This window comes from Nocardioides marinquilinus (assembly GCF_039543705.1).
GTDB classification, from domain to species: domain Bacteria; phylum Actinomycetota; class Actinomycetes; order Propionibacteriales; family Nocardioidaceae; genus Nocardioides; species Nocardioides marinquilinus.
Genome location: NZ_BAABKG010000002.1, coordinates 224,527 through 675,677, shown reverse-complemented (window position 1 = coordinate 675,677; position 451,151 = coordinate 224,527). Strand labels below are relative to the sequence as shown.

Below are 451,151 nucleotides of genomic sequence, written 5' to 3'. Positions count from 1 at the left end.
GCGACCCTCGAACGTCACGGTCCGTCCCCCGCCGAGGCCGAGGGTGTCGAAGGTGATGACCAGCTTGCCCAGGAACGAGTCGGGGCTCGTGTCGGGGTCGCCCACCTCGGCGATCGTCACGCCGAACTGGGTGCCGCCCTGCACCTCCCAGCCGCGCGGGGTCTCGGCGTAGGAGTACGGCCCGACCACGACGCGGCCGTCGACCGTGCGTGCCTCGTAGCGCCGCGGCCCGGACGGCTCCGGGTCCGCCGGGTCGCCGTTGAGGTCGACGGTCGGCGCGTCGGTCGGCACCACGGTGGGCGGCACGGACGGCGCCCTGGTGGGCGCCGGCGTCTCGGACGCCGCCACCCCGGGTGCGGCCGGGCCCGGGTCGGTGCCGGTGCCCTCGCCGTCCCCGCCGAGGTCGACGGTCTGGCCGACCGTCACCCCGAGGACGGCCACGGCGGCCACGCCGGCGATGCCGGCAGCAGCCCGCAGGCGCCGCTGGCGGCGCAGCGCGACGCGCCCCCGCCGGACGTCGTCGGCGGGCGTCGTGGCCCCGGGGTCGGACGGCGGGGTGGCGCCGCGTTCGAGCATCTCGGGCAGGTCGGTCATCGGGTCTCCTCGTGGGCGGTCGCGGCCTGGGCCGGGACGACGTGGTCGCCGAGGGCGTCGCGCAGGTGCGCGAGCGCCTTGGCGTTCTGGGACTTGACGGTGCCCTCGCTGCAGTCGAGCTGGCGGGCGGTCTCGGCGACGTCGAGGTCGAGCCAGTGCCGCAGCACGACCACCGCCCGCTGCCGGGGCGCGAGCCCCGCCAGCGCGGCGAGGACGTCGTGCCGCAGGTCGGCCGTCTCGGCCCCGTCGGGCGCCCCGGCGCGCCGGGGTCCGTCGGGCGGGCAGTCGGGGCCGGCGGTCACCTCCCGGCGCCGGTGGGCGCGCCGGGTCTCGTCGACGAAGACCCGCGTGACCGCCGTCCGGGCGTAGGCCACCCGGTTCTCGGCCACCCGCGCCTTGGGCCAGGCCAGGTAGAGCCGGGTCAACGCCGTCTGCACGCAGTCCTCGGCCCAGGCCTCGTCGCCGGCGGTCAGCAGCCGGGCCATCGCCACGAGCCGTGCGCGGTGCGCGCTCACGAACTCGCTGAACTCCTGGTCGCGCTGGGACGTCCTCATCGGATGGGGCTCTCCTCGTTGCCGTGGCGACCCTGCGGCCACCGTCACCCCTCTGACCGGTGCGACGCCGTCCGGGGTTGCCCCGGTCGGCCGACCGATCTCGTCCGACCCGGACCCGCCTCAGACCCGCCCGGCGCGCAGGCTGACCGCCAGCAGGGTGGTGTCGTCGTCGTCGGACTCGAAAGCGCCGATCAGCCGGTCGGCCCAGGCCTCGGCGTCGACGTCCTCGGGACGGCGGGCGGCCACCTCGTGCAGCCGGGCGGTGCGCAGCTCGAGGTCGGCGCCGCGGCGCTCGACGAGGCCGTCGGTGTAGAGCACCAGCATCGCTCCCGGCGGCAGCTCGACGCGGGTGAGGGGCGCTCCGCCGACGCCGACGCCGAGCAGCGGACGGCGGGCGACCTCGACCCCCGAGGCGTGGCCGTCGGTGTCGACCATCATCGGCGCCGGGTGGCCGGCACTGGCGATCTCGGCGGCGCCGGCCGCGATGTCGATGACGGCGACCGCGGCGGTGGCCACGCCGACCTCGAGCAGCCCGTCCATGAGGCGGTCGAGGAGGTCGAGCGCCTCGGCGGGCGTGTGCCCCTCGTGGAGGTAGGCGCGCAGGGCGGTGCGCAGCTGGGTCATGGCCGAGGCCGCGGTGACGCCGTGGCCCGCGACGTCGCCGACGACGACGGCCATGCGGCGTCCGGGCAGCTCGAAGGCGTCCCACCAGTCGCCGCCGAGCTGGTAGGTCGACGCCGGCCGGTAGCGCGCGACCACCTCGACGTCGGCGTAGACCGGGGCGCGGTCGAGCACGACCTGCCGCTGCATCGACTCCGCCATCGCGATCTGCTCGCGTGAGCGCAGCAGCAGCAGCGCGTTCATCTGCCGGCCGAGCTCGTCGGCGGCGTCGAGCTCCCAGGGCCGCCACGGCTGGCTCTGGCCCTCGGTGATCTCCTGCCACTTCTCGAAGGAGCGCCGCGGGCTCAGCCGCACGGCGGCTCCCTCGGTGGCGGCGAGCAGCTTGTTGCGGGGGTCGCCGCCCCAGTTGACGACCCGCCGCTGCTCGGGGCGGAACCACATCAGCCACCGGTCGGGCTGCGAGCCGATGCGCAGGACGCCGGACGCGACGTCGGCGACCTCGCTGAAGCGGGCGTCGTCGCGGGAGAGGTAGGCGGTGCTGGTGGCGTACATCTCGGGGTCGTCGGTGGCGGCGGCGATCGCGGGCAGCAGGCGCTCGTCGGGCACCTCGCCGAGGGTGCGCACGCTGCCGTCGAAGTTGAGCGCCAGCCCGGAGGCGCCGACGACGGCGAGGATCGCGGGATCGGCCACCAGCGCGTCGAGCGGGTCGCCGGGCGCTGCGGCGATGCGCCCGCACATCGCGGCCACCGCGGCCTGGGTGATGACGGCGGCGTCGCGGGCGTCGGCCCGGGCGCGCGAGGCGATGAGGTGCGAGGCGACCTGCGTGACGAACTCCGACGCCGCGCGGGCCTCGTGGCTCGGCCGGTGGGGCCCGGAGTAGTGGTGGCAGGCGATGAGCCCCCACAGCACGTCGTCGATGACGATCGAGATCGACATCGAGGCGTTGACGCCCATGTTGGTGAGGTACTCGAGGTGGATGGGCGAGACGCTGCGCAGCCCGGCGTGCGACATGTCGAGCGGCCGCTCGGTGCCGGGGTCGAACAGCGGGTGCAGCGGCACCGGCTCGTAGGCGACGTCGACGATGAGCCGGATCGGGTTGAGCGCGTAGAGCCGCCGCGCCTGGGCGGGGATGTCGCTGGCGGGGTAGTGCAGCCCGAGCCAGGAGTTGAGGTCGTCGCGCATCGCCTCGCCGACGACGACGCCGTTCCACTGCTCGTCGAAGCGGTAGACCATCACCCGGTCGAAGGCGGTCAGCTCGCGCACCTCGCGGGCGAGCAGGTAGGTGAGGTCCTCCAGCGTGGCCGACCGGGCCAGGCGCGACATGGCGGTGCGCGCCGAGGCGTAGCCGACCTCGGTGCCCTCGCTGCGCACCTGCTCCTCGAGCTCGACGACGATGCGCGCGTCCGAGCGGTGCACCCGGACGTCGACCTCGCGGCCGTCGAGCGCGGCGCCGGTGAGCCCGCGCGGCGTCAGCGTGAGCGGGTCGCCCGGGTAGCCGTCCTCGACCCGTCGTCCGACCGCGGTCGCGACGTCGTCGCCGGCCACCTCGGCGAGGGTGCGGCCGAGGGCCTCGTCGGCCGCCGTCCCGAGCATCGGCCCGCAGTTCGCCGAGCAGGTGACGAGCCGCAGGTCGTCGTCGAGGGCGAGCAGGACGCCGTGCGGCTGGATCGCGCCGGGCACGTGGATCGGCTCGGTGTCGCAGGTCGTCAGCGTGGCGACGTCGTAGGCCGGGGTGTGCTCGGCGGCCGGCGGCCTGGTCACGGGGTCGTCCTCACTTCACTTCGGGAGGCGATCACGGTATCCCGGTCCAGACCATCGGCGTGGGCGAACCGCGCGGACTCACCCCTGGGGGTCGGCGGCGTCCAGCAGCTGGGCGAGGTGGCGGCTCGGCCGGCCACGCAGGTCGGCGAGCTGGGTGCGGCACGAGAACCCGTCGGCGAGGACGACGGCCTCGGGCGCGGCGTCGACCGCCGGCAGCAGCTGCTGCTCGGCGACGGCGACGGAGACCTCGTGGTGGCCGACCTCGACGCCGAAGTTGCCGGCCAGCCCGCAGCATCCCGACAGCCGGGTGACCGTGGCGCCGGCGGTGGCCAGCAGGTCGGCGTCGGCCTGCCAGCCGAGGACGGCGTGGTGGTGGCAGTGCGGCTGCGCCACCAGCTCGACGCCGCTCAGGTCGGGCGGCCGCCAGCCCGGCGTCTGCGCGAGCAGCTCGGCCAGGGTGCGCACCGAGCGGGACACGAGGTCGGCGTCCGGGCCGGGCACCAGCTCGTGCACGTCGGAGCGCAGCACGGCGGTGCACGACGGCTCGATGCCGACGATCGGGACGCCGTCGCGCGCGGCCGGGGCCAGCGTGCGCACTGTGCGGCGCAGGATCCGCTTCGCGGCGTCGAGCTGACCGGTGGTGATCCAGGTGAGGCCGCAGCACACGGCGCCGTCGCCGTCCCGCTCGGGCAGGAAGGGCTCCCAGCCGGCCGCGCGCAGCACCCGCACCGTGGCGGCGGCGACCTCGGGGTCGAAGGCGTCGCTGAAGGAGTCGACGAACAGCACGACGGGCCGTCGCCCTTCGACAGGCTCAGGGCCCGGGCCCGAAGGGTCGAACGTCGCGCGGAACGGTCGCCGGGCGAAGCGCGGCACGCTCCGCCGCCGGTCGACGCCGGCCGCGGCGAGCATCAGCCGCCCGACCAATGGCAGGCCCATGAGCAGGTTGACCAGCCCGGCGAGCCGCAGCCGGCCGACCAGCCGGGCCCACAGCGGCAGCCGGCCGAGCGCGTAGTGCGAGCGCGGCCGCAGCCGACGGCGGTAGGTCTGGTGCAGTGCCTCGGACTTGTAGGTGGCGAGGTCGATGCCGGTGGGGCAGTCCGACGCGCAGCCCTTGCACGACAGGCAGAGGTCGAGGGCGTCGTGGACGGCGGGGTCGCTCCACGCCAGCTCGCCGCGCACGACCTCCTGCAGCACGCGGGCGCGGCCGCGGGTGGAGTCCTTCTCCTCGCGGGTGGCGAGGTAGGAGGGGCACATGACACCGCCCGCCGCAGCCCCCGTCGGCCTAGGGTCGGCGCGGCACTTGCCGACGCCGGTGCAGCGGTGCACGGCCTGCGCGAGGTCGCCGTCGTCGTGCGGGTAGGCCATCGCGAGCTGCCGGCGGAACGGCGGGACGCCGACCACGCGCACGTCGGCGTCGACCGGGTCGGGGTCGACCAGCACGCCGGGGTTGAGCAGGCCGTCGGGGTCGAAGGCGTGCTTGATGCCGGCGAACATCGCGAGCGCGTCGGCGGAGTACAGGTGCGGCAGCAGCTCGCTGCGGGCGCGGCCGTCGCCGTGCTCCCCCGAGAGCGACCCGCCGAAGTCGGCGACCAGGCGCGCGGCGTCCACGAGGAAGGCGCGCAGCCGGGCGGCGCCGTCGCGGTGCTGCAGCGGCAGGTCGAGCCGCACGTGCAGGCAGCCCTCCCCGAAGTGGCCGTAGGGCGCCGAGCTGAGCCCGTGGGACGCCGTCAGCTCGTCGAAGCGGGCGAGGTAGTCGCCGAGCCGGTCGGGCGGGACGGCGGCGTCCTCCCAGCCGGGCCAGGCGGGCAGGTCGGCGGGCGAGCGCCCGGCCAGCCCGGCGCCGTCCTCGCGGATGCGCCACAGGCGGGCGGCGGTGGCGGGGTCGTCGACCACCCGCGCGTCGACCCCGAGCCCGGCGCCGGCGAGGGCGTGCGCACGGTCGAGCACCTCGACGGCGTCGTCGCCGGCGATCTCGACGAACAGCCAGGCGCCGCCGTCGGGCAGCGGCGGGACGGCGGCCGGTCCGCGCCGCTCGCGCAGCACGTCGACCAGCCGCGAGTCGAGGCCCTCGCACGAGGTGGGGCCGTGGGCGACGACGGCCGGGGCGGCGTGGCCGGCGGCGACGATGTCGGCGAAGCCGAGCACGACGACGACGCGGCAGGCGGGGTCGGTGACCAGCCGCACGGTGGCCTCGGTGACGACGGCGAGCGTGCCCTCGGAGCCGACCAGGGCGCGGGTGAGGTCGAAGCGCTCGGGCAGCAGGTGCTGTGCGGCGTAGCCGCTGACCTGCCGGCCGAAGCGGTCGAGCTCGGTGCGGGCGGTGCCGAGGTGGTGGCCCATGACGGCGCGCACGCCGTGCGGGCCGTCGAGGACGGCGTCGGCGCCCGACTGCGTGGGCCGGCCTTCGGCGTCGCGCCCGGTGACGACCTCGGTGCCGTCGGCGAGCAGCAGCCGCAGCCCGGTGACGTTGTCGTCGGTGCGGCCGTAGGCCAGCGACCGCGCGCCGCAGGCGTTGTTGCCGATCATCCCGCCGATGGTGCAGCGCGGGTGGGTCGACGGGTCGGGCCCGAAGCGGACGCCGTGCGGCGCGGCCGCCCTCTGCAGGACGGCGTGCACCGTGCCCGGCTCGACGCGGGCCGTGCGGGCCTCGGGGTCGACGTCCAGCACGCGGCCGAGGTGGCGGGAGAAGTCGACGACGATGCCGCGGCCGACGGCGTTGCCCGCGACCGACGTCCCGGCGCCGCGCGAGGTGAGCGGCGTCCCGGTCTCGCGCGCGACCCGCAGCGTGGCCGCGACCTCCTCGACGCTGCGCGGCCGGACGACGGCCAGCGGCGGCACCCGGTAGAGCGAGGCGTCGGAGGAGTACATGGCGCGGCTGAGCGCGTCGTCGTGCACCTCGAGCCCCGCCGCGCGCAGGGCCCGCGCCGCGTCCGTCGTCTCCGCCACCACGCTCACCGGTAACATGTTACTCGTGCAGTCCAGCCGCATGCGCGCCGACCTCGCCCCGACGCTGCGCCTCCCGGACGACGCGGGGTCGCTGGCGGACGGCGTCGCGCGGGCGGTGCGCGACGGCATCGCGTCGGGCGCGCTCGACCCGGCGCACACCTACTCGGTCTACCGCCTCGCCGACGACCTCGACGTCTCGCGGAGTCCGGTGCGCGAGGCGATGCTGCGCCTGGCCGAGGCGGGGCTGGTCGAGATCGAGCGCAACCGCGGCTTCCGCGTCGTGCTCCCCCGCGCCCGCGACGTCGAGGAGATCTTCGAGGTGCGGCTCGCGCTCGAGCCACCGGCGGCGGGGCGGGCGGCCCGCGCCGGCTGCCCCGACGCCGTGACCTGCCTGCGCACGATGGACGACGCCGCCCGCGCCGGCGACGAGCCCGCCTTCTGGGACGCCGACCGCGCGCTGCACCGGGCCCTGCTGCTGGCCGCGGGCAACGGCCGGGCGGCCGCCATCGTCGAGCAGCTGCGCTCGACCACGGCGCTGCTCGGCCCGCCGACGACCGCGACCGGCCGCTCGCTGCGCGAGATCCACGCCGAGCACGCGCCCATCGTCACCGCCGTCGGCGACGCCGACCCGGTCGCCGCCGAGGCCGCGATGCGCGCCCACCTCGAGCACACGGGCGCGTTGCTCGTGCGTCGCCTGCGCCCGGCCGAGGACTGACGCCGTCGTCGAATTGCACTCCACCCGGATGGAGTGCACTATGCACTACGTGAGTCAGAGTGCAACGAAGAGTCGCGGCGACACCTCGCGCCGCATCAGCTCGTGCGCCCAGGCCCTCGCCGACGACCGCGGGCTCGACGGCTTCACGATGGACGACCTCGCCGAGGCCGCCGGCGTCTCGCGGCGCACCCTGTTCAACTACTTCTCCGGCAAGGTCGACGCCGTCCTCGGCGAGTGGCGTCCCCTCGACGAGGCCGACGTCGCCCGCTTCCGCGACGGCGGCCCGCACGGCGACCTCGTCGCCGACCTCCGCGCCCTGCTCGCGCCCTTCATCGAGGCCAAGTTCGCCGACCGCGACGAGCTCGCCCGCAGCCGGCGCATCCTGCTGGCCAACCCCCGGCTGATCAGCACCGTGCACCAGCGGTACGAAGAGCTCTGCGCCGTCGTGGTCGAGCAGATCGTGGCCCGCGAGGGCGTCGCCTTCGGCGCGGGCCGCGCCAAGGTCGCCATCTCGCTGCTCGCGGCGCTCTTCGACGCCTCCCTCGACGGCTACCTCGCCGACCCGCGCGAGCGCGAGTTCAGCCACCACTTCGACGAGACCCTGCTCATCGCCCGCTCCCTCCTCGGCGCCTGAGCCCGCACCGCCCGCACCGCCCGCACCGCCCGATCGCTCCCGCCGACCTGCCGCTCGACCCCCACTCGACCCCGCTCGCCTCCACACGACGCTCGACAGGAGACCTCCCCATGGCCACCTACCTCTACCGCCTCGGCAAGACGGCCTTCCGCCGCTGGCCGCTGTTCATCGCCGGCTGGGTGGTGCTGATGGTCGCCGTGGCGGCCTTCGCCGCCGCGTTCTCGAAGCCCACGACCGATGCCTTCACCATCCCCGGCATCCCGTCGGAGGAGGCGGCCGACCTGCAGGCCGAGCTGTTCCCCGGCAGCACCGACGCCTTCGACCAGGCCACCGTCAACGTGGTCGTGGCCGCCCCCGAGGGCGAGCAGCTGAGCGACTACGCCGACGAGGTCGCCGCGCTCACCGACGAGCTGCGCGCCGTCCCGCAGATGCCCGCGCCCGAGACCGTCGCCGACCCCGTCGCCGCGGCCGAGCAGGCCCAGCAGGGCGGCCAGGGCGGCCAGGGCGAGCAGGGCGGCCAGCAGGGCCAGCAGGGGCAGGACGACGCCTCGGCCGGCGCGGCCGCGGCGCTCGCGCCGATCTCGGCCGACGGCCGCATCGGCGTCATCAGCTTCGCCTTCGACGTCGACACCGTCACCGACGTGAAGCCCGAGACCCAGGAGGCCGTGCTCGACGCGCTGGACGACGCCCGCGCCGGCGGCCTGGTCGCCGAGGCCAACGGCCAGGGCATGAGCGAGTTCGCGCCGCCCGGCGGCACCTCCGAGCTGATCGGCATCGGCATCGCGCTGCTCGTCCTGATCCTCACCTTCGGCTCGCTCGTCGCGGCCGGCCTGCCCATCGTCAGCGCGATCTGGGGCGTGGCGCTCGGCCTGACCGGCGTCACCGCGATGTCGGCGTTCCTCGACGTCGGCTCCAGCGCGCCGATCCTCGCGACGATGATCGGCCTGGCGGTCGGCATCGACTACTCGCTGTTCATCCTCGCCCGCTACCGCAACGAGCTCGAGCACACCGACGACCGCGAGGAGGCGGTCGGTGTCGCCGTCGGCACGTCGGGCTCGGCGGTGGTCTTCGCCGGCCTGACGGTGCTGATCGCGCTGGCCGCGCTGGCCGTCGTCCGCATCCCGTTCCTGACCGTCATGGGCCTCGCCGCCGCGGCGACCGTCTTCCTGGCGGTGCTGGTGGCGCTGACGCTGCTGCCCGCCGTCCTCGGCATGCTGAAGTCGAAGGCGTTCGGCGGCCGGGTGCGCAAGTACCGCCCGACCCGCGACGAGCAGGGCCGCGTGCTCAACAACGGCGTCCGCTGGGCGCGCCTGGTCGGCAAGCAGCCGGTGGCGGCCGTCCTGCTGGTCGTGGTCGCCCTCGGCGCCCTCGCCATCCCGCTGAAGGACCTGTTCCTCGCCTTCCCCACCGACAGCACCGCCTCGCCCGACACCACCCAGCGCAAGGCCAGCGACCTGCTCACCGAGGGCTTCGGCCCCGGCCGTGAGGCGCCGTTCCAGCTGGTCGTCGACGCGCGTGAGGTGCCCGAGGGCGAGCGCGCCCAGGCGTTCAGCGCGGTCACGGAGTGGGCCGCCGAGCAGGACGGCGTCGTCGGCGCCCTCGACACCTCGGCCGCCGACCCGGCCGCGGCCGAGCAGTCGGCGCAGGCCGGCGGCACGACGCTGCTGCTCATCCCGCAGTACGGCCCCGACGACCAGCAGACGCAGAGCCTGCTCGACGCGCTGCGCGGCGGTGAGTCCGACATCGAGGAGGCCACCGGCACCGACATCGGGATCACCGGCCTGACCGCCATCACCACCGACGTCTCCGACCGCCTCAACGGGGCGCTGCCGGTCTACCTCGCCGTGGTCGTCGGCCTGGCGTTCATCCTGCTGATGATCGTCTTCCGCTCGGTGCTGGTGCCGCTGACCGCCACCCTCGGCTTCCTGCTGTCGGTGCTGGCCACCCTCGGCACGACCGTCGCGATCTTCCAGGAGGGCGCGTTCGGGATCATGGAGGGCCAGCCGATCGTCAGCTTCATGCCGATCTTCCTCATCGGCGTGGTCTTCGGCCTGGCGATGGACTACCAGGTGTTCCTGGTGACCCGCATGCGCGAGGCGCACGTGCACGGCGCGTCGACCCGCGAGGCCGTCGTCGACGGCTTCCGCAGCTCGGCCCGCGTCGTGGCGGCGGCCGCGGTGATCATGACCGCCGTCTTCTCCGGGTTCATCCTCGAGGACGACGCCATCATCAAGTCGATGGGCTTCGCGCTCGCCGTCGCGGTGATCTTCGACGCCTTCGTGGTGCGCATGGTGCTCATCCCGGCGCTGATGTACCTGCTGGGCGAGAAGGCCTGGTGGCTGCCGGGCTGGCTCGACCGGATCCTGCCCGACGTCGACGTGGAGGGCGAGAAGCTCGACCGCAAGGGTGTGGGCCAGCACCGCACCGACGACGCGGACGCCGAGCTCGTCGGGCGCTGAGCCGGGGCTCTCGACAGCGCTCGACAGCGCTCGACAGCGCTCGACAGCGCTCGACAGCGCTCGACAGCGCTCGACAGCGCTCGACAGCGCTCGACAGCGCTCGACAGCGCTCGACAGGCGGGCGGCCACGGTGGTCGGATGACCGGGTGCGAACCCGACCTCTCCTCACCGTCGTGGCCGCCGCTCTCGGGACCCTGATCGTCAGCGGCCTCCCGGGCGCCTCCGCCACCCCCTCGAGCCCCGCCCCTGCCCCCGACCCGCGTCCCGACCGCTCCTGGCAGCAGGTCGAGCCCTTCACCGACCAGGGCCTGCGCGGCCTCGCCGTCGCCGGCCCTAACCGGGTGTGGGTGGCCGGCGACGACGGCGGCGTCTTCCGCACCGGCGACGGCGGACGCCGCTGGGTCGACGTCTCGCCCGAGACCGACACGCCGCTCGCCTTCCGCGACGTCGAGGTGGTGGCCCCCGGCGTCGCGGTCGTGATGTCGATCGGCACCGGCACCGACAGCCGCATCTACCGCACCACCGACGCCGGCCGGTCGTGGCGCGAGGTCTTCCGCAACCGCGACCCGCAGGCGTTCTACGACTGCGTCTCGATGTGGCCCGACGGGCGCCACGGCATCGCCTTCTCCGACCCCGTCGACGGTCGGTTCCGCATCATCCGCACCGCGGACGCCGGTCGCACCTGGCGGGTCGTGAAGCCCCGGCGCATGCCGCGCGCGCTCGAGGGCGAGTTCGCCTTCGCCGCCAGCGGCACCTGCATCGAGACCGCCGGCCGCACCCGCGCCTGGTTCGGCACCGGCGGCGCCGACGCCCGCGTCTTCCGCACCACCGACCGCGGCCGCACCTGGCGCGTGTCGCGGGTGCCGATCCGCGCCGGCGAGAGCTCGGGCGTCAACTCCATCGAGTTCCGCGGCCCGCGGGTCGGCGTCGCCGTCGGCGGCGACTTCGCCGCACCGGGCCGCGGCCGCCGCACCGTCGCCGTCACCACCGACGGCGGCCTCACCTGGCAGCGCGGCGCCGACGCCCGCGGCTACCGCTCGGCGGTGGCGTTCCGGCGTCCGTCGTCCACCTCGGTCGTCGTTGCCGTCGGCTCCGGAGGCAGCGACCTCTCCCCCGACGCCGGCCGCCACTGGCGCCCCGTCGGCGACCTCTCCCTCGACGCCGTCCGCTGCGTCAGCGGCACCTGCTGGGGCAGCGGCCAGGACGGCGTCGTCGCGCGGCTGCGGTTGGGCGGCAGCCGGTAGGGCGCGCCCGGGGTCCCTTCGACAGGCTCAGGGTCCGTGGGAGGGCCGGTGGTCTCGAGGCTCGTCGCCAGGGCTCCTCACACCTCGACCATCGTCGCCACGTCGACGGGCCACCACGGTGGTCGAGGTGCGAGGCCGGCCACGGCCGAGCCTCGAGACCAGGCAGCGATCACGCCGACCCAGCCCCACGGACCCTGAGCCTGTCGAAGGGCCTCAGGCCGGGGGCACCGGGCCGAGGCGGCGCAGGGCGGTGACGTGGCCGGGCTCGAGCTCGTCGAGGGTGGTCACGCCGAGCAGGCGCATGGTGCGCTCGACCTGGCCGCGCAGGATCTCGATGGTGCGGTCGACGCCCTCGCGGCCGCCGGCCATCAGCCCGTAGAGGTAGGCCCGGCCGATGTAGGTGAAGTGGGCGCCGTGCGCGACGGCGGCGACGACGTCCTGTCCCGACATGATGCCCGTGTCGAGGTGCACCTCGACCTGGCTGCCGACCTCCTTCACCACGCTGGGCAGCAGGTGGAACGGCACCGGCGCGCGGTCGAGCTGGCGGCCGCCGTGGTTCGACAGCAGCACCGCGTCGACGCCGGCGTCGGCCACGCGGACGGCGTCCGCCACCGTCTGCACGCCCTTGACGACGACCTTGCCGGGCCACTGCTCGCGGATCCAGGCGAGGTCGTCGTAGGTGACGGTCGGGTCGAACATCGTGTCGAGCAGCTCGGCCACCGTGCCCGACCACGAGTCGAGCGAGGCGAAGGCCAGCGGCTCGGTGGTGAGGAAGTTGATCCACCACGCCGGCCGCGGGATGGCGTTGACCACCGTGCGCGGGGTCAGGGTCGGCGGGATCGTCATGCCGTTGCGGACGTCGCGCAGCCGCGCCCCCGCCACGGGCACGTCGACGGTGACCAGGAGTGTGTCGAACCCGGCCTTCGCGGCGCGGTCGACCAGCGCCATCGACCGGTCGCGGTCCTTCCACATGTACAGCTGGAACCAGTGCCGCCCGTCGGGGTCGGCGGCGGCGACGTCCTCGATGCTGGTCGTGCCCATCGTCGAGAGCGCGAAGGGGATGCCGGCCGCGGTGGCCGCGGTGGCGCCGGCGACCTCGCCCTCGGCCTGCATCATCCGCGTGAACCCGGTGGGCGCGATGCCGAACGGCAGCGCCACCCGCTGGCCCAGCACCTCGCGTGAGGTGTCGACGTGCGAGACGTCGCGCAGGATCGCGGGGTGCCACTCGACGTCGGCGAAGGCCTGGCGGGCCCGGGCCAGCGACACCTCGCCGTCGGCGGCACCGTCGGTGTAGTCGAAGGCCGCGCGCGGGGTGCGACGCTCGGCGACCCTCCGCAGGTCGTCGATGGTCAGCGCCCGCTCGAGCCGGCGCCGCTTCGGCGAGGTCTCGGGACGCTTGAACCGCAGCAGGGGGGCGAGGTCGCGCCGCGTGGGCAGCTGTCGCTTCATCGTGGGCTCCGGCTCGGCTGGTTCGGGGACGGCGCACGACCCGGTCGCGCGAGGGTTCAAGACTGCCCGACGCCGTCGCGACGACCTAGACTCCCGGGCCAGGACCGAGTCCGCGGGGCGGAGGTGAGTGGCCATGACGGGCCGCCCCGCACGCCCCGCGTCGGTCAAGGACGTCGCCGCCGCGGCCGGCGTCTCGCTCGGCACCGTCTCGAACGTGCTCAACCGGCCCGACCGGGTCACCGCCGCCACCCGCGAGCGGGTCGAGCAGGCGATGGCGCGGCTCGGCTTCGTGCGCAACGAGTCGGCGCGCCAGCTGCGGGTCGGTCGCAGCGAGACGCTCGGCTACGTGCTGCTCGACGCCCGCAACCCCTTCTTCATCGACGTCGCCACCGGCATCGAGGAGGCCGCCGGCGAGGCGGGCCTCTCGCTCGTGCTCACCAACTCGGGCCAGCGCGCCGAGCGCGAGGCCGCCCACCTCGACCTGTTCGAGAAGCAGCGCGTGCAGGGCCTGTTGGTCACCCCGGTCGACCCCGACGCCCCGGTGCTCGACCGGGTGCGCGACCGCGGCACGCCGGTCGTGCTGGTCGACCGCACCCGCGCCAGCCGCGACTTCTGCTCGGTCGCGGTCGACGACGTCCTCGGCGGCCGACTGGCCGTGCAGCACCTGGTCGACCGCGGCCACCGCCGCGTCGCCTTCGTCGGCGGCCCGCTCACCATCGGTCGGGTGCGCGACCGGCTGCGGGGCGCCCGGGCCGTGTGGGCCGACGCGGGCCTGCCGGACGACGACCTGCTGGTGCTGCCGACGTCCTCGCTCGACGTCGACGCCGGACGCGACGCCGGCGAACGGCTGGCGGCGGTGCCGGCGGCCCGGCGTCCGACCGCCGCGTTCTGCGCCAACGACCTGATCGGGCTCGGGCTGCTGCAGCAGGCCGTCGGCAGCGGGGTGCGGGTGCCGGCGCAGCTGGCCATCGTCGGCTACGACGACATCGAGTTCGCCTCGGCCGCCGCGGTGCCGCTGAGCTCGGTGCGTCAGCCGCGCGCCGAGCTGGGCCGCGCCGCCGCCCGCCTCGTGCTCGCCGAGGCCGCCGACCCCGACCACGCCCACGAGCAGGTGCTGTTCACCCCCGAGCTGGCGGCCCGGGCCTCGACGGGAACCTGACGCCCGTCGTCGCGTGGCCATTTGGTAGGACGTCCAAGTAATCTGGCGGGGCACCAGCCCGACGTCCCCCGGAGCGCCCCCATGCCCGACCTCCACGTGCCCAGCCACCCCGTGCGGCTGGTGACGGCCTCGAGCCTGTTCGACGGCCACGACGCCTCGATCAACATCATGCGGCGGATCTTCCAGAGCCAGGGCTGCGAGGTCGTGCACCTCGGTCACAACCGCTCGGTCGCCGAGGTCGTCGAGGCGGCCGTCGAGGAGGACGCGCAGGGCGTGGCGGTCTCGTCCTACCAGGGCGGGCACCTGGAGTACTTCGAGTACCTCGTCACCTCGCTCCGCGAGCGCGGCGCCGGCCACGTCAAGGTCGTGGGCGGGGGCGGCGGGGTCATCGTGCGCGACGAGATCGCGCGGCTGCGCGAGAGCGGCGTCACGATCTTCTCCCCCGAGGACGGCCAGCGCCTCGGCCTGGCCGGCATGGTCAACACCGTCGTCGCCGACTGCGACGTCGACCTGTGGGCGCAGCGCGCCGTCACCGCCGAGCAGGTGCTGGCCGGCGACGCCGCCGACGTCGCGCGCGCCATCACCGGCGCCGAGCAGGGCCGGCTCGACGACGACGTCCTGGCCGCCGTCCGCGACGCCGCCGCCCGCCACCGCACCCCGGTGCTCGGCATCACCGGCACGGGCGGCTCGGGAAAGTCCTCCCTCACCGACGAGCTGGTGCGCCGGCTGCGCGTCGACCAGCAGGACAAGCTGCGCGTCGCCGTCCTGGCCGTCGATCCCACGCGCCGCAAGGGCGGCGGGGCGCTGCTGGGCGACCGCATCCGCATGAACTCCCTCGACCTGCCCGCCGGCGCCGGCATGGACCGCAGCCGGGTCTACTTCCGCTCCCTGGCCACCCGCGGCGCCCACGAGCTGCCCGAGACGCTGCCCGACGTCATCGCCGTCCTGAAGGCGGCCGGCTTCGACCTCGTGGTCGTCGAGACGCCCGGCATCGGCCAGGGCGACGCAGCGATCGTGCCGTTCGTCGACGCCTCGCTCTACGTGATGACGCCCGAGTTCGGCGCCGCCTCGCAGCTGGAGAAGATCGACATGCTCGACTTCGCCGACGCGGTCGCGATCAACAAGTTCGAGCGTCGCGGCGCTGCCGACGCCCTCCGCGACGTCGGCCGCCAGCTGGTGCGCAACCGCGAGGCGTTCGGCCAGCAGCCCTCCGACATGCCCGTCTTCGGGACGTCGGCCGCCCGGTTCGACGACGACGGCGTCACCGCGCTCTACCAGCACCTGCGCGGCCTGCTGGCCGAGCGAGGCCTGCCCGTCGGCGAGGGCACGCTCGCCCCGGTGCAGGGGCGCACGTCGTCCGAGATCCACCCGATCATCCCGGGCGACCGCGTGCGCTACCTCTCCGAGATCGCGCAGACGGTGCGCGACTACCACGCCGAGACCGAGGTGCTCGTCGAGCGGGCGCGGCGGCTGCAGCGTCTCGAGGCGGTGGCCGGCGAGCTGAGCGGGACCGACGAGATCGACGGCCTGGTCGAGCGGGCGCGCGACGACCTGCCGCGCGAGGTGCGCGAGCAGATCGACGGGTGGCCCGCGGTGGTCGAGGCCTACTCCGGCGAGGAGCAGGTGGTCGTCGTCCGCGACAAGCAGCTGCGCACGGCGCTGACCCGCGAGTCGCTGAGCGGCACCAAGGTGCGCCGGGTCGCGCTCCCCCGCTACGCCGACCACGGCGAGCTGGTGCGGTTCTGGCGCGCCGAGAACCTGCCCGGCGTCTTCCCGTTCACCGCGGGCGTCTTCCGGTTCAAGCGCGACGGCGAGGACCCCGCCCGCATGTTCGCCGGCGAGGGCGACCCGGCCCGCACCAACCGTCGGTTCAAGGTGCTCTCGCAGGGCAGCGAGGCCACCCGCCTGTCGACCGCGTTCGACTCGGTGACGCTCTACGGCCGTGACCCCGACGAGCGTCCCGACGTCTACGGCAAGGTCGGCACGTCGGGGGTGAGCGTGGCGACGCTCGACGACATGCGCGAGCTCTACGACGGCTTCGACCTGCTCTCGCCGACGACGTCGGTCTCGATGACCATCAACGGCCCGGCGCCCACGGTGCTGGCGTTCTTCCTCAACACCGTGCTCGACCAGGCGCGCGCGAACGGCGTCGACGAGGCGACGGCGCTGCAGACCGTGCGCGGCACGGTGCAGGCCGACATCCTCAAGGAGGACCAGGGCCAGAACACCTGCCTGTTCTCCACCGAGTTCTCGCTGCGGATGATGGCCGACATCCAGGAGTGGTTCATCGAGCAGGGGGTGCGCAACTTCTACTCGGTCTCGATCTCCGGCTACCACATCGCCGAGGCCGGGGCGAACCCCCTCAGCCAGCTCGCCTTCACCCTCGCCAACGGCTTCACCTACGTCGAGTCCTACCTGGCCCGCGGCCTCGACATCGACGACTTCGCGCCCAACCTGTCGTTCTTCTTCTCCAACGGCATGGACCCCGAGTACTCGGTCATCGGCCGGGTCGCCCGGCGCATCTGGGCGGTCGCGATGCGCGAGCGCTACGGCGCCTCCGAGCGCTCGCAGAAGCTGAAGTACCACGTGCAGACGAGCGGGCGGTCGCTGCACGCGCAGGAGATGGACTTCAACGACATCCGCACCACGCTGCAGGCGCTCATCGCGATCTACGACAACGCCAACAGCCTGCACACCAACGCCTTCGACGAGGCGGTGACGACGCCGTCGGAGGCCTCGGTGCGCCGGGCGCTCGCCATCCAGCTCATCATCAACCGCGAGTGGGGCCTGGCGATGAACGAGAACCCGCTGCAGGGCTCGTTCATCGTCGACGAGCTGACCGACCTCGTCGAGGAGGCCGTGCTGCGCGAGTTCGACGCCATCAGCGAGCGTGGCGGCGTCCTCGGTGCCATGGAGACCGGCTACCAGCGCGGCCGCATCCAGGACGAGTCGATGCTCTACGAGCACCGCAAGCACGACGGCTCGCTGCCGATCGTCGGCGTCAACACCTTCCTCAAGGACGTCGGCGACGGTGCTGACGGGGCCACGCCCCAGCACGTCGAGCTGGCCCGCGCCACCGATGCCGAGAAGCGCTCGCAGCTCGACCGGGTGCACGCCTTCCAGGCCGAGCACGCCGAGGACGCCGCCCACGCCCTCGCCCGCCTCAAGGAGGCCGCCACCACCGGCGAGAACGTCTTCGCCGTCCTCATGGACGCCGCCCGCGTCTGCTCCCTCGGCCAGGTCACCGACGCCTTCTTCGAGGTCGGTGGCCAGTACCGCCGCAACGTCTGAGCGCTGACCCGTCGGACATGTCTGACGGGTCGACGTCGGAATCGCGCTGACCCGTCGGACATGTCTGACGGGTCGATCTGAGTACTGCGGCGGATCCGCCGGACGCCGCGGTTTCCTAGCGTCGGAGGTCCAGTCTCGGACCACGAGAGGAACGCCCGTGTCAGACCAGCGAACCGCCGTCCGGAGCACCACCCGCCGCAGCCACGACCTCCCGGTCGCCGCCGCCCTCGCCGTGCTGGCGGTGGGCCTCGCCTGGGGCGCCGTCGCCTGGGCGCTCGACGCCGCCGACGGGGCGGTGCGGGTCTCGCCGGGCAGCACCAGCTACCGCACCGAGTTCATCGACACCGGCATCCAGCTGCCGGCGTCGGTCGTCGCCGTCGTGCTGGTCGTCGTCGCGGGCTGGTTCTCGTGGCGGGTGGCGGGCCTCGGCCTGGCCGGCGTGGTCGCCGCGCTGTGGTGGGGCGCCTCGGTCACCGTCCGGCGCTACGAGGACTCCGGCTGGAGCGACGGGCTCGAGGTCTTCGCGTTCGTCGTCCCGATCCTCGCCGCGGTGTTCGGCGCCCTCGGCCTGGCCGTTCTCGTCGCGGCCCGCGGCCGGCGCTAGTCACCTGGGGCCCGGTTCGCCGCCCGACCCCGGCCTCGACGCGAACCGAGCGATCGCTCGGTTCAGGACGCCCACCCCGCCCGAACCGGGCACGAACCGAGCGATCGCTCGGGTCAGGACGCGGGGCCGACCTCGGCGTCGGCGGTGAGGTCCTGACGCACGCGGCGGAACGGGGAGGCCGCGAGGGCGAGGACCGCGACCGCGAAGATCCCGGCGGCGACGGCGAGCGCCGTCCGCTCCCCCGCCTGCACGGCGAGCAGCCCGCCCAGGGGCGCGACGACGACGATGACCGCGCGGTTGAACGAGCGCATGGTCGTGACGGTGCGGCCGAGCAGGGCGTCGGGGGTCAGGGCCTGGCGGTAGCTCTCCTCGTGGGAGTTGCTGAACCCGATCCCGAAGCCGTAACAGGCCTGCCCCGCACCGAGCACGAGCGTCGCGACCCAGCCACTGGTGCCGAGCCCGGCCACCAGCGTCACGACCACGCCGACGGTGGTGACCACGTGCGCGAGGATCACCGCACCGCCGGTGCCGAGGCGTCGTCCGCCCGCACTCGTGGTGGCGGTGCCGACGACCGCCCCCACCCCGGCCAGCGCGGTCGCGACGCCGAACTGCAGCGGGCTCAGCCCGAGCGTGACGAGCGCGAACGGCGCCAGCACCGCGCCGACCACGGCGTTGGCGGCGAACCAGACGTGCGTCGTCGCGGCCAGCACAGCCAGGCCGGAGCCGCGGTAGACCCAGCGGACGCCGTCCCGGATCTCGCGCACGATGCTCGGCCGGGCCGTCGGCGCCGGGGCGGGCTCGTCGACCCGCAGCGTCAGGGTCGCGACGGCCGCGAAGAGGTAGGTGGCGGCGTCGACCAGCACCGCCAGTGGCGCCCCGACCAGCTTGACGAGCAGGCCGGCGAGGGCCGGCCCGCTGGTCTGGGCGACGGCGTCGGCGCCGTCGATGCGGGCATGGGCGCGCTGCAGGTCGCGCCGCTCGACCAGGCGCGGCACGAACGCCGTGGACGCCGCCCCGTTGACCAGCGACGCCGCTCCGTAGCAGGCCGCCACTACGAGCAGCAGCGGCAGCGTGAGGACGTCGAGCGCCCACGCCAGCGGGATCGCCGCGAGCAGCACCGCCTGGGCGAGGTCGGTGACGACCAGCACCGGCTTGCGCCGGTAGCGGTCGACCAGCGCGCCGACGACGAGGCCGAGCACGAGGTAGGGCAGCCAGCGCGCCGAGTTGACCCAGCCGACGTCCTGCGCCGTGCCGTCGAGGGTCAGCACCACGATCGTCTGCAGGGCGAGCAGGGTGATGTAGGTGCCGAACGACGAGACCGTCTCGGCCCACCAGAACCGCGTGAAGTCGCGCGAGGGGAACCGCGTCGCGACGTCGCTCACGCCGCCATCCTCGCCGGTCGAGCGGTCGGGGCGGGGGTCGAGCCGCCACCTTCTCGGGCACTGCCTCCGCTTCTCGGGCGTTGCAACGGCCGAGGACGTCAGGGATACCCGGTGAACCGGGTATCCCTGACGACCCGTGGGACAGGTGGGACGACGACCTCAGAACGCGTCGCGACGGCGCAGGGAGCGGGGGCGGCCGTCGGGGTCGTGGGCGGCGAGGTAGAGCGGGAGGGCGCCGAGGCGGGCGAACCAGCCGACCTCGGGCACCGGGAGACGGCGCAGGCGGCCGGGCGGGCGGGGGCCGCGTCGTCCGCCCTCGTGCCAGGCGTCGAGCGCGTCGGCGCAGGCCGCGTAGGCGGCGAGCATGCCGGCGGGGTCGACGCAGTCGCTCATGTCGCCGGGAGCACCGGGGGCGGCCGGCGCTTCGGGGTCGTGGGGCTCGCGGTCGAGGTGCTCGGCGGCGAGGGTGAGCCGCAGGTCGCGGGCGTAGGCGCCGGCCCGGTCGACCACCACGCACGACAGCTCGGAGTCGTGGGTCCACGAGCGGCGGTTGAAGTTGTCGGAGCCGATCGAGGCCCACGTGTCGTCGACCATGCAGGTCTTGGCGTGCACGTAGACCGGCGTTCCGGCGTGGTTCTCGATGCCGAAGATGCCGACGCGGTCGGGCGCGGCCGCCGTCATCTCGGCCATGGCGCGGCGGCGTCCCTCGCGCTGCGCGACCCGGTTGAGCCCCTCGACGTCGGGGTGCAGTGGCACCACGACGATCACGTGCAGGTCGTCGTGCGCGCGCAGGGCGTCGGTGAACACGTTGCCGACGTGGCGGCCCCACAGGTACTGGTCCTCGACGTAGACCAGCCGCCGGGCCTGCTCGACGGCCTTGCTGTAGCCGCGGGCCACGCTGCGCTCGCCGCCGTCGGCGAAGGCGTAGTCGCGCCCGCCGCGCAGGTCGGGGTAGGTGCGCAGCAGCTGGACGACGTGGGTCGCCCCCGGCACCGGCGGCGGCGGCGGCGCCTGCGGGGGCAGCGGGTCGGGGCTGGTGTCGAGGCCGCGCAGCTTGTCGCGGGTGAGGATGATCGGGCTGCGCAGCAGCGTGGTGGGGTCCTCCCACCGCTCGCGGAACGTGGTCTCGACGTCGTGCACCGCCGGCCCGGTGATGGCGGCCTGGATGTCGTGCCACGGCGGCGTCGGGCCGTACTCGTCGGGCATGTTGTCGAGCGCCTGCGGGTCGCCCCCGTGGTCGCGGTCGTCGCGGCGCGAGTGGGCGAGGTCGATGCCGCCGACGTAGGCGATGTCGCGCGTCGGGTCGTCGCGGTGCCGGATCACCACCAGCTTCTGGTGGTGCGAGCCGCGCTGGCGCACCCGCATGTCGAGGATCGCCTCGACGCCGCGCTCCTGCAGCCGTCGTCCGAGGTCGTGGTTCTGCTCGGCGGTGAAGCCGATGCGGTTGCTGTGCGAGCGCCACACCAGCCCGCGCACGTCGACGCCGCGCTCGTCGGCGCTGCCGAGCACCTCGACGACGTGGCTGTCCTCGGCCTCGGTGAGGCGCTGGTCGGCGTCGCCCTGCCAGTCGGTGAACAGCACCAGGTCACCGGGCCGGGTCGCCGCGATGCGCTCGCACAGCTCGGCGAAGTAGGTGGCGCCGTGCACCAGCGGCCGCACCAGGTTGCCCTCCGACCACGCCCGCGGGCCGGGGTGGACGTCGTCCACGCGGGTCCAGGGGTTGCCGCGCTCGGGCTGGGTGAGCAGCCAGCCGGTGAGGTCGTCGCCGGCCGGGCCCGCCCCGACGTGACGCAGGATGTCGTCGACCACCTCGACGACCGGGCGCGTGGCGTCGACGCGCACCCCGTCGGGCACGTCCTGCTCGGTGGCGTGCAGCCGCAGCACGAGGTCGCGCTCGGCGGGTGCGGCACCGAACTCGTCGGCGGGACGCCGGTCGAGCCGCTGCTCGAGCGTCGTCCGGTCGACGTCGAGCACGAACACGCCGTCGAGGTCCTCGACGAACCGGTGCCAGTTGCGCGAGCCGCCGCACAGGAAGGTGAGCGGGCGGCTGCGGTCGGCCAGCAGCGCGCGCACCCGCTCGAGGTCCCAGACGTGGTGCTCGTGCGAGGCGCCCTCGAGCGGCTCGCCCGTCTCGGGATCACCCTGGTAGGCCAGCTCGCGATCGCCGTGGACGGCTTGGTGGCCGCGGCGGGCCAGCTCGTCGCAGACGGTGGTCTTGCCGGTGCCGGAGACGCCTTCGACGAGGTAGTTGCGCTGACCCACGTCGGTCAGTATCGACCCGGGCCGTCGGGCGCCGCGCTCGCGGCGTGCGTCGGGGTGCTGTCCGGGGCTGCCGTCGGGCTCAGTGGGGCCCAGTTGCGTTCAATCGAACGGTCTGGAGCGGAGGAGAACCCGAGAAGCCCGTCGGATCGTTCGATCGAACGGATCGGCCGTTCGCACCGAGGGCCGGCCACCAGCTCAGGTCGTGAGGAAGGCGCGCAGCGCGGCGAGCGTGGCCTCCGGGGCCTCCTCGGGCAGGAAGTGGCCGCCCTCGACCGCCTCGCCGGTGACCAGCTCGGGGTCGGCGGCGTAGCCGCGCCAGACCTCGAGCGGGTCGTAGGCGCGGCCGACGAGCCCCGCCGCGCCCCACAGCACCAGCAACGGGCAGGCCACCCGGCGTCCGGCGGCGAAGTCGGCGTCGTCGTCGGCGAGGTCGACGGTCAGCCCGGCGCGGTAGTCGTCGGTGGTGCCGCGGACCGACTCGGGGTCGAAGCAGCGCACGTACTCGGCGACGGCGTCGGCGTCGAAGACCGCGCCGGGGCCCGACCACTGGTCGAGCTTGGTGCGCAGCCAGTGCTCGGGCGCGCCGCCGATCAGCACCTCGGGCAGGTCGTTGTGCTGCGCGAGGAAGAACCAGTGGTCGTAGGTGCGGGCGAGCTCGAGGTCGACGTGGGTGAGCACGTGGCGGGTCGGCACGATGTCGAGGACGGCGGCACGGCTGACGGCGTCCGGGTGGTCGAGGCAGAGCCGGTGCGCCACCCGCGCGCCCCGGTCGTGACCGACCACGGCGTAGCGCTCGTGGCCGAGCGCGCGCATCAGGCCGGCCTGGTCGGCGGCCATCGCGCGCTTGCCGTAGGCCGCGTGATCGGGGGTGGACGCCGGCCGGTCGGAGCCGCCGTAGCCGCGCAGGTCGGCGGCGACCACCGTGTGGGTGGCGGCGAGCCCGGGCGCGACGAGGTGCCACATCGCCGAGGTCTGCGGGTAGCCGTGCAGGAGCAGCACGGGCGGCCCGTCGCCGGCCACGCGGGCACGGACGCGCACCCCGGCGACGTCGACGTCGTGGGTCTCGAAGTCCTCCAGCACCGGCATGCCCCCATCCTGACCCCCAAGCCCTGACCCGCAGCCCTGACCCACCGCGCTGACGACCGTGTTCCGTCCGCGATCGGCCCTACGGTCGGGCCATGGCCCTCACCTTCGCCGGCGCGCTCGACCGCGACGCCCTCGCCCGCGCGTGCCGCGCGCTCGTCCCGCTCGTCAGCGACGCCCGCGTGGCCGAGCGCTGGGACGACGGCTCGGCGCTGCCCGGCCTGACCGTCGGCGGCCTGACTCGCCACCTCGTGAGCCAGCCCGAGTGCGCCGTGGAGTTCCTGCGCGCGCCGCTGCCGCCCGACGTCCCGCTGCTGTCGCTGCGGGCGCACTACGACCGCGCCGACTGGCTCGACGCCCCGGTCGAGCACCCGGCCAACACCTCGATCTGCGCCGACTTCGACGCGATGGCGGCCGGCGGCCAGCCCCACTCGGTCGGCATCCTCGAGCAGTCGCTCGCCGACCTGCCCGGGGCGATCGCCGCGGCCGGCCCCGTCGTCCACGTGCCGTGGCAGGACTGCGCGCTCGCGCTCGACGACCTGCTGGCGGTGCGGCTGGTGGAGGTCGTCGTCCACGCCGACGACCTCGCCACGAGCGTCGGCGCCGAGCCGCCCGCCTTCGACGACGACGTGCTGCACCCGGCGCTCGCGGTGCTGGCGATGCTGGCGGCGCGGCGGCACGGCCAGGCCCCGCTGGTGCGGGCGCTGGCACGCGCTGAGCGCTCGTCGGGCGCGGTGTCGGCGTTCGGCGGGTGAGGACGACGCTCTAGCGTCGGGGCGGTGAGCGCCCCGACGAGCCCGCCGAGCCCCGACCTCGTCCGCACGCTGCCGGCGTCCTACGAGATGACGGTGCCCGAGGGCTACATCGACGAGAACGGCCACATGAACATCGGCCGCTACTTCGAGCTCGGCGCGTGGGCGCCGTGGAAGCGGCTGGCCGAGCTCGGCGTCGACGCCTCGTACCTGACCGAGCGGCTGCTGTCGTTCTTCACCGTCGAGCACCACATCCGCTACCTCGGCGAGCTGCGTCTCGGCGAGCCGTTCTCGGTGCGGCCGGCGCTGGTGGGACGCACCGCCAAGGCGGTGCACGCCGTCGCGTTCGTGCTCGACGAGGGGCGCGACGCGGTCGCCTGCACGATGGAGGTCATGTACGTGCACGTATCGATGCAGTCGCGGCGCTCGGTGCCGATCCCCGACGACCTCGCCGCCACCCTGGACGCCGAGATCGCGGCGTCCGGCTGGGCCGCCGAGCACGCCGACCGGCTCAGCCTGCGGCGGTGAGTACCGGGCACCCCGGGCACCCCGGGCACCCCGGGCGCGACGACCTCGGCGCGGAGGTCGCCCTCGACGGGCCGGCCGCCCGCGTCGTCTCGCTCGTGCCGTCGCTGACCGAGGCGCTGGTCTCGGCGCGGCGCGAGGCCGTCGTCGGCGCCACCGACTGGTGCACCCACCCCGCCGACCTCGACGCGCACGGCGTGACACGCGTGCGGGGCACCAAGAACCCCGACCTGGCCGCGATCCGTGCCCTGTCCCCCGACGTCGTCGTGGCCAACAAGGAGGAGAACCGCGAGCTCGACGTGCGCCGGCTGCGCGAGTCGGGCGTGGCGGTGTGGGTCACCGACATCTCCACGGTGCCCGAGGCGGTGGGGTCGATGCAGCGGCTGCTCGCCGCCCTGGGCTGGACGCCGCCCGCCTGGCTCGCCGAGGCCGACCGGCTGTGGTGCGGGCCGCTGCCGCCGGTGACGCGGCGGGTCGTCGTCCCCATCTGGCGCGACCCGTGGCTGGTGGTCGGCTCCGACACCTTCACCTCCGACCTGCTGCGACGGCTCGGGTGGCAGAACGTCGTGCGCGAGGAGCGCTACCCGACCCTCGACCTCGCCGACGTCGACGGCGCCGGGGCCGACGTCGTCCTGCTGCCCGACGAGCCCTACGTCTTCACCGCCGACGACGGCCCCGAGGCCTTCGAGCGGACGCCGACCGAGCTGGTCAGCGGCCGGCTCATCACCTGGTACGGGCCGTCGCTGGTCGAGGCGGCCAGCCTGCGGGGGTGAACCCGACCGGCGTCGCGTCGCGTTGGATGCGGGCCATGACGACCACCACGCTGCTCCCCGTCCGTCGCCGCCGCCCCACGCACCGCCTCGCCGCCACGTGCGCCGCCGCCGTCCTCGGGCTCGGCGCCCTCGCGGGCTGCTCCGACGACGGCGACGGCAACGACGACGGCGGGGACGGTGAGAGCGCCGACCCGGTGCTGGTGATCGAGGACCTCGAGGAGCGGGTCAGCACCGGCCTCACCGAGACGGTCGGGCAGGCGCCCGAGGACGTCGACTGTCCCGACGACCTCGCCGCCGAGGCCGACGCCGAGACCCGCTGCACGGTGACCGCGGACGGCCAGACCTACGGCGCCACGGTGACCGTCACCTCCGTCGACGGCGCCGACGCGCAGCTCGACATCCAGGTCGACGAGCAGCCCACCGAGCCCGCCGAGTAGCCGCTCCCGGCCGAGACCGGGCCGCGGTCAGCCGCGGCGGACGCGCACGGTCGGGTAGTCGAACGACTCCGACCGGACGATCGAGCGCAGCTGCGGGTAGGTGGCCGGCACCAGGTCGGCGTACAAGGCCTGCCCGGAGGCCGGCACGAGCTTGGTGATGATCAGGGCCTCGAACGCCCGCGGGCTGCCGATGCAACGGGCGGCGAACGAGACGCGCACGAGGTCGCGTCGGTAGTCGATGCGGTGTCGGGGGTGGCAGTCTTTCCCACCCAGCACGCGCGCCGTGCCGGCACGGTCGCCGCGACGGGCCAGCACGCTCACCTCGGTCGACCGTCCTCGGTCCGCACCGTGCAGGAGGACCAGGCTGGTCTCGAGGCGCCGGCCGCGCGGCTGCAGGTCGCGGAACCCCACGACCGCCGAGATGCGGTGGTCGCCGTAGCGCACCGCCCAGGTCTCGACGTCGACGGCGGGCCGCGGCGTCCGGTCGATCCGGTCCTCGACCAGGCGGCCGACGTCCCCGGACCCGTCGGTGCCGGTGACCCGTTGGGCCGAGGCGGGGGCAGCCGCGAGGCCGACGCACACGGCGACGGCGGCGACGAGGGCGAGGAGTCGTCTCATGCCGCGAACCGTAGGTGGGCCGGCCGGCGGCGTCGGGCAGCCCGGGCCGGTAGTCCCTGACGAAAATCAAGGATCCCCACGTCGGAACCCTGATCTTCGTCAGGGACTACCGGGCGGGGCTGGGGATCAGCCGCGACGCACGCGGACGGTCGGGTAGTCGTCGTCGTCCGCGCGCACGAAGTCGCGGTAGGTGCCGGGCGCGATGTCGATGAACAGGGCGTTGCCGCGGCGCGCGAAGACGTAGGTGCCGGCGAAGGCGTCGATGTAGCGCGGGGCTCCGATGCACCGCGCCGGCATGCTGACGCGGACGACGTCGCGGCGGTAGTCGATGCGGTGGGTGGTCGGGCACCGCTCGCGGCCGTCGAGCATCGACTCCCCCGCGCGGTTGCCGCGGCCGGCGATGACCTGCAGCGAGTCGCTGCTGTCGCGGCCAGCGGCGGTGAACAACAGGCCGGCGAAGAAGGTGCGGCCGCGGGGCTGCAGGTCGCGGTAGCGCAGCGTGGCGGTGATCCGGCGCTCGCTGTAGCGGATCGAGTAGCCGACGAGGTCGACCGTCGGGCGGGCGACACCGCCGTCGGCCGGCCGCCCCTCGCGGGCGACGTCGCCGACGCCGTCGCGGCCCGAGACACGGACGGCGGAGGCGGGGGCGGCCGTGAGCCCCACGGCCAGGGCGACGGTGGCGAGCAGGGCGAGGAGTCGTCTCATCCCGGCACCGTAGTGATGCCGGCGCCCGCCGTCGACGCCCCGCGCGGGTCGGGTTCAGCCGCGACGCACGCGGACGAACGGGCTGCGGCCGTGGGACGGGGCGTCGCCCGAGATCTCGCGGTAGGTGGCAGGGGCGACGTCGGCCCAGTAGGTCTCGGTGTCGCGGCGCACGACGTGCGTGCGCACGAACGCGTCGACGTAGCGCGGCCGCCCGAAGCAGTGGGCGGGAGCGCTGATCCGGACGACGTCGCGGCGGTAGTCGATGCGGTGGCGCACGCGGCAGTCGGGACCCGGCTCGAGACCGTCGCTGCCGTCGGCCCACGCCTCCGCCGTCCCTCTGCGGTCGCCGGGGCCGGCCGTGACGTCGAGACCGCCCTCCCACATCTCGTGCCCGGCCGGGAAGTCCATGGCCAGGCCGGCGGAGAACGCGTCGCCGCGTGGGCGCAGGTCGCGGTAGCGGAGGACCGCCGAGATGCGGTGCCTGCCGTAGCGGACGGCGAACCGCACGAGGTCGACCTCGGGCCGGGCCGACCGAGCGAGGTCGCTGCCGCTGATCCGGACGACGTCTGCCCGGCCGTCGCGGCCGACGACCCGCTCGGCCGAGGCGGGTGCGGCGAGCAGCCCGAGGCACGCCGCGACGACGGCGAGAAAGGCCAGCGCCCGTCTCATCGCGACACCTCACCCCGGCGCACCCGGATGTAGCGGCCCTCGTCGTCGTCCTCGTCGGCCAGGCGCCGGTACCCACCCGGCGCGACGTCGTAGAACCACGCCCGTTCACCGACGGCGACGTGGGTCAGCAGGGACACGTCGAGCACACGGGGCGTCGCCAGGCACCGTGCCGGCATGCTCACCCGCACCAGGTCGCGGCGGTAGTCGATGCGGTGCGTCGTGCGGCAGCTCGGCGCGCCGAGCAATCGCGAGCTGCCCGCCCGGTTGGCGCGGTTGGCGGTGACGACGAGCGGGACGGAACCCGACTCGCGCCAGCTGGGCGACGTCAGGAACGCCGCGACCGTGAACCGGCGGCCGACCGGACGCAGATCGGCGAGGTGCAACTCGGCGGTGAAGCGCCGTTCGTCGTACCGCAGCACGTAGCGGACCACGTCGACCGAGGGCCGACGCACCCGCGTCATGGCGAGGTCGTCGGCATCCTCGCGGGCGACGTCGGCGCGGGCGTCGCGACCGGTGACGCGCTCGGCGGACGCCGGCGCGGCAAGGAGGCCGACGCACGCGGCAGCGACGGCGAGGAGGGCGAGGAGTCGCTTCACGGAGGCCTCAGCCCCGCCGCACGCGGACGGTCGGGAAGTCGACGCCCGACCCGGAGCGCTGGTAGTCCCGCGCGGTGCCGGGTGCGATATCGACGTAGGTCGGTCTGCTGAGGCTGCGGAAGCCGATCGACAGCACCGAGGCGTCGACGTATCGGGGCCGGCCGAGGCAGCGGGCCGGAAAGCTCATCCGGACCAGGTCGCGGCGGTAGTCGACGCGATGCCGCGGCCGACAGCGCCGCTCGACGCCGATGAGCACCGAGGTCCCGGCGCGGTGCCCACGCCCCGCTGTCACGGCGACCGTGGGCGGGAGGTCGTCGCGACGGCCAGGAGGCCGCAGGTAGACCATCGCGAACACGTCGCGGCCGGGCACGAGGGAGCGGAACCGGACGACGGCCGAGATGCGGTGCTCGCCGTAGCGGACGGCGTAGCGCACGACGTCGAAATTGGCCCAGGCGACCGTCGACGTGCCGTCGTCGTCCGTGCGGGTGACGTCGGCCCGGCCGTCGCGACCGGTGACCCGCTCGGCCGAGGCGGGCGCGACGGTGAGCCCGACGCACACGGCGACGGCGGCGAGCAGGGCGAGGAGTCGCTTCACGGCCTCAGCCCCGCCGCACGCGGACGGTCGGGTAGTTCTCGTCCGTGTCGGCGTTGCGCGCGAACTCGCGGTAGTTCCCGGGGGCGATGTCGACCCACACGCTCCGGTAGCTGCGGTCGTAGGTCACCGAGGCGACGAAGGCGTCGATGAACCGCGGTCGGCCCAGGCATCGAGCCGACGTGCTCAGGCGGACGACGTCACGGCGGTAGTCGATGCGGTGCCTCGTGTTGCAGCGCTCGTCGTCGTCCACGTCGAGCATCGACTGACCCGCTCGGTCGCCGCGACCGGCAAACACCTGTAGGCCCACGTCCTGCCCAGCGGCGCCGGGGAGGGTCATGATGAGGCCGGCGAAGAACCGGCGTCCCTGCGGCTTGAGGTCGCGGTAGCGGAGCACGGCCGAGATGCGGTGCTGGCCGTATCGGACGGCATAACCGACCAGGTCACCGCTGGGACGGGCAACCTTCGTCGGCCGGTCGCTCTCCTCGTCGAGCTGGGCGACGTCGGCGCGGCCGTCGCGGCCGCTGACGCGTTCGGCGGAGGCGGGAGCGGCCGTGAGGCCGACGCACGCGGCGACGACCGCGAGCAGGGCGAGGAGGGGCTTCATCCGCGAACCGTAGGTGGCAACCGGCCCGCCGTCCGGCGAACGGCGGAACTTCAGCCGGGCACGGTCACGTCGGCGACGCGGGCCAGCCGGGGCCGGTCGTGGGCGTCGCCGTCGACGCAGCCGGTGGCCCACCACAGCCGCAGGTCGCGGCCGTGCACCTCGAGCACCGCGAGGTTGTTGTCGAACCACGGGCCCTCGACCAGCCGCCACTCGAACGGCGCGTCGGGCACCTTGGCCGAGCGGGCGACCACGTGGCCGATCGGGCCGGCGACGCCGTACGACAGCGCCGCCGTCGCGAACCGCATCACCCGCGGCAGCGGGTTGCGGATCGGCGAGCACACCGCCTGCAGGATCCGGCTGTGCGTCCCCTCGGGCGGCTTCACCGTCGAGAGGTAGCTGTGGTGCACGTCGCCGGAGAGGAACGTGATGGTGGACGGCGGCCGCCCCCGCTCACCGCGCGCCACCTCCAGCACCATCTCGGCCACGTCGGTGAAGGTGCGCTGGAAGGCCGCCCAGTGCTCGAGGTCGACGACCTGCCGCAGGCTCTCGCCCGGGCCGGCCAGCCGTCGTCCCCACGCGCCACCGGCCAGTGCCTCGCCGAACGCCTCCACGTAGTGCAGGCCGGGGGCGAGCAGGAACGGCAGCGAGGTGCCGATCAGCAGGTGGTCGACGTCGCCGCGCAGCTGGTCGTCGAGCCAGGCGAGCTCCTCGTCGTCGAGCAGGCCGCGGCGCTCGGGCTCGAGCACCCGGGCCGCGCGCGAGTCGACCACGACCAGCCGCGCCTGCTCGCCGAGGTCGCGCACGTAGCTCCACCGGTAGGCGGTCGGCTCCTGGTCGGTGCGCTCGGCGAACGCGTCGAGCATCGGCCCGGCGTCCCAGCCCGGCTCGTCACCGTGGGCGAGGACCTCCTGCCAGCACCGGTCGTCGGCCAGCTCGCTCGGCGTCATGTTGCCGAGGTGCTGGTAGACCCAGTACGACGACAGCCCGCCGACGATGCGGTCGTGCCACCAGTCGGTGGCCTCCATGTCGTCCTTCCACGACTGCGAGGTGTTCCAGTCGTCGCGGACGTCGTGGTCGTCGAAGATCATCTGGCTCGGCAGCGTCGAGAGCAGCCACCGGTTCACGGGGTCCGACCAGGCGAGCCGGTAGAGGTGGGCGTACTCCTCGTAGTCCTTGAGCTCCTTGCCGGGCGGGGTGTCGAGGCCGCGCCGCTGCTCGATGAAGTCCTGCATCTCCTCGGTGGTCTCGTCGGCGTAGACCTGGTCGCCGAGGAAGACGACGAGGTCGGGCCAGCGGGGCTCGTCGGGGTCGGGGTCGTCGGCGTGGGTGCTGTCGGTCAGGCCGGCCATGCGCAGCCCGAAGGCGCGCAACGCGTCGACGCCGTGGGTGCGGTTGCCCTTCTCGTCGTGGGAGACCGAGGTGCGGCACGAGCCGTAGGCCAGCCGCAGCGGCTTGGCGTGGTCGAGCGTCGGCACGACGGACGGCGGCAGCCCCGACCCCTCGTCGGGCCAGACCTGCACGCCGTCCAGCTCGACGGCGTAGGGGTAGCGGCGCCCGGGCTCGAGGCCCTCGAGCCGCACCAGCGCGTAGTGGTGCCCGTGGACGGCGAAGGTGACCGCCTCGGCGGGGTCGACACCGGGGGTGCTCACCCGCACCCGGCAGGGCCCGTCGGTCTCGACCCACAGCGACGCGCCGTGCTCGTCGACGTGCCGCAGCAGCGGACCGAGCACCAGCCCGGTCACGCGCGTCGTCCTGCCCGTCGACGCGGCGTCAGTCGCCCGGCCACTCGCCGGTCCAGCGCTGGAAGGCGCGCGCCGACCCGCGCTGGAACAGCGCCTTCACGACGGCGAAGATCGCGCCCTGGATGAGGGCGGTGACAAGGATCTCCTTGAGCCGGTACTCCGACTCCAGCGGCTTGGGCGGGTCGTCGGAGTCGACCGGCACGACCTTGGTCGCCACCCGCTGGAAGATCTGCCGGGCGATGAGGCCGGCCAGGATGCTGCCGACGACCCCCCACGGCTTGTAGAGGATGCGGGCGGCCTTGGAGCCGGAGTCTTCGACCTTGGCGCGCTGGGCGCTCACGACCGGACCCGCTTGACGATCTTGACGACCACGAGGACGGCGAGCGCCGCGCCGACCGCGGCACCGGCGTAGGTCAGCCCGGTCTTGGCCTGCTGCTTGCGAGTGTCGAGCCGCGAGGTCAGCTGGTCGACGGTGCTCGCGAGGTCCTCACGCGTCTTCTCGATCTCGGCCTTGAGGCGCTCGGCCTCCGGGTCACTCATGGCTTGGTCCCCTCACTGCCGCCCCGCAGGGTCTCGACGTCGGCCTTCAGTCCCTCGACGGCCCGCTCGGGCACGACCGGGGCGACCTCCCCCATCTGCTTCTTGCCCAACAGGGCCGCGACGCCGGCGACCGCGAAGATCAGCACGGTCACGATCAGCGACGCGAGCCAGCCCGGCACCGCCTCGGCGAGGGCCAGGGCGATGGTGACGAAGACGAACAGGAGTCCGTAGAGCGCCAGGACGCCGGCGACGCCGAACTCGGCCGCACCCATGACGCCGTGCTTGACCTTCGCGGCGGTCTCGACCTGGGCCAGCCGGATCTCGTCACGGACCAGCTGGCTCGACTGCTGCGACACCCGAGAGATCAGCTCGCCCGTGCTGACGTCGCGGCCGGGATCGGCGGACGTGGATGACGGGTCGCTCATGTCGATCGACGCTAGTGATGCGTGGGGCCGAGCGGATCCACCCCTTCCGGTGGGCAGGCTGCCCCGAGGGCGTGGCTACGTTCGAGTCATGGCCAACACCGTCAAGCTGAAGTACACGACCCCCGGCATGAGCGAGTCCGACGCCACGCGGGTCGTCGAGCTGCTGCAGGACCGTCTCAACGCGGCCACCGACCTGCACCTGACCCTCAAGCACGTGCACTGGAACGTCGTCGGCCCCCACTTCATCTCCGTGCACGAGATGATCGACCCCCAGGTCGACGAGGTGCGCGAGTTCGCCGACGACCTCGCCGAGCGCATCGCGACCCTGGGCGGCTCGCCGATCGGCACGCCGGGCGCGCTGGTCGCGGCCCGCACCTGGGACGAGTACTCCATCGGCCGCGACACCACGCAGGCCCACCTCGGCGCGCTCGACCTCGTCTACCAGGGCGTCATCACGAGCTACCGCGACGCGATCAAGGAGCTCGACGACCTCGACCTCGTCACCCAGGACATGCTGATCGGCCAGACCGACAAGCTCGAGCTGTTCCACTGGTTCGTCCGTGCCCACCTCGAGGACAAGTCCGGCGCCCTGAGCACCGCCGACGCCCACAGCGAACAGGAGGCGGCGCGCGCCGCCGGCTGACCTCCCGGTCGGCTCTCCCCGAGTCCTCTTCCCCGACCGCCCCCGCGCTCTGCGTGTGGGGCGGTCGGTGCATTTCGGACGTCGTGCGCCTGCGTGGGCCTCGACGGGCCGGCGGTCTCGAGGCTCGTCGCCAGGGCTCCTCGCACCTCGACCATCGTCGGGGCCGCGCCTGCACGGTGGTCGAGGTGCGAGGCCGGCCACGGCCGAGCCTCGAGACCCCTCGCCGTCCACACGAACGTTCCCGCGCGGGGCCCTTCGACAAGCTCAGGGTCCGTGGAGGCGGCCTGGCCTCAGCGGGCCCACGGTGGTCGAGGTGCGAGGCCGGCCACGGCCGAGCCTCGAGACCCCTCGCCGTCCACGCGAACGTTCCCGCTGACGGCCAGCGGTCTCGAGGCTCGTCGCCAGGGCTCCTCGCACCTCGACCATCGTCGGGGGCCCCCACCTTCGGGTCGGGTTCGAGGACGGCGGGCGGGGTAGGGAGGGGCCGTGGCCGACAACGTCCCCCGCTCGATGAGCCTCGTGCTCGTCGTCGTCCCCGCCCTGCTCGGGCTCGTGCTGCTCGGGTGGGGGGTGACGGGGCTCTACACCTCGCCGGCCGTCGACCTCGGCGAGTCGCGCGTCGAGTGCCGCTCGGTGACGGCCTCGCCCGACGCCACCGGAGTCGCGGAGGTGCGCGTCGACGGGGAGACCGTGACCGACGACCCCGAGCCGGAGGAGGTCCACGCGTGCGACCAGGCGCGCGGCGGTCGGCTGGCGCGGGCCGTGCAGACCGGGCTGGGCGGCGTCCTCGCCCTGGGCGTCGCGGTGGGGCTGGCGCGACGGCGTCGCGAGTTCCTCTCCTGAGCCTCAGGTGAAGCGGCGCAGGGTCAGCGAGTTCAGCACCACGAACACCGACGAGAACGCCATGGCCGCACCGGCGATCATCGGGCTGAGCAGGCCGGCGGCGGCGAGCGGGATCGCCGCCACGTTGTAGCCGAACGCCCACACCAGGTTGCCCTTGATGGTGGTCAGCGTCCGGCGGGCGAGGCGGACGGCGTCCGCGGCGAGCCGCAGGTCGCCGCGCACGATCGTGAGGTCGGCGGCCTCCATGGCGACGTCGGTGCCGGTGCCGAGCGCGATGCCGAGGTCGGCGGCGGCCAGGGCGGCGGCGTCGTTGACGCCGTCCCCCACCATCGCGACGGCGCGGCCCTCGGCCTGGTAGCGCCGCACCACCGCGGCCTTGTCGGCCGGCAGCACGCCCGCGACCACCTCGGCGATGCCGACCTGGTCGGCCACGGTGCGGGCGACCCGCTCGTGGTCGCCGGTCAGCAGCACCGGCGTCAGGCCGAGCGAGCGCAGCCGCGCCACGGCCTCGGCCGAGGTGGGCTTGACCGTGTCGGCCACGACGAGGACGCCGCGGGCGGCGCCGTCCCAGCCGACCAGCACCGCCGTGGCGCCGCTCGCCCGCGCCCCGTCGAGCGCCGCGTCGACGTCGGGGCCGGTGGTCAGCCCCCGGGCGGCCAGCAGCTCGGGGCGGCCGACGACCACGTCGACGCCGTCGACGCCGTCGACGCGGCCGGTGACGCCGAGACCCTCGACGTTGGCGAAGTCCGCCACCGGCAGCGGCGCCTCGACGCCGGCCGCGACGGCCCGCGCCACCGGGTGCTCGGAGGCGTGCTCGAGGGCGGCGGCCAGCGCGAGCACCCGGTCGGCGTCCTCGCCGGGGGCGGCGACGACGTCGCGCAGGCTCATCTCGCCGGTGGTGACGGTGCCGGTCTTGTCGAGCAGGACGACGTCGACGGCCCGTGCCCGCTCGAGCGCCTCGGGGCCGCGCAGCAGGATGCCGAGCTGGGCACCGCGCCCGGTGCCCACCATCAGCGCCGTCGGGGTCGCGAGCCCCAGCGCGCACGGGCAGGCGATGACCAGCACCGCGACGGCGGCGGTGAACGCCGAGACGGCTCCCCCGCCGGTGCCGAGCCAGAAGCCGAGCGTCGCCACGGCGAGCACGAGCACGCCGGGCACGAAGACGCCCGAGATGCGGTCGGCCAGCCGCTGCGCGGCGGCCTTGCCGTTCTGCGCGTCCTCGACCAGTCGCGCCATCTGCGCGAGCTGGGTGTCGGCGCCGACCCGGGTGGCCCGTACGACGAGCCGCCCGCCGGCGTTGACCGTGGCGCCGGCGACGTCGTCCCCGGCGCGCACCTCGACCGGCACCGACTCGCCGGTGAGCATCGAGGCGTCGACGGCCGAGACGCCGTCCTCGACGACGCCGTCGGTGGCGACCTTCTCGCCGGGGCGCACCACGAAGAGGTCGCCGACGGCCAGCTCGGACGCCGGCACCCGCACCTCGCGCCCGCCGGGCCCGTCGGGCAGCACGGCGGCGTCACGGGCGCCGAGGTCGAGCAGCGCCCGCAGCGCGGCGCCCGCCCGGCGCTTGGAGCGGGCCTCGACGAAGCGGCCGAGCAGCACCAGCGTGGTGACGCCGGCGGCGGCCTCGAGGTAGATCGTGCCCGCCCCGTCGGTGCGCTCGATGGCCAGGCTGAACGGGTGGGTCATGCCGATCACGCCGGCCGTGCCCCACAGCAGCGCGTAGAGCGACCAGCCGAACGCGGCGAGCACGCCCATCGAGACCAGGGTGTCCATCGTCGCGGCGCCGTGCCGCAGGTTCGTCCACGCCGCCCGGTGGAACGGCCACGCGCCCCACGCCACCACGGGCGCGGCCAGCGTCAGCGAGATCCACTGCCACCCGTCGAACTGCAGCGGCGGCACCATCGCCAGGACGACGACCGGCACCGTCAGCAGCGCCGAGACCAGCACGCGGTGGCGCAGCGCGCGGGTGGGGTCGACCTCGACGGCCGTGGGGCCGTCGTCGTCGGTCTCGACGACGGGCAGGCTCGCGCCGTAGCCCGCCGCCTCGACGGTGCGGACGAGCTCGTCGGCGCTGACGTGCGCGGCGTGGCGCACGCGCGCCTTCTCGGTGGCGTAGTTGACGCTCGCCTCGACGCCGTCCAGCTTGTTGAGCTTGCGCTCGATGCGGTTCGCGCACGAGGCACAGGTCATGCCGGTGAGCGTCAGCTCGACCTGCTGGTCGAGCGAGGTCTCCCGCGTCTCAGTGGCCGTGGTCGTCGGCGTCGTGCTCGTCATCGCTCCCCTCCTGCTGGTCGGCCGTCGCGGCGGGGGCGGCGGGGGCGGCGGGGGCGGCGGGGGCGGCGGCGTCGACCACGAACGAGGCGGTGCGCACGAGGCCGTCGTGCTTGAAGTCGAGGAACAGGTGGTAGCGGCCGGCACTGGGCGCCTCGGTGCCGAAGGCGATGGTGGGCCCGGCCGGGCCGTCCTCGGGGTGCACGTGCACGTAGGCGAGGTCGCCCGCGCGCAACGCGACCAGGTGTCCGTAGGCGCCGAGGTAGGGCTGCAGGTCGGTCACCGGCTCGCCGTCGCGGGTCACGCGCAGGGTGAGGGTGGTGGGCTCGCCGGGTGCGAGGACGCCGTCGAGGCCGACCTCGTAGTCGCCCACCTGGGCGGACGTCGTCGGTCGCGCCACGGCGGGCGCCGCGACCCGCCCCGGGACGGCGAGGTCGGCGCCGAGGGTGAGCCCCTCGCCGCCGGCGGGGGTGAAGTCGGCGAGCACCCGCCACGCCCCCGCCGTCAGGTCGAGCGGCACCTGCCAGTGGCCGGTGGCGTCGAGCCGCGGGTGCACGTGCTGGAAGCCGGTGAGGTCGCGGCGCACGGCGATCAGGTGCAGCCGCCGCTCGTGCTCGACGTCGTAGTCGACGACGCTGCGTCCGGCGGCGTCGAGCACGCGGAACCCGAGCTGCTGCCGGCCGGCGTCGAGGCTCGGCCGGTCGAGGGCCAGCGTGTAGCCGTCGGCGCTGACGGCGAGCCCGCCGGGCAGCGCGGACGACGGGGCAGCCGCGGGGTCGGCCCCGTGACCGGCGTGACCGGCGTCGGCAGCGTCGGCGGCGTCAGCGGCGTGGGCAGCGTCGGCGGCGTCCGCGTGGTCACCGCCCTCGTCGTGGGCGGGCGGCTCGGCGCCGACCGGGCCGACCGGCCCGGTGGCGTTGCCGAGACCCAGCGCGCCGACGAAGACGAGCGCCAGCGCGGCGACGAAGACCGCCAGCCGCACGGGCGTGCTCACGGCGTCGCGCCGCCCTCCACCAGCTCGTAGCCGGCCTCGTCGACCGCGGCGCGGACGGCGTCGTCCGAGACGGGCGCGTCGCTGGTCACGCGGACGGCGCCGCTGGCCAGGTCGACGTCGACCGCGGTGACGCCGGGGATCTCGGAGACCTCCTCGGTCACCGAGGCCACGCAGTGCTCGCAGGTCATGCCCGTCACGGTGTAGCTGCGGGTCTGCTCGCTCATGACTTCACCAGTCTCCTGATCGCGTCGGACGCCTCGCGCAGCTTTGCCTCGGCCTCGGGGCCGCCGGCGCGCGCCGCGTCGAGGACGCAGTGGCTCATGTGCTCGTCGACCAGGCCCAGCGCGACCGCCTGCAGCGCCTTGGTGACGGCGCTGACCTGCGTGAGCACGTCGATGCAGTAGGTGTCGTTCTCGATCATGCGCTCGATGCCGCGCACCTGACCCTCGATGCGCTTCATGCGCTTGAGGTAGTCGTCCTTGCGGCTGAGGTAGCCGGGGCCGTGGTCCATGCCGCCTACCATACCCCCCTAGGGTACCCGAGCCAAGCGACCGTCAGCCGCGGTGGCCCTCCGGCGGCCAGCAGTACCGCAGCGGCGGCAGCCGCTCGAAGGCGTCGGCCGACTCGCCCGAGACGAGCGCCTCCGCGCCGATCACCGCCTTGGCGAGGTGCCGCAGGCCGCCCGGCAGGCGCGCGACGACGTCGGGCCGCTCGACCGGACGACGTTCGGCCCCGCGCGCCAGCTGCGACCGCAGCACCTCGTGCTCGTAGGCCGCGAACCGCTCGCGACCCTCGGCGTAGGCCGCCGCGTCGCGGTAGGCCACGACGACGCGCGCGCCCCCGGCGAGGCGCCGGTGCCGTCGTCCGTCGACGGCCGGCCGCTGCTCGCCGACGTTCGTGCCGACGTCCAGGCCGAGCACCCGCGCGTGGTGGTCCAGGCTGCGGGGCACGTCCTCGGTCACCGCCGCCGCGTAGCAGTCGTGCGGCTGCACCCCCACCACGTCGAGGTAGGAGACGAGCAGCTCCTGCGGGGTGCTCGGCAGGTAGGGGAACGGCGACGGAGAGAGGTACGGCGCTCCGCTCGCCGGCGCGACGGCCGCGCGCACGCCGGCCCATTTGAGCACCTCGACGCGCACGCCGGCCGGCTCGAGCGCGAGCGCGACCGGACGGGCGCCGCGCAGCCGCTCGAGGGCCGCCGCGGCGGCGGCACCCCGCTCGGCGGCGCACCACGCGTGGACGCCGGTCACGTGGCTGCCGGTGTAGCCGCCCTGGTCGTCGCTGCTCGCCACGTGCCGCACCTCCAGGAACCGGGCGAGGCCGAACGTCGCCTCGGGGCCGATGCCGGCGTCGGCGAGCAGGGCGAGCGCGAGGTCCTCGTCGTGCACCATCGGCTGGCCCGGCCGGCGCGCGACCCAGCGCTCCCCCGCCTCGAGCCAGGTCACCGACGGGGGCCCGGCAGTCCCGTCCGGGCCGTCCGCGCCCGCCGGCAGGTCGGTGTGGACGACGTCCCACTCGACGAGGCGGTCACGCTCGGCGAGGCCGCCGTCGAGGTGGTCGGGCACCCGGTACAGCCCGAAGACGAGGTCGGGCCGACCGGCCAGGCCACGCTCGACCAGGGCGGCGGCGACGTCCTCGACCTGCGACCGCTCGCGGGTGCCGAGCCGCGTGACGACGACGGTCGCGCGGTCCGCGGCGAGGAAGGGCGTGCGCGCCTCGTCGCGCGCGGCCCGCTCGGCGGCGGACTGCGCGTCGCGGTCGGGCGCGTGCACGACCGGGCAGGGCAGCGCCGCGCGGGTCTCCTTCGACAGGTGCTGGCCGTAGACCCACTGGCCCGCGGGGCCGCGCAGCGACTTCTCGGCGAGCCAGAGCGGCTCGCCATCGGGCTCCCCCGCCGCCGCCGCATTGGCGTTCTCGACGCCCTGCTCGAAGGCCTGCCACACCTTCTTGATCCGACCGATCACGGTCGCCCAGCCTCCCAGCCGGACGGGTGCCGCCGCCAGGGCCGAGCGGAGCGCCGGGGCCGGGTCACCCGGCGTCTCGCGGGTTGGGATGTGGGGTCGACGGGCGGGCGTGCCTAGGGTCGGGGCATGCCCGCCCGACGTCTCGTGGACCACGACGAACACGCCGACCTGCTGCGGCTGGTGCGGCAGATCGCCACCGAGGAGCTGCTGCCCGAGGCCGCCTCCGCCGAGGCCGAGGAGCGGTTCCCGCGCGAGGCGTTCCGCATGCTCGGCAAGGCCGGGCTGCTGGGCCTGCCCTACCCCGAGGACGTCGGGGGCGGCGGCGTCCCCTACGAGGTCTACCTGCAGGTGCTCGAGGAGCTCTCGGCCGTGTGGGCCTCGGTCGGCGTCGGGGTCAGCGTGCACGCGCTGGCCTGCTTCGGCCTCTACACCGCCGGCACCGACGAGCAGCGCGAGCGGTGGCTGCCCGACATGCTCGGTGGCGAGCTGCTCGGCGCCTACTGCCTCTCCGAGGCGCACGCCGGCTCCGACCCCGCCGCGATGCGCACGACCGCCCGCCGCGACGGCGACGACTACGTCATCGACGGCGCCAAGGCGTGGACGACGCACGGCGGCCAGGCCGACTTCTACAAGGTCATGGCGCGCACCGGCGACGGCCGGGGCGACATCTCGTGCTTCCTGGTGCCGGCCGACGCCGCCGGCCTCACCGCCGACCCGCCCGAGCGCAAGATGGGGCTGACGGCGTCCCACACCGCCACGATGCGGTTCGACTGCGTCCGCGTCGGCGCCGACCGACGCCTCGGCGAGGAGGGGCAGGGCCTGCGCATCGCGCTGGAGGGCCTCGACTCCGGCCGCCTCGGCATCGCCGCGGTCGCCACCGGGCTCGCCCAGGGCGCGCTCGACCACGCCCTCGCCTACGCGCGCGAGCGCGAGACGTTCGGCCGCCCGATCATCGACCACCAGGGCCTGGCGTTCCTGCTGGCCGACATGGAGGCGGGCGTGCAGAGCGCCCGCGCCGTCACGCTGCACGCCGCCCGGCTGCGCGACGCCGGCCAGCCGTTCTCGCGCGAGGCCTCCGTGGCCAAGCTGGTCGCCACCGACCTCGCGATGAGGGTCACCACCGACGCCGTCCAGGTGCTCGGCGGCTACGGCTACACCCGCGACTTCCCGCTCGAGCGGTTCATGCGCGAGGCCAAGGTCATGCAGATCTTCGAGGGCACCAACCAGATCCAGCGCATGGTCATCGGCCGCTCGCTCGCCACGGGCGGGGCCGGCGAGATCGGGCTGCGGTGAAGGTCGTCCTGCCCGGTGGCACCGGGCCCGTCGGCGCGGTGCTGCAGCGGGCGCTCGTGCCGGCGGGGCACGAGGTCGTCGTCCTCAGTCGCAGCGCGCGCGAGCCCGGGCCGGACGGCGTGCGGCACGTGCAGTGGGACGGCCGCACGGTCGGCGCGTGGGCGGCCGAGCTCGACGGTGCCGACGCGGTGGTCAACCTCGCCGGCCGCTCGGTCAGCTGCCGCTACACCGACGCCAACTTGCGCGAGATGATGAGCTCCCGGGTCGACTCGGCCCGCGCCGTCGGTGCCGCGATCGAGCGGGCCGCGCGTCCGCCGCGGGTCTGGCTGCAGATGAGCACCGCCACGATCTACGCCCACACCTTCGGTCCGGCGCACGACGAGGCCACCGGCGTCCTCGGCGGCGAGGAGCCCGACGTCCCGCTCTACTGGGAGTACAGCGTGCGCATCGCCCGCCGCTGGGAGGAGGCGCAGGCCGAGGCCGACACGCCCCGCACCCGCCGCGCCGCGCTGCGCACCGCGATGGTGATGAGCCCCGACCGCGGCAGCGTCTTCGACTACCTCTGCTGGCTGGCCCGGGTCGGCCTCGGCGGGCCGGTGGCCGGCGGACGGCAGTACGTGTCGTGGATCCACGCCGACGACTTCGCGCGCGCCGTCGTCCACCTGCTCGACGACGACTGCGCAATCGAGGGTCCGGTGAACCTCGCGGCGCCCGGGCCGGTGCCGCAGCGCGAGCTGATGCGCTCGCTGCGGCGGGCGTGGGGCGGGCGGCCGGGGCTGCCGGCGACCCGGTGGATGGCCGGCCTGGGGGCCTTCGTGCTGCGCTCCGACCCCGAGCTGCTGCTGAAGAGCCGCCGGGTCGTGCCGGGCCGGCTGCTCGACGACGGGTTCCGCTTCGAGCACCCCGCGTGGGACGACGCCGCCCGCGACCTCGTGCGGGGCGTGCGCGAGCGCGACTGAGCCCCGCCGGGGTCAGGGCTGACTAGTCCGTCGGTGTCATGCGGCGGCCCGTGCCCGCGCGGACGATGCCGCCATGACCGTCACCCACCTGCGGCGCCTCGCCGCCGTCGTCGCGCTCGCCCTCGCCGCCACCGCCCTCCTGCTGCTGCGCCCGGGAGGCGGCGCCCAGGCGCTGACCTCCGTGCCCGCCGCGGCGTCCGCCGCCGGTAGCGGGGCCCTCTCGGGCCAGTGCACGGGCGAGCAGCAGGGCGTCATCAAGGGCGGTTCGAACCGCAAGGGCCGGGTCGGCACCTACGAGATCTCGAAGGTGACGCACGGGCTCACCGTGCCGACCGACCCGTCGTCGGGCCAACCGACCGGGCGCCGCCAGCACGAGCCGCTCGCCTTCACCATGAACGTCGACAGCTCGACCACGCAGCTGATCGCGGCCGAGATCACCAACGAGAACCTGAAGACCTGCGCGTTCAGCTTCTGGCGGCGCAGCTCCGACGGGGCCAAGGAGATCAGGTACCTGCGCATCGACCTGCGTGACGCGCACGTCGTCGACTACCGGTTCACCGGGCAGCCCGGCGGTCCCGACGTCGTGACCTTCCGGCTCGCCTACCGCACCATCGAGTGGACCTATCCCCTCGGCAACCTGAGCACGACCGACGACTGGTACTACACCGACTGAGCCGCACACCGAGCCGTCCGGGCCCGGTCAGCGGCCCTTCCACACCGGCGGGCGCTTCTCGGCGAAGGCCGCGGCCCCCTCGGCGGCGTCCTCGGAGACGAAGACCGGCTGCATCAGGCGGTCCTGCTCCTGCCAGCCCTGCTCGGTGGTCCAGTCGCGCGCCGAGCGGGCGATCTGCTTGGTGACGGCGACCGCGAGCGGGCCGTTGGCGGCGATGGTGGCGGCCAGCTCGAGGGCGCCGTCGAGGGCCAGGCCGGGCGTGGTGACGCGGTTGACCAGGCCGAGCTCGGCGGCGCGCGAGGCGGTGATCGGCTCGCCGGTGAGCAGCAGCTCGAGGGCGATCGCCTGCGGCACGCGTTGCGGCAGCAGCATCGCCGCCCCGGCCCCGGCGACCAGGCCACGTCTGACCTCGGGGACGCCGAGGCGGGCGTCGTCCGCGGCGACGACGAGGTCGCAGGCGAGCGTGAGCTCGAAGCCGCCGGCCAGCGCCCAGCCCTCGACGGCGGCGAGGAGCGGCTTGCGGGGCGGGCGCTGGGTGAGCCCGCCCAGGCCGCGCCCCTCGACCACCGGCACCTCACCGGACAGGAACGCCTTGAGGTCCATGCCGCTGCAGAACGTGCCGCCGGCGCCGGTGAGCACGCCGACGCGCAGGTCGTCGTCCGCGTCGAGCCGGTCGAGCGCGCCGGCCAGGCCCTGCGCGACGGCGGCGTCGATCGCGTTGCGCGCCTGCGGCCGGTTGAGGGTGATGACCAGGACGCCGTCGCGGGTCTCGGTGAGCACGGGGTCGGGGGCCACCGACGTAGCCTGGCAGAGATGACCACGACCCCGGCCCCGCCGCTCGCGCTCGGTCACCGCTTCGCCGACGAGCTGCCCGAGCTGGCGCTGGCCTGGCAGGCCGAGGAGGCGCCCGACCCGCGGCTGCTGCTGCTCAACGAGCCGCTGGCGCGCGAGCTCGGCCTCGACCTCGACCGGCTGCACTCCCCCGACGGCGTCCGGTTCCTGCTCGGGCTCTCGCTGCCGGACGGCGCGCGCCCGGTGGCGCAGGGCTACGCCGGCCACCAGTTCGGCGGGTACTCACCGCGCCTCGGCGACGGCCGCGCGCTGCTGCTCGGCGAGCTGCCCGGCCCCGGCGGCGGCGTCCGCGACCTGCACCTGAAGGGCTCCGGGCGCACGCCGTTCGCCCGCGGCGGCGACGGGCTGGCCGCGATCGGCCCGATGGTGCGTGAGTACGTCGTCAGCGAGGCGATGCACGCGCTCGGCGTCCCGACCACGCGCGCGCTCGCCGTGGTGGCGACGGGCCGCACCGTGCAGCGCGACTGGCCGCTGCCCGGCGCCGTGCTGGCCCGGGTGGCCTCGAGCCACCTGCGGGTCGGCAGCTTCCAGTACGCCCGCGCGCTCGACGGCGAGGGCGAGCCCGACGTGCTGCGGCGGCTCGCCGACCACGCGATCGCCCGCCACCACCCGGCGGCGGCCGACGCCGGGGCGCCCTACCTCGCGCTGTTCGAGGCGGTGGCCGAGGTGCAGGCGCGGCTGGTGGCGCAGTGGATGAACCTCGGGTTCGTGCACGGCGTCATGAACACCGACAACGTGACGATCTCGGGCGAGACCATCGACTACGGCCCCTGCGCGTTCCTCGACGCCTTCGACCCCGGCACCGTCTTCAGCTCGATCGACCACCAGGGCCGCTACGCCTACGGCAACCAGCCGCCGATCACCGAGTGGAACCTCGCCCGGCTCGCCGAGGCGCTGCTGCCGCTGCTCGACCCCGACGAGGCCCGGGCGATCGAGGTCGCCACCGACGCGCTCGGCGGGTTCCGCGACCGCTACGCCGCGCACTGGACCGCGGGGCTGCGCCGCAAGCTGGCCCTGCCCGACGGCCTCGACGACGCCGTCGCCACCCCGCTGACCGACGACGCGCTGGCGCTGCTGCAGGCCGGGCGCGTCGACTTCACCTCGTTCTGGCGCGGGCTCGGCGCCGCCGCGCGGGGCGACACCGAGCCGGTGCGCGGGCTGTTCCTCGACCTGCCCGGCATCGACGCCTGGCTCGAGCGGTGGCGCGCCGTCGGCCCCGACGCCGCCGCGCTCGACCGGGTCAACCCGGCCTACGTGCCCCGCAACCACCTCGTCGAGGAGGCCCTCGACGCCGCCGGCGGCGGCGACCTCGCCCCCGTCGGCCGGCTGCTCGACGCCGTCACCCGGCCCTACGACGTCCGGCCCGGGCTGGAGCGGTACGCCGAGCCCGGCCCCGAGGACCCCGCGTACCGCACGTTCTGCGGGACGTAGGCGGGGGCGGCGGCAGGAGTCACCGGTGATCCGGTGACTCCTGACGTTCTCGGCCGTTGCACCGGCCGAGAACGTCAGGAACCGGCCGAGAACGCCCCGGCGGTCGGGCGCCGCAGCAGCACGGCGGTCTCGTAGTGCGTGGTGTGCGGGAACATGTCGAGCAGCCGGGCGCGGGACGGCGTCCAGCCGGGCAGGCGGGCGAGGTCGCGCGCGAGCGAGCCGGCGTGGCAGCTGCTGTAGACGAGCGTCGTGGCCGGTGAGGCGTCGAGCGCTGCGCACAGCTCGGCACCGAGCCCGCGCCGGGGCGGGTTGACCACGACGAGGTCGGCGGCCAGGTCGTCGCCGAGGTCGGGGACGGCGGTGGCGTCACCGGCGGCGAAGGTGACGTCGGTGAGGCCGAGCTCGGCGGCCGACGTGCGGGCGGCGGCCACGGCCTGCTCGCTGACCTCGACGCCGTGCACGCGGCGTCCGGGGGCGGCCAGGTGCAGCGCGAACCCGCCGACGCCGCAGTAGAGGTCGAGCACCGAGCTGGGTGCCACCTCGTCGGCCCACGCGGCGGCCTGCGCGTAGAGCGCGGCCGCGACGTCGGTGTTGGTCTGCAGGAAGGCGCGCGGCCCGACGTGCAGGACGACGCCCCCAGGCCCGCCGATCGCGACCGGCAGCGTGGCGCGCTCGGTGAGCACGACCTCCTGCTCGCCCTCGAGCACGGCCTTGTGCTCGGGCTGCAGGTTGGCGGTGACGACGGCGATCTCGGGGTGCGCGGCGAGCAGTCCGGGCAGCGCGCGCTCGAGGCGGGGCAGCGCCTCGGTCGAGCGCAGCACGAACCGCACCAGGAACTCACCGTCCGGCGACTCGGTGACCAGCAGGTGCTTGAGCTCGCCGCGCCGGGCCGGCACGTCGTACGGCGTCAGCCGCGCCCGGGTGACCAGGTCGGCCAGCGCGGGCAGCAGGGTGTGGGCGCGCGGGGAGTAGAGGCCGCACCGGCGCAGGTCGGTGCCACGGCCCTCGGCGTCCAGGATGCCGAGCGTCGGCGCCTCGACGGTGCCGGCGACCACCAGCTTCGCCTTGTTGCGGAACCCGCTCTCCCGGCTCGCGACGGGCTCGAGCCAGGCGAGGTCCGGCCACGCCGCCAGCGCCTCGCGCGCGTGCCGCTGCTTGGTGGCCAGCTGCGCGGCGTACGGCGTCTCGATCTCGGTGCACGAGCGGCACACCCCCGCCTCGAAGTACCCGCACCGCACCGGTCGAGCCTACGGAGGTCGCGGGGGGCTTGGCGGGGGCGGCGGTCGGGGTCGTGGTCGGCGGTCGGGGTCGTGTGCCTGTCACCGGTCCATGCACCAGCGAGGGACACACGACCGGTGCGCCGACCGACGAGACCCGCCCGGCGCGGCGCCGGCGTCGGCACCAGCGCCCACTCATCCTTTCGGGCGGCGGCGCGCGACCTACCGTGGAACGCATGACCACGACCGCGCCCGCACCGACCTCCGCACCGACGGGCGGGCGGCAGTGGCCCGCGCTGCTGGTGTTCGCGGCGGCGGTGGTCGTGGTGGCGGTGGTCGGGGGGCTCGCCGCGGGGTCGTCGGGCGAGACCTACGACGCGCTCGACCTGCCGCCCTACGCGCCGCCGTCGTGGCTGTTCGGGCCGGTGTGGACGGTGCTCTACGTGATGATCGCCGTGGCGGGGTGGCTGGCGTGGCGCCGCACGGGCACCGACCGCGCGACCGTCGTCTACGGCGTCCAGCTGGTGCTCAACATGGCGTGGACGCCGCTGTTCTTCGCGGCCGGCTGGTACACCGTCGCGCTGGTCGAGATCGTGGCGCTGCTGGCCGCGGTGCTGCTGACGATCGCGATGTTCGCCCGCCGCTCGCGCGCCGCCGCGTGGCTGCTGGCGCCCTACGCCGCGTGGGTCGCGTTCGCCACCGCGCTCAACGCGGGCATCGTCGTCCTGAACTGAGGCGGACTAGCTCGCGACGGCGTCGGGCTCGGCCGCGAAGCCGTGCTGCAGGCACCACACGACGGCCTGGCTGCGGGTGGTGACGCCGATGCGCCGGTAGGCGCTGCGGATGTAGGTCTTGACCGAGTTGATGCTCAGGTAGCTCATCTCGGCGATCTCCTGGTTGCTGTGGCCCTGCGTGATCAGCGTCAGGACGTCGATCTCGCGCGGCGTCAGGCCGACGTCGTGCCCCAGCCGCGTCCCGACCGCCTCGACCGGGCTCGACCCGACCACCGGGCCACCGTCGTCGCGCCCCGACAGCACCGCCGCCAGCAGCTCGTCGTCGTGGACGCCGAGCGAGAAGAAGCCGTCGGCACCGCGCGCCAGGGCCCGCGACGCGAGGTCGGGGCGCAGGTCGTGCGAGACCACGATGACCACCACGCCGTGGCCGACCAGCCGGTCGAGGTCGGCTCCGTCGCCCTCGTGCAGCCCGGCGGCGTCGTAGAGGACGACGTCAGGCTCGCGGCCCCACGCCTGCCAGTCCTGGCCGAGCACCTCGACGTCCTGGGGGTGGCGCAGCAGCAGCGCCGAGAGCCCGGCGGCCACGACGTCCCACGGACTCACCACGGCAACGGCCACGCGGGCGGCGCTGGCCGAGCGGGCGGTGCGGGCGGTGCGGACCGTGCCGGCCGAGGCGTCGTCGTCGGGGGTCTCGGTCACGACCCACGTGTCTATCGGCTCGGACGGCACTGGTCCAAGCCAGAGGCCTCGCCCGTAGGGGTGACAGCGAGCGGCAGTGCTCGGCAGTCCTCGGCAGTGGTCAGCGCACGGTGCCGACCAGCTCGCTCGCGTCGTCGGGGCGGGTGCCGCGCGCGAGCAGCTCGCGGGCGGCGTCCACGCCGGTCTCGGAGAAGACGTCCCACATCAGGACGCCGCGCACGGCGTCGTCGTCGAGGTAGTAGACGACATAGCCGTCCCCGGCGGCGTCGAGCACCGTCTCGAGGTCGGTGCTGGCGGTGCCGACGGCCTCGTAGCCGTGGTCGAAGACGTCGGAGTAGTACATCGGCGTGTGGTCGTAGGTCTCGTCGGAACCGGCCATGATGCGCCCGACCGTGGCGCCCATCGTCTCGGCGTTGTCGACGTGCTCGACGCGGCGGCGGCCGAGGATGCGGTCGGGGTACTCCGCGACGTCGCCCGCGGCCCACACGTCGGGGGCCGAGGTGGCCAGGTGCTCGTCGACGACGATGCCGCCGTCGTCGGAGCGCTGCACGGCGGCGCCGGCCACGTCGCCGGCGGGCGTGATGCCCAGCCCGAGGACGACGGCGTCCGCGTCGAGCGCCGAGCCGTCGGAGAGGCGCAGCGTGACGCCGTCGCCGGTCTGCTCGCCGCCCTCGACCCGCAGGCCGGGCCGCAGCCGCACCCCGGCCTGGGTGAACAGCCCCTCGTAGCTGCGGGCGAGGGAGGCCGGGAAGACGTGGTCGCCGAGCACCTCGCCGGGGTGCACCAGGGTCACGGTGCAGCCGTGCTGCACGAGCGCGGAGGCGATCTCGCTGCCGATGTAACCGCCGCCCACGACGACCACGTGCGGGTCGTCGGCGGCCAGCTCGCGCAGCCGCCGGTAGTCGCTGAGCGTGCGGAAGTAGAGCACGCGGTCGCCGGGCTCGAGCCCGTCGACGCGGGTCGGGTGGCCGCCGGTGGCGAGCAGCAGCCGGCCGTAGCCGAAGGTCTCGCCGTCGGCGGTGGTGACCTCGTGCCGCTCGGGGTCGACCGAGGCGACCCGCACGCCGAGGTGCAGCTCGGCGCCGGTCTCGTCGTCGGTGTGCAGGGCGGCGTCGTCCTGGGTGAAGTCGGGGTCGGTCCAGAGCTTCTTCGACAGCGCGGGCCGCGGGAACGGAGGCGTCGGCTCCTCGCCGAGGATGCCGATAGTGCCGTCGGCCCCCTGCTCGCGGATGCCCTTGGCCGCGGCGTCGGCCACCATGCCGCCGCCGACGATGAGGAAGTCGTAGTGCTGAGCCATGCTGCGAACCTAGGCAGCCGCGGGGGTGACGCGATCACCTGTGCGGGTGGCGGCCCGCCCGCCGCGTCTCGCCAGGCTGGACTGCATGGATCTGGGTATCGCAGGCAGGACGGCGGTCGTCACCGGCGCCGCGGGTGGCATCGGGCGGCACACGACGGCGCTGCTGCTCGCCGAGGGCGCGCAGGTGGTGATGGTCGACCAGGAGCGCAGCGACCTCGACGACGCGCAGGCGTGGCTGCGCGGCGAGGCCGGCGTCGGCGCCTCGGCCGTCTCCGTGCCGTGCGACCTCGACTCCGACGACGCCGCGCGCGGCCTGGCCGAGACCGTCGCCGACCTGGCCGGCGAGGTCGACATCCTCGTCAACGGCGCCGGGATCACCGGCGCCACCGGCCCCTTCCACGAGATCGACGACGACGCCTGGGTCGAGGCCATCACGGTGAACCTGCTCTCCGCCGTCCGCGTCACCCGCGCGTTCCTGCCCACGCTGCGCGCGCGGGGCTGGGGCCGGGTCGTCTTCGTCAACTCCGAGGACGCCGTCCAGCCCTACGACGACGAGCTGCCCTACTGCGCCGCCAAGGCCGGGCTGCTGTCGTTCGCCAAGGGCCTCTCGCGCAGCTATGCGGGCGAGGGGCTGCTGGTGAACTCGGTCTCCCCCGCCTTCATCCACACCCCGATGACCGACGCGATGATGGAGGAGCGGGCCGAGGAGGAGGGCACCGACGTGGACGGCGCCATCGCCTCGTTCCTCGAGGAGGAGCGCCCCTACATGGAGCTCGGACGCCGGGGCCGGCCAGAGGAGGTCGCCGCCGTCATCGCGTTCCTCTGCAGCGAGCGGGCCAGCTTCGTCAACGGCGCGAACTACCGCGTCGACTCCGGGTCGGTCGCGACGATCTGACCCCGTCGTGCGGCCCGCTCAGCCCCAGGGGTGACTGTCGGGCACGGTCCACTTCGGGGTGAGGGTGGGCTCGACCACGGCGGGAAACGTGGGGTCCGTGACCTCGATGACCCCCACCAGCCGGTCCTTCGCCGAGCGGGAGCGCAGCGAGACCGCGGAGGCGGGCCTCGGCCTGCTCATGCTGTGGCTGGGACCGGTGGCGGCCTTCGTCATCGCCCTGCTCTGGGGCTGGTAGCCCGCACCTAAACCGGCCGGGTACCTTCGGGGAGGCCCGGAGGAGGCGCCATGAGCTCCAGGCCCGACGACGGCGATGCCGTGCGCTCGCCCCGCGGTGCACCCCGGTGGGTCGAGCTGCCGGACGAGCGGCGCACCGGCTTCGCCGACCACGTCGAGCGGGCGCTCACCCCCGAGCTGCTCGTGTGCGCGGCCGCCGTCCGCGCCGGCCTGGCCGCCGGGTGCTTGGCCTCGCTCGTCATCGACCCCGAGCAGCGGTTCGTGCTCGCGGCGACCGACGCGGCCGTCGCGGCGGTGGCCGAGGCCCAGTTCGGCGTGTGGCAGGGGCCGTGCCCGGAGGCCGTGCTCACCGGTGAGACGGTCATGGCGCCCGACCTCGCCAGCACGGCCGCGCGCTGGCCGCGGCTCGCGCCACGGCTGGCCGGTCTGCCGTCGATCGCCCTCGCCTCGGTGCCGCTGCCGGGGGCGCGGGGCCCGATCGGCGTCCTGACCGCCTACCGGCACACGACGCGACCCTTCACCGAGGCCGACCTGGCCGACCTCGCCGCCGTGGCGCAGACCGTCGCGGTGCTGGCCGGCACCCGCTTCACGGTCGCCGACGCCACGGTGCGGCTGCCGCCGTCGGTGCCGGCCGCCGGGGGCGACGGGTCACCCGGCTGACCGACGAGGGCGGCGACCCGGCCGGGTACCGGACGCCATGAGCAACGAGCACCGGCACGACAGCGAGTCGACCGATCCGGGCGGAAGACGAGGCGAGTTCCTCTCGGCCCGGATCATGGTGACGGCAGTGCTGGTGCTGCTGGTGGTCGTCGGTGGCACCTTCGTGGTCATCGGCCTGCTGGTCTAGGGGCGGCCGCATGACGCCGCCGGAGGAGCCCGAGCCGCACGACCGCGGGGCCGGATCGGCGGTCGAGGCGCGGGTGCAAGCCTCCCAGGCGGAGCGTCGGCGTGCCGTCGAGCAGCCGTGGACGGCGCCCAGCCCGGTGCGCCTCGCCGCGATCGTGCTGCTGCTCGCGGGCGCCTACCTCGTCGTCTCGCAGGGCGCCGCCTACACCGACGGCGCCGAGGGCGACGTCGGCGGTCAGCGGGCGGCGGGGGCCGGCATCCTCGTGCTGCTCGGCGCGATCCGGGTGCTGGTCGCCGGGCACTCGCGGCTCGGCTCGGGGCTCGCCTGGCTCGGCGGCGCCGCGATGCTCCTCGCCGGGATCGCCGCCCCGCACGACACGTCGCTGTCGCAGTGGTCTGAGCTGGGGGCCGGCGCGCTCGTGGTGCTGGCCGCCTCGGTCACGCTCGCGCCGGCGCGGCGTCCGGACGAGTGACGTCGCGGCCGTGGCCGCTGGCGAGCTGGTCGACGACCAGCCCGAAGACCGGACGTGCGGCCCGCGCCACCGGCACGATCGCCCGCCGCGCAGGCGCCGGCCGGGTGGCGGCGACCAGCCCCGCGGTGAGCCACCGGTAGCGCCGCGTGAGCCGCGGCCACTCCCGCTCGTAGCGCGCGACGTCGCCGGCCGCGACCGCGTCGACGGCCGCGCGCGCCTGCGCCAGGCCGAGCGCGACGCCCTCGCCGGTGAGCGCGTCGACGTACCCCGCGGCGTCGCCGACCAGCAGCACGCGGCCGGCGGTGCGGGCACGCGTGCGCTGCCGCAGCGGCCCCGCCCCGCGCACGTCGCCGTCCGGCTCGGCCCCGGCGAGCCGCTCGCGCAGGGCCGGGAAGGCGGCGAGGTGCTCGTCGTAGCCGGCCCGCTGCGAGGTGAGGACGGCGACGCCGACGAGGTCGTCGGCTACCGGCGTCACGTAAGCCTCGGCCGCCGCGCCCCAGTGCACCTCGACGTACGACGTCCAGGGCGCGAGCCGGTAGTGGCGGCGCAGGCCGTGGCGGCGTCGTGCGCGCGGTGCGCGCTCGAGGCCGAGGGCGCGGCGCAGCGGCGAGTGCAGGCCGTCGGCGGCCACGAGGTGGCCGGCGCGCTCGCCGTCGACGGTGACGCCGGCGTCGTCCTGGCGCACCTCGCGGGCGGTGCGGTGCTCGACCGTCACCCCGGCCTCGCGCACCGCGTGGGCCAGGGCGTCGTGCAGCGCGGTGCGCCGGACGCCGCGGCCCGGCCCGGCGCCGAAGTCGGCGGTGGCGGCGCGCCCACCGCCCACGTAGCGGATGCCGCGCAGCGCGTGACCGGGCGGGTCGACGTCCAGCTCGGCCAGCAGCGCCAGCGCGCCGGGCATCAGTCCCTCGCCGCACGCCTTGTCGACCGGATCGCTGCGCGGCTCCCACACCCGCACGCTCAGCCCGGCGCGGACGGCGTGCAGCGCGGTGGCGAGCCCGGCGGGCCCGCCGCCGGCGACGAGCAGGTCGACGCTCACGCCGGCACCCCGCCGGCGACCGCGACGTCGAGCGAGCGCTGCTCGGTGCGGATGCGTACGGTGAGCAGCGCGGCGTTGAGCACGGTGAAGACGACCGCGGTGATCCACGCGCCGCCGACCAGCGGCAGCGCGACGCCCTCGACGACCACGGCGACGTAGTTCGGGTGGCGCAGGAACCGGTAGGGACCACCGTCGACCAGCGGCAGGCCCGGCACCACGATCACGCGGGTGTTCCAACGGCGTCCGAGCGTGGTGATGCACCACCAGCGCAGGGCCTGGCTGCCCACGGCCAGCACGAGCATCGCGACGGCGAGCGCGAGCGGCACGTCGGGACGCCGCACCCACACCTCCACGAGCGCGCCGGCCAGGAAGCCGGTGTGCAGCACGACCATGACCGGGTAGTGACCGCGACCGGTCTCGACGCCGCCACGCTCGAAGGCCCAGGCGGCGTTGCGCTTGCTGACCACCAGCTCGGCCAGCCGCTCGAGGCCGACGGCCAGCACCAGCACCGTGAACAGCACCTCACCGCTCACGCGGCCGCCTCCACCTCTCCCGCGGCCGGCGCGCGCAGCAGCACCAGCTCGGAGCAGAACCCCGGACCCATCGCGAGCATCAGCCCGTAGGTGCCCGGCGGCGGACCGGCGGCGAGCGTGTCGGCCATGACGTGCAGCACCGAGGCCGACGACAGGTTGCCCACCGCGCTCAGGGAGTCCCACGTGACCTGCAGCGCCGCGCGCTCGACGCCGAGCGCGTCCTGCAGCGCCTCGAGCACCTTCGGGCCGCCGGGGTGGGCGACGAACCAGGCGAGGTCGGCGCGGGTGAGGTCGTGCCGGGCCAGGAACCGGTCGACGTCGTCGCCGACGTAGTGGCGCACCAGGTCGGGCACGTTGGCGTCGAGCACGATCTTGAGGCCGCCGGCGCCGACGTCCCAGCCCATCGTGCGCTCGGAGTCGGGGTAGAGGTGGCTGACGGCGGCCAGCACCTCCGGCTGCGCGACACCGGGCTGCAGCAGGGCGGGCGCGCGCGCCGAGCCCGCCGCCACGACGGCGGCGGCGCCGTCGCCGAACAGCCCGCTGGCCACCAGGTTGGGCACCGAGGCGTCGTCGCGCTGCAGCGTGAGCGAGCACAGCTCGACCGAGAGCAGCACCGCCACGGCGTCGGGGTGGCCCACCAGGTAGTCGTGCAGGCGGGCGACGCCGGCCGCGCCGGCCACGCAGCCGAGCCCTACGATCGGCACGCGGACGACGTCCGGGCGCAGGCCGATCATCGCGGCCACGCGGGCGTCGATCGAGGGCACCGCGAGGCCGGTGACGGTGGCGCTGACGATCAGGTCGACGTCGGACGGCGTCAGCCCGGCCGCGTCGAGCGCGTCGAGCACCGCCTGCGCGCCCAGCTGCACCCCGGCGGCGATGAAGGCGTCGTTGGACTTGCCGAAGTCGCTGAGGTCGGCGTAGTCGGGCAGGGGCAGTGCGGTGTGGCGGGTGGCCACGCCGGCGTTGCGGTGGAAGCGCTCGACCACGCGGCGGTCGACGCTGCCGCGCAGCATCGAGGAGGCGAAGGCCTCGGTGATCTCGGACTGGGGGTAGCGGTGCTCGGGCAGCGTGCCCCGCACGCTCAGGATGCGCATGTCGTCGGGCTCCGTCGTCTCGGGGTTGCGTGCGTTCGGGGTGCACCGCGCAGGTCGGCCACCAGGCCGCCGGCCAGCTGGGTGGCCAGTCCGCCGGCCACGCGGGCGGTGATCCGGCCGTGGGCCAGGCCGAGCTCGACGAGGTCGTCGAAGAGCCGCTGGTCGCGGACGGCGGCGCGCAGCCCGGCGTCGAGCACGCGGCCCGAGCGCGAGAGCGCCGCAGCCGCGGCGATGTGGCGCAGGTGGCGCGGCAGGGCGGGTCCGGGGGTGCGGGCGTAGCGGCGTCCGGCGCTGGCGGGCTCTCCGGCGCGGACGGCGTGCGCGGCGGCCCGGCCGGCGGCGATGCCGGTGGCGACGGCGTCGTAGATGCCCTCGCCGGTCATCGGGTTCACCAGCCCGGCCGCGTCGCCGGCCAGCAGCACCCGGCCCGGCGTCGGCCGCCACCGCGGACGCGAGAGCGGCAGGTGGTGGCCGAGCCAGTCGGTGCCGCCCTCGGCGCTGCCGGGCAGCAGCTCGTCGAGCCGCTCGCGCAGGCGCTGCTTGCTGGTGGGGGGCCGGTCGCCGCCGGGCAGCAGCTCGCCGTAGCCCACGTTGGCGAGGCCGTCGCCGCGGTCGAACGACCAGGCGTAGGCGGGCTGGGCGTGGCCGCCGAAGACGATCACCTGCGCGCCCTCGGTGCCGGGGACGACGGGCGCGTAGCCGCGCAGGGCGAGCGCCATCGGCCCGGGTGCCAGCCCGAGCGCGCGCCGCACCACCGAGTGCGCGCCGTCGGCGCCGACGGCGACCGCGGCGGTGAGCTCGTCACCGTCGGCGGTGGTGACGACGGCGCGGGTGGCCCCGGCGCTCACGCCCTTGACGCGGGCCCGCTGCAGCCGGGCGCCGGCGGCCTGTGCGGCCTCCACCAGCCGGGCGTCGAGCACGCGGCGCGGCACCACCCAGGTCGGGCGCACCATGGCCCGGTCGACGGCGAGGCCGTCACGGCTCAGGCGCAGCCGCGCGACCGGCGTCCAGTCGTCGAGCAGGCCGGTGACGCCCACCTCGCCGAGCGCGTCGAGCACGTGGGGCGCGACGCCGTCGCCGCAGGACTTGTCGCGCGGGAAGTCGGCGCGGTCGAGCAGCAGCACCCGCAGCGTCGGGTCGACGGCGAGGGCGCCGAGGGCGGTGGCGCTGCCCGCCGGGCCGGCGCCGACGACGACCAGGTCGTGGTGCGTCTCGCCGCTCACGAGCCCGCCACCAGCAGCACGACGTCGAGGACGGCGAGGCCCACCGCCGCCCGGAACGGCACCCGGCCGCGGCCGACCGCGGCCACCACGAGCAGCGCCGCGGCCACGACGAGCACGCCGACCACCCACGCCGGCGGCGCACCGGCCGGACCCAGCGCGGCGGCGGCCGAGCCGGCGGCCAACAGCGCGACGGCGAGCAACCGCGAGCCCCGCTCCCCCAGCCGGTGCGGCAGGCCGCGGACGCCGGAGCGCAGGTCGTCGTCGAGGTCGGGCAGCGCGTTGACGAGGTGGGCGCCGACGCCGAGCGCGGCGCCGGCGGCGAGCAGCCACCACGCCGGCCAGCGCGCCGGGTCGGCGGCCAGGCTCGCGACCGCCGGCAGCGACCCGAACGCGACCGCGTAGGGCGCCCACGACCAGGCGGTCGCCTTGAGCCCGAGGTTGTAGAGGTGGCCCATCGCCACCACGAGCAGCAGGTGCACGGCGGCGCTGCGCCAGCCGCAGGCCAGCGAGAGCGCCACGCAGGCCAGCCCGGCCACGGCCAGGCAGCGGACGACGAACCGCGGGTCGAGCCCGCCGGCGGCCAGTGGCTTGTCGCGGCGTCCGGTGGCGCGGTCGCGCTCGACGTCGAGCAGGTCGTTGCCCCAGCCGATGGTCAGCTGGCCGCAGCCGACGGCCGCGACGACCAGCGCCACGCGCACCGCGCCGGCGTCGGCCGCGACGGCGAGCAGCCCGGCCACCAGGGTGACCGCGACGGCAGGGCCGGGGTGGCAGGCCGCGGCGAGCGCGCCGAGCCGACCGCCCGCCCGCGCGGGCCCGCGCACCACCGACGTCGTCATCGCCGTCACCACCTCCCCGGCCCCATCGTCCGGCCCGACGCAACCCGTGCCATCACCCGCACGAGAACCCGGCCCGATCGTCGCCGTGGTGCCGACGAGCCGGGCGCCGACGCCTCAGGGCCGTTCCCGCCGCGTGATCGGGCCCCGGCGCAGCCGCTCGGAGAGCTGCCGGGCCACCGAGCGGGGACGCAGCACCGGCGACGGACCCGACGCGGAGTCGCGCAGGCCGGCGACCAGCTCGGCCAGCGTCGCCTCCGCGGTGTGCACCGGCGTCCAGCCCAGCTCGACGCGTGCCCGCGTGGTGTCGAGCAGCGGCACCTGCATCGCCAGGTCGACCCAGCCGGGGTCGAGCGGCTGCAGCCGGGCGTGCCAGGTCGCCCACGCCGCGGCGCGCAGGGCCCGGCCCGGCACGTGGACGGCGCGGGCGCCGAGGGCCGCGGCGAGGTCGTGGGAGCCGAGCGGCGGCTCGGCCATCAGGTTGAACGCGCCGCCCGGCGTCCGGTCGAGCGCGAGGGCCACCGCGGCGGCGACGTCGTCGGCGTGCACCGCGGGGATCGCCAGCCGCCGGTCGAGCGGCACGAACGGCAGCCTGGTCAGCGCCGCGCCGGGCACCAGCGCGGGGACGCCGTAGCGCAGCAGGGCGCTGGCCGCGGCGCGGTGGCCGAGGATGCCGGGCCGCAGCCGCGTCACCCGGGGCGCCCCGGCGCCGTCCGCCTCGTGCCGATCGAGCAGCCGCTCGGCCGCCGACTTGTGCCGGCTGTAGGGCGACCCGGGGATGCCCGTGGTCGGGTAGGACTCCTCGACCGGGACGTCGTCGCGCTTGGGCGCGTAGGCGCCCACCGACGACAGGTGCACCAGGTGCGGCACGCCCGCGGCCGACGCCGCCGCGAGCACCCGGCGGGTGCCGCCGACCCCGAGCTCCTCGAGGTAGTCGGGGCGGCGGGAGGGCTGGAACCCCCACGCGAGGTGGACGACGGCGTCCGCGCCGCGCATCGCCCCGCGCAGCGCCGGGGCGCACGCGTCGCGGCTGAGGTCGGCCGGCACCCACGTGACGAGCTCGGCGAGGTCACCCGCGGACGGCGTCCGGCGGGCGATGCCGACGACCTCGTGGTCGGCGTCCAGCAGGCGCGTGACCAGCGCCGTGCCGAGGTTGCCGGTCGCGCCGGTGACGACGACCCGCATCAGGCGGCGTCCACCCGGGGCGGGGGCCCTGCGCCGGGCTCGGGGTCCGTGGGGCGGGTCATGGGCCCCGGTACCCGTCGAGGGGGCTCACGACCCCCGGCGGCGCGAGACGGCCTGGAAGGCGGGACCGACGGCGCGGTCCCACACGACGGGGGCGAGGCGGAACGCGGCGACGAGGCCGTGGTTGGTCCACGACGTCTGCACCGAGGCCTGCAGGCGGCCGCGCAGCGAGCCGATCTGGTCGTAGATGACCCGGGCGGCCCGCTCGGGGCTGATGCTCGGCGGGGGCGGGCTGTTGACCCCGCCCGCGGCGTCGAGCGCGTTGTCGTAGATCGGGGTGTCGACGCTGCCGGGGGCCACGTGCACGATGCGGACGCCGGGCAGGTCGACGTTCTCGATGCGCAGCTGCCGCGCCAGGGCCAGCACGCCCCACTTGCTCACGACGTACGGCGTCATCTCGGGCACCGCGATGTGGCCGAGCAGCGAGCCCACCAGCACCAGGGCGCCCCGGCGCTGCCGGCGCAGCACCGGCACCACGTGTCGGGCGACCGACGCGGCACCGAGCAGGTTGGTCGAGACCACCTGGGCGAAGTCCTCCGCCGTCGTGTCCTCGGTGCGGCCGTAGCTGACCACGCCGGCGCAGTGCAGCACGGCGTCGATGACGCCGTACTCGTCGCACGCCTGGCCGATCGCCTTCTCGACCGCGACGTCGTCGGCGACGTCGCACGGCAGCACCAGCGTGGACGGCGCACCGCGCTCCTCGCACTCGGCCGCGACCTCCTGCAGCTTCTCCTCGCGCCGCGCGAGCAGCGCGACGTCGTGACCCTCCTCGGCGGCCAGCAGCGCGGTCGCGCGGCCGATCCCCGAGGACGCCCCGGTGACGACGATGATCACCCGGCGTTCCTCCCTTCGGTGGGAGTCCGCCCGGGGGCGGCCTCCGTAGGTTGACGGACATGAGCATCAGCAAGGGCGACACGGTCACCTGGAACACGCCGCAGGGGACGACCACCGGCACCGCGAAGGAGAAGAAGACCAAGCCGTTCCAGCACGACAAGCAGAAGTTCGACGCGAGCAGCGACGAGCCCTACTGGATCGTGGAGTCGGAGAAGTCGGGGTCGACGGCGGCCCACAAGGAGTCCTCGCTGACGAAGAAGGGCTGAGGCGTGCGCGTCGTCGCGGTCGTCGGCGGGACGTCGGGCATCGGGCTCGCCGTGGCCCGCATGCTCAGCGAGGACGGCGTCGCGCTCGGCCTGGTCGCGCGTGACGCCGGCCGCCTGGCCGACGTCGCGGCCCGGCTGCCCGGACCCGTCACCACCGCGGTCGCGGACGTCGTCGACGGCCCGGCCGTGCAGGCCGCGCTCGACCACGTCGTGGCCACCCACGGCCGGCTGGACGCCGTCGTCACCACCGCGCAGGCGATGGCCTACGGCCGCGTCGAGGACGTGCCGCCGGAGGTGCTCGGCCACGCGGCCGACGTCGCCATCGACGGCACCGCCAACCTGGCTCGCTCGGCGCTGCCCCACCTGCGGGCGTCCGGCGGCGGGTCGCTGGTGGTGGTCAGCTCGCTGCTGGCCGAGATCTCGGTGCCCGCGATGGGCTCCTACTGCGCCTCCAAGTGGGGCCAGCTGGGCCTGGTGCGCGCGCTGCAGGTCGAGACGCAGCGCGAGCGCGGCATCCACGTCAGCCTCGTGCTGCCCGGCGCCATCGACACCCCGATCTACCACCTGGCGGGCTCCTACGCGGGCTCCGCCGGCTCGGCTCCGCCCCCGGTCGTCTCGCCGGACGCCGTCGCGCGGGCCTGCGTGCGCTGCCTCGACCGGCCGCGACGCATGGTGCACGTGGGACCGGTCAACCGGCTCGCGGTCACCGGCTTCCGGTTCCTGCCGGCGGTCTACGACCGGGTGGCCGGGCCGATGGTCGACCGCATCGTGCTGCGCGGGCCCGCGATGGCCGACGGCCCCGGCAACGTGCTCGAGCCCGACCCGGCGGGCGAGGGGCTGCGCGGCGGCTGGACGCTGACCGGTCGGCTCCGTCGTCCGGGTGACCGCCGGGCGCGCTGGCGTCGGCGCTGAGGGCGCGGACGGCGCAGCGAGGAGCATGACTCGACGCTAGGCAGGCCGACGGCGCGAGCCGACCACCCCTGCGCGTTACCGCAGCGGGTGAGCGGCCGGCGCCGCCGGGCCGGTCAGGCGGGGGCGGCGGCGCGCAGCTTCTCGAGCAGCGGGCCGGCGGCCTCGTCGAGGAAGCGCTGCTGGCCCTCGTCGCCGACCTGCACCAGGGCGAGGTCGGTGAAGCCGGCCTCCCAGAACTCCGAGCAGGCCTCGACGACGGCGTCCAGGTCGGGGCCGCACGGGATGTTCTCCGCGACGTCGTCCTCGGTGACGAACTGGGTGGCGCCGGCGAACCCGGCGGGCGTGGGCAGGTCGGCATTGACGGCCCAGCCGCCGGCGAACCAGCGGAACTGCTCGTGCGCGGTGCGCCGGGCCTCGGCGGCGTCGGGTCCCCAGCAGATCGGGATCTGGCCGATGGCGCGCGCGCCGCCCTCACCGATGCGCGGGGCGCCGTCGGTGCCGTTCCAGGTCTCGATGGCCGAGCCGTCGGGCTCGACGGCGACGAGGTGGTCCGACAGCGGCGCGAACCGGCCGATGGAGCGCTCGCCCGAGACCGCGAGGGCGAGGTCGACGCCCTGGTCGGGGACGTCCCAGATGCGGGCGGAGTCGACCTGGAAGTGCTCGCCCCGGTGGTCGACGAGGTCACCGGTGTGCAGCCTGCGGATCACCTCGATGGCCTCCTCCAGCATCGACTGCCGCTCGGCCAGGCTCGGCCAGCGCTGGCCGACGACGTGCTCGTTGAGGCTCTCGCCCGAACCAAGGCCCAGGGTGAAGCGGCCCTCGGCGAGGATCTGCAGCGTCGCGGACTGCTGCGCCACGACGGCCGGGTGGTAGCGGATCGTCGGGCAGGTCACGTAGGTCATCAGGTCGACCCGGCTGGTGGCGTGCGCGACGGCACCGAGCGTCGTCCAGGCGTTCGGGGCGTGGCCCTGCTCGGTCAGCCAGGGCGAGAAGTGGTCGCTGGAGACCTCGAAGTCGAAGCCGGCGTCCTCGGCCTGCTGGGCGTAGCGCACCAGCTCGCGCGGGCCGGACTGCTCGGTCATGAGGGTGTAGCCGAAGCGCATGGGGGCTCCTTGGTCGAGGGCGCGGGAGATGGTCTGAGGCTCCACCGCCCGGGGGGCCGGGCGGAGGAGCCTCAGGCTGGGGACGGTGACCGAGAACGCACGCGCCAGTGCCACCGATGCGACGAACGTAGCCACGGGCTCGGAGCGACTCGTTCACCCTCAGGGTTGATTGGGACCACCTCGACGGACGGAACCTGGTTGGATCGCGCCATGCAGGAGCGTGCACCGGTGCGCATCGCCGTTCTCAACGACTATGACATCGTCGTGGCCGGGGTCGCGGCCGTGCTGCGCCCGTTCTCCGACCGCGTCGAGGTCGTCGACCTCGCCGCCGGCGGGGCCGAGCGCATCCGCCTCGACGAGGCCGAGCTCGACCTGGTGCTCTACGACACGTTCGGCAAGAGCCAGGGCGGCGCGCTGAACATCGCCGGGATGACGAGCAAGCGCATCCGCGTCGTCGTCTTCAGCTGGAACACCGACCCGGCCCTCGTCGCCGCCAGCCTCGAGGCCGGCGCCGCGGGCTACGTCTCCAAGAGCGCCACCGCAGACGAGCTGGTCTCGGCCATCGAGCGCATCGCGACCGGCCAGCGCGTCGTCCCCGACGGCACCGACGGCCGCGACGGCTTCGACGGCTTCAACGCCTTCGGCCGCTGGCCCGGCGACGAGCACGGCCTCAGCCCCCGCGAGGCCGAGGTGCTCGCCCTGATCTGCCAGGGCCTCAGCAACGAGGAGATCGGCCAGCGCGCCTTCATCGGCGTCAACACCGTCAAGACCCACATCCGCACGCTCTACCGCAAGATCAACGTCTCCAGCCGCACCCAGGCCGTCGTCTGGGGCCACGCCCACGGCTTCCAGCCCGAGAAGGACTGAGCCTAACGAAGGGCTCGCACGCCGACGCCGGTGGTTGAGCAGCGAGCAGCCCAACCCGACCTCACGTGCCCTGAGCTTGTCGAGGGCCCCCCGCCGGTGGTTGAGCAGCGAGCCCCAGCGAGCGTCGTCGAAACCACCGGCCGTCACGCAGACGTTCGCGCACGACGTCCCTTCGACGAGCTCAGGGTCCGTCGGGGTGCGTTCGCACGAGCACTGCGCAGGCCTTCACGATGGTCGAGGTGCGAGGAGCCCCGGCGACGAGCCTCGAGACCACCGGCCCGTCGAGGCCAACCTGCCTACACGGACCCTGAGCTCGTCGAAGGGCTCGGACGCCGCAACCGGTGGTTGAGCAGCGAGCCCCAGCGAGCGTCGTCGAAACCACCGGCCCCCCACGCAGACGTCCGCGCGCGACGTCCCTTCGACGAGCTCAGGATCCGTCGGGGTGCGTACGGGCGAGCATCGCGCAGGCCTTCACGATGGTCGAGGTGCGAGGAGCCCTGGCGACGAGCCTCGAGACCACCGGCCCGCCAAGGCCAGCCCGACCCCACGGACCCTGAGCCTGTCGAAGGGCACCCCAGCGATCTCCACAGGCCATCGAACACCTCAGCGGTTGTCAGTGGTCAGCGATAGAATCGGCCTATGCCGACCACCACCCAGACCCCCCGCCTCAGCAGCGACCCGCTGTTCGACGCGGTCGAGTCCGTGGTGGCCGAGCAGGGCCGGGTGGACGTCGCCAAGCTCCGCGCCGTGCTCGCGTGGGCGGCCGGTCACGTGGTGGACGACCCGGACTACGTCGCCGACGCCCTCGCCGATCCGGGCCTCGAGGTCGCCGGCCCCGGCGCACCGGTCGTCCACGAATGGGCCGCGCTCGACCTCGCTGCCGTCATGGGCGTCTCCACCGACTCCGGGCTGCGCTACCTCGGTCACGCCCTCGAGCTGCGGCACCGACTCCCGCGCTTGTTCGCTCGGGTCATTGGTGGCGAGGTTCCGGTCTGGCGGGCGTTCCGGGTCGCCGAGCACACCGTGATCCTCAGCAAAGTCGGCGCCGCGTTCGTCGACCAGGCGTTGGCGCCGTTCGCCCATGACCTGTCGCTGGCCCAGATCGAACGGACGACGGCCGCCGCGATCGCCCGGTTCGACCCCGCCGAAGCCGAACGTCGCCGGGTCGAAGCAGCCGAACGCCGGGGTGTCGACATCCGGTTGAACGGGCTCGACGTCCCGATCAACGGCACCGTCGAGATCGCCGCCACGGTGGACGTCGCCGACGCGGTCGACCTCGAAGCCGCCGTCCGGGCCGGCGCCCAGAAGCTCGCCGACCTCGGCTCGACCGAGACCCTCGACGTCCGCCGCTCGCAAGCGCTCGGCGAGATGGCCCGCGCCCAGCTCGCCCTCGACCTCGACCTCGAGCCCGGCGCCGGTCGTGGGGTCACGCTCTACGCACACCTCGACGGCAGCGACGTCGCAACCCTCGACAACACCCAGACACCCGTGCTCATCGAGCAGATCCGCGAGTGGTGTGCGGCAGCCGGCACCAAGGTCACTATGCGACCGGTCGTCGACCTGAACGTCGAGAAGTCCAGCGACGCCTACCGCCCCAGCCCGACCGTCGCCGAGCACGTGCTGCTCCGCGACCGCCACTGCGTCTTCCCACGCTGCACCCGACGACGCGTCGACCTCGACCACATCCACCCGTACGAGTCCGGGGGCCCGACCTCGACGTCCAACCTCGCGCCGTTGTGCCGACGGCACCACCGCGCCAAGACGTTCAGCCGCTGGCGCTACGAGCCCATCGAGCCCGGTCTCTACGAGTGGACCAGCCCCACCGGTCGCGTCTTCACCGTCGACCGACGCCGACGACCCTGACCGCCCCACACCCCGCCCCGGCGGGGCTATCGGCATGCGTTAGGGCCCTTCGACAAGCTCAGGGTCCGTGTGGGCGCGTTCACGTTGACCGTTGCGCGGTCTCGACGACGGCCTCGCGCAGACGCTCGGCTGCCGGTGGTTGAGCAGCGAGGCCCAGCGAGCGTCGTCGAAACCACCGGCCCTCCACGCGGAGGTTCGCTCGGGGCGCCCTTCGACGAGCTCAGGGTCCGTACGGGCGCGTTCGCGTTGACCTTCCGGGGTCTCAACGACGGCCTCGCGCAGACGCTCGGCCTGCTCGACCACCGGTGTCCTTCACCAGGGCGGGGTCTCGAGGCTCGGCCGTGGCCGGCCTCGCACCTCGACCACCGCCAGGCCGACTCCGGTGGTCGAGCAGCGAGCCCTTGGCGAGCGTCGTCGAAACCACCGGCCCACCACGCAGACGTTCGCCCACGACGTCCCTTCGACAAGCTCAGGGTCCGTACGGGCGCGTTCGCGTGAACCGTGCGAGGTCTCGAGGCTCGGCCGTGGCCGGCCTCGCAACTCGACCACCGTCAGGCCGACTCCGGTGGTTGAGCAGCGAGCCCTCGGCGAGCGTCGTCGAAACCACCGGCCTGCCTGCCACGCAGACGTTCATGGGGTCGAGGCGGGGGCCGAGCGCCGGGCACGTGAGGACGGCCACCCCGTGACGGGGTGCGCGGAATCGGCGTCCGGCGTCCGCCCCCATACGCTGGATCATCGTGCCCACCGCCACCCGCTCCGACGTGCGCAACGTCGCGATCGTCGCCCACGTCGACCACGGCAAGACCACGCTGGTCGACGCGATGCTCCGCCAGGCCGGCGCCTTCACCGCCCACCAGGCCGAGAGCGTCGCCGAGCGGGTCATGGACTCCGGCGACCTCGAGCGGGAGAAGGGCATCACGATCCTGGCCAAGAACACCGCGGTGCACTACGAGCGCGGTGACGAGCCGATCACCATCAACATCATCGACACCCCCGGCCACGCCGACTTCGGCGGCGAGGTCGAGCGCGGCCTGTCGATGGTCGACGGCATCGTGCTGCTCGTCGACGCCAGCGAGGGCCCGCTCCCCCAGACCCGGTTCGTGCTGCGCAAGGCGCTGAACGCCGACATGCCCGTCGTCCTCGTGGTCAACAAGACCGACCGCTCCGACGCGCGCATCGGCGAGGTCGTCGATGAGACCTACGAGCTGTTCCTCGACCTGCTCGACGAGTCCCACAGCCAGGACGCCCTCGACTTCCCGGTCGTCTACGCCTCGGCGAAGGCCGGACGCGCGTCGACCGAGCAGCCCGGCGACGGCGACGTCCCCGAGTCGCCCGACCTCGAGCCGCTGTTCAAGACCATCCTCGAGACCATCCCGGCGCCGACCTACGACGACGACGCGCCGCTGCAGGCGCACGTCACCAACCTCGACGCCTCCCCGTTCCTCGGCCGCCTCGCGCTGCTGCGGGTCCGCCAGGGCGAGCTGCGCAAGGGCCAGACCGTGGCCTGGATGCGGCGCGACGGCGAGGTCAAGAACGTCCGCGTCACCGAGCTGCTCGTCACCGAGGGCCTCGAGCGCAAGCCCGGCACCCTCGCCCGACCCGGCGACATCGTCGCGGTCGCCGGCATCCCCGAGATCACCATCGGCGAGACCCTCGCCGACCCCGAGAACCCGGTGGCGCTGCCGCTCATCCACGTCGACGAGCCGGCCATCTCGATGACGATCGGCACCAACACCTCGCCGCTCGCCGGCCGGGTCAAGGGCTCGAAGGTCACCGCCCGTCTGGTCAAGGACCGCCTCGACTCCGAGCTCGTCGGCAACGTCTCGCTGCGCGTGCTGACCACCGAGCGCCCCGACGCCTGGGAGGTGCAGGGCCGCGGCGAGCTGGCCCTCGCCATCCTCGTCGAGCAGATGCGCCGCGAGGGCTACGAGCTCACCGTCGGCAAGCCGCAGGTCGTCACCCGCGAGATCGACGGCAAGGTGCACGAGCCCGTCGAGCGCCTCACCATCGACGCGCCCGAGGAGTTCCTGGGCACCGTCACCGAGCTGCTGGCCGCGCGCAAGGGCCGCATGGAGCAGCTGGTCAACCACGGCACCGGCTGGGTGCGCATGGAGTTCCTCGTGCCCGCCCGCGGCCTGATCGGGTTCCGCACGCAGTTCCTCACCGAGACCCGCGGCACCGGCATCGCCCACCACGTCTTCGAGCGCTACGAGCCGTGGGCCGGCGAGATCCGCTCGCGCGCCTCGGGCTCGCTCGTCGCCGACCGCGCGGGTGCCGCGACGGCGTACGCGATGACCTCGCTGCAGGAGCGCGGCGTGATGTTCGTCGAGCCCACCACCGAGGTCTACGAGGGCATGATCGTCGGCGAGAACTCCCGCGCCGACGACATGGACGTCAACATCACCAAGGAGAAGCAGCAGACCAACATCCGGTCCGCCACCTCCGACAACTTCGAGAAGCTCATCCCGCCGCGCCGGCTCTCCCTCGAGCAGTGCCTGGAGTTCTGCCGCGAGGACGAGTGCGTCGAGGTGACGCCCGAGACGGTGCGCATCCGCAAGGTCTCGCTCGACGCCCACGACCGCGCCAAGGCCGCCGCCCGCGCCCGTCGCGGCAGCTAGGACGTCGTCCGCACGGGCTAGGTTCGCGGCATGGCCGCACCCGTCGCCGACCTCGTCGCCCACGCCCGGCAGCACGCGCTGGGCGACCTGCCCCGCCGCAGCGCCCGCCGCTTCCCCGACAAGCCGGCGATCGTCGACGGCCCGACCAGCCTGACGTTCGCCGAGCTGGACGCCGCCGTCGACCGCGCCGCGGCGGCGCTCGCCGCCGCGGGCCTGGCCAAGGGCGACCGGCTCGCGCTGCTCAGCCACAACTGCTGGCAGTTCGCGGTGCTCGACTTCGCCACCGCCCGCGTCGGCGTGGTGCTGGTGCCGGTCAACTTCATGCTCGGCGCCGGCGAGATCGGCTACATCCTCGAGCACAGCGGGGCGGCCGCGTTCGTCGTCGAGGACGCCCTCGTCGGCACCGCGCAGGCCGCGCTCGACGGGCTCGCCGCCCCGCCGGCGGTGCGCGCCGTCGTCCGGCTGGCGGGCCGCGAGGTGCCCGACGGGTGGGTCGACGCGCAGACCTGGTTCGACGACGACGGGACGCCGCCCGACGTCCCGCAGGTGCACGTGGCGGACGACGACCCCGTGCGGCTGATGTACACCTCCGGCACCGAGTCGCGACCGAAGGGCGCCGTGCTCACCAGCCGGGCCCTGATGTGGCAGTACGTCTCGTGCGCGCTCGACGGCGACTACCGCGCCGACGACGTCGACCTGCACACGCTGCCGCTCTACCACTGCGCGCAGCTCGACGTCTTCCTCGGCCCCGACGTGTGGATCGGCGCGACGAGCGTCATCCTGCCGGGGCCCGACCCGGCCGCCGTCCTCGCCGCGATCGAGGAGCACCGGGTCAACCGGTTCTTCGCGCCGCCCACGGTGTGGATCGGGCTGCTGCGCTCGGAGGCGTTCGACGGTGCCGACCTGTCGTCGCTCGAGAAGGGCTACTACGGCGCGTCGCCGATGCCGGTCGAGGTGCTCAAGGAGATGCGCGAGCGGCTGCCCGACGTGAGGCTCTGGAACTTCTACGGCCAGACCGAGATGGCACCCCTCGCCACCTGCCTGCCGCCCGAGGAGCAGCTCTCCCACGCCGGGTCGGCCGGGGTGGCGGCGCTGAACGTCGAGACCCGCATCGTCGACGACGACGACCGCGACGTCCCGGCGGGCACGGTCGGCGAGATCGTGCACCGCTCGCCACACGCCACCCTCGGGTACTGGAACGACGAGGAGAAGACCGCCGAGGCGTTCCGCGGCGGCTGGTTCCACTCCGGCGACCTCGGCTACGTCGACGACGAGGGCAGGCTCTACGTCGTCGACCGCAAGAAGGACATGATCAAGACCGGCGGCGAGAACGTCGCCAGCCGTGAGGTCGAGGAGGCCATCTACGCGATGCCCGGCGTCGCCGAGGTCGCGGTCTTCGGCGTCAGCCACCCGCGGTGGGTCGAGGCGGTCGTGGCGGTCGTCGTCCCCAAGCCCGGCCACACGCTCGAGCCGGACGACGTCGTCGCGCACGCCCGCGGGGTGCTCGCCGGCTACAAGACGCCGAAGCGGGTCGTGATGGTCGAGAGCCTGCCGAAGAACCCCAGCGGCAAGATCCTCAAGCGCCAGCTGCGCGACGAGCACGCCGACCTCGCCGCCGGCGACTGACCTGCCACCGGTGGTCGAGCAGGCCGAGCGTCAGCGCGAGGCCGTCCTCGAGGGCCCGGAAGGTCAACGTCGACGTCCCCGCAGGGACCCTGAGCTTGTCGAAGGGACACAGGCGAACGTCCGCGTCGAGGGGCCCAGGGGCCGTCAGGAGAGCAGGTGGTCGCGGCGGGTGGTGAGCGAGCGCAGCTCGGCGTCGAGGGTGGCGCGGTCGTGCTCGAGGTCGGCGGCGAGCTGCGCGACCGGGCCGACGGCCTCGGCGACGCGGTCGGTCGACTCGGCGATGTGACCCATGGCCTCCCAGCGGCGCAGGCGGGAGTCCTGCGACAGGCGTAGCAGGGGCTCCCGGCCGGTGCGGAGCGGGACGTCGACCGGTGTCAGGTCGTGCCGCTCGAGCCGCTCGCGCAGGCCGGCCAGCAGCTCGTTGGCCGAGGCGACCTGCGCCGCCGCGGCCCGCATGTGCTCGAGCTTCGGCTGGGTGTGGCGCGACCACCGGGGGTCGGAGGAGCCACTCTGCAGCTGCATCGAGGTGCGCTCGCGCCAGGCGCGGTCGGCGGCGTCCCGCAGCTCGGAGTGCGCCGTCTGCAGCCGCGAGAGCACCCGCTGCGTCTCGTGGAGCAGCTCGACGAGCTGCTGCCGCGCCCGCCGGGTCGCGGCGATCCGGCCGACCACCATCCGCAGCTCGGGCGCCACCTCGGCGTCCGAGTCGAGCAGCAGCGCCTCACGCGCCCGCGTCGCCTCCTCCAGCCGCGGCTGGGCGTCGTCGAACTCCTCCACCGCCCGCTGCCGCCGTGCCACCTCGGCCCGCGTCTCGTCGACCCGGCGCCGCGCCTCGGCGATCGCCCCCTCGACGGCGGCCCGGCGCTGCTCCAGGACGGCGAGCCGCTTGCCCCGCCCACCCAGCACGGCGGTGAGCAGGCCGCCCACGCCCCGCAGCCGGTCGACCTCCTCGGTCAGCGAGGCCAGCTCGTCGCGGGCCGCGCGCAACCGCGCACGGGCGGCGTCCCGCTCGACGCCGGCCTCCTCGACCAGCGCCACCCGGCGCGCCCGCTCGCGCGCGAGGTCGCGGGCCGCGGCCAGAACGTCGCGGGTGTGCGCGTCGTCGGTCGTCATGCCGGGAGGTTGCCCATGTGTGGCCCGGTCGAGTCCCTTCGACGAGCTCAGGGTCCGTAGAGGTCAGACGTACGGGCTGCTGCGGACGACGGCGAGCGCGCGCTTCATCTGGAACGGCTCGTTCTGGCGGTACAGCCACGGCCGGCCGAACCACAGGTAGGCGTCGGCGTGCGCGCGGGCGAGCCGGCGGACGTCGTCGGGCAGGCCCCAGCGGGCGGCGGAGACGTCCGCGGTGGGCGGGATGCCGAGCGCGACGCAGGTGCGCGGGTCGCTCTTCGAGCGGCACGTCCAGGCGTTGAGCGGGTCGGGACCCTGGTAGGTGCCGAACTCGAAGCCCTGCCCGTTGCCGCTGGTGTTGACCACGAAGTGCTTGCCCGGCACGCCGCGCGAGGCGAGCTCCTTCACGAGCGCCGCCCCGCGCCGCACCTCGTCGGAGGTGCTCGAGTAGTGCGTGCCGTTGAGCGCGAACCCCCGGGCGTACTCGATGCCGGCCGGCACGAGCACGTCGGCGGCCCGGTCGACGCCGCCCTGCCCCGCGGCCGGCCAGTCGGCGGCGCCGGCCTCGATGTAGACGCTGGTGCGCGGCAGCGCCGAGAGCACGCGGGCCGAGTAGGCGATCAGCGACGACGGCAGCGTCGAGCCGCCCGGCGCGCACAGCGCGAACGGCCCGTCGGGCTGCAGCACGATCGCGGTCGGCGTGCGTCCGATGGCGCGGGCGAAGCTGTCGGTCCACCGCTTGTACGACGCCTGCTCGGCCTTGGTCGGCAGCCGGCGGCAGGTCTCCTGCTCCCAGGGCACCATGCGGAACATCGTCATCTGCACGAGCGTCTCGGGGTCGCCGGCCTGCGCGTTGGCGATGTAGTCGCGGGTGCGGCTGTAGATCTCGCCGTCGGGGATCCAGTGCCCCATCCACTTCGCCTTCGGCGCCAGTGCGATGACGGCGAGCGTGCGCTTCGTGGCGCCGCTGGCGCGCACGTAGGGGTCCCACGCCATCTCCTGCGGCCCCTGGTAGACGCCCCAGCGCCGTCCGGCCAGCGGGTTGCGGGACACCGCCCGCTGCCGCCGCTCGCGCGCGGCGTCCCGCTCGGCCTGCTGGTCGACGCGGGTCTGCTCGGCGAGCTCGGCCAGCGCGCGCGCCTCACGCTCCTCACGACGCTCACGGCGCTCCTCGCGCTCCCGGCGCGCCTCGCGGGCCCGGTCGCCCCGGGCGTCCTTCACCGTCGGCGACGGCGTCGCGACGGCCGACGAGGACGGCGGTGCCGCGGCGTCATCGGGCGCCGGGGCGGGGTCGCCGCCGCACCCGGCTGCGGTCACCGCGAGCGCGAGCAGCGCGGCCAGGACGGACGCGGGACGACGCAGGCGCATGGGCACCTGTTCTACTACACGACCGGCCGCTCGTCAGGCCGCCGGCTGCGCTCCCCCAGCAGGAACGCCGCCAGCGCCCCGCCCACCGCACCGAACAGGTGGCCCTGCCACGAGATGCCCTGCTCACCCGGCAGGACGCCGAGCAGCAGGCCGCCGTAGACCAGGAACAGCACCACGCCCAGCACGATCTCGCGGCCCGAGCCGTTCCAGAACCCGCGCAGCATCAGGTAGACCAGCCAGCCGAAGATCAGCACCGAGGCGCCGAGGTGCACCTCGTTGCCGGGCGCGACCAGCCACACGCCGAGGCCGCCCACCAGCCAGATGATCGCGGTGGCCTGCACGCCGCGGGCGACCCCCGAGAGCAGCACGAGGAACAGCAGCACCAGTGCCGGCACCGTGTTGGCCTCGAGGTGCAGCCAGCCGCTGTGCAGCAGCGGCGCGAGGAGGATGCCGAGCAGCCCCTCGTCGGAGCGCGGGCGGACGCCGTACTGGTCGAGACGGTGGTCGGCGAGCGCGTCGATCACCTCGAGCGCCCACAGCAGGACGACGAACCCCACCGCGCCCGTCGCGGCGACCTGCCACGTGGGCCGGCGCTCCTCGGTGCGCGTCGGCAGGTGCTGGCTCATGCCGACCACTCTGCCAAACCGGCGGGAGCCGGTGCGGGGTTCAGCGGGTGGCCCGCACCTCGGCGCGGATGACGGCCAGCCCGGCCAGCGGGAGGACGGCGAGCACGGTGAGCGCCCAGCCGACGCCCACGACGTCGCCGAGACCGCCCACGACGGCCGACCCGACGCTGCCGCCGACGAGGAAGACGAGCGTGGCCACGCCGAGCGCGACGCCGCGCACGTCGGGCGCGACGGCGTCGGCGACCGAGGCGGTCATGGCCGGCTGCCCGACGCCGAAGGCGATGGTGACCAGCAGGACGCCCGCACCGAGCAGCGGCGCCGAGACCAGGGCCGCACCGAGACCGGTGACCGGCAGCGCGACGGCGGAGACGGCGGCCGCGGCGGCGATCGAGCGGGCGGGGCCGTAGCGGGCGAGCGCGCGCCCGGCCAGGCGGGGCACGAACAGGGCGATGGCGGCGCTCGGCAGCAGCAGCAGGCCGACCTGCCACGGCTCCCAGCCGTGGCCGACCAGCACGGCGGGCACGCCGACCAGCAGCGCGAACCAGGCCGCGGGCACGGCGGCGGCCGCGATGCCGCTGCGCACGACGGTGCCGTTGCGCACCACCTCGGCCGGCAGGAACCCGTGCGGACGACGCTTCACCCGCGCCGCGACGGCCGGCGTGCCGAGCAGCAGCAGGGCCGAGCCCGCCGCGGTGACGACCAGCCCGGTCGACGGCGACTGCACGATCAGCACCACGCCGGCGGCGGTGAGGGCGACGAGCACGGCGCCGAGCAGGTCGAGCCGGGCGCCGGTGCCCTCGCGGGTCAGGGCGTACCAGACGATCGGCACGACGGCGACGGCCAGCACGGGCAGGCCCATGACGGCGCGCCAGCCGAAGGCGTGCTCGACCAGCCCGCCGGTGAGCGGGCCGAGGCAGCTGACGGCGGCGGCGATGCCGGCGAGCCGCCCGAGCGCGAGGCCGCGCACCGACCCGTCGTAGCGGGCGTTGAGGACGGCGACGCCGAGCGTCGGCACCGCGGCCGCGCCGGCGCCCTGGACGACGCGGGCCACCAGCAGCACCCAGAACTCCGGCGCCAGGGCGGCGAGCACGGCGCCGGCCGTCATCAGCGTGATGCCGACCAGCAGCGGCAGCCGGATGCCGACCAGGTCGGAGACCCGGCCGTAGACGGCGGTCGCCACCGCGAGCATCAGCGCGTAGAGGCTGATGGTCCAGGTGGCGTTGCCGGCGCTGACGCCGAAGTCCTCGCTGATCAGCGGGATGGCGACGGCGGCGGACGACGAGCCCATGCCCACCAGGCCGAACAGCAGGCCGAGCAGCACCGAGACCCGGCGCGAGTCGTCAGCGCCGGCGTCGGGGGCCGGGCGTGCGGCAGCGTCGAGACGGTCGAGGGTCACGACACGTCACAACCACGAGGGGACGCCGCGCATTCCGCGCGACGCCCCCTCGGGTCGATCAGGTGCTACCGGCTACCGGCGGGCGGCCGGCGCGGTGACGACCGCGAGGCCGTCGATCTTCACCGGGCGACCGTCCAGCTTCTCGATGCGCACCAGGCCCGAGCGCGCCGCGCCCGGCCCGGTGATGCGGAACAGCTGCTTGCCCGGCGTCGAGCCGGTGCCGCGCAGGTCGATCGTGCGCACCGCGGTGCCGTCGATCAGCACGCGCACCGACCCGGAGGCCGGCCCGGTGCCCGCGACCAGCCACATCTCGGTCGCCCCGGTCACCGGGCGCTGCAGCGCGGCGCCCTTGGTGCGGGTGGTCGAGATGGTGCCGAGGAACGCCCCGGACGCCGAGGTGGCCTGCCAGCCGCCGCCCGCGCGCCGCAGCACGCGGTCGTCGACCGGCACCGTGAACACCCGGGTGGCCGGGCTGGCGTCGGTGTTGCCCGCCGCGTCGGTGGCCGTCGCGGTGAAGCGGTGGGTGCCGGCGCCGAGCCCGGTCAGCTCGGCGGTGCCGCCGTCGCACGCCACGGGGGCGCCGTCGAGCGTGCACGCGTAGCCCGCGGCGTCGTCGTCCGCGGTGCCGACATCGACCGTGGTGGCCGTGTCGAGCAGGACGGCGTCCGGCCCGCTGACGATGGTCGTCTCGGGCGCGGTGGTGTCGCCCGGCGTGGGCGGCGTGGGCACCGTGATCTGGAAGTCGGCGTTGTTGACGTCGAAGAACACGTTGCCGACCGCCTCGACCTTGATGCGGGCCGTGGTGGTCTCGACCGCCGGCCAGGTGACCGGCTCGGAGCCGTCGTTGGGCGTCGACTCGGCCAGCACGATCGGGAACGTGCGCCCGCCGTCGGTCGAGAGCGAGATCTTCACGTTCTCGGCCAGGGTCGGCTTGTTGGTGCCGGCGACGGCCCAGGCCACGACCTCGGTGCGCCCGGCCACCGCGGCGGCCGGGTTGTTCTTCGACGAGACCAGGAACGGGCCGGCGGTCTTGTCGATGGTCACCTTGGTGTTGGCGAAGGAGTAGCCACCGGCGGTCGGGTCGAGGTCGCGCGCGGTGAACCGGAAGTTCAGCGACGGCTCCTCGTTGCCGGCCTGCGGGCTGCCCACGTAGTCGGCGGTCGGCAGCCACTCCGAGAAGCAGTCACGCGTCGGCACCGGCACGTTGCTCGGGCCGGACGCCGGCGGGGCCGGCGGCTCGGGGCACAGGCCCGTGGCCGCGTTGGTGTTGTTGACGAGGATCTGCTCCATGTCGGGGAAGGTGCGGCTCGGGCTCGCCGTCGCCTCGTTCTCCCCCGGCGAGTTGTACTGCAGCGTCGCGGCCGGGGTGACGTTCGCGTAGGTGCCGAAGACGCGGAACAGCGGACCGTTGGTCTTGGTCTGGCTCACCAGCGAGGTGCCGGTGCCGGCCCCGCGGTCGGTCTGCTCCCACAGGTAGACCATCGCGTCGCCGTCGGCGTCGCTGGCCTCGCCGGTGAGCGTGAACGGCGTGCGCAGCGGGATGGACGCCGTCGCCGGCGCGGTGGCGACCGGCGTCCGGTTGGTGGTCTCGGTGGCGGTGAAGCCGCCGTTCTCGGCCGGGCCGCCCTGGGCGGTCTCGCCGACGAAGCCGGTGAAGCCCTCGACCGGGTTGATCGAGACCGACGGCAGGTCCTGGCCCGCGAGCGGGTTCGGGGTGGTCGCCCCGGTCGGGGTGTTGAAGACCAGCTGGAAGCCGGTGTCGTCGAGGGTGGCGCTGTTGCCGAAGCCGGCGACGCTCACCTGGCCGCCGACGAGGATGGCCTCGAGCGCGGCGTCGATGCCCTCGAGCGTGTAGTTGGTGCCCCGCACGATCGGCGCGCTGGTGCGGCCGCGGAACGACAGGGTGAACGACTCGCCGTCGGTGTCGAAGCCGTTGAGCGCGACGGTCTGCACCTCGTTGACCAGCGGGCGGATGGCGGTGATGTAGGCCGTCATCTCCTGCTGGCTCCACTGCGAGAAGTACGGGTCGGTGTGCGGCTGCAGGTCGTCCTGGCCGCAGATGCCCGCGTAGGCCATGACCGAGGAGCCCGAGCCGGGCTCGACCGACGGGGCGGCCTTGTTGCCGCCGCAGCTGACCTGGGTGCCGTTGAAGGTGTGGTTGCCGCCGAACTGGTGGCCCATCTCGTGGGCGACGTAGTCGATGGCCATGAAGTCGCCCTCGGGCTGCGGCAGGCCGGTGCAGCCGCGGGCCTTGCCGTCGGCGCCGACGACGCCGAGGCCGGCGACGCCGCCGCCGTTGATGCCGAGCGCGATGTGCCCGATGTCGTAGTTCGACGCGCCGATCAGCTGGCCGATCGCGATCCGGTTGCGGTTCAGCAGGCCACCGGTGCACCCGTTGGCGAACTGGTTGGGCAGGTAGCAGCCGGCCGAGCCGCAGCCGCCGTCCGGTCCGAACGCCTTGGCGTCGGTGTCGATGTTGAGCTTGTCGGTGCCGTCGACGAGGTCGAGCCGCACCGCGAAGTCGTCGTTGTAGATCTGGTTCACGCGGTTCATCAGCGTGACCTTCTCGGCCAGCACGTTCTGCGTGCCGAAGTAGCGCGCGTACGACGGGTCGGTCACCAGCGCGAGCCGGTAGGTGCGGAAGGTGACCGGGCTGTCCTGCGGCTCGCCGGTGCGCGGCGCGACGTCGCGCGCGGCCTCGGCCAGCTGGTCGGTCATCGACTCGGGCTCGACCAGCTTCTTCTGGGCGGCCGGCAGGTCGGTGCCGACGTAGGAGAGGTAGACGCCGTCGGCGTCGCCGTTGTAGGCCGGGTCGACGAACCAGGAGGCGCCGTCGCCGCGCACCGAGGCGTGGAAGCCCATCGGCGTGACGTCGAGGCGGATCGTGGCCGCGCCGTCGACCGAGCGGCCGGCGTAGGTGGCGATCTCGGGGTGGTCGGCGGCCAGGCCGGGCTCCATGATCGGCGACTCGGCGATGGTGAAGTCGACGAGGTCGCCGGTGGGGGCCGGCACGGTCAGCACGGTGCCGGCGGCGCGGGCGCCCTCCGCGGGCGCGCGGTCGAGCCGGGTCTCGAGAGCCGACTGGTCGAGGGTGAAGGCCGCGTAGCGACGGGGCTCGACCCGACGACGGTCGCCGTCGGCCGAGCGTTCGGCACCGAGCCGGGCCGAGACCGGCGTCCAGACGGCGTCGGCGGCCGACGCGGCCGGGGCGAGCCCGGTCGTGCCGCCCACCGCGGGGACGGCGAACGTGGCGCCGACGAGGGCGGCGCAGAGCAGGGGGATGCGTCTCAAGGGTTTCCTCGCAGGGAGAGAGGGGGCGGGGAGCGCGGGGGGAGAGGGTCACCCCATCACAGATCTGTGTCCGTTGTGTGTCCGTGGGTAGCGTCGGCGGACGTGCGCATGATCCACGGCCCCGAGGGGTACCCGACCGGTTCGCTCGACGACGACGCGGTGCTCGGGGCCTACCCGTGGCCGGTCGACGACGGCGAGCGGCGCTGGGTGCGGGCCATGATGGTGACCACCCTCGACGGCGCCAGCGCGGGCCCCGACGGGCTGAGCGGGTCGATCTCCTCCAGCGTCGACAAGCAGGTCTTCGACGCCGTGCGGCGGCGCGCGGACGCCGTCCTGGTCGGGGCCTCGACGATCCGCGAGGAGGGCTACGGCGCGATGCGGGCCAAGCCCGAGGACGCCGACCAGCGCGCCGCCCACGACCAGCGGCCGGCGCCGGTGCTGGCCATCGTCAGCGGCTCCCTCGACCTGCCGTGGGACTCCGAGCTGTTCGCGGAGTCGAGCGAGCGGCCCGTCGTCCTCACCGGGGCCGACCCGGACGCCGACGCGCTCGCCCGGGCCCGCGAGCACGCCCACGTGGTCACCGCGCCCGACGACGTCACCCCGCAGTTCCTGGTCGACGCGCTCACCGGCCGCGGGCTGCCGCGCATCGTGTGCGAGGGCGGGCCGGGCCTGCTCGAGAGCCTGGTGCGGGCCGACGTCGTCGACGAGGCCGACATCACCCTCTCCCCCACCTTCGCCGGTCTCGGCGAGCGGAAGCAGACCGACGGCCTGCCGGCGGTCGTCGGCTTCGACCTGGTGCACGTGCTCGAGGCCGAGGGGTTCCTGATGAACCGCTACGTGCGCGGGTCGGGTCGGTGATCGACCTCGCCGGGCTCGCGCGGCTGGCCGCCGAGCACCCCGACGACCTCGCCACGCTCGAGCGGCCCCTCGCGCCGCTGTGCCTGGGCGGTCGCGACATCGACACCGACGCCGAGCCCGTCGTCATGGGCGTGGTCAACCTCAGCCGCGACAGCAGCTACCGCGAGAGCGTCTGCGTCTCGGTCGACTCCGCCGTGCGCCGCGGCCGGGTGCTGGCCGCCCAGGGTGCGCACGTCGTCGACGTCGGCGCCGAGTCGAGCAACGCGACGTCCGCCCGGGTGGCTGCGCAGGAGCAGGCCCGCAGCCTCGAGCCCGTCGTCCGCGAGCTGGCGGCCACCGGCGTGGTGTGCTCGGTCGAGGGCTACGACGTCGAGGTGGTGCGCGCCGGCCTCGACGCCGGCGCGTCGGTGGTGAACCTGACCGGCGCGGGCGACGACGCCGCGATCTTCGACCTCGCCGCCGAGCGCGGGGCCACCGTCGTGCTGTGCCACGTGCACGGCCGCCATGCACGCGACCTCGACGGCGACGGCCGCCGCTCCCCCGACGCCGACCCGGTGCCGGCGATGGTCGAGGCCTTCGCCCGTCGCCTGGACGACGCCCGCTCCCGCGGCGTCTCGAGCCTGGCGATCGACCCCGGGCTGGGTCTCGGGTTCGCCCTCGACGATCAGCTCGCCCGCGCGCGGCACCAGACCGCCGTCCTGCTGCAGACCTTCCGGCTGCGCACGCTCGGCGTCCCGGTCTGCCACTCGCTGCCGCACTCCTTCGAGCTGTTCGAGGACCAGTTCCGCGGCGCCGAGGCGTTCTTCACCGTGCTCGCCCGCCTCGGCGGCACCGGCGTCTACCGCACCCACGAGGTGCCGCAGATCGTCGCGGTGCTCGGGGCGCTGGCGGCGCTGGACTGAGCCCTCGGGGGGTGCCCCTTCGACAGGCTCAGGGTCCGTGGTGGTCGGGTCGGTCTCGGTGGGCCAGCGGTCTCGAGGCTCGTCGCCGGGGCTCCTCGCACCTCGACCATCGTGAACGAGACCCCACGATGGTCGAGGTGCGAGGCCGGCCACGGCCGAGCCTCGAGACCCCCGGAGCGGACGGCTACTTCACCTCGGCGCGCAGGATGCGCATGAGGCCGAAGAACAGCGGCAGCCCGAGCCAGAGGGCGCCGCTGACCAGCAGCTGGAGCCACTCGGAGGCGCCGGAGATGGACCAGTCGTAGAGCGGGCCCTGCGAGAACTCGAAGTCGACCCAGGGACGCACGTCCTCGAAGCCGGGGAAGAAGCCCTGCACGATGCCGAACGCCGAGACCGGGATCACCCGGTAGAGCACGAAGACCACGATCGCGGCCGGGGTGTTGAGCAGCAGGCAGGCGAAGGCGAAGCCGAGCGTGGTGGCGATGAGCTGGGTGACCACGAACCCGCCGAGGAACTCGCCGCCGAGGTCCCAGGTCGTCACGTCGGGCTGCGCCACCTGGCACACCAGGGCGCAGGCGAACCCGACGACGACGCCGAGCACGACCGCGGCCAGCGTGAGCAGCAGGCACACGAGGTACTTGGCCAGCAGCACCCGCCCGCGGCGCGGCTCGAGCGAGAACGTGACCATCGCCGTCCGCTGGCTCCACTCGGTGGTGACCAGCATGATCGCCAGCACCGGCAGGGCGACCGCGCTCAGGTACGACGCGATCAGCGCGAAGTCGCCCGGCGAGCTGCGCGAGCCCTCGACCAGCACGGCGACGAGGATGAAGGCCTCGACGAGGAAGATCAGGATCGCGATGCCGACGACCAGCCAGAAGCTGGCGAGGGTGTCGACGGCCTTGCGCAGCTCGACGCGCACCAGGCGCGAGAGCGGCACCCTCGTCGTGCCCTGCACCTGCATCGGCTGGGGCGGTGGGGCGTAGGAGGTCATCGCGGGGCTCCCGTCGGAGGGGCGGGCGGGGGCGGCATCCCGCCGGGTGGCGGTCCGTAGCCGTAGCCGGGCGGCGGGCCGTGGGGCGGGGGCGGAGCGGCGTACCCGCCGGGCGGGAAGCCGGCGCCCTCGCGCTGGGTGTCGGAGGTGAGCTCGAGGAAGAGGTCCTCCAGGCCGCCCTGCTGCGAGCCCAGCTCGGTGAGCACGACCTGGTGCTCGGCGGCGACCCGGCCGACGTCGACCGACGCGGCGGCCACCGTGAGACCGGCGGGTCCGGCGGTGACCTCGAGACCGCGCTCGCGCAGCAGGCCGGCCAGGCGCGCGTCGTCGAGCGAGGTGACCTGGGTGATCGCCTTGCGGGTGCCCCGGTTGGCCTCGAGCAGGGTCTTCTTGTCGCCCTGGGCGACGATGCGGCCGCGGCCGATGAGGATCATCTCGTCGGCGATCTGCTCCACCTCGTGCAGCAGGTGGCTCGAGAGCAGCACGGTGCCGCCGCGGTCGGCGTAGCCCTTGAGCAGCCCGCGCATCCAGCGGATGCCGGCGGGGTCGAGGCCGTTGGCCGGCTCGTCGAGGATCAGCACCTGCGGGTCGCCGAGCAGCGCGTGGGCGATGCCGAGGCGCTGCTTCATGCCGAGGCTGTAGTGCCGCAGCCGGCGCTTGGCCTCACCGGGGGTCAGCGAGACCAGGTCGAGCATCTCCTCGACCCGCGACGACGGCAGGCCCATGGTGGTGGCGCCGAGCCGCAGGATCTCGCGGCCGGTGCGGCCGCCGTGCTGCGCGCCGGCGTCGAGCAGGACGCCGACGTGGCGGCCCGGGTTCGGGATGTCCTGGTAGCGTCGGCCGCCGACGAGCGCCTGGCCCTGGCTGGCGGAGGTGAGGCCGACCAGGATGCGCATCGTCGTGGTCTTGCCGGCCCCGTTCGGACCCAGGAACCCGGTGACCCGCCCCGGTTGGCAGACGAAGCTGACGTCGTCCACCGCGGTGAAGGCGCCGTAGCGGCGGGTGAGTCGCTCGACGGTGATCATGGGCGTCACCCTGCCCGATCGGCGGCGCCCTACAACTCGTAGACCGCCCCGGGCGTGGCGAGCTCGATCGGGCCCTCGAAGGTGGTGCGGGCCTCGCCGAGCATCGCGTCGGGGTCGAACCACGGCGGCACGTGGGTGAGCACCAGCCGGCCCGACCCGCCGTCGGCGGCCACCCGGCCAGCCTCGACGCCGGTGAGGTGGATGCCGGGCGGGTTGTCGTCGCCGTCGCGGAACGAGGCCTCGCACAGCAGCAGGTCGGCGCCCGCCGCGACCCGGTCGACGCCCTCGCAGGCGGCGGTGTCGCCGCTGTAGGCCAGGACGGCGCCGCCGGCCGCGATGCGCAGCGCGTAGGCCTCGACGGGGTGCTCGACGCGCACCGGCTGCACCTCGAACGGCCCCACGGTGAAGGCGCCGTCGTACTCGCGGAAGTCGAACTCCTCGCCCATGCCCGGGTCGGGGTCGAGGTCGTAGGCACGCGCCATGCGCTCGGCCACGCCCGAGGGGCCGTGCACGGGGATCTGCGGCGGCGGGCCCTGCGGGTGGTACTTGCGCATCACGTAGTAGCCGCACAGGTCGAGGCAGTGGTCGGCGTGCAGGTGGCTGAGCAGGACGGCGTCGACGGTGAGCGGGTCGACGTGGCGGTGCAGCGCGCCGAGCGCGCCGTTGCCGAGGTCGAGCAGCACGCGCCAGGTGCGGCCGTCGGCGTCGTCGGTCTCGAGCAGGTAGCAGCTGGCGGGGCTGTCGGGTCCGGGGTAGGAGCCGGAGCAGCCGACGACGGTGAGCATCACGAGCGGTCCCCCGGCCTCAGACGCTGCCGGCCAGACCGCCGGCGAACTGACCGGCGGCGACCATCTCGGGGCCGAGGAAGCGGCGTCCGATGGTCTCGAACTCGGCGGGCGAGCCGGTGGTGACGAAGGTGTAGCCGGGCTCGCCGCTCTCACGCATCAGGCCGGTGTCGGCGAGCATCCGGTAGACGTCCTTCGCGCACTCCTCGGCACTGCTGACGAGCGTGACGTCGGGACCCATCACGTAGGCGATGACGCCGGTGAGCAGCGGGTAGTGCGTGCAGCCCAGGATGAGCGTGTCGACGCCGGCCGCGACGAGCGGGTCGAGGTAGTCGTGGGCCGCGGCGAGCAGCTCATCGCCGCCGGTGACGCCCGACTCGACGAAGTCGACGAACCGCGGGCACGCGCGGGTGGTGAGCGTGACGTGCGGGGCGGCGGCGAACGCGTCGTCGTAGGCCATCGACTCGGCGGTGGCGCTCGTGCAGATGACGCCGATGCGCCCGGTGTGGCTGGCCGAGACCGCGCGCCGGGTGGCGGGGTAGATCACCTCGACCACGGGGACGTCGTAGCGCTCGCGCGCGTCGCGCAGCATCGCGGCGCTGGCGGAGTTGCACGCGATCACGAGTGCCTTGACACCCTGGTGCACGAGGTGGTCGAGGCACTCCAGCGCGTACTCGCGCACCTCACCGATCGGCTTGGGCCCGTAGGGCTGGCGCGCGGTGTCGCCGACGTAGAGCAGCGACTCGTGCGGCAGCTGGTCGATCACCGACCGCGCCACCGTGAGCCCCCCGAACCCGGAGTCGAAGATGCCGATGGGCGCATCAGGGGACTGACTGGGCACGGGACCCAACGGTACGGCGTCCGGGTGGGTGCACGGCGAACCCAGGGACGTAGGTCACACGTCACACGGGCACCGGCGGCCTCGACGGCACGGGCGGGTCGACGCCTCGGTGGAAGGTGAACGGGGGCGGGCCGTCGGGCCGTGGTGGTGGGGTCCACGCCGGACGACGGGTGGTCGGGTCGAGGTGGACCCGCCACGGGGTCTGGTGGGTCGTGGTGTGGTGGCGGCGGCACAGCAGCGCGAGGTTGTCGAGGCTGGTGACGCCGCCGTCGGCCCAGTGGCGCAGGTGGTGCGCCTCGCAGGCCACGGGCGGCCGGGTGCAGCCCGGGAAGGTGCAGTGCCGGTCGCGCAGCACGAGCGCGCTCCACAGCGGGGTGGTCACCAGCCGGCGGGTGCGCCCGAGGTCGAGCACCTGGCCGTCGGTTCCGAGCACGGCCGGCAGGACCTCGGCGTCGCAGGCCAGCCGCCTCACCGCCGTTGCCGAGATCGACTGGCCGGAGCCGAGCAGGCCGTCGCCGCCGAGCGTTCCCTCGAGTGCGCGGTGGTCGATGGTGACGGTGAGCCGGGCGCTGACACCGTGCGCGGTGGGCAGGGCGTCGGGGCCGGTGAGGTGCTGGACCCGGCGGCAGGTCTCGACGAGCGCGTCGAGCAGCCGGGCGCCGTGGTCGCGAGGGTCGGCGCCGTCGTGGTTGCACGCGGGGGTCGGGCAGCCGGGGTCGAGGCGTCGTCCGTCGGCGTCGCGGGCGTGCTCGCGCAGCAGCACGGGGTCGCCACCGCACGCGCCGGGCTGGCTGACGACCGGCGCGGTGAGCGGCACCAGTGCCGTGCGCACCAGCTCGGCGTCCTCGACGGTGGCGTATCCGCGGATCACCACGCCGCCGACCTCGTCGGGTGTGAGGGCGAGGTAGCGGGCGTGGTGGGCGCCGCGCTCGCGCACGTCGCGGCGCTGGTCGTCACCGAGCAGGCTGCCGTCGGGGTCGATCGCCGCGAGCACGTCGCCGAAGGCGCGGTCGAGGTCGGTCGCGTCGAGCCGGCGGTCGGCGACCTGGGCGAGCATGACGTCGGCCGCGCGGGACCGCAGCTCGGGCACGTGCGGCAGCGTGGCCACCCGCCGTCCGATCACGCCGGCCTGGGCCGAGGTGACGTCGCCGGCCAGCATCGCGGCGCGCACGGCGGGGAGGTCTCGGGTGTGCTCGGCGAGGCGGAGGACGGCGCCGCCGGCGCCCTTGCGCCCGCCGGCGACGTGGGTGAGGAAGTCCTTGGTGGAGGCCCAGCCGAGCGCCTCGGCCGCGCCCGTCGCATCGAGCCGTTCGGCCACGACCGCCTGCGCCGCCTGGAGGCGCGAGACCGCATGTGCGAGCCGCCCCGCCAGGGCGGGGAGGTGGCTCGCGGACGACGCCTCGTCGGCGAGCCCGGCCACGAGCTCGTCGACGGCACGACCGAGCGCGGCGGCTGCCGCGTCGGTGACGTCGGTGCTCGGGTCCATGCCGAGATTATATCGAACACATGTTTGATTCGCTACCGTCGCGATCGTCCTGTGCACTGTCGGCGGATGACACTACGGTCGCACCATGACCAGGTTCACCGGCGCCGACGACCTGCGCGGCGCGACCTTCACCGGCGTCTCGTTGCGGGGCGCGCGGATCGCCGAGTCCGACCTCGGCGAGGTCAAGATCCGCGGCAGCGAGGTCGGCGGCATGGACGTCGACGCGCCCTGGCTCGGCGAGGGCACGTTCGTGGTCAACGGGGTCGACGTCGTCGCCTTCGTCGAGGCCGAGCTCGACCGCCGCTTCCCCGGCCGGAGCGAGCGGCAGGCCACCTCGCCCGAGGCGCTGCGGGCGGCCTGGGCGAAGGTCGAGGCCGCGTGGGAGGCCGCGATCGCGCGGGCCGAGGCGATGCCGGCCGGCACGGTCGACGTGTCGATCGACGGCGAGTGGTCGTTCGCGCAGACGCTGCGCCACCTCGTCATGGCCACCGACATGTGGCTCGGCGGGCCGGTGCTGGGTCGTGAGGAGCCGTTCCACCCGGTGGGGCTGCCGTACGTCGAGCCGGGCGGGCAGATCGACCTGACCGTCTTCAGCAACACCGACCCGACCTGGGCCGAGGTGCTCGAGGCACGGGCCGACCGGGTCGCGCTGGTGCGCGACCTGCTGGCCGACGCCACCGAGGCCGACCTCGACGTCGAGACCCGCAACCCCCACAACCCCGACCACCCCGAGACCACCCGCTCGTGCGTGCACACCGTGCTCGAGGAGTCGTGGGAGCACCTGCGGTTCGCGCTGCGCGACCTCGACGCGATCGAGGCACGCGACGACGCCGGCTGAGGTGCCCTTGCGGGGTCTCGAGGCTCGGCCGTGGCCGGCCTCGCACCTCGACCATCGTTCACGGCCCGACCCGGTGGCTGAGCAGCGAGGAACGAGCGTCACCGAAACCACCGGCCCACCACGGAAACGTCAGCGCGGGGTTGCCCTTCGACAAGCTCAGGGTCCGTGTGGCCGGGTCGGCGTCGACCTCCTGAGGTCTCGAGGCTCGGCCGTGGCCGGCCTCGCACCTCGACCATCGTTCACGGCCCGACCCGGTGGCTGAGCAGCGAGGAACGAGCGTCGTCGAAACCACCGGCCCACCACGGAAACGTCAGCGCGGGGTTGCCCTTCGACAAGCTCAGGGTCCGTGTGGCCGGGTCGGCGTCGACCTCCTGAGGTCTCGAGGCTCGGCCGTGGCCGGCCTCGCACCTCGACCATCGTTCACGGCCCGACCCCGGTGGTTGAGCAGCGAGGAACGAGCGTCGTCGAAACCACCGGCCCTCCGAGACCGACGTCCGCGGACGGCGTCCCGTGCAGCTCTCAGTCGAACAGGCGGGGCTGGGGTGGGCCGAGGGTGGGGTCGACGCCGTCGAACAGGCTGCTGACCGACTCGCCGGCGTGGATGCGGGCGACCGCCTCGGCCAGCAGGCCGCCGACCGAGCGCACGGTCAGCTGCGGCCAGTCGTCGGGACGGTTCACCGGCGGCGGCACGGTGTCGGTCATGACCACCTCGGTGATCATCGGGTGGTCGCGCAGCCGCTCGATCGCCTTGCCGACGAACAGGCCGTGCGTGCAGGCGACGGCCGCCTGCTCGCAGCCCTGCTCGCGCAGCCGGTCGAGCAGCTCGACGATCGAGCCGCCGGTGGCGATCTCGTCGTCCAGCACGATCGCCCGGCGGCCGTGCACGTCGCCGACGATCGCGTCGATGACGACGCGGTCGTCGGCCAGCCGCTTCTTGCTGCCCGCCGCCACGGGCAGCCCCAGCAGCCGGGCGAACTGGGTGGCGGTCTTGGCGTTGCCGAAGTCGGGCGAGACCACGACGGCGTCGGTGAGGTCCTGGCCGCGGAAGTGGTCGGCCAGCACCCCCAGCGCGGTCAGGTGGTCGACCGGCACCGAGAAGAAGGCGTGCACCTGCGGGGCGTGCAGCGTCATCGTGATCACCCGGTCGACGCCGGCGGTGACGAGCAGGTCGGCCACCAGCCGGCCGCCGATCGACAGGCGCGAGGCGTCCTTCTTGTCCGAGCGCGCGTAGGCGTAGTACGGGATGACGGCGGTGATCGACTCGGCCGAGGCGCCGCGCGCGGCGTCGACCATCAGCAGCAGCTCCATCAGGTGCTCCTGCGTCGGCGGCACCAGCGGCTGCACGAGGTAGACGGCGCGGCCGCGGCAGTTGGCCTGCAGCTGGGCCTGCAGGCAGTCGTTGCTGAACCGCGTCATCTCCACCGTCGACAGCGGGACGCCGAGGTGCTGGCAGATGTCGGCGGCCAGCGCCCGGTGCGCGCTGCCGCTGAAGACGACGATCTCGCGCACGCTCATCGGCGCAGCTCCCTCGTGGTCGGCCAGGGGTTGAGGCGGCAGCCCTGGGTGCCCTTCGACTGCTGCATCATCACCGGCGCCAGGTCGCCGCGGCCCGGGCACGACGCGTGGCCGTAGCCGAGCCAGTGCCCGGTCTCGTGGTTGACGACCATGTGCCGGTAGTCGCGCCGCGACTCCCTCGCCCGGTTCCAGGCCGGCGACGCGCTGCGCCACCGGGTCTGGTTGATGACCACGAACCGGCCGACCCGGCAGCTCCACATCACGCTGCACTGGCTAGAGAAGCTGGTCATGGTGCGGGCCTCGGCGAGCACGAGCGTGAAGTCGCCGCCGCGGCGCACCGGCCGGAACCGCACGCCCTTGCCGCGCCAGCCGCGCGCGTCGTCGTAGGTGGCCTGCGCCTGGGCGCGGAAGGCCCGCAGGTTCGCGGTGACCTTGCCCCGCGTGGTCACCGAGTAGGTGACGGTGCGGCGGACGTCGACGCGGTGCTTGGCCGTGACCGGGGCCGACCGTGCCGTGGCGGGCTCGTGGCCGGGCGAGTAGGCGGTGACGACGACGGCGACGCGGCTGCCGACGTCGCGCGGCAGCACCTCGTGGTAGCGCAGCGTCGCGCCCGGCACCGGCCTGCCGTCGCGCAGCCACTGGTAGGTGAACCGCGCCGGGCGGGTCGACCAGCGGCCGGTCTGCGCGGTCAGGACCCGCGGGTAGCGGGCCACGCCGCTGACGGTCGGGGCGGCGAGGTTGCGCAGCTGCGCCTTCGCCACCGGCGCCGTCGGCGCCGAGGTGGCCCAGCCGTGGTGGCCGTCGGCGTCGGTGGCGCGCACGCGCACCGTCATCCGGCGGCCGACGTCGCCCGGCTGCAGCAGGTAGCCGCGGTCGCGGGCGCCGCGCACGGGCTCGCCGTCGCGCAGCCAGGCGTAGGTGACGGTGACGTCGGACGGCGTCCACCGGCCGCGCCCGGCGCGCAGCACCTCGCCGACGACCGCCGCGCCGCTCACCACCGGCGCCGACGTGCTGGTCACCGCGCCTCGCGCCGGGGCGGCGCCGGCAGCGCCGGCAGCGCGGGCGGAGGGCGGCGGCAGCGCCAGCGCCACGAGGGTCACCACGGCAGCCGCCCACACCCGCATGCCCGCAGCGTAGGCGCTGCCCTCGACGGGCTCAGGGGCCGTGGCCGACGTCCGGGCACGGGCCGGCGCCCCTTAGGCCCAGAGCTGACCCTCGAGGCGGTCCTCGGCCTCGTCGATCGTGCCCTCATAAGCGCCGGTCGAGAGGTACTTCCAGCCGCCGTCGCACACGATGAACGCGATGTCGGCGCGCTCACCGGCCTTGACCGCCTTGGCGGCCTGGCCGAGCGCGGCGTGCAGGATCGCGCCGGTGGAGATGCCGGCGAAGATGCCCTCGGCCTCCTGCAGCTCGCGCACCCGGCGGACGGCGTCGCGCGGACCCACCGAGAACCGGGCGTCGATGAGGTCGGCGTCGTACAGCTCGGGCACGAAGCCCTCGTCGAGGTTGCGCAGCCCGTAGACCAGCTCGCCGTAGCGCGGCTCGGCCGCGACGACCTTCACCTCGGGCCGCTCGCGGCGGAAGAACCGCGACATGCCCATGAGCGTGCCGGTGGTGCCGAGCCCGGCGACCACGTGGGTCACCGACGGCAGGTCGGCCAGGATCTCCGGGGCGGTGCCGCGCTCGTGCGCGAGCGCGTTGGCCGGGTTGCCGTACTGGTAGAGCATCACCCAGTCGGGGTGCTCCTCGGCGACCTCCTTGGCCACCCGCACCGCCTCGTTCGACCCGCCGGCCGCCGGGGAGGTGATGATCTCGGCGCCCCACATGTGCAGCAGCTGCCGCCGCTCGGACGAGGTGTTCTCGGGCATCACGCAGACCATCCGGTAGCCCTTGAGCTTGGCCGCCATCGCCAGCGAGATGCCGGTGTTGCCCGACGTCGGCTCGAGGATCGTGCAGCCCGGCCGCAGCCGGCCCTCCTTCTCGGCCTCCTCGACCATCATCAGCGCGGGTCGGTCCTTGATCGACCCGGTGGGGTTGCGGTCCTCGAGCTTGGCCCACAGCCGAACGTCGGGGCTCGGCGAGAGCCGGGGCAGCCCGACGAGCGGGGTGTTGCCGACCGAGGACAGCAGGTTGTCGTAGCGCACCCCACGAGCATGACATCCACCGATCGGTGGACCCGCGATCCCGCCGGCTGCCCGATGGCCGAGACGCCGCGCGCGACCGCATCGGCGGCGAACGGCGGGCGAGCCGCGGTCGCCGACGAGCGCGGCATCCTCGGCCGACCCTCCGGCGAACGAGGTCTCGAGGCTCGTCGCCAGAGCTCCTCGCACCTCGACCATCGTCGGGGGCCGGATGACGATGGTCGAGGTGCGAGGCCGGCCACGGCCGGGCCTGGAGACCTCCTGCCGTACACGCTGACCTGAGTCCCTTCGACGAGCTCAGGGTCCGTCCGCGGACCTCGGAAACGGAGGGCCGGCGGTCTCGAGGCTCGTCGCCAGGGCTCCTCGCACCTCGACCAGCGTCGGGGCCGGATGACGATGGTCGAGGTGCGCGGCCGGCCACGGCCGGGCCTCGAGACCTCCGGACCGGCGTCGGACGCGACTCAGACGTGGCCGGAGAGCTGGCCCATGCGGGCCTCGAGGGCGGCGAGGTAGGCGTCGCGGGTCTCGGGCGAGACGGCGTCCCCGTCGAGGTGGCTGCACGCCGGCAGGACGTCGATCGACAGCTTGGCCGCGCCGGCCAGCGCCCGCAGCTCGTCGAGGCGGTCGCCGAACGGCGTCCCGCTGCCCGGCGAGTAGGAGCGGACGACGGCGTCGACGCCGCCCGGCTCGTCGGTGTAGAGGTCGGCCTTGGTGACCACGACGATCAGCCAGGTCGGGTGCGGGCGGCGCACGGCCATGGCGGCGATGCGGTGGGCGGTGACGGTCCAGTCCTCGAGCTCGCGGGCCAGCTGCTCGGTGCGGTCGACCACGGCGGGTCCGGTGGTGCCGGCGAGGCGTCGTCCGGTGGCGTAGCCGTTGGCCACCACGTGCAGGACGCCGTCGACCGGGTCGTCGTGAAAGACCTCGTCGAGCGCACCGAGCCGGGTGGCGGCGTTCTCGCCCGGCACCACGCGGAACCGGAAGCCGCGCAGCCGCCGGTCGCGGCGCACCCGGCGCTCCATGACCGCCGAGCCCGCCTCGGGCGTGCCCTCGGGGTCGGCGCGTCCGCAGAGGTGGTCGACCAGCTCGGTCTTGCCGACGCCGGTCATGCCGGTGACGGCGACGGTCGGGAAGCGGTGCTGGAAGACGCCGGTGACGCGGTCGCGGCCGCGCACCAGGGCGTCGGGGACGGCGCGCAGCGCGCCGCGCCGGCTGAGGCGGTCGGTGGGACGCGGGGTCATCGCAGGAAGAACTCCGGGTCGAACTCGGCGAGCGGGATGATCCGCACGCGGGGCAGCTCGGCGTTGAAGGCGCGCACGTCGTACTCGAGGTCGAAGTGCTCGACCCCCTCGATCGCCAGCGTGGTGCTGGTGAACTCGCGGAAGCCGAGGACGCCGATGCGGCGCCGCTGGCCGACGGGGTCGGAGCCACCGAGGCCTTCGAGGCCCTCGACGTCCTCGTGCTCGCGCGCCTCGGTCTCGAGCAGCGCGGCGAGGTGCTCGGCGAAGTCGGCGTCGTGGCTGCCGAGGACGACGTCGGCGTCCGGCCGGGCGCGCAGCGCCTCGAGCGTGCGCAGGATGCCGAGGTCGACGACCTTCTCGTCGGGGCGGCCCGACAGCGGGATCGGCCGGTAGTCCATGGCCAGCAGGGCCTGCACGAACCCGATCGGCAGGTTGCCGTTGCTGGCGTTGAGGAAGAACAGGCCGGTGACCGGCTGACCCCAGCGCTCCTCGACGAACGAGGTGACCCGCTCCCAGCGGGGCCGCTCCTCCGGCTGCGGACGGCGGCCGAGCACCGAGCCCCCGAGGGTGGCGTCGATGTTCTCGCCGTCGACGATGACGTAGGTGCGGCGGGTCACGCCGCCGAGTCTGTCAGGCCGGGCGGTGCGAGGGGGCGCCGCCCGCGACGGCGGGCAGCACGACGACCTGGTCGCCGTCGGAGAGCTCGGCGTCGAGACCGCCGATGAAGCGGACGTCCTCGTCGTTGACGTAGACGTTGACGAACCGGCGCAGCGCGAGGCCGCCGTCCTTGTCCTCGACCAGGCGGTCCTTGATGCCGGGGTGGTTGCCCTCGAGGTCGTCGATGAGCGCGCGCAGCGTGCCGCCGTCGCCGTCGACCGCCTTCTCGCCGTCGGTGTAGGTGCGCAGGATGGTCGGGATGCGGACCTCGATGGCCATGCTGGGTGACTCCTCTGGTGGGTTCTACTCGGTGGTGCGCGGGGGCAGGGCCGGGACGACGGTGACCTCTTCCTCGGTCACCTCGCCGTCGACGATGCGATACGACCTGAACTCCACCGGACCCTCGTTATTCCCGTGCTCGCGGGTGCTGACCAGCACGTAGTGGGCGCCCGGCTCGCTCGCCAGGCCGACGTCGGTGACGCTCGGGTAGGCCTCGGTGGCGGTGTGGGAGTGGTAGACGACCACCGGCTCCTCGTCGTTCGCCCACAGCTGCTTGTAGAGCGCGAGCAGCTCGGTGGAGTCGAACTCGTAGAACGTGGGGCTGCCGGCGGCGTTGACCATCTCGACGACGCGCTCGGGCCGGTCGCTGCCCTCGGGGCCGGCGACGATGCCACACGCCTCGTCGGGGTGGTCGCGCCTGGCGTGCGCCACGATCGCGTCGTAGGCGTCCTGCGCGATGGTGAGCACGGCTCCAGCCTAGGCAACGGCCGTCGCCGGGACGGCGCCGAGGTCAGCAGGTGAACGTGGCCTCGACCTGCACCGTGTCGCCGCCGGCGACGTCCGTGGCGGTGGCCGAGACCGTGGCGCCGCTGCCGTCGTCGGCGGCCTCGATGCCGGGGTCGTCGGTGGGGACGCCGAAGCTGCGGTCGCCGGAGGTGATGAGCGTGATCGCCTCGAAGCCGTGGCCGGGCGCGCTCGTGGTGAGCACCGTGTCGCCGTCGGCGGCCTGGTAGGTCGCGGGCGGCGCGACGTCCGACTCCGACGTGCTGACGCTCGCCTCGCCGCTCCACTCCTGCTCGACCGCACCGGTCAGGCTGACCTCCGCCTCGCAGGACTCGCCCTGCTGCAGCTGGACGCCCGACACCTCCTCGCCACCGTCGCCACCGTCGCCCCCGCCGTTGCCGCCGCTCCCGCCGTCGTCCGACCCGCACGCCGTCAGGGCCAGGCAGGTGGCGAGGGTGGCGAGGACAGCGGCGGGGCGCGTGAGGGTCATGGCCGCACCCTCCCGGCCCACCGTTCGGGAACGGTGTCGGAATCCTGTGCGTGGTCGACCGCCTCGCCCGGTTGGGGTCCGCCCCGACGACGGTCGAGGTGCGAGGAGCCCTGGCGACGAGCCTCGAGACCACCGGCGCTGCGCGGCCGGGCCGGGTCAGGGCAGGTAGTACATCGGGTTCGGCACCTTGAACGCGCGGCCGACGGTGCCGCCCTCGAGGTCGCTGTACTGGTCGCCGACGGTGGCGACGACGCGGTAGCCGAGCCTCTCGATGTGGCGGCGGGTGCGCGACTTGTACTGCACGGTCTCGCACTCGGGCGCGCAGCCCTTCAGCCACGGGCTGCGCCGGTAGTCCTCGGTGAAGACCGAGGAGCGCCACACGCCGGTGAAGCCCTGCTCTCGCAGGTTGTCGATGGTGGCGCGCTCCTGGCTGCCGGGGCGGCCGGTCAGCCAGAACACCTTCACGCCACGCTCGCGGGCGGCGTCCACGAGGGCGGTCATGCCGGGCACGGCGGGGAAGACGCCGGCCTCGACGAAGGCGCCGTTGGTCTCGGGGTCGTAGACGTAGTCGGCCCAGATCTCGTAGTTGTAGGTGACCAGCGAGGTGTCGTCGACGTCGAGCACGATGGCCGGACGCCGCTCGCCCGCGCCGGGCCGGGCCTTGCGGCGCACGACGTCGTCGATGCGGCCGGCCAGCCGCCGGGTCTGGCGCGCGTAGGCGCCGCGCGGGTCGAAGGTGTGCAGCCGCTCGGTGCCGTCGACGGGGTCGCGGCGCTTGGTCTCGCGGTCGCCGTAGTAGGCCTCGATGGCGGTCTTGACCCGGTCGACGTTCTGGATCTGGTTCGCCCGCGTCGGCTGCGCGGGCGGGGGCGGCACGCGGTCGCCGCCCGCGGCCGGGGCGACGCGGTCGGCGCCCGACAGCGCGATCGAGGTGCCGCCGGCCCCGGCGGCGAGGCCGAGGACGAGGGCCGCGACGGCGAGCGTCGTCCGGCGGGGGCGGGTGGGGGCTGAGGTGGTCACGAGGAGACCTCCGGGACGGGGACGGCAGGACGCCTCACGCTCGCACGGGCCCCGGGGGGTCACAAGGAGGGAGATCCCTCGGGCCGCCCGCTCAGCGGCTCAGCGCGCGGACCAGCGTCTCCTGCAGGTAGCCGACCCACTCGTAGATGTGGTGGGCCTGGCCGCGGGGGTCGTCGTCGGGCAGGGCGTACCACTTCTCCTCGTCGCCGTCCTCGACGCCGAGCCGGGTGGCCAGGGCGAGGCGGACGTCGGTGAAGCTGCGCAGCCAGGTCTCGGCGGCGTCCTGGTCGAGCTCGACGTCGATGACCAGGCCCTCCTCCTCCAGGATCGGGGGCAGGCCGGCGTCCTCGAGGGTGTCGATGACCGTCGCGGCGGCGCGGGCCTTGCCGTCGCGCAGCGTGCCCTCGGTGAAGCGGCGGAACTCGCCCGACGCCTCGTCGTCGTCGCGGTAGGCGCTGGGGAACAGCCGCGCCAGCACCGGGTCGTCGGGCGCGGCGGTGGGGCCCGAGAAGTCCATGAGCGCCTCGAACGGGTCGCGGCCGTCGTCGGGCTGGGCCGACTCGTTGCGCAGCAGCTCGACGAGCTGGCCGGCCAGCGAGCGCAGCAGGTCGGCCTCGAAGCCGCTGAACGTGGCGATCACGCGGCGGCTGCGGCGGTGTCGGGTGAAACCGCTCATCTGCCTACTCCGCCTTCGACAGGGTGGCCCACAGGCCGTACTCGTGCATCGCCTGGACGTCGCGCTCCATCTCCTCGCGCGAGCCGGTGGAGACCACCGACCGGCCGTCCTCGTGCACCTCCATCATCAGCTTCTCGGCCTTCTTCTTGCCGTAGCCGAAGTACTTCTGGAAGACGTAGGTGACGTAGGACATCAGGTTGACGGGGTCGTTCCACACGATGGTGACCCACGGGGTCGCGAGCACCGTGATGTCGTCCTCGACAGGCAGCTGCTCGACCCCCGGGTCGACCTCGACCGGGCTCGCTGTCGGCACGGCGCCATGGTGGCACACTCCCCGGCGTGGCCGACCTCGACTTGCACCTGGCCGACGGCGTCCTGCGCCTGACCCTCGACCGTCCCGACGTGCTCAACGCGATGAGCGCCGAGATGGCGCTGGCCCTGGCCGAGGAGGTCGAGCGGGCGCCGTCGCGCGACGACGTGCGGGTCGTCGTCCTCACGGGTGCGGGCGGGTCGTTCTCGACCGGCGCCGACATCGGCGGGGACGAGGCGCACGAGCGGTTCGACGTGCGCTCGATGGACGTCGCCAACCGCATCGTGCGCGCCATCGTCGGCTGCGACCGCCCGGTGGTGGCCGCCGTCGAGGGCATCGCGGCGGGGGTGGCGTGCTCGGCGGCGCTGGCCTGTGACCTGGTGGTCGCGCACGAGTCCGCCGCCTTCCTGCTGCCGTTCGCGCGCATCGGGTTCATGCCGGACGGCGGCGCGACGGCCACCGTCGCGGCCGCCGTCGGCCGGGCGCGGGCGATGCGGATGGCGCTGCTGGCCGAGCCGCTGCCCGCCCCCGAGGCGCACGCGGCCGGGCTGGTGAGCCACCTCGCCGGCGCCGCGGAGTACGACGACGTCGTCGCCACGGTCGTCCGCCGCCTCGCGGCCGGGCCGCCGCTCGCCCAGGCCGCCACCAAGCGCGCGGTCAACGCCGCCACCCTCCCCCACCTGGACGCCGCCCTCGAGCGCGAGCGCACCGGCCAGACCATCCTCATGCGCACCGCCGACGTCGCCGAGGGCATGCGCGCGTTCTCCGAGAAGCGCCGCCCGGTCTTCCGCGGGGAGTGAGCCGCGGCGGTGGTCGAGGCGCCCGACGCCGGCATCGTGACCGGACGCTCGCACATACGGACCCTGAGCTTGTCGAAGGGCCCGCCACGGGACCGTTCGTGTGGTCCTCGCGAGGTCTCGACGACGGCCTCGCCCAGACGCTCGGCCTGCTCGACCACCGGTGGTCCGATGACAGCGCTCGCACACGGACCCTGAGCTTGTCGAAGGGCCCCGCCACGGCAACGTTCGTGTGGTCCTCGCGGGGTCTCGACGACGGCCTTGCGCGGACGCTCGGCCTGCTCGACCACCGGTGGTCCGATGACAGCGCTCGCACACGGACCCTGAGCTTGTCGAAGGGCCCGCCACGGGACCGTTTGTGTGGTCCTCGCGGGGTCTCGACGACGGCCTCGCGCAGACGCTCGGCCTGCTCGACCACCGGAGACTCCGGTGGTTGAGCAGCGAGGAACGAGGGTCGTCGAAACCACCGGCCCTCCACGCGAAGGTTTGCGTCGGCCTCGCGCAGACGCTCGGCCTGCTCGACCACCGGAGGGCGACGGCGGGCGCCGACCCTCCAAGAACTCTTTGACAGTCGCAGCGTCGTCGGGCGATACTCCCCAAGACTTCTTGGAGGGTGGACGCCGATGGGCACGGACGACGAGCGGGTGAGCGCGCTGCGGGCGGTGGCGCACCCGGTGCGGCTGCGGATCCTCTCGCTGCTGACCGGGACGGCGATGAGCGCGGCCGAGGTGGCGCGCGAGCTCGACCTGACCCACGCCAACGCCTCCTACCACCTGCGGGTGCTGCTGGACGCCGACGAGCTCGTGCTCGACGGCGAGGAGACGATCCGCGGCGGGGTGGCCAAGCGCTACCGCTACCCGCACGAGCGGCGCGGTCGCCACCCCCGGCCCGGGCGGACCGGTCACGGCGACCGGGTCGCCTGGGCCCGTGCCGTCGGGGTCGAGCTCGAGCGTCGCATCGGCTCGCGTCGGCCGCGCCGTCCCCAGCAGTCCAGCGACCTGGAGGGCTGGGTCGACCCCGAGACCTGGAGCCGCGCCCTCGCCCTGCTCGAGGAGGCCTCGATGCTGCTCCACGACGCCAACCGGCCGCCCCGCACCGAGGGCACGGTGCACGTCAGCCTGACCGCCGCCGCGTTCGAGATGGAGGACGCATGACCTGGCGCGAGTCGCTCGCCCCGCTGCGCGAGCGCAACTTCCGCTACTACTTCGCCTCGCGCACGGTGAACGTGGCGGGCAACTCGATGGCCTCGGTGGCGCTGGCGTTCGCCGTCCTCGAGGTCACCGACGACGACCCGGCCGCGCTCGGCTTCGTGCTCGCCGCGCACACGATCCCGATGGTCGTGCTGCTGCTGTGGGGCGGCGTCATCGCCGACCGGCTGCCGCGCACGCTCGTGCTGCAGGTCTCGAACGTGACCTCGGCGGCCAGCCAGGGCGCGATCGCGTTCCTCGTGCTCACCGGCGCCGCCGAGCTGTGGATGCTGATCGCGCTCAGCGCCGCGCACGGCGTCGTCTCGGCGGCGGGCATGCCGGCGATGGCCGGCATCATGCCGTCGCTCGTGCCGCGCGAGGAGCTGCAGCGCGCCAACGCGCTCATGTCGCTGGTGAAGTCGAGCCTGGTCATCGTCGGCCCCACCATCAGCGCCCTGCTGGTGGTCGGCGTCGGCGCCGGCTGGGCGCTCGCGGTCGACGCGTGCACGTGGCTGGTGAGCGCCGTCCTGCTCGGCTTCGTCGAGCTGCCGGCCCGCACCCGGGACGCCGGCGCGGCCAGCACGTGGGTCGAGCTGAAGGAGGGCTGGCAGTTCGTCCGGTCGACGCAGTGGCTGTGGGTCGTCGTCCTCGGCTTCGGCGTGCTGAACGCCATCCACGCCGGGCCGTGGTTCACCCTCGGCCCGCTGCACGCCAAGGACACGATCGGCGAGGAGGGCTGGGGGCTGGTGCTCTCGGCCGAGGCGGTCGGTCTGCTGGCGATGACGCTGGTGATGCTGCGCATCCCGCTGCAGCGGCCGCTGCTGTGGGGGATGCTCGGCATCTCGCTGCTCGGCGTCCCGATCCTGGTGCTGGGCGCCCACCCGACCCTGCTGCTGCTCGTGGTCGTCGCGTTCGTGGCGGGCGCGGGCACCGAGGTCTTCGGCATGGGCTGGAACCTCGCCATGCAGGAGAACGTGCCCGACGAGATGCTCTCGCGGGTCTACTCCTACGACATGCTCGGCTCGTTCGTGGCGATGCCGATCGGCCAGCTGCTCGTCGGGCCGCTCGCCCTGGCCTTCGGCTCTGGCGAGGTGCTGGTGGTCAGCGGCGTCGTCTACGTGGTGACGTGCTTCCTGGTGCTGCTCTCCCCCGCGGTGCGCCGGCTGCCGCGGGTCACGAGCACCACTTCGACACCAGCGCCCGCAGCACCGTGACGTTGCGGTTCGTCGAGACGCCGAGCACCTTCTCGACGACCGTGTTGTCGACGGCCGCCCCGCGGTAGTCGGTGTCGACGACCAGGTGGACGGCGCGTCCGCGCACCACGACGAGCACGCCCGGCTCGCTGCGGGCCTCGATCGCCGTCGCCGCGGCCGCCGTCGGCTCGTCCTTGAGCAGCGAGACGTAGTGGCGGCCGGTGTGGTCGGGGGCGAGCCCGGCGGCGTCGTCCACGACCGCGCGCAGCTCGGCCGGCGTGAGGACGATGGTCGGCACCGCGAAGCCGCGGTCGGCGAGGTAGGCCTCCTCCAGCGCCGCCTCGATGCGGGCGCGCGAGCGCATCCGGGTCTCGAGGCGCACGTTGCCGGTGTTGATGTGGGTGGCCACGCCGTCGAAGCCGGCGGCACGGGTGGCCTCCGCGATCGCGTCCTTCGGGAACTTGCGATGAGGGCCGAGGTTGATCGCGCGCAGGAAGGCCACATAGGTCGCCACGGCGGCATCCTGGCCGATCGCGACTGTGAGGTCGAGCACCCTCCCCGGCGAGATGCATAGGTTTCCTATACAGTTGGGGCGTGGACGACGAGACGCGGCTCGGCAGCGAGCTGGTCATGTACGCCTCGCGCCTGGTGCGCGCCGTGCGCCGCGAGCTCGACCTGCCGGCGGGGGTGCGCATCGTCTCGATCCTCGACGAGCACGGCCCGATGGGCATCAGCGCGCTGGCGGACGCCGACCGCAGCTCGCAGCCGACCATGTCGGCGGCGATCGGCGGCCTGGTCGCCAGCGGCTGGGTCGAGAAGCGGCGCCACCCCACCGACGCCCGCAGCAGCGTCGTCGTCCTCACCGACGCCGGTCGCGCCGAGCTGACCCGGGTGCGACGGGCCTACGGCGAGTCGGTCGCCGCCCGCGCGTCCGGTCGCCACACCCCGGCCGAGCTGGCCACCGCCGTCGCCGTGCTGCGCGACGTCCTCGAGCACCCCGAGCACCCCGAGAACCCCGACACCCAGGAAGGACCCCGCCCGTGAGCACCCGCTCCTCGTTCCTCTCCCAACCCCGTGCCGTGTGGGCCGTGGCCTTCGCGTGCGTCATCGCCTTCATGGGCATCGGGCTGGTCGACCCGATCCTGAAGGACATCGCCGCCCAGCTCGACGCCACGCCGAGCCAGGTCTCGCTGATGTTTACCAGCTACATGGCTGTCATGGGCGTGGCGATGCTGGTCACCGGCGTCGTCTCGAGCCGCATCGGGCCCAAGCGCACGCTGCTGGCCGGGCTCTCGCTCATCATCGTCTTCGCCGGCCTGGCCGGCGCCTCCGACACCGTCGGCCAGATCGTCGGGTTCCGCGCCGGCTGGGGCCTGGGCAACGCGCTGTTCATCGCCACCGCGCTCGCCACCATCGTCTCGGCGTCGGTCGGCACCACCGCGCAGGCGATCATCCTGTTCGAGGCCGCGCTCGGTCTCGGCATCGCCTCCGGACCGCTGCTCGGCGGCCTGCTGGGCGAGCAGTCGTGGCGGCTGCCGTTCTTCGGGGTCTCGGCGCTGATGGTCGTGGCCCTGGTCGCCACCACGTTCCTGCTGCCCGCCACCCCGCCGACCGGACGCCGCACCTCGCTCGCCGACCCGTTCCGCGCGCTGAAGCACCGCGCGCTGCTGGTGATCGCGGTGACCGCGGTCTTCTACAACATCGGCTTCTTCACCGTGCTCGCCGCCGGACCGTTCGCACTGCCGGACGCCGGCATCCTCGAGATCGGCTGGATCTTCTTCGGTTGGGGCCTGCTGCTGGCCTTCACCTCGGTCGTCGTCGCGCCGCTGGTGCAGCGGTGGCTGGGCACCGTGCCCGCCGTCATCGCGATGCTCGCGCTGTTCGCCGCCGACCTCGCCGTCATGGCGGTCTTCACCGACCACGCGTGGGTCGTCACCGCCGGCATCGTCGCCTCGGGCGCGTTCATCGGCGTCAACAACACGCTGATCACCGAGGCCGTGATGGGCGCGGCACCGGTGGAGCGTCCGGTGGCCTCGGCCGCCTACTCCTTCGTGCGGTTCTGCGGCGGCGCGGTCGGCCCGTTCGTGGCCCTCAAGCTGGCCGAGAACGTCGACTTCCACGCCCCGTTCGTCTTCGGCGCGGTCGCGGTGGCCGTCGGCGTCGTCGTCCTGACCGCCGGCCGCCGCGCCGTCACCGGCCACACCCCCCACTCCCCCGCCGGCACCGAGCCCGAGGCCGCCGCCGTCCTCGTCGGCGACCAGGCCTGACGCTGACCCGTCAGACATGTCTGACGGGTCAGCGTGGGATCCGGGGTGACCCGTCAGACATGTCTGACGGGTCGACCTCAGCGGACCCGGCCGGCGCTGCGGGACGTCGTCCGCGGGGCGTAGCCGGGGCGGGTGCCGGTGACGCGGACGGTCAGCCTGCCGCCGCGGTGCACCGGACGCAGCCGCAGCGTGTCGCCGTCGGCGAGCCGCACCCGGCGGCCGTCGAGGAACCAGCGCACCGTCAGGCGCACCGGGGCCGGGCCCCAGCGTCCGGTGACGACCCGCACCGTCGCGCCGACCCGCGCCTGCCCCGTGATCGTCGGACGGCGGACCACGAGCCGGCCGGGCTGCACGGTGCGCGGCGCGGACGCCGCGGTGCTGGCGGCCGAGCCCGACGTGCGGCCCGTGACCCACACCCGCAGCCGCTTGCCGGCCAGCGCCGGGGTCAGCCGCAGCCGACGTCCCTCAGCGCCCGCGACCGGCGTCCCGTTCGCCCGCCACTGGTAGGTCAGCGTCGTGCCGGCCGGCCAGCGGCCCGGCTGCGCGACGGCGGTCGAGCCGACCCGCAGCGCGCCCGTGACGCGCGGCGAGCCCGGCGTCGGGGCGGGCGCGCCCGCGACCTGCACCGTGCGCACCGGCGAGACGTCGACGCCGCCGAAGGGCCCGGTGGTCTCGACGTACCAGCCGTGCTCGCCGGCACCGACGTCCCAGGTGACGGTGCGGCTCTCGCCCGACGGCACGTCGCGCTCGACCGCGATCTCCTCCGAGGTGAGCACGTCGGCGCGGAACGAGTCGGTCGCCAGCGTCTTGGCGGCCGAGGTGAGGCCGGCGGCGGCGTAGGGGATCTCGAGCTCCTGGTGCTCCGGCGCCAGCGACGGGTCGTCGGAGTCGAAGTCGTCGAGCGAGGGCGAGTAGGTGCGCACCACGATGCGCCCGCCCTCGTTGTCGAAGTGCAGCAGCCGCAGGTAGCCCAGGCCGCCCTCGGGCAGGCCCTGGTAGTCGAACAGCATCGAGTAGACGGTGCGGTCGGCCACCCCGTCGCCGTCGTCGTCGAACTCGTCGGTGCGCGTGAACGCGTCGTGGTAGTGCCCCGACGAGACCGCGAACACGTTCGGGTTCGGGGCCACGACCTCGTCCATGATCCGCTGCGGGATCGGGCCGAGACCGCCCGTGGTGAGCATGAACTCGTGCAGGTTCACCCACACCTTGCGCTCCGGGTACTGCGCGATGACCTCGTTCATCCAGTCGATCTGCTCGTCGTCCGGACCCCAGCCCATGTAGAGCATCAGGAGGTCGACGCCGTTGGCGCTGACGAGGTCGTAGTGGCCGCGGTTGTCGAGGTGCGAGCCGCCGTACCAGGGGTTGCCGGCGAACCGCTCCTCGCCGAACCACTCGCCGTACTCGGTGTAGTCCTCCTCGGCGCCGCTCACGTCGTGATTGCCCGCCAGGACGCCGTAGGGCAGCCCGGCCTCGTCGAGCGGGCGGTAGGCCGCGTCGGCGTTCTCCCACTGGTAGCGCTCGCGGGCCACGTTGACGATGTCGCCGGTGTGGACGACGTACTGCAGGTTCAGCTCGTCGCGCTGGTCGAGCAGGAACTCGTTGATGGCGACCTGGTGCTTGTAGTAGTCCTGCGTCTCGTTGTAGTACTGCGTGTCCGACTGCCAGCCGATGGTGAAGTCGTAGTCACCGCGCGGCGTCGCGTCGGGGTGGTAGGGCGCGGGGTCGTCGTCCCGGGTTGAGCGCACCTCGCCCGCGAAGCCCTCCGAGTGCTGCACCAGCACCGTCAGCTCGCCGTCGGCGACGTGGCCGGCGGTCGGCACCGTCGCCTCGAGGGTGAAGGCGCCGTCGTCGGTGGTCACGCGGCGCGCGACCTCCTCCCACTCGCCCGAGGCGGCGTCCTGCACGTGCAGCAGCACCTTCGCGCCGGCGTTGGCCGAGCCGCTCCAGCGCACCCGCGCGGTGGCGCCGGCGCCCGTGGCCGAGTCGGGCACCGCGACCGTGAACAGCTGGTAGGGCAGCGCGGTGTCGGACGACACCTCGTGGACGACGCCGTCGGCGTCGGCGACCGCGGCGAGGTCGTCGCCGGCGAGCGCCGTCCGCCCCTCGCGGGCGGTGTCGGCTGCGTCGCCGGTGGTGCCCTCGTAGGTCGTGACCTCGGCGTCGGCCGGGTCGAAGGTGTGGCCGCGGCGAAACGCCATCGTGACCGCGTCGCCCTCGGGCGTCTCGGCGGTGGCGGTGAGCCGGACGGCGCCGGTGGTGGCGGTGCCGCCGTCGGCCGGTGAGTCGAGGGTGGTGGTGGGCTGCTCGTCGGCCGTGGTGAAGACGACGGTGCGCGAGGTCGCGTTGCCCACCCGGTCGCGCGCGGTGACGACCAGCGTGTGCTCGCCCGGCGCCAGCTCGACCGAGCGGACGACGTGCGGCAGCTCGACCGACTCGCCGTCGAGGGTGGCGGCGACGGCGTCCGCGGCGACCCCGGAGCCCGCGTCGGTGACGGCGGCGTCGAGGGTCACCTCGCCGCGGTAGCGACGTCCGTCCTCGACGGTCGGCGCGACCTCGGGCGCGGTGTTGTCGACCACCACCGTGCGGGTCGCCGACAGGTCGCCTGCGGTGGCGGTGACGACGTGCTCGCCGTCGGCGACCGCGGTGGTGTCCCAGGCGTGGGCGAGGGAGTCGAAGGCGTCGTCGGGCACGTCGAAGGTGGCGGTGAAGTAGACCTGCGTGGCGTCGGTGAGGCCGATGCGCACGCTCGGGTCGGCCGGGCACGGGCGCACCGTCTCGGCCTGGCCCTCACCGGCGCCGGCGCAGCTCGTCGGACGCAGCACGCGGCCGTCGGGCAGCGCGAGCCGCAGGTTCATGGCCGAGAAGTCGTCGTTGTTCTCGTTCGGGTCGGGCTGCGGCCACGCCTTCGTGCCGGCGTAGATGCCGACCGTCACCGGCTCGCCGCGCACGACCCGCTCGACCGGCACGGTGGCGGTCACGGTCTCGATGCGCTCGTAGAAGCCCTCGTCGAAGACGGTGAGGACGTCGTCGCCCATGCGGACGCCGTTGCGGAAGAAGGCGTCGGTGTTGGTGGCCTCGAAGGCGAAGACCGGGCCGGCCTCCAGCGCGGGGACGACGGGCTCGACCGGCTCGCCGTCGACGGCCAGCTCGAGCGCCGCGGGGTCGCCGTCCGTGGTGGCGGCCAGCCGGGTCTCACCGCCGACGAACGCGCCCTCCTCGAGGTTGAGACGCACCGGTGACGGCTCGCCGTCGACCAGGTCGACGCGCACCGGGCCGAGCGTCGTCTCGTTGCGGCCGTCGGAGGCGCGCACCGTGTACTCGACCCAGCGCTTGCCGTAGAGGTCGACCTCGGGGACGGCGTAGGTGTAGCGGTCGGGGGCGTCGAAGCGCAGGTAGCGGCCGGCCGGCGCGTCGACGTCGGTCTCGATCGTCAGCTCGACGGTGCGCACGAGGTGGTCGTCGGTGACCTCGAGGTCGACGGCGAGGCCGTCGGTGTCGGGCGCGTCGGTCGAGCCGGTGAGGTCGGTGACCTGCGGGCCGGTCGTGTCGTCGGGGGTGGCGACGAGACCGGCCGGTACCTGCGCGGGGTCGGCGTAGCCCGGCGTGGCGACGTCCGGGCCGAGCTTGGTCTGCTTGGTGCCCGACTCCCAGCGGTACTGCAGCGGCTGGTCGGCGACGGTGTCGGCGTCGTCGAGGTAGTAGGCGCGGCTGACGTCGTGGCCGGTGTTGGTGGCGACCTGGATGCCGCGCAGGCCGCCGTTCGACATGCCACCGGAGGCGATCTCGACCAGGTCGACGCCGGCGGTCAGCCGGGCGCCGAAGTGGGCGTTGAAGTCGGCCGCGCTGAGGGCGCCGTTCTGGCCGTTCTTGATCCAGAGCACGAGGGTGCGGCCCGGCTCGATCACCGGGTCGGCCGGCACGGCCGGCCACAGCGTGCTGCTCAGGGTCGTCTCGTTCGCGTCGGTGTAGAGGTAGCTGACGGCGAAGTCGTCGAAGTCCACCGGCTCGTCGGAGGCGTTGTAGACCTCGATGAACTCGTAGGCGTCGGCGCCGCCGACGTTGGCGGTGTCGGGCGCGACCTCGGTGACCTGCAGCACGGGGGCGTCGAGGTCGGGGTCGTTCGCGGGGGCCGGGCCCTGCTCGGGGACGCTCGGGCCCTCCGGCTCCTCCGGCTCCTCGGTGGTCGGCGGCACGGACTGCTCGGGCGTCACCGCGCCGGGCGTCGGCGCCTGCGCGCGGCCGAGGACGGCGAGCTCGGTGCTGCCCGCGACCCCGGCCGGCCGGTAGGTGACGGTCTGGTCGGTGGCGACGTCGTCGGCGACCCACGTGGCGCGCGACAGCTCGACGCCGGCGCGGGTCAGCCACATCGACGTCCCGCCGTTGGCGAGGCCGTCCTGACCGGTGAGGGTGACCAGCGTGTAGTCGCCGGTGACGCCGAGCGCCTCGTAGTGCGCGCGGAACTGCGCCTCGGTCAGGGCGGCGGCGGTGCCGTCGCGGTAGCGGCTGTTCTTGGCCCAGAGCACGACGGTGCCGCCGGCGGGGACGACCGTGCCGTCGGGGTAGGTCAGCGTCTTCGGCGTGGTGCCGCTGAGGTAGACGACGTCGACGTCCGCGGCGGCGAGGTCGATCGCGGCGCCGGTGGTGTTGTGCACCTCGACGAACTCCCACGCGTCGAGCGAGGCGCCGTCGGAGGCGGGGGCGTTGGCGGAGTTGACGTTGATCTCGGTGATGAGCAGGTCGGGCGCCGGTGCGGCGGCCGCGGCGGGCGGACCGGTGACGACGGCGAGGCCGCCGACGGCCAGGGCCGCCCCGGCGACGAGGCCGAGCTGCCGGCGGAGCGCGCGACGCAGGGCGCGGCGCGGGCGGGAGGGGGAGGGAGCGAGGGGACGGGAGGGATCGGAGCGGGGAGCGCTCGAGCGCATGGAGATGGCCACCTTCTGGCTTCTGGTCGGGTCGAGCCGGACCCTCGCAACCCCTCGGTGGCCTTCGGTTGCCGTCACGTGGACGGTGGGTGTCGGGCACGCGTCCATCCCGCTGACCCGTCGCTTATAAGCGACGGGTCGACGTCCGGGCGGCTGACCCGTCGCTCATGCGCGACGGGTCAGCGGACGTGGCGGTCGAACCAGGTGAGGACGCGGCGCTGGAGGTCGACCTGGTGGGCGCGCTCGCGGACGCCGTGGGGCTCGCGCGGGTAGGTGACCAGCTCGAGGGGGGCGTCCTGACCGGCGAGGGCGCGGCGGAACGCCTCGGCCTGGCTGTGGGGCACGCGGGCGTCGTCCGCGCCGTGCAGCACGAGCAGCGGCGTCCTGCGCTTCGCGGCGTAGGAGATCGGCGAGCCGAGGGCGGCGTGGTGCGGGCCGGGGCCGTCCCACGGGCGGCTGCCGCCGAGGGCCGACTCGAAGACCTCGAGGTCGCTGGTGGCCGACATCATCGACCAGTCGCTGACGCCCGCGCCCATGACGCCGACCTTGAACCGGTCGGTCGCGGTGACGGCCCACGCGGTGAGGAAGCCGCCCTGGCTCCAGCCGCCGATGCCGAGCCGGTCGGGGTCGGCGACGCCCGCGGCGACGGCGGCGTCGACGGTGGCCATCACGTCGTCCCACTCGACGGTGCCCATGGTGCCGCGGGCGGCGGTGGCGAAGTCGTGTCCGCGGCCGAGCCCGCCGCGGTAGTTGGGCATCACGACGGCGTAGCCGTGCTGGGCCAGCAGCTGCGCCCAGCGCAGCGGGTGGGTGTTCGAGGTGAGCCCGGTGCGGCCGTAGGGGCCCCCGTGCACGATGACGGCCGTCGGCCACGGCCCCGGGCCCGTCGCGCCGGCTGGACGCAGGACGACGCCGTCGAGCCGGGTGCCGTCGGGCGCCTCGCAGACCAGCGGCTCCGGGTCGGCCACCCGGACGTCGTCCACCCGGTGGTGCGCGGAGACGCAGCGCAGGCCGTCGAGCGGTCCGGGACGGCCGACGAGCACCCGGGCGGTGAGGTGGTTGTCCTCGACGACGACCGCGAGCAGCGGCCCGTCGGGGGTGTCGACGACCGTGGCGGCGTCGAGGTCGCCGGCGACGTCGAGCACGGTCGTGCGGTCGAGGGTCTCGAGGCGGGTGTCGAGGCCGTCGGCGACGACCAGCAGCGGGTCGACGCCGGGGGTGGCGTCGACGAGGCCGACGGTGCAGCGCGACTCGTCGCGACCGGTACCGACCACGTGCGGCTCACCGCCGTCGGGCGAGACCGCCCACACGGTGGCACCGGCCTGGGGCAGCGGGTCGTGGTGGCCGTTGAACGCGACCTCGCCGGACGACGTCCACGCCGGCGAGCCGGCGGCCGGGGCGTCGCACAGCCGGACGCCGTCGCCCGCGCCGAGGGTGAACAGCCACAGCTGCCGCCGCCACCAGTGCTCGGCCAGCGGACCGGGCGCCCCGACGAGGGCGAGGCGGGTGCCGTCGGGCGAGAAGGCCAGCGCGCTGAGGTGGACGTCGGGCGCCCACAGCCGCCGCGGCTCGCCCGGCTCGCCGTCGGGGGCGACGTTCACGGTCCAGAGCCGGGCCAGGCGCCAGCGCTCGCCCCACACGTCGGCGTCGTCGCGGTCCTTCTCGCGCCGCTCGTCGTCGGCGGTGGGCTCGTCGGCGGCCAGGAAGGCGATCGAGCGGCCGTCGGGCGCCCAGGCGAAGGCGTCGACCGAGGCCCTCCGCTCGACCAGCGGCCACGACTCGCCGCCGGCGACGTCGATCAGCCGCAGCCCGGCGGTGCCGAGCTCGGCGCGGTCGGAGAGGAACGCCAGGTGCCGGCCGTCGGGTGACCAGCGGGGCGAGGAGTCGTCGGAGCCGCGGGTCCAGCGGCGTCCGGGCGCCTCACCGTCGACGTCGGCGACCCACAGGCTCGACTCGCGGTGCTCGCCGGCCTGCCCGAACGGCGCCGCCGTCCACACCACCCGCCGCCCGTCGGGCGAGAGGCGGGGGTCGGCGGGCGACCACAGCGAGCTGATGGCCTCGGGCGACAGCGGCGTCGACATCCCCCGACCCTGCCACGGACGACGGCCCGGGCGGGCCGGTCGGCCTCGGCGGGCCGGTGGTCTCGAGGCTCGTCGCCAGGGCTCCTCGCACCTCGACCATCGTCAGGCCGGGCCCCGACGATGGTCGAGGTGCGAGGCCGGCCACGGCCGAGCCTCTAGACCTCCGGGCGGACCACGCCGACTCGACCGGACGGACCCTGAGCCTGTCGAAGGCCCCCACCGGTGGTCGAGCAGGCCGAGCGCCTGCGCGAGGCCGTCGTCGAGACCACGCACCGTCAACGCGAACGTTCGCGTGGACGGCCGGTGGTTTCGACGACGATCGTTCCTCGCTGCTCAACCACCGGTGAGCGTCAGAGGTTGCCGCGCAGCTCCTGCTCGCGCTCGATGGCCTCGAAGAGCGCCTTGAAGTTGCCCTTGCCGAACCCGAGCGAGCCGTGGCGCTCGATGAACTCGTAGAAGACCGTGGGGCGGTCGCCCATGGGCTTGGTGAAGATCTGCAGCAGGTAGCCGTCCTCGTCGCGGTCGACGAGGATCTTGCGCTTCTTCAGCTCCTCGATCGGCACCCGCACCTCGCCGATGCGCGAGCGCAGCTCGGGGTCGTCGTAGTAGCTGTCGGGGGTGTCGAGGAACTCGATGCCGTTGGCGCGCAGGAGGTCGACGCTACGCAGGATGTCGTTGGTGGCCAGCGCGATGTGCTGGCAGCCGGCGCCGTCGTAGAACTCGAGGTACTCGTCGATCTGCGACTTCTTCTTCGCGATCGCCGGCTCGTTGAGCGGGAACTTCACGCGGTGGTTGCCGCTCGCGACGACCTTGCTCATCAGCGCGGAGTAGTCGGTGGCGATGTCGTCGCCGATGAACTCGGCCATGTTCGTGAAGCCCATGACCTTGTTGTAGAACTCGACCCACTCGTCCATGCGGCCGAGCTCGACGTTGCCGACGCAGTGGTCGACGGCCTGGAACAACCGCTTGGGGTGGCCCTCGGGGCGGACGACGGTCGTGCGCCGCTCGACGTAGCCCGGCAGGTAGGGGCCGGAGTAGCGGCTGCGGTCGATCAGCGTGTGGCGGGTCTCGCCGTAGGTCGCGATGGCGGCGATGCGCACGGTGCCGTGCTCGTCGGACTCGTCGTGCGGCTCGACCAGCACGGTGGCGCCGACGGAGCGGGCGTGCTCGATGCACTTGTCGACGTCGGGCACCTCGAGGGCGAGGTCGACGACGCCGTCGCCGTGCTTGCGGTGGTGCTCGTGCAGCGGGCTGTCGGGGCTGACGCCGCCGGTGAAGACGAAGCGGGCGCTGCCGCTGCGCAGCACGTAGGACTTGCTGTCGCGGACGCCGTTCTCGGGGCCCCGGTAGGCCTCGAGCTCCATGCCGAGCGCCAGCTGGTAGAACACCGCGGTCTGGGTGGCGTTACCGACCACGAAGCAGACGGCGTCCATGGCGGTGACCGGGAACGGGTCGCGGCTGGCGTCGTACTCGACGAGGCCGACGAGCTCCTTGAGCTGGTCGAGGGTGAGGTCTGCCTTGAGCTCGTCCGGGGTCAGCGTCATGGCGAGATGCTCGTCGGTGCGGGCAATGTGTGCAACAGTGCGCCGACAGACTGTGCAACCTGCTCACTTCGGAGCCGCCTCGTGGACGACCTGGACCGCACCCTGATCAGCCTGTTCGCCGCCGAGCCGCGGGTCGGCGTCCTGGAGGCCTCGCGCCGTCTCGGCGTCGCCCGCGGCACCGTGCAGGCCCGGCTCGACCGGCTCGTCGCCCGCGGCGTGGTCACCGGCTGGGGTCCCGAGCTCTCGCCCGAGGCGCTCGGCTACCCGGTGACGGCGTTCCTGACCCTCGAGATCCGCCAGCTCTCGGGCCACCTCGCGGTCGCCGAGCACCTCGCCACCATCCCGGAGGTGCTCGAGGCGCACACCATCACCGGCGCCGGCGACCTGTGGTGCCGCGTGGTCTCGCGCTCGAACGCCGACCTGCAGCGCGTCATCGACCTCGTCGTCAGCGTGGACGGCGTGCAGCGGGCCTCCACGGTGATGGCGCTCGCCGTGCAGGTGCCCTACCGGGTGCTGCCGCTGGTCGACGCCACCGCCGACGAGCGGGACGGCGCCTGAGCCGTCGCCCGGACGGGCCCTGTGCCTGTCGACGGGCGCCGCAGCCCGACCACGAGCAGCAGGCCCCACGCCGCGAACATTGGGTCCCACAGCGCGGCGTGGCCCCACAGCGCGGCTCGGTCGGCCGTGCCGTCGCCCGCCACGCCGGCCAGCACCAGCCAGGCGCTGGCGGCGTTCACGAGGCCGTAGACGGTCAGCCCGAGCGCGCCCGCCCAGCACGCGGACGTCGTCCACCGCGGCGCCGGCAGGCGGTCGCGCACCAGGGGCAGCACCGCGGCGGCGGCCTTGACCGCCGCGACCGCGAGCAGCACGGCCCCGACCAGCAGGGGCTCCTCGGCCCGCCACGAGACCGCCCACTCCCCCACCGTCGAGGCCAGCCACGGGCTGCCGAGCCCCCACGAGGCGCTCGCCGCGGCGTGCACCAGCCCGAGCGCGGCCGCGGCCAGCAGGAACGGGTCGTGACGGGTCGACGGGAGCACGGCTCGACGGTAGGCGGCGGCACCGTCGGCGGCATCGGGGACGACCCCGGGATCACCCCCGAGGCGAGGTTTCCGGACCGGCCCGGGGTGCGACGATCACGCGCATGGTGCCTACCGACTCGACCCGGCCGGCCCGGACGCGTCCCCGGACCTCGAGGCGCGCGGTGGCCGCGATCGCGGTCTTCGTGCTGGCGGGGGCCGTCATCCCGATGTGGCAGTACGTCGACGCCGTGACGGTGCCCTCGGGCACCGACGCGCAGCAGGCCGAGGTCGTCTCGGTCGGCTCGCAGCGGGTCACCGGCGGCAGCAGCCGGTTCCGCGGTCGGACGGCGACCGTGCGGCTGCCCGACGGCACCCAGGACGCCGTCTACCTCGACCGGCGCATCAACTTCCCCGACCCCGGCGACGAGATCACCGTCTACGAGGAGGACGGCGACCTCCGCACCACCTCCGAGCGCTCCGTCCTCAGCGGCGTCCCGCTCGTGGTGGCCCTGGGCTTCCTGCTGTGGATGGCGGCGTCGCGGCTCACCGCCCGCCGCCGCCGCGACCCCACCGCCACCTGACGCGTCAGGTCCGCATGCCGGGCCGGTGGTCTCGAGGCTCGTCGCCAGGGCTCCTCGCACCTCGACCATCGTCCGGGCGGTACCCCACGATGGTCGAGGTGCGAGGCCGGCCACGGCCGAGCCTCGAGACCCCCGCAGCGTCCACGCGAGCGCGACCGCACGGACCCGCCGCTAGCGGCCGCTGACCGCCCACTCCCGCACCCGGTCGATGCGGGCGCGCAGCTGGTCGGCGTTGGCGACGGCGGCGGCGGGGCCGCCGCACTCCTTGCGCAGGGTGGCGTGGGTGGTGCCGTGGGGCTGGCCGGTGCGGTGGTGCCAGGCGGCGACGAGGCCGTTGAGCTCGCGCCGCAGCACCGCCAGCTGCTCGTGGGTGCTCGGCGGGGCCGCCGGGACGTCGTCCACCACCGTCGGCGCCGGGCGGTTGCGCTGGGCCTTGGCGGCGTCGGCCTGGCGCTGCTGCAGCAGCTCGCGCATCTGCTGCGGCTCGAGGAGGCCGGGGATGCCGAGGAAGTCCATCTCCTCCTCCGAGCCGTAGGCGTCGCCGTCGTAGAGCGCGTGGTCGAAGGTCGCGTCGGAGCCCAGCGCCTCGAACGGCAGGCCCTCCTGCTCGGACGACGCACTCTCACCCGCCTCGGCCTGGGCCAGCAGCTCGCGCTCGGCGGCGAAGATGTCGTTCTCGTCGGTGACGCGGCGGCCGAGCACGTGGTCGCGCTCGACCTCCAGACCCGAGGCGTGCTCGAGCAGCAGCGGCACCGACGGCACGAAGATCGACGCCGTCTCGCCGCGCGAGCGGGCACGCACGAAGCGGCCGACGGCCTGGGCGAAGAACAGCGGGGTCGAGGTGGTGGTGGCGTAGACGCCGACCGCCAGCCGCGGCACGTCGACGCCCTCGGAGACCATCCGCACCGCCACGAGCCAGCGCTGGTCGCCGGTGGTGAAGGCGCTGATCTTCTTCGAGGCCGCCTTCTCGTCCGACAGCACGACCACCGGCGCCTCGCCGCTGATCGAGCGCAGGGTCGCGGCGTAGGCGCGCGCGGAGTCCTGGTCGGTCGCGATGACCAGGCCGCCGGCGTCCGGCATGTGGCGGCGCACCTCGGTGAGCCGTTTGTCGGCGGCGGCGAGCACCGTGGGGATCCACGAGCCGGACGGGTCGAGGGCGGTGCGCAGCGCCTGGTTGGTGAGGTCCTTGGTGAGCGGCTCGCCGAGCCGCGCGGCCACCTCGTCGCCGGCGCGGGTGCGCCAGCTCATGGCGCCGGAGTAGGCCAGGAACAGCACCGGCCGGACGACGTGGTCGGCCAGCGCGTGCCCGTAGCCGTAGGTGTAGTCGGCCACCGAGCGCGGGACGCCGTCGTCGCCGGGCGCGTAGGTGACGAACGGGATCGGGTTCACGTCGGAGCGGAACGGCGTGCCGGTCAGCGCGAGGCGCCGGGTCGCGGGCTCGAACGCCTCGCGCACGCCCTCGCCCCACGACATCGCGTCACCGGCGTGGTGCACCTCGTCGAGGATCACCAGCGTCTTGAACCGCTCGGTGCGCACCCGCAGCGCGAGCGGGTTGACCGCCACGCCGGCGTAGGTGACCGCGATGCCGAGGAAGTCGCTGCTGATCTTGCCCTTGCCGACGGCGTAGGACGGGTCGATCGGGATGCCGGCCCGCGCCGCGGCCTCGGCCCACTGCAGCTTGAGGTGCTCGGTCGGCGCGACGACGGTCACCCGGTCGATGACGCGGCGTCCGATCAGCTCGGCCGCCACCGACAGCGCGAAGGTGGTCTTGCCGGCGCCGGGCGTGGCGACGGCGAGGAAGTCGCGCGGCGAGCGCGCGAGGTAGTCGGTCATCGCCGCGCTCTGCCAGGCGCGCAGCGACGGCGCGGTCCCCCAGGCCGCGCGCTCGGGCCAGGCCGGGGTGAGCGCGGTGGTGAGGTGGGGGTCGGCCGGTCGGCCGGCCGTCACGCGTCGCCCGAGCCGGAGTCGCCGGTGTCGTCCTTCAGGCCCTCCCAGACCTTCTTGCAGTCGGGACAGACCGGGAACTTCTCCGGGGCCCGGCTGGGCACCCACACCTTGCCGCACAGCGCGACCACGGGCGTGCCCATGACCATCGCCTCGGTGAGCTTGTCCTTCTCGACGTAGTGGGAGAACCGCTCGTGGTCACCCTCGTCGGTGGGTACGGTGCGCTCGTCCTCGCGCACCTTGGTGTCGGTGTCGGTCGCGGTGCTGCCGAAGCCGAAGGGAGGGGGTGTCACGGGAGGCGAGTCTACGTTCGCCGGGCCCACGACCCCAGCCGAGGGCCGGGGGCGGCACCCGCCTCCCGGAGCGACTGAACGATTCAGTTGAGCTCGGGGTCGGCGGGGCGCGTGGAGTGCAGCGCGAGGTCGCCCGGCTGACGCCGCAGCACGTCGCGCCAGAGCGTCGTGGTGTCGGCGCGGAACACGTCGGCGGGCTGCGCCGGGACGACGTACCAGTCCTCGCGCGCGATCTCGTTCTCGAGCTGCCCGGCGCCCCAGCCGGCGTAGCCGGCGAAGACCCGCAGGCCGTCGAGCTCGTCGCCGACGATCTCGACGGGCGTGTCGAGGTCGAGGACGGCGAGCCGGTCGGCCACCGGCCTCAGCCCGAGCACGCCCTCGTCGTCGGAGTGCCGCAGCGCGACGGCCAGGGCGCCGTCCTTCTCGACCGGGCCGCCGGAGAACAGCACCTCGGGGGCGGTGCACACCGAGCCCCAGTCGCCGAGCACCTGCGCGACGAGCACCTCGGTGGGCCGGTTGAGGACGACGCCGAGGCAGCCGTCGTCGTTGACGTCGACCAGCAGCACGACGGTGCCGGCGAAGTTCGGGTCGAGCAGCGCGGGCGTGGCGAGCAGCAGCATCCCCGCCCGCACCTCGGTCACCCGCCCATCATGTCCGAACGGCCTCAGGCCGCGAAGGCGGCTCGCAGCCGGTCGAGCCAGGTCGGGCGGACGTCGTCCGCGGGCACGACGGGCGCGCCGCGGTGCAGCGTGCGCGCCCGCTCCTCGAGCCGGGCGCCGATGGGGGCCGCGGCCTCGTCGTCCCCGATGCCGGCGAGGCCGGCCATGGCGGCGAGGTAGGCGTGCTCCTTGCGGGTGGCGGTGGCCATCGCCGCCGCCATCGCCTCGCTCGTCGGCGCGGCGCGGTAGTGGTCGACGACGAGCCGGACGCCGGGCAGCACGTCGCTCGTGGCGGCCCAGGCCGTCGCCACGGCGCCCGGGAGGTCGAGCGGCTGCTCGGACAGCGCCCGCTCGACCTGCCCGGCGAGGCGGGTGTGCCACTTCAGCTGCAGGGCGCCGAGCAGCTCGAGGTCGTCGGCGAAGGTCTCGGTGACGCCCGGGACGTCGGTGGGCAGCAGGCCGTCGCGGCGGGTGTTCGCGGTGGCGACCACCTCGCGCAGCACCTCGCCCCGGCGGTGGAATCGCGTCCAGGTCATGGCGGGCTCCTCGGGTCGTGTGACGCCTCGCATACCGCGAGTACGTACCACCAGTATGTCGCGGTGCGCGCCCGCGACCAACCTTCCCGAGGGGTGATCCCGGGCACCCGCGATCACGCGTGATCGGCCCGTGTGGCGCGGGTCATAGGGTGGTCGGGTGCCCAAGCCAGCGAAGTCCGTCGGCAAGCTGGTCCCGAAGGTGCCCAAGGTGCCGCGCGTCGGCGTTCCCGGGGTCGGCGGACGCCGGGCGGCCTTCTCGGCGAGCACCAAGCGCGACCTCGTCGACGTCGCCGAGCGGCTGTTCACCGAGAACGGCTACGCCGGCACCTCGCTCGACAGCATCGTCGCCGGCGCCGAGGTGACGAAGGGCGCGCTCTACCACCACTTCTCGGGCAAGCAGGCGCTCTTCGAGGCCGTCTTCGAGCGCGTCGAGCGCGACGCCGCCGAGCGCATCCAGGCCGCGCTCGGCGCGCACGCCGACCCGTGGGAGAAGTCGCTCGCCGGGCTGCGGGCGTTCCTCGACGTCGTCCAGGAGCCGGGCTACCGCCGCGTCGTCATCCAGGAGGGCCCGGCCGTGCTCGGCTACGAGCGCTACCGCGAGCTGGAGGAGCGCTCGACCTTCGCCAACGTGCTCGACATCGTGCAGTCGGTGCTGGACGCCGGCACCTGGCGCCTCGACGAGGAGATGAAGCAGATCTTCGCCCGCATCTTCTTCGGGGCGCTGGCCACCGCCGGCGAGACGGTCTCGATCTCCTCGGAGCCGGAGGCCGCCGCCCAGCGCGTGGAGGCCGCCATCGGCTTCATGCTCTCGGGCTTCCAGGTGCTGGTCGAGAACGGCGCCGACCTGCCCAACTCCCTCGCCGACCGCCCCTGAGGCGACGACCACGCGAACGTCTTTGCTGGCGGCCAGTGGTCTCGAAGGCTCGTCGCTAGCGCTCCTCGCACCTCGACCACCGTCGGACGGCGCCGACGATGGTCGAGGTGCGAGGCCGGCCACGGCCGAGCCTCGAGACCCGGTGGCGGCCGGCTACTCCGCGAACTCCACGCTGCCGCCGTCGGCGTCGCGCGGCACCAGCTCGATCCAGGTGTGGCCGGCGGGGACGGTGAGCGGGCCGGCGTCGGTGCGCAGCTCAAGCGGGGAGTCCTCGGTCTCCTTCGACCACTCCCCCCGCACCAGGCGACCGCCGTGGAAGAGCATCGCCTCGCCCTTGCCGACGAACTTGGTCTCGGGCACCGGGTTGCCGGCCGGGTCGACGTAGCCGGCGTCGCCCACCTTGACCCGCAGCACCAGCACCGAGTCGGCCGGGAACTGGTCGTCGTCCGGCGCGAAGGAGTCGACGTTGACGTAGCCGTCGTCCTCGAAGCGCCACGACGTGGAGTGGCTGCCCGAGAACTGGGCGGTCAGCGTGGCCGCCTCGCGGCCTTGGGCCTCGGCGTCGGCGTCCCCGAAGGGCAGGTAGTCCGGCGGTCGGGCGGGCTCCTCGAGCTTCACCGCGTCGGCGACCTTGCCCATGTCGGTGAACAGGTTGTAGGGCGCGCTGCGGGAGTCGTCGCGGTAGAACCCGGGCGAGCTCTCGTTCTGGAACGGGACGTCGGCCTTCTTCAGCCGCTTGATGGTCTGCGCGGCCGCGCCGCTGGTGACCATCGTGGCGTCGACCGGCTTGACGATGCCGATGTCGGAGGCGCGCATCGAGCGCACCGGGCCGACCTTGCCGGGGATGTCGGTGTAGTAGAAGACCGCGAGGCGGGTGGAGCCGCCCTCGACGAGCTCCTCCACCACCATGTCGGCCTCGCCGAGGCCCTGCTGCGGGGCGCTGGCCGAGGTGTTGTCCATCTTGAGCACCAGCACCGGGTGGTCGGTGGCCGAGGCGCCGTCGTCGGCCGGGAGGCCGGTCAGCGGCCAGGTCGGCGGGACGTCGGACTGCTCGGCGCGCGGGGCGCCGGCCACGCTGGTGTCGTCGGTGGGCTCCTCGTCGTCCCCGCCGCCGCAGGCCGAGAGGGCCAGGCTGGTGGTGGCGAGGACGGCGACCAGGGTGGTGCCGGCGCGGGCGCTGACGGAGAGTCGCACGGGGCTCCTCCAGATCGGGGGCATGGTCTATCGCGACGGTAGACTTCAGGCGCAGTCTGCGCCTGCGTCGGGCCGTGGCGGGGGACGCCGCCGGGCGTGTCCCCCGGCGGGTGGGGGCCGGCTCAGCCGAGCTTGGCGCCGCCGTCGACGTACAGCGTCTGGCCGGTGACGTACGACGCCTCGTCGCTGCACAGGAACGCCACGGCGGCGGCGATGTCGTCGGGCGAGCCGACGCGACGCACCGGGTTGCGCTCGGAGTTGAGGCGCTGCAGCTCCTCGGGCTCCATCTTCAGGCGGCGCGCGGTGGCGTCGGTCATCTCGGTGACGATGAAGCCGGGGGCCACGGCGTTGGCGTTGATGCCGTAGGGGCCGAGCTCGATGCCGAGGGTGCGGGTGAAGCCCTGGATGCCCATCTTCGCGGCGGCGTAGTTGGCCTGGCCGCGGTTGCCCAGCGCCGAGACGCTGGAGAGGTTGCAGATCTTGCCGTACTTCTGCTCGACGAAGTGCTTCTGGGCGGCCCGGGTCATCAGGAACGCACCGCGCAGGTGGACGCCCATCACGACGTCCCAGTCGTCGTCGGTCATCTTGAACAGCAGGTTGTCGCGGGTGACGCCGGCGTTGTTGACCAGCACGTGGATGCCGCCGAGCTCGTCGACGACGCGGGCGATCGCGGCGTCGACCTGCGCGGCGTCGCTGACGTCGGCACCGACGCCGACCGCCTTCGCGCCGTCGGTCAGCGGCAGCCGGCCGGCGGCGTCGGCCGCGGCGGACTCGTCGAGGTCGACCACGGCGACCGAGGCGCCCTCGGCGGCGAGCCGGGAGGCGATCCCGAACCCGATGCCCCGCGCTGCTCCGGTGATGACGGCGACGCGTCCGTCGTAGCGACCCATGCTGACTCCTCTGCTCGTGGCTCCCCGGTCCCGCGCCACGCTAGAGGGCGGGCCTAGCGGGTGCCCAGGGGGGTCTGGAGCAGCAGGGCGAGGGCGGTCAGGGCGAGGATGGCGCCCGTCCCGAACAGCGTCTTGGTCACGCCCTGAAGACGGCGTGGCGCGGGGAAAGGTTGCCACGTTCGCCCACCGCGACCCCGATCCGTTCGATTGAACGGTCTGAGCCGCATCGGGGCTCGAAACCCCGCACGAACCGTTCGATTGAACGGAGTCCGTATCAGTCAGCCCGGCGGCACCGCTGACCCGTCAGACATGTCTGACGGGTCGGCGTCGGCCAGGGCGGCACGCAGGCGGGCGGCGACGTCGGCGGCCTCGCCGTCGGCGTAGGTCGTGCGCGGCCAGAAGAACCCGCGCAGGCCGTCGCCCTTGGTGCGCGGGACGACGTGCAGGTGCAGGTGCGGCACCGACTGGCTGACGGTGTTGTTCATCGCCACGAAGCTGCCCTGCGCGCCGAGCCCGGTCTTCACCGCGACCGCCAGTCGCTGCGCCGCCTCGAAGAAGCCGTCGCGCAGCCCGGCGGGCAGGTCGGGCAGGGTCTCGACGTGCTCGCGCGGCACCAGCAGCACGTGGCCGTGGAAGACGGGGCGCACGTCGAGGAAGCCGACCAGGTCGGGCTCGTCGAGGACGACGTCCGCCGGCGTGGTGCCCGCGACGATCCCGCAGAAGACGCAGGGCTTGGTCGCGGGCACCCGACGAACCTATCTATCCAGTGCCGAGAGCGGCTAGCGCTGGTCGGCCACCCACCAGTCGCGGGCGTTGACGCCGGAGTCGGGGAAGTCGCAGAAGACGCCGTCCACGCCCGCGTCGAAGAGCTGCTCGAGCTCGCCGAGGACGTCGCCCTTGGCGTTGGGGTCGGTGCCGACGCGGAAGTTGGTGGGCAGGAACTGATTCTCGTCGCGCACCGTGTAGACCACGACGCGGACGCCGGCGCGGTGGGCGTCGCGCACCAGCGCGCTCGGGGTGGTGGTGGCGCCGGCGGCGTTGCGCGGCATCACCTGGGCCTTGTCGGGGCCGACCCACTCGGCATAGCGGGCCACGCGCTTCAGGCCGTCGCGCGAGACGATGTCGGCGTAGGTGGTGCCCTCGTCCTTGAGGTCGAACGGGCCGCCGGTGGCGCCGGTGAGCTGCACGAGCGGCAGGTCGGTCTCGTAGTTGAGCTCGCGCAGGTTGGTCACCTCGAACGACTGGATGACGACCTTGCTCTTCTTCTTGTCCAGCCCGAAGCGGTGCAGGGTGCGCAGCAGCGGCTCCTCGAGCGAGAGGCCGATGGAGTCGAAGTAGGTGGGGTGCTTGGTCTCGGGCGCGATGCCGATCTTCGTGCCGAGGCGGCGCTCCCAGGTGCGCACGAGCTTGATCACCTCGACCAGCGTCGGCACCTCGAAGCGGCCGTCGTAGCGGGTGTTGCCGGGCCGGGTGGCCGGGATGCGCTCCTTGGCCCGCAGCGTCTTGAGCTCGGCGAGGGTGAAGTCCTCGGTGAACCAGCCGGTGACGGCGACGCCGTCGATGGTCTTGGTGGTCTTCCGCGGGGCGAACTCGGGGTGGTCGGCGACGTCGGTGGTGCCGCCGATCTCGTTCTCGTGGCGGGCGACGAGGACGCCGTCCTTGGTGGAGACGAGGTCGGGCTCGACGTAGTCGGCGCCGAGGCGGATCGCGAGCTCGTAGGACGCCAGGGTGTGCTCGGGACGGTAGCCCGAGGCGCCGCGGTGGCCGAAGACGAGAGGCCGGCGCAGCTGCTGCACCGACGTGGTCTTCGTCGCGTCGGCCCGCTTCTCGACCGACGGCGCGGGTCGCTCCGTGGGCGCGGGCGCCGCGGTGGCCGGGGCGCTCGGCGCGAGGAGGGTCATGGCGAGGGGAGCCGAGGCGAGGGCGAGCAGGGCGCGCGTCGACGTCCGAGAGGTCCGAGAGGTCATGCACCCCACCTAAGCACCGATCGGTGGCGGGTGGGTGAACGGAGGACGGCGGGAGCCGGGCCGGCTCGGGCCGGCGTGGATCAGTGGCAGACGGTGGTGCGGCACGCCCGCGGCAGGTAGGAGAGCGCGTGGCCGCCGCCGGCGTCGAAGTGCTGGGAGTCGCCGGTGCCGTAGGTCCAGCGCAGGCCGTGGCGGGCCATGATCGCCACGACGGGGTGCGAGCGCGACCGCCAGGCGATGCGCGGGTGCGAGTGCGGCTGCCACCACGAGTTCGGCACCAGGCCGGTGGCCGAGCGGTAGGGGTTCTCCCAGGTGTTGACGTCGAGCGAGCGGCCGTAGGAGTGCGGCGAGCGGACGCCGGGCCGGTTGACGACCCAGCGGCAGTTGAAGGCCGAGGTGTTGCCGGCCGCCATCGAGCGGTGGTCGTCGGCGCCGTTGACGCGCTTGCTGAACCCGAAGCGGTCGACGCGATACATCGAGCGGATCGGGAACCCGCGGTCGTACATCGCGGTGAGCGCGCGGGCCATGTTGTCGGCGGCGCCGGTGGCGGCGACCAGCTCGCCGCGGTAGCGGTAGCCGTCGTAGCCCCAGTAGTTGACGCGCACCAGGCGCAGGCCGGCGCGGCCGACGGGGCAGCCGGGCCGCCAGCTGCGGCCGGTCATGTCGCGCCAGACCCGGTCGGGGATCGGGCGGACGACGGCGGCCGCGCCCTCGCCGGTGGCGCGGGGCTGCGGGGGCAGCTTCACCCGCGGCCGCGGCGCCCCGCGCGGGTAGTCGACCGGGACGCCGGGCGGCAGGTTGTCCAGGGCGTGCACGTTGCTGCGGGCCCCGGTGTACCAGTCGGAGGCCTTCGCGACCGCCCGCCACCGGGTGTCGACGCGGGGCGTGACCCGTGCCCGAGCGCGGCCCTGCTTGCCGGTGGCGACCACGCCGGCGGCGACCCACGGGCCGCCGCGGTCGGAGCGCTGCAGGTCCAACGCGCCACGCACGGGGACGCCGGCCCGCGTGGTCCAGCCGAGCCGGAGGACGGTGCTGCGCTCGTCGACCACCTGGCTCGCGCCGCCGACGGTGACGACGCTCTCGCGCCGCTCGAGACGGCTGAGCCGCAGCTCGCTGCGGGTGGCGCGGTGCTCGGCGTCCCCGGCGAAGAGTGCCCGGAACTGGTTGCGCTCGCGGGTCCGCGACCTCAGGGCTGTGGTGCGCGCCGTGCCGGACTCGTCGGTCGTCGCCGTCCGGACGTCGACCCACCCCTGCTCGCCGTAGCGCTGGAAGGTGACCGTCGCACCGGCCACGCCCGCGCCGTCCGACGTCAGCCGCGCCACCAGCGGGACGGCGGCGTCGGCGTAGCCGGGACGCGTGGTCAGCGTCAGCTCGGACGGCGTCGCCGGCCCAGCCGCCGACGCCCGACCGACGTCGACACCGAGGACGGCGAGCACGAGCGCGGCGGCGGTGGCTGCCGCGGCGAGGGGGCGAAACCGGGAGAGCATGCGCGGATCATGCCTGCTCTGCCCCGCCCCGGCCGGAACGGCTCGCGCGCAGCAACGAGATGACCTCGCCCAGCGAGCCGATCCGGTGGGTGGCCCGGGACAGGTCCTGCGAGGCGGTGAAGGGGTGGTGGACGACGGCGCAGTCGAGCCCGGCGGCGACGGCCGAGGCGAGGCCCCGCGCGGAGTCCTCCACCACGAGCGCCTCGTGCGGCTCGACCCCGAGGCGCTGCAGCGCGGTCAGGTAGGGCTCGGGGTGTGGCTTGGCGTGCTCGTAGTCCTCGCGCACCAGCACCAGCTCGACGTGGTCGAGCAGGTGCCGGTCGTGGTGGATGAGCTCGAAGTCCGCCCGCTTGGACGTCGTCACGACCGCGAGCCGGGCGTGCCGTGCCAGCTCGGCCAGCGTCGCCTCGACGCACGCGATCTCGATGTCCTCGGTGCGCAGGAACTGCTGGTAGTACGCGTCCCTCGCCACCCGCGCCCGGTCGATCGTCGCCTCGTCGACCCCCGCCTCCCGCGCCCGCGCCCACGTGCCGCGCCCGAGGGCCATGTCGGCCAGGTAGTCGTCGAGGTCGAGCGTCACGCCGACGTCGGCGAGCGCCCGACGTCCGGCTTCGAAGTACCACCGCTCGGTGTCGACCAGCACGCCGTCGTGGTCGAGCAGGACGACGCTCTTCACCCGCCGGTCCCTACCGCGTCGCCGAGGCGTGGCTCGGGGCGCCTCCGGGCTCGTCGCCGAGCTCGTCGGCGGCCGCGACGACGAGGCCGCCGACCATGAAGGCGACGATGACGGCGACGAGGGTCGGGGTGGCGAGGTCGGGGATGAACCGGCGGAACCCCTCCGGCTCGGTCGCCTGCCCGTGGTAGCCGTGGATGAGGGCGTGGCCCTTGCCGCGCTGCAGCAGGTAGCGGTTGACCGGGAGCGCGGCGACGAACGCCACCGCCAGGGAGATCATCATGCCGACCCAGAAGACGACGTTGACGAGGCCGGCGTCCATCGCCCCCGGGATCAGCGCCATGACCAGGTTGTCGAACAGCTCCATCGTGGCGATCGAGACGGTGTCGGCGGCGAGGACGAGACCGAGGGCGGCGGCGACGCCCAGCCCGGTCTTGACGAGCGGGAGGCTCGACAGCGTGAAGCCGAAGACGAAGGCCAGCGCGACCGAGAGTGCGACGGTCCAGCCGGTGGCGAGACCCAGCGCCGTGCCGACCATCAGTCCGGCAATCTCGCCGATCGCGCAGCCGGCGAGGCAGTGCAGCGTGGCACTGACGGCCATCGCGTTGACCGACCCGTGGCCGGTGTCGGGGCCGGCATCGTGGCCGGTGTCGTGGCTGTGGTGGGTGGTCATCGGTCGGCTCCGTCCTCGGTGATGGAGAGCAGCTCGCGCAGGCAGTGGTCGAGCAGCTGGTGGGGGAAGGCGTCGGCGAGGCGGTAGTGGACGACGCGCCCGTCGCGGCGGGTCTGCACGAGGCCGGCCGTCCGCAGCAGCTTGAGCGCGTAGGACGACTGGTCCTCGGTGACGCCGAGCGCGAGGGCGAGGTCGCCGACGCACAGCTCGTCGGCGGCGACGAGCGCGAACAGCATGCGCACGCGGGTCGGGTCGGCCAGCAGGCCGAGCAGGTCGGCGAGCCGCTGGGCTTCGTCCGGCGCCGGGACGCCGTCGGCGGCGTGCGCGACGGCGGTCGGGTCGACCGGGTGGCGGTGCGTCGTGGACATGCCCGTACAACCGTACGGACGTCCGGGTATTCCCGGCCGACCCCGCCGCCCCGCCGCCCGGGCCAGGCGGCCCCGCCCCCCGGACCGGGCGGGGCCGTCGGGCTCAGCCGAGCAGCTGCTCCATGGTGTCGATCTCGGCCTGCTGCGTCTCGACGATCGTGCCGGCCAGTGCAGTGGCGTCCTCGTTGACGCCGTCGGCCTGCTCGGCCTCGGCCATCTCGATCGCGCCGCGGTGGTGCTCGATCATCATCTCGAGCCACAGGGACTGGAACTCGGCGTCGCCGGCGTTCTCGAGGGCGTCGAGGTCCTCGGCGGTCATCGCCCCGGGCATGTCCATGTCCATCCCCTCCATGCTGCTGCTCATGTCGTCCATGTCGTGGCGGGCGTTGGCGTGGTCGAGCGAGGTCTGGGGCACCTCCTGGCCCCAGTCGTCCAGCCAGTCGCTCATCGTCTCGATCTCCGGCACCTGGGCGGCCCGGATGGCCTCGGCGACCTGTGCGACGCCGGGGTCGAGCCGGCGCCCCTGCGTCATGACGACCATCTGCACCGCCTGGGCGTGGTGCTGGACCATGTCGCTCGCGAACTGGACGTCGGCGTCGTTGAACACGGCGCCGGACGACGCGGTCCGGGTCTCGCCGGGGTCGCTGCCCGACGCCGGCTGGTCGTCCGTGGTGTCGCCGCCGCAGGCGGACAGGCCGCCGGCGAGGACGAGCGTGAGGGCGGCGGCGAACGCGGCGCCGCGGGCAAGACGGGTGCTGCGGCTACTGCGGTTACTGCGGTTACTGCGGTTACTGCGGTTACTGCGGTTACGGGTGTTGCTCATGTCGGTGGGTGCTCCTCCGGTGCTGGTACGTGGGCAGGCGTCGTCCCCGCTCGAACCCGTGGGTGCGGCGGCGGGGCCGGTGCCGGTCAGCAGCGGTGGATGCAGAGACGGACCAGGTCCGGTGGCGCCGGGTCGCGGGCCCGCACCCGCACCGCCGTTGGGGCGAGTGCCGGGCGGACCGGTGGCGCGAGGCGGGACGGCCACCGCAGCCGGGCTCCGGCGCCGAGCGCGAGCAGCGCTCCGAGGACGGCGAGACAGAGCTCGAGCAGGTCCGTCCCGCCGTGCCCCTCGCCGTGCCCCGGTCGGTCGGCGTCGCCGGCCGCGCCGGTCGCGTGGCCGGCGTCCTCGTGGCTCGCGTGGTGGCCGACGACGGGAGCGGCGTCCGGGGCCGTCGTGCTCGACGTGCCCGTCATGCCGGGCAGGAGGCCGTGCCCCGAGCTGCCGTGGTCGGCCAGCCCGTGCATGGAGAACAGGCCCGCGAGAGTCAGCAGCAGGGCCGCCAGCCGCCCGGCCGCGTGCCGGCGCGACCGGCGGTGCGCGCTCGCTCGCAGGCCACTCATCGCCTCGATCGTAGGAGACGGGCCAGAGGCGTCCCGCTCGCCGCGGGCTCAGGGGTGATCGACGGCCACTAACGACGACGGCACCCGGGGTGCCGGGTGCCGCGGTCGTCCCACCGCGCTCGACAGGCCAGGACGGGCGTGCCCGAGTGGGCGGCGTCGCGTCGTGGGCGTCGTGCGCGTGGCTGGTGGAGCTGCGGGGAATCGAACCCCGGTCCTCGAGCGGCGTGCCAGGTCTTCTCCGGGTGCAGTCAGCTAGAGCGTTTTCTCGGCCCCGGCGCTCGCGCTGACGCGTCGCCGACAGGCCCAGTCGGGTTTGAGTCCCGGATCACCCACCCCGACGGCAGGTGATCAGCAAGCCTTCTAGATGACGCCAGGGTCCGGGACGAAGGCGGATGCCCGGTCTGACGCTTCGATCACCGCTCAGGCGGCGAGAGCGAAGGAACTGCGCTTAGCGTTGGCAGTTATTGGTTTCCAGCGATCGTTTACGAGATGACGCTGGCTCCTCGACCCGCTTCCCCTGGGCACGTTCGTCCCAAGTCGAAACCGATCAGCCCCTCTTGAGTTGTGACCTCAGTCTACCGGGTCGGCCCCGGTCGGCGTCACGATGACGTCGACCGCCACCAGCTCGACGTCCGAGGTGCAGCCGTAGGCGTGCGGGGCGTCGGCCGCCCACGCGTGGTGGACGCCGGGGGCGAGCGGGGTCGTCGTCCCGGCGGTCTCGAGCACGCCCTCCCCTGCGATGACGACCAGCTGCTCGCGGACGCCGGGCGCGTGCGCGGGCGAGCGGCGGGTGGCGCCGGGGCGCACGCGCACCAGGTAGACCTCGGTGGTGCGGCCGGGGTCGTGACGCACGTGCAGCCGCGTCGTGGTGAGCGCGTCGTCGCCGACGACGTCGTCCCCCTCGGCGACCAGCGCGGCCAGCGGGACGCCGAGCGGCCCGGCCAGCGCGTAGAGGGTGTCGAGCGTGGGGTTGCGGCGTCCGGCCTCGAGCTCGGAGAGCGTCGCCTTGCCGACGCCGGCCCGCGCGGCGAGCGCGCTCAGCGACAGCCCCCGCTCGGTGCGGACGGCGCGGATGCGCGCGCCGGTGGACGCCCCGGTCGCGGTCACGGCCACCACCCCCTAGGCTGCGTTCGGTTCACGGAACGTTCGGTGAACCGAACGCTGTCACAGGGAGGATAGCCGTGCCGGAGACCAGCGACCGAGGCCTCGCAGCGCCGGTCACCGCGGGCGTCGTCGCCGCGGTCGTCGGCTTCAGCAGCTCGTTCGTGGTCGTGCTCGCCGGGCTGGTGGCCGTCGGCGCCACGGCGGCCCAGGCGGCGTCCGGTCTGGTGGCGCTCTGCGTGATGCAGGCGCTCGGCATGGCGTGGCTCAGCCTGCGCCACCGGGTGCCGCTGGCGCTGGCGTGGTCGACGCCGGGCGCGGCGCTCATGGTCTCGACCGGCGCGGTGACCGGCGGCTGGCCGGCCGCCGTCGGCGCCTTCCTCGTCGCGGGCGCGTTGATCGTGCTCACCGGGCTGGTGCCGAGGCTCGGCGACCTCGTCGCCTCGATCCCGGTGCCGCTGGCGCGGGCGATGCTGGCCGGCGTCCTGCTGCCGCTGTGCGTCGAGCCGGTGGTCGCGCTGGCCGACTCCCCCGCCGAGGTGGCGCCCGTCGTCCTCACCTGGCTGGTGCTGCTGCGGCTGGCGCCGCGGTGGGCGGTGCCGGCGTCGCTGGCCGTGGCGCTGCTCGTGGTCGTCGTCGCGGCGGGCGACCAGGTCGCGACCGGCGACCTCGCACCCTCGCTCACCCTCACCACGCCGCACTGGACGGCGTCCGCGCTGCTCGGCCTGGCGCTGCCGCTCTACGTCGTCACGATGGCCTCGCAGAACGTGCCGGGCGTGGCGGTGATGGCCGGCCTCGGCTGGCGGGTGCCGTGGCGCGAGGCGATGAGCGTCACCGGCCTGGCCACGATCGCCGCCTCGCCCTTCGGCGGTCACGCGGTCAACCTGGCCGCGATCACCGCCGCCATGACCGGCGGCCCGGACGCCGGCCCCGACCGCGAGCGCCGCTGGATCGCGCCGGTCACCGCCGCCGTCAGCTACCTCGTCATCGCCGCCGGCTGCGGCGTGCTCACCGCGCTGGTGGCGGCCGCGCCCGAGGGCGTCGTCCAGTCGGCGGCCGGGCTGGCGCTGCTCGGCGTGCTGGCGGCGTCGTTGCGCGAGGCGCTGGCCGAGGACGAGGACCGCGTGCCCGCCGTCGCCTGCCTGGTCGTCGCGGCCTCGGGCGTGACCGTGCTCGGCGTCGGCGCCGCGTTCTGGGCGCTGGTGACCGGCCTGGTGGTGCGGGCGGTGCTGCGCACGGGCGTCAGCGACGCGCCCACGCCGCCAGCGCACCGGAGCCCGGGCCGGCCAGCTCGTCGAGGCGGACGCCGCGCCGCATGATCGCCAAGGCGAGCGCCTCGGCCGGCCCCTCGACCCGCGGGCCGGTGCCGCCCGACCAGTCGACGTCGGTCGTGGCGTAGGTCAGCGACGGCAGGCCGCGGCCGACGAAGGCCAGCCGCGCCTTCCTCGAGACCAGGAAGTCGAGCATCACCGGCCACGGGTCGAGCGGCCGGTCGGTCGTCGTCCCGAGCGGCTCGAGGCAGTCGAGGCGGTGCACGAAGAGGTCGGTCAGCGGCATCACCCACGTGCCGCCGGGCGGCACGAAGCGGCTGTCGGCCCGCTCGCGCAGCGTGGCGACGAGCTCGTCGGTGGGCAGCCCGGCGCGGGCGGCCGCCATCCGCTGGTTGGCGCGGTCGAACCGGAACCCCGACAGCGCCATCGCCCTCATCGCCGCGGCCATCGACGTGGTGGGGCCGACCATCGTGTGCGCCACGACGTCCCTGACGGTCCAGCCCTCGCACAGCGACGGGGTCGCCCACTGCTCGGGCGTCAGCGGGTCGAGCGCGTCGGCGAAGGCCCGCCGCTCGGTGGCCAGCAGCGCCCAGGCGGTCTCGTCGTCCACGGCGGCAGCCAACCAGTGGACGACGGCCCGCGGCTAGGGCGTGTCCGCGACCGCGCGCCCGGCGCCGAGCAGCCCGACGGCGTTGTGCCAGCACACGTCGCGCAGCCAGTCGTCGCCGAGGTCGAGGGCGACCAGGGCGTCGAGCTGCTCGGCGTAGGGGAACGGCAGCGTGGGGAAGTCGGAGCCCCACAGCACGCGCTCGCGCAGGTCGGACAGCATCGGCAGCACCTCGCGGTCGAGGTGCTCGGCGAAGAACTCGCTCAGCGCCATGGAGGTGTCGAGGAAGACGTGGTCGTGGCGGGCGGCCAGCCGCGCGAACTCGACGCACTCGGGCGCGCCGAGGTGGGCGACGACGACCCGCAGCGTCGGGTGGACGGCGAGCACCCGGGCCAGCGACTGCGGGCCGGTGAACTCGGTGGGCACCGGCCCGGACCCGGAGTGCACGAGCACCGGCGTGCCCGAGGCGGCCAGCACCTCCCAGGCGGGTGCCAGCAGCGGGTCGTCGAGCAGGAAGCCGCCGACCTGCTGGTGCAGCTTGAACAGCTCGACGCCCGCCTCGACCAGGTCGGCGACGTAGCCCGCGACGTCCGGCTCGGGGAAGAAGGTGCCCGACCAGACGACGTCCGGGTTGGCCTCGGCGAACCCGCGGGCCCAGTCGTTCATGAAGCCGGCGACGCCGGGCTTGTGGGCGTAGGGCAGCGTGGGGAACCGCCGGACGCCGAACGCGCGCAGCAGCGCGAGGCGCTCCTCGACCGGCTGGCGGTAGCGGATCGGCCACTCCCGCCCGATCAGCGGACCCGCCTGGTCGAAGACCCGCCACACCGCCCGCTCGATGGCCGGCGGGTGGAAGTGCACGTGCACGTCGAACAGCCCGGGCAGGCCGAGCGACGTCCAGACCTCGCGGACCCGCTCGACGGGCTCCCCGTCGACAGGCCCTTCGACAGGCTCGGGGCCCGTCTCAGTCACGCATGCCCTTCAGGCGGCGTCCGACCGCCTGCTCGACCTCGCGCTTGGCGGTGCGCTCGGCGATGGACTGCCGCTTGTCCCACGACTTCTTGCCGCGGCCGAGGCCGATCTCGATCTTCGCCCTGCCGTCCTTGAAGTACAGCGCGAGCGGGACGACGGTGAAGCCCTTCTCGTTCACGCGGCGCTCGATCTTGTCGATCTCGACGCGGTTGAGCAGCAGCTTGCGCTTGCGGCGGGCGGAGTGGTTGGTCCAGGTGCCGTTGAGGTACTCGGGGATGTGGACGCCGTGCAGCCATGCCTCGCCGCGCTCGATGTCGACGAACCCGTCGACCAGCGACGCCCGCCCCATGCGCAACGACTTCACCTCGGTGCCCATCAGCACCATGCCGGCCTCGTAGACGTCGTCGATGGCGTAGTCGTGGCGCGCCTTCTTGTTCTGCGCCACCATCTTCTGCCCCCGCTCACGTGCCATGCCCCGATCCTCCCAGAGCGGGCAACGGGTTTGGCGTGGGTGGCGTGGTGGAGGGAGTGGCCGAGAACGTCAGGGATCCCCGGTGAACCGGGTATCGCTGACGTTCTGGGGCGATGCAGCACCCGAGAAGCGGCGGGACAAGGCGAGAAGGTGAGGACCGTTGTGCCCTCTGGCCGCTGTTGTCCACAGGGCGCCAGGCCCCCGGTTTGTCCCCAGGGACGCCGCGGGCAGCCGTCGCCGCATGATGCAGCCGAACCCGCGCCGCCGTCCGACCGAACGGACGGCCGACCACCCACGCAACGCCCCCGTCGTCCTGCGCAAGGAGCTGAACGCGCTCGGTTACCACGACCGGGCGATCGCCGCGATGGTGCGGCGGGGCCAGCTTGCGCGGGTGCGTCGCGGCGCCTACGCCTCCGGCCCCGTGGTCGCCGGTCTCGACGAGGCCGGCCGCTACGGGCTGGTGAGCAGGGCGGCGGTCAAGCAGGCCAAGACCGACGTCGTCCTGTCGCACGTCTCGGCCGCAGCCGAGTACGACGCGCCGATGTGGGGCCTCGACCTGCGCGAGACCCACCTGACGCGCACCGACGGTCGCACCGGGCGCCGCGAGGCCGGCATCGCGCAGCACTGCGGACGATCGAGGACGGCGACGTGGTCGAGCGCAACGGGCTGCTCGTCATGAGCGGCACCCGAACGGCCCTCGAGGTCACGACGGTCGCGCCGCTCGATCCGAGCGTGGTGGTCGTCAGCCACCTTCTGAACCTCGGGCACACCACCGAGGACCAGCTGCTCGCGCACTACGGGCGGATGGCGGAGTGGCCGGGCAGCGGCAAGACCGACCTCGTCCTGCGCCTGGCCGATGCGCGATTCGACTCGATCGGCGAGACCCGGACCTACCTGATGCTGTTCCGTGCCCACATCGACATGCCCGAGCCGCAGTACAAGATCCACGATGACGGCGTCCTGGTCGCCGAGCTCGACTTCGCCTGGCCCGACCTCGGCGTCTGGCTCGAGTTCGACGGCTTCGTGAAGTACCAGAAGCTGCTGGAGGAGGGCGAGAGCGCGAGCGAGGTCGTCGTCCGCGAGAAGAGGCGGGAGGACCTGGTCCGTCGGTTGACCGGGTGGGAGTGCATCCGGCTCACGTGGGCCGACCTTTCCCGGCCCGAGCGCACCGCGGCGATGATCCAGCGGGTGCTGGACGGACGGCGCGCCGCGGCCTGAGCCCGGCGGACGGCGTCCGGCCGAATGGCTGGACAGTCCGGGCCGGGGGCCGAGCTTCTCGGGTTCTCCACCCGCTTCTCTGGCAATGCATTGCCGGAGAACGTCAGGGATCCCCGGTGAACCGGGTATCCCTGACGGCCCCGGCAGACCGTGCCTGCGAACCGACCTACAGGTACGTCATCGGGTCGACGGCGACGCCGTCGGCCATGACGGTGAAGTGCAGGTGGCAGCCGGTCGACCAGCCGGTGGTGCCCACGTAGCCGACGACGTCGCCGCGGCCGACGCGCTGACCCTCGGAGGCCCGGTAGCCCGACATGTGGTTGTAGATCAGCACCAGGTTCTTGCCGTTGACGTTGCCGATCGACAGGTAGAGCCGGTTGCCGTAGACCGAGTCGTAGTAGGTGTCGATCACGGTGCCGGACGCCGCGGCGTACAGCGGGCTGCCGCAGGCGGCGCCGAAGTCGGTGCCGTTGTGCAGGCTGTAGTAGCCGTAGATCGGGTGGGTGCGGTAGCCGAAGGGCGAGGTGACGTAGCCGTTGCTCGGGTTGCCGAGGTAGCCGTCGGAGCGTCCGACGAAGCCCTTGCGGCTGGCCTGACGCTCGGCGAGCGCCTTGAGCTGGCCGGCGATCTTCTGCTCCCGCTCGCGCAGCTTGCGCAGCACGGCACGGTCGGCGGCCTTGGCCTCGTAGGCGTCCTTGCGGGCAGCGCGGGCCTGCTGCACGAGCCCGGTGATGCGGTCGCGGGCCGTCTCTGCCTCGGTGACCAGGCCGCGCATCGTCTCGAGGTGCTCGGCGGCCTCGGTGCGCTTGACCTCGACCGCCGCGGTGGTGCGCTCGACCTCCGCGCGCTCGTCGGCGAGCGTGGCCTCGACCTCCTCCAGCGCCTGGAAGGTGCGCGACTGCTGGGCGAGCAGCACCTGGTCGCCGACCTGCTGGCGGGTCAGGTCCTCCACGGAGGTGTCCGAGAGCAGCCGGCCGAGGGCGCGCACCTGCGGGTCGCCCTGCGTCGAGAGGGTCAGCACCATCTCGCGTGCCTCCGCGCGCTGCTGCTCGACGCCGGCGCTGGCCGTGGCGAGCGCGGTGGTGGCGCGGTCGAGCTCGGCCTCGGCGTCCAGCAGCTGCTGCTGCAGCAGGGCGTCGCGATCGCGGGCGGCCTGCAGGCGCACCCGGACGTCGCTCAGGTGGGTGCGCGCGACGTCGAGCCGCTGCTCGACGCGGTCGACGGCGCCGGCGGCCCGCGACGCGTCGCGACTGGCCTCCTGCAGCTCGTCGCGCGCGTCGGAGATGCGGCCCTGCACGTCTCGTTGGCGGTTCTTCAGGTCGTCGTCACGGTCGTCGGCGTGGGCGAGCGGGATCGCGAGGGCGGCCAGGGTCACCAGGCTCGCCGTGATGGCGGCGATGCGCTGACGTGCCGCGCCGGGGAAGGAGCGCACTTGCAGTACTACCCATCGTGTCGGGGAAGGCGGTGGGTCGGACGCGGGGAACGCTAGGCGACGCGGGTCAGTATCTGAGGTATTTGCGGGTCAGCAGGAGTGTCGGCAGCACCGTCAGCACCGCTCCGGCGATCGCGATGACGACCACGGCCAGCAGGTACTCCGGCCACGCGACCACCGGGACGCCGCCGATGCGGTCGGCGATGCGGTCGATCACGATGAACTTGGTGAACGCCGCCAGCGCGCCCGCGGCGAACAGCACGCCGAGCAGGGCCAGCACGAGCGCCTCGAGCAGGAACGGCAGCGCGATGAAGATCCGCGAGGCGCCGACCAGCCGCATGATCTCGATCTCGCGGCGCCGGGCGAGGGCGGCGAGCCGGATGGTGTTGGCGACCATCAGCACCGCGGCCAGCAGCAGCACGCCGGCCACCACGTAGGCGCTGGTCTCGAGGTCGTCGATGAGCGTGACGATGCTGCCCACCTGCTCCTCGGGCGGGACGACGTCGCGCACGCCGTCGAGGTCCTCGACCGCGCTGACCACCGCCTCGTCCTCGGCCGGGTCCTCGAGCTGGATCCAGATGGTCTCCGGCACGTCCTCGACGTCGAAGACGGGGTCGGGGCCCTCGAACAGCTCGGGTCCGTAGAGCTCCTTGAGCTTCTCCAGACCCTCGGCCTTGCTCTCCTCGCGCACGTCGACGACGTCCGGGCTGTCGTCGACGGCCGCGAGGACCGCCGCCTTCTGCTCCGGCGTCACCTCGGAGGTGCACTGGGGGAACTGCGCCTCGTCGGGGACGCAGAGGGTGACCTGCACCTCCAGCTCGCTGGAGAGCGCGTCGACGGTGAACTCGGACTGCTTGCTCAGCATCACCCCGACCCCGGCGAGGGTCAGGGACACGAAGAGGGTCAGCACGACGGCCGCGCTCATCGACAGGTTGCGGCGCAGGCCCTGGCGCAGGTTGGTGCTCACGTGGCGCAGCTGCATGTAGCGGGAGACTCCTGTGGATCAGGTGGTGCGGGTGGCGGGAGCGGACGGCGTCCGGCCCGGCTAGTGCTGCTGGAAGCCGTAGACGCCGGTCGCCTCGTCGCGCACGACGCTGCCGTGGTCGAGCTCGACGACGCGCTTGCGCATCTGGTCGACCACGCCGTTGTCGTGGGTGGCCATCACCACGGTGGTGCCGGACTGGTTGATGCGGTCGAGCAGCTTCATGATGCCCACCGAGGTGGTGGGGTCGAGGTTGCCGGTGGGCTCGTCGGCGATGAGGATCATCGGGTCGTTGACCATCGCGCGGGCGATCGCGACGCGCTGCTGCTCACCGCCCGAGAGCTCCTCGGGCATGCGGCCGCCCTTGTCGGCCAGCCCGACCAGCTCGAGGGTGGCGGGCACGGCGCGCCGGATGTCGCGGCCCGACCGGCCCGTCACCTGCATCGCGAAGGCGACGTTCTGGCTGACGGTCTTGGTCGGCAGCAGCCGGAAGTCCTGGAAGACGGTGCCGATCTGGCGGCGCAGCCGCGGCACCTTCCAGGTGGCGAGGCGGTTGATCTCCTTGCCGGCGACGTAGACGCGGCCGGTGGTGGGGCGCAGCTCGCGCAGCATCAGGCGCAGCGCCGTGGACTTGCCCGACCCCGACGAGCCGACGAGGAAGACGAACTCGCCCTTGTCGACGTTGATCGACACCTGGCTCAGTGCCGGTTTGCCGGGCCCCGGGTAGCTCTTGGTGACCTTCTCGAACCGAATCACCGGCCCGACGGTACGCGACCGGGCAACGCGCATGGCAAACCGCGATCCGTAGGGTGTCGGGGTGTCCAGGAAGGTCCTCGTCGCTCTCGCCGCGGTCGTCGTGACGGTCGCCGCGGTGGCGGTCGGCGTCGTGGTGCTCGACGGGGACGACGGGGACGACGCCGCCCCGCCGACGCCCTCGGCTCCCACGGTGTCGCCCACGGTGGAGACCACGCCGCTCTCCGACTACGACACCACCGTCGTGGCGCTGCAGCGCGCGTCGTTCTGCGACGCGATCGACGACGAGACGCTGGCCGTCGCGCTCGGCCTGGACGACGGCGCGACCCCCGCGGTCTCGCAGGCCGACGCCTACGTGGACGGCGACCGGGCCGAGGTCGGCGGCGTGACCGACGTCGTCCACGAGTTCGGCTGCCGGTGGCGCACCGACGACGCCGTCGCCCGCGGCTGGGTCTTCGCGCCCCCGGTGACCTCGCGCGAGGCGCGGGCGCTGCGCCGCGCCGCCGTCGCCGAGGAGGGCTGCGAGGTCGCCGGCCGCGCGCCCGACTTCGGGCTGCGCTCGGTCGCGCTGCTCTGCGAGGCGCCGCGCGGCACCGAGACGTCGTTCCGCGGCCTGTTCGGCGACGCCTGGCTGACCTGCTCGGTGACCGTCAGCGGCACCGACACCCCCGAGGCCGAGCTGCTCGACCGCACCGGCCGCTGGTGCGTCGGCGTCGCCCAGGCCGCCGCGGTCGCCGGCTGACGCGCCCCGACCCCGACGGGCCGGAGGTCTCGAGGCTCGTCGCCAGGGCTCCTCGCACCTCGACCATCGTCGGGGCCACCCCACGATGGTCGAGGTGCGAGACCCCTGAGCGTCAACGCGAACCCGGCCGCACGGACCCTGAGCCTGTCGAAGGGCAGCCCCACGCGAGCGAATGTCCCCGCCGGGGGCCGGCATCACGATGGTCGAGGTGTGAGGCCGGCCGCGGCCGAGCCTCGAGACCCCGGAGCGTCGACGCGAACCCGACCCCACGGACCCTGAGCCTGTCGAAGGGCAGCCCCACGCGAACCTCCCCGCCGGGGGCCGGCATCACGATGGTCGAGGTGCGAGGCCGGCCACGGCCGAGCCTCGAGACCCCGGAGCGTCGACGCGAACCCGACCCCACGGACCCTGAGCCTGTCGAAGGGCAGCCCCACGCGAACGTCCCCCCGGTGGGCCGGTGGTTTCGACGACGCTCGTTCCTCGCTGCTCGACCACCGGAGGTCAGGCGTCGACGACCCACCAGGCGGCGTACGGGGGCAGCCAGACGACGCCGTCGGCGCCGGCGGTGACGAGGTGGCCGCCGATGGCGTCGAGGGGGGTGGTGAGGCCGGCGTCGTGCAGCACCGACAGCGGCAGCGGGCGGGGCTCGGGCGTCACGTTGTAGACCCCGACCAGCACGCCGCTCGGGTGGCGCCGGACGACGGCGAGCAGGCCGTCGTCCACCCGGCCGCCGTCGACGTCGAGCACCTCGACCGGGGCGGAGGCGTGCAGCTGCGGCAGCGCGGCGCGCACCCGGGCGAGGTGGGCGAGGCCGCCCAGCACCCGGCCGGCGTCGGAGCCGGGGTCGCGGCCGGCGGCGAGGTCGGCGTCGGTGACGCGGGGGCGGTGGGCCCAGCGGTTGTCGTCCTCGTGGCCGGGCTCGGCGGCCCAGTCGGGATCGTTGGGCAGGCCGAGCTCGTCGCCGCTCCACACCACCGGCACCCCGCCCCAGCCGAACGCCACCGCGTGCGCCAGGAAGACGCGGGCGAAGGCGCCCTCGGGGTCGCGGCGGCCGGCGCCGAGGCCGGCGAGCGAGGCCGACGTCCCGCTGATGCGGCGGTCGCCGGTGGCCGGGTTGTGCTGGAAGACCAGGCCCTCGGCCCACGAGCCGGGGTGCACCCCGGCGTACCAGTCGGCCAGGAAGTGGCGGTGGCCCGGGCCGGTGACGCCGACGGCGCCCGCGTCGGCGTCGTCGATGGCCCAGCCGATGTCGTCGTGGCAGCGCACGTAGGTGATCCAGGTGCCGCTCGGCGGGGTGGCCGGCAGGTGGCCGAGCGCGCGCCGGGCGAGCCGCGTCTCGCCGGCGGCGAGCATCGACCACACCTGCACCATGAGGCTGTTGTGGTAGGCGAGGTCGCTGACCCGGCCGGTGCGCTCGCCGACGCCGAGGTAGGGCGTGAGGTCGCGCGGGCCGACGATCGCCTCGGCCTTGAACAGCAGCGCCGGCGCCGCCATCCGGGCCACCGCCCGCAGCGCCTGCGTGATCGCGTGCACCTCGGGCTGGTTCTGGCAGTCGGTGCCCAGGCGCTTCCACAGGAAGGCGATGGCGTCGAGGCGCAGCACCTCGACGCCGAGGTTGGCGAGGTCGACGACGATGTCCGCGAACTCGGCGAGGACGGCGGGATTCGCCCAGTTCAGGTCCCACTGGAACGCGTTGAACGTCGTCCACACCCAGGCGTCGAGGTCGGGGTCGTGGGTGAAGCTGCCTGGCGCGAAGTCGGGGAAGACGTCGGGCAGCGTGCGCTCGTACTGGTCGGGCAGCTCGCGGTCGGCGAAGACGTGGAAGTAGCCGCGGTACGTCGGGTCGCCGGCGCGCGCGGCGGCCGCCCAGGCGTGCTCGCGGGCGACGTGGTTGAGCACGAGGTCGACCACCAGGCTGATGCCGCGGCCGCGCAGGGTGGCGGCGAGCTCGCGCAGGTCGTCGACCGTGCCGAGGTCGGCGCGGACGGCGCGGTAGTCGGCCACCGCGTAGCCGCCGTCGTTGTCGCCCTCGCGGGGCTGCAGCAGCGGCATCAGGTGCAGGTAGGTGACGCCGAGCGCCTGCAGGTGGTCGAGGCGCTGCTCGATCCCGCGCAGGGTGCCGTCGGGTGCGAACCGGTCGGCGTAGCAGGCGTAGCCGACCATGCCTGGCTGCTGCACCCAGTCGGGACGCAGCAGCCGCCGGTCGTCGAGGTCGCGCAGGTCGCGGTCGCGCTCGGCGTACCCCCGGGCCGCCGACTGCACCAGCCGGACGGCGACCGCCTCGGCGTCGTCGTGGACGGCGGCCACGCCGGCCAGCAGGTCGGGCCACCAGCGCTCGAGCCGCAGCGCGAAGGTCTGGCGGCGACGTCGGCCGAGGTGGGCCAGGGCGGCGTCGGCGGCCGAGCGAGCGGCGTCCGGCGGGGTGCTCACGCGCCAGTTGTACACGGTGTGCAACCGGCGCGGGGACCCACGCGTGTCTGGTTCACTCGGCGGCCTCAGGGGTCGCCGCCCCGACCGGAGGGCCGCGATGCCACCAGACCGCAGCACGAGCAGGGAGCGCGACTTCGCCGCGTTCTACGACGCGACGTGGGGGCGCACCGTCGCGTGCGCCTACGCCGTCACCGGTGACCTTGCCGTGGCCGAGGAGCTCGCGCAGGAGGCCTACACCCGCGCGTGGTCGCGGTGGAGCCGGCTGCGCGGGTACGACGAGCCGGCCGCCTGGGTGCGGCAGGTCGCCACGCGGCTGGCCGTCAGCAGCTGGCGACGCCGTCGGACGGCGACCGCCTGGCTCGGGCGGCAGCGTCCGCCGGAGCCGGCGCGCGGGCCCGACGAGACCAGCGTCGCGCTGGTGCGGGCGCTGCGTGAGCTGCCCGAGGCCCAGCGCCGGGCGCTGGTGCTGCACCACCTCGCCGGCCTGCCGGTCGCCGAGGTGGCCGCCGTCGAGCGGTGCCCCGAGGGCACCGTCAAGGCGCGGCTCTCCCGCGGGCGGGCGGCGCTCGCCGTCCTGCTCGACCCCTCGAACGACACACCGGACAACACCGATGCGGAGCCCTCCCATGCCTGAGACCTTCGACCTCGACCGCGCCTTCGACGACCTCGCGCGCGACGTCGCCGACACCTCGTGCGGCCGCGGCGCCGACCGGGCCGTCGCGTCGTCCCGCCGTCGGCGGGCCGTCGGCGTGGGCGCCGGTGCCGTCGCCGCGTTGGCCGCCGTCGCGGTTTGCGTGCCGCTGCTGACCGGTGGTGGCGGCACGGCCACCGACCCGGCCGGCCCCTCGCCGACCACTCCCCCGCCGACTGCTCCCCCGCCGGAGGCGCCGGCGCCGGCTCCGCTGACGGCCGAGTCGCTCTCCGCAGCCACCGCACCGTGGGTCGACGGCTGGCGGGAGGGCGGGTCCCCCGTGCTCACCGACGGCCCCTGCCTGTCGGCCGGACGCGCCGAGCCGCGGGCCGAAGGCGCCACCGAGCTGCGCGCCGGCCAGGTCGGCGCGGGCCGGGTCTACAGCGTGTGGGAGGACGCCGCGCAGGCCCGCGACGTCGGCGACCGCATCGTCACCGGCTTCGCCGCGTGCGCCGACGGCCCGATGGCCGCGACCGCGGTCGACGTCCCCGGCGCGAGCGTCATCGCCTACGACTACCCCGACGGGTCCGGCGCCGACGGCACCCTCTGGCTCGCCGTCACCGGCGACCGCGTCGGCCTGCTGACCATCGTGGGCGTCGACACCCCGCCCGCCGACGTCCTCGACGCCGTCGGCACCGCCCTCGTCGCCGACCTCGCCTCCGACGAAGGCTGAGGTCGACCCGTCAGACATGTCTGACGGGTCACCGCGAGATCGACGCTGACCCGTCGGACATGTCTGACGGGTCAGCGTGGTGGGTCAGGCGTCGGCGGCCGCGGCGTCGCGCTCGGAGCCGCGGCGCCAGCGGATGCCGGCCTCGAGGAAGCCGTCGATCTCGCCGTCGAAGACCGAGGTGGGGTTGCCGACCTCGAAGCCGGTGCGGAGGTCCTTGACGATCTGGTAGGGGTTCAGCACGTAGTTGCGCATCTGGTCGCCCCAGCTGGCGGCGACGTCGCCCTTGAGGTCCTTCTTGAGCGCCGCCTCCTCGGCCTTCTTCCGGGCCAGCAGCTTGGCCTTGAGCACGATCATCGCCGCAGCCTTGTTCTGCAGCTGGCTCTTCTCGTTCTGGCACGAGACGACGATGCCGGTGGGGATGTGCGTGAGGCGCACGGCGGAGTCGGTGGTGTTGACCGACTGGCCACCGGGGCCGCCCGAGCGGAAGACGTCGGTGCGGACCTCGTTCTCGTCGATCTCGATCTCGTCGGTCTGCTCGAGCTGCGGGACGACCTCGACGGCGGCGAACGACGTCTGGCGGCGGCCCTGGTTGTCGAAGGGGCTGATGCGCACCAGGCGGTGCGTGCCGACCTCGACCGAGAGCGTGCCGTAGGCGTAGGGCGAGTGGATGGCGAACTCGGCCGACTTGATGCCGGCCTCCTCGGCGTAGGAGACGTCGAAGACCTCGACGGGGAACTTGTTGCGCTCGGCCCAGCGCGTGTACATGCGCATCAGCATCTCGGCGAAGTCGGCGGCGTCGACGCCACCGGCGCCCGAGCGGATGGTCACGATCGCCTCGCGGGCGTCGTACTCGCCCGAGAGCAGCGTGCGCACCTCGAGGCTCTCGACGGCGGTCTGGACCTTGCGCAGCTCGCGCTCGGCCTCGGCGAGGCTGTCGGCGTCGTCCTCCTCGCGGCTGAGCTCGACCATGATCGCGAGGTCGTCGATGCGGCCGCTGAGCTCGCTGAACCGGTCGACCTGGCCCTGCAGGTCGGAGAGACGGCCGGTGACGCGGGTCGCGTTGTCCTGGTCGTCCCACAGGTCGGGGGCGGCGACCTGCTCGCCGAGGTCGGCGATCTCGGCGCGCATGCCGTCGAGGTCGAGCACCTGCCCGATCGTCGTCATCGTCGCCTGCAGCTGCTTGATCTCGGTGTCGAAGTCGGGTCCTGCCACGAACCCGAGGCTACTCGGGGCGCGGCGGGGCGCCTCATCGCTGGCGCAGGGAGCGGCAGAGGTTCTCCTCGGTGCCGTGGTCGGCGACGATCGTGCGGCGTCCGTCGGCGGCGAAGCGGACGACGTGGCGCCCGTGCAGCACGTAGTAGCCGCGGGGCAGGCCGTCGCCGCGGTGGAAGCCGACGGCGACCGGGCCGCTGATCACGTAGGTGAAGCTGCCGTCGCGGCGGTAGTGGGCGACGGCGCGGCCGCTGAGGTCGCGCTGCAGGCGGCGTCCGGTGGCGGCGTTCTGCAGCGAGACCACGAGCGGGCCCGAGAACTGCTGGGTGCGGGGGTCGCCGTTCGCGAACGTCTCGGTGGTGCGGGCGTAGACCTGGTCGAAGCGCACCTGCGAGCGCAGGCGGAAGTCGCACAGGTCGCCGCGCGGCGAGACGAAGTCGGCCGCCGGGTAGCGCTCCCAGCCGCCCGGGGCGGGTCGCGCGGCGGGGCTCGCAGCGGCCTGCAACGAATGCCCGGACGACGGTGGCGCGACGAGCGCTGTCAGGGCCGCGAGAGCGGCGAGCAGGCCCGCGAGGCGGCGGGCGGGACGACGAGGTGCGTGCGGGTTCATCGGGACTCTCCTTCGGTGGGTGGGAGCGCTTCGCGTCGGTCGGCCCCGCGGGTGGCGGGGCAGTCGCCGTCACGGTGCCCGCAGGCGACGACGTCGCAGAGGCGGCAGATGTGGCGGGCGGTGCGCCGGTCGACGGCCTGGTCGAGCAGCACCCGCTCGGCCGCGGCGGCCACGGCCCGGCGCTGGTCGTCGTCCAGCACGGCGAGGACGTCGTCCAGCACCACGCTGCGGGCGGCGACGGCGGCCTCGGCCCGGCGCCGTCCCTCGTCGGTGAGGACGACGAGCGCGCGGCGGCCGTCGACGGTGTCGGCGACCCGCTCGACGAGGCCGTCGCGCTCGAGGCCGTCGACGATGCGCACCGTGCGGGAGTGGCTCAGCCCGAGCCCGCCCGCCAGCGCGTCGAGGTGGTGCCCGTCGGCCCAGCCGAGCAGCGAGACCAGAGCCGCGGGCGCGCCGCCGCGCAGCCCGGTGGCCTCGGCGCCGGCGGCGGCCACGCGGTCGCCGAGCAGCAGCATGGCGGCGCCGATGCGGTTGCGGTCACGGCTCCACGGGGCGGACGACACCCGACCACCGTAGATTTGTATGCCCCGAGCATGCAATACCGGATTGCAACCTGTCCGGCCCGGTCGGCGTCTTGGTGGCGTGAACCGAGGAGGAAGTGCGATGGCGCACCCACGGGGGCGGCCGGAGCCCGAGACTGGCGGCATGAGCAAGGAGTCCAAGCGCGAGCGCAAGGACGCCGAGTTCACCGCCTACCTGCACGCCCGGCAGCCGAGCCTGCTGCGCACCGCCTATCTGCTCACCGGCGACCGCCACGTGGCGGAGGACGTGCTGCAGACCTCGCTGGCCAAGCTCTACCTCGCCTGGGACAAGGTGCGCGACCGCGACTCCGTCGACGCCTACCTGCGGCGGATCATGGTCAACGAGAACAACTCGCTGTGGCGTCGCGGCTGGAAGCGCCGCGAGCACACCACTGAGGTCCTGCCCGAGGGCGACCCGCACCACGACCAGCACGACGAGGGTCAGGGCGCCGCGCTCTGGGACGTCGTCCAGTCGCTGCCGCCGAAGGCGCGCGCGGTCCTCGTCCTGCGCTACTACGAACAGCTGAGCGAGGCCGAGACGGCCGACGTGCTCGGCATCTCGACCGGCACCGTGAAGTCGCAGTGCAGCCGGGCCATCGCCTCGCTGCGCCAGCGCGTCCCGGTCGACCTGCACCCCGGAGGCGGGCGATGAACGACATGAACCAGAACCAGAACGACGAGAGCGGGTCCACGGACCACCGAGCCTGGGAGGGCGTGATGAGCACCGAGTTCGACCGGCGCGTCCGCGACCTCCACGAGGCCCCCTTCGACCTCGATTCCGTGCGCGGCAAGGCCGTGCGCATCCGCCGCAAGCGCCGGGTCGGCGCCGCCGTGGCCGGGCTGGCCGCCGCGGCCGTCGTCCTGCCGGTGGCCCTGCTGGCCGCGAACGGGCAGGCGGACGAGGGCCGCGTCGTCCCCGCCGCGACGCAGCCGACGGAGGCGGTCGACCCGACGCCCCCGGCGCCCGAGGCCGAACCACCGGCCGACGCGCTCTACCTCGAGGGCGACCAGTTGCACCTGGTCGACGGGTCCGTCACTCAGCTGCCGTCCGCGGCCTCGACGTACACCAACGCGGTCGTGCAGGGCGAGGGCCGCATCGTGGCCTTCCGGCGCAACGACGACGGCTCGCAGCAGGCGGTCGACGTGATCGAGGACGGGCAGGTGGTCGACAGCTATCCCACCGAGGCCTCCATGGTGGTCGGCGACAGCGGCGTCGTCGCGTTCGTCACCCGCGGCGGCGAGGTGCGCGCGATCTGGGAGAGCGGCACCAGCGTGCTGGCCGAGGACTACCGGTTCTGGACGCCGGTCGCCGTGACCGGTGGGCCCGCGTGCGACGACGAGGACTGTCAGGTCTACCTGAGGTCCGAGCGGACGGCGGAGCCACCGGTCGCCATCAACGGCACTGGTGCCGCGACGCCGCAGTCCGACGTGGTCTCGGTGCTCGACGCCACCGACGATGGGCTCGTGAGCACGGTGGTCGACACCGGGAGGTTCGAGTACTGCAGCAACCTCTTCGACAAGGGCCGTCCGGTCCTGGAGCAGTGCGACTACCGGCTCGACGAGCTGTCCCCCGACGGCCGGTATGCGCTGGGCACCGACATCCAGAGCGACGGCATCGGCCCGGGCGTGCTCTACATCGTCGACCTCGACGGAGCCGTCGTGGCCACGTTCGACCCCGGTGACGCCTACATGAACACCTACGAGTGGCTCGACGACCAGACGATCATCACCACGGTCTACGACTTCACCACGGCGCGATGGTCAGTGCAGACGATGGACCTCGACGGCACCATCGAGACGATCGCCGGCCCGGCCAAGGGCGGCGGCACCGACCCCTCCACCAGCCCGGCGTTCTACGTCGTCGGCTGAGCGGTCTCGAGGCTCGTCGCCAGGGCTCCTCGCACCTCGACCATCGTGAACCGACGATGGTCGAGGTGCGTGGCCGGCCGACGTCGGTGCGAACGCGACCCACGGACCCTGAGCCTGTCGAAGGGCCACCGCACGTAAGCCCTTCGACAAGCTCAGGGTCCGTGCACGTGCGCTGGGTACGCAGCGCCGGACGACGATGGTCGAGGTGCGAGGCCGGCCACGGCCGAGCCTCGAGACCCGGTCAGGCAATCTCGCGGAGCAGGACGACGGCGGTGGCGCCGTCGCGGTAGTAGCGGCGGCGCCGGTCGATCTCGGTGAAGCCGCGGGCGGCGTAGAACGCGGCGGCGCCGTGGTTGTCCTCGCGCACCTCGAGCAGCAGCCGGTCGGCGCCGCCGTCGCGGGCGAGGTCGACCAGCGCCTCGAGCAGCACCGAGGCGAGGCCCCGGCGTCGATGGCCCGCCCCGACCGCGATGCGCTGCAGCTCGGCGAGGTCACCGGCGACGCTGCCGACCGCGTACCCGGCGAGGACGCCGTCCACCTCGGCCACGAGGTAGGTCACCGTGGGCACCTCGCCCGAGACGCCGGCGGCGACCAGGCCGGGCGACCAGGCGTCGCGTCCGAGCGCCTCGGCCTCGAGGGCGGCGACGGCGTCGGCGTCGTCCGGGGTGGCGCGCCGGACGACGGGGTCGCTCACGAGACCGGCTTGGGCGGCCCGGGCACCTCGGCGTCGGGGCGGCGCAGGTAGAGCGGCTCGGGGTCGAGCAGCTCGGCACGCTCCTGGGCGACGACGAGGCCCAGCCAGGCGGCCGAGGCACGCCGCGGCCCGATGGCGTTCGGGAACGCCTCGGGGTAGAGCACCGCCCCCTCCCCCACGACCGGCGCGTCGGTGGCGACCTCGGCGGGCTTCGAGACCGCGGGGCCGGTGGTGCGGACGCCGTCCTCGTCGTAGCCGGCGAGGAAGACCTCCTTGCGGCGGGCGTCGGTGGCGACGACGAACGGCGAGTCGACCGCGCCGGTGTCGACGGCCTGCACGGCCAGCACGTCGAGCGAGCAGACGCCGTAGACCGGCACGTCGAGCACGAAGCCGAGCGTGCGCGCGGTGACGAGGCCGACCCGGAGGCCGGTGAACGGGCCCGGCCCGACCCCGACGGCCACGGCGGTGACCTCGGTGCGGTCGACGCCGCCCTCCTCGAGCGCGCGCGCGACGAGCGGCGCCAGCTGCTCGCCGTGGCGCATCTCCTGCTCGGAGGTCACCTCGGCACGCACCCCGACGCCCTCGCCGCCGTCGACCTGCACGACGGCCACGCTCACGGTGGCCGAGGCGGTGTCGAAGGCGAGCAGCACGCTCCGAACGCTAGGGCACGGGCCCGAAGCGGACGTCGGCCGACCGGGCGGGCAGCGCGACGTCGTCGCCCAGCGACCACGCCGCGACCCGGCTCACGTGGGCGGCCGGCACCGCGATGCCGCCGTCGCCGGCCGGCACGTCGTAGGTGCTGTGGGCGTCCTGCGGCAGCGTGACGGCCAGACCGCGGGCGAGGGCGCCGCGGGCGGTGGCGGCCACGCACATCTCCGACTGCAGCCCGCCCACCACCACGGCCGCGTGCCCGGCGAGCAGGTCGGCGAGGCGGGTGCCGACGAAGGCGTCGTCGTCGGTCTTCTCGACCACCGGCTCGCCGTCGGCGACGTCGAGCACGAGCGCCCGGCCGGGGCTGCCGGCCGCGAAGCGGGGGTCGGCGTCACCGACGTCCTGCACGTGGACGACGAGCGCCCCGGCCGAGCGGGCGGCGGCGAGCAGCGTGCGCAGCGCCGCCAGCAGCGCGTCGGGCTCGCGCGGCGGCGGGTCGGCGTGCACGACGTCGTGCTGGACGTCGACCACCACCAGCGCCGTCGGCGGGGGCGGCAGGGTCGGCGCGGTCATCGCACCCAGCGCGCGCCGAGCCGCTCGATCTCGACCAGCCGCGGCTCGTCGTCGCTCTCGGCGTCCTCGAGGTCCTGCGCTGTCGGCACGCGGCTGATGCGCACCACCACCCGCGACTCGGCCAGCCCCTCGGCCACGCCCTCGCCCCACTCGACCACCGTGACGGCGGCGTCGAGGGAGGTGTCGAGGTCGAGGTCGTCGAGCTCGGCGGTGCCGCCGAGGCGGTAGGCGTCGACGTGCACCAGCGCCGGGCGGCCGCCCGCGGCGGCGTGCTCGCGGGCGATGACGAAGGTCGGCGAGGTGATCGCGCCCTCGACGCCGAGCCCCTGCCCCAGGCCCTGGGTGAAGGTGGTCTTGCCGGCGCCGAGGTCGCCGGTGAGGACGACGACGTCGCCGGCACGCAGGTCGGCCGCCAGCCGGGCGCCGAGGGCGCGCATCTGCGCGGCGGTGGCGATCTCGTGCAGCACCGGGACCCTCCTGACCAGCTCGACGTACGGCTCGCGGCGGTCGGTCTGCACGAAGCCGCGGCGGGCCCAGAATGCCACCGTGGCCGGCAGCTCCTGCCGGGCGACCACCCGCAGCCAGCGGCGGCCGACCGCCGCCTCGGACGCCGCCCGCACCAGCCCGGCCGCGACGCCGTGGCCGCGCGCCGTCGGGAGCACGCCGACGCGGCGCAGGTAGACGGCGTCGCCGACGGCGTCGAGGATCAGCGCGCCGACGGGCTCGTCGTCCAGGCGGGCGACCAGTCCCCCGCCGAGCGCGAGCCGGGTGGCGATCGACGACTCGGTCTCCGACAGCGCGTCGGCCGGGGGGTTCAGCGTGGGGCGGGTGCCGAACGCCTCGCGGACGATGCCCAGCACCGTGGCGGCCGACTCGGGTCCGACCCGCCGCACCGTCAGCCGTGGGGCGCCGCTCACCGGGCCGAGGCGCGGGTGGTGGCGGCGGTGATGAGCTGGTCGAGCTCGGCGTTCACCTGGTCGTGGCGCTCGAGCGGCACCATGTGGCCGGCGCCCTCGAGCTCGAGCAGTCGCGAGGCGGGCACCCGGGCGTGCAGCTTGCGCGAGTGGCCCACCGAGGTGAGCCGGTCGGCGGTGCCGCAGATGATCGAGACCGGCACGTGGTCGAGCACCTCGAGGCTGTCGAAGGCGTCGAAGCCGCGGAAGCTCGGGAAGAAGTCGGCGACGACCTCGAACGGCGTCTCCGCGAGCATGTCGTCGACGAAGGTGACGTAGGACGGCGGCACGTCACCGCCGAAGGCGAACCCGTTGGTGGCCACCGTGGCGACGACGCGGCCGACCCGGCGGGCGGCGTCCACGAGCGCGTGACCGCGCGAGAGTGCCGCGACGGCGCGGTGGGTGAGCCGGCCGGTGAGCCGCGAGGGCAGCAGCGGCATGAGGATGCGGCTGGGGTCGAGGCCGCCGGCAGTGGTGGCGATGAGGCCGACGCCGATGACCTTGGTGCCGATGAGGTCGGGGAACTGCTGGGCGAACGAGATGACCGACATGCCGCCCATGGAGTGCCCGACGAGCACCACCGGCCCGTCGGGCACGGTCTCGTCGAGCACCTGCCGCAGGTCGCGGCCGAGCTGGTCGATGGTGGCGTGCTCGCGGTCGGACCGGCCGGAGCGGCCGTGCGAGCGCTGGTCGTAGTAGACCGCGCGCACCAGGCCGCGGTAGGCCGCGCGCTGGAAGTGCCAGCAGTCGAGGTTGAGGCAGTAGCCGTGCACGAACACGACCGTCGGCGGCGCCTCGGACGCCCGGCTCCACCGGCCGGGGCCGCGGCGGCGGCGTCCCTCGAGCGGCTGGCTGGGCTCGGCCTCGTCGACCTCGACGTGCAGCGGCACGCCGTCGTCGGCGATGACGGTGAGGGGGTCGGAGCGCAGGCTGCCGAACGGGACGTCGGCGCCGGCGACGCGGCTGATGGCGCGCTCCTGGCGCAGCAGGCCCACGGCGGTGCCGGCGGCCGCGAGGCCGACGGCGCCGCCCAGCGAGCCCAGCACCCAGCGCCGCGTGCTACCCACCGACGTACCTCCTGCTCGTGCGGCCGACCTGGCCCCCCAGCCGCGTGACGATCTCGTAGTTGATGGTGCCGCACGCCCGGGCCCAGTCGTCGGCGGTCGGGCGGCCGTCGCCGGGCGGGCCGAGCAGCGTCACCTCGGTGCCGGCGGGCGGGGTGTCGCCGCCGAGGTCGACCAGCACCTGGTCCATGCACACCCGGCCGCGCACCGGACGGCGCTTGCCCTCGACGACGACCTCGGCCACGTTCGTGGCCGCCACCGGCACGCCGTCGCCGTAGCCGAGCGGCACGAGGCCGACGGTGGTGGGGGCGGACGCCGTCCACTGGTGGCCGTAGCTGACCGAGTCGCCGGCCGCGAGGTGCTTGACCAGTGCGAGCCGGGACGTGACCGTCATCGCCGGGCGCAGGTCGGTGCCGTGGTCGACGCCGGGCGCGGGGTCGAGGCCGTAGCAGGCCAGGCCGACCCGGACGGCGTCGTAGCGGGCCTGCGGGCGCAGCAGCGTGGCCGCGGAGTTGGCGAGGTGGCGCAGCCCGGGCTCGAGCCCGGCGTCGACGGCGTGGTCGACCGCCTCGTCGAAGGCAGCCTGCTGGGCGTCGTTGGCGGGGTGGTCGGGCTCGTCGGCGCACGCCAGGTGCGACCACAGCCCGGTGACGCGCCACGAGCCGTCGGTCTCACCGGCGCGGGCACGGGCGAAGAAGGCGGGCCACTCGGCCCGCGGCGCGCCGCCCCGGGCCAGGCCGGTGTCGACCTTCAGCTGCACCCGAGCAGACGCCGTCGCCTCGGGCAGGCGCGCCGCCGCGGCCGCGATCTCGTCGAGCTGGGCGACGGAGTAGGCGGTGACGTCGACGCCCGCGGCGAGCACGTCGTCGTAGCGCTCCCCCGGCACGGTGAGCCAGGCGAGCAGCGGCCCGGTGTCGCCGGCCTCGCGCAGCGCGCGGGCCTCGTCGAGCGTGGCGACGGCCAGCCACTCGGCGCCGGCCGCGCGGGCCGCCCGGGCCACCCGCACCGCGCCGTGGCCGTAGCCGTCGGCTTTGACCACCGCCATCACCGGTACGCCGGCCAGCTCGCGCAGCAGCGCCACGTTGTGGCGCACCGCGGCGAGGTCGACGACGATCTCGGCGCGGGCGGTCATGCCCCCGATCCTCCCAGCACCGCCGTGATCACGGGCGGCAACGACCGCGCCACGTCGCCGGCGGTGATCGGCCCGCCCCCGGAGGCTCGGGTGGCGGCCGCGCCGTGCAGCCACGAGCCGACGCTCGCGGCGTCGAACGGGTCGAGGCCGCTGGCCAGCAGCGCGCCGACCAGCCCGCCGAGCACGTCGCCCGCGCCGGCCGTCGCCAGCCACGGCGTGCCGGTGGTGGTGACCCGCACCCGACCGTCGGGGTGCGCGACGATCGTGTGACGGCCCTTGAGCAGCACGACGCAGCCGTGGGCCTCGACGAGCCGGCGGGCGTGCTCGAGCGGACGCGCCTCGACGTCGTCCCGCTCGGCGTCGAGCAGCCGGGCCGCCTCGCCGGCGTGCGGGGTGAGCACGAGGTCGGCCCGGTCGCGGGGCGCGTGGACGAGCGCATCGGCGTCGACCACGGTCGGGACGTCGTCGGCCAGGGCCTCGGCGAGCGTGCCGGCGGCGCCGTCGCCGCTGCCCGACCCGACCACCCACGCCTGCACCCGCCCGGCGCCGACGACCTCGGGGTGCTGCTCGCGCACCAGGTCGTGCACGGCGTCGTCGCCGACGTAGCGCACCATGCCGGCCAGCCCGCAGCTCGCGCCGGCCGTCGAGAGCAGCCCGGCGCCGGGGTAGGCGGCCGACCCGGCGCGCACGCCCACCACGCCGCGGCCGTACTTCTGCGCGTCGCCCACCGGCGGCCGCAGCAGCGCGGCGACGTCGGCGGTCTGCAGGGCCTCGGCCGCGGGCGGGGGCAGCAGCGGCCCGAGCCCGATGTCGACGAGGTGGACGGCGCCCACGACCGCCGCGGCGGGGTCGGCCAGGTGCGCGACCTTGTGGGTGCCGAAGGTGACGGTGAGCGCGGCCGTGACGTGGTCGCCGTCCGGCGGCAGCTCGCCGGTGTCGACGGCGACGCCCGAGGGGACGTCGACCGCCACCACCGGCACGCCCGCGACGGCGGCCAGCGCCTCGCGCGCCTCGGGCTTCAGCCCGGCGCGGCCGCCGATGCCGACGACGCCGTCGACGACCAGGTCGGGGCGGGTGCGGGGCGGCGCGTCGACGACGCGGCCGCCCGCCGCGAGCAGCGCGCGTCGTCCGGCCTCGTGGGCCCGCTCGGAGAGCAGCCAGGCCTCGACCGCGACCCCGCGGCGGGCCAGCACGGCGCCGGCGAACAGCGCGTCCCCGCCGTTGTCGCCCGAGCCGACCAGCAGCAGCACCCGGCGTCCGTAGGCCCCGCCGGCCCCGCCCGTCCCGAGCAGGTCGAGCACGGCGTGGGCCAGCCCGTGGGCCGCGCGCTGCATGAGCGCGCCCTCGGGCAGCGTGGCCATCAGCTGCCGCTCGGCCTCCCGCACCTGCTCGACCGTGTGCGCGCGTCTCACCCGGCCACGCTAGCGCCGGGCCGCACGCCGGCGGCGTCGCTCAGGGACTACTCCGGGCGGCGGGAGCGCACGTAGCGCTCGAGCTCGAGCGCGAAGAGGTCCTCGGCCTGCAGCACGCCCGGGACGACGCCCGGCGCCGTCGGCTCGCCGGCCGGGGTCCGGTGCGGGTCGTCGGTGAGGCGGACGTCGCCGCAGCCGAAGCCGTCGAGCAGGACGCCGGTGAGGTCGCCGTCGGTGTCGAGCACCAGCAGGTGGCGGGGGCCGAGCTCCTTGGTGCAGAAGCGCCCGTTCGAGGCGGGCCGCAACGCGGCGACGCCCTCCGCGACGGCGGCGAGGTCGTCGTCCTGCACCGGGGTGAGGGGCTCGAGGCGCTCCCAGCCGCCGCCGTCGGCGAGCTCGTAGTCGCACACCCACGCGCGGTCGGGCGCGGGCAGGTCGGGCCGCGCGGTCGCCGGGGCGGCGGCCGGGCCGGAGACCGCGGGCTCGGGCAGCCGGGCGGGGCACGGCGCGCCGTCGTGCTCGGCGAGCTCGCCGGTCGGGTCGGGGGCGGTCGACGGCGGCGGCCCGTCGGGCACCGGGGCGGCGTCGGTCGGGTCGGCGGGGTCGGCCGGGTCGGCCGGGTCGGCGGGGTCGGAGGTGACCGGCGGGTCGCCGGCCCGGGTGGCGTCACCGGGCTCGTCGTCGCCGCAGGCGACCAGCCCCAGCAGGAGCGGGGCCGCGGCCAGGGCGGCGCAGGCGCGTCGGACGGCGGGGAGTCGGCTCATGCTCGGTTCGACGGCCCGGCGCCGTGGTGCGTTCCGGTCACGACTCGAGCACCACCACGGCCGAGGCGATGCCGGCGTCGTGCGAGAGCGAGACGTGCACGTGGACGGCGCCCAGCTCGGCCGCCCGGGCCGCCACCGTGCCGCGCAGCTCGAGCCGCGGCCGCCCGGACGGCTCGGAGAACACCTCGGCGTCGTGCCAGGCGAGGTTGCCCGGCGCCCCGAGCGCCTTGGCCAGCGCCTCCTTCGCCGCGAACCGCGCCGCCAGCGACGCCGGCGGCCGGGTGGCCTCGGCGGGGGTGAACAGCCGCTCCCGCAGCCCCGGCGTCCGCTCGAGCGACGCCGCGAACCGCGCCAGGTCGCACACGTCGATCCCGACCCCGATCACCGCCACGCGCCGCCACCCCCGCGCCGGGCCGGGGCAGCCGGCGTCCGGACGAAACTGCGGGTTCTGCGACGAACCTTCGTCGCAGAACCGGGAGTTTCACCACTTAAGTGGTGAAACTGCCGCCCGGCCGGCCCGCTCACTCGACCGTGACCGACTTCGCCAGGTTGCGGGGCTGGTCGACGTCGTGGCCGAGCAGGGTGGCGAGCTCGCAGGCGAACAGCTGCAGCGGCACGGTGGCGACGAGCGGCTGCATGAGCACCGGCACCCGCGGCAGCGAGATGACGACGTCGGCGATGGCGGCGACGGCGGGGTCGCCCTCCTCGGCCAGGCAGATGGTGCGGGCGCCGCGGGCGCGCACCTCGGAGATGGCGCTGAGCATCTTCTGGTGCAGCTGGTCGCGCCCGCGCGGCGGGACGACGCACAGCACCGGCAGGCCGTCCTCGACCAGCGCGATCGGGCCGTGCTTCAGCTCGCCGCCGGCGAAGCCCTCGGCGTGCAGGTAGGCGAGCTCCTTGAGCTTCAGCGCACCCTCGAGCGCCACCGGGTAGCCGGCGTGGCGGCCGAGGAAGAGCACGGTGCGCTCCTCGATGCTGTCGCGGGCCAGCGCGTAGACCGACTCGGCGTCGTCGAGCACCCGCTGCACCTGGTCGGGGATGGCCTCGAGCTGGCCGAGCACCTCGTCGATCTCGTCGCCGAACCGGGTGCCCTTGACCTGCGCGACGTAGAGCGCGAGCAGGTAGCAGGCCACCAGCTGGGTCAGGAACCCCTTGGTGGACGCGACGCCGATCTCGGGTCCGGCATGGGTGTAGATGACGGCGTCCGACTCGCGCGGGATGGTCGAGCCGTTGGTGTTGCAGATGGCGAGCACCCGCGAGCGCTGGGTGCGGGCGTGGCGCAGGGCCTGCAGCGTGTCGGCGGTCTCGCCCGACTGGCTGATCGCCACCACCAGCGTGCTGCGGGTGAGGATCGGGTCGCGGTAGCGGAACTCGGACGCCAGCTCGACCTCGACCGGCACGCGGGTCCAGTGCTCGATGGCGTACTTCGCGACCAGGCCCGCGTAGAACGCGGTGCCGCACGCGACGATGATGATCTTGTCGATGTCGCGGATCTCGTCGTCGGACAGGCGCATCTCGTCGAGCTCGAGCTGGCCGGTGCGGCCGCGGCGTCCGAGCAGGGAGTCGGCCAGCGCCTTCGGCTGCTCGAAGATCTCCTTGCGCATGAACCAGTCGTGGCCGTCCTTCTCGGCGGCCGAGAGGTCCCAGTCGACGTGGAAGCGGCGGGGCTCGACGGGCCGGCCGGCGAAGTCGGTGACCGCGACGTCGTCGCGGGTGATGGTGACGACCTGGTCCTGCCCCAGCTCGAGCGCCTCGCGGGTGTGCTCGATGAACGCGGCGACGTCGGAGCCGAGAAAGTTCTCGCCCTCGCCGAGGCCGACGACGAGCGGGCTGTTGCGGCGGGCCGCCACGACGCGGTCGGGGTCGAGCGCGTCGACCGCCACCAGCGTGAAGGCGCCCTCGAGCACGCCGCAGACCCGCTGCATGGCGGTGGTGAGGTCGACGCCGGAGACGACCTGCAGCTCGACGAGGTGGGCCACCACCTCGGTGTCGGTCTCGGAGAGCAGCACGTGATCGTCGGCCTCGAGGCGCGCCCGCAGCTCGGCGAAGTTCTCGATGATGCCGTTGTGCACCAACGCCACCCGGCGCTCGTTGCCGAGGTGCGGGTGGGCGTTGACGTCGGTGGGCGCGCCGTGGGTGGCCCAGCGGGTGTGGCCGATGCCGGTCGTGGACGGCGGCAGCGGGGCGTCGGCGAGCGCCTTCTCGAGGTTGGCCAGCTTGCCGGCGCGCTTGGCCTCGGCGATGGCGCCGCCGTCGTCCCGGCCCTCGGTCGCGGCCACCAGCGCCACGCCGGCCGAGTCGTAGCCGCGGTACTCCAGGCGCCGCAGCCCCTCGATCACGACGTCGAGCGCCTGGCGCGGACCCACGTAGCCGACGATCCCGCACATAGCGCCCCAGGGTACGGCGCGCGCGACCGCGAGCGGAGCGAGCCCGGCCGGACGCCACGAGAAGACCGGTCGACCGACCGAGCGCCGCTGCGCCCCACCGCGCGGTGGTGCTGCAACAATCCCGCCCATGGCTCACGGCCCCCACGGGCACCGCACCGACGACGCGGCCCGTGAGTCCTCCCCCTACCTCGAGCTCGACCGGTCGGCCTGGGCGGCGCTGGCCCGCGAGACTGAGAACCCGCTGCGGGCCGACGAGGTGCGGGCGCTGCGCGGCCTGGGCGAGGCGCTCGACCTCGAGGAGGTGCAGGAGGTCTACCTGCCGCTGTCGCGGCTGCTGAGCCTCTACGTGGCGGCGGCGGGCACGCTGCACCGCGAGCAGCAGGCCTTCCTGCACGAGGCGGCCCCGCCGCGCACGCCCTTCGTCATCGGGCTGGCCGGGTCGGTGGCGGTCGGCAAGTCGACGACGGCGCGCGTGCTGCAGCAGATGCTGGCGCACTGGCCCGAGCACCCCAACGTCGCGCTCGTGACCACCGACGGCTTCCTCTACCCCAACGCCGAGCTCGAGCGGCGCGGGCTGCTGCAGCGCAAGGGCTTCCCGGAGTCCTACGACCGGCGCGCGCTGCTGCGGTTCGTGGTCGACATCAAGTCGGGCAGGGACGAGGTGGAGGCGCCGATCTATTCCCACCTGGTCTACGACGTCGTCCCCGACGAGACGGTCGTGGTCAAGCGGCCCGACATCGTGATCGTCGAGGGCCTGAACGTGCTGCAGCCGGCGCGGGTGCGCGACGACGGCCGCACCGGGCTGGCGGTCAGCGACTTCTTCGACTTCTCCGTCTACGTCGACGCCGGCACCGCGCACATCCGCGAGTGGTACGTCTCGCGGTTCCTGCGGCTGCGCGAGACCGCCTTCCGCGACCCCGGCTCCTACTTCGCCAAGTACGCCGCCCTCACCCGCGACGAGGCGGTCGCCGAGGCCTCCCGCATCTGGGACGCCATCAACGGCCCGAACCTGGCCCAGAACGTGCTGCCCACCCGCTCGCGCGCCACGCTGGTGCTGCGCAAGGACCGCGACCACTCGGTGCGCTACGTGCGCCTGCGCAAGCTGTAGCGGTCCTGGGTAGGACGTCGGCGTGACCGTCCCGCAGACCCGTCCACCGGGGGTCGACCCGCACCAGGGGTACTGGCGCGAGTACCGCGTCGGGCCGGTGACCGAGGCGGCGTACGCCGTCGGGAGCACCCTGGTCGCCGCCGCCGTCGGCCTCACCGCCGGCTTCGCCGCGATCCTGCTGATCGCCCTGCTCGGCGAGCAGGGGCTGGTGCCGGAGGCCTCGAGCATCGACCTGGTGGCGCGGTCGGCCATGGGCTGGCTGGTCGCCTTCGCCTACCTCTGTGCGGTCGCGGTGCCGGTGGCGCTCTCGGTGCGGGCCGTGGGGGTCTCGCGGTCGCTGGTGCGGGCCGCGGACGACGGCGCCGAGCCGCTCGCCGCGCCCCACCCGGCGCAGGTCGAGCAGGTCGTGCTGCCGCCACACCTGGCGCTGCTGGTCGTGCTCGGCGGCCACGTCGCCCTCGGCCTGCTCGCGATGGTCGCGGCCGTGGTCGACGACGAGCCGAGGATCCTCCGGGTCTGCGTGGGCGTCGTCCTCGTCTCGGCCGCGCTGGCGGCCTGGCTGCTGCTGGTGTCGCGACCGGCCCACCGTCGGCGGCAGCGCCGCGTCGCCGAGCACTGGAGCGCGCACGCCGAGCAGAGCGCGTGGGGCGCCGCCCGCAAGGCGGTCCGCGCCGCCGGAGAGCGGCCGCGCACCGTCCTGCGCGGCACCGAGGACCCGCAGGTCCGTCGGGGCTGGCTCCTGGTCGCCGCGGGGGCGGTCGTGGGGTGCCTCGGGTGCACCCTGCTCGAGCTCTTCCTGTTCGTGCAGTACCCCGGCTCGGTGGCGCGGCCCGGCGGCCGGCTGCAGGACCGCGGCGACTTCTCCGACGGCGCGCAGGCGGTGCTCGACGGGGCGCTGTGGGTCGCGGTGACGCTCGGGCTGGCCGGCATCCTGCTCGCGGCGGCCGGCGGGCTGCTCCTGTTCCGGGCCCGGGCGACCGAGCGCGCCGAGCTGTCCCGCGCGCTCGACGACGTCACCGCCACCCGCCCGGACGACGCGCTGCTGCAGCGTCACGGCGAGCGCCGGCCGTCCGACCTCGGCCAGGTGGCCGCCGCGCTCGGCAGCTTCGTGCTGGTGCCGGCCCTCGCGGTGCTGCAGCTGGCCACCGGCGACGACGCCGACCACCGCGAGCTCTTCGCCGGCCTGCAGGACGCCGCGACCGCCGGCGTCGTCCTCGGGGCCGTGCTGCTGTTCGTCGGGCTCGTCGCGAACGCCGTCGCCGGCGTCCGGGGCCACGCCCTGCGCGACCGGCTGCAGCGGCGCTGGCCGACCCTCCCCCGCCCGCCGGAGGACCGGAAGAACCCCCGCCACGCACCCCGCACGAAGCCGACGCTGCGCCGCGGTCTCTGACCGGTTCAGCCGCCCCCGTCGTCGACGGAGATCACGTCGCCGGGCTGACAGCCGAGCACCCGGCAGATGGCGGTCAGGGTGTTGAAGCGCACGGCCCGCGCCCGGCCGTTCTTCAGGATCGACAGGTTGACGACGCTGAGCCCGATGGCGTCGGCCAGCTCGGTGAGGGTCATGCCGCGCGCCTCGAGCAGCTCGTCGAGGTGGACGACGACGGCGTGGTCGGCGTCCGCGGGAGGGCGCGCGCTCATACGGTGTGGTCGACGTCGTCCTGCAGCTCGGCGGCGTGGTCGAGCACGCGCGCCACGGTGACCACGCCGGCGGCCACCAGCAGCAGCACCCAGGGCACGCCGACGAGCACGAGGAGGTCGGGCAGGTCGACCGACACGTCCGTCGGCGCCACCACCACCCACGTCCCCGCCACGGTGACCAGCGGGCCGAGGACGACGAAGGCGAGCAGCACGTGCCCGAGCCGGCGGATCTCACCCACGGTGGCCGGCACGAACAGGCCGTCGCGCCGTGCGGTGCGCACCACCCGCCGCAGGAGGAAGATCGCGACGGCGAACTCCAGGAAGCCGATGGATCCGACCACGACGCCCGCGCCCGCCTGCCACCCGTTCGGGTCGTCGAGACAGACCTCGACGTTCTCGGGCTCGTAGGTCGCGACGCCGTCGCTGAACCCGAGCTCGGACTGCGACGCCCCCTCGGCCCGGAGGTCGTGGCGCTCGTTCTCGCCCACGACGGCGCAGGTCGGGCCCGGGCCGACGGTCGCGTCGGGGTCGAAGGCGGCAGCCACGCTCAGCACGACCTGGAGCACCAGCAGCGTCGCGCAGAGCGTGAGGACGAGGCTGATCACCGTCTCGACCGGCGCGAGCGGGTCACGACGGGGGGTGGTCTGCGGCTGGCTCATGGTCGCCTCCATAGCGTTTCTCGTTGTTAACGAGAAACGTTATGCCATGAGGTGGGTTCTGTCACTCCCCCCGGAATGCCCCCGCGACGCGCGGCGCGAGGGACAATTCGGGACGTGTTCTCCCTCCCCGTCCGGCGACTGACCGTGGTCGCCTCAGCCGTGCTCGCGGCAGGCCTGCTCGCCGGGTGCGGCGGCGACTCCGACGACGACCAGGCCGGGTCGGCCAACCCGTTCGCCGAGAAGGCGCAGTTCGACGAGGCCACCCCGCGGCTCGAGGCGGCCGCCAAGCAGGCGACGGCCGACGGCGACCAGGCCACGGCCGACCTCCTGACGCGCCTCGACGAGGTGCCGACCGGCATCTGGCTGACCCCCGAGCGCTACCCCACCGGCAGCGTCGGGCCCTTCGTCAGCGGCGTCGTCCAGCGCGCCGCGGGGCAGACGGTGCCGCTGTTCGTCGTCTACGGCATCCCCGACCGCGACTGCTCGGGCGCCTTCTCCGCCGGCGGCCTGACCCCCGAGACCTACCTGCCCTGGGTGCAGGAGATCGCCGCGGCGGCCGGCGACCAGAGCGCGGTGGTCGTCGAGCCCGACGCCCTGCCCGGCGTCCTGGCCTGCGACACCGGCGGCGAGGAGGCCGACCAGGTGCGCCTCGACGTGATGAAGGGCGCGGTGGGCGCGTTCGCCGACGCCGGCACCACCACCTACGTCGACGCCGGGCACTCCGACTGGATCGAGCCGGAGCAGATGGCGCCGCTGCTGCAGCAGGTCGGGGTGGACGGCGTCCGCGGCTTCTCGACCAATGTCGCCAACTACCAGCCGCAGGCCAACGAGATCAGCTTCGCCCGCCGGCTGAGCGACCTCCTCGGCGGCGCGCACTACGTCATCGACACCGGCCGCAACGGCGACCCCGACGGCACCACCACGCCGGTGAGCGACTGGTGCAACCCGTCCGGCCGGGCGCTGGGCACCGAGCCCGGCTTCGTCGACGACGGGACGCCGCTCGACGCCGTCCTCTGGATCAAGCCGCCCGCCGAGAGCGACGGCACCTGCCACGGTGGCCCCACGGCGGGCGAGGTGTGGATCGACCGGGCCCTCGCCCTCGCCGAGGCCGCCGGCTGGTGACGTCTCGGCCCGATCGGGTGAGCCCGGTCACCGGGTGGGCCGTACCGACCCCGGCCGGGCCGTCAGTCGGTACCCTGACGCGGTGTCGTCGCCCCTGATCGCCGTCATCGCCGAGGACGACCCCGACGTCCGCGACCTGATCCGCATGGTGCTGGAGCAGTCCGGCTTCCAGATCGTGCTCGCCGACGACGGCGTCTCCGCCATCGACGCCGTGCGCGACTACGAGCCGATGCTCACCACGCTCGACGTCAACATGCCCGGGATCGACGGCTTCGCGGTGGCCAAGCGGCTGCGCGAGTTCAGCCAGACCTACCTGATCATGATCACCTCGCTCACCCAGGAGGTCGACATCATCCGGGGGTTCGAGGCCGGCGCCGACGACTACCTCGTCAAGCCGTTCCGCCCGCGCGAGCTGCGCGCCCGCGCCGACTCGATGCTGCGCCGCGCGCGCTACACCGACCAGAGCCTCTCCGAGGCCGGCGGCCGCGCGCCGCTCGCCTCGAACAAGCCGGCCGAGCCGGAGTCGTGGGTGCTCGCCGCGGCCCGCGAGTTCCGCGACGAGATCGCCCCGCAGCCCTACACCAAGCCGCTCGAGACCCCGCCCGCCGTCTCCCGCACGCCCAGTGCCTACGCCGGACGACGCGTCGCGCCCCACGAGTCGCCCCAGCCGGCGCAGCCGGCCGAGCCCGCCCAGCCCGCGGCCCAGCCCGCGCAGCCGGCGGCCCAGCCCGCCCAGCCGGCCGCTCCCGCGGCCCAGCCCGCCGCGCAGCCCGAGCACCACCCGGTGCCGCAGCCGCCTCCGGCGCCCGCGACCGCCCCGGCCGAGAACACCCAGGTCGACGTGCAGGGCAACCTGATCCGCTACGGCGCCCTGACCGTCGACACCGTCACCGGCGGCACGTCGCTGTCGGGCAGCCCGGTGCAGCTGACCCCGCCCGAGACCGAGATCCTGCTCTCCCTGCTCCGCACCGGCCGCCGCGTGCGCAGCAAGGCCGACCTGGTGCTCGCCGTCCGCGGCCAGACCTACGTGACCTCCTACTTCGTCAACGAGGCCGACAAGCGCGCGGTCGACGGCCACGTCACCAGCCTCAAGCGCAAGCTCGGCGACGACGGCGCCGTCCCCCGCTGGATCGAGACCGTCAAGGGAGTCGGCTACCGCCTCGTCCCCCTCACCTGACGTCGCGGGATCCCGCCCCTCACGACGGTCGAGGTGCGAGGACCACCGACGATGGTCGAGGTGCGAGGAGCCTGGCGACGAGCCTCGAGACCCCCGGGCCCTCCACGCGAACCCTTCGACGAGCTCAGGGCCCGTGTGGCCGGGTCCCCGTCGACGGCAGGAGGCCTCGCACCTCGACCACCGTGGGGGCCACCTCCGGGGGTCGAGCAGCGAGGAACGAGCGTCGTCGAGACCACCGGCCCTTCGACGAGCTCAGGGTCCGTGCGGCCGGGTACCCGTGGACGGCGAGGGGTCTCGGGGCTCGGCCGCCGTCGGACGCAGACGCGCCCACGGACCCTGAGCCTGTCGAAGGGCCCGGGTCCGTGGGGTCGGGTCAGTTGGCGTTGACGGGGATCTTCGCGGCCTGGGTGGGCTCGTCGGACTCGAAGATCGCGATCGGCACGACCTGCTTCACCTTGCGCTCGATGTAGTCACCGGAGCCGGCCTCGGTCTCGATGTTGACGACCGCGGTGAAGGTCAGCTCGATGCCGCGGGTGTCGTCGGAGACCGAGCCGATGGCCTGGTTGCGCAGCTCGAAGGCGCCCTTCGGCGAGGTGATGAGCATGCCGTACTTCGTGGTCAGCGGCTCGGGGTCGAAGGTGACCTCGGAGGCCACGGCCTTGAGCTTGTAGGGCCGCTGGGTCTTGCCACCGTCGACGGTGATGGTGCTCGAGGTGACCTTGATGGTGTCGAGGTAGACCAGCCGCTTGGACTCGAACGGCGCGCGCAGCTTCTTCGACAGGTCGTAGGCCTGGAAGGTGAAGGAGAAGAACTTGTCGCCCTTCGGGTACCACTCGTTCGTGCGCGGCGTCGCCTTCGTCGGGTACAGCGTGTAGACGAAGTCGACGTCCTTCGCGCCCTTGACGGAGATGTGGGACTGGAAGGTGCCGTCCCGGGTGAACTGCGAGTCGATCTGGGTCTCCTCGCTGACGTCGGCGCTCGTGGGCGACGACGGCGCCGGGCTCTCGGGCTCCTCCTCGTCGCCCTGGATGAGCGAGCAGCCCGACAGCGACACCACGCACAGGGCGACGATGGCGGCCAGCGCGGCCCGAGCCGGGCGGACGCCGCGCCTCACGCCTTGAACCCGCGGGTACGGCGCATCACCTTGAGGAACATCCACGCAGTCTGCAGCACGGTCACGACACCCAGGATGGGCCATCCGACCGCCAGGATGTCGGAGCGCAGCGCGATCGGCAGCTGCAGCCACACGGCGGTGGCGGCGGCGAGGAAGACGAAGAGCACCACGAACGGGTAGAGCCACGCGATGCCCTTGCCGCGCTCGGCCTTGGCCTGGGCGGCCCAGTTGTCGGTGTGCTGGTGGCTGAAGAACTTCGTCCACGCCCGCACGAAGTGGCCCATGCGTAGCCACATGTAGAACTCGGCGGGCCACAGCAGGAACGCGAAGAGGTGGTCTCGTCGTCCGGCGAAGGCCATGGACGCGGAGACCTTGAGGTTCAGCAGGATCGCGATCGCCGGCGGGATGAGCCACCAGGCCTGGAAGACGAACGCGCTGATCGACAGCGAGCCGAGCAGCAGCAGCAGGAACATGAAGCGGGTCACGATGTTGATGACCATCGAGATGTGCTCGAACCAGCGCAGCCGCAGGTTGGGGTGGAACGGTTGGCCGCGGGTGTCGCCGCGCTGGCCGGGCCACATCAGGTCGATGGCGCCGAAGTTCCACTTGACCTGCTGGGCGTCGAGGCTGCGCAGGGTGGTCATGCCGCCGACGTGGGCGCGGGCGGTCGCGCTGATCTTGGTCAGGTAGCCGGCGCTCTTGATCTGCAGCGAGAGCAGGGAGTCCTCGACCTCGGAGTCGTTGACCCACGGGGTGCGCTGGTGGCTGTCCTTGAGGACGGCGCGCAGCGCGGCGGTCGAGAAGATCGAGAACTGGCCGCCGAGCACGGCCATGTTGCGGCCGCGCAGCAGGTTCTGCATGTTGAACGCCGAGAACTGGGCGCGCTGGCCGGCGATGAGGAACTTCGCGATCGGGCCGTCGAGGGCGCTGTCGTCGATGGAGTAGATGGCCGAGATGCCGCCGATGCGGTCGTCGCTGGAGATCTCGTTGACCAGGGCCTCGACGGCGTCCGGCTCGGGCGTGGTGTCGCCGTCGACGCCGAGCAGGTAGTCCATGTGCTCGACCAGGCCGTAGCCGTAGTTGAGCGCACCGACCTTCTTGTCGGGGTTCTTGCCGATGTCGTGGACGTAGATCGTCGTGTGCTGGTCACCGGTGGCGGTCTGCCGCGTGTGCGGGCCGGCGTAGTGGCTGGCGATCTCGACGGAGTCGTCGGAGGTGTTGTTGATGATGACGTGGATGACGTCGGGCAGACGCGTCTGCATGAGCAGCGAGTCGAGGACGCCGCCGATCGTCTCGGCCTCGTTGTAGGCCGGGATGATCGCGCCCACGGTGGCCCGCTGCGTCGGGATGGCCGCGACCTCGTCGAGGTACTGGCTGGCGTAGGCGGCCAGCGACGGGTCGGGCGAGAGGACGTAGCCGGCCTGGGCGGCCTGCACGGCCTGCGAGCTCTCGGGGCCCCCGACCTCGGTCATCGGGCGGGTCTCGTCGGTGGTCATGCGGCGCTCCTGGCGGAGGTCGGGGTGCGGCGGCACTGAGGGCCGTCCTGCTGGGCGTCGGGCAGGTGGGGCATTGCGAGGCTGCCGATCTCCGTCTGGCGGCCGTTGCGCACGGTGATCGGAGCGCGACTGGCCTTGCCGTACTTGCAGTAGCTGGTGCCCTGCCCGAGGTAGGGGTTGCCGACGGGCGGACCGGCGACGATGCGTGCCCCGGCCTGGGCGCCGAGGGCGCCGTCGATGGTGAAGCGACCGCTGTCACGCGACGTGGCGAAGCCGATCACCGAGCCGTTGCGGTCGAGCAGCCGCACCTCGGCGCCGCCGAGCCCGACGTTGGGGTGACGGCCGTCGACCAGGCGTCCGGTGACCCACCCGGCGCGCTTGGTCAGGCGCACGCTGCCGAAGGCGGCGCGGCCGGGGCGCACCTGCGAGCCGACCCGCACGGTGGTGCCGAGGTAGTTGCCGAGGTTGGGCACCACGACCGTGTAGCGGCCGGGGGCCAGGCCACGGAAGGTGACGCTGCCGTTGCCGGCGCGGGCGGTCCAGAACTGGCCGGTGGCCTTGCTGACCGCGGTGAGGAAGGCCTTGCCGCGCCACGACGACTCGCCGGTGTAGAGGTCGAGGATGAGGGTGCCGGCCTTGGTGGTGAGGTTGATCTTCACCGGGGTGTAGGTGCCGAGCTTGAGCTTCGGCGCGTAGGTGCTCTTGCCGACCCAGGTGCTGCTGCGGTCGTAGGTGAAGACCGAGTAGGTGCCGGCGGGCAGCCCGCCGAGGGCGAAGTTGCCCTGCTTGTCGGCGCTGGTCTCCCACGAGCGCTCGGAGGTGTTGGCGGCCACGATGCGGGCACCGGGGGCGACCTTGCCGCCGGCCTTGGCGACGCCGCCGATCGAGGCGCCGACGCGCATCTTGACCGAGCGGGCGGTGGTGCGACCGGCGCGGACGGTGACCGTGGCGTCGGCCGGCGCGTACTTCTTGGTGTCGTAGGCGGGCCGCTGGTCGGTGAACTGCAGGTGGTAGGTGCCCGGGGGCAGCGTCAGCGAGTAGCCGCCGGCGTAGACCTTCTTGGCACCGAGGTAGGTCCAGTCGGCGCGGAACCACGCCATCTTGACCTTCGGCGCACCCGGCTGCGGGCCGCGGATCTCGCCGCGGACGCGACCGACGGCTCCCCCCTGCCTCGCGACGGACGGCGTCGACGAGGCAGCGTGCTCTCCGACCGGGGCCGCGACGGACGACGTCGCGGTCGAGACGGTGGTGAGCAGGAGCGCGAGGGCGGCCAGGACGGCGAGCACGACCTTGCGAGCGTGGTTCATGAGCTGGTTCCTCAGCGCTGGGTGGGGGGAGACGTCAGGACGGCCACGAGCCGGGTCATCTCCCGGTCATCGATCGACCTGACATCACTATGAGTATCGCCCTTGAAGATGCGTTCTTGACCAGTTCAGGGATTCCGCAAGAAATCCCTCAGGGCGCGCATCCGCACGAGGGTGACGCGAGGTGCCTCAGGCCAGGTCGAAGACGAACCAGACGGTGGTGCCGACGGCGTCCGGCTCGGAGCCCCAGCGGGCCGCCAGCGCCTCGACCAGCTGCAGGCCGCGACCGTGCACCCGCAGCGGGTCGTCGGCGGAGCCGTGGCCCTCGCGCACCGGGTCGGGCCGCTCGCCGTGGTGACTGCCCTGGTCGCGCACCGCGACCGTGAGGACGCCCTCGTCGAGGGCCATCCGCAGCTCGGACGCCGCCCCGGTGTGGACGACGGCGTTGGTCACGATCTCGGACAGGCACAGCACGACGGTGTCGACGACGTCGTCGTCGACCTCCCACTCCCCCAGGTGCCGGCGCACGAAGCGGCGGGCCTCGCCCACCGCGCGGGGGTGGCCGTCGACGACCGCGTCGGCCACCAGGGCGCCGTCGGGTGCGACGGTCGCGGCCAGGCCGCCGTCGTCGCGCGGCGCCCGCAGCTGGGCGACCCGCAGCGCGTCGGCGAGCGCGACGGCGTGACGGCTGATCCGCCGCTGCAGGTCGGCCGGGTCGACCGGTCCGGCGGCGCCGGGCGGGTCCTCGGCGAAGGCGAGCAGCCCCCCGAGCACCTGGCCGTGCAGCGCGAGCGGGACGGCGACCAGCGCGCGGGTCTCGGTCTGCATCTGCTTCTCGACGTAGCCGGGGAACAGCGGGTGCAGGTCGGGCAGCATGCCGGCCACGTTCTCGCCGGTGCGGGCTACGAGGGTCAGCGGCACGTCGTCGTAGGCGTCGATGTGGCACCAGTCGATCGGGTCGTCGGGCCCAGCCGGGTCGGCCGGGTCGATCGAGGTGCGGTCGGAGGCCGTGAAGCGCAGCCGGCGCCCACCGCCCTCGACCAGCGCGAGCCCGGCGCGGGCGACCTCGGGCTCGTCGGAGACCTGCCGCAGAGCGCCCGCGACGACGGCGTCGACGGTGGGCGCGCGTCGTCCGGCGCCCCGTCCCGCCTCTCCGGCCACGGCGCCACGGTAGTGCAGATCGGGCGATCGGGCCCCGGCTCGTCGTCGCGGCGCGGGGAGGGCCGCGGGCTAGAGCCGGCGGGCGAGCTCGAGGCCGCGGGCGACGACGCGGAAGCCGAGCCGGTCGTTGATGGCGTTCATGGCCGCGTTGACGTCGGCGTTGCCGGTGGCGATCCAGGCGGTGCCGGGGAGCCGGTCGAGCAGCGCACGGTGGTTGGCGAGCTTGAGCGCCAGCCCGAGACGGTGACCGCGGTAACCCGGCTCGACGATGGTGGCGCCCTGGTAGGCGTGGCCCGCGTCGGCGCCGTCGCAGACGATCTCGGTGAGGGCGACCACCTCGTCGTCGGCGGCGAGGGCCAGCGAGACGAGCTCGAGCCGGCCGGCCCGGCGGTTGCGCTCGTCGCGGGCGCGCAGCCGGGCGAGGTCCCACGTCTCGGCCGCGCGCTCCACCTCACCGCTCGGTGCCAGCTCGTAGAAGCGGTTCGACAGCGCGCAGTAGCCCGCGGCGAGGTGGTCGGGCAGCGGCCCCCACGCCGTCACGACGCGGTAGTCGACGTGGTGCGGCGCCGTCTCGGCCGCCAGCGCCTCCCACTGCCCCTGCGTGGCGTGCAGGTCGGCGACCTTGAAGGCGTCGACCAGGTCGACCTCGAACCCGTGCCGGCGGGCGAACAGCGCGCCGGGGCCCTCGGCGTCCAGCGGCGCGAGCACCTCGGAGGTCAGCGTGGTGCGGCCGTGCTCGCGCGCCCACGTCACGAGCCCGTCGAGGACGGCGGACCCGATGCCGGCCCGGCGCCGGTCGGGGACGACGGCCACCTCGGCGCGGGCGAGGTCGGTGTTGTCGGCGGTCGACCCCGCGGCGGAGCCGGCACCGACCATCGCCTGGCCGTCCCAGGCCGCGAGGTGGACCTCGACGCTCTGGGGCCGGCCCTCGCGCAGGAACACCCGGGCCGCCTCCCACGGCGGGTAGGGGTGGTAGGGCTGGTCGGCGACCGCGTCACGGTTGACCCGCCAGAACGCGCGGGCCTGGGCGTCGTCGTCCGGGTCGAGCGGACGGACCTCGATCACCGCGTCAGGAGGCGTCGAGGACGTCGATCACGAAGTAGAGGGTCGAGTCGGCCGGGATGACCGGCGGCGAGCCGGCGGCCCCGTAGCCCAGGTCGGGCGGGATCATCATGATGATCCGGCTGCCGACCGGCGTGCCGGGGATGCCCTCGTCCCAGCCCTGGATCAGCTGGCCGACGCCGATCGGGAAGGTGGCGGGCTCGCCGCGGCTGTAGCTGTCGTCGAACTGGGCGTCGCCCTGGTAGACCGCGCCGAAGTAGTCGACGGTCAGCGTCTGCCCGGCCTCGACCGGCGGACCGTCGCCCTCGGTGATCGTGGCCACCTCGAGCTCGCCGGTCGGCTCGGGGGTGTCGGTGAAGTCGAGCGCGGTGACGTCGCCCTCGGCGTCGGTCACGACCTCGGGCGCCCACGCGGGCAGCTCGCCCCCCGCCTCGGACCCCTCCTCGCTCGGCGACTCGGCCGGCGCGTCGCTGCTCGCGGCGTCGCTGCTCGCGGGGTCGCTGCTCGGCGCGGCGTCGCTGCTCTCGCTGCTCTCGCTGCTCTGGCTGCCGGTGTCGTCGTTCGCGTTCTCGTCACCGTCGCTCTCGTTGCCGCAGGCGGCGAGGGTGAGGGCGAGCAGGCCGGCGGCGGTGGCCGCAGCGAGGCGCTGCGGCAGGGGGCGGGTCACGATTCCTCCGAGGGGGTCGATGGTCCGAGCTGGGCACGCACGACGCCGGCGAGTCGCTCGGCGACGTCGCGGGCGGTCTGGGGGGTCGCGGCCTCGACCATCACGCGCACCAGGGGCTCGGTGCCCGAGGGGCGCAGCAGCACGCGGCCGGTCTCGCCGAGCGCCGCCTGCTCGTCGGCGACGGCGGCGGCGAGGGTCTCGTCGGTGGCGCAGCGGGCGACGTCGACGTCGGGCACGTTGACCAGCACCTGCGGCAGCCGCTCGACCACCGAGGCGAGGTCGCGCAGCGAGCGCCCGGTGGTGACCATGCGCTGGATGACGTGCAGCGCGGTGAGCAGGCCGTCGCCGGTGGTGGCGTGGTCGCGCAGGATGACGTGGCCCGACTGCTCGCCACCGAGGTTGTAGCCGCCGGAGCGCATCGCCTCGAGCACGTAGCGGTCGCCCACGGCGGTCTGCATCACCTTCACGCCTGCGGCGGTCATCGCCTGCAGCAGCCCGAGGTTGCTCATCACCGTGGCGACGAGGGTGTCGTCGACCAGCCGGCCGCGCTCGTGCAGGTCGAGGGCGAGGATGCCCATCAGCTGGTCGCCGTCGACCACCGCGCCGGTGGCGTCGACGGCCAGGCAGCGGTCGGCGTCGCCGTCGAGGGCGAAGCCGGCGTGGGCGCCGCGGTCGACCACGGCGCGCTGCAGGCGGGCGAGGTCGGTGGAGCCGTAGCCGTCATTGATGTTGAGCCCGTCAGGCTCGGCGCCGATGGCGACGACCTCGACGCCGGCGTCGGCGAGGGCACGCGGTCCGACCACGCTGGCGGCGCCGTGCGCGCAGTCGAGGACGACGCGCACCCCGGCGAGCGGGCGCTCCTCGGGCGCGTCGAGCGTGCGCACCAGGTGCGCGGCGTACTCGTCGACCGTGGGGGCGTAGGGACGCACGCGACCGACGTCCGCACCCGTGGGCCGGCTCCAGTCCTGGTCGAGCACAGCCTCGATGCGGCGCTCGACCTCGTCGTCCAGCTTCACGCCGCCGTGGGCGAGGAACTTGATGCCGTTGTCGGGCATCGCGTTGTGCGAGGCGCTGATGACGACGCCGACGTCGGCGCCGAGGGCGTCGGTGAAGTAGGCGACGCCGGGGGTCGGCAGCACCCGCAGCCGGAGCACGTCGACGCCGGCGCCGGCGAGGCCGGCGACGACGGCGTGCTCGAGGAACTGGCCCGAGATGCGGGTGTCACGGCCGACGACCGCGAGCGGTCGCTGGCCGGAGAACGTGCCCTGGTCGACCAGGACGCGCGCCGCGGCTGCGCCGAGGTCGAGCGCGAGCTCGGCGGTCAACCTGCCGTTCGCGAGACCCCGGACGCCGTCGGTGCCGAAGATGCGCGGCACGCCGGCGGGATCAGCGCTTGCTGAACTGCGGGGCCTTGCGAGCCTTCTTGAGGCCGGCCTTCTTGCGCTCGATGACGCGGGCGTCACGCGTGAGCAGCCCGGCCTTCTTCAGCGTGGGGCGGTTGGCCTCGAGGTCGACGTCGTTGAGGCAGCGGGCCACACCGAGGCGCAGCGCGCCGGCCTGGCCGGTGATGCCGCCGCCGTGGATGCGGGCGATGACGTCGAAGCGACCCTCGAGGTGCAGCGCCGCGAACGGCTCGTTGACGACCTGCTGGTGCAGCTTGTTCGGGAAGTAGGAGTCGAGGGTGCGGCCGTTGACCCGCCACTCGCCGGTGCCCGGGACGATCCGGACGCGCGCCACGGCCTCCTTGCGCCGGCCGGTGGCCTGCGCGGGGGCGATGGTGGCCGGACGGGAGGCGGACTCACCGGGCGCGCCAGCGCTCTCGGAGGTGTAGGCCACGCCCTGCTCGTCGGTCTGGAAGGTCTCCTCGACCTCGGTGCTGGTCTCGCTCACGATGTCCTCTGCCTCTACTACTGGGCGATCTGGGTGATCTCGAACGGCACGGCCTGCTGAGCGGCGTGCGGGTGCTCGGGGCCGGCGTACACCTTGAGCTTGGTGAGCTGCGCGCGGCTGAGCTTGTTCTTGGGGAGCATGCCCCACACGGCGTTCTCGACGACCTTGCGCGCGTCCTTGGCGAGCAGGTCGCCGATCGCGGTCTCGGTCAGGCCGCCGGGGTAGCCGGAGTGGCGGTAGACCTTCTTGGTCTGCGCCTTGTTGCCGGCCAGCGCCACCTTCTCGGCGTTGACGACGATGACGAAGTCACCGGTGTCCATGTGCGGGGCGTAGGTCGGCTTGTGCTTGCCCCGCAGGAGCGTCGCGCACTCGACCGCCAGACGGCCGAGGACGACGTCCTCGGCGTCGATGACGTGCCACTGGCGCTGGAGGTCAGCGGGCTTCGGGCTGAACGTACGCACGGTGATAGAGCCTCTTCGTCGACTGGTTGCTGGTCGGGGCCGGTGACCCCGATGCACGCACGGACACCACAGGTCCGGCGGGACCGCACGAGTCTAGGCGCGGGTCTTCGGGAGGGTCAAAACCCGGGGAGGGTGGGGGGCCGAGGCACGAGGACCGCCACCACCGACCGAGGTCGAACAAGCCCGCGGGCGAGGAACAACGAGCCCGCGGGCGAGGAACGAGGCCGCGGCGGCGTGTCGAGACCACGCGAGTTGTCTCGACAACGCCAGGCCGGGGGTGCGGTGCTCCGTACCCGCCCACTAAGTTGGCACGCGTGACCGACTCTCTCACCGTCCGCGACAACCGCACCGGGCAGGAGTACGACGTCCCGATCACCGACGGCGCCATCAAGGCCGCCGACATCGGGAAGATCAAGGCCGACGACGACAACCCGGGGCTGGCCGTCTACGACCCCGGCTTCGTCAACACGGCGTCCTGCCGCTCGTCGGTGACCTACATCGACGGCGAGGCCGGCGTCCTGGAGTACCGCGGCTACCCCATCGAGCAGCTCGCCGAGGGATCGAACTTCCTCGAGGTCGCCTACCTGCTCGTGCACGGGTCGCTGCCGTCGAAGGCCGAGTACGACGCGTGGGTGCACGACATCACCTACCACACGTTCGTCCACGAGAACATCAAGAGCTTCATGGAGGGCTTCCGCTACGACGCCCACCCCATGGGCATGCTGATGGCCTCGGTGGGTGCGCTGTCGACGTTCTACCCCGACGCCACCAACCTCAAGGACGCCGACAACCGCCACCTGCAGATCGTGCGGATGATCGCCAAGATGCCGACGCTCGGCGCCTGGTCGTTCCGCAACGCGCAGGGCAAGCCGTTCGTCTATCCCGACAACGAGCTCGGCTACACCGCGAACTTCCTCTCGATGCTGTTCAAGATGAGCGAGCGCGACTACATCGCCGACGAGCGCCTCGTCCGCGCCCTCGACGTGCTGTTCATCCTCCACGCCGACCACGAGCAGAACTGCTCCACCAACGCCGTGCGCTCGGTGGGCTCCTCGCAGGTCGACCCCTACTCGGCGGTCGCGGCCGGCGTCGCGGCGCTCTACGGCCCGCTGCACGGCGGCGCCAACGAGGCGGTGCTGAAGTCGCTCAAGCGCATCGGGTCGAAGGAGAACATCCCCGACTTCATCAAGGGCGTGAAGGACGGCAACGAGCGCCTCATGGGCTTCGGCCACCGCGTCTACAAGAACTACGACCCGCGGGCGCGCATCATCAAGCAGGCCGCGATGGACGTCTTCGAGGTCACCGGCACCAACCCGCTCCTCGACATCGCGCTCGAGCTGGAGAAGATCGCGCTCGAGGACGACTACTTCGTCAGCCGCAAGCTCTACCCGAACGTCGACTTCTACTCCGGCCTGATCTACGAGGCCTTCCAGTTCCCGCCCGAGATGTTCACGGTGCTCTTCGCCATCGGCCGCACGCCGGGCTGGCTCGCGCAGTGGCTCGAGCTGGTGCAGGACAAGGAGCAGAAGATCGCGCGCCCCAAGCAGATCTACACCGGCGAGCGCACCCGCGACTTCACGCCGGCGTCCGAGCGCTGGGCCTGAGCCTGCTGCTGACTCGCTGACCGACGAGCCCCGCCCGGATTCGGGCGGGGCTCGCTGGCTTCCCGGGTGCACGAACCGTGCGATCGCTCGGATCAGGTCGCGGTGTGGGCCAGCACGGCCGGGACCACGACGTCCCAGGTGGCGCGCGGCGGCACCTGGTGGCCCATGCCCTCGACGACGAGCAGCTGGGCGCCGGTGACCGCGGCGGCCAGCGCCTCGCCGTGCGGCAGCGGGAACATCGGGTCGTCGCTGCCGTGGACGACGAGCACCGGCACGGCGAGGTCGTGGACGTCGAGCGGGGGCGCGCCGCCGTCGCGCTCGACGGCGATCCAGTGGTTGCCCGCGGCGGCGACGTCGTGGCTGCGGTCGAACGTGGCGCCGGCGCCCGCGCGGACGTCGTCCTCGTCGACACCCAGGGCGCCCGCCCAGGTGCGCTCGGCGTCGAGCACCCAGGCGACGTAGGCGTCGCGGTCGGCCCAGTCGGGGTCGGGCGGCGGGTCGGTGAAGGTCGCCGCCACGCGCGGCTCGGGGCCGGGGAGGTCGTCGTCCACGCCGCCCGCGGCGCTGGTGGCGACCAGCACGAGCGAGGCGACCAGCTCGGGACGGCGCAGCGCGAGGCTCTGCGCGATTCCGCCGCCCATCGAGGCCCCGACCACGTGGGCGGGCGCGAGACCGAGCGCCTCGACCAGCCGCGCCGTGTCGAGGGTGAGGACGTCGCCGTCGTAGTCGGGCTCGCCGACCGGGCCGGTGGTGGAGCGTCCGGTGTCGCGGTGGTCGAAGCGGACGACGTACCGGCCGCCCGCGGCGAGGCGCTCGCACCAGGCGAGCGGCCACCAGTCCATCGACGTCGCCGCACCCGAGACCAGCACCACCGGCGGGTCGGCGGGCTCGCCGAAGGTCTGCACGCACAGCTCGACGCCGTCGTCCACCGGGACCAGTCGCTGCTCGCTCACCCCGAGGACGACCCGATGATCCCCGCGGACTCATCGGTGAGGCGGGCGGCGTCGCGCAGGGCGCCGGCCACGGCGGCGAAGTCGCCGGCGGGCACCTCGAACATGCCACGCCGGAACGGCAGGCCCCACCGCTGCTCGTCGTCGACGAAGCCGAGCAGCGGCAGCAGGGGGCGCACCGGCACCTCGGCGACGTCGGTCTCGAAGTCGACCCGGCGGCGCCAGTGGTGCACGCCGGGACGGGTCTCGAACCGGTAGGGCTCGTCGTCGGCGACGACGCCGATCGCGGTGAAGCGCTGCAGCACCCGGCCCTCGTGCAGGGCGGTGCGGGCGGAGTAGAAGGCGATGCCGTCGCCTCGACCGAGCCGCCGCAGCCGGGTGTCGCGACCGTGGTCGGCCTGAGTGAAGCCGCCGGCGACGCCGAGCCGCACGTGGTCGCGGCTGATGGTGTTGATCCAGAACCGCGGGCGGGCGGGGTCGGCGTCGGGCACGGCCCGAGCCAAGCAGCGACCACCGACAGCGCGCGAGGGGCAGGCAGGATGGCGACCGTGAGGGTCGGCATCGTGGGGTTGGGGACGGCGGGCACCACCCTGGCCTGCCTGATCGCCGACGCGGGCCACGACGTCACCGTCGTCGAGCAGGCGGCCGACCCCCGGCCGGTCGGCGCCGGGCTGTGGCTGCAGGCCCTCGGCCAGCAGGTGCTCGACCGCCTTGACCTGCTCGCGCCGCTGCGGACCCGCTCCCAGCCGGTGGCGCACGTCGAGATCGTGGCCGCGCCGAGTGGACGACGTCCGGCCCGCACGCTGCTCGACCTCGCCTACGACGCCCTGCCCGGCGCGACGCCGGCGCTCGGGGTGCACCGGGGCGACCTGTTCGCGCTGCTGCACGACGCCGTGCGCCGGCGCGGCGTGCCGGTGCGGCTCGGCGTCGCGGTGACCGGGGTGCGGCCGACGCCGTCCGGCATCGCGGTCGAGACGGCGTCCGGCGACCTCGACGTCTTCGACCTCGTCGTGGGCGGCGACGGCGGCCGCTCGCGCGTGCGGGCCTCGATGGGCGTGACCGCGCGCGACCGTCCCTACGCCTACGGGGCGCTCTGGGCCATCGTCGACGACGTCGAGGAGACCGCCGGCGGCACGCTCTACCAGTGCGTCGGCGGCACGCGGGAGTACCTCGGGGTGCTGCCCACCGGGCGCGGCCGGGCCTCGCTGTTCTGGTCGGTGCGGCACGCGGACGCCGCCGGCGTCGTCACGCGCGGGCTGTCGGCCTGGCGCGAGCGGGCGGCGCGGTTCGCCGGCCCGCACGCGGCGCTGCTCGACCGCGTCGAGGCGCTGCTGCCCGCCGCCTACCGCGACGTCGTCGTCCGCACGCCCTACCGGTTGGCGGGCCCGCGCGACGAGCACGCGGCGGTGCTGGTCGGCGACAGCGCCCACGCGATGAGCCCGCAGCTCGGCACCGGCACGTCGCTGGCGCTGGCCGACGCGTGGTCGCTGGCGCACGCGCTCGGCCACCACCCCACCCTGGCCGGGGCGCTCGCGGCCTACCGCCGCGACCGCGCCGCCCACCTGCGCTGGTACCAGTGGGCGACCCGGCTGATGATGCCGGTCTTCCAGAGCGACCTGACGCCGCTCGCCGTGCCCCGCGACGCCCTCGCCCCGCTCACGGGGCGGGTGCCCGGCGTCCCGCCGCTGCTCGTGGGCGTGCTGTGCGGTGACCGCACCTCGCCCTGGACGACCTGGCGGCTGCCCGAGGCTCGCTAGCCGACCAGCTCGAGCAGGCCGAAGAGCACCATCGCGGCACCGATGACGATGACCACGACGCCCGAGACGAGGTTGTTGGCGGTGTCGAGCCGCGAGCGCTGGCGCGCCTGCGCGCGGCGCAGCAGGAACAGCCCGAGCAGGGCCACGAGGACGCCGACGACGAGGACGATCACGACCCCATCCCACCCGAGACGGAGCGGGTGTTGCTGACGGCGCGCTGGTGGGGGCGGCCGGGGTCGGGCTCGGCCGGGTCGGGCTCGTCGGCCCGCAGCGCCTCGAGCTGAGCGCACACCGCCACGCCGTAGAAGAACGAGACCGCCGACATCAGGCTCCACACCAGGAGCGCCACGATGCCGGCCAGCGGGCCGTAGGTGCTGTCGAAGGAGCCGCTGACCTTCACGTAGAGCGACAGCCCGGCGGCCGCGAGCACGCTCAGGGTGACCGAGACCGCCGCGCCGAGCGCGAGCCACGACAGGGCCGGCTGCCGCCGCCGCGGCGAGTGGTCGAGCAGGACGGCGATCGCGGTGACCAGCAGCACCAGACCGGCCGGCCAGCGCAGCACCTCCCAGGTGCGGTGGGTGCCCGACGTCCAGCCGTACTCGGCGACCATCGCGTCGCCGAAGGCGCCACCGGCGACCAGCAGCGCGAAGCCGACGCCCACCGGGACGGCGAGGATCGCGGTCAGCACCGCCGAGCGGCCGTACTTGTAGACCGCCTTGCGGTCGCGCCGGATGCCGTAGATGCGGTTGCTGCCGCGCTCGACCTGCGCCATCGCGGTGGTCATCGAGACCAGCGCGAGCAGCAGGCCGAGCACGAGCGCGACCTCGCCGGTGCGCTCGGAACCGCCGCTGACGGCACCGGTGAGGGCGTCCTCGGTGCCGCCGCCGGGCGCGACCGCGGCCACGGTGCGCGCCACCACGCTCGCCCACCGGCGGTCGTCGATGTCGGCCGAGAGCCCAGTGACCGCGACCAGGAACGGGACGACGGCCAAGCAGGTCTGCAGCGCCAGCGCGCGGCTGTTGGTGAAGCCGTCGCCGAAGCGGAAGCGCACGAACGCCCCGACCGCGATCGAGCGCAGCCCGTGCTTGCGGGCGAGGTGCCAGGCGTCCTCGGCGTCGAGCTCGTCGCCGTCCATCTCGACGGTGACGGGCACGAGCCGCGCGGTGGTCACGGGCGCATCATGTCGTGCCGCCGGGTGCCCTCGCGTGGAGGGCCGGTGGTCTCGAGGCTCGTCGCCGGGGCTCCTCGCACCTCGACCATCGTGGGGGCCGGACCTGACGATGGTCGAGGTGCGAGGCCGGCCACGGCCGAGCCTCGAGACCCCGTCAGTTGACCTGGCGGTCGCGGCCCTCCCAGTAGGGCTTGCGGAGGTCGCGCTTGAGGATCTTGCCGGTGGGGTTGCGGGGCAGCGGACCGGTGATCTCGACGGTCTTGGGGCACTTGAACGCGGCCAGGCTCTCGCGGCAGAAGGCGATGAGCTCGGCCTCCGTCGCCTCGGCGCCCTCGTGCAGCGACACGACGGCCTTGACCGACTCGCCCCACACCTCGTCGGGGACGCCGATGACCGCGACCTCCATGACGGCCGGGTGCTCGGCGAGCACCCGCTCGACCTCGGGGCTGTAGATGTTCTCGCCGCCGCTGATGATGAGGTCCTTGAGGCGGTCCTCGACGAAGACGTAGCCGTCGTCGTCGACCCGGCCGAGGTCGCCGGTGCGGAACCACCCGTCGGCGGTGATCACCTCGGCCGTGGCCTCGGGCTTGCCGAGGTAGCCCTTGAACACCTGCGGGCCGCGCAGCCAGATCTCCCCCGGCTCGCCGGTGGGGACGTCGTCCAGGGTGGCCGGGTCGACCACGCGCACCTCGACCTCGGGGATCGGCCGGCCGGCCGAGACCAGCCGCTCCGGGTGGCCGGTGGAGACCGCGGTGCGGTGCTCGTCGGGCATCAGGTGGGTGGCGACGCCGGCGACCTCGGTGAGGCCGTAGACCTGGATGAAGTCGGTGTCGGGCCAGGCCTCCATCGCCGCGCGCAGCAGCGGCGGCGGCATCGGCGCGGCGCCGTAGGTGTAGGTCTTCAGCGCCCCGAACAGGCGGACGGCGTCCGGCCCGTTCTGCAGCACCTGCGCGAGCACCGCCGGCACCAGGAAGGTGCGGTTGGCGCCGGCCATGATGGCGGCGGCGAGGGAGGCGCCGTCGGGGTCGCGGGTCATGTGGCTGGCGACGCCGTCGTGGATGCCGAACAGCACGTACGACGAGCCGCCGACGTGGAACAGCGGCATCGAGACCATCGACTTGTCGCCCGGCTCGAAGCCCCAGCCGTCGTGGGCGTTGACGGTGTGGGCGACCATGTTGCGGTGGGTCAGCATGACCCCCTTCGGCCGGCCGGTGGTGCCGGAGGAGTACATGACCAGGCACACGTCGTCCTCGGTCACCTCGGGGTCGTGGTCGAGCGGCTCGGACGACGCCAGCCACTGCTCGTAGGCGCAGTCGACGCCCTCGGGGGTCACCTCGACGACGTGCTGGACGGCGGGCAGCCGGTCGCGCACCTTCTCGACGGTCGGCATCAGCTCGGAGCCGACGAACAGCACGGTGGCGCCGCAGTCGGCGACGGCGTACTCGACCTCGTCGGGCGCCGAGCGCCAGTTGACGATGGCGTTGGCGGCGCCGATCGAGGCGCAGGCGAGCGAGGTCTCGACACAGGCGGGGTGGTTCTTGTCGAGGAAGGCGACGACGTCGCCGCGACCGACCCCGAGCGCACGCAGGCCGCCGGCGTTGCGCCGGACGCGGTCGAACCACGCAGACCAGGTGAAGGTGCGCGAGAGGTAGGTGACCGCCTCGGCGTCCGGCGTGGCCGTGGCCCAGTGGGCGATGCGGTCGTCGACGAAGCGGGGCGGCGCGGGCTGGCTCATGCCGGGTCATTGTGTCGGCTCGGTGTGAGCCGCGCCACAGCACCCGGCGATCGTTCTTCTCCTCGCCCCAGCCGCGTCTCAGCCTCGTCACAGCCACCCGGAGCACCGTCGAGGACATGAACGACTCGCCCTCCCAGCCGCCGCAGCCCTTCGGGCCGCCGCCGTCGCAGCGTCCGCTGTTCCAGGACCGCGGCTACCCGCCGCCCCCGCCGTACAACCCCTACGACGCCGGCACCCGGGTGCTGCCGGCCCAGCAGCCCGCCGCGCCGCGCTCGGCGAGCGGCCGGCGCCGCTTCGCCACGGCGGTCGTCGCCGCCGCGCTCGTCGTCGGCGGGGGCGCGGGCCTGGGGGGCGCCGCGGTCTACGGCGCCCTGGCGGACGACGACGGGGGCTCGCCGTCGTCCGCGCCGGTCACGACGAGCCAGGTCGTGGGTGGCGACGACACCCCGGCGGCCGACGGCTCGGTCGAGCAGGCCGCCGACAAGGTGCTGCCCTCGGTGGTCAAGCTCGACGTGGCCGGCGACCAGGAGCGCGGCTCGGGTTCGGGCATCGTCCTCAGCTCGGACGGCCTGATCCTGACCAACAACCACGTGGCCGAGGTGGCCGGTGAGAACGGCGAGATCACGGCGTCCTTCAGCGACGGCAGCCACGCGCAGGCGAAGGTCGTGGGCCTCGACCCGCTCACCGACACCGCGCTGGTGCAGGCCGAGGGCGTCTCGGGCCTCACGCCCGCGACCATCGGCTCCTCCGACAAGGTCGACGTCGGCGAGGAGGTCGTGGCCATCGGCTCGCCGTTCGGCCTCGACGCCACCGTCACCTCCGGCATCGTCAGCGCGCTCGACCGGCCGGTCGACGTCGGCTCCGACGCGCAGGGCAACGCGACGGTCTACCCGGCGATCCAGACCGACGCCGCCATCAACCCCGGCAACAGCGGTGGCCCGCTGGTCGACCTCGATGGTCGCGTCGTCGGCATCAACTCCTCGATCCGCTCGACCGGCTCGGGCCAGGGCGAGTCGGGCTCCATCGGCCTCGGCTTCGCCATCCCGATCGACGAGGTGCTGCCGGTCATCGAGCAGATGAAGAACGGCGAGACCCCGACACACGCCCGCATCGGCGTCTCGGCGACCGACGCCCCCGCCACCGGCGGCGCGCTCGTGGTCGACGGTGCCCAGATCGAGCAGGTGGGCGCCGACACCGCGGCCGGCGAGGCCGGCCTGCAGGACGGCGACGTCATCACCAAGGTCGACGACACCCTCATCACCGGCTCGGACTCGCTCGTCGCGACGATCCGCTCCTACCGCCCCGGCGACAACGTCACCATCACCTACGAGCGCGGCGGCCAGACCGACACCGTGCAGCTGACGCTCGGCTCGGACGCCGACGCCAACGTGTCCTGACGCAGCCTGCGGGCCCACAGACGTCCTGGGAGGGGCGACACCGGCGGCCACCGACCACATTCCCTTGGTCGGTGGCCGCCGCATGCCCGGCCGCGAGCGCAGCGAGCCTGGCCGGGTGTAACAGCGATGAGCGCGAGCGAAGCGAGCTCGACGCAGTTACCCGCGCAGCGGGACCCGCTTCTGGAACTCGCCCATGCGGGAGACGGGCTGGAAGCCGAGGCGCTCGTTGACGGCGATCATGTGCACGTTCGACTCGGCGTTGTAGGTGCTGACGCGCTCGACGTCGGGGCGCTCGGCCTGGAACAGCCGGTGGTTGGCGACCTTGACGGCGAGGCCGAGGCGGTGGCCGCGGTGGTCGCGGTGCACCTGGGTGCCCCACTGGAACGCCCCGGAGACGTCGTGGACGCCGTGCGCGATGGTCGTGTAGGCGACGACCTCGCCGGTCTCGTCGAGCGCGACGGTGCTGAACAGGGTGCGGCCCTGCTTGGCCACGTTCTCCTCCTGCTCGCGCAGCGTGGCGAGGTCGGTGCGCTCGGCCTCGCGCTCGATGTCGCCGGTCGGCGCCTCGACCATGAGCGTGTTCGCGAGCGCCAGCCAGCTCTCGGCGTACTCGTCCTTCATCGGTCCCGTGAACGCGTCGAGCCGGTAGGCGGTGTGGTGCGGCGCGGCCTCGGCCGCGAGGGCGTCGAGGACGTCGTCCGGGATGCGGCCGTCGAGGCGCCGCTGGACGTCGGTCAGCCCCAGCTTGAACCCGCGGCTGCGGGCCAGCGCCGCGCCGGGCGAGCCCTCGCCGTCCGAGCCCTGGTCGCCGCGCCAGCGCACCTCGCAGGTGAGCAGCCGGCGTCCGGCCGCGACGGCGAACTCCTCGACGTGGATCGCGAGCGCCGTGCCGTGGCCGCGGCCTTGGTGGTCGGGGTGCACGCTGGTCTCGAGGTAGGCGCTCTCGAGGTTGTCGAGCTGCGGGAAGCCCGCGAACCCGGCCGCGACGACCTCGCCGTCGGGCCCGCCGACGCGCCCGACGAAGCCGTGGCGCTCGAGGTCGCGCGTCGGCTCGCGCATCTGCACCTGCAGCTCGGGCAGCGTCCAGGTCATGGCCGCCTCGCCGACGGCGGCGTCGAGGGCGGCCGCGTAGGCGCCGTGCCAGGCCGCGAAGGTCTCGTCGTCGTGGACGTCGAGCTCGTGGACGTGGAGATCCGTACCGGTCATCGTGCTCGTGCCACCCGTCCCTCGTCCCACACGGGACCGTCGCTCTCGTAGACCTCGCCGTCGGCACCGTAGACCAGGAAGCGGTCGAACCCGCGGGCGAACCAGCGGTCGTGCGTCACGGCGAGCACGGTGCCCTCGAACGCGGCCAGGCCGGCCTCGAGCGCCTCGGCCGACTGCACGTCGAGGTTGTCGGTGGGCTCGTCGAGCAGCAGCAGCGTGGCGCCGGAGAGCTCGAGCAGCAGGATCTGGAACCGCGCCTGCTGTCCGCCGCTGAGCGACTCGAACCGCTGCTCGGACTGCGCGCTCAGCTCGTAGCGGTCGAGCACCCGGCTGGCCTGCTCGCGGCCCATGCCGTTGCGGCCGCGGCCGTCGGGCTGCCGGTCGCCGCGGTGCAGGATCTCGAGCAGGGTGCGGCCCACCAGCTCGGGGTGGTCGTGGGTCTGCACGAACCAGCCGGGGCGCACGCGGGCGCCGAGCTTGGCGGTGCCGGTGTGGGGCACCGGCTTGACGGGAGTGTCGTCGACGGGCCGGTGCTCGACGTCCGGGTCGGACCCGCCGGCGGCCAGCAACCGCAGGAAGTGCGACTTGCCCGAGCCGTTGGAGCCGAGGACGGCGACCCGCTCGCCGTACCAGACCTCGAGGTCGAAGGGCCGCATCAGCCCGGTCAGCTCGAGGTTCGTGCAGACGACGGCGCGCTTGCCGGTGCGGCCGCCCTGCAGCCGCATGACGACGTGCTGCTCGCGCGGCTGCTCGGTGGGCGGACCGGCCTCCTCGAACTTGCGCAGCCGGGTGACGGCCGCCTGGTAACGGCTCGCCATGTCGGAGTTGTAGGCCGCCTTCTGCTTGTACATGAGCATGAGCGCGCGCAGCTTGGCGTGCTCCTCGTCCCAGCGCTTGCGCTGCTCCTCGAAGCGCGCGAACCGCTCGACGCGGGCCTCGTGGTAGCTGGCGAAGCCGCCGGGATGGGTCCAGACCAGGTTGCCGGCGAACCCGAGCTCGACGGTGACGACGCGGGTGGCGGTGTTGGCCAGCAGCTCGCGGTCGTGGCTGATGAACAGGATCGTCTTGTCGCTGGCGCGGATGCGCTCCTCGAGCCACATCTTGCCGGGGACGTCGAGGTAGTTGTCGGGCTCGTCGAGCAGCAGCACCTCGTCGGGGCCGGCCAGCAGGTACTCGAGCACCAGCCGCTTCTGCTCGCCGCCCGAGAGGGTCTTCAGCTCGCGGTACTTGGCGCGGTCGAACGGGATGCTCAGCGCCTTGATGGTGCAGACGTCCCAGGTGACCTCGAGGTCGTAGCCGCCGGCGTCGGCGTACTCGTGCAGCGCCTCGGCGTAGCGCAGCTGGGTCTTCTCGTCGTCGCTCTCCATCAGCGCGAGCTCGCAGGCGTCGACGGCCTCGGCCGCGGTGCGCACGCGCGCCGGCGAGACCGAGCGCAGCAGGTCGGCCACCGTGGCGTCGGTCCCCAGCCCGGCCTTGACGTCCTGCCGCATCACGCCGAGCCCGCCGGTGCGGGTCACCGCGCCGCCGTGCGGCGTCAGCTCGCCGGTGACGATGCGCAGCAGCGTCGTCTTGCCCGCCCCGTTCGCCCCGACCAGCGCCACCTTCGCGCCGTCGCCGACCCGGAACGAGACCTCGTCCAGCAGCACCCGCCCGTCGGGCAGCTCGTAGCGCACTCCACTGACCTCGACGTGTCCCACGAGAGGCGATTGTGCGGGCTGCGGTGTCCCGGGCGCACGGGCTTTGCGTCCCGGAGGTGGTCAGGACGCGAGGCGCGGGTGCGCTGGGGTGGTGGGGCGTCATGCGGGGTGGTCGTCCGGGGAGCCGGGTCGGACGACGCCCGGCCGGGGTCGTGGGCGTCATACGGAGTGGCGGCTCGGGTTGCCGACGCGTATGACGCCCCGACAGGTCGGTGAGGCGTCATACGAGGTGGTTGCTCGGCGTGCCGGAACGTATGACGCCCCGGCCGCCGGAACTCACCACCCGCGGACGCGGGCCGCGACGACGAGGGCGAGGGCCTCGGTGGGGGCGCGGACGGTGACGATGCGGTTGCGGCACAGCCCGACGCGCCAGGCGCCGTCCTCCCCCTCGGCCGGGCCGATGCCGGGGGTCGTGCACTCCGGGACGCCGTCGGACAGCGTCACGCTCACCCGGTCGTCGGCCGGCACCTCCGCGGTGACGCCGTCGCCGAGGTCGGTCGTCGTCCAGGTGACGACGTCGGGGGCCGCGTCGCCGGCAGGGCGCACCGAGGCCATGATCCGGCGGGCCACGTCGGGGGCGACGTCGGAGACGATCACCTCGCCGTCGCCGCTCCACACGATGCCGCCCCGGTTGCCGTACGACCCGAGCGGCTCGGCCGGTCGGGTGCCCTGCTTGCCGAACACCGAGACGGAGCCGGAGCCGGCCGAGCAGGGCTCGGCGCTGAACGACCTGGTGGGCACGCGACTGGTCGAGCTGTAGCCGCAGTCCCCGTCGACGTACTCGGTCCAGCCCGGGGGCAGGTCGAGGGCCAGGCCCTCGAACCGGACCGTCGTCCAGGCGCCGGCGGCGTCGTCCGGCGCCGGTCGCGCCGAGCCTGCCATCACCTCGGCGAGCGCCCGCGTCGGCATCAGCGCGACGACGTCGCGGTCGCCCACGGTCAGGACCGCCCGCCACCGGCCGTCGTCCCACTGCCCGTAGCCGTACTCGGTGTCGCCCTGGTGGGGGACGACCTCGACCCCGGCGGCCAGCGCGGCGGGCACCGTGTAGGCGACGCCGTCGGCGCTCGCGCGCGTCCAGTCCCCCGAGAGGTCGGGCACCGCCTGACCCGCGAACCGGGCCGAGCCGAGCACCCGCAGGGCGGTCTGCTCGTCGTCGGCGCCGACCGTGACGTACACGTCGCCGACGCTCACGTAGCCGGTCCACCGGCTCGCGATCTCCCCGTCGGAGTCATCGGCGGACCGCAGCCCGGGCCCGAAGGCGAAGTCGATGGCTCCCGTGTCCGGCACGAGGTTCACCGCCTCCGACTGCGAGCACGGTTCGTCGCCCAGACCGTAGGCCGCCGCGGTGAGCTGGCAGTCGTCACCCTCGGGCAGCTCGTGCCACCCGGACGGGACGTCGAGCACGATCGTGACCGGCTCGTCGAGGACGCCGGTGGGCTCGAGCTCGACCTCGACCGTCCGCCACCCGGGGTCGTCGACGCTTTGCGCCACGTCGGCCGAGCCGTCGGGCCCGTCGCCGACGACGGCGGCGGTGACGACCCCACCGACCCCGAGCGCGACGACGGCGACGACCGCGCCGACGACGGCCCGCCGCCGCACCCGTCGGGCCTGCCGACGCCGTGCTGCGGCGGCCAGGCACCCGGCGCCAGGGGCGTCCTCGGCACCGTCGGCCAGCGCGCGGGAGACCCGCTGCTCGAAGTCACTCATCGTCGTCCTCCCCCAGCTCGGCGCGCAGCGCGGCGAGCCCGCGCGAGACCCGTGACCGCACCGACCCCTCGCGGACGCCGGTCAGCGCCGCGATCTCGGCGTAGTCGAGCTGCTCGTAGTAGCGCAGCACCACGGCCGTGCGCTGCACCTCCGGCAGCGCGCGGCACGCCGTCCACAGCCGGCGGCTGTCGTCGGGGTCGAGGCCGCGGGCGTCGTCCACGGGCCGGTCGGCGAGGTCGGCGACCCGCTCGACCGGCGAGACCTTGCGCCGCCACGCCCGCCACCGCGAGGTGTGGGCGTTGACGACCATCCGCCGCACGTAGGCGTCGGGGTCGTCGAGCCCGGCGATGCGCGACCAGCGCGGCAGCGCCCGCGACAGCGCCTCCTGGACGACGTCCTCGGCGTCGGCGGCGTCACCGGTCAGCGTGAACGCCAGCCGCAGCAGGCCCGGCCCACGGGCGGCCACCCACTCGTCGAACGACGGCACCGCCACGCGCGCCTCCGCTCGCTCCACGACCACGTCCATGCATTCTCAACGCCGCACCCCCCGATCCCGTTGCGAGATGGCTCGTTCGGGCCATGCGCGACCGGCGCGACGACCGCAGGCTGGTGCCGAGTGGGCCGGCCACGGCCCCGACCCGCCCCCGGAGGCCCACCATGCGCAAGCCGCTCCACTCCTACGTCCTGGCCGTCGCGGTCGTGCTCCTTGCGGCGGCCGTCGCCACCACCGGGACCGCCGTCGCCGCCGCCGTCCAGAAGGTGAGCATCGCCGACGGCGCCCGCCCCTCCCGCGTCGCGAAGGTCGACGGCAGCGGACGGCTGCTCGTCGCCACGCCGAACAGCCCGGTCAAGGTCGCCGGCGGCACGCTCGACGCCCGTCCGGCCGCACCGGCCCGGGCGCTGCACGCGGGCACCTACGGCAACGTCGGCCTCACCTCCCCGCTGCTCGGGCCCACGACCGCCACCCTCGCGATCAGTCGGTTCTCCGGCTTCGACCCCGCGGCCAACGCGAGCTACCCGAACGCCGACTTCCGCTTCGACCTGGTCAAGGTGAGCGTCGACGGCAGCGGGGGCTGCTCCGGCACCACGACCACGTTGAGCCGGACGACCGCCCCGTCCGGCGAGCGGTTCGAGCTCGACTACGACGACGCCCCGCTCGTCGTGAGGCCGACCGGCACCCAGCGCTACTGCGTCGGCGTGCTGGTCACCGCGGACGCCGACAACGCGCCGACGAGCTACTACCTCCCGTGGGCGGAGGTCACCGGGTACGTCGTCAGCGGCACCTACTCCACCTCCCCGCAGCCGGCACCGAAGGGCGCGTCGCGGCGCAACGGGCAGCCGTTCGCCCGCTGAGGGTGCGGCCGCGGGCCGTAACCTACTGGCGAGTTAGATGGACGTCGGCGCACCGACCTAGTCGTCGCCCAGCCATCGCCCAGCCATCGCCCAGCCGCCTGACCAGCCGCCCGCCCAGCCGAGGAGCCCGCATGCAGCTCGCCCTGTCAGAGGAGGACCGCGCCTTCCAGCAGGAGATGCGCACCTTCTTCACCACCGAGGTCGACGAGTCGATCCGGCGCAGCGTCGCCGAGGGTCGCGAGCTCACCGAGGACCAGATCCGCGAGAGCATGCAGACCCTGAACAAGGCCGGTCTCGCGGTGCCCCACTGGCCCGAGGAATGGGGCGGCCGCGGCTGGAGCGAGCTGCGGCGCCACATCTGGCACGAGGAGATGCAGGCGGCGTGCGTGCCGGTGCCGCTGGCGTTCAACGCCAGCATGATCGGCCCGGTCATCGCCCAGTTCGGCAGCCAGGAGCAGAAGGAGCGCTTCCTGCCGAAGACGGCCAACCTCGACATCTGGTGGAGCCAGGGCTTCTCCGAGCCCGACGCCGGCTCCGACCTCGCGAGCCTGCGCACCACCGCGGTGCGCGACGGCGACGACTGGATCGTCAACGGCCAGAAGACCTGGACGACGCTCGGCCAGTACGGCGACTGGATCTTCACGCTCGTGCGCACCGACCCCGAGGTCAAGAAGCAGGCCGGCATCTCGATGCTGCTCATCGACATGAGCTCCGAGGGCGTCGAGGTGCGGCCCATCGAGCTGATCGACGGCGGGTACGAGGTCAACGAGGTCTGGTTCGAGGACGTGCGCGTGCCGGGCGAGAACCTGGTCGGCGAGGTCAACTCCGGCTGGACCCAGGCCAAGTTCCTGCTCGGCAACGAGCGGGTCGGCGTCGCGCCGGTGGGCCAGACCAAGCGGGTGCTGGCCCGCGCCAAGGAGCTCGCCCGCGACGTCATCGACGGCGACCCCGCCTTCAAGGCCCGGGTGGTCGACCTCGAGAACGAGCTGCTCGCCCTCGAGCTCACCGCGCTCCGCGTCGCGGCGCACTCCGCGGGCGCCGAGCCGCACCCGGCGTCGTCCGTGCTGAAGCTGAAGGGCACCGAGCTGCAGCAGGCCGTCAGCGAGCTGGTGGTCGACCTCGGCGGTCCGGCCACGCTCGGCTCGGGCGCCGACGACGGCACCGCCGACTGGTTCCGCCGCTCGGTGCCGATCTACCTCAACCTCCGCAAGGCCTCGATCTACGGCGGGTCCAACGAGGTGCAGCGACAGATCATCTCCCGCACGATCCTGGGACTCTGAGGAGCACGGCGACATGGACTTCACCTACGACGACGAGCAGACCGCCCTCCGCGACGCCGTGCGCGGCCTGGTGGGCAAGGCCTACTCCGACTACGAGAACCGCCGCCGCGCCGTGGCCGACGACCCCGGCTTCGACGAGAAGCTGTGGACCCAGCTGGCCGAGATGGGCGTGCTGGGCCTGCCGTTCAGCGAGGACGACGGCGGCGTCGGCGCCGGCCCGGTCGAGATCGGCATCGTGTGCCGCGAGCTCGGCCGCGTGCTGGCCCCCGAGCCCTACCTGAGCGCGGTCGTGCTCGCCGGCGGCCTGGTGGCCGCGGTCGGCACCGCCGAGCAGCGGTCCGACGTGCTCGGCGCGCTGGCGGCCGGCGAGAGCGTGCTCGCCCTCGCCCACCACGAGCCGGGCGCACGGTGGACGCCGTCCGCGAGCGGCGTCACGGCCACGCAGGCCGGCGACGGCTGGACGCTGAGCGGGGTCAAGGACGCCGTCCCCCACGGGGCGCGCGCCGACGTCCTCGTGGTGAGCGCGGCGCTGCCCGACGGCGGCACCGGGCTGTTCCTCGTCGACCCTTCGACGAGCTCAGGGACCGTGCAGCGTGAGGGCTACCCGCTGCCCGACGGCACCCGCGCCGCGCGCGTCGCCCTCGACGGCGCGACGGCGACGCCGCTGGGCGAGGCCGGCCGCGACGTCGAGGCCAGCATCGCCACCGTGCTCGACATCGCCCGGGTGATGGCGGCCAACGAGGCGCTGGGCATGCTGCAGACGCAGCTGAAGGCGACCACCGAGTACCTCACCAGCCGCAAGCAGTTCGGCGTCACGCTCAACACCTTCCAGGCGCTGACGTTCCGTGCGGCCGACATGTACACCAGCCTCGAGCTGGCCCACTCGATGGTCGACTGGGCCACGATGGTCGTCGCCGCGGGCGACCCGGTCGCGGTGGCCGACGCCGCCGCGCGGGTCGGCCTGCAGGTGAGCCGGGCCGGGCGCCACATCGGCCAGGAGGCCATCCAGCTGCACGGCGGCATCGCGATGACCGCCGAGTACGCCGTGGGCAACTACACCTCGCACCTCACCGTGCTCGACCACCTGCTCGGCGACGGCGGCCACCACCGCCGCACGCTCGAGGGCAGCGTGTTCGAGCACGAGTCGGTCGAGCCCCTCGGGTGAGCCACCCGCAGCTCGCCGACCGCGGCGCGGTCGTCACCGGCGCGGCGCGCGGCATCGGCCGTGCGCTCGCGGAGCGGCTGGTCGCCGAGGGCGCGCGGGTGGTGGTCAACGACGTCGACGCCGACGCCGTGCGGGCCACGGCCGAGGCCATCGGTGCCGTGGCCGTGCCCGGCGACTGCGCGTCGGCCGACGGCGTCGACGCGCTCGTCGCCGCGGCCACGGAGGCGCTGGGCCGCATCGACGTCTGGTGCGCCAACGCCGGCATCGACCACACCCGCCCCGACAGCCTCCGGCTGCCCGACGAGCAGTGGGCGCAGATGCTCGAGGTCAACGTGATGGCGCACGTGCGGGCCGCGCGGGCGCTCGTGCCGGGCTGGACGGCGTCCACCGGCGGCCGCTTCGTCGTCACCGCCTCGGCGGCCGGGCTGCTGACGATGATCGGCGCGGCGGCCTACTCCACCACCAAGCACGCGGCGGTCGGCTTCGCGGAGTGGCTCTCGGTCACCTACGGCGACCAGGGGGTCGTCGTCCAGGCGATCTGCCCGCAGGGCGTGCAGACCGCGATGCTCGAGCAGGCCGGGGCGCTCAAGGGGCTGCTGGCGCACGACGAGGCGCTGGCGCCCGCGGCGGTGGCCGACGCGTGGGTGGCCTCGCTCGACGACGACCGCTTCCTGGTCCTGCCCCACCCGGAGGTCGCCGGCTACTACGCTGCCCGCGCGGCCGACACCGACCGGTGGTTGGGTGGCATGCGACGGCTGCGGTCGAAGGTGGCTGAGGTGGCTGAGGTGGCTGAGGCGGAGGAGACCACGTGAGCGAGGGCGACGCCCCCGGGTTCGACGCGGCGGCCTTCCGCCGCTGGTACGACGAGCAGCGGCCCGGTGAGCTGGCCGGCCCGGTGCGGGCCGAGGTGATCGCCGGCGGCCGCTCCAACCTGACCTACGTCGTCACCGACGGCGCCCGCGAGCTGGTGGTGCGCCGTCCGCCCCTGGGCCACGTGCAGGCCACGGCCCACGACATGCGCCGCGAGTACACCGCGATGGCCGCCCTCGCCGACAGCGACGTGCCGGTGCCGTTCGTGCGCGCCCACTGCACCGACGACGACGTGCTGGGCGCGCCGTTCTACGTGATGGACCGCGTCGACGGCGTCGCCTACCGCTCGCGCGCCCAGCTGGAGGAGGTCGGCGCCGACGACACCGCGGCGCTGGCCCACGGCATGGTCGAGGTGCTGGCGCGGCTGCACAGCGTCGTCCCCGACGAGGTCGGGCTCGGCGACTTCGGCCGCCCCGCCGGCTTCCTCGAGCGGCAGGTGCGGCGGTGGGGCAAGCAGCTCGAGGGCTCGGCCACCCGCCCGCTGCCCGACGCCGAGACGCTGCTCGCGCGGCTGGCCGGGTCGGTGCCGGACGACGGTGAGCCCGGCGTCGTCCACGGTGACTACCGGCTCGACAACCTGCTCTGCGTCGCTGGCGACCCGCACCCGGTGAAGGCGGTCGTCGACTGGGAGATGGCCACCCTCGGCGACCCGCTCACCGACGTCGCGCTGCTGCTGGTCTACGACGGCCTGGCCCAGACCCCCGGCGGCGCGGCCATCGCCGACGCCCCCGCCGCGCCCGGCTACCCCGACCGCGAGACCCAGCTGGCCACCTACGAGACCGCCGGCGGCCGCCCGCTCGGCGACCTGTCGTTCCACCTCGGCCTGGCCTACCTGAAGATCGCGGTCATCCTCGAGGGCATCCACCACCGCTTCCTCGCCGGCCAGACCGTCGGCGAGGGCTTCGACCGCATCGGCGAGGCCGTCGAGCCGCTGCTGGCCTCCGGGCTCGACGCAACGGCGGGCCGTGGCGGCGGTGGTGGCAGTTTCACCACTTAAGTGGTGAAACTGCCGGTTCTACGACGAAGCTTCGTACCACCACCGGGAGTTTCGTCGGCTGACCGGTGAGACCCCGCCCGACCCGGACGGACCCGCATGGACCTCTCCCTCACCGACGAGCAGCAGGCGTTCCGCGCGGCGGCCCGCGACTTCCTCGACCGCGAGGCCGTGCCGCACCGACAGGCGTGGGACGACGCCGAGTCGGTCGACCTCGAGATCGTGCCGAAGATGGCCGAGCTCGGGTTCTTCGGCCTGACCATCCCCGAGGAGCACGGCGGCCTCGGCGGCGACTACGTCACCTACGCCCTCGCGATGGAGGAGCTCGGCCGGGCCGACTCGGCGCTGCGCGGCATCGTGTCGGTCAGCAGCGGGCTGGTGGGCAAGTCGATCCTGTTCCACGGCACCGACGAGCAGCGGGCCGAGTGGCTGCCGCAGCTGGCGACGGCGGCCAAGCTCGGCTGCTTCGGGCTCACCGAGCCCGGCACCGGCTCGGACGCCGGCCACCTCACCGCCCGCGCCGTGCGTGATGGCGACGACTGGCTGATCACCGGCCAGAAGCTGTTCATCACCAACGGCACGTGGGCCGACGTCGCGCTGGTCTTCGCCCGCACCTCCACCACCGACGACGGCCCGCGCGGCGTCTCGGCGTTCCTGGTGCCCACCGACGCGCCCGGGTTCGAGGCCCGCGAGATCAAGGGCAAGCTGGGGCTGCGCGGCCAGGCGACGGCCGAGCTGTTCCTCGACGACGTGCGGGTGCCGTCGTCCGCCATGCTCGGCGGCCCCGACGCCGAGGGCCAGGGGTTCAAGGTCGCCATGGGCACCCTCGACAAGGGCCGGCTCGCGGTGGCCGCCGGCTGCGTCGGCATCGTGCAGGGCTGCCTCGAGATCTCGGTCGAGTTCGCCACCTCGCGCACCCAGTTCGGTCGCCCCATCGCCGGCTTCCAGCTGGTGCAGGACATGATCGCCGACATCAGCCTGGACGCCGACGCGGCCCGCCTGCTCGTGTGGGCCTGCGCCGACCGCATCGACCGCGGCGAGCCGTTCGGCGTCGCGGCGTCGAAGGCCAAGCTGTTCGCCTCGGAGGCGGCCGTGCGGGCGGCCAACCTCGCCATCCAGGTGCACGGCGGCGCGGGCTACGTCAACGACTACCCGGCCGCGAAGTACCTGCGCGACGCGCGCGTGATGACCCTCTACGAGGGCACGAGCCAGATCCAGAAGCTGCTGATCGGCCGCGCCGAGACGGGCATCAGCGCGTTCGTCTGAGCTCCTCGCGCCTCAACCGGCGTTCTTGCTCCGCTGGGCGTTGTCGGTGATGGCGCGGGTGAAGGTCTCGAACAGCGCGGGCGGCATGTCGTGTCCCATGCCGTCGATGAGCAGCAGCTCGGCACCGGGCACGGCGCGGGCGGTGGCGCGGCCACCGGAGACGTGCACCATCTTGTCGGCCAGGCCGTGGACGACGACCGTGGGCACGCGCACCTCGCGCAGCGGCGCGCTGCGGTCGGGCTGGGTGACGATGGCGAGCATCTGCCGCGCGGTGCCCGACAGCGAGACGCCGCGGTCCCAGGTGTCGGCGGCGCGCTGCTCGGTCTCCTCGCGGGTCTGCGGGTAGGCCGGCGAGCCGATGAGCCGCCAGGTGGTCACGCTCGAGCGGATGTAGGCCTCACGCCCGCCGCCGCGGCCGAGCAGCGTGGGCAGCAGGCTCGGGTGCTGCCAGCCGACGGTGCGCTGCCCGGTGGTCGACATGATGCTGGCCAGCGAGCGCACGCGGTCGGGCTCGGCGATGGCCATGGTCTGGACGATCATCCCGCCCATCGAGACGCCCGCCAGGTGCGCGCTCTCGAGGCCGAGGTGGTCGAGCAGGCCGAAGGCGTCGGCGGCGAGGTCGGCCATCGAGTACGGCGGCCGCGAGCGTCGCTTCGCCACCCCGGTGAACGCCGCCACCAGCGCACCCCGGGTGACGCGGCCCTCGGCGCGGCTCGAGCGACCGGTGTCGCGGTTGTCGTAGCGGACGACAAAGAACCCGGCCCGCGCGAGCATCTCGCACAGCTCGGGGTCCCACCACGTCATGGGCCCGCCGAGGCCCATCACGAGCAGCAGCGGCTCGTCGTCGGGATCGCCGAAGGTCTGGTAGCACAGCTCGACGCCGCCGGTGAGCGGCGCGAACAGCTCGTCGGAGACGGCGACGTCCGGCTGGGTGGAGGAAGCCTTCGAGGCGGCCTCGGACGAGGTGGTGGCAGGGCTGTCGGGCGGGGTCGACACGCCCCCATCCTCCCCGACGTCCTGTTCAGGGGGCTCACCTGGTCGTACCGTCGGCATGGTGAGCGACGCTGCGGTCAATCCGTTGGCCCCCTTCCTGCTGCCCGACGGCTTCGAGCCGCCGCCGCTGAAGGCGGTGCTGCGCGAGCGCAGCGTGGTGCGTGAGGCGGGCCGGTACGCCGTCCGCACGCTGGAGGAGCGGCGCCTGCGGGCGCCCGTCGACGACGCGCCGGTGCTGCTCGTGCCGGGCTTCATGGCCGGCGACACCAGCCTCGCCCCGATGGCCAAGGCACTGCGCCGGCGCGGCTGGCGCACCTACCGCTCGCACATCCACGCCAACGTCGGCTGCACCCGCGAGGCCGCCGAGCGGCTCGAGGCGCGGCTCGAGGCGATCACCGAGAAGCGCGGCGTCCGCGCGCAGGTCGTCGGCCACAGCCTGGGCGGGATGATCGCCCGCGGGCTGGCGGTGCGGCGTCCCGACCTGGTCGCCGGCATCGTCACCCTCGGCAGCCCGATGCTCGCCCCCGCCGCCCACCACGCGGCGCTGTCGCTGAGCGTCGAGGTGCTGGTGCGGCTCAGCTGGGCCGGCGTGCCGGGACTGATGACGCGCCGCTGCGTCGCGGGCTCGTGCGCCCGCGAGAGCTTCGACGAGAGCCGCGAGCCGGTGCCCACCGGTGTCGGGTTCACCGCCGTCTACTCCCGCCGCGACGGCATCGTCGACTGGCGCGCCTGCGTCGACGCCGCCGCCGTCCCGGTCGAGGTCGGCGTCTCGCACGTCGGCATGGCCGTCGACCCCCGCGTCATCGACGAGGTGGCCGCCGCGCTGCGCCGTCAGGCCGACGCCGGCGACGTGGGTCGCGTCGTCGCCTGACGTCCGGGCCTCCAGGCTCGACCCTGGACGATGGTCGGGCTGCGAGGAGGCCTGGCGGCGACCCTCGAGACAACCGGCCGTCGACGCGAACGTCTGCGTCGGGGTGCCCTTCGACAAGCTCAGGGTCCGTGTGGTCGCGTTCGCGTCGACCGCACGAGGTCTCGAGGCTCGGCCGTGGCCGGCCTCGCACCTCGACCACCGTGGAACGAGGTCGGCCGTGGCCGGCCTCGCACCTCGGCCACCGCGACGGCATCCGGCGATGGTCGAGGTGCGAGGAGCCCTGGCGACGAGCCTCGAGACCACCGGCCGTCCACGCGAACGTCTGCGTGGGGGTGCCCTTCGACAAGCTCAGGGTCCGTGTGGTGGCGTTCGCGTCGACCTCACGAGGTCTCGAGGCTCGGCCGTGGCCGGCCTCGCACCTCGACCACCGTGGAACGAGGTCGGCCGTGGCCGGCCTCGCACCTCGGCCACCGCGACGGCACCCGACGATGGTCGAGGTGCGAGGAGCCCTGGCGACGAGCCTCGAAACCACCGGCCGTCCACGCGAACGTCCGCGTCGGGGTGCCCTTCGACCAGGTCAGGGTCCGTGTGGTGGCGTTCGCGTCGACCTCACGAGGTCTCGAGGCTCGGCCGTGGCCGGCCTCGCACCTCGACCACCGTGGAACGAGGTCGGCCGTGGCCGGCCTCGCACCTCGACCACCGTGGGGCGAGGTCGGTCGAGGTCAGTCGTCGGAGTCGCCGCCGCCGAAGTCGATGGCGGCGAAGGGGCGCAGCTTCTCGAGGCGGTGCTCGCTGGTGATGGAGCGGATGGTGCCGCTGCGTGAGCGCATGACGAGCGAGTGGGTGCTGCAGCCGCCGGCGCGGTAGCGGACGCCGCGCAGCAGCTCGCCGTCGGTGATGCCGGTGGCGACGAAGAAGTGGTCGTCGCCCGAGACCAGGTCGTCGGTGGTCAGCACGGCGTCGGGCGAGAGGTCGTGGCCGGCGGCGAGCGCCTTGTCGCGCTCGGCGTCGTCCTGCGGCCACAGCCGGCCCTGGATGACGCCGTCCATGCACTTCATGGCGCAGGCGGCGATGATGCCCTCGGGCGTGCCGCCGATGCCGAGCATGAGGTCGATGCCGGTCTCGGGGCGGGCGGCCATGATGGCGCCGGCGACGTCGCCGTCGGAGATGAACTTGATCATCGCGCCGGTGGCGCGGATCTCCTCGACCATCGTCTCGTGCCGGGGCCGGTCGAGCAGGACGACGGTGACGTCGGTGGCCTTCTTGCCCTTCGCCTTGGCGACCTGGTGGATGTTCTCGGCCACCGGGTATCGCAGGTCGACGACGTCGGCCGCCTCGGGGCCGGTGACCAGCTTCTCCATGTAGAAGACCGCCGACGGGTCGTACATCGAGCCGCGCGGGCTGACCGCGAGCACCGAGACCGCGTTGGTCATGCCCTTCGCGGTGAGCGTGGTGCCGTCGATCGGGTCGACGGCCACGTCGCACTCGGCGCCGCTGCCGTCGCCGACCTGCTCGCCGTTGTAAAGCATCGGCGCGTTGTCCTTCTCGCCCTCGCCGATGACGACGGTGCCGCGCATGCCGATGGTCGCGATCATCACGCGCATGGCGTTGACCGCGACGTCGTCGGCGCCGTTCTTGTCGCCGCGCCCGACCCAGCGGCCGGCGGCCATCGCCGCGGCCTCGGTGACGCGCACCAGCTCGAGGGCCAGGTTGCGGTCGGGCGAGGTGGGGGCCACCTCGAACTGCGGCGGGACGGCGTCGGGCATGCCCTGACCCTAGCGATCGCGCGGGGCGTCGTCCTCGCCGTCAGGGGCGTGCTCGCCGTCCTGCTGCTCGGCCAGCCGTCGCTGCTCACGGACGGCGGCCAGCCCGCGCGCCGGGCGCTGCTTCTTGGGGTCGGAGGGGTCGTAGAGACCCTGCTCGGCCGCGCGGTCGACGTTCTTCAGGCGCTTGGTGAGGCTCCAGCCGAGCAGCGCGATGGCCACGATGCCGAGGCCGAAGAGGGCGAACGCCGTCCAGCCGGCGACGACGTCCTCGTCGGCGGGGGCGGCGGTGACGACGAGCGCGAGCAGGCCGAGGGTGGTCATGCGCTCTCCCGCGTGTCGGTCTCGGCGAGCCGGTCGAGCTCGATGCCGGCGAACAGGTCGTCCTCCGGCGTGGTCGACTCGACGTGGCTGACGACGAGCTCGTAGTCCTCCGTCGGCCACACCGAGGTCTGGATCTCGCGCGGGATGGCGAACCAGAACCCGTCGGGGTCGATCTGGGTGGCGTGGGCCAGCAGCGCCTGGTCGCGGACGCCGAAGTAGTCGCCGCACGGCACCCGGGTGGTGAGGCGCTCCTCCCACTCGGGCTCGCGCTCCCAGTCCTTCAACCGGTCGGCGTAGGGCGACTCGAGGCCGTGGTCGAGCATCGCCTGGTGGAGGCTGGAGATCTTCGCCCAGCTCCAGCCGTGGTGGTAGTAGAGCTTCAGCGGCTGCCACGGCTCGCCCGCGTCGGGGAACCGCTCGGGGTCGCCGGCGGCCTCGAACGCCGCGACGCTCACCTCGTGGCAGCGGATGTGGTCGGGGTGCGGGTAGCCGCCGCGCTCGTCGTAGGTGGTGACCACGTGGGGCCGGAAGTCGCGGATCAGCCGCACCAGCCGCTCGGTGGCCTCCTCCAGCGGCACGAGCGCGAAGCAGCCCTCGGGCAGCGGCGGCTTCGGGTCGCCCTCGGGCCAGCCGGAGTCGACGAAGCCGAGCCAGTCCTGCCGCACCCCGAGGATGTCGCGCGCCCGCTCCATCTCCTGGCGGCGGATCTCGGTGATGTTGGCCAGCACGTCGGGCCGGTCCATCCTCGGGTTGAGGATCGACCCGCGCTCACCGCCGGTGCAGGTGACCACGTGGACGTCGACCCCCTCGGCGACGTACTTCGCCGTGGACGCCGCCCCCTTGCTGGACTCGTCGTCGGGGTGGGCGTGCACGTGCATCAGCCGCAGACCCGCACGGGGGCCGGGCTGACGCGGGTGCTGGGGGCTCTGCGCCATGACCGCAATCCTAGGATGGGGGTGTGACGGGGACCGATCTGGCCGAGCGCTATGGCACCCCGCCCGCCTGGCGCCGCAGGGCGCTGCTCGGCGCGGTGGCGGCCGTCGTCCTCGCCTTCGGGGTCTGGCTGGCCTGGACGTCGTGGGTGCAGGCCAGTCCCGAGGTGTCCTCCGGCGGGCTGCGCTACGAGGTGGTCGACGACAGCACCGTGAGCGCCACCTTCACCGTCGACCGCACCGATCCCGACGTGACCGCCACCTGCCAGCTGCGTGCCTACGCCCCCGACAAGTCGATCGTGGGCGCCATCAGCACCGAGGTCGAGGTCGGGGCCGGCGGGCAGGTCACCACGCAGTTCCGCACCACCAGCCGCGCCACCGCCGTCGAGCTGATCGGGTGCACCGCGCCCGGGCAGAGCCGCCCCCGCTGATCCGTCGATTCCGGCGGCCCGGGGCCGGTGTTGCTAGGCTCGACCATTCGGCCGTCCCGCTGAGCCATCGCGCTCGCGACGGCCGAACGTCCGTGACCCACCGCCCCGGCGGCGGCCCAGACCCGCAACACACAGGAGTACACCCATGACGCAGTCGACCGAGCAGGACACCGTGTGGCTGACCACCGAGGCCCACGAGAAGCTGCAGGCCGAGCTCGCCAACCTCAAGGGTCCCGTGCGCGACGAGATCGTCCAGCGCATCAGCGAGGCCCGCGACGAGGGTGACCTCAAGGAGAACGGCGGCTACCACGCCGCCCGCGAGGAGCAGGGCAAGAACGAGGGCAGCATCCGCCAGCTCGAGGAGCTGCTCGCGAAGGCCGTCACCGACCGTCCGGCCGACGACGGCGTCGTCGCCGTCGGCACCGTGGTCACCTACAAGTTCGAGGGCGACGCCGACGACGAGGCCGAGTCGTTCCTGCTCGGTGCCCGCGAGAACGAGGACTACGTCGACGTCGAGGTCTTCTCGCCGCAGGCCCCCCTCGGCGAGGCGCTGATCGGCGCGACCAAGGGCGACACCGTGGCGTTCGAGGCGCCCAACGGCAAGACGCTCCAGGTCGTCGTCGTCGACGTCAAGCCGTACGGCGCCTGACGCGAGCCGCGCTCAGGGGCCCGGCGTCAGCGGGTCGCCCGCGACCCGGTAGCCCCGTTCGCGCAGCCGCGTGATCAGCGCGGTGGCGTGCTCGGCGCCGCGGGTCTCCAGCTGCAGCGCCACCTCGACCTCGTCGAGGTTGAGCGCCGGTGAGATGCGCTCGTGCACGACCTCCATCACGTTGCCGCCGCACGCGCTGATCTCGGCCAGCAGCGCGGCCAGACCGCCCGGGACGTCGGGGATGTTGACCCGCAGCGAGAGGTAGCGGCCCGCGGCCGCCATCCCGTGCTGGATCACCTTGCCGAGCAGCAGCGGGTCGACGTTGCCGCCCGACAGGACGGCGACCGCCGGCGTCGGGTAGGCCGCGGGATTCGCCATCAGCGCGGCCACGGCGGCGGCGCCGGCGGGCTCGACGACCATCTTGGCTCGCTCGACCAGCGCCAGCAGCGCCCGCGACATCTCCTCCTCGGTGACCGTGACGACCTCGTCGACGTGGTCGCGCACGGCGGCGAAGGTGAGGTCGCCCGGCAGGCCGACGGCGATGCCGTCGGCCATCGTCTTCATCGAGGTCAGCGGCACCGGCGCGCCCTGGGCCAGCGAGCCCGGGTAGGCCGCCGCGCCCTTGGCCTGCACGCCCACCACCATCACGTCGGGACGCCGCGCCTTGACCGCCAGCGCGACCCCGGCCAGCAGCCCGCCGCCGCCGGTGGGGACGAGCACGCTGGCGGCGTCCGGCACCTGGTCGAGGATCTCGAGGCCGACGGTGCCCTGCCCGGCCATCACGTCGATGTGGTCGAAGGGGTGGATCATCACCGCACCGGTCTCGGCGGCGAAGGCGCGGGCCGCGACCATGGCGTCCTCGAGGTAGCGCCCCGAGAACACGACGTCGGCGCCGTAGCCGCGAGTGGCGCGCTCCTTCGGGATCGGCGCCCCCTCGGGCATGAAGACGGTGGCCCTGGTGCCCACCAGCTGCGCGGCCAGCGCGACGCCCTGGGCGTGGTTGCCGGCCGAGGCCGCGACGACGCCGCGCGCCCGCTCCTCGGCGGTGAGGCGGGCCAGGCGCACGTAGGCGCCGCGGGCCTTGAACGAGCCGGTGCGCTGCAGGTTCTCGCACTTGAGCCACACCGGCCCGCCGACGACCGAGGAGAGCCAGCGCGACTCCTCCATCGGCGTCTCGATGGCCACGCCCCGGATCAGCTCGCGGGCGGCCTCGATCTCGGCGAGGCCGACGGTGCCCCCGGCGGGTAACGGGCGGTCGGTCTCAGGCGCGCTCATCGGCCGTCCCGGTGTCGGCGGGCGTGACGGCCTCGAACTCGCCGGTGTCGGAGACGTCGTTGCGTTCGGCGTAGTCCTCGTGCAGCTCGTCCTTCGGGTCGGACCCTGGCTCGGTGTGGGCGGCCAGGTGCTGCACGACGGCGTTGACGGCGGCCGCCAGCGGCACGGCGACCAGCGCACCGGCGATGCCCGCAACGAGGATGCCGGCGGCGATGGCGAGGATGACGCCGAGCGGGTGCACCGAGACCCAGCGGCCCATGAGGAACGGCTGCAGCACGTGGCCCTCGAACTGCTGCACCCCGACCACGACGGCGAACATGATCAGCGCCGTCACCGGGCCCTGGTCGACCAGCGCCACCAGCACCGCGACGCTGCCGGCCACGAAGGCACCGACCATCGGCACGAACGCGCCGAGGAAGACCAGCACGCCGATCGCGAGCACGAACGGGACGCCGAGCACCGCCGCGCCGATCATCACGCCGGCGGCGTCGGTGAGGGCGACGATGACGGTGGCGCGCACGAACTGGGTGAGCGAGATCCAGGCGACCCGGCCCGAGCTGTCGACGCGCTCGCGGGCGGCGCGGGGGGCGATGCGCACCAGCCACGACCAGATGCGGTCGCCGTCGGCGAGGAAGAAGTAGGTGCCGAACAGCACGATGAACAGCCCGGCCAGCACGTGGCCGAAGATGCCGCCGATCTCGGTGGCCTGGGAGAGCCAGTCGCTGTCGGCGGTGCGCTCGGTGATGGCGGCCTGGGCCTGCTCGATGTAGCCGTCGATCTGCGACTCGCTGGCGTGCAGCGGGCCCTCCTTGAGCCACAGCTTGATCTCGCCGAGGCCCTTGACCGTGGAGTCGGCGAGGTCCTGCGCGCCGCTGGCGACCTGCTGACCGGCGAAGGTGAGCATCAGGCCCACCAGCCCGAGCAGGCCGATGACCACGATGAGCGCGGCGAAGCCGCGGGGCAGGCCGAGGCGTCGCAGCCCGTGCACGAAGGGGGTGGCCAGCGCCGAGAGCAGCAGCGCGATGGCGATCGGGATGGTGATGACGGCGAAGAAGCCGACCAGCCACAGCAGCACGTAGCCCGCCGCGGCGATCACCAGCAGCCGCCAGCCCCACGAGGCGGCGACGTCGAGGCCCCACGGGATGCTCGTGCCCCGAGCGCCCGCGGCGGCGGGCACGGCCGTCGAGCGCGGGGCCAGCGCGTCGAGCTCGCTGCGCCGCTCGTCGCGCATCTGCGCCCACTGGGCGGCGATGCGGGCGAGCACCCGCTCCTCGCGCTCGCGCTCGCGCGCGACGTCGTCGTCCTCGACCGCCGAGCGACGCCGCAGCCGTCGGCGGCGCTCGGGCGCCGAGGCGGCGTCGGCCGGCGGCACCGGGCTCTCGGGCGACTCGGGCTCCCCCTCAGTCTCGTCGAGGTTGTCCGGCTCCGCGGTGCGGGCCTTCTCGGGGGGAGTCACGTGGAGAGAGCCTAGGTCAGGTCGGCCGGGACCGCGCGTCGTCCGCCAGGGTGGCCGCCAGGCGTGACGCGGTGTCCGGGTAACCCTCGGCGAGCAGCCCGACGGCCGCGAGCAGGTAGCGGGCGTCGACCACGACCCGCGGCCGCTCGGGCAGCTGCCAGCCGCCCTCGACGTCGCGGCCGGTCGAGCCGGCGAGCACGCGGTCGGCCACGCCGGGGCGACCGTGGCGCAGGACGCCGCCGGAGAGCACCACCAGGCCGACCTCGCGCAGGTCGACGCCGCTGCGCTCGATGACGCGTCCCTCGGGGCCGACCACGACGCGGGCGCGACCGGCGTGGCGGCGCAGCGCGAGGCCGGTGGCGGCGCGGGCCAGCGCCTCGTCGTCGTCGTGGTCGGTCTCGGTCGCGGGCAGCCACGACGGGTCGGCAGCGCGGGCGGCCGCGGCGTCGGCGAGGTCGTCGAGGCCCGCGGCCTCCGCGGTGCTGACGGCCGACCAGCGCATGCCGAGGTCGCCCTCGACGGTGCGGGTGACGGGGGTGGCGGCCACGACCTCGCGGGCCAGGGCGCCGGTCTCGGCGTCCAGCTCGACGACCGAGTGGACGTCGGTGGTGGCGCCGCCGACGTCGACCACCACGACCGGGCCGACGGCGGCCGCGAGCACCTCGACGCCGGTGAGGACGACGTCCGGGGTGGCGCCGCGCACCAGCGAGGCGAACCGGTCGCCCGCGCTGAGCTGCTTGCCGCCGATGACGTGCGACAGGAACATCTCGCGCATCGCGGCGCGGGCGCCCTCGGGACGCAGCTCGCCGATGCGCGGGACGACGTTCGGCGCGACGACGACCGGCAGGCCGGCGAGGGCGGCGCGCACCTCGTCGGCGGCGTCGGCGTTGCCGGCCGCGACCACGGGTCCACGCCAGCCGGCCCTCTTCAGGCGGCGGGCCGCGCCGACGACGACCTCGGCGTTGCCGCCGTCGGTGCCGCCGGTGAGCAGGACGACGTCGGGCCCGGCGAGGTCGTCGAGCCCGAACGGCCCGGCGGCCGCGGCCACGACGGCGACGACCTTGCCGCCGCTGCTGAGCGCGACGCGGCGTCCGGCCTCGGCGGTGACGAGCTCCTCGTTGCCGACGACCGCGATGCGCAGCCCGCCTCCGGCGCTGGAGCACACCAGCAGCGGTGCGTCGGCGGCGTCCAGGCGCGCGACGCACGCGTCGACGCCCTCGAGGACGTCGGTGCCGACGGTGGTCGGGTGCTCGGCGGCGCCCAGCACCACGGCGTCGTCCAGGTCGACCAGGAGCGCCTTGGTGAACGTGGAGCCGACGTCGAGGCAGACGACGGGGGTCACGGCGCGCCTCCCCCGGACCCCGAGCCCGTCGAAGGGCCCCGACCGGACCCCACGGCGTCCTCAGTCACCGAGGGCGCGGTCGAGGTCCGCGACCAGGTCGTCGGCGGTCTCGATGCCCACCGAGAGGCGCACCAGGTCGGCCGGGACCTCGTTGCTGGTGCCGGCGACGCTGGCGTGCGTCATCCGCCCCGGGTGCTCGATGAGCGACTCGACCCCGCCGAGCGACTCCCCCAGCGTGAAGACCGACGTGCGCTCGCAGACCGCCAGCGCGGCGGACTCTCCCCCGGCGACGCGGAAGGAGACCATGCCGCCGAAGCGGCGCATCTGACGGGCGGCGACGGCGTGACCCGGGTGCTCGGGCAGGCCGGGGTAGATGACCTCGGCGACGGCGGGGTGGCCGGTGAGGAAGTCGACGACGCGCTCGGCGTTGTCGCAGTGGCGCTCCATGCGCACCGCGAGGGTCTTCAGGCCGCGGTGGGTCAGGAAGCAGTCGAACGGGCCCGGCACGGCGCCGATGGCGTTCTGGTGGAAGGCGATGCGCTCGGCGAGGTCGAGGTCGCGCACCACCAGCGCGCCGCCGACGACGTCGGAGTGGCCGCCGGCGTACTTGGTGGTCGAGTGGACGACGACGTCGGCGCCGAGCACGAGCGGCTGCTGCAGGTAGGACGAGGCGAAGGTGTTGTCGACGACGAGCAGCGCGCCGGCGTCGTGGGCGACGGCGGCGAGCGCCTCGATGTCGCCGATGCCGAGCAGCGGGTTGGTGGGCGTCTCGAGCCAGACGAGCTTGGTGCTGCCGGGCCGGACGGCGGCGCGCACGGCGTCGATGTCGGCGATCGCGACCGGGGTGTGCTCGATGCCCCACGGCTTCTCGACCTTGTCGAAGAGGCGGAAGGTGCCGCCGTAGGCGTCGGTGGGGAGCACGACGTGGTCGCCGGGCAGGCAGGTCGACCGCACCAGGGTGTCCTCGGCGGCGAGGCCGGAGGCGAACGCGAAGCCGCGCTCGCCGTCCTCGAGCGCGGCGAGCGCGCCCTCCAGGGCGGTGCGGGTGGGGTTGGCCGAGCGCGAGTACTCGTAGCCGCCGCGCAGCCCGCCCACGCCGTCCTGCAGGTAGGTGGAGGTGGCGTAGATCGGCGGGATGACGGCGCCCGTGGTCGGGTCGGGCTCGTAGCCGGCGTGGATGGCGCGGGTCTCGAAGCCGGCCTTGCCGGTGTGCTGCTGCTCGCTCACCCAGCGAGACTAACGACTCGGCTCGGGGGCCGGAGTCTTGCCCGACCTGGGAGGATGGAGGCATGTTCTCCCGCCGCAAGACCTCGCTGATCGACCCGGCCGAGGCGCTCCCCGGCCGCGACTCCGACCCGTTCCGCCGCGCCGAGAAGCACGTCGTCCTCGGCACCCCCGTCGTGAGCGACGACGTGCCCGACGGCCACGAGGTCGCGATCTTCGGGCTCGGCTGCTTCTGGGGCGCCGAGGAGGTCTACTGGCAGCGCGAGGGCGTGTGGTCGACGTCGGTCGGCTACGCCGGCGGCTACACGCCGAACCCCTCCTACGAGGAGGTGTGCACCGGCCGCACCGGGCACACCGAGGCCGTCCGCATCGTCTTCGACCCGGCGCAGGTCTCGTTCGCCGACCTGGTCAAGCAGTTCTTCGAGATCCACGACCCCACCCAGGGCATGCGCCAGGGCAACGACGTGGGCACGCAGTACCGCTCGGCGATCTACTACACGACGCCCGAGCAGGAGCAGACCGCCCGCGACCTGACCAAGATCTACGGCGACGTGCTCGCCGAGCGCAGCCTGGGCGACATCACCACCGAGATCGCGCCGGCCGGGCCGTACTACTACGCCGAGGACGCCCACCAGCAGTACCTCGCCAAGAACCCCTACGGGTACCGCTGCCACGCCAACACCGGCGTCGCCTTTCCTCGCGACTAGGTGTCGTGACCGGTCAGGCCCGTTCGTGGAGTAGACGTAGACACCCCCTACTCCGAGGAGCGAGCGCATGGCCGAGTACCTGATCTTCTTCAACCAGCAGTGGGTCGGTGACCACGACGAGGAGTGGTTCCAGGGCCGGGTGGCGCCGTCGAAGGCGGTGATCGCCGACCTCGAGGCGGCCGGTGAGCTGGTCTACGCCGGTGGCCTCGTCGAAGAGCTGGACGCCGCCTTCAGCGCCGACGCCACCAGCGGCGAGACCGTCGTCACCGACGGCCCGTTCGTCGAGACCAAGGAGTTCCTCGGCGGCCTGACCATCGTCGACGTCCCCGACGAGGCCCGGGCGCGCATGTGGGGCGCCCGGATCGCCGAGGCCTGCGGCTGGCCCCAGGAGGTCCGCCCCTTCAAGCCCGGCTCCCTCCGCACCTGACCGCGCGGCTCGACCGGTGGTCGAGCAGCGAGCCCCGGCGGGCGTCGTCGAAACCACCGGCCCTCCGCACGGAGGTTCGCGCGGGGTGCCCTTCGACGAGCTCAGGGTCCGTGCGGGAACGTTCGCGTTGACCGTGCGAGGTCTCGAGGCTCGGCCGTGGCCGGCCTCGCACCTCGACCACCGTCGGGCCGACTCCGGTGGTTGAGCAGCGAGCCCCAGCGAGCGTCGTCGAAACCACCGGCCCTCCACGCAGGCGTTCGCGCACGACGTGCCTTCGACGAGCTCAGGGTCCGTGTGGGTGCGTTCGCGTTGACCTTGCGGGGTCTCGACGACGGCCTCGCGCAGACGCTCGGCCTGCTCGACCACCGGAGGTGCCGGTGGTTGAGCAGCGAGCCTCGTCGAAACCACCGGCCCTCTGCGCGGACGTTCGCGGACGACGTCCCTTCGACGAGCTCAGGGTCCGTGTCCGCGGACGTTCGCGGACGACGTCCCTTCGACGAGCTCAGGGTCCGTGTGGGTGCGTTCGCGTTGACCTTCCGGGGTCTCGACGACGGCCTCGCGTAGCCGCTCGGCCTGCTCGACCACCGGTGGTCCGTCTGCCGTGCGGATGCGTTCGCGTTGACGTCCCGAGGTCTCGAGGCTCGGCCGTGGCCGGCCTCGCACCTCGACCACCGTCAGGCCGACTCCGGTGGTTGAGCAGCGAGCCCCAGCGAGCGTCGTCGAAACCACCGGCCCTCCACGCCGACGTTCGCGGACGACGTCCCTTCGACAGGCTCCGGGTCCGTGGGCACCGGCGGGGGCTTGGGACCTGCTCGACCACCGGATCCCGACACCGGTGGTCGAGCAGGGTGCTACCTGCGGAGGGTGAAGGTGCGGGTGGTGGTGGCGGCGGCGTACTGCGTGTCGCCGGCGTAGCGGGCGGTGAGCCTGGTCGAGGCGGTGGTCGGCAGCTTCGCGATGCGGAAGCGGGCCACGCCCCGGGCGAGCTTCGCGGTCAGGTTCTTCGAGCCGACCTTGAGGGTCACCGTGCCGGTCGCCGGGCTGCCGGCGACCTTCGCGACCGTCACCGTCACGACGCCGGGCTTGCCGCGGCGCAGCGGGCCGTCGGCGGCGAGGCGCAGGCGGGCGGCGCTCTTCTGCACCGCGACCGACGCGGGCTCCGTCGCGGGGCCGTAGAGGCTGTCGCCGGCCCAGGACGCCGTGAGGGACGTCGTCCCGGCGCGGCCGGGCACCCACGAGACGCGGGCGGTGCCGTCGGGCGCGAGGTCGGCGCGGCCCAGGACCGTCGCGCCCGAGCGCAGCACGACCTCACCGGCGCGACCCGCCGGGGCCATCGTGACGGTCGTCGTCACCCGGGTGCCGCGGACGGCGCGCGGGGTCGTGACCGTCAGCTGCGCGGTGCGGGCGGAGACCGCGACCGTCAGCAGGGCGGACGCCGTCCCGCCGTGGCCGTCACCCACGGTGACCAGGAACGAGTCCGTGCCCTCGCGCGACTGCGGCGTGTAGGTGACGTCGGACCCGGAGACGCTCACCGACCCGTGGGTGGGCTCGGAGACGTCGGTGATGGTGACGACGTCACCCGCGTCGGGGTCGGTGGCGGTGATGGTGGCGGTGACCGGCGTCCCCGCCTCGGTGGCCAGCGCGAGCGTGGGTCCGGTGATGACCGGGGCGTGGTTGACGTGGTCGACGGTCACCGTCACGGTGGCCGGCGCCGAGGTCAGCAGCCCGTCGGAGGCGGTGTAGGTGAAGCTGTCGGTGCCGTGGAAGAACGGGGACGGCGTGTACGTCGCCGCCGCGCCGGCGACCGTGACCTCGCCGTGGTCGGGGCCGTCGGCCAGCGCGTAGGAGATCACGTCGCCGTCGACGTCCTCCCCCGCCAGCGGGATGGTGACCCCACCCGTGCCGGTCTCGGCGACCTCGTCGGTGCGGGTGCCGTTCACGTCGGCCGCGGTCGGGGCGTCGTTGACCGGCCGCACCGTCAGGTCGATCGTGCCGGTGTCGGTCGCCTCGCCGTCGGAGACGGTGAAGGTGAACGAGTCCGCGCCGTGGAAGTTCGCGGCGGGCGTGTAGGTCGCCACGTTGTCGTTCAGCAGCGTCACGGTGCCGTGCGCGGCCTGGTGGGTGATGGCGAAGGTGATGGGGCCACCGTCGGGGTCCTCGCCCACCAGGAAGACCATGACCGGGGTGTCCTCGTCGGTCGAGGCCGACCTCGAGTAGGCCACCGGCGGGTCGTTCACCGAACGGACGGTGATCGTGGCGGTCGCCGTGACCGTCGAGGTGCCGTCACTGACCGACCAGGTGAAGCTGTCGGTGCCGTGGAAGTTGTGGCGCGGGGTGTAGGTGGCGTTGTTGGGGGCGTTGAGCCCCAGCGTCCCGTTGGCCGGGTAGCTGACCCAGTCGAAGGAGAGCGGGTCGCCGTCCGCGTCGGTGGCCGGCAGCGTGAAGCTGATCGCCGTGTCCTCGTCGGTGCTGACGTTGACGTCGCTGGGCACGGGCGGGTGCTGCACCGGCGCGGTGACCGTGATCGAGACGGTGGCGAGGTTCGAGAGCGCACCCTGGGGGTCGCGGGCCCGGTAGGTGAAGGAGTCGCTGCCGGTGTAGCCCGCGGACGGCGTGTACGTGACGGCGCCGTCGGCGAGGGCGGCCGTGCCGTGCGCCGGGCCGGAGACGACCGTGTAGCCCAGGTCGGTGTCGTCGACGTCGGTGGCGTTGAGCACGATGCGGGCCGCGGTGCCGCGCGGGGTCGAGACGGTCAGGTCGCTCGCGACGGGCGGGTCGTTGACCGGGGTCACGGTGATCGTCACCGTGGTGGTCGCGACGCCGCCGCGGCCGTCGCTGACCCGGACGCCGACCACGTCGGTGCCGGACCAGTTCGGCGACGGCGTGTAGCTGAGCGTGGCGCCGCTGATGCCGGCCGAGCCGTTGATCGCGGTCTGGCTGATCGACCAGGTGAGCGGGTCGCCGTCCGGGTCGGTGGCGGTGAGGGTGACCGAGATCGCGGTGTCCTCGGCAGTGCTCACGGTGACCGCCGAGGTGGTCGGCGGGTTGTTGGTCGGCGGGGTCGTGCCGCCGGGCGAGTACTCGGTGCCGGTGGTGCTGCCGCACGCCGGGCCGCGGCCGACGCCGTCCCCGAAGATCGAGGCGACCCACTCGGGGTGGTCGATGAACGGGTTGCGGTTGCCCTGGTAGTCGGCGTCAATCAGGTTGTTGCGGAGGCGCTCGCGGTCGTCGGGCGGGTCCATCTGCGACCAGCGGATGAGCGTCGAGAGCTTGCCGTGGTTGCCCGCGCCCGAGCCGTTGCAGGTGCGGTCGTTCAGCTTCAGGTCACGGGAGAACTGGGCGTCGCCCTCGTAGCGCACCGCCATGTAGAACAGCCCGCGCGCGAGGTCGCCCTTGACGGCGTCGGGCGGCTCGAAGGAGTCGCTGTCGCGCTTGCAGACCGCGCAGTCGGGCACCGAGGAACCGGTGGGCGAGTCGTCGAAGTCGAGGTTGCCGCGGGCGCTGTTGGACCGCATGAACGAGGGGCGCATGTGGTGCAGGTCGGTGCCGGGCCCGGCACTGGTCGTGAGGTCGCCGTGGCTCTGGGCCCAGGTGTGCTCGCGGTTCCAGCAGTTGCTGGCCGATCCGCACTGGTTGGACGCCGGCATGCTCACGCCGGAGTAGAAGTCGATGATCGCGCTGCTGTTGTTGGGGTCGCGGTCGAGCACCTTCAGGGCGTCCCACACGCCGGGCGTGTAGCTCAGCCGGGTGTGGCCCTTGATGATCGTGTTCAGCCGGGCCGCGAGGTCGGCGCCCGTCAGGCCCTCGGTGCCGGCGTAGTAGGTCGCCGGGTCGTGCGGGGTGCCCCGCCGCGGCTGCGAGGACGCCGGCGCCGGCGCCGGCGCGCTCGGGGTGGACGTCGTCCGCTCGGCCGTCACGGTGGCGCCGGAGGCGGGCGCGCCCGGGACCAGGGAGAGGACGCTCGCGCCGACGGCGGCGGCGACGAGCGCGGAGAGACGGCGGACCACGGGCATGCAGGAACTCCTCGAGCAGGTGCGGGAGAGTGCGCGCCGAGGGAGGAGGCGCGACGGCCGAACCTAGGCGCTCGGGCCCCTCCTCGGCAGCGAAACGGCCAGGAAAGCTCGGCCCTCACCCCGAAGTGGCGTCTGCGTCACCGGGCGCTGGAACAATGGAGGACGTGCCCGACTCCCCGCGCGACCTGCCCCGCAAGGCGGCTGCGCGCACCGCGCGCCTGGCCGCGCTGCCGCTCGGCTACGCCGGGCGCAAGACGATGGGCCTCGGCCGCCGCCTGGGCGGGGCGCCCGCCGACACGGTGCTGACCGACATCCAGCAGCGCACCGCCGAGCAGCTGTTCCGCACCCTGGGCGAGCTCAAGGGCGGCGCGATGAAGTTCGGGCAGGCGCTCTCGGTGCTCGAGGCGGCGCTGCCCGAGGAGGTCGCCGCGCCCTACCGCGAGCAGCTGACCAAGCTGCAGGACTCCGCGCCGCCCATGCCCACCCGCACCGTGCGCGAGATCATCGCCGCCGACCTCGGCGACGACTGGCGCGAGCGGCTGGTCAAGCTCGACGGCGCGCCCACGGCGTCCGCCTCGATCGGCCAGGTGCACAAGGGGCGGTGGCACGACGGTCGCGACGTCGCGGTCAAGGTGCAGTACCCCGGCGCCGGCGACGCCCTGCGCTCCGACCTGCGCCAGATCGCACGGCTGGGTCGCACCATCGGCCCGCTGTTCCCCGGCATCGACGTCAAGCCGCTCATCGACGAGATGCAGGCCCGCGCCGAGGAAGAGCTCGATTACACCCTCGAGGCGCAGGCGCAGCAGGCCTTCGCCGACGCCTTCGCCGGCGACCCCGACATCGTCGTCCCGCCGGTCGTGGCCGTCGGCTCCACGGTGCTGGTCACCGAGTGGCTCGACTCGCCCGCCTCGCTGGCCACGGTGATCGCCGAGGGGTCCGAGGCCGAGCGCGACCACTACGGCGAGCAGCTGGTGCGTTTCCTGTTCTCCGGCCCGGTGCGCACCAAGATGCTCCACGCCGACCCCCACCCCGGCAACTTCCGCGTCCTGCCCGACGCGGACGGCGGCCCGGGCCGGCTCGGCGTCCTCGACTACGGCGCGGTGGCCCGGCTGCCCGACCACGGCCTGCCCCGCGCGATGGGCAAGCTGATCCGGCTCTGCGCCACCGGCGACGGCGAGCAGGTGCTGGCGGGGCTGCGCGAGGAGGGGTTCATTAAGGACCGCACCAAGATCGACCCGCAGCTGCTCATGGACTACCTCTCGCCCTTCGCCGAGCCGACGCAGGTCGAGCGGTTCCGGTTCACGCGGGAGTGGATGCGCGAGCAGTTCCAGCGCATCAACAACCCCCGCGAGCCGGCCTACACGATCGCGGTCAAGCTGAACCTGCCGCCGTCCTACCTGCTCATCCACCGCACCTGGCTCGGCGGTGTCGGCATCCTCAGCCAGCTCGGCGCCGAGGCGCCGTTCAAGGCGATCCTCACCGAGCTGCTGCCCGGGTTCGCCGACCCCGAGGCCGGCTGACGCTCGTCGAGGTGCGAGGCCGGCCACGGCCGAGCCTCGAGACCGCGTACGTCGTCTCGTGACGTCGGCGTGATGCTCGCGAGGTCGCGAGGCTCGTCGCCAGGGCTCGTCGCGCCTCGACCATCGTGGGGCTCCGCCGTTAGGCCGTCAGGCCATCAGGTCGAGGTGCATCACAAGCAGGCCGACGAGGCCGTGCTCGCGGGAGTCGAAGGCCTCGGGCACGGTGCCGACGACGCGGAAGCCCAGCGACTGCCACAGCGCCACGGCGGCGTGGTTGGTCTCGACCACGGCGTTGAACTGGATGGCGCGGAAGCCCTGCTCGCGGTGCCAGGCGACGACGAACTCGCCCAGCCGGCGTCCGACCCCGCGGCCGCGGGCCTTTGCCGAGACCATGAACGACGCCGTGCCGACGTGCGCGCCGCGGCCGGGCCGGTTGGGGCCCATGGTCGCGCTGCCGAGCACCTCGCCGTCGTCCTCGAGGACGACGGTCTGCCCGGGCGGCGCCATCGTCCACAGCGCCCGCGCCTGCTCGCTGGTGAGGTCGAGCGGGTAGGCGTAGGTCTCGCCGGCCTCGACGATCTCGCGCCAGAACGGCCACACCCGCGGCCAGTCGGCCTCGGTCATGGCCCGCACCACCGGGTCGGTGCCGCTCACTCGCCGGCCTGCCCGTCGACCGCCTCGCGCACCAGGTCGGCATGGCCGTTGTGGCGGGCGTACTCCTCGATCATGTGCAGCAGGATCCACCGCAGCGAGACCTCCTCGCCGGTGCGGGGGTGCCGGCGGACGGCGACCGCGTCGGCTCCCCCGTCGGCCGCGGCGGTGGTGATGCGGGCGTCGCAGTCGACCACGACGGACTCGTAGAGCGCGTGCAGCTGCTCGGGGGTGTCGTCGGGGGCGCTGTCGAACTCCCAGTCGGGCTGAGCCTCCCAGTCGGCGTCCGCGAAGGGGGCGACCGGGTCGGTGCCGGCGAGGTTGACCCCGAACCACCAGTCCTCGACGTAGGCGAGGTGCTTGAGCAGCCCGGCCAGCGTGAGCGTGGACGGCGGGTGCGGCCTGGCGAGCTGCTCCTGCGTCAGCTCGCGGGTCTTCCAGCGCAGGGTGTCGCGGTGGTAGTCGAGGAAGCCGCGCAGCAGGGCGACCTCGTCGCCGCTGTAGGGCGGGTTGACGCGGTAGGCGGGTTCGGGGTGGTCGGGCACGCCCGTGACGCTAGGGCGTGACCGCCGGGGTGTCGCCCCGGTTTCACCAGCGGCCGAAGCCGGCCATCACGAAGGCGACGAAGCACAGCGCGGTGAGCGGGGCGGTGAGCACCAGCGCTCGGGCGATGACGCCGGGACGCCGCGACTCCGAGCCCAGCACGGCCACGGCGACCAGCACCGTCAGCAGCGCGGTGGCGGTGGCGTCGACCCGCAGCCACGCCTCCGCGAGCAGGACGGCGGCGGTCAGGCCCAGCCCGGCGCCGGCCCACCACGACCCCGGCGTGCGGTCGCGCACCAGCGCGCCCGCCATCCCGAAGCCGGCGCCGGCGACCACCGCGAAGGCCAGCCAGGCCACCGTGGTGGCGGCGAGCAGCCGGTCGGGGCTGGCCAGGTCGACCGCGATCGCGGCCAGGTAGTACGACTCGACGGCCACGACCAGCATCACCGCGCCCGCGGTGCCGCTGACCGCGACGCTGCTGCGGGTGAGACGGCCGAGCGCGAAGGCGGCGAGGGCCCAGATCGCGGAGGAGTTGGCCAGGTCGGCCCAGGGGTAGGGCAGCACCTGGATCAGCACCAGGTCGAGGACGCCGAGCGCCAGGCCGGCGGCCCCGGCGAGCGCGAGGGTCTCGCGGGCCTCCGCGTGGGTGGTCGCGGGGGCGGTCTCGTAGGAGGCGGTGGTGGTCATGCTCCGAGCCTGCTCGGCCCGGGGCCACGGCGGCTCCGCCTGTGGTGCCGCGTCGTCGTCCTCAGGTACCGCGGGGTCGCTAGGTTCGGGTGCATGGTCGCTGCCAAGCCGCCCGTGGTCCCCGCCGACGAGTGGGCCGAGGCCCAGCGGGCGCTGGCCGCTCGCGAGGAGCAGGTGGCCGAGCAGATCGACGGCCTGATCGCGGCGCGCAAGCGGATGCCCATGGTGCGGGTCGAGGGTGAGTACCGCTTCGAGGGGCCGGACGGCGAGGTGTCGCTGCTCGACCTCTTCGAGGGACGCACCCAGCTGATCCTCTACCGGTTCTTCTTCGAGGAGGGCGTCGCCGGCTGGCCGGACGCCGGCTGCGTGGGCTGCTCGTCGTGGGCCGACGGCGTCGCCGAGCTGGGTCTGGTGCACGCGCGCGACATCACCTTCGCCATGGCCTCACCGGCCCCGCAGTCCGCGCTGCGCGGCTACGCCGAGCGCATGGGCTGGACCGACCTGCCCTGGTACACCATCCGCACCGACTCCTTCACCGAGGACTTCGGCGCCACCGACTGGTTCGCGCTCAACGTCTTCCTGCGCGACGGCGACGAGGTGTTCCGCACCTACTACCTGCAGCACGGCCCGATGGTCAGCCAGATCGGCAGCGTCGCCAGCCTCTACGGACTGACGCCGTACGGCGGCCAGATCGAGGGTGAGGACGTGCCGGCGGGTTGGCCGCAGGCGCCGTTCGAGCACTGGCTGCGCCGCCACGACGAGTTCGACGAGCCGGCGCCGCTCCACTGGGACGCCGACCACGACCACGTCACCCCGGCGCGCGGCTCGTGACGCAGTAGCGCAGGCCGGCGGGGTCGACGAGCACGGTCCAGCCGCGGCCGGGGCCCTCGACGGTGGCGCCGAGCGCGACGTGGCGGGCGACCTCCGCCTCGGGGTCGTCGGCGGCGAGGTCGAGGTGGAAGCCGGCGGGGCGGTCGTCGTCCAGGCGCTGGAAGAGCAGGCGCAGCGGCATGCCGTCGCCGTCGAGGCGCCGGAACTCCCCGCGCGCGGGCGTGGGGGCGAAGCCGGTGAGCGCGGCCCAGAACGCGAGCTCGGCGTCGAAGAGCGAGGGGCCGACGTCGACGCAGACCTGGTCGACACGCGAGCGCCCGCCGGGCCACGACGCCGGTGGTGGGACGGCGGCCCCCGGCTGCTGCACGAAGCAGAACAGTAGGCCGGCCGGGCTGCGCAGGACGACGTGCCCGTGGTCGGCCACCTCGGTCGCGCCCAGCCCGACCGCCCGGTCGGCGGCGGCGCGGCGGTCGGTGACGCTGAGGTCGTAGTGGACCCGCGAGCCGCCCCGGGCCAGCCGCTGCACGCGCAAGTAGTCGTCGCCCTCGGGCGGCAGCAGCGTCGCGAAAGCGCCGCCGTCGCCGTCCGGTCGCGGCGCCGAGAGCCCGTATCCGGTGACGCCCCGCCAGAACGCGACCGCGGCGTCGTGGTCGGGTGCGGCGACGTCGATGAACGCGGTGGCCCAGAACGGCAGCGCGGTCATGCGCCCTCGTCGCCGGCCGACGGCGGCGGGGGCGGGCCGTCGGCGTGGATGCGCGGTCGGTGCAGGACCGCCGAGGCCGGGGTGAGGACGACGTCGTCACCGGCGTCACCGTCGGCGGCCGCGGTGCCGTCGACGAGCAGCGTGAAGCCGCGCGGCGCGCGGGGCGGGAGGACCAGCGTGACGGCGTCGTTCGCGGCGAGGTTGGCGAGGGTGCCGCCGCCGGGCGCGGCGATGCGCAGGGTGCCGTCGGGGGCGGGCTCGGGCTCGACGGTGACGGCCTTGACCCGGCCGTCACGGGTGGTGAGCAGGTAGCCGGCGTCGAAGTCGGCGAGCACGGCGGCCAGGCGGGCGACGTCCACGGGGATGCTCATGCGCCCAACCTAGGCGCGGCTCACCACAGCCCGACGAGGTCGCCGCCGATCCGGACGACGAACGCGCCGACCACCACGATGAAGAAGCCGCGCACGAAGCCCGAGCCCTTGGCGACGGCGGTGCGGGCGCCGAGGTAGCCGCCGGTGAGGTTGGCGGCGCCGAGCAGCAGCCCGACGCCCCACAGCACCGCGCCCTGCGGCACGAAGACGCACAGCGCGGCGAGGTTGGTGGCCCAGTTGGCCAGCTTGGCCTTGGCGCTCGCCTCGAGGAAGCCGTAGCCGCTCAGCCCCACGAGCAGGAAGACGAAGAAGCTGCCGGTGCCGGGACCGAGCGCGCCGTCGTAGAACCCCACGCCCAGCCCGATCAGCATGGCGACGGCGGTGTGACGACGTCCGGTGAAGCGCAGCGCGGTCTCCTCGCCCAGGTCGGGCTTGAGGACGACGTAGGTGCCCACCACCACCAGCGCGACCAGCACGATGGGGTCGAAGACGCTGCGCGGCAGGGAGCTGGCCACGAGAGCACCGCCGACGGAGCCGGCGAAGGCGAAGCCCGCGAGCGGCAGGAACGTGCGTGGATCGGGCTTCACGCGGCGGTAGTAGGTGATCGAGCTGACCGTGGTGCCGCAGATGGCGGAGAGCTTGTTGGTCGCCAGGATCTGCACCGGCGCCGCGTCGGGCAGGCCGAGCAGCAGCGCCGGGAGCATCACCAGTCCCCCGCCGCCGACCACCGCGTCGACGTAGCCGGCCACGAGCGCGGCGAGCACCAGGAGCGCGAGCACGGTCAGGGACGGCTCGGGCACCGGCTCACCCTGTCACGGCCCGCTCCCCCGCCTGTCTAGGGTCGACGGGGTGCGCGTCGTCTCGCTGCTGCCCGCGGCCACCGAGGTCCTGTTCGCCGTCGGAGCCGGGGACGACGTCGTCGGCGTCACCTTCGAGTGCGACCACCCGGCCGAGGCGCGGCGCCGCCGCATCGTGTCGACGTCGTCGATGCCGGAGGGCCTGACGCCGGCGGCCATCGACGACTTCGTGGCCGCCGCGGTCGCCCGGGGCGAGGACCTCTACCGCCTCGACGCGGGCGCGCTCGCCGAGCTGCGGCCCGACCTCGTCGTCACCCAGGACCTCTGCGCCGTCTGCGCGCTCGACGTCGGCACCGTCTCCGAGGCGCTCGCCCACCTCGGGGTCGGCGACGACGTCGAGGTCGTCACCACCGACCCGCACACGCTCGAGGAGGTGCTCGACTCCGTGCTGCTGCTCGGCCGGGCGGTTGGGCGGGACAACGCCGCCGCCGCGCTGGTGGCGGGCCTGCGGACCCGGCTGGACGCCGTCCGCGACGAGGTGGCGCGGCGCCCCGGGCCGCGGCCGCGGGTCGCCGTCCTGGAGTGGACCGACCCGCCCTACCTGCCCGGTCACTGGATCCCCGAGATGGTTGAGCTGGCCGGCGGCACGTGCGTGCTCGGCCGCGCCGGCGCGCGCTCGGTGCGCACCACGTGGGACGACGTCCGCGCGGCCCGGCCGGACGTCGTCGTGGTGGCGCCGTGCGGGTACGACCGCGCCGGCGCCACCGCGCAGGCGGAGGCGCTGGTGGCCGCGGGGCACCTGCCGGCCGGCGCCGTCGTGCACCCCGTCGACGCCGACGCGATGTGGGCGCGGCCCGGTCCGCGGCTCGTCGACGGCGTCGAGGAGCTGGCCGGCGTGCTCGCGCGGGTGCCGGTGGCTCCGGGCGGCTGAGCCGGGGCCCTTCGACAGGCTCAGGGTCCGTGCGGGGCGTTGGCGTGGTCGGTGTGGGGTCTCGAGGCTCGGCCGTGGCCGGCCTCGCACCTCGACCATCGTCAGGGGCCGGCCTCTTGCACCTCGAGACCTCGGGCGAGGATCACGCGGACGTCACGGTCTGAGGAAGGATCGATGACGATGGAACCGATCTGACGTGGGCCACGTCACAGTCGGTCATGACCGTGTGTCCGCCCCTCCACCACCGTCCGCAGCGGCTCGGCGCCGCGGCAGCCGCCCTCGTCATGGTCGCGCTCGCGCTCGCCGGCTGCACGGGAGGTGAGAACGACAGCGGCGACAGCGACGACGCGTCGGTCGCCTCCGGGTCGGAGTCGGCCCCACGCGACGGCGTGGACGCCTACGCCGACGCACCCGCCGAGCTCGCCCAGGACGAGTCCGTCGAACGGGCGAGCGCCGGCGGCGACACCGCCGAGCGGGAAGAGCCCGCCGTCGACACCGGCCTCGAGCCGGGCCGCGGCACGGCGCTGGTGAAGACCGGCCGGGTCTCGCTGCGCGCGGACGACGTCGACCAGACCGCGTTCCGGGTGCGCGAGATCCTCGCCGGGGTCAACGGCCAGATCGGCGAGGAGCGCACGGAGGGCAACGACGAGGACGGCACCAGCCGCACGCTGCTGGTGCTGAGGGTGCCGGTCGACACCTTCGACGAGGTCTACGACGACCTCCGGGAGATCGAGGGGTCGACGGTGGTCGACAGCAAGGCCGACACCGAGGACGTCACCACCGAGGTCATCGACGTCGACGTGCGGATCGCCGTCCAGGAGCGCAGCATCGACCGCATCAGTGCCCTGCTCGACCGCGCCGGCAGCCTGCGCGGCATCGTCGCGATCGAGCGCGAGCTGTCGCGCCGCGAGGCCGACCTCGCCTCGCTCCAGCAGCAGCAGGACTACCTCGCCGACCAGACCGCCTTCTCGACCCTCACCGTCGCCATCGAGCAGCCGCCGGTCGAGAAGGCCGAGGAGCAGGTCGCCTTCACCCCGATCGCCGCCCCGCCGCCGGCCGGGTTCGGCGGCGGCCTCGTCTCCGGCTGGGAGGCGTTCGTCGGCTTCGGCGCCGGCCTGCTGCTCGTCGTCGGCGCGGTGCTGCCGTTCGCCGTGGTGGTCGCGCTGCTCGCCGTCCCGGCGTGGGTGCTGCTGCGCCGCCGACGCGCCGCAGCGCCGGCCGACCCCGCGCCGACCGCGGGAGCAGCCGTCAGCTGAGTCAGCCGAGCGGGTAGCCCTGCACGAACTCGGTGAGCCGGGCCAGCTGGTCGGGGTCGGTCGAGGGGATGACGCCGTGGCCGAGGTTGAACACGTGGCCGCGGGCCGCCCGACCGGCCTCGATCACCTCGGCCGCGCGGGCCGTCATCACCTCGGTGGGCGCGAAGACGAGCGTCGGGTCGAGGTTGCCCTGGACGGCGCGGTCGCCGACCTGCGGGATGGCGTCGGCCAGCGGCGTGCGCCAGTCGACGCCGACGACGTCGGCCCCGGCCTCGCCCATCGGCCCCAGCAGGCTGCCGGTGCCGACGCCGAAGTGGATGCGCGGGACGCCGAGGGCGCCGGCCCGCTCGAGCACGGCGGCGGAGTGCGGCATGACGCTGGCGCGGTAGTCGGCCGGGGTGAGCGCGCCGGCCCAGGAGTCGAACAGCTGCACCGCCGAGGCGCCCGCGGCCACCTGCACCTCGAGGTAGGTCGCGGCGATGCCGCCGATCTTGCGCATCAGCGCGTCCCACACGTCGGGGGCGCCGAACATCATCGCCTTCGTGCGGGCGTGCTCCTTCGACGGACCGCCCTCCACCAGGTACGACGCCACGGTGAAGGGGGCGCCGGCGAAGCCGATGAGCGGCGTCCCGCCGAGCTCGCCGACCAGCCCGCGCACGGCCTCGGTGACGAAGTCGACGTGGTCGGGGGTCAGGTCGGGGATGGCCTCGACGTCGGCCAGCGTGCGCACCGGCCTCTCGACCACCGGACCCACGCCGGGCTTGATGTCGAGGTCGACACCGACGGCCTTGAGCGGCAGCACGATGTCGGAGAAGAAGATGGCGGCGTCGACGCCGTAGCGCCGCACCGGCTGCATCGTGATCTCGACGACCAGCTCGGGGCGCATGCAGGCCTCGAGCATCGCCACGCCCTCACGCACCTCGAGGTACTCCGGCAGCGAGCGGCCGGCCTGCCGCATGAACCACACGGGGGTGTGCGGCACGGGCTCGCCGCGGGCGGCCAGCAGGAAGGCGCTGCGGGCGAGGTCGGGGTGCGCGGGGGGCGGGGCCACGGCCCCAGCGTCCCACCCGGCCCCACGCGGCGGTCCCGGGCCTCGGCGTGTCACGGCTCGCGCGTCGGGGCGCCACCTACTGTGAGCACCATGGCGGTGCGCCCGGAGTCCAGTGCCGCGCCCACGGAGTTCCGCGAGGCCGTGGCCGCGATGCACGACGCCGTGCTGCGCCCGGAGGTGCTCTGCGAGGAGATGCCGGCCCCTCAGCGCATCGCGCCCTACTCCTCGGCGCTGTCGGCCGACGTCACCGTCGACGGCGACGACGTCGGCACCGGGCGGATCATCCTGCTGCACGACCCCGCCGGCAACGACGCCTGGGAGGGCACCTTCCGCTGCGTCGCCTACTGCCGCTGCGAGATCGAGCCCGAGATGGTCACCGACCCGATGCTCGCCCAGGTCGGCTGGACCTGGCTCACCGACGCCCTGACCTCCCACGGCGCCGAGTTCGTGGCGGCGTCCGGCACCGTCACCCGCGTCGCCACCGAGAGCTTCGGCTCGATGGCCGACGACGGCGGCTCCGCCCAGATCGAGGTGCGCGCCTCGTGGACGCCGGCCCCCGACGCCGACGGCGTGCTCGACCCCGCCGACCTCGGCCGCCACGTCGAGGCCTGGGGCGAGCTGCTGTGCACCGCCGCCGGCCTGCCCCCGGTGCCCGACGGCGTCGCGGTGATGCCGAGCCGCCGTGGCCAGCGAGGCGGCCAGCCGGCTCGATGAGCGACACCACGCCGACCGACGGCACCCCCCTCCCGCCCGAGCCCGAGACGCAGCCCGAGGAGCAGCCCGAGCCGCTGCCCCTGCTCGAGCTCTCCGACGGCCTCCCGCCCCTCACCGACACCGAGCCCGCGCTCGCCGAGGTGTGCGAGCGGCTGGCCGCCGGCACCGGCCCCGTCGCCATCGACGCCGAGCGCGCCTCGGGCTACCGCTACTCCCAGCGCGCCTACCTCATCCAGCTGCGCCGCGAGGGGTCCGGCACCGCGCTGGTCGACCCGGTCGCGTTCGAGTCGCTGGCGCCGCTGCAGGAGGCGCTCGAGGGCACCGAGTGGATCCTGCACGCCGCCACCCAGGACCTGCCCTGCCTCAACGAGCGCGGCCTGGTGCCGACGGCGCTGTTCGACACCGAGCTCGCCGGGCGGCTGCTCGGCTACCCGCGCGTGGGTCTCGCGACGCTGGTCGAGACGCTGATCGGGCGGCGCATGAAGAAGGAGCACTCCGCCGCCGACTGGTCGACCCGGCCGCTGCCGCAGTCGTGGCTGGAGTACGCCGCGCTCGACGTCGAGCCGCTCGTCGAGCTGCGCGACCGGCTGGCCGCCGAGCTGGAGGAGACCGGCAAGGCCGAGTGGGCGCGCCAGGAGTTCGACGCGCTGCGCAGCTTCAAGCCGACGCCGCGGCCCGACGCGTGGCGCCGCACCTCCGGCATGCACCGGGTGCGCGGACGCCGGGGGCTCGCCGCGGTGCGGGCGCTCTGGCAGACCCGCGACGCCATCGCCACCGAGCGCGACGTGACGCCCGGCCGGATCATCCCCGACTCCGCCATCGTCGCCGCGGCCACCGCCGCCTCCGAGGAGGGCGTGGTGCTCGACCGCTCCGCGCTGCGGTCGCTGCAGGGCTTCCACGGCCGGGGCGCCTCGCGCTACTCCTCGCAGTGGGTCGAGGCGCTGCGCGAGGCCGCCGCGCTCACCGAGAACGAGCTGCCCAGCCGCAACCCGCGCGGCGACGGTCCGCCGCCGCCGCGGGCCTGGGCCGACAAGGACGCCGTCGCCGCCGAGCGGCTGCGCCTGGCCCGGGAGGCGACGTCCGCGCTCTCCCGGCAGCACGGACTGCCGGTCGAGAACCTGCTGACCCCCGACCTGCTGCGGCGGCTGATGTGGTCGCCGCCGCCCGCGCGCGACCCCGGCGACCTGCTCGACGCCGTCGTCGACCGGCTCACCGCCGACGGCGCGCGGCCCTGGCAGGTCGCGCTGACCGCGCCGGTGCTGGTGGACGCCGTCCTGCAGGCCGAGCGGGAGCCCGAGCCGGAGCCCGAGCCGGACGAGCCGACCGATCAGTCGGTGGGCTCGGGCGACGGCTCGTAGTCGGGGTCGAGCACGGCGCGCGAGCGCTCGTCGATCTCGGCGGCCAGGGCCGACAGGTCGGGGATGACGCTGCCGGTGAGCAGCTCGCGCAGCTCGGGCTCGACGGCGGCGTTGAGCGCGTCGGGGTCGTCGATCAGCGGCGCGAGCTGGATGGACTCGACGGCGGCGTTGAAGACGCCCGCGTTGGACGGCGACCGGCCCGGCTGCAAGAAGGCGTCGGAGCGGGCGACCGCGAGGTTGGTCGGCACGATGTAGCCCGCCTCGGCCACCGGCGCCATGCCCTCGGGCGAGATGGCGTTGACCAGGAAGTCGGCGGCGGGCTGCACGTGGTCGCCGGGCGAGATGCACAGGCCGGTGAGGTCGCCGATCGTGGCGTCGCCGCCGACACGCGGCATCGGCATGACGTCGAAGCTGAGGCTCGCGACCTTGCGCAGCTGCGGCGTGATGCCGCGGTAGCCCTCGATCATCCCGAGCCGGCCGCGCTGGAACCACTGCAGCGGCGTCGCCTCGGCCAGCTGCTCCTCGCTGAGGGTGACCTCGGGGTCGCGCAGCAGGGTCTGGATGGTGGTGAGGGTGTCGATGTTGGTGTCGCTGGAGAAGGCGAGCGAGGTCGGGTCGGTCGGGTCGTCGAACAGCTGGCCGCCGCCGGAGTAGATGAACGGCGCCAGGCTGCGCAGCGTCGGCGAGATGCTCAGGCCGCGGGCGCCGGTGCGGGGGCGGCTGGCGAAGGTGGCGGCGGCCGCGAACTCCTCGAACGTCCAGCCCTCGAGCTCGTCCTCGGGGGCGGGCAGTCCGCGCTCGCGCATCAGGTCGAAGTCGACGAGCCGCTTGTTGTAGTAGATGACCATCGGCGAGACCGAGTAGGGCATGCACTGCAGGTCGTCGTCGGCCGAGAACCCCTCGATCGCGCGCTGCGAGTACTCGTCGCCGAGGCTGAGGTCGCGGGCCTCGAGCAGCTCGAACAGCGGCTCGTTGAGCTCGTTGTCGATGACGAACTGCAGGTCGCGCCGGGCGACGAGGTAGATGTCGGGCGGCCGCGCACCGGTCTCGAGGTCGGCGCGGAAGGCGGCGGCGTCCGGCCACGAGAGCAGCTGGACCTGCACCTGCGCGGCCTGCTCGTTGAACTCGTCGACGGCCTCCTGGTAGGCCGCGACCTCGGTGTCGTCGCCGAAGACGCCGAAGCTGAGGGTGACGTCGCCCGAGGGCTCCGGCTCGGGGTCGGGCTGCTCGTCGCACGCCGCGAGCGGACCCAGCGCCAGCACCAGCCCGAGCGCGCACCCGACCGCACGACGGAGGCGTCGGGTCATCGGGTCGTCCTCGCGGGTCGGCGGCTGCGGCGGTGCGCGGTCACCCTACTCAGCACGTGGTCGGTGGGTGTCGGGCACGCCGGACCGGGAGCGCCTCACGGCGCGTGGCCGCTCGTAGCGGCTTCAGTTGGGACCCGGGGCTGCCACAGCCCGGCGTGCTCGACGTGTTCAACCGTACAAGCCCCTGGCGCATTCCACAGGGGTTGAGGGGGCCTGATTGCGCGCTGAGACTGGTCGAGGTGCGAGGAGCCCCGGCGACGAGACCTCGCAAGGTCGATGCGAACCCCCCCACACGGACCCTGAGCTTGTCGAAGGGCCCTGACGGTCAAGGGCCGCGGCGAGCGGGCTGACCAACCCGCGGTACTGAATTGCGCCTCCGCTCGTTCCTCGCTTCGGCGCGTGTTCGCGGCGCCTTCACCCGACCCGGTTCGCTCCTGCGCGCGGAGGGCTCGCTCGTCCCTCGCTGCGCCCTCCGTGCTCGTCACTCACCAGGTCGCGCGCCGCGAACGGATCTGCACCGGACGATGGTCGAGGTGTGAGGAGCCCCGGCGACGAGCCTCGAGACCCCGCACGGTCGATGCCAACGTCCCCCACGGACCCTGAGCTTGGTCGTTGGGCCCTGACGGTCAACGGCTGCGGCGGGTGGGGTGACCAGCCGGCTGTGTTGAATTGCGCCTCCGCTCGTTCCTCGCTTGGGCGCGTGTTGTCGGCCCCGACCTGACGCTGGTCGAGGTGTGAGGAGCCCTGGCGACGAGCCTCGAGACCGCTGGCCGTCCGTGCCCGGGTCCCTCCACGGACCCTGAGCTTGTCGAAGGGCCCCGTCGGTCACCGGGGTCGGTGAGGCGGTGGACGCACTCACTGCGATGCCTGACGCGTCCGCGCGTTCCTCGCCTCGCGCGTCGTCACGGCGCGCCTGCTGCGACGCGAACGGCTCGTGGGCCGCTCAGTCGAGCTCGTCGTCCAGCTCGAGGCGGGCAGCGTGCTCGAGCTGCTCGGCGAGGGTGAGCATGCGGCGGACCTCGCGGTCGCTGGGCTCGTCGGTGCCGACGAGGCCGGCGCGGCCGGTGGCGACGACGCGGGCGAAGGCGGCGGCGCGGAGCAGGACGTCGGCGAGGTCGCCGGTGGCGAGGCCGCGGAGCACCTCGTCGACCATGGCGCGCAGCTCGTCGGGTCCGGGCGGGTCGGCGACGCCGGCGACGACCTCGGCGACCTGCGCGCGGGCGCGGCCGGCGTCGAACTCGCGGGCGGCGCGCACGGGGTCGCGGTGCACCCAGGAGCGCAGCACGTAGAGACGCCACAGACAGCCCGACAGCGACTCGGGCGGGGCGCCGGCCCACACCTCGGCGATGGCCTCGATGCCCTCGGTGTCGGCGAGGTGCAGCAACCGGTCGGCAACGGCGTCGTCCGCGCTGTCACGGGCACCGCGCACCAGCAGGTGGGCGGCGCGCTCGGCGGCCTCGCCGACCAGCGCGGGGTCGGGGCCGCCCTCCAGCTCGCCGAACCACTCGCCGCGCTTGAGCTGCGGCCGGTGGTGGCGCGGGGTCTCGGACACCCAGCCAGGTTAGGAGGTCAGCCCAGCCGGTCAGCCCAGCGCCTTGCGGATGCGCTGGTCGCTGACGGGGCCGGCGGTGCCGAGCTGCTGGGCGAACAGCGAGACGCGGTACTCCTCGAGCATCCAGCGCACGCGCCGCAGCCGCTCGTCGGGCGGGCGGCCGGCGGGCAGGGCCTCGAGGCGGTGCAGCCAGGCCTCCTGCAGCGGCGTGACCTGGTCGAGCAGCTGCCGGTCGCGGACGACGGCCGCGGCGCCCTCGTCGAGCCGCGTCCGGCGCACCTCGACGGCCCGCAGGTAGACCGGGTAGCGGCGCAGCCGGGCGGCGCCGGCCTCGGCGACGAACCCGGGCCGCACGAGCCGCGCGAGCTGGGCCTGCAGGTCGGTGAGGGCGGGCAGCAGCATCATCTCGGCGCGCCCGGCGAGCGCCCGCTCGGTCGAGCGCCAGCGCTCGAGGACGCCGATCACGTCGGCCATGACGGCGCGCACGGCCGCCTCGTGCTCGGCGCCGGCGGCGGTGACGAGCGCGTCGAAGGCGGCGGCGTCGCGCACCGGCGGCCGGGCGTCGACCAGGTCGGCGAGCACCGCCGTCCGGGCGTCGGCGAGCAGCTCGGCGACCGAGGGGTAGGGCGAGGCGGCGAGGCCCAGCTTCTCGGCGTTGGTGAGGCCGTCGAGCAGCCGTGAGGTGGGGTCGGGCACGGCGAGGGCGAGCAGCCGCAGCACGCCGAGGCGGTGGTGGGCGGCGGCCTCGTCGTCCGAGCCGAAGACCGCGAGCCCGACGGTGCCGGCGTCCCGGCCCTCGTCGACGAGCGCGGGGTGGGCAGTGACCTCGTGGCCGGCGCGGCGCTCGGTGATGGCGGGCTCGATGGTGCCGAAGACCCAGGTCGTCTCGCCGGTGCGGGAGCGGCCGGTGTCGGCGGCGACCTCCTCGAGCGCGGCCTCGAACTGCGGCCGCAGCGGCGCCTTGAGGGCCTCGAGGTCCTTGCCGCGGGCCTGCTCGGAGCCGGCGTCGTCCACGACGCGGTAGGTGGGCCGCAGGTGCGGGGCGACCTTGCCCCAGTCCCACGCCTCGCGCGGCACGTGGACGCCGGTGGTCGAGCGCACCCACCGCTCGAGCGCGTCGAGCAGCGCCTCGCGCCCGGGCGGCACCTCGGCCAGGAACGCGCGGGCACGGTCGGGGGCGGGCACGAGCGAGACCCGCAGGTTCTTCGGCAGGCTGCGGATCAGGCTGGTCACGAGCTCTTCGCGCAGGCCGGGCACGTTCCACGAGAAGTCGGCGTCGTCGACCTGGTTGAGGGTGGCGACCGGGACGTCGATGGTCAGGCCGTCGTCCGCCGCCCCCGGCTCGAAGTGGTAGCTGATCGGGAACGTCAGGCCCTCGCTCGACCCGGCCCACGCCGTGGGGAAGTCGGCCTCGCGCACGCTGGCGGCGGTGTCGTGGGTGAGCATGTCGAGGTCGAAGGTGAGCAGGTCGGGACGCCGCTGCCGCTCCTTCTTCCACCACGTGTCGAAGTGGGCCCCGCTGACGACCTCGGCGCCGACGCGGGCGTCGTAGAAGTCGAACAGGGTGTGCTCGTCGACCACGATGTCGCGGCGGCGGGCGCGGTGCTCGAGCTCGGCGGCCTCCTCGAGCAGCTCGCGGTTGCGGGCCAGGAACTTCTGCCGGCTGTTCCACTCGCCGTAGACCAGCGCGTGGCGGATGAACAGCTCGCGGCTGGTCTCGCGGTCGATGCGGCCGTAGGCGACGAGCCGGTCGGCGACGAGCGGGACGCCGTACAGCGTGACCCGCTCGTGGGCCATGACGGCGGCGCGCTTCTTCGACCAGTGCGGCTCGGAGTAGGTGCGACTGACGAGGTGGGCGCCGAGCCGCTCGGCCCACTCGGGCTGGACGGCGGCGTTCTGCCGCGCCCACAGCCGGCTGGTCTCGACGAGCTCGCCGGCCATGAGGAACGGGGGGTTCTTGCGGTGCAGGACGCTGCCGGGGAAGACGGCGAACCGGGCGCCGCGGGCGCCGAGGTACTCCCGCGGCCCGCGCCGCGCGGTCCCCGAGCCCGTCGAGGGGCGGTCCCGCTGCTCGAGCAGCCCGACGTGCGAGAGGAGGCCCGAGAGCAGCGCCTGGTGGATGCCGTCGGCGTCGGGGACGTCGGCGGGCGAGCCCACCTGGATCCTCATCTCCTTGCAGACCTGCCGCAGCTGGCTCTCGAAGTCCTGCCACTCCCGCACGCGCAGGTAGTTGAGGAACTCCCGCTTGCACATGCGGCGGAACGCGCTGCTGCCCATCTCGCGCTGCTGGCGCTTGACGTGGCGCCACAGCTCGAGCCAGGTCAGGAAGTCCGAGCCCGGCACGGTGAACCGGGCGTGCTGCTGGTCGGCCTGCGGCCGCTGCTCGGCGGGGCGCTCGCGGGGGTCCTGGAGGCTGAGCGCGGCCGCGATGACGATCACCTCGCGCACGCAGCCCAGCCGCTCGGCCTCGAGGATCATCCGCGCCAGCCGCGGGTCGATCGGCAGCCGCGCCAGCCGTCGTCCGAGCTCGGTCAGCTGGGGCCCGTCGTCCCGTCTCCGGCGTCCCTGCTGACGTCGTCCGCGACCCCGCCGGCCCGATAGTCCCTGACGTGAATCAAGGTCTCGGGCGTCAGGACCTTGATCTACGTCAGGGACTACCGCCGAGGCCGGCATCAAGGCACCGAGCTCTTCCAGCAGCTGGAGGCCGGCTTGGACGTTGCGGCGGTCGGGGGGCTCGACGAAGGGGAAGCGGGCGATGTCGCCGAGGCCGAGGCTGGCCATCTGCAGGATGACGCTGGCCAGGTTGGTGCGCAGGATCTCGGGCTCGGTGAACTCCGGGCGGGCCAGGTAGTCGTCCTCGGAGTAGAGGCGGACGGCGATGCCGGGCGCGACGCGGCCGCACCGGCCGGCGCGCTGGTTGGCCGAGGCCTGGCTCACCGGCTCGATCGGCAGCCGCTGCACCTTGGTGCGCACCGAGTAGCGCGAGATGCGCGCGACGCCGGTGTCGACGACGTAGCGGATGCCGGGCACGGTCAGCGACGTCTCGGCGACGTTGGTGGCCAGGACGACGCGCCGCACGCTCGCCGGGTGGGAGGCGAAGACGCGGTGCTGCTCGGCCGCGGAGAGCCGCGAGTAGAGCGGCACCACCTCGGCGCGGGTGCCGCCGCCGGTGGCCGGGAACGCCTCGCCGAGCGCGTCGGCGGTGTCACGGATCTCGCGCTCGCCGGGCAGGAACACCAGCACGTCGCCCGGTCCCTCGCCCGACAGCTCGCGGACGGCGTCCACGACCGCCTCGGTCTGGTCGCGCACGATCGGCTCGCCCTCGTCGTCGTCCTCGGAGACGTCGACGAGCGGGCGGTAGCGCACCTCGACCGGGTAGGTGCGGCCCGAGACCTCCACGACCGGCGCGTCGTCGAAGTGCTTCGAGAACCGCTCGACGTCGATGGTGGCCGACGTGATGACGAGCTTGAGGTCGGGACGCCGCGGCAGCAGCCGCTTGAGGTAGCCGAGCATGAAGTCGATGTTGAGCGAGCGCTCGTGGGCCTCGTCGACGATGATCGTGTCGTAGCGCTTGAGCTGGCGGTCGCGCTGCAGCTCGGCGAGCAGGATGCCGTCGGTCATCAGCTTGATGCGGCTCGCGCGCGAGGTCCTGTCGGTGAAGCGCACCTGGTAGCCGACGAGGTCACCGACCTCGCTGCCGAGCTCGCTGGCGATCCGCTCGGCCACCGAGCGGGCGGCGATGCGGCGCGGCTGGGTGTGGCCGATGCGCTCACGGCCCAGCTCGAGGCAGATCTTGGGCAGCTGGGTCGTCTTGCCCGACCCGGTCTCGCCGGCGACGACCACGACCTGGTGGTCGCGGATGGCGGCCGCGAGGTCGTCGCGCCGCTGGCTGACGGGCAGCTCGGGCGGGTAGCTGATCGCGAGCTCGCCCGGCGGGCCCGATGCAACGGTCATGACGCTGCCATTGTGCCGCCCGCCGGGGCGGGCGCGGCGGGGTGATCCCGCCGACCCCCTCAGTCGACGACGCAGTGGTGCCAGAAGAGCTGGCCGCTGGAGTTCTGCACCGTGAACCCCAACTGGTCGATCCCGATCGGCGTCAGGGGGTACTCCGCGGTGTAGTCGGCGGTGAACTCGTAGTTGCCCGAGTTGCCGTCGGCCCACGTGAACTCGTCGTGGGTCGCGATCCACCTGACCTCGAGCGTGGTGGGCAGCCGCCCGCCCCGGCGCGAGCAGTCGTCGATGGCCGCCTGGTGGCTGGACGGGCCCCAGCTCCGCAGCGGCACGCAGCCGCCGAACAGCTTGGCCTGGCCGGTGTCGCACCGGTGGTCGAGCTTGGCGCGGGCGACCGAGCCGTTGCGCAGGTCCGCACCGGTCAGGCTGCCGTCGCGGACGTCGACGCCGCCGAGCGTGCGGTCGGCGACGTCACGGCTCTGGATCGTGCCGTCCTTGATCTGGGCGGAGGTCACCTGGCCGGCGGCGTAGCCCGCGCCGCCGGAGGCGGCGACGAGGGCCAGGGTGGCCACGACGAACGAGGGCGTGATGCGGGCGCGCGGCCCGGTGGAGGTGGTCATGACGGCCACCGTCCTCCGACCCGTTCGGGTTCGGTGTGGAAATCCTGAGACCCCGGGTCAGGTGTTCGAGCCCTGGGTCTCCGCCGGCGCGTCGGGGACGACGTCCTCGTCCGGCACCGCGCCGGGCGGCAGCCCGCCCGGCGCCTGGCCCGGCGCGAAGCCCGGGGGCAGCTGCCCGTCCTGCGGGTCGAAGCCGCCGGGGCCGCGGCCGTCCTGGTCATCGTCCTGGCCGGTCTGGCCGTCGTCCTGGCCGGTCTGCCCGAACATCGCTCCGCCGGGGCCGCGCTGACCCGGGCCGTCGCGGTCGTCGGCGCCGCTGCTCACGGCGCCGAGGGCGGCCCCGCCCAGACCGCCCAGCACGAGCGCGGCCAGCCCGACGGCGGCGACCCCGCGCCAGCCGAGCACCCGGTCGCGCAGCGGCGTCCGGGCGGCGGCCGGTGCCGCCTCGGTCGGCGGCGCGGGCGGGACGGGTGCGGTGGGCGGGTCCTGCGGCAGCTCGGTGGTGGGGTGGTCGGGCGTCGGGTCGGGCGTCTGGCCCCTCTCGGTGCTCATGCCGCGAGGCTCGCCGGGCCGCCTGTGCCCCACCTGTACGCGGGGCGTGCGCGGGCTACCAGTTGGCCGCGGCGGTGAGGCAGAACGGGTGGCCGGCCGGGTCGATCAGCACCCGCCAGGTCTCGCCGGGCTGGGGGTCGGCGAGGGTGGCACCGAGCTCGACGGCGCGTGCCTCGGCGGCGTCCACGTCGTCGCAGCCGAGGTCGAAGTGGAACTGCTTGCTGCCGCGCTCGTTCGGCCACGCCGGCGCCTCGTACCCGGCGACCAGCCCGAAGCCGAGGGCCGCGCCGCCCGGGCCGGTCAGCATCGCGTACTCCTCCTCCTGCGCCACGACGTCCCAGCCGAGCAGCTGCGACCAGAAGGTCGCCTCCGCGGCGACGTCGGCGCAGTCGAGGGTCATCATCTTCAGCTCTGCGGTGCTCATGTCACCCATCGTTCCTAGGATCCGACCGTGGCCGCTAGGAGAAAGGCGACGTCGTCGCGGGCCGGCATCCTGCGTCCCGCCGAGCTGGCGCGGCACGCCGTCCACGAGCGCACGCCGTGCCGCCCCGAGCTCGACCCGTGGGTCGAGAACCACTGGTCGCTGCGGTGGTCGCTCCCGCCGGGCACCACCTTCACCAGCCACACGCTCCCCCACCCCGCCTGCACCCTGAGCGTCGAGCTCGGGCACCCGCGGGCCGGTGTCGGCGACGACCGCGTGGTGCTCACCGGGGTCGTCACCCGCCGCTTCGACGTCGAGATCGCGGACGACGGGTGGGTGCACGCGGTGAAGTTCCGCCCCGGCGGGCTGGCCGCGCTCACGGGGCAGCCGGCGCGACCGCTGACCGACCGCACCGTGCCGGCGCGCGGGCTGCTGCCGGACGACGTCGTCGAGGCCTTCCGGTCGGTCGGGCCGGGGACGTCGTCCGAGGGCGCCGCGGCCACCACCGGTGCGGCCGTCGCGGCGTGGGCGGCCGGCCACGAGGTCGACCCCGACCACGACCTCGTGCTGCGGCTGGTCGGCGACATGCTGGCCGACCGCACGCTGCTGCGGGTGGCGCAGGTCGAGGAGCGGCACGGCGTCCCGCACCGGCGCCTGCAGCGGCTGTTCGCGCACTACGTCGGCGTCGGGCCGAAGTGGGTGCTGGCCCGCTACCGGATGCACGACGTCGTCTCGGCGCTCGACGCCGGCTACGACGGCTCGCTGGCCGACCTGGCCGCCACCCACGGCTGGTACGACCAGGCGCACTTCGGCCGCGACTTCCGGCGGCTGGTGGGGGTCGCGCCGAGCGACTACCGCGCCCGCGCTCAGCCGGTGTAGGTGACCTCGCGGACGTCGACCGTGCGGTCGGCGTCGGTGGTCAGCGTCAGGGGTGCCGCCTTCAGCGGGTCCCAGCCCTGCCGCCAGTCGCCGACGTCGTAGAAGACGGTGTAGCCCTCGATCACCTCGGTGCTCGAGCCGGTCACCGGCCGCGGTTGCTCGCCGGGCGCGCTGATCGAGAACGTCACGTCGCCGCGTGCGACGCCTTGCAGCAGGTAGTAGCCGCCGGTGGTGTCGACCGGGTCGCCCGGCAGCCCGAGCAGGAAGCCGTCGTAGAGCGCGACGTCGTCCCGACGCAGGCCTTGTGGTGTCAGTGGCACGAAGACCCGCAGCAGGCGGTCGCCGTCGCGCAGCCCGCGCACCAGCACCGGCTCGCCGTCGAGGTCGGCGCCGTAGAGCACCTCGTCGTAGCGGCCCGCGCGGCCGACGGTGAGCACCTCGCCCAGCGGCGGCGCGGCCTCCCACTCGCCGTTCACGTAGCCGAGCGGCGTCTGGAGCCGGCCCTTCTCGAGCGTCTCGGGGGGCCGCGGGGCGACCGGCCCGGTCCTCACGGTCGGCGTGGATGTCGGCGTCGGAGAGGCCGACGGCGGCGTCGGGCTCGGGTCGGTGGCGACCCCCGACCCGGTGGGCTCGTCACCCCCGACGAGGACGGCGGCCGAGACGGCCGCGGTGCCCACCACGACGAGCGCGGCGGCGCCCGCGGCGAGCCGGCGGCGCACGACGAGCCGTCGTCCACCGGCGCGCAGCCGGGCGAGGTCGGGCGCGGGGACGTCGGTGGCGTCGCGGTCGGCGGCCACCAGGGCCGCCATGCGCTCGTCGGTGTCGTGGGTCATCGCTGGGTCCCTCTCCGGTCGGTGTGGTCGTGGGCCTCGCGCAGCCGGGCGAGGGCGCGCGAGGCGGTGCTGCGGACGGTGCCGGGGCTGACTCCGAGCCGGTGGGCGACGTCCTTCTCGGGGGTGTCGAGGTAGTAGCGCAGGACGACGATCGCCCGCTCCCGCGGCGAGAGCGGCGCGAGCAGCTCGACGAGCTCGCTGCGGTCCTCGACGGAGGTGTCGGCGGCCCGGCCCGCGTCGGGCAGGTGCTCGCTCGGGGTCGGACGACGGCGGCGTCCGGTGTCGATGTAGGCGTTGACGAGGGCGCGGTGCACGTAGGAGTAGGCGCCCTCGCGGCGCACCCGGCCCCACCGGGCGTAGCTGCGGGCGAGGGCGGTCTGCACCAGGTCCTCCGCCTCGTGGGCGTCGTGCGCGAGCAGGTAGGCCGCCCGGCGCAGCCGCGGCCAGGCGGCGAGCACGAACTCCTCGAACTCGCGGTCGCGCTCGGTGCTCCTGGCCGTCATCGGTGCCTCTCGTCGATCGACTGTCTCACCCCTCCCTACGCAGCCCGGGCCGCCGACGTTGAGCGACGGGCACACCGGGTTGCGGGGTGTCGCACAGCCGGCTCACAGACAGCGCGCGCACAGTGGGCGCATGGCCACCGGAGCACCCGACCTGCTGCGCCCCGACGGCACGCCCGTGCGGGTGCTCGTCGTCGACGACGAGGTCAACATCGCCGAGCTGATCTCGATGGCGCTGCGCTACGAGGGCTGGGAGGTCGCCACCGCGCACCGCGGGTCGGCCGCGGTGGCGAGGGCGAAGGACTTGCGGCCCGACGCCGTCGTCCTCGACCTGATGCTGCCCGACTTCGACGGCCTCGAGGTGATGCGGCGGCTGCGCGACGACGACCCCACGGTGCCGGTGCTGTTCCTCACCGCCAAGGACGCCGTGGAGGACCGTGTCGCCGGGCTGACCGCCGGCGGCGACGACTACGTCACCAAGCCGTTCTCGCTGGAGGAGGTCGTGGCGCGGCTGCGGGCGCTGATGCGGCGCGCCGGCGCCCGGCAGGCCACCGACACCTCGGTGCTCACCGTCGGCGACCTGACCCTCGACGAGGACAGCCACGAGGTGACCCGCGGCGGCGACGAGATCACGCTCACCGCCACCGAGTTCGAGCTGCTGCGGTTCCTCATGCGCAACCCGCGGCGGGTGCTCAGCAAGGCGCAGATCCTCGACCGGGTCTGGCACTACGACTTCGGCGGCCAGGCCAACGTGGTCGAGCTCTACGTCAGCTACCTGCGCAAGAAGGTGGACGCCGGCCGCGCGCCGATGATCCACACGCTGCGGGGTGCGGGCTACGTGCTCAAGCCGGCGGTCTGATGCGACGGCCGCGGCTGCACGCGCCGTCCGGGCTGACCGCCCGTCTGGTGGTCACCGTCGTCGCCCTCGTGGTGGTGGTCTCGGTCGTCATCGGCGCGGTGACGGCGGTGGCGCTGCGTGCGAGCCTGCTCGACCGGCTCGACGGGGACGTCTCCGCCGCGCTCGACCGGGCACAGGGCGGGCCACGGGGCCTGCCGTTCCCGCCTCCGGGGCAGTTCGCGCCCGGCGACGCCGACGGCCGGGGTGAGCCCGACGACGTGCGCGGTCAGGGCGTCGGCACCCTCACCGCGTTCTTCTACGACGACTTCCAGCCCGGGGTGGGCGACGTCCTCGTCGACGACGGCGACGGACCGGCCGAGCGCCGCGAGCTGGGCGACGACGTGCTGGACCGGCTGTCCGAGGTGCCCTCAGACGGGGAGCCGCACACCGTCGACCTCGCCGGGCTCGGCTCCTACCGGGTGGTGCGCGAGGACGACGTCGCGGTGGGGCTGCCCACCGGCGACGTCTCCGGCACCGTGCGCACGCTCGTGCTGGTCGAGCTCGGTCTGGTGCTGGCCGGCGGGCTGGCCGCGGCCGCCGGCGGGCTGCTGCTGGTGCGGCGCCAGCTGCGCCCGCTGCGGGAGGTGGCCGGCACCGCGCACCGGGTGGCCGCGCTGCCGCTCGACGCCGGCGAGATCGGCGTGACCGAGCGGGTGCCCGAGCGGCTCACCGACGAGCGCACCGAGGTCGGCCAGGTGGGCGCGGCGCTCAACACGCTGCTGGCCCACGTGGAGACCTCGCTCGACGCGCGGCACGCGAGCGAGCAGCGGGTGCGGCAGTTCGTGGCCGACGCCTCCCACGAGCTGCGCACGCCCCTGACGACGATCGCGGGCTACACCGAGCTGGCGCGGCGGCGTCCGGACGACGCGGCGGCGGCCTCGACGGCGCTGGCGAAGGTCAGTGACGAGTCGGCGCGCATGACGGCGCTGGTGGAAGACCTGCTGCTGCTGGCACGCCTCGACTCCGGCCGGCCGCTCGAGCGGCGTCCGGTCGACCTCACCCGGCTGCTGCTGGAGGCCGTCTCCGACGCCCGCGTCGTGGCGCCCGACCACCACTGGCGCCTCGAGCTGCCCGAGGAGGCCGTGGAGGTCACCGGAGACGAGCAGCGGCTGCACCAGGTGGTGACCAACCTGCTCACCAACGCCCGCAAGCACACGCCACCGGGGACGACGGTGACGGTGACGGCCCGGGCGGGCGGGTTCAGCGTGCACGACGACGGCCCCGGCTTCCCGACCGAGCTGGTGCCGCACGCCTTCGAGCGGTTCGCCCGCGGCGACGCCGCCCGCGAGCGCACCGGCGGGGTCGGCCTCGGGCTCGCGCTGGTCGAGGCCATCGTGACCGCCCACGGCGGCACCGTGACCCTGACCAGCCGGCCCGGCGCCACCCGTTTCGACGTCTCCCTCGGCCGACCCGTCGGACATGTCTGACGGGTCGACGACGATCTTGCGCTGACCCGTCGGACATGTCTGACGGGTCAGCGAATCAACCGACCCGCACGGCGGGTGTGCGACGGTCGGCGGCCGCGCGGCCGCTGATGGTCGCGCCGGTCGTGGCGAGGCCGACCACGACGAGCAGCAGGACGGCGACGCCGCCGCTGGTGGAGCCGGTCAGCACCAGCAGCGCGCCGCCGAGTCCGACGAACGTCGACTGAGCGAGGCCGTCGGTGAGCTGGGCGGCGGCCGAGTTGGCGCCCACCTCGGCGGTGGCCGAGGAGCGCAGCAGCAGGAACGACAGCGACGAGAACGCCAGCCCCATGCCGAGCCCGGCGACCGCCCACAGCGGCAGCGCGAGCCACGGGACGCCGTCCTCGGGCGTGACGACGAGCAGGCCCAGGCTGGCCACGGCGATGGCGCCGAAGCCGACCCGCAGCAGCAGGCCGCGGGGCAGGTCGCCGCGCCGCCCCTGCCAGGCCGCGGACGCCGACCAGCCCAGCGAGCCGGCGATCAGCGGGGTGCCGGCGGCGGCGAGCGACCAGCCGTGCACGTCGGTGAGCACCAGCGGCAGCATCGCGGTGACCGCGAAGAAACCGCCCGACAGCAGCCCGCGGGCGGCGACCACGGCGGCCACGCCGGGCCGGGCGCGCAGCGTGCCCGGCGGCACGAGCCGCTGCAGCGAGGGCAGCAGCACCAGCAGCGCGACGGCGGCCACGACGGCGCCGGTCACGGTGGTCTCCTGGCCGGCCCAGCTGAGCGCCGCGACGCCGAGCGCCGCGGCCAGGGCGTAGGGCACGACCCGGCCGACCGGCGTCCGCGACTCGGACGGAGGTCCGAGCCGGCGTGCCACCGGCACCACCAGCGCGGTGGCGAGAACGACGAGCGGCAGCAGTCCGAGGAAGACCCAGTGCCACGAGAACGTCTCGGTGACCACGCCCGCGACCGGCGGGCCGATGAGCGACGGCAGCACCCACGCGGAGGAGATGAGGCCGAAGACGGCCGGCCGCGCCGCCTCGGCGTAGACCGCGGCGATCAGCACGTAGACGGCCACGCCCTGGGCGCCGGCGCCGAGGCCCTGCAGCACGCGGCCGGCGAGCAGCTGGGCCATCGTGGGCGCGAGCCCGGCGACCAGCAGCCCGAGGCCGAAGACCGCCGGGGCGGCGAGCAGCGCCGTCCGGGGGCCGTGGGCGTCGCACCAGCGGCCGCCGAGCACGGTGCCCACGACGTTGGCGGCCACGAAGGCCACGAACGGCCAGGCGTACTGGTCGGTGGTGCCGAGGTCGTCGATCAGGGCCGGCATCGCGGTGCTGACGCCCATGTTCTCGAAGGCGATCAGGCTGATGAGCAGGACGAGCCCGACGGTGACCGCGCGCAGCTCGGGGGAGAACAGGCCCGGTGCGGCGTTCGTCGTCCGGCCCGTGCTCACGCCTCCACTGTGGACCCCGGGACCGGGTCGCAGGCCACCCGGTTAGGTCGCGAGCCGATTGTCTGACAATCTGGCGTCGTCCGCCCGTATCGTGGGCGGCGAGCGACCCCGAGAGGAGTGACCCGATGACCGCACCCACCATCGACACCCAGCACAGCGCCGCGGCGCTGGAGGCCGCAGAGGCCCGCACCGCGCACAACTACCACCCGCTGCCGGTGGTGCTGGCCAACGCCGAGGGCGCGTGGATGACCGACGTCGACGGACGCCGCTTCCTCGACCTGCTGGCCGGCTACTCCGCGCTCAACTTCGGCCACTCCCACCCGCGGCTGCTCGAGGTGGCCCACGCCCAGCTCGACCGCATCACCCTCACCAGCCGCGCGTTCGTCCACGACCGCTTCGCCGCCTTCACCGCCGCCCTCGGTGACCTGTGCGGCAAGGACCTCGTGCTGCCGATGAACACCGGCGCCGAGGCCGTCGAGACCGCGATCAAGGTGGCCCGCAAGTGGGGCTACGAGGTCAAGGGCGTGCCCGCCGACCGCGCCGAGATCGTCGTGGCCTCGGGCAACTTCCACGGCCGCACCACCACCATCGTCGGCTTCTCCGACGACGCCGACGCCCGCGACGGCTTCGGCCCCTTCGCCCCCGGCTTCGTCACCGTGCGCTACGGCGACCTCGAGGCGCTCGAGGCCGCCATCACCCCGCACACCGTGGCCGTGCTCGTCGAGCCGATCCAGGGCGAGGGCGGCGTCGTCATCCCGCCGACCGGCTACCTGCGCGGCGTGCGCGAGATCTGCACCCGCGAGAACGTGCTGTTCGCCGCCGACGAGATCCAGGCCGGCCTCGGCCGCACCGGCCGCACCTTCGCCTGCGACCACGAGGACGTCGTCCCCGACCTCTACGTGCTCGGCAAGGCGTTGGGCGGCGGCATCGTGCCGGTCTCGGCCGTGGTGGCCGACCGCGACGTGCTCGGCGTGCTCAAGCCCGGCCAGCACGGCTCGACCTTCGGCGGCAACCCGCTGGCCTGCGCGGTCGGCACCGCCGTCGTCGAGATGCTCTCGACCGGCGACTTCCAGCAGCGCGCCACCGACCTCGGCGTCCTGGTGCGCGAGCGGCTCGAGGCGCTCGTGGGCCACGGCGTCGTGGGCGTCCGCGTGCGCGGACTGTGGGCCGGCATCGACGTCGACCCCGCCGTCGGCACCGGCCGCGAGGTCTGCGAGGCGCTGATGGAGCGCGGCGTCCTGGCCAAGGACACCCACGGCTCCACCATCCGCCTCGCTCCCCCGCTCGTCGTCAGCCCCGAGGACCTCGCCTGGGGCCTCGACCAGCTCGCCGACGTCGTCGCGCGCTGATCCGCGGGTAGTTCGGTACCCATCAACGTCGGGGGCCCGGTCGCACGTCGACCGGGTGACGAACTATCCCGGCGGGGCGTCGACGAACGCCGCGCGAACGCTCTGAGAACCCGCTGGGACGGCGTCGTGCCGGGAGGCCGAACACTCGTCGACGCCTCGGCGAACTCGGCCTCGGGCGGCGTCCGAGGGTCATCGGGGCACCCAGGCTGGACCCATGCCCGTCGTGTCGCGGCTGCGCCGTGTCCCCCCGCTCTGGGTGCTGCTGACCGCCACCGCCGTCCTCTACCTCTGGGGCCTGAGCTCGGCCGGCTGGGCCAACGCCTACTACTCCGCAGCCGCGCAGGCCGGGTCGCAGTCGTGGACGGCGTTCTTCTTCGGCTCCTTCGACGCGGCCGGGTCGATCACCGTCGACAAGCCGCCGCTGTCGCTGTGGCCCATGGCGCTCTCGGTGCGGCTGTTCGGGCTGTCGTCGTGGAGCATCCTCGCCCCGCAGGCCGTGATGGGCGTGGCGACCGTCGCCGTCGTGCACGCCGGCGTCCGACGGGCCACCGGCTCGAGCGGCGTGGCCCTGCTGGCGGGCGCCACCACCGCGCTGACGCCGGTCGCGGTGCTGATGTTCCGCTTCAACAACCCCGACGGATTGCTCGTCCTGCTGCTCAGCTGTGCCGCGGTCGCCACCCTGCGGGCCGTCGACGAGACCCGGGACGGCGCCGGTCGGCCGGTGCGTTGGCTCGCCCTGGCGGGACTGCTGGTCGGGCTCGGCTTCCTCACCAAGATGCTGCAGGCCTTCCTCGTCCTGCCGGCGCTGGCGCTCACCTACCTGCTGTGCGCGGCGGTGCCCTGGGGACGCCGGGTCGCCCACCTCGGCGTCGCGGCCGTGACCACCGTGGTCGGGGGGTCGTGGTGGCTGATCGCCGTGGACCTCTGGCCGGCCGACTCGCGGCCGTGGATCGGCGGGTCTCAGCACAACTCGGTGCTCGAGCTGGTCGTGGGCTACAACGGCCTGGGCCGGCTCACCGGTGACCAGGTCGGCGCGGTCAGCGGACCGCAGGGCTGGGGCCACAACACCCTGCTCAGGCTGCTCGACCCGACCACGGGCGGGCAGGCGGCCTGGCTGCTGCCCGCCGCGACGGTGCTCGGCGTGGCCGCACTCTGGCTCGTGTGGCGCGACCCGACGCCCGAGACGCTGCGGGCCCGGCCCACCATCGTGCTCTGGCTCGGCTGGACGCTGGTCACCTGGCTGGTCTTCAGCCTGATGAACGGCATCTTCCACGACTACTACACCGTCGCCCTCGCCCCGGCGATCGCCTCGGCCGGCGGCGTCGGCGCGTGGGTCCTGTGGCAGCACCGGGGCAGCGTCGTCGCGACGCGGGTGCTCGGTCTCGCCGTGCTCGCAACCACGGTGATGGCTCTGACGGTGCTGTGGCCGCAGCGAGGATGGCAGCCCTGGCTGCCCGTCACGGTCACGGTGGCAGCGGTGATCGCGCTCTGCCTGGCGGCATCGGCACACCGACGCGCAGTCCCGCTCGGCGGCGGGTTCGTCGTGATCGCACTCGTCACAGCGCTTGCCGGCCCGGCTGCCTACTCGGTCGAGACCGTGGGCCAGGCCCCGAGTGGTGCGGTTCCGCATGCCGGACCCGACAGCCCGCGCGCGCGAGCCGCGACGGGGCGCGACACCGTCTCCCCCGTCGGCACGCTCCTCCAGGCCGGCCGCCCCTCCCCCACGCTCGTGCGGCTGCTCACCCGCGACGCCGACGCCTTCACGTGGGTGGCCGCCGTGACCGGCGCCAACTCGGCCGCGGGCTTCCAGCTGGCGACCGGTCGACCCGTGATGCCGGTCGGCGGGTTCAACGGCACGGACCCCGCACCCGGGCTGCCCGCGTTCCGACGGTTGGTGCGCGAGGGTCGCATCCACTGGTACGTCGCCGGGGGCGGGCTGCTCCGCGCGGACGCCGGCGCCGAGTCGGCCGAGGTCTCCCGCAGCGGCAGCGACTCGGCGGTTCGCATCGCGCAGTGGGTGCGCACGAGGTTCGAGGCCCGACGGGTCGACGGGGTCGTCGTCCACGACCTCACACGCCCGCGCGCCGGCGCCGGGTAGATGGATCGTCAGTCGACCTCCGACCCCACCCCGGACGTCGACCCACGATCCATGTACCGCGGGAGGGGGCTCACAGGGGACTGACAGCCGGCACCGGACGTCGTCCCAGCGCGGACGGCGAACGTGGCGGTCATGACGACGATCGCGCCGCAGCGCCCGCCCGCCGCCCGTCCGGAGCCGCCGCCGGCGCCCGCGGGACGCCGCCCCCGACGCCGGTGGCCGGCCGACCGGGCGGCACACGCGGCGCTGCTCGCCGGCACCGCGCTGCTCTACCTGTGGGGGCTCGGGGCGTCGGGGTGGGGCAACTCGTTCTACGCCGCCGCGGCGCAGGCCGGGTCGCAGTCGTGGACGGCGTTCCTGTTCGGCGCCAGTGACGCAGCGGGCTCGATCACGGTCGACAAGCCGCCGCTGTCGGTGTGGCCGATGGCGCTGTCGGTGCGGCTGTTCGGGCTGTCGTCGTGGAGCGTGCTGGTGCCGCAGGCGCTGATGGGCGTGGCGTCGGTGGCGCTGCTGGTGGCGCTGGTGCGGCGGGTCACCGGCAACCGGTGGGCGGGGCTGCTCGCCGGCCTGGTGCTCGCGCTGACCCCGGTCGCGGTGCTGATGTTCCGCTTCGACAACCCCGACGCGCTGCTCACCCTGCTGCTCGTCGGGGCGGCCTGGGCCACCGTGCGGGCCCTGGAGTCGCCGCGGGCGCTGCGGTGGCTGGTGCTCGGCGGCGCGCTGCTCGGCCTGGCCTTCCTGACCAAGACGCTGCAGGCGTTCCTGGTGGTGCCGGGCCTGGTGGCGGCGTACGCGGTGTTCGCGACGGTGCCGTGGCGGCGCCGGGTCGGGCACCTGCTCGCCGCGGCCGCCGCGATGGTGGTGGCGGGCGGCTGGTGGGTGGCGCTGGTCGAGCTGTGGCCGGCCGGGTCGCGGCCCTACATCGGCGGCTCGCAGACCAACAGCTTCCTCGAGCTGACCTTCGGCTACAACGGCTTCGGCCGCCTCACCGGCGACGAGACCGGCTCGGTCGGCGGCGGCATGGGCTGGGGGACGACGGGCGTGTGGCGCCTGTTCGGCTCCGAGAACGGCGGCCAGGTCGCGTGGCTGCTGCCGGCGGCGCTGGTGCTGGGCGTCGCCGCGCTGGTGTGGGGCTCCCGGCCGGTGCGGGCGGCGTCCACGGTGATGCTGGGCTGGCTCGTCGTCACCGGCGCCACGTTCAGCCTGATGGCCGGCATCTACCACGCCTACTACACCGTCGTGCTGGCGCCGGCGATCGGCGCGCTGGTCGCCCTCGGCGCCTGGGTGCTGTGGCGCCGCCGCGACTCGCTCACGGCGACCGCGCTGCTCGGGTTCACCGTCGCGCTCACCGCGGCGTGGTCGTTCGTGCTGCTCGACCGCACGCCCGACTGGCTGCCGTGGCTGCGCTACGCGATCGCCACGGTGGGCTTCGCGGCGGCGCTACTGATCGTCGGGGCGCGGCTGCTCCCCCGCCGGTTCACGGCCGTGGTCGCCGCCGCGGCGCTCGTCGCGAGCCTGGCCGGACCGGCGGCGTACGCCGTCAGCACCGCGGCCACCCCGCACACCGGTTCGATCCCGACGGCCGGACCGTCGTCGGCCTCCGGGCCGGGCGGGATGCCGGGTGGGATGCCGGGTGGGACGCCGGGCGGCGGGGCGGGCGGGCTGCTCGACGCGAGCACGCCGTCGTCCGACCTGACCGCGCTGCTGCTGCAGGACGCCGACGCCTACGACTGGGTGGCCGCGACCGTCGGCTCGCAGTCGGCGGCCGGCTACCAGCTGGCCACGGAGCGCTCGGTGATGCCGATCGGCGGCTTCAACGGCAGCGACCCCAGCCCGACGCTCGCGGAGTTCCAGGCACTCGTGGAGGCCGGGCGCATCCACTGGTTCATCGGCTCCGGGCAGGGGCAGGGCGGTGGACCCGGCGGCGGGTTCGGCCCGGGCGGCGGCACGTCGTCCGAGATCGCGACCTGGGTGGCGGAGAGCTTCACCGCCCAGACCGTGGACGGCGTCACGCTCTACGACCTCACCGCGTAGTCAGGACGGCGCCGAGATGGCCTCGACCAGCGCCGGCAGCGACGCCGAGAGGATGGCAAGCAGCTCGTCGCGGCTCACGCCGGCCGGGTCGGTCACCCAGGTGACCACGACCTCCTCGGCCAGTGCGGCCCAGCCGCGCACGAGCAGGCGCACGGCGGGGGTGTCCTCGACGAGCGCGCCACCGGCGTCCTCGGTGAAGATGCGGTCGGTCAGGGCCGAGCGGGCGTCGTCGTAGATGGCGCGCAACGTCTCGTTGCCGCCCTGGGCGGCCCGCACGAGCGAGAGGTAGCCGGCCCGGTTGGCGACCACGTAGTCGACGTAGGCGGTCATGCTCGCGGCCAGCTGCTCGAGCGGGTCGCCGTGACCGGGCGGCGCCGTCTGCTCGATGAGGTCGTCGGCGGCCCGGCGGACGACGGCCTCGTGGAAGGCCTGCTTGCCGCCGAAGTAGTGGTAGAGCAGGCCCCGCGAGATGCCGGCCTCCTCGGCGAGCAGGTCGATCGACAGCTCGTCGAGGGAGCGGGTCGCGAGCAGGCGGACGCCGAGGTCGACCAGCTGCGAGCGCCGCTGGTCGGGCCGCAGCCGGGTGCGCGTGCTGGTGCTCACGCCCCCACTCTATTGACGCTCGTTCAATAGCGCTACTAGCGTGGTCGTCATGAAGACGCTGCGGGACAAGGTCGTCGTCGTCACGGGCGCCGGCTCCGGCATCGGGCGGGCCCTCGCCCTCGACCTCGCGAGGCGCGGAGCACTGCTCGCGCTCTCCGACGTCGACGAGGCCGGGCTGGCCGAGACGCTGCGGCAGGCCAAGGCGGCGGGCGCGACGACGGTGCGCACCGACCGGCTCGACGTCGCCGACCGCGACGCCATGGGCCGCTACGCGCTCGACGTCGTGCAGGAGCTCGGTCGCGTCAACGTGGTGATCAACAACGCCGGGGTCTCGCTCACCGGCGACCTGGTCGACCTCGAGTACTCCGACATCGACTGGATCCTCGGCGTCAACCTCGGCGGCGTGGTCAACGGCACCAAGGAGTTCCTGCCGCACGTCATCGCCTCCGGCGACGGCCACGTCGTCAACATCTCCTCGCTGTTCGGCCTGGTCTCGATGCCGGGCCAGTCGATGTACAACGCCACCAAGTACGCCGTGCGCGGCATGACCGAGGCGCTGCGCGAGGAGATGCTCGTGGCCGGCCACCCCGTCGGCGTGACGTCGGTGCACCCCGGCGGCATCAAGACCGCCATCGCCCGCAACAGCCGGGTCTCGGCCAAGACCGACCAGGCCGCCACGGCCCGCCTCTTCGACGAGAAGCTGGCCAAGATGACGCCCGAGAAGGCCGCCTCGATCATCGTGCGCGGCATCCTGAAGAACCAGGCCCGCGTGCTCGTCGGCCTCGACGCGCACGCCGTCCACACCTTCGCCAAGGTGCTCGGCTCGCGCTACCAGGACGTCGTCGCCAAGAGCTACAAGCGCGTCGTCCCCGACAACGCGGGCGTCGTCTGAGCCTGCCGGTGCGGGCAGCGCGCCCGGCCGTCGGCGCCCCCGTGCGGGTGCTCATGACGAAGTGGCCCGACCGCCCGCACTCGGCGTTCGCCGGCGCCTACCTCGGTGCCGACGCCTGGGGTGACTGGGTCGGCGCGCTGCGCGGCACGACGTGCCGGCGCGGCGGCAGCACCTACCCGGCCAGGAGCGACTGGGTGACGCTGCTGCCCGGCCCCGACGCGTGGTGGCGTGCCGGGTTCTACCACCACCCCGACCCCGCCGCGCCGCTCCACCCGACGCGCACCTACGTCGACGTCGCGACGCCGACGGTCTGGGAGGGTGACGGCGTCGCCACGTGCGTCGATCTCGACCTCGACGTCGTCGAGCGCACCGACGGCGCGGTGGTGGTCGACGACGAGGACGAGTTCGCGCAACGCCGCGCGGCCTACCCGGCGGACGTCGTCGCCGCGGCCGAGGCCGCGACCGCCTGGGTGCACGCAGCCCTCACCGCCGGCGCGGCCCCGTTCGACGGCCGCCACCGCGACCGGCTCGCCGCCCTGCGCCGTCACCACCGACCCTGAGCCAGTCCGAAGGGCTCAGCCCTGCGGCTCCGGCAGCGCCGTCGCGCCCGAGGTGAGGGTCGTCTGGCACACGCTGCCGAGCACCCGCTCGTCGCTCGCGTCGGCGCGCATCAGCCCGACGAGGCGCGTGAAGCGGCCGGGGTCGTCGACGGCGGCGAGCAGCGTCCAGTCGCGGCTGTCCTCGAGCGCGGCCACGGCGGCGTCGCGGCGGGCCTCGTCGCCGTCGGCGCGGGCGTCGGTGAACTCCTGCGCCCACACGCAGCCCAACGGCTGGACGATCTGCTCGGCGAGGCCGGACCGCTCGTTCCAGCCCGCGACGCTGGGGCCCTCCCAGCCGCTGGGGGCGGTGGCGTCGGCCAGCAGCTCGTCGGCGGCGGCCGGCGTCTCCTCGGGCGTCAGCACGTCGTCGGGCAGCGCGGCGGCGAACCCAGCGGCGTCGACCTCCCGCAGCGAGCCGACGAGCTCGGCGAACTCGGCCTCGGTGGTGAGGGCGGCGTCGATGCGCAGCCCGTAGCCGTCGACGACGGGCAGGTAGGCCATCTGCTGCTGCGACTCGTAGGCCACGTAGGGCACCTGCTGGCCGAGCACCTCGATGGTGCCGGCGGTGGTGCCGGCGTCGCCGACCCCGGCGTCGGCGAGCAGCCCGCGGTACCAGCGCGTCACCGTCCAGCCGAGGCTCAGCTCGCGACCGCCGTTGCCGTAGGTGAGCGAGACGCCGTAGCCGGGGTCGGTGTCGACGTGGGTGACCTCCCAGCCGGGGGCGTCGAGGACGACGTAGCTGCTCGGCCCGCGCCACGGCCGGGCGTCGGCCTCGACGTCCCCGCGCGGCAGCGGGTCGGGCTCGACCGGAGGGGCCTCGGGCGAGGTGACCGGCCGCGGGGTCGGGGCGGGGTCGTCGGACGCCGTCGCGCTGGCCGCGGGCGCCGGGGTGACGACCGGTCCTGACGGGCCGGTGGCGTCGCCGGCGAGCAGCACGGTCGGGACGGCGACCACGGCGGCGACCGACGCGGCGGCGGCCAGGGCGACGGGCCAGCGGCGGCGGGCACCGGTCTCGCGGGCGAGCAGCTCGCGCAGCAGGTCGTCGAGCGCGCCGTCGAGGCGCAGGGCGTCGACCTCGGCGTCGGTGATCGGCGGGGCGGGCAGGTCGGGCGTGCTGGTCATCGGGTCTCCTCGGGGACGGTGGTGGTCTGCCGGCGGACGGCGGCGCGGGCCCGGCTGAGCCGCTGCCGGGCGGAGGCGGCCGAGATGCCGAGCACCTCGGCGATCTCGCGCGGCTCGAGGCCCTCCCAGGCGGCGAGCTCGAGCACCTCGCGGTCGCGGTCGGGCAGCGCGGCGAGCAGCCGCACGGCGTCCGTGCGCAGGGCGACGTCGTCCGCGGGGTCGGGCGCCCGGGGCACGGCCGTGAGCTCGTGGCGCAGCCGCTCCCCCAGGCCGTGCCGCCGCAGCCGGCCGCGGCGCTGGTTGGCCAGCACCCGCCGCGCGACGCCGTACAGCCACGCCCGGGTGTCGGGCTCGGGCGGCACCTGGCTCGGGCGGCGCAGCGCCACGACGAAGGTCTCGGCGACGACGTCGGCGGCGTCCTCCGGCTCGGCGACGCGCCGCAGCGCGTAGCCCAGGACGGCGCGCGCGTGGGCGGCGTAGAGGCGCTCGAGGCGGGCGGTCATGACTCCTACGTGTCCGGCGGGGCCCGCATCGTGACACGCGGGCGCGACTACGGACCGGGCTCGCGGTGACCGGCGAGCACGTCGCGGACGTCGTCCAGCCGCGGCCGGGCGGCCGGGTCGTGGCGCAGGGCGGCGAGCAGCACCTCGGCGACCTCGCCGGGCAGGTCGGCGGGCAGGCGGGGCGGAGCGGGCAGACGGCCCCGCAGCAGCGGCCAGCGGCGGCGGGAGTCCCAGGTGGCCTCCTCGCCGTGGGGCGCCTCGCCGAGCAGGCACTCGACGAGCGTCACGGCCAGGCCCCAGACGTCGGCGGCGGCGGAGACCGGGCCACCGCGCGCCTGCTCGGGCGCGAGGTAGCCACGGGTGCCGAGGCCGGGCGGGACGGCGGCCCGGCCGTCCGGCCCGCGGCGCGCGGCGAGGCCGAGGTCGATCAGCACGGCGCGGCCGTGGTCGACCACGACGTTGCCGGGCTTGACGTCGAGGTGCAGCCAGTCGTGGCGGTGCAGGTAGGCGAGCACCGACGCCAGCTGCCCGCCGAGCTCGGCGACGTCGGGCAGCGCGAGGGGCTCGTCGCGGCCACCGGCCTCGACGACGGCGCCGAGGGTGGCGCCGCGCAGGGTCTCGATGACGAGCGCGGGCGGGTCGGGGTCGCGGGCGACGAGCTCGTAGCCGCGCACCAGGTGCGGGTGCGCGAGCCCGCAGACGATCGCGGCCTCCCGCTCGAGGGCGGCGACCACGTGCGGCTCGTGACGGCGGTCCTCGCGCACGAGCTTGACCACGCAGCGGGTGCCGCGGGCCTCGTCGAGGGCGTCCCAGGTGTCGAGGCGGCCGCCGTGGGCCAGCGGCCGCAGCAGCCGGAACCCGGGCACGGTGGCGGTCGTCGTCCTCATGCCGGCACCGGCTGCCGCACCGGGGCCGCCGCGGTCAGGTCGACGACCCGGTCGGCCCGCGCCATCACGGCAGGGTCGTGCGTGAGGACGACGACGGTGCGGTCGCGCGGACCCGCCAGCACGGCGTCGAGCAGCCGGTGGGTCGCCGCCTCGTCGAGACCGGTGGTGGGCTCGTCGAGCACCAGCACCCGGGCGTCGGTGAGCAGTGCTCTCGCGACTGCGAGCCGCTGCCGCTGCCCGCCCGACAGCGTGCGTCCGCGCTGGCCGACGCGGGTCGCGTAGCCGTCGGGCAACCGCACCACGACGTCGTGGACGTCGGCCGCCCGCGCGGCGGCCTCGACTTCGGCGTCGGTGGCGTCGGGCCGGCCGAGGGCGATGGCCTCGCGCACGGTGGTGTCGAGCAGCAGCTGCTCCTGGTGCACCACCGTCACGGCCGCCCGCACCGAGGCGCGGGTGTGGTCGGCGACGTCGTGCCCGTCGAGCAGCACGCGGCCGGCGTCGGCGTCCAGCTGGCGGGTGAGCAGCCGGGCCACCGTCGACTTGCCGCTGCCGCTGGGCCCGACGAGCGCGACCCGCTCGCCGGGGGCGACGTCGAGGTCGAGGCCGTCGAGCGCGGGGGCGGTGGCACCGGGGTAGGTGACGGCGACGGCGCGCAGCGCCACGGCCGCGGGGGCGGCGGTGGTCGGCAGCGGCGTGGCCCCGGGGCGGTCGGCGGCGACCGGCTCGTCGAGCAGCTCGCAGACGCGCTCCACGCCGGCGGTGGCCGAGAACAGCGCCGGCACCAGGTCGGCCAGCTCGCGCACCGGCCGGTAGCACTGCAGCAGCAGGGTCAGGAAGGCCAGCAGCCCGCCGAGGGTCAGGTCGCCGTTCGAGAGCGCCCACACCCCCAGCAGGACGACGAGCAGCACGCCGGCCAGCTCGAGCAGGTCGACCATCGGCAGGAACAGCGAGCGCACGCGCGAGCCGGCCAGCTCGGCGTCCGCGATGGCGCGGTTGTGGCGGTGGTAGGCGGCGACGGCCTCGTCCTCGCGGCCGTAGGTCTGCACGAGTGCGGCGTTGGCCAGGTTCTCCTCGGTGACCGCGGTCAGCGAGCCGCCGCGACGGCGGCGCTCGCGCGAGACGTCACGGGTCAGCCGCGCGAAGCGGGTGGCGACCCACCAGAAGGCGGGCACCACGACGAGCGCCGCGAGGGTGAGGTTGAAGGCCAGCCAGCACAGCGCGGCCAGGTAGCAGGCGAGGCGCAGCACGGCACTGACGGCGGCGCTGAGCTGGCCCACCATGAACGACTCGACGGCGGCGATGTCGGAGGTCAGGCGGGTGAGGGTGTCGCCGAGGCGGCGGCGGTCGTGGGCCGCGGCGGGCTGGGCGAGCACGTGGGCGAAGGTGTCGCGGCGCAGTCCCACCAGGAACCGCTGCGAGATCCACGTGGAGAGGTAGTCGTCGGCACCGGAGGCGAGGCCGGAGAGCAGGTTGAGACCGAGGTAGGCCAGCGCGATCCACGCCAGCGGGCCGAGGTCGGCCGGCACCAGCACGACGTCCACGAGGTGGCCGAACAGCACGATCTCGACCACGGAGATGGCCGGGACGACGGCCAGCAGCACCGCGCCGACCACCAGCCAGCCCCGCAGCGGGCGCAGGCGCGGCCAGAAGCGGCGGACGACGTCGACGATCGTCAGGCCGCGCGCGGCGGCGACGATCGGGGCGTCGTCCGCGGCCGGACGCAGCAGCGCGGCGAGGCGGCGGTGCAGCGGGACGGGCATCGGGTGCTCCTGGTGCTTCGGGCCGGGGGGACGGGACAGCGGGACGGGCCGGACGCGGCAGGTGGGCGGCCCCGGGGACGAGGGGCCACCCACCTGCGCCGGGCCGGGCGAGCCGGCCGGACGGGTCAGCCGCGGCTGCGCGAGCGGCTGCGCGAGCGGTTGCGGCGCCGACGCCGCCGGCGGCGGCGGCCGTCGCTGGTGGAGTCGCCCCGCTTCGCCGACACGGCGGGCGAGAGAGCGGTGAAGATGCCGGAACGGGCCATGGTGCTGTCCTTTCGTGGTCCTTCTCGGGGAGTCGGTCCCGGTGCTCCGGGCCCGATGAGACGACTCTGACGACGCCGCGTGAGGCACCGGTGAGCCCGCGGTGAGAGGGTTCACATGTGGCTCCCGACCTCGCCCCCGGCGCCGCCGTCCGGCACGAGCTGACCAAGTGGGGCGATCGTCCGCACTGGGCCTTCGACGCCCGCTGGCTCGGCTCCGACGAGCACGGCGAGTGGCTCGGCTTCCGCACCGGGACGCCGATGGCGCGGCCCGGGGCCGCCTTCGTCACCACCGTCGACCAGGTCGGCCTGGTGCCGCGCGCCGACCACGGCGGCGACGGCGCCTGGCTGGCGACCTTCCACGCGCCGGGCCACTGGTGCGCCACCTACGTCGACATGACCACCCGCCCCTGGTGGGACGGCACGACGTGCCGCGCGGTCGACCTCGACCTGGACGTCGTCCTCACCGCCGACGGCGATGTGTACGTCGACGACGAGGACGAGTTCGCCGACCACCGGGTGCGGTTCGGCTACCCGCCCGAGGTCGTCAGCCTGGCGGAGCGGTCGTGTCGCTGGGTCGCCGACGCGGTGCTGCACCAGCGCTCCCCGTTCGACGGGGCGTCGTCGGCGCCGTGGTTCGACCGCCTCGCACGGCTCGACGACCGATCGACCTGACCGGGCCCACGAGCCGCGGGCCGGCGAGCCGCGCCTCGACGCGGCGTGCCTCGCGGGCGAGCGGCTGGGCGAGGTACTCGCCGAGGATGACGCCGGCGGCCAGCGCGAGCGCCACGGACGCCGCGCCGATGAGCGCGACGAGGCCGGCGGAGGTGTCGCGGCGGCTGCCCTCGGCGAGCAGCGACAGCCCGCGGTAGATCGCGATGCCCGGCAGCATCGGCACGATCGCCGAGACCACGACGATCAGCGGGGGCACCCGCAGCCTCGCCGCGATCGGGTAGCCCACCAGGCCCACGAAGAAGGCCGCGAAGGCGACCGACCAGGTGGCGGCGATGCCGGGCGCCTCGATGGAGCGGGAGATGGCCATCGCGACGGCCGCGACGACGGCCGCGGGGAGGAGCACCCGCTTGGGCGAGTAGGAGGCGTAGGCGAACGCCGCGGCGGCCGCGGCCGCCCCGACGGCCGCGACGCCGACGTCGGTGATGCCGGTGACCCCGGGCTCGACCCGGGGGAGGTCGACCCCGAGCGTGGCGGCCAGGCTCAGGCCGCCGCTGACGCCGGCGATGATGCCGGCGGTGGCGAGCATCGCCTCGAGGATGCGGGCGCCGGCGGTGATGTAGAAGCCGGTCAGGGCGTCCTGCAGCGCACCCATGAACCCGATGCCGGCCAGCAGCATGACGATGTTGGAGGTCACCACGACCGAGACGTTCAGGTCGAGCTCGAGCGCGGCCGCGCCCACCGCCACGAGCGTGGCCACGCCGCCGCCGGCGACCTGCTGGTAGAACGATGGCAGCCGCCGCCGCGCGATGCGCTGGCGCAGCCAGTCGATGATGACGGCCGACAGCGCGGCCAGCACGACGACGATCGGCCCGCCCCCGAGCTGCACGGCCACGCCGCCGCACATCGCGCCCCAGCCGGCGGTGACCGCCCAGCGGCGGCGGTCGTGGCCGGTGCTGACGATGCGGCGCAGCTCGGCCCGGCCGCGGGCGAGGTCGACGTCCCCGCGCAGGACGCCGCGCACGAGGTGGTCGACGCTGGTGAGGTCCTGGTAGTCGATGGTGCGGCGCACCACCTGCCGCGTGGCGATGAGCGGCACCTCGTCGACGCCGGCCTGGTGCGTCATCGTCAGCGAGATGAAGGTGACGTCGACGTCGGCGTCCCGGGCGCCGAGCGCGCGCGCCACCGAGAGCATCGTCGCGGTGACGTCGGCCGCGCCCGCGCCGGAGGAGAGCAGCAGCTCGCCGACGCGCAGGCTGAAGTCGAGGACGGGGGCGATCTCCTGCCGCTGCCCGTCGTCCTCCTCGCGCCTGGCCACGACTGCGATGGTGACGCACCGGCGCGACGCGCCCAACCCGTCGGCGCCGCGACGTCGGTCACCCCCCGGCCGGGCTCACCTGCGGGGGCGCACCGCCGCCGTGCAGCCCTGTGGAACGCTGGCCGCGTGCGGGTCGACTTCCACGCCTCGGCGGACTACACGCTCGGCGTCGAGTGGGAGCTCGCGCTGGTCGACCGCCGCACCAGGGACCTGCGCAACGACGCCGAGCACCTCTTCGCCCGCGCCAAGGCGCGGCTGCCCGACGCTGGTCGCGTGCACCAGGAGCTGCTGCGCAACACCGTCGAGCTCGTCACCGGGGTGTGCGGCACGGTGGGCGAGGCGATGACCGACCTGCGGACGACGCTCGAGCACGTCGTCCGCGCCGGTGACGACCTCGGCATCGACCTGTACGGCGCCGGCACGCACCCGTTCGCGTCGTGGACCGGCCAGCAGCTGACCGCCGGGCACCGCTACGAGGAGCTCATCAACCGCACCCAGTGGTGGGGCCGGCAGATGCTGATCTGGGGCGTGCACGTGCACGTGGGCCTGCCCGAGCGCGACCGGGTGATGCCGGTGCTCTCGGCGCTGCTCAACCACTTCCCGCACCTGCAGGCGCTCTCGGCGTCCTCGCCGATCTGGGGTGGCCTCGACACCGGCTACGCCTCGAACCGCGCGCTGATGTTCCAGCAGCTGCCGACCGCGGGCCTGCCGTTCCAGTTCGAGACGTGGCCGGAGTTCGAGGCGTTCGTGGGCGACCAGATGACCACCGGGGTCATCGACGTGCTGTCGGAGATCCGGTGGGACCTGCGGCCCGCACCGCACCTCGGCACGCTCGAGAACCGCATCTGCGACGGCGTCTCCTCGCTCGACGACCTCGCGGCGCTGACCGCGCTGATGCACTGCCTGGTCGTCGACCTCGACACCCGGATGGCGGCCGGCGAGACGCTGCCGACGATGCCGCCGTGGCACGTGCAGGAGAACAAGTGGCGGGCGGCGCGCTACGGCCTCGACGCCATCGTCATCCTCGACGCGCAGAGCACCGAGCGGCTGGTCACCGACGACCTGGCCGACCTGCTGGTGCGCCTCGAGCCGGTGGCCGAGCGCCTCGGCTGCTCGGCCGAGCTGGCCTCGGTGGCCGACCTGGTCGCCCGCGGCGCGTCGTACCAGCGCCAGCGCGCGGTCGCCGAGGCGAGCGAGGGCGACCTGGTCGCCGTCGTCGACTCCGTCGTGCGCGAGCTGCGCGAGAGCCTCTGACCCCGCCCTCCCCCGCGCCACGGCGGGGACCGTCGCCGGGTCTCGAGGCTCGGCCGTGGCCGGCCTCACCTCGACCACCGTCGGACCACCGTCGGACCACCGCCACACCACGCTGGTCGAGGTGCGAGGAGCCCTGCGACGAGCCTCGAGACCTCAGGACCCCGAGCCGCTCGAGGGCCGGTCGACGTCGGCTCAGCGCGGGTAGCCGCCCTCCGGCTCGACCATCTCGAGCCGGACGCCGAGCAGCCGCACCGGACGACGTCGCTCCACCTTCGCGAACAGCGCGAGGACGGCGTCGGTGAGCACGTCGGGGTCGTGGGTGGGGCCGTCGGGCAGCTTGCGGCTGCGGTTGACGGTCTGGAAGGCGCGGTCGCGCACCTTGAGCCCGACCCGCCAGGCCGCACGGCCCTCGGCGTCGATGTCGGCGACGACGCGGCGGGTGATGCGGCGCAGCTCGGCCTCGATCTCGGCGTCGTCGTCGAGGTCGCTTTGGAAGGTCTCCTCACGGCCGTGCGCGCGGGCGACCCACGGCGTCGGGTCGACCGGGCTGGTGTCGACGCCGCGGCCGAGCCGGTGGTACCAGGGCCCCATCGTCGGGCCGATCTCGGCGGCCAGCACCCGGGCGTCGGAGGCGGCCAGCTGCGCGACGGTCTGGATGCCGAGTGCCGCAAGCCGCTTCTCGACCTTCGCGCCGACGCCCCACAGCGCCCGGGTGGGGCGGTGGCCCATCTCGGCGTCCCAGGTGTCGTCGGTGATGCGGTAGGTGCCGCGGGGCTTGCCGAAGTCGGTGGCGATCTTGGCCTGCAGCTTGTTGCTGCCGATGCCGACCGAGCAGTGCAGCCCGGTGGCGGCCAGCACCTCGGCGCGCACCTGCGCGGCGAACGCCTCGGGGTCGCGATCGACGTCGTCGCGCACGCCGGGCCGCAGCCCGACGAACGCCTCGTCCCAGCCGAGCACCTCGACGTCGACCGGGTCGCCGTCCCACTGCAGCGCCCGCAGCGTGGCCATCACCTGCGCCGAGGCCGCCTCGTAGACCGGGAAGTCGACCGGCAGGAACACCGCGTCGGGGACCTTGCGGGCCGCGAGCCGCAGCGGCATGCCCGACCGGACGCCGTGCGCGCGCGCCTCGTAGGACGCCGTCGAGACCACGCCGCGCTCGGTGGGGTCGCCGCGCGCACCGACGACGACCGGCAGGCCGGCCAGCTCGGGGCGCCGCAGCACCTCGACCGCGGCCAGGAACTGGTCGAGGTCGACGTGGAGGACCCACCGCGACACCCCGCGATCGTAGGCGCGGCCACCGACAGCGCGCCGCCGTCGACGGCGCGGCCGAGCCTCGATCACCCGGCCACCCGGTCATACAGTCACCCGGACACTCAACTCCACCGCCCCGCGTGCCGACCTAGGGTGTGAAACCCCCCCGCACCGTCCCCTCCCCCGTCCCGATGCGGAGACGCAGTGAACCTCGTCAAGACCGCCGCGGCCGTCGCCGCCGGCGTCCTCGGTCTCACCCTGGCGCCGGCCCAGCCGGCCACCAGCCTCAGCGCCCCGGCGCAGGTCGCCCCGGAGGCGACGTCGGCACGGCCGGCGCCCGCCCCGGCCGGCCTCAGCGTCAGCCCCAAGAACTTCTTCGGCGGCCAGGCCCTCACCTTCCGCGGCCGGCTGCCGAAGGCCGGCCAGCGGCCCATCCGGCTCGAGCAGCACCTCAACCGCCCCGGCGACGAGTGGTTCCCGGTCGAGGGGTTCCGCGGCTCGACCAAGCCCGACGGCAGCTTCGACTTCCAGTTCCGGGCGCCGTCGATGTTCGGCATCAGCTACCGGGTGCGCAGTGGCGCGCTGAAGACCCGCAAGGTCACCATGACCGCCAAGTCGCAGGACCTCGTGATGTGGGTGGCCGGCGACCGACGCGACGACCCCACCAGCACCGCCGTGCCCGTGGCCGGTCGGCCCTTCCAGGTCGTGGTCGACACCACGCCCGACCTGCGCGGCCGCCCCGACACCCACGACCTGCCGGTGCTCGAGGGCCGCGAGCTCACCCTGCAGCGGCGCACCGCCGAGAACGAGTGGCGCACCATCGCCACCGGCAGGGCCGACGCCCGCGGCATGGGCTACTTCGACGGCCTGACCGCCCCCGAGGGCACCACCGTCTACCGGGTGCGGCAGGAGGACTGGTTCGAGGGCGTCACCCGCATCGGCTGGTTCCCCTCCTTCCCGACCTACGTGCGGGTGGCGGGCTCCAGCGCCGAGGCCCGCCGTCTCGAGCGTGCCGCAGCCCGGAGCCGCACCGAGCGTGCCGCCGTCCGCACCGAGCGCACCGCTCGCACCGCCGCCCCGGCGGCCCGCGGCGGCACCCGCGCCACGCAGACTGCCAGCCAGCGCTACGGCTGGACGCCGGCGATGTGGGACTTCGGCTGGGAGGCCGGTCAGTCGCTGACCAGCCCGCCGTCGGGCGGACGCGACCCGCGCGGCTACTGGCTGGACTGGAGCGACGGCACCGGCCGCGCCGCCAAGCACAACGGCGGCATCACGCTCGACTCCAAGCAGGTCGCCGGGCCCGGCACGGGCGACCGCGGCACCGTGCGCGCCACCATGCAGGGCAACGCCCGCGCCTACGGCCGCTGGGAGACCCGGCTGCGCCTGAAGTACGACCGCGACTCCGGCCGTGACTACAAGATCCTCGTCGAGCTCGTGCCCGAGCAGGCCTCGCAGTACGACTGCGGCGCGCACAACATCACCCTCGCCGAGACCTGGTCGCGCAGCTCGACGATGCGGTTCGGCGTCCGCGACGGCGGCCGCACCTGGACCGGCGAGCGCCGCATCGGCGACATCCGGCACACCGTGCCCGCCCTGGCCGTGCAGGTCACGCCGGCCCACATCACCTGGTTCCTCAACGGCGCGCCGGTGGGCACCGTGCGCGACAAGAGCGCCGTGCCCGGCATGCCGATGACGCTGCGGTTCAGCATCGTGGGTCGTGGGTCCAAGGAGATGAAGGACCTGATGGTCATCTCCGACTGGCAGCGCGGCTTCACCCTCGAGCGCGGCAAGCAGGTCACCGGCGGCGGCACCCTGGAGCAGGACACCGTCTCGGGCGGCTGCTGAGGCAGCCCGCTGGGCCCACCCCGTGGCGAGCGGGTTCCGTGCTCGCCACGGGGCGGTCCCGGTCAGGGACGGCTACCCGTGGGCCCGCACCCACGCCAGCGACCGCTTCAGGTCGGCGAGGTCGCGGTACCAGGTGCGCACCTCGACCCGGCACACGATGCGGGCCTTCCAGGTGTCGTACTCGCCGCACTCGGCGCGCGCCTCGCTGTCGGTGGGCGGGTAGATCGAGCTGCCGTCGGCGTAGGTGATGCCGAAGCCGTTGGCGGCGTCGCCCTCGACCTCGACGATCACCGGACGGGCACCGGCGGCGGCCTGCAGCCGGGGCGCATCGGCGGCCGCGGCGAGCGCCGTCGGCGTCACCACCGCGGCGACGAGGGTGAGCAGGACGAACAGGGCGCGCAGGGCGCGCAGGGGGTGGGTCATGGGCGTTCTCTCCAGGGATCGCTGCCACCGGCACCTCCGGCGGCACCCGGGAACCTAGGCAGCCGCGCCGACGTCCACGCCCCGCTCGCGCGACCCTGTGGAGAACCCGGTCGCGAGACCCGCCTGTGGACGGTTCGTGGTCATTTCCGCGCCCAGCGGCGCGACCTCAGCGGGCGCGGGTGACCGTGATCGTGGTGCTCGAGCACGACGGCGCCAGCGAGGTCATCGCCGACTTCTCCGCGCTGTCGACGCTCAACCGCCAGCGCAGCTTCACCGCGACGAACTCGGCGAGGTATCGGCACTGCTGCTGCGGGGGCAGCCACTCGGCGACGTCCTGGTCGCCCTTCGAGCGGTTCTCGGCCGCGGTGACGCCGACCAGGGAGCGGTGGTCGCCGAGGTCGTTCGCATAGGCCTCGCGGGTGGCCGCGCTCCAGCCCGACGCGCCGGAGTCCCACGCCTCGGCCAGCGGCACCATGTGGTCGATGTCGAGGTCGGAGGCCGAGGTCTGCGAGACGCCGTCGTAGTAGGAGTACCAGCGCCCTCCGCTCAGCGAGCAGCCGCTGCCGACGGTCGGGGCGTCGTCCGCCTCGCTGATGAGCACCTCGTCGCGCGTGTCGCAGCCGTCGCCGTCCGCGTCGACCCAGTGGTTGAACAGGTCCCGGTCGTAGCCGGTGCGGCTCTCGGTGGCGACGGGCAGGTCGCTCACGGCTGTGGCGAGCGGCGCCGAGTACTGCTCGGCGTGCGCCGGCGCGACGTCCACGCCGAGCGCGAGCCCGGCGGTGACGACGGTGGCGGTGAGGGTGGTCGCGACACGGCGGACCAGGGGGCTCCGGGCGGTCATGGGGTCTCCCGAGAAGGACGACGGACGGCGGGCGCCTCGACCCTCCGCGACCCCGAGGCCCCACCGCAACCCCGGCGGCCGAGGTCGAGGGAGAACCCTCACCCGCCCGCCGCCACGTGGAGGTTGTGGCGTTCGCCACGCCCCGACAGGATCGGCCCGTGGCCACCCCGATCGATCCGACCGCCGTCGCGTTCCTGCTCGCCGAGAACCGCAGCATGCCGATGCACGTCGGGGGCCTGCAGCTGTTCACCAAGCCCGAGGGGGCCGGCCGCGGCTACGCGCGCGAGATGTACGAGGCGATGTCGGGCGTCGAGGACATCGCGCCACTGTTCCTCAAGCACCCGCACCGCTCGGTGCGCACGGGCGGCCAGCTGGTCTGGAAGCCTGACGAGCAGTTCGACATCGAGCACCACGTGCGCCACAACGCCCTGCCCGAGCCCGGCCGGGTGCGCGAGCTGCTCGACCTGTGCGGGCGGCTGCACAGCACCCGCCTCGCCTGGGAGCGGCCGCTGTGGGAGGCGCACCTCATCGAGGGCCTGCGCGACGGCCGCGTCGCGATGTACACCAAGACCCACCACGCGCTGGTCGACGGCGTCTCGGCGATGCGGCTGCTGGCGAGCGTGCTCTCGACCGACCCCGACGAGCGCGACATGCCGCCGCCGTGGGGCGTGCTGCCACAGCGTCCGCGCCCCGAGGAGCACGACGACGAGGACGGCGACGACGGCGGCCGGTTCGCCGGCGTCCCGGTCTCGGCACTGCGGGCCGCCCTCGGCATCACCGCCGAGGCCGCCGGCATGCCGGGCGCGCTGGTCAAGACGCTGCGCAAGGGACTGAGGAACGAGACCTCCTCGCTCTCGCTCTACGCGCCACGCACGCTGTTCAACCAGAGCATCACCGGCTCGCGCCGCTTCGCCGCGCAGGACTGGCCCATCGAGCGGTTGCGCGCCATCGGCAAGGCCACCGGCACCACCATCAACGACGTCGTGCTGGCGATGTGCGCGGGCGCGCTGCGGGCCTACCTCATCGACCACGACGCCCTGCCCGACGCGCCGCTGGTGGCGATGGTGCCGGTCGGGCTCAACGCCAAGCAGTCCCACATCGCCTCCACCGAGGGCGGCAACGCGCTCGGCGCCGTGATGGTGCAGCTGGCCACCGACCAGGCCGACCCGGCGCGCCGGCTGGGCGCCGTCCACCGCTCGATGAAGGACGGCAAGGAGGCGCTGTCGTCGATGACGCCGGTGCAGATCCTCGCCATGAGCGCGCTGGGCCAGGCGCCCGCCATCCTCACGCCGATGCTGAAGATGCAGGGCATCCTGCGCCCGCCCTACAACGTGATCATCAGCAACGTGCCCGGCCCGCGCACCACCCACTACTGGAACGGCGCCCGCCTCGAGGGCACCTATCCCCTGTCGATCCCGATCAACGGCATGGCCCTCAACATCACGTGCACCTCCTACGACGGTTCGATGGCCTTCGGCCTCACCGGCTGCCGTCGCACCGTCCCCCACCTGCAGCGGCTGCTGACCCACCTCGACCACGAGCTGCAGGCGCTGGAGAGGGCTGCGCTCGGCTAGCCCGCTGCGGCAGCTCCCACAGCGGGCCGCCGACCAGCCAGAGAACGACGAGCACCCACACGCCGCCGCCCGACTGCACGATCGCGGTGCGCTGGTCGGGGTCGGCCAGCAGCGCGAGCAGCCCGAGGACGGCGCTGGCCACGGCCGCTGCCAGCACCACGCGCAGCCACTCGCCCCACAGCGCCGCCTGCCGCTCGCGCGAGCCCTTGGCCGGCTTGGGCGGGGGCGGCGGGCCGCCGGCGAAGCGGTGGGCGAAGCGGACGTCGGCCCAGCGCACCAGGCGGTGGCCGAAGGCGACGCTGAAGCCGAGGTAGACCGCGGCCAGGTAGTGCGGCGTCTCGAAGGCGCCGCCGCGGCTCAGGTCGAGGGCCGCGGCGACCAGCAGGACGACGTCGACCAGCGGCGTCAGGGCCAGGACGACGGCGCCGGCGGTGCGTCGGCGCAGCGGGTAGCGCAGCAGCATGCCGAGCCCGAGCAGCACCCAGAAGGCGACCTCGCACACGACGATCAGGGCGACGATCACCTCGACCTCCTTTGGCAGCACGACCGTGTCAGCACGCAACGTAGCACGACCGTACTACCATGAGTCGGTGCCCCGACTCATCGACCACGACCAGCGCCGGGCCGAGCTGGCCGAGGCGTGCTGGCGGGTCATCGCCGAGCGCGGGGTCGGCGCGGTCTCGGTGCGCACCGTCGCCGCCGAGGCGGGGGTCTCGGTCGGCTCGCTGCGCCACGTGCTGCCCACCAAGGGCGGGCTGCTGGCCGCCGCCATGCGGCTGTGCCTCGAGCGCGCCACCGCCCGCTTCGCCGCCCACTCCCCCGACCTGCGCACCCGCGCCGACGCGATCAACTGGTTGACTGAGATGCTGCCGCTCGACGCCGAGCGGCGCCTCGAGATGACCATCCACCTCGCCCTGGCCGCCGAGGCCGCCGGACACCCCGAGCTCGCCTCGCTGCGCGCGGCGCCGGACGACGCCGTCCGCAGCGGCTGCGAGGTCGTGCTGCGCACCTGCGCCGCCGCCGGTCTGCTGCGCGACGGGCTCGACCTCGATGCCGAGACCACGCTGCTGCACGTGCTCCTCGACGGCCTCGCCTTCCACCTGCTCGGCCCCGCGGCGCGGCTCTCGGACGACGCGGCGCGCGCCATCCTCGACGCGCACCTGGCGGCCCGCTGGGCCTGACGGCTCAGTCGAGCAGGTGGCGGTGCTGCTCGACCCAGACCGCCTCGCGCTCGTACGACTCCAGCGCCCCGTCGGCCACCCAGGTGCGCTGCGGCTCCTGGCCCCGCTCGGCGAGGCTGCGGGCGAGGTCGGCCGTGCGCCGGATGCGCGCCGCCACCTCGTCGACCACGTCGAACGACGGCAGGTCGCCGTAGGCCTCGACGAAGGCGCGCGACCGCGCACCCCGGTCGGGCACCCGCGGGAAGTGGTGCCACTCCAGCGCCATCTCGTCGGTGCGCCACGGTGCGAACCACTGCAGCGCGTAGGCGACGTCGTCGAGGCGCGGCCCGGGGTGCAGGAAGTCCCAGTCGATGAGGGCCACCGCCTCCTGGTCGCGCCACACGACGTTCCACGGGCCGGGGTCGCCGTGGCACGGGACGACGTCCTCACCCGCCACCGCGGGCGCGCCCCACACCGCGTCGTCCGGCGGCGTCCAGCCCGCCCCGGCGTCGTGGATCGTGCGCAGCAGCCGCGCGGCCGAGGTCAGCCCGGCGTCGGTGTGCTGGTGCGCCCAGCCGTCACCGCCGCTGTCGCCGTCGATGAGCCGCAGCGTCTCGACGCCGTCCTCGACCCCGATCGGCTCGGGCACGCAGGTGAGGCCCTGCGACCGCAGGTGCCGCAGGTAGGCGTGCACCGTCGCGGTCATCGGCCCCGCCGGCCGTCGCACGACCTCGGGTCCGACCTCGACCACCCGGTGCTGCGCGTTGGCCTCGGCCGCCCGCTCCAGCCGCTCGAGCTCGTCGGTCACGGTCGGCACGCTACGCAGCGACGGCGCTGCTGTGGATGAAGCCGGCGACGAGGGCGGTCGATGACGCAGGGTGTGGCGGTGTCGGTGGCGCAGCGGGTGGTCGAGGCGGGCGGGTTCGCCACGCGCGCCGCCCTGGTCGCAGCCAGCTCACGCGCCGAGGTGGACCGGGCGGTGCGCGCGGGCGAGGTGGTCGCCGACGGACGGGGCCGCTATGTGACGCCGGCGACGGGCGATGCAGTGCGCGCCGCCCACCGCCTCGGCGGCGTGCTGTGCCTGACGAGCGCCGCGCTGCACCACGGCTGGGAGGTGAAGCTCGCCCCGGACGAGCCGCATGTGGCGGTGCCGCGCAACCGCAAGGTGAGCGAGTCCCGCCGAGCCGGGGTGGCCCTCCACTGGCTCACGCTCGACCGCGCCGAGGTGACCGACGGCATCGTGACGAGCGAGGAGACGACCCTGCGTCACTGCCTCACCCGGCTGCCTCGCGACGAGGCCCTCGCCGTCGCGGACTCGGCCCTGCGGCACGGCGTGCCGCCGTCGACCCTGCGGCGAGCCGTCGCGAGTGCCCACGGTCCGGGGGCCAAGCAGGCGCGCTGGGTGGCCGACCACGCGGACGCCGACGCGGCCAACCCGTTCGAGTCGTGCCTGCGCGAGATCGCCCACGACGTCCCGGGCCTGCGCGTGCGGGCCCAGGTGAGGCTGCGCGGCAGCCGCGCGACGGCTCGCCCCGACCTGGTCGACGTGGACCTCGGCATCGTTCTCGAGGCCGACTCCTTCGAGTGGCACGGTGGGCGAGGGCAGCTGGCCCGCGACGCCCGTCGCTACAACCTCCTCGTGGTCGACGGCTGGCTGGTGCTGCGGTTCGCGTGGGAGGACGTCATGGTCGACCGCGCCTACGTGCGAGACGTGCTGGCGGCGGCGGTCGGCCTCGTACAACGACGTGCCACGTCGCACGCGTGCCGCTGCGGCGCCGCATGAGGATGCGGCATCCACGGTCCCGTGACGCATCTATGCACGTCGCTCTACGACGACACCTCGGCGAAGCCGCCACCCACGACGTCCGCGACGGCGCGGAGTCGGAGGCGGGTGACGTCGGCGACGGTGGGGAGGCCGGCGGTGGCGGCGCGGGAGCCGGGGCGCGGCGGCAGCCCCACCTCGATCGACAGGCAGGTGCGGGTGCCGCCGTCGGCGGCGTTGGCGAGCGCGACGGCGTGGCCGGTGGTGCCGCTGCCGGCGTACGGGTCGAGCACGCGGACGTCGTCCGGCATGGTCGCGAGCACCCGCAGCAGCAGGCCGGTCGGCTTGGGCGTCTCGAAGACGTGCCCGACCAGCGCCTTGAGCTCGGCGACCGCGGTGTCGGTGGAGCCGACCTCGTCGGCCAGCCAGATGGTGCGCAGCTTCTTGCGGCGCCCCGGCTCGAGCCAGTCGCGCTGGAACACGTCGACGCGGTCGCCGGCCCGCCCGCGCACGAGGCGGCACTCCAGGTCGGCCGGCCGCGCCTCGACCAGCGGGGCGCTCCACCGCCACACCGCCGGGCTGCCGTCGCCGAAGACCGGCAGCACCTCGACGGCCCCGTCGAACGGCGCGGTGGCGACCGCCCCGGTGCCGGGGTCGCCCCACAGCGCGAAGTGCATCGTCGGCGCGGTGACCGGGTTGAACCGCTTGTTGGTGTTGCGCAGCGGCAGCCGCCGGAACGGCCGCGGGTCGGCGCCGTCGCGGTGCGGGAAGTCGCGCGCGTCGACCGTCTGCGACGTCGAGGCGTCGAGCACGCACGCCCCAGGGTCGCGCGCGTAGACCAGCAGGTACTCGTGGCTGGTCGCGAACCCCCGCCCCAGCTGGCGGCCCTTCGGGTTGAGCCCCACCACCACCTGCGCGAGGAAGGCCGACTCGCCGAAGACCTCGTCCATCAGCAGCCGCAGGTGGGCCACCTCGTGGTCGTCGATGCTGACGAACACCGCCCCGGACGGCGCCAGCACCCGCCGCACCTGCTGCAGCCGCGGCCGCAGGGTCGCCGTCCACGCCTCGTGACCGCCGGCGTCGTCGGCGTAGGCGAAGGCGCTGCCGGTGTTGTAGGGCGGGTCGAGGTAGGCGAGGTCGACGCCGCCGTCGGGCAGCGCGGCGAGCACGTCGAGGTTGTCGCCGACCGCCAGCCGGTTCGTGACCTGAGCGTCTCGACCTTCCCCCACCGGGTCATGATGGACGACGTGGCCCTGACCCCCCAGCGCGAGCGCACCGTGACCATCGTGTCGCTGGTGCTCACGCTGGTCGTGCTCGGCGGCTACGTCACCTTCAGCGACGGCCCGATCGGCACCGCCGTGCGCGGCGTGCTCGGCGTCGACGGCCGCGAGCGCCCCGCCGTCGAGGCCGACGGCACCGGCGAGTACGCCTTCCTCAACGAGCAGCCGGGCAGCGACGAGCCGGTCGGGTTCAGCCCGTGCCGGCCGATCGAGTACGTCGTCAACCCCGACCACGCCCCCGAGGGCTGGCAGGACTACGTCGAGACCGCGATCGAGGAGGTCGGCGACCGCACCGGCCTGCGCTTCGACTACCAGGGCACCACCGACGACCGCGACTTCGCCGACCGCGTGGGCCCCGGCTCGCGCGCCCGGCCCGCGCTCATCGGGTGGGCCGACGAGGACGAGGTGGGCGACCTGGCGGACGACGTCGCCGGCGTCGGTGGGCCGACGATGGTCACGATCGGCCGGCTGCGCGCCTACGTCACCGGCTCGGTCGTGCTCGACAGCGACACCACCGACCGGCTCGCCCGCAGCCCCGGCGGCGAGCAGATGCAGGTGGCGCTGCTGATGCACGAGCTCGGTCACCTCGTCGGCCTCGACCACGTCGACGACCCCGACGAGCTGATGTACCCCCGCGGCATCAGCCGCGCCGGCTTCGGCCCTGGCGACCGCGAGGGGCTCGCGCGCCTGGGCGCCATCGACTGCCGCTGAGTGCTGTTACCGCGGGGTAACCAACGCCGCGGCGGCTCGTTGGACGAGCATGCCCCGCCGCACCACCACCCTCGCCGCCGCGCTCGCCGGCGGCCTCGCCGCCGCCGTCCTGACCGCCGCCCCGGCCCCTGCGGTCGCGCCGTCCGCCGCCCCGGCGCCAGTGCCCCCGACGGCCGTCACCACGACCGACGGCTGCGTGGCCAGCGTGCCCGAGCCGGGGACGACGCAGCCGGTGCGCATCTGCTACACGGTCTTCCGGCCCGCCGGTGCCGACGCCCGCCACCGCGTGCCGATGGTGATGCACAGCCACGGCTGGGGCGGCTCGCGCACCACCGACCCGGCGGCCTTCCGCCGCTTCACCGACGCCGGCTACGGCGTCATCTCCTTCGACCAGCGCGGCTGGGGCGAGTCGGGCGGCTACGCCCACGTCGAGAACCCGCGCTTCGAGGGCGCCGACGTGCGCCGCCTGGTGCGGCTGGTCAGCCGTCTCGCCTGGGTGCGGCAGGACGGTCCGGGCGACCCGCGGCTGGGCGCCATCGGCGGCAGCTACGGCGGCGGCTACCAGTTCGTCGGGGCCTTCGAGGCGCTCCGGCTGCGCGGCAAGCCGCTCTTCGACGCCCTCGCCCCCGAGATCACCTGGAACGACCTGCCGCGCACGCTGGCGCCCCGGGACGTCGTCCGCACCGAGTGGGCGCTGGCGCTCGGCGCGGCGGCGGTGCCGTCGAACGCGCTGCCGCCGAAGGTCTACCTGGCGCTCGTCGAGGGCGCCGCGACCGGCCGCTGGCCCGACGGCTCGGTGCCCGGCGAGGAGGACCTCGACGCGTTCTTCGGCCACAACGGGCCGCGCTGGCACGTCGGCCAGGGACGCCGCCTCGACATCCCGGTGCTGTTCGGCCAGGGCACCACCGACACGCTCTTCCCGCTCGAGCAGGGCCTCGCGAACTGGCACACCGCGATCACCGACCGCGCCCGCCGTCACAGCATCTTCGTCGGCTACAACGGCGGCCACGTGCTGCCGGCCGTGCTGCCGCAGGGCGTCGACGTCACCTCCGACCCGTGCAGCCGCAGGCTCGCCGGCGGCGACTTCGAGCGCCTGACCCTCCGGTTCTTCGACGAGCAGCTGCGCGGGCGCGACCGCGACCTGCGCGGCTACGGCCGCGTGCACCTGGCCACGCCGGCCTCGCAGTGCGTCAGCGTCGGCTCGGTCGCGGCGAACGCCACCCGTCGGGTCGGCCGGGTCGTGAGCACCACCGCGGCCGGCGTCCCGCTGGCGCACGAGGTGGCGGCCGGTCCGATCACCGTGGCCGGGACGCCGTACCTCACCGCCCGCGTCACCGCCGCGGGCCTCGACAGCCGCACCTTCATCGGCTTCGCGGTCGGCACCAGCCCCGCCGACGCCCGGCTGGTGCAGAACAACGTGCTGCCGCTGCGCGAGCGGCGTCCGGTCACCGGGGTCGCCCGGCGGGTGGCGCTGCCGTCGGTGGCGGTCAGGGTGCCGCGCGGCCAGAAGCTCTTCCTGCTGGCCTCGCCGGTGAGCGACACCTTCGTCGGCATGGGCTCGCGCACCCCCGGCGTGGTGGTGCTCGACGGCACCGTCGTCCACCTGCCCGTGGTGCGCTGACCGACCGCCGAGCGGACGCCGCCCGCCACGCGGGCGCCGCGAAAGCCGCCGATCGCGGCCCGCGCTTCCTACCCTGGGGGCGTGCGACCCTTCCCCTCGCTCGCCCTGGCCTGCCTGTGCCTGGCCGCCCCCGTCGTGGCGCTCCCCCCGGCGTCCTCGGCCGACGACGACCGGCCGGCCCACGCCAACCCGGCGGCCGGCATGCCCGACGGCACCGTGCTGGGCACCGACCGGCCCCAGACCAGCGACGGCGTCGTCGGCGAGGTGGCGGCCGACGTCCCCCGGCTGCTGCGCGGCCACCGCACCACCGCGAACCTGAAGCGCTGGCGGGTGCGTCCCGGCGTGGCCGTGACCACCTGGAACGAGCGCGACGCCCGCGGCCCCGTGCGCTTCTCGATGATCACCGTGTCGTGGAACGCGCGCGGCGTCGGCCTCGACTACGCCAACGCGGGCCCGGTGCGCCGGACGGCGCCGGTGCGCGCCATCGTGTCCCGCGCCGGCGCCGTTGCCGGCGTCAACGGCGACTTCTTCGACATCGGCGACACCGGCGCCCCGCTCGGCATCGGCCGCGACCGGGAGCACGGACTGCTGCACGGACGCCGCGCCGGCTGGAACTCGGCGTTCTACGTGAGCCGGCACGGCGTCCCACGCATCGGCGTCCTCGAGACCCACGCCCGCGTGCGAAACCGGCCCGGCCTGCGCATCACCAACGTCAACTCCCCCGAGGTCGCCGTCGGCGGCATCGGCGTCTACACCTCCCGCTGGGGGCACACGGCCGGCTACCGGGTCACCGGCGGGCAGCGCCACGACGTCCGGATGGTCGTGGTGCGCGAGGGCCGCGTCGTCCGCAACACCCACCGGCTCGCCAGCGGGACGCCGGTGCGCGGCACCGTGCTCGTCGGCCGCGGACCGGGCGCGCGGCAGCTCTACGGGCTGAAGCGGGGCACGCGGGTGCGCGTCTCGACCTGGCTCGACGGCCGGCCGCGCCTGGCGATCACCGGCAACACGTTCCTGGTGCGCGACGGCCTCGTGACCGTCGTCGACGACCGCGAGATGCACCCCCGCACCGCCATCGGCATCGACCGCGACAGCCGCACGCTGATCCTGCTCACCGTCGACGGCCGGCGTGCGACCAGCCGCGGCTACACGATGGTCGAGCTGGCCGAGAAGATGATCGACCTCGGCGCCGAGGCCGCCCTCAACCTGGACGGCGGCGGCTCCACCACCATGCTCGCCGGCCGCCCCGGCCAGCGCCCCGGCCTGGTCAACTCCCCCTCCGACGGCGTCGAGCGCCGGGTCGCCAACGCCGTCGTCGTCACCTACCGCCCGCCCCGCTGAGGCCCGCCGTCCGCGACCTGGTCTGAACCAGTGGCCGCGCGACGGGGCCAATCGGACCGAACCGCCGCGGGGGCGGCCTTCCGCTCTCTACCGTGAGCCGTGCTCTCCCGCCCTGCGCTCGCGCTCGCCTGCGCGTCCGCGCTGACCTCGGCCCTCGTGCTCCCGGCGGCCGTCGCCGGCGACCTGCACCGGACGGCCGGCATCGGGCCGGTCGAGACCACGGCGATGACGGCCGTCACCGCCGTCGCCGCCGGCGCGGACGGCCGCAGGGACGCCGGCGCCGACCCCCGCACCGTCGCACGGACCCGCTGGGTGCCGCAGCTGCCCGAGGTGCTGCGCACCCTGCCGCCCCGGTCGCAGGTGACCTCGCGGCGCATCGTGCCGGGCGTCGTCGCCACCACGTGGGGTGAGCGCACCCGACGCGGGCCGGTGCGGTTCGCGATGGTCACCGTGCGGTGGCGCGCGGCCGGCGTCTCGCTCGACTACGCCAACGCCGGCAAGGTGCGCGACGCGGCGACGGTGCCCTCGATGATCGACCGCGACCGCGCGGTGGCGGGCATCAACGGCGACTTCTTCGACCGTGACGGCACCGGCGCGCCGCTCGGGCTCGGCATCGACCGTGAGCGCGGACTGCTGCACGGCCGCACGCTCGGCTGGAACTCCACCTTCTACGTCGGCCAGGACGGCGTGCCCGACGTCGGCATGCTCAGCACCCACGTCACGCTGCGCGAGCGTCCCGACATCCACGTCGCCAGCGTCAACGCCCCCGAGGTGGCCCCCGGCGGCGTCGGTGTCTACACCCGCGCCTTCGGCCGAGCCGCCGGCGCAGAGGTGACCGACGGCCACCGGCGCGACGTGCGCGCCGTGGTGGTCCGCGACGGCCGCGTGGTCAGCAGCTCGGCCCGGCTGCCCGAGGGCCGCGCGATCGACGGCGTGCTGCTCGTGGGCCGCGGGGCCGGCGCGCGCCGGCTCGCCACGGTGAGGCGGGGCAGCCGCCTCACGGTGTCGACCTCCGTCGACAAGCGACCCCTCATGGCGATCACCGGCAACACCTTCCTGCTGCGCGACGGGCGCATCCGGGTCGCCGAGAACCGCACGCTCGAGCCGCGCAGCGCGATCGCCATCGACCACGAGAGCCGCACGGTGATGATGCTCGTCGTCGACGGGCGGCAACCGCGGGTCAGTCGTGGCTACTCGATGCTCGAGCTGGCCCGCAAGCTGCGCGCGCTCGGCGCCGACGACGCCCTCAACCTCGACGGCGGCGGCTCCTCCGTGCTGGTCGCCCGCCGTCCCCACACCGCGGCGAGGCTGGTCAACAAGCCGTCGAACGGCCTGCGGGCGGTGCCCAGCGCCGTCGAGGTCGTCTACCGCCCCCGCTGAGCGTCTAGTCGGGGACGACGGCGACCACGACCGTCGTCACCGGGGCCAGGCAGTTGGGCAGCGGGTTCGCGACCTTCTGCGCCTGCACCGCGAACCCGTCACCGGACGGCGTGATCTCCACCCCGGGCGGCACGTCGCAGCCCAGGCCCACGACGGCGGCGTAGGCCGTGCCGCGGGTGGCGGCGTCCTCGACGCCGGCGCGCACCGTCTCGGAGAAGCCGGCACGGCGGCTGAACTGCCCGACGAACTGCTCGAGCGCGGCCGGGTCGTCGACCTCGACCAGCGTCTCGTCGCCCTCGCCGCCGACCGCCGTCTCGTGGAGCAGCCCGACCACCTCGGGCAGGGCGACGGCCGGCTCGCCGGTGCCGGACGACGAGGTGGCGTCGGGCGGGTCCGACGGCGTCAGGTCGTCCGACGGGCTCGCGGTGTCGGACGCCGTCGGGTCGGCGCCGCCGTCGGCGGGCCCGTCACCGGTGTCGTCGCCGCACGCCGCGGCGAGCGGCAGCAGCGCCAGCAGGGCGAGGGAGGCGAGGGTGGTGCGGGCACGACGCATGACGGTTCGACGCCGCCGCCGGACGCCGGGTTCCGGGCTCACGCCTCGAACTGCTGGTCCTTGCCGAGCACCGTGAGGCCGTCCTGGACGACGAAGCCGCGGGCGGCGTCCTCCTCGGGGTCGACGCCGAGCCGCGCCCCCTCGGGCACGACCACGTTCTTGTCGACGATGGCGTTGCGCACCACGGCGCCCGGGCCGATGCGCACGCCGTGCATGAGCACCGCCCCCTCGACGGTGGCGCCCGCGCCGACGCTCACCGACGGCGAGAGCACCGACCGCTTCACCGTGCCGCCGCTGACCACGACACCGGGCGCGAGCACCGCCTCGTCGACGATCGCGTCGTGGCCGCCGCCCGCGACCACCTTGGCCGGCGGCTGCGGGCCGTAGGAGGTGAAGATCGGCCAGTCGAAGTTGTAGAGGTTGAAGACCGGCAGCGGGCTGACGACGTCCATGTGGGCGGCGTAGTAGGACCCCAGGCTCCCGACGTCGCGCCAGTAGCCGCGGTCGCGGTCGGTGGCGCCGGGGACGACGTTGTCCTGGTAGTCGTAGACGCCGGCGAGGTCGCGCCGCACGAACGACGGCACGATGTCGCCGCCCATGTCGTGCTTGGAGCCGTCGAGGCTGGCGTCGCGGGTGACGGCGTCGACGAGCGCGTCGGCGTCGAAGACGTAGTTGCCCATCGAGGCCAGCACCTCGCCGGGGTTGTCGGGCAGGCCGACCGGGTCGGTGGGCTTCTCGAGGAAGTCGCGGATGCGGCGCGGGTCGTCGGGGACGACGTCGATGACGCCGAACTGGTCGGCCAGCCCGATCGGCTGCCGGATGGCGGCCACGGTGCACGCGGCGCCCGACTCGACGTGCTGGGCGACCATCTGCGAGAAGTCCATGCGGTAGACGTGGTCGGCGCCGACCACGACGACGATGTCGGGCTTCTCGTCGCGGATCAGGTTGAGCGACTGGTAGATCGCGTCGCCGCTGCCGAGGTACCAGTGCTTGCCGACACGCTGCTGCGCGGGCACCGGGGCGATGTAGTTGCCGAGCATCGTCGACATCCGCCAGGTCTGGGTGACGTGGCGGTCGAGGCTGTGCGACTTGTACTGCGTCAGCACCACGATCTTGAGGTAGCCGGAGTTCACGACGTTCGAGAGGGCGTAGTCGATGAGCCGGTAGATGCCGGCGAACGGCACCGCCGGCTTCGCGCGGTCGGCGGTCAACGGCATGAGCCGCTTGCCCTCGCCGCCCGCCAGGACGATGGCCAGGACCTTGGGGCGCTTGCTCATGTGACGCACGTTACCGAGAGTGGCTACCCCCCGGGGACCGATAGGTTGCTCGCGTGAGGGTCGACGTGCTGAGCAAGGAGTACCCGCCCGAGATCTACGGGGGCGCCGGCGTGCACGTCGCCGAGCTGGTGCGGGCGCTGCGGGCGCTCCCCGACCTCGACACGCGGGTGCACGCGTTCGGCGCCGAGCGCGACGAGGCGGGGACGACGTCCCACCCCGAGCTGGCCGAGCTGGCCGGCGCCAACGCCGCGCTGCGCACCCTCGGGGTCGACCTGACGCTCGCCGCGGCGTGCGAGGGGGCCGACCTCGTGCACAGCCACACCTGGTACGCCAACCTCGCCGGTCACCTGGCCGGGCTGCTGCACGGCGTCCCGCACGTCGTCTCGGCGCACTCGCTCGAGCCGCTGCGGCCGTGGAAGGCCGAGCAGCTGGGCGGCGGCTACGCCGTCTCGTCGTGGGCCGAGCGCACCGCCTACGAGGCGGCGTCGGCGGTCATCGCGGTCTCGGCGGCCATGCGGGACGACGTCCTCGCGGCCTACCCGGCGGTCGACCCGGCGCGGGTGCACGTCGTCCACAACGGCATCGACACCGAGCGGTGGCAGCCGGCGCTCGACCCCGACCGGGTGCGCGAGCTGGGCGTCGACCCCGACCGGCCGTCGGTGGTCTTCGTCGGCCGCATCACGCGCCAGAAGGGGCTGCCGCTGTTCCTGCGCGCGGTGGCGCAGCTGCCGCCCGAGGTGCAGGTGGTGCTGTGCGCGGGCGCGCCCGACACCCCCGAGATCGAGGCCGAGGTGACCGCGCTGGTCGACGACCTGGCCCGCTCCCGCACCGGCGTGGTCTGGATCCGCGACATGCTGCCGCGCGACGACGTCGTCCGGCTGCTCACCGCCGCCACGGTCTTCGCCTGCCCCTCGATCTACGAGCCGCTCGGCATCGTCAACCTCGAGGCCATGGCGTGCGAGACGGCCGTGGTCGCCACCGCCACCGGCGGCATCCCCGAGGTCGTCGTCCCCGGCGAGACCGGCCTGCTCGTGCCCATCGCCCAGGCGGACGACGGCACCGGCACCCCCCTGGAGCCCGACACCTACGTCGCCGACTTCGCCGCCGCCCTCACCGAGCTGGTCGCCGACCCCGACCGCGCCGCCGCCTACGGCCGCGCCGGCCGGGCCCGCGCCGTCGAGTCGTTCAGCTGGGGCGCGATCGCCGAGCGCACGGTCGAGGTCTACCGCTCGGTGCTGGCGTAGACCCGGACGCCCTGCGGTCTCGAGGCTCGGCCGTGGCCGGCCTCGCACCTCGACCATCGTGGGGGCCGGCCTCGACGATGGTCGAGGTGCGAGGAGCCCTGGCGACGAGCCTCGAGACCCCCGGCCCACCACGCCGACCCGACCCCCACGGACCCCGACGATGGTCGAGGTGCGAGGAGCCCTGGCGACGAGCCTCGAGACCCCCCGGCCCACCACGCCGACCCGACCCCACGGACCCTGAGCCTGTCGAAGGGCACCCGCGCTACTCCTCGGTGCTGAGGTAGCGCCGGATCACCCGGCCCCGCGCGTCGGCGGCGAGGTAGGCCGTCTCGCCGAACTCGTTCGAGGCGTACGCCGAGACGCGGATGCCGTCGTCGGGCAGCCCGAGCTCGGACGGTCCGCGGACGATCACGTAGGTGCTGGTGGGGTCCTCGACCAACCGGGCGACGCGCGTCAGCAGCCGCCGCACCACGGCGGCGTCGAGGGTGGCGAGGTCGATGCGTCCGTACCGCGCGGTGCCGCGCGCGTCGTTCGACCTGAGCTCGCCGTCCCAGTACCAGGACTCGTAGCGGCGCGTCGTCGCGTCGACCGGCAGGTCGAGCACGGCGTACTCGCTGCTGAGCGTGGCGTCGAAGACCTCGGTGCCGCCGCGCTCGGTGCGCACCGCGTCGACGAGGTCGGCAAGGCCCGTGTCGGAGAGGACGTCGGGCGGTTGCGTGGGTGCGGGCGACGGGACGGCGGCCGGGTCGGTGCCGGCGTCCGCGTCGGTGCGGTCGTCGTCGTCCCGCACGGCCAGGGCCACCGAGACGACGACCGCCACGACGATCACCAGGGCGAGGAGCAGCACCCCCAGGACCGGGGCGCGCGCCCGGGTCGCGACGGGCGGCACGGGCCGGGCCTTCGGCGCGTCGACGAGCGGCCACCGTGGCTGCTCGGGCTGCTCGGGCTGCCCGGGCTGCTCGGCGGGCGGGGTGGTCTCGGAGGGCCGGTAGCCCTCCCAGCGCGGCTCGTCGGCCATGGCGACACGGTAGGGCTCACGGACGGCGCCGTCACCGGTCGATCGGGCGCCTCAGACCCGCTCGACCCACGCGAACGGCACCCGCAGCACCGCACCGCGGGTGCGCAGGTGGTAGCTGGTGCGGCCGAGCCGGACGACGCGCCCCACCCGGCCGTGGTGCTCGCCGGGGGCGGTGACCCGCACCTTCGACCCGACGCCGTGCACCTCGAGCCGTCGCCCGTCGCGCAGCCGCTCGAGCTCGGCGTCGTAGTTGGGGTGCATGGCGGCGACCCGGCCGCCGTGGGTCCAGGTGAGCAGGTGGGCGAGGTCGAAGCGGGTGGAGCAGCGACGACACGTGGCGACCCGCTCGGGACGCCGGTGCCGGTCGACGGTGTGCCCGGCCGGGCAGACCCCCAGCCACGGCGCCTCGATGCGCGGCGCGTCGTCGGGGACGCACCGCTCGCCGCTGCCGCCGATGCGCGTCGCGATGGCGCGCCAGTGGGCGTCGTGGCCGTGCCGCGGCCCGGCCAGCGCGTGCGCCACCTCGTGCAGGATCGTGTCGCGCACCTCGTCCTCGGAGTGCAGCGCGGTCAGCGGCGCGCTCAGCCCGATGACCTGCGTGGTGAACCGGCAGACGCCGGCCCGGCGCTTGGCGTGGTCGTACTCCACGCTCCACCCGGGCAGCCCGTGACGCTCGAGCAGGTGCTCGGCGAGGGCGTAGGCGTCGCGCAGGTCCACGCGCAGCAGGCTAGGCGCCGCCGCCGACAGGACCGTCAGGCCCGCCGTCACCGGTGAGCGCGTCGACCACGAAGTCGGCGGCCAGCCGCTCGAAGGTGCGGCCGTGGCGCAGCATCGCGTGTTTGCCGCCCTCGACGACCTCGTAGCGGACGTCGGCCGAGCGGGCCAGCCGGTCGGCCACCCGGCGCGAGCGGGCCGCGGGGGCGATGTGGTCGGCGTCCCCGTGCACGAACAGCACCCGTCGTCCGGGCAGCGGCTCGCCGTCGTCGGGGTAGAGCCACGCGTTGAGCGCCACGACCGCCCGCACCCGCTCGTCGGTGGCGGCCAGCAGCGCGCCCCGGCCGCCGAGGGAGTGGCCGACCAGCGCGATCGGCACGCCGTACCGCGACGAGACCTGGTCGATCGCCCACGCGGCGTCCTGCAGCGGCGTGTGCTGGGTGTCCCAGCCGCGCCAGGTGTTGAGCAGCCGGACGACGGCCAGCCGACCGTGGCCGGCGCGGGCGATGCGGCGCGCGATCGGCACCATGCGCACCACCGACAGCTGGGTGGGGCTGACCGCCGCGCGGGCCGCGCGCTGAGCGCCGCCGTGTATGACGATCACCGCCCCCTGCGGCTGCTTCGGGGTGCGGACGTCGATCAGTCGGGCGCTCACGCGGTGGCCTCCTGCAGGTCTTGTTCGGTGGCGGCAGCGCGGGCGCGGCCGAGGACGAAGGCGACGACGAGCACCGACGAGACGGCGGCGTAGACGCACCACAGCGAGGCGAGCGCCTCGGCGTAGGCCACCGCGACGACGGTGAGGCCGACGAGGTTGACGACGCCGAACCCGACGAGCAACCGGTGCCCGGAGGCCAGGCAGGCGCCCATGCAGGCGACGACGTAGGTGGAGGTCCACAGCCAGTCGTCGGGGCCGAGGCCGACGAAGTAGCCGATCGCGTGGTCGTAGGGCACGACCGTGAGGCCGTGGCGGGCCGTCGTGACCGTCATGGCCGCGGCGGTGACCGCGCCCAGCGCCACGAACGGGACGACGCGCGGCCGGGCCCGGCGCTCGGCCACCAGCCACACCGCCACCGGCAGCAGCAGCGGCAGCACCACCAGGGCGTAGCCAACGTAGACCCACGCGGCCGCGCGCGCCAGGCCGGCCGACACGTCGCCGTCCACCCCGGCCCACACGAGCGCCTCGACCAGCTGGTGCAGGCCGAAGAGCACCGGCAGGGAGGTCAGCGGCAGCAGCCGGCGGTCACCGGCCGTGGCGGCGCCCCGCAGGGCGACCACGCCCAGGGGCACGAGCAGGCCGCCGGCCGCGAGGTCGGCCTCGACGGAGAAGCACATCAGCCGGCGGCGTCCTCGTCCGTGGAGTCGGGTGAGTCAGGCGCATCGGCCTCGGCGAGCCGCTGGTGCAGGCGCTCGCGCACCTCGTCGGGGGTCACCTGCGCGCGGCGGCGCTGGTCGCGGGCGATGACCACGCCCGTGGCGGCCACGCCGGCGACCCCGGCCACGCCCAGCAGCTTCCACACCGCGCCCGGGACCCTCATGCAGCAGACTCCTCCTCGTGACCGACGCCGCGACCAGCCTCGGGCTCGACCAGGCGGTCGACCTCACCCGGACCGGCGACCTCTGGCTCTTCCGCGGGACCTCCGCCGCCGACCACGCTATCCGGGTGGTCACCAACGCCCCGGTGAACCACGTCGGCATGGCGGTGGTGATCGACGACCTGCCGCCGCTGATGTGGCACGCCGAGCTCGGCAAGGGCCTGCGCGACGTCTGGACCGGCGACCACCACCGCGGCGTCCAGCTGCACGACCTGCGCGAGGCGGTCGTCCAGTGGTGCGGCCGTTACGAGCAGCGCGCCTGGCTGCGGCAGCTCTCGACGTTCGTCAGCGCCGAGCAGGAGGCCGCCGTCCTGCGCACCATCGCCCGCCTCGACGGGACGCCGTTCCCGGCCACCGCCGCCCTCGCCGGCCGCTGGCTGCGCGGCCGCGCCCGCCGCCAGGCCGGCGTCGAGATGACCTACTGCGCCGAGGTCGTCGCCGCCACCTACCAGGCCATGGGCCTCCTGGACGACGCCCGCCCCACCAACTACTACGACCCCGGCCGCTTCTGGTCGGGCGACGACCTCGAGCTGCGCCACGGCGCCCACCTCGGCGGCGAGATCCCGGTGCACGTGCCTGTCGGCTGACGATGGTCGAGGTGCGAGGAGCCCCAGCGACGAGCCTCGAGACCCCCGGACGAACACGCCCACGCCACCCCACGGACCCCGAGCCCGTCCGACGATGGTCGAGGTGCGAGGAGCCCCGGCGACGAGCCTCGAGACCACCGGACGAACACGCTCACGCCACCCCACGGACCCTGAGCCTGTCGAAGGGCAGACCCGACCTCAGCCCACCGCCGGGCAGGACACGCACGTCCGCGCCGTCGGCCGGGCCTCCAACCGCTCCGGCGCGATCGGCCGCCCGCACCGCTCGCACACCCCGTAGCTGCCGTCGGCCACCCGCGCGAGCGCGGCGTCGACCTCGGCGAGGTGCCGCTCGGCCTGGCGCGCGAGCGTCTCGATCTGCGCCCGCTCGAACGCGATCGTCGCCCCCTCCGGGTCGTGCTCGTCGTCGGCGTTCGTGTCACGCGAGGCCGCCACCACCTCGGCGTGGTCGCCCCGCAGCGCGGCCAGCCGGGCGGCGGTGCGCGCCCGCTCGGCCCGCAGCGCCTCGTCGTCCATCACACCTGTCTACCGGGTGGTCAGAACTCGCAGACGCGTCCGTCGCCGTCGGCGTCGTCGTACCAGTCGTACTCGGGGTCGACCCCGCTCACGTAGTTGCCGTAGCCCGCGTCGTTGGCCTCGTAGCAGTAGCTGAACTGCGGGTCGGTCTGCACCACGGGCGTCTCCACGGCCGGCACCTCGGCGGGAGGGGGCGCCAGTGCCTTGGTCTTGCGGACGGCGGCCCTGACGGCGACCCGCTGGTCGGTGCGCGCCTGCTGCCGCACCGTGCGCAGTCGGGCCGTCGACCTCGCCTGCTGCTTCGCGAGCAGACGCTGGGTGCGCGCCGTGCCCCGTGCCTCTGCCTCGTCGACCGCCCGGTCGAGGTCGGCCTGGGTCAGACCCACCGGCGCCGCCTCGGTCGGGGCGGCGTCGGCAGTCGTCGTCACCGTGACCGTGGGCGCGAGGGGACGCACCGAGGCTTCGTCGTCCGGCGCCGGCTCTGCGTCACCGCCGGCGCCGGCGACGCCGATCAGCAGGCCGACGACGAGGCCGACACCCGCCACCTTCGGCCGGGTCCAGAAGGACCGGCGCGGCGGAGCGGGAGGGGGAGGGAGAGGCCGGTAGGGGTCGTACACCCGCCCTGTGTAGGTCGGCCGAGGTGGTGCGCGTGGTCGAACGCGCTCAGGATCACCCGAACGGACCAGGCACGCGGTCCGATCGGACAGCCCTAGGCACCGAGGTCGAGCGAGCCGTCGCCCGCCTCGTGCTCGGGGAACAGCGCCTCCTGGACGACGCGCGGCTTGGGCGGCAGCGGGACGGTGCCGTGGTCGTCGCACACGTGCCGCAGGCCGCGGCGCAGGGCGTCGAGCACCGTCTCGGAGTGGTGCCCGTCGAGGTGCACGAGCTCTTCGCGCACCAGGGTGAGCGTGCCGAGCAACAGCACGCGGTCGTGGTCGAACAGCTCGGCCACCACCTGCGCGCGGGGTCGCCCGAGGTGGAGCAGCTCGAGCAGCCCGACGAGGGCGAGCGCGCCGTCGTCCGCCCCCGACTCGGCGGGCGCGGGCTGCGGCTCGTCGTCCGCCTCGGCCTCGGGCTCGTCGAGGAACCGCGCGCCGCCGACACGGGCGACGAGGTCGGTGGCGATGCGGTCGACCTCGTCGACGAAGCGCCGGACCAGCAGCCGCAGCAGTCCGCCCGAGAACGGCAGCGCGAGCAGCTCGTAGCGCATCGTGACGACGTCGTCGTGCCGCAGGAAGGTGAACGGGCCCTCGGAGCGGTTGAGGATGGCCAGCTCGCGCAGCAGCCCGGCCTCGTCGGGCACGCCGTGCGCGATCTCGGCGAACAGCTCGACCGACGGCCGGTCGCGCAGCACCTTGACGAACACCATGCTCTGCCCGGCGCGCACCGGGACGTCGCCGTCCTCGTCGACGCGCAGCCGAGGGAAGACGCGCCGCATGGCGTCGAGCACGAGCGCGTGCAGGTGCTCGTGGCTCTCGGGCATCGCAACGTCGTCGTAGTCGTCGGTCGCCCCAGACCCGCGGGTCACGGGCGCGTCGACGGCGTCGACGGGCGCCTCCAGACCGGGGTCGACCTCCGGCGCACCCACCTCGAGGAGCGCCGGGTGGACGGCGTCGTGGCGGTGGCGCAGGACCTCGACCGTCGTCGCCGCGGTCTGGTCGACGCGCTCGAGCGGCAGATGGCTCACCATCTCGGGGGCGCCCTCGTCGTCCAGCAGGCCGGCGCTGAGGACGGCGACCTCGTCGGCCTGCCGCACCAGGAACACCGAGCCCCAGGCCGACCGGAGCACCAGCTCGTCGCCGTCGGCGAGTCGCTCGAGGCGGTCGGCCAGCCGCTGCCGGAACCCGCGCCACGCCGCCTCGGTGGCCTCGTCGAAGTCGCTCTCCCCCATCACGCGACCCACGCTAGGGGCGACCTCCGACAGTTCTGCGGAGCCGAGACGGCGTCCCGACGGCCACCCCGCGCCGCTAGGTTCGGCCCATGGCGACGACCACCCGCCTCGCCGTGGCGGCCCCTAGCGAAGCGGCCGCGGACGCCGGCGAGCGGGTCGCCCGGGCCGGTGGCAACGCCGTCGACGCGGCGATCGCGGCGTCCCTGGTGGCGATGGTCAGCGAGGTCGGCGTGGTCTCGCTCAGCGCCGGCGGGTTCGTCACCGTGCAGCCCGGCGACGGCGCCGACGACCCGACGCCCTACACCGTCGACGGCTGGATGGACATGCCCGGCCGCGACCGCGGCGTCGCCGAGCTGCCGCCCGGCTCCACGTGGGACGTCACCACCGACTATGGCGGCGGCGTCGACATCACGATCGGCCCCGGGTCGGTGGCCGTGCACGGCGCGGTCGCCGCGCTCGGCGTGGCCCACGAGCGCGACGGCCGCGTGCCGTGGCGCGAGGTCGTGGCCCCGGCGGTCGAGGTGGCGGGCGCCGGGTTCAGGCTCGGCCAGGCGGCGCGCTACTACCTCGACCACGTGCACGACGACATCTTCGGCTGGGACGACGAGAGCCGCGCCGCGCTCCACACCGCCGAAGGCGAGGTGACCACCGAGCCGATCGTGGTGCCCGGGCTCGCCGAGAGCGTGGCGCAGCTGGCGGCCGAGGGCCCGGCGTCGATGTACACCGGTGGTCTCGCCGAGCGCATCGGGCGCGACGTCCTCGACCGTGGCGGCCTGCTCGGCCCGGCCGACCTCGCCGCCTACCGCGCCGTCGTCCACCCGTGCGTGACCAGCCGGCTCGGCGACTGGACGCTCTCCTCCACGCCTCCGCCGTCGGTCGGCGGCGTGTGCCTGACCGCGATGTTGCGGCTGCTCGACGGCTGGTCGCCCGAGGCCCCGGACGCCGTCGACCGGCTCGTCGCGGTGCAGCGGCGGGTGCTCGGCCACCGGCTCGAGGTGCTCGACCACTCCGACGACGTCGCCACCGACGCCGCCGCGTTCCTGCAGGTGATCGAGTCGGGCTCGACCGCGCACATCTCGGCCACGGACGCCGACGGCGGTGCGTGCGCGATCACCATCTCGTCGGGCTACGGCTCGGGCATGGTGGCCGCGGGTACCGGCATCTGGCTCAACAACTGCCTGGGCGAGCAGGAGCTCAACCCGCGCGGCCTGCACGGCTCGGCGCCGGGCACCCGGTTGCTGTCGAACATGGCGCCCACGGTCGGACGCCGCGCCGACGGCGCCACGCTCGCCATCGGCTCCCCCGGCGCCGACCGCATCACCAGCGCGCTCGCTGTCGTGCTCGGCTGCTTCGCCGCCGGGGTCTCGCTGGTCGACGCCGTGAACCACCCGCGCGTGCACGTGCACCGCGCGGGGCGGCCCGACGAGGTGGTGCGCACCGAGGCCGAGCCGTCGATGTACTTCGGCGGGGTCGGCGCCACGCTCGCCGAGCCGGGCGGGCACCTCGTCGCGGCTGCCGACCCGCGCCGGGCGGGCGCCGTCCGGGTGGTCGGCGGCTAGCGCTCGCGGCGCACTCACGCAACCGCGCGGCGTCCCGCTGTGGACGACGTCCGGCGTTCTCCACAGATCGCTGCGACCCTCTCGCGCGGGGGTGATCGGCCCACGCAGGCTGCAGGCATGAGCACCGCACCGACCGGCGAGCTGGCCCTGCTGCACCCCGAGGTCGCGGCCGCCGTCGCCGAGCTGCGCGACGTGGCCGACCGTCTCGTCGCCCGCCGCCGCGCCACCGACCGCGCCGTCGACGTCCTGCTGGACGGCGGCTGGTCGAGCCGCGCGTCGCTCGCGTTCGCCGAGGGCTGGCAGGAGTGGCGTTCGGGGTGTGACGAGGTGGTGGCCGCGCTCGCGACGATGGCCGAGCTGGTCGCCGTCGCGCGCAGCCGGGCCGCCGAGCAGGACGACGCCGCGGCGGCCGGGCTCCGCGCGCTCACCGTGTCGCTGGGGGGCGCACGGTGAGCGGGCGGCTGCTCGTCGACCTCGACCTGCTGCTCGAGACGGTCGAGGCGCTCGAGCACTGCGAGCGCGACGTCGACGAGGGTCTCGACGACGTCGTCCGGCGGGTGCGGCGGTTGCACGAGTCGTGGTCGGGGCGGGCGGCGGAGGCGCAGGCGGGCGCGCAGGCGCGGTGGGAGGCCGGGTTCGCGCAGATGCGCGAGGGCCTGGCGACCATGCGCACGGCGGCCAGCACGGCGCGCGCCAACTACGGGGCGGCGGTGGAGGCCAACCTGCGGATGTGGTCGCTGTGAGCCACGTGGACGTCGACGGCGTGGGCTACCGCGAGGCGTCCGGGGTGCTGGCGGCGGCCAACCGCGCCGGGGCCGGCTACGCGGCCGCCCTCGGTGACGGCCTGGCGGGCACCGGCGCGATGGCGGGCGACTCCTCGTTCGCCTCGCACTTCTCCCCCGCTTACGACGAGGCCGCCGGCGCGGTCGTGAGCGCCGTCGACGTCGCCGTCGAGGCGCTCGGCTCGCTGGCCGCGCTGTCGTGGCACTCGATCGAGAACCACCGGCGTGCCGACGCGGCATCCGTGCTCGGTGGCGCCGACGGCTCGACGCTCGAGCCCCCGGCCGCGCTCGCCCTCGCGGCCGCGCCCGACACCCCGCCGCCCCCGCCGTCCGAGGGCGGTGACCCGTCGTCGCTGCCGGGCTGGGCGAACGCCATCCTCGACCACCTCGAGGGGTTCCTCTGGCCGGACGCCGACGTCGACCGCCTCCGCGCGGCCGCCACCACCTGGCGCACCGCCGGCGACCACGTCGACGACCTCAACGACCGGTTGCTGGAGTCCTCGAACCACCTGTGGCGCGAGCGCTCCCCCGAGGTGCCGCTCGCGCTCGAGGTGCTCGAGGGCCTCGGCCGCTCGCTGTTCGACATCGCCTGCGCCTGCCGCGAGCTCGCCACCGCCTGCGACGACTACGCCGACGCCGTCGAGGCCCAGCGCGAGGCGATCCTCGAGCTGGTGCGCGACCTCATCCGCGACGCCATCCTCATCGCCACCGCCGGCTTCATCATCGGCTTCGTCACCGGCGGCGGCAGCAACGCCGTCGCGGCCTACATCAACAGCGGCAAGCTCGCGGCCGAGACCCCCAAGTTCATCGCCATCCTCGACACCCTCCGCGCCGCCGCCGCCGTCTCCTGCGCCGGCCTCGGCAAGACCACCACCAACGTCTGGGCCGTCTCCGTGGACGTCGCCCACCTCGCCCGCGCCACCCCCGTCGTCTCCGCCGCCACCCACGCCCCGGCCGTCGTCCCGCGGATCGGAGGTGCCGAGCGCATCTACGGCGTCTCGACCGTCCGCGACGCCGGGGCCGTGGCCAGGATGCGGCGCATCATCGGCGATCCACGCCGCCTGGATCCTCACAGCCTGCAGGGGATGGACCGACGCGATCTCGAGGACCTCATGAGCCACTGGAAGTCCCGGCCGTCGTCGGACGGCGTCGGCATCGTCTACGAGGACCCGGTGCTCCGCGGTCGACAGATCCGCGTCATGGAGGGCTACCCGCCCGGCAGTCGGCCCGACCCGATCACGCTCGGCGACTACGTTCAGGTCTCGCAGAACGGCGACAAGACCAAGGTGGCACTGAAAGGAAATCCGACGCTATGAAGGACGACGAGCTCCTTCGCGTTCTTCTCGACGACGTCGAGGAGACCTACGCGACCGAAGGCTGGTTCCCGCTCTATAACCTCGCATGGGCCCTGCGCGGCATCCTCCCCTCGATCCCGCCTGAGCGGATCGAGCTGCTCAGCCGACAGGCGTACGACCTCTTCACTCGTCGACACGACGTGCGGCTCGTCTGGGGTCGGTGGCCCCTCTCGAACGGCGAGATGTGGCCCGCACAGCCCGGCACGCCCCTCGACTTCGACCTGGACCCCGAGGGCGACGTGAACGAGCCACTGCTCGTCTTGGTCCCGGCGTGAGCGCCGACCGTTCGCCCGATGAACGAACCGAGCCCGTTGCACACACTGCTGTGCGCCTACCACCACGAGGACTGGGACCTCGACGGGCCTGGCATCTACGACGCGCTCGCGGCCTACCTCCGCGACGTCTCGGGCGACGAGGCTCGTCAGGTGGCCCGGCAGATCGACCAACTGCTTCTCGACACCCCCGACGACCAGGCACTCGGGGACTACCTCGACCACTGGTCGCCGAGACGCTTGTAACGCCGCACCCGGCTCGCGACAGAACCAGGTGACGGCGGGGACGCTCCCGCCGTCGTTGCGCTGCCCGGGGCAATCCCGAGTCGGTCGCCAACCCCCAGTGGTGACCTCCCGTGGCAGTGACCCGGGTCCCGTCGGCTGAGTCGTCCCACTCGCCGGCGGGACTCGGGCGTTCGGGCCAACGCCACGTCGCCGAGACGCGGCGAGGCCCGGCCACCCGCAGGGGGTGACCGGGCCTCGTCGTGTTGCGCCGGGTGAGCGTCCCGGGCGTCAGGCGATCAGCTGCAGCCGCTGGTGCTGCCGCAGCCCTCGCAGACGTAGCAGGAGCCGGCGGGGCGCATCTTGGTGCCGCAGGTCATGCAGAGGGGGCTGTCGACGGCGGTGCCGGTGAGCTGCTCGAGCAGCTCGGCGGAGGTGTGGGCGCGGCCCGTGGTGGGGGTGGCGGGGACCTCGCGGGTGTTGGAGCCCTCGGTGTCCTTGGTCTCGACCACGGCGGCGTCCTCGGCCTCGACGGGCACCTCCTTCGCCGGGGCCGGGGCCGACGTGGCGGCGGCCTCGATGAGCTCGGAGGCGGCGCCGGTCTCGACGGCCGGCAGCTCGTAGGAGCCGGTCTCGAGGTAGCGCTGCCGCTCGTCGGCGCTGAACAGGCTGAGGGCCTGGCGCGACTCGAAGGGCAGGTAGTCGAGCGCGAGGCGACGGAAGATGTAGTCCATGATCGACTGCGCCATCCGCACGTCGGGGTCGTCGGTGAGGCCGGCCGGCTCGAAGCGCAGGTTGGTGAACTTCGAGACGTAGGTCTCGAGCGGGACGCCGTACTGCAGGCCGATCGAGACCGCGATCGAGAAGGCGTCCATCACGCCGGCCAGGGTCGAGCCCTGCTTGCCGAGCTTGAGGAAGACCTCGCCGAGCTCGCCGTCGTCGTGCGCACCGGAGGTCATGTAGCCCTCGGCACCGCCCACGGTGAAGCTCGTCGTGCGCGAGGCCCGCGACTTCGGCAGCCGCTTGCGGACCGGGGCGTAGACGACCTTCTCGACGACCGTCGGCGCCGCGGCGCTGGCGGCCGCGTCCGCGGCGTCGGCGGCGTCCTTCTTGGCCTTGCCGCCACCGTCGGCCAGCGGCTGACCGACCTTGCAGTTGTCGCGGTAGACCGCGGTGGCCTTGAGGCCGAGCTTCCACGACTGCAGGTAGACGTCCTCGATCTCCTCGACGGTGGCCGTCTCGGGGAGGTTGACGGTCTTGGAGATCGCGCCGGACAGGAACGGCTGGCAGGCCGCCATCATCCGCACGTGGCCCATGGGCTTGAGGGCCCGGGCGCCCATGGCGGTGTCGAAGACCTCGTAGTGCTCGGTCTTCAGGCCCGGCGCGTCGATCACGTGGCCGTGCTCGGCGATGTAGGCGACGATCGCCTCGACCTGCTCGGGCTGGTAGCCGAGCCGGGTCAGCGCCCGCGGGATCGTCTGGTTGACGATCTGCATCGAGCCGCCGCCGACGAGCTTCTTGAACTTCACCAGCGAGAAGTCGGGCTCGATGCCGGTGGTGTCGCAGTCCATCATGAAGCCGATGGTGCCGGTGGGCGCGAGCACCGAGGCCTGCGCGTTGCGGAAGCCGTGCTCGGCGCCGAGGGAGACGACGTCGGCCCACGCCTGGGTGGCCAGCTCGTGGACCGCGCGGTCGGTGCCGTGCAGGGTGCGCACGGTGTCGTTGGCGGCCTGGTGCTTGCGCATCACGCGCTGGTGGGCGGTCGCGTTGCGGGCGTAGCCGGCGTAGGGGCCGACGATCGAGGCGAGCTCTGCCGAGCGCTTGTAGGAGGTGCCGGTCATCAGCGAGGTGATGGTGGCGGCCATCGCGCGGCCGCCGTCGGAGTCGTAGCCCAGGCCCATCGCCATGAGCAGCGCGCCGAGGTTGGCGTAGCCGATGCCGAGCTGGCGGTAGTCGCGGGTGGTGACGCCGATGGCCTCGGTGGGGAAGTCGGCGAAGCAGATGGAGATGTCCATCGCGGTGATGATGAACTCGACGGCCTTCGCGAACAGCGGCGCGTCGAAGGTGTCGTCGTCCTTGAGGAACTTCAGCAGGTTCAGCGAGGCCAGGTTGCACGAGGAGTTGTCGAGCGACATGTACTCCGAGCACGGGTTGGACGCGGTGATGCGGCCGGTCTCGGGGTTGGTGTGCCAGTCGTTGATGGTGTCGTCGTACTGCAGGCCCGGGTCGGCGCACTCCCACGCCGCCTGGCTGATCTTGCGGAACAGGTCGCGGGCGTCGACGCGCTCGATCTCCTCACCGGTCTTGCGGGCGCGGAGCGCGAAGTCGGTGCCGTCCTCGACGGCGCGCATGAACTCGTCGGAGACGCGGACCGAGTTGTTGGCGTTCTGGTACTGCACCGAGGTGATGTCGGCGCCGCCGAGGTCCATGTCGAACCCGGCGTCGCGCAGGGCGCGGATCTTGTCCTCCTCGCGCGCCTTGGTCTGCACGAACTCCTCGATGTCGGGGTGGTCGACGTCGAGGACGACCATCTTGGCCGCGCGGCGGGTGGCGCCGCCGGACTTGATGGTGCCGGCCGAGGCGTCGGCGCCGCGCATGAACGAGACCGGGCCCGAGGCGGTGCCGCCGCTGCTCAGCAGCTCTTTGCTGGAGCGGATGCGGGAGAGGTTGAGGCCGGCGCCGGAGCCGCCCTTGAAGATGAACCCCTCCTCCTTGTACCAGTTGAGGATCGAGTCCATCGAGTCGTCGACCGAGAGGATGAAGCAGGCGCTGACCTGCTGCGGCGACGGCGTGCCGACGTTGAACCACACCGGGCTGTTGAACGAGAAGTACTGGTGCAGCAGCAGCCAGGTGAGCTCGTGCTCGAAGACCTCGGCGTCGCCCGGGGTGGCGAAGTAGCCGTGCTCGAGGCCCGCGCGGGTGTAGGTGGTGACGATGCGGTCGATGAGCTGCCGCAGGCTGCTCTCGCGGGCGTCGGTGCCGACGGCGCCGCGGAAGTACTTGGTGGTGACGATCGTGGAGGCGTTGACCGACCAGAAGTCGGGGTACTCCACGCCGCGCTGCTCGAAGACGGTCTCGCCGGTCTTCCAGTTCGTCTGGACGACGTCGCGACGCTCCCAGGTGACCTCGTCGTAGGGGTGCGCGCCCGGGGTGCTGAAGACCCGCTCGAGGCTCAGCCCGGGACGGGGCTGCTCGTCGGATCGGGCGGCGGCACTGACGGTCTCGGTCATCGGGGGATCTCCTCGGGATCTGGGGGTGGCTACAGCCTGGCGGTGACCACTGACAGTCGGCGGGGCTGCAGCGGGGCGGAGCGGGTGGGGCGGGGCCCGTCGACGAGCTCAGGGTCCGTGGTGGATCGAGGTGGTACGCCCGGCAGGCAGCTTCCCCACTACCTGCCGGGCGGTCTGTGGTCAGCCCGGGGGCTGGGTGGGGTGGTCGGCCCGCAGCTCGGCGATCTCCTTGGCGAAGTCGTCGGCGGAGTCGAAGGCGCGGTAGACGCTGGCGAAGCGCAGGTAGGCGACCTCGTCGAGCTCGCGCAGCGGGCGCAGGATGGCCATGCCGACCTCGTGCGCGGCGACCTCGGCCGAGCCGGCCAGGCGCAGGGAGTCCTCGACGTCCTGGCCGAGGCGGGCGAGGTCGTCCTCGCTGACCGGACGCCCCTTGCAGGCGGCGCGGACGCCGGCCACGGCCTTCTCGCGGACGAACGGCTCGGTGGCGCCGGAGCGCTTCAGCACGACGAGCTGCATCTGCTCGATCGTGGTGAACCGGCGCTCGCAGTCCGAGCACATCCGGCGACGACGGATCGAGCCGCCGTCGTCGGAGACGCGGGAGTCGAGGACCCGGGTGTCGGTGTGCCGGCAGAACGGGCAGTGCATCACGGGCCCCCTCTCGCGTGGCTCGGGCAGGCCGGGTCGAGCCCGGCCGGACTGTGGACGACTCTGTGGATATCCACGGCTTCCAGTGGAGTAACACCCCACTGCCTGTGAGCCTTCCGGCCCCCGCCTGGGGACTAGATGTGGATAACTACATCGTTGTAACTACTAGATGTTGGGAACCGTACGCCTGTGCCGCCCGCGGCGCAAGAACTCGCCGGAACTCGGCGCGTCAGCGTCCCGACGGCGGCGTCGCCCGCCCCGGACGGCGCGGCGTCGTCCCAGGTCAGCGGCGGTTCGACGGCGTCCGGGCGCCGCGCGCGGCGGCTCAGGCCGGTCCAGACCTGCCGCACAGCTGGGCCAGGTCGACCCACCACTCCAGCCGGGTCGGGCGGCCGTCGTAGTCGCGACGGCGGTTGGCGCCGCTCATGCCGGGCAGCACGTAGACCGGTGCGCCGGCGAGGTCCCACCCGGCGACGCCGAGGCCCGGACGACGGTGGCCGAGGTGCCGCGCGACGACGGCCGCGACGGTCTTGCTGGTGAAGGCCAACCACTCCGGCTCCCAGGCGCGCACCTTCTCGGCCAGCGCGTCGACCTCGTACCACTCGGGGTCGCGGTGGCGCACCAGGTCGGTCATCGCCAGGCCGTGCTCGACCAGGCGGTGGTCGTCCTCGGGCCGCAGCCGGGGCGTGAAGCCGCTCTGGTGCAGGCAGAGCCACAGCTCGTTGCCGGGCGTCTCGTAGTAGTGGTCGCGGGTGCAGGCGTTCTCGGCACCGGCCATGCCGCAGAAGACGACCTGCGGCGCGTCGCCGGCGATGTCGGGCAGCACCTCCACGAACCTCACCTTGCCAGGTGGACCGCGGGGTGGGGGCCCTGGTGAGACTGCAGCCCATGGAGTGGCTGGAGGGGCTGCGCGGCGTCCTCGGCCTGGCGGTGCTGCTGGCCGTCGCCTGGGCGCTCTCGCGCAGCCGGCGCAGCGTCGCGTGGCGCACCGTCGGGGTCGCGCTGGCGCTGCAGGTCGGGTTCGCGCTGCTCGTGCTGCGCTGGGGCCCGGGCGAGGACGCGCTCGGCTGGGTCAGCGACCGCGTCGAGTCGCTCATCGGCTACGCCGGCGAGGGGACGGCGTTCGTCTTCGGCCCGCTGCTCGAGGTGGGGGGTGAGAACCAGACGATCTTCGCGCTGCAGGTGCTGCCGGTCATCGTCTTCCTGGGCGCCCTGGTGGGCCTGCTCTACTACCTGCGCGTCATCCAGTGGGCCACGTTCATCGTCGGCGGCGCGCTCTCGAAGCTGCTCGGCGTCGGCAAGGTCGAGTCGCTCTACGCCTCCACGGTGATCTTCCTCGGCCAGAGCGAGGCGCCGCTGATGGTGCAGGGCTACCTGCACCGGCTGCGGCAAGGCCAGCTGTTCACGATCATGTCGGCCGGCTTCGCCGCCGCGGCCGGCTCCACGCTGGTCGGCTACTCGCTGCTCGGCGCGCCGCTGGAGTACCTGCTCGCCGCGACGGTCATGAACGCCCCGGCCTCGCTGCTGATCGCCAAGCTGATGTGGCCGGACGACGCCCCCGAGCTGCCCCTCGACCGGCGCCCGGACGACGCACCCCCGGCCGACCGCGCCGCCCAACCGGAGGATGAGCCGGAGGAGGAGCCCGACGTCCGCGACGTGCGCGACGAGGAGTCGGCCAACCTCATCGACGCGCTCGGCCGCGGCGCCATGGCCGGCGGGAGGATCGCGGTCACCGTGCTGGCCCTGCTCATCGCGTTCGTGGCGGTGGTCGCGCTGGCCAACGGCATCCTCGGCGCGGTGGGCGGCTGGTTCGGCGTCGACGACCTCACCTTCGAGCGCATCCTCGGCTGGGCGGTCTCGCCGCTGGCCTGGCTGCTCGGCGTCCCGTGGTCGGAGGCCTCGCAGGCCGGGTCGTGGATCGGCCAGAAGACGGTGCTCAACGAGTTCGTGGCCTACGCCGACTTCGGACCCTCGGTCGGCGACCTCTCCCCCGTCACCGTCGCCGTGGTCACCTTCGCGCTCGCCGGGTTCGCCAACTTCTCCTCGATCGCCATCCAGATCGGCACCATCGGCTCGCTCGCGCCCGACCGGCGCGCCGAGGTCGCACGGCTCGGCCTGCGGGCCCTGCTGGCCGGCAGCCTGGCGAACCTCGCCAACGCCGCCATCGCGGGCGTCGTCATCTCGTTGTAGAGCTGGGCCGTCGGCGGCACGCCGTTCGGCCCGATCCCGCACAATGTGCCCTGTGGCGGGAGGCAAGCGGGCGGGTGCGCGCCCGAAGCGGCGGTTGCGCCCCGGCCTGCTCGTGCTCGCCCTCGGCGTCACCGCGGCGGTGGTGGCGTGGGGCTACCTGGTCCTCGCCGCCATCGACTTCGGCGCCACCGCCCGCGGCGGTGACGACGACGCCTGGTGGTTCCTCGGCCTGGCCTCGCTCGGGGCGGTCGCGTGCCTGTTCCTGGCCCTGCTGCTGCTCGCCCGGATCGCCCGCGCGATCGGCCTGACCCGACCGCCCGAGCGGGACGACGCGGCGTCGTCGACGCCGTCCGCGCCCGGCGGCCGGCGCGCCGCCCGCTGACCCCCGCGGGGGATTCTCTGCGCGATCGGCCCCACGACGGCCCGCACTGACCTAGCCTGCGGGGATCGACCGGCGCCGACCGCCCGCCGGCAGACCCCGGGAGCACGTCGTGGGCAGGAAGCACCAGGTCGCGGTGACGGAGGCCTCCGTCGACGGCGAGACCTACCGCACCACCTGCACCTGCACGTGCGGCTGGCGCGGGGAGTCCTCGGCCACCGGTGAGGCGCCGGCGCTGGCCGCGGCGGCCCGGGTGCGCGTCGACCACCTGCTCGACGCCCACCCCCGCCAGGCCCCCATCGGGTTCCTGCGGCCGCGGGCGGCGGCGCGCTATCGCCATCCCCGCTCGATCAGCGCACCCCACCAGCGGGGCAAGCGGGTGCAGCGCCACGTGGCCTGCGCCTGCGGGTGGACGGCGTCCGCGCGGGCCGGCAGCAACCGCGGCGCCGCGCGCGTGGCCCGGCGCCGCCACACCAACCACGTGACGCTGCAGACCGGCCGGACGCCGTTGCGCGACTACGCGGTGATGGTGGCCGTGGTGCTCGGCGCGGGTGCGGTGCTGGTGGCGATGTTCGCCGTGGCCATGCAGGCCAGCGGGGCCGAGCTCGGCGACCTCGCCTCGTTCCTGGAGTGAGCCGGGCCGGGGACGACCCGGGGACGAATGCGGGGCGGCGCCGTCTTCCCGCGGCGCCGCCCCGACTTCCCCGTGCCCGTCGTCCCCGGGGTCGAGGCGGGGACGACGGCGTGTGTGGCCCGGCCGGCAGGGAATCGCCGGCCGGGACGGCTCAGGAGGCCGGCACCTGCAGCCGCTGGCCGGCGGCGAGGCTCACCGAGTCGAGGTCGTTGAGCTCGACGAGGTGCTGCATGGTGTCGCGGACGTCGCCCTCGACCGCACCGTCGGCGACCAGCTCGGAGGCGAGGCCCCACAGGGTCTCGCCCGGCGCGACCACGACCGTCTCGGTGGCCTCGGGCTGCTCGGTGGCGACCGAGCCCGCGGCGAAGACCAGGCCGATGGCGGCCAGCGCCAGCAGGGTCGCGGCCACCACGGCGAGCCGGCCGCGCCGCGTGAGGCGGTAGACCGGAGCCGGCCGGGTGGGCCGGGTGGGCCGGGTGGAGCGGCTGGCCGGCACGGGGCGGGCGGTGGCGACCGGGCGGGTGGCGTAGGTGGTGCTCATCGGGACTCCTGGGGAAGGGGAAGGGCGTCGATGCGATGTCTAGCGGTGGCCACCGACAACGCCCGCGGACAGCGGGAGGCGGCGGCTTCGCTCACACGTTCGATCGAACACATGAGCGAGACTAGATCAGGTGTTCGAACGTCGCAACCCCTCGTCGTCCGGTCCCGCGGGCCACGACGGCGCGACACGCCGTTCGAACACGTGTTTGAACTCGGGGCGCTTCGGTGAGAACCTGACCGCATGCCGAAGTCCCCGTCCACCTCCTCCGGCCAGCCCGACCGGTCCGCCCCCTCCCGTCGCCGGCAGGTCGCCGAGCTGCCCGACGGCCCGGCCGACGCCACCGGCCTCACGCCGCGCCAGCAGCGGGTGCTGGGCACCATCAAGGACAGCATCGAGCAGCGCGGCTACCCGCCGAGCATGCGCGAGATCGGCGAGGCCGTCGGCCTCACCAGCACCTCCAGCGTCGCGCACCAGCTGCGGGTGCTGGAGTCCAAGGGCTTCCTCAAGCGCGACCACAACCGCCCCCGCGCCCTCGAGGTGTTCCTGCCCGAGGTGATGGCCGCACGCCGCACCCTCGGCCACGCCGACGAGACCGGCATCGACGAGACCGGCATCGGCGATGCCGTCCCGGCCCCCACGAACGTGCCGCTGCTCGGCCGCATCGCCGCCGGCGGGCCGATCCTGGCCGAGGAGCGCTACGACGACGTCTTCCCGCTGCCCAAGCAGCTGGTCGGCGAGGGCGAGCTGTTCCTGCTCGAGGTCTCCGGCGAGTCGATGGTCGACGCCGCGATCTGCCACGGCGACTACGTCGTCATCCGCAAGGAGCAGACCGCCCGCGACGGCGAGATCGTCGCGGCGCTGATCGACGGCGAGGCCACCGTCAAGACGCTGCAGCGCAAGGACGGGCACGTCTGGCTCATGCCGCACAACGCCGCCTTCGACCCGATCGACGGCACCGACGCCACCATCCTCGGCATCGTCACCGCGGTGCTGCGCAAGGTCTGAACCGCTCGAACGTGCGACCAGCACGGCCGACGCCCCGCGCCGACGTCCAGGTGAACACCGGACGACGGCTCGGGGCGTTCGCATGACCCGGGCGTGCTCCGGTCGTTGAATGCGGACGTGAGCCACCTCCCACCGCTCCCCCGCCTGCGCCGCCGGGCGGTGATCGCCGGTGGCGCCGCAGGCACCGTCGGCACCGTCGGCACCGTCGCCGCCAGCGGCGCCGTCGAGCCGCTCGACGCCGCCGCCCTCGAGCCGTCCCCCGAGGGACGCCGCCTGTTCCGCCACGGCGTCGCCTCCGGCGACCCGATGCCCACCCGCGTGGTGCTCTGGACGCGCGTCACCCCCACCGAGGCCAGCCGGCCCGGCTCGGGCCGCGGGCCGGTGGTCGAGGTGACGTGGGAGGTCGCCCGCGACGCCCGGTTCCGACGTGTCGTGCGCCGCGGCACCGTCACGACCGGTCCCGACCGCGACCACACCGTCAAGGTCGACGCCCGCGGGCTGCGTCCGGCGACGTCGTACCACTACCGCTTCACGCTGCGCGGCCACCACAGCCGCGTCGGCCGCACCCGCACCGCGCCCGGTGCCACCGCGACGCCGCGCCGCGTGCGCTTCGGCGTCGTCTCGTGCAGCAACTGGCAGGCCGGGTTCTTCGCCGCCTACCGCGGCCTGGCCCGCCGTGACGACCTGGACGCCGTGCTGCACCTCGGCGACTACCTCTACGAGTACGGCCCGGGCGGCTACGGCGAGGGGCCCGACGAGGTCGACGTCCGCCGCCACGACCCCGCGCACGAGATCGTGAGCCTGGCCGACTACCGGCGCCGGCACGCGCAGTACAAGACCGACCCCGACCTGCAGGACGCCCACGCCCGCCACCCCTGGATCGTCACCTGGGACGACCACGAGGTCGCCAACGACCAGTGGGCCGGCGGCGCGGAGAACCACCAGCCCGGCGAGGGCGGCTACCGCAGGCGCCGCGCCCACGCCCACCGCGCCTACGACGAGTGGATGCCGGTACGCCTCGACTCCACCGCGCGACTCGGCGACGGCACCCGGCTCTACCGGCGGCTGCGGTTCGGCCGCCTGGCCGAGATCAGCATGCTCGACCTGCGCACCTACCGCTCCGAGCAGGTCGAGACCGCCGCGCCGACGCCGGTGCCGGCCGCCGAGGCCGAGGTCAGCGACCCCGACCGCACCATCACCGGCACCGCGCAACGACGCTGGCTACAGCGCTCGCTGGCCCGGCGCGGCTCGCTGTGGAAGGTGGTCGGCAACCCGGTGATGGTCACGCCGGTGACCTTCGGCCAGCTGCCGCGCGAGATCACCGACGCCGTCAACGCCGCCACCGGCGTGGTGCCCGACGACGGCTTCCCCTACAACGTCGACCAATGGGACGGCTACACCGCCGACCGGCGCCGGGTGCTGCGCTTCATCGCCGACCACCAGGTGCAGAACGCGTTGTTCGTCACCGGCGACATCCACTCCGCGTGGGCGGCCGAGGTGCCCTTCGACGTCGGCGCCTACCCGCTGCGGGGCGCCGGCGCGGTCGAGTTCGTGTGCAGCTCGGTCACCTCGAACAACCTCAAGGACATCACCGGCTCTCCGCGCCGCACCACGAGCCTGGCGGTGGAGGCCGCCATCCTGGCCGAGAACCCGCACATCAAGTACCTCAACTTCGACGACCACGGGTTCTGCGTGCTCGACCTGACCGCGCGGCGGGCGCAGATGGACTGGTACGTCATCGGCGAGCGCTCCGACCGGCACACCCGCATCCGCCACGACCGCTCCTTCGCCACCCGCGTCGGCAGCAACCGGGTCGTCGAGGTCGACGGGCCGGTGCGCTGATGTGCGGCGAGACCCCCGGGGCGGGCCCGGGCGCGTTCGAGCGCGGCGCCGCCGACCTCGTCACCGGACGCCGCACCCTGCTGCAGGCGGGCGGCGCCGGCCTGGCGTTCTCCACCGCGGCGGCGCTGGCGCCCGCGCCGGCCTCCGCGGCCGCGCGCACCCGGCGCCGGGCCTACGTGCTCGTCGTCGACGGCTGCCTGCCCGGCGAGGTGGACGACGTCCACACACCGCACCTCGCGGCGCTGCGCGACGGCGGACTGCACCACCCGACGGCGCTGTCGATGCCGGTGATGGAGACCATCCCGAACCACGTGATGATGATGACCGGCGTGCGGCCCGACCGCTCGGGCGTGCCGGCCAACGCCGTCTACGACCGCCGGCGGCGCGCCGTCCGCGACCTCGACCGGCCGCGCGACCTGCAGGCCGACACCGTCATCGAGCGGGCGAACCGGCAGGGGCTGCGCACCGGCACGGTGCTGAGCAAGGAGTACCTCTACGGCATCTTCGGGGGCCGGGCGACGGCACGCTGGGAGCCCCGGCCGATCATCCCGGTCTCGGGCCACGCGCCCGACGAGTTCACGATCCTGGCCGCCACGACGATGGTCGACGAGCTCGACCCGCACCTGATGTTCGTCAACCTCGGCGACGTCGACCGCTACGGCCACTCCGACCCCACCGGCCCGCTCGGGCTGAAGGCGGCCCGACGGCTCGCACTGCGCAAGACCGACGCCTACGTCGGCCGGTTCGTCGAGATGCTGCGCTCGCGCGGCACCTGGCGCGACTCGATGGTCGTCGTGCTCGCCGACCACTCGATGGACTGGTCGCGCCCCGACCGGGTCATCAGCCTCGCCGGGCCGCTCGACGCCGACCCGCTGCTGCGCGGACGCGTGCAGATCGCCGACAACGGCGGCGCCGACCTCCTCTACTGGACCGGCCCGGCCGACCAGCGCGACCGCGCCGTCGAGCGCATGCGTCGCATCGCGCGGGGCCAGCGCGGCGTCCTGGCGGCCTACGACCGGCGGACGCCGTGGCTGCGGCTCGGCCCGCAGGCCGGCGACGTCGTGGTGTTCTGCCGGGCCGGGTGGCGCTTCAGCGACCCCGACCCGGTCACCTCGAACCCGATCCCGGGCAACCACGGGCACCCCGCCACCCGGCCCATCCCGTGGTTCGCCTTCGGCGGCCACCCGGCGGTGCCGCGGCGCCGGGCCTCGCCCGTCGTCGCCTCCACCCTGGACGTCGCCCCCACCGTCGCCGCGTTCCTCGGCCTGCGCGGTGCGCCGCGGGGCGGGTACGACGGCCGCTCGCGGCTGTAGGCGGCTCCGGCCGGACCGAGCGACCGAACCGACCGACGGCCGCGGCTCCGGTTGCCGCGAAGGCTCGGCGCCTGTCGGGGGTCGCGGCTACCGTGGCCTCGCCCTCCTCGCCCGACCCCGGAGCCTCCATGCGCCTGTCCCGCCCGACCAGCCACGCCGCGACCCGTCTCGCCGCGCTGGTCGCCAGCCTCTCCGTCGTCCTCGCCCTCGGTGCCGCACCGGGTGGTGCCGCACCCGCGAGCGGTGACGGCGACGACGCGGCCGCGAAGGGCGCCGCGACCGCACCCGGCGTGGCCCGGGCCGAGGCCGCGCTCGCGCGGGTGCAGGCGATCTTCGCCACCGACGGCAGCCGCAGCGCGGGCCGGGTGCCCGTGGGCACCCGGGTCGACGCCACCATGGCGCTGCGCGAGCTCGCCAACACCCGCAGCCGGCTCTCCGGCGACGACCGCGCCGCCGCCGAGGCGCTGCTGAAGCGGCCGACGTCGTCCGGTGGCGACGGCACGCTCAGCTACGGCTCGGTCAAGGAGGCGCCGCCGTCCTGCACGCCCGACCTGTGCGTGCACTACGTGCGCAGCGGCAAGCACGCGCCCGCGCTGCGCGACGCGAACGGCAACGGCGTCCCCGACTACGTCGACCTCGCCCGCACCACCCTGACCGACGTGCACGACACCTACCTGCGCGCCGGCTACCGCGAGCCCAAGCCCGACGGCACGCGGGGCGGCAACGCCAAGATCGACGTCTACATCGGCGACATCGGCGACCAGGGCGTCTACGGCTACTGCACCTCCGACGAGCCCGAGCCCGACCCCACCCCGTCGAGCTTCGACCGCTGGGCCTACTGCGTGCTCGACGAGGACTACAGCGAGTTCCCCACGAACACGCCCAAGGAGAACCTGCAGGTCACCGCGGCCCACGAGTACTTCCACGCCACCCAGTTCGCCTACGACCGCTACGAGGACGCCTGGCTGCTGGAGGCCACGGCCACCTGGGCCGAGGACGAGCTCTACGACGGCGTCGACGACAACGTCCAGTACCTGCGCTCGAGCCAGATGGCGCGGCCGCGGGTGCCGCTCGACACCTTCGACCAGACCGGCATCCAGTACGGCACCTGGAGCTTCTTCCGGTTCCTCACCGAGAAGTACACGACGTCCCGCGGCGGCCTCCCGACGCTGGTGCTCGACATCTGGCGCAAGGCCGACGGCCGGCGCGGCGCCCCCGACCTGTACTCGTGGCAGGCCGTCGACCGTGTGCTGAAGGCCCGTGGCACGACGGGCGCGGCGCAGCTGGCCGCCTACGGCGCGGCCAACCGCCGCTCGCAGGCGGCCTACGACGAGGGCCGCGCCAACCGCTACCCCACTGCCCCCCTCGGCGCCCGGCGCACCCTGACGACGTCCTCGCGGGTGCTCTCGGCCTCGACGCGGCTGCGTCACCTCACCACCTGGACGGCGCGCGTGCAGCCCGCCTCGGCCGCCCCGAAGGACTGGCGGCTGCGGGTCGCGGTCGACCTCGGTCCGCGCAACCGGGGCCAGGTCGCCCTCGTCACGGTCTACCCGCGCCAGGGTGCGGCCCGGGTCATGAAGCTCGGCCTCGGCCCGGCCGGCGTCGGCTCGAAGGTCCTCGCGTTCGGCCCCGGCCAGACCAAGGCCGTCGAGGTGACCGTCGCCAACGGCAGCGGCCGCTTCACGTGCTGGACCGGCGACCCCTACTCCTGCGCCGGCACCCCGCTCGACGACAACGTGCTCGAGAAGGTCACGCTCACCGCGTTCCGGTGAGCCGACGGCTCCGGGGCCGTCAGACTGCGGCGGCCAGCCGGGCGAGCGCCTTGCGCACGACCTGAGGGTCGCTCGTCGTCCACATCGGCGGCAGGCTGGCGCGCAGGAACCCGCCGTAGCGGGCGGTGGCCAGGCGCGGGTCGAGCATCGCCACGACACCGCGGTCGGTGGTGGTGCGGATCAGCCGGCCGGCGCCCTGGGCGAGCAGGAGCGCCGCGTGCGTGGCTGCGACCTGCATGAAGCCGTTGCCGCCGGCACGGTCGGCGGCCTTCTGCCGGGCGCTCATGAGCGGGTCGTCGGGCCGCGGGAACGGGATGCGGTCGATGAGCACCAGCTGGCAGGTGTCGCCGGGCACGTCGAGGCCCTGCCAGAGGCTGAGCGTGCCGAACAGGCAGGTGTGCGGGTCGCCGACGAACTGCGCGGCCAGCTCGGGCAGCTGCGCCTCGCCCTGGGCGAGGGTGGTCAGGTGCGGCAGGCGGGTGCGCACCTCCTCCGCCGCGCGCTCGGCGGCACGGCGGCTGGAGAACAGGCCCAGGGTGCGACCCTCGGCGGCGTCGACGAGCTCGACGATCTCGTCGAGCTGGGCTTGCACCAGCCCGTCGCGACCGGGCGGCGGCAGGTGTCGCGCGACGTAGAGGATCGCCTGCTGCGGGTAGTCGAACGGCGAGCCGACGTCGAGACCGGTCCAGGGCAGGGCGTCGCCGCCGGGCTTCTTCGTGCCGGGCTCGACACGCTCGGCGGGCAGCAGCCCGACGCTGGCGGCGAGGGCGTCGAAGTCGCCGCCCAACATGAGCGTGGCCGAGGTCATCACCACGGTGGTGTCGGTGAGCAGCTTGTCGCGCATCTGGCCCCACACCTGCAGCGGCGCGATGCACAGCCGCGGCGGCACCCGGCTCTGCGCGCCGGTGCCGCCCTCGGAGAGCCAGAGCACGTCGGCCTGCGAGGCCGCCGCCATGCGCTCGGCGGTGGTGAAGACCTCCTGCACGCCGCCGCGGGCCTGCGTGAGGCCGGCGTCGGGCTCGGCGTCGGCGCTGGGCTTGGGGAAGGCGCTGACGCACGACCGGGCGGCGTCGCGCACCAGCACGAGCGCGTCGTGCAGCTGGGTGGGCACGGTCTCGAAGCGTCCCGGGGCGGTCTCGTCGATGGCGTCGCGCAGGGCGTCGGCGGCGTCGGCGAGGTCGTCCGCCGCGTTCTCGGCGCCTGAGCCGGTCGAGCGGGCGACGTGGCGCTGGGCGCGGCGGGCCGCGCGCTCGACGTCGGCGGCCGACAGCTCGTCGGTGGCGGCCTGCGTCACCCGCGCCACCAGCTCGTGGGCCTCGTCGACGATGGCGACGTCGTAGTCGGGGATCATCGGCACGCCCTCGACGGCGTCGATGGCCAGCAGCGAGTGGTTGGTGACCACCAGGTGCGAGCGGTGGGCTCGCTCGCGGGCCAGCTCGGCGAAGCACTCCTGGCCGAAGGGGCAGCGGGCCGCGCCGAGGCAGTCGCGGTGCCCGACGCTGACCTGGCGCCACTCGCGGTCGGTGTGGCGGGGTGCCCGGTCGCGCTCGCCGGTGCCGCCGCCGTCGGCCTCCTGCTCGGCCCACGAGCGCAGCTCGAGCACCTTCGAGGCCATCGAGCCCTGCGGGACGTCGACCAGCACGCCCTGGTCGTCGGGCACGCCCTCGCGGATGCGGTGCAGGCAGGCGTAGTTGGAGCGGCCCTTGAGCACGGCGTAGGAGGTGTCGACCCCGGCGGGCGCGTCGGGGCCCGAGAGGGCCTCCACCAGCGCCGGCAGGTCGCGCTCGACGAGCTGGTGCTGCAGCGCGAGCGTGGCGGTGGCGACCACCACCCGCTGGTCGTGCATGAGCGCGGGCACGAGATAGGCCAGCGACTTGCCCGTGCCGGTGCCGGCCTGCACGAGCAGGTGCCGCTCGTCGGTCAGCGCGCCGGCGACGGCCTCGGCCATGGCGACCTGGCCGGCCCGCTCGCTGCCGCCCAGCGCGGTGACGGCGCGCGAGAGCACGTCGCGGACGGGGGGCTGCTCGGGCACCGCTGCACCCTAGCCACGACCGGTGACAGCGTGCGGACGCCGTCCCCAGGCCCGTCGCGCCACCTAGGATCGCGGGCGTGCCCGCTCGCCGTCCGTCGTCGCGCAACCAGCTCGTCGTGGCCGTGCTGCTCCTCGCCGCCGGCGCCGTCGCCGCCGTCCGCGCGCTCGACGTGGGCTTCTGGGAGACCACGCGCCGCGGCATCCCGCTCGGGCTCCTCGCCGTCGCCGCCGTGCTGCTCGGGGCCGCGTTCGGCTACCGGGCCCTGCGAGCCCGGCGCGAGGCGGGTCAGCGGGAGTAGGGCTCCAGCTCGCCGGCCAGGTCGGCGTTGGCGCGGCCGACGATCACGGTGCCCTCGGCGGTGTGGTCGAGGGAGTCGATCTCGCCGTGCTGGTGCAGGCGGTCGAGCAGGTCGCCGCGCTCGTAGGGCAGGAGCACCTGGAAGGCGACGCCCGGCCGGGGCAGCTCGCCCTCGATGACGCGCAGGGCGTCCTCGATGCCCTCGCCGGTCTTGGCGCTGACCACCACGCAGTGCGGCTCGTGCTGCCGCAGGCGGGCGAGCACGAGCGGGTCGGCGGCGTCCGCCTTGTTGATCACGACCAGCTCGGGCACCTCGCTCGCGTCGACGTCGGCGAAGACGGCGCGGACGGCGGAGAGCTGGCCCTCGGGGTCGGGGTGCGAGCCGTCGACGACGTGGAGGATGAGGTCGGCCTCGGCGACCTCCTCGAGCGTGGAGCGGAACGCCTCGACCAGCTGGTGCGGGAGGTGCCGCACGAACCCGACGGTGTCGCTCATCGTGTAGACGCGGCCGTCGGCGGTCTGGGTGCGGCGGGTGGTGGGGTCGAGGGTCGCGAACAGCGCGTCCTCCACGAGCACCCCGGCACCGGTGAGCCGGTTCAGCAGCGAGGACTTGCCGGCGTTGGTGTAGCCGGCGATGGCCACGCTCGGCACCTGGTGGCGCCGGCGTCCGGACCGCTTGGTCTCGCGCGTGCCCTTCATGTGGGCGAGGTCGCGGCGCAGCTTGGCGATCTTGTCGTTGATGCGGCGGCGGTCGGTCTCGATCTTGGTCTCACCGGGGCCACGGCCACCGATGCCGCCGCCGTCGGCGCCGACGCGCCCACCGGCCTGGCGCGACAGGTTGCCGCCCCAGCCGCGCAGGCGCTGCTTCATGTACTGCAGCTGCGCCAGCTCGACCTGCGCGCGACCCTCGCGGCTCTTGGCGTGCTGGGCGAAGATGTCGAGGATCAGCGCGGTGCGGTCGACGACCTTGACCTTGAGCCGGTCCTCCAGGTTGCGCAGCTGCGACGGCGCGAGCTCACCGTCGCAGATGACGGTGTCGGCGCCGGTGGCCTTGACGATCTCGGCCAGCCCCTCGACCTTGCCGCGGCCGACGTACGTCGCGGGGTCGGGCTTGCCGCGGCGCTGGTAGATCGCCTCGAGCACCTCGGACCCGGCCGTCTCGGCGAGCAGCCCGAGCTCGGCCATGGAGTTCTCGGCGTCCTGCACGGTGCCGTCGGTCCACACCCCCACGAGGACGACGCGCTCGAGCCGCAGCTGGCGGTACTCGACCTCGGTGATGTCCTCGAGCTCGGTGCGCAGCCCCGCGACACGGCGCAGCTGGTGGCGCTCGGCGAGGTCCATCGCGCCGGTGGTGGGGTCGGGGCCGCCGTCCTCGGGGTCGGGCTCGTCGGCGTAGCCGGAGACGAAGCCGTCGTCCCCGTCATCGGCGTCGGTCTCGGCCCAGTCGGCGGTCTCCTCCAGCTCGGCGTCGAGCGAGAAGTCGGGGGCCTGCGATGCGTTCGTCATATGTGGTCCAGCGTAGGTCGGGCCGGTCAGCCGCGCGAGGCGGTTTACCCGCGCCCGCCTGCTGCTCCGCATCGCTCCAGCCTAGGCAGGCGCCGGGCGTTCCTAGGATCGGGCGCATGACGGACGACGCCGGCGGGCCCGCGCCGGACCCGCGTGCCGCGCTGCCGCCGCTGCCCGACGTCCGGCTGCTCGGGCTGACTGGGGCGCCCGGGGTGGGCAAGTCGACGGTGGCGGCGCTGCTGGGGCGGCCGGTCGTGCCGATGGACGGGTTCCACTACGCCGACGCCGAGCTGGTGCGGCGCGGGCTGCTCGACCGCAAGGGAGCGCCCGAGACCTTCGACGCGCCGGGGTACGCCGCGCTGCTGCGGCGGGTGCGGGCCGGCGAGGACGACGTCGTCGCGCCGTCGTTCGAGCGCGACCTCGAGCAGCCGCTGGCCGGGGCACTGTGGGTGCCGCCGTCCGGGCTCGTGGTCACCGAGGGCAACTACCTGCTGCTGCCGCAGGAGCGGTGGCGGGCGGTGCGTGCGCAGGTCGAGGTGGTCTGGCACCTGCGCGTGGACGACGACCTGCGCCGCGAGCGCCTTCTCGCCCGCCACGTCGCCTCGGGCAAGACCCCCGACGAGGCCCGCGTGTGGGTGGCCCGCGTCGACGACCCCAACGCCCGCCTCGTCAACGCCCAGGCCTCCGCTGCCGACCTCGTGGTCGACCTGACCTGAGCGGTAGTCCCGGACGTTTGCGGGGTTGATTCAGCCGTGCGACCCCGCAAACGTCCGGGACTATCCCAGCGGCACGCACCATCTGCAGATTCGAGCTTCTTGCGCTGCCGCAGTTTGTGCGGCATCGTGGGGGCATGACGATCGAGCCGGACGCCGTGCAGCGAGTGCGAGCCGCGTTGGAGGCCGCCGAGGGACTGGACGCCGACGAGGCGCTCCCCCACCTGCGCGAGGCCGCCGAGCGGCTCGCCGCCCTCATCGACGACTCGATGGCGGCGGCGGTGCTGGAGAAGAAGGCCTCGCTGCGGGCGGCCGGGCAGAAGGCGGGGTTGTCCGAGAACGCCGTCGGGCCGCGGCTCGCGCGCACCGCCCGGCTCGCCCCCTACGCCGACGAGCGGGGACGGGTCACCGCCGCCGGCGTCGAACGGGCCCGCTACGACGCCGAGACCGGCCAGGTCCCGCCGGCCCGGCCCGCACCCGCGGCCGCCGCCCCGATGCGGTTCCGCGCCCGACGTCCCACCGGCTCGTCCTGAGCCCACCCGAGAAGGAGCACGCGATGACCGACCAGACCCTCACCCACCTCTACTTCCTCCTCGACCGCAGCGGGTCGATGCAGTCGATCAAGGCCGACACCGAGGGCGGCTTCGCGGCCTTCATCGAGGAGCAGCAGCAGGCGCCGGGCCGCTGCCGGGCCACGCTCGCGCAGTTCGACCAGCACTACGACGAGGTCTACCGCGACCTCGACGTCGCCGACGTCCCGCCGCTGGTGCTGCAGCCGCGCGGCAGCACCGCCCTGCTCGACTCCATCGGCCGGCTCGTCACCGACGCCGGTGCCCGGCTCGCCGAGCTGCCGGACGCCGAGCGCCCCGGCACCGTGATCGTCGCGATCATGACCGACGGCATGGAGAACGCCAGCCGCGAGTGGTCGCACCCGGCCGTCAAGGCACTCATCGAGCAGCAGACCGGCCAGTACGGCTGGCAGTTCATGTACATGGGCGCCGACCAGGACGCCATCGAGGTGGGCACCTCGCTCGGCGTCTCCGCCGACCACTCCCTCACCTACGGCCGCGGCCGCAGCCGCGAGGCGCTGCGGCTGAAGGGCGAGAAGGTGCGCGCCATGCGTGCCTCCCGCATGACCGACGCAGGCGCCCCGATGCCGGCCTACACCGCGCAGGAGCGCCGCGACGTCGAGTGACCCGTCGCTCAGGGGCGACGGGTCGGCGTCAGGACTCGCCGATGCCGGCGTCGCGGGCCCGGACGACGGCCTCGGCGCGGGTGCGGGCCCGCAGCTTGGTCAGGATGTCGCTGACCCGGTTGCGCACGGTCTTCTCGGAGAGGAACAGCCGCCGCGCGATGCTCGCGTTGTCGAGGCCGCGGGCCATGAGGTCGAGCACCTCGCGCTCGCGGGCGGTGAGGTCGGGGAACGCCTCCGCGGCGGCCTGGCCGACCGCCGCGGTCGAGAAGAATCGCACCACCTGCTCGGCCACCTTCGGCCCGAAGACGGCCTCACCGCGCGCGACGCCCTCGACGACCCGCAGCACGTCGTCCCCGCCCGACTCCTTGAGCAGGTAGCCGCGCGCGCCGGCCCGCAGCGCGGCGAAGACCGAGTCCGCGTCCTCGCTCATCGTCAGCACGACGACCTTGACGTCGGGGTGCTTCTCGGTGAGGCGAGCGGTGGCGGCGAGGCCGCCGATGCCGGGCATCCGCAGGTCCATCAGGACGACGTCGGGCCGGCGCTCGGCCCCCAGACCTGACACGGCGGCGAGCGCCTCCTCGCCGCTGGCGGCCTCGCCGACGACCTCGAGGTCGGGCAGGTCGCCGAGCACGGCGAGCATGCCGGCGCGGAACAGGGCGTGGTCGTCGACCACGAGGACGCGGATCACGGTGACTCCTGGCTGGTGGGGTCGAGGGGCGGGTCGAGGGGCGGGTCGAGGGGCAGGTCGAGGGGCAGGGTGAGGACGACGACGGTGCCGCCGCCGGGGGCGGGGTGGTGCTCGAGCCGGCCGCCGACCTCGGCGGCGCGCTCGCGCATGCTGGTGAGCCCGACGCCGGCGCGCGGGTGGTGGGGCATGCCGCGGCCGTTGTCGCTGACGGCGAGCCGCACGTGGCCGGCCTCGCGCTGGGCGTCGACCCGCACCCGCGAGCAGGAGCTGTGCCGGACGGCGTTCGCCACCGACTCGGCGGCGATGGCGTAGGTGGCCACCTCGGAGGCGGCGGGGAGGTCGGCGAGCTCGTCGACCTGCGCGTCGCCGCTGATCGGCTCCAGCCCGGCGACCAGCTGGCGCAGCGCGGCGCTGAGCCCGATCTGGTCGAGGATCGGTGGTCGCAGGCCGTGCGAGACGGCGCGCACCTCGGCCACGGTCTCGCGCAGCCGGTCGCGGATGACGGCGGCCTGCGCGGCGTCCGGGCCCTCGTCCGCGCCCTCGCCGCCGGCCCGCCGCAGCCGCGCGGCCAGCACGTCGGCCTGCAGCGCGATCGCCGCGAGCGACGGGCCGACCCCGTCGTGCAGGTCGTTGCGCAGCCGGCGCCGCTCCTCCTCGCGCGCCCGCACGATCGACGCACGGCTCTGCTCGACGTCGGCCACCAGCTGCGCGGCGTAGGCGAGCATCCCGGCGCGGGACGCCGACTCCTCCAGCGCGCGCCGCTCCTGGGCGGTGAACCCGTCGCCCTCGCGGCGCGGCGCGACGACGAGCGCGCCGACGACGCGCCCCATGGCGGCGGCGTCGAGCGGCAGCACGTGCGCGGGCCGCTCACCGGTCTCGGCCACGACGGCGCCGCCGGTGCCCTCGAACCCGGCGTAGGGCAGCCGCAGGGTCGCGCGGACGGCGTCCACCAGCTCGCGCAGCGCCTCGCGCGGCTCGGCCGCCTCCGAGACGGCCTCGGCGATGCGGTGGCTGAGCAGGGCGGCGTCCTGCCGCTGCGGGAACCAGCGGCGGTCGATCCAGTGCTGCACCACCGCCCGGACCAGGACGGCGGCCACCGCGAGCCCGGCGACGAGCAGGGCGCCGCGGCGGGTGCCGGCGACCTCGGGGTCGAGGCGCAGCAGCAGCCAGGTGCCGCCGGCCACCACCGCACCGAGCACGACGAGGAAGACCAGCGTGCGGTTGAGCACGACGTCGACGTCGAAGAGCCGGTGCCGCACCACCGCGACGGCGATGGCGGCCGGCGGGGCGAGCAGGGCGACGTCGAAGAGCACGTCGGTCGAGACCGCCGAGACCGCCAGGCCCACGAAGAGCACGACGCCGCCGAGCACGAACCACTGCAGCTGGGTGCGCTCCACGCCCACCGAGCGCCGCAGCCGCAGCACCAGGCCGAGGATCGCGCCGCCGATGCCGACGAGGTTGCAGTAGACGGCGCTCGCGGCGACCACGTAGTTGAGCGGCTCGAGGGCGGGGACGTCGATCGGGTTCGAGATGGCGAGGTCGACGTCGGTGCCGCCGGGCACCAGCATCCGGCTGACCGTCAGCGCGCTCGCGGCCACCACGACCGAGATCGCGAAGCCGCGCCAGCGCGGCGACGGCAGCCGGCCGTCGGGGAACAGCAGCGGCACCAGCGGCAGGACGAACAGGTAGACCGCGAAGCCCCACATCGACGTCCAGTCGCTGAACGCCGAGAGCGGCAGGTCGGAGACGTGGTGGTTCCAGATGCTGTACTCGCCCAGCAGCTGGTAGGGCGAGATCGCCGAGACGCCCACGAGCAGCCAGCCGCATCGGTTGCGCGGGTCGGCGCGGACGACGAGCAGCCCGGCCAGCGGCCAGGTGCTGCCGAAGACCAGGCTCGCCCACGCGACCGGCGGCACGTCGTCGCTGCGGGCCTCGGCGGCCCAGTGCAGCGCCACGGCCCCGACGCCGGTGACCAGCGAGACGACGACGCACGCGAGCGCCAGGCAGCGCAGTCGCTCGTCGGTCGGGGCGGTGGTCACGGCGGCATGGTGGCACCGTCCCGGGCGTCCCGGGAACGGATCCGGGCGAGCCTCCCGCCAGGTCGGGGACGCAGTCCCTACGACCCGGGACGGCTCCCGCCACAGCCTGCTCCTCGTCACCACGCAGCCGGCCCGACCGGGCCGCACCCACCAGGAAGCAGGAACCACGATGACCACGCTCACAGCCCCCACGGCCACCACCTCGGCCGAGACCCCCACCCTCGGCCGCGGCCGCTGGCCGCTGCTCGGCGTGGCCGCGGGCATCACCGGCACGATCGCCACGCTCGCCCTCGACGTCCACCCGAGCATGTCGTCGCCCGACGACCCCTACACCGCGGCCGTCGTCGACGAGATCAGCTCGGGCAAGGCCCACGCCAGCGTCATCCTCGGCTACGTCACCGTGGCGCTGCTGCTGGTGCTGGCCGCCGCGTGGCGCCGCCACGTCGAGCCGCGGGCGCTGGCCAGCACGGCGGCCCGCGTCGTCCCGCTCGGCCTCACCGCCGCCGCCGGCGCACTCGCCCTCGGCTACGGCTGGCGCGGCGCGCTGGGCCTCTACCTCGGCAACGAGGGCGGTGCGTTCGACCGCGAGGGCCTCTACACGCTGTTCGTGCTCAACGACTTCGGCGCCTACATCGGCTACCTCGGCGTGACCGTCGCCGCCGGCGCCGTCGCCTGGATGTCGCTGCGCGAGCGCCTGGTCTCCCGCTGGATCGGCGTCGTCAGCATCCTGCCGATCCTCCCCGTGGTCGTCACCGTCGCCGCCTTCGGCCTGCCCGGCTTCCCCGGCGTCAGCAGCGGCCTGTTCCTGGTCGTCGCCTTCGCCGGACTCGCCTTCGGCCGCAGCCCCATCAACCGCTGAGGTCGAAACCGCGCTGACCCGTCAGACATGTCTGACGGGTCAGCGTCGTGTCAGGCTCGGGGGGTGCGACGGGTGGTGGTGGCGGTGCTGCTGGTGGTCGCGGGGTGCTCGACGGCTCCGGACGACGAGCCCGCGCCCGCTCCGTCGTCGGCGCCGTCGACGACCCCCGGCCGGACGCCGTCGGCACCGGTCGACCCGATGCCCACCCCGACCTCCACCCCGACCCCCGAGCCACCCGGGCCGGTCACGATCGCGGTGGCGGGCGACGTCCACTTCGAGGGGACGCTGCGGTCGCGGCTCGACGACCCGACCACCGCGCTGGCGCCGGTGACGCGCGACCTCGCCGCCGCCGACGTCGCGATCGTCAACCTCGAGACCTCGCTCGGCCGCGGCGGCAGCCCCGACCCGAGCAAGCGCTACACGTTCCAGGCCCCGCCGGCCGCGCTCGACGCACTCGCCGCGGCCGGGGTCGACGTCGCGGCGATGGCCAACAACCACGCCCTCGACTTCGGTCGCGAGCCGCTGCCGGGTGCCTTCCGCGCCATCGACGCCGCCCGCACCGCCGACCCGCCGCTCGCCGTCGTCGGCCTGGGCCGCGACGTCGACGAGGCCTTCGCCCCGGCCGAGCTCGAGGTCGACGGGACGACGGTCGCCGTCCTCTCGGCCACCCGCGCCGACCTCGACCCCACCGCCGACCCCACCGGCGACTTCGCCGCCACCCCCGATCGGCCCGGCACCGCCGACGCCGTCGGCCCGGCCGGCACCCGCCGGCTGCTGCGCGCCGTCGAGCGCGCCGACCGCGACGCGGACGTCGTCGTCGCCTACCTGCACTGGGGCGTGCAGGGCGAGCGCTGCCCCACCGACGACCAGCGGCGCCTCGCCTTCGACCTGGCCGCCGCCGGCGCCGACGTCGTGGTCGGCAGCCACGCCCACCTGCTGCAGGGTGACGGCCGGCTCGGGCCGGGCTACGTGGCCTACGGGCTGGGCAACTACGCCTGGTACACGCAGAGCGGCGCGACGGCGAGCACGGGCGTCCTCACCCTGGACGTGCGGCCCGCGGCGACACGGGGCGGTCGCGCCCGGGTCACGAGAGCGCGGTGGAGCCCGGCGCTCATCGGCGCCGACGGCCTGCCGCGACCGGTGCGCGACCGCAGCGCCTTCGACGCCACCCGCGCCGACCTGCAGGCCTGCGCCGGGCTCGGCTGACGCGCGGCCGGCTACTTGGGGGGCATCCGGATGCCGCCGTCGAGGCGGACCGTCTCACCGTTCATGTAGGAGTTCGTCAGGCACTCGACCACCATCGAGGCCAGCTCGTCGGGCACGCCGAGCCGCTTCGGGAACAGCACCGACTCGCCCAGCTTGGCCTTGAACGCCTCGGCCTGCTCGCCCTCGCCGTAGATCGGGGTGTCGATGAGGCCCGGCGCCACGGTGTTGAGCCGGATGCCGGCGGCCGAGAGGTCGCGGGCCACCGGCAGCGTCATGCCGACCACGCCGCCCTTGGACGCCGAGTAGGCCGCCTGGCCGATCTGGCCGTCGAACGCGGCCACGCTGGCCAGGTTGACGATCGCGCCGCGGCACCCGTCGGCGTCGGGCTCGTTGTGGCTCATCGCGGTGGCGGCCTGGCGCACCATGTCGAAGGTGCCGATGAGGTTGATGGCGATCACCTTGGTGAAGGCGCCGAGGTCGTGCGCGGTCTCGAGCGTGCCCTCGCGGCCCACGGTGCGCTGCGCCCAGCCGATGCCGGCGGAGTTCACCACCGCGCGCAGCGGTGCGATCTCGGCGGCGACGCGGACGGCGTCCCCCACCTGCGCGGTGTCGGTGACGTCGACCTGCGCGAACACGCCGCCGATCTCGTCGGCGAGCGCCTCGCCCTTCTCGGCCTGCAGGTCGGCGACGACGACCGTCGCGCCCCGGGCGGCGACCTGACGCGCGACGGCGGCGCCGATGCCCGACGCGGCGCCCGTGACGATGGCGGAGGATCCGGTGAGTTCCATGCTCGCGAGCATAGGGACGCCGTCGGCCCCGCTCAGAGGTCGGTCGTGCCCCGCGCCACGATGACCGCCGGGCCGGTCATCAGCACCCGGCCGCCCTCGGTGCGGCGGATGGTGAGCGGGCCACCGGGCTGGTCGACGCGGTAGTCGACGTCGGGGCCGGCGCCGTCGGCCTCGGCGGCGGCGACCATCACCGCGCAGGCGCCGGTGCCGCAGGCCTGGGTCTCGCCCGAGCCCCGCTCGTGCACGCGCATCGCCACGTGGTGCTCGCCGCGGCGGACGACGAACTCGACGTTGACGCCGTCGGGGTAGCGCTCGGGGTCGTGGTCGGGTGCCTCGCGCAGCGGGCCGGCGTCGGCCAGGTCGTCGACGAACGCCACGGCGTGCGGGTTGCCGACGTCGACGTGGACGGCGTCCCAGCGGCGCTCGCCGACGGCGACCCGGGTCGCGCCGAGCAGCCGGGGCACGCCCATGTCGACGGTGACCCGGCCGTCCCGGCCATCGGCCCCCGCGTCGACGGTGACGTTCTTGACGCCGTCGCGGGTGTCGATCAGCAGCGGGTGCCCGGTCTGCTCCAGCCCCTCGTCGACGAGGTGACGGGCGAAGACCCGGATGCCGTTGCCGCACATCTCGGCGACCGACCCGTCGGCGTTGCGGTAGTCCATGAACCATCGGTCGTCACGGCGGACGACGCGCAGCACGCCGTCGGCGCCGATGCCGCCACGCCGGTCGCACAGCGCGCGCACCCGCTCGGCGGCGAGGTCGCCGTGGACGCTGCCGTCGTGGTCGGGCAGCAGCACGAAGTCGTTGCGGGTGCCGTGGCCCTTCAGGAAGGGGTAGGAGCCGGTCACGGCGACGTGGGGTCCGGCTCGCCGTAGAGGCCACGCTCGTAGCGCTCCGGGCTGTAGTAGTCGTCGAGCTCGGCGAGCGTGCGCGCGTCGCGCTCGACCTCCTTGGCCACCACGGCCCGGCGCGGCACCGCGGCGGTCGGCGCCCAGGTCTCCGGGTCCCACAGCTGGGAGCGGATGAACGCCTTGGCGCAGTGGAAGAACACGTCCTCGATCTCGACGACGACGGCGAGCAGCGGGCGCTGCCCCCGCACCGCCATGTCGTCGAAGAACGGCGCGTCGGAGACCAGCCGGGCGCGGCCGTTGACGCGCAACGTGTCGCCACGGCCGGGGATGAGGAAGTTCAGCCCGACGTGCGGGTTGACCACCATGTTCTTGTAGCCGTCGACCCGCTTGTTGCCGGGCCGCTCGGCCAGCGCGATGGTGCGGTCGTCGATCACGTGCACCAGCGAGCCGGCCGGGTCGCCCTTCGGGGAGGCGTCGCAGCGACCGTCGGCGTCGGCCGTCGCCATCACGCAGAACGGCGAGGCGGCCAGCCACTGCCGGTCGACGTCGAGCAGCGCCGGACGTCCCTTGTCACGGGCCCGCGCGTTCGGCACGCCGACGAGCGCGACCAGCGCGTCGACGTCGGTGATCTCGGTCCACTCCGCCGTGCTCGTCACCCCACCACGGTACGGCGTGCGGCCCCTCAGCGCGGCCGTAGTACGACCGCAGAGCCGCCGCCCCGACGTCGCGGCTCGGCCACGGCCGTCATCAGCCCGCGCGGACCGAGCTCGATGCCGGTGACGGCGCCGATCTCGGCCTCGCTGGTGAACTGGTCGCCCGACGGCACCACGCGGTGGCCGTAGCGGCCCAGGATGCGCTTCCACCGCTGCACGAACGCCGGCTCGGCCGAGACCTCGGGCTCGTTGCGCTGCGACGCCCGCGGCGCGGCCACCGCCTGCGGCAGCGTGAACCCGCGCTCATAGCGGTTGACCAGCACCTGCAGAACCGTGGTGATGATCGTCGAGCCGCCCGGGGAGCCCAGCGCGAGCACCGGCCGGCCGTCGCGCAGCAGCATCGTCGGCGACATCGAGCTGCGTGGCCGCTTGCCGGGCTGGATGCGGTTGGGGTCGCCGCGCTCGTAGGTGAGGCTGAAGTCGGTGAGCTCGTTGTTGAGCAGGAAGCCGCGCCCCGGGACGACGATGCCCGACCCGCCGGTCTGCTCGATCGTCAGCGTGTAGGACACGACGTTGCCCCACCGGTCGGCCACCGTCAGGTGGGTCGTCGAGAGGCCCTCGTGGTCGTCGGCCGCCGGCGCCCGCCCGGACGGCGTGCCGCACCGCCCGTCGGCCCGGCGGGGGTCGCCGGCCGCCACCGGCTTGCGCAGGGCGCGGCGGGGGTCGACCCGGCAGGCCCGCTCGTCGCCGAAGCGCTGCGAGAGCAGCTGCCGCACCGGCACGTCGACGAACCGGGCGTCGCCGAGGTAGGCCGACCGGTCGGCGAAGGCCAGCGCGCTCGCCTCGAGGTAGCGGTGCAGCACGTCGCGCGGGGCGGCGTCGCGCAGGCCCAGCCGCTCGAGGATGTTCAGCGCCTCGCCCACCGTCGTCCCGCCGCTGGACGACGGCGCCATGCCGACCACGTCGAAGTCGCGGTAGCGGGTCTTCGTCGGCCGCTGCACGAGCGCCTCGTAGCGGCGGAAGTCACCGGGCCGCAGGTAGCCGGGCGGCACCGGCAGGTCGGTGCCGCGGGTCGTCGGCGGCCGCTGCACCACGCGCGAGATCTGCCTCGGCAGCGCGCCGCGGTAGAACATCCGCGGGTGCCGCCCGAGCGCCCGGTAGGTGCGGGCGAGGTCGGGGTTGGCGAACCGGGTGCCGACGCGCGGCAGCCGCCCGCCGGGCAGGAACAGCCGCCGGCTCGAGGTGAACGCGGCGAACCGCTCGCGGTTGTCGGCGGTCTGCGAGCGGAAGGTGCGGTCGACCACGAACCCGCGCTGCGCCAGCCGCGCCGCCGGCCGCAGCACGGCAGCCAGCGGGCGGGTGCCCCACCGCCGCAGGGCGGTGTTCCACGTGGCGGGGGTGCCGGGCACGCCCACCGAGACGCCGCTGGTGACCAGGTCGGGGAAGAACGGGTAAGGCTCGCCCGTGCCGGGGTCGACGAACGCGTCGCGCGGGATGGCGCGCGGCGCGGTCTCGCGGCCGTCGATGGTGTGCACCCGCCCGCTGCGGGCGTCGTAGTAGACGAGGTAGCCGCCCCCGCCGACGCCGGCGCTGTAGGGCTCGGTGACCCCCAGCGCCGCGCCGGTGGCGACCGCCGCGTCGACGGCGTTGCCGCCGCGGCGCAGCACGCCCAATCCGATGCGCGAGGCGTCGGCGTCGACCGACGTGACGGCCCCGCCCCGCCCGACCGCCGTGGCCTTCTTGCGCGGTGGCTTCTCGCGCGCGGGAGCCGCCGCCGCGGTCGCGGGCGAGGTGACCGCGGCGGCCGGGACACCGTCCGCGACGGTGGCGGGAGCGGGCGGCACGACGCTCAGCGCGAGCGTGCCCGCGAGCAGGCCGGTGAGGAGAAGGGGACGACGACGCATGGCAGGCCTCCGAGGGTGCGGTGCCCGCACGCTGCCAGCGACCACCGACAGTCCGGCTCACCCGGCCCGGCGAGCGCCCCGATCTAGCGCAGCCCGGGGTGGTTGCGCGCCAGCACCGGCAGCAGCAGCGTGCGCGGCGTGACCTGCGACAGCGCGGCCGCCACCTTGTTCACCGTGCCCGGGACGACGACCAGCCGGCCCCGCGACAGCCCGTCGACCGCGGCCCGCGCCACGTCGGGGGCCGAGACCCACATCGGCTCGGGCAGCGCCTTCTTGGCCTCGCCGGTGGTGAAGCCGGCGCGCTCGCCGAACCCGGTCTCGACCGGCCCGGGGCACAGGCACGTCACGCTGACGCCGCGGCCCTTCAACTCGGCGGCCAGGCTCTGGGTGTAGCTCAGCACGAACGCCTTGCCGGCGCCGTAGCCCGCTTGGCCGGGCAGCGGCTGGAAGGCGGCGGTCGAGGCCACGTTGAGCACCGCGCCCGCGCCCCGGGCCACCATGCCGGGCACGAACCGGACGCAGAGGTCGGCGACGGCGACGACGTCCAGCTCGAGCATCGACAGCTCGGCGTCGGGGTCGGCGTCCGCGACCGGGCCGAGGGTGGAGAACCCGGCGTTGTTGACCAGCACGTGCGGCACCAGGCCGCGGGCCTCGACGGCGCCGAGCAGCCCGGCGCGCGCCGAGCGGTCGACGAGGTCGGCGGCGAACACCTCGACCCGCACGCCCAGCTCGCGCAGCTCGGCCGCCACCGCCTCGAGCCGGCCCGCCGACCGCGCCACCAGCGTGACGCCGTGGCCGCGTCGGGCCAGCTCGCGGGCGATCTCGGCGCCGATGCCACCGGAGGCCCCGGTGACGACGGCGGTGCGGTCGGGCTGCGGGTCGGGGAGCGACATCCCCGCAGCCTAGGAGGGCGGTGCGGACCGGCTCAGTGCCCGGCGGGCACCTGCTCGCCGTCGCCGGCCACCCGGCCCGGCATGAACAGCGCCAGGACGACGACCACGAGCGCGAGCGCGGCGCCGACGCCGAAGCCCCACCGCATGCCGCCGACGTGGGCGCTCAGCTGGTCGACGCCGTCGGCCAGCAGCGCGCTCTCGCGGGCCGAGAGCACCGCGACCACGACGGCGGTGCCCATCGCCGCGGCGACCTGCTGCAGCGTGCCCAGCATCGAGCTGCCGTGGCTGTAGAGCTCGGGCGGCAGCGAGCCGAGGCTGACGGTGAAGACCGGCGTGAACACCGCGGCCAGCGAGACCATCAGCAGCACGTGCACCGGCAGCACCAGCCACACCGACATCGCGGCGTCCACGCGGGTGAACAGTGCCAGCGCGACGAAGACGCCGATCGAGCCCGGGACGACGAGCGGGCGGCCGCCGTAGGCGTCGTAGAGCCGGCCGACGCGTGGGCCCAGCAGACCCATCGCAAGACCGCCGGGCATCACCAGCAGGCCGGTCTCGAGCTCGGAGAGCCCGTGCACGTTCTGCAGGAACAGCGGCAGCAGGATCATCGAGCCGAGCATCGCCATGAACGCCACCGACATCAGCGACAGGCCGATGAGGAAGGGCCGCTGGCGCAGGGTGCGCAGGTCGAGCAGCGGGGCGCCGACGCGCTGCAGCGCGAGCTGGCGCAGCACGAAGGCGGCGATCGAGCCGAGGCCGACGGCGAGCGCCGTCCACGGCAGCCAGCCCGGGCCGGAGTCGCCGCCGAGCTGCGAGAGGCCGTAGACCAGCGGGCCGAAGCCGGCGGCCGACAGCAGCACGCTGACCCAGTCGACGCGACCGGGCCGGGTCTCGCCGACGTCGGTCAGCTTCGAGAGCCCCACGAGCGCGATGACCACCGCGATCGGCAGGACGACGCCGAACATCCAGCGCCAGCTGGCCACGTGCAGGATCACGCCCGAGACGGCCGGGCCGAGCGCCGGCGCCACCGACATCGCCAGCGTCACGTTGCCCATGACGCGGCCGCGGTCGGCCGCGGCGACGACGGTCATCAGGGTCGTCATCAGCAGCGGCATCATCACCGCGGTGCCGGCGGCCTGCACGATGCGCGCGGCCAGCAGGATCTCGAAGCTCGGCGCGAGCGCGGCGAGCAGCGTGCCGGTGCTGAAGACCGCCATCGCCGTGCCGAACGCCTGCCGGGTGGTGACCCGCTGCAGGAACCAGCCGGTGATCGGGATGACGACCGCCATCGTCAGCATGAACGCGCTGGTCAGCCACTGGGCGGCACGCTCGTCGACGCGGAACTCGGTCATCAGCCGCGGGATCGCGTTGACCATGATCGTCTCGTTGAGGATCACGATGAACGTCGCGGCGACGAGCCAGCGCAGGACGCCGTAGTCGGCCTGGGCGCCGACCTCGGTCGCCGGGCTGGCCGGGCTCGCCGGGCCGGCCGGGCGTGCCGGCACCTGCGGGGTCTCGGGGGTGGTGGTCATGGTGTCTCCGACTCTCTCGGACCACCGAACTCATCGGCCACCGGTTTGTGTTCCCCGTCGTCTCCCGGGATGTGGCGGACGACGCCGTCCGGCCGGTTCACCACCGGGTCGGCGGGCCGACGACGTCGTAGGTCGCCACCACGAACGCGCCGTTGCGGCCGAGCTCGGTCAGCCGCAGCTCGTAGCGCCGCGGAAACAGCGGCCGGCCGGCGCCGAGGGTGACCGGCGCGATCGAGAGCAGGACGTCGTCGAGCATCCCGGCCTCGGCGAAGTCGGCCGCGAGCGCGCCACCGCCGACCATCCAGACGTCGAGGTCGCCGGCCGCCTCCTCGATCGCGGCGCGGTGCTCGGCGGGCGGGCCCGCGACGAACCGCACCCCGTCGTCCAACGGCTCGAGCTCGCGGTGGGTGAAGACGAAGCAGGGCATCGCGTAGGGCCAGGCCTCGCCCTTCTCGCGCAGGTGGCGGGCGACCCACTCGTAGGTCGTCGCGCCCATGACGGCCGCGCCGATCGTGCCGATGAACTGCTCGTAGGTGCCGGGCGCGCCCGTCTCGCCGCTGCCGTCGTCCTGCTCCTGCACGAACAGCCAGTCGAGCGAGTCGTGCTCGTCGGCCAGGTAGCCGTCGAGCGTGGTGGCCGTGTAGTAGCGGTAGCGGGTCACGCGCCGGCCCCCTGCCCGCGCAGCCACATGATCGGGTCGCCGTCGTCGACCTCGTGCCCCGCCGCGCGCAGCAGCTGCCGCGCCGACTGGCGGCGGTGGGCCGAGAACGTCAGCACGTGCGCGAGCACGCTCGCCAGCTGGAAGCTCTCGGGCGGGTCGCAGAGCGCGTCGACCAGCAGGTCGTCCCACGCGCCGCGGCGGTCGACGTCGCGCCAGGTGGCCAGCCAGCGGCCGGAGACGTCCTCGTGGCGGGCGCGCAGCTCGTCGAGCCCGTCGCCGCCGGGGTCGGGCAGGTCGTGCCCCTCGATCGAGGCCAGCCAGATCTCCTTGGTCGCCACGAGGCGGTGCAGGACGGCGGCCAGCGAGGCCTCCTCGCCGTCGAAGGTCAGCACGGTGTGGCCCGGGAGCCGGACGCGCCGGTACTCCTCCTCGGTGACGGCCTCGGCGTGGTCGAGCAGGTCGCGGGTGTCGTCGAGGTCGTGGCCGACGAGCTGCTGGGTCAGGGGGTTCACGCTGGTCTCCTGGGCGTCGACCCACAGCGACGTGGGCGGGTGGAAGTGGATGCCGTTGGGCGCGGGCAGCCACCGGGCGGCCGCGGGGGTGCTGGGCGGGTGACCGAAGGCGCGGGCGAACGCCCGGCCGAAGCCCTCGACCGACCCGTAGCCGGCCGCGAAGGCCGCGTCGGTGACCGTCGTCCCGGTGCGCAGCTGCCAGGCGGCGCGCTCGAGCATGACCCGCCGCCGCAGGGCCACCGGCGGCTCGCCGGTGCCGCGGCGCAGCTGACGGCTGAAGTGGAACGGGCTCGCGAACGCGCCGCCCGCCATCTCCTCCAGGCTGCCGTGCCGCTCGTCGAGGACGGCGTCGAGCAGCTCGCGCAGCCGGTCGCGCCCCTGGTCCATGCGCCCCATCGTCGCGGTGCGGCGTCCGGGTGCGCCCGACCGTTCTTGCTCGGCCTCGGGATAGATCGCTGCCCCATCAACGTCCGGAGGCGCTCCTGACGTTGATGGGGTGACGATCTATCCCAAATCACGTCAACCACGTCTTGACGCGCGACCCCCGTCAAGGCAGGGTTGACGCATGGCCTACCCCTCCCTCCCCGAGCTCGTGCGGTCCGTCGAGGCGGCGGCACCGGGCGCGCCGCCGCTGCGCCGTCTCACGCTCGCCGTCCTCGCCGCCGACGAGCTCGGCCGCACCGCCGACGACCTCGTCGGCCACTTCGTCGGCCAGGCGCGCGAGGCCGGGCTCCCCTGGGCCGAGATCGGCGCGGCGATGGGGGTGACCAAGCAGGCCGCGCAGCAGCGCCACGTGCAGCGCGCCCAGGGTGCGGACGACGACCTCGCCTCGATCACCGGCCTGGACGACGCCGCCCGGGCCGCGCTCGAACACGCGCCGGTCGAGGCCCTCGCGCTGTGGCACCACTTCGTCGGCACCGAGCACCTCGTCGTGGCCGTGCTGCGCACCCAGGGGACGCTGGCCGAGGCCGTCGGCTGCACCGCCGAGGACGCCGTCGCCACCGCGGTCGCCATCGTCGACCGCGGCGCCACCGAGCCCCCGACCGCGCCGCAGCTCACCGCCCGCGCCCGCAAGACGCTCGACCTCGCCGCGCTCGTCGCCACCGAGCGGGGCCACGACCTCGTCACGCCGGCCGACCTGCTGCTGGGCGTGGTGCGTGAGGGGCGCGGCATCGGCGCCCAGGTGCTCGACCAGCGCGGCGGCGGGCTGGACGCCGTCCGCGAGCGACTGCTCAGCCTCCCGGCGTAGCCGCCACGACCTCGACGGCGGCCACCGCCCGCCCGACGCGGTCGGGGTCGTCGTGCCCGACCCAGACGATGCGGTCGTCGCGGCGCCACCACGACAGCTGACGCCGCGCGAACCGCCGCGTCGCCGCCACCGTGCGCTCGCGGGCCTCGTCGAGGCTCAGCCCGCCGGCCAGGTGCTCGGCCACCTCGCGGTAGCCGATCGCCATGGACGCCGTGCGCCCCTCGGCCAGGCCCTCGCCCAGCAGCCGCTCCACCTCCGCCACGAGGCCGCCGGCGAACATCGCCTCCACCCGCCGCTCGATGCGCTCGTCGAGCGTGGGCCGGTCGATCTCGACCCCGACCTGCACGGTGGCGGGGTCGAGGTAGGTCTGCTCCGGCAGCGACGCCGAGAACGGCCGTCCGGTCAGCTCGACCACCTCCAGCGCCCGGACGACGCGGCGTCCGTTGTCGGGCTCGATGCGCGCCGCCGCCTCGGGGTCGGCCGCGGCCAGCCGGGCGTGCAGGGCCCGCGCGCCGACGGCGTCCAGCTCGGACTCCCACCGCGACCGGACGGCGTCGTCGGTGCCGGGGAACTCGAAGCGGTCGACCACGGCACGGGTGTAGAGCGCCGAGCCGCCCACCAGCAACGGCGTCGCACCACGCTCGCGCAGCGCCGCCACCACCGACCGCGCCTGCAGCTGGAAGGTCGCCACGCTCGCCGCCTCGCGCACCGTGAGCACGTCGAGCAGGTGGTGCGGGACGCCGCGCCGCTCGGACGGCGCCAGCTTGGCGGTGCCGACGTCCATGCCGCGGTAGAGCTGCATCGCGTCGGTGTTGACCACCTCGCCACCGAGCCGCTCGGCCAGGTCGAGCGAGAGCGCCGTCTTGCCCGAGGCGGTGGCGCCCACGAGAGCGACGATCGGCACGCGGGGCACCTGACTAGTCTGGCGGGTGACCACCGCCGAGGAGGACGAGGAGGTCCGATGGGGTTCATGGACAAGCTCAAGGGCGTGCGCGGCAAGGTCGCCCAGCAGGTCGACAAGCACGGCGACAAGATCGGCAGCGGCATCGACAAGGCCGCCGCGGCCGCCGACAAGCGCACCAAGGGCAAGCACAGCGACAAGATCGCCAAGGCCCGCGCGAAGGCCAAGGACGGCCTCGACAAGCTCGACGGCCGCAACGACGACATCCGCGACGACCGGGACGGCCCGGCCGGACCCGGCTTCAACGGCCCGTCCACCCCGCCGCCTCCCCCGCCCCCGCCGTCCGGGCCGCGCCCGTGACGGCGCCGGTCCCGGAGGAGGAGAACGCGGCGCTCGACCTGACGTCGCCGCCGCCCGGTGAGCACGCGAGCGAGGCCCCCGGCGCAGACGGCGGTGCCGACGACAGCGCCGACGACAGTGCCGACGACGGAGTGAACGAGACCGTCGACGACCAGGTCGACGCCCGCCAGGAGGAGAACGCCGAGTCGTCGCTCGACCAGCCGTCGCAGTGAGCGAGCCCTACCCGCCGCAGTACGCCACCGACCACGGCCGGTTCGTCGTGGTGCCGGCGGCCTACGTGTTCCTGCTGCGCGACGGGGTGGCCGGGCTCGAGGTGCTGCTGCAGCTGCGCCGCGGCACCGGCTACATGGACGAGCACTGGGCGGCCGCGGCGGCCGGCCACCTCGAGCGCGGCGAGACGGCGTTCGACGCCGCCCGTCGCGAGGCGTGCGAGGAGATCGACGTCGACGACCTCGACCTGTCGTTCGTGACCGCGATGCAGCGCACCCGCCACGACCAGCCGATCGACGAGCGCGTCGACTTCTTCTTCACCGCGCGGTCGTGGACGGGCGAGCCGCGCATCGTCGAGCCCGCCAAGTGCGCCGACCTGCGCTGGTGCCCCCTCGAGGCGCTCGACGCGCTCCCGCAGCCCGTCGTCCCGCACGAACGGGTGGTGCTCGACGGGCTGCGCAGCGGGACGATCGAGCCCTACTCCAGCTTCGGCTTCGAACGGGAGACCACGTGAGCGACACCGGCAGTCATGCCACCGACCTCGGGCCCATGCCCGCACCGCGGATCGAGCCCGGCGAGCCCGACCCGGGCGGGGTGGACGCGGTGGCCGCGAGCGACGGGGTCGACGGCGAGACCGCCGAGCCCGAGCCGCTGGCGCGCGACCTCGACCCGGCCGACAACCCCGCGGCCGACGACTCGCTCCCCGACGAGATGCGCCAGACCGAGGACACCGACACCGAGGCCACCAGGTCCGCCGACACCGACGAGATCGACCTCACCGAGGAGTCACCGGCATGACCGGTAGCGAGCACCCCGAGCACGACACCACCGGGCAGGCGGGCGTCCCGGCCGGCGGCGAGCCCGACGGGTTCGACGTCACCGAGTCCGACCAGGACACCCGCGGCGAGATGGGCGTCAGCAGCGAGCGCGGGCCCGAGCACGACCGCCGCGGCGGCGCCAGCGGCACCGGTGTGCGCGACGTCTCGCCGCTCGAGCGCGACCCCGACGCCGACGTCCCTCCCGAGCAGACCGCCGGCGGCGTCGAGGTGAACCCCGACCCGCCGATCCCGCCCCGGGCGGGCTACAACAGCCACGACCCCCGCTCGAAGGAGCACCCCTACTCCACCGGGCAGTCGCAAACCGCCGAGCAGTAGCGGCGACCCACCTGGCGCCGGCGCCTAGCGGCAGGCGGGGGCGTCGGGCAGCGGCGCGGGGACGCCGACCGTCGGCATCCCGAGCGTGACGCCGGCCGGCACGGGCGCCGCGGTGCGGGCCTCCCAGGCGTCGCCGGAACGGGTGGCGCGGACGCCGAGCACGCGCTCGGCCAGCAGGTGGTGCGGCGCGGCGTGCGTGATCTCGACGGTCACCAGGTCACCCGGACGCACCCGCACGCCCGGGTCGGACGGCGGCGCGAAGTGCACCAGCCGGTTGTCGGGGCCACGGCCCGACAGGCGGTGCGTCGCGGCGTCCTTGCGGCCCTCGCCGTCGGCGACGAGCAGCTCGACGGTGCGGCCGACCAGCGCCTGGTTCTCGGCCCACGCGATCTCGTTGACCACCTCGACGAGCCGGTCGTAGCGGTCGCGGACGACGTCGGGCGGCACCTGGTCGGGCAGGTCGGCGGCCGGCGTGCCGGGCCGCTTGGAGTACTGGAAGGTGAAGGCGCCCGCGAACCGCGCCTCGCGCACGACGTCGAGGGTGGCCTGGTGGTCGTCCTCGGTCTCGCCCGGGAAGCCGACGATGATGTCGGTGGTGATGGCGGCGTCCGGGATGGCGGCCCGCACCCGCTCGATGATCCCGAGGTAGCGGTCGCGCCGGTAGGAGCGGCGCATCGCGCGCAGCACCCGGTCGGAGCCCGACTGCAGCGGCATGTGCAGCTGCGGCATCACGTTCGGGGTCTGCGCCATCGCCTCGATGACGTCGTCGGTGAACTCGGCGGGGTGCGGCGAGGTGAAGCGCACCCGCTCGAGACCCGTCGCCTGCAGGTCGCCGCACGCGCGCAGCAGCTTCGAGAACGCCTGCCGGTCGCCGAACTCGACGCCGTAGGCGTTGACGTTCTGCCCGAGCAGCGTCACCTCGCTGACGCCCTCGGCCACCAGCGCCTCGATCTCGGCGAGCACGTCGCCCGGACGCCGGTCGCGCTCCTTGCCGCGCAGGCTCGGCACGATGCAGAACGTGCAGGTGTTGTTGCAGCCGACCGACACCGAGACCCAGGCCGCGAAGACGGAGTCGCGCCGGGTCGGCAGGGTGGAGGGGAAGACCTCGAGCGACTCGAGGATCTCGACCTGCGCCTCCTCGGCCACCCGCGCCCGTTCGAGCAGCACCGGCAGCGAGCCGATGTTGTGGGTGCCGAAGACGACGTCGACCCACGGCGCCCTCTCGGTGATGGTGGTGCGGTCCTTCTGCGCCAGACAGCCGCCGACGGCGATCTGCATGCCCTCGTGCTTCTTCTTCACCGACGCGAGGTGACCGAGGTTGCCGTAGAGCTTGTTGTCGGCGTTCTCGCGCACCGCGCAGGTGTTGAGCACGACGACGTCGGCCTGGTCACCGCGCGGGGCCGCGACGTACCCGGCGTCCTCGAGGAGGCCGCTGAGCCGCTCGGAGTCGTGCACGTTCATCTGGCAGCCGTAGGTGCGCACCTCGTAGGTGCGGGGCTCGGCGGGTGTGCTGACGGCGGCGCTCATCTCCCCACCAGGGTACGAACCCGGGACGCCGGTCGCGAAAGTCGGGAGCGACCTCCGGCCCCGTCCGTCAGGCTGACCCCATGGACGTCGATCTGCGCCGCGTCACCGCCGACGACTGGACGCTGCTGCGCGACGTCCGGTTGCGGGCGCTGGCCGAGGCCCCCGACGCCTTCGGCACCACCCTCGCGCAGGCGCACGAGCTGGGCCACGACGAGTGGCGCTCACGGGCCGGCAACAACGGCGGCTGCACCCTGGTCGCGGTCGACCGCGACGGCCGCGGGCTCGCCATGGGCGGCGCGTTCGCGCCCGACGACCGGCCCACCGTCTTCGTCTGGGGGATGTGGACCGATCCCGCCGCCCGCGGCCACGGCCTCGGCGCCCGGCTGCTCGATGCGCTCGTGGCGTGGTGCCGGGCCGACGGCCGCTACGCCGAGGTGCGGCTGCACGTCACCGAGGGCAACGACGCCGCCCGCCGGCTCTACGTCCGGAGCGGGTTCGAGCCCACCGGCACCTGGGAGCCGCTGCGCGAGGGCTCGCCGCTGCGCATCGAGGAGCTGCGGCTCCCCCTCTCCCAGGACGCCGACCCCGCGGCTCAGCGCGGCGGGTAGACCTCCGCGACCACCGGCTTCCCGCCCCGCCACGAGACCCGGCCGGCGTAGAGGTGGAAGCCGTCCTTCTCGGCCGGCCAGCGGCCGTTCCAGAAGATCCGCCACGAGTCCGTCGTGTCGTCGTCGACCGCCCGCAGCACGTGGGCGTTGCCGTAGCCGCACACGTTCGTGCCGCGCGGGAACGACAGCCGCGTCGGCGTCCGGGGGAAGTCGAGCGGGTCGCGCCCTACCGGAGGACCAACGTGCTTGGAGCGGACCGCGACGGCGAGCGTCCCGAGGTCAGAACAGATCGCCACAACCGGGCGGGTACAGCGCGCCGCTACTCACTGACAACCAGCATCCAAGTCCAAGCACGAGGTTGTCCCGTCGCAGTGGCTGCCGCCGCCAGACGCCGGTGCGCAGGTAGATGACGTCGTCTTCGTCGAAGTTCTTGTTGCAGACTGAGGCGGTGCCCGAGCCGTGCCGGTTCAGACACCCCCCGATCCGCTTGGTCTGGCCCTTGCGAGTCTCGATCTGCCACCACGCCACGGCGGCGCGGCCGTCTCGCAAGTAGTCGCGCACGAAGATCTGATCTCCGTCCGCCTCGAAGCACGCTGCAGCAATCGGCGTCTGCTGCTGGTTCCTCTTGTTCCACCACACGCACCTGTTGCTCAGCGCGATCTCGAGGAACTTCTCGGCGGACACTTCAGCCCCGTCATTCCATTCCGGCCGGGGAGGAGCCGAAGGCGCCGCAGCGACCGTGACCGCGTCCGTGACTGCTTCGTCGCTCGGGACGACGGCAGGGCTAGGGGTGGCGACCAGTAAACCCATGGACGAGATGGCGGCGACCAAGACGCCGAGGGACCGTCGGCGCCGAGTCCAAAGCAGCCTCGTCATCAACGCCCACACCTCAGGCGCACGATGGGGGTCTGGTAGTAGACGGCAGGTCTGTTGTCGATACGGATGTCGTAGCCGACTCTGTAACCGGTGGCGCGTTCGGAGCGACACCGACCAACTCCGAAGGAGAGCTGCGGCGTCCTCGACACCCCCTCATGCAAGTCCGAATAGAAGCCGGAGTCGTTGCTGCTGTTGGGGTTTCGATAGACAGTGGCGACGATGTTGAACGGCGTCGACTCAGCGCAACGGTAACGGAGACTCACGCGCAGGTAGCGGCCGAACTGATCGGCGAACGTCGATGGAAGTCCTCGGTTGACCGGTCTACACGAACCAATCGCAGGCGGCCCTGATGCGGGAACAGCTTGCGACCCAGTGCCGTCGGACCCTGTCTCACGATCCATCCCCGCGGGGTGACCGGGATAAGCCGCGTCAGCATGCAATGTGAAGCACGTGGTCATTACGGCCGCGGCTACTGCAGAAACCAGCATCCGCCGTTTGAGTGTGAATCTAGGTCCCAAGAGAGTTCACCGCTTCCGGCCGCCCGATGCGGCGAGTTGGTAGGGGAACCCTAGGCCGCAATGGGTCCTGCGGCTAGGGTCCGCCCATGACGCTGCTGGACAAGGACGCCGACCCGTCGGGTGAGAGCCGCGGCGGGAACAACATCGGTGGCGAGATGGTCGTCCTCGACGGCGTCGAGAAGTGGTTCGGCAAGCTGCACGTGCTGCAGAACATCAATCTCACGGTGCGCCAGCGCGAGGTCGTGGTCGTCATCGGACCTTCGGGCTCGGGCAAGTCGACGCTGTGTCGCACCATCAACCGGCTCGAGACGATCGACCAGGGCTCGATCACCCTCGACGGGCAACCGCTGCCTGAGGAGGGCAAGGAGCTCGCCCGCCTGCGCGCCGAGGTGGGCATGGTCTTCCAGAGCTTCAACCTCTTCGCGCACAAGACGATCCTCGAGAACGTCACGCTCGGGCCGATCAAGGTCCGCAAGCGGTCGAAGTCCGACGCCGAGAAGCGTGCCCGTGAGCTGCTCGACCGCGTCGGCGTCGGCCACCAGGCCGACAAGTACCCTGCCCAGCTCTCGGGCGGCCAGCAGCAGCGCGTGGCCATCGCCCGCGCGCTGGCCATGGAGCCCAAGGTGATGCTCTTCGACGAGCCGACCTCCGCGCTCGACCCGGAGATGATCAAGGAGGTCCTCGACGTCATGGTCGACCTCGCCGAGGGCGGCATGACCATGATCGTCGTAACCCACGAGATGGGCTTCGCACGCACCGCCGCCGACCGCGTCGTCTTCATGTCCGACGGCGCCATCGTCGAGGAGAACGACCCGGAGACGTTCTTCACCAAGCCGAGCAGCGACCGTGCCAAGGACTTCCTCGGCAAGATCCTGAAGCACTGAACGGACCGACCGGGCCGAGCCGAGCAAGCCGGATCGAGCCGCAGGAATTGCACCACCCAGCAGTGACCAGCACACCGATCACACAGGGAGAATCATGCGCACCATGACGTTCCGGGCCACCGCGGCAGCCGCGGCGGTCGTCCTCGCAGGATCACTGGCGGCATGCGGCGGTGACGACGGGGACGACAGTTCTGCGCCCGAGCCCAACGAGGACGCCACCTTCGAGGCCGGCACCACGATGGCCAAGATCCAGGAGGCCGGCACACTGCGGGTCGGCACCAAGTTCGACCAGCCGGGTTTCGGCCTGCAGGGCCTGGAGGACGACCCGGAGGGCTTCGACGTCGAGATCGCCAAGATCATCGCGGCCGAGCTCGGCCTCGACCCCGAGAGCGCCATCGAGTACACGCAGGCCCCGTCCGAGGTCCGCGAGCAGGTCATCGAGGACGGCGACGTCGACATGGTCGTGGCGACCTACACGATCAACGACGAGCGCAAGCAGCGGATCAGCTTCGCCGGCCCGTACTACACCGCCGGCCAGATGCTCATGGTGGCCGAGGACAACGACACGATCACCGCCCCCGAGGACCTCGCCGACAACCCCGATCAGCAGGTCTGCTCGGTCAACGGTTCAACCCCGTCTGAGAACATCCGCGAGTACCTCGCGAGCGAGGACCAGCTGACCCTGTTCGACGAGTACTCGCAGTGCGTCGACGCGCTGGGCAACGGCCAGGTCGACGTCGTCACGACCGACAACGTCATCCTGCTCGGCTACGTGGGCGACAGCGACGGCGCCTACAAGCTCGTGGGTGAGCAGTTCACCGAGGAGCCCTACGGCATCGGCATCAAGAAGGGCGACACCGAGTTCTGCGAGTTCATCAACACGGCGCTGCAGGACAACGAGGACGCCTACCTCGAGGCCTGGGAGAACACTGCCGGCAAGGTCGAGGGCACCGAGACCCCCGAGCTGCCCGAGCCCGACGCCTGCGCCTGACCGACCGGCCGGCCGGGCCGCCCCCTGGGGCGGCCCGGCCGTCTCGTCCTCAGCGACACAACGAGAGAGGAGGACCGCCGTGGAGGCGGTCACCGACAACCTTGATCTCTACTGGTCGGGCTTCTTGCGTTCCCTGGGCATCTGTGTGTGGGCACTGGTGGGCTCGCTCGCCCTGGGCACCGTGATCGCCGGGTTCCGGGTCTCCCCCATCGCCTCGCTGCGGGCCTTCGGCGCCGCCTACGTGACGGTCCTGCGCAACTGCCCGCTCACGATCGTGCTGTTCTTCATGGCGTTCGGCCTGCCCGAGCTCGGCATCAACGCCTCCTTCTACACCTTCGGGCTGCTCGGCCTGGTGCTCTACACGGCCGCGTTCGTGTGCGAGGCGCTCCGCTCCGGCATCAACGCCGTTTCCGCCGGCCAGGCCGAGGCGGCGCGCGCCATCGGCCTCACCTTCACCCAGACGCTGAGCCAGGTCGTGCTGCCGCAGGCGTTCCGGACCTCGGTGCCGCCGGTCGGCAGTGTCCTCATCGCGATGTTCAAGAACTCCGCGGTGCTCGGCGCCTTCGGCGTCGGCCGTGACCTGTTCAGCGTGAGCGACCGACTGGTCAGCGCGCAGGGCCAGGAGTACATCCCCGTCATCACGGGGGTCGCCGTCGGTTACCTCATCATCACCCTCAGCGCCGGTGGCTTGCTGGCGCTGCTCGAGCGCAAGGTGGCGATCGCCCGATGAGCACCACCGCGGTCCTCTACGACAAGCCCGGCCCCAAGGCCCGCCGCCGGGCTCGGATCGGCACGGTGGTCGCGCTCGTCGCCATCGCCGCGCTGCTCTACGTCGCCTACGCCCGTCTCGCCGACCGCGGCCAGTTCGAGGCAGAGAAGTGGGCCCCGCTGGTCGACCCCGGCTCGGAAGAGTTCTCGCAGGTCTGGGAGATCCTCGGCGAGGGCTTCCGGGCCACCCTCGTCGCCGCGGCCCTGGCCATCGCCCTGTCCCTCGCGCTCGGCGTCGTGCTCGGCGTGGCTCGCCTGCGCCTCGGCCGAATCGCGCGGATCCCCGTGATCGCCTTCATCGAGCTGTTCCGTGGCCTGCCGGTGGTCATCACCATCGTCTTTACTTGGCGCGCGATGGTCGAGCTGGGCGTCGACGTCTCCTTCCTGCCCGGGGAGCCCGGCCTCTGGTATCTCGTGATCGGCCTGACGCTCTACAACTCGGTGATCATCGCCGAGATCCTGCGCGCCGGCGTCCTCTCGCTGCCCAGCGGCCAGGGCGAGGCCGGCCGCGCGATCGGCATGACCGAGGGCCAGGTGATGCGCTCGATCCTGCTCCCCCAGGCGTTTCGGGTGATGCTTCCCGCACTCATCAGCCAGCTGGTCGTCATCCTCAAGGACACCTCTTTGGTGGCCCTGCTGGGCTTCTACTCCGAGGCGCTGTTCGAGGGACGCCGGCTGCAGCGCGTGCTCGACAACCCGATCCAGACGTTCTTCGTCATCGGCCTGATCTTCATCGTCGTCAACTACGCGCTCTCGCGCCTGGCGACCTACGCCGAGCGACGTCTCAGCCGGTCGCGCAACGGGAGCGGTGACGCGGCGAAGGTCGACGAGGTCGTCCCCGTCACCTGACCGCGGGTCCGCGCGCGACCGACGCGCGTCAGCGGCGCGGCGTCACGTGCAGGTGGATGACGCCCTCCACCACCGTCGCGCCGTCGTCGCGGACGCCGCGCACCCGCACGGGCACGTGGGGGTCGTCGCCGTCCCAGTCGGCCGGGTCGGTCTCGGCGGTGCAGACGATGTCGCTGGTGGCCTTGGCCGTGTAGCGCACCTCCATGCCCTGCGGGATCCAGCGCTCGTCCGCCGGGATGGTGGCCTCGGCCAGCGCCCCCATCGCGGCCTCGAGGCCGTTGCACAGCGCGATGGCGTGCACGGTGCCGAGGTGGTTGTGCACGCCGCGCCGCTTCGGCACGACCAGCTCGGCGCGGTGCGGGGCGATCTCGACGAACCGCGGCCGCACGGTGCGGAAGTAGGGCGCCTTCTGGCTGAACGCGAACGAGAACGCCCGCTTGCCGAGGCTCGCTCCGACGACGGGGACGCCGGTGGCGCGGCGCCACAGGGTGAGAACCTGGCTCATGCCCAGCGATGCTACCGGCAGGTAACTTCGAGTGGCTCAGCCGTCCGCCGGCGCGAGCAGCTCGACCCGGTTGCCGTGCGGGTCGAAGGCGTGGAGCCTCTCGTAGCCGGGGAACGTGTACCGCTCGCGGTGGTCGACCTCGAAGCCGAGGCCGGCGAGGCGGCGTCCGGTCTCGTCGAGATCGGACGGCGAGGCGAGCACGAAGGCGGGGTGGGCCTTGCGGGCGGGCGCGAAGGGCTCCTCGACGCCGACGTGGAGCTCGGCGATGACGGCGCCGTCGGCGTCGTGGCCGCGCAACCAGAGCCCGCCCCGGCCGCGCAGCGGCTCGGGCTTGTCGACCTCGACCAGCCCGAGCCCCTCGGCGTAGAACCGGCGCACGGCGTCCTCTCCCCCGCGCGGGCAGGCGACCTGCACGTGGTGCAGCCCGATGGCGCTCACGCCGCCGTCCTCGCCACCGCGAACACGCGACGGAACGGCAGCACCACGGTGCCGTCGCCGCGCACCGGGTAGGCCTCGGCGAGCCGGCCGCGGAGCTCCTCCTCGAACGCCGGGCGGACGTCGTCGGGCAGCGCCTGCAGCGTCGGTCGCGCGCCGGTGCCGGTCACCCACGTGAAGACCGGGTCGTCGCCGCGCAGCACGTGCAGGTAGGTGGTCTCCCACGCGTCGACCTCGCAGCCCAGCGCACTCAGCGCGTCGAGGTAGACGACCGGGTCGTGGCTCGACGGCACCGCCACCCCGGCGGTGTGCTCGGCGTACGGCGCCCGCGCGGCCAGCTCGGTGCGGATCGTGTGGCTCGGCTCGTCGAAGTTGCCCGGCACCTGGAAGGCCAGCCGGCCACCGGGGCGGACGGCGTCCACGAGCGCGGGCAGCAGGTCGAGGTGGCCGGGCACCCACTGCAGCGTGGCGTTCGAGACGAGGACGTCGACCCGTCCGGTCGGCCCGGCCAGCCAGTCGCGCAGGTCGGCCACCTCGAAGCGGACGCCGTCGAGCCCGAGCCCGCGGGCCGCCTCGACCATCTCGGGGCTGCTGTCGACGCCCGTCACCGCCGCGCCGGGCCACCGCTGCGCCAGCAGCGCGGTTAGGTTGCCCGGGCCGCAGCCGAGGTCGACGACGTCGGCCGGGCCGTCGGCGTCCACGCGGGCGAGCAGCTCGACGAACGGCCGCCCGCGCTCGTCGGCGTAGCCGAGGTACTGGTCGGGGTCCCACCGGTGCGCACTCATAGATATCTTGATATCAAGATTCTTGGCGCTTGGCTAGACTGGCCCGATGCGGGACGAGGTCGACGAGCTGCTCGAGGCGTGGGCCCGCGAGCGCGACGACCTCGACCTCGAGCCGGTCGCGGTGTTCTCGCGCATTAGCCGGCTGGCCCGCCACCTCGACCTCGCCCGGCGCGAGGCCTTCAGCGCCCACGGCATCGAGTCGTGGGAGTTCGACGTGCTCGCGGCCCTGCGCCGCGCCGGCTCGCCCTACGAGCTCTCGCCCGGGCGGCTGCTGCGCGAGACCCTCGTGACCAGCGGCACCATGACCAACCGCGTCGACCGGCTCGCCGGCCGCGGCCTGGTCGAGCGCTCCCCCGACCCCGGCGACCGCCGCGGCGTCATCGTGCGGCTCACGGCCGAGGGCAAGCAGGCCGTCGACGGCGCGTTCGAGGCCCTGCTGGACGCCGAGCGGGCGCTGCTGGCCGACCTGCCCGGCCGCGACCGCGCCCGGCTGGCCGTCCTGCTGCGCACCCTGCTGGTGCCGTTCGCCGAGACCCAGCCCTGACCCGGCGCCTCGGCGGCCCCGGGTCAGGGCGTGAACTCGACGGACCCGATGATCGCCTCGACGAGCGCCTGCTCGCGCTCGGCCGGGAAGTCGTCGGCGAAGACGAGCTCGAGGGAGAAGTAGTTCTCGTTGGCCACGCCGCCGAAGGCCTGCTGGTGGATGAGCGAGCCGAGCGGCCCCTCCACGTGGTACATCGGGACGCCGTCGATCTCGACGTCGGGCAGCCGGCTCGGCTTGCCCGTGTAGGCCGCCACGCGCAGGTGCTGGCGGTAGAACGACTCGAGCGTGGCCGTGCTGCCGACGAAGGTGGTCGCGATCAGCACCTTCTCGGACGGCGTGGCGACGCCCTTGCGGCCGGCGACGAGCGTGCCGCCGCTCTGGCTGTTCACCTCGTAGAGGTCGGGCAGCACGAAGGACAGGTCGTCGAGCTCGACCGTCGTGCCCTCCGCGGGCGGGTCGGTCTCGGGCGGCTCGCCGGTGCCCGTCGGGTCGGACGCCCCGGACGACCCACCCGGCTCGGTGGGCTCGGTCGGCTCGGTCGGCCCGGTCGGCCCGGTGGGCTCGGTGCCGTCGGACGACGCCGTGGTCGGGCCCGACCCGTCGGCCGAGGGCCCGTCGGACGGCTCGTCGTCACCGCAGGCGGCGAGGAGCGCCGTGAGCGTCAGCACCGTCGCAGCGAGCCCGCAGGCCCGCCTGGTCCGAGAAGTACGCACGTGGGCACTATAGGTAGCGGGACAGGTAGCGGGCGCCTGCGCGACACGCCGTCCCGACCCGGACGGCGCACCCCGGTCGCCGTCCTCGGGATTAGGCAGCGGTCGGCTGGGTAGGCGTCCTTCGGCACCGATCACGACTGAACGTGGAGGCAACATGAGCGGCAGCACACTCGGACCTGTGCTCGTGGGGGGCGATGCGCGATGAGCATCTCCGGAATCATCAGCGGCATCGTCGACACGCTCGAGGAGCTGCAGATCGATGCGGGCACCATCGACGAGATCCTCAAGATGCTCACCGAGGCGCAGGACGAGCTGCCGCTGAACGAGTTCGGCCAGGTCGGCAAGAAGGCGTTCGGCACCCTGCCGGCCGGCAAGCAGATGAGCATCCACACCACCGGCGCCCAGGAGTTCGTGCTGGCCTCGCTGACGGAGATGGCGCAGACCCTCGGCGTGTACGCCGACGGCGTCCGCTACTTCCGGCAGGGCACCAACCGGGCCGACGAGTTCTCCGCCGAGCAGATGCGCCACATCAACGAGGCGATCCGCCACGGCAACGCCACGAACCGGAGCCAGGACGACGGAGGCGACCGATGAGCAACATCGCACGACTCGACCAGGCCCTCACGGCGGCCGACGACGTCCAGGTCGACGACGGCTCGACCGAGTGGGACACCGCCCGGCAGAAGCTGCTGGTCGTGGTCTCCGCGATCCGCGTCGCGGCCAAGCAGGGCCGGGGCATCGGTGGCCGCACCGGGCCGAAGATGTTCGAGACGATGATGGTCTCGGCCGACCGCCTCGAGCACCGGGCCCAGCAGATCGGCAAGGGCAGCGGCGCGCTCACCAACAGCGCCAAGGCGATCCGCAACGCCAACAAGAAGCGCCAGGCGATGGAGACCGACCCCGACCTGAAGCCGCTGACCGAGGAGCCCTACACCGCTCCCCAGGGCGGCGACCTCAGCGAGTCCGAGCTGCGCCGCCAGGAGCGGCTGCACCGGCAGGGCCAGGCCCAGCTCGTCGCCGAGCGCGAGGCCAAGCGGGAGGCCCGCGCCGCCGAGATCGCCGCGGAGTTCGAGGACGACTACTCCGAGCCGATCCAGATCATGAAGGACATCTACGGCTACCAGGACCCGCCGCCCCCGCCGCCGGCCGACGACACGCCGTTCACCCCGACCGGCCCCGGCGCCAACACCGGTGCGGGCTCGAACACCGACTCCGACATCCGCGGCCCGGGCAAGAACCCCGAGATCAAGCACCCGCCGCCCGTCATCACGCACCCGCCCGTCGACGAGGGCCCGGGGCTGATCCCGACCGGCCCGCCGACGGACCCGCCGACCACGACCTACCCGCCCGTCGGACCGCCGACCGGTCCTCCGATCGACAACGGTCCCGAGCTGACGCCGCAGCCGCCGCCCACGATCGACTCCCCGCGGCCCGACGTCCCGGGCACCGACGTCTCCATCGACGGCTCGACCTCCTCGCCCGGTGGTCTGCCGCCGAGCGTGCTCGGCGGCATCGGTGCCGGTGTCGTCGGTGGCGCCACCATCGCGGCTGGCGCCCGCGGCCTGGGTGGCCTGAACAGCCTGGTGAACCAGCTCTCGAGCCGCGGTGCGGGCACCATCGGCTCGTCCACCACGCGCGGCGCGGTGCCGGGCAACCTGAGCCGCAGCGCGGTCTCGGGCACCGGCTCGCCGACGAGCCGCGGCACCACCGGCTCGTCGACCCGTGGCGCCGGCGGCCTGCGCAGCGGCGCGGGCACGGCCGGCGGACGCGGCACCGGTGGCCGGGGTGCCGGCGGACGCGGTGCCGGCGGACGCGGTGCCGGCGGACGCGGTGCCGGCGGACGTGGCGCGGGCGGCATGGGTGCCGGTCGCGGCGGCCGCCGCAAGCAGGACGAGGAGGACCGTCGCAACGAGCCCGGCTTCGCCGACGCCGACGAGTGGCTCGACGACGACGGCGCGCCGCCGGTGCTCGGCTGAGCGCGCTCGACCGCACGTGACACGGCCCCCGGGAGCATCGCTCCCGGGGGCCGTCGCGTGTGAGGGCCGACAGGCTCACTCGACGTCGTCGGCGGCTTCCAGCCACTCCAGCTCGACGGTCTCCTTCTCGGCCAGGACGACGTCCAGCTCGGCGCCGAGGCGGGCGAGCTGCTCGTGGTCGCTGGCGTGCGCGGCGAGGTCGGCGTGCAGCGCGGCCTCGCGGGCCGCGATCTGGTCGAGCCGTCGCTCGAGGCGGGCCATCGTCTTGCGGGCCGCCCGGTCGCGGGCCGAGCCACCCCGGGCCGGGCCGGCGGGTGCCGAGGCCGTCGGAGCCGGGCCGGGCGGGGCGACGTCCGGGCGGGCCAGGCCGGCGCGGCGGCGCTCGAGGTACTCCTCCACCCCGCGCGGCAGCATCGAGACCTGGCCGTCGCCGAGCAGCGCCCAGACCGAGTCGGTGACGCGCTCGAGGAAGTAGCGGTCGTGCGAGACGACGACGAGCGTGCCGGGCCAGCCGTCGAGGAAGTCCTCGAGCACGGTGAGGGTGTCGATGTCGAGGTCGTTGGTGGGCTCGTCGAGCAGCAGCAGGTTCGGCTCGCCGAGCAGCTGGCGCAGCAGCTGGAACCGGCGCCGCTCGCCGCCGGAGAGGTCGCCGACGCGGGCGGTGAGCCGGTCGCCGGTGAAGCCGAACCGCTCGAGCATCGAGGTCGCGGTGATCTCGCCGTCGGCGGTGCGGGTGATCGTGCGCACCCCCTCGACCGTCTCGAGCACGCGGGCGTCGGGTGACAGGTCGACGGAGGGGTCCTGGGTCAGGTGTGCCAGCGCCACGGTGCGGCCGAGGCGCACCCGGCCCGCCGAGGGGGCCAGCTCGCCGGCCAGGAGCCGCAGCACCGAGGTCTTGCCGGCGCCGTTGACGCCGACCAGGCCGACGCGGTCGCCGGGGCCGAGGCGCCAGGTGGCGTCGTGGAGCAGCCGCCGCTCGCCGCGCACGAGGTCGACGTCCTCGACGTCGACGACGTCCTTGCCGAGGCGCTGGGTGGCGAAGCGCTGCAGCTCGAGCCGGTCGCGCGGCGGCGGCACGTCCTCGATGAGGCGGTTGGCGGCGTCGATGCGGAACTGCGGCTTGGAGGTGCGCGCCGGCGGACCCCGGCGCAGCCAGGCGAGCTCCTTCCGCATCAGGTTGCGGCGGCGGGTCTCGGACGCCGCGGCCTGCCGCTCGCGCTCGGCCTTGGCCAGCACGAACGCCGCGTAGCCGCCCTCGTAGACGTCGACGGCGCCGTCGTGCACCTCCCAGGTCTGCTGGCAGACCTCGTCGAGGAACCAGCGGTCGTGGGTGACGACCACGAGGGCCGAGGTGCGGCGGCGCAGGTGCTCGGCGAGCCACGCCACCGCCTCGACGTCGAGGTGGTTGGTGGGCTCGTCGAGGACGACGAGGTCGTGCTCGCCGAGCAGCAGCGCGGCCAGCGCGCAGCGGCGCCGCTCGCCGCCCGAGAGGCCCTCGACGGTGCGGTCGAGCTCGACGCCGGCGAGCAGCTCGGTGACCACCTCGCGCAGCCGCGCGTCGGCGGCCCACTCGTGGTCGGAGCGGCCGCCGAGCACGGCCTCGCGCACGGTGTCGCTCGCCACGAGCGGGTCGCCCTGCGGCAGGTGGCCGACGTGCAGGTCGCGGCGGCGGGAGACGCGGCCGTCGTCCGGCTGCTGCTCGCCGGTCATGACCGCCAGCAGCGTCGACTTGCCGGCCCCGTTGGCGCCGACGACGCCGATGCGCTCGCCCGAGCCGACGCCGAGGGAGACCTCGGCGAGCAGCGGCCGGACGCCGTGGGCCTTCGAGACCCGTTCGAGGTTGAGGAGGTTCTCAGGCACGGTCGACCACCACGTGGGCTCCGGCGACGGGACCGTGGGCGACCAGGGCGCCCTCGAGCGCGCCGGCGACGGCGCGGGCGTGCTCGGCCGACTCGGCGAGGAACAGCACCGTCGGCCCCGAGCCCGAGACCAGGCCGCGCAGGGCGCCCTCGGCGACGCCGCGGTCGAGCAGCGCGCCGAGCTCGGGGCGCAGGTCGACGGCGGCGGCCTCGAGGTCGTTGTGCAGGGCGCGGGCGAGCGCGGCGGGCTCGCCGGTGGTCAGGGCGGCCAGCACGGCGTCGGCGGGGGTGGGGGTCGGGTCGGCGTCGGGACGCAGCCGGTCGAGGTGGGCGTAGACCCCGGGCGTCGCGAGACCCGCCGTGGCCGGCACGACCACCCACCACCACGGCCCGGTGTCGGCGACCGGCTCGACGAGCTCGCCGCGGCCGGTGCCGAGCGCGGTGCCGCCGAGCAGCGAGAAGGGGACGTCGCTGCCGAGGTCGGCGGCGAGGCGCAGCAGGTCGTCGTCGGTGGTGCGCAGGTCGTGCAGCCGGTCGAGGGCGACGAGGGCGGCGGCGGCGTCGGCCGACCCGCCCGCCAGGCCGCCGGCGACCGGGATCGCCTTGTCGACCGTGAGCGCGGCGGTGAGGTCGCGGCCGTGGTGGCGGCCGAGCGCGACGGCGGCGCGGTGCGCGAGGTGGTCGGGCCCGTCGGGGACGCCGACGACCTCGACCCGCGGCGAGGCGGCGGTGGTGCGGACGCCGAGCACGTCGTCCGCGGTGGCGGTGACGTCGTCGTACAGGCTGATCGCCTGGTAGACGGTGCAGAGCGGGTGGAAGCCGTCGTCACGCGGCGCGCCGACGCCGAGGTGGAGGTTGATCTTCGCGGCCGCCCGCACGGTGACGCTCACGCCGCGAGCCCCTCGGCGAGGCGGGCGAAGTCGGCGACGGTGAGCGACTCGCCGCGGGCGAGGGGGTCGATGCCGGCCCGCTCGAGCGCACGGTCGACCTCGGCGGCGGGCGCGAGCGAGCGCAGCACCCCGCGCAGGGCCTTGCGGCGCTGGGCGAAGGCGGCGTCGACGACGGCGAAGACCTGCCGGCGGGTCGCGGTCGTGGCGGGCGGCTCGCGGCGGGCGAGGGAGACCAGGCCCGAGTCGACGTGCGGGGCCGGCCAGAAGACGTTGCGGCCGATCGACCCGGCGCGGCGGACGTCGGCGTACCAGGCCGCCTTGACCGACGGGACGCCGTAGGTGCGGCTGCCCGGCGGCGCGGCGAGCCGGTCGGCCACCTCGGCCTGCACCATCACCAGGCCGCGCTCGAGCGAGGGCAGCAGCTCGAGCAGGTGCAGCAGCACCGGGACCGAGACGTTGTAGGGCAGGTTGGCCACCAGCGCGGTGGGCGGCGGGCCCGGCACCTCGCTGACGCGCAGGGCGTCGGCCTGCACCAGCTCGAAGGACGCCGCCTGGTCGGGCGCGTGCTCGGCCACCGTGCTGGGCAGCGACGCGGCCAGGCGCTCGTCGATCTCGATGGCCACCACCCGACGGGCGACGCCGAGCAGCGCGAGGGTGAGGGAGCCGAGCCCGGGACCCACCTCGACCACGACGTCGTCCGCGCCGACCCCCGACTCACGCACGATGCGGCGCACGGTGTTGGCGTCGATGACGAAGTTCTGGCCCTTCTGCTTGGTCGGGCGCACGTCGTGCAGCTCGGCCAGCCGCCTGACCTCCGCCGCCCCGAGCAACCGCGGCTCGCGGGGCCCCGCCGACGACGTCATCCCCCCACGCTATTGGCCGACCCGTCGCTTATAAGCGACGGGTCACCGAACCTGACGCTGACCCGTCGCTTATAAGGGACGGGTCAGCGTGGATCAGCGGGGAAGGCCGAGCTTGGCAGCGCAGCCGGGCCAGGAGCCGTAGCCGCCGGTGGCGGCGCGCAGCCGCTCGGCGACGGCGATCTGGGCCTCGCGGGAGTTGTTGCTCGGCAGGCCGGAGCCGCCGTAGGCCTGCCAGGTGCCGAGGCTGAACTGCAGGCCGCCGTAGTAGCCGTTGCCGGTGTTGATGGCCCAGTTGCCGCCGGACTCGCACTGCGCGAGCTGGTCCCAGACGGTGCTGCCGCTCGAGTAGTCGACGGCGGGGGCGACCGGCTCGGGCGGCGCGGTGCCCACCGAGACGACCTCGGTGACCGGCTTGCGGGTCACCTTCGCGTCGATCTCGCGGCGCTTGACGAGCTCGCCGTTGCGGAAGACGAGGCGGTAGGTGACGGTGCGGGCGCCGGGGACGCCGTCCTGCACGGTCTCGGTGGTGCCCTCGGTGAGCTCGTCGTCGTCCTGCTCGACGGTCTCGTAGGCGACCTCCTGGCCCGTGACCTTCTTGGTGGCCCAGCGGACGTCGGTGAAGACGACGCGGTCGCCCTCCTCGAGCCGCGCGGTGCGGGCCGGCCGGGTCTCGTCGCGCGGGTCGACGTCGACGCCGACGCGCTCGAGGGCGCCGGCGACGGTGAGCGCGGTGACGGTGCGGGTGACCGGCTTCTCGCCGGCGAGCGCGAAGGTGATGCGCTTGGGGGTCACGACCGACATCGACATGCCGCCGCGGCCGATCGAGAGGCTGCGGCTGGTCGAGACCCGCGCGCCGTCGCCGATGCCGACCTGGCCGAGCGCGGCGTCCACGCTCGTGGCGGTGACCCAGTGCGTGGTCTTCTCGCCGTCGACGGTCAGCTCGAGCGGGCGGCCGTAGCGCACGTTGATCAGGGTGCCCTCCTCGACCTGCTCGTCGAGGGCGGGCGCGACGACGTCGTGCTCGCCGACCTCGATGCCCTCGGCGTCGAGCACCTCGCCGACGGTGCCGCCCATGGCGGTGACCTCGCGCTCCTGGCCGTCGACCGAGACGGTGACGGTCTTGGTGAGCGCGGCGTAGCCGAGGGTCGTGCCGGCGACGGCGACCGCGACGATCGCGGCCAGCGAGACCAGGACGACCCTGCTGCGGGCCAGCCGGCGGAGGCGACCGGGGGTCGGGGTGGTGCTGGTGGGGCTCGACGGAGCCGGGGTGTCGGGGAGCGACATGAGGAGACTCGGAGGGTCGGCGACGGGCCGGAGGCGCCCGGGAGGACGCTCTACCAGAGCAGCCCCCACCCCGACGACGCAAACCCCGGACGCCGTTTCGGCGGGTGAACGTGGTCGGCATCACCTTGCGGACGCCCCAGGCGTCACCTCAGCCCCAGGAGCCCCCGAAGGCGTCGAACGTGTTCGCCTCGATGGCCGCGCACAGCTCGCCGAGGTCGTCGCCGCGGGTCTGTGCCATCGCCCGCACCGTCAGCGGCACCAGGTAGGAGGCGTTGAGGCGGCCCCGGTGCGGGTGCGGGGTGAGGTAGGGCGCGTCGGTCTCGACGAGCAGCCGGTCCTGCGGCACCACGGCCAGTGCCTCGCGCAGCGGCGCCGCGTTCTTGAACGTCACCGTGCCCGAGAACGACAGGTGCGCGCCGCGGTCGAGGCAGGCCCGCGCGAAGGCGGCGTCACCGGAGAAGGAGTGCATCACCCACCGCGACGGCGCGCCCTCGGCGTCGATCACGTCGAGCACGGCGTCGTGGGCGTCGCGGTCGTGGATCACCAGCGTCTTGTCGAGCCGCCGGGCGAGGTCGACGTGCCAGGCGAACGACGTCACCTGCGCGGCCCGGCCGGCCTCGTCGTCGGCCTCGACCCAGTAGTGGTCGAGGCCGGTCTCGCCGACCGCGCGGACGACGGGGTCGGCCGCGAGCGTCTCGATCTCGGCCAGGGCGTCGTCGAGCCGGCCGTCGGCCGCGAGCCGGGTGGCGTCGGTGGGGTGGAGGGCGACGCCGGCCACGATCGCCGCGTGCTCGCGGGCGGTCTCGACGGCCCAGCGGGCGCCGTCGAGGTCGCAGCCGATCTGCACGATGCGCGGGACGCCGACGGCCGCCGCCGCGGCCAGCGCCTCGGCCACCGGCACGACCGGGGCGCCGTCGCGGACGACGTCGAGGTGGCAGTGGTCGTCGACCACCGGGTGCGGCAGCGGCTCGGGCGCCGGAGGTCGCTCGCTCACCGGACGTCGGGCGCGTCGGGCGCGTCGGGCCGGGCCGGGGCGACGCGGGCCAGGATCGCGTCGGCCGCCGCGCGGGGGGCGTGCGTCGGGATCCAGTGGTCGACGCCCTCGAGCACGACCAGCTCGAACGGGGCCGCGACGAACTCGTGGCACAGCTCGGCCGAGGCGCGGTCGACGAAGCGGTCGCCGTCGCTCCACACCAAGGTGGTGGGCACGCGCACCCGCCGCATGCCGTCCCGGGCCTCGCTGCCCGGCGACGCGGCCGGCCGCGGGCGGCGACCGAGCCGCGGCAGCTGGCCGAACGGCATCCCGCGGTACCAGGCGATGCCGCCGGGCAGGGCGCCGTCGTCCACGATCTCGGCGCGGAAGCGGGCGACCTCGTCACGGGTCATGCCGCCGCCGCGCATCGCCCGGTCGAACAGCCCTCCCGGACGCCGGGCGCTCAGCTCGGGCAGCCACGGCACCTGGAAGGCGACGATGTACCACGACTTCAGCGCCTGGGTGGAGCCGCGCAGCGAGCGGGTGTAGGCGCGCGGGTGCGGCACCGAGAGCGTCGTGAGGCTGCGCAGCAGCTCGGGGTGGGCGGCGGCGAGGGTCCAGGCGACGATCGCGCCCCAATCGTGACCGACCAGGTGCACCGGCCGCTCCGGCGCCCCGGCCAGCCGCAGCAGCGCGCCGACGTCGCGGGCGAGCAGCGCCGTCCGGTAGTCACGGCGGCGGCGCGGCCGGGCGCGGGGCGAGTAGCCGCGCTGGTCGGGCGCGAGCGTGCGGTAGCCCTCGGCGTGCAGGAGCGGCGCGACGTCGCGCCAGCAGGTGGCGCGCTCGGGGAAGCCGTGCAGCAGCACCACGACCTCGCCGTCGAGCGGGCCCTCGTCGGTGACGTCGAAGGTGAGGCCGTCGTGCTCGTAGGAGGTGAGGCGCTCCCCCGGGCCGGCGGCGGTCACGAGGCGTGCACCAGCTGGTAGACGTGGCGCTTGGGCACACCCGCGGCGCGGGCCGTCTCGGCGATGGCGTCCTTGCGACTCATGCCGCCATCCTCGCGCTCGGCCACCGCGGCCAGGAGGGCGGCGTCGTCGGAGGCGACCGCGGCCACCGCCGGCGCCCCCTCGACGACCAGCGTCACCTCGCCGCGCACGCCGTCCTCGGCCCAGGCGGCGAGCTCGGCGAGGCCGCCGCGCCGCACCTCCTCGTGGGTCTTGGTCAGCTCGCGGCACACCGCGGCCCGCCGGTCGTCGCCCCACGCCTGCGCCATGGCCGTCAGCGCGGCCGCGGTGCGGTGGGGCGCCTCGAAGAACACCAGCGTGCGCGGCTCGGCGGCCAGCTCGGCGAGCCGCCGCGACCGCTCCCCCGCCTTGCGCGGCAGGAAGCCCTCGAAGCAGAACCGGTCGACCGGCAGCCCCGAGACCGCGAGCGCGGTGAGGACGGCGCTCGGCCCGGGCACCGCGGTGACCCGCACGCCCGCCTCGACCGCGGCCGCCACCAGCCGGTAGCCGGGGTCGGAGACGCTCGGCATGCCGGCGTCGGTGACGAGCAGCACCCGCTCGCCGGCCAGCAGCGCCTCCAGCAGCGTCGGCGTCCGCTGCCGCTCGTTGCCCTCGAAGTACGACACGACACGGCCACCGACGGTGACGCCGAGGTCGGTGGTCAGGCGGCGCAGCCGGCGGGTGTCCTCGGCGGCGACGACGTCGGCGCCGGCCAGCTCGGCGGCCAGCCGGGGCGGGGCGTCGTCCGCCCGGCCGATGGGGGTCGCGGCGAGCACCAGGACGCCGCGCGCGTCATCCTCCGAGCCGGCCACCCGCCGATCATCCCCCACGTAGGATCCGCCCGTGACGACGCTCGACGACCCGCCGCGCGCCGGGTTGTCGACCACCGCGTCCGGACGCCGCGTGCCGACCGCCTGGCAGCGGGCCCGCGGCCGGCTGGTGCTGCTCGACGACCGGTACGTCGCGTGGGCCGCGGCCCTCGCGATCACCCTGCTCGCGTTCCTGATGCGCCTGCACCGGCTCGGCGACCCGCACCGCTTCGCCTTCGACGAGACGTACTACGCCAAGGACGCCTGGAGCCTGCTCAACTTCGGCTACGTGCGCGACTACCCCGACGAGATCGGCGGCACCACGGTCGACGACCTCATCCTCGGCGGGAAGACCACGGGGGTCTGGGAGGACCTCCCGTCGATGGAGGTGCACCCCGAGGTCGGCAAGTGGCTGATCGCGCTCGGCGAGTGGGCCTTCGGGATGAACCCCTTCGGCTGGCGCATCGCCTCCGCCGTCGTCGGCGCGCTGATGATCCTGGTGCTGATCCGGCTCACGCGGCGGCTGACCGGCTCGACGATGCTCGGCTGCGTCTCGGGCCTGCTGCTCGCCTTCGACGGCCTGCACTTCGTGCTCTCCCGCCTCGCGCTGCTCGACATCTTCGTCGCCTTCTTCCTGCTGTGCGGCGTGACGTGCGTGGTCAACGACCGCGACTGGTTCCGGCGACGACTCGGGGCCCGCGTCGGACCCGACGGCATCGGGCCCGACGAGTGGGGGCCGGTGCGCGGCCTGCTGTTCCGGCCGTGGCTGCTCACCGGCGGCGTGTGCTTCGGCCTCGCCATCGGCACCAAGTGGACGGCGCTCTACCCGCTCGCCGCGTTCGGCCTGCTCGCCTGGCTGTGGAGCGCCGGGGCGCGGGCCTCGTTCGGCGCCCGGGCGGCCTGGCTGCGCAGCGCGGTGGCCGACGGCCTCCCGGCCTTCGCGCAGCTGGTGCTGGTGGCCTGCATCGTCTACGTCGCCTCGTGGACCGGCTGGCTGGTGCACGCCGGCCAGTACGAGGAGCACCTCTCCTCGACGCAGTACACCGGCTTCGTGAAGGAGAACGGCTGCGTGCCCGGCGAGGAGGGGGGCGAGCTCGTGCCGGACAACGAGAGCGACGACTCCGCCACCTGGCCCACCGCCGGCGAGCCCGACGCGAGCGGCCCCGCCGAGCTGGTGCAGTCGCTGCGCTCGCTCTGGTACTACCACCAGGACGTCTTCACCTTCCACACCCACTACCTCAACTGCGCGACGCACGTGTACCAGTCGCAGCCGTCGGGGTGGCCGCTGGTCAACCGGCCGGTGGGCGTGGCCACCGACCTCGACATCCAGCCCGGCGAGCAGGGCTGCGAGGCGCCCGAGGGCAAGACCTGCTACCGCCAGGTGCTGCTCATCGGGACGCCGCTGCTGTGGTGGGGCGGGGCGCTCGCGGTCATCGCCGCCGGCGCGCTCTGGATCGGCACCCGCGACTGGCGCTTCGGCGTCGCCGTCGTCGGCACGCTGTCGTCGTGGCTGCCGTGGCTGCTCTACGACGACCGGCCGATCTTCTTCTTCTACGCCATCACCTTCCTGCCGTTCATGGTGCTGGCGGCGACGCTGGTGCTGGGCAAGCTGATCGGGCCCCACCGCACGCCGTCCGGACGTCGCACCCTCGGCGTCGTCGTGGCCGGCTCGTTCGTGGTGCTGGTGCTGGTGAACTTCGCCTATTTCTACCCGCTGCTGTCCTACGGCCTCATCCCCCAGCCCGACTGGCTCGACCGCATGTGGTTCCAGCGCTGGATCTGAGCCGGCTCGTCGAGCAGGCGCCGCGGGTGAGCCTGCGACCCCGCGGTGCGCGTGTGGGGACCACGGACGGTCCACGTGAGGGCCACCGAGGCCGCTCCAGGCACTAGCGTGCGACCCGATGACCGCCTTCACGCCCGGCTGGGACGCCTTCCCGCCCGCCCTGCTGGACTTCTGGACCGAGCGCCACCTCGTCGTCCTCACCACGCTGCGACCCGACGGCCGCCCGCACGCCGTCCCGGTCGGGGTGGCGCTCGACCCCGAGCGGCGCTGCGCCTGGGCGATCAGCAGCGACGGCACCCGCAAGGTGCGCAACGTCGAGGCCGGAGACCGGGGCGGCCCGGCTCGCGTGGCGGCGTGCCAGGTCGACGGCGCCCGGTGGTCGACGCTCGAGGGCACCGCCACCGTCGTCCGCGACGAGGAGTCGGTCGCCCGGGCCTGCGAGCGCTACGCCGGCCGCTACCGCGTGCCGCGCCCGAACCCGGCGCGGGTCGCCCTGCGCTTCGAGGTCGAGCGGTTCGTGGCGTCGCGGTCGCTGCTGGAGGGGTAGCCAGCCCCTCGGCTCAGCGCGCGGCGCGGGCCTCGAGCGCGTCGGTGAGCAGCGAGACCAGGGCCTCGGTCTGCACGTCGGCCGACGAGCCGACCTCGTCGTCGGAGCCGTCGAGCGCGCGGGCGGCGAGGCCGGCCTTGCTGTCGATCAGCTCGGCGACCTTGGAGTCGACGGTCTGCGCGGCGATGACCCGCCAGGCGGTGACCGGCTGGTCCTGGCCGATGCGGTGCACCCGGTCGATGGCCTGCGTCTGCTCGGCGTCGGTCCACGACAGCTCGGCGAGCACGACGTTGGAGGCGACCTGCAGGTTGAGGCCGACGCCGGCCGCGGTGAGCGAGCACACCGCGACCGCGACGTCCGGGTCGTTGACGAAGGCGTCGATGTTGGCCTGGCGCACCTTGGGCGTCTGGTCGCCGCGCACGGACGCCGACTTCATGCCGCGTTGGGCGAACAGCGCCTCGGCGGTGTCCATGACGTCGACGTGCTTGGCGAAGAAGACGACCTTGCCGACGCTGCGCGCCAGCTGGGCGGCGTAGTCGGCCGCGAGACCGGCCTTGGCCTGGCCGATGCGGCGCATCATCGTGAACACGTTCTCGCCGCCGCCGGCCGGCTTGTCGCCCGAGCCCTCGCGCTCCCACGCGGCGACCTGGCGCACCAGGGCGTGGTCGATGCCGTCGACCACCGCGCCGGAGCGGCGGGTGGCCAGGGCGGTGTCGTAGCGCTCGACGAGGCGGCGGGCCAGCTCGCGCTCGGCGGCGCGGATGGAGCGACCCACCTCGCCCTCGAGCTCGACCGGCAGGTCGGCGATGCGGCGGGCGGGGATGTCGGAGGCGACGTCGACCTTGCGGCGGCGCACGATGCCGAGGTCGATGACGGCCGAGCGGGCGGCCGGGTAGAAGCCGGGGTCGATGGGCGTCTGGCCGGTGGCCTCGAGGCGCTCCATCAGCTCGGCGCACGGCATCTTCTCGTCGATCCAGCCGAGGAACTGCCAGATGGCGCGGAAGTCGTCGATGTCGTTGATCAGCGGGGTGCCGGTGAGGGCGACCATGAGCGGACGCGCGGTGCGCTCGCGGATGCGGTCGGCGGTCTGCAGCACGAACTGCGAGCGCTGCGAGGTCTTGTTCTTGATGAAGTGGGCCTCGTCGACCACCATGCCGCCGAAGCCGTGGCTGCCGAGCCAGCCGACGTGGCGGTCGAGGATCTCGTAGTTGACGATGACGATGTCGGCGAAGCCGTCCATCGTGTCGCCGTTGCCGTGCACCACGGTGGCGGTGCGGTGCGGCGTCCAGAGGCCGACCTCGCGGGCCCAGTTGGTCTTGACCACGCTGGGCACGACGACGAGCAGCGGGTAGGCGTCGGCGGCCTGCGCGGCGAGCAGCGCCTGCGCGGTCTTGCCGAGGCCGGGCTCGTCGGCGAGCAGGAAGGTGCGGTGGCCCGCGGCCGCGGCGGCGACGACCTGCGCCTGGTGGTGCATCAGCTCGAGGCCGACGGGGGCCTTGACCGAGCTCTCCTCGGGCAGCGCCATGCACGACGTCGCCCCGCCGGCGGCGCGCTCGAACGACTCGAGCAGCGGCTCGATGAGCTCCCACCCGGCGAGCCGGCGCGCCTGGGGCGCGCGGTGGGCCCCGGCGAAGTCGGGCCGCAGGAACGGGTTGGCCAGCTGGCGTGAGAGCACCGAGCGCGGCACGACCTGGCGATCGAGGTCGACGACGTGGGTGCGGCCGTTGGCGTGGCCGTTCGCGTGGCCGTTGGTCGTGGACGGCGGGCGCGGCACGTCGGCGGTCTCGACGCCGGCGGCCTCGAGCATGTCCTGGCGCAGGATGCGGGCGGCGTCGGGGACGAAGGCGTCCTCGGCGAGCAGCGAGAGCAGCGTGGTGTCGCGGGCGGTGGTCTTGGCGAGGATCGTGCCGATGCCGTCGAGGCGCTTGAGCTGCTCGGCGCGCTGGCCCTCGGGCAGCTCGGGGTCGAGCTTGACCCGCTGGCGCTCCTCGCGGGCGAGCATCGCCACGACCTGGAACTTGATGCGGGCCGCGGGCTTAACGCGGCCGCGCTGGGCGGCACCCTCCACCTCACGGACGGCGCGGGCCAGGACCGGGATGATCCCCTCGTTGTCGAGCTCGCGCCCGCGACGGCGCGTGGTGGTGCGGGTGGCGCCGTGCTGGCGCTGGCCTCCTCGAGCCAAGGACTCCTCCTCCGGAGCTGCCGCGGCCGCGTGGCCGTGGCGGTGCAGCGGACCCAGCCGGGAGCCGGACGACCGGGCTCGTCCCGGTTCGGGGAGGACGGGGGCCGCGGTGCGCGCGGGCGGCGGTGGTACGCCGGGCGGTGCTGCCGCGTCGGGCGGCGGACGCCGATCGACCACCGGCGTCGTCGTCATGGTACCCCGTGACCGCGCGCCGCACGCACGCGGCGCGAAACCGGCGCGTCAGGTCACCGGCGCAGGCCGTCGCCCAGCTCGCGCAGGGCCTCGGCCAGGGTGACGCGCGGCGTCCACCCCCAGCGGGTGGCGCGGTCGGTGACGATGCGGCCGGTCCAGCCGGTCTCGGCGTCCCACGTCGGCTCGACGCCGAGCGCCTCGCACACGGTGCCCACGTAGTCGCGCTGCGTGGCGGGCTCGCCCGCGACGTTGACGGCGGTGCAGGCCCCCGCGACGGGGCCGTGCTCGGGGTCGTCGGCGAACGGGACGCGGCCGGTGGCCAGCTGCGCGACCAGGGCGGCCAGGTCACGCACGTGCACCCAGGCGAAGGTGGTCTCGGGCGAGGCGTGCCGCAGCGCGTCGTCCTCGGCGATCTCGGCGGGCCGGGCGGTGTTCCACATGGAGGTCTCCCCCGCCCCGAGGATGGCGGGCGGGCGCACCAGCACGCGGGTCAGGCCGTCGAGGTCTCCCGCGGCGAGGGCGGCGTCGGTGTCGCGCTTGGTGACCGCGTAGTCACCGGCGTCGTCGGCCACCAGCCGGCCCGACTCGGGGCAGTCGCCGGCGCCGGGCGAGCGGTCGTAGACCGCGGCGGTGGAGACGTGCACCAGCCGCTCGAGCCCGGCACGAGCGGCGGCCCGGGCCAGGGTGGTGGTGCCGTCGACGCTCACCGCTCGCTGCGTGGCGAGGTCGACGCCGTCGGCCATCGGGTAGACGGTGGTGACCACGGCGTCCGCGCCGTCGACCAGCCGCTCGGCGGTGGCGGGGTCGGCGAAGTCGCCGACGACCTCCTCGACGCCCTGCGGCGCGGTGCCGGGACGCCGGACGACGCCGCGCACCGGCACCCCGCGCTCGAGCAGCGCGACGCACACCGCCGCGCCCACGAAGCCGTTGGCGCCGGTGACCACGACGGGGCGGTCGTGGTCGGTCCAGTCGGTGACCTCGTCGGGGTCGAGCGGCTCGGCGGAGGGCGTGTCGGTCATGCCGTCCACTCTGGCACGGCCTCGCGCGCCCGGACGTCGGCGGCCACGTCGTCGTCCGACCCGCCCGACCGCAGGCCGCGCAGCACGAGGACGCCGATCGCGGCGACGGCGAGGCCGCGGGGCAGCTCGACGACGAGGCCGGTGAGCACGGGCCGCTCGGGCAGCGGCACGAGCAGCAGCAGCGAGCCGGCGAGCAGGACGCCGCCGATCCAGCGGGGCACGCCCGGGGCGCGCAGCAGCGCGACGGCGAGCACGACCAGGCTGAGCACGAGCACCAGGCCGCCGACGACCTGGAGGGTCACGAAGGCCGGGGCGTCGACGATCTCGCCCTCGGTGCCGATCAGCGGGCGCGCGGCCGCGTCGCGGGCGATCGTCGGGGCGACGAAGCCCTCGACCACCAGGTGCGACATCGCGCTGAGGGCGTTGCCGACCAGGTAGCCGACGGCGCCGACGAGGCCGAGGACGCCCAGGCCGCGCTCACGCAGCCACAGGTAGCCGCCCGGCAGCCCGAGCATGAGCAGCAGGGCGCCGGCGTAGATGAGGTACTGAGCCCACGGCGAGCGGTCGGCGAGCAGCGCGGCGACGGAGTGCGACTCGCCGTCGACGACGGGATGGGCCAGACCGCCCGCGAGGCTGAGCACGAAGGAGCCGATCAGGCACCAGGCGCTCAGGCGGTACAGCGTCGCAGCCGGGACGACGGCCGCACCGGGGTGGGCAGGGGCGTGGGGAGCCGACATCGGGTGTCCTCCTTCTCGGGTCGCGGCCCGTCTCTCGGACCGCGACGCCGAGCCTGGCCGGGCGCCCTTGCCTGCCGGTTGCCCGTCGACGTCCCGACGTGGAGCGGCCCGCCGGCCACCCTCGGAGACGAGGGCGGCCGGCGGGCCGGAGGTGCTGCGCTGGCGCGCGCCGACTCAGTAGTCGGTGTGCTCCAGGTAGAGCTTGCCGACGGCCGCGGAGGTGAGCGGCGAGACGTCGGGGGTGTCGTTCTCGACGATGTACTCCTCCACCGTGTGCTGGCGGAAGATCTTGGTGAAGTCGATGACACCGGTGCCGAGGTCGCACATGTCGCCGCCGTCGGCCGCCGAGCGGTCCTTGACGTGGAACTGGCGCACGTCCTGGCGGGCCTGGCGGATCACCTGGTTGGCGAACTTCAGCGGGTCGGCCTCGCCACGGTTCACACCGGCGGTGTAGGCCCAGTAGAGGTCGACCTCGAGGTGCACCAGACGCGGGTCGAGCTCCTTCTGGAGCACGTCCCACGGGGTCTTGCCGCCGCCGAGGTCGATCGTGAACTCGTGCGCGTGGTTGTGGTAGCCGTAGCGCAGGCCGCGCCGCTTGGCGGCGTAGGCCTCGGTGTTCATCTGCTCGGCCCAGGACTGCCAGTCCGACAGCTTGTCGGAGTTGAGGTAGGGCACCACGATGTACTTCTGGCCCAGCGTGTTGGCGTCGTCGAACTTCTTGTTCATCGCCGACGTGCTCGCGCTGATGCCGTCGTGGCTCGAGCTGGCCCAGATGCCCAGCTCGTCGAGGCGGGCCTTCATCTGGGCCGCGGTGTAGTGGTAGAGGCCGGCGCGCTCGACGCGCGGGTAGGCGTACTGGGCGAGGCGGGTCAGCACGGTGTCGACGCTGGCGGGGTCGGTCATGGCCGCGCGCAGCGTGTAGAGCTGGATGCTGATCTTGCCCTCGGGCACCTGCTTCTTGCGGTTGCCGCCCGCCTTGTTCTTCTCGCCCTTGCCGGCGGCGTTCGCGACGCCGGTGCCGGCACTGAGCGCGGTCAGGCCGGCTGCGCCGACCGCCGCGCCACGCAGCAGGCCACGCCGGCTGGCGCCCTGCTTCTCGAGCGACTCGCGCAGGGCGGCGTCACCGTCATATCCGAAGCACATCTTTGATTGTTTCCTCTCGTTGGATCCTACGTAAGGGAGACCTGGATGTGGGGGGTGGCGGGCGGCGCAGCCCGCACCCGCGGGCCCGGCTCGGCCGGGCCCACGGGGGTGGGTCAGTTGCTGCCGCTGGGCTGCAGGCGGACCTCGGCGCTGCCGGCCTGGCGACCGTCGCTGTACTGCGCGACGAACACGGCGCTCAGGTCGTCGGTGGCCGGGTCGTGGCCGCCGGGGACCGTGGTGCGCAGCGAGCCGGTGCAGCCGCCCGCGGTGCTCTGCGGGTGACCGTGCGTGGCGTGGCCGAGGATGTAGGTGACGGTCACGTCGTTGCAGTCGACCGGCTGGTCGTCGGTGACCTTGACCTCGTACTGGACGACGTCACCGAACTCGAAGGTGTCCTCCGGGGTCGGGGTGACGAACTCGAGCACGGGGGCCTGGTTGCCGACGAGGACGTCGATGTCGGCGGAGGCGTGGCGACCGCGGTGCTTGCCGCCGACGTCGGTCACGGTGAGCGTGGCCCGGAACAGCCCGTTCTTCTTGTAGGTGTGGACCGGGTTGCGGCCGGTGGCGTCGAACTTGCCGTCACCGTTGAAGTCCCACTTGTAGCGCAGCTTGTCGCCGTCGGGGTCCTTGGTGCCCTTGCTCGAGAACTGCACCTTCAGCGGCTTCTTGCCGTTGACCGGGTCGGCCGAGATCTTCGGCTTCGGGCTGCGGTTGGGCGACCCGCCGAGGAAGTCGACGCGGGAGAGCTGGGCGTCGGGGTTCTCGGCGAAGTAGCCGTCGCCGTACTCGAGGATGTAGAGCGCGCCGTCGGGGCCGAACTCCATGTCCATCGGGTTGTCGGTGACGATGCCGGCGATGACCTTCTGCAGGGCGACGCCGTTGCGCTTGACGTTCACGCCGCGCACCCAGTCACGGCTCCACTCGTAGAGCAGCGGGGTGCCGCTGAAGCGACGCGGCCAGGCGACGGGCTGCTTCTGCTTCTCGGTGCGCTTGTCGTACTGGTAGGCCGGGCCCGCCATGGGCGAGATGCCGCCCTCGCCGAGCAGCGGGAACTGCTTCGACTTCGGGTAGGTGTACCAGATCTCGGGCTGGACGACGGGCGGCAGCTTGCGCAGGCCCGTGTTGTGCACCGAGGTGTTCACCGGGGCCTTGCAGTTGAACTTCTTGCCCGACTTCTCGGTGGCGAAGTTGTAGTCGTTGTAGGGCAGGCGACGGGTGGCGCAGTAGGGCCAGCCGTAGTTCGACGGCTTGTCGATGACGGCCCACTTGCCGTGGCCGGCCGGTCCGCGCTTCGGGTCGGCGGTGTTGGCGTCGGGCGAGTAGTCGGCGACGTAGAGGTCGTCGGTGCGCGGGTTGATCTCGATGCGGAAGGGGTTGCGCAGGCCCATCGCGTAGATCTGCGGCTTGGTCTTGGGCGTGCCCTTCTTGAACAGGTTGCCCTTCGGGATCGTGTAGCCCGCCTTGGCGCCGGCCTTCGGCTTGATCCGCAGGATCTTGCCGCGCAGGTCGTTGGTGTTGGCCGCGGTGCGCTGGGCGTCGAAGGCCGGGTTGCGCATCGCGCGCTCGTCGAGCGGTGCGAAGCCGTCGGACTCGAACGGGTTGGAGTCGTCACCGGTGGCGAGCAGCAGGTTGCCGGCGCTGTCGAAGACGATGTCGCCGCCGACGTGGCAGCAGATGCCGCGGTCGACCGGGACCTGCATGATCTTGCGCTCGGTGCCGTTCCACACCTTGCCGTTGGCGTACTTGAACTTCGAGAGCTGGATGTAGCCCTTGTACTTCTTGAACTGCCACGGCTTGCCCTCGAGCGGGGCGTCGCCCTCGTTGATCGAGAGGGTCGCCGGGTCGTCCTTGGGCGTCTTCAGCGGCGGCGAGTAGTAGAGGTAGACCCAGTTGTTCTTCTTCATCGAGAAGTTCGGGTCGAGGGCGATGCTCTGCAGGCCCTCCTCGTCGTGGTTGTAGACGTCGATCTTGCCCACGACCGAGTTGACGCCGGTGCGGGCGTCGTTGCGCCAGATGACACCGGCGCGCGTCGTGTGGAGCACGTCGCTGTTGGGCAGCACGGCGAGGTCCATGGGCTCGCCGGGCCGGTCGTTGAGGGTCACCTTCTGGAAGGTGGGGCTGTCGGCGGCCGCGACCTTGCGGTCGCCGGTCTTGCGACCGTCGGCCTCGTAGCCGTAGCCGTGGCCCGAGCCGCCGGTGCGGAGGGTGCCGGTGGCGTGGTCGTGGCCGGCGTGGCCCTGGTCCTGGTCGGCCTGGTGGCTGTGGCCTTCGTGGCCGGTGGCCGGCACCGCGAGGGCCCCGGCGAGGGTGAGAGGAATGGCGATGGCCGCGGCTGCTGCTGCAGCGCCGGCCCCCGAGAAGCGTCGTCGCACGTTCTGCTGTCTCCTAACGTCGAGGCAGACCTCGACGAGTTGTGGGTGTCAGGCAGTCCTGTCCAACGTAAGGAGTGACCACGCTCACGTCAATGACTTGACGACTTTCGCAACTACTTGACGGAAGTCAGTCACCCGATCAGGCGGACGCCGACGACGGCGCGAACACCTCGGCGCTCACGAGCCGCGCCGCACCGATCACTCCGCCGCAGTGCGGCAGCTCGCTGAGCACGATCGGCAGGCTCCCCGTGGCCAGCGGCAGCGACCGCTGGTAGACGGTGCCGCGGATCTCGGCCAGCAGCGCGTGGCCCAGCAGGCTCACCCGTCCGCCGATCACGATCATGCCGGGGTTGAAGAAGGAGACCAACCCGGCGATCACCTGGCCGACCCGCTGCCCGCACTCGCGCAGGAGCACCGACGCGGCCGGGTCGCCGCGCGAGACCGCGACGCCCAGGGCCTCGGCCCCCAGGGTGCCGTGCTCGTCGAGCAGCTCGGCCAGGACGGCGGAGCGCCCGTCCAGGGCGGCGTCCGTGGCGTTGCGCGCGAGCGCCGCACCTCCCGCCAGCGCCTCGAGGCAGCCGTGGTTGCCGCAGGCGCACTGGACGCCGTCGGGCGTCACCTGGATGTGGCCGATGTCGCCGGCGCAGCCGTTCGCGCCGCGGTAGAGCTGGCCGTCGACGACGATGCCGCACCCGATGCCGGTACCGATCTTGACGAACAGCAGGTCGCGTGCCTGCCGGGCGACGCCGGCGTGCTGCTCCCCCATCGCCATCACGTTGACGTCGTTGTCGAGGACGGCGGGGCAGCCGAGCTCGCGGGCCACGGTGTCGCGCACCGGGTAGCCGTCCCACCCCGGCATCAGCGGGGGCGCCACCGAGACGCCGCGCCAGAAGTCGACCGGGCCCGGGACGCCGCAGCCGACGCCCATCGGTCGCTCGATGCCGAGCTTGTCGAGCAGCCGGCGCACCCGCTCGAGCGCAGTGCCGAGCACCTCCTCGGGGCCACGGCGGATGTCGCACGGCAGCTGCTCGGTCTCGAGCACCTCGAGGCGGCCGTCGGTGATGCCGACCGAGATGCCGGTCGCGCCGATCGCGATGCCGGCGAAGCGGACGTCGTCGGCCAGGTCGACCATCGTGGAGCGGCGTCCGCCCCGCGACTGCGCCGGACCGGCCTCGCGCGCCAGCCCCATGTCAGCGAGCCGCGCCACCTCGACGCCGATGGTCGTGCGCGAGACGCCGAGGCGGTCACCCAGGTCGGTGCGCGAGAGCGGGCCGTGGTCGCGCAGCTCGGTGAGCAACCGGGCCTGCATCGTGCTCTCGGCACGACCGGACAGGGAATGGAGCACGGCGCCATGCTGCCACGACCGGCTCCGGCGTCCTGGGGCCACTTTTGCCGGGTGCCGGACGAACAAATGTTTGGCAATCGTCGTTAGCCCGATGCCTTCCTCGAAAGGGTGATGCATGTTTGACTGTTCTCATGTCACAAGCCACGGCCAGCACAGGGGCGGGACCGGCCGTCGGCCCCCCGCCGGGCGGTGGCAATCTCCTCAGTCTGATGCTCGACGGCCAACCGCGCACCCGTGCCGACCTGATCGAGCTCACCGGTCTGGCCCGCTCCACCGTCGCCGTGCGCATCGACGGCCTGCTCTCGCTCGGCCTGCTGCAGCCCTCGGGCCGCTCGCGCTCCACCGGCGGACGCCCGCCGACCCGCTTCGCGTTCAACCGTGACGCCCGCCTGGTGCTGGCCGCCGACTTCGGCGCCACCCACGGCCGCGTCGCCCTCACCGACCTGACCGCGCGCGTCGTCGCCGAGCAGACCGCCGAGCTGCGCATCGCCGACGGCCCCGAGTCGGTGCTCGGCTGGCTGGTGCAGATCGCGCCCACCCTGCTCGAGTCGGTCGGCCGCACCGTCGACGACCTCGCCGGCATCGGCATCGGCCTGCCCGGCCCCGTCGAGCACCACACCGGACGACCGGTCAAGCCGCCGATCATGCCCGGCTGGGACGGCTTCGACGTCGTGGGCTGGGTCCGCCAGCGCATCGACGCGCCCGTGCTCGTCGACAACGACGTCAACATGATGGCCCTCGGCGAGCACTCGGTCGCCTACCCCGACGTCGAGCACCTCGTCTTCGTCAAGGTCGCCACCGGCATCGGCGCCGGCATCATCAGCGGACGCCGCCTCCACCGCGGCGCGCAGGGCTCCGCCGGCGACCTCGGCCACGTGCAGTCGCCCCGCGGCGGCGACGCGCTGTGCGACTGCGGCAACACCGGCTGCCTCGAGGCCATCGCCAGCTCTCGCGCCATCGCCCAGGAGATCGGCGTCGCGCAGGCCACCGCCACCGACGCCACCCGCGCCATCATCGAGCGGCTCGGCGGCGGCGACCGCGAGACCATCGCCGCGATCCGCCGCGCCGGCCGCGACATCGGCGAGGTGCTCGCCTCCTGCGTCAGCCTGCTCAACCCGTCGGTGATCGTGCTCGGCGGCGCCCTCGCCGGCGGCGCGCCCAGCCTGCTGGCCGGCGTCCGCGAGGTCATCTACGCCCGCTCCCTCCCCCTGGCCACCGGCGACCTCAGCGTCGTCCCCGCCCAGACCGGCGAGCACGCCGGCGTCGTCGGCGCCGCCACCATGGCCGTCCAGCAGTTCCTCGCCCCCGAGTCGGTCGACGCCATGCTCGCCCGCTCGGTGGGACTCACGGCCTCCTGAGCCGAGTCGTCGCGCTCCCTCGCGATGGTCAGGGTGCGAACAGCCCCTCACGATGGTCGAGGTGCGAGGAGCCCTGGCGACGAGCCTCGAGACCGCTGAGCGTCCACGGGGTCGGGACCACACGGACGTCAGTGCAACGGAGCACGCACGGGGGTCGGGACCCCCGGACGGTCACGCAACAGAGCACGCACGGGGTCCGCACCACACGGACCCTGAGCGCCGTCGTTGGGCCCGGCAGGTCAACGGGCCGACGAGGCGGGATATCTCGACCGCTGTGTTTGATTGCGCCTCCGCTCGTACCTCGCTTCGGCGCGTGTTCGCGGCGATCCCTGGCCCGATGCCCTTCGACAAGCTCAGGGTCCGTGTGGCCCCGACCCCGTGGACGTTGCGGGGGTCTCGAGGCTCGTCGCTGGGGCTCCTCGCACCTCGACCACCGACGGGGCGGGCCGACCACCAGCCCGTTCGCGGCGCGCGACCTGGTGAGTGACGAGCACGGAGGGCGCAGCGAGGAACGAGCGAGCCCTCCGCGCGCAGGAGCGAACCGGGTCGCACGAAGGCGCCGCGAACCCGCGCCGAAGCGACGAAGGAGCGGAGGCGCCAGACAAAACGGCCCGCGGGCCCCGGTCAGGATCGACCGGGGCCCGCGGGTGGTGCTGGGCGGTGTCAACGCTGGATGCGGAAGCTCCAGGTCTTGACCGTCTTGTTGCCGGCGCCGTCGGTGGCCTCGATGCGCACGGTGTGCTTGCCGTAGGCCAGGTTCGAGCCCGACGTCCAGGTCAGCTTGCCGTTGCTCCACTTGAAGGTGCGGTTCTTGCCGTCGACCTTCAGCTTCACGCGAGCCTTGGTGACCCCCGAGCGGACGTCCTTGATCGTGGCCCGCACCGTCGGGGTGCGGTCCTTGACCGTGCCCTTCGGGCCGAAGGCGGTGACCGAGGGACCGGTGGCGTCGACCTTCCACTGGATGGACGCCGGGGTGGCGTCCGCGCCGCCCTCCGAGACCGCGCGGACGCGGAACCGGTGGGTGCCGTCCTTCAGGTTGCGCAGCGTGGCCGGCGAGGTGCAGGCCGTCCAGGCCGCCCCGTCGAGCGAGCACTCGAAGGTCGCACCGTCGGCACCCGGGCCCGTGGCCGTGAACCGCACGGTGGCGGTGCGCAGCTTCTTGGTGCCCGAGGGGCCGGCGGTGATGCGGGTGTCCGGAACCGGGGTCGGCTCCGGGTCGACACCGTCGACGAGGAACTCGTCGAAGGCGACGACGTCACCCGAGCGCAGCACGCCCGCCGTGAAGAGGCCGAACCGAGGAGCCGGAGCGGCGTTGGTGACCGCCCCGTCGATGTCGACCCAGGTGGCGCCGTTGTCGGCGGAGTAGGCACCGGTGTAGCTGTCGCCCGCCTTGGTCAGACGCAGCCAGATGTCGGACGCCGTGCCGGCCGGGATGTCGATCCCCGGTCCGACGTCTGCCACCTGGTTGCCGACCTCCGAGCGGAGCTCGATGCGGTTGGGCTCCGTGCGGCCGTCGTCGGCGATGACGGCGAGCTTCACGTAGTCGGCGTCGCTGCCGTAGACCATCAGACCGGCCTGGCTGTAGCCGCCGGCGAGGGCCGAGGCGTCGAGCCGGGTCGCGATCTCCCAGTCGGTACCGGCGTGGTCGGGCGACTGCAGGATGAAGTTCGACTTCGCCGTGCCCGTCCGGTAGATCTCGCCCGGCGTCGTGGTGATCTTCAGGGATCCGTCGGAGACCTCGTACAGGTCGGGGTTCTCCGCCACGATCGCGTTCCAGCGGCACGGGTCGAGCGCGGTGCCGTCGAACGAGTCGTCCGGCGTGCCGAGCTCGCAGTCGGCGTAGGTGGTCACCGTCACCGTGCCGGTGTCGGTGCCGCCGTTGCCGTCGCTGACCACGTAGTCGAAGGTGTCGGCGCCGGTATGACCGGCGTCGGGGGTGTAGCGCACCTTCGTGCCGGTGATGGTCGCCGTGCCGTTGGCCGGGTCGGTCACCGAGGCGACGGCGAGGGTGTCGCCGTCGGCGTCGGTGTCGTTGGCCAGCACGTCGACGTCGACCGCCGTGCTCTCGGTGGTCGTCGCACTGTCGTCGACCGCGACCGGGTTGCGGTTCACGTTCGCCTCGGTGAGACGGAAGTAGTCGAACTGCGCGACGCGGTCCGCCTGGTTCACGCCGAGGGCGAAGACGCCGACGTCCATCCCGGTGGCCGGGTTGGTGACGGCCGCGCCGACGCTCTGCCACTCGCCGCCGTCGACGGCGACCTCGCCGGTGTAGCTGTTCCCGGTCCTGACCAGGCGAAGCCGGTAGTTCGAGACGTTGGCCGGCAGGTCGACCTGCGGCTGCGGGTTCTGGATGACCCCGCCGACCTCGGACCGCAGCTCGACCCGGTTGATGCGGGTCTGGCCGTCGTCGGCGATGACGTCGATCTTGACGTAGTTGTCGTCGTCGCCGTAGGCCATCAGGCCGCCCTGCGCGTAGCCGGTGGTGAAGTTCGCCGCCAGCCTGGTCTCCATCGTGTAGTCGCCGGACGGGCCCGTCTGCAGGATCAGGTTCGTCGTGCCCGGGGCGTTCGGCGTCTGGTAGAGGTCACCCGGAGTGGTGGTGATCTTCAGGGCGCCGTCGACCACCTCGTACTTCGAGGTGTCCTCGCGGACGATCGCGTTCCAGCGGCACTTGTCGAGCGCGGTGCCGTCGAACTCGTCGGAGGCCTCGGTGCTGCCACCGGAGGTGCCGTCGGGGTCGAAGCGGATCCAGTCGAAGGACGCCGTGGGCTGGCTGCCCGCACCGCCCGAGAGCGCGTGCGGTCCGACCTTCGGGCCGCTGGCGAACGCGCTCAGCGGAGCAGGCTGCCCCACCGGCGTGAACGTGGTGCCGTCGGCCGAGTAGGCGGCGGTGACGTCGGTGCCGTCGGAGATCAGACGCACGTAGTACGTGGTCGGGAAGTCCGTGGCGACCGGGGTGTTGTCGCCGGCGCCGTTGCGCGGGCTGCCGGCGTTCTCGTAGATGAACTCCATCTGACGGGCGCCGTTGACCGTGACCATGTGGACCGAGGCCCAGTTGTCCTGGTCGGCGAAGATCCGCAGACCCGCCTGGTGGTAGTTCTCGGTGAGGTCGGCGGTGAGCTTCGCGGTGATGGTCCACGGCCCGTCGGGAGCAGCCTGCGAGACCCGGTCGACGGCGTTGCCGCCGGGGCCGTACATGCTGCCGGACTGGATCGGCAGCCGGAGGCTGCCGCCGTCGACCGCGACGGCGCCAGACGGGTCCTCGACGGTCCACTTGCCGTTGAGGCTGGAGCCGTCGAACTCGTCGGACTTCTGGACGCCGCACTGGGCGAGCACCCGGATCGTCACCGCGGCGGAGCCGACCCCGCCGGACTCGTCGGTCACCGTGAGGCGCGCGACGTAGGTGCCCGGCTCGTCGTAGGACCAGGTGGCGTCGGGGGTGGTCGCCGTGTCGGCGTCACCCTCGACCCCGAAGTCCCACGCGTAGGTGAGGTCGTCACCGTCGAAGTCGGTGGCGTCGCCGTCGAACTCGACCGTCAGCGGGGCGGTGCCCTGCGTCGGGGTGGCGGCGACGGTGACGCGCGGCGCGGAGTTCGCCGACACGCCCTTGCCCCAGGCGTCGAAGAAGTTGACGTTGAACAGCCCGGTGGCGCCCTCGGTGGCTCCCTGGAAGACCAGGTAGAGCTCGTGGGTGCCGGTCTTGGCCGCCTCGTCGACGGTCATCGACACCGTCTCCCAGTTCTGCCAGCCGCCGGTGGGTGCCACCTGCACGCTGCCGGCCAGCTGACCGGTCGGCGAGTCGAGGCGAGCCTCGATGGTGCCGCCCGCGCCGGCCGAGGCCACGCGGAAGCGCAGCTCGTCGATCTGGTAGAGGCTGACCGGGTCGTAGGAGACCCAGTCGTTGTCGTCGATGTTCGACAGGTTGCGGGCGCCGCCCTGCGGGTCGGTCGTCACCTCGGTCTGGACGCCGTTGACGTCGGTCCAGTGCTCGACCTGCTTGCGCTTGGGGTTGAGCACGACCTCGGCGGAGCCGGTCAGGGACCGGACACCGTTCGCGCCGCCGTCGGTGTAGCTGGCGTTGATGACGCCGAAGATGTTCGCGGCGGGGTCGTGGCCCTCGTCGCGGACGGTCTTGACGGTGGTGGCGCAGCCGTCGGTCTCGCTCAGCGGGTGGCCGTGCGAGTCGTGGCCGAGGATGTAGCTGACGTCGATGTCGGCGCAGTCGACGTCGGCGTCCTCCTGGTCGGTGACCTCGACGTCGAGCAGGACGTCGTCGCCGAAGTCGAAGAAGCCGCCGTTGACCGGCTGGACCATCTCGACCTCGGGCCGGGTGTTGCCGACCACGACCACCACGGTGGCCGAGCCGGTGCGCCCGGTGGAGTCGGTGACGGTCAGGCGGGCGTCGTACTCGCCGTTGGTGGTGTAGACGTACGTCGGGTTCGCCTGGTTGGAGTCCTCGTCGCCGTCACCGTCGAAGTCCCACGAGTACGACGCGATGGAGTCGCCCTCGTCGGGGTCGCTGGAGCCGGCGCTCGAGAACGAGACGCTCAGCGGGGCCTGGCCGGAGTTCGGCGTCGCCCGGGCGACGGCCGTCGGCGAGCGCTGGCCCTCGTTGATCGCGTTGATCTTGTAGACGGCCGAGTTCTCGTTGCCCTGGAAGTAGCCGCCGTTGCCGTAGTCGAGGACGTAGAGCGAGCCGTCGGGCCCGAACTCCATGTCCATGACCGCGTAGAGCGTGGAGGAGTCGAAGAACGGGTCGATGCCGGCGACGTCTCCGTCGGCCTCCATCGTGATGTCCTTGATCCAGCCACGGGTCCACTCACCGGCGAAGAAGTGGTTGTCGAAGTACTCCGGGAACTTCACGTCGGAGTCGAGGTCGGGGTCGTAGTTGTAGACCGGACCGGCCATGGGGGCCTCGCCGCCACCGCCGAACTCGTTGGTGGTGCGACCGCTGTAGGTGACGTTGCCGCCGTCGTAGTAGATCCAGGCCGCCTGGGCCGGGGGCAGGTTGGTCAGGCCCGTGTTGTGGATGCTGTTGTTGACGGGGGCGGCGCAGTTGAACTTCGGCGGGGTCTGCGTGCTCGGACCGGCGAAGTCCCAGTCGTTGTACGTCGTCGCCTGGGTGTTCGGGCCCGTGCAGTAGGGCCAACCGAAGTTGCCGGCCTGGCGGATCTGGTTGAACTCCACGATGCCGCCGGGGCCGCGGTTGGGGTTGGTGCCGCCCGCGTCGGGGCCGTACTCGCCGAGGTAGACGTAGCCGGTGGCCTTGTCGACGGTCATGCGGAACGGGTTGCGGAAGCCCATGGCGTAGATCTCGGGGCGGGTCTTGTTGCCGGGGTCGTCGGCCTCGGGGAACAGGTTGCCGGTCGGGATCGTGTAGGTCGCCGTGGTGGGGTTCGGCTTGATGCGGACGACCTTGCCGCGCAGGTCGTTGGTGTTGCCCGAGGAGCGCTGGGCGTCGAACGCCGGGTTGCGGTTGGCGCGCTCGTCGAGCGGGGCGTAGCCGTCGGAGGCGAACGGGTTGGAGTCGTCACCGGTCGAGAGGTAGAGGTTGCCGGCGGCGTCGAAGTCGATGCCACCACCCGCGTGGCAGCAGATGCCACGGCTGGCCTCGACCTCGAGCAGCTTCTGCTCGGTGGTGAGGTCGATGGTGTCGTTGACCATCTTCACGCGCGAGAGCTGGTTGTAGCCCTTCCAGGTCTCCCAGGTGGCGGCGGTCCCGGTCTCGGGTGCGTCACCGTTAGGCGTGTTGAGCTTCGGCGCGTAGTAGATGTAGACCCAGCCGTCGTTCGCGAAGTCGGGGCTGACCGCCATCGACTGCAGGCCGTCCTCGTCGTGCTGGTAGACCGGCACGGTCGCGACGAGACGGGTGTTGCCGTCGAGGTCGGTGAGGAAGATGCGGCCGTCGCGGGCGTTGTGGAGCACGCGACCGTCGGGCAGCACCGAGATGGCCATCGGCTCGCCGACCTTGTCGACGCCCTTGGCCAGGGTGACCTGCTCGAAGGAGGCGTCGGTGGGGGCACCGGTGCCGCACGCGTCGGGCGCCTGGTCGGCGGCGTACTGGATGCCGCCGAGCACGTGCTGGACGAAGGCCGGCTCGGTGAAGGAGGCCTGGGTGTGGCCGCCGCCGGTGTAGAAGCTGCGGCCGCCGTCGTACTCCTGGTACCAGGCGATCGGGTGGTCGTCGTCGGTGGTGTTGCCGTCGACCTCGTCGTAGGTGGACTCGTCGAGGGAGGCCAGGACGTTGATGTTGGGGTTGCCGCGCGGCGAGTAGTCCGGCACCGTCGCGGGGCCGTTGCCACCCACGTACGGCAGGTTGCCGCCGGCGAAGGTGCCCTCGGTCGGCTGGAAGTTGTACCACTCGTCGGTGCGCACCCACTCTGCGGGCAGGTGGCAGGTCGAGGGGGTCTCGAAGTCCTCGACGTCGACCGTCGCGGTCGGCGTGCCGGCCGGGTGGTTGCGGAAGTAGGCGCCGACGAGCTTGCCGTACCAGGGCCAGGTGTACTCGGTGTCGGACGCGGCGTGGATGCCGACGTAGCCGCCACCGGCCCGGATGTAGTTCTCGAAGGCCGTCTGCTGGGAGGCGTTGAGGACGTCGCTGGTCGTGGAGAGCCACACCACGGCCTCGTACGGGGCCAGGTTCGCCGCGGTGAACGCGGTGGCGTCCTCGGTGGCGGTGACGCTGAAGCCGTTCTGCGCGCCCATCTTCTTGATGGCGGCGATGCCGGCGGGGATCGAGTCGTGCCGGAAGCCCGCGGTCTTGGAGAAGACCAGGACGTCGAACGTCGGGTCGGCCTTCTTGGCGTAGCGGGCCAAGGTGTCGGCCTGAGCCGTGGTGAGCGAGGACGCGTCGGCGGTCGTGGTCTGCTCGACCACGGCCGTCAGGTCGCCCGGCTGCCAGCCGGCGGACACGTCCGCCGGCGACGCGGCCGCGGCGCCGGGGGCGGCGGCGGCCATGCCGCCGACGACCGCGGCTGCGGCCAGTACCGAGACGGCACGGCGCCCCGGTGATCGGTTGGTTCTCATCGATCCCTGCTTCCTGTCGGGTGATGGTGCGGGTGGTGCGGTGCTGCTGGTGGAGCGGGTGGTGCTGTCGAGCCCTGGTGCGGGTGTGCGGGTGGAGCGGGTGTGCGGGTGGAGCGGTCCCGGCCCGAGCCGGGCTCGAGTCAGCGGCGCACGGTGAAGCGCCACTCACGAACGGTGCGGTTGCCGAGGGCGTCGACCACGACGAGCCGCACGGTGTGCCGGCCCACGGCCATCGCCGTGGACGGCGTCCAGGTCAGGCGGCCCTGGGCGGCCTGCCAGCGCAGCCCACGCACGAGCTTGCCGTCGACGCGCAGCTGGGTGCTCGCGCGCTTGACCGCCGAGTGGGCGTCCCGGACCGTCGCCCTGATCGTCGGCGTGCGGTCGCGGGTGGTGCCCCGCGGGGAGACGGCGGTGACCGACGGACCCGTGGTGTCGACGGTCCAACGGCGGGAGACCGGCGTGGCGTCGGCGTTGCCGGCGGCGTCGACCGCCCGCACGCGCAGCTCGTGGCGTCCGTCGCGCAGGGCGCTCAGCCTGACCGGCGAGGTGCACGCCGCCCACGCCTTGCCGTCGAGGCGGCACTGCCAGGTGCTGCCCGGCTCGGAGCTGCCGAGGCGGAAGGTCGCCGACCTCGCCTTCACCGTGCCGCTCGGGCCTCCGGTGACCGTGGTCTGCGGGGCGACCGTGTCGGCCGTCTCGGCGACCACGACCTCGACCTCGGCCGTGGCCGGCGTGCCGGTCTCGGCCGCGACCTCGACGGTGGCGGTGTAGGTGCCCGGCTCGTCGTAGACGTGCTGGGGGTCGGGGCCGGTGCCGGTCTCGCCGTCGCCGAAGTCCCACGCGTAGGTGAGGCCGGACGTCGACGGGGTGAAGTCGGCACAGGCGATGCGCTCGGCGCCCATGTTCGGGCCGTGGATGACCATCGAGACGGCCTTCTCACCGGCGCGCTGCGGGTCCTCGACCTCGATCAGCCCGCTGGCGCCGGTGCCGTCGGAGTCGATGTGCAGCCAGATCTCGTTCTCCTCGCCGAACGGCGCGGTGTCGTCGAACCGGAAGTGCGCGCCACCGTTCTGGTCGCCGCACGCCTGCTCGTGCACGTGCACCATGTGCATCGACCCCGGCGGGAGGCCCGTCACGTCGAGGCTCGTGGTGGTGGAGCCGTGGCGACGGGTCATGGTGGCGGTGCCGGAGATGTCGTAGACGCCGGCGCCGCTCGCGAACTCGGTGAACTCACCGGTGGTGGTGACCTCGGTCGAGAACTGGACGTCGAGGGGTGCCTCGCCGTCGGCCGGGGTCGCGGTGGCCGCGATCGCCGGCACGGGGTCGGGCTCGGGACCCGGGTCGTCACCGCCGACGACGACGCGGAACGTCTTCACGCCGGTGTTGCCGGCGCTGTCGGTCGCGGTGTACGTAGCGGTGTAGGTGCCCGGGCGGCGGTAGGTGTAGCTGGCCCGGGTGGTGTCGAAGACGTCGTCGTCGACGTCGGGGACGCCGAAGTCCCAGCGGTAGGTCATGTCGTCGCCCTGCGGGTCGGTGGCCGAACCCTGGCCGACGACGTTCAGCGGGGTGTCGCCGGACCTCGGGCTGAGGTTGGCGGTGACCAGCGGGCCCTGACCACCGGTGACGGTGATCGGGAACTCGCGCTGGAGCTGGCCACCGTTGCCGTCGCTCACCTCGAGGGTCGCGAAGTAGCGGCCCGGGTTGGCGTAGGTGTGGTGGGCGTGGTCGGCGGTCTCGACCGGCGAGCCGTCACCGAAGTCCCAGCGGTAGGACAGCGGGTCGCCGTCCGGGTCGGTCGCCCGGGCCTCGAAGTGCACGTAGAGGCCGGGAGGTCCGGTGGTGGGGTCGACCATCGGGCTGGCCGTGGGCGCCTGGTTCGGCGCCTTGACCACCACGGTTCCGGTCATCGTCGCGCCGTGGATGACGCAGACGTAGTGGTAGGTGCCCGGCTGGGTGAAGGTGTAGCGGAACGGTGCGCCGCGCGGGTCGCGGTACTCCTGGACCTTCGGGTTCCACTTCGCACCGCCGGTCGGCTCGGTCGAGGTGAGGTCGTGGCTCATCGTGGCCTGGTCGAACTGCCACTCGACGGTGTCGCCGACCGGGATGGTGACCGACGAGGTGCCGGTCGCCTCGGCGACCCACTGGCTGGTCGAGCCGTCGACGGCGTCGACGACCCACACGCCCGGCTCGGGGTCGGACGGCTGGGTCATGCGGAACCAGTCGTAGTCGGCCACCGGCACCTGGGCAGCGGCGCCGCGCAGCGACATCAGGCCGACGCGCGGGCTGTCGATGCCGGCGATGGCCCGGGCGTCGCCGACCTGGACGAAGTCCTCGCCGTCGGTGGAGTAGTAGCCCTTGAGCTGGGTGCCGTCGGAGGCCAGGCGCAGCCAGAAGGTGGTCGGGAAGTCGGTGGGCAGGAACGGCCCGGCGAAGTCACCGCCGCCGGTGTGCCAGTTGCCGGAGAAGTCGAAGGAGTTGTTCGGGTTGCTGCTCTTGAGGAACTCGATCCACTCGTTGCCGCCGTTGCTCTTGCGGACGAACTGCAGCTTGGCGAAGCCGGACCCACCGGCGCCGGCGACCACCATGCCGGCCTGCTGGCCCTCCTGGGTGGGGTCGAAGACGACCTTGGTCGTCGCCGTCCACGGGCCCTCGGGGGCCGCCTGCGTGATCAGGTTCGGCGCCGAGGAGTACTCGCCGGGGCCGGCACGCAGGGTGAGCTGGCCGTCGCCGACCGAGTACAGCGAGGTGTCGGGACGACGCACCCGCCAGTGGCAGTTGTCGAGCAGCTCGCCGTCGTCGAAGTCGTCGGAGCGCTGGCCGTTGCACGGGGGCTCGACCTCCTGGGCGCTCAGCGAGATCGCGAAGACGTGCAGGTGGTCGTCGTCGGGCAGGGTGACGCTGACGACGTCCTTGCTGGGCGTGATCGGCAGCGACTGGGCCCACAGCGCGACCGACGGACCGGTGTCGCCGTTGCGGTCGTGGCGGTGCGGCATGGCCACCGCGACGGTCTCGCCGAACTTGGGCGCGGCGGCCCAGTCGGTGAACCGCAGCGTGTGGGTGCTGCTGGTGCCGTCGGCGTAGGTGACGGTCACGTCCTTCTCGACGTCGCCGTTGTGCGAGGAGCCGAGCACGTTGAGCAGCTCGAAGCGGCCCGAGGGCAGCGGGATGGTCTGGCCGTCGGCCTCGACGTTGTTCTGCTGACCGTCGGCCGGGCTGCCCAGCTCGTAGTCGACGCCCTCGACGACCAGCGATCCGCCGTCGGCGCGCACCTGCTCGGGCAGGGTCTCGGCCGCGAAGCTCCAGCCGCCGCCGTCGAAGTCTCCGTCACCGGGGCTGCCGTGCGTCGAGATGCCGTCGTTGTTGAAGAACGGGTCGAGGTCGGCGACCGAGCGGCACTCGCCGTCGGCGAGCACCCGCACCGCGGTGGTGGTGGTGCCGGTGTTGCCGTCGGGGTCGGTGACCGTCAGCGTCGCGGTGTAGCTGCCCGGGGCGCTGTAGGTGTAGCTCGGGTCCTCCTGGGTCGAGGTGTCGTCGGTGGTGCCCTCGACGCCGAAGTCCCAGGCGTAGGTGACGCTCTGGCCCTGCGGGTCGGTGGCCGAGCCGGAGAAGGCCACCACCAGCGGCGCCAGGCCGCAGCTCGGCGTCGCGCCGGCCGTGGGCACCGGGTCGGTCAGCACGGTGACCTCGTCGGCCTCGACGCTCGCGCCGCGGTTGCCGGCGGCGTCGACGGGCGTGACCGTGGCGGTGTAGCTGCCCTTGGCGGTGTAGGTGTGCTCGACCGTGGCGCCGGCACCGGTGACGACGTCGGAGCCGTCGCCGAAGTCCCAGTCGTAGGTGATGGCGTCACCCTGGCGGTCGACGCCCTCGGCCTCGAAGGTCACCTCGAGCGGCGCGCCGCCCCGGGTGGGGTCGACCGAGACCGTGTTGACGAACGGCTCGGGGACGTCGAGCTCCTTGATCTGGATGTTGCGGAAGGAGACCGTGTCGGCGTTGCCGTGGTTCTGCAGGCCGACGAAGCCGGTGATGCCGCGCGAACCGTCGGAGACGTAGGTGTTGACCACCTGGCCGTTGAGGGTCATCACGTACTTCTGGCCGACCACGCGGATCTCGTAGTCGTTCCACTCCCCCACCGGCTTGGCGTTGCGGGCGTCCTCGCGGTCGAAGTTGTAGACCGAGCCGGTCTTCTGGGGCTCGTCGCCCGGCTGGCCCTCCTTGATCTGGATCTCGTGGCCCTCGTCGACCGCGTTGAACGGGTCGTCGCCCGGGTCGGGGAAGCGGGTGAAGACGCCGGAGTTGTCACCCTCGTCGGACAGCTTGAACTGCACCTTGAGGGAGTAGTCGGCGAACTGCTGCTCGTCGTACCAGAGCAGGCCGAGTCCGCCGACGGAGGTCATCGCGCAGTCCTCGACGGTGAAGCCGCCGGGGCCCGAGTGCGACCAGCCGTCGAGACGGTTGCCGTCGAAGAGCAGCTCGTAGCCGGCGTCGGCCACCGGCGGGGTCGCGCACGCCCGGCGCACGACGACGTCGACCGAGCGGGTGCTGCTCTTGGCGGTCGGGTCGGTCGCGGTGACGGTGGCGGTGTAGCGGCCGGGCTGGGTGTAGGTGTAGGTCGGGGTGGCGCCGGTGGCGACGTCGTCGGTGGTGCCCGCGACGCCGAAGTCCCAGGCGTAGCTGACCGCGCCGCCGTCCGGGTCGGTCGCCTCGGCGACGAAGCGGGTCTCGAGCGGCGCGGTGCCGTCGGCCGGCGTGGCGGTGACCGAGGTGATGGTCGGCGCCACGTTCGCCGCGACGCCGGTGCCGGTGAAGCGCACCTCGTCGGGGTTGATCTCGCCGCCGCCGGTGTAGACGAAGTAGAGGCCACGCCCGCCCTGGTCGGCCGCGCGGCTGGCGACCGCGCCGGTGGAGGTCTTGTAGTAGTACAGGCCCTCGGTGCCGCCGCTGAGCGGGATGCGGGCGGCGACCGGACCGGTGGCGGAGCCGGCGCGCACCTCGATGGCGGCGCCGTCCTGCGGGCCACCGGAGTAGGTGAAGGCGACCTCGGTCATGTTGGCCAGGCTCATCGGCGAGTACTGGAACCAGTCGCCGTTGCCCATGCCGGTGAGGATGCCGCCGGCGCCCGGGCGGGTGCCGGACTTGTCGTCGTACCCGGTCTGGCCGATGCCCTGACGGCTGGTCGAGTGCTCGGCCTGGCGCAGCTTCGGCTGCAGGATGATGCGGTCCTCGCCGGTCAGCGGGCCGTTGGCGCCGCCGTTGCCACCGAGGTCGGAGTACTTCGCGGCGAAGACGCCGTAGACGTTGGCGTCGGGGCCGTGGTCGGTGTCGGTCGAGGAGGTGAGCACGCCCTCGCACCCGGTGGTGCTGGTCAGCGGGTGGGCGTGGATGTCGTGGCCGAGGCCGTGGGAGAACTCGACCCGGTCGCAGTCGACGGTCTCCTCGCCGTCGGTGACGTCGATGTCGAAGGCGATGTCGTCACCGGCGGTGAAGAAGCCGCCGTCGATGGGGGCGACCAGGTCGACCTTCGGGCGGGTGTTGCCGACGGTGACCACGACCTGCGCGGTGGCGGACTTGCCGGTGGCGTCGGTGACGGTCAGGACGGCGGAGTAGTCGCCGGCCCGGTCGTAGGTCCACGAGGCGTCGGCGGTGGTGGCGTCGGGCTGGCCGTCGCCGTCGAAGTCCCAGGCGTAGGTGAGGGCGTCGCCGTCGGGGTCGGTGGTGCCGGCGCTGGAGAACTGCACGGTCAGCGGGGTGCCGCCCTCGCCCGGGTCGGCGGTGGCCACGGCGCGGGGCGCCTGGCCGTCGATCGCGTAGTCGATGCGGACGAGCTTGGTGTCAGGCGAGCCGGAGAAGAAGCCGGAGCCGTACTCGAGCACGTAGAGCGAGCCGTCGGGGCCGAACTCCATGTCACCGGGGGCGTAGAAGCCGCCCATGAAGTCGTTGATCGACTGGATGGCGCCGCTCTGGTCGATGCGCACCTCCTTGATCCAGCCGCGCGACATCTCGGAGATGAAGACCGAGCCCTCGTAGTACTCGGGGAAGGCGGTGCTGGCGGCGGAGGTGTTCTGCGACTGGCGGTAGACCTGCGCGCCGGTGGGCGTCGAGCCCTCGACCTCGGGGTACTTCCACGGGGCCGAGGTGGAGTAGGGGATCCACGCGTCGGTCATCGGCGGCAGGTCGACCAGGCCGGTGCTGTTGGGCGAGTCGTTGGTGGCCGGCATGCCGGAGGGGTTGTTGCACGGGAAGCGCTTGAGGGTGCCGTCGGTGTTGGTCCTGGCCTTGTTGGCCGTGAAGTCCCAGTCGACGTAGGCGCCGCCGAAGCCCTGGGCGGTCAGGTCGTCGCCGACCTCGCCGCCGCAGTAGGGCCAGCCGCCGTTCATGGCGACCTCGGTGCGGTTGAACTCCTCCTGGTGGCGCGGGCCGCGGCCGGGGTTGTTGCTGCGGGCGTCGGGGCCGACCTCGCCCCAGTAGAGCGCGTCGGTGTCGGGGTCGACGCCGAGGCGGTAGGGGTTGCGCAGGCCCATGACGTAGATCTCGGGGCGGGTCTTGGCGGCGTCGGCGTTCGGGTAGAGCGCGCTCGCGTAGGCGCCGCCCTCGCCGAACAGGTTGCCCGCGGGGATGTCGTAGGAGATGCCGTCGTTCGGGGTGGGGTTCACGTCGCCGGCGTCGTCGTCGCGCGGGACGACGCGCAGGATCTTGCCGCGCAGGTCGTTGGTGTTGCCCGAGGACTTCTGGGCGTCGTAGTCGGAGCGGCCGGTGCGCTCGTCGTGCGGCGAGTAGCCGTCGTTGAACGAGGACGAGGTGTTGTCGCCGGTGGCGAGGTGCAGGACGCCGTCCTGGCCGAACTGCAGCGAGCCGGCCGAGTGGCAGCACACGTTGCGCTGCGTGCCGACCTCGAGGATGACCTTCTCCGACGCCTTCGCGATGCTGACGTCGCCGTCGGCGTCCTCGGTGACCGTCAGGCGCGCGAGGCGGTTGGCGTTGTGGTTGGCCGGCAGCGGGGCGTAGTAGACGTACATCCAGCCGTTGTCGTCGAAGGCCGGGTCGAGCGTGATGCCGAGGCCGCCGTCCTCGAGGCCGCTCCAGACCTGCAGCTGGGTGTTGTTCATGACGATCTCGATGGAGCCGTCGGCCGGGTCGTAGAGCGAGATGTCGCCGGCGCGGGTGATGAAGAAGACCCGGCCGTCCTCGGCCACGGTGAGCTCCATGACCTCGCCCAGGGCGCTGCCCTGGCCGAGCACGACCTTCTGGAAGGTGTCGAGGTCGGGCGGGTCGGCCGCCGCGGCCGCCTGCTGGCCGGAGGCGTCGTGGTCGGCGTGGTCGGCGTGGTCGCCGTGCCGGGCACCCTCGCTGTCGTCGGCGTCGTCGGACTCCTCGGCCGGCTCCTCGGTGGCGACGGCCTCGGGGGCCGGGCTGGGGACGCCGGAGGGGTCGTTCTCCGCCGCCTGCGCGGTGGGCACGCCCAGCGCGCCGAAGAGCATCAGCGCGGCGATGACGAAGGTCGGGAGCGACCATCGACGGGAGCGGGGAGCGATCGTGGGAGCCGAGACGCGGGCCATTTAGGTCCGACCTTTCGCAAGCATGCGGAGGAAGTGCCACCGAGAACGGTCTACTTCGGGAGGTAGCCCTGTGGCAGCCGTCACACTAGGTGCGGGTTTTGGCTGGCGTCAATGCAAAAGTGACGTTTCACCCGGCGAGATGCGGGCACCCTGCGCCGCGGCGTCAGGCGCAGGCTGCGCCGTCCACCTGCTGGACGGCCCACCGGATGCCGCCGAGCAGGTGACGGCGGAACCGCGGCTCGGCGTAGGACTCCTCGGTGTGGCCGCCGCCGGTGTACCAGGCGCGGCCGCCCTCGAAGCGGTGCTGCCACGCGATCGGGTGGTCGTCGGGCCGGGCGGTGCCGTCGTGCTCGTCGTAGGTCGACTCGTCGAGGCGGGCGATGACGGTGACGCGCCCGCGGGGGCTGACGTCGGCCCTGCTGCCGGGCCGCGGGGCGCGGAAGTTGTACCACTCGTCGGTGCGCGACCAGGCGCGCGGCAGGAAGCAGGACGACGGGGTGCGGCGGTTCTCCACGCGCACGGTGGCGCGCTGGATCGCCGGGTGGTTGCGGAACCAGGCGCCGACGAGCCGTCCGTACCAGGGCCAGTCGTGCTCGGTGTCGGCGGCGGCGTGGACGCCCACGTAGCCGCCCCCGGCGCGCACGTAGCGCTGGAAGGCGCGCTGCTGGGGCCGGGCGAGCACGTCGCCGGTGGTCGAGAGCCACACGACCGCCTCGAAGCGGCGCAGGTTGGCGTCGGTGAAGGCGCGCGGACTCTCGGTGGTGGTGACGGAGAACCCGTGTCGGCGGCCGAGCTCGCGGATCGCGGCGCGACCCTCGTCGATCGATTCGTGGCGGAAGCCTGCGGTGCGGGAGAAGACGAGGACGTCGAAGCGCGGCGCGCGCTCGACGACGACCCTCGCCGGTCCGGTCGTGCGGCCGGCGTCAGGTGACGGCTCGGGCAGCGCCGCACCGGGGGCGGCCGAGGACAGGCACGCGGCTGCGGCCGCCGTCGCCAGGGCGACGGCGGCCGAGCCGCGGTCGATCACGCAGGGACCTGCTGCCAGCTGCGGGTGTCGGAGCTGGTCTCGACGGCGGCCAGCACGCGCTGGACCTGCAGGCCGTCGGCGAAGGACGGCGCCGGCGGGCGGCCACCGGCCAGGTCGTGCACCAGGTCGACGACCTGGTGGGTGAAGCCGTGCTCGTAGCCCAGGCCGTGGCCCGGAGGCCACCAGGCGCCCACGTAGGGGTGCGTGGGCTCGGTGGCGAGGATGCGACGGAAGCCGGCGGTCTCGTCGTCCTCCTCGGCGTCGAAGAACTCCAGGACGTTCATGTCCTCGAAGTCGAAGGCCAGGCTGCCGCGCGAGCCGTTGAGCTCGAGGCGGATGGCGTTCTTGCGGCCGGTGGCGAAGCGGGTGGCCTCGAAGACGCCCGCGGCGCCGCCGGTGAAGCGCGCCAGGAAGCTGGCGGCGTCGTCGACGGTGACGCGGCCCATCTCCTGCGACTCCCCCGCCGTGCCCGACAGACCGCTGTGGTCGGCGGCGATCGGGCGCTCCTTGACGAAGGTGTCGAGCTGGCCCGAGACCTCGGTGATGCGGTCGCCGGTGATGTGCTGGGCGAGGTCGATGATGTGGGCGCCGATGTCGCCGAGCGCGCCGGAGCCGGCCTTCTCACGCTCCAGGCGCCACGACAGCGGGGCCTGCGGGTCGGCGATCCAGTCCTGCAGGTACTGGGCGCGCACGTGGCGGATCTCGCCGAGGCGGCCCTCGGCGACCAGCTGGCGCGCCAGCGCGATCGCGGGCACGCGGCGGTAGGTGAAGCCGACCATCGAGTGGACGCCGCGGGTGGCGGCGGCCTCGGCGGCGCGCACCATGTCCTCGGCCTCGGCGACGGTGTTGGCCAGCGGCTTCTCGCACAGCACGTGCTTGCCGGCCTCGAGCGCGGTGATCGCGATCTCGCAGTGGCTGTCGCCGGGCGTGCAGATGTCGACCAGGTCGACGTCGTCGCGCTCGACCAGGCGGCGCCAGTCGGTCTCGGTCGAGGCCCAGCCCAGGCGTTGGGCGGCGTCGGCCACCCGCGCGGCGTCACGACCGCCGAGCACCTGCATGCGCGGGTTCATGGGCAGGTCGAAGAACCGCGGCGCCGAGCGCCACGCCTGCGAGTGGGCGGCGCCCATGAACGCGTAGCCCACCATGCCGACCCGCAGGTCGGGGCGGGAGGAGGGGCCGGGGGTGGTGCTGGTCATCTCAGATAGCTCCGGTGCGTCGATGCGGCACCGCCGGCCGTGCCACCCGCGAGGGGTGGCACGACCGGCGGCTTACCGCGTGAGGGGGTGAAGGCTCAGCGGCTCAGGACTCGAAGGCGGTCTCGAGGTACTTGTCGACGTTGTCTGCGGTCACGACGGGCGCGTAGAGCTGCACCTCGCGCGGGACCTCGACCTCGACGAGGTCGTCGACGGCCTTGCCCTGGGCGAGCAGACGGGCCAGCTTCAGGCCGTCGGCACCCTGGGTGGAGGGGTAGATGACCGTGGCCTTGAGCACGCTGTCGTCGGCCTTGATCGACTCCATGACCTGCTTGGAACCGGCGCCACCGATCATCTTGAACTCGTCACGGCCGGCCTCCTCGATGGCGGCCAGCACGCCGACGCCCTGGTCGTCGTCGTGGTTCCAGAGGTAGTCCATCTCGGGCAGCGCGCGGAGCAGGTTGGTGGCGGCGTCGGTGCCGCTCTCGGGCGTGAACTGCGCCTCGACCTGGTTGGCGACCTCGAGGCCGCACTCGCCGAGCGCGTCGGCGAAGCCCTGGCTGCGGTCCTGGGTCAGGGGCAGCGAGGCGATGCCCTGGATCTCGCCGATGACGAGGTCGGTCTCGCCGCCGGCGTCGTTGCAGATCCACTCGCCGGCCGAGACGCCCATGCCGTAGTTGTCACCGAGGACGGTGACGCGGGCGGCGTTCGGGTCGTCGAACTCACGGTCGACGTTGACGACCGGGATGCCGGCCTCCATCGCCTGCAGCGCGACCGGGGTCATCGCGGCACCGTCGAACGGCAGCAGCACGATCGCGTCGACGCCGTCGTTGATGAAGGTCTCGACCTGGGAGATCTGGGCGTTGACGTCGTTGGTGCCCTCGACGAGACGCAGCTCGACGTCGTCGTAGCCCTCGGCGACCCGCTCGGTGGAGTCGGTGATCGACGCCATCCAGCCGTGGTCGGCCGCGGGGGCCGAGAAGCCGATGACGATCTTGTCGCCGGCCTCGTCGTTCGAGCCTGCCTCGGCGTTGGAGTTGCCGCCGTCCAGGTTGGGGTTGCCTTCGTCGTCGCTGGAGTCGTCGTTGCTCGTGCAGGCGCTGAGGCCGAGCACGGCCACGACGGCGAGCGCGGCGGTGAACTTCTTGCGCCGGCCGGAGAGGTGGTGCAGGGACATGTGGTGCTCCTTGGTGGTCGTGCTGAGAAGTGATGCGGTGGAAGGTGGTGCCACAGCGGCACCGGTCGGCACCGGGTGGTGCCAGGTAATGCAGGTGCTGCCGGTGCTGCTAGGTGGTGCGCTTCCGAGACGCCACGAACTGCTGGAGCAGCACGGCGGCGACGATGACGGCGCCCTTGAGCAGGTCCTGCTCAGACGGCGGGCGGTTGTTGAGGACGAAGACGTTGGTCAGCGTGGTGAAGATCAGCACGCCGAGGACGGTGCCGGTGATGGTGCCGCGGCCACCGGCCAGCAGCGTGCCGCCGATGACGACCGCGGCGATGGCGTCGAGCTCGAGCAGCTCACCGTGGCTGGAGGAGCCGGTGGTGGTGCGGGCGATGTAGATGAGCGCGGCCAGGGCGGCGCAGACGCCGGCGAGCACGTAGAGCAGCGTGGTGTGCCGCTTGACGTTGATGCCGGCCAGGCGGGCCGCCTCGGGGTTACCGCCCACCGCGAAGGTGCGGCGTCCGAACGTGGTGCGGTTGAGCAGCACCCAGCCGACGATCGCGACCACGACGAACAGCCAGATCACCATGTCGATGCCGAGCGGCTTCTGGCCGAAGAAGTCGAAGAACCCGCGCAGCTCGCGCGCCGACTGGTTGCGGTTGTCGGAGATCGTCTCGGCCAGGGCGCGGGCGGCGACCAGCATGGCGAGGGTGGCGATGAACGCCACGACTTTTCCGTAGGCGATCAGGATGCCGTTGACCAACCCGGCTCCGGCACCGACGAGCACCGCGACCAGCACGATGAAGGACCAGTGGGTGTCCTGGGCGATCTGCTGGTTGGCCACCGTGGTGGCCCAGACCGAGGCCAGCGCGGCCACCGCGCCGACGGAGAGGTCGATGCCGCCGCCGGTGATCACGAAGGTCATGCCGACCGCGACCACGCCGAGGACGGCGGAGGACCGCAGGATCGTCAGGAAGTTGTCGGTGGCGAAGAAGCGGTCGCCGGCGGTGATGGTGCCGACCAGGACGATCAGCAGCAGCACCACGACGAGGCCGACGATGCGGAAGAAGCCCATGTCGGCCAGGCGACCGAAGGTGCTGTTGCGCGTGGCCGCCGGGGCGATCGTCGACTGCGAGGAGTCGGTGGGCTCCACCTCGGGCAGCGCCTCGACCGGGTCGGCGACGTGCTTGCCGTCGTTCTTGTCGAGCGACGAGCCGTCGGAGCGCTCGGTACGGGAGTCGGTCACTTGGGGGTTCCTTCCATCACCAGGTCGAGGACCCGGGACTCGTCGAGTTCGGTGGCGACGGCCTCGTGGACGACGCGACCCTCGCGCACGACCAGCACTCGGTCGGCCAGGCCGAGCACCTCCTCGACCTCGCTGGAGACGACGAGCACCGCGATGCCGGAGTCGGCCAGCGACCGGACGAGCTTGTAGATCTCGGAGCGGGCGCCGACGTCGACGCCTCGGGTGGGCTCGTCGAGCAGCAGCACGCGACAGTCGCGCAGCAGCCACCGGGCGAGGACGATCTTCTGCTGGTTGCCGCCCGAGAGCGCCCGGACGGCGTGCTCGACGCCCTTGGGGCGCACGTCGAGCGACTCGACGTACTCGTGCGCACGGCGCTTCTCGGCACCCCGGTCGAGGAAGCCGAGCTTGGAGAACCGGCCCATGCTCGAGACGGTGATGTTGGTGTAGACCGACTGGTCGAGCAGCAGGCCCTGGCTCTTGCGCTCCTCGGGGGCGAGGCCGACGCCGGCCTTGACCGCGGCGTGGGTCGAGCCGCGCCGCAGCGGCTTGCCGTCGACGTGCACCGAGCCCGAGCTGGCCCGGCGGGCGCCGTAGATGGTCTCGAGGATCTCGGTGCGGCCGGAGCCGACCAGGCCCGCGAGGCCGACGATCTCGCCGGGTCGCACCTGCAGGTCGACGTCGGAGAAGACACCGGCCAGCGAGAGGTCCTCGACCTTGAGCACCGGCTCGGCCGCGGCGACGTCCTCGGCGCTGACCGACTGCTCGGTGCGCTCGGGGAAGACGTACTTGATGGAGCGACCGGTCATCAGGCGGATCAGCTCGGACGTCGGGGTCTCGCGCGCCGGCAGGCCGGTGGCGACGGTGCTGCCGTCCTTCAGGACGGTGATGCGGTCGCCGATCTCGCGGATCTCGTCGAGACGGTGGGTGATGTAGATGACCGCGACGCCGGCGGCGGTGAGGCTGCGCACGACGCGGAAGAGGTTCTCGACCTCACCGTGGTCGAGCACGGCCGACGGCTCGTCGAGGATGAGCAGGCGGGTGTCGTGCGAGAGCGCCCGCGCCATGCTGACGACCTGCTGGCCCGCGGGCGAGAGGTCGCCGACGAGGCGCCCGGGCGGGATCTCGCTGTGGCCCAGGCGGGCCAGGAGGTCGCGGGTGCGCTGGTTGGTGTCGCCCCGGCGGCTGAAGCCGGCCGTGGAGACCTCGTGGCCGAGGTAGATGTTCTCGGCGACGGTCAGGCCCGGCACCAGGTCGAGCTCTTGGTAGATCGTGGAGATGCCGGCCTTGATGGCGGCCTGCGGGGTGGAGAACCGCACCTCCTCGCCGTCCCAGCGGACGGTGCCCTCGTCGGGCTGGTAGGACGCCGAGAGGACCTTGATCATGGTCGACTTGCCGGCGCCGTTCTGGCCCAGCAGGCAGTGCACCTCGCCGGCGCGCACGTCGAGGTCGACCCCGTCGAGCGCCCGGACGGCGGCGAACTGCTTCACGATGCCGCGCATGTGCAGCAACGCGTCGTCGGACCCGGCGCTCGACGGTGCTCCCTCAGGCTCGCCGAGCTGCTTGTCCAGCGTCGTCATCCCACTCCTTCGTCGTAGCGGCCGTGAGGCCGGTCACAGCCTGCTCACCCCAAAGTAGGCGGGGTTCTGCTGTTCTGACAAGCGGTTCTGCATAACGATCGGCAGAACTTTGGTTTGAAACCGGACCCCGCGGGCCAGAATGCAGCGTCGGACGCTGCCGGGGACCGCTCAGAGCCCGATCGGGCACGAGCGCCGACGCCGCGGGCGTCCGTCGGTGGTGCATCGTCGCATCCCGGCTGCTGCGTGGACAGCACGACCGCCGTGAGTCGTGTGGGTCGTGCCGAGGAACCGGAGGCGCGCAGGGCCGCGCGGTCACGACGGCCTGACCGGGTGCGGCCGGCACCGGGACGGAGCGCGCTGCCCCGGCGCCGGCCGCGGGGAGCGGGCACCCGTAGGTGCCCACTCCCCCGCCGCCCACTCTCCCGGCCCCCAGGGTCCGGCGGTGCCGAGCCGCCGGGCCGAGGTCACCCGCGTCGCGAGCCGGGCCGGGAGTGTGAGCGGACGTCATCGGGCAGCGGCTACACCTGCGCCTTCAGCTGCTGGGCAGCGTCGAGCAGCGCGGCGCGCGCCGGCTTGCTCTGCACCGTCCGGCTGAGCCGCTGGACCTCGCCGAGCGCGCGACGGGCCGCGCGGACGTCGCCGGCACGGTCGGCCTTCCTGGCCGCCGCGAGGGCCCGGCTGATGCTCGCGGCCTTGCCGCTCGCCACCGTGCCCTCGCGCTCGAAGCGCCGCAGCAACGCCTGGGCGCTGCTGTAGCTGACGCTGACCCGGAAGGTGGTCGTGCGGACCCGGGTGTGGCCGGCACGGTCGGTGACCGTGACCACCATCCGGTGGGTCCCCGATCCCAGGTCGGCGGCGTCGATGCGCACCGGTGATCCGACGAGCCTGCCGTCGAGCCGGATCCGCCGGGTGGCGATGCCGGACGTGGCGTCGGTGGTGGCGACGCGCACGCTCCGCCGCGCGGAGATCGGCAGCGTCTGTCCGCCGGAGAGCCCGGTGACCGACACGGTCGGCAGGGCACGGTCGAGCTTGACCACCGTCGTGACGACCGGCGAGCGGGTGCCCTCCTCGTCGGTGGCGCGGACCCGCACCTGGTGGGTGCCGTCGGTGCGCACCACGATCGGTGCGTCGTAGGCGCTCCAGGCCCCACCGTCGAGGCGGTACTCGAGGTCGAGCGCACCGACCCCTCCCGTGGCGCTCGGCGTCAGCGTGACCGGGCGGGTGTACCACCCGGCCTTGCCGTCGGGCGCCTGCGGCGCGGCGGTCGTCGTCACCGACGGCACCTCCGGCTCACCCGGCTCGCACGGCACGGCCGTGTCGTCCGGCGTGATCGAGAAGCTGTCGAAGTCGGCGACGATCCCGGCGGCGGCCGCGTTGTTCGCGAACGCCGTCAGGCCCACGCGGGGCTCGTTGATCCCGCTCAGGTCACGGGCCGCCCCACCCATCTCGGTGAAGGTCGCACCGTCGGTGCTGTAGGACGCCGAGACCGCGAGCCCGTCCGGGCTGGTCAACCGCAGCCACACCGTGTCGGGGAAGTCCGCCCCCAGCGCGTTGGTGTTGGTCTCCGTGGCGGTGCCACCGACCTCCTTGGCGAACTGGACGATCCGGCCGGCCGGGTCGGGCTGGGCGGTGCGGCCCTGCGTCACGAGCTTGACGTAGTTGTCGTCGTCGCCGTAGACGATCAGTCCGGCCTGCTGGTACTGCCGGTCGGCCGGCAGGGTCACCTTCGTGGTGACCTCGAACGCGCCACCGGGCAGGTGCTGCAGCACGATGTTGGGCACCGGCGTGCCGCCGGAGCCGTAGATGTCGGTACCCGTCAGCGGGATGTGCAGCTGGCTGTCGGAGACCGTCATCGTGCCGTCGGAGCGCACCACCGAGTCCCACCGGTCGGTGTCGAGGGCGTCGCCGAGGAAGTCGTCGGACCGTCCGGTGAAGCAGGTCTCGACGTCGCCGACGACGGTGATCTCGATCGTCTTGGTGGCGACGGCGTCGCGCGCGTCGGTCACCGTGAGCACGGCGTCGTAGGTGCCGGGCTCGGTGTAGACGTGGGTGGCGTCGGCCGTGTCGGCGGTCGCGCCGTCACCGAAGTCCCACGCGTACTCGAGGGCGTCGCCGTCCGGGTCGGTCGCCGACGCGGTGAAGTCGACCTCCAAGGGCGCCGGGCCCGACTCGACCGAGGCGTTCGCCGTCACGACCGGTCGACGGTTGTCGGTGATGCCGTCGCCGACGAAGTCGATCCAGTTGACGTTCGTGCCGCCGCTGACCTCCACGAAGTACAGCGGGCCCGAGACGGTGGCGGTCTCGCCGCTCACCTCGCCGCTGAAGTCGCCGTAGGTCTGCCAGTCGCCGGTCGGCTCGACGGTGATCTCGGCCACCACCGGCCCGTCCGGGGTCCCGGTGCGCACCTCCCACTCCGAGGCACCCGTCGGGGTCGCGGCCCGCAGGGAGATCTCCTGGATGTTGGTCAGGTTCATCACGTCCCAACGGATCCAGTCGCCCGGCTCGACGTAGCCGATGTTCTGGCCGCCGCCGGCGCTGTCCGAGCTGGTCTCGCGGACCACGCCGGGGTCACCGGCGGTGCCGCCACCCACGCGGCCGGTCTCGTCGAAGAACTCGGCCTCCTTGCGCTTGGTGTGCACCACGATGACGTCCTGGCCACTCAGGGCCGGGACGTCGCCGCTGCCGCCGTCGGTGTAGGTGGCGGTGATGGTGCCGAAGATGTTGGCGCCGTTGTGGCCCTCGTCGCCGGGCAGCGGGAGGACGCCCTCGCAGCCGCGGTACTGCTCGTAGCCGTGCGAGTGCTCGTCGTGGCCGAGTCCGGCCTGGACGACGACCCGCTGGCAGTCGATGGCGTCGCCGTCCTCGGGGTCGGTGACCTCGACGGAGTAGCGCATCGTGTCGCCGAACTCGAAGAACCCGCCCTCGACGGGGGCGACCAGCTCGACCGTGGGCGCGGTGTTGCCCACCACGATGTTGATGTTCGAGACCGCGGTGCGGCCGCCCTCGTCGGTCACGGTCAACCGGGCGGTGTACTCGCCCTCGTCCTCGTAGGTGTGGCTGACCTGGGCCTGAGTGGAGTCCTCGGTCCCGTCGCCGTCGAAGTCCCACGAGTAGGTCACCGGGGTGCCGTCGGGGTCGGAGGAGCCGGAGCCGTCGAAGGCGACCGTCAGGGGCGCGGGACCGGAGGTGCGGTCGGCGGTGGCGCGGGCGATCGGCGCCCGGTTGCCCTGCACGTAGTCGATCCGGTAGACGCCGGAGTCGGCGTTGTCACCGCCGAAGCCGCTGCCCCACTCGATCATGTAGAGCGAGCCGTCGGGCCCGAACTGCAGGGCGTGCGGCCGGGTCATCTGCAGGTCGGGGAGGAACCGGTTCACGTCGGTGTAGTCGGTGTGGTCCTCGTTGAGCTGCACGGTGAACAGCCGCGAGTTGTTCCAGTCGGCCCAGATCGCCTTGCCGTCGAAGTAGGCCGGCCACTTGGTGTCGGAGTCCAGGTCGGGGTCGTAGGCGTAGGTGCCCGAGGTCATCGGGGCCCCGCTGGCACCGATCTCCGGCACGCCGGTGATCGAGGAGTTGTTGCTCTGCCACATCGTGGCCGGGACCGCCGGCGGCAGCTGGGTGAGGCCGGTGTTGTTCGGCGAGTCGTTGACGGGGGCCGAGCAGTCGAAGGCCGGGCCCGACGTGCCGGTGGCGAAGTCGTGGTCGTTGTACGGGGTGTTGTCACCCACGCAGTAGGGCCAGCCGTAGTTGCCGGGCTCGGAGAGGATGTTCCACTCCACGCGGCCGTTGGGACCGCGGGTCGGGCTGACCGCGGATGCGTCCGGACCGTAGTCGGCCACGAGGAGGTGACCGGTCTGCTCGTCGAGACCGATGCGGAACGGGTTGCGGAAGCCCATGGCGTAGACCTCGGGCCGCGTCTTGGCCGTGCCCTCGGGGAACAGGTTGCCCTCGGGGACGTCGTACCCGCCCGCGTCGAGCGGGGTGATGCGCAGCACCTTGCCGTTGAGGCTGTTGGTGTTGCCGGCGGATCGCTGGGCGTCCCAGGCCGAGCGGCCCTGGCGCTCGTCGATCGGCGCGTACCCGTCGGAGGCGAACGGGTTGGAGTTGTCACCGGTGGCGATGTAGAGGTTGCCGTCCTTGTCGAACTCCATCGCGCCGCCCGCGTGGCAGCACTCGGCGCGCTGCGTCGGGATGTCGAGGATGGTGGTCTCGCTGTCGGGGTCGATCACGTCGCCGTCCATGGTGAAGCGCGAGACCCGGTCGATCGCCTGCGTGCCGGTGGGCGAGTAGTAGAGGTAGAGCCAGTTGTTGGTCTCGAAGTCGGGGTCGAGCGCGATCCCGAGGAGGCCGAACTCCTGCCCGGTGTAGGCGTCGACGCTGCCCGCGGTGCTCGTGTTGCCGTTGGGCTGGATCAGCCGGACGTCGCCGCCGCGGTCGATGTAGACGACCCGGCCGTCGGGGGTGATGGTCAGCTCCATCGGGTTCGCGGTGTTGTCGTCGAGGGTGACCTTCTCGAAGCTGGCGTCCAGCGTCGCGGCGCAGTCGGCCGGCAGCACGCCGGCGGCGGTGCGGATGCCGCCGAGGACGTGGTCGAGGAACTGCGGCTCGGAGAACGACTCGTCGGTGTGCCCCATGCCGGTGTACCAGGAGCGACCGCCGTCGTAGTCCTGGCACCAGCTGATCGGGTGCTCGGCGCCCATGTCGCCGCCGGTGTAGCTGCTCTCGTCGTAGGAGGCGAGCACGTGCACCTTGCCGCGCGGGTTGGTGCGGTAGTTGTAGAGCTCGTCGAAGCGCTGCCACGTGGGGGCGAAGCCCTCGGTGGAGGGGTGCACCTGGTCCTCGACCTTGACGCTGACGTCCTGGGGTGCCGGGTGGCCCTTGAAGTAGGAGCCCACCAGCTGGCCGTACCAGGGCCAGTCGTACTCGGTGTCGGACGCCGCGTGGATGCCGGCGTAGCCGCCGCCGTTCTCGATGTAGCGCTCGAAGGCTCCCTGCTGCTCGTCGTTCAGCACGTCACCGGTGGTCGAGAGCCAGATGACGACGTCGTACTGCGCGAGGTTCTCGTCGGTGAAGTCCGTCGCGTCCTCGGTGGCGTCGACGGTGAAGCCGTGGTCGGCCCCGAGCTGCTCGATGGCCGTGACCCCGGCCTCGATCGAGCCGTGCCGGAAGCCGGCGGTCTTGCTGAACACGAGTGCGTTGAACGGTGCCGTCTCGTCGTGCCCCTCGTGCGCTGCGGCCGGAGCTGGGCTCAGGGCGAGCGCGCCGATGGGCACGGCGACGACGGTGGCGAGGGCGGCGGCGAGCCCGTGTCGAGCTCGCCGTCGCAGACGCGTGATGCGATCCATCACGGGTGTTTCCCTTCAATGGGGTGGCTGCGCTCCCCTGGTTCCGGGGCGGGTCCCCGGGCGTTCGGCCCCTGGTGGTGCGGTCGTGCTGGGTCGTGCTGGGTCGTGCTGGTGGTGGTCGGGTGGTGGCCTGGTGCTGGTCGAGGGGTGCCTAGCGGGCCCCGAGGAGGTGCTCCAGGGCGAGCTGGTCGAGGGCCTCGAGCGCCACGCTGCGCGCGCCGAGGGTCTCGAGGTCGTACGCGGCGCCGCGGACGTCGGCGAGGTCCTCGCCGGCCCCGAGCGTGGGCTGGTCGAGCGCGGCCACGCCGGCGGCCTCGAGGGCGGCCTGCACCTCCGCGTCGGCGCGGAAGGCGCGGACGCGCTCGCGCAGCAGCAGGTAGTTGCGCATGCAGGACCGCGCGGAGTCCCAGACCCCGTCGGCGGCCTCGGCCCGCGGCGGCTTGTAGTCGAAGTGCACGTAGCCGTCGTAGCCGGTGCCGGTCCCGCTGCCGAGCATCGCGTCGACGGTCCAGAACGCACCGCGCAGGTTGCCGGCGCCGAAGCGCAGGTCCTGGTCGAAGCGCGGGCCGTGCTGGCCGTTCAGGTCGAGGTGGAACAGCTTGCCGTGCCACAACGCCTGCGCGATGCCGTGGGCGAAGTTGAGACCCGCCATCTCCTCGTGGCCGACCTCGGGGTTGAGGCCGACCATCTCGGGGTGCTCGAGCTCGCCGATCAGGGCGAGCGCGTGCCCGATGGTGGGCAGCAGGATGTCGCCGCGGGGCTCGTTCGGCTTCGGCTCGAGGGCGAAGCGCATCGTGTAGCCCTGCTCGCGCACGTAGTCGCAGGCGATGTCGATGGCCTCGACCATGCGGTCCAGGGCGGAGCGCACGTTCTTGCCCGCGCCGTGCTCGGCCCCTTCGCGGCCTCCCCACATGACGAAGGTCTCGGCCCCCAGGCTGGCGGCGAGGTCGATGTTGCGCAGCACCTTGGACAGGGCGTAGCGGCGCACCTCGCGGTTGTTGGCCGTGAGGGCGCCCTCCTTGAACACCGGGTGGCCGAACAGGTTGGTGGTGACCATCTCGGTGTGCAGCCCGGTGTCGGCGAGGGCCTTGGTGAAGCGGTCGAGGGTCGCCTGACGCGTCGTCTCGTCGGGCAGGAGGTCGTCGTCGTGGAAGGTGACCGCGGCCGCGCCGAGGTCGGCCAGCCGGTGCACGGCCTCGACCGGGTCGAGGGCGGGCCGGCTGGCCGGGCCGAACACGTCGACCCCCTGCCAGCCGACGGTCCACAGCCCGAAGGAGAACTTGTCCTCGGGACGGGGGGTCAGGTCGTCGGTCATGCGTACTGCTCCTTGCCGGTGGCGGACGGGATCGGGGTCGCGGTCTCGGTGCGGCGCGGCACCGTGGTCGGGTCGGTGAAGACGGTCTCGAGCGAGGCCAGCGCTCCGCCGCGGACCGCGGCGAGGAAGCCGAGGTGGGACAGCTCGACGCGGGTCCCGCCGGCGTCGGGGGCCAGGACGCCGTCGCGCAGCGCTGCCTCGATCGCCGGGCGCATGTGGTGCCCGACCATCGCGTAGTAGCCGCTGAGGACGATCGCCGCGGGGTTGAGCGCGTTGGTGAGGACGGCGGCGCCGACCCCCACCCACGAGCCGACCTGGGCGAGGGCCGCCAGCGTGCGCGCGTCGCCGAGGTCGGCGCGACGGTTGAGCTCGGTGAGTCGTGCCTCGAGCGGCATCTCGGCGCCGCGGACCGGGTCGTCGGGGTCGGCGGCGGTCTCGAGCAGCGCGCCGAGGCCGCTGACGGTCTCCCAGCAGCCACGGCGTCCGCAGCCGCACCGGCGTCCCTCGGGCTCGACGATCATGTGGCCGAACTCGCCGGCGTAGCCCTGTCGCCCGCGCAGCAGACGACCGTCGGCCACGATGCCGCCGCCCACGCCGACCTCGCCGAAGATCACCAGGATGTCGCGCCGCTCGGGGTCGCCCGGGGTCGCCTCGGCCGTGGCGGCCAGGTTGCCCTCGTTGTCGATCTCGACGGGGTACGACGCCTCCAGCCGGCCCCGGACCAGCTCGCCGAGCGCGACGTCGCGCCAGCCGAGGTTGGGCCCGAAGGTGAGCACGTCGCGCTCGCGGTCGACCAGTCCGGCGACCCCGACGGTCAGTCCGACCGGGGTGGTGCCGCTCGCCGCGAGCAGGTCGGTGGTCTCGCGGACCAGGCCGACGAGCTGGTCGACGACCTGCACCTCGTCGAGCTCGCGGGCGTCGAGGGCGAGCTTGCGCTCGGCGACGACGGTGCCGGTCAGGTCCAGCGCGGCGAGCGAGATGTGGTTGACGTTGACCTCGGCGCCCAGGCCGCACACCGCACGCCCGTCGAGCTCGACGGCGGTGCCCGGGCGCCCGATGGCGGAGCGCTGCACGGCGCCCTCTCGCACCAGGCCGCGCTCGACCAGCTCGGCGACCAGCGTCGAGACCGTCGACCGGGTCAGCTCGAGCTCGTTGGCGAGGGAGGCCCGCGAGCGCGGACCGTGGTCGCGCAGCCACCGCAGCGTCAGGCCCAGGTTGGCGCGTCGCAGGTCGAGGGGGACCAGGCTGCGGCGAGCGGTCGGCGGCTCGGGTGCGGACACCGACGCCTCCTCTCCGACCGAGGGTGACGAGCGTCACCCATTAGTTCGTGCGGCAAACAAACTAAGTACGGGCGCGCGTTCTGGCAAGCCCCCCGGGCCGGGTGCCGGGAAAAACGCACGGGCCCGGCCGCGTCCAGCAGGACGCGGCCGGGCCGGTGGTCGAGCGCTCAGTCGGTCGAGGAGAACGCGGCGTCGAAGGCCGCGGACGGCGGGTCGAAGGCCAGGCGACGCACGAACTCGAGCGCCTCGGGGGCCCCGACGAGGCGGTCCATGCCGGCGTCCTCCCACTCCACCGAGATCGGCCCGTCGTAGCCGATGGTGTTGAGCATGCGGAAGCACGCCTCCCACGGGACGTCGCCGTGCCCGGTGGAGACGAAGTCCCAGCCGCGGCGCGGGTCGGCCCACGGCAGGTGCGAGCCCATGCGCCCGTTGCGGCCGTTGCCGACCTGCTTCTTCGCGTCCTTGCAGTCGACGTGGTAGATCCGGTCGCGGAAGTCCCACAGGAAGCCCACCGGGTCGAGGTCCTGCCACACGAAGTGGCTGGGGTCCCAGTTGAGCCCGAAGGCCTCGCGGTGGCCGATGGCGTCGAGCGTGGCGACCGTCGTCCAGTAGTCGTAGGCGATCTCGGAGGGGTGCACCTCGTGGGCGAAGCGCACGCCGCACTCGTCGAAGACGTCGAGGATCGGGTTCCAGCGGTCGGCGAAGTCGCGGTAGCCCGCGGCCACCATCTCCTCGGTGGCCGGCGGGAACATCGCGACGTACTTCCAGATGGCCGAGCCGGTGAAGCCGACGACCGTCTTGACGCCGAGCCGCTGCGCGGTGCGCGCGGTCATCTTCATCTCCTCGGCCGCGCGCTGGCGCACGCCCTCGGGGTCGCCGTCGCCCCACACCCGCGAGCCCACGATGGCCTGGTGGCGCCCGTCGATCGGGTCGTCGCAGACGGCCTGGCCCTTGAGGTGGTTCGAGATCGCGAACAGCTGCAGGCCGTGCTTCTCGAGCAGGTCGAGCTTGCCCTGGATGTAGGCGTCGTCCTCCGCGCCCTGCCACGGGTCGAGGTGGTCGCCCCAGCACGCGATCTCGAGGCCGTCGTAGCCCCACTCGGAGGCGAGCCGGCACATCTCCTCGAAGGGCAGGTCGGCCCACTGGCCGGTGAACAGGGTGACGGGACGGGGCATGGGGGTCTCCTCTTTCTCGGACGGGCGTGCGGTGGTGCGGGTCTGGTCCAGACAGCGGTCGGGTGCGGTCGGGTGCGGTCAGGCTCGGGTGGCGAGGCGGACCAGCAGGTCGCGGACGTCGGTGGCCGCCACGTGCTCGGTCTTCACCGAGGGCTCGGAGCAGATGAGCATCGGGCCCTCCTCGGGCCGGGCCGGCAGCCGGCCGTGGCTGCCGCTGACCGGGCTCGGGTCGAGCGGGACGACGCTCATCGTGTAGCGCAGGCCGGCCAGCTTCTTGGCCAGGGTGAGCCCGGCGCGCGCCTTGACGAAGCGGTCGTCGGGGTCGAAGAACAGCTCGGCGGGGTCGTAGCCGGGCTTCTTGTGGATCTCGACGGCCTTGGCGAAGTCGGGCGCGTTGGCGTCGTCGAGCCAGTAGTAGTAGGTGAACCAGGCGTCGGGGTCGGCCACCAGCACGAGCTCGCCGGCCCGCTCGTGGTCGATGCCGTGCTCGGCCTGCGCGGCGCGGTCGAGCACCAGGTCGACGCCCGGCAGGCCGCGCAGCAGGGTGGCGACCTCCTCGACGTCGGCTGGGTCCTTGACGTAGACGTGGGCGACCTGGTGGTCGGCGACGGCGAAGGCGCGCGACGTCCAGGGGTCGAGCAGCTCGCCGGTGGCGTTGTGGTGCACGTGCAGCCAGCCCTCGCGGCGCAGCAGCCGGTTGACGTCGACGGGGCGGTCGGCCCGGGTGATGCCGTACTCGCTGAGCAGGACGACGGTGACGCCCGCGCGCTCGGCGTCGTCGAGCAGCGGCGCGAGGACGTCGTCGACCTCCTTGGCGGCGTCGCGGGCCTGCTGGCTCTCGGGGCCGAAGCGCTGCAGGTCGTAGTCGAGGTGCGGCACGTAGACGAGCGTGAGGTCGTGCTCGGGCATCAGGCTGCGGGCCGCGCCGACGATCCAGCGCGAGCTGGGGATGGCGGCCGTGGGACCCCAGTAGGTGAACAGCGGGAACGGGCCGAGCTCGCCGACGAGGCGGTCGTGCAGCTCGGGCGGCCAGGTCCAGCAGTCGGGGTCCTTCTTGCCGTCGGCGTGGTAGACCGGCCGCGGCGTGACGGTGCTGTCGACGTCGGCGCCCATGGCGTACCACCAGCACACGTTGGCGACCTTGTAGCCGGGCTTCTCGCGGCGGATGACGTCCCACAGCTTCTCGCCCTGCACGAGCCGGTTGTGCTGGCGCCACAGCAGCACCTCGCCGAGGTCGCGGAAGTACCAGCCGTTGCCGACGATGCCGTGCTCGGCGGGCGTGGTGCCGGTGAGGAACGTCGACTGCACCGAGCAGGTGACGGCCGGCAGGACGGGCGTCAGTGGCGCGGAGAAGCCCGACGCCGCGACCCGCTGCACGCGCGGCATGTGCTGCAGCAGGTCGGGGGTGAGGCCGACGACGTCGACCACCAACAGCTTCTCGGGGTGACCGTCGGACGGTGCGGTGGTGCTCACGGTGCGGCTCCTTCCAGAACCTCCAGGCCCAGGGCGGCGAACCGTTCGCGCACCCAGGCGACCTCGGCGGCGATGCCGGCGGCCAGGCCCTCATCGTCGCGGGGGCGCAGCTCGGGCGGCAGCACGCCCCAGGTGTAGGTCTCGATCTCGACGTGGTCGCACACCGCCCGCTCGCCGCCGACCAGGCCCGCCAGTGCGGCCTCGAGGTCGTCGCGGGTGCTGGTGAGCGGCGGCTGCGGGTCGGCGTGCACCGGCACGTGCACGTGCACGCGCCAGGGCTCGCGGCCCGGCAGCGGCTGCCCCTCGGCGCCGGGCAGGCCGAGCGCCTCGGGCAGGTCGTCGCGGCCGGCCGCGGCGGCGGTGCCGTCGTCGGTGGCCTCGCGGGTCTGGTGCAGGAAGCGGTCCTCGGCCCAGCCGGCGAGGGCCTCGCGGACGCCGGGCTCGTCGGGCCGGGCGGCGTGCAGCGCGGCCGAGGCCTGCACCTTGACCACCTCGATGCCGGCACCGGCCAGGGCGTCGAGGGCGGGGCCGGGCTGCTCGAAGCCGGTGGCGAGGTGGCAGGTGTCGACGCAGACGCCGACCAGGCCGGGGTCGAGGTCGCCGAGCCAGGCCAGGTGGGCGACGGCGTCGGCCACGGTCTCGACGACGCAGCCGGGCTCGGGCTCGAGGGCCACCCGCACCGGGCGGCCGGTCTCGTCGGCCAGCCGGGCCAGCCCGGCGTTGAGCTCGCGCAGGTGCGCGGTGGCGGCGCGCTCGCGGTCGTCGTCCCAGGGGGTGCGCCAGGCCAGCGGGAGGGTCGAGACGCTGCCGCGTGCGGCCTCGTCGGGCAGCAGCCGGGCGAGCACGCGGGCGCAGTCGAGGGTGAAGTCGAGGCGCGCGGGGTCGGTCCAGTCGGGGCGGTAGACCGCCCGCTTGACCACCGGGTCGTGGAAGCCGCGGTAGGGGAAGGCGTTGACGGTGACGACCTCGAGCCGCTCGGCGCGCAGCGCGTCGCGCACCCGCTCGAGGGCGGCGCGGTCGCCGGCCATCTCGGCCGCCGCCGCGGCCGGCAGCCACAGGCCCACGCCGAGCACGCCGGCGTCCAGGCGCGAGCGCACGTTGCCGGCGAAGCGGTGCAGCTGCTCGACGATGCCGTCGACCGTCTCGGCCGGGTGCACGTTGCTGCCGTAGGAGAGGTGGACGACGGTGCCGTCGCGGTGGCGGAACCTCATCGCAGGACTTCCCCGGTGTGGGCCGGTGGTTTCGAGGCTCGCTGCGCTCGCACCTCGACCATCGTGAGGGGCGCCCTGACGACGGTCGAGGTGCGAGGAACGCTGGCGACGAGCCTCGAGACCACCGGCCGCCGGTGGTGACGTTCGCGTGACGCGTGCGAGGTCTCGAGGCTCGGCCGTGGCCGGCCTCGCACCTCGACCACCGTTGGTCTCACGCGCGCTCGCCGCGGAGGATCGAGTTGCCCTCGAAGGTGTCGGTCGGCTGGACGACCGCGGTGCCGTCGTCGTCGAGCAGCAGCCGGCCGCTCTGGCCGTAGAACTCGACGGGGTTGCGCCACAAAACGCGGTCGACGTCGTCGTCGGAGAAGCCGGCGGCGAGCATCGCCTCGCCGGTGCGCAGCGTGAGCAGCGGGTCGCTCCTGCCCCAGTCGGCGGCGCTGTTGACCAGCACGCGGTCGAGACCACGGCGCTCGAGGATCGCCACCATGCGGTGGGGGTCCATCTTGGTGTCGGGGTAGATCGAGAAGCCCATCCAGGCACCGGCGTCGTCGACGAGGTCGACGGTCACCTCGTTGAGGTGGTCGACCAGCATGTGCCCGGCCGGCAGCCCGACCTGCGCCATCAGCTCGAGGGTGCGCTTCGTGCCGGCCAGCTTGTCGCGGTGCGGGGTGTGCACCATCGCGGGCAGCCCGTGCTCGCCGGCCAGCTCGAGCTGACGCACGAACGCGGTCTCCTCGGCCTCGGTCATCGAGTCGAAGCCGACCTCGCCGACCGCGACCACGCCGTCCTTGGCCAGGTAGCGCGGCAGCAGGTCGAGGACGCCGACGCACCGGGGGTCGTTGGCCTCCTTCGGGTTCAGCGCGATCGTGCAGTGGTGCACGATGCCGAACTGGGCGGCGCGGAACCGCTCCCAGCCGAGCAGGCCGTCGAAGTAGTCGACGAAGGAGTCGACGCTGGTGCGCGGCTGGCCGAGCCAGAAGGCCGGCTCGACGATCGCGCGGACGCCGGCGGCGTGCATGGCCTCGTAGTCGTCGGTGGTGCGCGAGGTCATGTGGATGTGCGGGTCGAAGATGCGCATCAACGCTCCTGGCCGGGCTGGGTGGTGGTGTCGGTGGTGGCGAGCAGGCGCTCGGCGTCGGCGGGCACCTCGCGGCCGGCGGCGCGGCGCTCGTCGGCGTAGGAGGCGATCATCGTCAGCAGCCGGTCGTCGACGCGGGCGTCGAGGCCGTGCACGAGGTCGACGGGCACCCCGACGAACAGGCACTTGAGCACCGCCTGGCGCCAGGCGTCGTCGTCGAGGACGGCGGCGCCGTAGGGGCCGAGCGCGGCCGCGACCAGCCGCGGGTCGTTGGTGCGCAGCGCGTCGTGCACGAGGTCGGCGGCCCACCCCTCGGCGGGGGCGGGCTCGACCCGGTGCAGCCCGCGCAGCACGGCGCGGCGCTCGTCGGCGTCGCCGAAGCGGTAGAGGTCGTGCACCTCGCGGTCGACGGTGGCGCCGTCGGCACCGCGGGCGAGCGCCTCGAGCAGACGGCCGCGCACGTCGTCCTCGACGCGCTCGGCGCCGGGGTCGGTGGTGGCCGGGCTGCGGCCGATCTCGCGGGCGGCGGCGGGGAACCGGGTGCGGACGCGGGTGGCGTCGGCCTCGACCTCGGTCTCCCACTCGCCCAGCAGCTGCTCGTTCATGCGACTCCTTCCAGGCTCTGGTGCTCGGCCTCGCGCAGCAGGCGCAGCGACCGCTCGGCCACCACGGGTGCGGCGTGGGCCTGTCGCGGCAGCTCGAAGGAGGCCAGTCCGGTGTAGCCGACCTCGTGCAGCGCGCGGGTGGCCTCGACGAAGTCGACCTCGCCGGTGCCGATCTCGAGGTGCTCGTGCACGTCGCGCACCATGTCGTCGACCTGCACGTTGGCGATCAGGTCGCCGGCGCGGTGGATGGTCTCGGCCATGCCGCGCGGCTCGTTGCAGACCACGTGGCCGAGGTCGAGGGTGACCCGCAGCAGGGGCGGGTCGCCGAGCCGCCGGCGCAGCTCGAGGACGCCATCGAGGGTGTCGACGAACATGCCGGGCTCGGGCTCGACGGCGCAGACGACGCCGAGGCCCTCGGCGACGTCGAGCACCGCGCGCGTGCCGTCGACCATGCGCTGCCAGGCGGTGTCGTCGTCGACGCCGTCGGGCAGCACGCCCGACCAGAACGACAGCGCCTCGGCGCCGAGGTCGGCGGCGATGCGGGCGGCGCGGTGCAGGTAGTCGACGCGGACGTCGCGCCCGGTGTCGGAGACGAGGGTGGGGTGGTGCTTGCGTCGCGGGTCGAGCAGGTAGCGCGCGCCGGTCTCGACCACGCACCCCAGTCCCCTGCTCTGCAGCCGGCGACGCAGCGCGGTGGTCTGCGCCGGCGCGTCGGGCGCGAACGGGTCGAGGTGCAGGTGGTCGAGGGTCAGCGCGACGCCGTCGTAGCCGAGGTCGGCGAGCAGGTCGACGGCGTCGTCGAGACGGTGGCTGTGCAGGCCGTTGGTGCCGTAGCCGAAGCGCAGCGGGGTGCTCACCGGGGTGCTCATGTGAAGGAGATCCTCTTGAACGCGGCCTGGGCGAGCGGGCCGGCGGCGAGCAGCGCGATCGCCGTGCGGGGCGAGCCCGACCCGGCGACCAGGCTGGCCTGCAGCGGCACCATGCCCTTGATGCCGGCGCCGGTGGCGGCGCGCACCGGACCGGCGGCGGGGTCGCGGACGGCGCGGGCCTGGGCGCGGCCGACGGCGAGCGCGTAGGCGCCGGCGAGCGCGGCGGGCAGCAGGGCCGGACGTCGTCCGGTGCGGCCGCGCAGGCCGGCGGCGACGGCGGTGACCACGTGGCGGGCGAGGGCGCCGCGGGCGGTGGCGGGCGCGGCCCCGTGCACCTCGCCGCGGCTCAGTGCGGTGACGGCGGCGGTGTGGCCGGCCATCAGCACGGCGGGCGCGGCGGCGGCGCGGGGCGAGCCGCCGGCGCCGAGCACGACATCCAGGCCCCGGGCGGCCGCCATGGCGACCGGGCCGGCCGGACCGTTCTTGAGCACGAGGTCGTAGGCCCACACGGTGGCGGTGAGCAGCGCGGCCGTGCGCACGGCGGGCGCGCCGCCGGCGACGTGGGCGGCCGCCAGCCCGGCGGCCGAGAGCCCGCCCGCCACGGCGAGCGCGGCTCGCGGCGAGATGCGGCCCGACGGGATGGGGCGCTCGGGCCGCTCGACGGCGTCGAGGTCGCGGTCGGCCCAGTCGTTGAGCGCCATGCCCGACCAGTAGAGGCACACCGACGCCACCGGCATCAGCGCGGCCGAGCGCAGGGCGCCCTGCAGCGAGCCGTCGAGCGCTCCCCCGCTGGCGGCGCCGGCGAGGGTGTCGCCGGGCACGGTGAGCGCGGCGGGCAGCCGGACCAGCTCGGCGAGCGTGGCCAGGCCGGCCGACCCGCCGGAGGAGGTCACAGCTCGGAGCACCAGGCCACGAGCGCGTCCCACTGCGCCGAGAGCCGGTGCTCGTCGGTGCCGGCGGGGTCCTTGAAGAAGAACCCGAAGGCGCTCTGCGCGCCGACGCGCCCGGCCTCGTGCGCACGGGCGATCAGACGGGCGAGGTCGATGACCAGCGGCGCGGCGAGCGCGGAGTCGCAGCCCGACCACGTGAACTGCATCGTCATGCGCACCCCGAGGAAGCCCTCGAAGGAGATGTGGTCCATCGCGGTCTTCCAGTCGCCCAGGTCGGGCACGTGGTCGATGTGCATGGGACCGTCGACGGGGTGGCCCACGATGGCCTCGAGGCCGGCGCTCTTGGACGCCGTCTTGCTGGCGGCCGCGGCCGGGTCGGCCAGGGTGGCGCCGTCGCCGCCGCCGAGCATGTTGTAGCTGGCCCACGAGCGCACCTGCAGGGCGCGGGTGGCGAACATCGGGGCGAGCGCCGACTTCACCAGGGTTTCGCCGGTCTTGCCGTCGGAGCCGGCCCACGGGACGCCGGCGCGCTCGGCCGCCTGCTCGAGGGCGGGCAGCCGCGGGCCGGGGCTCGGGGTGAAGGAGACGTAGGCGCAGCCGGCGCGGTAGGCGGCCAGCGCGTAGAGCGAGCTGGCGGGCAGCGGGCTCTCGCCGGCGGCGAGCGCGGCGTCGAGGGTGTCGAGGTCGTTGAGCGCGCTGTGCGGGTCGCCGAGGGCGGCGGCGTCGACGGGCGGCTCGGTGCTGGCGACGTCGACGACGACGACGCGCACGAGGCCGTGCTCGTCGCGGAACGACTCGAGGTCGCCCTGCAGCCGGGCGAGCGCCTCGCCCTGCGGCTCGCCGGAGGCGGCGTCGTAGCCCGGGCGCAGCCGCTGCTCGGCGGCCTCGAGCTCGTCGTGCACGAGCGGCACCAGGCGCATCGGCAGGACGCCGCCCTCGCCGAGCGACTCGGCGCGCTTGACCAGCGGGGCGGTGCCGAGGTCGTGGCCACCGACCACGAGGTCGGCGACCTCGGGCAGGCCGGTGCCGGCGAGCTCGGGCAGCTCGGCGACCAGGCCGGTGGTGCGGGTGAGCCCGGCGCGCAGCGCCGCTGTCCCGACCATCACGGTCGTGGCCACGGACCCGCGGGCCCCCACGAGCCACAGGCCGGTGCGGGGGGCTTCTCGGTCGCCGGTCATCGTCACTTGCTCCCGTCGCGGTTGGGTGTGGTGACGGGTCTCGGGGAGACCCGCGCGGCACGGCGCGAGACGGCTATGAACGCGGTCACACCCTGCCTCCTGAACGTAGGAGACTTCAGTCGTCAGGTCAACCAAAAGTCCGGTGCCGTTCGCGCGGAACCGGACCGACGTCGGCCGGCGCCGCACCGTCGAGCGTACCGGCGGGCTTTTGTCAGACAGAACGCAAAAGCCACGCTCGTCTTCAGCACTTCTTCAGATTCGTCCGACGAAAGCCTTGTGACCGGCGTCATAGGGCCTTTACTTTGCTAGAGGTCCCCCGGCATCCCCCGATGCCCCGGGCCGTCTCGGAATCTCTCGGAACCTCTCGGAAGAAGGACTCTCACGTGCGTCTGCAACGACGCGCGGCTCTGCCGCGCCCTCACGTCCCCTCACCCGATCCCACCCCTCCCCCCGACCGCCGGCGGCGCCGAAACGCCCTCGCCCTGACCACCGCCTTCGGCGCCCTGCTCTCCCTCGGCCTGGCCTCGCAGGCCACCGCGGGAACCGGCGCCGGCGCCCTGGACGCCGTGGCCCCCGCGGCCACCCCGTCGGCCGCGGTCCAGCCGGCCGCCGTCCCCGCCGCCGTCCGGACCGCCCAGGCCGCCCCCGCGGCCGCGGCGGTCAAGCCCACCGTGCTCGTCTTCCGCGGCCCCGCGTCGCGCCAGGAGGACGCCGTCGCCAAGGCGACCAGCACCGTGCGCCAGCTCGGCTCGACCGGCGGCTTCGCCACCGAGGTCTCGGAGGACCCCGCGATCTTCGCGGGCGACCTCAGCCGCTTCCGCTCGGTGGTGTTCCTCTCCAACACCGGCGCCGAGCTCAACGGCACCCAGCTCTCCGGCCTGCGCCGCTTCGTGCAGGGCGGCGGCGGGTTCCTCGGCGTCCACGACGCCGCGAGGGCCCAGGCGTCGTCCGCCTGGTTCACCACGCTCGTCGGCGCCCGCCCGGCCGCGAGCAGCCCGTTCAAGGTGCAGAAGGCCACCGTCGACGTGCTCGACCGCCAGCACCCCGCCGGTCGCGGCATCGGCTACACCTTCGAGCACTCCGACCGCTGGTCGAACTGGCAGACCAACCCGCTCGGCTCGGTGCACACCGTGGCCCAGGTCGAGGAGGCCAGCTACGCGCCGGGCGCGTCGGCCAACGGCGCCTTCCACCCGGTCTCGTGGTGCCACGACGTGCAGCGCGGCCGCTCCTTCTACACCGCGATGGGCGCCGTGGGCACCGCCTACGACAACGACGCCTTCCGCTCCCACCTCACCGGCGCCCTGCAGTGGACGGCGGGCATGGTGCGCGGCGACTGCCAGGCCACCATCGCCTCCAACTACGAGGTGCAGCGCCTCACCGCCCCCAACCAGCAGGGCCAGCTCGACCAGATCGGCGAGTCCCACGGCGTGACCGTCGCCCCCGGCGGCGACGTCTTCTACGTCGGCAAGGCCGCCTGCCCGACCGGCCCGGTCGTCTCGTGGGACGACCCCGACGTCGGCCTCGGCTGCGGCACCATCCACCGCTACGACCCCGACAGCGGCGACGTGAAGCTGCTGACCACCCTCGAGGTGATGGGCAACCGCGGCAGCGGTGACGAGCTGGTCAAGAACGAGGAGGGGCTGCTCGGCATCGTCGCCGACCCCGACTTCGCCGAGAACGGCTGGCTCTACGTCTACTGGATGCCGCACGAGTCGATCGACCGTGAGCGCCGCGTCGGCGAGCGCACCATCTCGCGCTTCACCTACGACGCCGCCGCGAACACCATCGACCAGGGCACCCGCGTCGACCTGATGTCGTGGGAGGTGCAGATCCACTCCTGCTGCCACGCCGGTGGCGGCATGGCCTTCGACGCCGAGGGCAACCTCTACGTCGGCTCGGGCGACAACAACTCCTCCGGCGGCTCGGGCGGCTACTCGGGCAACAACTGGACCGAGGAGTACGCCGGCATCAGCTTCCAGGACGCCCGCCGCACCTCGGGCAACACCAACGACCTCGCGGGCAAGATCATCCGGATCCACCCCGAGGACGACGGCACCTACACCATCCCCGCCGGCAACCTGTTCACCGGCGACGAGGAGGGCGGCGGCAAGACCCGCCCCGAGATCTACGTGATGGGCGTGCGCAACATCTCGCGCCTGCAGATCGACTCCGAGACCGACTGGCTGACCGCCGGCTGGGTCGGCCCCGACGCCAGCGAGCCCAGCACGACGTGGGGTCCGGCGAAGTACGAGACCGCCACGATCATCACCTCGGCGGGCAACCAGGGCTGGCCCTACTGCATGGGCAACAAGCAGCCCTACCGCGACCGGAGCAACGAGGACGCCGAGCAGCCGGCCGACTGGTACGACTGCGACGACCTGCAGAACACCTCGCCGCGCAACACCGGCCTGGTCGACATCCCCGACGCCCGCTCGAACATGATCTGGTACTCGCCGCAGGGCGGCGGGCCGGTCTTCCCCGAGCGCGCCGACGGTTCCGGCATCCCGACCTACGACATCGACGACCAGACCTTCACCGAGCCCTACCTCAAGGGCGGCGGCCAGGCGGTCATGTCGGGCCCGACCTTCCGCGGCGCCGACGTCGACCCGGCGAGCGACGTCTCGTGGCCCTCGTACTGGGAGGGCAAGTGGCTGATCGGCGACCAGTCGAACGCCAACAACCGCATCGCGGTGACCGTCGACCCCGACACGGTCGAGCGGGCCGCTCCCCCGGCCTACGCCGAGGACCTGCGCAGGATCATCCCCGGCGGCAACGGCGACGAGCAGCTGCAGAGCTGGATGGACGCCAAGTTCGGTGAGGACGGCGCCCTCTACCTGCTCGACTACGGCGGCGGCTTCTTCAGCCTCCACCCGAACCAGAAGCTGATCCGCGTCGTCTACCACGGTGGCCCGGCCACCCCGACCGCCGCGCAGATGCGCACCCTCCAGGTGCGCGACGAGGAGGCCGCCGCCCGCGCCGCCGCCGCCGCGTTCGACGCCACCCCGGCCGCCCAGGCCACGCCCACCCGCTACGCCTTCCGCGCCCCGGGCGGCGTCTCGTGGGCCTGGGACTTCGGTGACCGCACCACCTCGAACCGCATGAACCCCGTGCACACCTTCACCACGGGCGGCTCGCACGAGGTCACGCTCACCGTCACCTACGCCGACGGCGAGGAGGTCACCACGACCTCCACGATCGACGTCACCTGCGTGGCCCCCGACGCCCGCGAGACGGTGGTGTTCCTCGACCACGACACGGGCGTGTTCAACCTCGAGACCGACAACGGCTGCACGCTCAACGACGTCGTCGACGACGAGAGCGCGTGGGGCTCGCGGGCCGAGTTCGTGACCTACGTGCAGGGCCTGACCAAGCGCATGGTCACCGACCGCTCCATCAACGCGACCGAGAAGCGGGCGCTCGACCGGGCCGCCAGTGAGTCGCGGGTCGGCATCGACCAGCCCTACGTGCCGATCTTCGACGGCACCGCCGCCTCGTTCCGCAAGTGGCAGCAGGCGCCGTCCGGCAGCTTCACCCGCACCGGCCGCGGCACCATCGCCTCGTCCGGCGGTCTGGGCATGCTCTGGTACGCCGACCGGCCGTTCCGCGACTTCAGCGTGCGGCTGCAGTTCAAGGACGTCGCACCCGAGGGCTACCGCGCCAACACCGGCGTCTTCACCCGTTTCCCCGACCCGCGCATCCCGCTCGAGGACCGACCCGCCGGCAGCTGCGGCACCACCGGCTCGGCCCGCACCTCGCAGGCCTGGGTGGCCATCTACTGCGGCCACGAGATCCAGATCTACGACGGCGAGACCGGCGAGCCGCAGAAAACCGGCTCGGTCTACAACTTCGACACCAACGCGATGGCGGCCGCCCGGCCGACGCCCAAGGGGGTCTGGAACGACTACGAGATCCGGGTCGAGGGCCAGCGCTACGTGATCATCCGCAACGGCGTGCGCATCAACACCTTCACCAACAGCCCCGGGCAGCAGTCCTCCCGCGCCGGTGACCCGCCGACCGACCTGCGGCAGTTCCTGTCGGGCTACCTCGGTCTGCAGAACCACAGCGACAACGACGCCGTGGAGTTCCGCAACGTCCGGGTGCAGCAGCGATGACGACGACGAGAGGAGCAGGAGCCATGACCCGAACGATCCGAGCCCGCGTGCTCGCCCTCGGCGCGGCGGCCGCCGTCACGGTCGGCGGCCTCGCCGTCGCCGCCCAGGCGGCGCCGGCGGCCCCGGAGCGGTCGGCGGCCGCTGCGACGACGGCGGTCGCACCGGCCGACGACCAGGCGGCGCTCGCCCAGACGCTGACCTGGACGGCCGACAACAGCACCACCCGCTACAAGTCGGCGCCCACCGAGGCGACCGCCGGCCCGACGACCATCGTGTTCGAGAACTCGCTGGCCACCGGCAACACCAGCGGCATGCAGCACACGCTGACGTTCGACACCTCCGGCGGGGAGTACAACGACGACGTCGACGTCAACATCCTCGCCTACCCCAGCGACGAGAACGACGGTCGCTGGGAGGTCGAGGTGAACCTCACCGAGGGCACCTACAAGTTCTTCTGCTCCATCCCCGGTCACGGGCAGATGGTGGGCGAGCTCGTGGTGACCGGCGGTGGCGGCGACCCCGGCGAGGACACCACGCCGCCGGTGGTGACGGCGTCCATCGACGGCGAGCAGGACGCCGACGGCAGCTACCTCGGCCAGGCCACCGTGACCCTCGACGCCACCGACGAGGGCGGCAGCGGGGTCGAGACGGTGGAGTACCAGGTCGACGACCTCGGCTGGCAGCCCTACACCGAGCCCGTGGTGGTCGACGAGGTCGGCGACCACACCATCGGCTACCGCGCCACCGACGCCGCCGGCAACGCCTCGGCCGAGGGCAACGACCCGTTCACCGTGGTCGCCGCCGACGGTCCCGACCAGACGCCGCCCGAGGTCATGGCGATGCTGCACGGCGAGACCAACGCCGACGGCGCCTACCTCGGCAGCGCCGAGGTGATGCTCAGCGCCACCGACTCGCAGTCCGAGATCGCCTCCATCGAGTACCAGCTCGACGGCGGCGACTGGACGACCTACACCGACATGTTCTCGGTGACCGAGGTCGGCGACCACACGCTCGCCTACCGCGCGACCGACGCCGCGGGCAACGTCTCGGAGGTCGGCGAGGAGACCTTCACCGTGGTCGAGGGTGCCGACGACGACACCACCGCCCCGGTCTCGACCGCCTCGGTCGCGGGCACGCAGGACGCCGCCTACGACTACGTCGGCGAGGTCACGGTGACGCTCACCGCCACCGACGAGGGCTCCGGCGTCGACCGCGTCGAGTACCGGCTCGACGACGGCGGCTGGACCGCCTACGACGAGCCCGTCGTGGTCGACGACCTCGGCGAGCACACGATGCAGCACCGCGCCGTCGACCTCGGCGGCAACGTGTCGGAGGTCGGCACGGTCGGGTTCACGATCGTGGACGACGCCCCCGCGCCGGCCTGCGAGAGCCCCGACCCCAGCCCGGTCGTGGTCATGGGCTCGGTGGGCACCGACGTCCGCAACCGCGTCACGTCCGACGGCTCGTGCACCATCGACGACCTGATCCGCGACGAGGCCCGCTGGTCGAGCCACGCCACCTTCATGACCCACGTGCGAGCAGTGCTCTCGGGTCTGCTGGAGGAGGGCTACGTCACCGGCTCGGAGCGCACGCGCATCGTCACCGCCGCCGACCGCTCCGACGTCGGCAAGGACCGCAACCCGTGAGCGCGAGCACTGCTCTCGTTCTCACGACCCCTCTCGGAAAGGCACTGACATGACTCCCACCCGCCGCGCCGTGCTGCGCGGACTCGGGGCCGGCCCGGTGGCCGCCCTGGGCGCCGGAGCCGTCGGCATCGAGGCGGCCTCGGCCGCCGACGTCCCGGCCAGCTTCCCGGCGCCGTCCCGACGGATCCAGCTGTACGCCGTCGAGCTGCCCGACTACAGCAACGAGAAGCGCATCGGCTACGGGCGCACGCCCGAGTCGGCGTCGATCCCGGGCCCGACCATCGAGATGCTCGAGGGCGAGTGCATCGAGATCGTGCTGCACAACGAGGTCTCCGCCGAGACGCTCGAGGCGCTGCGCACCGACGAGCACACCCCGCTCGGCGTCTCGCTGCACGCCCACGGCGTCCGCTACGACCAGGCCTCCGACGGCACGGTGCACAGCGACTCGTGGGTCGCGCCGGGCGAGTCGCGCACCTACGTCTGGTACGCGCGGCCGGCCAACCGGGCCAAGGGGATCGTGGGCACCGCCGGCTACTGGTGGTACCACGACCACGTGGTCGGCACGCAGCACGGGACGGCGGGCCTGGCCGCCGGGCTGTTCGGCGCGCTGATCGTGCGTCGGCGCAGCGACCCGCTGCCGGCCCACACCTACGTGACGGCGTTCGGCGACGCGATGGAGCTCAACGCCCGTCGCTACCCCGACACCGACACCTACGACCCGGCCGACCCGGTGCGCAGCAACACCAGCCTGGTGGCCAACCAGGGCGAGCGCATCGAGTTCGTCAACATCGCCCTCGGCTCCGAGCTGCACACCTGGCACCTGCACGGCCACACGTGGGCCGACAACCGCACGGGCGTGCTCGCCGACGTCCCGTGGGCCGACGACGTCGCGGTCATCGACAACAAGACGATCGGGCCGGGCGACTCCTTCGGCTTCCAGGTGATCGCCGGCGACATGTCGGGACCGGGCCACTGGATGCTGCACTGCCACCTGCAGACCCACTCCGACATGGGCATGGTGACCTTCTTCCATGTCCACGACCGGCAGGGCCGCCCGCCGGCCGGCGAGTGGCCACCACCGCACGCCGGTCACGGCATGTGAGCAGCTGATCTGAGCAGCTGATCTGAGCAGCTGATCTGAGCAGCTGGGGCGAGGCGCCCGCGGTCAGGCCGCGGGCGCCTTGCCGCGTCCGCGGGTCTTCAGCCCTTGAGGAGGAGTCGTCGGCTGACCGCCGCCGTCCAGGGCTCGTCGACGAGTCGGACCGACACGCGGACCGGTCCGAGGACCCGCTGCCGCACGACGACCACGCCGCTCGGGGGCACCGGACGCCGCTCGGTCCGCAGCACGCGACCGTCGCGATGGACGCGGACCTCCGTCAGCCCCAGCCGGTCCGCTCCAGAGACACGGACGCGCAGGTCGGCCGTCTCGCCCCGTCGGTAACGACGATCGGGAGTCAGCACCCTGAGGCGAGGCGCGAGCGGAAGCGCCGGCTCGCGCTGAGCCCGGAAGGCGATGTAACCGCGGATGGCGAACCCGCCGCACGCCTGCGTGTAGGACACGGCCAGTCTCGCGACGTCCCCGTCCTCGTCGACCGCGATCTCGTGCACGTGGAACGCGGCTTGGGTCTTGGTGCAGTAGGAGTAGTCGCGCGCGACGTTGATGCCGGGCGCCGCGTCGTCCCGCAGCGCCGAGTGGTCAGCCCCGCCGTACCGGCCGACGCGCAGGGGGCGTCCTCGCGGCGCGGTGAACCTGCTCTGCCCTTGGTTCTGCTCGATGAGCGCCCAGACCTCGCGCTTGCTGGGGAGGGTGTCGTCGTCCCCCACGAGCGGCTCGGAGCCGACGACGACGTCGCTGTCGGGACCGCCGCGCACCACGACCCGTCGGCCGTCGCGGTAGGTCTTCACGCTGCGCCACCTCGTGATGCCTCCGAAGGCGTACGTCCTGAGCGGGACCACGACCTCGCCTCCGTCGGCCAGCGGCAGGTGCCAGCTCGCCTCTCGCTCACCGGGGGCGCGCGGGGCGACCGCGACGGTGGCGTAGCAGCTCGATCCGGGCGAGACGACGTCGCAGGTCCCCGTGACCCGGTAGTCACCTGCGTGCCGCCCGGTGAGGTACGGAGCTCGTGCCGCCACCAAAGGCGTCTCGCCCGCGTTGGCCACGAGCACGCCCCCACCGTGGTCGAGCCTCTCGCCCACCTCGGCATCCGGCCACCGCACCTCCGGTGAGGTCTCGACGCCACCGTCGGTCCCCCAGAGAACCTCACCGTGGTTCATGGTCCAGCCCGCCCCGCACGAGACCGTGTAGCCGATGCGGAAGCGACTCAGGTCGGGGAGCATCTCGTGGACGGTGAAGGCGATCGGAGAGCCGCCACAGCTCGTGTGGTTCGAGGTCAGGTGCACCATGCCGGTCCACGGTGAGCCACGGCCCGGTGCGCCCGCCGCGCGATACGTGCGTCCCTCGACCCAGGTCTGGTCGTGCGGGATGAGGAACTCGATCTCGTAGGTCTCCCCGTCACGCTCCATCTCGAGGGCGATGGACCGGTGGTTCGGCGGATACGACAGTGCGACCTCGTCGCCGGCGAACACCCGCGTCGGACGCTGCCCGAGGTACCCGAGGCTCCCCGGCTCCCGAGCGATGGTCACGACACGGCCGACGCCGTCGCTGCCGACGAGCGCGGCCGGCGGCGAAGCCATGGCCGAGGGCGTCACGACACCCCCGGGCAGCGCGAGGAGCGTGACGAGAAGGACGAGGGTGAGTGCGCCTGCCACCGGCGCGCCGTGGGGACGCACGGGGCGAAGGTAGGTGTCTGCGTGCGCCGGGGGGCTCACCCCACCGGGAGGCACCTCCTAGGCTGGAGCGATGCCCGAGACCGCAGACCTCGTCGTCCTGCTCGACGACGACGGCGCCCCCATCGGCACCGCGCCCCGCGAGGGCGTGCACACCACCGACACGCCGCTGCACCTGGCGTTCTCCTGCCACCTGGTCGACGACGCCGGTCGCACGCTGGTCTCGCGGCGCGCGCTCGGCAAGCGGTCGTGGCCGGGGGTGTGGACCAACTCCTTCTGCGGCCACCCGCGGCCCGACGAGGCCGTCGAGGACGCCGTGCGCCGTCACGGCCGCCACGAGCTCGGCATCGAGGTGAGCGACCTCGCGCCGCTGCTGCCGGAGTTCCGCTACCGCGCCGTCGACGCCGCGGGCGTCGTCGAGAACGAGGTGTGCCCGGTCTTCTCCGCACGGCTGGCGCCCGGCTCCCCCGACCCCGCCCCCAACCCCGACGAGGTGGCCGAGCTGGCCTGGGTCGAGGTCGACGACCTGCTGCGCATGGTCGAGCGGACGCCGTGGGCGCTCAGCCCGTGGCTGGTCGGCCAGGTCGAGGGCCTGAGGAGGCTCGCGCGCGTCGTCCAGCCGGGCCCGTAGGGTTCGAGGCCCCACCCGCACGAGGAGCACCATGACCGACCCGGCCGCCGCCAGGCTGCGGAACGAGCTGACGCTCTACAACACCCTCGGCTACGCCGAGTCGCACTTCGAGCCGGCCGACGGCCGCACGGTGCTGATGTACGTGTGCGGGCCGACGGTGTACAGCTCGCCGCACATCGGCAACATGCGCACCTACCTGTTCAGCGACGTGCTGCGGCGGGTGCTGGCGCTGGCCGACTACGACCTGCGCGCGGTCATGAACATCACCGATGTCGGCCACCTCACCAGCGACGCCGACTCCGGTGACGACAAGATGGCGGCCGCGGCGGCGTCCGAGCGCATCACCGCCTGGGACGTCGCGGCGAAGTACACCGCCGCGTTCGACGACGACGTGCGCGCGCTCAACATCACGCCGATGACGGCGGTGCTCAAGGCCACCGACCACATCCCCCAGCAGATCGAGCTGATCCAGCGGCTGGAGGAGAAGGGGGTCGTCTACCGCACCGCCGACGGCATGTACTTCGACACCTCGCTGGTGCCCGCCTACGGCAAGCTCACGCCGAACGACGACCGCGAGAGCCTGCTGGCCGGCGTCCGCGTCGACCTGGGCGACAAGCGCAACCCCACCGACTTCGCGCTGTGGAAGTTCACGCCGCCCGACGCGCCGCAGCGCGACATGGAGTGGCCCTCCCCGTGGGGCACCGGCTTCCCCGGCTGGCACATCGAGTGCTCGGCGATGGCGATGGACACCCTCGGCGACACCCTCGACATCCACGTCGGCGGCATCGACCACATCGCCATCCACCACACCAACGAGATCGCCCAGAGCGAGACCGCGTCGGGCGCGCCGTTCTCGCGGTGGTGGATGCACGGGGCGTTCCTGACGCTCGAGGGCGAGCGGCGCATGGGCAAGTCGGAGGGCAACAAGATCACCCTCGAGACGCTGGTCGAGTGGGGCTTCGACCCGCTCGACTTCCGCTACCTCAACCTGCTCAGCCACTACCGCAGCCCGCTGACGTTCTCCCGCGAGATCCTGCAGTCGGCTGCGGTGGCGTTCGGTCGGCTGCGGCAGCGGGTGCAGGCGGTCGTCGCGGCCGCGGGTGCAGCGTCGCCGGCCGCGGGGTGGCAGGAGCACGCGCTCGTCGACCGCTTCGTCGACGCCCTCGCCGACGACCTCAACCTGCCGCGCGCGGTCACGGTGCTCGGCGACGTGCTGCGCGACGGCGACCTCGACGACGCCACCAAGGTCGCGATGGTCGGGCTGTTCGACCGCGTGCTCGGCCTCGACCTCCGCACCGCCCGCGACGACGCCGCCGCCCCGCCCGACGTCGTCGAGCTGGCCGAGCGCCGCCTCGCCCACCGGAAGGAGCGGGACTGGGCCGAGGCCGACCGCCTCCGCGACGAGATCGCCGCCCTCGGCTGGACGGTCGAGGACGACGCCGACGGCTTCCGCCTCACCCCCCTCCGCCCCTGACCTCCCGCCGGTAGTCGAGCAGCGAGCTCCAGCGACCGTCGCCGAGACCACCGGACCTCAGAACCCAGCCGGACCACACGGACCCTGAGCCTGTCGAAGGGCCCCCCCGGTGGTCGAGCAGCGAGCGTCTACGCGAGCGTCGTCGAAACCACCGGCCCACCACGGGAACGTTCGCATGGGGGCGCCCTTCGACAAGCTCAGGGTCCGTGCGCGTGCGTTCGCGTTGACGGTGCGGGGTCTCGACGACGGCCTCGCGCAGGCGCTCGGCCTGCTCGACCACCGGTGGTCCGTCTCCGGGCGGGGTCTCGAGGCTCGGCCGTGGCCGGCCTCGCACCTCGACCACCGTCAGCCCGACTCCGGTGGTTGAGCAGCGAGCCCCAGCGAGCGTCGTCGAAACCACCGGCCCACCAAAGCCAGCCCGACCCCACGGACCCTGAGCTTGTCGAAGGGCCCTCCGGAGCTCTCCACAGATCGTCGAACACCTCAGCGGTTGTCAGTGGTGGGCGGTAGAATTGGCGCATGCCGACCACCACCCAGACACCCCGCGTGAGCAGCGACCCGCTGCTCGACGCGGTCGAGTCCGTGGTGGCCGAGCAGGCCCGGATCGACGTCGCCAAGCTCCGCGCCGTGCTTGCCTGGGCAGCCGAGAACGAGGTGGACGACGCCGACTACATCGCCGACACCCTGGCCGAGCCTGGGCTCGAGGTAGCCGGCCCCGGCGCACCAGTCGTCCACGAGTGGGCCGCGCTCGACCTCGCGGCCGTCATGGGCGTCTCCACCGACTCCGGACTCCGATACCTCGGCCACGCCCTCGAGCTGCGCCACCGCCTGCCCCGCCTATACCGCCGGGTCCTAGATATGGAGGTTCCGGTGTGGCGGGCGTTCCGCGTCGCCGAGCACACCGTGATCCTTTGCAAGGTCGGCGCCGCGCTCGTCGACCAGGCCCTCGCGCCGTTCGCCCACGACCTGTCGCTCGCCCAGATCGAACGGACGACGGCCGCCGCCATCGCGCGGTTCGACCCCGAGGAAGCCGAACGTCGCCGGGTCGAAGCAGCCGAACGCCGGGGTGTCGACATCCGACTCAACGGGCTCGACGTCCCGATCAACGGCACCGTCGAGATCGCCGCCACCCTCGACGTCACCGACGCCATCGACCTCGAAGCCGCCGTCCAGGCAGGCGCCCGGCAGCTCGCCGACCTCGGATCGACCGAGACCCTCGACGTCCGCCGCTCCCAGGCGCTCGGCGAGATGGCCCGAGCCCAGCTCGCGCTCGGCCTCGACACCGAGCCCGGGTCGGGACGCGGCGTCACGCTCTACGCCCACCTCGACGCCACCGACGTCGGCGTCCTCGACAACACCCAGACCCCCGTGCTCATCGAGCAGATCAAGGAGTGGTGCGCGGCAGTCGGCACGAAGGTCACCGTCCGTCCGGTGATCGACCTGAACGTCGAGAAGTCCAGCGACGCCTACCGACCCAGCCCCGCCGTCGCCGACCACGTGATGCTCCGCGACCGCCATTGCGTCTTCCCACGCTGCACCAGACGACGGGTCGACCTCGACCACATCCACCCCTACGAGGCCGGCGGACCGACCTCGACGTCCAACCTCGCCCCGCTCTGCCGACGGCACCACCGCGCGAAGACCCACAGCAGGTGGCGCTACCGGATGCTCGAACCCGGCCTGTACGAGTGGACCAGCCCCACCGGCCGCACCTTCACCGTCGACCGACGCCGACGACCCTGACCGCCCCACACCCCGCCCCCCGCGGGGCTACCGGCATGCCCCGTGCGTCACGTTCGCGTTGACCCTGCGGGGTCTCGAGGCTCGGCCGTGGCCGGCCTCGCACCTCGACCACCGTCAAGGCCGACTCCGGCGGTTGAGCAGCGAGCTCTAGCGAGCGTCGTCGAAACCACCGGCCTCCACGAGAACGTTCGCGCGGGGCGCCCTTCGACAAGCTCAGGGTCCGTGCGGGCACGTACGCGTTGACCTTCCGGGGTCCTCGAGGCTCGGCCGTGGCCGGCCTCGCACCTCGACCACCGGAGATCCACGCGGACGTTCGCGCACGACGTCCCTTCGACAAGCTCAGGGTCCGTACGGTCGCGTATGCGTTGACTTCCCGGGGTCTCGACGACGACCTCGCGCTGACGCCGGGTCAGGGGCTAGAGGCGGTCGCCGAAGGTCTCGATCGCGTTCTGCGCCGTCATCCGCTCGCGCACGTTCGCGGGGAGGGAGGCGAGGGCGTGGCGGGGGTCGTCGAAGTCCCAGTGCGGGTAGTCCGAGCTGAACATCAGTGTCCGCTCGGCGTGCACGATCTCGAGCAGCGTGTGCAGGTGAGCGCGGCGGCGCGGTTCGGGCAGCGGCTGGCTGGTGAAGCGCACGTGGTCGACCAGGTACTCGCTCGGCAGCCTCCGCAGCCACGGCACCTCGTCGCGCAGACCCTTGACGTTCTTGTCGAGCCGCCACATCACGTCGGGGATCCAGGCCAGGCCGCCCTCGGTGATGACGACCTTCAGCCCGGGGAACCGCTCGAAGACGCCGTGGCACAGCAGGCTGGTCACGTTGGCCGCGAAGACCTGGCTCAGCCCGGTGTGCCACTCGACGTAGTAGGTCGGCGTCCCGCCCGCCGTCGGTGGGGAGGTGCGGAAGATGCCCTCGCCGGAGTTGGGGTGGACGCCGATCGGCAGACCGAGCTCGGCCGCCGCCTCGTAGATCGGGTAGTAGTGCCGCTGCCCCATGAGCAGGTTGGTCAGCGGCAGGAGCACACCCACGAACCGCTCGTCGGCGCCGGCGCGGCGTACCTCGGCCGCCGCCTGCTGCGGGTCCTGGACGCCGACCACGAGGTAGCCGCGGTAGCGCTCGTCGGCGTCGAGCCAGGTCTCGGCCAGCCAGTCGTTGTAGGCCGAGGCGATCATCGCGGCGGCGTCGGGGTCGGGCATGGCGCCGAGGCCCAGCACCTCGCCGCCGATCAGCACCGCGCGGTCGATGCCGTTGCCGTCGAGCAGCTGCTCGGCGGTGAAGGCGGGGTCGGAGCCGGGCGAGGACCCGTCGGGCGCCCGGGCGTCGTCGCGCAGCACCCCGGCCTGGTTGACGTAGAGCATGTTGCGCGGGATCGAGACCGCCTCGCGGTGCCCGATCGTCGACAGGTTGCGCCGGTCGTCGAGACCCAGCCGACGCTGCGCCCCACGCGACAGGTGCGGCCGCAGGTCGGTCATGCCGCCGGCCATGATCGGGTGCACGTCGCAGTCGACCAGGCCGTAGCGGCCCGGGGCGGGGTCGGTCATGGTCGGGCGCCTTCCTGTAGCGAAACCCTTGCGACGGATGCGTCCGAGCCGTCAGGGTCATGCTTAGCAAATCGTTTGGCATCGCGATAGGGGCGAGTTCGTGACGACAGAGATCAGGGTGGGCACCGTCGAGGAGCTGCGCCGCGAGGGCTGCCGCGTGGTCGTGGTCGACGGACGCCGCGTCGGCGTCATCAGCGTCGGCGAGGAGTTCTTCGCCATCAACGACAAGTGCCCGCACATGGGGGCCTCGATGTGCGCCGGCTCCCTGAGCGGCACGCTCGTCGCCGCCGCGCCCCACCAGTACGAGTACGGCCTCGACGACCGCGTCATCCGCTGTCCCTGGCATGGCTGGGAGTTCGACCTCGAGACCGGCCGCTCGCTGCTGGAGCCCAAGCGCAGCGGGCTGCGCACCTACCCCGTCACCCAGCGCGACGGCGACGTCGTGCTGCACGCCTGAGGGGCGAGCGTGCTCAAGGGCATCGACCCCGTGCTGGACGCCGACCTGCTCGGCCACCTGGCCGCCATGGGTCACGGCGACGTGCTGGCCCTCGTCGACCGCAACTTCCCGGCCGCCTCGAACGCCCGGCGGCTGGTCACGCTGCCCGGCGTCGACCTGGTGCGGGCCGCCCGCGCCGTCCTGTCCGTGCTGCCGGTCGACACCTTCGTCGAGCCCGCGGTGCTGCGCATGGGCGCGGTCGGCGACGTGCAGACCGTGCAACCGGTGCACGCCGACCTGCAGGACGTCGTCGACGAGGCCGAGGGACGCGCCGTCCCGTCGGCCGCGGTCGAGCGCTTCGAGTTCTACCGGCGCGCCCGGGAGGCCTACGTCGTGGTCGCCACGACCGAGGACCGGCCCTACGGCTGCTTCCTGATCACCAAGGGCGTCGTCTAGGCCGGCGACCGACGAGTTTCGTCGAACTGCTTGCCGCCCGCGCGGTGGCCGCCTACGGTCGGGCCAATCGATTTGCGTGACCACCGTCACTGACCGGGCCGAGACCGGTCGACCGCCGCCGAGGAGCCGCCATGACCGAGTCCGCCACCCACCTCGACCGCCGATCGGTGCTGCTCGGCGCCGCCGGCGCCGCCGCCGGTCTCGCCGCGGTCGGCACGCCCGGCCTGGCCGAGGCCGCCGTCGACGCCGACCGCGCCGCGACGTGGCGCCCGCCGCTGTGGCGCCAGGCCGCGCGCAAGGGCCTGGTCTTCGGCTCCTCGATCGCCACCTGGCAGCTCGACCAGGGCTACTCGACGCTGCACGGCCGCGAGGCCGGCCTGCTGTTCACCGAGGACGACCTGCTCTGGTACCAGCTCAAGCCGGGCCCCGACGCGAAGCTGAACTTCAAGCCCGGTGACCAGATCGTCGACGTCGCCGAGCAGAACGACCAGCTCGTGCTGGCCGCCCACCTCGCGTGGGACGAGGGCTTCGGCGAGGGCTGGGGCGACGACGACCTCTGGAACCTCAGCACCAAGGACGCCAAGAAGCTGCTCTACGGCGTGATCCGCCGCGAGGTCAGTCACTACAAGGGCCGCGTGAACGGCTGGATCGTCGCCAACGAGGTCTCCGACCCGGAGGAGGCCGACAAGTACGGCTTCCGCACCAACGTGCCCTGGTACAGCACGATCGGCCGCGGCTACGTCGCCGAGAGCTTCCACCTCGCCAAGGAGCACGACCCCAAGGCCCTGCGCCTGATCAACGAGTTCGGCTTCGAGACCGTCAACGAGTACGGCGACCGGCCCGAGGCCCGCCGCAAGGCCTACCTCAAGGTCATCGACCGGCTGCTCGACCAGAACGTGCCGCTGCAGGCCGTCGGCATCCAGGGCCACCTGCTCGCCGACGGCTTCCACAGGAAGTTCCACGAGAAGGGCTACCGCGCCTTCCTGCAGGAGATCGCCGACCGCGGCCTGCCGATCCTGATCACCGAGCTCGACGTGCTCGACGAGGGGCTGCCGAAGGCGATGGGCCCGCGCGACCGCAAGGTCGCCGACGTCTACCGCCACTACCTCGACGTGACCCTCGACGTGCGCGCGGTCAAGGCCGTCATCGCCTTCGGGCTCAGCGACCGCTACACCTGGCTCGACGAGGACCAGCCCCGCGCCGACGGCACCCACCGGCGTCCACTCGCCTTCGACCGCAGCATGCGACCCAAGCCCGCCTACTGGGCCATCAGCCGCGCGTTCAAGAACGCGCCGAAGCGCCAGCAGCTCTGGAAGCTGAAGAAGTAGCGGCTCACCGCACGGCGGCGGCCCGGCCGGTCGCCGCCGAGCGGTAGCCGGCCAGCGCCACCTCGAGAGCCCGGACGCCGTCCTCCCCCGTCGCGCACGGGTCGAGAACGGCGTCGCCGCGCACCGAGGCGAGGAACGCCTCGACCATGGCGCGATCGGGGTCGCTCCCGAACCCGGCGTGCCGCAGGCCGCGCGGCCCGCCCTCGCGGGTGCTGACGACGCGGATCGACTCGGCGCCGTCGGTGAGGCTCAGCGCCCCCTCGGTGCCGACCAGGCGCAGGTGGAAGTCGTAGTCCCACGGGTGGTCGGCCGGCACCGACCAGCTCGGGTCGATGCTGCCGACCGCGCCGCCGGCGAAGCGCAGCGAGACCACCGCGAGGTCGTCGACGCCGCAGTCCCACAGCAGGCTGCCGGCCTCGGCCGAGACCTCGGCGACCTCGAGCCCGCTCACGTGGCGCATCGCGTCGGTCACGTGCACCGAGTGGTCGATCAGGGCCCCGCCCCCGGCGGCCTCGGCGTCGGTGAGCCAGGCCGGGTACGACGGCGGCAGCGGCGGACGGCCGCGGTTGAGCCCCACGAGGCCGATCAGCTCGCCGAGCCGGCCGGCCCGTACCGTCTCGCGGGCGCGGGCGACCAGCGGCGTGAACCGCGCCGGGAACGCCACGTGCAGCTGGACGCCGGCCACGTGGCAAGCGGCGACCATCGCGTCGGCGTCCTCGAGCGTGGTGGCGATCGGCTTCTCGCACAGCACGTGCCGGCCGTGCGCGGCCGCGAGCTCGACGTGCGCGCGGTGGTCGGCGTTCGCGCTGCACACGAGCACCGCCTCCACCTCGGGCGAGGCGAGCAGGGCCTCCACGTCGTCGACGAGCGGCACCCCGAAGTCGTGGTGGATCCACCGCGTGTGCTCCGGCTCGGGGTCGTGGACGCCGACCACCCGCGCGTTCGGCGACGCGGTGACCGCCCGCGTGTACGCCCACGCGTGACCCGTGTGCGCCGCCCCCAGCACGGCGACCCCCACCGGCCGCATCGGTCGCGCGCTCACAGCGGCTCCCAGGTCGTCAGGTCGATCGTGCGACCGGTGCGGGCCGACTCGAGCGCGGCCAGCGCGGTGCGCAGGGACTCGGCGGCCTCGTGGGCCGGCACCGGCGGCGGCCCGCCGGCGCGGACGGCGTCGGTGAACGCCCGCAGCTCGCGGGTGAACTCGAGGTCGCCCAGCACGTCCCACCACTCGGTGTCACCGTCGTGGCGGTGCAGCACGCCGCCCATCAGCTGGTCGAGCTGCCACTCGATGCGACCCTCGGTGCCGACCACCTCGACGCCGAGCCGGAACCCCCGTGCCTCGGGGTGCGCCCAGCTGCACTCGACGTGCGCGAGAGCACCGCTCTCGTAACGCACTGTGGCGAGGGCGTAGGTCGCCGGTCCGGCCGGACTGTCGGCCGCCACGCAGTGCACCCGCACCGCCGGGCTGCCGACCAGCCACCGCGCGTAGTCGAAGGAGTGCACGCCCTGGTCGAGCAGCGGTCCCCCGGACGCCGCATGGTCGGCCAGCCAGCCGCCCTCGCTCCAGCCGGGCGGGGCGCTGGTGGTCGAGTGGGTGACCATCCGGACGGTCCCGATCTCGCCGGCCCGTACGGCGTCGTACGCCGCCCGGTGGTCGGGGCCCAACGCGCCACCTGGCCGATCGACAGCAGCCCGGGCGAGGCCGCGGCGGCCGCGAGCACCCGGCGCGCGTCGTCCAGCGTGCGGGTGATCGGCTTCTCGCACAGCACGTGCCGGCCGGCCTCGAGGGCCGCCACGGCGGCGTCGGCGTGCGCCCCCGGCGGGGTGCACACGTCGACCACGTCGACACCGAGGTGGAGCATCGCCGCGAGGTCGGTCACCGCCACCGCGCCGTGCCGCTCGGCAAGGCGCTCGGCCTTCTCGCGCACCGGGTCGCACACGGCCGCGACCCGCACCCCGGGCGAGTCGCGGTAGGCGTGGGCGTGGACGCCGGCGATCATCCCGGCCCCGACCAGCCCGACCGTGAGACCGGCCGGCTCCGCGCTCACCGCTCGTGCACCGCGATCGTGGGCGCCGCGGGCTGCAGGTCGGGGCCGAAGAACAGGTAGAGCTCGAGGTCGGTCGCGCCGTCGTTGACCACCTCGTGCTCGCGGGTCGCGGCGGCGTGGGTGACCACCAGCTCGTCGCGCCCCGGTTCGCCGCCGCGCACCTCGTGCCCGGCCAGCGTGCCGGCGCCGGACCACGCGAAGACGCTGTAGACGCCCGGCTCGTTCAGCCGGTGTCGTCCGCCGGGCGGGACGACGAGCCGCTTCCCGGCGTACTTGTCGGTGTTGTAGAAGACCCAGGACTCAGCAGCCGAACCCGCCGAGCCGTCGACCGGCTGCGGGCTCAGGTGACGGTTCTCGTAGAACCACGGGTCGCCGTTGACCTCCCAGTCGACGAACGCCAGCGCGGCCCGCTCCCCGTCGGCGGCCCGGTCGTCGGGGTGCACGTCCTTGAACAGCAGCTCCTTGCTGATGATCCGGCCGGCGTTGAGCGCCTGGAACATCGACAGCACGTCGGAGTCCTCCTGCAGCTCGAGGGTCAGCGCCGTGCCGGGCGCGTGCAGGACCCCCGACGGCACGTGGAACCCCTCCCCCGGCACCTGCAGCTCGGCCCGTGCGTGGCGCAGGACCATGTCGCTGTCCCAGTCGACGAGGTAGGGCAGCAGGACGTCGTGCGCCCGCTGCTCGGCGATCCACGGGTGCACGCCGAAGAACGTCTCGGGGTGTGCGCCGAGGTCGACGCCCGGCAGGAAGTGGTAGGACTCGTCCTTGGCGTTGCAGCCCACGCGCGCGGCCAACCGCTGCGGCGGGTGCACGTGGTAGGGCAGCCGGTGGGCGTAGTCGAAGATCTTCGCCAGCCGACCCAGCCCGGCAGGGTGGGACGCCGCGTAGTCCGCCCCCATCACCGCAGTCGGGTCGGCTGCCACGACGTCGCGCAGCAGCACCCGCTCACCGTGCTCGCCGACCACGTGGCTGAGCCCCTCGTCGTCCGGGCCGACGCGGTTGTCGGCGCGGGTGGTCGAGGCCAGCCAGCGCTCGCAGACCGCGCCGCGCTCGCCGAGGTCGTAGGCGTCGTCGGGCAGGCCGAGGCGGCGTCCGGGCGGCAGGAAGTCGCGTGCCACCCACGCCGGGTCGCACCGCAGGACGCCGTCCCCCTCGGCGAGCAGCCGCTCGACCAGCGCGCGGTCGGCGTCCGGCGAGGCGCTCACCCCTTGATGCCCGTGACCGCGATGCCCCGCACGAAGTGCCGCTGGAAGATGAGGAAGACCACGATCATCGGGACCGTCGCGATCACCGAGCCCGCGAAGAGCAGGTTCCAGTCGGTGCGGTTCTGCACGATGAACAGCGCCAGGCCCACCGGGGCGGTCATCTTGTCGGGATCCTGGAGGATCAGCAGCGGCCAGAGGAAGTCCTCCCACGCGCCCTGGAAGGTGAAGATCGCGTTGGCGGCCAGGGCCGGCATGCACAGCGGCAGCACCACGTTCCAGAAGATGCGGAACTCGCTCGCCCCGTCGATGCGCGCGGCGTCGAGCAGCTCGTCGGGGATCGAGAGCATGTACTGGCGCAGCAGGAAGATGCCGAACGCGCTGACCAGCCCCGGAGCGATGAGCCCGAAGTAGGAGTCGATCAGGCCCTGCCCGCCGTTGCCCATCCAGTCGTTGCCGCCGACGAACGGGATGTGCTGGATGATGATGTAGTTCGGGATCAGCGTGATCTGCCCCGGCACCATCATGGTGGCCAGGAACATCACGAAGATGACGTTGCGGCCGGGGAACTTCCGCTTGGCGAAGGTGTAGGCGCACAGCGCGTTGAAGAACGTCTGCAGCGTGGTGATGGTGATGGCCACGAACGCGCTGTTGGCGAACCACCGCCAGTTGCCACTGCCCTGCGACTGCTCGGCCTCCGTGAGCGTGCCGATGTTGAGGAAGCCCTTGTAGCCGCCCACGGTGGCCTCGTCGCCGGGCCACCACGTGGGCGGGTTGTTGAAGATCATCCCCTGCGGCTGGAACGAGGCGCTGATCAACCAGGCGAACGGCGCCACGAACAGGATGGCGATGGGCGCGAGCACGAGGTAGGTGCCCAGCTTGGCGCGCAGCGTCATCTGCTCGCGCTCGCGGGGCGCCCCGGCCGGCCGCTTCTCACGGTGCCAGCGACGACGCTTCGCCAGCACCGGCTCGGCGGCGGCCGCGCCGGCCTTGCGCAGCGCGATGGGCTCGTCGGCCACCCCGGTCATGCCTTGTCCCCGTCGCGGAACAGCCGCAGCTGGAAGGCGGTGAAGACCAGCAGCATCGCGAAGAGCGCGAAGGCGAGGGTGCTCGCGTAGCCCATGTCGTAGTACTTGAAGGCCCAGAGGTACATGTAATAGACCATCGTCGTCGTCTTGTTGACCGGCCCGCCCTGCGTCATCACGAAGATCTGGGTGAAGACCTGCAGCGAGCCGATGATGCCGATGACGAGCAGGAACAACGTCGTGGGACGCAGCAGCGGGATCGTCACGTGCCGGATGCGCTGCAGCGTGCTCGCGCCGTCGAGCTTGGCCGACTCGTAGAGCTCGTAGGGCACCGACTGCAGGCCCGCGAGGTAGATGACCATCGAGAAGCCGACGCCGCTCCAGATGCTCATCAGGACCACCGACGGCATCGCCAGGTTCTGGCTGGAGAGCCACTGCAGCGGCTCGTCGATGACGTGGCCCTTCATCAGGTAGTAGTTGAAGAGGCCGAAGTCGCCGTTGTAGAGCCACTTCCACAGCAGGGCCGAGACGACGAACGGCGTCACCACCGGCAGGTAGTAGGCCGTGCGGAACAGCGCCCGGCCGCGCAGCGGCTGGTTGAGCAGCAGGGCCAGGCAGAGACCGATGAACATCGTGATCGGCACCGAGGCGCCGGTGAAGTAGATGGTGTTGAGCACCGACTGCACGAACCGCTCGTCGTCGACCATGTCGCGGTAGTTCTGCAGCCCGACGAACGGCTTCTCCGGCTCGATGATGCTCCACCGGTGGAAGGTCAGCCAGGCCGCGAAGACCAGGGCCCCGAGGGTGAAGACCGAGAAGATGAGCATCCCCGGAGCGATGAACAGGTACGCCGACCGCTCCCGCCACATGCGCCAGGCCAGCCTGCGCAGGCCGCGCGCCTCGCGGATGTCCGTGCGATCGGGGGGCTTGCTGTCCGGCTTGCGCTCCGGTGCGACCGCCGTCGACATGGCTGCTCCTTGGCTCGTGTTCGGTGCGGGCCACGCGAAGCTGCCGGCCCCGAGGTGGGTCCGCCCGGACCCCCGCGTGCTGCGAGGGCCCGGGCGGGACGTGGTGCGAGTGCGGTGGTGCGGGTGGGTCAGTTGCCGCGGGCGAGGATCGCCTCGGCCTGCTGAGCGGTGTTGTCGAGGGCCTCGTCGGCGCTCTGCTCGCCGTACATCGCCTTGCCGAGCTCTTCGTTGAGGATGGTCTCGATGCGCGGGAACTTCGGGTTCGACGCCGTCGGCGCGACGCCGCACGCCATCAGGTCGATGAAGCCCTGCAGCACCGGCTTCTCCTCGGTGATCTCGTCACCCTCGAGCAGCGAGGTCAGCGGCGGGAGCAGCGTGCCCTCGGTCTTGTAGGTCAGGCGGGCCAGCGTCTCGGGCCGGGAGAGGAACTCCATCCACAGCCAGGCCGCGTCGGCGTTCTCGGTGTCGGCGAGCATCATCAGCGCGTCGCCGGCGATGCTGGTCTTGCAACCGGCGTCGCCCTCGGGCAGCGGCGCGGTGGCCCACTTGCCCTCGATGTCGGGGTACTCCTCGGTGAGCGTGCCCGCGAACCAGGCGCCGGCCATGTACATCGCGACCTGACCCTCAGCAAAGGCGACTCGGCCGTCGTAGGAGTTGGAGTTCAGGTAGTCCTTCGGCGAGTAGTTCGCCAGGTTGACGTAGAACTCGGCGGCCTTGCGACCCTCGTCGCTGTCGAAGGCGATCTCCTTGCCGTCGGGGCTGAGCAGGTCGCCGCCCGCCTGGAAGAGCCATGGCTGGAAGTAGTAGGCCGACTCGGGCGCGAAGACCTCGTAGCCGTACTGGCTCGCCGACTCGTCGGTCAGTGCCTCGGCGGTCTGCTGGAACTCGTCCCAGGTGGTCGGCGGGTTCTCGATGCCGGCCTCCTCGAACAGGTCGGTGCGGTAGAACAGGCCCGTGGTCTCGCCGCCCATCGGCAGGCCCCACATCTTGTCGTCGTAGGTGACGAACTGACGGAAGGCGTCGACGTAGTCGTCGGCGACGACGACCTCGCTGCGGTCGAGGTAGTTGACCAGGTCGGCGGCCGCGTTGCGGCTCGCGTAGTCGGCCACGTCGCTGGCGTTGACGTAGGCGACGTCGGGGGCGTTGTTGCCGGCGATGCGGGTGGTGAGCACCTGGCCGGCCTGCTCGGCCGGCACGTTCTCGAACTTGATGGTGATGTTCGGGTACTCCTCGTTGAACTCCTTGGCCAGCTTCTTCATCTCCGGCTGCTGGCCGATCCAGGAGAAGAAGGTGACCTCGGTGGGCTCGTCGGGCTGCTGGACGGCACCCTCGCCCTCACCGACCGGCTCGGGCGGGTCATCCGAGGAGCTGCCGCAGGCGCTCAGTCCGAGGGCGGCGGCGGTCAGCAGCGCCGCGACCGCGGCGGTGCTACGGGTGTGGCGCGACAGTCTGGATCTCACCGGAGTTCACTCCCCTTGTTGTCTCACAGCGGCGATGGGAGACCGCTCCGCGACCCGAAGCACGAACCGACGCAAATCGTTTGGCTCCCTCAGGCCGAGAGCATCGTTCGGCGCCGGAGGTTTGTCAACGACTTCGCGTGGTTTCGGTCACACCCGACGGGGAGAGACTGGCGCGGCGACCGGCCGACGGGGCCACCCCGTAGCGCCGACGGTAGGCCCGGCCGAAGTGCGAGAGGCTGTTGAACCCCGCCGCGTGGCACACCTCGCCGACGGGCAGCGCGGTCGAGACGAGCAGCGAGCGCGCGAAGCGCAGCCGGCGCTCCTGCAGGTAGGTCTGGAACGGCACGCCCGCGTGCTGCCGGAATCGCTCGCTGAACCAGTTCGGCGACAGGTGGGCGACCGCGGCCACCTCGGCGAGGGTGAGCGGCTCACGGAAGTGCCGGTCGACGTGCAGGACGGCGGCCCGCAGGTCGGCCTCGACGTCCCCCACCGGGTCGGTCGGCCGATCGGCGGACCCACACCGGCGCGCCAGCTCGACGAGCAGGCAGGCGACGATCGCCGCCGTGACCTGCGCCGATCCGGTGCGGGGCTCCTCGCACTCGCGCTGCAGGCGGTCGAAGTCGGGACGGGCGTCGGCGAAGTCGTCGACCAGCCACGGGAACTCGTCCGACCCGGGGCTGCCGGGGCCACCGAGGGCCGCGAGGTGCCCCTCGACGAGCGCGGGGTCGATCACGGTGTTGAAGCAGGCCAACGGCGCAGGGCCCGTCGTCCGGATCTCGTGGACGTCGGCCGGCGAGAGCAGGAAGGCGCTGCCCGGACCGAGGTGGTGACGTCGCCCGTTGACGACGTGATCGGCCTCCCCGTCGAGCACCAGGCTGAGCTCGTAGTAGTCGTGCCAATGGGCCTCGACCGTGCGCAGCCGCGGCCGCATGACCCGCGCGCCTCCCTGGGGCGGCAGGAGCGAGGCGACGCTGTAGCGCTCGACGAGGTCGGTCACGGGCCCTCCCGGACGCCGTCGAGATGCACGCACCTCAAATCGTTTTGGCGGTTTCCGGCGGCTACAGTACCGCCATGCCACGCAGCCGCACCTCCGCGGCGCCGGAGGCTCCGACCCGGGTGACGATCTCGCACGTGGCCGAGCGGGCCGGCGTCAGCCCCACCACGGTCTCGCACGTGCTCTCGCGCAAGCGCGTCGTCGGCGAGGCCACACGGACGACCGTGCTCGAGGCCATCCGTGAGCTCGGCTACCGGCCCAACCACGTGGCCCGCAACCTGCGCACCCGCCAGTCGCACATGCTCGCGGTCGTCGTGCCCGACATCACCAACCCGTTCTACGCCGTGCTCACCCGCGGGCTCGCCGACGCCGTCGACGCCGCCGGCTACGGCACCGTGGTCTGCAACACCGACGGGCAGCACGACCGTGAGCGCCGCCTGTTCGAGGACGTCATGGACCGCGGCGTCGACGGCATCGTCTTCGCCTCGGGCGAGATCGCCAACGAGATCAGCTTCGGCCCGGCCGACCAGAGCACCCCGATCGTGTGCATCGGCGAGCAGCTCGACCACCCGATGTGCGACGCCGTCATCCCCGACGACGGCGCGGGCTCGCGCGAGGCGGCGGCCTTCCTCGCCGCCCGCGGTTACTCCCGCATCGCCATGATCCAGGGCCCGCCCCGCTACGGCACCCAGCGCACCGCCGGGTTCCGGGCCGCGATGCAGGCCGACAAGCGGCGGGTGCCGGCCAAGCACCTCGTGCGCGGCGACTGGACGCGCAGGGGCGGCTACGAGGCCATGCAGGCCCTGATGGCGCTGCCGCAGCGCCCCGACGCGGTCTTCTGCGCCAACGACCTGATGGCGATCGGCGCGCTCGACGTGGCCCACGAGCTCGGTCTGCGGGTGCCCGACGACGTGGCCGTCGTCGGCTTCGACGACGTCGACGCCGCCACCATCGTCACGCCGCAGCTGACCACCGTGCGCAACCCGGCCTACGAGGTGGGCAGCGCCGCCGGCGACCTCGTGCTCAGCCGCATCACCGGCCGCTACGCGGGCGCCGGGCGCACCGTCGTCCTGCCGTGCTCGCTGGTCGAGCGCGGCACCGCCTGACCCCCCTTCGACAGGCTCAGGGTCCGTCCGGGCTCAGGGGCCGTCGTCCGCGCGCTCGAGGCGGATCGCCAGCAGCGTCTCGAGCGCCACCGACTCGCTGTCGCGCGCGCCCTCCCCCACCTGCAGCGGCGGCGGCGACGGCTCGAGACGGACGCCGCGCCACCGGCCCAGCCGTCGCGGCGGCACCGTGAGCACGTAGTAGACGCCGTCGACCCCGACCCCCAGCGAGCGGTCGTTGCGCAGGTACCAGCCGGTGACGCCGGTCGGGTAGCGCGCCCGGCCCGACCACGGCCGGGCGGTTAGCTCGGAGGTGGGCAGGCCGCGTGCGGTCGCCTCGGCAGCGAACGCCTCGACCATCGCCTGGGCGCGCTCGGACTCGGCGTCGCGCTGGCGCTGCTGGGCGTCGCGGATCGCGCCGGCCCGCTCGGCCCGCTCGCGACGGCTCCGTTCGAGATCGTCGAGCTCGTCGTCACTCGTCAGCGGTGATCACCGCCTTCACGAAGCCCTCGGGCTTGTCGCGCAACGCCGCGAACGCCTCGTCGATCCGCTCCAGCGGGTAGCGGTGCGTCACCAGCCCCGCCATCGACAGCACGCCCGACGAGACGAGCCGCATGCCGGCGTCCATGCCCCTCATGATGGTCGGCAGGTCGCGGAAGTGGGCGTTGAGGATCGTGAAGGCCATCCAGTTCCAGTAGGCCAGGGGCACCTCGCGGCTCGCGCCCTGGTGGAACCCGACGACCGCCACCTTGCCGCTCATCCGCGTCGTCTCGCCGCACACGGTGAGCCCCGGTTGCGTGCCGGTGCACTCGAAGCTCACGTCGGCCCCACGGCCGTCGGTGAGCGAGCGGACGACGTCGGGCAGCGACTCGCGGGTGACGTCGACGACCCGGGTGGCGCCGCGCGCGGCGGCCCGGTCGAGCGCCTCGGCCCGGGTGTCGGCCACGACGACCTGCCTCGGGCCCCGCAGCGCGACCAGGTCCTGCACCAGGTTGCCCATGAAGCCGGCCCCGACCACGACGACGTCGTCGCCCAGCCGCGGGTCGGCCAGCTCGACGGCGTTGAGCGCGCAGGCCAGTGGCTCGGCCAGCGCCAGCTCGAGGGGGCCGTCGCCGGCCGGGAAGCAGCGGTCGGCGCGCACGGCGACGTACTCGGCGAACCCGCGCTCGGTGACCCAGACCCCGACGCGGTCACCGACGGCGAGCGTCGTCACCGCGGGCCCGACCTCCTCGACGATCCCGCTCACCTCGTGGCCGGGGTGGCGCACCTCGCCGTCGGGCGGCCCCTCGAGCCAGGTCTCGAGCTCGGACGCGCACACGCCCGAGGCCACGACCCGGACGAGCACCTCGTCGGGCCCGACGTCGGGCAGCGGCGCCTCCTCGATCTCGAAGCGCTGCGGGCCGCGCAGGGCCGCGATCCTCACGGGAGGTCGCCGTCGTGCAGCACGACGATCGAGTAGACGCCCAGCCCCTCGACCCGCACCACGTGCACGCCGTCCTCGTGGACGACGTCGAGCCCGACCCGGCGCCCGTCGCTGGTCACGAGCGTGGCCCGGCCGCGGGGCTCGGGGGTGCGCACCCGCAGGGTCGCGTCGCTCACCGGCCGCACCGCGTCGTCGACGGCGTCGTAGTCGTAGTTGACCACGTGCAGAGCGTAGGAGCCGTCGGCCAGGTGCTGCAGGTTCGTCGTCACCGCGGCCGAGGTGTCGACCTGGCGACCGTGCGGCAGGACGTCGTCCAGCACCGTGCGGTCGGCGGTCACGACCCGCTCGTGGTCGGGCAGCGACGCCGCGACGCGGTCGGTGACGACCACGGTGCCGCCGCCGGCGAGGTAGCCCTCGAGCGCCCCGACCTGGCCGTCGGTGAGCGCGTAGGCGTCGGGCAGCACCAGGGTCGCGTAGCGGGCCAGTGCCTCGGCGCTCGCGCGGTCGGGTGCGGTGACGCCGTCGGCGAAGATCACCACGTCGAACGGCACGGCGGCGTCGGCCAACCGTCGGGTGAGGTCGCGGTAGGGCACCACGACGGACTCGTCGCGCAGGTTGAGGGTGTTGTCACTGGCGTCGGCCCTCCCGATCAGCTCGCGCGTGCTCTCCACGCTGAAGACGACCGCGACCTCGTTGGCCGTGGGCCGGGCGACGAGGTGCTCGTGGTCGGCGAGGAAGGCCTGGATCTCGGTGGCCAGTCCGTGCGGGGCGTGGAAGGAGTCCTCGATGACGCTGCCCATCCACGACCCGTAGGGCACCGACATGTTGGCGCCGAACGCGGCGGCCTCGAACAGCGAGAGCCGGAAGAGGTCGTGGCCCCTGCCCTCGGCGAGCAGCCCGATCAGCTCGGGCACCACGCCGCCGTAGGGGTTCTCGACCACCACGACGTCCTTGTCGCCGGCGAACGCCGCGACGTAGCGGTACCACTCCGGCTGGCGGTAGGTGGTGTTGCGCATCTCGGTGACGACGAGGTCGACGTCGTCGGCCAGGGCGAGGTACATCGGCTCGAGGTTGAAGAAGTTGCCCGACACGATGATCTCGCGGCCCACCGACCGCGCGTACTCGCGCGCGTAGTCGGCCAGCTCGGCGAAGTAGCGCTTGATGGCCAGGCACTGGAAGGCGTAGTAGGCGCCGAACAGCGGCGTCCGCTCCCGCCCCTCCTTGAAGTCGAAGCCGCGCTCGAGCAGCCACTCGCCGTAGTGGAACGTGGCGAGGTCGACGCCGTCCAGCTCGGGCTGCGGGTGGTCGTGCAGGTGGGCGCGGAAGCCTTTCATGCAGTCCTTGCAGAAGCAGGCGCCGTACTGGAAGGCGCCCATCGGCAGCTCGGCCTCGTCGAGCTGGATGCCGTCGACGCCGGCGTCGACCTGGATGCGGATGACGGCCTTGAGGTACTCACGCCACACGGGGTTGTTGCGGTCCATGTAGAAGCACTGGTGCTCGCGGTCGGGGCACTCGACCCAGTGCGCGTGGCACGGCTGCTGGTGGATGTCGCGGACCACGCACTCCTCGATGAGGTCGGTGACCGGCTCGCCGTCGCTGTTGACCAGGCCACCCGGGAAGTAGCGCTCCACCGGCGGCCACAGCCGGGGGTAGCGGTTCGAGGAGAACTCGCGCAGTCCCATCCAGTCGCGCTTGCCGACGCCGCGCAGCTCGTTGATCGCGAGGACGGCGTCCTCCTCCTCGCTCAGCTCGACCGGGAACTCCCAGCCCTGGGCCTCGAAGACGATGCCGAGCACCTTGATGCCGCGCTCGTGGCAGGCGGCGATGAACTCGCTGTCGTTGACGAAGCCGTAGAACCGCGAGCGCGCGTCGACCGGGCCGAAGGCCTCCTGCTCGAGGTAGGGCAGCGACAGCGACCCGCCGCCCATCGAGGCCCACACCAGCACGGTGGCGCGGAAGTCGACGAGGTCGTCGACCATCCGCAGCCGGCGCGGCGGCAGGCTCGGGTGGTAGCAGTGCTGGCGCGGGAACCAGGCGTCGAAGTAGACACCGCGGTGCATGGCAAGGCCTCTCGGTCGGGTGCGGGGCAGGCGTTCGGTTCAGGCGCCGAGGTGCGGGGCGAGCGCGCGCTCGGCGAGCGTGAGGCCGTGGCGCACGCGCTCGCCGTCCCCGCTCCACACGGGGTCCTCGTGCTCGACGGAGACGACGCCGTCGTAGCCGGCCTGGTGGAGCGCGGCGATCACGCGCTGCCAGTCGACCTGGCCGAGGCCCGGGATGCGGTAGCGCCACCAGCCGCTGACCCACTCCCGCCGGTCGATCACCCGGCCGAAGACGCCGTAGCGGTCGCGGGCGGCGGGGTCGACCTCGACGTCCTTGGCCTGCACGTGCAGCACGCGGTCGGCGTGCGCCTCGAGCGCCGCGACCGGGTCGATGCCCAACCACACCAGGTGCGAGGGGTCGTAGTTGAGCCACAGGCCGAGGTCGGCGAGCCAGCCCCACAGCTCGGGCGAGTAGGCCAGGTTGGCCGGGTAGCCGTCGGGGTGCCAGCCCTCCATCGGGCAGTTCTCGATCACCAGACGGACGTCGCGCTCGGCGGCGTAGTCGACCAGCGGCGGCAGCACCTTCTCGGCCAGCCGCAGGTTCTCGGTGACCGTGCGGGTGACGTCGCGGCCGACGAAGGTGCCGACCAGACCGACGCCGAGCAGCTGCGCAGCGTCGATGCAACGGCGCAGGTGCTCGTGGGTCTGCTCGCGCACCCGCTCGTCGGCGTGCAGGTTGTTCTCGTAGTAGGCCACCGCCGAGACCTCGAGGTCGTGCTCGTCCATGAGCGCGCGGACGCCGGCCGCCTCGGCCTCGCCGAAGGCGGCGACGTCGAGGTGGCTGGCCTCCCAGTCACGGCCGGGCACGTCGGGCCAGGCCGCGACCTCGAGCGCGCGGTAGCCGTGCGCGCCCGCCCACCCGGCGACGTCCGCGAGGGACTCGCCGGGCAGGCAGGCGGTGAGCAGGCCGAGCCTCACGCCGGTGCGGGCACGTTCGCGTAGGTGTTGCCGGCGAGGTCCTCACCGCGGGCGAGCCAGATCTTCCAGCCCTCGTTGATCTCGTTGTCGTACATCTCGACCGACGACGGGAAGTAGCGCATGGTGTAGCCGGTGCGCCGCACCGGGCTGGTGTTGGCCTTGGCACCGTGCACGATCCGGCCGTCGTGCATCGAGAACTCGCCGCGCTGCAGCTCGAAGGCCACCGCCTGGTCCTCGTCGACGGCGGCGATCTCGGCGTGGAAGGTCTTGGTGGTGATGTCGGTCGGCACGTACTCCGAGGCCCCGAACGTCAGGTGGGTGCCGGGGACGACGCGCATGCAGCCGTTCTCGACGGTGCTCGGGTTCTCGAGCGCCAGCCAGATCGTCACGATGCCGTCGTAGGCGCTGAAGCGGCCGTTCCAGAACGCGCTGTCCTCGTGCCACGGCGTCTCGCGGCCGGTGAAGGGGTCCTTGGAGATGAAGTGGCTCGACCAGAGCGCGATGTTCGGCCCGATGAGCGGCTCGACGGTGTCGAGCACCTCGTCGGACAGCAGGAACTCCAGGAGCCGGTCGTCGCGGTAGTGCGGGGTGTCGAGCTCGTCGGAGAGCTTGTCGCCCTTCTCGCTCAGGTGCTCGTTGAAGATCTGCTCGAGCCGGCCCAGCCTCTCCTCGGAGAACAGCTGGCGGCCCGGGAGCAGGTAGCCGTGGGTGCGGAAGTGCTCGATGTCCTGCTGGCTCAGCACGGTGCTGCCTTTCTTCCGGTGGGGTGGAGCGGTGCACCGACGCTAGGAAGGGCGTCCGGTCGGCCGCGCCGCGTTTCCTCGGGCCGGTTCGACCTATCTTCGGGAGGCGTCAGGACCTCTCGAGCGCGCGGATGATCTCGACGAACAGCTCCATGTCCTGCACGTAGTCCTCCGGCGTCGTCTTGGGCGTGCCGCCGGTGGTGACGACCTCGTGGAAGTGCTCGAGCTCGTAGGTGTAGGGGTCCTTCAGGTGCGGCCGCGACACCGAGCGCTCGTAGGCGTCGCCCGTGGTGGTCTCGAGGTGCAGCGTGGTCGGGAAGTGCCGCACGTAGGGGGTGTCGTACTGCACCTTCATCGTCCCGGTGGCGCCGTAGACCTCGAGGTAGGTGTCGTAGCGCAGCTGGTCGTCGACGCCGGTCTCGTAGGTGACCACGAAGTCGCCGTAGTCGAGCAGGGCGACGACGTAGCCGCCGCTGCGCCACATCTTGGCCGCGGCCACCTTCTGCGGCCGGCCCAGCAGCTCGCGCATCGCCGACAGGTCGTGGCTGCCCAGCCCGCACAGCAGCCCGTAGGTCCACTCCAGCTCCTGCGGGACGTCGCCCAGGGCCTCCTTGACCAGGGCCGAGCGCCGCGCCCACTTCTCGTCGGCGGCCTCCGGTGGGATGTCGTCGGGTCGGTCGACGTTCCACGTCTGGTCGACGATCAACCGGTTCTCGCCGATCACGTCGTGCACCCGCGCGTAGCGGATCTCGCCGAGCTCGGGCAACCGCGCGACGGCCTCGGTGAACGCCGGGGCGAACCGGCGCATGTAAGCCACCATCACCGTGCGGCCGCTGCGGTCGCGGGCGGCGATGATCTCCTCGGCCTCGCGCGGGCTCAGGCACATCGGCTTCTCGACCAGCACGTCGATGCCGGCGTCGAGCGCGGTGACCGTGCACTCGGCGTGGTACTCGTCGCTGTTGAGCACGAAGACGCAGTCGAGGCCGCCCGCCGCGATGAGCTCGTGGAAGTCGTCGTACCGGTGCTCGACGCGGTAGCGGTCGCCGACGCGCTTGAGCAGGCCGGGCGAGATGTCGCAGATCGCGGCCAGCTCGTAGTGGTCGGTCATCTGGTCGATGATCGGCAGGTGGATGACCTGGGCGACCTCGCCCAGTCCGATCACGCCGACGCGCAGCTTGGTCACGGGTGGTCCCTCTCGGTGGATGGGTCGGTGGATGGGTGGGTCGCGCCCGTCGGCGTCACACCGGGGTCCAGGTGGCCCCGGCGTCCGAGGACCGCTCGACGGCGTCGAGGACCCGCTGCACCTGCAGGCCGTCGTCGAACGAGGGGCTCGGCGCGGTGCCGGTGGCGACGTCGCGCACGAAGTCGGCGACCTGGTGCACGAAGGTGTGCTCGTAGCCGAGGCCGTGGCCCGGCGGCCACCAGGCGCCGGCGTAGGGGTGGTCGGGCTCGGTGACGAGCACGCGCCGGAACCCGGCGTCGCGGGCCGGCACGGTGCCGTCGTAGACGTCGAGCTCGTTCATCGCCTCGAAGTCGAAGGCGAGGCTGCCGGCCGAGCCGTTGAGCTCGATGCGCATCGCGTTCTTGCGGCCGGTGGCGAAGCGGGTGGCCTCGAAGGTGGCGAGCGCCCCGCCGTCGGTGCGGCCGAGGAAGACCGCGGCGTCGTCGACGGTGACCTCGCCCGTCTCGACGTCGTCCTCGCCGCTGGTGGCGCGGAGGCCCGACGTCGCCTCGGCCAGCGGCCGACGCTCGACGAAGCGGGTGAGGTGGCCGGCGACGTCGGTCAGTCGCTGGCCGGTGAGCCACTGCGCGAGGTCGACGACGTGCGCACCGATGTCGCCGAGCGCGCCCGAGCCCGCCTTGTCCTTCTGCAGCCGCCAGACAAGCGGGAAGGCGGGGTCGACGATCCAGTCCTGCAGGTAGTGCGCGCGCACGTGACGCACGGTGCCGAGCGCGCCGCGAGCGACCAGCTCGCGGGCGTAGGCCAGGGCCGGTGTGCGGCGATAGCTGAACCCGACCGACGACCACACCCCGTGCCGCTCCGCCTCGCGCGCCGCCGCGGCCATCTGCTCGGCCTCGGCGACGGTGTTGGCGAGCGGCTTCTCGCAGAGCACGTGCTTGCCCGCCCCCAGTGCGGCCAGCGCCATCTCGGCGTGGGTGTCACCCGGCGTGCAGACGTCGACGACGTGCACGTCGTCGCGCTCGAGCACCGTGCGCCAGTCAGTGGTGTGCCCGGCCCAGCCCTGGCGCTGCGCCGCGGCGCGGGTGGCCTGCTCGTCGCGTCCGGCGACGACGGTCATCACCGGTCGGGCCGGCAGGTCGAAGACGCGGTGGGCGGTGCGCCAGGCCTGGGCGTGGGCCGCGCCCATGAAGGCGTGACCGATCATCGCGACCCCGAGGGCCGGTCGGTCGTCGTGCTCCGGTGCGGTCACGCTGGTCGTCGCCGTTCGTCGTGGGCTGCGCGGCTCGAGACAGCGCAAATCGGTTTGGCCGCGAACGTTAGGCCCTGCACGAGCGCGGGTCAATGACCGTCAGGCGCGGCGGTGCAGCGGACCGAGACCGAGGTCGGTCGCGTGCGCGAACGAGGCCTGCGCACCGGGCCGCCGGACGGCGAACGTTCCGGCCCGCACGCCGAGGCGGGCCGCCTCGACGAGGTCGCGGCCGCTGCTGAGCGCGGCGGCCAGGGCGCCGCAGAACGCGTCGCCCGCGCCGGTGGTGTCGACGACGTCGACGGCCTCGGCACCGACGTGCTCGACCCGGTCGCCCTCCCCCACCACGGCGCCGTCGGCACCGACGGTGATCACGACCGACCGGCAGCGGCCGGCCAGGGCGGCGGCGGCGTCGCGGGCCTCGTCGCGGCCGCGCACACGTCGTCCGAGCAGGCTGCTGACCTCCGACTCGTTGACCACCAGCGGGTCGCACAGCGCCAGGACGTCGTCGGCCAGTGGCCGGTAAGGCGCGAGGTTGACGATCGCGCGGCAGCCCCGGGCGCTGGCCGCGCGGACGGCGGCGTCGCACGCCTCCGGCGGCACCTCGGCCTGCGTGACCAGCACCCCGGGCGGGGCCAGAAGCGCACCGGCCACCCGGGAGGTCGTCGCCCCGTCGAGCAGGTCGTTGGCCCCGGGCGCGACCACGATGGAGTTCTCGCCACCGGCGTCGACCATGACGAAGGCCATGCCGGTGCGCGCCGCCGTGGGCAGCACCTCGGTGGTGTCGACCCAGGCGTCGGCGAGGTCCTTCAGCAGGGCGCGGGCGTCGTCGTCGCGACCGACGCGGGCCACGAGCGCGGTGCGGGCGCCGAGCAGGCTCGCGGCCACGGCCTGGTTGCCGCCCTTGCCTCCCGAGCCGACCGACGCCTCACCGCCGAGCACGGTCTCGCCGGGCCCGGGCAGGGTCTCGACACGGCACACGTAGTCGCGGTTGACCGAGCCGACCACGACGACGTCCACGGTGCGGTTCATCGGCGACTCATGCGCGGATCACGGCGGTCACGGTAGCGAGGCCATGCGCTCGACGAACAGGGCGCGGAACGCCTCGGCGTCCACGGCCACCCCGATGCGGCAGTTCGGCGTCGGCGGGTCCTGCCACATCAGCAGGTCGGCGACGGCGACGCCGCGGGTGACCCGGCTCGTGGTCTCGACGGCGACGAACGCCTCCCGCCAGGTGACGAGACCGGGGTGTGCGACGACGACGACGGCGAGCGGGTCGTGCAGCGCGCAGCTGCCCTGCTCGATCTCCTCGCGCGGCTTGACCCGCTCCTGGTGGTCGATCCAGCCTTCCGCGTGCTCGGCCGCGAGCCGGCCGAAGGCACCGCCGCCGGCGAGCGCCCGGGCGTCGGCCCGGGTCAGGCGCACCCGACGGGTGACGTCGAGGCCGACGAACCGCAGCCGCGCTCCGCTGTCGAGCACGGCCTGGGCCGCGGCCGGGTCGCACCAGAAGTTGAACTCGCCCGGCATGGCGGCGACGTTCGTCTGCTCGAGGAAGACCCCGCCCATGACGACGACCTCGCGCAGCGCCCCGGCGACGCCGGGTTCGGCCAGCGCCCGGGCGGCGTTGCTCAACGGTCCGATGCACACCAGGGTCAGCTCGCCGGGCTCGGCCAGCGCCCGCCGCGCGATCTCGGCCGCCGCGTCGGCGCCGGCCGGAAGCCCCCGCACGAGCGGGACGTCGGCACGGTCGAGCACGGTGAGCAGCTCGCCGGTGAGCCGGGTGGCGTTCTCGACGTCGGTGTTGCCGCCGACCGTCGTCACCAGCTCGAGCCGGAGCGCCGGCTCGGCCACCGCGAGGGCCAGCGCGAACCCGTCGTCGATGTCGGAGCCCGGCGCTCCCATCGCGAGGTCGGTGTCGAGGAGGACCCTCAGCGGCTCGCCCACAGCAGTCCCCGCTCGGTGAGCGTGCGCACGTCGGGGTGGTCGAGGTCGTCGAGGCTGTGGCCGACGGTCGAGACGAAGACCCGGCCCCGGCCCCAGCGGCGGGTCCAGACCGCCGGGCAGGTCACGGTCTCGTGCCAGGGCGTCTCGTCGGTGGGCTGGAAGGTGGTGGTGGCCAGCACCTCGTTGAGGCCGTCGGCGAGCACCCAGTACTGCTCGGTGTCGAGGCTCCAGGTGGGGCTGAGGCCGGCGACGAGCTCGTGGTCGGCCTGCTCGGGCACCACCTCGACGGTGTGCTGCACGAAGCCGCCGGGGTGGGCGGCCCACTGGCCGCCGGTGAGGTGGAGGTAGTCGGGCGAGGCCCGCCACGAGTCGCAGATGCCGCCGTGCCAGCCGGCCAGGCCGGTGCCGTTCGCGACCGCGGCCGACAGGCCGAGCACCTGCTCGTCGGTGGCCTCGCCCTGGGTGTAGCACTGCACGACGAGGTCGGTGGCGGCGAGCCGCTCGGCGTCGGCGTAGACCTCAGGTCCGTCGTGCACCTCGACGCCGTAGCCGTGCTGCTCGAGGAACGGGATGAAGCGCTCGGTGGCCTCGACGGGGCTGTGACCCTCCCAGCCACCGCGGACCACCAGGGCCCGGCGGGTGAGCGTGCTGTCCATGCGTCCTCCTCGGTCGTGACTGTCGGGCGCACGGTAGCCAATCGATTTGGTGCGCACCAGCACCGCTCGGAGCGCAACCACCCTTGACATATCGTTCTTCGATATTGTCGACTATCGATATGCCTCTCCTCGACCGTGGCGACGCCACCCTCACCCGCGGCCTGCTGCTGGCGATCGCGGTCGTCGCGCCCGTCCTCCTCGTCGGCCTGCCGCTGCTCGACTGGGTGCGCGGTGAGCCGCTCGTCTGGGCCGGCGCCGTCGACCGTCAGGGCGAGGTGCCCGGTGCTGTCGCGGGCAGCACGGTGCGGTGGAACGGCGGGGTCGACGTCACGGTCGACGGCGCCCCGGCCGGCCTGTGGCTGCTCACGCTCGCGACCGGCGTCGTCCTGGCCCTCGCCGTCGTCGCGGTGGCGCTGCTGCTGCGTCGCGTCGTGGGCGACGTCCGGGCGGGCCGGCCGTTCACCCAGCAGGGCCTGCGCGCCCTGCGCGGCGTCGGACTGGTCGTGGCGTCGGCCTCGATCCTGGTGCCGGTGCTCGACGGCGTCGCCACCTCGGCGGTGCTCGACCACGCCGTCGCCGACGACGGCCTCTCCCTCGCCATCGACTTCTCACCGCTGTGGCTGCTCGCCGGCGTGCTGGTGCTCGTCGTCGCCGAGGCCTTCCGCCACGGCCTCGAGCTCACCCACGACGTCGACGGGCTCGTCTAGTGCCGGTCGAGGAGCCCCACCGCGTGGTGTGCCGCCTCGACGAACTGCTCGCCGAACGGTCGCTGACCCTGGCCGCGGTGGCCGAGCAGATCGGCGTCACGGTGGTCAACCTCAGCGTGCTGAAGAACCAGCGCGCGAAGGCCATCCGGTTCTCGACCCTCACCGCGCTCTGCGACGCGCTCGACTGCCAGCCCGGTGACCTGTTCGGCGTCGCCGAGCGCTGAGCCCGGCGCTCCCCTGGCCGCGTGAGCGGCCCTCACCCGCCCGGATGACGAGCCCCCCGGCGCCGTTCACGCCTGGGCCGGGTGCCTGTAGGACTGCTGCATGCGCCTGCCGATCCCGGGACCCAGCGACGTGCGTCAGGTGCTCGACCGCGGCCGTGACCAGCTGCAGGCGCTGGTCGACGCCGTCCCGCGCGTGCTCGCGCTGCTCGACGCCGCCGAGGTGGTCGTCGCCCGGGCCGCCGTCGCGCTCGACCGCGTCGAGGCGGTGACCCGCGACGCCGCCACCGTCGCCCTCGAGACCGCCACCGTCGTCGACCTCGCGCAGGCCGAGGTGATGCGGGTCGCCGGCCTCGTCGAGCGCCTCGCCCCCACCCTGACCACGCTGCTTCCGCTGGCCGAGCGGGTCGCCGCCGCCACCGGGCCGGACGACGTCGACGCGGCCGTGCGCCTGACCAACCGGCTGCCCGGGCTGACCGACCGGGTCGAGCACGACGTCCTGCCGGTGATCGACCTGCTGCGCAGCGTCGCCCCCGACCTGCGCGAGCTGCTCGACGTCTCGCGCGAGCTCAACGAGATGCTCGGCCACGTGCCGGGCATGGGCCGGATCAAGAAGAACCTCGAGCGCGAGGCAGAGGAGTCCGGGGAGCCCGAGGCGTCCGGCGCCGCGGAGCGTTGAGACCGGCGTCCTGCGTACGGGTGATGATGGGGCCGCGCACCGCACCCGTCGAGAGGACCCGACCATGACGGCCCCGACCCAGCACCGCGTCCGCCGCCTGCGCGGCCGCGACCCGCACGAGCAGCACCGGGTGGCGACGCCGCTCGACTCGCTGCGGTAGAGGCGTGACTCAGCCCGACCGCCCCCGCCGGGGCTTCCTGGCCGACCTGACGGGACGCCGCGCCGGTCCCGCTGCCGTCGTCCTGCTCGTCGCCTACCTCGTGCCGGCCCTGGTGGCCTGGCTGATCGACCGGGCGGACGTCGCGGGCCTGTTCGGGTACAGCACCCGGCTCGCGCCGGTGCTCGCCCTCGTGCTCGCCCTGGGGCTCGTGGTGGCCCTCACCGTGCGCTTCGGCACCTGGGTGCAGCGCAGCGGCTTCGGCGAGGAGTACGCCAAGACGTTCTCGCCCAGGACGGGCCTCGCGCTCGGGCTGTGGCGCTTCGTGGTGCAGCTGGGCGGCCTGTCCGCGGCGGTCCTCGTGGCCGGCGACGTCGGCGAGGACGCCGCGGTCGCCCGGGTCAGCGACGCGCACACCGAGGCCCTCCCGGCGTACGCCTCGCAGGCCCCGGTGCCCGACGACTGGCAGCGTCGCGGCGAGTCGTTCGACCAGAGCGTCAACGCCGACCGCCCCAACGCCCGCTACTCCGTGCCTTGGCTCGTGGTGGACCGGTGGTCGGACGGCGACACCCGGGCATGGCTCACGAGCCCCGGCTGGGCCGACGGCGTCGGTGCGCTGCGCGCCGTGGAGTGCCGCCCCCGCGCGTGCGAGGCCGAGGTGACGCCGTCCCCCGGCGAGCCGGTCGAGCACACCGTGCGGGTGGCGCGCACCGACGTGGCCGCCGAACGCGCCGGCGAGGCGGTTCCGGCGACGGCGATCGAGCTGACGATCGCCTACGAGGCGGCAGCCTGACCCGGACGGTCGCTCAGTCGGTGCTGAAGTGCTGGTAGTCCGGGTCGCTCCACACGCCGCCCCACTCCCAGCCGACGCGCGCGAAGGCGCGGGTGACGGCGTCGTCGGCGACGATGACGCCGGGCGGCGGCTGGGCGGCCGGCGTCCGGTCGACGCCGACGAACCGGCGGGCGGCCGGCGGGCGCACGTCGTCGCCGACGACGTAGGGGTTCTGCACCGGGTTGATGTCGATGGCCTTGCCGTAGGCGTGGTCGGAGAACGTGCTCTGGCCCGCGACGGTGCGGCAGTTGTAGCCGGAGGTGTTGTTGGCCGCCATCGACCGGTCGTCGTCGCCGCCGTAGACGTCGACGAGCTCCATCCGCGCGATCGGGAAGCGGGCGCGGTAGAGAGCCGCGAAGACCTCGACGACCTCGCGGGCGACGTCGGCGTGCACCACCATCTCGCCCGTGCGGGCGCGGCCGTCGAAGTCGACGTGGCGCAGCTCGAGGTGGCGCAGGTCTGACAGCGGCACCGGGCAGCGGGCCGGGTCGTGGCTGCTGGTCATCCGCGCGCGGACGGCGGGACCGATCGGCTGCACCTCGGAGGTGAACCGCGGCAGCGCGCCGGGAGCGGGCGTGGTGGCACCCGGTCCGGGCGCGAGGTCGGTGCAGTCGCGCAGCCGCCCCCACTGCGCGAGCGAGGCGTCACGGTCGGCCCCTCGCAGGGCGTCGGGGCCGCCGCCGTCGGGCGGGATGCGGCCCGGGCTCCACTCGTCGGCGACGACGCGGCCGTCGTCCACGGTGACGGTCAGGACGCCGGTCTCGGACTGGATGCCGTGGTACCAGAAGAAGTTGCCGAGGCCGTAGCTCACGTAGGCCTCGCCGAGCAGCCCGGCGCCCTGCACCCGGTGGGCGTGCGTGCCGACCACGACGTCGGCGCCGGCGTCGGCCAGGTCGCGGGCGAGCGTCCGCTGGTCGCGGGTGGGGCAGGTCTCGCCCTCGTCGCCCCAGTGCAGGTAGACCACGACGACGTCGTCGGTGGCCGCCGACGTGCGCACGGCGTCGAGCAGGGGGCGGTGGTTCGGGATGCGCGCCGTGGCCAGGCCGGGGCCGGAGCCGGGCCGCGCGGCCCACACCGGGTCGGCGGACTCGCGCAGGGACGCGTCGGCGGCGTGGACGGCGACGGCGGCGCCCCGGACCGTGACGCGGTGCGGCCGGAACGCGGCGGCGGCGTCGGCCCCCACCCCGAGGACGGCGACGGGGGCGCGCTCGGCGATCCGCAGCGTGTCGCGCACGCCGGCCAGGCCGTAGTCGGCGCCGTGGTTGTTGGCGACCGACGCGACGTCGACGCCGGAGCGGGCCAGCACGTCGAGCGCGGCCGGCGGGCTGCGGAACCAGTAGCGCCGCGAGGGGTCCTCCTGCTCCTTGCGCCCCGGCTCGCCCCGCGCGGTCAGCGCGCTCTCGAGGTTGACCACCGCCAGGTCGGCGGCCCGCAGCTGCCGCGACATCGGCCCGAGCGTCGACCCGGTCTCGCGCGGCACCCCGGCCAGCCCGCCCTCGAAGTGGACGTCGCCCGCGAACGCCAGCGTCACCGGCCCGGTCGGCCGCGACGACGTGCGCGGGTCGGCCGCCGTGCCCTCGTCGGGTGCGGGCCCGGCCGGCACGGGTCGGCCGGCGTCCGGTGGCGCGGTCTCGGGCGAGGCGGTGGCCGAGCAGGCCCCCACGACGAGCGCCCCCAGCAGCGCCGAGAGGGCAGCCGTCGTCCGCCGGAGGGAAGGGGGCACGCGTCCATCGTGAGCGACGGGACCAAGGGCCGGTTCGCCCCGAACGGTGTCCGCCCGGGTGATCGGGGCGCGGTCCTAGGCGCGGAACGGGATCCGCGAGCGCGTCACCGGCACGTCGCGGTAGCCGTGCTCGGCCAGGAGGTCGCGCAGCGAGGCCTCCGCCGCGGGCCCGTTCGGCGAGGGCGAGACCGCGACGGCGCGGATCGGCAGCGGGGCGGCGTCCGTGCGGACGGGGGCCCTGCCGTCGCCGCCGGTGAGGGTGAGGTAGGGCGCCAGGCCGTAGGCGGTGGAGCGGTAGCGGACCAGACCCGGCGGGAGCGGGGTGTCGCGCTCGCTGCGGTAGAGCACGCTGCTGTGCCGCGTCTCGCGCTCGTCGGTGAAGCCCGGGTGCTTGATCAGCAGCAGCGCCTGCTCGATGTCGTCGAGCAGCCCGGCGGCGTCCGCGAGCACCTCCTCGCGGGTCGCGCCCGCCCGGGCCAGGCCGACCACCCGGGTGACCTCCTCCGGCAGGTCGTCGAAGACGGCGTCGACCAGGGCCGCCTGCTCGTCGGCGGTGTAGCGCACCGGCGCCCAGGGGCGGTGCCGCACCGCGACCTCGCCGGTCTCGGCGGTGTCGGCCAGCACCGCGAGGGATGCCGCGGGGTCGAGCCCGATCGCGTAGGACTCCCCCTGTCCGCCGTAGCTGCGCCACATGGCCAGCAGGTCGGCGCCGCGGGCGGCCGAGAGCACGAAGAACAGGGCCGGCGAGATGCTGTGGTCGCGACCGCCCTGCTCGATCAGCTCCGCCGCGTCGCGGTAGAACGCCTCGCCGCCCTCCGCCGCGCGCGCCCTCAGCTCGCCCTCGAGCAGCTCGACGGCCAGCGCCACCTCGCCCGCGTCGTTGAGGAACTGCGCGGACGTGGCCCACAGCGTGTGGCTGCTGACGATCGAGATCAGCCCGGGACCGTTGGTGTAGTGCCACACCAGGTCGTCCACCCGGCCAGCCTAGGCGCGGGCCCCGGCCCGGTCGCCCGGTCTCAGGTCTCAGGTGAAGATCGGGCCGACCCGGCCGCCGTCGAGCGTGACGACCGCACCGGTGGCGATGACCGCGCGCGGGCTGGCCAGGAAGGCGACGGCGGTCGCGACCTCGTCGGCGGTGACCGGCCGGCCGAGGGCGTTCGCGGACGCCTTCTCGGCGTAGGCGGCGTCGCCCTCGGTGCGCTCGGTGACGGTGAGGCCGGGGTGCACGCAGACGACGGAGATGCCGTCGGGCCCGAGCTCGTCGGCGAGGTTCTTGCTGAGCGCGACCACGCCGATGTTGCGCACCGACCCCGCGAGGTAGCCGGTCGAGCGGGCGTTCATGCCGCTCACGTTGACCACCGCCCCGCCGCCGGCGGCCCGCAGGTGCGGCACGGCCGCCCGGACGACGCGGGCGTAGCCGAGCACCTTGGTGTCGACGTTCTGCAGGAACGAGGCGTCGTCGAGCCCGGCCAGCCCGCTCGGGCCGCCCGGCGTGGCGCGCGGCGCAGCGCAGTTGACGACGACGTCGAGCCGGCCCAGGCGCGTGGCGGCGTCGTCGACCGCGGCCCGGACGGCGCCGTCGTCGGTGGTGTCGGCGACCACCGTCACCGTGCCCTCGCCGACACTCTCGGCCGCCGCGGTCAGGGCGTCGACGTCGCGTCCGAGCAGCGCGACCCGCGCGCCCTCGGTGGTCAGCGCCCGCGCGACCGCCAGGCCGATGCCACGGCTGCCGCCGGTGACGAGCGCGGTGCGGCCGGTGAGTCCGAGGTCCATGCCGTCACGCTAGCCACCGGGCGAGCGGACGCGGACGTGACGAACCGGGCCGATCTGCGTCGCCGCAGGTCAGGCCCGGTGTCGGTGTGTGTCGGTGGAGCTGAGGGGATTCGAACCCCTGACCTTCTCATTGCCGACGGGCAGAGTGCGCTACCAACGACGAAGCCCGCAGCCAAAGGCTGCGGGCAACTGGTGGAGCTGAGGGGATTCGAACCCCTGACCTTCTCATTGCGAACGAGACGCGCTACCAACTGCGCCACAGCCCCGGAGCGTCGCGGACGACGCGGGTCGAAACGGTAGCACCGGCGTCCGGTGCGTCCGAATCGGGTTGCCGGCCGGCACGCCGGAGGCGGGGTCGTGTGCCTGAGCCCGGCGCATGGACCGGCGTCGGGCACACGACCCGACGTCCGGGATCGGCCGCCGGGGTCAGCCGCCGGAGGCGCGGCGCTCGGCCTCGCGGCGGGCCTCGGCGGTGGCGCCGGCGTCGCGGGCGGTGCGGGCCTGCTCGTCGGCCTCGCGGGCGAGGGCGGAGTCGGCGGCGGTGCGGCCCGAGGTCCAGACGCCGGTGGCGTCGAGGTCGATGGTGCGCACCGAGCGGCGGGCGGCGGGCTCCTTGGCGACGTAGGTCGGCAGGGTGACGGGCACGGGGTCCCAGCCGCCGCGGACGGGCTCCGGCGCGGGCTCGGGCTCGGCGGGGGCTGACGGCGTCTCGACCAGCTCGGCCTCCACCACCGCCACCTCCTCGGTGAGCGGGCCGTCGTCTGTGCCCAGCGCGGCCTCGTCGGCCTCGACCGCCTCCTCCACCTCGGGCTCGGCGACCGGCCGCGGCGCGCGGCGGGCGGGCCGGACGGCGCGCTCGCGGCGCACCGTCAGTCGGCACACGACCAGCCAGGCGACCAGCACGCCGCCGGGGACGGCGAGCCACGGCCAGGCCACGCGGCCCAGCCCGGCGAGGACGCCGACGGTCACGAGGCCGAGCAGGATGACGGCCAGCACACGGCGGCGACGGCGGGTGGCGCGGAGCGTGGCGGCGCGAACGGGCCCTTCGACGAGCTCAGGGTCCGTGGGGGGCCCTTCGACGAGCTCAGGGTCCGTGGGGACGGGCTCGGGGTCGGTGTCGACGGCGGGCGCGGTGCGGCGCAGCCGGCCGGGCTGCACGACGAGCCGGGCGGTGCGGGAGTCGACCGGCTCGCGGCGCGCGAGCACCCGCATCCGGTCGGAGAAGCCGTCGACGGCGCGTGAGGCGTCGCTGTCGTCGTGGTGTCGCAGCGCCTTGGGGATCAGGTAGCAGGCCCAGGCCAGCGCCAGGGCCACGAAGATCAACGCGCTGAGGTCCACGCGACCGAGGTTAGGAGCGCTACCGCAGGGCCCCGCGGATGTCCATAGGTGTGTCGCGTATTGCTGGTGTTACTCGTGTGGCTCGGCGACGTCGAGCCGGCGCAGCAACCCGTACGGCGCCTCCTCGCTCGTCACGGCGAAGATGCGGTGGTCGCGCCACGCGCCGTCGATGTGCAGGTAGCGCGGCGCGAAGCCGACCTCGGCGATCTCGAGCTTCTCCACGACCCGCAGCGAGTTGGAGTTCTCGGGCCGGATCGCGATCTCGACGCGGTGCAGGCCGGCGGTGGTGAGGCAGTGGTCGATGGTCATCGCGACGGCGCGCGGCATGACGCCACGGCCGGCGAACCGCCGGTCGATCCAGTAGCCCACCGAGGCGAACAGCGCCGAGCCGCGCACGATGTTGTTGACCGTCACCTGCCCCGCGAAGCGGCCCTCGACCTCGACCGCGAACGGCATCGTGGTGCCGCGGCGGGCGCTGCGTCGCAGGCGCCGCACCAGGGTCGTGAACGAGACCGGCCGCGCCGAGGTGCCCGGCGGCGCGGTGGCGTCCCACGGGATCAGCCAGGCCGCGTTCTGCTGCCGGGCCGAGCGCCACGCCCGCGCGTCACTGCGGCGCAGCGGCCGGATCGTCACCTCCGGGTCGGTGCCCGAGCGCAGCGTGACCGGCCACGAGCGGCGTCCGCTCGGTGCGCCGGGCGCGCCCAGGCCGCCGCTCAGTGGTCGCTCCCGACGACCTGCTCGACGGCGTGCACCAGGATCGGCCGCAGCACCGCCAGCCCGTCCTTCACGCCGCCGCGCGAGCCGGGCAGGTTGACCACCAGGCAGTCGCCGACGACGCCGGCCAGGCCGCGCGAGAGGACGGCGGTGGGCACCCCCGCGGCCGCCCCGGCCGCCCGGATCGCCTCGGCGATGCCGGGCACCTCGCGGTCGAGCAGCGCGCGGGTCTGCTCCGGCGTGCGGTCGGTGGGCGTGAGGCCCGTGCCGCCGGTGGTCAGCACCACCCGGGCGCCGGCCTCGACCGCGGCGCGGATCGCCGCACCCACCGGGTCGCCGTCGGGGACGACGTCCGGCTCGGCGGTCTCGAAGCCGAGGCCGCGCAGCGCCTCGACGATCAGCGGTCCGGTCTCGTCGGCGTAGACGCCGGCGGCGGCGCGGTTCGAGGCCACCACCACGGCGCCCGTCAGGCCGCGCGGGCCGGTGGACGACGTCACGACCGCCGCCACTCGCCCGAGCGGCCGCCCGACTTCGCCTCGACCCGCACGTCGGTGATGACGGCGCCCTTGTCGACGGCCTTGACCATGTCGACGACGGTCAGCGCCGCGACCGAGACGGCGGTGAGCGCCTCCATCTCGACGCCGGTGCGGTCGGTGGTGCGCACGGTGGCGGTGATCTCGACCGCCCCGTCGGCCACCACGAGGTCGACGGCGACCGACGACAGCGCGAGCGGGTGGCACAGCGGCACCAGCGACGGCGTCTGCTTGGCGCCCATGATCCCGGCGAGCCGGGCCACGGCGAGCGCGTCGCCCTTGGGCACGCCCTCCCCGTTGAGCAGCGCGACGACGGCGTCGGAGACCAGCACGCGGCCGGTGGCGGTCGCCGTCCGGGCGGTGACGTCCTTGGCCGAGACGTCGACCATGTGGGCGGCGCCGCGCTCGTCGAGGTGGGTCAGCCGCGGCTGGTGCGCGCCCTCGTCGCTCACCGGCCGTCACCGTCGAGCAGCACGATGGTGACCTGCGCGCCCGCCTCGAGCTCGGTGACGTCCTCCGGGACGACGATCAGCGCGTCGGACGCCGCGAGGTCGCCGACCAGGTGCGAGCCCGAGCCGCCCACCGGCTCGACCTCGGTGACGGTGGTGCCGTCGCGGCCGCGCGAGACGACGCCGCGCAGGAACTGGCGGCGTCCGTGCGGCGAGCGGACGCCGTGGGTCAGCCGGGCGCGCACGACCGGGCGCGACTCGGGCGACAGCCCCATCAGCCGGCGCAGCGCGGGCCGCACGAACATCTCGAAGGAGATGTAGGACGACACGGGGTTGCCGGGCAGCGCGAAGAACGGCACCCGGCGGCGGGTGTCGGCGTCCGGGGTGTCGGCGTCGGCGGGCAGCCGGCCGACCGGCAGCAGCCCGAAGCCCTGCGGCTTGCCCGGCTGCATCGCGAGCCCGCCGAACCACACGTCGCCGCCCGGGGCGAGCGCCTCCTTGACCACGTCGTAGTCGCCCATCGAGATGCCGCCGGAGGTCACCACCATCTCGGCGCGGCCGAGCTGGTCCTCGAGCGCGGTGAGGAACGCCTCGGGCCGGTCGGGCACCAGCCCGACGCGGTAGGGGACGGCGCCCGCGCGCCGCGCCGCGGCGGCCAGCAGGTAGGAGTTGCCGTCGTAGATCGCGTCGTCGTCGCGGCCCGCCTCGAGCGGCGTGCCCGGGGCGCGCAGCTCGGAGCCGGTGGAGACGATGACCACCCGCGGCCGCGGCCGCACCAGCACCGAGGCCCGGCCCACCGAGGCCAGCAGCCCCAGCTGGCGCGGGCCCAGCGCGGTGCCGGCCTCGACGAGCAGGTCGCCCTCGCCGACGTCCTCGCCGGCGTAGCGCACGTGCGCGCCGTGCTCGGGCGCCCGGGCGATCCACACCTCGCGGGCCCCGCGGTCGGTCCACTCGTAGGGGACGACGGCGTCGGCGCCCGGCGGCAGCGGCGCGCCGGTCATGATCTTGGCCGCGGTGCCGGCGGGCAGCTCGCGCACCGCGCCGGAGGCCTGCCCGGCGCCGATCTCGCCGATCACCGGCAGCTTCACCGGGGTGTCGTCGGCGGCGCTGACGACGTCGCGGGTCTGCACGGCGTAGCCGTCCATGGCGGAGTTGTCGAAGCGCGGCAGCGCGAGCGGCGCGACGACGTCCTCGGCGCTGGCGAGGTCGAGGGCGTCGAGCAGCGGCTGCCGCAGCGGCGGCAGCGGCGACAGCTCGGCGAGGACGGCGACGAGGTGCTCGTCGACCGTGCGCAGCCCGGCCCCGGGGCCGTCGGCGTGGCCCATCAGCCGCCCGTCTGCAGCACCGTGCCGGACTCGACCCGGTCGGCCGTGCGACCGTCGAGCTCGACCTCGCCGACCACCTTGACGTCGCGACCGAAGGTGACGTCGCCGTGCACGGTGAGCGAGCTGGCCTCGGTGAGCGACGGGGCGCCCTGCGGGAACCGCTTGTCGAACTCGCCGACCAGCTTGTAGACGTCGGTGTCGAGGTCGACGAACGGCAGCTCGGCGGAGGTCTGGTCGAGCACGAAGTCGCCGCCGAGGTCGTAGACGTCGGAGCGGAGCACCAGCAGGTCGTTGGTGGTCTTCACCGGCACGAACCGGTCGCGGCCGACCTCGATGAGCTGCGAGCCCTCGAAGACCTCGATCGCGGCGCCCATCGCCGTCTCGACCTGGATCACCTCGGGGGTGCTCGGGTCGCCCGGGTCGACGGTCTTGACGTTGCGGATCAGCGGCAGCCCGAGGATGCCGTTGCGCACGTCGAGCGCCTCCTTCATGGCCGCGACGTCGAACCAGAGGTTGTTGGTGGAGCAGTAGCGGTGCCGGTCGAGGTCGGCCAGGGCCGCCTTGTCGGCGTCCGGGGTCTGCGCGGTCTCGCGCAGCACCAGCCGGCCGTCGGTGCGCCGGCGCGCGAAGTGCCCGCCCTTGCGGTCGGACGGCGTGCGCCGCACGGCCTCGATGGCGAACGGCGCGCCGCCGGCGGCGAACCAGCCCGCGACCCGCGCGTCGGGCACCGCGCCGAGGTTGTCGGAGTTGGAGACGAAGACGTGGCGGTAGCCCTGCTCGAGCAGCAGGTCGAGCAGGCCGGTGCCGCGCATCGCGGTGTAGATGTCGCCGTGGCCCGGCGGGCACCACTCGAGGTCGGGGTCGGTGGGCCAGGTGATCGGGCTGAGGTCGGCGGCCAGCAGCTTGGGCTCCTTGTTCTGCAGGAACTCCAGCGGCAGCCCCTCGACCGCCAGGTCGTCGTAGCGGGCGACGGCGGCCATCGTGTCGGCCGAGGTGCGGAAGCTGTTCATGAACATCAGGGGCAGCGGCGCGTCGTACTGCCGGCGCAGGTGCAGCACCTGGCGGGCGATGACGTCGAGGAACGACAGCCCGCGGCGCACGCAGAGCAGCGACTTGGCGCGCTCCATGCCCATCGAGGTGCCGAGGCCGCCGTTGAGCTTGACGACGGCGGTGTGGCGCACGGCCTCGGCCGCCACCTCGTCGTCGACCTCGACGTCGTCGAGGCGGGGCATGTCGACCGGCTCGATCGACGACTCGGGCATCAGCCCGGTCTCGCCGTGCTCGAGGAGCCGGAAGTAGTGGGAGAAGGTGTCGATGGCGACGTCGTCGACGCCGGCCTCGGCCATCTTCTCGCGCGCCCTGTGGAGTGCGGGACTACCCATGCCACCGAGCCTAGGCTCAACCGGTGGCCTCTCCACAACCCCCGCGGCCTCCCGGTGCGGGCCCCGCGAAGCTGGCCCTGCGCGACCAGCTCACCACCGCGCGCAACCGGCTCGCGCTCACCGAGATCGGGCTGTTCGCGCGGGCCCTCGCCGGACACCTGCTGGCCGCGCCCGAGGTGCACCGCGCGGCCACCGTCGCCGCCTACGTCTCCACCGGCGTCGAGCCCGGCACCACGTGGCTGCTCGAGGGGCTGGCACGGTCCGGCACCCGCGTGCTCCTGCCCGTGCTGCTGGACGACGGCGACCTCGACTGGGCCGTCCACGCCGGCGACGCCGGCCTCGCCCCTGCCCGCTACGGCCTGCGCGAGCCCACCGGCCCCCGGCTCGGCGTCGACGCCGTCGCCACCGCGGACGCCGTCCTCGTGCCCGGCCTGGCCGTCTCGTCCTCCGGGCTGCGGCTGGGCCGGGGCGGCGGCAGCTACGACCGCGCGCTCGGGCGGGTGCCGGTCGGCACCTTCACCTGCGTGGTGCTCTACGACGGCGAGACCGACCGTCCCGTCCCCGCCGAGACCCACGACCGCTCCGTCACCGCCGCCGTCACCCCGTCGGGCCTCCGCCGCTTCTGACCACCACCACGGACCCTCAGCCTGTCGAAAGGGCGCCCCCACGCGGACGTCCGGTGGTCTCGAGGCTCGTCGCCAGGGCTCCTCGCACCTCGACCAGCGTCCTCCGACGATGGTCGAGGTGCGAGGCCGGCCACGGCCGAGCCTCGAGACCCCTCGCCGTCAACGAGAACCCGGCCCACGGACCCTGAGCCTGTCGAAGGGCCCCCACGCGAACCGCCGCCCACCGACGGGCCGCGCGCTCAGCCGCCGTCGGGGGTGAGGGTGAGGACGTCGTCGCCGGCCTCGCGGACGGCGTCCTCGGTGAACGGCCAGGCGAGGGTCTCGCCGCGGGCCCAGAGGTCGGTCTGGTCGGTGTAGTGCCGGTTGAAGGCGTGGCCCGAGGTGCCGGTGAGGTTGATCCAGCGCGAGCGGTCGAGGTCGCCGAGGTCGACGACCATGCGCATGGACGGCGCGGCGGTGACCTCGTAGCCCTCGGCCGCGTCCCACGACGTGGCGTTCACGAGGGAGCCGCCGCCGGGCGCCTCCCAGCCGTCGCGGTTGAAGAGCCGCTCGACGAGCCCGATGCCCGACTGCCCCAGGGTCGAGCTCTCCAGCCTCAGCTCGTGCAGCTCGCCCCAGCGCCACTCGCTCGGGTCGCGCGAGACCGTGGCGGTGAGGTCGTCGCGCGCGTCGCGCAGCGCCCGCTCGAGGATGTCGTCGCGGGTCTCGCGCTCGTCGGTGGTGACGTCGTCCCACCACGGGTCGTCGGGCGTGTCGAGCAGCCGGGTGACGGCGGCGAACCACTGCTGGCCGCCGTCGGGCCAGAGGTCCTCGGGCAGCTCGTCGTGGAAGGTCAGCTCGAGCAGGTTGCGCCACACCACGTTGTAGTAGGCCGCGGCGGCGCTGTCGGCGCCCTGCGAGAAGTCCCAGCCCTCGAGCAGCCGCTGGCCGTCGTCGGCGTACTGCTTCTGCAGCGGGACGTCGAGCAGGTAGGGCACGAGCACGGGCGCCATCGGGTTGGCGTCGTCGAGCTGGATCGAGAGCAGGTCGTCGCGGCTCAGCGGGCCGTCGTCCAGCCCGGCCTCGATGCGGTCGCGGATGCGCTCGGAGCGGTAGCCGCGGTCCCAGTCGTCGGTGAGGAAGTAGGGGTAGTCGCGGCCGATCACGGCCTGGTTGGCGGTGACCACGAACCCCTCGTCGGGGTCGAGCACGCTGGGCAGGCCGTCGTAGGGCACGAATTGGCCCGACCAGTCGTTCTCGGGCCGCCAGCCCGCCGACGGCAGCCGGCCGTCGTTGCCGGACTTGCGGATCGGCACGACGCCGGGCGCCTGGTAGCCGATGTGACCCTCGCGGTCGGCGTAGACGATGTTCTGGGCCGGGACGGCGAAGTCGGCCACCGCGGCGCGGAACTCGTTCCAGTCCGAGGCCTGGTTCAGGCCGAGGATCGCGTCGGCGGTGGTGGAGGGCTGCAGCGCCGTCCACGCCAGCGAGAGGGCGTACTCGTCGCCGTCCTCGCCCGGCTCGTCACCGTCGGCGCCGTCGTCGCCGAGCGCGCCGAGCGCGGCGACGTCCTGCAGCTGGTCGTCCACGTCGGAGAGCACCGGCCCGTGCCGGGTCGAGCGCACCTCGATGGTGAGGTCCTCACCGCCGTCGACCTCGATGGTCTCGGTGCGGGTGCGCAGCGGCAGCAGCCGGTCGCCGTGGCGCCAGCGGTCGCCGACGATGCGCTCGACGTAGAGGTCGGTGACGTCGGGGCCGAGGTTGGTGAAGCCCCAGGCGATGTCGGCGTTGTGGCCGATGATCACGCCGGGCACGCCGGAGAAGCTGAAGCCCGCGACGTCGTAGGGGCACTCCGGCCCGACCGAGCGGCAGTGCAGGCCCACCTGGAACCACACGCCCGGCAGCGACACCCCGAGGTGCGGGTCGTTGGCCAGCAGCGGCGCGCCGGTGTCGGTGAGGTCGCCCGAGACGACCCACGAGTTGCTGCCGATGCCGTCGCCGCGCCCGAGCCACGACGGCATCCGGTCGAGGCCCGCGGCCAGGCCGGAGAGGTCGTCGGCGACGGGACCGAACGCCGTCCGCTTGGGCTCACGGGTGCCGCCGCGGGTGGCGTCCTGCTCGAAGACGCCGTCGACGACGGCGCCCTGCTGCACGATCGGCGCGTGCTCGCGGTAGGGGTAGGCGGGGTCGAGCTGGGCCGCCCGCTCCTCCCCCACCGTGGCGATCGTGAGCGCCCGGTCGATCTCGTCCTGCATGTTGCCGCGCAGGTCCCACGCCATCGCCTTGAGCCAGGCCAGGGAGTCGACGGCGGTCCACGGCTCGGGCGTGTAGTCGAGGCCGCCGAGGTCGAGGACGGCGTACTCGAGCGAGATGCGGCTGAGCGACCGGTCGGCCAGGTAGGCGTTGACGCCGTCGGCGTAGCTCTCGAGCGCGGCCCGGGTCTGGGGGGTGAGCAGCGGCAGCTCGCGCTCGGCGACCCGGCGCCAGCCCATGGTGCGGGTGTAGAGGTCGGTCTCGACGGCGCTGTCGCCGAACAGCTCGGCCAGCCGGCCGGCGGTGGCGTGGCGCCGCACGTCCATCTCGAAGAACCGCTCCTGGGCGTGCACGTAGCCCTGGGCGAGCATCAGGTCGTCGGTGGTGTCGGCGTAGATCTGCGGGACGCCGTGCTCGTCGCGCACCACCTCGACGTCGCCGGCCAGGCCCGGCACCTCGATGGTGCCGGTGGTCTGCGGGAACGAGCGGCGGGCCACCACGACGCCGGCCAGCAGCGCCGCGACCAGCACCAGCACCAGCACCAGGACGACGTAGGTGGTCAGGCGCACCGGGAACGGCAGGCGGCGGAAGCGGCGCCACCACAGCGGCGGCCAGCGGCGGCGCCCCGGCTCGGGGGCCGGGACGACGTCGCCCGCGGGGTCGGCGGTGGCCGCGCCGGCGCTGCTCGTGCCGCCGGTCTCGGCGTCGTCGGTCTGCATGGTGCCGTTCATTGTGCCGTGGCGTAGGCTTGGCACTCGTCAGGGCAGAGTGCCAGATCCTCGCCCCGACCCCTTCACCACCCGCACCGAGGAGCCCTTCGTGCCGACCTACCAGTACGCCTGCACCGAGTGCGGCCACGCCTTCGAGCAGCGGCAGTCCTTCAGCGACCCGACGCTCACCGAGTGCCCGCAGTGCGCGGGCCGGCTGCGCAAGCTGTTCAACGCCGTCGGCGTGGTCTTCAAGGGCTCGGGCTTCTACCGCACCGACAGCCGCTCGGGGTCGTCGTCCACCGACCCGGCGGCCTCGTCGAAGTCCGACTCGTCGAAGTCCGACTCGTCGTCCTCGACGTCGTCCTCCTCGGACTCGTCGTCGTCGTCGAAGTCGGACACGTCGTCCCCGTCGTCCTCGTCGTCGTCGAAGTCGGCCGCGACCAGCTCCAGCTGAGGCCCGCCGCGGGGCCTGTGGATGACGGCTCCGGCGCCCGCGCGACTCACCTAGCGTCGCGGCATGCCGAGCCCGACCCGCACGCCCGCGCCCTCACCCGCCGCACCGACGTCCCGCTCGCGCCTGGCGCGCGTCCGCGTCGCCGTCCGCCGGGCGGTGCTGCGCCGGCGGCGGCTGCTGGCCGCTGCGCTCACCGCCGTCGCGGCGGCCGCCGGGCTGGCGGCGGCGTCCGAGCCACCGCCCGCGACGGTGCCGGTCACGGTCGCGGCGCGTGACCTGCCGGCCGGTCAGGTGCTGGGCGCCGACGACCTCGAGGTGGTCGAGTTCGCACCGGGCTCGGTGCCGCACGGCGTGGCCGACGAGCCCGCGGGTCGGGTGCTGGCCGCGCCGGTCGCGCGGGGCGAGGCGGTCACCGACGTCCGCCTGGTGGGGCCCGCGATGACCACCGGACGACCCGACCTGGTCGCGCTGCCGCTGCGGCTGCCCGACGCCGGCGCCGTCGCGCTGCTGCGGGTCGGCGACCGGCTCGACCTCGTCGGCGCCGACCCGCAGGCCGGCACCGCGAGCACCGTGGCGGCCGGGGTCGAGGTGCTGGCGCTGCCGGCGGACGACGGCGGCACCGGCCCGGCGGGACTGCCCGGGCGGCTGGTGGTGCTGGGCGTGGCGCCGTCCGAGGTCACCGAGATCGCCGACGCCACGGCGCGGCGACTCGTGACCTACACGTGGTCCGAGCAGTAGCGTCGGCGCGCACCCTCCGCACGTCCCACTCGGATCGCACCCCTGGAGAGCCCCATGTTGAACGGCTTCCGCAACTTCGTCTTCCGCGGCAACCTCGTCGACCTCGCGGTCGCCGTCATCATCGGCGCCGCCTTCGGCACCGTGGTCACGACCTTCACCGCCTGGTTGACCTCGCAGCTGCCGAGCAGCCTCGACGACGTCTTCACGAACCGGGAGAACTCGTTCGGCGCGTTCATGAACGCGGTGATCTCGTTCCTCATCCTCGCGGCCGTCGTCTACTTCCTGATCGTGGTGCCCTACGTGAAGGCCAAGGAGAGGTTCTTCCCGAGCCCCGCCCCCGGCACCCCGGAGGACATCACGCTGCTGCGCGACATCCGCGACATCCTGCAGTCCTCGGCGGCCGGCGGCTCGACCGGCGGTGGCCACGCGGCTCCGCCGTCCGGCCTCGACAAGGCCTGACGCCCCCGTTCTCAGCCGGTTCCTGACGTTCTCGGCCGATGCAACGGCCGAGAACGTCAGGAGTCACCGGATCACCGGTGACTCCTGCGCCCCCGCCGGCCCCGCCTCACCCGTGGTGCGGCGGCACCTGCTCGCGCAGCCAGGCGTCGCCGGGGTCCTCGCCGTCGCGGTCACGCGCCGAGGGCGGGTCACGATCGTCGGAGGTGCTCTCGGGCAGGACGTCGCCGAAGACCGCCTCGAGGCGCCGGCGGCGCTGCTCGGGGGTCTCGTCGGCGGTCGCGGGCACGGCAGCCACGCTCAGGCGCAGAGCCCGGCCGAGGCGCGCTCGGCGGCCGCCTTCTGCGAGCTGCCGTCACCCTCGACGTCGTCGTTCGCGCTGATGCTGCCCTTGCCGAGCCTGCGGCCGAGCGGCTGGTCGTCGATGACGGTCTGCCAGAGCTTCTCGGCCTGGGGCAGCCACTCGACGCGGTTGGGGTCGATCGGCGAGTAGCGCCACGGCACGGTGACGAACTTGATCTTGTCGAGGCCGATGCCCTGGAACGACAGGCCGACCTTGCCGATGTCGCGCACCGAGTCGAAGTCGGTCTGCAGCGAGCTGGTGGCGGCGTCGAGGAAGCCGAGCACGCGGTCGGGCCGCGCCAGGACGTCGCTCGAGACCACCTCGGCGGCCATGGCGGCGACGAAGGCCTGCTGCCGCTTGATGCGGCCGATGTCGGAGCCGTCGCCGAGCGTGTAGCGGGCGCGCACGTAGTTGAGCGCCTCCTTGCCCGAGATCGTGCGGGTGCCGGCCGGCATGTCGATGCCGTGCGCGCGGTCGACGATCGGCTCGGGGATGCAGACCTCGACGCCGTCGATCGCGTCGACCATGTCCTTGAAGCCGTTGAAGTCGAGCAGCACGTAGTTGTCGAGGCGGATGCCGGTGAGCTGCTCGAACTGCTGCATCGTGCAGGCGGGCCCGCCGACGGCGAACGCGTCGTTCCACTGCGCGCCCTCGGCGCCGGGGATGGTCTCGCCGTCCTCGCCCGTGCAGTCGGGACGGTCGACCAGGGTGTCGCGCGGGATGCTGATGCCGTAGGCGAAGGTGCGGTCGGCCGAGAGGTGGAAAAGGATCGTGGTGTCGGACCGCTCGCCGGCGCCGGTCAGGCCGTCGATGTCGTTGCCCGCGCCCTCACGGGTGTCGGAGCCCATGACGAGCAGGTTCAGCGGCTCCTGAGGGCCGGTGTCGACGGCGACCTTGGTCGGCCGGTTGCTCAGCTGCGCGTCGTAGTCCTGGTAGTCGATGTTGTCGTCGAGGTGACGCAGCCAGTAGGCGGCGCCCAGGGTGACGGCGAGCGCGAGCGCGACCACGGTGGAGACCAGGACGGTGAGGACCTTGTAGCGCTTCTTGCCCCGGCCCCGGCGCTTGGGCCGGGTGATCGCGGACGACGGGTCGTCGGAGCTGAGGCGGTCGAGCTGGTGGTCGGTCGTGTCGGGCAAGGCTCACCTGGTGTGGTAACGGGATCGGACGTCGGGCGCTCGTGCCATTGTGCGAACCGGCCGTGAGCCCCTCCAAATCACCGCACGAGCCGTGCGACGGCCGCGGTCGCGCCCTCACCGCGCACGTGATGGGATGCCTGCATGGTCGATCTCAACAAGGTCCAGCTCACCAAGGCGAGCCCCACGGTCAACCTGGCGAAGGGAGCGGGCGCCGGCGGTCGGATGCGGGTCAACCTCAACTGGGACCAGTCGGCCGGCGCGGGCCAGAAGGGCGGCCTGTTCGGCCGCAAGAAGTCGGGCGGCATCGACCTCGACCTCGCCGCGCTGTGGGAGACCACCGACGGCAGCAAGGGCGTCGTCCAGGCCCTCGGCAACTCCTTCGGCTCCCTCGACACCCCGCCCTACGTCTTCCTCGACGGCGACGACCGCTCCGGCACCAACACCGAGGGCGAGAACCTGCTCATCAACCTCGACCACCTCGGCCAGCTGCGCCGGGTGCTGGTCTTCGCCTTCATCTACGAGGGCGCGCCCGCCTGGGCCGACGCCAACGGCGTCGTCACCCTCTACCCGCAGGGCGCCGCCCCCATCGAGATCCGCCTCGACGAGGCCAACCGCTCCGCCCGCACCTGCGCCATCGCCCTCCTCACGCCGCAGGACGGCGGCCTGACCGTCAACCGCGAGGTGCGCTACATCAACGGCTTCCAGCAGGACCTCGACCAGGCCTACGGCTGGGGCATGAACTGGTCGGCCGGCCGCAAGTAGCCGCGCCCCCGGCTCGTCCCCGCCGGTGCGAGGATGAGCCGCGCACGCCCCAGTAGCTCAGCGGATAGAGCAGCCGCCTCCTAAGCGAAAGGTCGCAGGTTCGACTCCTGCCTGGGGCACACCGACCCTCCCCTGGGGGGGACGACGTCAGCGGGGCCCGCGCACCCCTACCGCGGGCGCACCGTGCCAGGAGGCCAGCAGCGGCAGGGCCGCGGCGGTGGCCGAGTCCGGCTCGACGGTGTAGACGACGAGCCGCTGGTCGCGGTCGTGCGGGGTCTCGACCGCCTCGATGCCGAAGACCAGCGGCCCGGCCTCGGGGTGGGCGATCCGCTTGGCCGCCGAGGTGCGGTCGGTGACGCCGTGGTCGTCCCACCACCGATCGACCTCCCGGGAGGCCTCGCGCAGGTCGGTGACGAGTGCCGCGAGCCGGCGGTCGTGGGGACGGCGTCCCACCTCGTAGCGGAGCGCACCGACCGCCGTCGCGGCGTACTCGCCCCAGTTCTCGATCCGCTCGCGGGCGCCGGCGTCGAGCAGCAGCCATCGCGGGAACGACGCCCCGGGCGCGAGGTCGGCGCCCAGCACCGCCGGAAGCAGCGCGTTGCGCGCCAGCACCTCCCCGCGCCGTCCGAGCAGCAGCGCCGGCACGTGGTCGAGGGTCGTCATCATGCGCAGCAGGCCGGGGTCGGGCCGCTGCGGCGCCTCCCAGGGGTCGGCCGGACGGCGTCCCACCGGGGCGGCCAGGTCGTGCAGGTGCTGCCGCTCGACGTCGTCGAGCCGCAGCGCACGCGCGAGCGCCTCGAGGACGTCGACGCTCAGCGTGGCCTGCCGCCCCTGCTCGATCCGGCTGTAGTGGTCGGGGCTGAGGCCGGCGACCACGGCCAGCTCCTCCTTGCGCAGCCCGGGCACCCGGCGCGGCCCCGGGAACGGGTCGATGCCCGCCTGGGCCGGGGTCAGCCGGTCGCGGCGCGAGCGCAGGAAGGCGCCGAGGGCGGAGCGGTCGGCCGGCACGCCGGTCAGCGTAGGTCGCCCACGGACGGCGTGCCTGGTCACGTCGTGCCCCGGCAGCGCCTGCGCTGGTGCGCCCGGGCGCCGCGTCCTGCACTGGACCCATGACCACCACCGTCACCGACCCGTCCCTCTCCCTCACCGGCCGCCGCGCGGTCGTCACCGGCTCCACCAGCGGCATCGGCGCCGCGACCGCCCACCTCCTCGCCGCCCGCGGCGCCCACGTCGTCGTCACCGGACGCGACCGTGCTCGCGGCGAGCAGGTCGTCGCCGCGGTAGCCGAGCACGGGGGGACGGCGTTCTTCGTGCCCTCCGACCTCGCCGCGCCGGCCGACGACCTGCGCGCCACGGCCACGGCCTTCGCCGAGGCGCTCGGCGGGCCGGTCGACCTCCTCGTCCACAACGCCGCGGTGTGCCCGGCCGTCGACACGGTCTCCCTCAGCGACGCCGACCTCGACGACGCCCTCGCCGTCAACGTGCGGGCACCGCACGTGCTGACCGCGGCCATGGCGCCGCCGATGGTCGCCGCGGGCGGCGGCTCGATCGTCGTCGTCGGCTCGTGGATGGCGACGGTCGGCCACGCCTTCGTCGGCCTCTACTCCGCCACCAAGGCGGCCGAGGAGCAGCTGGCCCGCAGCTGGGCGGTCGAGTTCGGCCCGCGCGGCGTGCGGGTCAACACCGTCGCGCCCGGCGCGACCCGGACCCCCGTGAACGCCGGCGCCGGCGACGTCGTCGACCGGATGACGGCGACCACCCCCGCCGGCCGACCCGGCCGGCCCGAGGAGGTGGCGGCCACGGTGGCCTGGGTCGTCTCGCCCCAGGCCACGTACGTGCACGGTGCGCGCATCGCGGTGGACGGCGGCATCACGGCAACTCGGGGAGCCTGAGGCAGCCGCACCCGTCGACACCCGCCGCACTCCAGTCCGCGCGGACCAGGCCGCGGGCGTTCGCAGCCAGCCGGATCAGCGCGGCTCACAGCCACGCCGCACCTCGGCTTCGCAGCGGTCGCGGCCGGCGTACCCGTTGGCCCGGTCGCGGCCCGGACCGCCGAGCAGGACGTCGTTGCCGTCCGAGCCGCCGAGCCGGTCGTCGCCCGGGCCGCCGTCGGCCCGGAACGCCGCGCAGGTCGACCGTCCGGTGTCGGGCACCGTCGTCAGGGCGGCGAAGGGGTCGGTGCTGGTGGTCGCCACGAATCGCCGCTGCGTGAGGACGTCGTCGCCACCGCCGCCGTCGATACGGCCGCACTGGGCGCGCAGCACGTTCTCGAGGCCGTCGCCGGTGAGGCGGCCGGCGCTGGAGTAGACGTCGCCGTCCTCGAAGCCGACGACGGCGACCGCGGGAGCAGGGCGCCCGACCCGGGTCAGCGTCCGGCGTCCGAGGTCGAGCCACGGCCGGGCGTAGGGGGCCGAGGCGCCGATGCGGTCGCGACCGGTGCCGCCGTCGATGCGTCCCGCGCCGGTGCCGACCTGCTCGACGCGCGCCCAGTCGTCGCCGGGACCCAGGTCGAGATCGGTCTCCCCGACCACCGAGATGACGTCGTCACCGCCGCGGAGGTCACCGGTAGTCCTCACGGCCGAGTCGCTGCGCACGACGTCGTCACCGGCGGTGCCGACGACCACCAGACGGGCGCCACGTTCCGTGCCGCCAGCGCCACGATTGGCTTGGGTCGAGACGAACGCCTCGAAGCCCTCCCAACCGCTGGCGACCACCCGCCCGTCGGCCGTGGCCCTGCGCGCGGGCAGGTCGATCGCGGCTTGCGTCGTCTCGGGTCCGACCCACGCCGACAAGACGTCCTGTCCCCCGCCGCCGCGCAGTGAGCTGGTCGCCAGAGCACCGCTCTGGTCAACGCGCAGCAGGTCGTTGCCGGCGCCCAGGTCGACGTCGGCGGTCACAGCGGGGCCAGCACGCCGGGTCCCGACGGCCACCACGTCGTCACCGCCCCTGGTCCGGATGGTGTCGTCGCCCCCCTCGTCCACGAAGGCCCGCACGACGGCTCCGACGACGTCGGGGCCGTCGCCGCCGACGAAGGTGTCGTCCCCCGGGCCGAGTGAGGTGTAGGTGTCGGCGTAGTCGACGAGCTCGACCACGACGGCGTCCTCGCCGGTGCCGGCGTAGACCTCAGGGGAACCGAAGTCGCCAGTCACGCAGACGATGTCGTCACCGTCGCCGGCCGTGACCTGGAAAGCCCCGTTGCTGACCATCACGTCGCTCCCCGCCGTCCCCGTCAGCTCGTGGCCCGTTCGGCCCACGTGCGTCGCCGGCCGCCCACGGCAGGACTCCACGGCCGCCGCCTGAGGGAGCGAGACGGTCGCGAGGCCTGCGGTCAGCACGACCGCGAAGCCCGCCCCACCGAGCACGCACCGCCATGATCCAGGTCGCGTCATCGTTTGCACACCGTCACAACGGTGGGCACGCCCGGGATGTTGACACTCGACCGGGAGGACGCGCCGACCGCCCGGCGCCCGTGGGCGACACGGTCGTCACCGGTGGCCGGCGTCCACCGCCGTTCACCCCTGGGGCCGCGTCCTCACCTGAGAGGTGGAGGCCGGGGTGGTCACGACGGAGGAGCGTCGTCGTGGTGACGACGCGAGACGACCGACCCGACCACCCCGGCCACCCCGGTGACGCCGGTGACGCCGACCGGCGCCCCGGCTTCCTGGCCAGCCTCGGCGGCTACCTGCGCCCCGGCCCCCGCCACACGGCCAGGGAGGGCGCCGCGGCGTCGTCCGGGCTGGCCGGAGCCGGGCTGCTGGCGATGGCGGCCGTTGCCCTCCTCGTGGTGAGGCGACGTCGTCACGCATCTTGAGGAGTTCTTGCGGTAAGCCACCCCCGTGCGTGGGCACCGTCACACACAGCCCGCTGGACCGCACCTGGGGGGACGGTCCAGCGGGCTCCCTCATCCTGAGACGGCCGGTCCGACGGGCACCGGCTCGTCGGACCCGTCGGAGCCGTCGGAGCCGTCGGACCCGTCTGAGCTGACGGGTCGGTGGGCGCCGCTGCGCTCGGTGCCGACGCCGGCGGCCACCACGAAGCCGATGCCGGCGACCGCGACCCAGCTCGGCGTCTGGTGCAGGGCGACGAACCCGATCACCAGCGCGAAGGCCGGCTCGAGCGCCATCAGGGTGCCGAAGGCGCCGGTGGTGAGGCGCCGCAGCGCGAGCAGCTCGAGGGTGAACGGGACGACGGGCAGCAGGACCGCCAGCCCGACCCCGGCCAGCAGCAGCTGCGGCGTCAGCTGGCCGAACACGCCGGGACCGGCGACGACGGTGGCGACCAGACCGGCCACCGGCATCGAGATCGCCAGGCCGCTGATGCCGCCGGCCGCGTCGCCGAGCCGCTGGGTCAGCAGGATGTAGGCCGCCCAGCAGGCGGCCGCGGCGAGGGCGAGGGCGACGCCGACGGGGTCGGCCTCGCCGGTCCACGGCTGGGTCAGGCACAGCACGCCGACGGCGGCCACCGCCGCCCAGGCCCGGCCGGCGCCGCGGCTGCGCGCGAGGGCGACGCCGAGCGGTCCGATGAACTCGAGCGCGCTGGCGGTGCCGAGCGGCAGCCGCGCCACCGCGCCCATGAACAGCAGGGTCACGCCGGCGGTGACGACGCCGAGTGCGACCCCGGCCACCAGCGCCTCGCGGCTGTACGACGAGAGCCGCGGCCGCACGACCACCAGCAGCAGCACGCCGGCCCAGAACAGCCGGAGCCACGCGGCACCCCCGGCCCCGACCTCGTCGATCAGCCCGACCGAGACGGCGAGACCGACCTGCACGCACAGCATCGAGGCGATCGCCATCGAGACGCCGGCGCGGGTGGGCGAGAGGTGCGTGGTGCTCATGGCGCAAGTCAACGACGCGGCGACCGTGCGCGTCCACGTGACATTGCTTTACGCACCGTTCATCAGTACCGCACAATGGGGCCGTGGACGTCCGCCGGCTCCGGCTGCTGCTCGAGCTCTCGCGCTGGGGGTCGATGAGCGCCGTGGCCGACGAGCTCGGCACCACCACGTCGAACGTGTCGCAGGGCATCGCGGCCCTCGCCCGCGACGTCGGCGTCGCCCTCGTCGAGCCCGACGGCCGGCGGGTGCGTCTCACCCCCGCCGGACGCCGCCTGGCCGAGCACGCGGTCGCCGTCCTCGCCGCGGTCGAGGCGGCGCGGCTCGACCTCGACCCGGACGCCGAGCCGCGCGGCACGGTGCGGGTCACCGGCTTCCGCACCGCCGTGCGCCGCTCGCTGCTGCCCGTCATGGACGACCTCACCGCGCGTCATCCCGGCATCCAGGTCGTCGTGCACGAGCACGAGCCGCCCGAGGCCCTCGACCTGCTCGCCCACGACGCCGTCGACCTCGCGCTGGTCTACGACTACGACCTCGCGCCCGTGGGCTGGCGCGACGACCACGACGTCGTCCCGCTCTGGACGACGCAGTGGGGCCTCGGCGTGCCGGCGCGCGACCGCACCGGTGGTGGTGACGACCTCGCGGCCTACGCCGGGCACGACTGGATCGTGAACTCGCGCAACACCGCCGACGAGCAGGTGCTGCGCACCCTCGCCTCGATCGCCGGCTTCAGCCCGCGCATCGCGCACCGCATCGACTCCCTCGACCTCGTCGCCGACCTGGTCGTCGCCGGCCGCGGCGTCGGGCTGCTGCCGCGCGACCGCGAGCACCGCGACGGCGTCCGGGTGATGCCGCTGCGCGACCCGACGCTCACCCTGCGCGCGTACGCCGTGACGCGGCGTGGCCGCGACCGATGGGCGCCGCTGCGCGCGCTGGTCGACGGGCTGACGGGCTGACCGGCTGACGGGTCACCCGTCCCCGCACCGCACGTTCCGCGCCCGAGTGGGGACCGGGTGGCAGGGGAGGGACACGATGGACGCTCGCGGGGTCGACCGTGCCACGGCGCTGGTCTGCGGCCCGCCGACGGTGCTGACCGAGCAGCTCGTGCTCGCGCTGGCCGACGGCGGGTACGACGTGCACACCTCCGCGGCTCGGTCCGGTGACCGCCATGACCGCGACGGCACCGCCGAAGAGACGGCGCTGGTGGCCGCGGTCGCCGGGCACGCCCGACCGCTGGGGTTCGCGGTCGTCGACCTGACCGACGGCGCGACCCGCGCCCGGACCCTCGAGGCCGTCGTCGCGGTGATGAACGGCGGCCCACCGGCCCGGCTCGTGCTGGTGGTCGACGGCCGCCGCTCCGCGCGGCGTCCACGGCTCGGGGCCGAGCCGCACGTCGAGGTGACGAGGCTGGTGCGCCACCGGCTGCGGCCGGCCGACCGCGACCCCGACGTGGCCCGACGCCTCGCCCGCGACGTCGTCGGCTCGCCGCGCGCCCGGGTCGTGCACGAGCCCCGCCGCGCCGGCCGGGTCGCCGCGCTCGCGCACCCCGTCGCCCGCCGGTCGGTCGTGGGCCGGTGGTCGTGGTGAGCGGCCTGTGGCGCGCCGCGCCCCGCGGCCGCGCGACGCCCGCGCCGCACGCCACGTTCGACGCCGTGGCCCAGTCGAGCGCCGCGGTCGTGATCGGCGCCTACTCGACCTCCTTCGGCCTCGCCACGCGGCTGCTCGCGCAGCCGGTGCGCGACCACGTGCGCAGCGTCTACGCCCTGGTGCGCGTGGCCGACGAGCTCGTCGACGCGCCCCGACCGGGCCAGGACGCCGCCGCCCGCGCCGGCCTGCTCGCCACGCTCGAGGACGAGACGGCGACCGCGCTCGCGTCGGGCTCCAGCAGCAACCTCGTCGTCCACGCCTTCGCCCGCACCGCCCGCACCGTCGGCATCGACGGCGCCCTCGTCGACCCGTTCTTCGCCTCCATGCGCGCCGACCTCGACCCCGAGCGGCACGACGACGCGAGCCTGTCGCGCTACGTGCACGGCTCGGCCGAGGTCGTCGGCCTGATGTGCCTGCGCGCCTTCCTGGCCGACGAGCCCGACCGCGAGGCGCGCTACGACGCGCTCGCGCCGGGCGCCCGGCGGCTCGGCTCGGCGTTCCAGAAGGTGAACTTCGTGCGCGACCTCGCCGACGACGCCGACCGGCTCGACCGGCACTACCTGCCCGGCACCGAGCCGGCCGACCTCGACGACGCCCGCCGCGACGAGCTGCTCGACGACGTGGACGCCGGCCTCGCGGCCGCCGCGCTCGTCGTCCCCGCGCTCCCCCGCGGCAGCCGGCTGGCCGTCTGCGCCGCCCACGACCTCTTCGCCGCGCTGTCGACCCGGTTGCGCGCCACCCCCGCGGCCGAGCTGCGGCAGCGCCGCGTGCGGGTGCCGACGCCCGCCAAGGCCGCGCTGCTGGCGCGCGCCGGCTCGCGCCGCGGCCGCCCGACCCCGCCCGGCGCGCCGGGCGGGCCCTCAGCCCAGCGCGGGTGAGGGCTGCCGGCTCTCGCGCGCCAGGCGCACCAGCCGCCGCAGCTGCGGCACCAGCGTGCGCGGCGTCGTCTCGGCCAGCCAGCCGTTGGGCAGCGAGAGCCGCAGCACCTTGTGCCACGCGCTCGCGACCTGCGTGACCAGCCCGGCGGAGTGGTAGCGCAGGCCGTGGCGCTCGACGATCTCGCGCACCCGCGGCGCGATGGTGCGGTAGCGGTTGCTCGGCAGGTCGGGGAAGAGGTGGTGCTCGATCTGGTGCGAGAGGTTGCCGCTCATCAGGTGCAGCAGCCGCGGGCCACGCACGTTGGCCGAGCCGAGCATCTGCCGCAGGTACCACTGCGCCCGGGTCTCGCGCTCGGGCAGCGCCGGCTGCTCGAAGGTCTCGACGCCCTCGGGGAAGTGGCCGCACATGATCACCGAGTGCGACCACAGGTTGCGCGCCAGGTTGGCGACGAGGTTGGCGGTGAGCACGCGCCGCCAGCCGGGCCCGGCGAGCAGCGGGTGGACGACGTAGTCCTTCACCGACTGCCGGCGGGCGCGGGCGAGCACCTCGCCGAGGTCGCGCCGCACCTGCGGTGAGAGGCCCTGGCCCGAGCGCAGCGACTCCCCGAGCCGCAGGTCGTAGGCGGCGATGCCGTACTCGAAGACGCAGGCGTTGACCAGGTTCCACAGCGGCTGGGCCAGGTGCCGGGTGCGCCACGGCTGGTCCTCGTCGACGCGCAGGATGCCGTAGCCGAGGTCGTCGTCCTGGCCGAGGATGTTGGTGTAGGTGTGGTGGGTCTGGTTGTGGGCGCGCTGCCACTGGTGCGGCGGCGTCACGTGGTCCCAGTCCCAGGTCGTGGAGTGGATGGCGGGGTCGCGCATCCAGTCCCACTGGCCGTGCAGCACGTTGTGCCCGATCTCCATGTTGTCGAGCGCCTTGGCCGCGGCCAGCGCCGTCGTCCCCACCAGCCACGCCGGACGCCGGCGGGCGCCGAGCAGCAGGACAGCGCGCCCGCCGAGCTCGAGCGCGCGGTGGGCCCGGATGACGCGCCGGATGTAGGCCGCGTCGCGCTCGCCGCGGGAGGCCAGCACCTCCTCGCGCAGGCGGTCGAGCTCGGCACCGAGCCGCTCGACGTCGTCGTCGCTGAGGTGGGCGATGGGGTTCTCGCGCTTGCGCTGCAGGGCCGTCACGGTGGTCCTCTCGTGGGGGTCGTCGACCGGTACCCGTCAGACGGGTGGGCTCATCGGTGCGGGAGGCGGAGCCGGCGCCGGACGACGACCACGAGGTGGAGCAGGCCGACCACCGCGAGCGCCGAGCCGACCACCCCCGCGGAGGTCGCCAGCACGTCGGCGTCGACGGCCGGCAGGACGTCGACCCCGGCCCCCCGCGCGAGCCACTCCAGGCCGCACAGCCCCGTGCCGAAGCCGGCCACGAGGGCCCGCGAGGGCCGCTCCCACACCGTGACCGCGCCCGGCCCGTCGAGGCCCGCGGTGCGGGCGGCCGCCCGCACCGACTCGAGCAGCAGGGTGAGCACGGCCAGCGCGGCGCACAGCGGCAGCGGCGCGCCGAGCGGCACCAGCGCCCCGATGAGCAGCAGGTCGGAGAGGCGGTCGGCGAGGTGGTCGAGCACCTCGCCCCACCGGGTGCCGCCGCCCCGCAGCGACGCCACGGCGCCGTCGACCCCGTCGGCGATGCCGGCGGCGGTGACGAACGCCGCGGCCAGCAGCGGCCAGGCGGCGCCGGCCGCGGCGAGCGGGACGACGGCCACCGACAGCAGCAGGCCGAGCCCGGTGACGACGTCCGGGGAGAGGCCGCGGCGCGCGACCGGCCGGGCCAGCGCGTGGGTGAGGCCGACCCAGCGCGAGACCCAGAACGAGCCGTCGGGGTCGAGGCCACCGTGGCGGTCAGACCACGCGGCGCGGGCGGCGGCGGCGTCGTCGTGGCCGGTCACGCCGCCCCCACGAGGCCGGCGGTGATGCGCGCCGAGAGCAGCACCAGCGGCAGCCCGCCACCGGGGTGCGACGACCCGCCGACGAGGAACAGCCCCGGCACCGGGGTGCGGTTGGCGGGCCGCAGGAAGGCGGCGCGGGCGCCGTTGCTCGAGGTGCCGTAGATCGAGCCGCCGGGCGTGAGCGTGCGGCGCTCGAGGTCGGCGGGCGTGACCGTCTCGCACCACCGCAGGTGCGGTCGGACGTCGACGCCCCGCTCGGCCAGCAGGTCGAGCAGCCGCGCGGCGTAGGCGTCGGCCAGGCCTGGCTCGTCCCAGTCGACGCCGCCGGCCGGGTCGTGGCGCGGGGCGTTGACGAGCACGAACCAGGCGCCGGCGCCGGGCCGCGGCACGACGGCCGGGTCGTCGGCGGCGGCCACGTAGAGGGTGGGTCGCCCGACCGGGTGCGGGCCGCGACGGCGGGTGCCGAAGACGCCGTCGAACTCGGCGTCGTAGTCCTCGGCGAACAGCACCCGGTGGTGGGCGGCGGGCGGGCCGACGCCGTCGAGGGCCAGCAGCAGCGCGAACCCCGACAGCGACGGCGTCGCGCGCTGCAGCCGAGCGCGGGCGCGCGCGCCGGCCGACGGCGGCAGCAGCTCGCGGTAGACCTGAGCGGCGTCGGCGTTGGCCACCACCACGTCGGCGGGCAGCCGCGTCCCGTCGGCCAGCCGGACGCCGTCCGCCCGGCCGCCCGAGGTCGTCACCTCCTGCACCCGGCAGCCGGGGCGCACCCGCACGCCGAGCGACTCGGCCCGCTCGCGCAGCGAGGTCGCGATGCGCCCGAGCCCGCCCTCGACGTACCACGAGCCGAAGGCCTGCTCGACGTACGGCACGGTCGCCAGCGCGGCGGGCGCGCGGCGCGGGTCGGAGCCGGTGTAGGTGGCGTAGCGGTCGAGCAGGGTGCGCAGCCGCGGGTCGTGCAGGTAGCGCTCCCCCAGCCGGCGCAGGCTGACCCACGGCGCGACGGCGGCGACGTCGCCCAGCCGCCGCGAGAGCCGCACCAGCCCGGCCGCGCTCACCGGCGACTCGAGGAACGGCCCGCGGGTGACGTCCCAGATCTGCTCGGCGCGGCGCAGGAACGCCGTCCACTGCTCGCCGCGGCCGGGGCCGAGGGCGGCGTCGAGCGCGGCGGGGACGTCGTCGAGCCGGCCGGGCATCGCCAGCCCGGTGCCGTCGGCGAAGCGGTAGTGGCAGGCGACGTCGAGGCGCTGCAGCCGCAGGCCGGGGTCGGGGCCGCCGGTGTCGGCGAGCAGCTCGTCGAGCAGGTGCGGCATGGTCAGCAGCGAGGGCCCGGTGTCGAAGACGAACCCGTCGCGGCGCCGCACGCCGAGCTTGCCGCCCACCTCGTCGGCCTGCTCGAGCAGCGTGACCCCGTGGCCCTGCGCGGCGAGGCGCACCGCGACGGCGAGCCCGCCGACGCCCGCGCCGACCACGACGACCCGGCTCATGGCCGCCCCTGCCGCGCGGGCCACGGCACCGCGCGGCCCTTCCACGTCAGCCGTCCGCGTCGGCGTCCGACCCACGAGTCGGCGACCAGCCCGCCGAAGGCCAGCACGGCGAGCGGGTGGGCGAGCACGTCGGGCAGCACCCGGCCGCCGGTGCGGCGGGCGGCGAGCGCGCGCCCGGCGACGCTCGCGGCGTAGCCGAGCGCCCCGACGCGCGACCCGGCCAGCGCCGCCACCGGCGGCACCACGTGGGTCAGCGTCAGCAGGCCGACGACGCCCGCGGCGCCGGCGGGCGAGCCGAACGCCGCCCACAGCGACTTGCGGTAGCCGGCCCGCAGCTCGGCCGCCCCGCCGTACATGCGGCAGGTGGCGACGTGGGTGCCGTCGGCCACCACACCTCGGCCGCCGGCGGCCTTGACCGCCCGCAGCAGCGCGAGGTCCTCCAGCACCTCGTCGCGCACGGCGCCGTGCCCGCCGGCGCGGCGGTAGGCGGCGGCGTCGACGGCGAGCAGCTGTCCGTTGGCGGCGCCGAGCGAGGGCCGGGCCGACCGCTCGGCGAGGCCGAGCGGCAGGGTGCTCAGCCACGACCACTGCAGCAGCGGCTGCACCAGCCGCTCGGACGGCGTCCCGGCTTGCTGGCGCGGGTAGGGGCACACCAGGTCGAGGCCGGTGGCGCGCAGCAGGTGGACCGTGGCGCTGACCGCCGCGGGGTCGAGCACCACGTCGGCGTCGACGAACAGCAGCACGTCGGCGTCGTCGGCCGCCGCGGCCAGCTGCGCGCACGCCCACGGCTTGCCGGCCCAGCCCGCGGGCGTCGGCGCCCCGGCCAGCACCTCGTCGGCGCCGGCCTCGCGAGCCAGCGCCGCCGTGCCGTCGCTCGAGCCGTCGTCCAGGACGACGACCCCCGCGTCGCCGTGGTGGCGCGCGGCGGCCACCAGGCTGCGCACGCACGCCCCGACCCGCGCGGCCTCGTCGCGCGCGGGCAGCAGCACGGCGACCGTGTCGCCGGTCGGGCCGGCATCGAGCCGTGGCACCCGCATCCGGCGCAGGTTGTCGAGCACCAGGCCGACGCTCGCGAGCGACAGCGCGGTGCCCGCGGCGGTCACGGCCGCCCCCGGGCTCACGGCCATCAGCCCCGTCCTCGCAGCCGTGCCAGCACCCGCCGCGCGAGCGGCACGCCCACCGTGCCCATGAGCACGCCGCCGACGGCGGCGACCCGCGGCCGGCCGAAGAACGCGGCGTGGGCCAGCACCGACGAGGCGTAGGTCCACAGGAACACCGCGCGGGGCTGGTCGTCGGTGCGTGCGTCGGCGGCGGGCGGCACCACCCGGTCGAGCACGGCGCCGAGCGCGGTGGCGACGACGAGCCAGCCGGCGAAGTTGGTGAGCGGGACGTCGTCCACCCCCGGCAGCGACGGGGTCGGCCGCTCCCAGGCCCAGTGGCCGGCGTCGACCATCTGCGGGTCGAGGAAGACGTCCCAGGTGGTCAGCGCCCAGCCGGCGAGCAGCGCGGTCGACGCCGGCCCGGCGCCGGGCCGCAGCGTGCGCGCCACGAGCAGCGCCGGGTAGGCCATCGATGTCCACGCCAGCGGCACCAGCGCCGGGACGCCGAGCACCTCGCGGCCGAGCGTGCCGCGGTAGGCGTAGCGGCCGAACGGGTAGCCGGTGGCCACGCCGACCGCCTCGGCCACCAGCGTGCCGCCGCCGCCGAGCGCCAGCAGGCCGAGCGCCGGGCCGGGCCCGCGGGTGACCGCGGCGTGGGCGAGCGAGGCGCCGGCGAGCAGCACCACGCTGGCGGTCGTCATCGCCGGGGTGCCGCCGCGGGTGAGCGGGAAGGCCATCTGGACGCCGATGCCGGCCGCGGCGGGCGCCCACACCGCGAGCCCGGCCGTGCGGGGGGTCACGGGCGCCGTCCGCGGTAGCTGCCCTCGACGCCGACGACGGCGAAGCGGGCGAACAGCTCCTCGGCGTACCACCGCTCCCCCGGCGTCTGCTCGACCACCCGCGCGTGGGCGGCGCCGGTGACGGCGAAGTCGCGCAGCGCGGCGGCGTCGCGCCACAGGCTGAAGGTGCCCTGCCAGCCCAGCGGCGCCTCGCCGACGCCGAGGGCGATCCGCAGCCCGTCGCGGTCGTGCAGGTCGGCCGACACGTCGGGCACCGCCCGCCAGAACCGCACCGCCCGCGAGGGCCGCAGCCGGGCACGCGTCACCGCGGCGACCGGGCCGTCGTGCCGTCCACCGCCGTCCGCGAACGGCTCGCGCCTCGACCACCGGCCGCGGCTGTGCTGGGGCCGCATCGTGACGACGAGCCGCTCGGGGGAGGCGTCGTCCCACGCCCGGACGACGGCGTGGTCGGCGAAGGCCTCCGCCTCGGCGGCGTCGGCGTGCGTGCTCAGCAGCGCCCAGTGGTGCAGGTCGGCGTCGCGCGGGCCGAACGTCTCGCCCGACCCGGTGCCCAGCACCTTCGCGAACGCGGGGCCGCCCCGGCGCAGCCGCGCCCGGCTCGTCGCCACGCGCAGCATGGCCGGCAGCGCGCGGCGCACCCGCCAGACCCGCAGCACCACGACCTGGCCCTCGGACGCCGTCACGCGGCGTCCCCGGCGAGGGCCCGACGCCGGGTGGCGCGCGCGTCGGGGTCGTCGGCCTCGGCGACCAGCAGCCAGCCGAGCAGCACCACGGTGTGCAGCACGAACAGCCACAGCCCCACCGCGACCACGGCACCGACGACGGTGAGCCCGGCGAACGGCAGGCCGACGTCGATGGGGATGGCCAGGAACAGCAGGAACCCCTGCAGGAACCCGGCCAGGAACGAGCCGATCGCCAGCCCGCCGAGCAGCGCGGCGGTCCACGACGTGCGGCCGGGCGCGACGGCGCGCAGCGCCCAGGCCAGCGGCAGCGCCAGGCCGAGCCAGGTGACGGTGAAGCCGACGACGACCCGCAGCAGCCAGTCGCCGACACCGCCGCCCCCGCCGTCGGGCGCCAGGCCGCGGGCCGCCTCGAGCACCGGCAGCGCGACGAGCCCGGCGACGACGAGCACGGCCAGCGACGGCAGGCTCAGCAGCCGCCCGCGCCAGCCGGTCCAGGTGTCGGGCGGCGCGTCGTCCCGGGGCCGCAGCGCCAGGCAGGCGCGACGCAGGCCCTCGCCGTAGAACGAGGCCGGCAACAGCAGCACGAGTGCACCGAGCAGCGACAGGTGGGTACCGGCGTCCACGAGGGCTCCGTAGGGCCGTCGTCCACCCATGTCCGGCGGCACGAGCACGGCGAGCGAGGCCCACCGGCGCTCGGCGGCCTCGTCGCCGTGGACCACCGAGGAGGACCACATCACCAGCAGCGCCCAGGGCACCACCGCGATGCCGCCGAAGTACGTGAGCCCGGCCGCGGCCGACGGCAGCGGCGCGCCGGCGAGGTCGCGGCGCACGCCGCCGACGACGAGCCGGGTGTGGCCGGCGAGGGTCGCGAGCGTGCTCACGGGGCGGTCCGGGCGGTCCGGGAGGGCTGGTGGGCCGTGGGCTCGCTGACGTACGCCGCGATGCTGGTCTTCGTCGTCGTCGCCGTGACGCCGCTCGAGCTGGTGCTGAGGGCGGGCGTGGCGCGGCGGGCCCGGCGCCTCGCGCTGACCGTCGTCTGCGCGGGCGTGCCGTTCGTCGTGTGGGACCTGCTCGCGGTGCACGCCGGCCACTGGACCTTCGGCCCCGACCGCATCCTCGGCTGGGTGCTGCCGGGCGGGCTGCCGGTCGAGGAGGTCTCGTTCTTCGTCGTCGTGCCGGTCGCCTCGGTGCTCTCGCTCGAGGCGGTGCGCCGGTTCTGGGGCTGGCGGGTCGGCGACGAGTCTGAGAGGGAGGCTCGTCGATGAGCCACACGACGGCGTCCCTGATCGGCGTCGCGGTCACGGTGGTGCTCGACCTGTGGGTGCTGCGCACCTGCCTGCTGCGGCGCCGCGCCTACTGGCTGTCGTACGGCATCGTGCTGTTCTTCCAGCTGCTCACCAACGAGTGGCTGACCTCGCAGGGCGTCTTCCGCTACGACCCCGACGCCATCCTCGGCTGGCGCATCGGCCACGCCCCGGTCGAGGACCTCCTGTTCGGCTTCGCGCTGGTGACGCAGTCGATGGTGTGGTGGGTGTGGTGGGGACGCCGCGGCGTGCAGCCGGTGGACGACGACCCGCCGCCCCCGGTCGTCGAGCGGATCCGGGCGCGCCGCGGTCACGGCCAGACCCGCGAGCGGTAGGTCGGGTCGGGGCCGGTGATGCGCTCGGCGGCGAGCCGCCCCGAGACGAGCACCATCGGGACGCCGACGCCGGGCGTCGTGCCGGAGCCGGCGAGCGCGACGTTCTCGCCCCACAGGTTGCGCGGGCGGAACGGGCCGGTCTGGCGGAAGGTGTGCGCCATCGCGAACGGCGTCCCCTTCTCCATGCCGCGCGCCTGCCACTCCAGCGGCGTGGTGACGTCATCGACCTCGATCGCCTCGGCGAAGCCCGGCCAGCCGCGCGCGTCGAGCGTGGCCAGCACGTGGTCGCGGTAGGCGGGGGCCTCGCGCGCCCAGTCGACCTCGCCGTCGAGGTGCGGGGTCGGGAACAGCACCGAGTACGTGTGGCCGCCCTCGGGCGCCAGCGACGGGTCGAGGCGGGTGGGGGCGGTGACCAGGAACGACGGGTCCGACATCAGCCGACCGCCGGTCAGCTCGTCGAAGGTGCCCTCCCACGCCTGCCCGAAGTCGATGGTGTGCAGCGGGCCCGGCGAGCCGTCGGGGTCGGCGTACGGCTCGCGCGAGCCGGCCAGCATCAGCCAGCACGACGGCGAGTACGTCGGCCTCACCACCCGCCGCACCGGGGCGCCGAGCAGGTCGCGTCGGGCCACCGGCAGGTCGGCGGTGAGCACGAACGCGTCGCCCTCGATGCGCTCGCCGGACGTCGTCCGCAGCGCCAGCGCGCGGCGTCCGCGCCGCTCGACCCGGCTCACCGTCGTGCCGTAGCGGAAGTCGACCCCGGCCTTCTCGGCCGCACCGGCCAGGCCCCGCACCAGCGCGTGCATGCCGCCGCGGGCGAACCAGACGCCGGCGACGACGTCCATGTAGCTGATGACGCCGTAGAGGGCGAGCGCGTCCTGCGGGGCGACGCCGGCGTAGAGCGACTGGAAGGTGAAGGCGCGGCGCAGCCGCTCGTCGGGCAGGTGGCGCGCGGCCGTCGGGCCGAGCCTGCGGAAGCCGCCCATGGCCGCCAGGCGGGCGAGGTCGGGCACCATCACCGACCACGGGCCGTCCATGTTGCGGTCGATGAAGTGCCGCGCCTGCAGCTGGTAGAGGCGGGTGACGTGGTCGACGTAGCCGCGGTAGGACGCCGCCGCCTCGCCCCCCATCACCTCGCGCACGTGCTGCTCCATGCGCGGCTGGTCGTGGAAGAGCGAGAGCTCGGTGCCGTCGTGGAAGCGGGCGCGGTAGCCGGGCTCGACCGGCACCAGGTCGACCCAGTCGGCCGTGGTCTCGCCGACGGCGGCGAAGGCGTCGTCGACCAGGCCCGGCATGGTCAGCACCGACGGGCCGGTGTCGAAGACGTAGCCGTCGCGGCGCAGCACGCCGGCGCGGCCGCCGGGCTCGTCGTCGCGCTCGACGACGGTGACCTGACGCCCGGCGCCGGCCAGCCGCAGCGCGGCCGAGAGCCCGGAGAGGCCGGCGCCGACGACGACCACGTGGTCGGTCGGCCCTGTCACGGTGCGCATCAGGCGAGCCGCCACGCGCAGGCCGAGGCCGCCGAGGCCAGCGCGGCTCGCACCGGCTGCGGCACGTCGAGGCCGGCCAGCCGGCGGTGGGCGCGCGCCACCAGCTCGTCGATGCGCTGCTCGACCTCGCGGACGGCACCGGTCTCGACCAGCACCTGGCGCAGCCGGCCCAGGCGGTCGGCGTCCAGGTGCGCGTCGCCGACGTCGCGGTGCAGCAGGCGCTGCTGGACGGCGTCCGCCCGCCGCTCGGCCAGCGCCACCAGCAGCGTGCGCTTGCCCTCGCGCAGGTCCTCCCCCGACGGCTTGCCGGTCAGGTCGGGGTCGCCGAAGACCCCGAGCAGGTCGTCGCGCAGCTGGAACGCCTCGCCGACGTCGAGCCCGAAGGCCGAGTAGCCCTCGCGCAGCGCGGCCGGCGCACCGCCCAGCGCGGCACCGAGCAGCAGCGGCTGCTCGACGGTGTACTTCGCGCTCTTGTACGTCGTCACCCGGCGCAGCACGTCGAGGCGCGAGCCGCGGCGCTGCTGCTCGAGCAGGTCGAGGTACTGCCCGGCCATCACCTCGGTGCGCAGGTCGTCCCAGACGCGTCGGGTCGCCTCGACGCGCGACGGCTCGAGCTGGCGCAGCGCGTCGCTGACGAGCGCGTCGGCCCAGGTCAGGCACAGGTCGCCGACGAGCGTGGCCACGGCCGAGCCGAAGTCGGCGGCGCGGCCCTCGAAGCCGCGACGGCGGTGCTCGCGCTCGAAGACGCGGTGCACGGTCGGCCGCCCGCGACGCAGGCCGCTGCGGTCCATGACGTCGTCGTGCACCAGCGCCGCGAGGTGGAACAGCTCGAGGCCGGCCGCGACGCCGACGACGGCGTCGTCCGGCTCGACCGACCGGCTCGCGGCTCCCCGCCAGCCCCACACCACCAGGGCAGCCCGGATCCGCTTGCCGCCGCCGGCGGCCTCGCGGGCGGCGCGCAGCACCGGCTCGAGCTCGTCGCTCACCGCGGTGACGGTGCGTCCGCGTCGCTCGATCGTCTCGAGCACCAGCCGGTCGACCCGCGCCGTGGTGGCGGCGTCGACCAGGCGGCCCTCCTGCAGCGGGGCGTGGGCGACCTCGCGCCCCTCGACGGCACGGTGCGTGGTCAAACGGTGGCTCCCTCGTCGGTGACGAGGCCCGGTACCCACCCGTCCGGGTCGCGGACGGCGTCGCCCGGGTGACCCGGGCCACCGACGTCGGGCTAGCGGCAGATGACGGTGTCGCTGGCGATGTAGTCGGTGTGGAAGGTCTCGCGCTTGACGACCTCGGCCTCGCCGTGGCGCCGGAAGATGCGCGTGACGTCGACCTGGAAGCCGCTGTAGCCGGTGTTCGGCACGCAGTTGGGCGTGTCGAGCCGGCGGGTGCCGGGGCTGACGTAGGCGTAGCGCTCGGAGGTCTCGTCGTCGATGTCCCACACCTTGGTGGAGTACATCGAGACGCGCACCGAGCCCGCGGACGACGGCGTGCTGTCGACGAACTCGGTGCCGATGAGGATGCCGTGGTCGGTGTCGTTCTGGAACCGCAGGTCGACCGTCGGCCAGGCGACGGTGGCCTCGCGGCCCTCGGGGTAGCGGTCGATGAAGACCGAGTGCGGCTTGTGCTCGATGTCCTTCAGGCCGGCGTAGAAGGCGGCGTTGAAGGTGGTGGTGGCCATCTGCGAGACGCCGCCGCCGTAGTCCTCGACGAAGATGCCGTTCTGGATGATCGTGCCGATCGCGAACCCGTTCTCGGCCGTGCGCTCTCCGACGATGTCGTTGAGCGAGAACACCTCGCCGGGCATGAGCAGCGTGCCGTCGACGATCTCGGCGGCCCGGCCGATGTTGGTGTTGCGGTACTCGGCGTAGGGGAACTCGGTCACGAAGGTCGAGACCCGCCGCTTCACGCCGAGGGCGCGGGCGTCCTTGGTGGTGAACTCGGGCTGCTCGACGGTGCCCTCGACGTCGGCGGTGCGCTCGCCGTCGGGGGCGGTGACGACCTGCTCGAACGCGGCGACCACGTCGGCCGGCTGGAAGCTGATGCCGGGCTTGGCCTTGATGACCTTCGGCTTGCCGTCGACCAGCTCGATGCGGGCGTCGACCGGCTCGCCGGCGCCGGCGGTGGCGCCCTCGACCAGCTCGACGACGGCCGCGTCGTCGACGACGAGCTCGAGCGCGCCGTCGCGCGGCTCGAACGACAGCGCCCCGGCGTACTGGCGCGGCCGCAGCCGCACGGTCGAGCCGCCGAAGCGCAGCCGCACCGGGGCCGCGAGCGCGGGCTCGGCCAGGTCGCTGACGGCGGCCTCGACCTCGTCGGTGCCGATCTCGGGCTCGAGCTCGGTGATCGCCAGCTCGGCGGTGCCGCCGCCGACGAGGGCGTCGACGAGGGCCTCGCGGGCGACGTCCAGGTCGATGCCGCGGCCGGGCACCGGGTCGTCGACGACGACCCGCGTGCCCTGCAGGCGGACGGCGCCGTCGACCGGCTCGTCGCCGACGTCGCCCTGCAGCTGCGCGACGGCCTCGGCGAGGCGCTCCTCGTCGACCCGGACGACGGGCTCGACCGACTCGTCGCCGACGTACCAGCCCCACAGGCGCGTCGGGCTCCACGAGGAGCCGGCGTCGGTGGCGGCCACGGTGGCGGCGTGGTCGAAGGAGAGCCCGGCCTCGGCCGGGTCGAGGGTGGAGGTGCGGTCGCCGAGGCGCACCTCGACGGGGGTGCGCTCGCGCTCGGCGAGCGCGTCGTCGAGGGTGCTGCGGGCGTCGCCGGGGGCGAGTCCGCCGATGTCGACGCCGGCGACCGTCGTGCCGCGCGGCACCTTGTCTCCGGCGACGGCGTAGCCGGCGACGTAGAGCCCGGCGACGAGGACGACGAGCACCGACCCCACGACCAGGAGGACGCGGCGGCCGCGGCCGGGCCGGGTGCTCGAGGAGGGGCTCACCGGCGCAGTCTACGAAGCGCCGGCGTCCTCACCCACTTCCGGCCGCACCGTGACGACGGCCGCGACGAGGGTCACCAGGCCGAGCGCCATCAGCGCGTAGCCGCGCACGTCGGCGGCGATGAGGTAGCCGCCCGAGGCCTGCGGCAGCAGGGTGTAGCCCAGGACGGCGACCCAGCCCAGCGCGAACGGCAGCCGTGTGCTCCAGCCGGGCGGCAGCGCCCACGCCCCGGCGAGGGTGGCCACGACGCCGAGCCCGAAGCCGAGCCACAGGCCGTGGGTGAGCACGGCGGCGGCCCCGACGACGGCGCCGGCCAGCAGCAGCCCGACGGCCCTGACCGGCGCGACCCACCCCAGGGTCAGACCCCCGCGAAGAGGTCGGTCTCGAGGCCGTCGTCCCCGACCGGGCCCTGCGTGCCCTTGGCGAGGCGGAAGTACTCGATGCCCCAGGCGGTCGAACCGACGTTGTTCGACAGCGCGAAGAACGGGCCGTCGGTGGTGATCTGGGTGGCGTGCGCCCGCAGCGCTGCCATCTTCTGCTCGTGGTGGTCCTGCGCGTCGACCGCGGCGGCGAGGTCCTCGTCGGCGCACACGAACGGCGGCAGCGGGCCCTCGGGGTCCATGCCCTGGAACGAGGTGGTGTCGCCGGCCGCGCGCAGCGTCCGCAGCCCCTCGCGCATGCGGGTCGCCGACATCGCGCCCCAGTAGATCTTCGCGACGTCCCAGGCCTCGCCGAGGTCGTGGCGGTACGACGGGACGGCGGCCAGCGCGGCGCCGTAGGTGGCGACGCGGTGGGCCTGGATGTGGTCGGGGTGGCCGTAGCCGCCGAACTGGTCGTAGGTGACGAGCACCTGCGGGCGCACCTCGCGGATGATCGCGACGAGGTGGTCGGCGGCCTCGGTGAGGTCGGCGTGCCAGAACGCGGCCTCCCCCACCTCGTCGGCGGCGATCGCGTGGCCGTCGGGGTGCCACTGCATGCCGCTGTCGTGGTAGCGGCCGAAGCCGCCGAGGTAGCGGTGGTCGGTGACGCCGAGCGCCTTCATCGCCTCGGCCAGCTCGCCGCGGCGGTGCTCGCCCAGCCCGCCGTCGCGGTCGGCGGCCAGGTGCTCGAGCTCGGGCACGAGGATCTCGCCCATCTCGCCGCCCGTGCAGGTCACCAGCGTCACGCCCCGGCCCTCGGCGACGTACTTCGCCATCGTCGCGCCCTGCCCGATCGACTCGTCGTCGGGGTGGGCGTGCACCAGCAGCAGCCGGTGGGCCGGCGTCTCACTCATGTCTCGAAGCGTAATAACGCAGTCATGCGCTCCCGCACCGCCTCCCTCGCCGGCCTCGGTCTCGCCCTGACCCTCGCGGGCCTCACCGGCTGCAGCGGGGACGACGGGGACGACGACTCCGGGAGCGGCGGCCGCCTCGGCGAGGCGCGCGCGGCGCTCCCGGCCACGACGTCGAACCTGGAGTTCATCGACCGGGCGGCGTCGGCCGAGCGGGCCGGCATCGGCGGTGACGTGACCATCGACGAGTACCTGGCGGCGACCAGCACCACCCGGCTGGCGAGCTCGCCGCTCGCGCAGACGATCTTCGTCGCCGACGACGCGGGGGTCGAGCTCGACGAACGCGACGTGGTGTGGTCGGCGACCGCGACCTACGGCAGCGACGACGAGGGTGGCGGCACCGTGACCGTCTTCCGCGTCGACGAGGAGGTCGACCTCGGGGCGGTGGTAGCCGAGCTGGAGGACGGCGGGCTCGCGGCCGAGGACACCGACGGTCGCGTGCGGCTCGTCGGCGAGCCGTCCGAGGTCGTCGACACCGCAGACGGCTACACCGCGATCGCCGGCGGCTACCCGACCTCGTTCTTCGACGTCACGATCGACGAGGACGCCGGGCTCGTCGTCGTCGGGTCCGGTGCGGCCGACGTGTTCGAGGTCGTGGACGGCGACGCCCCCGGGCTCGACGACGGCCCGCTGGCCGAGCTGCTCGACGACCTCGGGTCCGACGAGGCCGAGCAGGTGGTGGGCTTCGCACCGCCGGACTGCGGGGCGGTGCTCGGCGCCAGGGCCACGGAGGAGCAGCTGGCGCAGCTCGAGGCCGACGCCCCCGACTTCGGCCAGCCGGTCGCCACGCTGCTCGCCGAGGGCCCGGCCGGCCAGCAGGCCCTGCTGCGGATGGCCGACGACGAGGCCGCGGCCGCCGACGTCCCCGTGCGAGAGGCCTATCTCGCCGAGGGGACGCTGGCGGCGACACGGCAGCCGGTGGCCGACGTCCTGGACGTCGCCTCGGTGACCCAGGACGGCAACACGGTCGTCGTCGAGGCCGCCGTCCCCGACGGCGTCCCGCTCGACACCTTCGAGCAGCTGGCGTTGACCGCGGACGGCCCGTTCGCCTGCTACTGACGGTGTCGATCCGGCGTTTCTCGGGGGCGTCGTGACGGAATGACTGCGCCATGAGGATCCCGCCCGCTCTCGCCGCGCTCGCGCTCACGCTCGCGGCCCTCGTCGGCTGCAGCGACGACGGGGACGGTGCCGACGTCGACCCGGGTGGCGACCACCTGGCGGAGGCGGCCGACGTCCTGCCCTCCGACTCGACGCTCGTGGAGTTCGTCGACCGGGCGGCGTCGGCCGAGCGCGCCGGGGTCGGCGGCACCGAGGTCCCGGTCGACGACTACGTGGCCGCGCTGCGGAGCGACGACGTCGCCGGGAGCCCCCTCGCCACGACGCTGGTGACCGCCGACGAGGCGGGTGTCGCGCTCGACGAGCGCGGGGTGGAGTGGTCGGCGGCCGTAACCCTCGGCACCGGCAGCGGCCGCGCGGCGACGGTCGTCTCGGTGGCCGACGACGTCGACCTCGACGCAATGGTCGCCGAGCTCGAGGAGGCCGGACTGGCCCGGGAGGAAGCGGACGGTCGCACGCATCTGACGGGCCTGGCCAGCGACCTCGTCGACGTCAGCACCGGCACCATCGCCGGCGGCTACCCGGCCGGCTTCTACGACGTCACCGTCGACCCCGACGCACGACTGGTCGTCACCGGCGACGACGCGAGCGAGGTGTTCCGCACCGTCGACGGCGACACGTCGAGCCTCGCCGACGGGCCCCTCGGCGACCTCCTCGACGGTGTGGAGGGCAACGACCGGGTGCGGCTCGAGGCGCTGCCCGACTGCACGAGGGCGCTGCTGGGCGGACGGGTGACGCCGGAGCAGCTCGAGCGGATCGAGCAGGAGGCACCCGCGTTCCAGAGGCCGCTCCAGACGCTGCTGGCCCAGGGCGACGGCGACCCCCAGGTACGTCTGCTCATGGCCGACGACGACGTGGCGGCCGCCGACGTCGAGGTGCGGCAGACCTTCCTCGACGAGGGCACGCTGCTGAGCTCCGGGGAGCCGATCGCCGACGTCCTCAGCGGCACGGTGACCCAGGACGGCAACGAGGTCGTGGTCGACGTGTCCTTGGCCGACGACGCACCGGCCTTCCTGCTCGACCGGCTGGCGTTGACCGCGGACGGCCCGTTCGCCTGCTACTGACCTACGACGGCCGCACCGGCAGCCGGTCGCGCAGCTCGGCCAGGAACGGGCGGTCGGGCTCGAGCCAGTCGACGTCGTCCAGCTCGTCGGCGGCGAGCCAGCGCAGCCGGTCGTGCTCGGCGGGGCGCGGCGTCCAGTGCTCGACGGTGACCGTGGCGACGCGCAGCTCGTGGGTCTCGCGGATCGGCACCGTGGCGTCGAGCCAGCCGGTCACGACGGCGTCGACGCCGAGCTCCTCGGCGAGCTCGCGCACCAGCGCGGCGGCGGGGTCCTCGTCCGGCTCGACTTTGCCGCCGGGCAGCTCCCAGCGGCCCGCAGCCTCGGGCGGGCGGGTACGGCGGCAGGCCAGCAGGCGACCGCCGCGCACGACCGCCGCCCCCACCACGAGTCGCCGCTCCCCCACCGGCGCGAGGATAGGCGCGTGAGCGACGGCACCGACCACCGAGACCTGGCCCTGCAGCGCGTGGACGACGCCGACGAGGCCGTCGAGGCGCTGGCCGCGGCGAACGGCGGCCGGGTGGCGCTCGACGACCTGCTCGCTGGGCTCGACCGGCGGGTGCGGCGCTCGCGACGGGTGCCGGGGCGCGCCGTCCACGAGGCGTGGCGCCTCGCCGGTCACGAGCAGCTGACGCTGCGCTGGTGGCCGCAGGGCGTGACGACCTCGGCCGACGCGCACGACGAGGCGCTCGGCGCGCGGCGGGTCGCGATGGTCTCGTCGTACGCGAAGAAGCTGCCGATCCACCGCGACCGCCAGGGCTCGCGGCTGACCGTCCTCGACCTCGACGCGGGACGCGCCGGCCACGTGCTGCTGGTGAGGGCCACCGCGGACGGCGGCGTCGAGCCGCTGCACGTGCACGCGGGCGGGCTGGTGTGGCACCGCGGCCACCTGCACGTCGCGGCCACGGGCAA

General features: G+C 74.1%; 422 protein-coding genes, 2 tRNA genes, 1 other RNA gene and 2 pseudogenes (2 of these 427 only partly in view). 158 read left to right on the top strand and 269 right to left on the bottom strand.

The genetic code is table 11. The features are described 5' to 3' along the window. The 4 genes from ABEA04_RS09265 to ABEA04_RS09250 all read right to left on the bottom strand — a co-directional run. Positions 1-594: the 5' portion of a hypothetical protein gene (locus ABEA04_RS09265; RefSeq protein WP_345457351.1), read on the bottom strand. Its footprint begins 177 nt before the window's first position; only the first 594 of its 771 coding nucleotides appear in the window; it begins with the start codon at positions 592-594; the stop codon falls past the left edge of the window. Further along, on the bottom strand, positions 591-1,148 hold the full coding sequence (locus tag ABEA04_RS09260; protein WP_345457348.1) for a SigE family RNA polymerase sigma factor: 558 nt from the start codon (positions 1,146-1,148) through the stop codon (positions 591-593). The genes ABEA04_RS09265 and ABEA04_RS09260 overlap by 4 nt, the downstream gene beginning before the upstream one ends. A gap of 120 nt (positions 1,149-1,268) precedes the next feature. Next, the gene (locus tag ABEA04_RS09255) at positions 1,269-3,530 is read right to left on the bottom strand and encodes a SpoIIE family protein phosphatase (RefSeq protein WP_345457345.1); all 2,262 of its coding nucleotides are present in this window, start codon (positions 3,528-3,530) and stop codon (positions 1,269-1,271) included. Between the two features lie 78 nt (positions 3,531-3,608). Further along, positions 3,609-6,476 carry an FAD-binding and (Fe-S)-binding domain-containing protein gene (locus tag ABEA04_RS09250; RefSeq protein WP_425577014.1) on the bottom strand — a complete coding sequence of 956 codons (2,868 nt, stop codon included), beginning with the start codon at positions 6,474-6,476 and terminating at the stop codon, positions 3,609-3,611. A 25-nt stretch (positions 6,477-6,501) separates the two neighbouring features. Between ABEA04_RS09250 and ABEA04_RS09245 the strand changes: the two genes are divergently transcribed. The 4 genes from ABEA04_RS09245 to ABEA04_RS09230 all read left to right on the top strand — a co-directional run bounded on the left by ABEA04_RS09245 (position 6,502) and on the right by ABEA04_RS09230 (position 11,528). After that, a complete protein-coding gene (locus tag ABEA04_RS09245) occupies positions 6,502-7,191 on the top strand; it encodes a GntR family transcriptional regulator (protein ID WP_345457337.1) in 690 nt (229 codons plus the stop codon). A 49-nt stretch (positions 7,192-7,240) separates the two neighbouring features. Continuing rightward, the gene (locus ABEA04_RS09240) at positions 7,241-7,825 is read left to right on the top strand and encodes a TetR/AcrR family transcriptional regulator (RefSeq protein ID WP_345457336.1); all 585 of its coding nucleotides are present in this window, start codon (positions 7,241-7,243) and stop codon (positions 7,823-7,825) included. A gap of 110 nt (positions 7,826-7,935) precedes the next feature. Further along, entirely contained in the window at positions 7,936-10,284 is a 2,349-nt protein-coding gene (locus ABEA04_RS09235) for an MMPL family transporter (protein WP_345457335.1), read from the top strand. A gap of 173 nt (positions 10,285-10,457) precedes the next feature. Further along, the gene (locus ABEA04_RS09230; protein WP_345457332.1) at positions 10,458-11,528 is read left to right on the top strand and encodes a WD40/YVTN/BNR-like repeat-containing protein; all 1,071 of its coding nucleotides are present in this window, start codon (positions 10,458-10,460) and stop codon (positions 11,526-11,528) included. A 213-nt stretch (positions 11,529-11,741) separates the two neighbouring features. On the opposite strand, the gene ABEA04_RS09225 is transcribed toward ABEA04_RS09230, so the two are convergent. Then, positions 11,742-12,977: an alpha-hydroxy acid oxidase gene (locus ABEA04_RS09225; protein WP_345457329.1), complete on the bottom strand. Its 1,236-nt coding sequence runs from the start codon at positions 12,975-12,977 to the stop codon at positions 11,742-11,744. Positions 12,978-13,110: 133 nt separating this feature from the next. Between ABEA04_RS09225 and ABEA04_RS09220 the strand changes: the two genes are divergently transcribed. From ABEA04_RS09220 to ABEA04_RS09210, 3 genes are all read left to right on the top strand, one after another. Then, positions 13,111-14,136 carry a LacI family DNA-binding transcriptional regulator gene (locus ABEA04_RS09220; protein ID WP_345457326.1) on the top strand — a complete coding sequence of 342 codons (1,026 nt, stop codon included), beginning with the start codon at positions 13,111-13,113 and terminating at the stop codon, positions 14,134-14,136. An 81-nt stretch (positions 14,137-14,217) separates the two neighbouring features. Further along, a complete protein-coding gene (icmF, locus tag ABEA04_RS09215) occupies positions 14,218-17,427 on the top strand; it encodes a fused isobutyryl-CoA mutase/GTPase IcmF (protein WP_345457323.1) in 3,210 nt (1,069 codons plus the stop codon). Between the two features lie 157 nt (positions 17,428-17,584). Continuing rightward, on the top strand, positions 17,585-18,031 hold the full coding sequence (locus tag ABEA04_RS09210) for a hypothetical protein (protein WP_345457320.1): 447 nt from the start codon (positions 17,585-17,587) through the stop codon (positions 18,029-18,031). Positions 18,032-18,144: 113 nt separating this feature from the next. Here the strand turns inward: ABEA04_RS09210 and ABEA04_RS09205 are convergent, their stop codons facing one another. The 3 genes from ABEA04_RS09205 to ABEA04_RS09190 form a co-directional block, all read right to left on the bottom strand. Further along, on the bottom strand, positions 18,145-19,413 hold the full coding sequence (locus ABEA04_RS09205) for an MFS transporter (RefSeq protein ID WP_345457317.1): 1,269 nt from the start codon (positions 19,411-19,413) through the stop codon (positions 18,145-18,147). Between the two features lie 159 nt (positions 19,414-19,572). Next, on the bottom strand, positions 19,573-21,675 hold the full coding sequence (locus tag ABEA04_RS23010) for a phospholipase D-like domain-containing protein (RefSeq protein ID WP_425576999.1): 2,103 nt from the start codon (positions 21,673-21,675) through the stop codon (positions 19,573-19,575). A 195-nt stretch (positions 21,676-21,870) separates the two neighbouring features. Beyond that, complete coding sequence (locus tag ABEA04_RS09190) at positions 21,871-22,761, bottom strand: alpha/beta fold hydrolase (protein ID WP_345457314.1); 891 nt, start codon at positions 22,759-22,761, stop codon at positions 21,871-21,873. 92 nt (positions 22,762-22,853) lie between these two features. Here ABEA04_RS09190 and ABEA04_RS09185 point away from each other — a divergent pair, with 92 nt between their 5' ends. Genes ABEA04_RS09185 through ABEA04_RS09170 form a run of 4 tightly spaced genes read left to right on the top strand, consistent with a single transcriptional unit; the run spans position 22,854 to position 25,245 of the window. Then, on the top strand, positions 22,854-23,513 hold the full coding sequence (locus ABEA04_RS09185; protein ID WP_345457311.1) for a maleylpyruvate isomerase N-terminal domain-containing protein: 660 nt from the start codon (positions 22,854-22,856) through the stop codon (positions 23,511-23,513). 24 nt (positions 23,514-23,537) lie between these two features. Beyond that, positions 23,538-24,038, top strand: coding sequence for a thioesterase family protein (locus ABEA04_RS09180; protein ID WP_345457308.1), 501 nt, complete (start codon positions 23,538-23,540; stop codon positions 24,036-24,038). After that, positions 24,035-24,808 (top strand): helical backbone metal receptor, encoded by a 774-nt coding sequence (locus ABEA04_RS09175; RefSeq protein ID WP_345457305.1) that lies wholly within the window; start codon positions 24,035-24,037, stop codon positions 24,806-24,808. Before ABEA04_RS09180 ends, ABEA04_RS09175 begins: the two co-directional genes overlap by 4 nt. Before the next feature lie 35 nt (positions 24,809-24,843). Further along, the gene (locus tag ABEA04_RS09170) at positions 24,844-25,245 is read left to right on the top strand and encodes a DUF4333 domain-containing protein (protein WP_345457303.1); all 402 of its coding nucleotides are present in this window, start codon (positions 24,844-24,846) and stop codon (positions 25,243-25,245) included. Between the two features lie 27 nt (positions 25,246-25,272). On the opposite strand, the gene ABEA04_RS09165 is transcribed toward ABEA04_RS09170, so the two are convergent. From ABEA04_RS09165 to ABEA04_RS09120, 10 genes are all read right to left on the bottom strand, one after another. Beyond that, a complete protein-coding gene (locus ABEA04_RS09165) occupies positions 25,273-25,863 on the bottom strand; it encodes a hypothetical protein (protein ID WP_345457300.1) in 591 nt (196 codons plus the stop codon). A 126-nt stretch (positions 25,864-25,989) separates the two neighbouring features. Next, positions 25,990-26,568: a hypothetical protein gene (locus tag ABEA04_RS09160; RefSeq protein ID WP_345457297.1), complete on the bottom strand. Its 579-nt coding sequence runs from the start codon at positions 26,566-26,568 to the stop codon at positions 25,990-25,992. Positions 26,569-26,622: 54 nt separating this feature from the next. After that, positions 26,623-27,237: a hypothetical protein gene (locus ABEA04_RS09155; RefSeq protein ID WP_345457294.1), complete on the bottom strand. Its 615-nt coding sequence runs from the start codon at positions 27,235-27,237 to the stop codon at positions 26,623-26,625. After that, the gene (locus ABEA04_RS09150; RefSeq protein WP_345457292.1) at positions 27,234-27,833 is read right to left on the bottom strand and encodes a hypothetical protein; all 600 of its coding nucleotides are present in this window, start codon (positions 27,831-27,833) and stop codon (positions 27,234-27,236) included. Before ABEA04_RS09150 ends, ABEA04_RS09155 begins: the two co-directional genes overlap by 4 nt. Positions 27,834-27,840: 7 nt before the next feature. Next, positions 27,841-28,428: a hypothetical protein gene (locus ABEA04_RS09145; protein WP_345457290.1), complete on the bottom strand. Its 588-nt coding sequence runs from the start codon at positions 28,426-28,428 to the stop codon at positions 27,841-27,843. A 4-nt stretch (positions 28,429-28,432) separates the two neighbouring features. After that, positions 28,433-29,032, bottom strand: a complete 600-nt coding sequence (locus ABEA04_RS09140) for a hypothetical protein (RefSeq protein WP_345457287.1) — start codon at positions 29,030-29,032, stop codon at positions 28,433-28,435. Positions 29,033-29,082: 50 nt separating this feature from the next. Then, positions 29,083-30,774 (bottom strand): alkaline phosphatase D family protein, encoded by a 1,692-nt coding sequence (locus ABEA04_RS09135; RefSeq protein ID WP_345457285.1) that lies wholly within the window; start codon positions 30,772-30,774, stop codon positions 29,083-29,085. Between the two features lie 28 nt (positions 30,775-30,802). Beyond that, entirely contained in the window at positions 30,803-31,114 is a 312-nt protein-coding gene (locus ABEA04_RS09130; protein ID WP_345457282.1) for a DUF4235 domain-containing protein, read from the bottom strand. Further along, on the bottom strand, positions 31,111-31,314 hold the full coding sequence (locus tag ABEA04_RS09125) for a DUF3618 domain-containing protein (protein WP_345457279.1): 204 nt from the start codon (positions 31,312-31,314) through the stop codon (positions 31,111-31,113). The genes ABEA04_RS09130 and ABEA04_RS09125 overlap by 4 nt, the downstream gene beginning before the upstream one ends. Further along, positions 31,311-31,739: a phage holin family protein gene (locus ABEA04_RS09120; protein WP_345457276.1), complete on the bottom strand. Its 429-nt coding sequence runs from the start codon at positions 31,737-31,739 to the stop codon at positions 31,311-31,313. The genes ABEA04_RS09125 and ABEA04_RS09120 overlap by 4 nt, the downstream gene beginning before the upstream one ends. An 88-nt stretch (positions 31,740-31,827) precedes the next feature. Here ABEA04_RS09120 and ABEA04_RS09115 point away from each other — a divergent pair, with 88 nt between their 5' ends. Continuing rightward, positions 31,828-32,382, top strand: coding sequence for a Dps family protein (locus ABEA04_RS09115; RefSeq protein ID WP_345457273.1), 555 nt, complete (start codon positions 31,828-31,830; stop codon positions 32,380-32,382). Between the two features lie 486 nt (positions 32,383-32,868). Continuing rightward, positions 32,869-33,225 (top strand): hypothetical protein, encoded by a 357-nt coding sequence (locus ABEA04_RS09110; RefSeq protein ID WP_345457270.1) that lies wholly within the window; start codon positions 32,869-32,871, stop codon positions 33,223-33,225. A 3-nt stretch (positions 33,226-33,228) separates the two neighbouring features. On the opposite strand, the gene ABEA04_RS09105 is transcribed toward ABEA04_RS09110, so the two are convergent. From ABEA04_RS09105 to ABEA04_RS09085, 5 genes are read right to left on the bottom strand one after another with little or no spacing between them, the layout of a single operon-like run. Continuing rightward, entirely contained in the window at positions 33,229-35,502 is a 2,274-nt protein-coding gene (locus ABEA04_RS09105) for a heavy metal translocating P-type ATPase (protein ID WP_345457268.1), read from the bottom strand. Next, on the bottom strand, positions 35,468-36,493 hold the full coding sequence (locus ABEA04_RS09100; protein ID WP_345457265.1) for a hypothetical protein: 1,026 nt from the start codon (positions 36,491-36,493) through the stop codon (positions 35,468-35,470). Before ABEA04_RS09100 ends, ABEA04_RS09105 begins: the two co-directional genes overlap by 35 nt. Continuing rightward, a complete protein-coding gene (locus ABEA04_RS09095) occupies positions 36,490-36,717 on the bottom strand; it encodes a heavy-metal-associated domain-containing protein (RefSeq protein WP_345457262.1) in 228 nt (75 codons plus the stop codon). The genes ABEA04_RS09100 and ABEA04_RS09095 overlap by 4 nt, the downstream gene beginning before the upstream one ends. Continuing rightward, positions 36,714-37,004 (bottom strand): metal-sensitive transcriptional regulator, encoded by a 291-nt coding sequence (locus ABEA04_RS09090; protein ID WP_345457259.1) that lies wholly within the window; start codon positions 37,002-37,004, stop codon positions 36,714-36,716. The genes ABEA04_RS09095 and ABEA04_RS09090 overlap by 4 nt, the downstream gene beginning before the upstream one ends. 43 nt (positions 37,005-37,047) lie before the next feature. Then, positions 37,048-38,454 (bottom strand): hypothetical protein, encoded by a 1,407-nt coding sequence (locus tag ABEA04_RS09085; protein WP_345457256.1) that lies wholly within the window; start codon positions 38,452-38,454, stop codon positions 37,048-37,050. Between the two features lie 126 nt (positions 38,455-38,580). Here ABEA04_RS09085 and ABEA04_RS09080 point away from each other — a divergent pair, with 126 nt between their 5' ends. The 3 genes from ABEA04_RS09080 (at position 38,581) to ABEA04_RS09070 (ending at position 41,379) form a co-directional block, all read left to right on the top strand. Next, a complete protein-coding gene (locus ABEA04_RS09080; protein WP_345457253.1) occupies positions 38,581-39,747 on the top strand; it encodes an acyl-CoA dehydrogenase family protein in 1,167 nt (388 codons plus the stop codon). Beyond that, the gene (locus ABEA04_RS09075) at positions 39,744-40,706 is read left to right on the top strand and encodes an epimerase (protein WP_345457250.1); all 963 of its coding nucleotides are present in this window, start codon (positions 39,744-39,746) and stop codon (positions 40,704-40,706) included. The genes ABEA04_RS09080 and ABEA04_RS09075 overlap by 4 nt, the downstream gene beginning before the upstream one ends. 73 nt (positions 40,707-40,779) lie before the next feature. Next, positions 40,780-41,379 (top strand): Hcp family type VI secretion system effector, encoded by a 600-nt coding sequence (locus ABEA04_RS09070; protein WP_345457247.1) that lies wholly within the window; start codon positions 40,780-40,782, stop codon positions 41,377-41,379. A gap of 27 nt (positions 41,380-41,406) precedes the next feature. Here ABEA04_RS09070 and ABEA04_RS09065 read toward each other — a convergent pair whose 3' ends face one another. Further along, a complete protein-coding gene (locus ABEA04_RS09065; protein WP_345457245.1) occupies positions 41,407-42,174 on the bottom strand; it encodes a crotonase/enoyl-CoA hydratase family protein in 768 nt (255 codons plus the stop codon). Between the two features lie 18 nt (positions 42,175-42,192). On the opposite strand from ABEA04_RS09065, the gene ABEA04_RS09060 reads away from it, so the two are divergent. After that, entirely contained in the window at positions 42,193-43,662 is a 1,470-nt protein-coding gene (locus ABEA04_RS09060) for a protein adenylyltransferase SelO (RefSeq protein WP_345457242.1), read from the top strand. Positions 43,663-43,736: 74 nt separating this feature from the next. Here the strand turns inward: ABEA04_RS09060 and rlmC are convergent, their stop codons facing one another. After that, positions 43,737-44,900: a 23S rRNA (uracil(747)-C(5))-methyltransferase RlmC gene (gene rlmC, locus ABEA04_RS09055; RefSeq protein ID WP_345457239.1), complete on the bottom strand. Its 1,164-nt coding sequence runs from the start codon at positions 44,898-44,900 to the stop codon at positions 43,737-43,739. A 215-nt stretch (positions 44,901-45,115) separates the two neighbouring features. On the opposite strand from rlmC, the gene ABEA04_RS09050 reads away from it, so the two are divergent. Continuing rightward, entirely contained in the window at positions 45,116-45,613 is a 498-nt protein-coding gene (locus ABEA04_RS09050) for a TspO/MBR family protein (RefSeq protein WP_345457236.1), read from the top strand. A gap of 6 nt (positions 45,614-45,619) precedes the next feature. Here the strand turns inward: ABEA04_RS09050 and ABEA04_RS09045 are convergent, their stop codons facing one another. Together ABEA04_RS09045 and ABEA04_RS09040 are read right to left on the bottom strand one after the other, a co-directional pair. Further along, on the bottom strand, positions 45,620-46,312 hold the full coding sequence (locus tag ABEA04_RS09045) for a helix-turn-helix transcriptional regulator (protein ID WP_345457233.1): 693 nt from the start codon (positions 46,310-46,312) through the stop codon (positions 45,620-45,622). 100 nt (positions 46,313-46,412) lie between these two features. Then, on the bottom strand, positions 46,413-47,609 hold the full coding sequence (locus tag ABEA04_RS09040; RefSeq protein WP_345457231.1) for an NAD(P)/FAD-dependent oxidoreductase: 1,197 nt from the start codon (positions 47,607-47,609) through the stop codon (positions 46,413-46,415). A gap of 85 nt (positions 47,610-47,694) precedes the next feature. Between ABEA04_RS09040 and ABEA04_RS09035 the strand changes: the two genes are divergently transcribed. The 5 genes from ABEA04_RS09035 to ABEA04_RS09015 all read left to right on the top strand — a co-directional run bounded on the left by ABEA04_RS09035 (position 47,695) and on the right by ABEA04_RS09015 (position 50,057). After that, complete coding sequence (locus tag ABEA04_RS09035; RefSeq protein WP_345457228.1) at positions 47,695-48,504, top strand: SDR family NAD(P)-dependent oxidoreductase; 810 nt, start codon at positions 47,695-47,697, stop codon at positions 48,502-48,504. A gap of 97 nt (positions 48,505-48,601) precedes the next feature. After that, positions 48,602-48,739, top strand: a complete 138-nt coding sequence (locus ABEA04_RS09030) for a hypothetical protein (protein WP_345457225.1) — start codon at positions 48,602-48,604, stop codon at positions 48,737-48,739. A gap of 50 nt (positions 48,740-48,789) precedes the next feature. Beyond that, on the top strand, positions 48,790-49,398 hold the full coding sequence (locus ABEA04_RS09025) for a GAF domain-containing protein (RefSeq protein ID WP_345457222.1): 609 nt from the start codon (positions 48,790-48,792) through the stop codon (positions 49,396-49,398). A gap of 37 nt (positions 49,399-49,435) precedes the next feature. Beyond that, positions 49,436-49,585 carry a hypothetical protein gene (locus ABEA04_RS09020; protein ID WP_345457219.1) on the top strand — a complete coding sequence of 50 codons (150 nt, stop codon included), beginning with the start codon at positions 49,436-49,438 and terminating at the stop codon, positions 49,583-49,585. 10 nt (positions 49,586-49,595) lie between these two features. Next, a complete protein-coding gene (locus ABEA04_RS09015) occupies positions 49,596-50,057 on the top strand; it encodes a hypothetical protein (RefSeq protein WP_345457217.1) in 462 nt (153 codons plus the stop codon). On the opposite strand, the gene ABEA04_RS09010 is transcribed toward ABEA04_RS09015, so the two are convergent. The 7 genes from ABEA04_RS09010 to ABEA04_RS08980 form a co-directional block, all read right to left on the bottom strand. After that, the gene (locus ABEA04_RS09010) at positions 50,023-51,093 is read right to left on the bottom strand and encodes an NAD(P)/FAD-dependent oxidoreductase (RefSeq protein WP_345457214.1); all 1,071 of its coding nucleotides are present in this window, start codon (positions 51,091-51,093) and stop codon (positions 50,023-50,025) included. The genes ABEA04_RS09015 and ABEA04_RS09010 overlap by 35 nt on opposite strands. Beyond that, on the bottom strand, positions 51,090-51,626 hold the full coding sequence (locus ABEA04_RS09005; RefSeq protein ID WP_345457211.1) for an isoprenylcysteine carboxyl methyltransferase family protein: 537 nt from the start codon (positions 51,624-51,626) through the stop codon (positions 51,090-51,092). The genes ABEA04_RS09010 and ABEA04_RS09005 overlap by 4 nt, the downstream gene beginning before the upstream one ends. After that, positions 51,623-52,720 (bottom strand): type III polyketide synthase, encoded by a 1,098-nt coding sequence (locus ABEA04_RS09000; RefSeq protein WP_345457208.1) that lies wholly within the window; start codon positions 52,718-52,720, stop codon positions 51,623-51,625. Before ABEA04_RS09000 ends, ABEA04_RS09005 begins: the two co-directional genes overlap by 4 nt. Further along, on the bottom strand, positions 52,708-53,943 hold the full coding sequence (locus tag ABEA04_RS08995; RefSeq protein WP_345457205.1) for an NAD(P)/FAD-dependent oxidoreductase: 1,236 nt from the start codon (positions 53,941-53,943) through the stop codon (positions 52,708-52,710). Before ABEA04_RS08995 ends, ABEA04_RS09000 begins: the two co-directional genes overlap by 13 nt. Then, positions 53,940-54,779 carry a UbiA family prenyltransferase gene (locus tag ABEA04_RS08990; RefSeq protein WP_345457202.1) on the bottom strand — a complete coding sequence of 280 codons (840 nt, stop codon included), beginning with the start codon at positions 54,777-54,779 and terminating at the stop codon, positions 53,940-53,942. The genes ABEA04_RS08995 and ABEA04_RS08990 overlap by 4 nt, the downstream gene beginning before the upstream one ends. Positions 54,780-54,893: 114 nt before the next feature. Next, positions 54,894-55,961 (bottom strand): NAD-dependent epimerase/dehydratase family protein, encoded by a 1,068-nt coding sequence (locus ABEA04_RS08985; protein ID WP_345457199.1) that lies wholly within the window; start codon positions 55,959-55,961, stop codon positions 54,894-54,896. 87 nt (positions 55,962-56,048) lie between these two features. Then, entirely contained in the window at positions 56,049-56,855 is an 807-nt protein-coding gene (locus ABEA04_RS08980; RefSeq protein ID WP_345457197.1) for an SDR family NAD(P)-dependent oxidoreductase, read from the bottom strand. A 59-nt stretch (positions 56,856-56,914) separates the two neighbouring features. Between ABEA04_RS08980 and ABEA04_RS08975 the strand changes: the two genes are divergently transcribed. After that, complete coding sequence (locus ABEA04_RS08975) at positions 56,915-57,121, top strand: hypervirulence associated TUDOR domain-containing protein (RefSeq protein ID WP_345457195.1); 207 nt, start codon at positions 56,915-56,917, stop codon at positions 57,119-57,121. 3 nt (positions 57,122-57,124) lie between these two features. Next, a complete protein-coding gene (locus ABEA04_RS08970; protein ID WP_345457194.1) occupies positions 57,125-58,033 on the top strand; it encodes an SDR family NAD(P)-dependent oxidoreductase in 909 nt (302 codons plus the stop codon). Positions 58,034-58,146: 113 nt separating this feature from the next. Here the strand turns inward: ABEA04_RS08970 and ABEA04_RS08965 are convergent, their stop codons facing one another. Beyond that, positions 58,147-59,136, bottom strand: a complete 990-nt coding sequence (locus ABEA04_RS08965) for a TIGR03557 family F420-dependent LLM class oxidoreductase (protein ID WP_345457191.1) — start codon at positions 59,134-59,136, stop codon at positions 58,147-58,149. 210 nt (positions 59,137-59,346) lie between these two features. Here ABEA04_RS08965 and ABEA04_RS08960 point away from each other — a divergent pair, with 210 nt between their 5' ends. The 4 genes from ABEA04_RS08960 to ABEA04_RS08945 all read left to right on the top strand — a co-directional run bounded on the left by ABEA04_RS08960 (position 59,347) and on the right by ABEA04_RS08945 (position 66,110). Continuing rightward, positions 59,347-60,003: a LuxR C-terminal-related transcriptional regulator gene (locus ABEA04_RS08960; protein ID WP_345457188.1), complete on the top strand. Its 657-nt coding sequence runs from the start codon at positions 59,347-59,349 to the stop codon at positions 60,001-60,003. Positions 60,004-60,642: 639 nt separating this feature from the next. Then, a complete protein-coding gene (locus ABEA04_RS08955; RefSeq protein WP_345457186.1) occupies positions 60,643-61,866 on the top strand; it encodes an HNH endonuclease signature motif containing protein in 1,224 nt (407 codons plus the stop codon). 737 nt (positions 61,867-62,603) lie between these two features. Then, positions 62,604-64,484, top strand: a complete 1,881-nt coding sequence (gene typA, locus ABEA04_RS08950) for a translational GTPase TypA (protein ID WP_345457183.1) — start codon at positions 62,604-62,606, stop codon at positions 64,482-64,484. Positions 64,485-64,514: 30 nt separating this feature from the next. Then, positions 64,515-66,110: a fatty acyl-CoA synthetase gene (locus ABEA04_RS08945; RefSeq protein WP_345457180.1), complete on the top strand. Its 1,596-nt coding sequence runs from the start codon at positions 64,515-64,517 to the stop codon at positions 66,108-66,110. 144 nt (positions 66,111-66,254) lie between these two features. On the opposite strand, the gene ABEA04_RS08940 is transcribed toward ABEA04_RS08945, so the two are convergent. From ABEA04_RS08940 to ABEA04_RS08920, 5 genes are all read right to left on the bottom strand, one after another. Then, on the bottom strand, positions 66,255-67,220 hold the full coding sequence (locus ABEA04_RS08940) for a hypothetical protein (protein WP_345457177.1): 966 nt from the start codon (positions 67,218-67,220) through the stop codon (positions 66,255-66,257). A gap of 63 nt (positions 67,221-67,283) precedes the next feature. Continuing rightward, positions 67,284-68,585 (bottom strand): glycoside hydrolase family 6 protein, encoded by a 1,302-nt coding sequence (locus tag ABEA04_RS08935; protein WP_345457174.1) that lies wholly within the window; start codon positions 68,583-68,585, stop codon positions 67,284-67,286. A gap of 14 nt (positions 68,586-68,599) precedes the next feature. Then, positions 68,600-69,211 (bottom strand): rhomboid family intramembrane serine protease, encoded by a 612-nt coding sequence (locus tag ABEA04_RS08930; protein WP_345457171.1) that lies wholly within the window; start codon positions 69,209-69,211, stop codon positions 68,600-68,602. A 40-nt stretch (positions 69,212-69,251) separates the two neighbouring features. Next, complete coding sequence (locus ABEA04_RS08925; protein ID WP_345457168.1) at positions 69,252-70,607, bottom strand: MFS transporter; 1,356 nt, start codon at positions 70,605-70,607, stop codon at positions 69,252-69,254. A gap of 72 nt (positions 70,608-70,679) precedes the next feature. Continuing rightward, positions 70,680-73,898 carry a reprolysin-like metallopeptidase gene (locus ABEA04_RS08920; RefSeq protein ID WP_345457166.1) on the bottom strand — a complete coding sequence of 1,073 codons (3,219 nt, stop codon included), beginning with the start codon at positions 73,896-73,898 and terminating at the stop codon, positions 70,680-70,682. A 108-nt stretch (positions 73,899-74,006) separates the two neighbouring features. On the opposite strand from ABEA04_RS08920, the gene ABEA04_RS08915 reads away from it, so the two are divergent. After that, positions 74,007-74,756 carry a dihydrofolate reductase family protein gene (locus ABEA04_RS08915; RefSeq protein ID WP_345458269.1) on the top strand — a complete coding sequence of 250 codons (750 nt, stop codon included), beginning with the start codon at positions 74,007-74,009 and terminating at the stop codon, positions 74,754-74,756. Beyond that, complete coding sequence (locus ABEA04_RS08910) at positions 74,753-75,658, top strand: dihydropteroate synthase (protein WP_345457163.1); 906 nt, start codon at positions 74,753-74,755, stop codon at positions 75,656-75,658. Before ABEA04_RS08915 ends, ABEA04_RS08910 begins: the two co-directional genes overlap by 4 nt. Before the next feature lie 184 nt (positions 75,659-75,842). On the opposite strand, the gene ABEA04_RS08905 is transcribed toward ABEA04_RS08910, so the two are convergent. From ABEA04_RS08905 to ABEA04_RS08885, 5 genes are all read right to left on the bottom strand, one after another. After that, the gene (locus ABEA04_RS08905; protein ID WP_345457160.1) at positions 75,843-76,649 is read right to left on the bottom strand and encodes an ABC-2 transporter permease; all 807 of its coding nucleotides are present in this window, start codon (positions 76,647-76,649) and stop codon (positions 75,843-75,845) included. Then, positions 76,646-77,674, bottom strand: coding sequence for an ABC transporter ATP-binding protein (locus tag ABEA04_RS08900; RefSeq protein ID WP_345457157.1), 1,029 nt, complete (start codon positions 77,672-77,674; stop codon positions 76,646-76,648). Before ABEA04_RS08900 ends, ABEA04_RS08905 begins: the two co-directional genes overlap by 4 nt. 29 nt (positions 77,675-77,703) lie before the next feature. Continuing rightward, positions 77,704-78,459: an MBL fold metallo-hydrolase gene (locus ABEA04_RS08895; protein WP_345458267.1), complete on the bottom strand. Its 756-nt coding sequence runs from the start codon at positions 78,457-78,459 to the stop codon at positions 77,704-77,706. Positions 78,460-78,478: 19 nt separating this feature from the next. After that, positions 78,479-79,300, bottom strand: coding sequence for a glutamate racemase (murI, locus tag ABEA04_RS08890; RefSeq protein WP_345457154.1), 822 nt, complete (start codon positions 79,298-79,300; stop codon positions 78,479-78,481). 61 nt (positions 79,301-79,361) lie between these two features. After that, positions 79,362-80,786: an HNH endonuclease signature motif containing protein gene (locus ABEA04_RS08885; protein WP_345457151.1), complete on the bottom strand. Its 1,425-nt coding sequence runs from the start codon at positions 80,784-80,786 to the stop codon at positions 79,362-79,364. Between the two features lie 85 nt (positions 80,787-80,871). Between ABEA04_RS08885 and ABEA04_RS08880 the strand changes: the two genes are divergently transcribed. Next, the gene (locus ABEA04_RS08880; protein WP_345457148.1) at positions 80,872-81,624 is read left to right on the top strand and encodes a DinB family protein; all 753 of its coding nucleotides are present in this window, start codon (positions 80,872-80,874) and stop codon (positions 81,622-81,624) included. A gap of 519 nt (positions 81,625-82,143) precedes the next feature. On the opposite strand, the gene ABEA04_RS08875 is transcribed toward ABEA04_RS08880, so the two are convergent. From ABEA04_RS08875 to clpS, 11 genes are all read right to left on the bottom strand, one after another. Continuing rightward, on the bottom strand, positions 82,144-83,133 hold the full coding sequence (locus ABEA04_RS08875) for a ribose-phosphate diphosphokinase (RefSeq protein WP_345458265.1): 990 nt from the start codon (positions 83,131-83,133) through the stop codon (positions 82,144-82,146). A gap of 2 nt (positions 83,134-83,135) precedes the next feature. Then, the gene (locus ABEA04_RS08870; protein ID WP_345457146.1) at positions 83,136-84,263 is read right to left on the bottom strand and encodes a DUF3152 domain-containing protein; all 1,128 of its coding nucleotides are present in this window, start codon (positions 84,261-84,263) and stop codon (positions 83,136-83,138) included. 72 nt (positions 84,264-84,335) lie between these two features. Further along, complete coding sequence (locus ABEA04_RS08865) at positions 84,336-85,283, bottom strand: PLP-dependent cysteine synthase family protein (RefSeq protein WP_345457143.1); 948 nt, start codon at positions 85,281-85,283, stop codon at positions 84,336-84,338. 458 nt (positions 85,284-85,741) lie between these two features. After that, positions 85,742-86,521, bottom strand: a complete 780-nt coding sequence (locus tag ABEA04_RS08860; RefSeq protein ID WP_345457140.1) for a GTPase domain-containing protein — start codon at positions 86,519-86,521, stop codon at positions 85,742-85,744. Continuing rightward, on the bottom strand, positions 86,518-87,138 hold the full coding sequence (locus tag ABEA04_RS08855) for an NYN domain-containing protein (protein WP_345457137.1): 621 nt from the start codon (positions 87,136-87,138) through the stop codon (positions 86,518-86,520). The genes ABEA04_RS08860 and ABEA04_RS08855 overlap by 4 nt, the downstream gene beginning before the upstream one ends. Positions 87,139-87,151: 13 nt before the next feature. Further along, positions 87,152-87,457, bottom strand: coding sequence for a MoaD/ThiS family protein (locus tag ABEA04_RS08850; RefSeq protein WP_345457130.1), 306 nt, complete (start codon positions 87,455-87,457; stop codon positions 87,152-87,154). A gap of 24 nt (positions 87,458-87,481) precedes the next feature. Further along, a complete protein-coding gene (locus ABEA04_RS08845; RefSeq protein WP_345457127.1) occupies positions 87,482-87,925 on the bottom strand; it encodes a M67 family metallopeptidase in 444 nt (147 codons plus the stop codon). Positions 87,926-87,968: 43 nt separating this feature from the next. Beyond that, on the bottom strand, positions 87,969-88,451 hold the full coding sequence (locus ABEA04_RS08840; RefSeq protein ID WP_345457124.1) for a hypothetical protein: 483 nt from the start codon (positions 88,449-88,451) through the stop codon (positions 87,969-87,971). A gap of 156 nt (positions 88,452-88,607) precedes the next feature. Continuing rightward, positions 88,608-89,471 (bottom strand): HAD family acid phosphatase, encoded by an 864-nt coding sequence (locus ABEA04_RS08835; protein ID WP_345457121.1) that lies wholly within the window; start codon positions 89,469-89,471, stop codon positions 88,608-88,610. 91 nt (positions 89,472-89,562) lie between these two features. After that, the gene (locus tag ABEA04_RS08830) at positions 89,563-90,147 is read right to left on the bottom strand and encodes a DUF2017 domain-containing protein (RefSeq protein WP_345457118.1); all 585 of its coding nucleotides are present in this window, start codon (positions 90,145-90,147) and stop codon (positions 89,563-89,565) included. A gap of 4 nt (positions 90,148-90,151) precedes the next feature. Further along, positions 90,152-90,415, bottom strand: coding sequence for an ATP-dependent Clp protease adapter ClpS (clpS, locus tag ABEA04_RS08825; RefSeq protein WP_345458263.1), 264 nt, complete (start codon positions 90,413-90,415; stop codon positions 90,152-90,154). Between the two features lie 71 nt (positions 90,416-90,486). On the opposite strand from clpS, the gene ABEA04_RS08820 reads away from it, so the two are divergent. The 3 genes from ABEA04_RS08820 to ABEA04_RS08810 all read left to right on the top strand — a co-directional run bounded on the left by ABEA04_RS08820 (position 90,487) and on the right by ABEA04_RS08810 (position 93,655). Continuing rightward, positions 90,487-91,257, top strand: coding sequence for an enoyl-CoA hydratase-related protein (locus tag ABEA04_RS08820; RefSeq protein WP_345457115.1), 771 nt, complete (start codon positions 90,487-90,489; stop codon positions 91,255-91,257). 620 nt (positions 91,258-91,877) lie between these two features. After that, positions 91,878-92,408 carry an ArsR/SmtB family transcription factor gene (locus ABEA04_RS08815; RefSeq protein WP_345457111.1) on the top strand — a complete coding sequence of 177 codons (531 nt, stop codon included), beginning with the start codon at positions 91,878-91,880 and terminating at the stop codon, positions 92,406-92,408. Further along, positions 92,405-93,655 carry an MFS transporter gene (locus tag ABEA04_RS08810; RefSeq protein WP_345457108.1) on the top strand — a complete coding sequence of 417 codons (1,251 nt, stop codon included), beginning with the start codon at positions 92,405-92,407 and terminating at the stop codon, positions 93,653-93,655. The genes ABEA04_RS08815 and ABEA04_RS08810 overlap by 4 nt, the downstream gene beginning before the upstream one ends. Here the strand turns inward: ABEA04_RS08810 and ABEA04_RS08805 are convergent. Next, a complete protein-coding gene (locus ABEA04_RS08805) occupies positions 93,615-94,148 on the bottom strand; it encodes a DUF1697 domain-containing protein (RefSeq protein ID WP_345457106.1) in 534 nt (177 codons plus the stop codon). The two genes, ABEA04_RS08810 and ABEA04_RS08805, sit on opposite strands and share 41 nt — an antisense overlap. Before the next feature lie 80 nt (positions 94,149-94,228). Here ABEA04_RS08805 and ABEA04_RS08800 point away from each other — a divergent pair, with 80 nt between their 5' ends. Both ABEA04_RS08800 and ABEA04_RS08795 read left to right on the top strand, forming a co-directional pair. Next, a complete protein-coding gene (locus ABEA04_RS08800) occupies positions 94,229-94,678 on the top strand; it encodes a MarR family winged helix-turn-helix transcriptional regulator (RefSeq protein ID WP_345457103.1) in 450 nt (149 codons plus the stop codon). Beyond that, positions 94,675-95,901 carry an MFS transporter gene (locus ABEA04_RS08795; protein ID WP_345457101.1) on the top strand — a complete coding sequence of 409 codons (1,227 nt, stop codon included), beginning with the start codon at positions 94,675-94,677 and terminating at the stop codon, positions 95,899-95,901. Before ABEA04_RS08800 ends, ABEA04_RS08795 begins: the two co-directional genes overlap by 4 nt. Before the next feature lie 77 nt (positions 95,902-95,978). On the opposite strand, the gene ABEA04_RS08790 is transcribed toward ABEA04_RS08795, so the two are convergent. The 3 genes from ABEA04_RS08790 to hppD all read right to left on the bottom strand — a co-directional run bounded on the left by ABEA04_RS08790 (position 95,979) and on the right by hppD (position 104,448). After that, positions 95,979-100,835 (bottom strand): lamin tail domain-containing metallophosphoesterase family protein, encoded by a 4,857-nt coding sequence (locus ABEA04_RS08790; RefSeq protein ID WP_345457099.1) that lies wholly within the window; start codon positions 100,833-100,835, stop codon positions 95,979-95,981. A gap of 167 nt (positions 100,836-101,002) precedes the next feature. Continuing rightward, positions 101,003-102,904 carry a S9 family peptidase gene (locus ABEA04_RS08785; RefSeq protein ID WP_345457097.1) on the bottom strand — a complete coding sequence of 634 codons (1,902 nt, stop codon included), beginning with the start codon at positions 102,902-102,904 and terminating at the stop codon, positions 101,003-101,005. A gap of 350 nt (positions 102,905-103,254) precedes the next feature. After that, positions 103,255-104,448 (bottom strand): 4-hydroxyphenylpyruvate dioxygenase, encoded by a 1,194-nt coding sequence (gene hppD / locus ABEA04_RS08780; protein ID WP_345457094.1) that lies wholly within the window; start codon positions 104,446-104,448, stop codon positions 103,255-103,257. A gap of 81 nt (positions 104,449-104,529) precedes the next feature. Here hppD and ABEA04_RS08775 point away from each other — a divergent pair, with 81 nt between their 5' ends. Beyond that, positions 104,530-105,006, top strand: coding sequence for an Lrp/AsnC family transcriptional regulator (locus ABEA04_RS08775; protein ID WP_345457091.1), 477 nt, complete (start codon positions 104,530-104,532; stop codon positions 105,004-105,006). On the opposite strand, the gene ABEA04_RS08770 is transcribed toward ABEA04_RS08775, so the two are convergent. Continuing rightward, positions 104,952-105,485 (bottom strand): DUF3995 domain-containing protein, encoded by a 534-nt coding sequence (locus ABEA04_RS08770; protein ID WP_345457088.1) that lies wholly within the window; start codon positions 105,483-105,485, stop codon positions 104,952-104,954. The two genes, ABEA04_RS08775 and ABEA04_RS08770, sit on opposite strands and share 55 nt — an antisense overlap. 164 nt (positions 105,486-105,649) lie before the next feature. On the opposite strand from ABEA04_RS08770, the gene ABEA04_RS08765 reads away from it, so the two are divergent. Further along, entirely contained in the window at positions 105,650-106,048 is a 399-nt protein-coding gene (locus ABEA04_RS08765; RefSeq protein WP_345457085.1) for a hypothetical protein, read from the top strand. 171 nt (positions 106,049-106,219) lie between these two features. Here the strand turns inward: ABEA04_RS08765 and ABEA04_RS08760 are convergent, their stop codons facing one another. The 4 genes from ABEA04_RS08760 to ABEA04_RS08745 form a co-directional block, all read right to left on the bottom strand. Beyond that, positions 106,220-107,995 carry a DEAD/DEAH box helicase gene (locus tag ABEA04_RS08760; protein WP_345457082.1) on the bottom strand — a complete coding sequence of 592 codons (1,776 nt, stop codon included), beginning with the start codon at positions 107,993-107,995 and terminating at the stop codon, positions 106,220-106,222. Then, entirely contained in the window at positions 107,992-108,231 is a 240-nt protein-coding gene (locus ABEA04_RS08755; protein ID WP_345458261.1) for a DUF3039 domain-containing protein, read from the bottom strand. Before ABEA04_RS08755 ends, ABEA04_RS08760 begins: the two co-directional genes overlap by 4 nt. 137 nt (positions 108,232-108,368) lie before the next feature. Then, entirely contained in the window at positions 108,369-108,926 is a 558-nt protein-coding gene (locus tag ABEA04_RS08750; RefSeq protein WP_345457080.1) for a YqgE/AlgH family protein, read from the bottom strand. 23 nt (positions 108,927-108,949) lie between these two features. Further along, positions 108,950-109,480: a hypothetical protein gene (locus ABEA04_RS08745; protein ID WP_345457077.1), complete on the bottom strand. Its 531-nt coding sequence runs from the start codon at positions 109,478-109,480 to the stop codon at positions 108,950-108,952. A gap of 157 nt (positions 109,481-109,637) precedes the next feature. On the opposite strand from ABEA04_RS08745, the gene ABEA04_RS08740 reads away from it, so the two are divergent. Further along, complete coding sequence (locus ABEA04_RS08740) at positions 109,638-110,354, top strand: TetR/AcrR family transcriptional regulator (protein ID WP_345457074.1); 717 nt, start codon at positions 109,638-109,640, stop codon at positions 110,352-110,354. A 153-nt stretch (positions 110,355-110,507) separates the two neighbouring features. On the opposite strand, the gene ABEA04_RS08735 is transcribed toward ABEA04_RS08740, so the two are convergent. The 12 genes from ABEA04_RS08735 to ABEA04_RS08680 form a co-directional block, all read right to left on the bottom strand. Further along, the gene (locus ABEA04_RS08735) at positions 110,508-111,548 is read right to left on the bottom strand and encodes a DUF3048 domain-containing protein (protein ID WP_345457071.1); all 1,041 of its coding nucleotides are present in this window, start codon (positions 111,546-111,548) and stop codon (positions 110,508-110,510) included. Between the two features lie 122 nt (positions 111,549-111,670). After that, the gene (locus ABEA04_RS08730) at positions 111,671-112,438 is read right to left on the bottom strand and encodes an SDR family NAD(P)-dependent oxidoreductase (protein WP_345457068.1); all 768 of its coding nucleotides are present in this window, start codon (positions 112,436-112,438) and stop codon (positions 111,671-111,673) included. A 278-nt stretch (positions 112,439-112,716) separates the two neighbouring features. Next, a complete protein-coding gene (locus ABEA04_RS08725) occupies positions 112,717-113,184 on the bottom strand; it encodes an HIT family protein (protein ID WP_345457066.1) in 468 nt (155 codons plus the stop codon). Positions 113,185-113,217: 33 nt separating this feature from the next. Continuing rightward, complete coding sequence (locus tag ABEA04_RS08720; RefSeq protein ID WP_345457064.1) at positions 113,218-114,405, bottom strand: glycerophosphodiester phosphodiesterase; 1,188 nt, start codon at positions 114,403-114,405, stop codon at positions 113,218-113,220. Positions 114,406-114,485: 80 nt separating this feature from the next. Further along, positions 114,486-115,892: a M15 family metallopeptidase gene (locus ABEA04_RS08715; RefSeq protein WP_345457061.1), complete on the bottom strand. Its 1,407-nt coding sequence runs from the start codon at positions 115,890-115,892 to the stop codon at positions 114,486-114,488. A 7-nt stretch (positions 115,893-115,899) separates the two neighbouring features. Further along, positions 115,900-116,568 carry an HAD family hydrolase gene (locus tag ABEA04_RS08710; protein WP_345457058.1) on the bottom strand — a complete coding sequence of 223 codons (669 nt, stop codon included), beginning with the start codon at positions 116,566-116,568 and terminating at the stop codon, positions 115,900-115,902. A 10-nt stretch (positions 116,569-116,578) separates the two neighbouring features. Beyond that, a complete protein-coding gene (locus tag ABEA04_RS08705) occupies positions 116,579-117,238 on the bottom strand; it encodes a DUF4396 domain-containing protein (RefSeq protein ID WP_345457056.1) in 660 nt (219 codons plus the stop codon). Then, positions 117,235-117,606 carry an ArsR/SmtB family transcription factor gene (locus ABEA04_RS08700; RefSeq protein ID WP_345457054.1) on the bottom strand — a complete coding sequence of 124 codons (372 nt, stop codon included), beginning with the start codon at positions 117,604-117,606 and terminating at the stop codon, positions 117,235-117,237. The genes ABEA04_RS08705 and ABEA04_RS08700 overlap by 4 nt, the downstream gene beginning before the upstream one ends. Positions 117,607-117,709: 103 nt before the next feature. Next, complete coding sequence (locus tag ABEA04_RS08695; protein WP_345457051.1) at positions 117,710-118,429, bottom strand: DUF305 domain-containing protein; 720 nt, start codon at positions 118,427-118,429, stop codon at positions 117,710-117,712. A gap of 86 nt (positions 118,430-118,515) precedes the next feature. Then, on the bottom strand, positions 118,516-118,989 hold the full coding sequence (locus tag ABEA04_RS08690) for a hypothetical protein (RefSeq protein WP_345457048.1): 474 nt from the start codon (positions 118,987-118,989) through the stop codon (positions 118,516-118,518). Positions 118,990-119,172: 183 nt separating this feature from the next. Continuing rightward, positions 119,173-119,544: a transfer-messenger RNA gene (gene ssrA, locus ABEA04_RS08685) on the bottom strand. A gap of 15 nt (positions 119,545-119,559) precedes the next feature. Further along, complete coding sequence (locus ABEA04_RS08680; protein WP_345457045.1) at positions 119,560-120,096, bottom strand: helix-turn-helix domain-containing protein; 537 nt, start codon at positions 120,094-120,096, stop codon at positions 119,560-119,562. Between the two features lie 74 nt (positions 120,097-120,170). Between ABEA04_RS08680 and ABEA04_RS08675 the strand changes: the two genes are divergently transcribed. Beyond that, positions 120,171-121,409, top strand: coding sequence for a benzoate/H(+) symporter BenE family transporter (locus tag ABEA04_RS08675; protein ID WP_345457042.1), 1,239 nt, complete (start codon positions 120,171-120,173; stop codon positions 121,407-121,409). Here ABEA04_RS08675 and ABEA04_RS08670 read toward each other — a convergent pair. Genes ABEA04_RS08670 through smpB form a run of 3 tightly spaced genes read right to left on the bottom strand, consistent with a single transcriptional unit; the run spans position 121,333 to position 123,409 of the window. Continuing rightward, on the bottom strand, positions 121,333-121,971 hold the full coding sequence (locus ABEA04_RS08670) for a maleylpyruvate isomerase family mycothiol-dependent enzyme (RefSeq protein ID WP_345457040.1): 639 nt from the start codon (positions 121,969-121,971) through the stop codon (positions 121,333-121,335). The two genes, ABEA04_RS08675 and ABEA04_RS08670, sit on opposite strands and share 77 nt — an antisense overlap. 33 nt (positions 121,972-122,004) lie before the next feature. Next, positions 122,005-122,937: an amidohydrolase family protein gene (locus ABEA04_RS08665; RefSeq protein WP_345457037.1), complete on the bottom strand. Its 933-nt coding sequence runs from the start codon at positions 122,935-122,937 to the stop codon at positions 122,005-122,007. Further along, the gene (gene smpB, locus ABEA04_RS08660; RefSeq protein WP_345457034.1) at positions 122,930-123,409 is read right to left on the bottom strand and encodes an SsrA-binding protein SmpB; all 480 of its coding nucleotides are present in this window, start codon (positions 123,407-123,409) and stop codon (positions 122,930-122,932) included. The genes ABEA04_RS08665 and smpB overlap by 8 nt, the downstream gene beginning before the upstream one ends. A gap of 241 nt (positions 123,410-123,650) precedes the next feature. Here smpB and ABEA04_RS08655 point away from each other — a divergent pair, with 241 nt between their 5' ends. After that, positions 123,651-124,088: a type IV toxin-antitoxin system AbiEi family antitoxin domain-containing protein gene (locus ABEA04_RS08655; protein ID WP_345457031.1), complete on the top strand. Its 438-nt coding sequence runs from the start codon at positions 123,651-123,653 to the stop codon at positions 124,086-124,088. Further along, positions 124,058-124,627, top strand: coding sequence for a hypothetical protein (locus ABEA04_RS08650; RefSeq protein ID WP_345457028.1), 570 nt, complete (start codon positions 124,058-124,060; stop codon positions 124,625-124,627). The genes ABEA04_RS08655 and ABEA04_RS08650 overlap by 31 nt, the downstream gene beginning before the upstream one ends. A gap of 166 nt (positions 124,628-124,793) precedes the next feature. Here ABEA04_RS08650 and ABEA04_RS08645 read toward each other — a convergent pair whose 3' ends face one another. The 3 genes from ABEA04_RS08645 to ftsE all read right to left on the bottom strand — a co-directional run bounded on the left by ABEA04_RS08645 (position 124,794) and on the right by ftsE (position 127,797). Continuing rightward, positions 124,794-126,059 (bottom strand): peptidoglycan DD-metalloendopeptidase family protein, encoded by a 1,266-nt coding sequence (locus tag ABEA04_RS08645; protein WP_345457025.1) that lies wholly within the window; start codon positions 126,057-126,059, stop codon positions 124,794-124,796. Between the two features lie 67 nt (positions 126,060-126,126). Next, on the bottom strand, positions 126,127-127,041 hold the full coding sequence (ftsX, locus tag ABEA04_RS08640; protein WP_345457022.1) for a permease-like cell division protein FtsX: 915 nt from the start codon (positions 127,039-127,041) through the stop codon (positions 126,127-126,129). 63 nt (positions 127,042-127,104) lie between these two features. Next, the gene (gene ftsE / locus ABEA04_RS08635) at positions 127,105-127,797 is read right to left on the bottom strand and encodes a cell division ATP-binding protein FtsE (protein ID WP_345457019.1); all 693 of its coding nucleotides are present in this window, start codon (positions 127,795-127,797) and stop codon (positions 127,105-127,107) included. A gap of 61 nt (positions 127,798-127,858) precedes the next feature. Between ftsE and ABEA04_RS08630 the strand changes: the two genes are divergently transcribed. Further along, positions 127,859-128,536 (top strand): hypothetical protein, encoded by a 678-nt coding sequence (locus ABEA04_RS08630; RefSeq protein WP_345457016.1) that lies wholly within the window; start codon positions 127,859-127,861, stop codon positions 128,534-128,536. A 501-nt stretch (positions 128,537-129,037) separates the two neighbouring features. On the opposite strand, the gene ABEA04_RS08625 is transcribed toward ABEA04_RS08630, so the two are convergent. Then, entirely contained in the window at positions 129,038-130,921 is a 1,884-nt protein-coding gene (locus ABEA04_RS08625; RefSeq protein ID WP_425577013.1) for an alpha-amylase family protein, read from the bottom strand. Positions 130,922-131,063: 142 nt separating this feature from the next. Between ABEA04_RS08625 and ABEA04_RS08620 the strand changes: the two genes are divergently transcribed. Together ABEA04_RS08620 and ABEA04_RS08615 are read left to right on the top strand one after the other, a co-directional pair. Continuing rightward, complete coding sequence (locus tag ABEA04_RS08620; protein ID WP_345457011.1) at positions 131,064-131,600, top strand: SigE family RNA polymerase sigma factor; 537 nt, start codon at positions 131,064-131,066, stop codon at positions 131,598-131,600. Beyond that, positions 131,593-132,330 carry a hypothetical protein gene (locus ABEA04_RS08615; protein WP_345457008.1) on the top strand — a complete coding sequence of 246 codons (738 nt, stop codon included), beginning with the start codon at positions 131,593-131,595 and terminating at the stop codon, positions 132,328-132,330. The genes ABEA04_RS08620 and ABEA04_RS08615 overlap by 8 nt, the downstream gene beginning before the upstream one ends. Positions 132,331-132,414: 84 nt before the next feature. Here ABEA04_RS08615 and prfB read toward each other — a convergent pair whose 3' ends face one another. Genes prfB through ABEA04_RS08600 form a run of 3 tightly spaced genes read right to left on the bottom strand, consistent with a single transcriptional unit; the run spans position 132,415 to position 134,715 of the window. Next, positions 132,415-133,542: a peptide chain release factor 2 gene (prfB, locus tag ABEA04_RS08610; RefSeq protein WP_345457005.1), complete on the bottom strand. Its 1,128-nt coding sequence runs from the start codon at positions 133,540-133,542 to the stop codon at positions 132,415-132,417. Positions 133,543-133,576: 34 nt separating this feature from the next. Further along, positions 133,577-134,152 (bottom strand): hypothetical protein, encoded by a 576-nt coding sequence (locus ABEA04_RS08605; RefSeq protein WP_345457003.1) that lies wholly within the window; start codon positions 134,150-134,152, stop codon positions 133,577-133,579. Beyond that, positions 134,149-134,715 carry a MarR family winged helix-turn-helix transcriptional regulator gene (locus tag ABEA04_RS08600; protein WP_345457001.1) on the bottom strand — a complete coding sequence of 189 codons (567 nt, stop codon included), beginning with the start codon at positions 134,713-134,715 and terminating at the stop codon, positions 134,149-134,151. The genes ABEA04_RS08605 and ABEA04_RS08600 overlap by 4 nt, the downstream gene beginning before the upstream one ends. A gap of 142 nt (positions 134,716-134,857) precedes the next feature. Here ABEA04_RS08600 and ABEA04_RS08595 point away from each other — a divergent pair, with 142 nt between their 5' ends. Both ABEA04_RS08595 and ABEA04_RS08590 read left to right on the top strand, forming a co-directional pair. Beyond that, on the top strand, positions 134,858-135,385 hold the full coding sequence (locus tag ABEA04_RS08595; RefSeq protein ID WP_345456998.1) for a SigE family RNA polymerase sigma factor: 528 nt from the start codon (positions 134,858-134,860) through the stop codon (positions 135,383-135,385). A 65-nt stretch (positions 135,386-135,450) separates the two neighbouring features. Next, positions 135,451-136,602, top strand: a complete 1,152-nt coding sequence (locus ABEA04_RS08590) for a hypothetical protein (protein WP_345456995.1) — start codon at positions 135,451-135,453, stop codon at positions 136,600-136,602. Positions 136,603-136,843: 241 nt separating this feature from the next. On the opposite strand, the gene rimI is transcribed toward ABEA04_RS08590, so the two are convergent. From rimI to glmS, 10 genes are all read right to left on the bottom strand, one after another. Further along, positions 136,844-137,296, bottom strand: coding sequence for a ribosomal protein S18-alanine N-acetyltransferase (gene rimI, locus ABEA04_RS08585; RefSeq protein ID WP_345456992.1), 453 nt, complete (start codon positions 137,294-137,296; stop codon positions 136,844-136,846). Then, positions 137,293-137,946 (bottom strand): tRNA (adenosine(37)-N6)-threonylcarbamoyltransferase complex dimerization subunit type 1 TsaB, encoded by a 654-nt coding sequence (gene tsaB / locus ABEA04_RS08580; RefSeq protein ID WP_345456989.1) that lies wholly within the window; start codon positions 137,944-137,946, stop codon positions 137,293-137,295. The genes rimI and tsaB overlap by 4 nt, the downstream gene beginning before the upstream one ends. 10 nt (positions 137,947-137,956) lie before the next feature. Beyond that, on the bottom strand, positions 137,957-138,520 hold the full coding sequence (locus ABEA04_RS08575) for an isochorismatase family protein (RefSeq protein WP_345456986.1): 564 nt from the start codon (positions 138,518-138,520) through the stop codon (positions 137,957-137,959). Continuing rightward, complete coding sequence (tsaE, locus tag ABEA04_RS08570; protein WP_345456983.1) at positions 138,517-139,437, bottom strand: tRNA (adenosine(37)-N6)-threonylcarbamoyltransferase complex ATPase subunit type 1 TsaE; 921 nt, start codon at positions 139,435-139,437, stop codon at positions 138,517-138,519. The genes ABEA04_RS08575 and tsaE overlap by 4 nt, the downstream gene beginning before the upstream one ends. Next, on the bottom strand, positions 139,434-140,540 hold the full coding sequence (locus ABEA04_RS08565; RefSeq protein WP_345456980.1) for an alpha/beta fold hydrolase: 1,107 nt from the start codon (positions 140,538-140,540) through the stop codon (positions 139,434-139,436). Before ABEA04_RS08565 ends, tsaE begins: the two co-directional genes overlap by 4 nt. Beyond that, positions 140,533-141,669, bottom strand: a complete 1,137-nt coding sequence (gene alr, locus ABEA04_RS08560) for an alanine racemase (protein ID WP_345456977.1) — start codon at positions 141,667-141,669, stop codon at positions 140,533-140,535. The genes ABEA04_RS08565 and alr overlap by 8 nt, the downstream gene beginning before the upstream one ends. After that, positions 141,666-143,081, bottom strand: a complete 1,416-nt coding sequence (locus tag ABEA04_RS08555; protein ID WP_345456974.1) for a bifunctional ADP-dependent NAD(P)H-hydrate dehydratase/NAD(P)H-hydrate epimerase — start codon at positions 143,079-143,081, stop codon at positions 141,666-141,668. The genes alr and ABEA04_RS08555 overlap by 4 nt, the downstream gene beginning before the upstream one ends. 47 nt (positions 143,082-143,128) lie before the next feature. Then, positions 143,129-143,845: a hypothetical protein gene (locus ABEA04_RS08550; protein WP_345456971.1), complete on the bottom strand. Its 717-nt coding sequence runs from the start codon at positions 143,843-143,845 to the stop codon at positions 143,129-143,131. 37 nt (positions 143,846-143,882) lie between these two features. After that, positions 143,883-144,236, bottom strand: a complete 354-nt coding sequence (locus tag ABEA04_RS08545; protein ID WP_345456968.1) for a holo-ACP synthase — start codon at positions 144,234-144,236, stop codon at positions 143,883-143,885. A 130-nt stretch (positions 144,237-144,366) separates the two neighbouring features. After that, positions 144,367-146,232 carry a glutamine--fructose-6-phosphate transaminase (isomerizing) gene (gene glmS / locus ABEA04_RS08540; protein WP_345456967.1) on the bottom strand — a complete coding sequence of 622 codons (1,866 nt, stop codon included), beginning with the start codon at positions 146,230-146,232 and terminating at the stop codon, positions 144,367-144,369. A 127-nt stretch (positions 146,233-146,359) separates the two neighbouring features. On the opposite strand from glmS, the gene coaA reads away from it, so the two are divergent. Continuing rightward, the gene (coaA, locus tag ABEA04_RS08535; protein WP_345456965.1) at positions 146,360-147,340 is read left to right on the top strand and encodes a type I pantothenate kinase; all 981 of its coding nucleotides are present in this window, start codon (positions 146,360-146,362) and stop codon (positions 147,338-147,340) included. A 22-nt stretch (positions 147,341-147,362) separates the two neighbouring features. Then, positions 147,363-148,730: a hypothetical protein gene (locus tag ABEA04_RS08530; RefSeq protein WP_345456964.1), complete on the top strand. Its 1,368-nt coding sequence runs from the start codon at positions 147,363-147,365 to the stop codon at positions 148,728-148,730. A gap of 5 nt (positions 148,731-148,735) precedes the next feature. On the opposite strand, the gene ABEA04_RS08525 is transcribed toward ABEA04_RS08530, so the two are convergent. Together ABEA04_RS08525 and ABEA04_RS08520 are read right to left on the bottom strand one after the other, a co-directional pair. Then, a complete protein-coding gene (locus tag ABEA04_RS08525; RefSeq protein WP_345456962.1) occupies positions 148,736-148,978 on the bottom strand; it encodes a helix-turn-helix domain-containing protein in 243 nt (80 codons plus the stop codon). After that, positions 148,975-149,637: a DUF2975 domain-containing protein gene (locus ABEA04_RS08520; protein WP_345456959.1), complete on the bottom strand. Its 663-nt coding sequence runs from the start codon at positions 149,635-149,637 to the stop codon at positions 148,975-148,977. The genes ABEA04_RS08525 and ABEA04_RS08520 overlap by 4 nt, the downstream gene beginning before the upstream one ends. 114 nt (positions 149,638-149,751) lie before the next feature. Here ABEA04_RS08520 and ABEA04_RS08515 point away from each other — a divergent pair, with 114 nt between their 5' ends. Then, entirely contained in the window at positions 149,752-150,759 is a 1,008-nt protein-coding gene (locus ABEA04_RS08515; RefSeq protein WP_345456956.1) for a glycoside hydrolase family 6 protein, read from the top strand. An 82-nt stretch (positions 150,760-150,841) separates the two neighbouring features. Then, positions 150,842-151,936 (top strand): winged helix-turn-helix transcriptional regulator, encoded by a 1,095-nt coding sequence (locus ABEA04_RS08510; protein WP_345456953.1) that lies wholly within the window; start codon positions 150,842-150,844, stop codon positions 151,934-151,936. A gap of 373 nt (positions 151,937-152,309) precedes the next feature. Here the strand turns inward: ABEA04_RS08510 and ABEA04_RS08505 are convergent, their stop codons facing one another. From ABEA04_RS08505 to rplM, 9 genes are all read right to left on the bottom strand, one after another. Continuing rightward, entirely contained in the window at positions 152,310-153,050 is a 741-nt protein-coding gene (locus ABEA04_RS08505; protein WP_345456951.1) for a hypothetical protein, read from the bottom strand. Beyond that, a complete protein-coding gene (locus ABEA04_RS08500; RefSeq protein ID WP_345456948.1) occupies positions 153,047-154,546 on the bottom strand; it encodes a glycosyltransferase family 2 protein in 1,500 nt (499 codons plus the stop codon). Before ABEA04_RS08500 ends, ABEA04_RS08505 begins: the two co-directional genes overlap by 4 nt. Beyond that, positions 154,543-155,853, bottom strand: coding sequence for an MSCRAMM family protein (locus ABEA04_RS08495; RefSeq protein WP_345456945.1), 1,311 nt, complete (start codon positions 155,851-155,853; stop codon positions 154,543-154,545). The genes ABEA04_RS08500 and ABEA04_RS08495 overlap by 4 nt, the downstream gene beginning before the upstream one ends. Positions 155,854-156,039: 186 nt before the next feature. After that, positions 156,040-157,011: an ATP-binding protein gene (locus ABEA04_RS08490; protein WP_345456942.1), complete on the bottom strand. Its 972-nt coding sequence runs from the start codon at positions 157,009-157,011 to the stop codon at positions 156,040-156,042. Positions 157,012-157,080: 69 nt separating this feature from the next. Beyond that, complete coding sequence (locus ABEA04_RS08485; protein ID WP_345456939.1) at positions 157,081-158,076, bottom strand: GNAT family N-acetyltransferase; 996 nt, start codon at positions 158,074-158,076, stop codon at positions 157,081-157,083. A gap of 4 nt (positions 158,077-158,080) precedes the next feature. Beyond that, positions 158,081-158,740, bottom strand: coding sequence for an FKBP-type peptidyl-prolyl cis-trans isomerase (locus ABEA04_RS08480; protein WP_345456936.1), 660 nt, complete (start codon positions 158,738-158,740; stop codon positions 158,081-158,083). Further along, positions 158,737-160,116 carry a phosphoglucosamine mutase gene (gene glmM, locus ABEA04_RS08475; RefSeq protein WP_345456933.1) on the bottom strand — a complete coding sequence of 460 codons (1,380 nt, stop codon included), beginning with the start codon at positions 160,114-160,116 and terminating at the stop codon, positions 158,737-158,739. Before glmM ends, ABEA04_RS08480 begins: the two co-directional genes overlap by 4 nt. Positions 160,117-160,126: 10 nt before the next feature. Continuing rightward, positions 160,127-160,630 (bottom strand): 30S ribosomal protein S9, encoded by a 504-nt coding sequence (gene rpsI, locus ABEA04_RS08470; RefSeq protein ID WP_345456930.1) that lies wholly within the window; start codon positions 160,628-160,630, stop codon positions 160,127-160,129. A gap of 17 nt (positions 160,631-160,647) precedes the next feature. Beyond that, positions 160,648-161,091: a 50S ribosomal protein L13 gene (rplM, locus tag ABEA04_RS08465; protein WP_345456927.1), complete on the bottom strand. Its 444-nt coding sequence runs from the start codon at positions 161,089-161,091 to the stop codon at positions 160,648-160,650. A 314-nt stretch (positions 161,092-161,405) separates the two neighbouring features. Between rplM and ABEA04_RS08460 the strand changes: the two genes are divergently transcribed. Further along, entirely contained in the window at positions 161,406-162,695 is a 1,290-nt protein-coding gene (locus tag ABEA04_RS08460; protein ID WP_345456924.1) for a citrate synthase, read from the top strand. A gap of 92 nt (positions 162,696-162,787) precedes the next feature. Here the strand turns inward: ABEA04_RS08460 and ABEA04_RS08455 are convergent, their stop codons facing one another. After that, on the bottom strand, positions 162,788-163,648 hold the full coding sequence (locus tag ABEA04_RS08455; protein ID WP_345456921.1) for an alpha/beta fold hydrolase: 861 nt from the start codon (positions 163,646-163,648) through the stop codon (positions 162,788-162,790). Then, complete coding sequence (locus ABEA04_RS08450) at positions 163,645-164,136, bottom strand: EVE domain-containing protein (RefSeq protein ID WP_345456918.1); 492 nt, start codon at positions 164,134-164,136, stop codon at positions 163,645-163,647. Before ABEA04_RS08450 ends, ABEA04_RS08455 begins: the two co-directional genes overlap by 4 nt. A gap of 57 nt (positions 164,137-164,193) precedes the next feature. On the opposite strand from ABEA04_RS08450, the gene ABEA04_RS08445 reads away from it, so the two are divergent. Then, entirely contained in the window at positions 164,194-165,402 is a 1,209-nt protein-coding gene (locus ABEA04_RS08445) for an FAD-dependent oxidoreductase (RefSeq protein WP_345456915.1), read from the top strand. On the opposite strand, the gene ABEA04_RS08440 is transcribed toward ABEA04_RS08445, so the two are convergent. The 3 genes from ABEA04_RS08440 to ABEA04_RS08430 form a co-directional block, all read right to left on the bottom strand. After that, positions 165,399-165,575, bottom strand: a complete 177-nt coding sequence (locus ABEA04_RS08440) for a hypothetical protein (RefSeq protein ID WP_345456912.1) — start codon at positions 165,573-165,575, stop codon at positions 165,399-165,401. The two genes, ABEA04_RS08445 and ABEA04_RS08440, sit on opposite strands and share 4 nt — an antisense overlap. Beyond that, on the bottom strand, positions 165,572-166,573 hold the full coding sequence (locus ABEA04_RS08435) for a YihY/virulence factor BrkB family protein (protein WP_345456909.1): 1,002 nt from the start codon (positions 166,571-166,573) through the stop codon (positions 165,572-165,574). The genes ABEA04_RS08440 and ABEA04_RS08435 overlap by 4 nt, the downstream gene beginning before the upstream one ends. A 154-nt stretch (positions 166,574-166,727) precedes the next feature. Then, positions 166,728-168,308 (bottom strand): long-chain-fatty-acid--CoA ligase, encoded by a 1,581-nt coding sequence (locus ABEA04_RS08430; protein WP_345456906.1) that lies wholly within the window; start codon positions 168,306-168,308, stop codon positions 166,728-166,730. A gap of 116 nt (positions 168,309-168,424) precedes the next feature. On the opposite strand from ABEA04_RS08430, the gene ABEA04_RS08425 reads away from it, so the two are divergent. Beyond that, positions 168,425-169,705: a S1C family serine protease gene (locus ABEA04_RS08425; protein WP_345456903.1), complete on the top strand. Its 1,281-nt coding sequence runs from the start codon at positions 168,425-168,427 to the stop codon at positions 169,703-169,705. A gap of 156 nt (positions 169,706-169,861) precedes the next feature. On the opposite strand, the gene ABEA04_RS08420 is transcribed toward ABEA04_RS08425, so the two are convergent. The 4 genes from ABEA04_RS08420 to ABEA04_RS08405 form a co-directional block, all read right to left on the bottom strand. Further along, a complete protein-coding gene (locus ABEA04_RS08420) occupies positions 169,862-170,911 on the bottom strand; it encodes a GNAT family N-acetyltransferase (protein ID WP_345456900.1) in 1,050 nt (349 codons plus the stop codon). Further along, positions 170,908-172,608 (bottom strand): ABC-F family ATP-binding cassette domain-containing protein, encoded by a 1,701-nt coding sequence (locus tag ABEA04_RS08415; RefSeq protein ID WP_345456897.1) that lies wholly within the window; start codon positions 172,606-172,608, stop codon positions 170,908-170,910. Before ABEA04_RS08415 ends, ABEA04_RS08420 begins: the two co-directional genes overlap by 4 nt. 276 nt (positions 172,609-172,884) lie before the next feature. Further along, the gene (locus ABEA04_RS08410) at positions 172,885-174,315 is read right to left on the bottom strand and encodes a hypothetical protein (protein ID WP_345456894.1); all 1,431 of its coding nucleotides are present in this window, start codon (positions 174,313-174,315) and stop codon (positions 172,885-172,887) included. Continuing rightward, positions 174,308-174,835 carry a SigE family RNA polymerase sigma factor gene (locus tag ABEA04_RS08405; protein ID WP_345456891.1) on the bottom strand — a complete coding sequence of 176 codons (528 nt, stop codon included), beginning with the start codon at positions 174,833-174,835 and terminating at the stop codon, positions 174,308-174,310. The genes ABEA04_RS08410 and ABEA04_RS08405 overlap by 8 nt, the downstream gene beginning before the upstream one ends. 137 nt (positions 174,836-174,972) lie before the next feature. Here ABEA04_RS08405 and ABEA04_RS08400 point away from each other — a divergent pair, with 137 nt between their 5' ends. From ABEA04_RS08400 to ABEA04_RS08375, 6 genes are all read left to right on the top strand, one after another. Continuing rightward, on the top strand, positions 174,973-175,668 hold the full coding sequence (locus tag ABEA04_RS08400; protein ID WP_345456888.1) for a hypothetical protein: 696 nt from the start codon (positions 174,973-174,975) through the stop codon (positions 175,666-175,668). Positions 175,669-175,799: 131 nt separating this feature from the next. After that, the gene (locus tag ABEA04_RS08395; RefSeq protein WP_345456885.1) at positions 175,800-176,948 is read left to right on the top strand and encodes an acyl-CoA dehydrogenase family protein; all 1,149 of its coding nucleotides are present in this window, start codon (positions 175,800-175,802) and stop codon (positions 176,946-176,948) included. 13 nt (positions 176,949-176,961) lie between these two features. Continuing rightward, positions 176,962-178,113 carry an acyl-CoA dehydrogenase family protein gene (locus tag ABEA04_RS08390; RefSeq protein ID WP_345456882.1) on the top strand — a complete coding sequence of 384 codons (1,152 nt, stop codon included), beginning with the start codon at positions 176,962-176,964 and terminating at the stop codon, positions 178,111-178,113. Beyond that, complete coding sequence (locus ABEA04_RS08385) at positions 178,110-178,925, top strand: SDR family NAD(P)-dependent oxidoreductase (protein ID WP_345456880.1); 816 nt, start codon at positions 178,110-178,112, stop codon at positions 178,923-178,925. The genes ABEA04_RS08390 and ABEA04_RS08385 overlap by 4 nt, the downstream gene beginning before the upstream one ends. Continuing rightward, positions 178,922-179,980 carry a phosphotransferase family protein gene (locus ABEA04_RS08380; protein ID WP_345456877.1) on the top strand — a complete coding sequence of 353 codons (1,059 nt, stop codon included), beginning with the start codon at positions 178,922-178,924 and terminating at the stop codon, positions 179,978-179,980. Before ABEA04_RS08385 ends, ABEA04_RS08380 begins: the two co-directional genes overlap by 4 nt. Positions 179,981-180,076: 96 nt before the next feature. Next, complete coding sequence (locus ABEA04_RS08375; protein WP_345456874.1) at positions 180,077-181,243, top strand: acyl-CoA dehydrogenase family protein; 1,167 nt, start codon at positions 180,077-180,079, stop codon at positions 181,241-181,243. A gap of 12 nt (positions 181,244-181,255) precedes the next feature. Here the strand turns inward: ABEA04_RS08375 and ABEA04_RS08370 are convergent, their stop codons facing one another. Further along, a complete protein-coding gene (locus ABEA04_RS08370; RefSeq protein WP_345456871.1) occupies positions 181,256-182,239 on the bottom strand; it encodes an alpha/beta fold hydrolase in 984 nt (327 codons plus the stop codon). A 58-nt stretch (positions 182,240-182,297) separates the two neighbouring features. Between ABEA04_RS08370 and ABEA04_RS08365 the strand changes: the two genes are divergently transcribed. Then, positions 182,298-183,107, top strand: a complete 810-nt coding sequence (locus ABEA04_RS08365) for an alpha/beta hydrolase (protein WP_345456868.1) — start codon at positions 182,298-182,300, stop codon at positions 183,105-183,107. A 722-nt stretch (positions 183,108-183,829) separates the two neighbouring features. On the opposite strand, the gene glpX is transcribed toward ABEA04_RS08365, so the two are convergent. Genes glpX through mca form a run of 3 tightly spaced genes read right to left on the bottom strand, consistent with a single transcriptional unit; the run spans position 183,830 to position 186,129 of the window. Further along, positions 183,830-184,873 (bottom strand): class II fructose-bisphosphatase, encoded by a 1,044-nt coding sequence (glpX, locus tag ABEA04_RS08360; RefSeq protein ID WP_345456864.1) that lies wholly within the window; start codon positions 184,871-184,873, stop codon positions 183,830-183,832. 9 nt (positions 184,874-184,882) lie between these two features. After that, positions 184,883-185,194, bottom strand: a complete 312-nt coding sequence (locus ABEA04_RS08355) for a hypothetical protein (RefSeq protein WP_345456861.1) — start codon at positions 185,192-185,194, stop codon at positions 184,883-184,885. Beyond that, positions 185,191-186,129, bottom strand: coding sequence for a mycothiol conjugate amidase Mca (mca, locus tag ABEA04_RS08350; RefSeq protein ID WP_345456858.1), 939 nt, complete (start codon positions 186,127-186,129; stop codon positions 185,191-185,193). Before mca ends, ABEA04_RS08355 begins: the two co-directional genes overlap by 4 nt. Before the next feature lie 23 nt (positions 186,130-186,152). On the opposite strand from mca, the gene ABEA04_RS08345 reads away from it, so the two are divergent. Both ABEA04_RS08345 and greA read left to right on the top strand, forming a co-directional pair. Beyond that, positions 186,153-186,557, top strand: coding sequence for a DUF4307 domain-containing protein (locus ABEA04_RS08345; RefSeq protein ID WP_345456855.1), 405 nt, complete (start codon positions 186,153-186,155; stop codon positions 186,555-186,557). A 145-nt stretch (positions 186,558-186,702) separates the two neighbouring features. After that, positions 186,703-187,206, top strand: a complete 504-nt coding sequence (gene greA / locus ABEA04_RS08340) for a transcription elongation factor GreA (protein WP_345456852.1) — start codon at positions 186,703-186,705, stop codon at positions 187,204-187,206. Positions 187,207-187,218: 12 nt separating this feature from the next. Here greA and ilvA read toward each other — a convergent pair whose 3' ends face one another. From ilvA to ABEA04_RS08320, 4 genes are read right to left on the bottom strand one after another with little or no spacing between them, the layout of a single operon-like run. After that, positions 187,219-188,481 carry a threonine ammonia-lyase gene (gene ilvA / locus ABEA04_RS08335; protein WP_345456849.1) on the bottom strand — a complete coding sequence of 421 codons (1,263 nt, stop codon included), beginning with the start codon at positions 188,479-188,481 and terminating at the stop codon, positions 187,219-187,221. Beyond that, positions 188,468-189,937: an AI-2E family transporter gene (locus ABEA04_RS08330; RefSeq protein ID WP_345456846.1), complete on the bottom strand. Its 1,470-nt coding sequence runs from the start codon at positions 189,935-189,937 to the stop codon at positions 188,468-188,470. Before ABEA04_RS08330 ends, ilvA begins: the two co-directional genes overlap by 14 nt. Positions 189,938-189,953: 16 nt before the next feature. Then, a complete protein-coding gene (locus ABEA04_RS08325; protein ID WP_345456843.1) occupies positions 189,954-191,279 on the bottom strand; it encodes a glutamate mutase L in 1,326 nt (441 codons plus the stop codon). A gap of 60 nt (positions 191,280-191,339) precedes the next feature. Further along, positions 191,340-192,506, bottom strand: coding sequence for a cystathionine gamma-synthase (locus ABEA04_RS08320; protein WP_345456840.1), 1,167 nt, complete (start codon positions 192,504-192,506; stop codon positions 191,340-191,342). A gap of 62 nt (positions 192,507-192,568) precedes the next feature. Here ABEA04_RS08320 and msrA point away from each other — a divergent pair, with 62 nt between their 5' ends. Then, the gene (msrA, locus tag ABEA04_RS08315; RefSeq protein WP_345456837.1) at positions 192,569-193,210 is read left to right on the top strand and encodes a peptide-methionine (S)-S-oxide reductase MsrA; all 642 of its coding nucleotides are present in this window, start codon (positions 192,569-192,571) and stop codon (positions 193,208-193,210) included. A 67-nt stretch (positions 193,211-193,277) separates the two neighbouring features. Further along, positions 193,278-193,637, top strand: coding sequence for a YciI family protein (locus ABEA04_RS08310; RefSeq protein WP_345456834.1), 360 nt, complete (start codon positions 193,278-193,280; stop codon positions 193,635-193,637). An 851-nt stretch (positions 193,638-194,488) separates the two neighbouring features. On the opposite strand, the gene ABEA04_RS08305 is transcribed toward ABEA04_RS08310, so the two are convergent. Continuing rightward, complete coding sequence (locus ABEA04_RS08305; RefSeq protein ID WP_345456831.1) at positions 194,489-197,650, bottom strand: Ig-like domain-containing protein; 3,162 nt, start codon at positions 197,648-197,650, stop codon at positions 194,489-194,491. A gap of 155 nt (positions 197,651-197,805) precedes the next feature. Here ABEA04_RS08305 and ABEA04_RS08300 point away from each other — a divergent pair, with 155 nt between their 5' ends. Further along, positions 197,806-199,170, top strand: a complete 1,365-nt coding sequence (locus tag ABEA04_RS08300) for an ABC1 kinase family protein (protein WP_425576997.1) — start codon at positions 197,806-197,808, stop codon at positions 199,168-199,170. 147 nt (positions 199,171-199,317) lie between these two features. Here the strand turns inward: ABEA04_RS08300 and ABEA04_RS08295 are convergent, their stop codons facing one another. The 3 genes from ABEA04_RS08295 to ABEA04_RS08285 are packed head-to-tail and all read right to left on the bottom strand — an operon-like array spanning position 199,318 to position 201,051. Beyond that, on the bottom strand, positions 199,318-199,824 hold the full coding sequence (locus ABEA04_RS08295; RefSeq protein ID WP_345456825.1) for a GNAT family N-acetyltransferase: 507 nt from the start codon (positions 199,822-199,824) through the stop codon (positions 199,318-199,320). After that, positions 199,821-200,366 carry a DinB family protein gene (locus ABEA04_RS08290; protein WP_345456822.1) on the bottom strand — a complete coding sequence of 182 codons (546 nt, stop codon included), beginning with the start codon at positions 200,364-200,366 and terminating at the stop codon, positions 199,821-199,823. The genes ABEA04_RS08295 and ABEA04_RS08290 overlap by 4 nt, the downstream gene beginning before the upstream one ends. 43 nt (positions 200,367-200,409) lie before the next feature. Then, positions 200,410-201,051: a DUF6518 family protein gene (locus ABEA04_RS08285; RefSeq protein ID WP_345456819.1), complete on the bottom strand. Its 642-nt coding sequence runs from the start codon at positions 201,049-201,051 to the stop codon at positions 200,410-200,412. Positions 201,052-201,144: 93 nt separating this feature from the next. On the opposite strand from ABEA04_RS08285, the gene ABEA04_RS08280 reads away from it, so the two are divergent. Beyond that, a complete protein-coding gene (locus tag ABEA04_RS08280) occupies positions 201,145-201,882 on the top strand; it encodes a DUF899 family protein (RefSeq protein ID WP_345456816.1) in 738 nt (245 codons plus the stop codon). Here the strand turns inward: ABEA04_RS08280 and ABEA04_RS08275 are convergent. Genes ABEA04_RS08275 through ABEA04_RS08265 form a run of 3 tightly spaced genes read right to left on the bottom strand, consistent with a single transcriptional unit; the run spans position 201,860 to position 203,756 of the window. Next, positions 201,860-202,585 (bottom strand): VOC family protein, encoded by a 726-nt coding sequence (locus ABEA04_RS08275; RefSeq protein WP_345456813.1) that lies wholly within the window; start codon positions 202,583-202,585, stop codon positions 201,860-201,862. The genes ABEA04_RS08280 and ABEA04_RS08275 overlap by 23 nt on opposite strands. Further along, positions 202,582-202,956 (bottom strand): pyridoxamine 5'-phosphate oxidase, encoded by a 375-nt coding sequence (locus tag ABEA04_RS08270; RefSeq protein WP_345456810.1) that lies wholly within the window; start codon positions 202,954-202,956, stop codon positions 202,582-202,584. Before ABEA04_RS08270 ends, ABEA04_RS08275 begins: the two co-directional genes overlap by 4 nt. 20 nt (positions 202,957-202,976) lie before the next feature. Continuing rightward, complete coding sequence (locus tag ABEA04_RS08265; RefSeq protein WP_345456807.1) at positions 202,977-203,756, bottom strand: sulfite exporter TauE/SafE family protein; 780 nt, start codon at positions 203,754-203,756, stop codon at positions 202,977-202,979. A gap of 49 nt (positions 203,757-203,805) precedes the next feature. On the opposite strand from ABEA04_RS08265, the gene ABEA04_RS08260 reads away from it, so the two are divergent. Then, complete coding sequence (locus tag ABEA04_RS08260; protein WP_345456804.1) at positions 203,806-204,684, top strand: cobalamin-binding protein; 879 nt, start codon at positions 203,806-203,808, stop codon at positions 204,682-204,684. Positions 204,685-204,902: 218 nt separating this feature from the next. Next, positions 204,903-205,940 (top strand): DUF4349 domain-containing protein, encoded by a 1,038-nt coding sequence (locus ABEA04_RS08255; protein ID WP_345456801.1) that lies wholly within the window; start codon positions 204,903-204,905, stop codon positions 205,938-205,940. A gap of 1 nt (position 205,941) precedes the next feature. Here ABEA04_RS08255 and hemE read toward each other — a convergent pair whose 3' ends face one another. Next, entirely contained in the window at positions 205,942-206,991 is a 1,050-nt protein-coding gene (gene hemE / locus ABEA04_RS08250) for a uroporphyrinogen decarboxylase (protein WP_345456798.1), read from the bottom strand. Positions 206,992-207,081: 90 nt separating this feature from the next. Between hemE and ABEA04_RS08245 the strand changes: the two genes are divergently transcribed. Together ABEA04_RS08245 and ABEA04_RS08240 are read left to right on the top strand one after the other, a co-directional pair. Then, the gene (locus ABEA04_RS08245; RefSeq protein WP_345456795.1) at positions 207,082-207,705 is read left to right on the top strand and encodes a DUF3000 domain-containing protein; all 624 of its coding nucleotides are present in this window, start codon (positions 207,082-207,084) and stop codon (positions 207,703-207,705) included. After that, complete coding sequence (locus ABEA04_RS08240) at positions 207,702-209,063, top strand: HRDC domain-containing protein (RefSeq protein WP_345456792.1); 1,362 nt, start codon at positions 207,702-207,704, stop codon at positions 209,061-209,063. The genes ABEA04_RS08245 and ABEA04_RS08240 overlap by 4 nt, the downstream gene beginning before the upstream one ends. Here ABEA04_RS08240 and ABEA04_RS08235 read toward each other — a convergent pair. The 6 genes from ABEA04_RS08235 to ABEA04_RS08210 form a co-directional block, all read right to left on the bottom strand. Next, positions 209,033-210,370, bottom strand: a complete 1,338-nt coding sequence (locus tag ABEA04_RS08235) for an ABC transporter substrate-binding protein (RefSeq protein ID WP_345456789.1) — start codon at positions 210,368-210,370, stop codon at positions 209,033-209,035. The two genes, ABEA04_RS08240 and ABEA04_RS08235, sit on opposite strands and share 31 nt — an antisense overlap. 943 nt (positions 210,371-211,313) lie before the next feature. After that, positions 211,314-211,922 carry a hypothetical protein gene (locus ABEA04_RS08230; protein ID WP_345456786.1) on the bottom strand — a complete coding sequence of 203 codons (609 nt, stop codon included), beginning with the start codon at positions 211,920-211,922 and terminating at the stop codon, positions 211,314-211,316. Between the two features lie 30 nt (positions 211,923-211,952). Further along, a complete protein-coding gene (gene hrpA / locus ABEA04_RS08225; RefSeq protein ID WP_345456782.1) occupies positions 211,953-215,876 on the bottom strand; it encodes an ATP-dependent RNA helicase HrpA in 3,924 nt (1,307 codons plus the stop codon). 59 nt (positions 215,877-215,935) lie between these two features. Further along, positions 215,936-216,493, bottom strand: coding sequence for a hypothetical protein (locus tag ABEA04_RS08220; RefSeq protein ID WP_345456780.1), 558 nt, complete (start codon positions 216,491-216,493; stop codon positions 215,936-215,938). Positions 216,494-216,550: 57 nt separating this feature from the next. Beyond that, positions 216,551-217,045: a hypothetical protein gene (locus tag ABEA04_RS08215; RefSeq protein WP_345456778.1), complete on the bottom strand. Its 495-nt coding sequence runs from the start codon at positions 217,043-217,045 to the stop codon at positions 216,551-216,553. 55 nt (positions 217,046-217,100) lie between these two features. Then, entirely contained in the window at positions 217,101-217,469 is a 369-nt protein-coding gene (locus ABEA04_RS08210; RefSeq protein ID WP_345456776.1) for a VOC family protein, read from the bottom strand. Between the two features lie 27 nt (positions 217,470-217,496). Between ABEA04_RS08210 and ABEA04_RS08205 the strand changes: the two genes are divergently transcribed. After that, positions 217,497-218,345 carry an AraC family transcriptional regulator gene (locus ABEA04_RS08205; RefSeq protein ID WP_345456773.1) on the top strand — a complete coding sequence of 283 codons (849 nt, stop codon included), beginning with the start codon at positions 217,497-217,499 and terminating at the stop codon, positions 218,343-218,345. Here the strand turns inward: ABEA04_RS08205 and ABEA04_RS08200 are convergent. Together ABEA04_RS08200 and ABEA04_RS08195 are read right to left on the bottom strand one after the other, a co-directional pair. Beyond that, a complete protein-coding gene (locus ABEA04_RS08200) occupies positions 218,333-219,178 on the bottom strand; it encodes a hypothetical protein (RefSeq protein ID WP_345456771.1) in 846 nt (281 codons plus the stop codon). The genes ABEA04_RS08205 and ABEA04_RS08200 overlap by 13 nt on opposite strands. Then, entirely contained in the window at positions 219,175-219,681 is a 507-nt protein-coding gene (locus tag ABEA04_RS08195; protein WP_345456769.1) for a SigE family RNA polymerase sigma factor, read from the bottom strand. The genes ABEA04_RS08200 and ABEA04_RS08195 overlap by 4 nt, the downstream gene beginning before the upstream one ends. A gap of 130 nt (positions 219,682-219,811) precedes the next feature. On the opposite strand from ABEA04_RS08195, the gene ABEA04_RS08190 reads away from it, so the two are divergent. Then, the gene (locus ABEA04_RS08190) at positions 219,812-220,537 is read left to right on the top strand and encodes a response regulator transcription factor (protein ID WP_345456766.1); all 726 of its coding nucleotides are present in this window, start codon (positions 219,812-219,814) and stop codon (positions 220,535-220,537) included. Further along, positions 220,537-222,003 carry a sensor histidine kinase gene (locus tag ABEA04_RS08185; RefSeq protein ID WP_345456763.1) on the top strand — a complete coding sequence of 489 codons (1,467 nt, stop codon included), beginning with the start codon at positions 220,537-220,539 and terminating at the stop codon, positions 222,001-222,003. Before ABEA04_RS08190 ends, ABEA04_RS08185 begins: the two co-directional genes overlap by 1 nt. Positions 222,004-222,058: 55 nt before the next feature. On the opposite strand, the gene ABEA04_RS08180 is transcribed toward ABEA04_RS08185, so the two are convergent. Beyond that, positions 222,059-223,435 carry an MFS transporter gene (locus tag ABEA04_RS08180; RefSeq protein WP_345456760.1) on the bottom strand — a complete coding sequence of 459 codons (1,377 nt, stop codon included), beginning with the start codon at positions 223,433-223,435 and terminating at the stop codon, positions 222,059-222,061. A 125-nt stretch (positions 223,436-223,560) separates the two neighbouring features. Here ABEA04_RS08180 and rocD point away from each other — a divergent pair, with 125 nt between their 5' ends. From rocD to ABEA04_RS08165, 3 genes are all read left to right on the top strand, one after another. After that, the gene (rocD, locus tag ABEA04_RS08175; RefSeq protein ID WP_345456757.1) at positions 223,561-224,784 is read left to right on the top strand and encodes an ornithine--oxo-acid transaminase; all 1,224 of its coding nucleotides are present in this window, start codon (positions 223,561-223,563) and stop codon (positions 224,782-224,784) included. Between the two features lie 214 nt (positions 224,785-224,998). Then, on the top strand, positions 224,999-226,882 hold the full coding sequence (locus ABEA04_RS08170) for a glycosyltransferase family 39 protein (protein ID WP_345456754.1): 1,884 nt from the start codon (positions 224,999-225,001) through the stop codon (positions 226,880-226,882). Positions 226,883-227,014: 132 nt separating this feature from the next. Continuing rightward, positions 227,015-228,916, top strand: coding sequence for a glycosyltransferase family 39 protein (locus ABEA04_RS08165; RefSeq protein ID WP_345456751.1), 1,902 nt, complete (start codon positions 227,015-227,017; stop codon positions 228,914-228,916). On the opposite strand, the gene ABEA04_RS08160 is transcribed toward ABEA04_RS08165, so the two are convergent. Then, the gene (locus ABEA04_RS08160; protein WP_345456748.1) at positions 228,917-229,519 is read right to left on the bottom strand and encodes a TetR/AcrR family transcriptional regulator; all 603 of its coding nucleotides are present in this window, start codon (positions 229,517-229,519) and stop codon (positions 228,917-228,919) included. Positions 229,520-229,568: 49 nt separating this feature from the next. On the opposite strand from ABEA04_RS08160, the gene ABEA04_RS08155 reads away from it, so the two are divergent. Both ABEA04_RS08155 and ABEA04_RS08150 read left to right on the top strand, forming a co-directional pair. Continuing rightward, positions 229,569-230,411, top strand: coding sequence for an SDR family NAD(P)-dependent oxidoreductase (locus ABEA04_RS08155; RefSeq protein ID WP_345456745.1), 843 nt, complete (start codon positions 229,569-229,571; stop codon positions 230,409-230,411). An 8-nt stretch (positions 230,412-230,419) separates the two neighbouring features. Beyond that, positions 230,420-230,971, top strand: coding sequence for a DUF402 domain-containing protein (locus tag ABEA04_RS08150; protein WP_345456742.1), 552 nt, complete (start codon positions 230,420-230,422; stop codon positions 230,969-230,971). 15 nt (positions 230,972-230,986) lie between these two features. Here the strand turns inward: ABEA04_RS08150 and ABEA04_RS08145 are convergent, their stop codons facing one another. The 5 genes from ABEA04_RS08145 to ABEA04_RS08125 form a co-directional block, all read right to left on the bottom strand. Further along, positions 230,987-232,132: a hypothetical protein gene (locus ABEA04_RS08145; protein WP_345456739.1), complete on the bottom strand. Its 1,146-nt coding sequence runs from the start codon at positions 232,130-232,132 to the stop codon at positions 230,987-230,989. Continuing rightward, a complete protein-coding gene (locus ABEA04_RS08140) occupies positions 232,129-232,635 on the bottom strand; it encodes an RNA polymerase sigma factor (RefSeq protein WP_345456737.1) in 507 nt (168 codons plus the stop codon). Before ABEA04_RS08140 ends, ABEA04_RS08145 begins: the two co-directional genes overlap by 4 nt. A 47-nt stretch (positions 232,636-232,682) precedes the next feature. Continuing rightward, positions 232,683-233,522, bottom strand: a complete 840-nt coding sequence (locus ABEA04_RS08135; protein ID WP_345456734.1) for a serine/threonine-protein kinase — start codon at positions 233,520-233,522, stop codon at positions 232,683-232,685. After that, positions 233,519-235,282, bottom strand: a complete 1,764-nt coding sequence (locus ABEA04_RS08130; RefSeq protein WP_345456731.1) for an ABC transporter ATP-binding protein — start codon at positions 235,280-235,282, stop codon at positions 233,519-233,521. The genes ABEA04_RS08135 and ABEA04_RS08130 overlap by 4 nt, the downstream gene beginning before the upstream one ends. A gap of 125 nt (positions 235,283-235,407) precedes the next feature. Further along, positions 235,408-235,545 carry a hypothetical protein gene (locus ABEA04_RS08125; RefSeq protein WP_345456728.1) on the bottom strand — a complete coding sequence of 46 codons (138 nt, stop codon included), beginning with the start codon at positions 235,543-235,545 and terminating at the stop codon, positions 235,408-235,410. A gap of 258 nt (positions 235,546-235,803) precedes the next feature. Here ABEA04_RS08125 and ABEA04_RS08120 point away from each other — a divergent pair. Further along, positions 235,804-236,073 (top strand): annotated as a pseudogene (locus ABEA04_RS08120) (DUF402 domain-containing protein); the annotation flags it as partial. A 16-nt stretch (positions 236,074-236,089) separates the two neighbouring features. On the opposite strand, the gene ABEA04_RS08115 reads toward ABEA04_RS08120, so the two are convergent. Beyond that, complete coding sequence (locus ABEA04_RS08115; RefSeq protein WP_345456725.1) at positions 236,090-237,532, bottom strand: threonine/serine exporter family protein; 1,443 nt, start codon at positions 237,530-237,532, stop codon at positions 236,090-236,092. Positions 237,533-237,658: 126 nt separating this feature from the next. Between ABEA04_RS08115 and ABEA04_RS08110 the strand changes: the two genes are divergently transcribed. Next, on the top strand, positions 237,659-238,786 hold the full coding sequence (locus ABEA04_RS08110; RefSeq protein WP_345456722.1) for a glutamate--cysteine ligase: 1,128 nt from the start codon (positions 237,659-237,661) through the stop codon (positions 238,784-238,786). Between the two features lie 192 nt (positions 238,787-238,978). Here the strand turns inward: ABEA04_RS08110 and ABEA04_RS08105 are convergent, their stop codons facing one another. Next, positions 238,979-240,061, bottom strand: a complete 1,083-nt coding sequence (locus tag ABEA04_RS08105) for a DNA polymerase IV (protein ID WP_345456720.1) — start codon at positions 240,059-240,061, stop codon at positions 238,979-238,981. A gap of 180 nt (positions 240,062-240,241) precedes the next feature. Here ABEA04_RS08105 and ABEA04_RS08100 point away from each other — a divergent pair, with 180 nt between their 5' ends. Continuing rightward, entirely contained in the window at positions 240,242-241,882 is a 1,641-nt protein-coding gene (locus tag ABEA04_RS08100) for a LamG domain-containing protein (protein ID WP_345456717.1), read from the top strand. A 72-nt stretch (positions 241,883-241,954) separates the two neighbouring features. Here the strand turns inward: ABEA04_RS08100 and ABEA04_RS08095 are convergent, their stop codons facing one another. Both ABEA04_RS08095 and ABEA04_RS08090 read right to left on the bottom strand, forming a co-directional pair. Further along, positions 241,955-242,305 carry a hypothetical protein gene (locus ABEA04_RS08095; protein ID WP_345456714.1) on the bottom strand — a complete coding sequence of 117 codons (351 nt, stop codon included), beginning with the start codon at positions 242,303-242,305 and terminating at the stop codon, positions 241,955-241,957. A gap of 166 nt (positions 242,306-242,471) precedes the next feature. After that, complete coding sequence (locus ABEA04_RS08090; protein WP_345456712.1) at positions 242,472-243,146, bottom strand: HNH endonuclease family protein; 675 nt, start codon at positions 243,144-243,146, stop codon at positions 242,472-242,474. 158 nt (positions 243,147-243,304) lie between these two features. On the opposite strand from ABEA04_RS08090, the gene ABEA04_RS08085 reads away from it, so the two are divergent. Next, on the top strand, positions 243,305-244,720 hold the full coding sequence (locus tag ABEA04_RS08085; RefSeq protein WP_345456709.1) for a WS/DGAT/MGAT family O-acyltransferase: 1,416 nt from the start codon (positions 243,305-243,307) through the stop codon (positions 244,718-244,720). Here the strand turns inward: ABEA04_RS08085 and ABEA04_RS08080 are convergent. Beyond that, positions 244,626-245,243: a hypothetical protein gene (locus tag ABEA04_RS08080; RefSeq protein ID WP_345456706.1), complete on the bottom strand. Its 618-nt coding sequence runs from the start codon at positions 245,241-245,243 to the stop codon at positions 244,626-244,628. The two genes, ABEA04_RS08085 and ABEA04_RS08080, sit on opposite strands and share 95 nt — an antisense overlap. Before the next feature lie 67 nt (positions 245,244-245,310). Between ABEA04_RS08080 and ABEA04_RS08075 the strand changes: the two genes are divergently transcribed. After that, complete coding sequence (locus ABEA04_RS08075) at positions 245,311-245,901, top strand: TetR/AcrR family transcriptional regulator (protein WP_345456703.1); 591 nt, start codon at positions 245,311-245,313, stop codon at positions 245,899-245,901. 4 nt (positions 245,902-245,905) lie between these two features. On the opposite strand, the gene ABEA04_RS08070 is transcribed toward ABEA04_RS08075, so the two are convergent. Further along, on the bottom strand, positions 245,906-246,688 hold the full coding sequence (locus tag ABEA04_RS08070; protein ID WP_345456700.1) for a phosphotransferase: 783 nt from the start codon (positions 246,686-246,688) through the stop codon (positions 245,906-245,908). 60 nt (positions 246,689-246,748) lie between these two features. Between ABEA04_RS08070 and ABEA04_RS08065 the strand changes: the two genes are divergently transcribed. Further along, positions 246,749-247,663 (top strand): hypothetical protein, encoded by a 915-nt coding sequence (locus ABEA04_RS08065; protein ID WP_345456697.1) that lies wholly within the window; start codon positions 246,749-246,751, stop codon positions 247,661-247,663. Between the two features lie 44 nt (positions 247,664-247,707). Here the strand turns inward: ABEA04_RS08065 and ABEA04_RS08060 are convergent, their stop codons facing one another. Then, positions 247,708-248,871, bottom strand: coding sequence for a site-specific DNA-methyltransferase (locus ABEA04_RS08060; RefSeq protein ID WP_345456694.1), 1,164 nt, complete (start codon positions 248,869-248,871; stop codon positions 247,708-247,710). Positions 248,872-248,889: 18 nt separating this feature from the next. On the opposite strand from ABEA04_RS08060, the gene ABEA04_RS08055 reads away from it, so the two are divergent. The 4 genes from ABEA04_RS08055 (at position 248,890) to ABEA04_RS08040 (ending at position 253,972) form a co-directional block, all read left to right on the top strand. Next, positions 248,890-249,633 (top strand): matrixin family metalloprotease, encoded by a 744-nt coding sequence (locus ABEA04_RS08055; RefSeq protein ID WP_345456691.1) that lies wholly within the window; start codon positions 248,890-248,892, stop codon positions 249,631-249,633. Between the two features lie 49 nt (positions 249,634-249,682). Further along, positions 249,683-251,254 (top strand): CocE/NonD family hydrolase, encoded by a 1,572-nt coding sequence (locus ABEA04_RS08050; protein WP_345456688.1) that lies wholly within the window; start codon positions 249,683-249,685, stop codon positions 251,252-251,254. Between the two features lie 81 nt (positions 251,255-251,335). Further along, positions 251,336-252,592 (top strand): phosphodiester glycosidase family protein, encoded by a 1,257-nt coding sequence (locus ABEA04_RS08045; protein WP_345456685.1) that lies wholly within the window; start codon positions 251,336-251,338, stop codon positions 252,590-252,592. Between the two features lie 99 nt (positions 252,593-252,691). Then, entirely contained in the window at positions 252,692-253,972 is a 1,281-nt protein-coding gene (locus ABEA04_RS08040) for a phosphodiester glycosidase family protein (protein ID WP_345456682.1), read from the top strand. A gap of 4 nt (positions 253,973-253,976) precedes the next feature. Here ABEA04_RS08040 and ABEA04_RS08035 read toward each other — a convergent pair whose 3' ends face one another. Together ABEA04_RS08035 and ABEA04_RS08030 are read right to left on the bottom strand one after the other, a co-directional pair. Next, positions 253,977-254,525, bottom strand: coding sequence for a hypothetical protein (locus tag ABEA04_RS08035; RefSeq protein WP_345456679.1), 549 nt, complete (start codon positions 254,523-254,525; stop codon positions 253,977-253,979). A gap of 38 nt (positions 254,526-254,563) precedes the next feature. Beyond that, a complete protein-coding gene (locus ABEA04_RS08030; protein WP_345456677.1) occupies positions 254,564-255,802 on the bottom strand; it encodes a glucose-1-phosphate adenylyltransferase in 1,239 nt (412 codons plus the stop codon). A gap of 53 nt (positions 255,803-255,855) precedes the next feature. Between ABEA04_RS08030 and glgA the strand changes: the two genes are divergently transcribed. Then, positions 255,856-257,046: a glycogen synthase gene (glgA, locus tag ABEA04_RS08025; protein ID WP_345456675.1), complete on the top strand. Its 1,191-nt coding sequence runs from the start codon at positions 255,856-255,858 to the stop codon at positions 257,044-257,046. Between the two features lie 262 nt (positions 257,047-257,308). On the opposite strand, the gene ABEA04_RS08020 is transcribed toward glgA, so the two are convergent. Genes ABEA04_RS08020 through ABEA04_RS08000 form a run of 5 tightly spaced genes read right to left on the bottom strand, consistent with a single transcriptional unit; the run spans position 257,309 to position 260,313 of the window. Then, a complete protein-coding gene (locus ABEA04_RS08020; protein ID WP_345456672.1) occupies positions 257,309-258,064 on the bottom strand; it encodes a hypothetical protein in 756 nt (251 codons plus the stop codon). A gap of 51 nt (positions 258,065-258,115) precedes the next feature. Beyond that, positions 258,116-258,781 carry a SprT family zinc-dependent metalloprotease gene (locus ABEA04_RS08015; protein ID WP_345456669.1) on the bottom strand — a complete coding sequence of 222 codons (666 nt, stop codon included), beginning with the start codon at positions 258,779-258,781 and terminating at the stop codon, positions 258,116-258,118. 10 nt (positions 258,782-258,791) lie between these two features. Then, a complete protein-coding gene (locus ABEA04_RS08010; protein WP_345456667.1) occupies positions 258,792-259,433 on the bottom strand; it encodes an alpha/beta hydrolase in 642 nt (213 codons plus the stop codon). Further along, entirely contained in the window at positions 259,430-260,110 is a 681-nt protein-coding gene (locus ABEA04_RS08005) for a DUF6629 family protein (RefSeq protein WP_345456665.1), read from the bottom strand. The genes ABEA04_RS08010 and ABEA04_RS08005 overlap by 4 nt, the downstream gene beginning before the upstream one ends. After that, positions 260,110-260,313, bottom strand: a complete 204-nt coding sequence (locus ABEA04_RS08000; RefSeq protein ID WP_345456663.1) for a hypothetical protein — start codon at positions 260,311-260,313, stop codon at positions 260,110-260,112. The genes ABEA04_RS08005 and ABEA04_RS08000 overlap by 1 nt, the downstream gene beginning before the upstream one ends. Positions 260,314-260,330: 17 nt before the next feature. Between ABEA04_RS08000 and ABEA04_RS07995 the strand changes: the two genes are divergently transcribed. Further along, positions 260,331-260,957 carry a hypothetical protein gene (locus tag ABEA04_RS07995; RefSeq protein ID WP_345456661.1) on the top strand — a complete coding sequence of 209 codons (627 nt, stop codon included), beginning with the start codon at positions 260,331-260,333 and terminating at the stop codon, positions 260,955-260,957. A gap of 198 nt (positions 260,958-261,155) precedes the next feature. Here ABEA04_RS07995 and ABEA04_RS07990 read toward each other — a convergent pair whose 3' ends face one another. From ABEA04_RS07990 to ABEA04_RS07980, 3 genes are all read right to left on the bottom strand, one after another. Beyond that, positions 261,156-261,491: a TraR/DksA family transcriptional regulator gene (locus ABEA04_RS07990; protein WP_345456659.1), complete on the bottom strand. Its 336-nt coding sequence runs from the start codon at positions 261,489-261,491 to the stop codon at positions 261,156-261,158. A gap of 20 nt (positions 261,492-261,511) precedes the next feature. After that, entirely contained in the window at positions 261,512-262,036 is a 525-nt protein-coding gene (locus ABEA04_RS07985; protein ID WP_345456657.1) for an excalibur calcium-binding domain-containing protein, read from the bottom strand. 164 nt (positions 262,037-262,200) lie between these two features. Beyond that, positions 262,201-263,382 carry a T3SS (YopN, CesT) and YbjN peptide-binding chaperone 1 gene (locus ABEA04_RS07980; RefSeq protein ID WP_425577012.1) on the bottom strand — a complete coding sequence of 394 codons (1,182 nt, stop codon included), beginning with the start codon at positions 263,380-263,382 and terminating at the stop codon, positions 262,201-262,203. 89 nt (positions 263,383-263,471) lie between these two features. On the opposite strand from ABEA04_RS07980, the gene ABEA04_RS07975 reads away from it, so the two are divergent. The 6 genes from ABEA04_RS07975 to ABEA04_RS07950 all read left to right on the top strand — a co-directional run bounded on the left by ABEA04_RS07975 (position 263,472) and on the right by ABEA04_RS07950 (position 267,596). After that, positions 263,472-264,941, top strand: a complete 1,470-nt coding sequence (locus ABEA04_RS07975) for a gamma-glutamyltransferase (protein ID WP_345456654.1) — start codon at positions 263,472-263,474, stop codon at positions 264,939-264,941. A gap of 117 nt (positions 264,942-265,058) precedes the next feature. After that, entirely contained in the window at positions 265,059-265,394 is a 336-nt protein-coding gene (locus ABEA04_RS07970; protein ID WP_345456652.1) for a WXG100 family type VII secretion target, read from the top strand. Further along, positions 265,391-265,684, top strand: a complete 294-nt coding sequence (locus tag ABEA04_RS07965) for a WXG100 family type VII secretion target (RefSeq protein ID WP_345456650.1) — start codon at positions 265,391-265,393, stop codon at positions 265,682-265,684. Before ABEA04_RS07970 ends, ABEA04_RS07965 begins: the two co-directional genes overlap by 4 nt. Next, a complete protein-coding gene (locus ABEA04_RS07960; RefSeq protein ID WP_345456648.1) occupies positions 265,681-267,039 on the top strand; it encodes a WXG100-like domain-containing protein in 1,359 nt (452 codons plus the stop codon). The genes ABEA04_RS07965 and ABEA04_RS07960 overlap by 4 nt, the downstream gene beginning before the upstream one ends. Further along, positions 267,036-267,353: a hypothetical protein gene (locus ABEA04_RS07955; protein WP_345456646.1), complete on the top strand. Its 318-nt coding sequence runs from the start codon at positions 267,036-267,038 to the stop codon at positions 267,351-267,353. Before ABEA04_RS07960 ends, ABEA04_RS07955 begins: the two co-directional genes overlap by 4 nt. A gap of 18 nt (positions 267,354-267,371) precedes the next feature. Then, entirely contained in the window at positions 267,372-267,596 is a 225-nt protein-coding gene (locus tag ABEA04_RS07950; RefSeq protein ID WP_345456644.1) for a contact-dependent growth inhibition system immunity protein, read from the top strand. Between the two features lie 275 nt (positions 267,597-267,871). Here ABEA04_RS07950 and ABEA04_RS07945 read toward each other — a convergent pair whose 3' ends face one another. From ABEA04_RS07945 to ABEA04_RS07935, 3 genes are all read right to left on the bottom strand, one after another. Continuing rightward, entirely contained in the window at positions 267,872-270,802 is a 2,931-nt protein-coding gene (locus tag ABEA04_RS07945) for a vitamin B12-dependent ribonucleotide reductase (protein ID WP_345456641.1), read from the bottom strand. Positions 270,803-270,982: 180 nt separating this feature from the next. After that, positions 270,983-271,447, bottom strand: a complete 465-nt coding sequence (gene nrdR / locus ABEA04_RS07940; RefSeq protein WP_345458259.1) for a transcriptional regulator NrdR — start codon at positions 271,445-271,447, stop codon at positions 270,983-270,985. 325 nt (positions 271,448-271,772) lie between these two features. After that, on the bottom strand, positions 271,773-272,279 hold the full coding sequence (locus tag ABEA04_RS07935) for a mismatch-specific DNA-glycosylase (protein ID WP_345456638.1): 507 nt from the start codon (positions 272,277-272,279) through the stop codon (positions 271,773-271,775). A 41-nt stretch (positions 272,280-272,320) separates the two neighbouring features. Between ABEA04_RS07935 and ABEA04_RS07930 the strand changes: the two genes are divergently transcribed. The 3 genes from ABEA04_RS07930 to ABEA04_RS07920 all read left to right on the top strand — a co-directional run bounded on the left by ABEA04_RS07930 (position 272,321) and on the right by ABEA04_RS07920 (position 274,650). Further along, the gene (locus ABEA04_RS07930) at positions 272,321-273,637 is read left to right on the top strand and encodes a NupC/NupG family nucleoside CNT transporter (RefSeq protein ID WP_345456635.1); all 1,317 of its coding nucleotides are present in this window, start codon (positions 272,321-272,323) and stop codon (positions 273,635-273,637) included. A gap of 52 nt (positions 273,638-273,689) precedes the next feature. Then, entirely contained in the window at positions 273,690-274,019 is a 330-nt protein-coding gene (locus tag ABEA04_RS07925) for a hypothetical protein (protein WP_345456632.1), read from the top strand. A gap of 133 nt (positions 274,020-274,152) precedes the next feature. Then, positions 274,153-274,650: a hypothetical protein gene (locus tag ABEA04_RS07920; RefSeq protein WP_345456631.1), complete on the top strand. Its 498-nt coding sequence runs from the start codon at positions 274,153-274,155 to the stop codon at positions 274,648-274,650. A gap of 151 nt (positions 274,651-274,801) precedes the next feature. Here the strand turns inward: ABEA04_RS07920 and ABEA04_RS07915 are convergent, their stop codons facing one another. Further along, positions 274,802-275,191, bottom strand: a complete 390-nt coding sequence (locus ABEA04_RS07915; RefSeq protein WP_345456630.1) for a LysM peptidoglycan-binding domain-containing protein — start codon at positions 275,189-275,191, stop codon at positions 274,802-274,804. A gap of 240 nt (positions 275,192-275,431) precedes the next feature. On the opposite strand from ABEA04_RS07915, the gene lexA reads away from it, so the two are divergent. The 4 genes from lexA to ABEA04_RS07895 all read left to right on the top strand — a co-directional run bounded on the left by lexA (position 275,432) and on the right by ABEA04_RS07895 (position 281,123). Then, positions 275,432-276,196, top strand: coding sequence for a transcriptional repressor LexA (gene lexA, locus ABEA04_RS07910; RefSeq protein ID WP_345456628.1), 765 nt, complete (start codon positions 275,432-275,434; stop codon positions 276,194-276,196). 117 nt (positions 276,197-276,313) lie between these two features. Next, a complete protein-coding gene (locus ABEA04_RS07905; protein WP_345456625.1) occupies positions 276,314-278,038 on the top strand; it encodes an alkaline phosphatase D family protein in 1,725 nt (574 codons plus the stop codon). Further along, positions 278,038-279,351, top strand: a complete 1,314-nt coding sequence (locus ABEA04_RS07900; RefSeq protein ID WP_345456623.1) for an alkaline phosphatase family protein — start codon at positions 278,038-278,040, stop codon at positions 279,349-279,351. Before ABEA04_RS07905 ends, ABEA04_RS07900 begins: the two co-directional genes overlap by 1 nt. Positions 279,352-279,479: 128 nt before the next feature. Next, positions 279,480-281,123 carry an MXAN_6640 family putative metalloprotease gene (locus ABEA04_RS07895; protein ID WP_345456621.1) on the top strand — a complete coding sequence of 548 codons (1,644 nt, stop codon included), beginning with the start codon at positions 279,480-279,482 and terminating at the stop codon, positions 281,121-281,123. A gap of 19 nt (positions 281,124-281,142) precedes the next feature. On the opposite strand, the gene ABEA04_RS07890 is transcribed toward ABEA04_RS07895, so the two are convergent. Then, positions 281,143-283,155: an ATP-dependent DNA helicase gene (locus ABEA04_RS07890; protein ID WP_345456618.1), complete on the bottom strand. Its 2,013-nt coding sequence runs from the start codon at positions 283,153-283,155 to the stop codon at positions 281,143-281,145. A 77-nt stretch (positions 283,156-283,232) separates the two neighbouring features. Between ABEA04_RS07890 and ABEA04_RS07885 the strand changes: the two genes are divergently transcribed. Continuing rightward, positions 283,233-283,454: a hypothetical protein gene (locus ABEA04_RS07885; RefSeq protein WP_345456615.1), complete on the top strand. Its 222-nt coding sequence runs from the start codon at positions 283,233-283,235 to the stop codon at positions 283,452-283,454. On the opposite strand, the gene hflX is transcribed toward ABEA04_RS07885, so the two are convergent. Beyond that, the gene (hflX, locus tag ABEA04_RS07880) at positions 283,442-284,959 is read right to left on the bottom strand and encodes a GTPase HflX (RefSeq protein WP_345456612.1); all 1,518 of its coding nucleotides are present in this window, start codon (positions 284,957-284,959) and stop codon (positions 283,442-283,444) included. The two genes, ABEA04_RS07885 and hflX, sit on opposite strands and share 13 nt — an antisense overlap. Positions 284,960-285,075: 116 nt before the next feature. On the opposite strand from hflX, the gene ABEA04_RS07875 reads away from it, so the two are divergent. From ABEA04_RS07875 to ABEA04_RS07865, 3 genes are all read left to right on the top strand, one after another. Then, complete coding sequence (locus ABEA04_RS07875; RefSeq protein WP_345456609.1) at positions 285,076-285,675, top strand: AAA family ATPase; 600 nt, start codon at positions 285,076-285,078, stop codon at positions 285,673-285,675. Positions 285,676-285,809: 134 nt separating this feature from the next. Beyond that, positions 285,810-286,205, top strand: a complete 396-nt coding sequence (locus ABEA04_RS07870; protein WP_345456607.1) for a hypothetical protein — start codon at positions 285,810-285,812, stop codon at positions 286,203-286,205. A gap of 23 nt (positions 286,206-286,228) precedes the next feature. After that, positions 286,229-286,867, top strand: coding sequence for a VWA domain-containing protein (locus tag ABEA04_RS07865; protein ID WP_345456605.1), 639 nt, complete (start codon positions 286,229-286,231; stop codon positions 286,865-286,867). A gap of 28 nt (positions 286,868-286,895) precedes the next feature. Here ABEA04_RS07865 and ABEA04_RS07860 read toward each other — a convergent pair whose 3' ends face one another. Together ABEA04_RS07860 and ABEA04_RS07855 are read right to left on the bottom strand one after the other, a co-directional pair. Continuing rightward, on the bottom strand, positions 286,896-287,555 hold the full coding sequence (locus tag ABEA04_RS07860) for a response regulator (RefSeq protein ID WP_345456602.1): 660 nt from the start codon (positions 287,553-287,555) through the stop codon (positions 286,896-286,898). Further along, positions 287,552-289,594 carry a sensor histidine kinase gene (locus ABEA04_RS07855; protein WP_345456599.1) on the bottom strand — a complete coding sequence of 681 codons (2,043 nt, stop codon included), beginning with the start codon at positions 289,592-289,594 and terminating at the stop codon, positions 287,552-287,554. The genes ABEA04_RS07860 and ABEA04_RS07855 overlap by 4 nt, the downstream gene beginning before the upstream one ends. Positions 289,595-289,763: 169 nt before the next feature. Between ABEA04_RS07855 and ABEA04_RS07850 the strand changes: the two genes are divergently transcribed. Both ABEA04_RS07850 and ABEA04_RS07845 read left to right on the top strand, forming a co-directional pair. Beyond that, the gene (locus ABEA04_RS07850; protein WP_345456596.1) at positions 289,764-290,453 is read left to right on the top strand and encodes a hypothetical protein; all 690 of its coding nucleotides are present in this window, start codon (positions 289,764-289,766) and stop codon (positions 290,451-290,453) included. 63 nt (positions 290,454-290,516) lie between these two features. Next, entirely contained in the window at positions 290,517-291,659 is a 1,143-nt protein-coding gene (locus ABEA04_RS07845) for a CapA family protein (RefSeq protein WP_345456593.1), read from the top strand. An 11-nt stretch (positions 291,660-291,670) separates the two neighbouring features. Here ABEA04_RS07845 and ABEA04_RS07840 read toward each other — a convergent pair whose 3' ends face one another. The 8 genes from ABEA04_RS07840 to ABEA04_RS07805 all read right to left on the bottom strand — a co-directional run bounded on the left by ABEA04_RS07840 (position 291,671) and on the right by ABEA04_RS07805 (position 299,840). Beyond that, positions 291,671-292,447, bottom strand: coding sequence for an SDR family NAD(P)-dependent oxidoreductase (locus ABEA04_RS07840; protein ID WP_345456590.1), 777 nt, complete (start codon positions 292,445-292,447; stop codon positions 291,671-291,673). 32 nt (positions 292,448-292,479) lie between these two features. Then, positions 292,480-293,295, bottom strand: a complete 816-nt coding sequence (dapF, locus tag ABEA04_RS07835; protein ID WP_345456587.1) for a diaminopimelate epimerase — start codon at positions 293,293-293,295, stop codon at positions 292,480-292,482. Beyond that, the gene (locus ABEA04_RS07830) at positions 293,292-293,954 is read right to left on the bottom strand and encodes a pyridoxamine 5'-phosphate oxidase family protein (RefSeq protein WP_345456584.1); all 663 of its coding nucleotides are present in this window, start codon (positions 293,952-293,954) and stop codon (positions 293,292-293,294) included. The genes dapF and ABEA04_RS07830 overlap by 4 nt, the downstream gene beginning before the upstream one ends. Positions 293,955-293,980: 26 nt before the next feature. After that, entirely contained in the window at positions 293,981-295,855 is a 1,875-nt protein-coding gene (gene ggt, locus ABEA04_RS07825) for a gamma-glutamyltransferase (RefSeq protein ID WP_345456581.1), read from the bottom strand. An 83-nt stretch (positions 295,856-295,938) separates the two neighbouring features. Then, positions 295,939-296,748 (bottom strand): SDR family NAD(P)-dependent oxidoreductase, encoded by an 810-nt coding sequence (locus ABEA04_RS07820; RefSeq protein WP_345456578.1) that lies wholly within the window; start codon positions 296,746-296,748, stop codon positions 295,939-295,941. 32 nt (positions 296,749-296,780) lie between these two features. Continuing rightward, positions 296,781-298,280 carry an MDR family MFS transporter gene (locus ABEA04_RS07815; RefSeq protein WP_345456575.1) on the bottom strand — a complete coding sequence of 500 codons (1,500 nt, stop codon included), beginning with the start codon at positions 298,278-298,280 and terminating at the stop codon, positions 296,781-296,783. A 97-nt stretch (positions 298,281-298,377) separates the two neighbouring features. Further along, entirely contained in the window at positions 298,378-298,941 is a 564-nt protein-coding gene (locus ABEA04_RS07810) for a dihydrofolate reductase family protein (RefSeq protein ID WP_345456572.1), read from the bottom strand. After that, positions 298,938-299,840, bottom strand: a complete 903-nt coding sequence (locus ABEA04_RS07805) for a helix-turn-helix domain-containing protein (RefSeq protein WP_345456569.1) — start codon at positions 299,838-299,840, stop codon at positions 298,938-298,940. Before ABEA04_RS07805 ends, ABEA04_RS07810 begins: the two co-directional genes overlap by 4 nt. 178 nt (positions 299,841-300,018) lie before the next feature. On the opposite strand from ABEA04_RS07805, the gene ABEA04_RS07800 reads away from it, so the two are divergent. Then, positions 300,019-300,702, top strand: a complete 684-nt coding sequence (locus ABEA04_RS07800) for a Clp protease N-terminal domain-containing protein (protein WP_345456566.1) — start codon at positions 300,019-300,021, stop codon at positions 300,700-300,702. On the opposite strand, the gene miaA is transcribed toward ABEA04_RS07800, so the two are convergent. Beyond that, complete coding sequence (gene miaA, locus ABEA04_RS07795; RefSeq protein WP_345456564.1) at positions 300,686-301,615, bottom strand: tRNA (adenosine(37)-N6)-dimethylallyltransferase MiaA; 930 nt, start codon at positions 301,613-301,615, stop codon at positions 300,686-300,688. The genes ABEA04_RS07800 and miaA overlap by 17 nt on opposite strands. 57 nt (positions 301,616-301,672) lie before the next feature. Between miaA and ABEA04_RS07790 the strand changes: the two genes are divergently transcribed. The 5 genes from ABEA04_RS07790 to ABEA04_RS07770 are packed head-to-tail and all read left to right on the top strand — an operon-like array spanning position 301,673 to position 303,327. Continuing rightward, positions 301,673-301,963, top strand: a complete 291-nt coding sequence (locus ABEA04_RS07790) for an Rv0909 family putative TA system antitoxin (protein ID WP_345456562.1) — start codon at positions 301,673-301,675, stop codon at positions 301,961-301,963. Beyond that, positions 301,960-302,175, top strand: coding sequence for a hypothetical protein (locus ABEA04_RS07785; protein ID WP_345456559.1), 216 nt, complete (start codon positions 301,960-301,962; stop codon positions 302,173-302,175). The genes ABEA04_RS07790 and ABEA04_RS07785 overlap by 4 nt, the downstream gene beginning before the upstream one ends. Further along, the gene (locus tag ABEA04_RS07780; protein ID WP_345456556.1) at positions 302,172-302,687 is read left to right on the top strand and encodes an NUDIX hydrolase; all 516 of its coding nucleotides are present in this window, start codon (positions 302,172-302,174) and stop codon (positions 302,685-302,687) included. Before ABEA04_RS07785 ends, ABEA04_RS07780 begins: the two co-directional genes overlap by 4 nt. Before the next feature lie 35 nt (positions 302,688-302,722). Further along, the gene (locus tag ABEA04_RS07775; RefSeq protein WP_345456553.1) at positions 302,723-302,971 is read left to right on the top strand and encodes a hypothetical protein; all 249 of its coding nucleotides are present in this window, start codon (positions 302,723-302,725) and stop codon (positions 302,969-302,971) included. Beyond that, positions 302,968-303,327, top strand: a complete 360-nt coding sequence (locus ABEA04_RS07770; protein ID WP_345456550.1) for a hypothetical protein — start codon at positions 302,968-302,970, stop codon at positions 303,325-303,327. Before ABEA04_RS07775 ends, ABEA04_RS07770 begins: the two co-directional genes overlap by 4 nt. 24 nt (positions 303,328-303,351) lie before the next feature. On the opposite strand, the gene miaB is transcribed toward ABEA04_RS07770, so the two are convergent. Beyond that, entirely contained in the window at positions 303,352-304,854 is a 1,503-nt protein-coding gene (gene miaB / locus ABEA04_RS07765; protein ID WP_345456547.1) for a tRNA (N6-isopentenyl adenosine(37)-C2)-methylthiotransferase MiaB, read from the bottom strand. An 80-nt stretch (positions 304,855-304,934) separates the two neighbouring features. Here miaB and ABEA04_RS07760 point away from each other — a divergent pair, with 80 nt between their 5' ends. Beyond that, positions 304,935-305,462 carry a GNAT family N-acetyltransferase gene (locus ABEA04_RS07760; RefSeq protein WP_345456544.1) on the top strand — a complete coding sequence of 176 codons (528 nt, stop codon included), beginning with the start codon at positions 304,935-304,937 and terminating at the stop codon, positions 305,460-305,462. Here ABEA04_RS07760 and ABEA04_RS07755 read toward each other — a convergent pair. Then, positions 305,447-305,758 carry a hypothetical protein gene (locus ABEA04_RS07755; RefSeq protein ID WP_345456541.1) on the bottom strand — a complete coding sequence of 104 codons (312 nt, stop codon included), beginning with the start codon at positions 305,756-305,758 and terminating at the stop codon, positions 305,447-305,449. The two genes, ABEA04_RS07760 and ABEA04_RS07755, sit on opposite strands and share 16 nt — an antisense overlap. After that, positions 305,742-306,146 carry a hypothetical protein gene (locus ABEA04_RS07750; protein WP_345456538.1) on the bottom strand — a complete coding sequence of 135 codons (405 nt, stop codon included), beginning with the start codon at positions 306,144-306,146 and terminating at the stop codon, positions 305,742-305,744. Before ABEA04_RS07750 ends, ABEA04_RS07755 begins: the two co-directional genes overlap by 17 nt. An 865-nt stretch (positions 306,147-307,011) precedes the next feature. On the opposite strand from ABEA04_RS07750, the gene ABEA04_RS07745 reads away from it, so the two are divergent. The 4 genes from ABEA04_RS07745 to ABEA04_RS07730 all read left to right on the top strand — a co-directional run bounded on the left by ABEA04_RS07745 (position 307,012) and on the right by ABEA04_RS07730 (position 310,348). After that, positions 307,012-307,740, top strand: coding sequence for an amino acid ABC transporter ATP-binding protein (locus tag ABEA04_RS07745; RefSeq protein ID WP_345458257.1), 729 nt, complete (start codon positions 307,012-307,014; stop codon positions 307,738-307,740). 103 nt (positions 307,741-307,843) lie between these two features. Then, positions 307,844-308,731 carry a glutamate ABC transporter substrate-binding protein gene (locus tag ABEA04_RS07740; protein ID WP_345456535.1) on the top strand — a complete coding sequence of 296 codons (888 nt, stop codon included), beginning with the start codon at positions 307,844-307,846 and terminating at the stop codon, positions 308,729-308,731. Between the two features lie 79 nt (positions 308,732-308,810). Beyond that, complete coding sequence (locus ABEA04_RS07735) at positions 308,811-309,461, top strand: amino acid ABC transporter permease (protein WP_345456533.1); 651 nt, start codon at positions 308,811-308,813, stop codon at positions 309,459-309,461. Next, the gene (locus ABEA04_RS07730) at positions 309,458-310,348 is read left to right on the top strand and encodes an amino acid ABC transporter permease (RefSeq protein ID WP_345456531.1); all 891 of its coding nucleotides are present in this window, start codon (positions 309,458-309,460) and stop codon (positions 310,346-310,348) included. The genes ABEA04_RS07735 and ABEA04_RS07730 overlap by 4 nt, the downstream gene beginning before the upstream one ends. A gap of 28 nt (positions 310,349-310,376) precedes the next feature. Here the strand turns inward: ABEA04_RS07730 and ABEA04_RS07725 are convergent, their stop codons facing one another. Genes ABEA04_RS07725 through ABEA04_RS07715 form a run of 3 tightly spaced genes read right to left on the bottom strand, consistent with a single transcriptional unit; the run spans position 310,377 to position 312,073 of the window. Next, a complete protein-coding gene (locus ABEA04_RS07725; protein ID WP_345456529.1) occupies positions 310,377-310,853 on the bottom strand; it encodes a hotdog fold domain-containing protein in 477 nt (158 codons plus the stop codon). A 36-nt stretch (positions 310,854-310,889) separates the two neighbouring features. Next, positions 310,890-311,291: a VOC family protein gene (locus ABEA04_RS07720; protein ID WP_345456527.1), complete on the bottom strand. Its 402-nt coding sequence runs from the start codon at positions 311,289-311,291 to the stop codon at positions 310,890-310,892. Then, a complete protein-coding gene (locus ABEA04_RS07715; RefSeq protein WP_345456524.1) occupies positions 311,288-312,073 on the bottom strand; it encodes a trans-aconitate 2-methyltransferase in 786 nt (261 codons plus the stop codon). Before ABEA04_RS07715 ends, ABEA04_RS07720 begins: the two co-directional genes overlap by 4 nt. A gap of 46 nt (positions 312,074-312,119) precedes the next feature. Here ABEA04_RS07715 and ABEA04_RS07710 point away from each other — a divergent pair, with 46 nt between their 5' ends. After that, positions 312,120-312,617: a MarR family winged helix-turn-helix transcriptional regulator gene (locus ABEA04_RS07710; protein ID WP_345456521.1), complete on the top strand. Its 498-nt coding sequence runs from the start codon at positions 312,120-312,122 to the stop codon at positions 312,615-312,617. Between the two features lie 23 nt (positions 312,618-312,640). Here ABEA04_RS07710 and ABEA04_RS07705 read toward each other — a convergent pair whose 3' ends face one another. Next, the gene (locus ABEA04_RS07705) at positions 312,641-313,330 is read right to left on the bottom strand and encodes a hypothetical protein (protein WP_345456519.1); all 690 of its coding nucleotides are present in this window, start codon (positions 313,328-313,330) and stop codon (positions 312,641-312,643) included. Between the two features lie 201 nt (positions 313,331-313,531). Between ABEA04_RS07705 and ABEA04_RS07700 the strand changes: the two genes are divergently transcribed. Together ABEA04_RS07700 and ABEA04_RS07695 are read left to right on the top strand one after the other, a co-directional pair. Then, positions 313,532-313,924: a hypothetical protein gene (locus tag ABEA04_RS07700; RefSeq protein WP_345456517.1), complete on the top strand. Its 393-nt coding sequence runs from the start codon at positions 313,532-313,534 to the stop codon at positions 313,922-313,924. Further along, entirely contained in the window at positions 313,921-315,306 is a 1,386-nt protein-coding gene (locus tag ABEA04_RS07695) for a hypothetical protein (RefSeq protein ID WP_345456514.1), read from the top strand. Before ABEA04_RS07700 ends, ABEA04_RS07695 begins: the two co-directional genes overlap by 4 nt. Before the next feature lie 75 nt (positions 315,307-315,381). Here ABEA04_RS07695 and ABEA04_RS07690 read toward each other — a convergent pair whose 3' ends face one another. The 7 genes from ABEA04_RS07690 to rsmI form a co-directional block, all read right to left on the bottom strand. Next, positions 315,382-317,166, bottom strand: a complete 1,785-nt coding sequence (locus ABEA04_RS07690; RefSeq protein ID WP_345456511.1) for an ABC-F family ATP-binding cassette domain-containing protein — start codon at positions 317,164-317,166, stop codon at positions 315,382-315,384. Beyond that, positions 317,159-318,055 carry a 4-(cytidine 5'-diphospho)-2-C-methyl-D-erythritol kinase gene (locus ABEA04_RS07685; protein ID WP_345456509.1) on the bottom strand — a complete coding sequence of 299 codons (897 nt, stop codon included), beginning with the start codon at positions 318,053-318,055 and terminating at the stop codon, positions 317,159-317,161. The genes ABEA04_RS07690 and ABEA04_RS07685 overlap by 8 nt, the downstream gene beginning before the upstream one ends. Then, positions 318,052-318,918, bottom strand: coding sequence for a 16S rRNA (adenine(1518)-N(6)/adenine(1519)-N(6))-dimethyltransferase RsmA (gene rsmA, locus ABEA04_RS07680; RefSeq protein WP_345456506.1), 867 nt, complete (start codon positions 318,916-318,918; stop codon positions 318,052-318,054). The genes ABEA04_RS07685 and rsmA overlap by 4 nt, the downstream gene beginning before the upstream one ends. A 93-nt stretch (positions 318,919-319,011) precedes the next feature. Then, positions 319,012-320,202, bottom strand: a complete 1,191-nt coding sequence (locus ABEA04_RS07675; RefSeq protein WP_345456503.1) for a resuscitation-promoting factor — start codon at positions 320,200-320,202, stop codon at positions 319,012-319,014. Between the two features lie 148 nt (positions 320,203-320,350). Then, positions 320,351-321,196 carry a TatD family hydrolase gene (locus ABEA04_RS07670; protein ID WP_345456500.1) on the bottom strand — a complete coding sequence of 282 codons (846 nt, stop codon included), beginning with the start codon at positions 321,194-321,196 and terminating at the stop codon, positions 320,351-320,353. Beyond that, positions 321,193-322,140, bottom strand: a complete 948-nt coding sequence (locus ABEA04_RS07665; RefSeq protein ID WP_345456495.1) for an alpha/beta fold hydrolase — start codon at positions 322,138-322,140, stop codon at positions 321,193-321,195. Before ABEA04_RS07665 ends, ABEA04_RS07670 begins: the two co-directional genes overlap by 4 nt. Beyond that, a complete protein-coding gene (rsmI, locus tag ABEA04_RS07660; protein WP_345456492.1) occupies positions 322,137-322,991 on the bottom strand; it encodes a 16S rRNA (cytidine(1402)-2'-O)-methyltransferase in 855 nt (284 codons plus the stop codon). The genes ABEA04_RS07665 and rsmI overlap by 4 nt, the downstream gene beginning before the upstream one ends. Positions 322,992-323,022: 31 nt before the next feature. Between rsmI and ABEA04_RS07655 the strand changes: the two genes are divergently transcribed. Both ABEA04_RS07655 and ABEA04_RS07650 read left to right on the top strand, forming a co-directional pair. Then, positions 323,023-324,771 (top strand): dolichyl-phosphate-mannose--protein mannosyltransferase, encoded by a 1,749-nt coding sequence (locus tag ABEA04_RS07655; RefSeq protein WP_345456489.1) that lies wholly within the window; start codon positions 323,023-323,025, stop codon positions 324,769-324,771. A 118-nt stretch (positions 324,772-324,889) separates the two neighbouring features. Continuing rightward, on the top strand, positions 324,890-325,318 hold the full coding sequence (locus ABEA04_RS07650; RefSeq protein WP_345456486.1) for a pyridoxamine 5'-phosphate oxidase family protein: 429 nt from the start codon (positions 324,890-324,892) through the stop codon (positions 325,316-325,318). Positions 325,319-325,331: 13 nt separating this feature from the next. Here ABEA04_RS07650 and ABEA04_RS07645 read toward each other — a convergent pair whose 3' ends face one another. From ABEA04_RS07645 to ABEA04_RS07620, 6 genes are all read right to left on the bottom strand, one after another. Beyond that, a complete protein-coding gene (locus tag ABEA04_RS07645; RefSeq protein ID WP_345456483.1) occupies positions 325,332-327,500 on the bottom strand; it encodes a DEAD/DEAH box helicase in 2,169 nt (722 codons plus the stop codon). Positions 327,501-327,745: 245 nt separating this feature from the next. Continuing rightward, the gene (locus ABEA04_RS07640) at positions 327,746-328,711 is read right to left on the bottom strand and encodes an NAD-dependent epimerase/dehydratase family protein (RefSeq protein WP_345456480.1); all 966 of its coding nucleotides are present in this window, start codon (positions 328,709-328,711) and stop codon (positions 327,746-327,748) included. Continuing rightward, positions 328,708-329,448, bottom strand: a complete 741-nt coding sequence (locus ABEA04_RS07635; protein ID WP_345456477.1) for a hypothetical protein — start codon at positions 329,446-329,448, stop codon at positions 328,708-328,710. The genes ABEA04_RS07640 and ABEA04_RS07635 overlap by 4 nt, the downstream gene beginning before the upstream one ends. 174 nt (positions 329,449-329,622) lie before the next feature. Continuing rightward, positions 329,623-330,591, bottom strand: a complete 969-nt coding sequence (locus ABEA04_RS07630; protein ID WP_345456475.1) for a sugar phosphate isomerase/epimerase family protein — start codon at positions 330,589-330,591, stop codon at positions 329,623-329,625. Positions 330,592-330,704: 113 nt separating this feature from the next. Further along, the gene (locus ABEA04_RS07625) at positions 330,705-332,963 is read right to left on the bottom strand and encodes a PQQ-dependent sugar dehydrogenase (RefSeq protein ID WP_345456473.1); all 2,259 of its coding nucleotides are present in this window, start codon (positions 332,961-332,963) and stop codon (positions 330,705-330,707) included. 139 nt (positions 332,964-333,102) lie between these two features. Next, positions 333,103-334,308, bottom strand: coding sequence for an ROK family transcriptional regulator (locus tag ABEA04_RS07620; protein WP_345456470.1), 1,206 nt, complete (start codon positions 334,306-334,308; stop codon positions 333,103-333,105). A 209-nt stretch (positions 334,309-334,517) separates the two neighbouring features. Here ABEA04_RS07620 and ABEA04_RS07615 point away from each other — a divergent pair, with 209 nt between their 5' ends. After that, entirely contained in the window at positions 334,518-335,666 is a 1,149-nt protein-coding gene (locus ABEA04_RS07615) for an ROK family transcriptional regulator (RefSeq protein WP_345456468.1), read from the top strand. Between the two features lie 663 nt (positions 335,667-336,329). Here ABEA04_RS07615 and ABEA04_RS07610 read toward each other — a convergent pair. From ABEA04_RS07610 to ABEA04_RS07525, 18 genes are all read right to left on the bottom strand, one after another. After that, entirely contained in the window at positions 336,330-342,692 is a 6,363-nt protein-coding gene (locus ABEA04_RS07610; RefSeq protein ID WP_345456465.1) for a ThuA domain-containing protein, read from the bottom strand. A gap of 140 nt (positions 342,693-342,832) precedes the next feature. Continuing rightward, the gene (locus ABEA04_RS07605; RefSeq protein WP_345456462.1) at positions 342,833-350,245 is read right to left on the bottom strand and encodes a PKD domain-containing protein; all 7,413 of its coding nucleotides are present in this window, start codon (positions 350,243-350,245) and stop codon (positions 342,833-342,835) included. A gap of 163 nt (positions 350,246-350,408) precedes the next feature. Further along, positions 350,409-351,272 carry a ThuA domain-containing protein gene (locus ABEA04_RS07600; protein ID WP_345456460.1) on the bottom strand — a complete coding sequence of 288 codons (864 nt, stop codon included), beginning with the start codon at positions 351,270-351,272 and terminating at the stop codon, positions 350,409-350,411. Further along, on the bottom strand, positions 351,269-352,468 hold the full coding sequence (locus ABEA04_RS07595) for a Gfo/Idh/MocA family protein (protein ID WP_345456458.1): 1,200 nt from the start codon (positions 352,466-352,468) through the stop codon (positions 351,269-351,271). Before ABEA04_RS07595 ends, ABEA04_RS07600 begins: the two co-directional genes overlap by 4 nt. Positions 352,469-352,571: 103 nt before the next feature. Beyond that, positions 352,572-353,642 carry a substrate-binding domain-containing protein gene (locus ABEA04_RS07590; RefSeq protein WP_345456456.1) on the bottom strand — a complete coding sequence of 357 codons (1,071 nt, stop codon included), beginning with the start codon at positions 353,640-353,642 and terminating at the stop codon, positions 352,572-352,574. A gap of 109 nt (positions 353,643-353,751) precedes the next feature. Next, a complete protein-coding gene (locus tag ABEA04_RS07585) occupies positions 353,752-354,873 on the bottom strand; it encodes an ABC transporter permease (RefSeq protein WP_345456453.1) in 1,122 nt (373 codons plus the stop codon). Further along, positions 354,870-356,450: a sugar ABC transporter ATP-binding protein gene (locus tag ABEA04_RS07580; protein WP_345456450.1), complete on the bottom strand. Its 1,581-nt coding sequence runs from the start codon at positions 356,448-356,450 to the stop codon at positions 354,870-354,872. The genes ABEA04_RS07585 and ABEA04_RS07580 overlap by 4 nt, the downstream gene beginning before the upstream one ends. Positions 356,451-356,968: 518 nt before the next feature. After that, positions 356,969-361,792 carry a ThuA domain-containing protein gene (locus ABEA04_RS07575; protein ID WP_345458255.1) on the bottom strand — a complete coding sequence of 1,608 codons (4,824 nt, stop codon included), beginning with the start codon at positions 361,790-361,792 and terminating at the stop codon, positions 356,969-356,971. A gap of 151 nt (positions 361,793-361,943) precedes the next feature. Next, positions 361,944-363,107: a xylose isomerase gene (gene xylA, locus ABEA04_RS07570; protein WP_345456447.1), complete on the bottom strand. Its 1,164-nt coding sequence runs from the start codon at positions 363,105-363,107 to the stop codon at positions 361,944-361,946. Further along, positions 363,104-364,387, bottom strand: coding sequence for an ROK family protein (locus ABEA04_RS07565; protein WP_345456445.1), 1,284 nt, complete (start codon positions 364,385-364,387; stop codon positions 363,104-363,106). Before ABEA04_RS07565 ends, xylA begins: the two co-directional genes overlap by 4 nt. A gap of 167 nt (positions 364,388-364,554) precedes the next feature. Next, on the bottom strand, positions 364,555-365,562 hold the full coding sequence (locus ABEA04_RS07560) for a sugar phosphate isomerase/epimerase family protein (RefSeq protein WP_345456443.1): 1,008 nt from the start codon (positions 365,560-365,562) through the stop codon (positions 364,555-364,557). 78 nt (positions 365,563-365,640) lie between these two features. After that, the gene (locus tag ABEA04_RS07555; protein WP_345456440.1) at positions 365,641-367,035 is read right to left on the bottom strand and encodes an alkaline phosphatase family protein; all 1,395 of its coding nucleotides are present in this window, start codon (positions 367,033-367,035) and stop codon (positions 365,641-365,643) included. Further along, a complete protein-coding gene (eboE, locus tag ABEA04_RS07550) occupies positions 367,032-368,246 on the bottom strand; it encodes a metabolite traffic protein EboE (protein ID WP_345456437.1) in 1,215 nt (404 codons plus the stop codon). The genes ABEA04_RS07555 and eboE overlap by 4 nt, the downstream gene beginning before the upstream one ends. A gap of 211 nt (positions 368,247-368,457) precedes the next feature. After that, complete coding sequence (locus ABEA04_RS07545) at positions 368,458-369,324, bottom strand: TatD family hydrolase (RefSeq protein WP_345456434.1); 867 nt, start codon at positions 369,322-369,324, stop codon at positions 368,458-368,460. After that, positions 369,324-369,929 carry an EboA domain-containing protein gene (locus ABEA04_RS07540; protein ID WP_345456431.1) on the bottom strand — a complete coding sequence of 202 codons (606 nt, stop codon included), beginning with the start codon at positions 369,927-369,929 and terminating at the stop codon, positions 369,324-369,326. Before ABEA04_RS07540 ends, ABEA04_RS07545 begins: the two co-directional genes overlap by 1 nt. Next, on the bottom strand, positions 369,926-370,798 hold the full coding sequence (locus ABEA04_RS07535) for a sugar phosphate isomerase/epimerase family protein (protein WP_345456428.1): 873 nt from the start codon (positions 370,796-370,798) through the stop codon (positions 369,926-369,928). The genes ABEA04_RS07540 and ABEA04_RS07535 overlap by 4 nt, the downstream gene beginning before the upstream one ends. Beyond that, the gene (locus ABEA04_RS07530) at positions 370,795-371,691 is read right to left on the bottom strand and encodes an SCO3242 family prenyltransferase (RefSeq protein ID WP_345456425.1); all 897 of its coding nucleotides are present in this window, start codon (positions 371,689-371,691) and stop codon (positions 370,795-370,797) included. Before ABEA04_RS07530 ends, ABEA04_RS07535 begins: the two co-directional genes overlap by 4 nt. Beyond that, positions 371,688-372,866, bottom strand: a complete 1,179-nt coding sequence (locus ABEA04_RS07525) for an inositol-3-phosphate synthase (RefSeq protein ID WP_345456423.1) — start codon at positions 372,864-372,866, stop codon at positions 371,688-371,690. Before ABEA04_RS07525 ends, ABEA04_RS07530 begins: the two co-directional genes overlap by 4 nt. A gap of 383 nt (positions 372,867-373,249) precedes the next feature. Here ABEA04_RS07525 and ABEA04_RS07520 point away from each other — a divergent pair, with 383 nt between their 5' ends. From ABEA04_RS07520 to ABEA04_RS07510, 3 genes are read left to right on the top strand one after another with little or no spacing between them, the layout of a single operon-like run. Continuing rightward, positions 373,250-376,978 (top strand): ThuA domain-containing protein, encoded by a 3,729-nt coding sequence (locus ABEA04_RS07520; RefSeq protein ID WP_345456421.1) that lies wholly within the window; start codon positions 373,250-373,252, stop codon positions 376,976-376,978. A 23-nt stretch (positions 376,979-377,001) separates the two neighbouring features. Then, positions 377,002-378,624 (top strand): cupredoxin domain-containing protein, encoded by a 1,623-nt coding sequence (locus tag ABEA04_RS07515; RefSeq protein ID WP_345456418.1) that lies wholly within the window; start codon positions 377,002-377,004, stop codon positions 378,622-378,624. 49 nt (positions 378,625-378,673) lie between these two features. After that, entirely contained in the window at positions 378,674-379,726 is a 1,053-nt protein-coding gene (locus ABEA04_RS07510; protein ID WP_345456415.1) for a multicopper oxidase domain-containing protein, read from the top strand. A gap of 98 nt (positions 379,727-379,824) precedes the next feature. Here the strand turns inward: ABEA04_RS07510 and ABEA04_RS07505 are convergent, their stop codons facing one another. Beyond that, a complete protein-coding gene (locus tag ABEA04_RS07505; RefSeq protein WP_345456412.1) occupies positions 379,825-381,318 on the bottom strand; it encodes a hypothetical protein in 1,494 nt (497 codons plus the stop codon). Positions 381,319-381,484: 166 nt separating this feature from the next. Here ABEA04_RS07505 and idi point away from each other — a divergent pair, with 166 nt between their 5' ends. The 3 genes from idi to ABEA04_RS07490 all read left to right on the top strand — a co-directional run bounded on the left by idi (position 381,485) and on the right by ABEA04_RS07490 (position 385,259). Further along, complete coding sequence (gene idi / locus ABEA04_RS07500; protein ID WP_345456409.1) at positions 381,485-382,042, top strand: isopentenyl-diphosphate Delta-isomerase; 558 nt, start codon at positions 381,485-381,487, stop codon at positions 382,040-382,042. A 31-nt stretch (positions 382,043-382,073) separates the two neighbouring features. Then, on the top strand, positions 382,074-383,516 hold the full coding sequence (gene cysS / locus ABEA04_RS07495) for a cysteine--tRNA ligase (protein WP_345456406.1): 1,443 nt from the start codon (positions 382,074-382,076) through the stop codon (positions 383,514-383,516). Between the two features lie 519 nt (positions 383,517-384,035). After that, positions 384,036-385,259: an HNH endonuclease signature motif containing protein gene (locus tag ABEA04_RS07490; RefSeq protein WP_345456403.1), complete on the top strand. Its 1,224-nt coding sequence runs from the start codon at positions 384,036-384,038 to the stop codon at positions 385,257-385,259. Positions 385,260-385,675: 416 nt separating this feature from the next. Here ABEA04_RS07490 and ABEA04_RS07485 read toward each other — a convergent pair whose 3' ends face one another. Continuing rightward, the gene (locus ABEA04_RS07485; RefSeq protein ID WP_345456400.1) at positions 385,676-386,797 is read right to left on the bottom strand and encodes an amidohydrolase family protein; all 1,122 of its coding nucleotides are present in this window, start codon (positions 386,795-386,797) and stop codon (positions 385,676-385,678) included. A gap of 100 nt (positions 386,798-386,897) precedes the next feature. On the opposite strand from ABEA04_RS07485, the gene ABEA04_RS07480 reads away from it, so the two are divergent. The 3 genes from ABEA04_RS07480 (at position 386,898) to ABEA04_RS07470 (ending at position 389,017) form a co-directional block, all read left to right on the top strand. Beyond that, on the top strand, positions 386,898-387,254 hold the full coding sequence (locus tag ABEA04_RS07480) for a Rieske (2Fe-2S) protein (protein WP_345456398.1): 357 nt from the start codon (positions 386,898-386,900) through the stop codon (positions 387,252-387,254). Between the two features lie 9 nt (positions 387,255-387,263). Beyond that, the gene (locus ABEA04_RS07475) at positions 387,264-387,689 is read left to right on the top strand and encodes an RbsD/FucU family protein (protein ID WP_345456396.1); all 426 of its coding nucleotides are present in this window, start codon (positions 387,264-387,266) and stop codon (positions 387,687-387,689) included. A gap of 131 nt (positions 387,690-387,820) precedes the next feature. After that, positions 387,821-389,017: an endo-1,4-beta-xylanase gene (locus tag ABEA04_RS07470; protein ID WP_345456393.1), complete on the top strand. Its 1,197-nt coding sequence runs from the start codon at positions 387,821-387,823 to the stop codon at positions 389,015-389,017. A gap of 4 nt (positions 389,018-389,021) precedes the next feature. Here the strand turns inward: ABEA04_RS07470 and ABEA04_RS07465 are convergent, their stop codons facing one another. The 8 genes and pseudogenes from ABEA04_RS07465 to ABEA04_RS07435 form a co-directional block, all read right to left on the bottom strand. Next, the gene (locus ABEA04_RS07465; protein WP_345456390.1) at positions 389,022-390,059 is read right to left on the bottom strand and encodes a Gfo/Idh/MocA family protein; all 1,038 of its coding nucleotides are present in this window, start codon (positions 390,057-390,059) and stop codon (positions 389,022-389,024) included. Then, a complete protein-coding gene (locus ABEA04_RS07460; protein WP_345456387.1) occupies positions 390,056-390,781 on the bottom strand; it encodes a Gfo/Idh/MocA family protein in 726 nt (241 codons plus the stop codon). Before ABEA04_RS07460 ends, ABEA04_RS07465 begins: the two co-directional genes overlap by 4 nt. Beyond that, positions 390,709-391,065, bottom strand: a pseudogene (locus ABEA04_RS23005) (Gfo/Idh/MocA family protein); the annotation flags it as partial. The gene ABEA04_RS07460 and the pseudogene ABEA04_RS23005, both read right to left, overlap by 73 nt. Continuing rightward, positions 391,062-392,270 carry a hypothetical protein gene (locus ABEA04_RS07455; protein ID WP_345456384.1) on the bottom strand — a complete coding sequence of 403 codons (1,209 nt, stop codon included), beginning with the start codon at positions 392,268-392,270 and terminating at the stop codon, positions 391,062-391,064. The pseudogene ABEA04_RS23005 and the gene ABEA04_RS07455, both read right to left, overlap by 4 nt. Beyond that, positions 392,267-393,295, bottom strand: coding sequence for a carbohydrate ABC transporter permease (locus tag ABEA04_RS07450; protein ID WP_345456382.1), 1,029 nt, complete (start codon positions 393,293-393,295; stop codon positions 392,267-392,269). The genes ABEA04_RS07455 and ABEA04_RS07450 overlap by 4 nt, the downstream gene beginning before the upstream one ends. Beyond that, a complete protein-coding gene (locus tag ABEA04_RS07445; protein ID WP_345456379.1) occupies positions 393,292-394,260 on the bottom strand; it encodes a carbohydrate ABC transporter permease in 969 nt (322 codons plus the stop codon). The genes ABEA04_RS07450 and ABEA04_RS07445 overlap by 4 nt, the downstream gene beginning before the upstream one ends. Before the next feature lie 128 nt (positions 394,261-394,388). Further along, positions 394,389-395,720, bottom strand: a complete 1,332-nt coding sequence (locus ABEA04_RS07440; protein WP_345456376.1) for an ABC transporter substrate-binding protein — start codon at positions 395,718-395,720, stop codon at positions 394,389-394,391. Between the two features lie 124 nt (positions 395,721-395,844). Next, positions 395,845-396,717, bottom strand: a complete 873-nt coding sequence (locus ABEA04_RS07435) for a helix-turn-helix transcriptional regulator (RefSeq protein ID WP_345456373.1) — start codon at positions 396,715-396,717, stop codon at positions 395,845-395,847. A 74-nt stretch (positions 396,718-396,791) separates the two neighbouring features. On the opposite strand from ABEA04_RS07435, the gene ABEA04_RS07430 reads away from it, so the two are divergent. Next, complete coding sequence (locus ABEA04_RS07430) at positions 396,792-397,820, top strand: LacI family DNA-binding transcriptional regulator (RefSeq protein WP_345456370.1); 1,029 nt, start codon at positions 396,792-396,794, stop codon at positions 397,818-397,820. Positions 397,821-397,853: 33 nt separating this feature from the next. On the opposite strand, the gene ABEA04_RS07425 is transcribed toward ABEA04_RS07430, so the two are convergent. The 10 genes from ABEA04_RS07425 to ABEA04_RS07380 form a co-directional block, all read right to left on the bottom strand. Continuing rightward, positions 397,854-398,177, bottom strand: coding sequence for a hypothetical protein (locus ABEA04_RS07425; RefSeq protein WP_345456367.1), 324 nt, complete (start codon positions 398,175-398,177; stop codon positions 397,854-397,856). Positions 398,178-398,289: 112 nt separating this feature from the next. Then, the gene (locus ABEA04_RS07420; protein WP_345456364.1) at positions 398,290-399,240 is read right to left on the bottom strand and encodes a zinc-binding dehydrogenase; all 951 of its coding nucleotides are present in this window, start codon (positions 399,238-399,240) and stop codon (positions 398,290-398,292) included. Next, complete coding sequence (locus ABEA04_RS07415; RefSeq protein ID WP_345456361.1) at positions 399,237-401,300, bottom strand: type 1 glutamine amidotransferase family protein; 2,064 nt, start codon at positions 401,298-401,300, stop codon at positions 399,237-399,239. The genes ABEA04_RS07420 and ABEA04_RS07415 overlap by 4 nt, the downstream gene beginning before the upstream one ends. A gap of 39 nt (positions 401,301-401,339) precedes the next feature. Continuing rightward, entirely contained in the window at positions 401,340-402,257 is a 918-nt protein-coding gene (locus tag ABEA04_RS07410; RefSeq protein WP_345456358.1) for a sugar phosphate isomerase/epimerase family protein, read from the bottom strand. Then, positions 402,254-403,000: a phytanoyl-CoA dioxygenase family protein gene (locus ABEA04_RS07405; RefSeq protein WP_345456355.1), complete on the bottom strand. Its 747-nt coding sequence runs from the start codon at positions 402,998-403,000 to the stop codon at positions 402,254-402,256. The genes ABEA04_RS07410 and ABEA04_RS07405 overlap by 4 nt, the downstream gene beginning before the upstream one ends. A 109-nt stretch (positions 403,001-403,109) precedes the next feature. Beyond that, positions 403,110-404,183: a Gfo/Idh/MocA family protein gene (locus ABEA04_RS07400; protein WP_345456353.1), complete on the bottom strand. Its 1,074-nt coding sequence runs from the start codon at positions 404,181-404,183 to the stop codon at positions 403,110-403,112. A 55-nt stretch (positions 404,184-404,238) separates the two neighbouring features. Beyond that, positions 404,239-405,432, bottom strand: coding sequence for a Gfo/Idh/MocA family protein (locus ABEA04_RS07395; protein WP_345456351.1), 1,194 nt, complete (start codon positions 405,430-405,432; stop codon positions 404,239-404,241). A 99-nt stretch (positions 405,433-405,531) separates the two neighbouring features. Further along, positions 405,532-406,461 carry a ribokinase gene (locus ABEA04_RS07390; RefSeq protein WP_345456349.1) on the bottom strand — a complete coding sequence of 310 codons (930 nt, stop codon included), beginning with the start codon at positions 406,459-406,461 and terminating at the stop codon, positions 405,532-405,534. A gap of 27 nt (positions 406,462-406,488) precedes the next feature. Continuing rightward, positions 406,489-407,373, bottom strand: a complete 885-nt coding sequence (locus ABEA04_RS07385) for a nucleoside hydrolase (protein ID WP_345456347.1) — start codon at positions 407,371-407,373, stop codon at positions 406,489-406,491. After that, positions 407,358-408,029 (bottom strand): ThuA domain-containing protein, encoded by a 672-nt coding sequence (locus ABEA04_RS07380; RefSeq protein WP_345456344.1) that lies wholly within the window; start codon positions 408,027-408,029, stop codon positions 407,358-407,360. Before ABEA04_RS07380 ends, ABEA04_RS07385 begins: the two co-directional genes overlap by 16 nt. A 119-nt stretch (positions 408,030-408,148) precedes the next feature. Between ABEA04_RS07380 and ABEA04_RS07375 the strand changes: the two genes are divergently transcribed. The 4 genes from ABEA04_RS07375 to ABEA04_RS07360 all read left to right on the top strand — a co-directional run bounded on the left by ABEA04_RS07375 (position 408,149) and on the right by ABEA04_RS07360 (position 410,586). Continuing rightward, on the top strand, positions 408,149-408,736 hold the full coding sequence (locus ABEA04_RS07375) for a DUF2975 domain-containing protein (protein ID WP_345456342.1): 588 nt from the start codon (positions 408,149-408,151) through the stop codon (positions 408,734-408,736). Beyond that, complete coding sequence (locus ABEA04_RS07370; RefSeq protein WP_345456339.1) at positions 408,736-408,960, top strand: helix-turn-helix domain-containing protein; 225 nt, start codon at positions 408,736-408,738, stop codon at positions 408,958-408,960. The genes ABEA04_RS07375 and ABEA04_RS07370 overlap by 1 nt, the downstream gene beginning before the upstream one ends. 100 nt (positions 408,961-409,060) lie before the next feature. After that, positions 409,061-409,636 carry a hypothetical protein gene (locus ABEA04_RS07365; protein WP_345456337.1) on the top strand — a complete coding sequence of 192 codons (576 nt, stop codon included), beginning with the start codon at positions 409,061-409,063 and terminating at the stop codon, positions 409,634-409,636. 164 nt (positions 409,637-409,800) lie between these two features. Further along, a complete protein-coding gene (locus tag ABEA04_RS07360) occupies positions 409,801-410,586 on the top strand; it encodes a hypothetical protein (RefSeq protein ID WP_345456334.1) in 786 nt (261 codons plus the stop codon). Positions 410,587-410,599: 13 nt separating this feature from the next. On the opposite strand, the gene ABEA04_RS07355 is transcribed toward ABEA04_RS07360, so the two are convergent. The 10 genes from ABEA04_RS07355 to ABEA04_RS07310 form a co-directional block, all read right to left on the bottom strand. Next, positions 410,600-412,348 carry a CapA family protein gene (locus ABEA04_RS07355; RefSeq protein ID WP_345456332.1) on the bottom strand — a complete coding sequence of 583 codons (1,749 nt, stop codon included), beginning with the start codon at positions 412,346-412,348 and terminating at the stop codon, positions 410,600-410,602. A gap of 75 nt (positions 412,349-412,423) precedes the next feature. After that, positions 412,424-413,323 carry a DUF2971 domain-containing protein gene (locus tag ABEA04_RS07350; protein ID WP_345456329.1) on the bottom strand — a complete coding sequence of 300 codons (900 nt, stop codon included), beginning with the start codon at positions 413,321-413,323 and terminating at the stop codon, positions 412,424-412,426. A 48-nt stretch (positions 413,324-413,371) separates the two neighbouring features. Beyond that, positions 413,372-414,121, bottom strand: coding sequence for an SDR family NAD(P)-dependent oxidoreductase (locus tag ABEA04_RS07345; RefSeq protein ID WP_345456326.1), 750 nt, complete (start codon positions 414,119-414,121; stop codon positions 413,372-413,374). A 190-nt stretch (positions 414,122-414,311) separates the two neighbouring features. Next, positions 414,312-414,387, bottom strand: a tRNA-Ala gene (locus ABEA04_RS07340). A gap of 160 nt (positions 414,388-414,547) precedes the next feature. Further along, a complete protein-coding gene (sepX, locus tag ABEA04_RS07335; protein WP_345456323.1) occupies positions 414,548-415,459 on the bottom strand; it encodes a divisome protein SepX/GlpR in 912 nt (303 codons plus the stop codon). 69 nt (positions 415,460-415,528) lie between these two features. Further along, positions 415,529-416,092: a GNAT family N-acetyltransferase gene (locus ABEA04_RS07330; RefSeq protein ID WP_345456321.1), complete on the bottom strand. Its 564-nt coding sequence runs from the start codon at positions 416,090-416,092 to the stop codon at positions 415,529-415,531. An 80-nt stretch (positions 416,093-416,172) separates the two neighbouring features. Next, a complete protein-coding gene (locus ABEA04_RS07325) occupies positions 416,173-416,670 on the bottom strand; it encodes a MogA/MoaB family molybdenum cofactor biosynthesis protein (protein WP_345456318.1) in 498 nt (165 codons plus the stop codon). Then, positions 416,667-417,158 (bottom strand): cyclic pyranopterin monophosphate synthase MoaC, encoded by a 492-nt coding sequence (gene moaC, locus ABEA04_RS07320; RefSeq protein WP_345456315.1) that lies wholly within the window; start codon positions 417,156-417,158, stop codon positions 416,667-416,669. Before moaC ends, ABEA04_RS07325 begins: the two co-directional genes overlap by 4 nt. Further along, on the bottom strand, positions 417,155-418,480 hold the full coding sequence (gene glp / locus ABEA04_RS07315) for a molybdotransferase-like divisome protein Glp (protein WP_345456312.1): 1,326 nt from the start codon (positions 418,478-418,480) through the stop codon (positions 417,155-417,157). Before glp ends, moaC begins: the two co-directional genes overlap by 4 nt. After that, complete coding sequence (locus tag ABEA04_RS07310) at positions 418,480-419,862, bottom strand: UTP--glucose-1-phosphate uridylyltransferase (protein WP_345456309.1); 1,383 nt, start codon at positions 419,860-419,862, stop codon at positions 418,480-418,482. Before ABEA04_RS07310 ends, glp begins: the two co-directional genes overlap by 1 nt. A gap of 23 nt (positions 419,863-419,885) precedes the next feature. Here ABEA04_RS07310 and ABEA04_RS07305 point away from each other — a divergent pair, with 23 nt between their 5' ends. Next, positions 419,886-420,488, top strand: coding sequence for a 5-formyltetrahydrofolate cyclo-ligase (locus tag ABEA04_RS07305; protein ID WP_345456307.1), 603 nt, complete (start codon positions 419,886-419,888; stop codon positions 420,486-420,488). A 239-nt stretch (positions 420,489-420,727) separates the two neighbouring features. Here ABEA04_RS07305 and ABEA04_RS07300 read toward each other — a convergent pair whose 3' ends face one another. Then, the gene (locus ABEA04_RS07300) at positions 420,728-423,439 is read right to left on the bottom strand and encodes a penicillin acylase family protein (protein WP_345456304.1); all 2,712 of its coding nucleotides are present in this window, start codon (positions 423,437-423,439) and stop codon (positions 420,728-420,730) included. Positions 423,440-423,539: 100 nt separating this feature from the next. Here ABEA04_RS07300 and ABEA04_RS07295 point away from each other — a divergent pair, with 100 nt between their 5' ends. The 3 genes from ABEA04_RS07295 (at position 423,540) to ABEA04_RS07285 (ending at position 425,081) form a co-directional block, all read left to right on the top strand. Then, positions 423,540-423,884 (top strand): FmdB family zinc ribbon protein, encoded by a 345-nt coding sequence (locus ABEA04_RS07295; RefSeq protein WP_345456301.1) that lies wholly within the window; start codon positions 423,540-423,542, stop codon positions 423,882-423,884. 63 nt (positions 423,885-423,947) lie between these two features. Beyond that, on the top strand, positions 423,948-424,622 hold the full coding sequence (locus ABEA04_RS07290; protein WP_345456298.1) for an SAF domain-containing protein: 675 nt from the start codon (positions 423,948-423,950) through the stop codon (positions 424,620-424,622). 54 nt (positions 424,623-424,676) lie between these two features. Next, a complete protein-coding gene (locus ABEA04_RS07285) occupies positions 424,677-425,081 on the top strand; it encodes an MscL family protein (RefSeq protein ID WP_345456295.1) in 405 nt (134 codons plus the stop codon). Positions 425,082-425,187: 106 nt separating this feature from the next. Here the strand turns inward: ABEA04_RS07285 and ABEA04_RS07280 are convergent, their stop codons facing one another. Together ABEA04_RS07280 and ABEA04_RS07275 are read right to left on the bottom strand one after the other, a co-directional pair. Then, complete coding sequence (locus tag ABEA04_RS07280) at positions 425,188-425,367, bottom strand: hypothetical protein (protein WP_345456292.1); 180 nt, start codon at positions 425,365-425,367, stop codon at positions 425,188-425,190. A gap of 11 nt (positions 425,368-425,378) precedes the next feature. Continuing rightward, positions 425,379-426,557, bottom strand: coding sequence for an LCP family protein (locus ABEA04_RS07275; RefSeq protein ID WP_345456289.1), 1,179 nt, complete (start codon positions 426,555-426,557; stop codon positions 425,379-425,381). 141 nt (positions 426,558-426,698) lie between these two features. Between ABEA04_RS07275 and ABEA04_RS07270 the strand changes: the two genes are divergently transcribed. Both ABEA04_RS07270 and ABEA04_RS07265 read left to right on the top strand, forming a co-directional pair. Beyond that, positions 426,699-427,319, top strand: a complete 621-nt coding sequence (locus tag ABEA04_RS07270) for a TerD family protein (RefSeq protein ID WP_345456287.1) — start codon at positions 426,699-426,701, stop codon at positions 427,317-427,319. A 46-nt stretch (positions 427,320-427,365) separates the two neighbouring features. After that, a tRNA-Arg gene (locus ABEA04_RS07265) sits at positions 427,366-427,438 on the top strand. Positions 427,439-427,466: 28 nt separating this feature from the next. On the opposite strand, the gene ABEA04_RS07260 is transcribed toward ABEA04_RS07265, so the two are convergent. Continuing rightward, a complete protein-coding gene (locus ABEA04_RS07260) occupies positions 427,467-428,327 on the bottom strand; it encodes a helix-turn-helix transcriptional regulator (RefSeq protein ID WP_345456284.1) in 861 nt (286 codons plus the stop codon). A 101-nt stretch (positions 428,328-428,428) separates the two neighbouring features. On the opposite strand from ABEA04_RS07260, the gene ABEA04_RS07255 reads away from it, so the two are divergent. Then, positions 428,429-429,211, top strand: coding sequence for an SDR family NAD(P)-dependent oxidoreductase (locus ABEA04_RS07255; protein ID WP_345456282.1), 783 nt, complete (start codon positions 428,429-428,431; stop codon positions 429,209-429,211). Positions 429,212-429,286: 75 nt separating this feature from the next. Here the strand turns inward: ABEA04_RS07255 and ABEA04_RS07250 are convergent, their stop codons facing one another. Next, positions 429,287-430,468: a hypothetical protein gene (locus ABEA04_RS07250; RefSeq protein ID WP_345456279.1), complete on the bottom strand. Its 1,182-nt coding sequence runs from the start codon at positions 430,466-430,468 to the stop codon at positions 429,287-429,289. 431 nt (positions 430,469-430,899) lie between these two features. Here ABEA04_RS07250 and ABEA04_RS07245 point away from each other — a divergent pair, with 431 nt between their 5' ends. Next, positions 430,900-431,130: an LPXTG cell wall anchor domain-containing protein gene (locus tag ABEA04_RS07245; RefSeq protein WP_345456276.1), complete on the top strand. Its 231-nt coding sequence runs from the start codon at positions 430,900-430,902 to the stop codon at positions 431,128-431,130. Between the two features lie 90 nt (positions 431,131-431,220). Here ABEA04_RS07245 and ABEA04_RS07240 read toward each other — a convergent pair whose 3' ends face one another. Beyond that, entirely contained in the window at positions 431,221-432,153 is a 933-nt protein-coding gene (locus ABEA04_RS07240; RefSeq protein ID WP_345456273.1) for an EamA family transporter, read from the bottom strand. An 83-nt stretch (positions 432,154-432,236) separates the two neighbouring features. On the opposite strand from ABEA04_RS07240, the gene ABEA04_RS07235 reads away from it, so the two are divergent. From ABEA04_RS07235 to ABEA04_RS07225, 3 genes are all read left to right on the top strand, one after another. Further along, positions 432,237-433,106 carry a LysR family transcriptional regulator gene (locus tag ABEA04_RS07235; RefSeq protein ID WP_345456270.1) on the top strand — a complete coding sequence of 290 codons (870 nt, stop codon included), beginning with the start codon at positions 432,237-432,239 and terminating at the stop codon, positions 433,104-433,106. Positions 433,107-433,182: 76 nt separating this feature from the next. After that, entirely contained in the window at positions 433,183-433,737 is a 555-nt protein-coding gene (locus ABEA04_RS07230) for a hypothetical protein (RefSeq protein WP_345456267.1), read from the top strand. Beyond that, positions 433,734-434,675: a phytoene/squalene synthase family protein gene (locus tag ABEA04_RS07225; protein WP_345456264.1), complete on the top strand. Its 942-nt coding sequence runs from the start codon at positions 433,734-433,736 to the stop codon at positions 434,673-434,675. The genes ABEA04_RS07230 and ABEA04_RS07225 overlap by 4 nt, the downstream gene beginning before the upstream one ends. Here the strand turns inward: ABEA04_RS07225 and ABEA04_RS07220 are convergent. The 7 genes from ABEA04_RS07220 to ABEA04_RS07190 are packed head-to-tail and all read right to left on the bottom strand — an operon-like array spanning position 434,658 to position 441,554. Beyond that, the gene (locus ABEA04_RS07220; RefSeq protein ID WP_345456261.1) at positions 434,658-435,845 is read right to left on the bottom strand and encodes a fatty acid desaturase family protein; all 1,188 of its coding nucleotides are present in this window, start codon (positions 435,843-435,845) and stop codon (positions 434,658-434,660) included. The genes ABEA04_RS07225 and ABEA04_RS07220 overlap by 18 nt on opposite strands. A gap of 50 nt (positions 435,846-435,895) precedes the next feature. Next, entirely contained in the window at positions 435,896-436,606 is a 711-nt protein-coding gene (locus tag ABEA04_RS07215; RefSeq protein ID WP_345456258.1) for a CDP-alcohol phosphatidyltransferase family protein, read from the bottom strand. After that, complete coding sequence (locus ABEA04_RS07210; RefSeq protein WP_345456255.1) at positions 436,603-438,090, bottom strand: phytoene desaturase family protein; 1,488 nt, start codon at positions 438,088-438,090, stop codon at positions 436,603-436,605. Before ABEA04_RS07210 ends, ABEA04_RS07215 begins: the two co-directional genes overlap by 4 nt. After that, positions 438,087-439,217, bottom strand: a complete 1,131-nt coding sequence (locus ABEA04_RS07205) for a glycosyltransferase family 2 protein (RefSeq protein WP_345456252.1) — start codon at positions 439,215-439,217, stop codon at positions 438,087-438,089. Before ABEA04_RS07205 ends, ABEA04_RS07210 begins: the two co-directional genes overlap by 4 nt. Further along, a complete protein-coding gene (locus ABEA04_RS07200; protein WP_345456248.1) occupies positions 439,217-439,990 on the bottom strand; it encodes a carotenoid biosynthesis protein in 774 nt (257 codons plus the stop codon). The genes ABEA04_RS07205 and ABEA04_RS07200 overlap by 1 nt, the downstream gene beginning before the upstream one ends. Then, the gene (locus ABEA04_RS07195) at positions 439,987-440,673 is read right to left on the bottom strand and encodes a hypothetical protein (RefSeq protein WP_345456245.1); all 687 of its coding nucleotides are present in this window, start codon (positions 440,671-440,673) and stop codon (positions 439,987-439,989) included. The genes ABEA04_RS07200 and ABEA04_RS07195 overlap by 4 nt, the downstream gene beginning before the upstream one ends. Next, positions 440,670-441,554 (bottom strand): YhjD/YihY/BrkB family envelope integrity protein, encoded by an 885-nt coding sequence (locus ABEA04_RS07190; protein WP_345456242.1) that lies wholly within the window; start codon positions 441,552-441,554, stop codon positions 440,670-440,672. Before ABEA04_RS07190 ends, ABEA04_RS07195 begins: the two co-directional genes overlap by 4 nt. Positions 441,555-441,590: 36 nt before the next feature. On the opposite strand from ABEA04_RS07190, the gene ABEA04_RS07185 reads away from it, so the two are divergent. Beyond that, on the top strand, positions 441,591-441,938 hold the full coding sequence (locus tag ABEA04_RS07185; RefSeq protein WP_345456239.1) for a lycopene cyclase domain-containing protein: 348 nt from the start codon (positions 441,591-441,593) through the stop codon (positions 441,936-441,938). After that, a complete protein-coding gene (locus ABEA04_RS07180; protein ID WP_345456236.1) occupies positions 441,935-442,312 on the top strand; it encodes a lycopene cyclase domain-containing protein in 378 nt (125 codons plus the stop codon). Before ABEA04_RS07185 ends, ABEA04_RS07180 begins: the two co-directional genes overlap by 4 nt. Here ABEA04_RS07180 and crtI read toward each other — a convergent pair. The 5 genes from crtI to mshB form a co-directional block, all read right to left on the bottom strand. Continuing rightward, on the bottom strand, positions 442,288-443,799 hold the full coding sequence (gene crtI / locus ABEA04_RS07175) for a phytoene desaturase family protein (RefSeq protein ID WP_345456233.1): 1,512 nt from the start codon (positions 443,797-443,799) through the stop codon (positions 442,288-442,290). The genes ABEA04_RS07180 and crtI overlap by 25 nt on opposite strands. Continuing rightward, positions 443,799-444,929 carry a polyprenyl synthetase family protein gene (locus ABEA04_RS07170; protein WP_345456230.1) on the bottom strand — a complete coding sequence of 377 codons (1,131 nt, stop codon included), beginning with the start codon at positions 444,927-444,929 and terminating at the stop codon, positions 443,799-443,801. Before ABEA04_RS07170 ends, crtI begins: the two co-directional genes overlap by 1 nt. A 92-nt stretch (positions 444,930-445,021) precedes the next feature. Next, entirely contained in the window at positions 445,022-446,734 is a 1,713-nt protein-coding gene (locus ABEA04_RS07165; RefSeq protein WP_345456227.1) for a VanW family protein, read from the bottom strand. Positions 446,735-446,743: 9 nt separating this feature from the next. Then, positions 446,744-447,019 carry a hypothetical protein gene (locus ABEA04_RS07160; protein WP_345456224.1) on the bottom strand — a complete coding sequence of 92 codons (276 nt, stop codon included), beginning with the start codon at positions 447,017-447,019 and terminating at the stop codon, positions 446,744-446,746. A gap of 71 nt (positions 447,020-447,090) precedes the next feature. Further along, complete coding sequence (gene mshB, locus ABEA04_RS07155) at positions 447,091-448,005, bottom strand: N-acetyl-1-D-myo-inositol-2-amino-2-deoxy-alpha-D-glucopyranoside deacetylase (protein ID WP_345456221.1); 915 nt, start codon at positions 448,003-448,005, stop codon at positions 447,091-447,093. Positions 448,006-448,029: 24 nt separating this feature from the next. On the opposite strand from mshB, the gene ABEA04_RS07150 reads away from it, so the two are divergent. Beyond that, a complete protein-coding gene (locus tag ABEA04_RS07150) occupies positions 448,030-449,121 on the top strand; it encodes a hypothetical protein (protein ID WP_345456218.1) in 1,092 nt (363 codons plus the stop codon). A 50-nt stretch (positions 449,122-449,171) separates the two neighbouring features. After that, on the top strand, positions 449,172-450,242 hold the full coding sequence (locus ABEA04_RS07145) for a hypothetical protein (protein ID WP_345456215.1): 1,071 nt from the start codon (positions 449,172-449,174) through the stop codon (positions 450,240-450,242). A 1-nt stretch (position 450,243) separates the two neighbouring features. Here the strand turns inward: ABEA04_RS07145 and ABEA04_RS07140 are convergent, their stop codons facing one another. Then, the gene (locus ABEA04_RS07140; RefSeq protein WP_345456213.1) at positions 450,244-450,645 is read right to left on the bottom strand and encodes a (deoxy)nucleoside triphosphate pyrophosphohydrolase; all 402 of its coding nucleotides are present in this window, start codon (positions 450,643-450,645) and stop codon (positions 450,244-450,246) included. An 18-nt stretch (positions 450,646-450,663) separates the two neighbouring features. Here ABEA04_RS07140 and ABEA04_RS07135 point away from each other — a divergent pair, with 18 nt between their 5' ends. Continuing rightward, a protein-coding gene (locus tag ABEA04_RS07135) for a hypothetical protein (RefSeq protein ID WP_345456211.1) crosses the window boundary here: on the top strand, positions 450,664-451,151 show its start. Its footprint extends 523 nt past the window's final position; the window shows 488 of its 1,011 coding nt (coding positions 1-488); its start codon is at positions 450,664-450,666; its stop codon lies off the right edge, out of view.

Excerpts from the sequence above, each read along its gene's own strand:
- ABEA04_RS08810 (WP_345457108.1), top strand. The coding sequence starts at position 92,405 with ATGACCTGGCGCGAGTCGCTCGCCCCGCTGCGCGAGCGCAACTTCCGC.
- ABEA04_RS08880 (WP_345457148.1), top strand. The coding sequence starts at position 80,872 with ATGACCAGGTTCACCGGCGCCGACGACCTGCGCGGCGCGACCTTCACC.
- ABEA04_RS07610 (WP_345456465.1), bottom strand. The coding sequence starts at position 342,692 with ATGAGAACCAACCGATCACCGGGGCGCCGTGCCGTCTCGGTACTGGCC.
- rocD (WP_345456757.1), top strand. The coding sequence starts at position 223,561 with ATGACCGCACCCACCATCGACACCCAGCACAGCGCCGCGGCGCTGGAG.
- ABEA04_RS08000 (WP_345456663.1), bottom strand. The coding sequence starts at position 260,313 with ATGAGGGTCCCGGGCGCGGTGTGGAAGCTGCTGGGCGTGGCCGGGGTC.
- ABEA04_RS09060 (WP_345457242.1), top strand. The coding sequence starts at position 42,193 with ATGACCACGACCCCGGCCCCGCCGCTCGCGCTCGGTCACCGCTTCGCC.
- ABEA04_RS08955 (WP_345457186.1), top strand. The coding sequence starts at position 60,643 with ATGCCGACCACCACCCAGACCCCCCGCCTCAGCAGCGACCCGCTGTTC.
- ABEA04_RS07425 (WP_345456367.1), bottom strand. The coding sequence starts at position 398,177 with ATGGTCGAGGCGTTCGCTGCCGAGGCGACCGCACGCGGCCTGCCCACC.
- ABEA04_RS08125 (WP_345456728.1), bottom strand. The coding sequence starts at position 235,545 with ATGGCCCGTTCCGGCATCTTCACCGCTCTCTCGCCCGCCGTGTCGGCG.
- ABEA04_RS07760 (WP_345456544.1), top strand. The coding sequence starts at position 304,935 with ATGGACGTCGATCTGCGCCGCGTCACCGCCGACGACTGGACGCTGCTG.
- ABEA04_RS08140 (WP_345456737.1), bottom strand. The coding sequence starts at position 232,635 with ATGACCGCCCGCCTCGAGCGCCTCTACGCCGCCCACGCGCGCGCCGTC.
- ABEA04_RS07615 (WP_345456468.1), top strand. The coding sequence starts at position 334,518 with ATGCTCGACGGCCAACCGCGCACCCGTGCCGACCTGATCGAGCTCACC.
- ABEA04_RS08255 (WP_345456801.1), top strand. The coding sequence starts at position 204,903 with ATGACCGTGTGTCCGCCCCTCCACCACCGTCCGCAGCGGCTCGGCGCC.
- ABEA04_RS09070 (WP_345457247.1), top strand. The coding sequence starts at position 40,780 with ATGACCGTCACCCACCTGCGGCGCCTCGCCGCCGTCGTCGCGCTCGCC.
- ABEA04_RS08975 (WP_345457195.1), top strand. The coding sequence starts at position 56,915 with ATGAGCATCAGCAAGGGCGACACGGTCACCTGGAACACGCCGCAGGGG.
- ABEA04_RS07895 (WP_345456621.1), top strand. The coding sequence starts at position 279,480 with ATGCGCCTGTCCCGCCCGACCAGCCACGCCGCGACCCGTCTCGCCGCG.
- xylA (WP_345456447.1), bottom strand. The coding sequence starts at position 363,107 with ATGACCGACGACCTGACCCCCCGTCCCGAGGACAAGTTCTCCTTCGGG.
- ABEA04_RS08960 (WP_345457188.1), top strand. The coding sequence starts at position 59,347 with ATGCAGGAGCGTGCACCGGTGCGCATCGCCGTTCTCAACGACTATGAC.
- ABEA04_RS08695 (WP_345457051.1), bottom strand. The coding sequence starts at position 118,429 with ATGAGCAACACCCGTAACCGCAGTAACCGCAGTAACCGCAGTAACCGC.
- ABEA04_RS08165 (WP_345456751.1), top strand. The coding sequence starts at position 227,015 with ATGACGACGATCGCGCCGCAGCGCCCGCCCGCCGCCCGTCCGGAGCCG.
- ABEA04_RS08185 (WP_345456763.1), top strand. The coding sequence starts at position 220,537 with ATGCGACGGCCGCGGCTGCACGCGCCGTCCGGGCTGACCGCCCGTCTG.
- ABEA04_RS07450 (WP_345456382.1), bottom strand. The coding sequence starts at position 393,295 with ATGACCGGGGTGGCCGACGAGCCCATCGCGCTGCGCAAGGCCGGCGCG.
- ABEA04_RS09090 (WP_345457259.1), bottom strand. The coding sequence starts at position 37,004 with ATGGACCACGGCCCCGGCTACCTCAGCCGCAAGGACGACTACCTCAAG.
- glp (WP_345456312.1), bottom strand. The coding sequence starts at position 418,480 with ATGGGCCACGCCGACGGCCCCGGGGCCGGGCTGCGCACGGTCGACGAG.
- ABEA04_RS07865 (WP_345456605.1), top strand. The coding sequence starts at position 286,229 with ATGACCGACCAGACCCTCACCCACCTCTACTTCCTCCTCGACCGCAGC.
- ABEA04_RS07310 (WP_345456309.1), bottom strand. The coding sequence starts at position 419,862 with ATGGGTAGTCCCGCACTCCACAGGGCGCGCGAGAAGATGGCCGAGGCC.
- ABEA04_RS07525 (WP_345456423.1), bottom strand. The coding sequence starts at position 372,866 with ATGACCGGCGACCGAGAAGCCCCCCGCACCGGCCTGTGGCTCGTGGGG.
- hflX (WP_345456612.1), bottom strand. The coding sequence starts at position 284,959 with ATGACGAACGCATCGCAGGCCCCCGACTTCTCGCTCGACGCCGAGCTG.
- ABEA04_RS09025 (WP_345457222.1), top strand. The coding sequence starts at position 48,790 with ATGAGCTCCAGGCCCGACGACGGCGATGCCGTGCGCTCGCCCCGCGGT.
- ABEA04_RS07365 (WP_345456337.1), top strand. The coding sequence starts at position 409,061 with ATGCGCCTGCCGATCCCGGGACCCAGCGACGTGCGTCAGGTGCTCGAC.
- ABEA04_RS07180 (WP_345456236.1), top strand. The coding sequence starts at position 441,935 with ATGAGCCACACGACGGCGTCCCTGATCGGCGTCGCGGTCACGGTGGTG.
- ABEA04_RS09120 (WP_345457276.1), bottom strand. The coding sequence starts at position 31,739 with ATGAGCGACCCGTCATCCACGTCCGCCGATCCCGGCCGCGACGTCAGC.
- ABEA04_RS08655 (WP_345457031.1), top strand. The coding sequence starts at position 123,651 with ATGATGCAGCCGAACCCGCGCCGCCGTCCGACCGAACGGACGGCCGAC.
- ftsX (WP_345457022.1), bottom strand. The coding sequence starts at position 127,041 with ATGCAGCTGCGCCACGTGAGCACCAACCTGCGCCAGGGCCTGCGCCGC.
- ABEA04_RS08905 (WP_345457160.1), bottom strand. The coding sequence starts at position 76,649 with ATGACCTCCTACGCCCCACCGCCCCAGCCGATGCAGGTGCAGGGCACG.
- ABEA04_RS08850 (WP_345457130.1), bottom strand. The coding sequence starts at position 87,457 with ATGGCCATCGAGGTCCGCATCCCGACCATCCTGCGCACCTACACCGAC.
- ABEA04_RS07915 (WP_345456630.1), bottom strand. The coding sequence starts at position 275,191 with ATGAGCACCACCTACGCCACCCGCCCGGTCGCCACCGCCCGCCCCGTG.
- ABEA04_RS09105 (WP_345457268.1), bottom strand. The coding sequence starts at position 35,502 with ATGACGAGCACGACGCCGACGACCACGGCCACTGAGACGCGGGAGACC.
- ABEA04_RS07145 (WP_345456215.1), top strand. The coding sequence starts at position 449,172 with ATGAGGATCCCGCCCGCTCTCGCCGCGCTCGCGCTCACGCTCGCGGCC.
- ABEA04_RS07955 (WP_345456646.1), top strand. The coding sequence starts at position 267,036 with ATGAAGGACGACGAGCTCCTTCGCGTTCTTCTCGACGACGTCGAGGAG.
- miaB (WP_345456547.1), bottom strand. The coding sequence starts at position 304,854 with ATGAGCGCCGCCGTCAGCACACCCGCCGAGCCCCGCACCTACGAGGTG.
- ABEA04_RS08915 (WP_345458269.1), top strand. The coding sequence starts at position 74,007 with ATGATCCACGGCCCCGAGGGGTACCCGACCGGTTCGCTCGACGACGAC.
- ABEA04_RS08620 (WP_345457011.1), top strand. The coding sequence starts at position 131,064 with ATGCCACCAGACCGCAGCACGAGCAGGGAGCGCGACTTCGCCGCGTTC.
- ABEA04_RS07725 (WP_345456529.1), bottom strand. The coding sequence starts at position 310,853 with ATGAGCCAGGTTCTCACCCTGTGGCGCCGCGCCACCGGCGTCCCCGTC.
- ABEA04_RS08745 (WP_345457077.1), bottom strand. The coding sequence starts at position 109,480 with ATGACCTGGACGCGATTCCACCGCCGGGGCGAGGTGCTGCGCGAGGTG.
- glmS (WP_345456967.1), bottom strand. The coding sequence starts at position 146,232 with ATGTGCGGGATCGTCGGCTACGTGGGTCCGCGCCAGGCGCTCGACGTC.
- ABEA04_RS08005 (WP_345456665.1), bottom strand. The coding sequence starts at position 260,110 with ATGTGCTTCTCCGTCGAGGCCGACCTCGCGGCCGGCGGCCTGCTCGTG.
- ABEA04_RS08280 (WP_345456816.1), top strand. The coding sequence starts at position 201,145 with ATGGTCGCTGCCAAGCCGCCCGTGGTCCCCGCCGACGAGTGGGCCGAG.
- ABEA04_RS08400 (WP_345456888.1), top strand. The coding sequence starts at position 174,973 with ATGCGCAAGCCGCTCCACTCCTACGTCCTGGCCGTCGCGGTCGTGCTC.
- ABEA04_RS08035 (WP_345456679.1), bottom strand. The coding sequence starts at position 254,525 with ATGCGTCGTGCCCGCACCACCCTCGCCTCCCTCGCCCTGCTGGCGCTG.
- ABEA04_RS08900 (WP_345457157.1), bottom strand. The coding sequence starts at position 77,674 with ATGATCACCGTCGAGCGACTCACCCGCCGCTACGGCGCCTTCACCGCG.
- ABEA04_RS07415 (WP_345456361.1), bottom strand. The coding sequence starts at position 401,300 with ATGCACCGCGGTGTCTACTTCGACGCCTGGTTCCCGCGCCAGCACTGC.
- ABEA04_RS07505 (WP_345456412.1), bottom strand. The coding sequence starts at position 381,318 with ATGGCTTCGCCGCCGGCCGCGCTCGTCGGCAGCGACGGCGTCGGCCGT.
- ABEA04_RS08030 (WP_345456677.1), bottom strand. The coding sequence starts at position 255,802 with ATGAGCAAGCGCCCCAAGGTCCTGGCCATCGTCCTGGCGGGCGGCGAG.
- ABEA04_RS08575 (WP_345456986.1), bottom strand. The coding sequence starts at position 138,520 with ATGACCGCGCCGACCCTGCCGCCCCCGCCGACGGCGCTGGTGGTGGTC.
- ABEA04_RS08895 (WP_345458267.1), bottom strand. The coding sequence starts at position 78,459 with ATGCTCACCGTCGTCGGCTGCTCCGGCTCCTACCCCGGACCCGACAGC.
- msrA (WP_345456837.1), top strand. The coding sequence starts at position 192,569 with ATGTTCTCCCGCCGCAAGACCTCGCTGATCGACCCGGCCGAGGCGCTC.
- ABEA04_RS07945 (WP_345456641.1), bottom strand. The coding sequence starts at position 270,802 with ATGACCGAGACCGTCAGTGCCGCCGCCCGATCCGACGAGCAGCCCCGT.
- lexA (WP_345456628.1), top strand. The coding sequence starts at position 275,432 with ATGCCGAAGTCCCCGTCCACCTCCTCCGGCCAGCCCGACCGGTCCGCC.
- ABEA04_RS08240 (WP_345456792.1), top strand. The coding sequence starts at position 207,702 with ATGAGCGACACCACGCCGACCGACGGCACCCCCCTCCCGCCCGAGCCC.
- ABEA04_RS08235 (WP_345456789.1), bottom strand. The coding sequence starts at position 210,370 with ATGACCCGACGCCTCCGTCGTGCGGTCGGGTGCGCGCTCGGGCTGGTG.
- ABEA04_RS07815 (WP_345456575.1), bottom strand. The coding sequence starts at position 298,280 with ATGACCACCACCCCCGAGACCCCGCAGGTGCCGGCACGCCCGGCCGGC.
- ABEA04_RS07875 (WP_345456609.1), top strand. The coding sequence starts at position 285,076 with ATGACGGACGACGCCGGCGGGCCCGCGCCGGACCCGCGTGCCGCGCTG.
- ABEA04_RS07805 (WP_345456569.1), bottom strand. The coding sequence starts at position 299,840 with ATGGACCAGGGGCGCGACCGGCTGCGCGAGCTGCTCGACGCCGTCCTC.
- ABEA04_RS07775 (WP_345456553.1), top strand. The coding sequence starts at position 302,723 with ATGCCCGCACCGCGGATCGAGCCCGGCGAGCCCGACCCGGGCGGGGTG.
- ABEA04_RS07770 (WP_345456550.1), top strand. The coding sequence starts at position 302,968 with ATGACCGGTAGCGAGCACCCCGAGCACGACACCACCGGGCAGGCGGGC.
- ABEA04_RS08355 (WP_345456861.1), bottom strand. The coding sequence starts at position 185,194 with ATGACCACCCTCGGCCTGCTCGCGCTCGTCGTCACCGCCGCCCCCGCC.
- ABEA04_RS07535 (WP_345456428.1), bottom strand. The coding sequence starts at position 370,798 with ATGAGCACCCCGGTGAGCACCCCGCTGCGCTTCGGCTACGGCACCAAC.
- ABEA04_RS09165 (WP_345457300.1), bottom strand. The coding sequence starts at position 25,863 with ATGAGACGACTCCTCGCCCTCGTCGCCGCCGTCGCCGTGTGCGTCGGC.
- ABEA04_RS08830 (WP_345457118.1), bottom strand. The coding sequence starts at position 90,147 with ATGAGCGGTTTCACCCGACACCGCCGCAGCCGCCGCGTGATCGCCACG.
- rsmA (WP_345456506.1), bottom strand. The coding sequence starts at position 318,918 with ATGACGTCGTCGGCGGGGCCCCGCGAGCCGCGGTTGCTCGGGGCGGCG.
- ABEA04_RS09155 (WP_345457294.1), bottom strand. The coding sequence starts at position 27,237 with ATGAGACGGGCGCTGGCCTTTCTCGCCGTCGTCGCGGCGTGCCTCGGG.
- ABEA04_RS08815 (WP_345457111.1), top strand. The coding sequence starts at position 91,878 with ATGGGCACGGACGACGAGCGGGTGAGCGCGCTGCGGGCGGTGGCGCAC.
- ABEA04_RS07675 (WP_345456503.1), bottom strand. The coding sequence starts at position 320,202 with ATGTCGCTCCCCGACACCCCGGCTCCGTCGAGCCCCACCAGCACCACC.
- ABEA04_RS08550 (WP_345456971.1), bottom strand. The coding sequence starts at position 143,845 with ATGAGCCGACTCCCCGCCGTCCGACGCGCCTGCGCCGCCCTGGCCGCG.
- ABEA04_RS09015 (WP_345457217.1), top strand. The coding sequence starts at position 49,596 with ATGACGCCGCCGGAGGAGCCCGAGCCGCACGACCGCGGGGCCGGATCG.
- ABEA04_RS08300 (WP_425576997.1), top strand. The coding sequence starts at position 197,806 with ATGGAGGACGTGCCCGACTCCCCGCGCGACCTGCCCCGCAAGGCGGCT.
- ABEA04_RS07635 (WP_345456477.1), bottom strand. The coding sequence starts at position 329,448 with ATGTCGGCTCCCCACGCCCCTGCCCACCCCGGTGCGGCCGTCGTCCCG.
- ABEA04_RS09170 (WP_345457303.1), top strand. The coding sequence starts at position 24,844 with ATGACGACCACCACGCTGCTCCCCGTCCGTCGCCGCCGCCCCACGCAC.
- ABEA04_RS07545 (WP_345456434.1), bottom strand. The coding sequence starts at position 369,324 with ATGCGCATCTTCGACCCGCACATCCACATGACCTCGCGCACCACCGAC.
- ABEA04_RS07375 (WP_345456342.1), top strand. The coding sequence starts at position 408,149 with ATGCCTCTCCTCGACCGTGGCGACGCCACCCTCACCCGCGGCCTGCTG.
- ABEA04_RS08495 (WP_345456945.1), bottom strand. The coding sequence starts at position 155,853 with ATGAACCACGCTCGCAAGGTCGTGCTCGCCGTCCTGGCCGCCCTCGCG.
- ABEA04_RS08425 (WP_345456903.1), top strand. The coding sequence starts at position 168,425 with ATGAACGACTCGCCCTCCCAGCCGCCGCAGCCCTTCGGGCCGCCGCCG.
- ABEA04_RS08985 (WP_345457199.1), bottom strand. The coding sequence starts at position 55,961 with ATGCGGGTCGTCGTCACCGGCGCGACCGGCAACCTCGGCACGGCGCTG.
- ABEA04_RS08090 (WP_345456712.1), bottom strand. The coding sequence starts at position 243,146 with ATGACCGCCCGGAGCCCCCTGGTCCGCCGTGTCGCGACCACCCTCACC.
- ABEA04_RS08520 (WP_345456959.1), bottom strand. The coding sequence starts at position 149,637 with ATGAGCCAGCCGCAGACCACCCCCCGTCGTGACCCGCTCGCGCCGGTC.
- ABEA04_RS08590 (WP_345456995.1), top strand. The coding sequence starts at position 135,451 with ATGAGCACCGAGTTCGACCGGCGCGTCCGCGACCTCCACGAGGCCCCC.
- greA (WP_345456852.1), top strand. The coding sequence starts at position 186,703 with ATGACGCAGTCGACCGAGCAGGACACCGTGTGGCTGACCACCGAGGCC.
- ABEA04_RS07650 (WP_345456486.1), top strand. The coding sequence starts at position 324,890 with ATGACCGCCTTCACGCCCGGCTGGGACGCCTTCCCGCCCGCCCTGCTG.
- glpX (WP_345456864.1), bottom strand. The coding sequence starts at position 184,873 with ATGCCCGACGCCGTCCCGCCGCAGTTCGAGGTGGCCCCCACCTCGCCC.
- ABEA04_RS09225 (WP_345457329.1), bottom strand. The coding sequence starts at position 12,977 with ATGAAGCGACAGCTGCCCACGCGGCGCGACCTCGCCCCCCTGCTGCGG.
- ABEA04_RS07575 (WP_345458255.1), bottom strand. The coding sequence starts at position 361,792 with ATGGATCGCATCACGCGTCTGCGACGGCGAGCTCGACACGGGCTCGCC.
- ABEA04_RS07840 (WP_345456590.1), bottom strand. The coding sequence starts at position 292,447 with ATGGAACTCACCGGATCCTCCGCCATCGTCACGGGCGCCGCGTCGGGC.
- ABEA04_RS08050 (WP_345456688.1), top strand. The coding sequence starts at position 249,683 with ATGCCCCGCCGCACCACCACCCTCGCCGCCGCGCTCGCCGGCGGCCTC.
- ilvA (WP_345456849.1), bottom strand. The coding sequence starts at position 188,481 with ATGAGCGCGCCTGAGACCGACCGCCCGTTACCCGCCGGGGGCACCGTC.
- ABEA04_RS07210 (WP_345456255.1), bottom strand. The coding sequence starts at position 438,090 with ATGAGCCGGGTCGTCGTGGTCGGCGCGGGCGTCGGCGGGCTCGCCGTC.
- ABEA04_RS08275 (WP_345456813.1), bottom strand. The coding sequence starts at position 202,585 with ATGACCGCGCTGCCGTTCTGGGCCACCGCGTTCATCGACGTCGCCGCA.
- crtI (WP_345456233.1), bottom strand. The coding sequence starts at position 443,799 with ATGCGCACCGTGACAGGGCCGACCGACCACGTGGTCGTCGTCGGCGCC.
- ABEA04_RS07510 (WP_345456415.1), top strand. The coding sequence starts at position 378,674 with ATGACTCCCACCCGCCGCGCCGTGCTGCGCGGACTCGGGGCCGGCCCG.
- ABEA04_RS08430 (WP_345456906.1), bottom strand. The coding sequence starts at position 168,308 with ATGAGCCAGCCCGCGCCGCCCCGCTTCGTCGACGACCGCATCGCCCAC.
- ABEA04_RS07820 (WP_345456578.1), bottom strand. The coding sequence starts at position 296,748 with ATGTCGCTCCCCGACCCGCAGCCCGACCGCACCGCCGTCGTCACCGGG.
- ABEA04_RS09000 (WP_345457208.1), bottom strand. The coding sequence starts at position 52,720 with ATGCGCATCCTGAGCGTGCGGGGCACGCTGCCCGAGCACCGCTACCCC.
- ABEA04_RS08310 (WP_345456834.1), top strand. The coding sequence starts at position 193,278 with ATGGCCGAGTACCTGATCTTCTTCAACCAGCAGTGGGTCGGTGACCAC.
- mca (WP_345456858.1), bottom strand. The coding sequence starts at position 186,129 with ATGGCGCAGAGCCCCCAGCACCCGCGTCAGCCCGGCCCCCGTGCGGGT.
- ABEA04_RS08940 (WP_345457177.1), bottom strand. The coding sequence starts at position 67,220 with ATGACGACCGACGACGCGCACACCCGCGACGTTCTGGCCGCGGCCCGC.
- ABEA04_RS08390 (WP_345456882.1), top strand. The coding sequence starts at position 176,962 with ATGGACTTCACCTACGACGACGAGCAGACCGCCCTCCGCGACGCCGTG.
- ABEA04_RS08095 (WP_345456714.1), bottom strand. The coding sequence starts at position 242,305 with ATGACCCACCCCCTGCGCGCCCTGCGCGCCCTGTTCGTCCTGCTCACC.
- ABEA04_RS07970 (WP_345456652.1), top strand. The coding sequence starts at position 265,059 with ATGAGCACCGCACCGACCGGCGAGCTGGCCCTGCTGCACCCCGAGGTC.
- mshB (WP_345456221.1), bottom strand. The coding sequence starts at position 448,005 with ATGAGTGAGACGCCGGCCCACCGGCTGCTGCTGGTGCACGCCCACCCC.
- hppD (WP_345457094.1), bottom strand. The coding sequence starts at position 104,448 with ATGACGCTGACCCCGGACGAGCTCAAGGCAGACCTCACCCTCGACCAG.
- ABEA04_RS08195 (WP_345456769.1), bottom strand. The coding sequence starts at position 219,681 with ATGACGGCCAGGAGCACCGAGCGCGACCGCGAGTTCGAGGAGTTCGTG.
- ABEA04_RS09080 (WP_345457253.1), top strand. The coding sequence starts at position 38,581 with ATGCCCGCCCGACGTCTCGTGGACCACGACGAACACGCCGACCTGCTG.
- ABEA04_RS09235 (WP_345457335.1), top strand. The coding sequence starts at position 7,936 with ATGGCCACCTACCTCTACCGCCTCGGCAAGACGGCCTTCCGCCGCTGG.
- ABEA04_RS07270 (WP_345456287.1), top strand. The coding sequence starts at position 426,699 with ATGGTCGATCTCAACAAGGTCCAGCTCACCAAGGCGAGCCCCACGGTC.
- ABEA04_RS07900 (WP_345456623.1), top strand. The coding sequence starts at position 278,038 with ATGTGCGGCGAGACCCCCGGGGCGGGCCCGGGCGCGTTCGAGCGCGGC.
- ABEA04_RS09035 (WP_345457228.1), top strand. The coding sequence starts at position 47,695 with ATGGATCTGGGTATCGCAGGCAGGACGGCGGTCGTCACCGGCGCCGCG.
- ABEA04_RS08135 (WP_345456734.1), bottom strand. The coding sequence starts at position 233,522 with ATGAGGACGACGACCGCCACCGTGCCCGGGTTCCGGCTGCTGCGGCCG.
- ABEA04_RS07300 (WP_345456304.1), bottom strand. The coding sequence starts at position 423,439 with ATGCAGACCGACGACGCCGAGACCGGCGGCACGAGCAGCGCCGGCGCG.
- ABEA04_RS08305 (WP_345456831.1), bottom strand. The coding sequence starts at position 197,650 with ATGCCCGTGGTCCGCCGTCTCTCCGCGCTCGTCGCCGCCGCCGTCGGC.
- ABEA04_RS07695 (WP_345456514.1), top strand. The coding sequence starts at position 313,921 with ATGAGCAACATCGCACGACTCGACCAGGCCCTCACGGCGGCCGACGAC.
- ABEA04_RS08615 (WP_345457008.1), top strand. The coding sequence starts at position 131,593 with ATGCCTGAGACCTTCGACCTCGACCGCGCCTTCGACGACCTCGCGCGC.
- ABEA04_RS09260 (WP_345457348.1), bottom strand. The coding sequence starts at position 1,148 with ATGAGGACGTCCCAGCGCGACCAGGAGTTCAGCGAGTTCGTGAGCGCG.
- ABEA04_RS07980 (WP_425577012.1), bottom strand. The coding sequence starts at position 263,382 with ATGGGGGAGAGCGACTTCGACGAGGCCACCGAGGCGGCGTGGCGCGGG.
- ABEA04_RS07390 (WP_345456349.1), bottom strand. The coding sequence starts at position 406,461 with ATGAACCGCACCGTGGACGTCGTCGTGGTCGGCTCGGTCAACCGCGAC.
- ABEA04_RS09020 (WP_345457219.1), top strand. The coding sequence starts at position 49,436 with ATGAGCAACGAGCACCGGCACGACAGCGAGTCGACCGATCCGGGCGGA.
- eboE (WP_345456437.1), bottom strand. The coding sequence starts at position 368,246 with ATGAGGTTCCGCCACCGCGACGGCACCGTCGTCCACCTCTCCTACGGC.
- ABEA04_RS07560 (WP_345456443.1), bottom strand. The coding sequence starts at position 365,562 with ATGCCCCGTCCCGTCACCCTGTTCACCGGCCAGTGGGCCGACCTGCCC.
- ABEA04_RS08715 (WP_345457061.1), bottom strand. The coding sequence starts at position 115,892 with ATGCTCTCCCGGTTTCGCCCCCTCGCCGCGGCAGCCACCGCCGCCGCG.
- ABEA04_RS08285 (WP_345456819.1), bottom strand. The coding sequence starts at position 201,051 with ATGACCACCACCGCCTCCTACGAGACCGCCCCCGCGACCACCCACGCG.
- ABEA04_RS07790 (WP_345456562.1), top strand. The coding sequence starts at position 301,673 with ATGGACAAGCTCAAGGGCGTGCGCGGCAAGGTCGCCCAGCAGGTCGAC.
- ABEA04_RS07740 (WP_345456535.1), top strand. The coding sequence starts at position 307,844 with ATGACGTTCCGGGCCACCGCGGCAGCCGCGGCGGTCGTCCTCGCAGGA.
- idi (WP_345456409.1), top strand. The coding sequence starts at position 381,485 with ATGCCCGAGACCGCAGACCTCGTCGTCCTGCTCGACGACGACGGCGCC.
- ABEA04_RS08410 (WP_345456894.1), bottom strand. The coding sequence starts at position 174,315 with ATGAGTGACTTCGAGCAGCGGGTCTCCCGCGCGCTGGCCGACGGTGCC.
- ABEA04_RS07430 (WP_345456370.1), top strand. The coding sequence starts at position 396,792 with ATGCCACGCAGCCGCACCTCCGCGGCGCCGGAGGCTCCGACCCGGGTG.
- ABEA04_RS08190 (WP_345456766.1), top strand. The coding sequence starts at position 219,812 with ATGGCCACCGGAGCACCCGACCTGCTGCGCCCCGACGGCACGCCCGTG.
- smpB (WP_345457034.1), bottom strand. The coding sequence starts at position 123,409 with ATGGCACGTGAGCGGGGGCAGAAGATGGTGGCGCAGAACAAGAAGGCG.
- ABEA04_RS08200 (WP_345456771.1), bottom strand. The coding sequence starts at position 219,178 with ATGACCCACGACACCGACGAGCGCATGGCGGCCCTGGTGGCCGCCGAC.
- ABEA04_RS08220 (WP_345456780.1), bottom strand. The coding sequence starts at position 216,493 with ATGACCACCTCCACCGGGCCGCGCGCCCGCATCACGCCCTCGTTCGTC.
- ABEA04_RS09095 (WP_345457262.1), bottom strand. The coding sequence starts at position 36,717 with ATGAGCGAGCAGACCCGCAGCTACACCGTGACGGGCATGACCTGCGAG.
- alr (WP_345456977.1), bottom strand. The coding sequence starts at position 141,669 with ATGACCGCCCGCGCCGAGATCGTCGTCGACCTCGCCGCGGTGCGCCAC.
- ABEA04_RS07445 (WP_345456379.1), bottom strand. The coding sequence starts at position 394,260 with ATGTCGACGGCGGTCGCACCGGAGCGCAAGCCGGACAGCAAGCCCCCC.
- ABEA04_RS09040 (WP_345457231.1), bottom strand. The coding sequence starts at position 47,609 with ATGGCTCAGCACTACGACTTCCTCATCGTCGGCGGCGGCATGGTGGCC.
- ABEA04_RS08705 (WP_345457056.1), bottom strand. The coding sequence starts at position 117,238 with ATGACCACCCACCACAGCCACGACACCGGCCACGATGCCGGCCCCGAC.
- ABEA04_RS08840 (WP_345457124.1), bottom strand. The coding sequence starts at position 88,451 with ATGACCCTCACGCGCCCCGCCGCTGTCCTCGCCACCCTCGCCACCTGC.
- ABEA04_RS08605 (WP_345457003.1), bottom strand. The coding sequence starts at position 134,152 with ATGAACCCGCACGCACCTCGTCGTCCCGCCCGCCGCCTCGCGGGCCTG.
- ABEA04_RS08730 (WP_345457068.1), bottom strand. The coding sequence starts at position 112,438 with ATGGGTCGCTACGACGGACGCGTCGCCGTCATCACCGGAGCAGCGCGG.
- ABEA04_RS08130 (WP_345456731.1), bottom strand. The coding sequence starts at position 235,282 with ATGCCCGTCCCGCTGCACCGCCGCCTCGCCGCGCTGCTGCGTCCGGCC.
- ABEA04_RS07630 (WP_345456475.1), bottom strand. The coding sequence starts at position 330,591 with ATGTGCTTCGGATATGACGGTGACGCCGCCCTGCGCGAGTCGCTCGAG.
- hrpA (WP_345456782.1), bottom strand. The coding sequence starts at position 215,876 with ATGACCGTTGCATCGGGCCCGCCGGGCGAGCTCGCGATCAGCTACCCG.
- ABEA04_RS08420 (WP_345456900.1), bottom strand. The coding sequence starts at position 170,911 with ATGACCGGTACGGATCTCCACGTCCACGAGCTCGACGTCCACGACGAC.
- ABEA04_RS07800 (WP_345456566.1), top strand. The coding sequence starts at position 300,019 with ATGGCCTACCCCTCCCTCCCCGAGCTCGTGCGGTCCGTCGAGGCGGCG.
- ABEA04_RS07240 (WP_345456273.1), bottom strand. The coding sequence starts at position 432,153 with ATGAGCACCACGCACCTCTCGCCCACCCGCGCCGGCGTCTCGATGGCG.
- ABEA04_RS08210 (WP_345456776.1), bottom strand. The coding sequence starts at position 217,469 with ATGAGCACCGCAGAGCTGAAGATGATGACCCTCGACTGCGCCGACGTC.
- ABEA04_RS07380 (WP_345456344.1), bottom strand. The coding sequence starts at position 408,029 with ATGGACAGCACGCTCACCCGCCGGGCCCTGGTGGTCCGCGGTGGCTGG.
- ABEA04_RS08945 (WP_345457180.1), top strand. The coding sequence starts at position 64,515 with ATGGCCGCACCCGTCGCCGACCTCGTCGCCCACGCCCGGCAGCACGCG.
- ABEA04_RS07290 (WP_345456298.1), top strand. The coding sequence starts at position 423,948 with ATGCCGAGCCCGACCCGCACGCCCGCGCCCTCACCCGCCGCACCGACG.
- ggt (WP_345456581.1), bottom strand. The coding sequence starts at position 295,855 with ATGCGTCGTCGTCCCCTTCTCCTCACCGGCCTGCTCGCGGGCACGCTC.
- ABEA04_RS07205 (WP_345456252.1), bottom strand. The coding sequence starts at position 439,217 with ATGGCCGTGAGCCCGGGGGCGGCCGTGACCGCCGCGGGCACCGCGCTG.
- ABEA04_RS07515 (WP_345456418.1), top strand. The coding sequence starts at position 377,002 with ATGACCCGAACGATCCGAGCCCGCGTGCTCGCCCTCGGCGCGGCGGCC.
- ABEA04_RS07700 (WP_345456517.1), top strand. The coding sequence starts at position 313,532 with ATGAGCATCTCCGGAATCATCAGCGGCATCGTCGACACGCTCGAGGAG.
- ABEA04_RS08690 (WP_345457048.1), bottom strand. The coding sequence starts at position 118,989 with ATGAGTGGCCTGCGAGCGAGCGCGCACCGCCGGTCGCGCCGGCACGCG.
- ABEA04_RS07150 (WP_345456218.1), top strand. The coding sequence starts at position 448,030 with ATGCGCTCCCGCACCGCCTCCCTCGCCGGCCTCGGTCTCGCCCTGACC.
- ABEA04_RS08930 (WP_345457171.1), bottom strand. The coding sequence starts at position 69,211 with ATGAGCCAGCACCTGCCGACGCGCACCGAGGAGCGCCGGCCCACGTGG.
- ABEA04_RS07540 (WP_345456431.1), bottom strand. The coding sequence starts at position 369,929 with ATGAACGAGCAGCTGCTGGGCGAGTGGGAGACCGAGGTCGAGGCCGAC.
- ABEA04_RS08885 (WP_345457151.1), bottom strand. The coding sequence starts at position 80,786 with ATGGACCCGAGCACCGACGTCACCGACGCGGCAGCCGCCGCGCTCGGT.
- ABEA04_RS08500 (WP_345456948.1), bottom strand. The coding sequence starts at position 154,546 with ATGACCACCGACGAGACCCGCCCGATGACCGAGGTCGGGGGCCCCGAG.
- ABEA04_RS09115 (WP_345457273.1), top strand. The coding sequence starts at position 31,828 with ATGGCCAACACCGTCAAGCTGAAGTACACGACCCCCGGCATGAGCGAG.
- ABEA04_RS08720 (WP_345457064.1), bottom strand. The coding sequence starts at position 114,405 with ATGACCTCTCGGACCTCTCGGACGTCGACGCGCGCCCTGCTCGCCCTC.
- ABEA04_RS08215 (WP_345456778.1), bottom strand. The coding sequence starts at position 217,045 with ATGAGCACCGAGAGGGGCCAGACGCCCGACCCGACGCCCGACCACCCC.
- ABEA04_RS07605 (WP_345456462.1), bottom strand. The coding sequence starts at position 350,245 with ATGGCCCGCGTCTCGGCTCCCACGATCGCTCCCCGCTCCCGTCGATGG.
- ABEA04_RS08700 (WP_345457054.1), bottom strand. The coding sequence starts at position 117,606 with ATGTCCACGACGCACCGCCACCCGGTCGACCCGACCGCCGTCGCGCAC.
- cysS (WP_345456406.1), top strand. The coding sequence starts at position 382,074 with ATGACCGACCCGGCCGCCGCCAGGCTGCGGAACGAGCTGACGCTCTAC.
- ABEA04_RS08375 (WP_345456874.1), top strand. The coding sequence starts at position 180,077 with ATGGACCTCTCCCTCACCGACGAGCAGCAGGCGTTCCGCGCGGCGGCC.
- ABEA04_RS07580 (WP_345456450.1), bottom strand. The coding sequence starts at position 356,450 with ATGACGACGCTGGACAAGCAGCTCGGCGAGCCTGAGGGAGCACCGTCG.
- ABEA04_RS07255 (WP_345456282.1), top strand. The coding sequence starts at position 428,429 with ATGACCACCACCGTCACCGACCCGTCCCTCTCCCTCACCGGCCGCCGC.
- ABEA04_RS09190 (WP_345457314.1), bottom strand. The coding sequence starts at position 22,761 with ATGCCGGTGCTGGAGGACTTCGAGACCCACGACGTCGACGTCGCCGGG.
- coaA (WP_345456965.1), top strand. The coding sequence starts at position 146,360 with ATGGCTCACGGCCCCCACGGGCACCGCACCGACGACGCGGCCCGTGAG.
- ABEA04_RS07950 (WP_345456644.1), top strand. The coding sequence starts at position 267,372 with ATGAACGAACCGAGCCCGTTGCACACACTGCTGTGCGCCTACCACCAC.
- ABEA04_RS07715 (WP_345456524.1), bottom strand. The coding sequence starts at position 312,073 with ATGAGTGCGCACCGGTGGGACCCCGACCAGTACCTCGGCTACGCCGAC.
- ABEA04_RS07470 (WP_345456393.1), top strand. The coding sequence starts at position 387,821 with ATGACCGAGTCCGCCACCCACCTCGACCGCCGATCGGTGCTGCTCGGC.
- ABEA04_RS07975 (WP_345456654.1), top strand. The coding sequence starts at position 263,472 with ATGGCGACGACCACCCGCCTCGCCGTGGCGGCCCCTAGCGAAGCGGCC.
- ABEA04_RS07595 (WP_345456458.1), bottom strand. The coding sequence starts at position 352,468 with ATGACCAGCACCACCCCCGGCCCCTCCTCCCGCCCCGACCTGCGGGTC.
- ABEA04_RS08870 (WP_345457146.1), bottom strand. The coding sequence starts at position 84,263 with ATGCGGGTGTGGGCGGCTGCCGTGGTGACCCTCGTGGCGCTGGCGCTG.
- ABEA04_RS08065 (WP_345456697.1), top strand. The coding sequence starts at position 246,749 with ATGACGCAGGGTGTGGCGGTGTCGGTGGCGCAGCGGGTGGTCGAGGCG.
- ABEA04_RS08020 (WP_345456672.1), bottom strand. The coding sequence starts at position 258,064 with ATGGCCGACGAGCCGCGCTGGGAGGGCTACCGGCCCTCCGAGACCACC.
- ABEA04_RS07640 (WP_345456480.1), bottom strand. The coding sequence starts at position 328,711 with ATGACCGACACGCCCTCCGCCGAGCCGCTCGACCCCGACGAGGTCACC.
- ABEA04_RS08270 (WP_345456810.1), bottom strand. The coding sequence starts at position 202,956 with ATGAGCATCCCCGTGGACGTCGCCCGCCTGGCCGCCGTGCTCGCCGAC.
- ABEA04_RS07710 (WP_345456521.1), top strand. The coding sequence starts at position 312,120 with ATGCGGGACGAGGTCGACGAGCTGCTCGAGGCGTGGGCCCGCGAGCGC.
- ABEA04_RS09185 (WP_345457311.1), top strand. The coding sequence starts at position 22,854 with ATGGCCCTCACCTTCGCCGGCGCGCTCGACCGCGACGCCCTCGCCCGC.
- ABEA04_RS08595 (WP_345456998.1), top strand. The coding sequence starts at position 134,858 with ATGAGCAAGGAGTCCAAGCGCGAGCGCAAGGACGCCGAGTTCACCGCC.
- ABEA04_RS07870 (WP_345456607.1), top strand. The coding sequence starts at position 285,810 with ATGACGATCGAGCCGGACGCCGTGCAGCGAGTGCGAGCCGCGTTGGAG.
- ABEA04_RS08525 (WP_345456962.1), bottom strand. The coding sequence starts at position 148,978 with ATGAGCGCGCGCCCTCCCGCGGACGCCGACCACGCCGTCGTCGTCCAC.
- ABEA04_RS07490 (WP_345456403.1), top strand. The coding sequence starts at position 384,036 with ATGCCGACCACCACCCAGACACCCCGCGTGAGCAGCGACCCGCTGCTC.
- ABEA04_RS07990 (WP_345456659.1), bottom strand. The coding sequence starts at position 261,491 with ATGGACGACGAGGCGCTGCGGGCCGAGCGGGCGCGCACCGCCGCCCGG.
- ABEA04_RS08785 (WP_345457097.1), bottom strand. The coding sequence starts at position 102,904 with ATGTCGACGCCGCTGTCGCCCGAGGCCATCAGCTCGCTGTGGTCGCCC.
- ABEA04_RS09125 (WP_345457279.1), bottom strand. The coding sequence starts at position 31,314 with ATGAGTGACCCGGAGGCCGAGCGCCTCAAGGCCGAGATCGAGAAGACG.
- ABEA04_RS08935 (WP_345457174.1), bottom strand. The coding sequence starts at position 68,585 with ATGCGCCTGCGTCGTCCCGCGTCCGTCCTGGCCGCGCTGCTCGCGCTC.
- ABEA04_RS08145 (WP_345456739.1), bottom strand. The coding sequence starts at position 232,132 with ATGACCAGCACGCCCGACCTGCCCGCCCCGCCGATCACCGACGCCGAG.
- ABEA04_RS09140 (WP_345457287.1), bottom strand. The coding sequence starts at position 29,032 with ATGAAGCCCCTCCTCGCCCTGCTCGCGGTCGTCGCCGCGTGCGTCGGC.
- nrdR (WP_345458259.1), bottom strand. The coding sequence starts at position 271,447 with ATGCACTGCCCGTTCTGCCGGCACACCGACACCCGGGTCCTCGACTCC.
- ABEA04_RS08245 (WP_345456795.1), top strand. The coding sequence starts at position 207,082 with ATGGCGGTGCGCCCGGAGTCCAGTGCCGCGCCCACGGAGTTCCGCGAG.
- ABEA04_RS07285 (WP_345456295.1), top strand. The coding sequence starts at position 424,677 with ATGTTGAACGGCTTCCGCAACTTCGTCTTCCGCGGCAACCTCGTCGAC.
- ABEA04_RS09050 (WP_345457236.1), top strand. The coding sequence starts at position 45,116 with ATGACCACGACCGCGCCCGCACCGACCTCCGCACCGACGGGCGGGCGG.
- ABEA04_RS08990 (WP_345457202.1), bottom strand. The coding sequence starts at position 54,779 with ATGACGACGTCGGTGGTGCGCGGGCCCGCGCGGGCGGGCGGTCGGCTC.
- ABEA04_RS08860 (WP_345457140.1), bottom strand. The coding sequence starts at position 86,521 with ATGACCCCGCGTCCCACCGACCGCCTCAGCCGGCGCGGCGCGCTGCGC.
- ABEA04_RS08170 (WP_345456754.1), top strand. The coding sequence starts at position 224,999 with ATGCCCGTCGTGTCGCGGCTGCGCCGTGTCCCCCCGCTCTGGGTGCTG.
- ABEA04_RS07850 (WP_345456596.1), top strand. The coding sequence starts at position 289,764 with ATGACCACGCTCACAGCCCCCACGGCCACCACCTCGGCCGAGACCCCC.
- ABEA04_RS07230 (WP_345456267.1), top strand. The coding sequence starts at position 433,183 with ATGGACGCTCGCGGGGTCGACCGTGCCACGGCGCTGGTCTGCGGCCCG.
- ABEA04_RS07485 (WP_345456400.1), bottom strand. The coding sequence starts at position 386,797 with ATGACCGACCCCGCCCCGGGCCGCTACGGCCTGGTCGACTGCGACGTG.
- ABEA04_RS07745 (WP_345458257.1), top strand. The coding sequence starts at position 307,012 with ATGGTCGTCCTCGACGGCGTCGAGAAGTGGTTCGGCAAGCTGCACGTG.
- ABEA04_RS09220 (WP_345457326.1), top strand. The coding sequence starts at position 13,111 with ATGACGGGCCGCCCCGCACGCCCCGCGTCGGTCAAGGACGTCGCCGCC.
- ABEA04_RS07345 (WP_345456326.1), bottom strand. The coding sequence starts at position 414,121 with ATGGACCTCGGACTCACCGGCCGCACCGCGCTCGTCACCGGCGGCAGC.
- ABEA04_RS09160 (WP_345457297.1), bottom strand. The coding sequence starts at position 26,568 with ATGAGACGACTCCTCGCCCTGCTCGCCACCGTCGCCCTGGCCGTGGGG.
- ABEA04_RS08395 (WP_345456885.1), top strand. The coding sequence starts at position 175,800 with ATGCAGCTCGCCCTGTCAGAGGAGGACCGCGCCTTCCAGCAGGAGATG.
- ABEA04_RS07590 (WP_345456456.1), bottom strand. The coding sequence starts at position 353,642 with ATGTCCCTGCACCACCTCTCCGGCCGGCGCAAGAAGTTCACCGCCGCG.
- ABEA04_RS08965 (WP_345457191.1), bottom strand. The coding sequence starts at position 59,136 with ATGCGCTTCGGCTACACCCTCATGACCGAGCAGTCCGGCCCGCGCGAG.
- ABEA04_RS08155 (WP_345456745.1), top strand. The coding sequence starts at position 229,569 with ATGAAGACGCTGCGGGACAAGGTCGTCGTCGTCACGGGCGCCGGCTCC.
- ABEA04_RS07730 (WP_345456531.1), top strand. The coding sequence starts at position 309,458 with ATGAGCACCACCGCGGTCCTCTACGACAAGCCCGGCCCCAAGGCCCGC.
- icmF (WP_345457323.1), top strand. The coding sequence starts at position 14,218 with ATGCCCGACCTCCACGTGCCCAGCCACCCCGTGCGGCTGGTGACGGCC.